Consider the following 461,373-nt stretch of genomic DNA (forward strand, 5'->3'; position numbering starts at 1 on the left):
CTTTGGTTTGTTTTTGGATGAAATTTCACCTATTGTCTCCAAAAAAAAACGTGAAAGTACAGTGTGTAATTTAAGCAGAAAGTGGTTAAGTTATTATAGTTAATATCAAAGTTGCTACTATCCGCAGTGCCTCTCTTCTTTCATCCAAATAATCATACCTATCATAGATGCCTTCAACTCCTTTTAACTTATGATTAAGACAACGTTCAGCAACATGACCAGCAACACCAGCTTCAGCGAGTAAACTGCGGCACGTACGGCGAAGATCATGCACCGTAAAATGTTCAACAGGCATTTTTTCTTCCCGAAATAACTTTTGAATAGCTGCATTAATTGTATCTGGGCTAATATGTCCAAAACGTTTGCTGGCTCGTCTATTTGGGAAGACAAACTCAGAGCCATAGGCGCGAATTTGTAGCTCTTTAAGCCATTCAATTATTGTTGGCGCAAGTGGTACTGAAATCCCCCGGCCTGTTTTACTGCGCTCTTGAGGTATATGCCAAAGAGCAGTATCAAAGTCGAACTCATGCCACTTTGCGGCAACCAGTTCGCCTTTTCGTACTCCTAAGCAAAGCAGTAGCGCAACCGCTAAGTAATTTTCCCGCGTAAACTGATTATGGTTTTCGCGCAAGCATTTGAACACCAGTGATAGTTCATCTATCGATAATGCTCTGCTACGGCTTTTTTCAACGCCTCCGGCATCACTAATGGTAAATGCTTCAGCGGGGTTAGAAGTACGTAAATCGAGCTTTATAGCGTGCCTAAATAGCTGTTTACAGTACATCAAGCAATCATTCGCTATAGTTGGTCTATTACTTTCTGCTATTTTATTGATAATTGCTCGGATATCACTAGGCGTAACTTGGTCAATTCCTAGTTCACCAATTGTTGGAGCAATATCTTTGGTATAAACCCGCCTTGGTATATTTGGATGCTTAAGTCGTTTCTCACATTCTTTTAACCAATCTTCGGCAAGATCATCAACAGTATTAAACTGAGGAGCTTCATTGCGTTTTTTCTCAGCTATTGGGTCGATACCATTGCTAACATCAACTTTTATTCGCGCTGCTTCAAATTTTGCGTCAGCCAAAGATAGGTCTGGATATTTCCCAACGGTTACTTCTCGACGTTTTTTATTAATGGTGTAGCGAATAACCCAGTAACCAATGGAGTTGTTCGCAATACGTAGATATAAACCGTTACCTACTCCGTGTCTGCCGTGCTCACCTTTTTTAATCAGAGATTTGACTTGTTTATCATTCATTTTTCTATATTACTCAGTTAGTTAAGTTTAAGTGGTGACATAATTTAGAAAAATGGCTAAAAAAGTGGTGTTTTTAAGTTTATGTCACAATTCATGTCACCACCATTCTGAAACAAAGCTTGTAACTAGTAAACAACCTGAAAAAACAAAACCGCCTAAATGGCGGTTTTTATTGTAATTTTTAACTAAGTGAAACAGCCTGAAACATCATTCAATATTCTGGATCTGCTCACGCATTTGTTCAATCAACACTTTTAATTCAACCGCTGAATTCGTGATGTCAGCATTGATCGATTTAGAGCCTAGGGTATTCGCTTCGCGGTTAAACTCTTGCATCATAAAGTCTAAGCGTCGGCCTTGCGGGCCGCCTTTTTTCAAAATGCTACGGGTTTCTTTAACGTGGCTGAATAGCCGGTCGATTTCTTCATCCACATCCATTTTTTGCGCCAGCAGCACCAGTTCTTGTTCAACACGGCCAGATTCTGGTTCAATGCCCGCATCATTAAATTTCTCGACAATACGGTCCTTTTGCCATTGAATGATTTCCGGCATGTGCGCTTTAACTTTTTCCGCTTGCTCGGTAATGCCTTCTAAGCGCTGTTCAATAAGCGCTTTCATGTTTACACCCTCGCTAGCGCGAGCAGCGATAAAGTCTTTCAATGCTTGGTCAAAGCCGGCAAGGATATCAGCTTGAATCGCATCCATATCGGTTTCTTCAGCTTCCATCACACCTGGCCAGCGCATAATCTCGAATGGATTCACTTGGCTATTTAAGGTTTGCTCGTTTAACCAGTTTGCGTGCTCTAGTAGTTGTGCAGCTAGTTCCTTATTTAAGGCGAGCTTGCCTTTGGCGGCAGGGTTAGCGCTAAAACGCAGGCCACATTCTACCTTGCCGCGGTTTAGTGCTTTGCGAAAACGTTCACGTAGCACGGGCTCCATTGAACGAAATTGTTCTGGCAAACGGAAGTAAGTCTCTAAAAAACGTTGGTTAACTGAGCGGATTTCCCACACAGCGTTACCCCAGTCACCCTTCACTTCAACACGGGCGAAAGCGGTCATCGAATGAATTGTCATAATCTTTCCTATTAACAAATTTTATAAGAATGAAGCGTGGTGAATTATGCCTGAGCCCAATGACACTCACCAGCAAAATAACAAATCATAAATCTGGGCATAAAACTTAAGTATTCGCAGCCGCTTTTAGCTTTCGCTCATACTGCCCCAAAAAATAAACGTCAGTAACTCTATTTATCAAAAGCTTATACAAGCCAAATAAATTCAAATAGAAATTAGACATTGCAATTGATAATCATTATCATGCGCATCTTAAAATTATATCCCTAATAAAAGTACTCTCAATATGAAACACCATAAACTTAGTTTAGCCATTGCAAGTGCGATATTAACATCTGCAATGCCTATCGCTCAGGCGGCAACGCAAGATGTTGAAGTGATCGAGGTCACTGGTCGCGCACAACAATTTTACTTAGATACCAATACCAGTGTTGGTACCAAAGCACCGGCAGACATTATTGATTTGCCAATGTCTGTTGATGTGATTACCAATCAGTTAATTGTTGACCAAGCTGCACGTAACATTACAGATTTATACCGCTCCATTGCAGGTGTTAGTGAATTTAGTTATTCCGGCGTAACTTTCCGTGGCTTTAGGGATGATGCCAACGTGTTTTACGACGGGGTGCGCGGCGACCCTTACTCAGGCTTTAGTGTGCCCCAGGTATTTAACGTTGAACGTATTGAGGTATTGAAAGGCCCTGCAACTGCACTTTATGGCGGTGGTGAGCCAGGTGGTATGATCAACTATGTCACTAAAAAGCCAACCTTCACTGAAAAACGCGAGTTAAATTTCACTGTCGGTAATCGTTCATTAGCAGGTGCATCTGTCGATATGACGGGCGGTATCACCGACAATCTAGCGTTTCGCTTTGGCGCATTTTACGAAGAGGAAGACAGTTTCCGCGATAATGCTGACAGCGAAAATACCGAAATTGCTGGTGGTTTACTCTATGAATTTGACGCCGACACTAGCCTAACCACCACCTTCGATTATGTTGAACAAAACCTTGGCGGTAACCGCTTACGCGGCGTACCTGCCGACGACAATGGCAACTTTATTGTCGATCGTGAATATAACGCCAATGAAAAATTCGACTACCAAGATTTAGAAGCGCTAACACTGCAAGCAACATTGAAGCACAGCTTTACTGACAATTTAGATGTCAATGCAACTGTTCGCTACATGGATAACGAGCGTGAACAGGCTTACCACGAATCACGCAGCTGGGTTGATGTGAATGGTGATGGCGAAGCCAATATTGACGATCAAACCATTCGACGCGAGTACCGCGATCAGTATCGCGCGAATGAAGAGCTAAGCCTAACCGTTGATTTTGTTTATGAACACGAATTGGCAGGCATGGCCAACCAGTTATTGTTCGGCGGTGATTACCACGACGTTGACACCGAATATGACTACTTGCGCGCTCGTTACGAAGCTGATGGTGTCGGTAACCTAAATATTTTTAATCCAAACTATGGCGAAACTGACCCATCAACATACAACCTTCGCGATTTAAACCGCGATGGTATTAAGCGTGAACGTAATAGTTTCTACGTTCAAGACAGGTTATCGTTGACCGAACAATGGTCAATTATGGTTGGCGCTCGATTCGATCAATTTGACGAGACCAATAAGGAAAGCGGTAACAGCTACGACGACAATGATGTTACGTACCGCGCCGGTGTTACTTACAAACCAATGGATGACTTATCGCTATACGCCAGTTATTCAGAAAGCTTTAACCCTGTAAGCCCTGACGACTTTGAAGAAGGTGCTGGCGAATTAGAGCCAACCACAGGTGATCAAATTGAACTCGGTGCGAAAAAATACTGGCTAGACGGCCGTATTTTCACCACCATCGCGTTTTATCAAATTGACAAAGAAAACTTAGTCATTGGCAACCCTGATTTCATCGACAGTGATGAAACCCCAAATATTCCACAAGTGATCAATTTTGGTTTAGTGGAAAGTGATGGTGTTGAACTGACGTTAGTCGGCGACTTAACCGACAACCTAAGTATTACAGCAAACTACGCCTATAACGACACGCGAGTAACGCGCGGTGATACCCGCAATATTTCAGGCTCAGGCAAATTTGTTAATGCGCCAATGCATCAAGCTGGTTTATGGACACGCTACGAGCTTGCGAATATTGACTCTTCAATCGCCTTTGGTATTGATTATGTTGATGAGCAAATTAGCTTTGATAACCAGAAAGTGAAGTCATTTACCGTATTTGACGCAAGCTGGACAACTCGTTGGGATGATATCTTGCTAAGCATTAATGTGAATAACATTTTTGACAAAGAATATGCTGTCAGTGGCTTTAGTGAGCGCAATGGCCACTTCCCTGGTGAATCAAGAAAAGTAGTTGGTCAGCTAACCTACAACTTCTAGTTGCGCAACAGCGTTAAGCGCTATTTAGTTAATAAAACACAAAAGGCTCAAGCATTTATAAAAATGGTTGAGCCTTATTTCATCATACGCTTAATAGCTAAGCTTTACTAACTTGCCATTGCTGTTTAATTTGTTCAGCAACACGGAATGCATTGGCGTAAATCGTGTAAGTGTATGGCACGCTGCCACCGGTTGGCATAAAGGAGCCATCGGTAACATATAAGTTATCCACTTCATGGGCACGACAGTTTTTATCAAGCACTGAGGTTTTGGGATCATTACCAAAGCGACAACCGCCCGCCATCAAGTTCGTTGGTGGGTAGCTGCTAACCGATGAATAGACATTGGTGGCACCTAGCTCTTTCAATACCGTTTCCGCTTTTTTCGCGATATATTCACCTACTTGCAAATCTTGCTGGTGATAACCAATTCGTACTTTCGCGACTGGGTCGCCCCATTTGTCGGTGACTTCATCATCCAGTGAGACAAAGCAGTCATCGTTTGGCATCCAATCGTTAAACACTTCAAAGCGCAAGGTGCGATAGGTGGTGAATTCCTGCTTAAGGTTGGCTTTTAACTGCTCACCCCACACCAGTTGATCGTCTTCATCGTATTGCGACCCCATGGCACGCGCGATTGGGTTTTGGTGGAAAAGAAAATCTATGGTGCCACCTTTTGCTTTACCGCCATTATTAGCGCCAGCAAAAGCGTCATCGTCAATCTCGTACCAGTCTTGCAGTGCGCGATTTACAAAAGGCCCCACTGTCGTTAGTTGCGCTATTTGCTCGTCGGTGAGTTGGTCAAAATCAAAGTCACCTCGGCCAGTTCCCCCCGCACTAAAAACTAAGTTTTTACCCACTTGGCCATTGTTGTTGGCAAGACCGTTCGGGAACTTAGCGCCTTTTGACGCTAACAATAAGCGTGATGTTTCCACTGCTTGGCAAGCGACCACATAAATACCCGCCTGTACTTTCTGTTTATTGCCTTTGGCATCGTAATACTCAACGCCAGTGATCTTGCCCTGCTCATCGCTAGCAATATTAAACACTTTTGAGTTAGGTTTGATAGTAAGATTACCTGTCGCCACAGCATGGTTAAGCAATGCCGCTCGGCCACTACCTTTCGCGCCCGATGAACAGCCATAGCTACTACAGTAACCAGAATATTCACAGCTGCGACGTCCCATCGCAGGTTGCGATAGTACCGCCCGTGGCACAGGGATCGGATGATAACCTAAGTCGCTAGCCGCTTTGTCAATCCAGCCAGAAACCGGATGTTCAGCAATTGGCGGATAAGGAAAATCTTTCGAGCGTGGCTCTTGGTGTGGGTGCTTAACGACCTTACCGGAAACACCGACTTGTTCGTCGACCATGGTATAAAACGGCTCAAGCTCTTCGTAGCTAATCGGCCAGTCGGCAACGTTGGAACCTTTTACGGCACCATAGGTAGACTTCAATTTAAAATCGACCGGTTTTAAGCGATGAAAGTAACCACTCATAAAATTCGAAGAGCCACCAACAACATTACCGTTCCAAAAGCTCCAACCGGAATTTTCAGTCGACTCACCTTGCCAGTAGGTAGAGCCGTCATTGCGCTCGTACTCTTCTTCAATCACATGGCGCTCGTCAGCCAACGACGGGTTATACGCATCGCGCAAGCTGATCGCTAATTCGTCTTTGTAGAATTCTTTTTCCGTCAGCCAAGCACCCTTTTCCAGCACTAACACTTTCGCGCCAGCTTTGGCTAGCGTGTAAGCCACTGGCGATGCGCCGGCACCACTACCAACAATACAAATATCGTACATCATGCTTTGCGTTTTTCCTCTGTTGATAGGTTTTTCACGGAAATGCGGTAGCGCCCTGGAATTTCATAAAAGCGCTTACCTTTTTCAGGTAGCGGGAAGCCCGCTTGGTGATTAAGCCATTGCCAGCCAATACCATTAGGGTTACCACCGTATGCTGGTGGTGATAACATCGCCTCATAAAGGTAGTTAATCAGCGTATTGATCCAGTTGTGGCCAGCTTGCGAGCCACTGATTTTACGCAAGATTGTTTCTTTTTCAGACATTTCCAATTCAACAAACGGCTTTTTCAGCTGACTTTGGCTAAAGCCGTTAAGCCAGCCAACACCTTTTTCAATAAAGGCTTTTTCTTCACTGTCTATCGGCTGCTCGTCAACCACATTGTATAAATAAGCTAACGCTTGAATTTCTTTAGCACCGGGACCAGACGCTGAGCTTGGTAATAAATGATTTAATACCGCATCAAGCGTGCGCCACGGATCTTGCTTGGTAAGTGTATCCAACGCTGAAGTTTGCGCCGCTAACACGGGCAGTGGCAGCGCAGCAATCGCGGTGGCACCAGCTGCCGACTTTAACATCTGGCGACGCGACATATGCTTGGATAATTTGCGTTCTAGCCAGCGTGGTGTTTTGTATAAGGGATCAAAAAATGACATAGATTTAAGCTTCTTATTTTACTCGCAGCAGACTAGGCTTTTGGCTTGGTTTGTTCGGCATTGGGTTTCCATTCATTGATAAAGGATAACCAGTTTTCACGCGAATATTTACCATCTTCTTGCAGCTCGGCCGTATCTTTTGATAGCACCATTTTACCTGCCGCAGTCGACACATACATATGAGGATAACCCAGTACTGGCGGTAACCCTTTCATAAAGGCTTCGTTTTCATTGCTGTCACTAACATTCACTTTCAAAATCACAAACTCTTGATGTAGTTTGTTGTAAATGTCAGGGTTCTTCTCTAAAAAGGCATCCATTTTGTGACACCAAGTACACCAGTTACCACCAATCTCAATTAATACATTACGGTTCGATGCTTTAGCAAGTTTGATAGCCGCCACCGCATCTTTAAACGGATCGCGCTTATCGTCATAAACCTTGCTATAAAGCGGTAATTCACTTTTCTCTTGTGCTGCGACTGCGCCACTAAAACCTAAAATTGAAACCATTAACAAGGTGGCAATTACGTACTTCATTTATCTCTCTCACAACCAATATTCTGGTTAATAGACCAAAGCCTAAACCATGATCTTTCACACTACCTTAATAATAGTCGCTCATTACTGCGCAGAGAAGCCGTTTTAAGCAGAAAATCTCGCCTTTATCTGACTAAAAATAGGTAACTACTAGCGCTAACTATTCGTAGCAGTGTATCAACTTCTGGGCACGATATGATTTGTAAAACATAATGAAATAGCCGTGTAAAATCGCGGCGATACGCTTATAATTGCCAGCAATTTTATTTGACAGGAACCTAACTATGCGACCAAGTGGCAGAACGCTGGGCCAGATTCGTCCAGTAACCATTACCCGCCAATTCACCGCCCATGCCGAAGGCTCAATTTTAATTGAATTTGGCGAGACTAAAGTGATTTGTACCGCAACCGTAGAAGAAGGTGTACCGCGCTTCTTAAAAGGCCAAGGTAAAGGTTGGGTAACTGCTGAATACGGTATGCTGCCGCGTTCAACACACACCCGTATGCGCCGTGAAGCTGCTGGTGGTAAGCAAGGTGGCCGCACCATGGAAATTCAACGTTTAATTGCGCGAGCATTGCGTGCAGCTGTTGATTTAAAAGCACTTGGCGAAAATACCATCACCATCGATTGTGATGTTATTCAAGCTGATGGTGGCACCCGTACTGCTTCTATCACAGGTGCCTGTGTTGCTTTAGTAGACGCACTTAACTATATGCGCGCCAAAGAAATCATCAAAACCAACCCGCTTAAGCACATGATCGCGGCGGTTTCTGTGGGTATTTACAAAGGCCAACCAATTGCTGATTTAGAGTACTTAGAAGATTCTGAAGCAGAAACCGATATGAACGTGGTAATGACGGAAACCGGTAAGCTAATTGAAGTACAAGGTACAGCCGAAGAAGAGCCATTTAGCTTTGACGAAATGAATGAAATGATGCAGTTAGCAAAACACGGCATTAACGAGTTATTCGATATTCAAAAAGCGGCGCTAAGCTAAACAGTAAGCACTGGTAATAGTAGGTAGAAAAACCATGAAAGATTATCAACGTGAATTTATTGAATTTGCACTAAGCAAGCAAGTGCTTCGTTTTGGCGAGTTTACTTTAAAGTCTGGCCGTACGAGCCCTTATTTCTTTAACGCAGGCTTATTTAATACCGGTGGCGATTTGGCCCGTTTAGGTCGTTTTTATGCTGCTGCATTAGCGGATAGCGGTATTGCATTCGATTTGTTATTTGGCCCTGCCTACAAAGGTATTCCAATTGCGACAACAACAGCGGTTGCACTGGCAGATCATCACAATCAAGACGTACCATACTGCTTTAACCGTAAAGAGGCGAAAACTCATGGTGAAGGTGGCAATTTAGTTGGCTCAGCATTGGAAGGTAAAGTGATGCTGGTTGATGACGTGATCACTGCTGGCACAGCCATTCGCGAATCAATGGAAATTATCCAAGCCAATGGCGCTGAGTTATCTGGGGTACTTATTGCCCTTGATCGTCAAGAAAAAGGTAAAGGCGAGCTATCGGCCATTCAAGAAGTTGAGCGCGATTTTGGCACTAAAGTGATTTCAATTGTGACCTTAGGTGACTTAATTAGTTACTTGGAAGAGCAAGATGATATGAGCGATGCATTAGCGGCAATTAAACAATATCGTGAAGACTACGGTATTTAATTCTATCGGCTAATTGTCGACCGATACTTGTCGTTCAGTCGACAATTTGAGAAGTACTTGGCCAACCAGCCAAGTACTTTTTTCTTTTTTGGGCAGAGCTAATTCCGATAGAGATAAATGATTTAACTCTTCCAACTACTTAAGCAATCGCGCTGTTAACCATTGAGCAATATCATTAATTTGCTGTGGTACAAGATTGTGTCCCATCTGATAACTTTGCCATTGCGTATGATAGTTAGCTTCAACTAATAATTGATGCGCTATTTGTCCCGCACTGTATGGCACAACTTCATCCTGTTCACCGTGCTGTTGTAAAATATCTGTCGCTTTATTAGCCTCATGGCACTGCTCTGGCAGACTATCACTGGTAGGTAAATAACATGATAAGGCTAAAATACCAGCCAGCTTTTCGGGGTAACGTAAACCTGTGAATAAGCTCAACACGCCGCCTTGGCTAAATCCGGCCAACACAATGCGATTTGCTGGGATGCCAGCATCAGTTTGCTCCTGAACTAACTGCTTAACAAGCGCTTCTGACTTAAGAACACCATCCATATCTGCACGATTGTGTAAATCCATACTTTTAATGTCGTACCATGAACGCATGACAAAGCCTTGGTTTATCGTCACAGGCTGCATCGGTGCATGCGGAAAAACAAAGCGTATACCGTGGTTAGCAGGTAAGTTAAATGCCGGAACAATAGGGGCAAAACCGTCACCTGAGTCGCCTAAACCATGCAACCAAATAACACAGGCCGTTACTGGTGCGTTGGGCTCGACGACAATCCGCTCTAACGCAGAATCAGACATAATAATTACCTTGAAATATATTTAGAGAAAACCCGTCGATATTAACAAGCTAATTTTTGAATGAACAGGTTCGCTATTTACTTAGAAAAAATTAAGCCGACAAAAAAGGCGCTACCGTGAGGTTAGCGCCTTTGTTAGTTGAGCTTTTGTGCCCTATCTATTTAGCGTGATACGGCTTACTTAAGCGATGTACCGCTTCAATAAAGTGACCTGCATGCTCAGGGTTTACGTCTGGGTGAATACCATGGCCTAGGTTGAAAACGTGGCCCGTTCCAGTGTCACCAAAACCTTTTAAGATAGTCGCGACTTCTTGCTCAATACGTTCTTTCGGTGCGTAAAGCATTGATGGATCCATATTACCTTGCAACGCTACTTTATCACCTACACGTGCTTTCGCGTCTTCAATATTAATAGTCCAGTCAAGGCCAAGTGCATCGCAACCGGTTGCCGCAATACTTTCTAACCACATACCACCATTCTTAGTGAATAGCGTCACTGGTACTTTGCGACCTTCGTTATGACGGGTTAAGCCATCAACGATTTTGTGCATGTATTGCAGTGAGAAGTCTTTATAGTCACGAGGTGATAACACGCCGCCCCAAGTATCAAATACCATCACAGATTGTGCGCCCGCAGCAATTTGTGCATTCAAGTAGCTGATCACTGAATCTGCTAACTTGTCTAATAACAAGTGTAACGTTTGTGGCTCAGCATACATCATTTTCTTAATTTTGGTGAACGCCTTTGAGCTGCCACCTTCGACCATGTAGGTTGCTAGCGTCCAAGGGCTGCCAGAGAAGCCAATTAGTGGCACTTGGCCATCTAGTGCTTTACGAATTGAACGCACTGCATTCATCACGTATTGCAGTTCACCTTCTGGATCTGGTTGGCCGATTTTTTCGACATCAGCTTTACAGGTAATTGGACGTTCAAATTTAGGACCTTCACCCGTTTCAAAGTAAAGCCCTAGGCCCATGGCATCAGGAATCGTTAAAATATCGCTAAATAAAATGGCAGCATCTAGCGGGAAACGACGAAGTGGCTGAATAGTAACTTCAGTTGCCAATTCCGTGTTACGACAAAGTGACATGAAGTCACCAGCGTCTTTGCGAGTTTCTTTGTACTCTGGCAAATAACGACCCGCTTGGCGCATCATCCAAACTGGGGTGTAATCTACAGGCTCGCGTAACAAGGCACGCAGGTAAGTATCGTTCTTTAATTCAGTCATGCTTCAGTCGTTCTAATCAAAATCTGCGCGCATTCTACCACTGCCTAGAATTGAGATCTATTAAGCCTCAGCATTCATCAGCGAAGCATTGATTTATATTAAGAATCTTAGTGACAACTTGGTTGATGGCATATTCTCTCTTGAGTAATATTGTTAACATTTTAGTTACATATGTCATCAACATGTCAACCAGTTCTAAGAAGATAGCAACATAAATTACCGTAATTTTCGTAGTAAAAATAATCAATTATTGTGTAAAAACAGTGTTGCAATCGAAAAATGACTTTGTTATAAAATGTAACGCGCTAGTTAAGAAAATAACTAATAAGAAGCTTGTTTTAACAAGACCACACAGCGAGCATTTCAGGCCTTACTTCGGTAAGGCTTTTTTATTGCTGAAATATAGTGTGGGGGGCAGTAAGGTTTTAGTTGAGGTTTTAGTTGAGATTTAAACGGTGAGTTGAAACGTCACCGGCCCATCGTTTAACAATGACACTTTCATATCAGCCCCAAATATTCCTGTTGGTGCCTTAAATCCTTTTGCTCTTAGCTCACGTGTGAAAAACTGGTACAAACCTTTGCTCATTTCAGGGGAAGCTGCACTGGTAAAGCTGGGACGCATACCGCGCGTGGTATCTGCCGCTAAGGTAAACTGCGAAACCACCAAGATATCTCCGCCAGCTTGCTCAACATTAAGGTTCATTTTGCCTTGCTCATCTTCAAATACCCGATAACCAGCAACACGTTCTGCAAGTCGCTTAGCTTTCTTTTCATCATCATTAGGTTCAATGGCCAGCAGTACCAATAAGCCTTTACCAATTTCTCCGGTAGTTTCATCTTCAACCACAACATTGGCATGGCTGACGCGCTGAATTAATGCAATCATCTATCGTTGTTTTTGTTCGTCTAGGAATGCCGCCATTGTATCGGTTGCTTTGCAAAAAGCATCTATTGTTTGCGACTCAAAGCCACTATGCCCAGCACAAGGGAGAATTTGTAGCTGCGCATTTTGCCATTGCTCAGCGAGCTGGTAGGCGACGTCAAGCTGACACACCATGTCGTATCGGCCATGCAATAAAATTGCAGGAAGGTGCTTAATTCGATCAATGCTGTCGAGTAAATATTGACCCGGTGTTTGGCTAAATTGAGCAAAAAAATGTGCTGAAATAATGGCCATACACAGCGCTTGGTGCTGATCAGAAATATGGCTTTTGTCGATCGGGTGATGTTCAATCGACGACAACCTAAGCTCCCAAAAATACCAAGCTTTGCTGGCAGCTGCTACCGCCAATTCGTTATCAGAAGCTAGCAGCTGTTGATAACCTGCGAGTGGATTTGCTCTATATTCTTCAGGCAGCAAATCAACAAACTCTTGGTAATATTCCGGAAAGAACTTTGCTGCACCGTTTGCTTGATATAACCAATCTAGCTCTGGCTGTGTCCCCAAGAATATTCCACGTAAAATAAATGCCAGTATTTTTGAAGGATGTGCGATGCCATAAGCAATCGCTAAAGTTGTTCCCCATGAGCCACCGCACAGCAGCATTTTATCAATACTTAAGTGTTGTCGAATATGTTCAATATCGTTGACGAGATGTGCTAAGGAATTCTGTTCGATTGACGGCGACGGTTTGGAGCGCCCACAGCCACGTTGATCAAACAAAATAATGCGATACTTTTCAGGATCGAAGTAACGGCGATAGTTTTCACTACAGCCAGCCCCTGGCCCACCGTGAAGATAGACAACGGGCGTACCATTAATATTACCCGATTGCTCGACATAGAGCTGATGGTGGTCATCAACCGCTAACCACTCTTGGCTAAACGGCGATATTTTAGGAAACAGAATACGTGACATCGCGAACTAAACTCCGATATTCACCAATTACGGTGATACTAGCTAATTGTAGTGGCTTTATACGACTTTGCGATCTTGCGCCTGACTATCAGGCTTTTTTATCACGCTGCTGACAGGTTTTGTGGTCTCTTCACTGCACTCATCACAATGCTCACTACTTTGCTCAGCTCTATCACTTTTTGTCGGGGTGTTGTTAGTAATAGATTCAGCGCTAAGCGCCGCTGCCGAACGCGGAAATGTTTCAATCGTCGCCGTAAATAGTGCGCCAAATAGCACCACTAGCCATGATAAATACACCCACAAAAATAGAATAGGAATACCGGCTAGCGCGCCATAAATGGCTTGATAAGAAGGTACTTGCGTAACGTATAAAGCGAAGCCTTTTTTGGCCACTTCAAATAACACAGCCGCGATAACTGCGCCGCTTAACGCATGTTTAGCAGCAACGGTTTTATTCGGGACGACCAAGTAAAGGATTAAGAATGCCAGCATAGAAATTAGCATGGGCAGCGCTTTTATCAGAATACTGCTAATGCCAAGAAAGTCATAGTCACCAAATGACGCTAGCGAGACAATATAAGAAGTCGCCGCAATACTGCCGCCAGTAAGCACTGGCCCAAGCGTTAACACCATCCAATACATCGAAAACGAGGTAATCACTCGACGCTTTGCTTTAACTCGCCAAATTTTGTTTAGGCTCTTATCGATGGCAGAAATCAGTAATAGCGCAAATAGAAACAAGAAAATAATTGCAATCGCAGACATCTTCGACGCGTTTTCAACAAAGCCTGACAGGTAAACCTGCACCGTATCACCAGCAGCAGGTAGAAAATTGCTATAAACAAAGTTTTCTATTGTGGAGCGAATATCAGCAAAAATCGGAAACGCTGTCATGACAGACAGCATCACTAAGACCATAGGTACTAATGACATCAAAGTAACGTATGACAAGTAACCTGCAACCACGTGAATTTGATCATCCGTAAAGCGTTTGGTGAGATGTTGAACAAAGGCCAGTACTTGGCGAGGCGCAGGTAAATGTGTCTGAAGCTTGTTGATGAACATATAAATTTACCGATTTATAGTTTAAACACTAGCGGCTTTATACTATGCTTAAACTGCAATGATATTTAAAGAAAATATAACATAATTAATAGGATATAACTATGTCAGGACAGGGTTCAGGTGGTAACGTTATCGCCGCGATTTGTAGCTTTTTTATTGCCGGCTTAGGCCAGTTAGTGCAAGGCCGAATTCTTGCTGCCATCGTGTTTTTTCTGCTTACTTGGGTGAATTACACACTCGCTGCAACAGGCATTTTATTCTTTATGGCACTACCCGGTTTTATTTTCCACGTTTGGGCCATTATTGATGCAGCCCGCTATAAGGGCAGCAGCTAATCATGCGTATAACAAACCTGTTAAAAATTGCGGCCTTGGTGCTGTTGTTACAAGGCTGCCAATCAGCCTACTACTCCGCAATGGAAAGCTTTGGCAAGCACAAGCGAGATCTGCTGGCTGACGAAGTAGAAAACGCACAAGAGGCTCAGCAAGAGGCACAACAGCAGTTTGCCAGTGCACTAGAGCAGCTGTCGACGCTTATCGCATTCGATGGCGGTGACCTACAAGATCAATTTGAAGCCACTGAAGCACAATACGAAGCGAGTGTTGATGCTGCTGATGCAGTTTCAGAGCGCATTGATAATATTGAAAACGTTGCTTATGCACTTTTTAATGAATGGGCTGATGAAATAGAGCAGTACTCCAGTGCGAAACTAAAAAGGCAAAGTGAATCTCAGTTAAGAGATACTCAACGTCGTTACCAGCGTTTACTCAGAGCGATGCAGCGTGCTGAAGGTAAAATGGCACCCGTATTAGCAGCTTTGAAAGACAACACTTTGTACCTCAAGCATAATTTAAATGCCAAGGCGATTGGTGCACTTGAAGGTGAATATCAAGATATTAAAACAGACATTAATGCCTTGATTAGTGAAATGAACAAAGCCATTAAAGAGTCTCAGCAATTTCTTTCATCGCTATCGACTGAAAACTAGACATTAGTTGACTCGATCTTAATAAGCGTTTAACTGAGCAGATCATCTACGCTACAAATAACGCGACAGATAATTCACGCCGCAGATATTCATTTACTTAACAATAAGTAAGTAAATGAGTCAGAAAAAAATAAGCCGCAATAACACTAATGTTGTGCGGCTTTCTTACATCGCTAAATGTAAACTCTTAATCCGGTCACACCAAATAGGCATAACAGCTAATCAATATCTAACTGACTATTGATCTCGCGATTGTTGGTTCTGCTACTGGTAAAGGTAGACTCTTGAGGGCTATTAAGTGCTGAGAGAATATCAATCAACTCCCTGATATCTTTATGCTTGGCTGTACCTTTGCCAAACACTTGGCTGAGTTCGCCTAGTTTCTTGATATGCTCTGGTGTCATCACTTAACCCCTTCTCTTCCTATCACGTCTCACATCGATATATTAGCTGGTTTAAGCAACCTAAATAGCAACAAACAAGCTATGTCTTCAATGAGTCATTGCCCTCGTCCCAACAGTACAGATTCAATCCAGCCCTTACGCAAGCTGAAGTCGACGTTGGGTATTAGACTTTATCGGCCTGACTTCTGCTCGGCCTTCTTCGATAAATTCGTCATACAGTATTTGTAATTCGAATTGTTCATTTAGATTCGCTTGTTCAGAGACCATTTTTTCAAATAACAGGCTAAGCCTAGATACTTTTTTTCCGTCCATGGATAGTTACTCGTGAATAGTTTCTTGTTGTTACGATGTTGTTAACTTGAGGTAAAGTGTAGCTGCGATTTGCTCGAAAGCTAGTGAAGTGGACGGTCTGTAATTTTACATAAATGTAACAAAATCAAACGATATAATTTAACTATTAAAATTCAGTGAATTAGCACTGTGCTCTGCAGATTGTTCAGACAACTCGTACTCAATATCGCACAGAGAGTTAAGAGATCTCTCACATCAAGTTACGAAGGCGTGCATATCAATTAAGGGAAACAAAAAAGCCACCTCAAGTTGAGATGGCTTTCGATTAACAAATTTTGTTAAACGTTACTTTTTAGAGCGGCTTTCGCGCTTGCGATCAGACTCTTTCAACCACTTTTTACGAATACGGATATTCTCTGGCGTTACTTCCACTAATTCATCGTCATCGATAAATTCAAGTGCTTGCTCTAACGTCATTTCAATTGGTGGTGTTAATACCTGCGCATCATCTGTACCTGATGCACGAACATTGGTTAACTGCTTGCCTTTAAGCGCGTTAACCGTTAAGTCGTTATCACGGCTGTGAATACCAATCACCATGCCTTCATAAACTTCAACACCGTGACCGATCATCAAGCGACCACGCTCTTGTAAGTTAAACAATGCATTGGTAAGTGCCTTACCTGTCGCATTTGCAATAAGCACACCGTTGATACGCTGACCGATTTCGCCACCTTTGTGCGGACCATATTCAAAGAAAGTGTGGTAAATCAAACCAGAGCCAGACGTTAACGTCATAAACTCAGTTTGGAAACCAATTAAGCCACGGCTAGGCATGATGAAGTCCATACGGATACGACCTTTACCGTCAGGCGCCATATCGGTTAGCTCTGCCTTGCGTAAGCCCATTTTCTCCATGATTGAACCTTGATGCTCTTCTTCAACATCAATCGTTACTGTTTCATATGGTTCTTGTAGCTCACCATCTACTTCGCGCATGATAACTTCAGGGCGTGATACTGCCAGCTCGTAACCTTCACGACGCATGTTCTCAATCAAGATACCTAAGTGCAATTCACCACGACCAGACACTTTGAATTTGTCTGGATCGTCAAGCTGCTCTACGCGCAATGCTACGTTGTGTACCAATTCTTTCTCAAGGCGATCAAGAATATTACGTGAAGTAACGTATTTACCTTCTTGGCCGGAAAACGGTGAGGTATTTACTTGGAAAGTCATCGTTACTGTTGGCTCATCAACAGATAACGCAGGCAATGCTTCCACTTCTGTTGGGCAACAGATAGTGTCAGAAATTTTCAGTTCACCAAGACCGGTGATCGCGATAATGTCACCCGCTTGCGCTTCATCAACTTCGTTGCGTTCTAGGCCTAAGTAACCAAATACTTTACCCACTTTACCGTTGTGAATAGTACCGTTTGCACCATTTACAGTAACTTGTTGGTTTGGCTTAACAGAACCACGCGTTACACGGCCAACACCGATTACGCCTAAGTAAGAGCTGTAATCAAGTTGCGAGATTTGCATTTGGAATGGACCATCTAAATCTGCATTTGGTGGTGGTACTTGGTCAACAATGGTTTGGAACAATGGTGTCATATCTTCACCTTGCTCACCTTCTTCGTGAGAAGCCCAACCATTAATTGCTGACGCGTATACCACTTGGAAATCTAATTGTTCGTCAGTTGCACCTAAGTTATCGAATAGGTCGAATACTTGATCCATTACCCAATCAGGGCGAGCGCCTGGCTTGTCAATTTTGTTAATAACAACAATTGGCTTCAAACCTTGAGCGAATGCCTTTTGCGTTACGAAACGAGTTTGCGGCATTGGGCCTTCTTGTGCATCAACGATAAGTAATACAGAGTCAACCATTGACATAACACGCTCAACTTCACCACCGAAATCGGCGTGACCTGGAGTGTCTACGATGTTAACGCGGTAGTCGTTCCAAGTGATTGCAGTATTTTTCGCTAAAATCGTAATACCACGCTCTTTCTCGATATCGTTTGAATCCATCACGCGATCTTCTAACTCAGTGCGCGCATCTAATGTTCCCGACTGTTCGAGAAGCTTGTCAACAAGCGTCGTTTTACCGTGGTCTACGTGGGCAATAATCGCCACATTTCTTAATTTATCTAACACAGGCTTTTGCTCATAGGGCTATAATTGGGCGCGAATTATACAGGAAAGCCGCCGTAAAACCAAAACTAAAAACAGCCTCTAAGCCCTTTATATACAAGGGGTTAGCAAAACATCATAAAACTTTAAAAAACGCTATAACGCCTAGCGATTAAAAATTGAACGATTATAATTTTTCTATCTAACAACAGGCATAAAAAAACCGCCTCAAATTAAGGCGGTTTGCACTAGTGAGTTGATGCGGCCAGATTTCCGTACTCGTCACGCAAGATGCTCTGAACTATAGGGTTTTTGCTTCTTTCTGCATACGCAGCAAGTACAACCAGTTTTCTAGGAAGGTTAGCTTCATCGGCAATTTTAACCAAAACGTCATCTTCTGGGATAATACCCCTTGTAAACCAAGACGTGACCGAAGGTCGCGAAACGTCAAGTCTTTTAGAATAGTGTCGCTTTGAATCGCCCGCCATAGCAAGGTTTAGCACATCTAAGAACGTCATCATTTTCACCTGTTTTGTAGTTAGCTATTTCAGTATAGACACCCATGTCAACGCTATCAACCCGTGGTAACACCATTGACATAGTGGTAACAGGTTTGACAGTCTATAAAAGCTTTCGGGGCGAAAGTCGTTTTACTGTTTTGTAGTTAGCGTTACATCCAGCCTAAATCAGTTCATAGCTCCAAGCACTTACTAGCTCGTTGTGAAACGCCTGTTAGTTGAAAATTTCAAATCTCTGTCGCTGGGGCGTTGACGGACAAACCAGCACAATTCTTGGCAGAGGATTTGATAATGACAGAGAGTGAGTTAATGAAAACTGAACAAATTCAATCAGATGAATATAACTCGGTGGATTACCCGGGCTATGTTGAGCCAATCAAAACCGATAGCTTTGAATCGGCAGTTAACGAGACTGCAAAACGTAACGAAGCACACCAGAAAACGCTTGATAAAGCGTTATCAGCAGAGCAAGCAAAGCCTTACTTAGATGGCATTCGCAACATGCTATCAACTCAAAAGATTTCTACGACAAGTCAAAACCGCGAGCGCATTGTCAATCGCGCTAACCAGCTTGACCAGACTCGCCAAAGCCTACAGCGCTTAATTGATGCGGCAGCACATGCCAAGCAAGTGACAGGAGTGGCGTAATGTTAGAGCAGTTAAAAAGTAAAAAATTCTACGTTCTTGACACTGAAACTACTGGCTTAGGTGAAAGGGATGAAGTTGTTGAGTTTTCATTAATTGATAGTGACGGTAACGTCGTTATTGACACTCTTGTGAAGCCATCAATGCCAATCCCGCAAGATGCCATTAATATTCACGGTATCACTAACAAGCAAGCAGCAAATGGCGCCAATTGGGCGCATGTCATGCTTGAGTTTGGTGCTTTGCTTTACCGTGATTTTGAAATGATTGATTTAGTGATATTTAACGCTGGTTATGACGAGCGTTTAATTGAGCAAACTTGTCGAATTCATGGCGTTAGAAACCCATTAAAACAATTAACTAGTAGCGGCAAAAACTACGCTGCCAACATCCATTGCGCAATGCTTGATTACGCTGAATATTATGGCGAGTGGAGCGAATACCGCGAGCAGTACAAATGGCAGTCACTGATTAATGCAACCAAACAGCAAGGGCTTGAAGTTTCAAACGCGCACCGCGCATTGGGCGATAGTCAAATGACCTTGGCGCTAATTAAGCGTGTTTGGGAAAAACAAGCGGAGGCTGTGTAATGGTTTATGCAGGTGCATTCAAGCTACAAGTCGATAAGTTAAAGCATGACGCTTTAACAAAGTCCTTATTAACATCACAAAATGCCTTTGGTCAATTACTTGGAATGAGAGCAGCAATATTGTTCATAACTGGCGAAGAGCGAGAAAACGACTGTTTTAAGTATGCTGACGATGCGATTGACGAGGTGGTAAATCATGGCTAAGTCATCAAACAAAATTGGCCGCTGGTCAAGAGATGCAATAGCCATCCAAAATCGTTACGATGCGCACATATTGAGAGAATATGGGGCATTTAATGAATCGAATATCAGGACAACAGCTTTTAGAAAGATTTTCAAAATCTTTGGGGATGAGGCCAGTACTAAGGAAGCATCACGCAGGGCACACTTTGATTTATCAGGCGCAGATTTTTGCGTCGTCGCACTTTCGAAAAAACTATTCAACACTCATCGCGGAAAAAGGCGGTTCGGTTTACGTACTCGCTACGGATTCAGCGGGGGTTCGTTGCGTCAGTATGAACACATTCGTCATCACGATGGCAGAGTCTGGGCGTTCCGTAGATTACCATTGCGTGGTGAACAATGATGGAATCTTTGAGCACGCCAAACAAGTCGAGCCATCGCAAGTGCTCGGTATCGAATGGAGACCCAAATCACCACCGGAAGAAGTCAAACCTAAAGGCTACTTCCAGAAAAGATTTGGAGGTAGAACATACTAAGCGGCTAATGCAGCCGCTTTTTTTGGTTCCAACGAAAGCTGAACTTGATTTAGTTGCTAAGCTAGACGCTCAATTGGAATGCGAAGAGAAAAAGCACCGCGCAGCGGCACCAAAAAGCGAAGCTTTGCAGGTGGAAATAGATAGGCTAGTCAAGAGGGGCGAAAGTCCGACACGCGATTTTCACAATTTTCAGCGCAATTCAGAAATTAACGGCATTGTTAATGCCTATGAAGCGCATAAGCGAAAAGTGTTTAATGAAAATCTCCATACGTGTCCTGAGCCACTTAGTTTATCTTCGCGAAAAACCACCACGCTTAGCGAGTTTTTAGCAAATACACCGATTGAAAATTCAATTGGTGTTAAACAGCCGAGCTTTTTGCATCGCGAAGTGAGCAAAGCTGGTGAATCTCAAAAAATCCCAGCTATCGACTATCGCACTGGCGAACTCAAGCAAGAGCTAGAGCCAAAGCCCGACAACGTGGTTCGCATGTATCGCCGTGACTGGTCAGGGCAATACCGAATCGGCCTTGAAACCAAAGGCTTAGGCGCAAGAGTACAGCCACCGGAAACCAGTGGCGAGCGCATCACCAGTGATTTAACCAAAAATGCGACACGCGCAATCATGGAATCAGGTGCGTACCTCAGTGCCTGCAGGAATGGTTACACTACGTTTTTAACGTTGACGTTCGATGAAAAATCACGCCAAGATTTAGAGACTAAAATTGCTATCTCAGGCAATAAAACCAAGCGTTACACGCACAAATACCGCGCATACAACCATGCAACTAAGCGCTTTAAAAACTTTACTGAAAAGTACGATATTACTTGCTATGAGGGCGTACCTGCCGCGCTTGACCCTGAGAATGACGAAGAAATCATGAGTCACGCCAACGCGGTTCCTGCTAGCGGCGCATTTTCTCCGGTGTCGTTTGACTGGAAAACTACCATCGGCAAAGAGGTTAGCCGATTTTTCGATACTGCACAGAAAATGTATCAACGTGGCTGGTGGCCTCAGTTTGAAGCGGGTGAAAGTCGCGATTATCAGTGGCCAGTTAAAAACAAAGACAACGGACAGCTAGAGCAAGAAACCGTATCAATTGTGTGTTACGAGGATAGCGAGGCATTTGTAGAGCCAAAAGTTATGTTTTGCCCGCAACTCGTTAGAGCTACCGAAAACAGCGGTGAGATTATCACGCAAAGCGGCCTAGATATGAACGGTCAGCCAATGTATCAGCTTGAAGATAAGCAAAAATACAATGCTCGCAAGCACCATGAACCGGAATATTTACCGGATGAATTCCGTGAATATCCGTGGGGTAAGGTGTGTTCGGTATACCCGACCATCGAAAAAGGTGCGCCACTCGATTACATGTGGGTTGCTGAGCAGCCGACAAACAGCAAAGGTGAGAAAAACCCACACGTTCATGTACTGATGCGCTGGAGCGTTGAGAAAAAATACTTTAGAGCTTGGGCGCGCAGATTAGAGGATGCGTGGGGTCATGGCTTTGCCAAGCTTGAACGCATTAAAAACCCACATGCTGCGGGTAACTACATTCTAAAAGCGGTTGGCTACCTAACAAAAGGCGGTGATAGCAAAGCCGAACAAGGCGAGATACTTGGCAACCGATACGGCTTGAGTGCCAGCGCTCGCGCCCCTAAATGGGAGTGTATCGGTGAATTCTTCGCGGATAATTTCTTAGCGATATTAGGCGAATTACGCGAAAAGCTAAGCCGCCGAAAACTGCGCTTGCACAGTGAAAAGCAGCGGCTGTTAGCAGAGCAAGCCAAGCAATCAGCCAACTTTAAAAAGTTCGACAATATAGAGAAAAAAGCCGCAAAGAACGGCATGCCAAGCACTAAACGCCAAGCGCTAATTGAGCGACTAAAAGGCCAGTTACTTATTAATGATGCTGCATTAACTGAATGCACCGAAGCACTGCACGAAATGCCATGGGTTAACGAGTTTTGCTTAGGTGCCATGAGCGAAAACCAAGCCAGTGAATTTCTACACTGGGCGATGGCTGAGCGCTTCTGGAATGCTGACGTGAAAGAGGGCTTATATTCGGACTGGCAAGAGTTACGCGAAACCACAGCCGCAGCACTAAAAGAAGTGCGCAGCTATTGGCGCCACTACGAACACACGCTGGTCGGCAAGCACATGCAAAATAGCTGGGCAGCGAACGACCTACGCTATGAAATGGATGGCGAAACACAGTACTCAATATTGGATGAATTTGGCAACGAATGGGAATTGGTCGCCTAAGCACGCAAGTTTAAATAATTAATCAACTAATGTCGCGAGGACATCGAACATGAAACTACGTAACTTATGGCACAAAATCGCCTTATCTATCGGCATGGCTCATGCCGAGCCTCTTGTTGTAAAGCAAAGGGCAAAAACTAAAGCTAACGCAAGTAACCGACGCTGGCCGAAACCACCTACCAAAGCGAAATTTAAGCAAAATCAGCGAAAGCAACGCGCAACTGCTGCTCGTAAAAAGGCTCGCTAGTGCTAGAGACTTACGCAAAGCTGAGACAATCCAAAGTTACTGAGTTGGCTGACCGTGGCGAACACGTAAAAGCGGCGATTATTCAGCGAATTTCCTATACACGGCACGTTGTGAAACGCCCGTAATTTTAACTTACCGTGAGGTACTTAATGTTTAGAAATAACTATCAATCCCTAATAGCTGCTGGCCTATTGGGTTTTCTCTTGTGCGACATGTTCACCCGAAACGACGAGCGAATAGCCCGCTTAGAGGGCTATATCGACGGCTTTGGTGATGGCATCAAAGCCAAGCCCGTTTCACAGCAGCCTGTCGCCGTTGAATTACGTGATTTACGTGATGAAACTCAGGGCGAATGTGATTGTGAGGTGTGCCGTGTCACCCATTAATCAAATCATTAGCGACTATCACACAGCCCAAGATTTTCGAGAAAAAGCCTCTAATACATCCGGTTTTAATCCCGGTAAAAAACTGGAACTGGCCGAACAAGCCATTGATGCCACTGATAAGGTGATTGGCGGCTTAATTCGACTGGTTAATGCTCAGCAAGTACAACTAACCAATATTGCCGAAGTCACAGTGAAGTTACAGCGAGTATTGCCGGAGGTTGCCAATGAGTAAAAGCAGCAATAACCCCATTCTTGCAACACTGACATGTGACTGTTGTGGTGGTACAGCTTATGTTAAAAAGCGCGTGAACAGTAAGAACTACTATATCCATTGTAAAAAACATGGGCTTGAGCAGCGCAGTGGACCATTGTTGCAAGCAAAATTAGCCGAGCTAGTGAGCGGAAAAAGCGAAACGGTTAGCGAAATCACCGAAAGCCTAAGCGAAGCTACTAGCGACATTGAAGCGAATCTAAGCGAACCCGCTAAGCACGAATGGACACCTGAAGTCACCCAAACCATTGAAGTAGAGGAGCCAAGCCGTGACGAACCGATACAACCAGATAGCAACGAGCCGCAATCAAGTGGATTCGGTATTAAAAAAACACTTGGCGTTCTCGGATTTGTCGGATTCACCCTTGCCACCCTTAAAGCCGCAGCCAAAGCCGCCACAGGAAATTAGCCTAATGTCAGAGATTACTAAACAACAAATCGAAGCCATGACCGAGCAAACAAGCGAAACGGTTAGCGAAGTGACGAGCGAAGTCGCTACCGAAACAAGCGAATTTTCGCTTGATAGTGGCGCCATAGAAGAAAGCTTAGCGCATGATTACAGCCATTTGGATAAATACATGCAAGACCTCGAATTTACTAGCTCTACAGCGCAATCAGGTGAAAGCGAATCACAAGCGAATTTGCCAGAGCCACCACAAGAGCTTGATGATGAATCGGCTATGTTCATGGCGGGTAGTGCGCTAGGTGTTGTTAACCAAACGCTACCAATGCTATTTGGCGCACCTGTATCGATGAATGACCAACAACTAGATGTTATTGGCTCAAAAGCGGTTCCGGTGATTAAAAAGCACATGAAAGCCGACCAAGCCCCAGAATGGCTGATGAAGTACAAAGAAGAATTCGAGCTAGGGGCAGCACTCGCGGGTGTGTTGTTTGGCTGTTATCGAGAGGCTCAGGCACATAAACGTGCACTTGCCAAGGAAAAGGCCGCTAACGAGCCACCGATTAATCAAGGTGCTCAGGAGGCGGCATAGTGGCGGTTAATATAGATGAATCACTAGAGGCCAGACACGTTTGTATAGCTGCCGATACTGGCGGGGGTAAAACTGCCGCCGTTAAGTTGGTTAATGGCTTAGACGATTTGGCAAATAGCTTTATTGGTGATCATGTCGCGATATTCGATATTTACGGTAACTATCGCTTTGATGGCCGCAAAGCCAAAAACAATAAATTTAATGGTTTAGGTGGTCGCAAGGTATTTACCTATAACGACCGCGCAAGCTTTGCTAAAGCGCTCTTGAGTGCTTGGCGAAGTGGCAAGTGCTTTGTGGTGGCCTATACGCCAGTGCCTAAATCGAAAAGGCCATTAAGCCAAGACCAGATGGCCGAGTTTAGACGCAAAGAACTGGAATGGTTCGGTCAACTGATGTGGGATGCAGCAGACGGTAAACGTGAGTTGTATGTGGTGATTGAAGAATTAGCCAAGCTGGTTAAATCAGTCGGTAAAGACAATTCAATCATTGGCGAGTTGGCAACGGGTGGCCGTGCTTATGGTGTTATCTTGGTTACGGTGTTTCAGCGCTCGCAAGAAGTGCCTAAAAGTATCTGGAACATGTCAAAGCGCAAAATCATTGGCGCACTCGATACCATGCCCGATATTGAAGCCATGAGTAAATCAACTGGTGCGCCCGTTGATTGCTTGGTGCAAGTGTCCAAACTCAATGCAAAATACACTAAGCGTTACCTGCACTACGTCATTAGAAAGCCCGGCTTTGGCAATCTATCAGCCAAGCGAGTTAGCCTAAAACCACCTTTTAAAGTCGATAATTGGACGCTTGACGAGCTTTTAGCAGCCGAATAACCCAACTAAAAAACTGATAGCGAAACCTAGCGAAAAGACCCCGTTTTTACGGGGTTTTTTATGTCCGGTTGAAAATTTTCCCGAAGCGAAAAGTCGCTTAGGCGAAGCGAAAGCCGCTGGCTTTAAAAAGCGAACCGCTGGTGTTCTGTAAAGGCAAATTAATCGTGTAACAACACAGGACACACACAAATGAGTGCAAAACAAAAAGGTTATTTAATTACAGCAGGTATCGCGCTAGTCGTATCGGCTGCTGTTGTATGGGCATCAAACAATGCCGACCCAGTTAAAGATGTAATCGGCTAGGAGTGATTGAGATGAATCAAAACTTAGTTGCAATGGCCATTAACAACATGATGGTTAGCCACATTAAATTGAACTCCGCCCAAGGTAAAGACTACAGCGACGAATGGACAGTTGACGTACCAGCTGGTGTTATTCTTCATGGCTTCACAATTGATACAAACTTGGTTGAACGCAGTGCTATTGAGCGCGTATCACTGGATATCAACGGCGATGAATTCTGCTATCAAACAGGTGACTTCTTAAACACTTACACCAAGTTGTTAGACAAAGAAGAAACCGCTGGTATCTTTGAATTCGACTTGTCGAAATTCCACTACCGCTTACCTGCGGGTATCTACCAAACAATGGTGGTCACTGAAACGGTTGATACGGTCACACTCAAAATTAAGGTAGGTGCAAAGCACGCAAACGATCCCGCTAATTTGAAAATGCGTGTCACGGCGCTAGCATCTGATAACACTTACAACCTTAAGCGCATTGCCAAGCCAATTAAAACCGAGGTGACGCCTTATTGCGGTGCTGCTGACGAAAAATTCGAGTGGATGTTTCCCAACGGTAAAGCGTCGAAAAAAGTGCAAATGGTCGCATTCGATGAAAGCAATGTAAATATTGGTTACATCGAAGTGAAACGCGGTGAGAAAACAATCACTGAGTTTTCACGCAAAGAGCTAGACCACCACTTGAAATCGCGCAGCAAAATCAAGCCTCAAGTGGGTACATGCGTTATTGACTTTACTGCATTAGGCTTTGGCTCAAAAGGTATTGCTACTGATGGCTTGAAGTTTTTACTTCGCACTGATGACGCTGGCACGATTAAAACTCGTATCGAAGGCTATGAGCAGTTGATTTTTCCACGTCAGCAAGCTCCAGCGCAGACAGTACAGTAATAAGGGGCTAGACCATGGGCGATTTTTTCGATAATGCGTGGGATTCGGTCAGCGAATTCGGCTCTAATGTATGGTCTGGTGCAAGTGAATATGTAGGTGAAACCTTTGACGTAGCCGTTGATGCTGCTAACCAAGCAGCACGACAGGCAATTAGAACGGCTCAGGAAGCGGGTGTTGATAGACAAACACTCGCGGCCAATGAGCCAGTTAAAGGCCAGAATACCGATGGCAGTACACGTTTACCAACAAATCAAGCGAATGCACAAGCGCCAATGCGCCAATGGATTCAAGGCGTTGATAACACGGTTGTGCTCGCGGGTGGTGTTTCACTGCTAATTCTCACGGCACTGGTTGTCAGTCGAGCGCGATAGGGGGATTTATGCCAGCTATTTTTTTATACCCACTGCTTGCTGGTGGTGGTTTTGGTTTGGGGTTCTGGTCAGCTGATGGCTTTAACTCGTTAATCAAAATTGCGCTCCTACTTGCAGTCGCGTATTTCCTATATCGTTGGGGGCTGCTTGATGGATTCCTTAACTAATACGGGTCAAATGCCCATTAATGGCGGTCACGCAAGTGCCGCCAATGGGGACACGACATTTAACAACCGCACGGGCTTCGGTGGTATTACCTACAACAACGGCATTAATCCCACATACGTGATTATTGGTGTTGTGGCATTAGCGGGGCTTTACTTTGCAACGCGTTAATCAACCAACCAGAGCGCAGCTACGCGCCTTGCGCCCAGCAACGGGCGCAGCGCACTTAGCTATCACCCGCGAAATCCAACGAGGCGAAAGCCAGCTTTTTACCACCTTTAACCGGGCAATGTCTGTCGTTGTTCGGCCAGAGGGTGAAACGCTGGTCATCGTTGCTGTTGCTGGTCGCGATTTGTTTAACAACCGCATTGATATTATTAACTTGGCTAGAGCGAATGGCTTTCGACGTTTGCGCTTTCATACCCGACACCCTGAGCGTTTGCGCAAGGGCCTGCATGGGTTGAACTACCAGTTAATTGAAATGCGACCACGTTTATTCAGCAATGAATACGTTTACGGATTGGAGTTGTAATCATGGGTGGACGCTCTCGCAGTAGTCAAAGTACCACGAATCATCAAACTACCAATAACTACGTTAATGACGGTGATTTTGCAGGGGCGAGTAATGTCTCGGTAGATGAATCAGATCGCAGCGTTAGCGACTCGTTTAATCAAGACTTTGAACTAAACAACGAAGAAAACTACGACTACTCGACAGAGCAAGACATAGATGATTCGTTTAATACCGATAATTCACAGCATTTAGAGCTACGAGAAGCTTTTAATACAAGCACCAGCAATCGCACTGAGCAGAACTTTGATAACTCGGTTGAAACCGATATTAGCGATGCATACAACACTGACAATTCAATTGAAGTGAGTGATGGTAACTTTGCTCACGGTGACATTGTATTAAGCGATTCAGGCGCGATTGATGCAGCGCAGGCCATCGCCATTGCTGCGCTTGATAATGCAGGTGCTAGCCAACGTGCTAATGCTGAGTTACAGAGGCAACTGGCAAACACAACTGCCGATGTCTCTGTTACTGCAATTGAAGAGTTGCGCCAAAACGCCCGTGATGCTTTTGCACTCAGTGCGACAAGTATAGGCGAGGTCACAGACTTTAGCGGTGATGCAATCTCGCAATTTGGTGACACAACTGAAAACCTTGTCGATAGCTTGCAATCGAGCGTGACAACAGTAGCTGAACAGCTAAACGAAACAACACGGCTGAATTTTGAAAGCCAACGAGGTTTTGTCACTGATATTACTGACCAGCTAAGCGATACCACGCGCTTAACGCTCGCGGGGCAGCAAAATTTAATTGCTAATGTGACTGAACAGTTAACCGATACAACACGGTTAAATCTCGAAGGGCAACAGGAGCTATTGGCAGGTGTTACAACGCAGTTATCAAACAACTCGCAGTTAACGCTGTTAGGTCAGCAAGAGCTATTTGATAGTGTCACAAAGCAGCTAACGCAGACAGCACAGCGAAATCAAGCAAGCAATAACGGTTTAGTCGCGGGACTTGGTGAGCAATCAGCCGAGAATACCCGTGTGATTGCTGAGCTTGCACGTAGCACAAACTTGGCAGGTCAAGATATTGTTGCAGAGTCTTCACAGCGCATGACGCTTTATATGGCCGCAGCCTTTGGTGTTGGCATTGTTGCTATTGCCTTTGTTATGGGGAGAAATTAAATGCCGAGTTTTACACTGGCAGCGGGTGAGCAACGCGATGTCAAATCAGCAGGTTTATACCTGTCGATTGTTGAGGCGTCAGGCAAGTTCATCATTAAAGGGGATGGTTTAGGCACAGAGCTAACAGGTGAAGTTGGCCGCGTGCTTAAGCTGCCTAACATTAACAATCTCACGTTTGAAAACCGTGGTGCCGTTGACATTGATATTGATTATGAATCAGCAAATATCGAAGTCAGCGCATCTGGTAAAGGTGTGGTATCGGTCGGCAACGAGCCATGGATTGCAGGTATGCGCAATGCCATTAAAGTAGATGCCAATGCGACTGTAGAGAACGGTAAAATGGCGATGTTGCCAGCTTCTGGTTATCTGCCTTTACCGGATTTAACCATTCCCGCAGGACAGGCAAGAAAGTTTGCTAATGCTCGCGTGGGTAGTACTAATCGCGCTGTCATCATTCAAACGATTACCGAAAGCAATGCCGATATTTCTCGTTTACGCATTGGTGTGAGTAACACGACTGCCGTAGCGGGCAAAGGCATCATTCTGCTGGGTGATATTGATAGCTTGGCAGGTTATGAGTTCGAAACTGAAACCGAAGTTTGGCTTTATAACGAGTCAACCGAAGATGCAACAGTGACAGGGGGTGAGCAATGGCGCTAATGGCACCGATGGTTAACATGAAAAAGCTGTTGGCTGACCAGCAGGCAGCGCTTGAAACGAAAGTCGATAGCAAAGCAGCTGAAACGCAAAGCTTAGTGACTGCAAAAACTACCGAAACTAAATCGCATATCACAACCGGTAATAACGAGACAAAATCACTCGTACAAACGGAAAATGATGCAACTCAGACAATATTGGCTAATGCCTCCACTGGTGATGATTTAAACGCAAATACGCTAAGTGTGAACAGTCACACAACAGCGAAAGTTGACCAGGCTAAATCTGCGCTATCAACGCAGATAGAAAATAGCCGCTCCAATCAAAATAGTGTTGTTGTAGCTGCGCGAGATGCAATCAAAGCTGAGCTAGTTAGGCAGACAACAGGGAGCTTATACAACCTGCTCTACCAACACGTCGACACTCGTGTAAGGTCAGCAGAGATTGCTATCAAAGGTGGCAACACGATTTCAGAAGTTCTTAGTGAAGTTAATACTGAGCGAGCAACGATTGTTAATGCGGTCAATGCAGCGCGTGACAACATTAAGAACGGCCTGACAAACAAAGCGGTACGTGATGCAGTTATTGCAGAGCTAACGCGAACGACAGCAGGGAGTTTATACAATCTGCTTGAAGCACGTTTAATTGCGCACAGAGACGAAGCGATAACGCGTATCAATGATGGCTCTAACAACAATGATATCTATAACTTAGTTATTTCAAAGAAAGACGAGTTATCAACGCAACTAGAGAACAGCCGTGTAAATCAAAATAGTGTTGTAACGGGTGCAAGAGATGGCGTTAAAAGTCATGTAACAAATGTGCTTGGATTGTACAGCCCGATTCGCATTATTCGACGGTACACTGTAGAAATCGTACAAGACGCTAGCGGTATTGTTGATGTGCCTATTACGGCGGTTGTCGATAGAAACAAAACGCACCTCAATATGATTAGTCACACGATTAGTTCAAGCGGCAAGCAGCACTTGTTATCAAGCAAGTTGCAAGACTACAAAACAGTGCGATTAACAGCGAGAACAACCTCACTTTACACGCACTATGCAACATTCGAAGTTATTGAGTACAAGTAATATGTTTAACTACGTTTTATTAAAAGATGATGTGGTTATTGCGCATCAAGAAAGCTCAGAAGAACTAGCGGGTGACTCAGTTTATTTGAAAGTTGACGAGCTACCAGTGCTAGGCAGTGTGTACGATGGCAGTGAATTTACACCGCCGCAGCCACCGAAAACCACCAAAATTCACAAGCCATTTTTTATTAAGCGCTTGGAGAGGTGGCAGGCTGATGTTGAAAAGGCGCAACAACAAAACTCAGAAATCAGAAATGATTTTGTGGCGTTTCCGCACTTTTCACACGTTGATTTCTCGCTTGAGATGACTCAAGCGATGATTAATCGCTTAGTTGCTGAAGTAAAAAAAATCAATCCAGATTCTGACATTTCACTTGAAGCAATAACGGCTGATATTCAATCCTACGAGGCGTATTAATGCGCCTCTCTTACCTTTTTACTATCGCTGTGATAGCGACAGGAGTTATTTATATGAAAATCAGACCGAACCGAAATGTTCGCAATAATAATCCACTCAATATTCGTGAATCAGCCGACTGGGTAGGGGAGCGCTCTGTTAATCTCGATAAAGAGTTTGAAGAATTTCAAAGCCCTGAATTTGGCTTTAGAGCCGCTTACATCATCTTATTGCGCTATCTAGAGCGTGGCGATAATTCAATCGCTGCAATCATTGCGAAGTGGGCGCCAAGCTCTGAAAACCATACCGATGATTACATCGCCTATATCGCGGATAAAATGGGGTTATCCCCAGTTGATCAGCTACTGCCAAGTGACTTACCGTTATTAATGGTACACATGGCAAATTATGAGGGGGCAAAAGGTGCATACACCTATGACCAAGCCCTTGCTGGTCGAAACTTGGCACATAATGAAACTTTTGTGCTAGCTCGTATCGACCGTATTACCGGTGGTTACGCATGATTAAGCTGAACTACTCAACGATAGCCACGGCAGCAGTCAGCGCTGTCGTGGTTGGCATCATTATGTATCGCTTGAAAAAGCACACGACGGGCATTGTTGACGATGACTAAACCGCACTTCTCAGCAGACCCAGAAACACGCTGGCTTAAAGATGGCCGGACGGTTGAGTTATTACAAGACTTTAGTTTTACCGACCAAAACGGCAAAACATGGCTGGCTAAAAAAGGTCGTAAAGTAAACGGCTCTAGCATTCCTAGACCACTCTGGCCGTTAATCGGCTCGCCGTTCGTCGGCAAACACCGCAATGCGAGCATTATCCACGATGTATTTTGCATTGATAAAAACGCGCCGAGTGATGAAGTTCACCAGATGTACTATGACGCTTGTATCTGTGCTGGAGTTAATAAAACCAAAGCCCAAATCATGTTAACGGGCATCAAAATAGGAGGTCCTACGTGGGACTAAAATCAATTTTTCAAACGCTCGTTAACTTGTTCTTGGTCGTTGTGGCCGTGTCAGTAATGGGCTGTGCCAGCTATCAGCTCGGCGATATTTCTCGCGTGTATTGTGGTTCAACAGACGAAGCATTTCGTGCGCAAATCAAAGCAAAGCTTACTGAGCGCGGGGTGAGTATTGGTATTGATTACTGTCGTGCTCACGGCTTGGTAGATGCAATTAGGGGGCAACATGGGGCTACTTGATAGCGAACAAAGCATTGATTTACAGCTTAATGAAATTGCACCTGTAGAAGTGCGAATTACCATCGGTCAGCGTGTGTTAATGCTGGGTATTTTAACGTTGGCAACCGTGGCAGCGGTAAAGGTGCTCAGATGACAGATTTTGCTAAAACCGTTGTTGCTATACTGGTATCGGTAGCACTGAGCAGTGCAGGAACTATCAGCGCGTTAACGACGAAAATCGATAACGTTGATAACTCTGTAACCGAAATAAAATCGCAAATTACAGCGTATGATGGCAGACTTAAAGCCGTTGAAATCAAACAAGCTGTGAATGAAGCGTTAAGACAAGTAAAGGGCGAAAAGTAGTGCAAATCACTTATCAGAATATCGGTGGCGTAAAGCTGCCAGCGATTGCAGGCCATGACAAGCTAACCCATTTTATCTATGGCGCAGTGGCCGCCACTGCAACTGGTGGTATAGCTGCCACGTTTTCAGGGATGCCGTTCGCCAGTGGCGCACTAATTGGCGGTGCATTAACAGCCATTGCAAAGGAAATCATTGATTACACTGTGCGTAACAAACAAGTCACGCAAGCAAACATCATTGATACCATTCTCGATTTCTTTGCGACCGCAGCTGGTGGTGTGCTACCTGCGTTAATTGCAACTTACTTGGTTAGATAAGCAATGTATCAAGAGGGTTACTTTGGGTAGATGAAGCCGCACATGATGCGGCTTTTTTATTGCTAGAATGGCAACAACTCTACAGCATCCCTTTTCGAGCGTTCGCCGCGCATATCGTATATGCGTGTAGTCTCAATACAAGCATGGCGCATTAGCTTTTGCACTGTAAAAATATCGACATTCTTATCTAACAAGTTGGTCGCAAATGAACGCCTTAAATCATGCGGCGAAAACTTATCAAGCCCTAGTTGCTCGCCTCTGAGCTTTAATACTTCTTCCAGCCGCCTGTCAGACATACGCGAGCCAATCACAGGCTTACTACCACGGTCAAACGATGGAAAAAGCGCACCGGACTGATTGCCGCGAATAGCCAGCCAGTTATCTAAATGCTTTTGGGCGATTGTAGGCAAATACAAGAAATCATGATTACCGCCCTTACCTTTTACAGCAATACCGCCATTGTAATAGTCGCTAAGGTCGAGCTTGACCAATTCAGAGCGCCTAAGGCCACCACCATAAATAGTGGCTATTATCGCAGTATCACGCACCTCTAGCGCGTCACCGCCACGGATTTTTGAATTGATTAGCTTTCTGATTTCTCTAGGTTCAAGCGCTCTACCTCTGCGCAATGCTCTGCCCCGCAGCGGTTTGACTTCTTTAATGTGCATGTATGTTTCGACACAAATAATACCAAGCCGCCACGCTTCACGGGCGACACCTTTAAGTGTTGAAACATAAGTATTGATTGAATGCGGAATTAGGCCGACTTCAAGCAATTCGCGCCGTAAAACTAAAACGCGCGTGTAATCCAATGTTGACCAGTCAAACGTCTGCAATGTCGAATTTTCTGTCATTCGGCGGCAAAGGTGATTTAGCATAGTTGTATACGAAATAACCGTTTTATTTGATTGCAGCGTGTCCAGCCAAACAACAGCAGGATTTTTTTTCATTTATTTTCACCTCATTTGAAGCAAGGCGCGCGATTATACTTTTTCAGGCTTTCGATTGATTTAAGATGCCAACCATTTAAAAGCATGGTTATGGCTATTTTTTATGCGAGATTTGGGCGCGTTTTATACAGGACTAACCATGACAAATAAAATAAAACCCGCCTAACTCAATCACCTTTAGAGACAAATCAATCAAGTGACATCCTGCACTGGTATAAGGCAAATTTATTCTCTACACTTTTTTTGCACCATAAAGATCTTTTGGCTGGATCATTTTGGTGCAATATAGTTGATGTAAATTACTGAGCTTAGCGTTTTTATTGGGCTATCGCATTGGCACGTAATTCGCTTGGCATCTTCCACACTGAATGCTGCGCATTTATATATATTAATAATTAGATAACTTCACTGGAGACGCTAATGTCACAAGCAGTTTTAGATTTAATCAAAGAAAACGACGTTAAGTTCGTTGACCTACGTTTCACTGATTCTAAAGGTAAAGAGCAACACGTTTCACTTCCTCACCACCAAGTTGATGAAGACTTCTTCGAAGAAGGTAAAATGTTCGATGGTTCTTCAATCGCTGGCTGGAAAGGCATTAACGAATCAGACATGATCTTGATGCCAGACGCATCAACTGCTGTATTAGACCCGTTTACAGAAGAAGTTACGTTAAACATTCGTTGTGACATCGTAGAACCTGCAACTATGCAAGGCTACAGCCGCGACCCACGCTCAGTTGCAAAACGCGCTGAAGAATACATGCGCTCTACAGGTATCGCTGACACTATTTTATTTGGTCCTGAGCCAGAGTTCTTCGTATTTGAAGATGTGAAATTCAAAGCTGATATGTCAGGCGCTTCATACTCTATCGATGATCCAGAAGCGGTTTGGAACTCAGATACAGACTACGAAGGCGGCAACAAAGGTCATCGCCCTGGCGTTAAAGGCGGTTACTTCCCAGTAGCACCAGTTGATTCTTCTCAAGATCTACGTTCTGCAATGTGTTTAGTGATGGAAGAAATGGGCTTAGTTGTTGAAGCACATCACCACGAAGTTGCTACAGCAGGTCAAAACGAGATTGCTTGTCGCTTTAATACCATGGTTAACAAAGCTGACGAAGTTCAAATCTACAAGTACGTTGTTCACAATGTTGCGCACGCATACGGTAAAACAGCGACTTTCATGCCTAAGCCATTAGTTGGCGATAACGGTACAGGTATGCACTGTCACCAATCACTAGCGAAAGATGGTGTTAACCTTTTCGCGGGTGACAAGTACGGCGGGTTATCTGAAACAGCACTTTACTACATTGGTGGTATCATCAAGCACGCTAAAGCGATTAACGCTTTCACTAACGCTTCAACTAACTCATACAAGCGTCTTGTACCAGGTTTCGAAGCGCCAGTAATGCTTGCTTACTCTGCACGTAACCGCTCTGCATCAATTCGTATTCCAGTAGTGCCTTCACCGAAAGCACGTCGTATCGAAGTACGTTTCCCTGATCCAACAGCTAACCCATACTTAGCATTCACAGCAATGTTAATGGCGGGTCTTGACGGTATCAAGAACAAGATCCACCCTGGTGATGCAATGGACAAAGATTTATACGACTTACCAGCTGAAGAAGCAGCAGCAATTCCACAAGTTGCACCTTCATTCGAAGCAGCGCTTGATGCACTAGAAGCAGACAAAGGGTTCTTAACTGCTGGCGGCGTTATGGACGAAGATATGATTGACGCATACATAGGCCTTAAACGTGAAGAAGTTGAGAAGCTAAACATGACAACTCACCCAGTTGAGTTCCAAATGTACTACAGCGTTTAATCGTTAATTCTCTGTAATTAATCGCATTTTTGATAAAAAGCTCGCTTCGGCGAGCTTTTTTTGTGGCTTAGTGCCTATAATTTGTTTAGATTAAAGGTTAACCACTTTGCAGGAGCAACTTGATACGCACATGAAGCAATTTATCATTTTCATATTTATCGCTGTTATCGCGATACCTGCACAGGCTTATCAAGCTAAGGTATACGTTTGGCGTGATGAAAATGGCGTATTGGTTTTTTCTGATAGCCCAAGACCAGGCGCTGAAGAGGTTGAAGTTAAAGAAGAAAACACCGTACTCCCCTCAATAGACACCTCTATTCTTGATATCAAGCCACAAATCATTGAGGACAAATATCAAGTCGTTATTACCCAGCCCGAGCACAATGCAACTATCCGTGACAATAGCGGCTCTGTCTATGTTGCAGGTGGCATTAAACCAATATTTAAGCGCGGCTTTCGCGTTCAGTTATACCTCGATGGAAATCCCTACCAAGAACCTCAAAACCACTCCATGTTTGCGCTACGTAATATCGACCGTGGCGAACACCAAATTAAAATTGATTTAATCAATGAGAAAGGCAAGGTTATTGCATCTTCAAAGCCAGTAACCTTTTATATGCACCGCGCCTCTGTCAACTAGCGCTTTTGGGTGCAATTAAAACGGTTTAAACATATAGTTTCAGATATCATGCACATTTTTGGTGCACATGGAGTCATCTGTTGTTAAATCGTGCAGATCTAATCAAACATAAATCAACTTATCAGCAACAACTTGCTAGCCAGCTTGTAACTGCTGTAATGGTACTGGACGAAAAACTTACCATCCAATATCTAAACCCTGCGGCAGAAGCGCTATTGATCAAAAGCTTCAATAAACTGTTCAACGTTGCCTTCGAAGATGTATTTCCCAACAGCACGATAGACGCAGCCAGGTTGCAGCAAGTGATTGAAAGTGGACAGGAGTTTACCGATAGTGATGTGGTGATATACCTTGGTGATAGCTACAAGTTTACTGCGGAGATAACCGCGTCCAGTACTGAATTTAATCAGTCTCCGCATATCTTGATTGAGCTAAAGCAAATTGATCAGCAAAAACAAATTAGCGCCGAGGCCTTTCAACAGCAACAATGGGAGTCGGCTCGAGACTTGATTCGAGGCCTAGCACATGAAATCAAAAACCCGCTGGGTGGCCTGCGCGGCGCGGCGCAGCTGTTAACGAAAGAACTAAATCAAGAGCAGCAAGAGTATACGGCGATGATCATCGAGCAGGCTGATCGCTTGCGCAACCTTGTTGATCGCTTGTTAGGGCCGAATCAACTCCCCAAAATGACTCAACAAAATATCCATTCCGTTTTAGAGAAAGTTAGCCAACTAATTAGCTTTGATAACGAAAAAGATATTATCTTGATAAGGGATTACGATCCTTCAATTCCAGAAATTGCTTTTGATGAAGACAAGCTGTTACAAGCCATATTAAACATCGTAAACAATGCGATTCAAGCGATCGAGCCGGCAAACAGCATTACACTAAAAACGCGTATTGCCAGTAATCAAACAATCAACGGCAAGCGCGTTAAGTTATCAATATTGATTAGTATCATTGATTTTGGCCCAGGCATTCCAGAAGATATTCAAGACACCCTTTTTTACCCTATGGTTTCAGGACGCTCAAACGGTACTGGCCTTGGGCTTTCAATTTCCCAAACACTAATCAACCAACACAAAGGGAAACTCTCCTGTATCAGTCGCCCTGGCCGCACTGAGTTTATGATTTTATTACCCTTATCTGAAGGGAAGAGTGAAGAGATTTAAGTATGATTGCCGAACAAGTATGGATAGTAGACGACGACAGCTCAATTCGTTGGGTACTGGAAAAGGCATTTAAAAGTGCAGAAATAAGCTGCGCCTCTTTTGAGAACGCACAAAATTTATTAACAGCTTTAGACCATGGTCAACCAGAGGTAATAATCTCTGATATTCGCATGCCTAATATGGACGGTATGGCATTACTTAACCAGATCAGCCAACACCATCCAGATATTCCGGTTATTATCATGACCGCCCACTCTGACCTTGATAGTGCGGTTAATGCCTATCAAGGCGGTGCTTTTGAGTATTTACCAAAACCTTTTGATATTGACGATGCAGTTGCACTTGCGCGAAGAGCGCTAGCACATGTTAAAGAGCAAAGTGCTAAAGCGAAAAAAGGTCAAACAGCGCCAACAAGTGTAGGCATTATTGGTGAAGCACCTGCGATGCAAGAAGTCTTTCGTGCCATCGGCCGATTATCTCGCTCTAGCATCAGTGTGTTAATCAATGGTGAGTCGGGTACGGGTAAAGAGCTCGTTGCTCATGCATTGCATATGCACAGCCCTCGCTCTAGCGAAACCTTTATTCCACTTAACATGGCAGCAATTCCTAGAGATTTGATCGAATCAGAATTATTCGGCCATGAAAAAGGTGCCTTTACTGGTGCTAACTCTGTGCGCCAAGGCCGATTCGAACAAGCCCATAACGGCACACTATTTTTGGATGAAATTGGCGATATGCCGCTGGATGTGCAAACGCGCCTACTTCGCGTGCTTGCAGATGGCCAGTTTTATCGCGTTGGCGGTCATTCCCCTATTCGTGTAGACGTGCGCATTATCGCAGCCACCCACCAAAACCTAGAAGAAAAAGTCAGAAGTGGCGATTTTCGAGAAGACTTATTTCACCGCCTTAATGTAATCCGCATTCAATTACCCGCACTAAGAGAGCGCAAAGAAGATATTGAGCAACTAGCAAATCACTTCTTAAAGCTGGCAGCAGATGAACTTAGTGTCGAACCCAAGGTTTTGCATAAAGATGCTGTTACTCAGCTGAAGTTAAGCAACTGGCCGGGTAACGTTCGTCAACTAGAGAACATATGCCGCTTTTTAACCGTGATGGCTAGTGGTAAAGAAATATTACCTGAAGATTTACCAGAAGAGTTGCATGACACTCCATTGCCACAGGTTGGCGAAGGTGAATCTTGGCAATCACTATTAAGCCAATGGATGGATGAACAACTCGCTAAAGGGCGCAGTGCAATTCTTGATGAGGCGACACCAGAATTTGAAAAGATTATGCTGCAACGAGCGCTGTCATTTACTGGCGGTCACAAACAAGAAGCAGCTAAGAAGCTTGGCTGGGGACGGAATACGTTAACGAGAAAATTAAAAGATTTTGATATGTAGAAGAGTAATTGACGACTGCGCTTAAGAGGTGCAGTCGTGCTCTGTGCATTGCTTACAGCTATTGCATAGCTTCATATTAATAAAATGGGCAGCGACAATTAATACGGCACCGAAGATAACAAAAAACGGCTCGTACGCTTCACCAAAGTCGTGTCGAAGCCAATAGACAGCAACACCTAAGTACAACAGATAAAATGGATAAAGCTTACGATGATAACGTCTAAAGCCTGAAAACAAAGCAAACGTGCCTAACATAGCTGTAGCAATTAAGAACACAAATTCCCACGTATGATCGGCTAAAAAGCTTAGTCCTAACAGTGGTAATGCCGGTAATAAAATAGGCAGCAGAATGCAATGTAATGCACACAAAGATGTCGCTGCTATACCAATTCTATCTAACACTTGATTACCTCTATTATTGACCTTTTGATACTATATCACATTAGGTATAGTATCACACAGGATAATTGCTAAATTATGTAACTTTACACGCTCTTTTACTATGCGTTGTGGGTAGTGAACGTCATCACTTCTTTAATTGATTCCTTATCTAGAGCTAACATCATTAATCGATCAATGCCCAAGGCTACTCCTGAGCAAGCAGGTAATCCATGAAATAAAGCCGAGAGAAACTTTTGATCGATTGTTCTAGCGTCTAATCCCATTAGCCCTCTCTGTTGGTTATCTTCCTCAAAACGCTGTAATTGTTGCGCTTGATCAGTTAACTCATGAAAGCCATTAACAAGCTCTATTCCCTTGAAGTAACATTCAAATCGATTCGCTACCCTAGTATCGGCTTCATTTATCGTAGCTAATGATGCTTGACTACTTGGAAAGCTATGAACAAAACAAGGAACTTTCTGACCAATCTTAGGCTCAATCCACTCACAAAATATAAACTGTAATAAGGTATCAACTGAAGTTGTTTGTTCAAGCCAAGGCTCTAGCTTACCTTGACGACTAATAAAGCCAAAACAATCTGCTAGTGACGTGTCTAAAGGATTAATGGGTGTATAGGTTAAAAAGGCTTGTTCATAACTACACACCTCTGTCTCTTTAACAGACAACACTTCCGTTAACAGTTCACTCACTTCGTTCATAAGCTCCTCCATTGAAAAGCCAACGCGATACCACTCCAACATCGTAAATTCTGGATTATGCAATCTTCCCTCAGCTTCATTTCTAAAGGCTTTAGCGATTTGATAGATAGATTGATATCCTGATGCCAGTAAACGTTTCATCGGATATTCAGGAGAAGTTTGCAAATAAAGTTGGCAAGCACCATCTTGATGCCAATCATAAGAAGTAGGGATGGGATCTAAATGCACATCAGTGATCGTGCCACTACACATTTGTGGTGTCTCAACTTCTACAACATTACGCTTATTGAAGAATGTTCTGATTGCAGAGAGTAACTTTGCACGCTGCTGTGCAGTTTCCCAATCCATACTTGGTTGCCACGACATAGGCTGCTCTTAAAGATGAATGCTGTTTTAGAAAGAAAAAAGCCTAGCATTAGAGCTAGGCTTTATAAAGGGTGCTGGTAATGTCCTACTCTCACATGGGAACTCCCACACTACCATCGGCGCATTTGCATTTCACTTCTGAGTTCGGCAAGGGATCAGGTGGTTCTACAAAGCTATGGTCACCAGCAAAAAACTGTTATTGATTAGTATTTGAATCGTTTAACTAATTACTAAGCAATAATAGCTTTAAGTAAAAAGCCCTTGTCTTAAGACAAGGGCTTTTCTAATTAAGTGCCTAGCGATGACCTACTCTCACATGGGACCTCCCACACTACCATCGGCGCAGTTGCATTTCACTTCTGAGTTCGGCATGGGGTCAGGTGGTTCTACAACGCTATTGTCGCTAGGCGAAAAAAGTTACAATTTGGAAAGACGTGCATGGAAGCACTAATGTCGATGAGGTTCATGGATGAATGTTGTTCATCGACGCAATATATATCGCTATTCAGCATACTGAGTACGTGACTCATATTTATGACTTGTCAGTCTTACAAACTCCATGGATGGAGTAAATCAGGTAACTGTCTGGAACAGTTACGTGAAAAACCATTTGGGTGTTGTATGGTTAAGCCTCACGGGCAATTAGTATCAGTTAGCTCAAGGCCTCACAACCCTTACACACCTGACCTATCAACGTCGTAGTCTCCAACGACCCTTCAGGGGACTTAAAGTCCCAGTGAGAACTCATCTCAAAGCCTGCTTCCCGCTTAGATGCTTTCAGCGGTTATCAGTTCCGAACGTAGCTACCCGGCAATGCTTCTGGCGAAACAACCGGAACACCAGAGGTTCGTCCACTCCGGTCCTCTCGTACTAGGAGCAGCCCTCTTCAATTCTCAAACGCCCACGGCAGATAGGGACCGAACTGTCTCACGACGTTCTAAACCCAGCTCGCGTACCACTTTAAATGGCGAACAGCCATACCCTTGGGACCGACTTCAGCCCCAGGATGTGATGAGCCGACATCGAGGTGCCAAACACCGCCGTCGATATGAACTCTTGGGCGGTATCAGCCTGTTATCCCCGGAGTACCTTTTATCCGTTGAGCGATGGCCCTTCCATACAGAACCACCGGATCACTATGACCTGCTTTCGCACCTGCTCGACGTGTCTGTCTCGCAGTTAAGCTGGCTTATGCCATTGCACTAACCGTACGATGTCCGACCGTACTTAGCCAACCTTCGTGCTCCTCCGTTACGCTTTGGGAGGAGACCGCCCCAGTCAAACTACCCACCAGACAGTGTCCCCAACCGAGATAATCGGCCTAGGTTAGAACATCACGCATACAAGGGTGGTATTTCAAGGTTGGCTCCACTCACACTGGCGTGCAAGTTTCAAAGCCTCCCACCTATCCTACACATGTAGGAGCAATGTTCACTGTCAAGCTATAGTAAAGGTTCACGGGGTCTTTCCGTCTAGCCGCGGGTATACGGCATCTTAACCGCAATTTCAATTTCACTGAGTCTCGGGTGGAGACAGTGTGGCCATGATTACGCCATTCGTGCAGGTCGGAACTTACCCGACAAGGAATTTCGCTACCTTAGGACCGTTATAGTTACGGCCGCCGTTTACCGGGGCTTCGATCATGAGCTTCGCAGAGCTAACCCAATCAATTAACCTTCCGGCACCGGGCAGGCGTCACACCGTATACGTCATCTTTCGATTTTGCACAGTGCTGTGTTTTTAATAAACAGTTCCAGCCACCTGGTTACTTCGACCGACCTCAGCTTAGGGAGCAAGTCCCATCACCAGAGCCGGCGTACCTTCTCCCGAAGTTACGGTACTATTTTGCCTAGTTCCTTCACCCGAGTTCTCTCAAGCGCCTTAGTATTCTCTACCTAACCACCTGTGTCGGTTTGGGGTACGGTTCCTTTATATCTATGCTTAGAAGCTTTTCCTGGAAGCAGGGCATCAACAACTTCAACTCCGTAGAGCCTCGTCTCGTATCTCAGCCTTAAGAACCCGGATTTGCCTAAGTTCTCAGCCTACATACTTTCACATGGACAACCAACGCCATGCTTGCTTAGCCTTCTCCGTCCCTCCATCGCAATATAAAGAAGTACAGAAATATTAATCTGTTTCCCATCGACTACACCTCTCGGTCTCGCCTTAGGGGCCGACTTACCCTGCCCTGATTAACATGGGACAGGAAACCTTGGTCTTTCGGCGAGGGGGTTTTTCACCCCCTTTATCGTTACTCATGTCAGCATTCGCACTTCTGATACCTCCAGCATGCTTCTCAACACACCTTCAACGGCTTACAGAACGCTCCCCTACCACTCAAACAAAGTTTGAATCCGCAGCTTCGGTGCATAGTTTAGCCCCGTTACATCTTCCGCGCAGACCGACTCGACTAGTGAGCTATTACGCTTTCTTTAAAGGATGGCTGCTTCTAAGCCAACCTCCTAGCTGTCTATGCCTTTCCACATCGTTTCCCACTTAACTATGACTTTGGGACCTTAGCTGGCGGTCTGGGTTGTTTCCCTCTTCACTACGGACGTTAGCACCCATAGTGTGTCTCCCGGATAGTACTCATTGGTATTCGGAGTTTGCAAAGGGTTGGTAAGTCGGGATGACCCCCTAGCCTTAACAGTGCTCTACCCCCAATGGTATTCGTCCGAGGCTCTACCTAAATAGATTTCGGGGAGAACCAGCTATCTCCCGGCTTGATTAGCCTTTCACTCCGACCCACAGGTCATCACCGCATTTTTCAACATACGTGTGTTCGGTCCTCCAGTTGGTGTTACCCAACCTTCAACCTGCCCATGGGTAGATCGCCGGGTTTCGGGTCTATACCCTGCAACTAAACGCGCAGTTAACACTCGCTTTCGCTACGGCTCCCCTAATCGGTTAACCTTGCTACAAAATATAAGTCGCTGACCCATTATACAAAAGGTACGCAGTCACACAGAACAAGTCCATGCTTCCACTGCTTGTACGTATACGGTTTCAGGTTCTATTTCACTCCCCTCACAGGGGTTCTTTTCGCCTTTCCCTCACGGTACTGGTTCACTATCGGTCAGTTAGGAGTATTTAGCCTTGGAGGATGGTCCCCCCATGTTCAGTCAACATTTCACGTGTGCCGACCTACTCGATTTCACTTATGTTTGTCTTCGTGTACGGGGCTATCACCCTGTATCGCCAAGCTTTCCAGCTTGTTCCACTAACGCCCATAAGCTTAAGGGCTAATTCCCGTTCGCTCGCCGCTACTAAGGAAATCTCGGTTGATTTCTTTTCCTCGGGGTACTTAGATGTTTCAGTTCTCCCGGTTCGCCTCATTAAGCTATGTATTCACTTAATGATAGTGGCTTATGCCACTGGGTTTCCCCATTCAGAAATCCTAGGTTATAACGGTTTTTATCACCTTACCTAGGCTTATCGCAGATTAACACGTCTTTCATCGCCTCTAACTGCCAAGGCATCCACCATATACGCTTAGTCACTTAACCATACAACCCCAAATAGTTTTACTTATTTAAGTCACCAAGAGACAAACCTCGATGCTAATGTATGACTGACATTTTCACGTACTCATTAACAATTCTCATAAAAGAACAGTAATGGAGTATGCTTGAATTAGATTGATAAATGATAAGGAAAAATCATTTATCAGGTTTGATTACTTTATTCATTAAAGAAAAGAGCGCGACACTCTTGTCTTACCTAAAGCAATCATTCGAATATTTTTCTTATGTAAAACAAGAAATATATTCGGGATATATATCAGCTTTCCAAATTGTTAAAGAACTCAATTTAAGGCACATTCGCTTAAATCGTGGTTTAAAAAACCAAACGTAAATTGTTCAATTGAACACCTTAAGTTTGGTTTCTCATTCTTATGCGAAGAAGTGGTGGAGCTAAGCAGGATCGAACTGCTGACCTCCTGCGTGCAAGGCAGGCGCTCTCCCAGCTGAGCTATAGCCCCTTTATTTCTCAATAAAGAGTGGGCACATGTTGGTCAAGCTTCAATTCAAGCTAATCAAGGCGATTGGTGCCGACGTTTAGTTCGCTAAACGAGGTAACAATCAACGCTGAATAGCGAAGAATTTGGTAGGTCTGGGCAGACTTGAACTGCCGACCTCACCCTTATCAGGGGTGCGCTCTAACCAGCTGAGCTACAGACCTATTATCTCAATTAAGAGTCGTCCGAAGCTTACATGTTAGGACTTCTTCTACGTTCGTTATCAATGCAATGTGTGTGAACACTCAACATGTTGCGTTTTACTTCAAGATAAGGAGGTGATCCAACCCCAGGTTCCCCTAGGGTTACCTTGTTACGACTTCACCCCAGTCATGAATCACAAAGTGGTGACCGTCCTCCCGAAGGTTAAACTAGCCACTTCTTTTGCAACCCACTCCCATGGTGTGACGGGCGGTGTGTACAAGGCCCGGGAACGTATTCACCGCGACATTCTGATTCGCGATTACTAGCGATTCCGACTTCATGGAGTCGAGTTGCAGACTCCAATCCGGACTACGACGTACTTTCTGGGATTCGCTCCACCTCGCGGTCTCGCTGCCCTCTGTATACGCCATTGTAGCACGTGTGTAGCCCATCCCGTAAGGGCCATGATGACTTGACGTCGTCCCCACCTTCCTCCGGTTTATCACCGGCAGTCTCCTTAGAGTTCCCGCCATTACGCGCTGGCAAATAAGGATAGGGGTTGCGCTCGTTGCGGGACTTAACCCAACATTTCACAACACGAGCTGACGACAGCCATGCAGCACCTGTCTCAGAGTTCCCGAAGGCACTAATCTATCTCTAGAAAATTCTCTGGATGTCAAGGGATGGTAAGGTTCTTCGCGTTGCATCGAATTAAACCACATGCTCCACCGCTTGTGCGGGCCCCCGTCAATTCATTTGAGTTTTAACCTTGCGGCCGTACTCCCCAGGCGGTCAACTTAGCGCGTTAGCTACGCTACTCACGTTTCAAGAACACAAACAGCTAGTTGACATCGTTTACGGCGTGGACTACCAGGGTATCTAATCCTGTTCGCTCCCCACGCTTTCGTGCCTCAGCGTCAGTATCTGTCCAGGTGGCCGCCTTCGCCACTGATGTTCCTTCCAATCTCTACGCATTTCACCGCTACACTGGAAATTCCACCACCCTCTACAGTACTCTAGTCAAACAGTTCCAAATGCAGTTCCGAGGTTAAGCCCCGGGATTTCACATCTGGCTTATCAAACCGCCTACGCACGCTTTACGCCCAGTAATTCCGATTAACGCTCGCACCCTCCGTATTACCGCGGCTGCTGGCACGGAGTTAGCCGGTGCTTCTTCTGTCGCTAACGTCACAGCTAGCAGATATTACCTACTAACCTTTCCTCACGACTGAAAGTGCTTTACAACCCGAAGGCCTTCTTCACACACGCGGCATGGCTGCATCAGGGTTTCCCCCATTGTGCAATATTCCCCACTGCTGCCTCCCGTAGGAGTCTGGGCCGTGTCTCAGTCCCAGTGTGGCTGATCATCCTCTCAAACCAGCTAGAGATCGTCGCCTTGGTAGGCCTTTACCCCACCAACTAGCTAATCTCACTTGGGCTAATCTTTTGGCACGAGGCCCGAAGGTCCCCCGCTTTGGTCCGTAAACATTATGCGGTATTAGCAGTCGTTTCCAACTGTTGTCCCCCACCAAAAGGCATATTCCCAAGCATTACTCACCCGTCCGCCGCTCGACGCCAAAGGAGCAAGCTCCTCTTCGTTTCCGCTCGACTTGCATGTGTTAAGCCTGCCGCCAGCGTTCAATCTGAGCCATGATCAAACTCTTCAATTAAAATCGTTTGTGAGACATCAGTCTCGGCTCAATGAATTCTGTACAACTCTTCATTTCACTTTTAAAAAAAGTGAGACAAAAAGTAAACTTATAAAAAGTATTCTGCATGAGTTCACTGAGTTAATTTTTGCTAAGAAAAACTTAGCTATATTTGTAAAATCAACATCATGTGAATGCTCACACAAATTGCATGATAACTAATTGTTAAAGAACTGAATCTTTCGATTCAAACAAAACATCGCACTCGTGTTTTGTGGTTACTCTCTCGTTGAGAGCGGATGCGCATTTTACGCTTCCTAGTTTTGATGTCAACAACTTTTTAAAAAAATCTTTAATTCATTTTTCTAAGTTATCTGACCCGTTTACTTAGCAAACTTGCTAACTAAACTTATCAAAACACTTCGTTGGGCTGCCCCGTGGAAGTGGATGCGCATTTTAGAGATTTTTAGCTGGGCGTCAACAGCTAATTTCAACTTTTTAACCGTTCGCTGTTTTATTGAACGATATCGCCAAATAATAGTCCTATATGCTAATGAAGCCTGTGAATTCGCTGGATAAATACACAGAGGCGAAAACATTTCGATTCAATTATAGTCAATGAGTTGTATATGAGCAGCAGTATCCTTAGTCGTAGCAATATAGCAAACGCAAATACAAAAAAGAGAATAATGATGCGTACCCTAGTTTTTATTTGGTTATTTATAGTTATTAGTTTTAGCAGTTATGCAAGTGACCCAAGTAAGGATGCTAAAAGCAAACGTATAATTGCAGGGTTCATAAAACAACAAGCAAAAGCCAACGTTAATATAGGAAGAAGTGTTAGTACTATTTTAGGTCGTTATCCTGAACAGGTAGATTTAGTTATTCCAGTGGCTTTAGAACTATACCCTGATAAATACGAACAGATTGTTCGTGGCGCCATTAATGCAGAACCAGCACTGGCCTGCGATGTAGTTGTTGCGGCAATTGACAGTAAATTAGTGGATAGTCAGGAAATCGTGCGTATTGCAGTAGAGTCAGATCCAGCTTATGCCAGTGAAATCGTAGAAACGGCTGCATCGCATGATATTGCAGAAATTCAAAACATTGTCAGAGTTGCCATTAGTACCAGCGACTTCCATCAAGATGCAATTGTTGAGTCCACCATATCTAGTTTCCCTGAGCAATTCGCTGAAATACTATCAGGCGCAATTCAAGCCTTACCTGACCAAATCACGACTTTCGTTTCTACTGCATTGGGAATTGTGCCAGAACAGAGTGAAGAAGTCGTAGCGACTGCCGTAAGTCAGAATAAGCACATTGATAACCGCAAGATTGTTGATACCGCAATTGCCAATGGTATGAACCAAGCCACTGCAATTGATGCCGCGTTAGCCGGTGGCGCAAAGCCTGACGAATTTGCCAATATTACAGAAGAAGCTAAGTAGTCGCTTTAACTATCAGCCATAATACTAGACATATGCGCAGTTACGGTTAAAATCTGCGCTCCCTGAAATTGAGGCGTTTCTATGTTTAGTCATATTCATCCTGATAATTACCCACAACAACTTGAACAAAAACAACAGCAAATCCGTGAAATGTTTGCTGAATTCACACTTCCAACGTTTGAGTGTTTTGAATCTGAACCGCTAAATTATCGCTTACGTGCAGAGTTTCGTGTTTGGCATGATGGTGATGACCTTGACTACATCATGTTCAACAGTGAAACAAAAGAAAAATTTAAGCTGACGACATTTCCAGTAGCAAGCGTTTTGATCAATGATGCAATGCAAGCTTTGATTCAGTTTGTTAAAGCGAATGAATTGCTGCGCCGTAAACTATTTCAAGTTGATTTTCTTTCAACATTAAGTGGTGAATTGTTAGTAAGCCTGCTTTACCACAAACAGTTAGATGATGCTTGGCAAGCAGAAGCGCAAGCATTGAAAGCTGAGCTTGCCAAAATCGCACCAACAGACATTATCGGCCGTGCCCGTAAGCAAAAGGTTATTCTTGATAAAGATTATGTAGTTGAAACACTCACCGTCGATGGTAAGCAATATCATTATCAGCAAGTTGAAAATAGCTTTACGCAGCCAAATGGCGGTGTAAACCAGCATATGTTGAGTTGGGCAAAACACGCAACCCAAGGTCGTGGCGGCGATTTGATTGAGCTATATTGCGGAAATGGGAATTTTAGCCTTGCCTTAGCCGAGAATTTTGATCGTGTTTTAGGCACGGAAATATCGAAAACATCGGTCAATTCTGCGCAATACAATATCAAAGCGAACAATATAGATAATGTTGACATTGTCCGTATGTCGAGTGAAGAGTTCACTCAAGCAATGAATGGCGAGCGCACCTTTAGACGATTGGATGGCTTCGACTTAACCAGCTACAAATTTGATACGGTATTAGTCGATCCACCGCGTGCAGGTTTAGACCCAGACAGCGTTGAATTAGTTAGACGATTTGATTTAATTGTTTATATTTCCTGTAACCCGGAAACACTGAAAGACAACCTACAGGCGCTAACGACAACTCATCATATCGAGCAGTTTGCCTTATTTGATCAATTCCCTTACACCCACCACGTTGAAACAGGTGTTATCCTTAAACACCGTTAATCTTAGCAACGCGCTAACATACATAGCGCTTATTGCAAACCACATTTTCTAGATCACATTTTCTAAGCCAAAGTGAGCTAACGAGTTTTTAGCTCACTTTGTATATTGCTAATTATATTGCGAACTAAATCTTGGCTTAAGTCTCTTGCTTGAGCCACTTTTTCTGGTGAAAGTTGCTTGCTCATGCGCTGTTCTTGCCATTGGTATCGACTATATAGTTGACTATCGTCTGTTAATTCCAACAACAGATACAGATACGCTAAAGCCTGGCTACCGTCATTATTTCCAAACTTTTGCTGCCATAAATTATCAGATAGACGCGCGATGGCTTTCACATTCCCTTGCAATGCGGCAGTTGTTAAATACTCCTGCTGAGCCGCCAGCACCTCAGTTCTTGCAGTCAATGCAGAGCGAGTTTCACTTTCTACCTTTACTAATAGCTCGGTATTAGCGAAACCATAGTCAAGCATGGCGTCAAGATGACCTTGGTTTGCTGCAAACGCTAAATAATGAGCAAATTGCTTTTTGGTCGCATGCATTACCCCTTGGCAATATTCATAGTTTTCTGCAATTTTGGCCAGGTAATGATCATCTTCATTGTTGTCGAGTGCTTTATTTACTCTATCTTGGTAGCTTTCTTCATCGCTGGGAGTGTAAAAACAGTATCTCAGATTTTTGGCAAGTATAAATGCAGCCTGCAAATTTCCATTTGCGCTCAAATATTCAAGTTGAGCTAATTGAGTATGCAGTGGCGTTGATAACTTCCAGCTACTGGTTGGTTGCCTATCAATACCCGTTAGCTCTTCTATAGGTTGACCGTTAATCTCAGCATTTAAGACGTTTGAACTTTCTGGGCAGCTTTGTTCGTTACTATCATGGAAACAGACATCAGTACTATCGCTAAACTTGTGCTCTAGTGCTATTAAAGTTGTGTCCCCTTTATCGCCTGTGCTAACAATATGTTGCTTATCCTCAGAACATTCCAATAGAGAGTTAACAACGATAGCTACCGCTACAAAGATAAAAAAAGCAGTCGCCGCCCAGCGCATTTACAAGTGCTCTTTAACTCTTAATCGAGCAGAAAAATCACTGGCTCCACGCGCGATAAATCGCAACTGTTGCACCACATTCTCGGCTAACTCCTCTCGCTCTTTCAAATCAATATCTAGAGCGTCAGCGCCAGCGCTGAACACTATCGTTACTGCAGCTTTTGCTTGGAGTAGTGCAACTTGTGCATCTAGTTTATTGGCTTCTTGCAAGTAGTCACTCAGTTCAAGGGTGAAATAACGAATTTCACGATTAACCGCCGCACGAAAAGCCGCTGATGTGCCAGAACGTTCACGCAATAATAATCGAAAAATATTGCCGTTGTTCTCAATAAATTCCATAAAGGTATGAACAGATATCTTGATAACCGAGCCACCTTTGGCAATACGTTGCCGTGCCTGACGCATCAATTGACGTAACGTTAAGCCAGCTTCGTCAACTAGCGTTAACCCAAGTTCATCCATATCAGAAAAGTGACGGTAAAACGAAGTTGGTGCTAAGCCCGCCTCTTTGGCCACTTCGCGTAAGCTCAAACTCGAAAAGCTGCGATCTGCACTTAATTGCCCTAAAGCTGCATCAATTAATTGTCGACGAGTTTTCTCTTTTTGCTGGGCACGAACTCCTGCCATTAGATTACCTTTGTTTTTATAGACTTAGTCATAATACTTAATTGAAATTCCGTTGTCAGGTGATGACAATTGGGTGAAGTTTATCACAGATCAACATTTCTCGGCTTGACTCAATATCTGCGCCAGCTAAAATAGTGAACACTTGTACGCTCAAATATCTAAATCGGAAAATTAATGAATAAGCCTCGTATTATTTGGCTAAACGTTTTAGTGTTTTTAATCACTTTCTTGTTTGCTGCCATCGCCGTGCCATACCGTGCTATAACCCATGGATTCGACGGTGCTGAAATAACTATGGCAATTGTCTGCTTTATCTACTGTGGTATGTCAATCACAGCAGGGTATCACAGACTGTGGTCACACAAGACTTATCAGGCACACTGGAGCTTACGCCTGATTTATGCACTAGGTGGTGCATTTGCCCTACAAAACAGTATTTTGCATTGGTCTTCTGATCATCGTATTCATCATAAGCACGTCGACAACAATGATGTTGACCCATACTCAGCGAAACGCGGCTTCTGGTATTCACACATTGGCTGGATGCTCCGTGAATATCAAGCACATCGTTATAATAACTATGACAATGTGCGTGACTTACAAAAAGATAAAATTGTTATGTGGCAACACAAACACTACCTTGCCCTAACCTTAGCGATGAACTTTGGTGTGCCATTGGCATTTGGTTTATGGCATGGCGACGTGATCAGCAGCCTGTTGCTAGTTGGTTTCTTCCGCTTGGTAATGAGCCACCACACAACCTTCTTTATTAATTCATTAGCTCATATCTGGGGTAAGCAAACTTACACAGATAAAAACACTGCTCGTGATAACGGCGTGTTAGCTTTCTTTACTTTTGGTGAGGGTTACCACAACTATCACCATATCTTTGAAAATGACTATCGCAATGGCATTCGCTGGTATCAGTTCGATCCAACCAAGTGGTTAATCAAAGGTTGTAATTATATTGGCTTAACCTCGAAGTTGCGTACCTCACCGGAAGATAAGGTCGAAAAAGCAAAATTGGCAATGACCTTAAAGCGCAGTCAACAGCGTTTAAGTGCGCACCCTCAAGCCGAAGAAATGCGTCAAAAGCTACAAGCTGAGTATGATTTATTAATTGCTAAATTAAATGAATTCTACGAGCTTAAAAAGCAGGTATTAGTGAACAAGAAAGATAAGTTGCTTTCAGAAGTTGAAAACTCAGAGCTGATCAAGCAATTTACAGAGCTTAAGCAAACACTTGCTGAGCAGCGTAAGAGCTGGCAACTGCTAACCGCAAAACTTGCATAGTATTCTTATAATAGCTGTTACAGTTTGCCGAAACGGGTGACCATTTCGGCAAACTGCCTCTCGATATTATCCTATCTCTTTTGCAGCCAATTTCAGCATCTTCAATCAGAACGCGTATAATTAGTTACCTATCCTACTAATTCTTGGTAAAATTTCACCAAACTGTTTTCTGGGGAAGGTAACTTGGCTAAAGCAAAATCTACATCAAAAATCACATTCGACTTTGACGCAATCGTCATTGGTACAGGTCCAGGTGGCGAAGGCGCAGCAATGAACCTCACCAAAGCAGGCCAGAAAGTTGCAGTTATAGAAAAACATAATGAGGTTGGCGGCGGCTGTACGCATTGGGGCACCATACCGTCGAAAGCGCTGCGTCACTCCGTCAGTCGCTTGGTTGAGTACAACAGTAATCCGCTATTCAATCAATCTGAAAAAGCGGCGACCTTAACCTTCGATAATATTTTACAACACACCACAAAAGTGATTCGTGATCAGGTGCGTTTGCGCGGCGGTTTCTACAGCCGAAATGAAGTCAAGGTTTACCACGGTGAAGCTACCTTTATTGATAAGCACAATTTGCATATTCAGTACCCAGATGGTTCAAGTGAGCAAGTAAGTGCCAAAACAATTGTCATTGCTACCGGTTCTCGTCCTTATCGACCAGCAGATGTTGATTTTACTCATTCTCGTATCTATGACTCTGACACCATTTTGTCGCTAAAGCATGAACCAAAGTCGATCATTATTTATGGTGCCGGTGTTATTGGCTGTGAATACGCATCAATCTTCAGAGGTTTAGGTTGTAAGGTAGATTTAATCAATACCCGCGATCGCCTATTGTCATTTATGGATGCAGAGATGACAGATTCGCTAAGCTACCATTTCTGGAACAGCGGTATCGTGATTCGCCACGGTGAAGAATACTCAGCAATTGAAGGTCGAGATGACGGTGTTGTATTAACCCTGCAATCAGGTAAGCGCATGAAAGCTGACTGCATACTATTTGCCAACGGCCGAACGGGCAATACCGATAAGCTCGGCATTGAGAATATCGGTTTAACGGCGAATTCACGTGGCTCATTAACCGTTGATAGCACCTACAAAACCGAGGTTGATAATATCTATGCCATTGGTGATGTTATTGGCTACCCTAGCCTTGCTAGTGCAGCTTATGACCAAGGTCGTATTGCCGCTGACTACATTCTCAGTATCTCTACTGAAGGCCAGTTAATTGAAGATATCCCGACAGGTATTTACACCATTCCAGAGATGTCGTCAGTGGGTAAAAATGAACAAGAGCTCACTGCCGCAAAAATCCCTTATGAAGTTGGCAGAGCCTCATTTAAACACTTAGCTCGCGCACAAATTGGTGCTAGCCCTGTTGGTAGTTTAAAAATTCTTTTCCACTGCGATACCAAAGAAATTTTAGGTATTCATTGCTTTGGTGAGCGCTCTGCTGAGATTGTGCATATCGGTCAAGCCATCATGCAGCAAAAAGGTGAGGCGAATACCATTGAATATTTTATTCACACAACCTTTAACTATCCAACAATGGCAGAAGCTTATCGCGTTGCGGCGCTCAATGGCTTAAATCGCCTGTTTTAATGCGATGAAGTTGTTGCCTAAGTTATTGCTAAGTGTGGTTTTTGCTGGGCAGATATTTTTATCTGCTCTAGCGCCACCTGCTCTCGCAGATAGTTTCAGTTTATATTTGACACGACACGCAGAGAAACAGTCAAACAGTGCCGACCCTTTACTAACAAACTGCGGCCACCAAAGAGCAATGTTACTTGCTGACACACTCAGCAACGTTGAGATTCAGGCGGTTTATAGCACCAGCTACCAAAGAACGTTGGCTACTGCCCAGCCAACAGCTACGGCTAAACAACTCAGCGTAACTCAATATGCACCCAATGGGCTTGAACAATTAGCAAGAGTACTTAAACAAAAACAATTGAATACGCTTGTGGTCGGGCACAGTAATACCACTCCCATGCTGCTGTCACTGCTCACCGGCAAGGCTTTTGACAAAATTCCAGAAGATAATTTTCGCCATCTATATCAGGTCGTCATAACCACTGATCAGAACAACGAGATTACGGATATGGTAGTGACTGATCTGACTCAATCGCTGCGATGTCGCTAGTTGCTAGTTGCTAGTTGCTAGTTGCTAGTTGCTAGTTGCTAGTGAGTATTGGATTCTGCGCCAAGTTCCAGCACTTTATAATCATTAATTTTGAAGAGTTTGCCCCATTGCTGGGTCGTTAGCATATCGGTCATAAATTCCCCCTTCAAAGCTAGCACGGTACCTTCTATTCGGTATGCTTTAGGCAAGTTCATTGGCAGAAGCTTTTCATTTTGATCGGTAACAATGCCATAAAAGCCGCCTTCAAAATTTAGGTAATGCACTTTACCTGTTTTCCAACCCTGCTGCTGATACTCTTTTGCTGTCATTGTTTGACTTACATCCATTGTTTTATCTGACATTGGTTTATCTTGCTGAGCGAAACTTATCATGGGTAACAGACACAGAGATAACAAGTACCTGCTTATTGCATTAATCGACGGTAGGAGTGTATGGAAAAGAGAGTGGATCATACGTGACTTGCTCCGTAGCATACAATCACCAAATGTAAGCCACTATGCTTGCAAGACAAACTGGCTTCTAGGTGGCAAGTCATAGGCTTGGTTGATGGCCAAATAACGCGACTCAATCACCCCTGCTCTTTGGTCAATTTCTTCAGGCCGCTGTGGCAAACTTGGAGAAATTGATTCTTGCGCCTGAATTGTTGACTGGACAAAGCTATCAAAGTCACCACGGGCAAAATCACTTTGCTGTGAACTTGCACCTGTATCTGCATCTAGATTTGAAAAGCTTGAGCTGGGCACACTAACTGCTGACGTTGCCGATACTGCAGAATCAAGGTTAGCACTCACGTCATCAGATCCAAGTTCAGCAGTGCGCTCTGAGCCAAAGCTATTGATTGTTGGCCGACCGTCACCTGATGGTTGTGGTGATTGCTCATCACCCTCTTCCACTCTTTGCTGTCTGAGCACTTCTGCCTGCGCTTGAGCAATAATACGAGAGGCTTCTGCCGCAACACGTAAATCTTGCGTCGAAGGATTCGCAGGAGCAAGCGCAGCGTCATAAACCCTACGCATCTTGGTAATTGTTTCTTGTGGTGAGCCAGCCTCAGATAAATCCACCGAGACCTCACCTTCAACCGCATAACGGCGGCCATCAGGGCCTATTTCAAAGCTATAACTTGGCGCGCCAGTGTATGGACCACCTACCGCTGCATGCGCTTGCTCATGAGTACGAACTTCCAAATCACGGGCACTAAGTTCACGCACCGCTTGTTGTTCGTCCGGCGTTAACTCACGGCTGTTGGTATTGGAGTCCTCACCGCTATTCTCATCTTCCGCTTGGGCATCAGCACTTTGCCCTTGTTCTTGTTGACCTGGCTGCTCACCAGATTGATCTTGACCTCGTTGGCGCTCATTGATGCTGGCACTTTCTCGCTCTGCTTGCTCTTGAATAGCAGCAAAATCAATACCTTCTTCAACGTTTTGTGCCGGTGTTCTGGCACGTTCACGCTCACTGGCAACGCCTTTCTCAGCAGCACTCTGACTAAGCGCTGGCGCTTGTGTAATAACTTCTCGCTGAACATTGTCACGACGCAAGCTGTCAGTGGGCGGGTTGACCACTGTCGCTAAAGGTAACTGATTAACTTGCGTCGTAATATTCATCGCGGGTATATGCTAGGTACTAGGCGGTAACATCAAGTAACGTACCGAGTGTTTCATCGGCCGTTTGAATAACTTCTGCAGAGGCGCGAGCTTGGAATTCAGCAACGCGAAGGTTAACAACCTCTTCGGTAAGATTAGGCTCAGACTCACCAGCTAAACCAGCTTGTGCTGCTTGGCTTTCAAATTCACTGCGCTCTTGCTCGGTGATTGTTGTCGCATCAACAATATTTGCTGCAGTTTCATTTAAACGTTGATTTGCGTTCGTAAACCCTTGTAAGCCCGCATTAAAGGCTGATTGAACATCCATCACCTACTCCTAAAATCTGTCTTATGAACTAAAACTCACAGTGCTTGCAACACTTGTCGGAATACTTATCGCAACATAAGTCGCAATATAAACAACACTGTGTATTACTACTTAGTCAGACGACTGACATGTTTGTTCAATTATCGAGCAGAGCTGCCTAAAAGTCAATCAGGGTAAGGGGTGTGAATAATTTAATAGTGACCCGTATTATCGCTTAACCAAGCGTTCAAATGTTCAACAAACTCCTGAAAATTCGAAATAAATGGTGCATGTGACGCCTTATCAAAAACAACCAAGTCACTATTTTTGGCTAAATTATCAACCAAATTAATCACTTTTTTCGGAACTAAGCTATCCATTTTTCCATAAATGCGCAGGAAAGGCATTTTGATTTGAGCCAAGTCTGCTCTTGTATCTGCACTTGCCAGAATATGCAGACCTTGCTCCAAAGCTTTTCTATCAGGAAGTGGCTTCGCCATCACCAACTGCTGGATCTGCCGGATGTCCTCTTTAATATGATTACTGCCCATTGCTTGAATCTTCAAAAAGCCTGACAGGGTTTTACCAATATCTTTTGCAAGTTGCTGATGAAAAGTTGCTAACAATTCAGGCTTGATACCGGGCCAATCGTGATTTTCAACAAAATAAGGAGAAGTCGCGACATGCACTAAACCCAGGACATCGTTTTGCGGCGCTGTTCGAGCTATTTGGGTTGCCACTAAACCACCTAGTGACCAGCCCAAATAAACAGCAGGCTCGGCAACGGATTGATAAACAAGTTCGGCAAGATCAGCCAATTCATAATGTGCAGGTAGGCAATCAACATTATCACCATAGCCCGGCAAATCAATTGATATCACTTTAAAGCGCTCGGCGAGCTTAACTGCGAGAGGCTCAAAAACACCACTATTTAGCCCCCACCCATGCAACAAAACAATAGGTGTCCCCTGTCCAATACTCGAAAATTTTAAACTTTGTGCCATGCTTGCTTATAAATAATAAGTTAATGACTTAGTTTAACGAAATCAGTAGCGCCAGCCTAGCTTTGATAACAGCATTCCTGTTTAGGCAAGTATCTAGTTGGCTTTAATGTTTCTGAATTCTAGGATTAACTAACTGTGGCAAGGATTGCCTGTGATAACTGACACTATTGAGAAGCTTGTCGCCAAAGCGACACAATTAGTCCATCTCTTTAATTATTGTGAATTGTGTGAGCAACCAATTTACCAACAAGTGGCTTTATGCGACCACTGTGTTTCATTAATCCCACGTTTTCAGTTAGACAGCCTTAGCGGAGACTTGCTAAATCGACCTGAAATTTACGGACTTTACAGCAAATGTGTATTTGACCACCTAATCGCGATTTCCCCCTATCAATACCCCATGAGCGACTGGTTAAAACAGTTCAAATACTTAGGCCGTTGGCAGTATCAACGGCTTTGCTGCCGAGTGCTGAACTTTCATTTAAATGAGCTGCTTAAGCTAAGCGACTTTTGCCCGCCAGATATTGTGATGCCTGTCCCCATTCACATTAACCGCTGGCAGCATCGAGGTTTCAATCAAACCTTACCGTTAGCACGAACTGTTGCCAAGGTATTCAAAGTTCACTGCAACGCAGATTGCTTGGTACGGCAAAACCAAACAGGTTCGCAAGCGCAAGCATCTGGTCAACTGCGGCGTAAGCAGCTGAAAAACAACTTTGCGTTACTCCCCAACGAAACAAGCTATGAAACAAGCAACGAAGTAACGGGCAAGCGTGTAAAGCTCGAGGGCATGCACGTTGCACTGGTTGATGATGTTGTCACCACAGGGGCAACGGTGAGTGAAATTAGCCGCCTATTGAAAGCGGCTAATGTCGCTAAGGTGAGTGTCTACTGTTTAGCGCTTAGCTTATAGACTCAGTACGACTATTTAGACTTAGCCGCGACATCAAATGCCGTTGCGAAAAACAACGTATTCGCCAAAATTTTTGCCGTACCTTGCCAATAGCCTCTGAATGTATAGTTCTCGGTGGTCGCAACCACTCTGCCACGACCGACATTATGAGCAACCAGCGAAGCATTATGTGCTAATCGATTCACCAAATTCTCGTCAGCATAACCACTGAGTAAAGGTGACTGGCCAAATTTAGCCACAGTTGAGAACGGCACTTTAGGCTTATTCATTATTAAACTGCTGTTCTTGAACACAGGTAAATTATTGCTCTTAAAGCCAAACGCTAACGGGTGGCTGGTATCAATTTCTGCGTTAAAAATTGTACCTGCAATGCGTTTGCGAGCCGTTAACCCTTGCTTGTCTTGATAACTTAAATTATCAGTATCGAATAGTTGATCAAGTTGTTCTTTGGTGGCAAAGCTTGCCTGCAATAGCTCTTTGTCTGCTAACCACTTGGCAGCACGTTTCTGGGCAAAAACAACGCCCCCTCGATGTAGCCAGTTTGACAGCCTCTTGGTCACGCTTTTTGATAAATCATCATAGTGGCCATCAACCATAACAATATGACTGTAATCATCAAAGTTAAGCTTGCTCAAACGCTGTTTATCAACAATAGAAACAGGAATCTCAAGTTCTTGATCTAAATAGTAGCGAATTTCACCTGCCTCATACTGAGACACACCGTAACCACCAATCAATAATACTTTTGCAGGCTCAATCAGTTTGAATGATTGGCTACCTAAGTCGATACCATTAATTGTTAATCCTGTATTTATTGGAAATACAGGTAATGCTAATGCATCGCTCTCTGCCTTTAAGATATTAAACCAGTCACCTTGCTGTTGAATACCCGCAGCAATCAGCAAAGTACCTGATGCAAATGTTTGCTCTGTTTCAGCATCAAGGTTACTAAAAGACTTGGTAGCGACTTTTACTTGCAGTCCTTTGGCAAGTAGCTTGTTTAATAGCTTAGGTGCTAGATAGTCTTGCCATTCTATCGCGTATGCATACGCAGCACCTTCAAGTTCACTTGTCTGTTTCGCTTTTTGCTGCCATGCCTTATTCAGCAGCTTTAAGCCCCAAGTGCGGGCTACTTGGCTAACATCAATATTCATGGCTAACGGTAACGTCCAACCAGAAACATCATAGAAAGTGTTATCAGCAAATTCCGTTTGCTTAGTGAATAAGGCTTGAATTAATCGGTATTGGCGCTGAGCCAAAGGAACGAAATAGCTATGCTCGGCACTAAATACGCGATTATTCAAACGAAAATCTTCACTTAGCGGGAATACTTCAATTTGATGCTGTGCTAGCTTTGACAAGAACAAATTTAAACGCGTGTTATCGTCACTCTCGGTAAACAAATAGCCCGCATATTTTTCTTTTTTCGCGGCTTTAAGGCCCGACTCGTAGAAAGTTTCTCGATACTCAGCCAATGCACCTCGTTGCTGCCATGCGCCGCGCAAGGTAGAAAAGGAAGTTAACAATTGGTTTTTAATACCATACTCAAAGGTCAACAAGCCGTTTACTGTATCTTGCTGCATACCGCGACTTGACGCTTGCTCAAACAAAATACCCACCGCACCATTAACATCAGGGTAGGTACTGCCTTTGCCGTAGTAAAAATCATCAAAGCTTTCTTGGGTGTAATACAAGCGCTGCTCTTCATCGAGCGCCTTTGCATGAAACTCCGCTAACTTTTGTGTCAACTCAACATTCTTAGCTGGCGTTAATGGGTTGGTTCGCGTTGGAATACCTGGCTGGAAGAAATAGCTACTATTCGCGCCCATTTCATGAAAGTCACCTAAGACATTAGGCTGATATTGGTGATACATCTTCAAGCGATTAACACTTTCCACTTGGCTAAGTAGCAACCAGTCACGGTTTAAATCAAACCAATAATGATTGGTGCGTCCCGTTGGCCAACTTTGATTGTGTTCAATATGGTTAGGATCACTATTTGCCGAGTGGCTACGGAATGTTGTTACCCAGTTAGCAAATCTGTCCATACCATCGGGGTTCACACTCGGCTCAATAACGATCACCATATCATCAAGCCATTGCTTTACTTCGTCGCTTTGTGATGCAGCCAAGTGGTAAGCAACCAACATCGAAGCATGGGCACCACTGATTTCGTCGCCATGAACACTGTAACCTAACCAAACCACTAGCGGATCGTCATCACTGACTTTATTGTTTTGTCGATTAGTTAGAGTGCTATCTAACTTGGCTAGATTTTCTGGCGAAGAAATTGTCAGTAATACCTGTTTACGTTGCTGATAGGTACGGCCAAATTCGGTGAGCTTGATACGCTCTGATTGCCCAGCAAGTTGTGACATATAATCTAGCAGTTGATCGTGCCTTAAATGGCGCTCGCCAACGCCAAACCCCAATACTTGCGATGGTTTACTGATTTGTGCAGCGTAATTATCCGTGCTTGACAAGTAATAACTCAGCTCAGCAGCGTTCGCTGTCAGCGTAAAAAGGCTAAGTAAAAAGCCCGTACTAACAGTCAAACACCTGTTTAAAATTTGTTGAAAAAACATTTATCTATCCCCACATTTATGTGCCTAACGCTATCAAAATCTGGCAAAGGGCACTAGTCGATTTGTCGCATTGTGATGATTAATTTTGTCGACCCCTAGCCTATTGGTAGCTTGCAGAGTAAAATACCCATACCTGACTAATTTACTCAGGTATGACATTTTTAGATTTTAAGTGAGTAACTCATGATCAGCATTTCAGAATCAGCCCAAGCACACTTCGCTAAACTATTATCGCAACAAGCGGAAGGTACCAACATTCGTGTTTTCGTGGTTAACCCAGGCACAGCAAAAGCTGAATGTGGTGTTTCTTACTGCCCAACCGATGCTGTTGAAACAGACGATTTAGAACTCAAGTTCAATGGTTTCTCAGCTTATGTTGACGCTGAAAGCCAACCATTTCTAGAAGAAGCTGAAATTGATTTTGTAACGGATCAAATGGGCTCACAACTAACGTTAAAAGCGCCAAACGCTAAATTGAGAAAAGTTGCTGACGACGCACCACTATTTGACCGTGTTGACTACTTTATTAAAGCAGAAGTCAATCCTCAGTTAGCAGGCCATGGTGGTGAATGTAACCTGATGGAAATCACTGAAGATGGCTATGCTGTACTTCAATTTGGTGGCGGTTGTAATGGTTGTAGTCAAATTGACGTCACCGTAAAAGACGGTATTGAAAGTCAGCTGCTTGAAATCATGGGTGGTGAAATTAAAGGTGTTCGTGACGCCACTGAGCACCAACGCGGTGAGCATTCTTACTACTAAAACAACTCACTCTCGCATAGGTTTAGCGACCTAACATAACTATTTTCCAGAAAGTCGGCTTCACGCCGACTTTTTTGTTTTGGCTTGCTATTGTGGCGTTGCAATCGGTTGCGGTAATAACCGGCTATAAAGATGCCAACCCAATGTTGCACCCCGCGCCAACATAAAGCCAGAAAATGCCAACCAAAGCGCATGGTTTAATGATATTTGTAAGAATAAAGGCTGGGAAAATAGACTTTGGAACAACCACCACAAGGGGAAAAATACCGCAAAAGTCGCGACAATCATGCTGTTACGCATAATATCTGCCCGAGTCATCCCAACATAAACCCCATCGTATAAATAGCACCAACAGCCAATCAGCGGTAACAGCATAATCCAACCCAAGTATTTTTTAGCTTCTGTCCTAACATCAGTAATACTAGTTATCTGATTTATTAGCCAATCCCCTGCTAAGGCAAAAGCTAAACTGTATGCAAGCGCAAACACTATAGTCCACAAAGTGCAACGTTTTAGAATCAATGCCAGCTCATTGTTTGCACCCGCCCCTTTAGCCTTACCAATCATAGCTTCGGCGGCATTAGCTATGCCGTCTAAACCAAATGAAATCAGCAGCAAAAAGTTCATTAAAATTGCATTGGCAGCAACAACATTGTCGCCTAATCGGGCGCCTTGAAAGGTCATAAAAACAAAGCAGACTTCTAAACACAAAGTGCGAATAAGAATATCGCGATTAAGCTTAAAATAAGCAGCTAACTGACTCACGTTCATGACGTCAGCAAGCACTTGTCGACTAAATAGCTGACTGATGCTCGCTTGATAATAGCGATGAAGTATAAAGCCTAACCCTGCAATTAGCCCTGAATACTCGGCAACTAAAGTGGCCGCAGCAACACCCTGCACTTGCCAGTTAAACGCTAGGACAAACAGTAGGTCTAGCGATAAGTTGATACTATTGATCAGGATCAGCAACCACATCACCGCTTTTGCTTGATGTTGCCCCAACAGCCAACCCAGCATAACAATGTTGGCAAGTGCAGCGGGTAGTCCCCAAACCCGAATATCCATATATTGTTTGGCATAAAACTGCACTTGTTCGCTGCCGCCGGCTAGCCACAGGCTTAACTGGAAGTAAGGGTTTTGCAGTACAATACACACTAGACCAATTGCGGCTGCAACCAGCAAACCACGCAGCAATACTAAGGTTGCATCATCATTATTCTGTCGGCCTAGTGCCTGTGCAGCCAAACCTGTTGTCGACATTCTTAAAAAGCCACAAAGCCAAGTAATAAAGGTGATGATCATGGCGCCAACTGTGCTGCCACCAAGATAATAGGCATGAGGTAAGTGCCCAATAACGGCAGTATCGACCATCCCCAACAAGGGCACTGTGATATTTGACAAAATCATTGGCACAGCAAGTGCGATTATTTTTCGGTCTAAGCTTTTCAAAATAAAATTTTCAAAAATAGGTATGTCTAAGCGAGCAGTGGCCAAAGTTTACTTGGTGTTTAGCCCAAAAACACGCTACTTTAATAGCTATCTGCCGATACTTGGCGCGTGATCATGATGAACCCAATGAAAAACCTATTCCTCTCGCTTATTTTTCCATTTGCAGCCGCTATTGCAGTAGGCACTGCCGTATCGAGCGCGCAAGCTGCGGTGATCTTGCAATATCACCACGTTAGTACAGACACGCCAGCTAGCACGAGTATTTCACCTCAGCAGTTTGAAAATCACATGCGCTATCTTAAAGACAGAGGCTTCACGGTAGTGCCACTATCAACGATTGTAAATGGCGTTAAAAACCAAGAAGCAGCGTCAAGCAGCCTTGATAAATCGGAAAAGCTAGTCGCGATTACTTTTGATGACGCCTATCTTGATATTCTTACCAACGGTAAACCGATACTGGACGCTTTTAACTATCCCTACACGATTTTTGTCAACCCGAGCCTAGTTGAAGCCAAGCAACCTGATTATTTAAATTGGCAACAGTTAAAAATGATAGCCGAACAAGGCGCCATTATTGCCAATCACGGCTGGCAACATCAGTCATTAACAAGAGTACCTGATGGCATTGCCCCTGATATGTGGCTTGCGCAATACGAGCAAGACCTGCGTAGAGCCGAGCAATTGATTAACGACAAGGTTGGGCAAAGCTATCGCTATTTCGCTTACCCTTACGGTGAATACACTCCTGAAATTCAATTGTGGTTAAAAGAGAACAAGTTTGTTGGCTTTAGTCAGCAATCTGGTGCTGTTGGCCCAAATACCGACTTAACCGCTATCCCGCGTTTCCCAGCATCTCAGCCCTACGATAAACTCACCGGCCTAAGGGATAAGCTCAATGCTTTGCCGTTCTCTATCTCATTAAGTGAACAAGACAATCAAACCATTTATCGTCACCAAACATTAAGCTCTGTGACTTTTCATGTTGACGTGGAAGATTTTAAGCCAAGCCAGCTCAACTGTTATGTGTCTGGCCTTGGTAAACAAAAGGTGAATTGGTTAACAGACAGCAGCTTTCAAATCACATTTAGCGATAACTTACCCGTTGGTCGCGTTCGCTGTAACTGCACAGCCCCTAGCTTGAGCCAGTCAGGTCGCTATTATTGGTATTCTAAGCCGTGGTTTATTCTTAATACCGACGGCTCATGGTACCCATTATAGTCGCTCTGTTCTTTGCCAAGCGGTTTATTTAAGAAGCTGCCAAAGCGACAATGCGTTGAAAATCGTCGACTAAATCATCTTCATTAACGGTTGGTATTTGCCCCAAGGCTTCTTGGGGTTTAAATATCGCAGCTATCTCACCTTGCGGGTTGATCAAGACAATTGATGCACTGTGGTCGACTAAATAATTTTTCTGTGAAGTATCATCAGCAATGGCATACATTAGCCCTAAATTGCGCGCAAATGGGAATAACGCGCCATGATCGCCGCGCAGCGCACGAAACTCGTTATTGAAATAGCCAATATATTGAGAAAGCTTATCAACTGTATCGCGATTAGGGTCTACCGAGACAAGCAATACTTGGGTGTTGGGCGTTACGGCTTTTAGCTCATCATAAACAAAATTCAGCTTTTGCAGTGTCGTTGGGCAAACATCGGGGCAAGATGTGTAACCAAAGAACACCCAAGACCACTGACCTGACAATTCCTGTTTGGTAAACGCATCACCAGTGTGGCTAGTTAGCGAAAAGGGCTCTACCGTTCTTGGCTGCTGATAATACAGCGCAGTTTTAGGTAGTTCAGGTTGATTTATCGCTTGGTAGATAAATACGCCACAAACCAGAGAAACAAGGGCAACAATAATATAAAGCAGCTTATTCATAATAATATCTTCAACCAGTAGCTAGCTAAACGAAACAGGCAATAAATAATGATCTAGTAGCAATATAATAAACAATAACATCAGGTGAATGATAGAAAACTTGAATGTTGCCATCGCAGTATTTTCTTTGGGGTTAAATTTTAATTGCCAAGCGTAAGCAAAGAAGATTAAATTAAGTACCACACTGCCGACTAAATACAGCCAATTACTCATACCAACTAAATAGGGTAGTAAGCCCACAACAAACAATAAGATGGTATAAAGTAAGATCTGCGTTTTGGTAAATTCTATGCCATGCGTAACGGGCAACATTGGAATGTTGACCTTGGCATAGTCATCGCGGCGATGAATGGCGAGTGCCCAAAAATGGGGTGGCGTCCATGTAAAAATAATCAACACAAGCAGCAAGGCATGACCGTGAATTTCATTGGTCATTGCTGTCCATCCCAATAACGGAGGTATTGCGCCAGCCAAGCCACCTATGGTGATATTTTGAGGTGTCGCACGTTTTAAATACAAGGTATAAATAAAGCCATAACCGACTAATCCCGATAGGGTTAACCAAGCGGTTAGTGGGTTAACCAAGCCATAAAGCATAACAAAACCTGCGAGTGCCAGCATGGCAGCAAAGCCAATAGCATTGCGTTGACTCAATCGGCCATTGACCAGCGGGCGGTTATGCGTCCTTGCCATTTCTTTATCAATGCGTTGATCGACAATATGATTAATCGCAGCTGCCGCTGACGATAAAAAACCAATCCCTAACATTGCAGGGATCAACAATTGCCAAGGTACGACACCCGGCACCGACAAGCACATACCAACCAATGCGGTTAGCACCAACAAAGCAACTACTCTGGGCTTAGTGATTTCGTAATAGTCACGCCAAGAGGTACGCTGTGTTACATCAACAACACTGGCTGGAGAATTGATTAAAGCAGCTTTTGCCATGTTCGCCTCCTAGGTTTTTCGTTGTAAGCTGTAAGTTAAAGTGATCAATGCCATCATCAAACATGCAGCGACAACATTGTGGCTCACTGCGATGCCAAGCGGCAGTGACATCACTACATTACTTACCCCTAATGCCACTTGAATAAACAAGATAAACAAGAGCACAAGTGGCACGGTTTGAAAGAAAGAACTTTGTGCTTTGCGCCTAACCACTAAGGCTAACCAGCCAAGATATAAAAAGGTTACAATCGCGCCAATGCGATGCATGACATGGATTGTAATGCGCTCATCATGATCTAAATGACCAAATTCATAGGTGTCTTTTTCAGGAGGGATCAAGTCAAACGAATTTTCAAAAGTAAGTTGCTCAAGCCAGCCTGTTTGGCAAATCGGTAACTCAGTGCAGTGCAGTGCGGCATAGTTTGATGATGTCCAACCGCCAAGCGCTATTTGCGCAGTCAGCAGTACTACCCCTAAGAGCCCAAATCGAGCATATTTTTTTATCGACCAATCCCCCCCTGGAATTCGATAATTACTGAGTCGCAAATACAGTAAAAACAGCAAGCATAGTGTTGTAAAACCACCTAATAGATGCGCCATCACCACGACAGGCATCAATTTCATGGTAACCGTCCACATCCCAAGCAAGGCCTGAAAAGTCACTATGGCTAATATCAATAACGGCAGAAATACGGGGGTTCCCTGCTTGCGTCTTTTGACTGAAACAATAGCGATCCACAATATTAAAAGCCCCAACGCGCCCGCGAAGTAACGATGAATCATTTCATTCCATGCTTTTTGTATTTCAACTGGTCGTTCTGGAAACGCCGCTTCTGCTTTTGCTATTTGTTCCTGAGTTTGTGGCACGTCAATTAACCCATAGCAGCCGGGCCAATCAGGACACCCCAACCCAGCATGAGTTAAGCGGGTGTATGCACCTAAACTAACAACCACAAGTGCCAAAAGAATGCTGACAAAAACTAAACGCCTTACTTCGAACATAGTTAACCTATCCTTGAATACTTCAATAGTTTTTTCATATCCGCCACAATCGCTTTACCAAACGCTGGCAAGGCATCTGCAGTTTGCGGCGGTTGATGTGTCATCACAACATTTCCCAAGGGATCAACAATAAACACTTTGCCGCGTTGTAATTCTGGATGAGAAAGCTCAGGCACGTTGAATTTTTGCCAGCGTGATACATCAATATCAGATTGAGCTTTGCCGACACTTTCCGTGTCAGTAGCAGTTGTGATATGGAACGTGGTATCAGTCTCGGTCTGGTTGGCATGCTTGGTATAGTTAAGCAACACTGGCTGCACACGCGGCATTTCTTTACCCAGTGCTAAATACGTATTCGATAAAGCATTCATTGATTGCTGGCAGGCTTTTTCACAAGGCGCTGGTGAGTTAAAAACAAGTAGCCAATGCTTATCAGTTTGAATGTCTGTTAGGGAAAGTTGCGAAAGCGAAACCGGCTCAGCGAGCAGTTGTCCTTGATTTGTCACCCCATAATTAAACCATTGTTGTTCCAGTGCCATCTTCGCCAAAATGACAGGCAATATAAATGCAATACATACCATCACAAAGTGCTTACGCCCATTACCCTTTTTGCCGGCTCGAGCCACTTCGCTGGCGCTCACTTTAGCGTTTGTATTGGCTTTAGAATGAATATCGGCTTGAGAATTTTTTTCGGGTCTGTTTTGTACATCAGTCTGCATCTGATACCACCTTCTTATTATTTTTAATCGCAGCCCAAATCATCAAAATCAACCAAGCTGCGGCTAAGCTAAACCACTGAAATGCGTACCCGCGATGTTTCGACGGCGGCATAACAATTGGCCGCCAAGTTTTTTGATAACCAATTACTTCATTGCTATCCAAATAAATGGCGAATGGTTGCAATTGCACACCTAACACGTCTGACAGTTTATCTACTTCTATTTGTTGCACTCGCATCGGCATAGCTAACTGATCATATTCTTGCTCAGCCAGCACAATATTGGGCTCGATAACGCGAATATTGCCCGTTATTTGATGGTGGCCTGTTATCGGCTCGACAATAGGCAATTCACTGCGATTACGACTACCGCTAACCCAACCTAAATTAACTAACACTGGTAACTGCTGCTGGTGATAAAAAACCTGATAAACGCGATAGCCCAATTGACCATTTAGCGTTTGGTTATCCAAGAGCAATAAAACTTCGTCATTAAACACGCCATTTAGCACTACTGGCTGATCGTTAAGCATTTCATTGCGAGTTTCTTCTAACGCTGGATCACTCAAGCTCTCAGCATTTAGTGTGTTAATACTGTTGAGTACCTGATGCAGTGGCTTAGGCTCTACCCCCATCAATTGCTCCATACGCAGTATTCGCTGCTCTTTTTGCTCTGCTCGTTCGCTTTGCCACAGACCCAACTTGATTAATGCCGAAAAAACCAGCAAGGTAACCAGTACCCAAAGTGGTGAAATTTTGGCGCTAACTGCGTTGTTAATGCTCAATGAACCTCACCCTCTTTGACCGTATTTTTCGAAGCCTTTATTTCGGAGCCACTCTCATTCGGAGCTACTATATTTGGAGCCATGATGCTGTTCAAAATACTCATTATTAGTTTACTCACTTGGATGGTTTACAACTTATTCCGAGCGCTAATGATCATGAACAAACAAGATCCCAATGGCCCACCGATGTCTAAATTTATTGGTCGGCGCGTACTAACATCTGTTGTCATCGTACTGCTGTTATTACTAGGTATTTTAACTGGGGTAATCACGCCCAACCCCCGCCCGATGTGAACCAGGGCAAAGCAAGGGTGAGACAAGGCTCACCGCTCGACCTATGCTTACAAAATATAAACAAAGAAAAACAGCAATACCCACACCACATCAACAAAGTGCCAATACCAACTCGCTGCTTGGAAAGCAAAGTGATTTTTCGGGCTAAAGTGACCTTTCAATATACGCAAGAACACGACAATCAACATGATAGTGCCAAGCGTTACGTGCAGGCCGTGAAAGCCAGTTAACATAAAGAAGGTGTTGCCATAAATACCGCTGTCTAAGTACAACTTCATTTCATCTGAATAGGCGTGCGCATACTCCTCTACTTGCAGGAATAAGAAAATCAAACCTAATAGAATTGTCAGACCCAGCCACACTTTCAGTTGTTTGCGTTTGTCTTGTTCTAATGCGACATGGGCAAAGTGTGCAGTGACCGACGACGTTAGCAGAATCATGGTGTTAATCAGTGGCAAGCCATACCAGCCCATGGCCGTCGTTTCTGTCCCATCTGGCGTTTTAAGTAATGGCCAAGAAGCGGTAAACTCAGGCCATAGCACTTCCCCTGTCATGGCATTATTGCCTGCTCCGTCTAACCAAGGCACAGCAAACATGCGCGCATAAAACAATGCACCGAAAAATGCCGCAAAGAACATCACTTCGGAAAAAATAAACCAGCTCATACCTTGTTTAAACGAGTTGTCGAGTTGGTTGCTGTATAAACCCGACATCGACTCGTCAATCACATTACTAAACCAGCCATAGACCATGTAAATACAGGTAGCTATACCTGCAAGCAAGACCCAGCCTCCCCAACTAGACTCACCACTTGCCAGTGTCGATACATATTGCCCAGCACCTATGGCAATCAAAAATAAGGCGATTGCACCAACGATTGGCCAATGGCTTTGCGCGGGTACGTAATAAGTTTGATATTCTTTTGTTGTCATCGCTATTCCCCGTAATCTTTCCTGTCGTACTCGCCTGCACTTCGCAATTAATCGGGTGCAGGTACGGCTAACGCTTATGAATCAGCATTTGCTGTCACATCATATAAAGTGTAAGACAAGGTCAATGTTGAAATATCGTCTGGTAATTCGGGATCAACATAAAACTGCAACGCCATTTCGACATCTTCACTTGCTTGTAACGGTTGATGATTAAAGCAAAAGCACTCTATTTTCTGAAAATAAAGTGCCGCTTGACCAGGCGATACCGAAGGTACTGCCTGACCAATAATAGGACTGTGTGATTCGTTTTTAGCGTAGAATTTCACTAATTTCAACTCACCGGGATGCACTTGAATCTCGCGCACCATTGGCTCAAATTGCCAAGGTATTCCTTTGGCAAGATGGCTAATAAACTGAACGGTTACCAGTCGGCTCTCGTCAACACCTTTGTCGTTAACCTGTGCCGCAGTATCAGCAGTTTTGCCGTTCAGTCCGGTGATTTCACAAAACACGTCATACAAAGGCACCATGGCAAATCCAAAACCAAACATGGCGAATACAACTAAGACGAGTTTTTTCGCAGTTTTTTGAATATTTTGCTGTGATGCGTTTGTCATGACCGACTCCTGCTAATCTATTTTCGGCGGCTTTTCAAAAGTGTGGTATGGCGCAGGCGAAGGCACTGTCCACTCAAGCCCTTCAGCACCGTCCCAAGGTTTTGCTTCGGCTTTTTCACCGCCGCGAATACACTTGATAACCACAGCCAAGAAAATTAGCTGCGACAAACCAAACGCAAAGCCACCAATACTGACCCACTTATTAAAGTCAGCAAATTGCAGCGCGTAATCTGGAATGCGGCGCGGCATACCGGCTAATCCCAAGAAGTGCATAGGGAAAAACAGTAGGTTTACGGAAATCAGTGAACACCAGAAATGCCATTTACTTAGTGCGTCGTTGTACATATTCCCCGTCCATTTCGGCAACCAATAGTAAGCGGCAGCAAAAATTGAGAATAACGAGCCAGTCACTAGCACGTAATGGAAGTGAGCAACCACGAAATAGGTGTCATGATATTGGAAATCAACTGGTGTCATTGCCAACATCAGCCCAGAGAATCCACCAATAGTAAATAAAATGACAAACGCGATAGAGAACAACATGGGGGTTTCGAAAGTCATTGCGCCGCGCCACATGGTTGCTACCCAGTTAAAGACTTTAACCCCAGTTGGCACCGCAATTAGCATCGTACAGTACATAAAGAAAAGCTCACCAAAGAGTGGCATGCCCGTTGTGAACATATGGTGCGCCCAAACAATAAACGATAAGAACGCGATAGAAGCGGTAGCGTATACCATGGAGCTATAACCAAAGAGCGGCTTGCGAGAAAAGGCTGGAATGGTGGTTGAGACAATACCAAAAGCTGGCAAGATCATAATGTAAACTTCAGGGTGACCAAAGAACCAGAAAATATGCTGGAACATTACAGGGTCACCACCACCGGCAGCATCGAAAAAGCTTGTGCCAAAATAGGTGTCAGTTAACACCATAGTGACAACGCCCGCTAATACTGGCATTACCGCAACAAGCAAGTAAGCAGTAATAAAAAAGGTCCAAACAAACAGCGGCATCTTCATGTAAGTCATGCCTGGCGCACGCATATTCATGATGGTAACGACAATATTAATCGCCCCCATGATGGAGGATATCCCCATAATGTGGACAGCAAACACGAAGAACGCCGTGCTGCCATTGCTATAAGTGGTGGATAGCGGTGCGTAGAAGGTCCAACCGAAGTTAGGTGCTCCGCCGCCAATAAAGAAGGATGCCAGTAAAATACTGAATGCAAATGGCAATATCCAAAAGCTCCAGTTGTTCAAACGTGGAAGTGCCATATCAGGGGCACCTATCATCATCGGAATCATCCAGTTTGCCAAGCCCGTAAAGGCCGGCATGATGGCGCCAAACACCATGATCAAACCATGCACAGTGGTCATTTGGTTAAAAAAGTCTGGCTCTACAATTTGTAAGCCTGGCTGGAATAACTCGGCGCGAATCACCATAGCCATAGCGCCGCCAGTTAAAAACATAATAAATGAGAACCACAAATAGAGCGTGCCTATGTCTTTGTGGTTAGTGGTATATAGCCAGCGCTTAATACCTGTCATCTTGTGATCGTGATGGTCGCCGTGGTGGTGATCATCATGAATTACATCAGTTGTCATAATCTTTCCTCCCTAGCTATAAGACTATTTAGCACTTACAGCATCAACGTCTGCAGGTTGCACGACATCGCCCGTGTTGTTGCCCCAAGCATTGCGCTCGTAGGTCACCACAGCGGCGATTTCTGTTTTCGTGAGCTGACCGCTAAATGCCTGCATAGCGGGGTTTTTCTTACTACCGTTGTACACAATATCGATATGCGCAGTAACATCTCCCAAGATCATTGGGCTGCCAATCAATGACGGGAAAGCTGGTGGTAAGCCAGCACCTGTTGGCTGATGACAAGCAACACAGGCTTTCATGTAAACCGCCTCACCCTGCACCATTAATTCATCACGTGTGTAGGTTTTGCTTAAATCTTCAGTTGTGGGTTGTGGGTTTTCTAATTCGCTGGTGGCAGAATCTACCATTGGGGGCATAGCCTCTGCTGTTTGCTCGACAGCTGCCGCAGCGCTTGCGCCGCCAGCTAATGCATTAACGTCGCTCGCTTGAACACTCTCACCTGTATTGTTACCCCAAGCATTGCGCTCGTAGGTCACGACCGATGCAACTTCTTTTAACGACAGTTGTTTGCCAAAGGCTGGCATGGCGTTTTTACCATTGAGGATAATCGCAATATGCTGTTCGATTTGATTCGGGTCGGTTGCGACAACACTGCCTTTAAGTGCGGGGAATGCTGGCGGTAAGCCTAAGCCTGTTGGCTGGTGACAAGCGGCGCAGTAGGCGGTATATGTGGTTTCACCGAGCTGCATTAACTCATCCATCGAGACATTGGCATTGAGCGAGGCAGCTTCCGCGGCCTTGGCATCAGCAATCAATTGTTTTTGCTCACTCACCCAAGTGGCATAATCTGCCTCAGATTTAACTTCGACAACGATTGGCATATACCCATGATCTTTGCCGCAAAGCTCGGCACATTGGCCTCGATAGACACCAGGCTCGTCTACTCTAGTCCACGCTTCATTGATAAAACCAGGGTTGGCATCTTGCTTAACTGCGAAAGCAGGTACCCACCAAGAATGAATAACATCGTCAGAAGTAATTAAGAATCGGACTTTTTTATTAGTGGGAATAACTAATGGTTTGTCTACTTCCAATAGGTAGTTTTCACCTTTTGTTTGACCACTGCCATCGCGATTATCAAATTGTTCTCTCGGTGTCGAAAGCACCGAATAGAACTCAATACCTTGGTCAAAATATTTGTAATGCCACTTCCACTGAGAGCCTGTAACTAAAATGGTAATATCTGAATTATCATTATCTTCCATCTCAATCAATGTGCTAGTGGCAGGCACTGCCATCGCGATGAGAATAACAATGGGAATAGCAGTCCAAAGTATTTCTACCTTGGTACTTTCATGGAAAGTTGCAGGCTTAACGCCTTTTGATTTGCGATGGAATACCATCGACCAAAACATTGCGCCGAACACTAAAATACCAATAACGGTGCATATCCACAGTACCAACATATGAAGGTCATAAACCTCATTGCTGATTGCGGTAACCCCTTTGGTTAAGTTCAGCTCCATCTCCGCCCAAGCTGTGCTGGAAAACAACGTACTACTAAAAATGCTCCCAAAAAACAGCCAACCTAGGTTACGTCTTTTCACTCGACATCTCCTCTACCCTGTTGAATAACAAAGACATCAAAGCCGTCGATAGTAAAACTTTCGACGTGGGCTTACTTTGCAGATCGTGTTGTGATGTATGTTGTAATGTAGTTGTTGTGCGCACATCACTTATTCTTATGTTTTATTCGTCATTATTGCTTGCGCACTTTACAACCTAGAATTACTCAATTTTTAATCAAGATCTAGTGATTTATGATCAATTATTATTATTTTTTCCTTATTTATCAGTAGAGTATGAACTCTAATAAAAGAACATCGCGTCGATTAAATTATGTGCTATCAAGCGCTTGGGAGGGGATACAGTCAACTAGAAAGTTTAGTAGTGATAGGTTTTTTGGACATAAAAAAGCCAACGAAATTCGCTGGCTTAATTAGAAAAATATAGGTCAGGTAACTAAGCTACAATATCATCGATATTAGTCTATTCGTCTAGCTAATGATAAAAAATAGACCTTGAAAAGAAATGCTTTATCTTACATCCAGTCTGCATTTCGAATAACACCAACAGCAATACCTTCAACGTTAAAGTGCTGGCTGGTTAGATCAACTTCTATTGGCGCGAATTCTTCATTCTCTGCATGCAGATAAACCACATTACCCTCGCGTTTAAAGCGCTTCACAGTAACATCATCTTCTACCCGCGCGACAATAACTTGGCCATTGTGAACATCAGTTGTTTGATGCACAGCCAATAAATCACCGTCCATAATACCGATGTCTTTCATACTCTCGCCGTTAACACGCAGTAAGTAATCTGCAGCAGGTTGGAATAAATTGCCATCAATTTGATAACGGTCTTCCACGTGCTCTTGCGCCAATATTGGCTCACCAGCTGCAACTTGACCAATTAACGGTAAACCAGATTCTTCAACAAATGCATCAGCTAGACGGATACCACGTGAAGTACCTGGCAGCATTTCAATGTAGCCTTTTTTTGCCAGTGCTTTTAAGTGCTCTTCAGCAGCATTAGCTGATTTAAAACCGAAGAAGTCGGCAATTTCAGCTCGTGTTGGTGGCATGCCAGTATCAGCAATTTTATCTTTGATAAGCTCAAATATTTGAGATTGTCGTGCGGTTAATGGCTTCATAGCGATACAGGTCCTCTCCTGATATCCATACAGCATTACTGTAAGTATATACACACTGTATGGATATGCAAGTATAAATACAATCTACCCGTTATCGAATGTCTCGACTATTTCAGCAATCAATATAGCCACTAAAATAAAGAACATAGGTATCGCAGGCAGGTGATATTTTGCATTACTTTCGAATACTGAGTGTACTGTAAAAAAATATAAAAAAGACAAACTTAAAGTAGCAATCAAGTGATCAGATGTTATCAGGCTATACAGTTTTTCTCGACAGAAAAATATTATCAGCCACAATAATAACCAGAATGTGTTAGCCCCTAATTTCAAGCCGTAATAAGGTATCTCACCTATTGGTTGTTGAGCACTTCGCTTAAGAATCGAATAAATACCGGTACTATCGTCTCCTAAAAACTTGGTCATTTTGATAAATGACAAGTAAAAAAAGTCTACTGGATTATTTTTTATCCATTCTATTGCCAACTCTTTCCCTCGCTTGTCTTGCTCTAATTCTGACAAATGTGAAATATCAATTGCTCCTTTAGCAATGTAGCCCCCCGTCGCAATTTCATTATTCGCACGATACATATTTGAGCCACCATTGGTCGATATCATCACAAACTGATCAAATACTTGTGTATTTCTATAACTCCAGGGTGCAATTGCCGATAGCATTCCAGCAAGCAAGCAGACAAACAAGCTTAACTGGTTCGTAAAGTGTAATTTTTTAAACCAGTTTAAAACGACAAAAACAGAGACAAAGAGAATCGTGCCCGGTTGAATCAAAGCGCAAAACCCCAGAACAAGCCCATTAATAAAGTGATACTTGAAACCACTTTTCTGAGTGTATAAATAAACAGATAGCAATAATAGCGTCATTAAGGGTAGTTCTTTGTAGGCATCTAGTGCGCCCAAAAGTCCTGTTGGCCAAAACGTAAAAATTGATATTGCTACAATTGCAGCGCGTCGCGAATGATATTTATGCGTCAATTGAAAGATTACGTAGCTAGCAATTAAGGTAATGAGACAATTTTGTATAAATATAGTGCTAGTAGATACGGGAATAATGCCAAGGTGAGAAACATATAAAAACAGTGGGTAGCCCGGTGGCCAATAGGCATATGTATTGCCATGTTGATAGCTATTTTCTGATATCAGTTGGTTGGCAAGCGAAACATACGTAGCGGAGTCTGAAACAAAGTTGACAGGGAAGAGAACAAAAGCGGCTATTTTTATTGCCAATCCCAACACAACTATTAATAGCGGTGACACTGTGTAATTGAAACTCCAGCGAACTCTTTTTCCAAAATATAAAAATAAGGCTAATGTTGACGTCGTTAGCCCTATAGAAACGGCATAGGCAATAGCTGGTTGTGTTAAAAATTCCTCTAATATAAGTAAAAAAACACTAAACACAGCCAGAGGCACAATAGCCGTCCAAACCAACCTATGCAGTTGGCAAAATGCTGTGTCTAACATGTTAAACTTCCTTCTCTATCGTGTATAACGGTCTAGATTTAGTCTCCATATATATTTTGGCAATATACTCACCGACCACTCCTAAACTGAGTAGCTGTACACCGCCAATAAAAAACACTGGAATTACGATAGATGCCCAGCCTGGAACCGCGTTGTCGCTAAACAGCTTCACTGCAAGCACCCAAAAAATCATAAAAAACGCGAACAACGAAACAAGAAATCCCAAGCCTGTTATAAACCGCAGTGGCGCATGGGAGAAAGAGGTCACTCCCTCGACTGCAAACGCTAGCATTTTCTTTAACGGATATTTTGACTCTCCAGCAAAGCGTTCGTGTCGTTCATATTCAACACTGGTTGAACTAAACCCAAGTTGCGGCACGATTCCGCGTAAAAATAAGTTAACTTCTGAGTAACGCTTTAATTCTTCGAGTGCTTTGCGACTTAACAGGCGGTAATCTGCATGATTAAACACTAATTCAACACCCAATTTCGCCAGTAGTTTGTAATAAGCTTCCGCCGTATAGCGTTTAAAAAAAGTATCTGTCTCTCGTTTAGAGCGCACCCCATAGACCACTTCATGGCCTTTCGCATATTCATCAACCATAGCTTCAATCGCACTGGTATCGTCTTGTAAATCAGCGTCAATGCTAATCAGTATATCTCCTTTAGCATTGTGTAAACCAGCCAGTAGCGCATTTTGGTGCCCTCGGTTCCTCGACAATTTATAACCTTTCACAAAGGAGTTTGACTGTGCATGAGATTCGATAATTTCCCATGTATGGTCTCGACTACCATCGTCCACAAAAAAAACACAACTCGATGAATTTAATTTGTTTTTTTCAATAAGCAGTTCAATTGTAGCTGAAATACGCTGAATTGTTTCGGGTAGCACTTCTTCTTCGTTGTAACATGGAACAACGATTGAAAGACTAGGTATTTCATTTATTGGAGTCATCGACTAATAAATCCTTTTTTAATTTTTGTTAATACACTATCTCTAAATACGACTTATCTGATTAGCTTAATTTAACTTTCTCAACTCTCTTGAATGTCCAAAGCTTATTAGCCCCATAGTTCCAAATAAGAGCAAACAAAGTGGCTGCAACCTGTGCAACTAAATAATAAAAATTAAGTACTAGACTAAACAACGCAAAAACTGAGGTATTAATTAATAAACCGACTAATGCAACCAATACAAAACGAGGCAATACTCTGGCGTGTGCTTGATTACTGGTAAACGTAAAGTAGTAATTTAACCAGTAGTTCAACAATGTACTTAAACAGTAAGATAACATCGTGGACGTCAATAATGCCAAAGAAGCGAATTCTACAAACATAATCAGTAGGCAATATTGACAAATTGTTGCCACCCCGCCTACGCCAATGAATTTTAGAAGTCTCATTACTACTTCCGCATTATCGTTCGTCAACCTGAGTGTGCCAAATACCAAGGCATAGCTTCAAGAATACCTTGTTGAATACGATGGCTTGGATCGTATCCAAGTGCTGACTTTGCTTTAGAAACATCAGCTTGCGAGTGTCGAACATCTCCCGCTCGAAAATCTCGATATTCAGGCTCTGTTGCAATCTGAACACTATTATCTAATAAGGCATGCTTGATAGATGCATAAAGCTCGTTGAGCGTCGTTCTATCGCCAAGCGCAACATTGTATACCGCGTTTTTCGCTTCAGCTGGTGCAGTGGCGGCTAGAATATTCATTTGTACGGTATTGTCGATATAACAAAAGTCACGGCTGGTTTCGCCATCACCATTGATAAACACAGTGTCACCTTTAATCATGGCAGCAGTCCATTTAGGGATTACCGCCGCATATGCGCCATCAGGATCTTGTCGGCGACCAAACACATTAAAATAGCGTAGGCCAATACAATTAAAGTCATATGCTCTAGCGTAGACATTCGAGTAAAGCTCATTAACGTATTTTGTTACCGCATAGGGGGAAAGTGGGCTACCAATGTTCTCTTCAACTTTGGGCAATGCCGGGTGATCACCATAAGTAGAACTGCTGGCGGCATAAGTAAAGCTCGCAACATTTGCTTGCTTTGCTGCCTCAAGCATATTCAAAAATCCTGTAACATTGGCAGCATTAGAGGTAATTGGATCAGCCAGCGAGCGCGGCACAGAGCCTAAAGCTGCTTGGTGTAAAACATAATCAACACCATCGCATACTTGTGAGCAGGTGTTAACATCGCGAATGTCACCTTCTACAAACGTAAACGCCTGCCATTGCTTCGATGAAACGAGTAGTTTCACTTCTTCCAGGTTTTTTTGATAACCGGTGGCGAAGTTATCAAGACCAACAACTCGTTGATCTAGTTTTAGTAAGGCTTCTAAAAGGTTAGAGCCGATAAAGCCCGCAACACCTGTAATTAACCAAGTTTTAGGCTGCGCTTTCAATTCTTGGCATATTTGTTCGTACTTATTCATCCACTCTGCTCTATAGACGCATATCAACTTGGTCTTTGGGAAGCACACACTTTAAGTCATACAAGACATGTGTCGCTTTACCTAACGCATGAATTTGCTCAGCCCCCATCGCTTTAAATTCATCGTGTGCTACCGCCAAAATCACGGCGTCATAATCACCTTTTTTAGGCTCGGCAGTAAGCTTAATACCGTATTCTTCTTGAGCTTCTTCACAAGCACAGAGCGGGTCAACAACGTCAACGTTCACGTTGTACTCTTTAAGTTCTTCAACAATATCTATCACTTTGGTATTGCGAAGGTCTGGGCAATTCTCTTTGAAGGTTAAGCCCATCACCAACACATGGGCCTGTTCTACTTGAATACGCTTTTTCAGCATACCTTTGACAAGCTGTGAAACCACATAGTGCGCCATGCCATCATTTAAGCGACGTCCTGCAAGGATCATTTCAGGATGGTAACCCACTGATTGTGCTTTGTGTGTTAGGTAGTAAGGATCAACGCCAATGCAGTGCCCACCGACTAAGCCTGGGCGAAACGGTAAAAAGTTCCACTTGGTGCCTGCGGCCTCCAACACCTCTAACGTATCAATATCAAGTTTATTGAAAATCACCGAGAGCTCGTTAATTAACGCAATATTAACGTCACGTTGCGTGTTCTCAATGACTTTAGCAGCTTCAGCCACTTTAATAGACGAGGCTTTATAGGTGCCTGCCGTGATAATTGATGCATAAAGCGCATCAACTTTGTCAGCAATTTCAGGGGTTGAGCCGGAAGTGACTTTTAAAATTGTCGGTAAGCGATGTGTTTTATCGCCTGGGTTAATGCGCTCAGGGGAATAACCAGCAAAGAAATCTTGGTTCAGCGTTAACCCTGAAATTTCTTCGATAATTGGAATGCAATCTTCTTCAGTTGCACCAGGGTAAACTGTTGATTCATAAACAACAGTTGCACCTTTACCAATTACACTGCCAAGCATTTCTGATGCTTTTCGCAGGGGAGTTAAGTCCGGTTGGCGATGTTTATCAATAGGGGTTGGTACAGTAACAATATAGAAGTCACAACCTTTGAGCAGCGTTTTATCTGTCGTACATACCAGGTTGCTCGCTTGCTTTAATTCTTCAGCCTCAACTTCATTAGTGCGGTCTAAACCATCATTTAACTCGTCTACCCGTTGCTGATGAATATCAAAGCCAATAGTTTGGTACTGTTTGCCAAACTCTACCGCCAATGGCAGACCAACATAGCCTAAGCCAATAATTGCAATTCTAATATCACCATTAGGCATGCTCTCTTCCTTGTGTTGTTTACAATTTGTTTATTATTTAACTTATTCTTACATAGAAACATAACAAACAAAACGCGATATTTTGTATTTTATAAATTCGGAATAAACGGTGCAGGTTTGATTCCCAAGTCAGCTCGACCTTCAAAGAATGTATTGAAGGCCTTAGGGGCTCCTTCTATACCTCCAACAATAATGTTGTCTGAGATATCTAATTTTTGAGGTTCCTCCTTCATTGCTATTAAGCGAGCATAACTCTTGTCAGCAATAAATATGTTGTTCCTAATGACAATACTGCCTTCGTCATGAGATACCCCCTCAACCCCCCAACTTAGTAGGTCATGGTTTTCACTATAGGCGCCCTCGACTAAAACACTATTCTCGATCCTAACTTGTCCCCCATTCGGGATGTCTATGAGCCGGCTATCTCTTGTTAAACTGCTTCCAATAACAGACTCTATTATCTCGGTGTAGTAAGAGCGAGACTTTATTTCATGGCCGCCAGTTTGGTTATTTAAAAAAGACGAGTTCTTAATCAATAGTCGTGTTTTAGCCATCGTATATACGCCATGAAAAAAGCTACCATGTCCCATGTATTCAAAACGACTATTCTGGATAACGATATCCCCTCCCTTTGGCGAGCCTAACAAACCACCTTGTGCATGGTGAAAATAAACATTATTTAAAGTAAGACCTCGCCCTTCAAGACGAACGCAAACTCCATTATTTGAAGGAACTGATATTGAGTGACATTCAAGTCCATCAATTATCAAATTGTTGCCCTTTGCAACAATTGCTCCCTTACCTTGACTGGCAGAACCAAAAATAACTGCGCCAGGCTCGGCAGTAATCTTGACATTATTAGCTGTCACCACACCCGAAGCTTTGTATAGACCTCTGCCAATATTAATCTCGCTAAAAGCTCTAGCTGTTTTTAACGCTGTCTGGAAATCTTTAGCCGGTTTACCATCTAGTGTAATAACCCCCGGAGCATGTTTTAGATTAGTCAGTTTCTGCAGCTGGACTTTTACAACCTCTTGAGCAGGAGGATCTAGCATTGAACTAATTGTTTGAATATGAAAAGGCTCACCAAATATTCGATACAATAAATACAGACAAAAAACACCAGCAGCACTGTATAAGAGGTACGATTCTTTGGGTAGTAAAGCTGTATTAAAATGTCCTTTCAAGTTCAATGCTGCTCTACTTACCCTACATGCAAAGCATGTCACAAAGATAAGCCCTAGAACCAACACTGACCAACGTATCACCAGCTCTGACTGGCTAAGCTGATTCTCCCTATCTGGACCAAGAAGAAAATCAGCAGCCGAGAAGGTTTGGCCATATTTCACAATAACTGGCTCAAGTCCATAGTTAAGTGTGTACCATGAGCTAGCTATTGAGATCAGAATAATCAAAGGAAACCAAATTAGCCGAGCCTTACTCTTTACTGACACGATCAAGTAAGCCAATCCAGCTAATATAGACAGCGAAATAAATGCAGTACTTACTGCTATAGGACTTGCGATAAGTTCGGTAAGGTTATCAGTCGAAGCATTAATAAAAACCGTGATATAGCAGAATGCTATTGCGCCTGAGGAAACAATTGTCACTTTAAATTTATTTGTTATAGTCTGCTTTTTTCTCACCCAAAAGAGAATCAAAAGCAATGGAAAATAAATAAAACCAATTAACGCAGAAAAGCGTACAAAGTACTCGACATATCTCACAAAGTTAGCAGTCATCGACAGACTAAGTATTTTTAATAGGGAAGCAAGCCAGCTAGATTCTTCACGCATTGCAAAGATATCCCTTGCGTAAACTGAGGCCCCGATTATGTCTTGTAGGCTTTCTTCAGAAATCGCTAGCGTAATTGCAATAAAGGCAATAAGGAGAATTTTCACCTGAGTCCCAATGAATTCTGAAACTCTTAGCTCACAGTCTTCTTTAATTGTATTAGCAGAGCAATACCCACCACCAAATATACATAAGAGAAACACGTAGAAGAGTAGAACATCTAGTACTGAACCGTTATTTTCAAACAATTCTCTAACGTTATATGGAATGCTTGGCAACGACAGGACAAGGCTAATAGCCATGTAAAGCAACATATAGCCACCTACCAACAAGCTTATTAAAAACACAGGAGTGTTTTTTTCTTTGCTACAAGAAATTGCTGTTTTTGAGACCCTATCTTGTGTTTGCGAATTATAATATTCGGTTACATTACCTAGCATACTGGCAAGCAAGTCACCAATATGTCTAACCAATAAAAAAGCAACACCGACCAATACCACATCGCCAATATCAAACGTCCGACCTGAAATAAATATTTGCGAACACTCAGTTATTAAAACTAAACCTGCCAGCACATAAGCTTGCCGATGCAGGCTGTATTTAAGTTCAAGCGATAGCCACATTGCTGCAGAAAATAGCGAGACTTTTAGAAGAATTGTTGAGACACCTGCATATACTTGGCCACTAAGGTAACTATGAAACGGCAACATACTGAAGGCATTGTGTATTGGTTTTCCTGCGCTAATAAGACTTGAGAAAAAGATAGATGCAAGAAACAACACATAAAGCTGTTTTTGATTTCGATCGTCGTGCCAATCTCTCAAACGAAAGATCAAATACCCTATTAAGGGAGCAATAATAACCGCCCATGTTACGCTATTCTGATAGATAACAACTTTTGCAACTAGCAACCCGATATAGCCGACTACAAAAAAAGTTAGTGTAACGGGCCGCCAAAAGCTTAATAACCTAAACATCACAAGCCATGTGACTGTATTGAATAAAACTAACCAAACATTAGATGCACTGGGTGCGACCAAGAGGGGTTTGATACTGTGCTTAAGGGCTTGAAAGTCTATACTTGGTAGAAATGGGGCAAGCTGTGAGAGTAAATAAACGATAACAATAGCTATGGGCAACATAGCTATTGGGTTTTCTAACGAGACTTTAACTCTATCGAAAAAATTTATTGCAATAAAGCCAAGAGTGAATCCAATGCTGTTAGATAATACATCAATTAAGTTGGGATCCCTCTCTGCAATTCCGATTTGAAGTACTTGCAGAATGAAAGCAAAAAACAGCACAACTCCAAATGGCCTCAACCATGTGTATAATTGCGATAAATGCAATCCCTGTTGCAATGCACTGAGTCTATACGCTACCCCTAGAGGTAAAAAAAGTAATAAATTACCAAGTACGTCTCCAATACTTGGTATGTTGATATTCAGCCATATTAAAGAACTCGCAGACAGTTCCTCTAGAGAAAATAAAAAAGGGTAAAGCGAGCCATAAGCTATAATCACATATAAGATCGCTATTAATTTTTTCATTTTCAGTCAACCAAGCTCAATCGCACAAAGTACATTTCAGAAATCAGATAGATCTTAGGAATTCGAGAGTAAACTGCTCTACTTTTCGTTTCCACTTTTTTGTCGAAAAGGTATGATCGGAGTCAGTCAAACGCTCGGTAAAGCAATGGGCTGACTCAATTTTTTGCCAAGCCTTGTCGGTAAATGCTTGTTGCTCAAATTCTTTTGCCGTCAAATCATTACCACTCAAGATCAGTAATAACTTACCGTTAAATTGCTGTAAGCCTTTTTTCATCCGCTCTTGATAGCTTGCTTGATGGCTCTTATTTCCGGTGTTAATACTATCTGCGGCAAAGCTTTTTACCTCTTTAACACTGGCGGTCACATCGACTTTACCGGCGATTAGCTTTCGCCAAAAATTTTTTGAGAATAATCGCTGCAAATAATAAAACCTGAGCATAGTCTTACCCATAGCTTGTTCGCTTCTTAGCCACGGATTTAAAATAACCAGCCCTTTTACTCTGGGATCTTGATGGGCGTATATAAGCGCCGCCGAAGCCGCATCACAAAGCCCCCAAATCACCACGCGCTTGAGCTCAGGTTGCTGCTGCATAAAAGCATCGATTGCCGCACCGATATCATCATCGATATTGTCAAATTCAGCTTTATCACCAGATGAATCCCCCATCCCCGTGTAATCAAAACGCATGGTGGTATAGCCAGCGTCGGCTAAACATCGCGCTAACTGCACAAACTGGCGATGACTGCCTACACGATATTGAGGCCCCCCAACAACAACTAGTACCCCTGTTTCGCTATTTTCAGCACTAGGGTGAACAATTGATAGCAATTGCTCATTATTGGATGAGAAAGTGAAAGTGTATTCCATTATTCGCCTATCCACTTGTATTCAACCAGCAACTTATGGGTTATGGTGACACCCAGTGCAGAAAGCTCTGGTAAGTCGAAAACCTCTGGTACTTGCCAAAAAGCGGGGGTATGCACGGTATGTACGGTAATAACGTCGCTTGCCTCAACAAACTTTCTCGTTGCAGGCGTTATCTTTTGTGTTGCCAGCTCTAGCCAATTGACTGGGCTTTGCCACTCTATAGCCGCCGAGATAACGGCAGCTTCAATTTCTTCAATAAAATTTTTTGTGATTACGTACCCAGCAATTTCAGTATCATTACCTGCGAGTATTTCATTACGCCAGTTCACTTTTTCTGAGTGGTTACTCATCATCTGGTTGGCTTGTTTTATCCGTATTAATTGGCTGGCGAAAACCTTACCACTGGTAATAGGTTTCCAAAAAATTTGACCTAGAATTGGTAGCTGGGCGTGTAACTTTTGTTGATTCACACCAAGTAATAAGGCACCGACCCTAACACCGAGCACAATAAGCTTTTGGTAGCCTAAGCTCTGTAGCCACTCGCCCACCGAGACAACATCTCCAAACCAACTATTAAAGGAGCTTTCTTCGAATTCACCTTCACTATCGCCAGTGCCAAAGTAATCGAGAATAAAACTATCGAGCCCATGCTGAGCAAACGCTTGGCATTGTTTTGCCAGTACCGCACGAGAAAGGTTCAGCTCCTCCACGATCGACGGTAAGCACAACACAGCGACATCGCGCTTTGAATTGCCAAACTGACTAACAAAAATGCGCCCTTTGGTGGACGCGATAAAATGCCCTTGAATCGACATAATTAACCGATTTTTTCTGATAAGAACGCCGTTAAACTCCCCAATGTTTCAAACACTTCAGCACTAACTTCATCATCTTCGATAACGATGCCGTAGTTTTCTTCGACGAGAGTTAGCACTGTCACTATCGCCATCGAATCAAATTCAGGGATAGCACCCAATATTTCAGTATCTGCGCCCCACTCAGTAACTTCGTCCAGTTGGAGGCTTTCTTGGATGAGTTCTTTTAATTCTACTTCTAAAGACATTTACATTAATTCCTTAATCTGAAGTTGATTTACTGATTTTATTTTTCAGCCAATTCAATGAACGATAAAGTGCTTGGTTTTTTGCCCACGTTACATGAAACAATGCTCTTTCATCACAAATCAACCTTCGATGCCAGTCCATTACTTTACCGTAATATTCTATACGTTTGATTTTACCTTGTTCGGACATTGCTTTATAGGCATCCACTTTCATAAGCAATGCGGGTGAATAACGTGCAAAGCCTTCATCAAACGTTGTTTTCAAAATAGTGACGGTATCGCCATGCACGATACACAGATCAACTGCAACAATGTCGTCGTTAAATTTGTAACACCAAATCTGAGCTAAACCTTGCTCTGCAAAAGATGTCATCATATCAACATAAAACGTACCTTGTTCGTTGTCGACATTGACGGCTGTACCAAGAGAACTTTTCCAACCTTTGCTTTCCAGCTCTCCATAATGCGCAATATAGGTTTTTATCTGCTCAGGCTTGGTCACTATTGACAACTCAATAGTCACGCCTTCTCTGTTGAGGCGATTTTTCGCTTTATTGATATTCTGGCGTGTATTTTTACTTAAACTGGCAAAATAAGCGTCAAAATCCTCAGGTACTTTTAACGATCCTGTCGTTATATATGGCAAGCATTCTACGCCGTCACTTTGTTCAAACCATGCACTGTCTAGCTGAGTCAGATCAAACAACAGTTGTGTTCCCGGCAATTGTTGATTAATTTCAGCGAAAAAGCGGCGGTTTAGCATATTGCTTTTAGATAATATTGCGCCCAAAGGCCCTTGTGACGTTTGAAAGATAGCCCAACGAAAGTTTGAGGTTTGCTCAAAAATACCAGCAAACGTCAAACAACCACTCTCATACTTACACAAAATATATAGCGGCTGTTTTGCAAACGTATTTATTAAACTTTGCACGAAAAGCGCAGATAAAACCGCTTGATTAAGAGTACTTTGATTTAGGTCATCCCACTGAGCATGAATCGTATGAAATTCTGAAACAGGCAATAAGTGCCACTTAATTGCATCCATGAATTAATTCTTGTTTAGCGTATTGATAATAAACATTAACTGTTCTTGTGATAAATCTTGATGGCAAGGTATTTGGATTAACCGCTCCCGATAGTCTTCGATTACAACGTTTTCAGTAATGCAGTACTCTTCCCAACGTAAAACTTGAATACCGCTCTGCCTAATGTACTCAAAGTCACCTTTGTCATTGAGGAGAAATGGAAATACATAAGGTACCGTTTGCTCATCAAGCGCAAATAAGGGGCGTCCAATATTTGAGGCAGTAAAAGCTTCAAATAGAGTTGCATAATTGTTACGGCGACAAAAAACGATATGCCCAAAATTTTCAACACGTAGTTGTGCTCTCGTTGTCGAAAAACACCGCTGATTCATGTCTGCGTAATTAAAATAACGAAATTCACTCATTTTGGGCTTAGTATTAAACACTGAACCATTCACCTCAGTACCCGAAGGCTTGAGGAGTTTAAAAATTTTTGAAAGCCCTGAAACAACACCACTTTTGCCTAAAAAATGTTTAACTTCACTTTTAACGCTAGGGCCGGACAATGCAAGTAGCTTAGATCTGGTCAATTCACTCTTCGTTCGCAGCATACCACCATCAAAGCAGCTAAAAAATTTATTTAGGCTACAAAAACTAGCATCTGAAGCATAATTATCAGACTCAAGTTGCTCACTGAAAAAGGCATGAGCGCAGTCCTCAATCACACGAATATTACGCTGCTTAACGATATCTAGTGCCTGTTTGATATTCGTAGGAAAGCCAAAAAATCGAACAAGAAGAATCGCATCAGCACTATTCGTCGATTGGGCTAATGCGTCAACATCGACAGATAAATCGTCATTAAGCCGATAAAACGACACCTTAACATTGCTTGCGAGAAAAGGTTCAATCATGGCTGGACAATGAAACTCTGGTAGCAAGACTCGACTGTCTGAAGTTAAACCAAATTCGCGAATAATATAACCTAAGGCTGAGCGTCCATTTTTAGTGAAATAGCTGTCCTTAGTGAATTGAGAATGCTGCTCTATCGACTCACCCCACGGCGCCCAATGGCAGTAATCAGGTGTAGCACTGATATGTGGTTCTGGGTAATTTGTCGCGTATGCCAGTGGCGGACGAAATGCTACCATACTCATTGTTCGCCTCTTAGCTGATTCAACATCATACGAAGGTGAAATTTAATAGGAGATGTATCCCACGGGGTAAAACGTTTCATCTGAAAAAAATCACTACTTTTAGTAGAAATACCCCAATGAGTAGAAACCGCAGTTTCAAATCCCAAATCTTCAATAATACCTACTGTATCATCAGAATAATCATCGTTAAGTTTGCCATTAGGATAGGCAAAGTGCCTGATAGGTCTACCAAGCATTGCTTCAAGCGTCTGTTTCGAAACTTTGATTTGTTGTACTTGCTCCGCTACGTCGAGCGACTTTAGTATCGGGTGGTCTTGAGTGTGTGCACCTATTTCAACGCCTTTGTGCGCCAACTCTTGAATTTGGGCCGGTGTCATCATCCGATGAGGCTTTTCGTCAGCTTTGTTATCAGCGTAGACCTGATCTACAACTTCATTACGTTGATGAAAGTGAAGGTACTTTACCTTGCCAATCACTTTGTGCGCGAGACGGATGCGAGAAGTGTTACTATCAACAACTTGCTCGCCTAAACCCACCGCAGATAAATTAAATTGGGAGCGCTTTGTATCGCCGATTAGATCTAAAATGCGATCATTAAACATATTACTGCCACTGGAATATCCAGTCGCCACATAAACAGTTGCAGGAACGCCATGTTTACGCAATATCGGCTCGGCAACTGTTAAATTATTAAGGTAACCATCATCAAAAGTGACACAAATAGCATTTGCCGGCAAAGCATCTGATTTCAGCGCTTGAATTGCATCAGATAACGACATCGGCGTGCAGTATTTCGCGACCAATTGCATCTGCCAATCGAACACTTTAGCAGCAGGCTCTGAAGGTCTCATTACATCGTGTTGCGCGACAACTTGATGATAGATAAGAATATTGAGCTTTTTCTTGCCAAAGACTTTACCTAGCCACGCAAGTAATTGATGAGTTAGTGCCACTAGTTTAATTACTCTCGTTACCTTGGAGCCAAAGTTCTAGAACCACCATAATCCAAATAAGCTCACCATAGTAGCCAGCATGAACACTATCATGGGCATCAAGCGCCTTATTGATTAAGCTTTCCGAGACAATATTTCGCGCTTTAAATTGCTGCAATGCATCCAGTGCAATATTTTTTAACGTTGCATTTTCTTTTAGCCAGACACCGAATGGCAAACCGAAACCATGCTTGGGTTTGTCGAGTGTTTCGTCGGCCAAAAAGCCACGACATGCTTTTTTATAAAAGTCTCTTAGCTGGTACCCCGGAAGCTTTACCTCTGCCGGCACCTTGCAGCTAAAATCAATCAATGCCTTATCCAAGAGCGGAAATTTAACGTCAACGCCAGCGAGCTCGCACATTTTGTTCACTTTAACTAAATCATTATCAGCAAGTGTAAATTTCCAATCTAGATACAGCATATTGTCTACAGGGTGCTCACCGCTAGACTCTTTATATCGCTGCCCTAACTGCTCAATCGGTTGGTTAACATCAACTTTTGATAGAAACGCTGGTGTAAACATTTCCTCTAAACCAACAATATTGATGAAGTTATAACTTTGCAAACGTGTAGGTAACCTAACTTCAGCTTGACGAACATAACTAGATGCTTTGCTAACACCAGGTATACCTGACATAACACTGTTGTTTAGCGTTGCATTCATTAATGCACGAATAGGCGATGGCAATCTATAATAAAGTTCGAACTGCTTTTGCTTAGCATAACGTTCGTTACCAGCAAATAGCTCATCACCACCATCTCCAGCGAGCAAGGTATCTACGCCATGCTCTTTTGCAAACTTGGCACAAAAATAGGTTGCCATTGAGGATGAGTTGCCGAATGGCTCATCAAAATATTGTGCCACAGTAACAAATGCTTCGGCCGCCTGTTCAGGCTCTAGATAAAGTACCTCGTGTTGCGTATTGAAGTGATTTGCTGTTATTTTCGCATATGGTGTTTCATCATAACCTTCCGCCTCAAACCCGATAGAGAAAGTTCTCGCTGGTGTATGATGCTTTGCCAACATCCCTGATACCGTCGAACTGTCTAGTCCCCCACTTAAGAATGCACCACAGTTTTTACTTAAATTGTCAGCTACTGCCCCTTCGATGACATTTAAACACTCCCTTTCCAAAGCACTTGAATCATCAGCCACCTCAGTGAAGTAAGGTGCATACAAAACCTTTTCAGACTTGTTTTGATTACTATCAATGGTGATCGATTTTCCTGGCTCAAGTTTAAAAACATCTTGATAGATGGTTGTAGGCGACGGAATACAATGGAAGTACATGTAGTTAAAAATGGCCTGTTGATTGATAGCGAAATCACTTTGAGCTGAGGACTTAACAGCCTTGAGGGAAGAGCTTACTATTACCCGTTGATCTTCAACGTAGTAATAACCTTGGAAAAGGCCAAGACGATCATTTACAACAGTTAACGTCTGTTCAATATGATCGATGATGAACAACAAAAACTTACCAGCTATCTCCAAGTAGCTATGTTGAAATTTTTTTTGATTGGTTAAGAAATGTTCACCAATCTCTTTCAGGCGGGCACTTGCAGTATCGCTCCCAATGATAACAGCAGTGTATTCAGGGCAATGATATTCCCTTGTAATTTCATCAAAGATAAGCCACAACTTTTTGTGCTTATTAATTGGAAACCTTTTAACACTGGACACTATTTTTTTTTCTGGCGAATACATAACGCATTTTTATCATCCTTGGTAAATGTATTGTTAATGATTTATTGTTATTATGCAATTATCGTAAAGCAGAACATATGCTTTATACACCATAAATAATAATAAATTATGATATCGGGTAAATGGACTTATGAGACGGGATATTCAATTTCTAAGAGGTATCGCTGTATTACTTGTAGTCATATACCATGCAAACTTGGGTGTTGTTAATTACGGCTATCTAGGTGTTGATGTTTTCTTTGTAGTATCTGGTTTTCTAATAACTACAATCATCCTTAAAGGGCTTGAACAGCAAACATTCTCTTTTACCAACTTTTATCTACGTAGAGCAAAGCGTTTATTACCTGCACTATATACTACCCTTGTTGTAACAACTGTACTTTCACATTTTATATTAACGCCGACCCAACTTACGGACTATTACAGCCAACTAGCTGGCGCGTTAACATTTTCAGCGAATATAGTTCTCCCTACACAGATCGATTATTTTGCTACAGAAGCAGAAAGTAAGCCCCTATTACATATTTGGTCTTTATCTCTGGAGGAACAATATTATTTTTTATTGCCATTTATTTTATTTTTAATCCCCAAAGGATACAGAGCTATAGGGTTATTCGGATTAGCAGCCGCTAGTTTTACTTTGTGCTTAATTTGGCTTGCTAACAGTAAGCCACCTATATTTTTATGGAAAATATCGGAAGCCAGTGCAAATGAATGGGCATTCTTTTTATTACCAACTAGAGCTTGGGAGCTTTTATTTGGATCAATATGCGCATGGCTTATGCTAAAAAAGCCAAACATTGCTATACCGATAAAACTAAAAATAATAGCGCTATTAACAATATTAGTTACTGTTATCTTCCAAATAGACACAATACACCCTCGCACCGATGCACTAATTGTTGTTATCGCTACGACATTGATTTTACTGGGTAAAGACAATTGGCTTCCGAACAACCTAATAGTCAATAGTGTAATGCGAGTAGGCGACTGGTCTTATTCGGTTTATCTAGTTCATTGGCCATTATTTGCATTTGCTTTTATCAGCTCACTTGGAGAGGTCCCTACAGAATTAAAGCTACTCATTATTGCCTTATCTATTTTATTTGGGTTCTTACAGTATCATTTTATTGAAGAGCGTTTCCGCAGCCTACCAGCAAAAAAAATGAAGACAATGTACATAGGGTTGACTGCAACAACTATTGCATTGCTTTTTACCCCAGCCGCCTTGTATGAGCAGAAAAATAAAGATCTACTTTACCAGCAATATGATGAAATTATGGCGCCTAATTATGGACTCTCTATTCAATGCGACGGTACAAAAGGATTATTGTCGAAAGATTGTCAGACAATTGAAAAACCACAGATTGCTGTTTGGGGTGACAGCTATGCGATGCATTTAGTCCCTGGTTTAGCTTCTAAAGTAGAGCTGCTCCAACTAACGAAAAGCTCATGCGCTCCTTTCCTAGAAATATCTTATTATCAATGGGAAAATAAACGAGCAATGACAAAAGAATGGGCGAAGAATTGCATAAAATTTAATACACAAGCATTTGAAATTATTCAAAACTCTCCCTCCATTAAATTTGTAGTTTTAAGCTCAGCTTATTCTGTTTATTTTGATGATAGTCAAGCAAAGTTTTTAGTTAACAATCAGGTTCTAAACAAACAACAAGTAAAACCAGAAGAGTACTTTAGTAAAACGATAAAAGCCCTAAAGCAAGCAGGGAAAATACCAGTAGTGATATCTTCTCCACCACGTGTTGGTATTAACATCGGAGAATGTGTAGGTAGGGAATCATTGAAACTTCCTGTATTGAATTTCGATTGCTATTTAAAGAAAGGTGACTATTTATCATATGACGCCTCAGTTATTGACTCCTTGAGGAATGTTATTGAAGAAAATCAAGTTGAGGCATTGTGGCTTGCAGACTTACTTTGCGATCAAGAGTATTGCCAAACCAAAATTAAAGACAAATTCCTTTACAGAGACAGTGGGCACCTAACAAAACAAGGGTCAATTGAGCTATTTAAAAATTTAAACTTTGATTTAGCTGGAAACAAATTGATTACTCAGTAAATAGCAAAAACTACCCGCTATTATTAAAAAATAAACATATAACTTGGATCCAATAATTGAATAAGGTTAATCACAATTAAAATGAATTCGGCCATTGAGCACTTTTTATTAACGTCAAAGCTTACACAACGCTTCTATCAGGTCCCTGCAAGCGATCTAAATAGTAATGACACTTCTCCTTTTTTTATTATTGGATCTGGCCGTTCAGGTAATACACTATTGCGGCGTCTGTTAAATAATCACTCGCAACTATACATTCCACCGGAAACGTATGTGCTTGGCCGTATAATTGGTCACTATATTCGACACCCTTCTCTAACTTGGCAAGAACTCGTATTTTTAACGTTGAGTAATTTTCAATTTGATGAGGAGTTTAGTACTTTTCACCTACCTTCTTTGAACAAATTAGCAATCGAATTAAAAACTCTTCCGCAAGACAAACAAAGCCTTGCAATGATTTTAAATTCGTTTTACAAATTCTATCAATCACATCACAAGCTACAGGGAAAAAGGTGGGGAGATAAAACACCATATAACACATTCCATTTAGATAGGATTATGGGTGTATTTCCTACCGCACAATTTATCCATATAGTGCGCAATCCCTATGATGCTACCAGCTCTTATTTAAAATCAGGGATATATAATAAATTTGAAGACGCTGCAGAACGCTGGTTTCAATCGGTAGAATTAAGTTGCCAATTTGGTCGAAAGTATCCCCTTCAATATATCGAGATCAATTACAACGTACTAGTAACTAGCCCAGAGCTAACCCTACGAAAAATATGCGAATTTCTACAAGTTTCTTTTGAGGATAATATGTTAAAAGCTCCACCAACATTATTGGGAGATGTGGAAGAGCACTCTCACCACGCTAATGTAATGCAAGATATTAATACACAACATATCGGGAAAGGGCTGAAATCTTTATCCAGTGATCAAATAAAGTATATACAATCAAAAGTAAACAGCTCGAAATACTCTAGCATTACCAACTTTAGTTAAATACTAGCTTGTTGAGGTACAAATGAAATTAGTCGGAAAGATGGCAACTTACCCTGATAGGATTGACATTATCGAACATTCTATCAAAAGTATTATCTCTCAATTGGATATACTTGTTGTTTGTTTTAATCAATTTGAAAAGATTCCAAATTGGGTTAATAAACACTCTAACTTGAAGGCAATAATTCCCGAAAGAGATCTAAAAGACACAGGTAAATTCATAGATACAGATATTCAGTGCGACTATATTTTCTATCTAGATGATGACATCATTTACCCTGAAAATTATGTGGAGCATACCATGAAAGAGTTCGAAAAAATTGACAATGAAAATGTCGCTCTCGGCTATCATGGAAGCTGGTACGAATCACCACGATTAGAAATGTCTCTGTTAGGTATAAAAAAATGGTTAGGTTTCAAATTAAAAATTAGCAATCCAATGTGGTATCGAAATTGCGCACATTTTCTGCAAGTCTGGCCAAAATCAAATAAAGTTGACCAATTAGGTACAGGAGTCATGGCTATACCAGCGAAGAGTGCTCCCCCTTTTGAGTTTATAGATGGTAGCCAAAAGTTTGTAGATGTCCGATTTGCCAGATGGTGCTTTTTGAACAAAATTAATATGCTCTGTCTTAAACATAAAGAATGCTGGTTGCAAGCACTTACAGATGATGGTGACAATACTATATTCAGCACTTTTACTGCTCAAACGCCCCCATATGTACAAAAAGAAATATATTCGTACGCAGCAAAATCAAAATAACTTACATAAAAGCAAAAATATAAAATTAAGGAATTAAATGTGTTAGTTGAGCCAAAAGTTTCAGTAATTATACCGTTTTACCAAAAGACCAAAGGCTTATTATCTAATACTATTCAGTCGATAATAAAACAGACGTATCTAGGTCACATCTACATTATTGTGGTAGATGACGGCTCGCCTGTTACAATTGAAGAAGAGCTTTCCACCTTATCAACTCCCGATAACAGAGAGTTAATTATTATAAAGCAAGAAAATGGTGGGGCTGGCTCAGCTCGCAATAATGCCTTAAACAATGTCCCTGCCGACTGCCAGTATGCCGCCTTTTTAGATTCGGATGACGAGTGGCTCGAAGATCACTTAGCCACGGGCATAAAAGCGCTAGAGCTTGGAAATGATGCTTACTTTTCAGATCATTTCCCCGCTCTTCATCCTGATAAAAACAACTTTGATATGATAGGCACCCTCATTGTTGATGAGCATCTATCTATCGATTTAGAAGATGATATTCATCAAATGAGCATATCTTCTCTAGAGCATATAGTTGGCGATGGTGGCGGTGTTATAGGTACATCTAATGTAGTTTATAACTTCAGAAAATTCCCAACACTTCGCTTTAGAGAAGAGTTTTATAACGGTCAAGACTTTTTCTTTTGGATGGATTTGAGCGAACTTAAAGCTCAATGGGCGTTTTCTACCAAGATTACTTGTCGCTGTGGTCGTGGTATAAATATCTACTCGGGTTCTGGCTGGGGATCGGAAAAGTCTTTGCAAAGATTGCGGAACGAACTTTTTATTTGGACTTCAGTGAAGAAGTTTTATCCATTAACCGAGAAACTAGAGCAAAGGAATAAACAAACGATAAATGCAATTCAAGACAATATAGCAAGAGATATACTACACAGAATTATCAAACGAAAAGCTATTTCTACGAAGATACTTTCAGATATAGTAAAAATGGCACCGAGTACTCTAATATCAATAACATTGATTCCATTTAAAGTAGTCTTGGAAAGACTTAAATAAACTTTGCTTTACTGACAAAGCATAACAGGTTTATTGCTAAGATTAGCTATTGCTTATCAGTTGCCCCTGTGTGTTTTATAAACTTTGCAGGGGTGCCTCCTACGACTGTATGAGGATCGACATTGTTAGTTACCACTGAGCCTGCTGCTACTACAGCCCCTTCACCGATTGTCACGCCTTGAGTAATTATCGAGCCTCCACCAATCCATACCTCGTCTTCAATAACAATCGGCTTTGTCCAAGTTCCACGCCCTTTGCCTTCAACATAAACTAAGCCGTGATTAACCGTTTCAAACATTACTCTCGGTCCAACCTGAACTCTCGAACCGATAACAACTTTATCATTGGGTACACCAAACCTTACATCACTATTGATAAATGTTCCTTGCCCGATTTCAATATTTCTAGCACCGCCAATAGGCCTTATTGTAAAAGGCCCCCATAACGTGCACGGCCCCATAACTTTAATCCCAGCTAAAGCCAATATGCGATATCGAATTCGATCGAAATATTCTAGACGAGGTAAATGATTTGCGATTGTTAAAAAAAATAATTCCTTCATAATTTCTGCTTAGTAGTATTAAAATTATTATCTCTAATGATTTTTACCTGCCAGTGTAATTTAAACGTTTGATATAATTTAAAGCGACTTCTTCTGGTGTATCTAGTGGAAGTCCACGTAAATAATATAATATACAAATGACCAAAACATAGGTTATCGCCCCCACCAACACTTTCGTTAATAGTGCAAAAATAACTGGGGAATTCATGTCAGATATCAACGTAATCACAAAAGACATTGCAGCTGTCGCAAGCAAAGCTGGCCACCAATTGCGTATAAGATTCCATACAGCAAAATTCATAGCTTTGGCTGAAAAATACAACGTGACTGGAAATGCAATAATTGATGAAAGCGCCATAGCCATTGGAAAATCTAAATAGCTACCTAAATAAAAAGCCAGTATAAGTGCAACTACGATTAATGCATTGCGAAACCACATCAACCAGTTGGAAGTTTTTTCTGCGTCAAATATTACTAAAAATTGTTCACTGACAAACATAGTAATACCTGACATCATTGCATAAATACTTAACCAGCTCATAACATCCGTTATGCCTAACCACTTCTCTCCAAGTAATACATAAATCACTTCATAGGAAGTTAATGCCAGCCCGAATCCTAGTGGCAAAAATACGTAAATAGCTAAACCTATTATCGCTATGAGTTTTAAATCAACATCTTTACTTGCTTTAAGTTTAGTTAAATTAGGTAAAATCCCTTTTATTACAGGCATTAGTAGCTCTTTGGTAAAGAGCGAGGCTAAATTTGATGCAATATTGTATTGCCCTAAGAACTCTGTTGAGCCCAACTTACTTACCGCAACTATATCAGCTTGGTTGTTCACAAAGCGGCCAATACTAAATGGAATCATAGATTTTGAGAAAGACAGTACTTTTCTCCATTGATAAACCTCAAATCTAGGTCTAAATACATGTAACTTATAGCTTAATACTAGGCCAACAAAAGCTGACGCTGCCTGACCTACAACAATAGCCCAATAGTTTTTCAACCACAAAGCTGTGGCAATGGTTGCTATTGAGTACGCCACTCTACATGTCGTTGTTATTTTAAAATCTAGGGAAAAATCAAGTTGTTTTTGGGCAATATACACGCCGTAATTATGTAGCCCCTTCAATATTTTAACGGCAGCTAAACAGTAAATTATATCTCTCAGTACTTCTTCTTGATAAAAATCAGCGACATAAGACGCAGAAAGGCATAGAATTAAAGCAATAAGTAGGGCTTGCAATAAGTTAATTGTCCAACCAGTATTGAATACCCGAACATCTTCTGTTGGGTATCTTATGACATACAATTGCGCCCCTACTTGAGTCATCGAATGCAATATCGTAATAAATATTGTTGCCATGGCAACAATACCAAAATCTTCAGGAGACAGAAGCCTTGCCAACACGATCATATTGACAAACCCGATCAGTTTATTTCCCCACCTTGTCGCTATTGACCAGCCTATGCTAGCGCCAAAGCGAGTAGCTGCAGCATCACTCATAATTAAAGGGTAGAACCCCGTATATAGCGTCAATGACTCCATCTTGTGTTTCATATACTTCCAACAATTTTTGACTTTTCAGGTCATATGAAACCACTAATGCGTTGTTGCCACTGCTATACTTCAAGTTTCCTTTACTTAAGAATTTTAGCTTATCAATCATCCTAGTTTTTCTTAATTTAGAAAAACCTACATAACAAATATCATCTTTTATAAAAAGCCCACGGCACCAACCAATCGGCCTTGAGTTTGAATTTCCAAATAAATCTAAAATTGTCTTTTTATTGGTGTCAGCTCGATCAATGATCACAAGGTGTCCGCTTACTTGTGTAAAAATAATTTTTTCCTGCCACTCTAACCCATCATGAACACTGACAGATTCTCCATCTGAAAGTTTTATACTCTGACTCACATCCGACAGATTTACAGCATCCTCTTGCTTACAGCGCGTCACCCATAGTTGATCATTTAGTCGAAAAACGTAATTTGGGTGGGCGTCATGAGGTCTAGTCGAGTGCAGGACCCTATAGTCAGTATCAGGACAGAACCGATGCCAAGGGTCTTTACCTTCGGCATTTAGTATTTCAAGGACTTTGCCAGTCTCTTTGCTGAGAATAACGACATTGTCCAAGCCAGTTGATGTTACATATAACTTTCTTTCATACACGTTTACTGAGTGTATATTGTGAAAACAAGGATGGGAGTACGAAGATAAGAGCAATAAATTGGGTAGTTGATATTTTCTGATTTCGGTATCTGTCGGCAACCACAGAATATCATTGTCATCAGGATCAATACATCCTGCTGTAAATTGAATATTAGGATGTTCGCTAGGATAATTTTCTTTGACATTTTTTAACGAGATCAGTGTAGAAAATTCGCCCGATTCAAGATCAAGAGATATCAGTTTTGCTTCATCATAGTATTTACCAGGACCTAACTCGAATCCATTGCTTCTTAAATTAGCACCTGAAATAATTATTTTTTGCGGCATATTTATCACTTATGGTCATTTATTGTTTTTCGAATTTTGCAAGTTCATTCTTAAGTCCTGGCAGTGGATACCCTCTAGCATAAGCTTTCTCTGCATGTAATTTGGCAGAATCTATATTACCGATTTTCAAAAAAGCTAAACCAAGAATATAGTGTGTTTCTGCGTTTTCATTATCTATTGAGAGACTTTGCTGCAACGCAGCTATAGCTTTGTTGAACTGGGTATTCCTGTAATAATGCATACCTAGAACCAAATGAGTACTCGCGTATTTTGGGTATAAAGCGATAGCTCTCTTGATAAAACATTCCGGAGAAAATTTCGGCTTTGAATTTAATTTTTTAATTCGAAATGATTCACGGGTATTGTAGAAATGGGTATATTTTGAATACGCATCTAGCGCTTCTGGATGATTAGGAATACTAGATAGTACAAACATCAAATCTCCAGGTTGTGCGCCTGTATGCCCCTTTTTTAAAGTTCTTACGTTTCTTGTAAAGTGAGCGCTTTCCACCATGTAAAGTAAGCCCAAGCTGAATGTTCCTGAGGGCTCTCTTGTCTCGACATCATAATAATCATATGGCTTACCGCGGCGCCAAGGTAATTCTTCGCAATCAGCTGCTAATAGTGTTAATGGCGCTAAAACTAAACTGACAATGAGTAAAGCACAGATTTTAACTATTTTTGAATTCGACATTGTTCTTTCCAAAACTTGTTATTCGGCTCTTTAAAATAATCTGAATTGCTATTAAAGCGTAAAGTAATTCGAAATAAGCTAAACTAACGTTAAGACCAGTTATTCCATACCCGATAATAGCCAATGATATTGCTCTAGATAGCTCGGATACCCATGTTAGTTCTCTTATTTTCGCATTCGAACAATGTAATGATTGTAAATAAGTTCCGGCTAGAATGAATAAAAAAATTATTAAGCCCACAAAGCCACTACTTGCCAATACTTGGAAATATATATTATGAGCGGCTTTAGGACGAACATGGTCTGGTATTGGGGGCGTGTAAACAGGACCAAAATCCGGGGTTATTGGTGCATATGTCCGCCATAATAATGAATCGGTTGTAGCCTTGAAGCCACCACCCGTAACTGGGTTATCCAGTGCTATCAAAGTAGCAATCTTCCAGGCCCAAATCCTGCCTATAAACGATCCATCTTCAGTTGCTGCAGTTTCTATTGTTGATTGTCTCTCTTTCCATTCTGCTGGCGCATTGGCATACAACACAGGTAAGGATATGAGAGCAAGCATCAAAAACAGAACCTTACGTTCTGACTTTATCCAAATTGCAATAGCAAGAATACTCAAGCCTATAAACCCTCCCCTTGAATAAGTCCCCATAACAGCGACTACATTGAGTACTGCTATTAAAATCAAGCCTAATCTGAGATTCTTATTTTTAGTCGTTCCCAAAAGATAAAGGACGAGCGGTAGACACATGTTAATCGCTACAGCTAAGTCATTGCGATCAGCCAATATTCCAGAGCGACCGACGATTCTGTGGCCTCCTCCAGACAATATAAACTTTACTCCTTCCATGGCGGCATATGCTGATATTGCTAAGACTATGCTCCAAATAAGGGTATCAACCTCTTTTTTAGTTCTAATAGTCATAATGATAAACAGGAATAATGCAATGACTTTGGCAAACTCAATAAACTTATCCCACGCTAATTCACTATTTATACGCAAATTAAATATCGTTGAAATTAACATCCAAAAACAAAAAAGTAACACCAAAAATTGCATACCGCTAAACGAATATTTGTATTTGTTTTTGTTAATTATCCATGCCAGTAGGGATACAATGACGATCGTAAGATTTAACCTGAATGATTGAGAAAAGCCAAATGCCCACTCAGCGGGTGCCATTAAAGCGATCCAAATCCAAGCAGCAGCACCAACATAAGGACGTTTAAAACTGTAATAAATAGCAATTAAAAGAAAAGCAACCAATAGCAGGTCTCTCATTACTCCTGCTCCCCATTACCATCTCCCTGCGATGCCCAGCGCATCAATAGAACCATTGCTACAATATCAGCTAATAAAAACAAACTATCTATCACATTTAGTACTCTACTTTACTGACCACATACCGGAATTTACCTGACTTTTCAGCCGCTATGCTATCAACGACTTGCAACTCAACTTCTACCGCTTCACCTAATCGCTGTTTAAAGCCGTTAACAATCACACTTCGCATTGTTTCTGTAAGAGCGTCTGTCGATACGATTTCAACACGCGTATGTATTAAACTTTCTTGCACTATTTTGAATGCATCAATACCTTTCATTTCACGAATTATGTAGATTAACGCCAAACCGTGCATCATAGTGCCGTCGTACGCTACAACAAAGTCAGTTGTTCTTCCTTCAATATTTTTCAATATATGCAATCCTCGTCCGCATGCACAAGGCGCGGTATCTATCGCGCCGACATCGCCCGTGCGATAGCGAATAAAAGGAAAATCAGAAGTTGCCATATGAGTAACAACGATCTCGCCACTTTCGCCATCCGGTAAAACGTTACCTTGGCTATCAACTATTTCGACAATAATATCTTCAGCGCTAATGTGCATTTTCCCATGTGGACAAGCATGAGCGATAAAGCCAGCATCACGGCCACCATAGCCATTGGCAACAGGGGCATTAAAGACTTGTTCAATTTGCTCTTGTTGATAAGGGTAAAGGCGCTCGCTGGTAACAAAGACCACCTTAATGCCTAAGTTATCGAGCGAAATACCATGCTTTTGTGCCGTTTTGGCAATCAGAGCATAAACCGACGGATAACCAAACAGCATTTTCGGCTTAATACGCTTGATCTGATCAATAAAACCTAGCAACTTGCTTTCATCCATATCAAATGCTGGGATCAAGGTCGAACGAAATAGCTTGTCACGGGTAACTCGCACTTTATCTTGGGCACCCAATTCAATTGGAGAGCCCCAAGCAACGATCTCTTTATCGCCAATATCAACACCCCACCAACGAGTCGCTCGCCACTTTTCGGCAACGTCATGGCTAACCCTTTCTTTACTTAACAAAAAGGTCAGCGGTGTACCACTCGAGCCACCTGTCGTAAACGGCTGTGTTGGGCCAGCACTTTTTGATTTAAGCTGGTCAAAGTGCTCTCGAATAACCGCTTTATCAAGGAAAGGCAAGACGGATAAATCTGCTTTTGAGCGAATCGCACTGGCTTCAATGCTTAGCTTATTGAACACATCCTGATAATAAGGGACTTCTTTGGCAGCTTTCTCCAAAAACTTCGTCAGTCGTTTATTGGCGTTCTCATTGATGATTTGTGGACTTTGCCACTGGCTTTGCTCTAACTGTTTTTTGACGCGCACCGTGTCATGCTTTTTAAGCAATTCATGAAGCGGAAACAGCACATTGGCAACAAACTTGGTATAGAGCATACTAATCATTTTTTGCTCCAACATATGCCGCTTGGTAACAACTCGCCAATGCTTGCCAAACGCTCAACCAGCTAAATTTTTCTATGGTGATCAAGCCGTTATTGGTCAAACGTTCTCGTTCGCTATTATCTTCTAATAACGATAAAGATAGCTTTATCAGTGACTCTACATCTCTTGGGTTTGCGAGCAGCGCATCATGTCCATCGGTAACCAACTTAGGAATACCACCGACATTTGTGCTAACCACTGGCGTGCCACAGGCAAGCGACTCAATAAGTGAGTTTGGCGAGTTATCGACGACGCTTGTGTTTAGCATCAAGTCAGCTGATTTGTATAATGCTGATACCTCATCAGGTGCGAGCCTACCCACAAATGCCACATTTTCAGCGAGGCCGAGCGATGCCACTAAGGTTTTTAAATTGCTGAGCTCTGGGCCCGTACCTGCCACTTTTAACTCCGCATCAGGAAACTGCGGCTTGATGCCAGCAAACACTTTTATTGCGGTCGCCACATCATAGATAGCTTCTAAATTTCGCGTTACAATCACTGTCGGCTTCATGGCTGACTGACGTTCAAAACGATTAAATCGTTGCTCATTTAGTACGTTAGGGATGATTTTTGATGTTTTTCCGTACTCACTAAAAACACTTTGTAAGTAACTCGAGGGCACGACAATATCGTCCACTAAATCGAGCGTTTTCTTAACTTGGTGCCAAGACTTGTCAAAAAAGTCTGCGGCATAGCCACCACGGTAATTCAACACAACGGCTTTATTTAATTGCTTGGCGACTTTAATCGCCGGTGCTGCAAACAAGTGCCAAGACCAGCCAGAATTGGCCATGATATGTACCACATCCGCATCAACCAGTTGTTGTTTCAGGCGCCGCTGATATTGCACTAACCTGACCAAAGCACGAAACATTGGGATCTTGCCAACCCAAGCAGGTTGATATGCTGCATTGACCTGAATAACGGTCACCGTCACACCTTCAGCTTCCAAAAAACTTGCCAACTGCTCGGTTTGATTAGCCATACCACCTGCTGGCGGCGGCAGTGGCCCAACAATAGCAACACGACTAACGTTAGCCATGCGACACCGCTTTTTGGGTTAGCGCAGCATAAACAGGTAAGTAATTGCTAATACTGTTTCGCCAATTGCGCTGATGTTCAACATAGCGCCGGCCATTATCAAGAATCGCAGACCATGCTTGAGGCTGTTGAAAAATATCAATCACTTTGGTCACTAATGCCGAACTATTATTAGCGGAAAATAAATAGCCGGTTTGGTTATCAACAATAAGCTCATGATGACCACCAACATCTGACGCCAAAAACAAACGTCCTTGCGCCATCGCTTCAAGTGGCTTTAACGGGGTAACTAGATCCGTTAATCGCATCGACTTACGCGGATAAACCAATAAATCAATAAGCGAGTAGTATTGATTCACTTGGTCGTGCGGTACTCGGCCTGTAAACATAACGTATTCAGAAAGGCCAAGCGCTGCTACCTGTGATTTAAGATTTTGCTCTTGCGGGCCTCCGCCAACTAGTAATAAACAAACATCTGGCATTTTCTCAAGAATCGCTGGCAGTGAAGATACTAACAAGTCCAAGCCTTCATAAGCGTAAAACGAGCCAATAAAACCAAGCACTTTTTTATTGCTCAGCTGCAATTGCTCAACTAACTCATTATCTTTTTCTGTGATGCGATCGAATTGCTCAACATTAACTGCATTAGGGATAACCGTCAGCTTATCTTCAGCAACGCCTCTGGCTATCAAGTCATTTTTAAGGCCCTGACAAATCGTGGTCACTGCATCCGCTTGCTTAACAACGTAAGACTCTAACGAACGTGTCATTTGATAACGTAGATCACCTTCTTTACAGGTACCGTGATCAACTGCGGCATCTTCCCAAAAGGCACGAATTTCATAAACTACAGGTAGCTCTGCTTTTTTACCTGCTCTTAAAGCTGCCATGCCATTAAGTGCGGGTGAATGAGCGTGAATAATATCGGGTTGTTCGCGCTCAATAACCTCAAGAATGCGCTTTTCCAAGGGCGCAATAATTGACCATTGATTCAACACTGGTAACTTGCTCAATATACCGTTGGCAGATCCACTTCGATAAAACAATAAATCATCGATTTGCTCAACCAAAGCCTCTGTATTGCCGTGTTTAGGGCTAGTTACATGACAGGTTTCTATGCCCAGTTGATGCTGCATTTTCAATATCGCACGAGTTCTAAAAGTATAGCCACTATGCAGTGGTATTGAATGGTCGAGCACATGTAACACTTTCATCACTAGGCAGCCTTGCTTTGACGTAAAAACGACTCAAACATCATGAGCGTCCACAGCGAAGCACTATTGTCACGAACACCTTTAACATGCTGATCAATTAATGTTTTAAGCTGTGTTGAAGAAAAATAACCCGACTGCCCCATCGCTTCACTTAACAAATTATCATAGAGGCGATCTTTGAGTGGCCCGCGGAACCAATTAGCAAGTGGCACAGAAAATCCCATTTTCTTGCGATACAGTACATCATGAGGCAAATGTGGTTCCATCTGCTTTTTCAGCGTATGTTTACCAACCCCTGCTACCAAGTTTAAATGCGTTGGCGCGTTAAAACCCCATTCAACAAATTTGTGATCGAGAAATGGGACACGAACTTCCAATGAGTGCGCCATGCTGGCACGGTCTACCTTGGTGAGAATATCGCCAACAAGGTAAGTTTTCATATCCAGATATTGCGCTTGTTTAATGGGATCTAAGCCAGTGATTTTGTCGCGGTACTGATCAAAGACAGCCACAGAAGAATAGCTGCCTAGCTTGTGTTTATATTCTTGTGAAAAGAGCTTCATGCGCTCATCTCTACGCAGAATTGACATTGAGTTGTGATAGCCTTGCACCGTATCAAGTGCCATGGACTGAAATGTCGTTTTCCCTCTTAATACGCGTGGCGCCCAATCCATTTTCGGATATAAAGCCCCTAACGGGCCAAAGATCGGCTTGCGCATCGATAGCGGTAACATCGCCCGCACTTTTTCTTCATGCCCATGAAGTCGATAACGTCCATAACCTGCAAATAACTCATCCGCACCGTCACCCGAAAGGGCTACGGTGACATGCTTGCGTGCTAATTCACAGACCCGATAAGTTGGCATTGCTGAACTGTCTGCATAAGGTTCGTCGTATAAAAACGCCAATTTATCAATCAAATCAAAATCATTTTGATCAACCATTTCTATATGATGTTTCGCGTCATAGCGCTGTGCGACCTGCTTTGCAAAGTCAGTTTCATTAAATTCCGCGATATCAAAACCAATAGAGCAAGCATTAACAGGGTCTTCTTGCAGCTGAGACATCAAAGCCACAACAGCACTGGAGTCAACACCACCAGATAAAAATGACCCTAAAGGCACATCGGCAACCATCCGAATGTCGACAGCTTCTTTCAATCGCTCTACTAACTGTTCGGCAATTTCTTGCTCTGAGAGCTCAGCATTGGGGTTTACCGGAATATCCCAGTATTCTTGTTGTTCGGGTAATTGGGTTTGACCACGAACAATTGTAAAACAATGACCTGGCCTAAGTTTATAGGCGTTTTGATAAATGGTATGCGGCTCTGGTACATAACCAAAGGTAAAGTAATCTTCGACTGTGGTATCACGTAAGGTACGATCAAAACGCGGGTGCTGAGTGAGTACTTTAAGCTCAGAACCAAAAACAAAATGGCCATTATCTAACAGCGAAAAGTACAACGGTTTGATGCCCAACCTGTCACGAGCAATAAATAACGATTGCTTTTGCCTGTCCCATACTGCAAATGCGAACATACCGCGTAGATGATGAACACAATCTTCGCCCCACTCCAAATAAGCATTTAGAATGGTCTCGGTATCACCATCAGTATTAAATTGGTAGCCTTTCGCCTTGAGTTCAGTGTGAAGGGCTTTGAAGTTATAAATTTCACCATTAAACACAATAACAGCCTTCCCACATGCACTTGCCATTGGTTGTGGGCTGCCTTCCAAGTCGATAATCGACAAGCGGCGGTGTGCTAATGCTAGCCCTGGTTCAAAATAATAATCGCCAGCATCTGGACCACGGTGGATCTGTTTATCATTCATCGAGGCGATAAGATCTGCATCTATTGCTTGTTGCTCGGTTACATGAAAAATTCCAGCTATGCCGCACATGTCTTACCCCTTCCTGAGACTTTTTGTTGGTATAACGAAGTGTAAAGGTCATGATACTTAGTGACCATAGACTCAATACTAAAGTGTTTAACGCAATGCTCTCTGACCTTGATGCTATCTATTTCCAAGCGTTCTTGATGTATCAGATATTGCGCCATCGAATTAGATAATGCGGTTACATCGTTGACTTCAACAAGATGAGAATTGTGATGTTCTGCCATGATTAAATCTGGGTTGCCACCAACATTTGTGGCAATCACCGGTAGGCCTGATGCCATCGCTTCTAATATCGTATTGGAAATTCCTTCAGCGAGTGAAGGCAGCACAAACACATCCATTGCCGCCATAGTTTGAGGAATGTCATCGCGGTGGCCAGTAAAGCAAATATCCTCATAATATTCTGACTGTTGAGCCGCTGCTATTAAGGAATCTTTCAACACTCCATCACCTACAATCAATAGCTTTGCTAGTTGGGCATTTGGAATATCACTTTGCTTAAGTTTTATAAACGCATCTAACAGTTGTTGATGATTTTTAACTCTTACTTGCCGACCAACTGTTCCAAAAACAAAATTACGAGTTGAGGTAGTGGAAAAACCAAAGTCATCCCCTTTTGTATCGTGAGAAAACTTCTCAACATCAACTCCATTGCAAATATGCGTAAGCTTATTTGCCGGAACATTTATCTGATGCTCTAAATACGATAGGCTTTCTTTTGACAAAGCGACATAACGGTGTACGAATAGCTTAAAAAGTTTCTTAATAAGCTGATTCTTCTTATTACCCCCATTTAGGTCGTTAACATCCCAGCCATGCTCACCATGGATGCGAACACTGACACCGGCAAACCAAGCTGCTATCTGCGCTTCCAACGGGTTTAGGTTTCTTGAGTGGCAAATATCAGGTTTTATCTTTTTTAATAATCGCCAACACGCGACCAGCCATGCGATGCCCTTACCTGGCTTTTTGTGTAGGTCATAAACTCTGACATTATTCGTTTTTATACGGCTGAAAAATTTCGGTTCGTGCTTTGAAATACAAATAATCGAGTGACGATAATCATTTTCCGGTAAATGATTTATTAAATTGACGACACCATTCTCTAAGCCGCCGGTAGCAAACGAATAAACAATATGCGCGATATGAATTTGAGGCTGGCTCATCTATTAATTACCCACTTGATTGAGCCCAATTTGATTCAACATGGAATCAGCACTTTTAAGCAAGCTTGCCATAGTGTCTTGTGCCTCAGTAGCCTGAGTAGATGCCGCTACAAAGCTAGCAAAATTTGCTTGACCGGTAAGCAGTGCCAATGCTTGATATAGCTTGGCAAATGCAGGACTTACTACTTGCTTATCACCAATTTGATACCAATATAACAGTGCCCTTTCTCGACCTTGAACATCTCTTAACAGTAGATATCGGTATACTTTTCCATTTTCATTTTTCGTGATTCGGTCGATCACAGTCCAGCGTTCAGCGTCATAGAGCTTATTTGAAAAACTCACTAACTCGCCTTCACTTTGCTTATTTCCATATCGAGCAAAAAACAACTCTGTGCCATTGCTTTCACGCTGATAACTAGACTGCATAGGTTGCGTAAAACTAACGCCCCAATTCGAGTCAGGCATTTTAATAACAGTATCCGCACTTTTGGGCAACTCAACTACACTAATGTTATGTTCAATAAACCAAGTTGCCATCATTATCAAATACACAGAGACGCTAACCCATAGCTTATTATGCTGCCCCTTCGTAGCCCCCTTATCACTGTATAGCTCCGTCTTGGGCTCAGGATCTGCAAACTTTCCACCCACCCAAAACATCAGCATGATGACAAAACCAAAGAATATCCAACCATAAACTAAATGATCAGCCCCAGTCGCATACTTCATGTCTGAGTAATGGGCGATAATGACAATTAAATATGCACGCACGCCATTGGCTAAAATTGGTAGTAAGAAAGCGAAAACAATAAACAGTAGCTGTTTTTTGAAAGAACGATAAGTTAGGTAAGCGTATAATGTGCCAACCGCCATAGAAGCAATGAGGTAACGAATACCAGAACAAGCCACAGCCACTTCGAACATACCCGTTGGAATTTGGATATACCAGCCATCTCGAAATACGGGTATGCCATGTACCTTAAGCAAGAAAACGGTTATCCAAGCCGTAATGTCTTGTAGGCTAGGAATCAAGTTTTCTCCCATAGGTACAGCAAAAAGTAAATAAGCCAATGGAAACTTGTATCGCCATGCCAGCTGATTGCCAATTAACATCCATACTAGAAACATGAGCGCGGTCACGGCAGCCAGCTGGCTCAACACATTGATGTCAGCTGCGTATGCAAAGAGCCAAACAAAACTACTGGCAGCTAAAAGTGGCAAAGGTAACCAAGTTGACCGGACTTTAGCGGATTGTAAATAAGCACGATCGCGATGCAACAACCAGATCACTATCGGTAAAATAAAATAACCATGCGCAAATGTGTCAGAACGACGCCAAATTGCTTCCATGCCCGTAATACCATCCCAAAATACCAGCATCCAAGCTGCTATCAGGACAGCAAACATCAAGATAAACTGTCGACTGTTGATCGCCATCATTGGCTTGTAACCTCTGAAGATTCTATTTGATAAAGCTTAGCAAGCGGCGCTAGGGTTGCCTGCCAAGTAAAATGTTCTTTTATCCATGCTCGATTTTCAGTGACAAGCTCGGTAGTTGCTGAAACTTGTGCTGAGTTCACCAGTTCGATTACCGCCTTTGCAAAGGCTTCAGGTTCATCATGCACCTGACAATATTGATGATGCGGAGCATTGATCCCTTCCATTGCCATAGAAGTACAAACTAACGGTTTATCCAATGACATGGCTTCAAGCACCTTGTTTTGAATACCACGAGCAATGCGCAGCGGTGCGACAATGCACGCAGCCTGAGTTATATAAGGGCGTATATCCTCTACTCGACCAGTGACAATAACATCTGGCTGTGTTGCTAATGATTTAATCTGATTGGTTGGATTACCGCCAGCAATCACAAAACTCAGCGACGGGATATTTTTTTTAACAATCGGCCACACGTTTTCTGCAAACCAAAGCACGGCATCAACATTTGCCCAGTAATCCATCGCGCCCGTAAAACTGATAAAAGGGCCATCAGGCACTTTATTTTCCGGCGCAAGTGAAGCACTTGGATTAAAAAACCCAATATCAACACCATTTAATATGCCTTGAACCTTTGCCTGTGCATTAACCTGCTGACGTGATCTAAATAACTTTGCTTCATCAGGCGAAACAAATAGCGAGGCGTCAAATTGCTGGCAAACTTTGTCTTCGTATCGCGCCAGTGTTTTAAACTCACGCTGGAATATGAATTTTGCTAGCCCTGACTTATTTTCTGCATACTGACGCCATTTGTCTGAGTCGACATCAACAAAGTCTATCACCCGTTGGCATTGATTAAATTGCGCTGTTTCGCAGTATTGTGCCATTGACGACGAATAAACAAATACTTTTTGAATAGCATGCCTTTCAGCGACCTCTTGACACCACTTCGCCATTTCTTGGTCGTAGTAGTATGGCAAGGTTATTGGTTTGCCAGTAAGAAAAGCCGTCATGCCTTTAAGTTTAGCGAGGAGTTTGTTCTGATTACGGTAAAATAGCTGGTGACAATGCTTTTTAAGCTCGTCAACATACTGCTCATCGTAAGGATCATCAATAAAGCAGCCGAGATAGACGTCATAATGCTTGTTCAACATTTGCAAAATATTAAACGAGCGAATTTTATCCCCTTTATTTGGTGGGAATGGAATGCGGTGACACAAAAATAGTAGCGGCGGCTTGTTCATAAACGCTATCCCAAATATTTAGATAACAATGGGCCAAGCCACTGGCTAACAACTAGTGGCAGTTTTTGCCACAAACGAATAAATAACTGGTATTTAGGATTATTGGGGCTCAAGTTCGGCAGCTCTTTAGCTTTTACTAGGTAGTAGTAATAGTGCAAAGGCTCTGGTGTCATTCCCCAGTTTTTCTTGTACTTATAAGGCCCACTGTCATTCTTACTGCGACCAAAATCAAAATAATTGCAGCCCTTGGCTCGCGCATGACATAACACTTGATAGTACATAAAGTCTGCACTTTTAAGGGCTCTAGCAGCGTCATTCCCACCACCGTAATATGGCAAAACTTGCTGCTGATAGTAAAAGTTCATCACCGCACTGGACGCTTGACCGCTGCTATCTCGAACTAACGAAACATCAATATCTTCGCCGAAGTGCTCTAGCAAGGCAGCAAAATATTTTTTCGTAAATATGGGTGTGCCCAAGTTGCGGTAACTCGTCGATAATAAGTGATAGAAGTTATCGACATCTTCGCCGTGTTCAATTGCTAGTTCGTTGTTAAGTGAGTGACGAATAACCGCTCTTTGCTTCTTTTTTACCGCCGCCAAAATAGCTTCATCTGAAGCTGCTATTTCACAGCCAAAAGTGCTATGTACTTGTTTAAGAAGAAAGTTGTTTTGTTGAGCGTGGCGATATCGCAGTTCTAAATAATCTACTGCCAGTTGTTCAGCTAACTTGCACGCTTTTTGCTCCAGTGCGTGCTGCACTTCATGGCTGTCTGCTAGCACGCCACCATAGACACAAAAAGGTGTAGACACCAACGCATGACCAAAAAGCTGACTTTTCACCTGGACTAAGGGGAGCACACCAGCAATTTTCTCACCATGCCAAGCTATCAAGTAATAGCAGCGATGACCAAACACTGATGAAATGACTTTCTGCCAATTGCTTAAATGAAAAAATGACCCTTGGGTATGGCTATGTACATAGTTGTCCCACAATTCATGCTCGGACGTTAGCTCAGTCACAATGAAGTGTTCTGCCGCTAATGATTCTATTTGTACCGCGTTACTGTTCACATCCATGATCCCCATGTGATTAGCCCTCTAAATAAACGGCCCGCATTGTTGACCATTGATAATCATTAAGCAGTTTAACTATCTTGCCTTCCATTCTTGACAAGTTGATGTAGTGACGAACTTTCGAGCGTAATGAAGCTCCCCCTATACGAGGTTGCTCAGGATCGATCTCCCATGGATGGAAATAAAAGCTATAAGGCGCTGATTCTTGTGACAAATACTTATCAATTCTACGTTTGGAAAAGGAGTATGGGTAGAGCCTAAAATAGCCGCCACCACCAATACCGATATTACTGCCGTTTTTACGTATTGTTGGTACCGGAATCTCGACTATGCCCTCGTCACGTCGGAACTTAAATCTCGGCCAATGAGGAACGCCATAAAGGTCATGCTCAATAGGATAAGTGCTCGAGCTGTATTCAAAACCAAGTTCAGCTAACACATCATATGCCCAGACATTTTGCTCACCAATTGAAAAGCTGGGAGCGCGATATCCCAAGATTTGTTCACCGCTCGCTTGTTCTAATAAGTCTTTGCTTTTGGCGACATCTTGCTTAAATTGTTCACGCGTCATCATAATAGCACGCTGATGATCATAACCATGACTGGCCAGTTCATGACCTTGCGCAACAATATCTTTAATCAATTGTGGACACTGCTCAGCAACCCATCCTAAGGTAAAAAAAGTCGCTCTTGCGTTGTATTGTTCAAACAGTTCTAGCAAACGGTAGGTGTTGTGCTCGACTCTAAGCGGTAACTTTTGCCAGTCTTGCCGAGAGATATTTTGCTCAAACGCAGACACGTGAAAGTAATCTTCCACATCAACTGTCATGGCTTGGTGAGTGCGTTTAGTCATCTGACCTTACCTACCCTTGCCAAAGACAACAATTTCTACCGTGCGGATCAGAATCAACAAATCTAAAAAGAAACTGCGATGCTTGATGTAATACAGGTCGTATTTAAGTTTTTCCAATGCATCAGCTTCAGTTGCACCGTAAGGATATTTTAATTGCGCCCAACCAGCCAAGCCTGGCTTAACATTGTGTCGCTCATTGTAATACGGAATTGATTTGACCAAGTTTTGTACAAACTCTGGACGCTCTGGTCGTGGCCCAACAAAGCCCATATCACCGCGCATGACATTATAAATTTGCGGTAGCTCATCAATGCGATATTTGCGAATAAAATTACCGATACGCGTTGTTCTATCGTCATTTTTTGACGCCCACTGCGCGCCATGTTTTTCCGCGTCGACGCGCATGCTTCTAAACTTGATGATATAGAATGGATGACCATCTACACCTACACGTTCTTGACGATAAAATATCGGGGCAGAAAATCCATCATCTAGTTTAATAATGATGGCAGTGATCAACATCACTGGCCATGTAATCAATAACAGTACAAAAGCGATTGCAGCGTTAAAGAGCCAATCTAAGGTATTGCGCAAATAGTTAGTTGAGGTAAAGCCATTGGAATAAATCACCCAGCTCGGGTAGATTAAATTAACCGCGATTTGCCCTGTTTCTCGCTCGATAAAATCAAGTATTTCAGTAACTTCAATACCACGAATTTTACATGCAAAAAGTTCATCAACTGGCAGGTTGTTACGCCTTTCATCACTGGCGACAACAATCTCATCAATTTCATTATCAAGCGCATAGCTAACAAGCGAGCCATCGAGGCGAATTTTAGTTTCTCGCTCAATTCCATCTGCGCTGTCACCTTCCATTTGAACGTAGGCATGCACTTTAAACGACTGCCTATCAACATCTCGTCGCATGCGTTTTTCAATAATAGATGCCCGTTGACCAGCACCAATAATCAACACTTTCCTTTTATGGAAGCCAAAGAAATCAACACGGTGAGCGCCATAGCGCAACACCAACATAAGCACCAATGCGATTAGTGAAGATAGTGCCAATAATTCAATGGGTAAGGCAAAGTCACCGTAAAGAGGGTTGACCAATGTGACAATTGAAAATGCGATAGCAATGGCAAGCAGTATACGGCGAAACAAGCCGCGAAAATTTTCTCTTAACTTAGAGTTATATAAACCAAGTGCTAAGCAAGTTAACTGAGAAGTTAACGCAAAAACTAACGCATATATGAACAATACATTATTGGGTGGTAGAGTAAAATCGACTATGCCTATCAACTGGTTCGCTGATATCGCAACCAATAAACTAGACATAAAAACAAGTAGCTCCAGCAAAACAAACGACTTGCTACTTATGGATAAGTCTCGAAATGCAATGACTGGCATATTAGTTATACTATTCCTTTGAGTACGCTTAAAAAACAGAAAAACACATATTTTGGCGCGTTGATAACTCTAGCAGAGTTAACTATGCATTTACACACTTTAAATAGCGTAACCCATTTGTTAAAAAGTGTGCACACAATAAAAAAATGCAATACAATCATTTTGCAATATCACTAGAATGTCGGGTATTAAGGTACTAACCATGGAAAAACGTATTATCCACACTATAAAAAACATTGCGGCACTGTTTTTCGTAAACTTGCTTGTTGCTTGTAACTCTATAGATCAATTACCTCAAGCAACACTGCACCCTTCAAAAACAACCGATATTGACTCTTATCGATATCTTATTGGTGCTGGCGACTCAGTCAATATTTTTGTTTATGGCAACCCTGAAGTCTCAGGCAGCTTCATTGTTCGCCCAGACGGTATGATTACAACATCGCTAGTCGAGGATATTCCTGTATCAGGTAGGACACCTACTGAATTGGCTAGAGATATTGAAGAAGTGCTAGGCACGTACTTAAGAGATCCAATCGTTACCGTCACAGTTGGTGGCTTTGTCGGTCCATTTAGCGAGCAAATTCGTGTTATCGGCGAAGCCGCACAGCCACTTGCGATAAATTACAAAAAGAACATGACGCTACTCGATGTTATGATCACTGTTGGAGGTTTAACAGAGTTTGCCGATGGTAATGATGCTGTGCTGGTTAGGATAGAAAACGGTGTGCAGAAGCAGTATCCACTAGCAATTGATGACCTTATCAAAAGCGGTGATATTTCTGCCAATGTTGATATGCTGCCCGGAGATATCATTATCGTGCCGGAAACATGGTTTTAATTAATAAGACAAGAGCCTGTTAGTAAGAGGTCGGGAATGCAAGAATTACTTGAACAGATAGTCGACTATCTGAAAGGTATATGGATTAAACGCCGTTATATTATTATCGCAACTTGGGCAATTTGCCCAATCGGCTGGTATTTAGTTGCTCAGATGCCTAATGTTTATGAATCTTCAGCACGTGTTTATGTCGACACACAATCATTGCTGAGGCCCCTGCTACGTGGATTAACTGTAGAAACAAACCCCGATACCCAAATTCGCCTAATGGTCAGGACTTTACTAAGCCGACCAAACCTAGAGCGTATCTCCCGTATGACGGATTTAGATGTACAGGCTAGCACAACCGAAGAATACGATAAAATCATTGAAAATTTAAAAAAGGACCTAAAAATATCTAATGCTGGCAGAGAAAATATATTTACGCTGTCTATTGAAGATAAAAATGCCGACGCTGCTAAAAATATAGTCCAGGCGGCACTTACTGTATTTATTGAAAATACTTTAGGTGAGACCCGCAATGATTCAGATGAAGCACAAAAATTTCTAAATGCGCAAATTAGAGATTATGAAAATCGCTTAGTTGCGGCAGAAACGCGTTTAACTAATTTTAAACAAAAGTACGGTGATGTACTAATGAGCAATAGTGGCGGTTTTTATGCCACGCTAAATAGTGAGGAAGAGCAATTAGAACGAGCACAACTTCAACTGGAAGAAGCCAAAACTCGATTAGCTTCAGCAAAAGCGCAACTTGCTGGTGAAGAACCCGTATTCGGCTTATTTGCTAGTAGAGTCAAAAGTAATAATAGTGTCGCTACTACTTACGATTCTCGCATAGAACAGCTGGAACGCAGCATGGATGAAAAATTACTGCGCTTTACTGAGAAACACCCAGAAGTTCTAGAGATACAGCGCAGATTAGATGAGCTTATTCAACTTAGGACTAAAGAAATTGAAGCCTATTATTCATCCATTAAAACTTCCGAAGAAGATACCAATAAAGCAGTTACAAGTGTTGATAAGAATCCTGTTTATCAAGAGTTGAAAATACAAGCAAATCAATATGAAAATGAGGTTGCATCGTTAACCGTTCGAGTCGAGAATTTCAAACAGCGTGTTACTGTAATTGCTAACAAAATACATTCTTTGCCAGAAGTAGAAGCAGAGCTCACAGCGCTAAACCGTGGTTACAATATTACGAAAGCTAAATACGAAGAATTATTGGCTCGCAAAGAAACCGCTCAATTGGCTCAGCAGGCTGATGAGACAACGGATAAAATTCAGTTCCGTGTAATCGATCCGCCTAGGGCGGCTCTGCAGCCTTCTGGGCCGCCAAGATTGCTGTTTTTTGTCGGTGTGACAATATTTGGTATAGTCGCTGGACTGGGTATCTCCTTGTTAATGAGTCAAATCAGCCCTGTGATCACATCAACACAACAATTATCACGTATCACAGGAATACCTGTTTTCGGCACAGTATCAGCAAACGAAAGTCTGGGGTTACATAATTGGCATCGCAGAAAGACCATACTTTTTATGATGTCTAACTTGGCGTTAATTATTCTTCTAGTTGGGTTTATAAGCTATTTTGCGTTTCCTGATCTCGTGCAAACGCCATTGAAAGGGATACTAGGTTAATGAGCACTATTGAAAAAGCACTGGCTAAGCAAAAAGCTGCAGCGCACTCAGCCAAAAGTGACGATAACTTAACTGTTGATAGCGGTTTAATTAGCAAAACTGAAATTCCTGATGTTCAACAAGAAAAGCGCAGCATTTTTATCGACAATGACAAACTTACAGAACGCGGCTTTTTACACAGTGGTGGAGACTCACATCATCAGCAAGAGGAGTTTCGGCATATCAAGCGCAAATTACTCAACAATGCATTTGGTCCAGCTGCAAAAACACTTCTTCAAAGTAACTTGATTATGGTTAGCAGTGCCAATCCTAATGAGGGAAAGACCTTTGTTTCTATTAATTTAGCGTTAAGTGTCGCACTCGAACAAGATAAAACTGTATTGCTTATCGATGCCGATGTTTTAAGGCCAAGTTTACACCGCGAATTAGAGTTCGAAAATGATACAGGACTGCTCGATTATCTTTGTGGCGATACCGAAGATGTCGCTCGCATAATCTATCCAACCAACTTACCAAATTTGAAAATAATGCCTGCTGGCAGTGCGCATCATTTGACTAATGAACTGCTTGCTAGTGAACGTATGGCTAAACTTGCCAATGAGTTATCTCAACGCTACCCTGATAGAGTTGTTATTTTTGATAGTCCTCCACTACTGGGGGTTACGGAAACTCCTGTACTTGCTAGTCTAGTAGGACAAGCGGTAGTAGTTGCAGAAGAGTCGAAAACCAAAATTGAAGATATAAAGCGGGCGACCATACAACTTGATGAAGATCTTGCAATTGGGTTTGTACTTAATAAAACAATCAAAACGAGCAAGGATGTATATGGCTATTACGGATATGGCTATGGACGCAAAAGGTAAAATATCGATAGTATTACTAAGCCAGCTATTTCACTTCTCTGTGCACGGTGCTGACTCAAATTTTACGCCTACCATTAATATTGAAGAAATATTTTCAGATAATGTCGAGCTTGACTCTTTTGAAGAACAAGATAGCTATGTTACACGAGCAAACTTTGGCCTAAGTCAAACAATATCTTCCAAGACTATTGATGCAAGTATAAACGGCAACTATACCCACCTATTTTTTAGTCATGATAGTAGTGCAAATGAGGGCTATGAGTCGTTAGAGTCGCAAATAAACATTGCACCTTGGCACGATGGTCCTGCTCTCAATTTGCAAGCCAATATTACTAACGTACCACGCAGCACAGGTGGAAACTTTGCTTCGGATCTAATCTCCGGTGATACCGTACGAACAACAAATTACGGAGCTGGCCTTAATTATCAAGTTCAAAATAACGACTTTTTATTATCCATAGGGGGTCGATATAATGATAGCCGTTCAAGTGATAATGTCGGTGAGAGCTATGGTTACAGCAACAGCTTAAGCTTTCAAAATGGTATTGGCCAAAAGCATCTATTTTGGAATATTTCAAGTAGTTACTCAGATCTGAAAAATCGAGGAGAGTCTGCCAGAAGCTATCAAATTCAAGCAAGGTTTGGTGTCATTACATCATGGCAGCTTAATCCATTTATACGATATTTTGACGAAGACTTTACCGGTAGTGTATCAACTGGCAACTTTAATCAAGGAGAGTCGTTTGGCGCGGGTTTGCGCTGGCAGCCGATTAATCTGATGACTGTCGATTTATCTTATAATTCTGCAGAAGACGAAGAGTTAAGCGAAGATTACATCGCATTTGAGTTTAATTGGCAGCCAACTACTCGTACCCAAATAGCTGCTAGTTATAACCAACGTTTTTTTGGTGACTCATATGGTTTGAACGTTAACCACAGAAATAAAAGGCTAACAAATACAATCAGCTATAACGAGCAAATACAAGCTTTTCAAAGGGATAACTTTGAGATTTTTACTGAATCTGTCTTGTTTTGCCCGGTTAATCAACCGATAGATATCAATAATTGCTTATCAGACATAAATAACGAAACACAGCCAGAGCTATTTTTCGAGTTACCTATTTTCGATATTAGACCTGTTGAAGATAGTCAGTTTTCGCTAAACAAGAGACTTGCATGGGATTCAACTTTATCACTACAACGGACAACATTTTCTTTAACAGTTTCCGGCAATGAAAGAGAAGACCTTAATACTGGAGATGCACAAGACAATATACTTGTTAATCTAACCGCGAGTAGACAGCTGAATTCAAGAAGTCAATTAACCGCAGCTTACCAGTTTTCTCGAATCGACTTTTTTACTCGAAATGTGGATGTAGATTCTGAAAGGCGAGACTACTATCGCACTTACAATATTAGTTACTCACGAACACTTGGCAAATCTATATCTGTAAACTTTAACCTCAGACATCTCGTGAGAACATCTAATACAAGCATTCGAGACTTTGACGAAAACCGCGCAACGCTCTCGATAACAAAAGATTTTTAATTATGTACGAAAGTTACTACGGCTTTACTGAGCGTCCATTTCAGCTCAGTCCAGATCCTCGTTTTTTCTTTGCCTCAAAACATCATCAGCGAGCATTGTCTTATTTACAATATGGTCTAGATCAAAAAGAAGGCTTTATTGTAATCACTGGGCCGATTGGCACCGGGAAAACTACCATTGCGCGAAACTTAATGAGCAATTTGCCGGAAGCCAATATTGTTGCAGCCCAGTTAGTGACGACCAAGCTTAACCCTGAAGAGTTGTTAGAGCTTGTTATCGCCGAGTTCCGTATTGACTATCAAGGGAATAGCAAAGCTGAGATGCTCAAAGCAATTGAGCAGTTTTTGGTTGCCTTACATGAGCAAGGTAAACGCGCTTTGCTATTAGTTGATGAAGCACAAAATCTACCCTCAGAAACGGTTGAAGAATTACGGATGCTTTCAAATTTTCAACTGGATAACCAGCCTCTTATTCAAAGCTTCTTACTCGGCCAAGAAGAGCTTAAAGGTATTATCCAAGCGCCCAATATGGAACAGTTTCGCCAGCGAATTATTGCCTCGGCTCACCTACGTCCGCTCACCGTGGAGGAAGTTGAAAACTATATTAAGCATCGCCTTCAATTGGCGGGCTGCGACAAAGAGGAGTTATTCTCTGAGCAAACGTACGCCTTAATTCACGAGAAAACGCAGGGCGTGCCACGGAAAATCAATATTTTTGCTGACCGTATACTACTATTTGGTTTCTTAGAGGAATTACCAAGCATAGACATCGACGCGATTAACGCCGTAGCAGAAGAAATGGGCGCTGAATTAACCGGCTCGTTAAGTCTTGAACAAAGTGAAGCGGCGCCGCAAACGAGCAAAGAGCAACTTATTGTCAATTCCTCAGAAAATGTCGAAAACATTAAAGATGTACTGCGCGAAATAGAAGATATTTTAGAAACATCGATAAAGCAAAAAGTAAAAATGGCCCGTTACGTTGATAAGTTACTCAAGCAGAAGAATCGTCAACTTGCTGAAGCCTCTGTTGCCACCAATATTGACGAAACTAAACCAGACTAAACGACACTAGTTGCAACATTTACAGGTGCGACAACGCCTAGCATTAATGCTAAAATCAGCGACCTGATAAATCTGAGCGATATCACATGTTAGCATTACGTTCACTTTTTTACTTTTTACTGTCACTACCTGTCAGATTATTAGTTCGCTGTAAAATAGTTCCAGACAGCCTACCTGAACTGGCCAAAAAGAATGACAAACAGCCGATTTTCTATATTATTCGCCACCAATCAGCCAGTGATTTACTCACGCTGCAAAAAGCATGTAAGCACATGGGTTTACCTGACCCATTAAGCCAAGTCACCATCAAAGGGCAAACTTTCGATCGCACTTTATGCTTGGAAAAGCCAACCGCCCTGCTATTTGGTAAAAAACATCGCAAAACAAAAGCGCTTATCCAAGGTATCAGGCTACTCAAACTTCATGCCGAAGACAGCGACCTTAACGCGCAGTTAATACCAGCAAACCTTGTTTGGGGGCGTCGTCCAACATTAGAGAAAAACAATGCCAATGTCGGCACTTTGCTCGCAGATCAGGAATCTCCAACTCCACTGCGCAAGTTTTTTATCGTCCTCTTTCTAGGGCGTCATACGCTAGTACGTTTTAGCGAAGCGTTATCACTACGCACGATGGCTGACGATCACGGTACAGACAAATCAACTGCCCACAAGTTATTGCGCGTAGCTCGTTTCCATTTTCATCGCCAAACTATCGCTGCAACTGGCCCACGCCTAATGCATCGCGATCAAATGTTTACCGCTTTGCTTGCAAATCCTGCGGTAAAACGTGTAATTGCTGACGAGGCCGCCAGTAAAAAAATATCAGAACAAAAAGCCAAACAAAACGCGCTTAAAATGATGGATGAGATCGCTGGGGATTACCGCGACTCAATGATTCGCTTTGGCGATCGCATATTAACTTGGCTTTGGAATCGTCTATATCAAGGCATCGAAGTAAATAATGCCAGCAAACTGAGAGAAGTCGCTCAAGACGGACACGAAATTATCTACGTGCCATGTCATCGCAGCCACATGGATTACTTATTACTGACCTACGTAATTTTCCATGAGGGTCTTGTAACGCCTCGTATCGCTGCAGGTATTAACTTAAATTTCTGGCCAGCTGGTCCGATTTTCAGAAAAGCAGGTGCGTTTTTCATCCGCCGCAGTTTTCGCGGTAATCGCATGTACTCAACGATTTTCCGTGAGTATCTGGGTTTGTTATTCGAGCGAGGTTACGCAGTAAAGTACTATACCGAGGGTGGCCGCAGCCGCACCGGTCGTTTACTTCAGCCGAAAACTGGCATGCTAGCGATGACCATTCAAAGCTTATTACGCGGCATTGACCGACCACTGACTTTAGTGCCTGTTTACATAGGTTATGAACATGTCATGGAAGTTGGCTCATACCACAAAGAACTCAGCGGCAGCAAAAAGCAAAAAGAATCCATTGGTGGTGTCATTAAAGCCATCAAGAGTCTACGTAACTACGGTAAAGGCTATGTGAATTTTGGCGAACCAATTAATATTAATCAGTTCCTAAATAAGCATGTCGATGACTGGCGAGATGCGATTGACCCAATCGACCCGCAAAAACCCAGTTGGTTAACACCGACCGTGAATACTCTTGCCAACGACGTAATGGTTTCTGTTAACAAGAGTGTCGCGCTCAATTCAGTATCACTAACAGCACTTATTCTGCTAGCAACTGAAAACAAAGCTATGGCTGAGAGCGAGCTTGCACAACAACTTAAGTTCTTTATTGATATGCAGAAGCTAGCGCCCTATAGCGAGTCGATGACATTGCCTGAAGACGACGCAGAAGCGCTGATTAGCCACATTAAATCGCTAGCTAAAGTCACAATTGAGCGAGATAACTTAGGGACTATTTTGTCGTTTAATAGCACTGCTGCATTAGAGATGCGTTACTACCGCAACAACATCTTGCATGCTTATGTTATTCCGTCACTCGTCTGTCGAGTCTTAGAACGCAACGCGAAAACAAGTCATCAAGAAATGCTAGAACAAGTCAGTCAGCTATTTGCTTTGATCAAAGCTGAACTATTTTTATGGCAAAGCCAAGATGAGGTTAACACTCAAACTGAGCAAGTCTTGAAGGCACTTGAAGAGCAAAACATGATCAAACAAACCAAAGCAGGTTTTTGGTCAGTGATTGACGACACGACCGTAAAAACTAAGCTGAGAGTGATGGGCGAATGCATTGATGAAACCTTACAGCGCTTCGCGATTATCGCCAACCTACTGACACAATTGGCGCCAGTCAGTAAAAGTGCGCTGGAAGAGCAAGTCATTACAATTGCCAAACGACTGTCTAAGTTAAACAATATTAACGCGCCGGAATTTATCGACAAAAAAGCACAATCCGCACTTATCAGCGTACTTAAAGAGCAAGGATATGCAACCAATAGTGATAGCAACTATTTGAGCGATACCGCCGAGTTAAGGCAGCTTAAAGAGTTGATCAATAACTTGGTCGATATTGAAGTACTGCAGAGTATTGCAAGATAATGCTTAAGAGAATAAGTAACAAAAAGGCGCCTAAGCGCCTTTTTTGATCTCGTTTGGTAGCTAACTAACCTTTGATCAAAAACCCCAGTATTCAATCACCAAGCCAACAAAAACCGCTAAACCAACATAGTGGTTATTTAGAAACGCTTTAAAACAAGGCTCTCGCAGTCGGTCTTTAATCAAAATTTGTTGAAAACAAAATAGCCCAGCAACCACCACTAGTGACAACTGATATGGCCAACCAAACGCCATAATCTCACCAACGGTTAGCAAAATGGCCAAGACCATTAACTGCAAAAAGCCAATAATTCGAATATCGTTGCGGCCAAATAAAATAGCCGTTGATTTCACCCCTATTTTCAAGTCATCGTCCCTATCCACCATGGCGTACATGGTATCGTAGGCCACTGTCCACAATAGGTTTGCCGCAAACAAAAGCCAGGCTACGGTCGGTACATGCCCCTGAATTTCAGCAAACGCCATTATCATGCCCCAACTAAATGCTGCACCAAGCACCACTTGCGGTAAATGAGTATAGCGTTTCATAAACGGGTAACTGGTTGCCAAAACCAGCGCCACCACAGCATATTGAATGGTGAGCCAACTAAGGTTTATGGCAAGGGCCATTGCCGCACCAATCAAAAAGCCAAACAGCATAATCGCCTGCTCAGGTGTCATTAAACCCGATACCAAGGGACGCTGCTCGGTACGCTTTACTTTGCCATCGACTTTACGATCAGCAAAATCATTAATGACACAGCCAGCGCTGCGCATAATCACCACACCCATAGTGAAAATCAACAGCAAGATACCATCTGGTAAGCCGTCTGACGCCACCCACAACGCCCAATAGGTCGGCCACAACAATAAATAAGTACCGATGGGTTTGTCGATGCGAGTGATCTGCTTAATCGCCTGCCAACTTAACGTCGTCATCGCTATGCACTTGCCTCCATTGCTTGATACGCCAACGCTTGAGGAAGGAATACTTCCGCGACGGCTAGCGGTTTATCGTGTAAAAAGAAGATAGAACGACGGCCCCAAAGCTCGTGCTGTGGCGTCAACTCAAGTTGTTCAGCTAGCTGAGCGACATTACTCTGTGATGAAAATTTAGCGACAGAAAACTCACCACGCTGTAAATGCGGACTATTAAAGATAGCCTGCCCTAACGGCATATTGCCTAGCCCAGCTAAGCAAGCTTCGTCTCCTGTTAATGTGGAAAGTGGCATCAAGCTGCGAGCAAACACTTGTGGTTTGCCATCGCATAACAATAACACTTCGCGCACGATAACCGATTCACCTTCTTTAATATGGCTGCAAGCTTCTTGGGCGCTGCAAAGTTGCTCTGATTGACCCAATACAATCACTTCAAATTGATGACAATGTTCCTTTAACCTTGCCGTCAAAGAACCACCGTCATACAACCAAGATTTAAGCTCTGGCGATAATGGCAAATGTGGCTCGGTCAGCCAGTTGGCATTTAAGGTCACGGGGAATAGACGTGTATAGTCGAACATAACAAAAGAAATCATTGGCAATGGCGCAATAATAACAGGGCAATAACGATTTACACCAGTTTTGGCGGGAATTTGCAAAACAAAGTGAATAAATTTACTTCAAGAACTACCCTTTTTTTGCCATCAAGTTACAATGATTTACATATATTAAGAATGCCTTGCGATTAAGTTTTAATTACATGAAAAAACTCTTCCTGCTGTTGTTACTCGCTTCTTCCTCGTTAGCAGTTAAAGCATCCGATTACGTTTATTATGGCTTCCAGCCAGATATCGTAACTAACTATGTTGCGGTCAAGAAAAAGCTCGGCTATGTCCGATTAACAGTAGAGTTAATGATTGAAGGAAGTGGAAACCTAGAAGCCGTTGAGCACCATGCCCCACTGCTGCGCGATGCCATAATCAACATTATTGGCCAGCAACCGGAAGAAAAAATAAAGTCAATTAATGGCAGACAACAAATCCAACGGGAATGTGAAGCTAAGGTAAAAGAGCTACTTACACAGGAAACTGGCCAGCCTTTGGTTAAAAGATTAATGTTTACCCAGTGGCTCGATAACTAGCAGCTTGCAAACCAAAGGCTCTGCGCATAATAAATTCAAAAAAAGGTAGCTAAACCCTAGCTACCTTTTATATCTACCGAATTGGGCTGTTCAAATCGAACTGACTATCCCAGCATCTAAAACTAGCTAGCTTGATTTTTGCTGTTTAGCAATCACCCAAGCCATCGCGCAACCAACAACTAAACCGACTAAGTGTGCTGTGTTTGCCATATTAATCGGTAACACATCGACAAAACCTAACAGCAGCCAGATCAGTAAAAAGCCAACTATAGACTTTGATAAGCCAATACCACGCTCTGGCATTAACCAGCCAGCAAACCAAGCGAAACCAACCACCGCATAAACAACACCTGATAGGCCACCAAAATTTGGGCCAGAGACTATAAATTGGCCGACATTAGAGGCAATCGCCGATAACAGAAATAAGTTCACGATTTGCCAACGACCAAAAATACGCTCAATCGCGCCGCCTAATTGCCACCACCACAGCGTATTAAAAGCAATATGCAGTAACGAGAAGTGCAGAAATGCTGGGCCAATAAGCCGCCATGGCTCAGTCACTAATCTTTGAGCATCAAGCTGACTGTAAAACGATAAACTGGAAAAAAGGTCTCGCCCTAAGCCTAAATTCGCCAGTATATACACTAGCCAGCAGGCACCAAATACAATCAAAGTGAACGGGCCAGCTTGCGCAAAGAATTGCTGCTTTACACCTGAAAACGCATGGCTAGGCATCGATGTCTGAGCCCCATTATGCTGCTGAGCAGCTTGCTGATATTTAGGGTGATACGGCTGCAGGGCAAACTCATTGAATAGTTGCTTCGCTTGCTCAACTTGATTAGCGGCAACGCATATCCAATGCGCATGATCTTGTTCAACAAGCTTAGCGGGTATTTCTAGGCTTCTGAGATAATCGACAAACAATTGGCCAATAGCTTGTTGATCTACTTTAACAAGCGGTTGCAACGGCAAACTATCCATTATATTTCAATGTGTTCTGGGTAAAGTTGCTGCCACTGAACAAAACCGCCATCAAGCGAATAGACATCGGTAAAGTCTTGGTTATGTAAAAAATCCGCTGCTGGTTGGCTAGAAATCCCGTGGTAACAACAAACGACTGTGGGTTTATCAAAGTCAGCCTCGCGCATAAAGTCGGCTAGGTTTTCATTGGTTAAATGAATTGCACCAGGAATACGCCCTTGGTTAAACGTGTTCGCATCTCGAATATCAAGTACCACATAATGATCTTCGCCAAGCTGCTCCGCCAATTGGTTGGCCGATAAATGCGTAAAGTTACTTGCTTGCTGCATATTTAAAACCTCTTAACTCATAAAATAGAGTATCTTCTGGTCGCTATTATACGAATATTCTCAATAAATAACCTTATACCATTTCGCACATGTCTCTGAGCATGAAAATCTGAGCATAAATATCCGAGCTAAAATAACAGTGCATAAATAAAAAAGGCACGTAGTATCACGTGCCGATTCATCCGTTAGCTTTGCTACAGCAGTGCTATGATTGCCAGTCCAAAATAACTTTTCCTGAATGACCAGAGCGCATCACATCAAAACCTTGCTGGAAGTCATCTACTGAATATTGATGTGTAATGATAGGCGTTAGATCTAAGCCAGACTGTATCAGGCTAGCCATTTTGTACCAGGTTTCGAACATCTCACGGCCATAAATACCTTTGATTGTTAACCCTTTAAAAATCACCTTGCTCCAGTCAATTGCCATATCTTGGCCAGGAATACCGAGCATGGCAATTTTGCCACCATTATTCATATTTTCGAGCATGTCATGGAATGCAACAGGTACACCAGACATCTCCAAGCCAACGTCAAAGCCTTCTGTCATGCCTAACTCAGCCATGACATCGCTCAGCTTTTGCTTTGACACATCAACTGCACGAGTAGCGCCCATTTGTCTTGCTAAATCAAGACGGTACTCATTAATATCCGTGATCACCACATGACGCGCGCCAACATGTTTTACCACTGCAGCGGCCATAATGCCAATTGGCCCTGCTCCTGTGATCAGCACATCTTCACCAACAAGATCGAAAGACAGCGCAGTGTGTACCGCATTACCAAACGGATCAAAAATGGCAGCTAGTTCATCAGATATTTCATCCGGCAATTTAAATGCATTGTAAGCGGGGATCACTAGGTACTCTGCAAAGCAGCCAGTGCGGTCAACACCAACGCCGACGGTATTGCGACACAAGTGCGTACGACCACCACGACAATTGCGGCAGTGACCACAAGTAATATGCCCTTCGCCAGACACTCTATCGCCAATAGCAAAGCCTTTAACTTCTTGACCTATGCCGACAACTTCTCCGGCGTATTCATGCCCTACAACCATAGGAACCGGAATAGTTTTCTGAGACCACTCATCCCAGTTGTAAATATGAATGTCGGTGCCGCAAATGGCCGTTTTCTTAATCTTGATTAATAAATCATTGTGACCTAACTCAGGCATTGGCGAGTCGGTCATCCAAATGCCTTCTTTGGCATGTAACTTAGCTAAAGATTTCATCTGTTTTCCTCACTAGCTCGCTGAGATCACACCTAGCTCTTGGCCAATGCGTGTAAAGGCCGCAATCGCCTTGTCTAATTGTGCACGAGTGTGTGCTGCTGAAATTTGTGTGCGAATTCGTGCTTGCCCTTTCGGAACGACAGGGAACGAAAAGCCAATCACGTAAATACCTTCGGCCAATAACTTATCTGCCATTTTACTGGCTAATGCCGCATCCCCAATCATCACAGGCACAATCGCATGATCTGCGCCAGCACAGGTAAAGCCAGCAGCTTCCATTTGCGTGCGGAAGTAGCTTTGGTTTTCACGTAAGGTTTTACGTAAGTCATCGCCGTCTGCCAACAAATCCAGCACGCGAATTGACGCAGAAACAATGGCTGGTGCTAATGAGTTTGAGAATAAATAAGGGCGCGAACGCTGACGTAGCCATTCAACAATTTCTTTTCGACCCGAAGTGTAACCGCCGGAAGCGCCGCCCATCGCTTTGCCTAAGGTGCCAGTAATAATATCGACACGGCCCATTACATCGCAAAACTCATGACTGCCTCGACCTTTGTCACCAACAAAACCAACGGCATGTGAATCATCCACCATCACTAAAGCGTTGTATTTATCAGCTAAATCACAAACGGCCTTCAAGTTAGCAATAACACCATCCATTGAGAACACACCATCGGTCGCAATCAGTTTGAAACGAGCACCAGCTTCATCGGCTTCTTGCAATCTTGCTTCTAGCTCTGCCATATCGTTATTGGCATAACGAAAACGCTTTGCTTTACACAAACGAACGCCGTCGATAATTGAGGCATGATTTAACGCATCAGAAATAATCGCGTCTTCTGGCCCCAATAAGGTTTCAAATAGACCGGCATTAGCATCGAAACAAGAAGAATACAAAATGGTATCTTCCATGCCTAAGAAGTCACTTAACTTTTGCTCAAGCGTTTTGTGAATATCTTGCGTACCACAGATAAAACGTACAGACGCCATACCAAAACCATGATCATCTAAGCCCGATTTTGCCGCGTCAATTAACGCAGGGTGATTTGCCAAGCCTAAATAATTATTAGCACAGAAATTAATAACTTCTTCGCCACTCGTAACCGCAATTTCAGCTTGTTGTGCTGTTGTAATAATGCGTTCAGCTTTATACAAGCCGTCGGCTTTAACTTGATCTATTTGCTCTTGTAGATGCGCATAAAAGGTCGATGACATAAGTGCCTCTAATTATTTTTGTCTTAAAATACCGTGCGTTTCCAACCAAATCTAATGGGTGTATCAATTTGGCCAGTAATAGCTAAGCATTAGCCTAGCAGCTTGATTTTTCAAGCCGCGTTTTAATGTCGGCGTATTCTACGGATTTACTGGCGCAGGTATAGTCCGATCAGTGAAATAAACTGAGGCTAAACCAAGCCAAGGTGACAACTTTTATTGGCAGGGAAAAAATCAAAAGGCAGGCAATGGCGTGCTGCGCCATGCCTCAGATTTAAATACGTAGCTTGTGCTACTTCGCTCTTTCACTTAGCCAGTGGGCAATATCAATTGCCAATGACTTATTGCGGCGCAGCAAGTGGTTGCCCGCATAATTACCCTTGTAGAGCAACATTGTTGAGCGATCGTGACCATTCCATTCAAACAGCTCTTTGGCCGTTTGGTAGCTTTGTACATGATGCACTGAGCTAATAAAGAAACTCGCGATATCTCTTAAGTTTTTGTAACGCTCTTTGGTGGCATAGTCCATATCTGGGCTGAGTAGCGCCATGTTCGCAACGTATAACTGCTCAGCTGTTGAAACAGCATAGCGAGCCGCGCAGCCAACAGACAAAATTGAGATATTGTTTTCTTTAGCTAGCTTAGTCGCGAGATGCTCATAGCCAGCGAGTACGTCTTCTTCCCAGTACGCCATCAGTTGCGCCATACGTTGCTGGTAATTAATGATGTCTTTGGTATTACGCTTAATGTTGGCATGTGAATATTGCTCTGAAGTGCTTTTACCATAGCCGCGCAAATCCATTGATAATACGTGATGACCTTGCTCAGCCAATAGCTTAGCAATAGGGGTTAGCGATTGGCGATCAGACTGGCACCCGTGCAATAACAAAAAGCCATCGCTGCGCGGCGAGCCCTCATAATAATCAGCGCTTAAGGTAAATTTATCTTTAGTGGTGATACTCACTTCAGCCATCAAGTTCAGCGCGTCACTCGCATTATCACCTTCTATGTTAATACCTGCTGCCCTAGTGCTTGAGTTAGTTTGCAACGCACTTACATTAGAAGCGAACGAAAATAAAATAGAGCACAAAGCGGGAAAAATAATAGGTAGTTTCATGGTGAGTGGAACACTAATCGCGCAGTAGTTGATGTAATTCAATAAGATAGCAAAGCCAATGTCAGAGGAAAACCATCAACAATTACTTTTCTAAATACGGGGGCTATAATAGCGAAAATTTTCGACATAATGACATTACCTTGGCACTGCTAACCTACCGACTGCTTCTTATTTTCCTACTACCTGTTGTGTTGCTCGCGGCAATATTGCGCTCATTAAGCCAGCCAGCTTATAGACAAAGGCTACACGAGCGACTAGGTATAGTGCCCAATAAGTTTCGTTCAGGCGGTATTGTTATTCATGGCGCAAGTGTCGGTGAAGTTTTGGCACTTAAACCTTTTATTAATCAGTGCTTAGCTGAATTTCCCAATTTACCCATAACGGTTACCACATTTACGCCGACAGGCTCAGAACAAGTGCAAAAAATTTTCGGTGATCGGGTTCAGCATTGCTACCTCCCGCTCGATGTGTGGCCGTGCACTACAATGTTTCTAACCAAGCTCAAACCCAAAGCTTTAGTGGTCATGGAAACCGAGCTTTGGCCCAATTTAGTGGCACAAGCGCATAAACTAAATACCAAATTACTGCTGATCAACGGTCGGATTTCAGATAAATCGGTAACTAGCTACCAAAAGTTTTCAGCGCTTATCAAACCATGCTTAGCAAAATTCGATCAGGTATTAGCACAAAGTGAAGCCAATAAAGAGCGATTAATCGCCTTGGGGGCAAGGCAAGCGCACTGTCATAACATTGGCAATCTTAAATATGACATCAGTGAAGGCAGTGACACTAAGGTTAAGTACCAAACACTAAGCCCAATGTTTCCGCAGGCTCGCCCTGTATGGCTGCTTGCCAGCAGTCATGAAGGTGATGAACAGCTAGTTTTAGATGCTTATCGAAAAGCTCGTGAAGCACATAGCGAACTGTTACTGGTGATTGTTCCGCGTCACCCAGAGCGCTTTGATAAAGTTGCTCAGTTACTTGCCCAAGAAGGCTTTAGCTATCAGCGACGCAGTAATGCTCAGCCCATAATGTCAGAAACGCAAGTTTGGTTGATGGACTCGTTAGGTGAGCTATTAGCAGCTTATCAACTTGCAAATATCGTGACCATCGGCGGGACGTTTTCAACGATTGGCGGCCACAACCCGCTTGAGCCTGCGCTTTATCAAAAGCCAACAATTGTGGGTTCAGACATGGCTAATTTTGCAGAAGTACATCAACAGTTAGTGCAGCAAAACGGCATTATCACGCTAGCGCATCAGGACAACAAACAACAACTCGCTCTGCAATTAAGTCAGCAAGTTAGGCAACTTCTGGTAAACAACACACAAGCGCAAACGTTGGGGAGTAACGCTTATCAAGTGGTGAAAGCCAACCAAGGATGTAGCGAGCGAACCCTAGCGGCACTAAAAACGGAACTGAGCTAAATTGACTTGAAATGGTCTAAGTGCTGACACGTCAGCCGTGCAACTCGCTCAAGTGATCTTAAGGTATGTTTGATAGCTCTGGGTAGAGATCGGCGATTAGCTGTCGAATTTTATCTTTCACCTGTTCAACAGAAATGTTTTCCATTAAATCATCACCTTTCGCTCTTACCCCCCAAGGAAGTTTACTAACCGGCTGATGATATTGCGCTTGAATGGCTTGCTGGTAGTAGCTGACAACATATTGTGGGTACAAGTATGGACCAGTGCGTTTAGGGTTGCTGTGTGCATACAAGCCAATGACAGGTGTACCAACGGTAACCGCCATATGAGCAGGCCCTGTGTCAGGCGCAATTACCAAGTGTGCCAATTTCAAACAAGCAGCTAATTGCACAAGCGAAGTTTTACCAACCAAATTCAATAAAGGCTCAGGGCAATTGGCTTGAATAATGGTCGCTAACTTCTGTTCAAGCTCTGTTGGGCCGCCACAAAGTACAACAGCAAAGCCCTGCTGGTGCAGGTGGTAGGCAATTTCACCATAACGCTGTGCCAACCAATTGCGCTCAGCCTTGCTAGCCGCAGGACAAATAATTGCAATCGGCTTATCACTCACAAGCTGCTCACTCGCCCATAGTTGCTGCTCATCACTGATTGGCATATGCCAGTATGGTGTTGTATCACTCACCCCAAGTTGCTGGGCAAAACCCATAAAGCCGTCTAACACATGAGGCTCAGCTTGCGGCTGAATTTGGCTGTTAGTAAACAACCATTGCCCTTCCTTGGCACGAGCGCGGTCAAAGCCAATGCGCGTTTTTGCCTTAATCATTGAGCTGGCAATACTAGCGCGCAGTGCAACTTGCATATGCAACAACACATCAAACACTTGGCCTGCCAAGGCTTTGCGCAATGCCATATAGCCTTGCCAGCCGGCTTTTTTATCGAAAACGACAAATTTCACACCGGGTAATTCGCTTAACAGCATGGCTTCGACTTTGCCGATCACCCAAGTGATTTCGCAATCAGGATGCTGTCGCTGGATCGCTTGCACCATAGCAACTGCATGACAAACATCGCCAATAGCGGATAAACGTAAAATACAGAGTTTTTTTGGAGCGATCATTTGACCCGCCATAGAGGAATCACCACAATAGGCAGCTTATGCTGGTATTTGAATTTGGCCTATTATCTTGAACCTCGATGCAATTGTAAATTCTGGACTTGCCTCACTTGTAAAAGAACCGCACCAATGGCTGCTTTACAACAAACAATTTGCCCATTTGTTAAACAATGAAATGTTCGACAGTGACTATTGGCAGAATCAGAACGCCGTGACCGGCAGTGCACAGGGGCGCGGCACAACCTACTTTGTCAAATGCGAAGCGCATGATTGGGTGCTCAGACATTACTATCGCGGCGGCTTGATTGGCAAACTTATCCATGACAGTTATTTGTACACTGGCATCAATAACACCCGCGCAGTTAAAGAGCACATTCTGTTGAGCCAACTGGCTCAATGGCAATTACCAGCGCCACGACCTGTTGCTTGTCGAATTCGTCGCAATGGGCTGAGTTACCGCGCAGACATTATCTCTGAGCGGATTAACAACGCGGAAGATCTCTACACGCGATTGTTACGCGAACCATTAACAGACGAACTTTGGCAACGTATTGGCAAGACCATTGCGGCTTTTCACCAAAAAGGTGTATATCATCACGATCTGAACATTCACAACATCTTATTAGATAACAAACAGCAGGTTTGGCTGATTGATTTTGACCAAGGTGAAATACGTTCGGGTGGCGATTGGCAACAAGCTAATGTGGCAAGGCTGTTAAGATCTTTTCACAAAGAAAAAACCAAGCACCCTGCTATTCATTGGCAAGATGCACATTGGCAGTTACTCGAGCAAAGCTATCAGCAAACGCTCAAGTAACCTATCTTAAAAAGGTTTATTAAATTTGGCTCTGTCCGCTGTAAGCAGAGTCACTAGCCAGCTAAACGGGCTTCTTCATGGCGCGCTAAATACAATTCGCGGGCTTTTAGAAATTCAGGTAGCGCTTTTTCTGTGGTGTAAGGTTTTAAGATAACGAGAATCTTCAACACCCCTTCGTAGAATACTGAGGCATCAATCTCATTTTCCATATTCTGTGTTTGGTAGAAACTTAACCAGAAAGTATTTACCAAACGCAAAATGCTAACAAGATCAGGGAGCTCTTCATCGTTAAAGTTAATCATGCCAGCGTCGCGTAATGAAATCATCATATCGCTCACTCGCTTACTGATCAGCTCCTGAACCTCAACATACTTCTCTCGCAATGATGGATTCTTTGCCAGCAATACAGGAAGATTTGCATAAAAGAAACGGAACTTAGACATCGCCTGAAAAACCGCATCCATATACAAAATAATCGCATCAAGCGGTTCGATATCGTCAGACATTAACGGGAACGTATCGAGAATTAAGTTACGCGCATATTGTTCGTATATCGACAGAATAATGTCTTCTTTGTTTCTGAAGTGATAATAGAGATTGCCTGGGCTAATACCTAAATGTGCGGCAATGTGATTTGTAGTGACATTGCGCTCTCCATGTTCATTAAACAATTCGATACTAGCTTGAATAATTTTATCCCATGTTTTCATTATTATTGTGTACCCCTCTTCCCAGCTGTCGTTTTATCATACTATCAAAGTCAATCTGACTTAAAGTATTTGCTCAAAAAAACTTGTGATTCGTTGTTGCTATTTTCATCAAGCCACCTTATCTTGACACTGACAAGATCAAACAAAAGAACAAAGGAAAGAGTATGTTAGCCAACTGGCACGAAATGATTAAAACACGTGATATCAATATGTTACCAAAAATACTGGCAGATAACGTGGTACTGCACTCACCGATTATTCATCGTCCAGTAGAAGGTAAAAAAATGGTTGGTATGTATTTAACAGCCGCTCTCCATACTTTTGCCAATAAAGCCTTTACCTATGATCGAGAATTCCTTTGTGAAAATGGCGCAGTACTCGAATTTAGCACGGAAATTGATGGCATTTTTGTCAATGGTATCGATATGATCACGTGGAACGATTCGGGCGAAATTATTGATTTTAAAGTCATGGTAAGGCCGCTCAAGGCAATCAATTTAATTAACGAACGTATGACAGCCTTGCTTGAACAATATAAAGCGCAGCAACAAGTATAATGTTCACTCAACTCTCTTAACCGCACAATCACTTTGAATTTATCCGTGCTGATCACTAGAATGATCGGCACTTTAATTTAAATTATTGCATAGAAGATGTCTGTAAAAGCAATTTACCCAGGTACTTTTGACCCTGTAACCAATGGTCATACTGACCTGATTGAGCGTGCCAGCAAATTATTTTCTGAAGTTGTTGTTGGCGTCGCCTTTAGCCCGAGTAAAAAGCCGCGCTTTGATTTAGACCACCGCGTAAAAATGCTTGAGCAAGTCACCGCTCATTTAGACAATGTCAGCGTGATTGGCTTTACTGGCCTACTCGTCGATCTGGCGAAAGAACACCAAGCTAACGTGCTGATCCGTGGCCTGCGTGCGGTGTCGGATTTCGAGTATGAATTTCAACTCGCCAATATGAACCGCCGTTTATCACCGGATTTAGAAAGTGTTTTTCTAACGCCAGCCGAAGAAAACTCGTTTATTTCCTCAACCCTAGTTAAAGAAGTTGCGTTGCACAAAGGTGACGTTAGCCAGTTTGTTCACCCTGTCGTTCAGCAAGCACTAGAAGACTCTATGAAATAGGTGCTTTTAGCGCCTTTTCTATTATCGGCAATTGAGCTCTACTCACCGCAAAAATCTCATAGCCCAAATTTCGGAGCCAAAAATTCATAGCCTAATTCTCACAGTCTAGGTTGTTAGGTTATTTTTGGCATTGTGGGCAATACACTGAGCTACGATTTGACTGGCGTACCTCTTTCAACGTCGTTTGGCAAGTTAAGCAAGGCTCACCTGCGCGCCCATAGACATACAAAGACTGTTTAAAATACCCAGGGCGACCATCGGCTTGAGTAAAGTCTTTCAGTGTTGTACCGCCTTGTTTAATTGCCGCAGCAAGTACCTCTTTAATGTTATTAGTGAGAACTTGGCATTGCTTTTTAGTCAGCTTACCCGCTTTTTTGGTCGGCCTAATACCACTTAAAAAAAGTGATTCATTTGCATAGATATTACCAACACCAACCACGACCGGATTATTCATAATAAAGGTTTTAACAGGCACTGCTTTATTACGCGATTTCTTATAAAGATAATCGGCATGGAAATCATCTGTCAGTGGCTCTGGCCCTAGTTTAGCAAGCACTCCTTGCTCGTCTTGATCACCAGCAAGCCATAGCACCGCGCCAAAACGGCGCGGATCATTAAGCCTCAATGCCTTGCCATTGCCCAAAACAATATCAACATGATCGTGTTTTACTGGCACTAACGCCTTATCAATAACGCGAATGGTACCTGACATACCTAAATGAATGAGTATGCTGCCACTTGCCACTTTAATAATTAGGTACTTTGAGCGGCGTTCAACGGCGACAATCACTTCATCAATCGCATCGCTAATTTGCTCTGGTATCGGCCATCGCAGTTGACGTTGACGCACCACAATATCGGTAATTCTTTCACCATCAATATGTGGTTTGATGCCTAAACGGCATACTTCGACTTCAGGTAATTCGGGCATCTTAATTCACTATCAGGTTATGACTGATTTATCAGTAAACCAGTTGGTATGAGTTGATTAAACATTGGCAATGGCAGCGAAAAATAGCGATCCAATTGGTGGTTATGAACAACGACTTGTTCTGCCAGTAAATACAAAGTAAATAACTGAATATTGGGTTGATCAGCTAATACCATGCTAATAAACAAGCCGGATTGCTGGGAGCGATCTATTTCAATATCAAGCACTTGCCCCTGTACCTGTTGCCAAGTACGCATCATTTGCTCGATAAGTTGATTCGATAAACGCTGCGCTGGCAATAACCGCCACCCCTGACCAGCTCGCTCAATAGTGACTTGCTGATCAATATTCATCGTTAAAATCACTTTATTTTCACCAATGACGAACTGTTCAACAGCAGCTGATTGTGGATCGTCGCTATCACCTTGCTGGGTAAAATTGATTAACAGAATAAAACCCATCACAGAAAAAATAATCACATTATTCCAAGCGGCGCGGGAAAGTCTCATAACATCTTCATTTATCGTCAATTAGCGCTATATCATACGAAAACTATGACGCTATTACATTAGCTTATAACAATTTGATTAATTATCGCTGAGTGAGCAAATAATCACTCAATTTGGTATTAGATAAATTTCAGGCAATAAAAAACCCAGCAATTGCTGGGTTTTTAGAAAATTCGAGAAGTAAAATTACTTGATTTTAGCTTCTTTGTAGACAACGTGCTTACGTACTACAGGGTCGAATTTTTTGATTTCCATTTTCTCTGGCATAGTCTTTTTATTCTTGTCAGTAGTATAAAAATGACCTGTACCAGCAGAAGATACTAAACGAATTTTATCACGCATGACTTATTCCTTAGACTTTTTCGCCGCGAGCACGGATGTCAGCTAATACTGCATCGATGCCTTTCTTATCGATAATACGCATACCTTTAGGAGTAAGGCGTAATTTTACGAAACGGTTTTCGCTCTCAACCCAAAAACGGTGAGATTGAAGGTTTGGTAAGAAACGACGACGTGTCGCGTTTCTAGCGTGAGAACGATTGTTCCCTACAACTGGTTTTTTGCCAGTTACTTGGCAAACTTTAGACATTTGAGTCACTCCAAAATTAATTTCAGCTCGAGCTAATTCCCCTTGGCCGTCGCCTCGGGATCCTGAAAAAGGTGGCATATTATAGTGAAACTAATCCTCGAATGCTAGTACTAATCATATTTTAACCAAATACAATAATAACTAGCTTATTTATCATAGAGATAGAGGTGATGTACAACAAGATTTAGCCCTTAAAAAACCAACAAAGTGCTGATTAATTATACCGAATTAGAGGGTTTTCGATCCTAACAGAGCCGCTAGCTGTTGTTTTTGATCTTGTGTCGCCAGCTGATCAATCAAAATACGAATAATATGTGACTTCGCCAACTTAGACTCTTTAGCTAAAACATTCAGCTGCGCAATCGCATCTTCACTCAAAGTAAACGTTGCATGGCGAAATGGTCGGTTGCTTTCTTTACTTTTACTTTTGGCCACCACTTGTTGCTCAGCAGCCGCAATAGCCTGTTCGAGATTTAAACCAGTATTAGGCGCTTTCTTACCTTCTTTAACCAGTTTAGGTTGGCCTTTCGCGTAGTCTTCAGCGTCAGAGATAAACTCATCAACAGTAAAGTTCTTCCTTTTTACCGCTTTCCCTTTTCCCTTTTTAAGATCAGTTAAACTCATGAGAGTTATCCGGCTTCATCGCAAGCAGCTCCTCAGCAATCGCTATCATTTCCTGTGCAGCTTTGCCATCAGGCTCATTTTCTAACACCGAAGAGCCAGACTCTTCGCTATCATCGTAAACATTGCGGTTATAAGTGACTGCGTTAAGTACATTGATGCCATATGAGGCACATACTTCTTTGGCTTCTAAAATTCGATTGGCTTGGGTTGGCAGTGCTGGGCACTGAGTAATCACAAATGAGGCGAGCATTTTAGGATTAACCATTTTACACGTGCTGAGCATGTCTTCCATATGAGGCACGGTTTTTAAGTCTCGACGTTTCGGGCGAAGTGGAATCACCACATGGTCAGCAACCGACATTGCAGCGCGCAGCGCAAGGTTGTCTTGGCCACCACAATCAACCACAACGTAATCGTAATGTTGATTTAAACTGAGTAAATCATTGCGGATCTTGCCGTATAATTGAATACAATTGATAGCCGGCAGCGAAGGGTCAGTATTACGCGCCTGAATCCAATCAGACGTTGTGCGTTGCGGATCACAATCAACCATCAAGACAATGGCATTTTTGTGTTTAGCAAAGTACACCGCCATGTTCTGCGCTAAGCAACTTTTACCGCTACCACCTTTTTCACCACCAACCAATATCATCATGCTGCTAACTTCCTATCAAAACAGGTAGAATTCTTGTTTACTTGTACACCAGTATAGTTCAAATATCATCTCACATCGCTGTGTGCACTTAACGCTTACTTCTTATCATCTAACGTGAAGGCAACTTCATACCAGCCCGTTGGCTGCTCAATGCAACGCAACACAGTACAATCAAACTCTTGCTGCACTGAACTGTTAGATTTAAAGGTGATCACCACTTGCGTATTTTCTGCAATTGCCATATCGCTATCGACTCGCACACCACCGCGCGAAAAATCTAAACAAGCCAAGGTTTTTGTCCACTGCCTGCCATCACTGTCAGACCAGCTGACGGTGACCAGTTCTTTTTCCATATCTAATCGAATTGATTGACGCCTTTCCATCTCATGGTTACTACTGTCGGTCATAAGACAATCCTTGCTTGTTGCTTTTGATTGAAAATACTTTGCTTAAAACTTTGTTCAGTACATTGCTCAGTACTTTGTTCATCGGGACAATTGTTCCCTTATTAAGCTAAAATTAGCTGCCATTATGCTGATTTGCAACCGCTTTATAATTGCCCATGCTCTGCAAATGAATAACACTGATGCTTAGCGATAATTAAATGATCGAGTACTTTTACCTCAATCAAGGCCAATGCCTGAATTAACCGCTGCGTAATACGCTGATCTGCCTCGCTCGGTGTCGCCAATCCAGACGGATGATTGTGAACCAAAATTACGGCCGCAGCACTTTGCAACAAGACATTTTCGACAACAACACGCGGGTATATCGCAGCGGCATCTATCGTCCCCTGAAATAACCGTTCAAAGCCAATCACTTGATGCTGACTATTAAGCAAAACAACGCCAAATACCTCATGGCGTTCACCACGAAGCTCTGAAATTAAATAATTCTTGGTATCGCTAGAACTGGTTAAATACTGCTGCACGCCAGCTTGCTCTTTGAGATAGCGTTTTGACATTTCTAAACATGCTTGAAGCTGAACATATTTAGCTTGACCTAAGCCATGATGCTGACAAAACTCTTGCATGCTGGCTTGGTAAATAGCAGCAATACTGCCAAAATTGTTGAGCAGCTGGCGCGCCAAATCAACCACCGAGCAACCTTTTACTCCAGTGCGTAAAAATATTGCCAAAAGCTCGGCGTCACTAAGTGACTGCGCTCCTTGATTCAACAACTTTTCACGCGGCCTTTCCTGCGCTGGCCATGTCTTTAACATCCATGTGCTCCTTATCTCTCGCTGACTCTTATGCTGACATCTCATCCCTGATATACTGCTGCCCATTCGTATTTATATTGAGCAGAAGTGCTTTAAGATTAGCAGCGTATGCAAATTTTACACAATAAAAACATTGTCTTAGGAATTACTGGTGGGATTGCCGCGTACAAGGGACCTGAGCTCGTTAGGCGCTTAAAAGAACAAGGCGCGAATGTTCGCGTGGTCATCACAGAATCAGCGAAAGCATTTGTTAGCTCACTATCGCTGCAAGCTGTTTCTGCTAATCCAGTTGCTGACGATTTACTCGACCCGCAAGCCGAATTAGCCATGGGACATATCGAGTTAGCGAAATGGGCCGACTTAATTCTTGTCGCACCAGCCACTGCAAACACAATTGCCAAACTCGCTCACGGTATGGCAGATGATTTATTGACGACTATTGCGTTAGCAACGGCGGCACCTGTCGCCATCGCACCGGCAATGAATCAACAAATGTGGCACAACCCGATCACCCAACGAAACCTTAATGAATTGGCTAAGTTTGGCATCAAACAATTTGGCCCAGCAGCTGGTGAACAGGCTTGTGGTGATGTTGGTTTAGGACGCATGTTAGATGTGCCTGAATTAGTCAGTGCAGTAACTGAGCTGTTTGCTCGTGACCAGCAAGTGCTCGCCGGCCAGCACTGGGTCATTACTGCCGGCCCAACACAAGAGCCAATAGATCCTGTGCGTTATATTTCCAACCATAGCTCAGGCAAAATGGGTTATGCGATAGCACAAGCGGCGATTGAGGCTGGCGCTAATGTCACGCTGATCTCTGGGCCAACAAAATTAACACCACCAAGTCACAGCCAGCACGTGCCTGTCGTTAGCGCACAAGAAATGCACCAGCAAGCGCTTGCCAACGCACCGAAAGCAGATGTCTTTGTGGCATGTGCGGCAGTAGCCGACTATCGCGTTGCACAAGTTGCCGAGCAAAAAATCAAAAAGCACGAAGATGCTATGCAAATCAACATGGTTAAAAACCCTGATATTGTTGCCGATGTTGCCGCACTAACCGAAAACCGCCCATTTACCGTGGGATTTGCCGCAGAAACGCAAGACGTCGAACAATATGCACGTGGTAAATTACAGCGCAAGAATTTAGATTTGATTGCCGCAAATAATGTGTCGGTTGCAGGCCAAGGCTTTAACAGCGATGACAACGCCTTAACCGTGTTTTCAGCAACCGATAAAACCGAGCTTTCACTGGCCAGCAAAACACAGTTAGCGAAAGAGCTTGTGGCGATTATTTCAGCAAAAGTAGAGCTCAAATCGTAAGTATTTGCTTACTAACGTAATTATTGTGCTACATCATATTTGTGCCCGTTGGCTTGATGTTAGTATCATCAAGCCGCTAAAATTACGGCGATAAAATCAATAACAATTCGACTGAGAAGTTTTAGATGTCAACCACCGAAAAACCGAATCGTAAACAGCAAATTCTTGAATGCTTGGCTATGATGCTGCAATCAAGCCCTGGACAGCGTATTACCACTGCTAAGCTTGCCGCCGAAGTGGGTGTCTCTGAAGCCGCGCTTTACCGCCACTTTCCGTCGAAAGCCCGTATGTTCGAAGGCTTAATTGAGTTTATTGAAGAATCGATTTTTTCTCGTATTAACCTAATTTTATCGGACCACAAAGAAGCAGTGATCCGCTGCCATCATATTTTGCATGTGTTGCTAATTTTTGCAGAGCGCAACCCTGGTATGTGCCGTATCTTATCTGGCGATGCGCTGATGGGAGAAAACGAGCGCTTACGTTTGCGCGTTAACCAGTTTTTTGAAAAACTCGAGTCTCAATTTAAGCAGGTCTTACGCGAGCGCAAGCTACGTGAAGGTAAAGGTTTTGAAATCTCAGAGCAGGCGCTTGCGAATTTATTAGTCTCGTTTGCTGAAGGTAAAATTAGCCAATACGTGCGCTCTGGTTTTAGCAAAAAGCCAAGCGATGAATTTAATGAACAGTGGCAATTTTTAATGGCAAGCAAATAATAAGCCTACCCAAATAAAATATTCTATCAGCGCCAGTTTCTCGCGTGATAGAGAGCTGGCGTTTTTTAATTGAAAGGTAAAACCATGTCGCAACTAGCACAACTTACCCCCAACTCACTGTGGCAATTATTTGATCGTATTTGCAGCATCCCTCACCCGTCTAAACACGAACAAGCGATTTCCGCTTGGATCCAGTCATGGGCGAAAGAACAAGGCATCGCAGTGAAAGAAGACGCTGTTGGTAATCTAATTTTAAAGAAACCAGCAAGCGCAGGCATGGAAGCTAGAAAAGGCGTTATTCTTCAAGCGCATATGGACATGGTACCACAAAAAAATAGCGGTACTGAACACGACTTTTTAACCGACCCCATTCAGCCATGCACAGTTGAAGAAGCCGATGGCCTGTGGGTAACCGCCAAAGACACAACTTTAGGTGCCGATAACGGTATTGGACTAGCGTCGGCATTAGCCGTATTGGCAAGTGATGATATCGCACATGGCCCACTTGAAGTGCTAGTAACCATTGATGAAGAAGCGGGTATGACGGGCGCATTTGGCTTACAGCCAGGTGAGTTTGACGGCGAGATTCTAATCAACACCGACTCTGAACAAGAAGGTGAAGTCTACATGGGCTGCGCAGGCGGTATTGATGGCAACGCAACCTTTGCCATTGAGACAGAGGCTGTTCCTGCTGACTATCAGGCATTTAACCTGTCGCTGTCAGGTTTAAAAGGTGGCCACTCAGGTGTTGATATTCATACGGGTCGCGCCAATGCCAATAAGTTGCTCGTGCGCTTCTTATTAAGTGCCGTTAGGCAATTTGATATTCAGTTAACCGAGCTAAACGGTGGTAGCCTGCGTAACGCCATTCCACGTGAAGCAAATGCCAGTTTTGTCGTTGCCAAGCAACATGTACCGGCATTGACGAAAGCAGTAGCTGACTATCTAGCACAAGCTAAAGACAATCTGAAAGCGATTGAAACGGATCTGGATATGCTGTTGATCTCGCCAGAGGATTTTGATCTATGTTGGTCAAAAGCGTGCCAATTAACGATTCTAAATGCGTTAAATGCCTGCCCTAACGGCGTTATTCGCATGAGTGATGACATTGAAGGTATTGTCGAAACTTCGCTTAACCTAGGTGTGATGCGCACTAAAGGCAGTAAGTTTGTTGCACAAACCTTGATCCGTAGCTTGCACGACGATGGTCGCTTAGCCACTGAAGAAACCGCGCGCTCGGTATTTGAATTAGCGAGTGCCGAGATCGAATTTACGGGTGCCTACCCTGGCTGGCAACCAGATACCAGCTCACCTATTATGCAGGTAGTTCGTGAAACCTATCAGGCAGAATTTGGTAAATTGCCTGAAATCATGGTGATTCACGCAGGTCTAGAATGTGGTTTATTTAAAACCGCCTATCCACATTGGGATATGGTTTCGTTTGGCCCAACCATTAAATTCCCGCACTCACCCGATGAAAAAGTGAATGTTGAAACCGTTGGTCAATACTGGCAATTATTGTTAGCGGTACTGAAAAACATCCCTGCAAAATAACGTTCAAATAAAGCAAACGTTATCCATTAAAAAGGTGGCAACAAGCCGCCTTTTTTGATCGCAAGAGTGGCGCTATATTTTACGTTTTCAATTGCAATTAACATACGCTATAGTCCCATACAGCTAACCCTTTTGGGCTATTACAATAGGATAAATGTATGATTCAGCCAGATAAAATAATAATAGCTGACGATCATCCGTTATTTCGACAGGCACTGTTGACAACGCTTTCGCAAAAGATCACTCAATGCCAGTGGCTGGACGCAGAAACCATCAATGAATTGGAGCTGCAGCTTGCTACACACCAAGATGCTGACCTGCTGATTTTAGACTTAAACATCCCCGGCGGCCACGGCTTTAACAACCTGATCAATATCCGGAAAAACCACCCGCAAATTCCGGTGGTGATCATGTCTGCTCACGAAGATAACGATACGATGAATAAGGCTATCGACCTTGGTGCTGTTGGCTTTATTCCAAAATCAACGCCAATAGACATTATCTACCAAGCAATTATCGAAGTACTTGCAGGTAAACAATGGCTACCCGCCCAGTTCAGTGCGCACTCAGCAGCAGATGAGTGTCATGATATTGCCGAGCGCGTCGCCAGCCTAACCCAACAACAACATAAAATATTACTGATGTTCGCCGAAGGTATGCTTAACAAGCAGATCGCCTATGACCTGAATGTCTCAGAAGCCACGATTAAGGCACATGCCACTGCGATATTTAAGAAATTAAATGTCCGCAATCGCACGCAAGCGGTGATTGCCATTAGTCAATTAGACCTGGGCGATCATGACTTTTCACACTAGTGCGCCGTAACAACTAACGTTGATCTAACGAGGCGAGTTGCGCAAGCGATTAGCCTCGTTCACCAACAAACTGTCGGTGCAGTTGCTCACTTAACTTAGCGCTCATCATTGCCCTTAATGCGGCAGGCTTGACCATTTTACGCATAAAGCCAATATCGGCAGCAGCAGCGTTGTCACTAAGCCCTTGTTCACTGCTTGCACTAACTAAAATAGCGGGCAGATAAACATTAGTCATCTCACGTAATGTCTTTATTAATGCAATACCATTTTCTGTTGCTGACAATTGGTAATCGACCAAGAGAATATCGATATTAAACTTATGTTGCTCAAACATCTCAACAGCACTAGTAACGTTATTTGCTGCTAATACCTCACAATGCCAACTGGAAAGCATTTCCACCATACCAGCTAAGACGTCTTCGTCATCATCAATACACAACACGCAAATACCATCGAGTGCGACTGGCTTGATCGCCTGAGCAACAGGTTTGCTCGCAGCTTCTATTCGCGGAACGTCAATGGCAAAGCAACAGCCGTGACCGAGCTCAGAGTGCAGCGATAACTCGTGACCAAGTACCTGACTGATCCCTTGGGTAATGCTTAAGCCGAGCCCTAAGCCCTTGCCTTTGTGTTGTGATTCACTCGTCAGTTGAGTGAACTGTTCAAACACCAGTGCTTGTTTCGTTTGCGCGATACCCGGCCCAGTATCAATCACTTGAATCTGTACTTTATTGGCACGGCGTCTTACCCCTAATAACAAGCATCCAGGGCTGGCATAGCGAAATGCGTTAGTGATCAAATTTTGCAACATGCGCCTAAGTAGATAGCGATCAGAGTACACCCACATCTTGGTTGGCTTGACTGTAAAACGTATACCATGTTGCTGAGCTGAGAGTGAAAACTCGCTGGCTATTTCATCAAATAAGCTTTGCAGCGCAAATGGCTCAACATCCGGGCTAATTTTACCACTCTCAATTCGGGTGATTTCTGCCAAGTCTGACAATAAGTCATTAGCGACTTTGAGCGAGTGACCAATGTTCTCAACTTGCTTTTGCTGCTGTGCTGATAACGGTTGATTTGCCAAGGCTTCACTAAACAAACGCGCCGCCTCAATTGGCTGCATCAAATCGTGGCTACAAGCTTTTAAATACAAGCTTTTTTGTTGATGTGCTTGCTCGGCTTTGTGTCGTGCCAGCGCCAACTCACGATTCACTTTAGCCAGCTTTTCGGTGCGCTCATCCACTAAGGCTTCTAAATCTACATTGGCATCTTTTAGTACTTTTTCCGCCTGACGGTAGGCACTAATATCGGAAAACAGCATCACAAAGCCACCATCTGGTAAAGGATTTCCTTGAATACGGATCACTTTATCGCCAAGTTCCCTTTCTGAACTATGCGGGCTACCTTGTCTAAGGAAATCAATACGACGCTGAACTTGCTGCTCAACTTGATCCGCCTCATAAAGCCCGCGTTCAAGGTTAAAGCGGATAAGTGAAGCAACTGGACTACCGACATAAACCACAGACTCTGAATAGCCGAATAAGTCGATATATTTTTTATTCCACGCCACTAAATTAAGGTCTTTATCAATAATGGAAATGCCTTCGCTGGCGTTTTCAATTGCGCTTTGCAGCAGTGATTGGCTAAAGCGTTGCTGTTGGCTCGAAGCTTCTTCCACCAATATCGCCAGTTCGTCTAGTGCGAAGTCTCGCCCCTCTAGCGCCGATGATAAGACCAAACGCGCTGACGATGCGCCCATTGTGCTCGCCAACTTGTTTTCGGTAAATTCCAATAATTGCTGGTTATATTGCGCAGCACCAATCACGATTTTGTTTACTGACGCATTAAACGCAGCAAAATGCTCGCGTGCTTTTTGCTGGCCAATAAAGCGCGACACCAGTAGCTCAAGCTCTTTGGGGCTGACAGTTTTTTTGTGTTGTTTGGTCTTAGCTTCCGGCGCTTGCCATTCAAGAAATACTGAAGCTTGCACGCGTTCTTGCACACTTTGGCGACTCACTTGCGAAATGATGTACATGACAAAAATATTAGCGAGCAAACTCAACAAGCTAACCATAGTGCTACTTTCAGCCAAGGCGTCGCCATAGCCGTCAAACCCCAGCCCCATTTGCGGTAAAAAGCTCAATACGAGCCACATCGAAAAACCTACTAAAATACCCGCAAAAACGCCGGTTAAACTAGCGCCTCGCCAGTAAAAGGCGGCTAATAATGCAGGGGTTAATTGCGCAAAAGCGCCAAATGCCACCACGCCAAGTGCCGCTAACGTATCTGGTGATGCTAGTAAAAACACCATATAGCCCAGCATGATCACGCACAGCACTAGTAACTTTCTTATTTTCAGTAAGTTAACGCGAAACTCATTGAATGAAAGGTCTTGTTTTCGACCGCGATAACGGTACAGCAATGGAAAAATAATTTCATTGCTGAGCATAGTGCTAAGTGCTATTGCGGCAATAATCACCATAGAACTGGCTGCCGAAATGGCCCCTAAAAAGGCCAGCAATGACATCCAATTCTGACCGCCAACAGCAGGTAAAAAGAGTACGTAGGTATCTGCGGGTACTTGATTACCTAACAATTCTTTACCCGCTAAGCCCATTGGAATCGCCAACAACGCAAAAATTAATAAGTAAATGGGGAACAATGAACGCGCTAGTCGAGTATCTCGCTCATCTTGCAGCTCAACCACCATCACCTGAAACTGTCGTGGCAATGATAAAAACGCCGCCATCACAACAATTAACATGGCCAATAACCCAGTTAAGTTAGAAAACTCTAACTGGCTTGCTATTTGTGCTTGAGCATTTGATTGCTGCCATAAGGCTTGGGGCGAGTCGAACAAAAAGAAGCAAACAAACACGCCAATAATGATAAAGGCAATCAGTTTAACCATAGACTCAAAAGCTATAGCCAACATCACACCAGGGTGGCGCTCAGTCACATCTAGCTGGCGCACGCCAAAGACAATAGTGAAGCCTGCTAAGACCAAGCTAATGATCAGACCAAGCTGGGTGGTGTTGATTGGCGAGCTGCCTTGCAATTGCTCAAATGAATAAACAATGCCTTTTAGCTGCAATGCCAAATACGGCATGGTGCCAACTAGAGCAACGATCGTTACTAAAATCGCCAAGTTATGAGATTTACCAAAACGCGCCGCCAACAAGTCAGCAATCGATGTGAGGTTAAGCTTGATACTGACGCGGATCATGCGCAACAAAAACGGCCACGCGAAAACAAAGAGTAAAATGGGGCCCAAGAAAATTGGGAGATGAGAGAGAAAATCTGTTGCCGCTTGCCCTGTTGTGCCTAAAAAGCTCCACGAAGTGCAATACACGCCCATGGTCATGGCATAAATTAGCGGCTGCCACTGTTTAGTTAACTGATGGCGATACTTGTCGCCAAGATAAGCAATACCAAACAGCAAGCCAATATAACTAAAACTAACAACGATTAATTGCCAATTGGCGAACATAAATTTAAAGCATCCTTGTTAGATAAATGAAACGATAAGCAAACACCCTTCGCTTATTGCACAGTTTGACTATAAAACTCACTAATATATTTACCACCTTTTATCGTCACTATCACCCGCATCCGTTGTTTTTCACCTTTTTCGCTAATTCGCTCACGCAAATCCGTTGGTTGTTGCCAATAGTAAGGGCTGTTAGCCATGGCTAAGTTATAGGTTTGATATTGCTTGGCACTATCGACAATAAACAGTACCGCACTGTCGATGGGATAGGTTGAGTTAACGCCAGTAACACCATTTTTATCATAAACATTAACGAGCAAATCACCGGCTGCAAAAACACACGTTTCATTGATGACATCACAATGACCATCAGGCACCAATTCAACTACCTTGTCTTGACTCGCTTGATATTCCAAATAGTAATCTGAGGCGATATAGCCACCGAGTAGTAAAAACGGCGCGATAAAAATTGCCAGCTTAGTATGTTTGTTCATATAACCTCTAATAAATATGAGGGCGTGTTAACCTTTCAGGATTGTTTTTGCAGCAGTCTGATTGGGTTTTATACAAGGCGGCACTTGTGCAGTGTAGTTACTCTCCATAAATAAGTGCCAACACCGTAGAAAATTCAAACAGACGCTGCCCCTTTATTTTGTGTTGATGGGGTTCATCTAAACGCTTCCTGCTCATTGTTGCTCGCTTTTTACATAGAACGACTATGCGACAAAGCAAGCGCCGCGATCAGAAAGCGTTTAGATTGAACAAAACTCAATCTCGAAAGTTCAACACGCCCTATTTGAAAAAAGGGCAATCTAGGGTGACACAAAAGTACATGTCGACACCTAGATTACCCAAAGCCTCGAGTACTACAAACTCTCAAAGCATTTCAGCTAACGCCTCTATACGATCGAATTAATGGTCATGCGCACTGGCAATTTGGCCATGTGGTGTGCGGAAGTTTTCCACTAACTCTTGAATTTCGCTTGGCGCTGGACCAGTCGCTTTCAGTACAATAAAGGCAACGGCAAAGTTAACCAAGGCGCCGACCGAACCAAATGCGTTTGGTGAAATTCCGAAGAACCAGTTTTGCTCCATACCGCCCATAAATGACGTACCTGGAATAAACATGATGCCTTTGTGCTGGAACACGTACAGCATGGTTACGCCAAGGCCTGCACACATACCTGCAATTGCGGCTTTGCTACTCATTTTCTTCGAGAAAATACCCATCATCAGTGCCGGGAAGATACTGGATGCCGCTAAACCAAAGGCGAGTGCAACAGTACCAGCGGCAAAGCCGGGGGGATTCAAGCCAAGGTAGCCAGCAAAGAGTATCGACAAGGTCATCACAATCCGGCTGGCACGCAGCTCAGTTTTCTCACTCATGTCTGGTACCAAAACCCCTTTCATCAAGTCGTGCGATACTGCTGATGATATCGCTAACAACAGGCCTGCCGCTGTGGAGAGTGCAGCAGCTAGACCACCTGCCGCAACAAGTGCAATTACCCAGTTTGGTAAATTCGCAATTGATGGGTTCGCCAATACCATAATGTCGCGGTCAACTTTGACCATTTCATTGGTCGCCGCATCTGAGGTGTATTGAATTTTGCCATCGCCATTTTTGTCTTCAAATTGCAGTAAGCCGGTACGCTCCCAGTCTTTAAACCACTGTGGGCGCTCATCGTATACCAGATTCTCACCCGCAGCGGGCTCAATGGTATTCATCAAGTTGAAGCGTGCCATTGCGCCAACAGCCGGTGCAACGGTGTAAAGCAATGCTATGAAAACCAAAGCGTAGCCCGCAGATTGACGAGCCGCTTTTACTGAAGGAACAGTAAAGAAGCGCATAATAACGTGCGGTAAGCCCGCCGTACCTATCATCAACGACATGGTATAGGCGAACATTTCAACCGAGCCAAGCGTTGAGGTGGTATATTCTTTAAAACCGAGATCGGTGACCACCATATCGAGCTTATCAAGCAAATAGACACCACTGCCATCGGCGAGTGTTGAACCTAAGCCTAATTGCGGGATTGGGTTACCGGTTAGTTGTAATGAAATGAAAATTGCGGGAATGGTATAAGCCGTGATTAACACCACATACTGGGCAATTTGCGTGTAAGTAATACCTTTCATACCGCCAAGGGTTGCGTAAACGAAAACCACACCCATGCCAATATAAAGCCCCATATCGTATTCCACTTCCAAGAAGCGGGAGAAAGCTACCCCGACCCCTTTCATCTGGCCGATAATGTATGTTACTGATGCAATAATTAAACAAACAACAGCGACAATACGAGCGGTGCGTGAATAGAATCGGTCACCAATAAATTCAGGTACAGTAAATTTGCCGTGTTTGCGCATATAAGGCGCTAAACACATTGCCAGCAGCACATAGCCACCTGTCCAGCCCATCAAGAATACTGAGCCGCCATACCCTAAAAAGGCAATTAAACCCGCCATCGAAATGAACGATGCGGCACTCATCCAGTCAGCACCAATCGCCATGCCGTTTTGCAATGGGCTTATGCCACCGCCAGCAGCATAGAATTCGCTGGTTGAGCCAGCACGTGCCCACCAAGCTAAGAAGAAATATAAACCGAAGGTACCGCCAACGGCGATCCACGTATAAAGTTTTAACTCGTCCATTACTGGTCCTCCACATTATATTTTTTATCTAGTTGATTCATTTTGTGGGCATACCAGAATATCAATCCGACAAAGGTATAAATTGAACCTTGTTGGGCAAACCAGAAACCTAGTTTGTAACCCCCTAAACGAATTGCGTTTAGCGGTTCAACAAGCAATAAGCCAAAGCCGAACGATACGATAAACCATATTGCGAGACAGATTAAAATAAGTCGCAGGTTCTCCTGCCAGTAACTTGTTTCCACAATGATCTCCTCGTGTCGCCTGTTGTGTTATTAGTATCAATCTGTAAGTAGGCGGTTTTAGATTGTTGTTGGGCCTACCTTGAGCTAAACACTAGCAAGGAAGTTTTCGCTGAGATATTCAACTTTAGTCTAGGTTGGCGTGAAAACCGTTGACCACACCGCTGTGCTCGCCTAAAAAAGAAAAGGTAATAGCGAGTGGCAGATACTAATAAGGTAGGCAAAGTATGGATAACGAACTCAGTGAAATTTATGCCTTTATTGGAGGGATCGCACCGTTTGAGCAAGTACCACTTGAGCGTATCATTAAGCTCGTCAGCCATATCAATATTTGCTACATCACCCAACATCAGCAATTGCCAACTGATAAATTAAATGCAAACAGTGCCCCGAGTTTTTATATTGTGCGTAAAGGGGCGCTTAGCTATGTAAAAACAGAAGTCGCTAGCGATTGCCAGCAAGACCAAAGCCAAGACAAGGAATTGATAGGCAAATATGGCGAAGGCGATATCTGTACGGTATTTTGCTATCCAGATAAATATCCAGATATTGAGGTGATTGCCGAAGAAGACTGTCTACTCTACTGTATTGAAAAACAAGCCTTGCTAGATTGTTTCAGTGATACCCCCGCCATTATTCACTTTTTTGAGCAATCAGCAGCAGAGCGGCTAAAAAACCAAGTCACCGCCTTGCATGAGCAGGCCATGGTGGACGCGACATTAGCCAATACCGGGATCGACCAGCTGTATCAATCGCCAGCCGCTACGATTAAGCTCAATAGCAGCATCAGCGAAACGGCACAAAAAATGACGGAATTAGGTTTTTCCTGCCTTGTGGTAGTTGATGCGGCGAACAAAGTATGTGGCATAGTCACCGACAAAGACTTTCGTCGCCGTTGTATTGCCCAAGGGATTGATCCCAATGAGCCAATTAGCGCGATTATGACCGCTGACATCACCACCATGGACGTTAGAAATACTGCCTTTAACGCCCTGATCACTATGACTAGCCGCCATATTCACCATTTGCCAATTACCGATCAAGGCCAACTGTGCGGTATGCTCACCATTACCGACCTAATGTATTTTGCTGAGCAAAATGCCATTAGTTTGACCAGTCAAATTCATAAATCAAGCTCGGTCGATGAACTGGTTGAACTCAGTCAGTTGTTGCCTAAGCTTCAGATCAGAATGGCAAAACTTGGCATACCCGCTGAGCAAGTGGGGAAAAGTGTTAGTGCAATCACCATGGCAATTACCATTCGCTTAATTGAAATTGCCGAGCAGCTATACGGCCGAGCACCTGTACCTTTTGCTTGGGTAGCGGCAGGCTCGCAGGCTAGACAAGAGCAAATGGCACAATCAGATCAAGACAACGCGCTGATTATCGACAATAGCATGCAACCAGAGCACGCCCCTTGGTTTGAAAAGCTTGCCATCTTTGTGTGTGATGGATTAGCCAAATGCGGTTTTATTTATTGTCCGGGTGATATTATGGCAACCAACCCGAAATGGCGACAAACTGAAGCAAAATGGCAGCAATACTTTCATACTTGGATAAATTCGCCTGATCCAAAAGCACTGCTCCAATGCAGTGTTTTCTTCGATTTAACCACCATATACGGTGACACCACCTTGCTCGCTCGCCTGCAGCGACAAACCTTGGCGCGAACCCAAAAAGCGAGTTTGTTTATTGCCCATTTATCGAGAAATGCACTGCAATTCAAACCACCGTTAGGCTTTTTCCGCGATTTTGTATTGATTTCCAATGGTGACAATAAGAAAACCATGGATCTAAAGCACAATGGCATAGCACCGATTGTTGATTTAGCCCGTATTTATGCGCTGCAACAAGGCATTAGCGCAGTAAACACCATAGAGCGTTTGCGCCAAGCGGCAGGCACCCCGGCACTCACCAAGGCATCCGCCGACAACCTAATTGATGCTTTCGAATTTTTAACCACACTTAGGCTTAGTCATCAGGCAAGCCAATTAACTCATGGTCACAAAGCTGATAACTATTTATCTCCCAAGGAGATTTCTAAGCTTGAGCGGGAGCATTTAAAAGATGCGTTTAAAGTAATTAAAACACTGCAAGATAACCGTCAGGCGGTTTACTGATAGGACTTAACAGGCCAATGGAACAAGGTAAATTCTGGAGCGCTGATTTTTTTAGCCTAAACCCTTTTAGCTTAAACAAGCGACGTGAACGCCTAGCGCGCAAAGTGCCCAATGGCACGTTAAAAGACTTTCTCTCGATCCCCTTTCCCGAGCCAAGCCTAGCTATTAGGGAAGTTCCTTTGCTCGCGTTAGACTTTGAAACCACCGCGATGTCAGCACAATCCGGTCAACTGCTGAGTGTCGGATTTGTCGGTATTGAACAGCTCAGCATAAGACTTAGCTCAAGTGAACATTATCTTGTGAAGCCTGAGACTAGCGGGCTAGAGAGCAAATATTCAAGCTCAAGATCAAGCATTGAGACAAACTCAGAGACGGTTGTTATTCACCAAATCACTGAGCAAGAATCACAACAGGGCGAGCCGCTGGTATCAGTCATTGAACGACTACTAACCGCCATGGCAGGCAAAGTAATGATCGCCCATTACGCCAAAATCGAACAAAGCTTTTTAGCTAAAGCCTGTAAGCTACTGTATGGCTATGAACCAATTTTTCCGGTGATTGACACCTTAGCCCTTGCCAAAAGGCGTTTAGATAGCAAACAAATTGCCTATGACCCGTCAGAACTGAGACTCACCAATTTACGTGATAGTTACCAACTGCCTAGCCATTATGCCCACAACGCGTTAAATGACGCAGTCGCAACTGCCGAGCTGCTGTTGGCTGAAATTGCCCATCATCACCTACCCAGCACACCACTAGCGAAATTACTGCGCTAAGCTTTTGTTTAAAAAGCTTATATAAGTAACTGCCAGTCATAAACAATCAACTTTATACGACTAAAGTCTAAGCCGATTTTGCCCAGAGTTAGACTTAGGTCTAATTCCTAAGTCGGTCAACTCTCTCTACCTTAAAACCATAGCGATAAAACAGCATTCAACAGGCAGAGAATTACTATGACGACAACTAAGCCAAATGACTTATTTCACCCGAGCGCAGAGGTGGTTGCCCAAGCGAACGTTCAAGATTACGAAGAAACTTATCTGCGCTCAATTGAAGATCGCGAAGGCTTTTGGGCAGAGCAAGCCGACACCCTAAGCTGGTATAAAAAGTGGGATAGTGTGTTAGATGAGTCTAACGCGCCATTTTACAAGTGGTTTGATGGTGGTGAGATTAATATCGTCGACAACGCCATCGACCGTCACCTTAATAACGCCAATCGCAATAAGATGGCAATTATTTGGGAAGGTGAGAACGGCCAAGTGCGCAATTTTTCCTACAACGGCTTAAACCGTGAAGTTTGCCAATTCGCCAATGTGCTAAAAAGCATGGGCGTGAGCAAAGGCGATATCGTGACCATTTACATGCCTCAAATACCTGAGTTGGTTTTTGCCATGCTCGCCTGCGCCAAAATTGGTGCCGTGCATTCAGTGGTTTACGGTGGTTTTAGTACCGAAGCCTTGGCATCGCGCATTGATGATGCGCAATCACGCGTATTGATCACTGCCGACGGTGGCTGGCGTCGCGGTAAAGCGATTGACCTAAAATCTATCGCTAACGATGCCATGATGCGTTCACCCAGCATTGAAGTCTGTATTTGCGTCAAAAATAACGAGCTTGATGTGGAAATGGAACCAACCCGCGATTTTTGGTTGCACGACTTAAAAGCACTACCTATCGCCAGCAGCAAGTGTGAAACTGAGCAAACTTCGGCGGAAGATCCGCTCTTTATTCTTTATACCTCAGGCACTACAGGTAAACCTAAAGGCATGCTACATACCCATGGTGGCTACGCCGTTTACACTTCGACCACCCATCGCATGGCGTTTGATATTAAGCCGCAAGACCGCTGGTGGTGTGCTGCTGATCCCGGCTGGATAACGGGTCACAGCTATATTGTTTATGGACCACTGATTAATGGCGCCACTATTATGTTGTACGAAGGTGCGCCCAACTACCCTTACCCAAATCGTTGGTGGCAAATTATTGAAAACTACGGCATCAATATTTTGTACACCTCACCGACAGCAATTCGCGGTCTAATGCGCTTCGGTGATCGCTGGCCGCAAAAACATGATTTATCTAGCTTGCGTTTACTCGGCAGCGTTGGTGAGCCGATTAACCCAGAAGCGTGGCGCTGGTATCACCATGTCATTGGTCAAGATAAATGCCCAATCATCGATACTTGGTGGCAAACCGAAACTGGCGGTTTTATGATTTGCCCACTGCCAATTACGCCATTAAAACCTGGCTCGGCCACTAAACCTTTCTTTGGCAATGAAATGACCATTGTTGATGACGATGGTAATGAAGTCGCTGCCAATGAAGAAGGCAAGTTAGTCATTAGCAACCCTTGGCCGGGTATGGCACGCACCATCTTTAAAGACCCTGAACGCTACCAAGATCTGTACTGGAAGCAAACTGACGACGGCAGTTGGCGGTACCTTGCGGGCGATAGCGCGAAAAAAGATGAAGACGGCTATATCTGGGTCATTGGCCGTATGGATGAAGTACTTAAAGTCAGTGGTTATCGCTTAGGTACTGCAGAAATTGAAAGTGCCTTAGTCAGTCACCCAGAAGTGAGTGAAGCCGCAGCCGTTGGCCTACCACACGAGCTAAAAGGCAACGCCATTCACACTTATGTCATTTTGAAGCAAGGGATTGCACCATCAAAAGACCTAGCACTAGCGCTCAAAGAACATGTCGCTCATGAAATGGGCAAAATCGCGACGCCAGAAGCGGTTGAGTTCGTGGAAAGTTTACCTAAAACGCGCTCTGGCAAAATTATGCGCCGCGTCCTTAAAGCCCGTGCGTTAGGGCAAGATGAAGGTGACCTTAGTACCTTAGAAGAATAGTACTTTGGAAGAGTAGCACCTTAGAAGAATATAACCTTTAAGGAATAGCACACCTACAAGAAAACACTGGCGCAATAACGATAACCAAACCCAACCATGTGCTTCGATATTGCGCCCGTTATCTCAACCGGTATGTCTTAATTCTTTAACACGGCAAAACTGAACAAAAGAGCCAGAGCAAATAACGATAAAAGCAATTAAAACAGAAGCTAAAACAGTTAATTACAACAAGCAACTTAGCCCCTAGATTGATTCAACAAGCCAAGTCTCGGTGCTAATAGTAACGGGAGATCAAGATGAAAACGTCTAACAAGTCACTACTCGTGGCAGGCATTCTTGCGGCCTCATCACAGGCAAACGCAGGGTTTGAAATAAAAATTACTGACAAAGATAGCCTGACATTCGGCGGCTATATCAAACTCGACGCAAGGTATGTCGATGGCAACGTTAACAGTATTACCAATGACTATTGGGTCGGCGCAGGTAATGTTGGTGATATTTCAAGATTTAGTTTTAGAGCAACGGAAACGCGTTTCAATACGAAGTATGTTCACGGCGATATTACCGGCTTTATTGAAATGGACTTTCACGGTGGTGGTGGCAACGAAATTGTCTCTAACTCATCGAACCCTCGTATTCGTCACGCTTTCATTAAGTACAAAGATTTCTTAGTAGGGCAAACTTGGTCAACCTTTGTTAACACCAGTGCCCTGGCGGAAGCTGCTGATTTTGCCGGCCCACTCAACTCTGTTGCCTTTATCCGCCAAGGGCAAATTCGATACACCTATGGTGGCTTGCAAGTGGCCATTGAAAACCCAGAATCCGATCGCGGTGACTCTAGCCAAGATTCTGTACCTGATGTTATCGCCAAATACACCTTCTCGGGCGACTGGGGTAATGTGACAGTAGCTGGGCTAGCACGTCAGCTTAATACGGTTGGCGGTAACTCAGAATCTGCCTTTGGTTATGGTATTGCGGGTAAAGTAAAAACCTTTGGTCGCGACGACATTAGATTCCAGTTCCATGGCGGCGAAACAGGTCGTTACGTTGGTGTTGTTGCCGCCCGTGACCTCGTTGGCGAAGAAGTAGAAGAGTCCACTTCCTTTATGGTTGCCTACCGTCACTTTTGGGTTGATGACTACCGTACCAACGTATTCTATGGCAAAACAACCACAGATGTTGCCGACGCTAAGCGTATTCACTGGGGTATCAATATTTTTAACAACTTTACTAAGCAACTTTCGTGGGGGTTTGAAGTAGGTAACTTTGAACAAAAAGATTCAAATGCAGACTCTGACTACGCGCAGTTTTCGGTGAAATACGTGCTTTAAAGCAGGCCATGCCTAACAAGATTATTTTAGGTGACGAGATAACCGAGCACTGTTAGTCTGCGCTTATCTCCTCACCTCTTTTCAAACACCAAAAACCTTCTACTCAAATCAGCATATTAACTGATTCAACATTAGAATCTTCAACCAAATAATTCCTTAAGTGCGCTTACCCGCTAACATTTAATCAATTTGACCAAATATTGAATCACCGCCTAAGCCAAGCGTTTTATCACGCTATCCATAGAAAATATATTTACTTACATTTCAATTACTTAAAAAATAATTTGTGATTGGCACAACCTTTGTAACACTTTGTGCAACTTAATAAGTATTACATTTACTGACAGGGAATCACCATGAACAAATTAGCCAGCATCTTTTTAGGTTTAGCTATCAGCAGCACATCTGTATTTGCCAGTGCTAACAATGCCAATTTGATTGAAGTCGATACTTACAAAGCCGAATACCAATCAGCATTAGATTTATACAAAGCGAAAGACTACGAAAAAGCGTTATCAGCATTAGAAATAGTAGCTAAGCGCGGTGAAAAACAAGCTCAATATATTTTGGGTACTATGTATTTAAACAGCCAAGGCACAGAGCAAGATTTACTGAAAAGCTACGCGTGGTTATCCGTTGCTAATGAGCAAAAGTCTAAACATTGGAAGAAACCTCTAGCCATGCTAGATAAAAAATTACCAGCAGATTATTTAGCCTTAGCAAAAGAGCAGGCAAAAGATTATCAAGCTCAGTACGGTGCGAAAGCACAGAAAATGAAATGCCGTAATACCAAAACCTTAGGTTCGAAAAAGCCAACGCACTTATGTACAAAAACAGAAGTAAAAGACGGCTTTTACTACGCTAGTAACCAAGCGCTAGCTGCTAACTAAAGGGCACCGTATAACCCAATCACTAGTTGTATTGATATCTCTGGATCAATAGTGACGTTTGCCCTAGCCTCCCAACCGGCTAGGGCTTTTTTATGCCTATATCAATAAGGATTGGCATAAAAAAAGCTACCCGAAGGTAGCCTAGCACAATGCTAAATTTCAAAGTTGCTTACTTACAAGGTTGGGAAAGCATAGAGGATAAAATATGGCTGAATGTTAGGCCGTAGCTACATCAGACTCATGCTTTTTCAGCATGGTAAATAAGGCATCTTTCAAGTGTAAGCGTTGCTTTTTCTGCTGCTCTAAATATTCATCCGAGGTATTTTCAACTCCCTGCTCAATGCGAATCACCTCGTGATCAAGCTCGTGGTATTCCTTAAATAAGCGCGCAAAATGAGCATCATTCATCTTCAAATGGCGGATAGCGTCTTTAAACTCAGGAAATTCATGATGCAAATCGTGCTTTTCATTAAACATAATTCAACTACTCCTAGTTAGGCTCAAAATTAGTAACGATTGGGAGGAGCATAAGTCCTTAATCGATAATTTCAGTTTACGCCGAGTAGCACGTAGGACTTTGATCTAGCACAAATTATCATGGTTATCAATTGGCTAAATAAACGTCAGGATCACGAATTTGCATCAAAGATTTTGACTCGTTTTCATCAACAGAATTAAAGCCAAACTTTTCGTATAAGCTATGTGCGTCTTGCGTTGCTAGCATAAAACGACGCAGTCCCTGTAAATCCTCATGGCTAACGATATGTTCAACAAGGTACTTGCTTAAGCCTTTACCACGTTCACTTTCCCGCACAAAGACATCTGCTAGATAAGCAAACGTGGCTTTATCAGTGATCACTCGCGCAAAAGCGAGCGTTTGGTCTTGTTGGTTAAGCACTGCAAAGCACAGCGAATTAGCTAGCGCTTTGTGTAATGTTGTTGCTGGCATTCCTTTTGCCCAATAACTGCTTGAGATAAAACCGTGTATGACCTCAAAATCCATCTCATTTAATTGGCAACTAATACGATAGCCATTCATCAGGGTACTCCTCTCGATAGGTTATTATCAGTCTTTGTTCGGCTGATGAATTAAGTTAGATACCCTACGAAAACCAAGGTGTTATGTAAAGTTGCTATGTAAATAGTTAATGCTTTGAAAAGTAAGGAATAGTGAAGTGATCATTCCTTGTTTGAAAGACCACTTCACTGAGTTCGCGCTAATTGGCGTGGCTTATTTTTTTAATTTGGCAAATGCATCAGCAAAGGCATTACCCATCGCAGCATTTGCGGGAGCCTTTTCTTTGCGTGGCTTATGCTTTGCACTACCTGCTTTATGCTGTGGTTTGCCATTTGGGTTACCCTGATGTTTACGGCTAGGTTGCGCGTGATGAACCGCGTTACCTGCCTGCCCCTTACCTGCACTTTTAACTTCATCATCTAAGCGCATGGTAAGGTTAATACGCTTGCGCTCAACATCACACTCCAACACTTTCACTTTAACCACATCGCCCGCTTTCACTACCTCACGCGGATCGCTAACAAACTTGTTAGTCAGTGCTGAAATATGCACTAAACCATCTTGGTGGACGCCAATATCAACAAAAGCACCAAAGTTAGCAACGTTTGAAATCACGCCTTCGAGTATCATACCCGGCTTAAGATCGGCAAGGCTTTCAACCCCTTCTTTAAACTGCGCCACTTTAAATTCTGGGCGCGGGTCACGACCGGGCTTGTTTAACTCGTCGATAATATCGTTAAACGTTAACTCACCCACGGTATTAGCTGGCAGATTTTGATAATTGGCCTGTGATAACAAGGTCTGGTTGGCAACCAGCTCATCAACTTGGGTTTGTAATTGGCGAATAATGGCTTCAACCACAGGGTAACTCTCTGGGTGAACCCCGGTATTATCTAGCTTGTTGTCACCTTCACGAATACGCAAAAAGCCTGCCGCTTGCTCAAACGCTTTCGGCCCTAAACGCGCTACTTTTAATAGTTGACGGCGATCGCTAAAGCGACCGTGCTGATCACGATAATCAACAATATTCTGCGCGATAGTTTTGGTTAAGCCCGCTACCCGTGCAAGCAATGATGGCGAGGCACTGTTGACATCAACCCCGACCGCATTTACGCAATCTTCAATCACATCATCAAGCGATGCCGTTAATGCGCTTTGGCTGACATCATGCTGATATTGCCCCACACCTATGGCTTTCGGATCAATTTTAACCAACTCTGCTAAGGGATCTTGCAAGCGACGAGCAATAGAAACCGCGCCACGAATAGAAACATCTAATTCAGGGAATTCAGCCGCCGCCAGCTCTGATGCTGAGTACACAGAAGCGCCTGCTTCGCTCACCATCACTTTAGTTGGTTTGTGCTGTTCAAACGCCGCGATCACTTCACCGACAAGTTTGTCAGTTTCTCGCGAGCCGGTGCCATTACCAATGGCGATCAGCTCAACTTTTTGCTGACGCGCTAAGTTCACCAGTGTACGCATTGATTTATCCCAATTATTTTGCGGTGCATGTGGGTAAATCGTCGCGGTTTGTACGAGCTTGCCGGTTTCATCAATGACCGCCACTTTACAGCCTGTGCGCAGCCCAGGGTCAATGCCCATAGTCACTTTTGCACCAGCTGGTGCTGCCATCAATAAATCAGTTAAGTTGCTGGCAAATACTTTGATTGAAGCAAGCTCGGCTTGCTCGCGCAAGGCACCAAAAAACTCGGTTTCAAACTGCCCTGATAACTTGGTTTTCCAAACTTGTTGGATTAATGTGCCAATAAACTTTGCCGCCGCTTGATTTGATAAACGCAAACCAAAATGCTGAGCAATCACATCGTGTGCTGAGCAGTAACTTTTACTATCACTGTTTGGGTCAACATCAATGCTTAAGCGCAAGAAACCTTCGTTCTTACCACGTAGCATAGCTAACATACGATGCGCAGGTACTTTAGTGAGTACTTCATGATGAGCAAAGTAATCACGATATTTCGCCGCTTCATGCTGTTTGGCTTTGACCACTTTGCTGACTAAGTATGCTTGTTTTTTCAGATGACTACGCAGTTTCGCCAGTAGCTCAGCATCTTCACCGCTGCGCTCTGCCCAAATACTCACCACGCCAGCTAACACTTCTTCGCTAGTGGTAAAACCTTTATCGACATTCTCTTCGTTAGCAGTGAGAAAAGCTTGCGCCGCTTGCTCTGGCACTAAATTGAGATCAGCAAAAAGTTGATCCGCTAACGGCGCGAGCCCTGCTTCAATAGCAATCTGCCCTTTAGTGCGGCGTTTTGGCTTGTACGGTAGGTACAAATCTTCCAGTCGGGTTTTGTTGTCAGCTTGCTCGATGGCTTGGCGCAAGGTATCGGTTAATTTACCTTGCTGCTCAATATTGGTTAACACTACTTGGCGACGCTCTGCCAACTCGCGCAAGTAGACTAGTCGAGTAGACAGGTTGCGCAAATGACCATCGTCTAAACCTTGCGTTGCTTCCTTACGGTAACGGGCAATAAAAGGCACAGTTGCGCCATCATCTAACAATTGAATAGCCGCGTTGACTTGCGCTGGTTTGACTTGCAGTTCGCGGGCGATTTGGTGAGCAATCTGGCTCATAGAAAACCTTTGAAAATTTTGAACATATGTTCGTGTAAACGAAATATTGCTGAAAATTATATACTCAATTAACGGCAATATGCTTGCTTGATAACATTAATGCGCAGAGCGAATGTCATGCGCAATTTAGCCTAAAATCTTTGCGAAAGTAAAATATGGCTAAAGTAAAATATGACTAGCGCAAAATGCGGGCACGAAAATTACGGCCTTTCATTTTGCCGTCGCTAATTTTTTTCAGCGCCGCCTTAGCGACTTTGTTGCCAACCGCCACGTAGGCCTTAACATCCAATACCTGAATTTTGCCAATTTGATCGCCAGCAATACCTGTTTTCCCCGTTAGGCCCCCGACAATATCGCCAGGGCGCAACTTATGCTTTTTACCGCCATCAATTTGTAATGTGGTCATGTTTGCTTTCGCGGGCGATTGGTCTAGTACACTACTATCGGGCAGCGGCAAAGTATTAATGGTGATTTGCTGATAGGTTTCAATATCGGCGATGCGGCGTGTGTCTTTGTCACAATAAATTGAACAGGCAATACCCTTTTCGCCAGCGCGCCCTGTGCGGCCAATGCGATGCACATGCACTTCTGGATCTGGCGTAATATCGTAATTAATCACCGCTTCAAGTTCATCAATATCCAAGCCTCGGGCAGCAACATCGGTAGCAATCAGCACTAAGGCGCTTTTATTAGCGAAACGGATCAAGGTTTCATTGCGCTCGCGCTGCTCTAAATCGCCATGCAGCGCGAGTACGCTAAAGCCAAAATCACGCAGCCCCTGCTCTACGGTTTGTACCGCGGCTTTGGTATTGCAAAAAATCACGGTTGAGGCTGGATTATGGGCAAGCAGCAAGCGCCTTACCGCCTCTAATCGGTCATCATTACTGTCCACCTGATAAAACACTTGTTCAATGGTGCTAGTTTGGTGCACCGACTCCACCTTAATATGCTCAGGTTTGCGTAAATATCGACTCGCAATTGCCTTGATCTTGTCAGGGAAAGTGGCACTGAACAGCAGCGACTGTTTGACCACAGGGCAATAATCAATAATCGCATCGAGTGATTGTTGAAAGCCCATTTCTAACATGCGATCTGCTTCATCGAGCACCAGCATATTCAAATGTGTTAAATCCAATCGCCCTTTGCTAAGGTGATCTTCGATGCGACCCGGCGTGCCAACAATAATATGCGCGCCATGCTCTAACGAGCCAATTTGTGGGCCTATCGGCATGCCACCACATAAAGTCAGCACTTTAATATTGTGGATCGCACGTGCCAGTTGGCGAATTTCTTTTGCCACCTGATCGGCAAGTTCACGAGTTGGACACAACACCAAACTTTGTACGCGAAACTTTTTCACATCCAGCTTATTCAGCAACCCTAGTGCAAATGAGGCGGTTTTACCTGAGCCCGTTTTGGCTTGGCCAATCACATCTTGGCCCGCCAAAATCAGCGGTAAGCTTTGCGCTTGAATGTCGGTCATTTCGACATAGCCTAAGGTGTCTAAATTAGTTAACAATGGTTTTTTCAACGGCAAGGTTGAGAACTTGGCTGACTGCAAATCGATGCCCTTTTAAAAGTGGTTTGGGTATATAACTGTTAGAGCCTAATTGTATCAGCTAGTGGCCACATGCGCTGTGTTTATTCTGCTAGCAATTTCGCTATCAGCCCCATATTCAATTCGACTATCGACTGCACTCAATATAGGCTCAATAACCGTTAAAAAACTTCATTAACCTGATGACCGCTCCTCATGATAAAAACCGCGATTTTCGTTGACGTACAAAATATCTACTACACTACTCGCCAAATTTATGGCCGTCAGTTTAACTATCGCGCATTTTGGCAGCAGCTTAGCCAAGGCCACGATATTCAGCTCGCCAATGCCTATGCAATACAGCGCAGTGATGATCAGCAACACAAATTCCAAACAGCACTAAAACACATAGGTTTTAACGTCAAACTCAAGCCCTTTATTCAGCGGGCAGATGGCAGTGCCAAAGGCGATTGGGATGTCGGCATTACCATAGATATCATGGAAGCCGCGGCTGAACTTGGGGTTGATAAAGTGATCTTATTATCCGGCGATGGCGACTTTGATTTACTGATGCACCATATTCGCGATAAACATCAAGTGACAACCCAAGTGTTTGGCGTTGAGCAACTAACCGCCAATACCCTAGTTAATGCGGTTGATAGCTTTACCGCAATTGATGATAATTTACTGTTATAACTGCTTTTAAGATAAACTCGGCACCCATGCGAAAATCAAATTACATTACCCGTGAAGGCTATGAACGCCTTGATCGCGAACTGAAATACCTGTGGAAAGACGAGCGCCCAAAAGTGACCAAAGCGGTTTCTGAGGCCGCAGCACTGGGTGATCGCAGTGAAAATGCCGAATATATCTATGGCAAAAAACGCCTCAGAGAAATTGACCGCCGCGTGCGCTTTCTAAGTAAACGCCTTGAAGACCTGCAAATCGTTTACCCTGAAAAACAGCAAGAAGGCAAAGTGTTCTTTGGCGCTTGGGTCAAGCTGATTGATGAAGACGATAACGAGTTTACCTATCGCCTTGTCGGAGTTGATGAATGGGACGTTAAAAAAGGCGAAATTAGCATTGATTCACCCGTCGCCCGCGCATTGATCGGCAAACAAGTTGATGATGAAGTGGTAGTTAAAACCCCCGAAGGCGAACGTTATCTCGAAGTGATCGAAATCTGGTATAAGTAAGCAGTCAACAAGGGAGCGTTGAACTTTCCAAGCACTCTGCGCGTAAAACAGTATTAGTAAAAAGCTCAAGGCTTCATTTGGAGCTATCGTAATGAAATTTTTCAAGGTACTTGTTTTGCTTGCAGCATTTCCGTCACTAGTTTTAGCGAATGACATCCTTTTTGACAATATCGAAACCAAGCATTGGCAGACCATTAACGACTCTGTGATGGGCGGTATTTCTACCAGTCGTTTTTACCATGAATTTGGTTATGGCGTGTTTGAAGGTGATGTGTCACTGGCAAATAACGGCGGTTTTGCCTCGATCAGGCGTGTTATTTCACCAGATTTCAGCAACGGGGGCGTGGTTCGCTTGGTTGTAAAAGGTGACGGCCGCAAATATCAATTCCGGCTCAAGACGCACGACGTTTATCAAGGTGCTGCCTACGTTGCCGAGTTCACCACCAAACCCAACCAATGGCAACAACTCAGCTTTACCGAAGATGATTTTAGGCCACGCTTTCGTGGACGCGATATTCAAGATGCACCACCACTTAAATTTGGCGATGCCATACAAGTTGGCTTGTTAATTGGCGATAAAACCGCGGGCAAGTTCAAACTGCAAGTGCAAGCCATTGAAGTGCTTGAAGCTATCTAATCAGTTGTTAAAGCGCATTCTCGAGCATGAATCAAGTTGCACCACGTAAGTTGCTCCATTCGAAATGGACGCACACCCAACCTGTGAATAAAGAAAAGCACTTTGCCGTGACTAAGGTTGAATTTGATGAAGACGGCAAAGTAATCCTTTGTGAACTGCAAGCGGTGATGAGTAAACGCATTCAAGCGATTAATTGGCGCGATCTAAAAGACTCAACAACATGGCGTCAGGGTTGGCAGTAAATATTGGCCATGCTCGACATCAGTAAACCACAACAGTAAGCAAGGTATTGAGACAGCAATAGGTATAGGCAGTAATGAAAACATTTGAACATGATGATTTAAACAATTTAGAGCACAGGTACCGCGCTCGACTGATCAACAGCTTGTCTGGCTTTAAGAGTGCTAATCTTATTGGCTCACAAGACGCTGACGGTCAGCTAAATCTCGCTATTGTTAGTTCAGTTGTTCATTTAGGAGCAAACCCGCCACTCATTGGGTTAATCATGCGCCCAAACTCAGTGCCACGCCATACCTTTTCAAATATCACTGAAACTGGCCTGTTTACCGTTAACCAAGTGTCAGCAGAATTTTGGCAAGCAGCACATCAAACTTCAGCGCGTTATGCACAAGAGCAAAGTGAATTTGATTTAGTCGGCCTGAGCGCTGAGTTTCTTGCCGATTTCGACGCCCCTTTTGTTGGTGAAAGTCAGCTAAAATATGGTGTTAAGTTAATTGATATTAAGCCAATTGAAGCCAACAACACGGAATTTATTATTGGTGAAATACAACAAATTCACGTAGCTGAAAATGCCCTACGAGCTGATGGTTATCTCGATATTGAAACCATTGAAACAGTGGCTATTTCAGGGTTAGATAGTTACCACGTTACTCAAAGGCTATCGCGTTTAAGCTATGCCAAACCTGATAAACCAGTGAGTAACCTAACGCTAGATGGCCAACAATCGGCACCATTTGATGGGCAATTTGCGATTGTCGAAAACTAACCAGAAAAATTAAAACCTATTGGCGATTTAAACGCGGCTCACAGCTTATCAAGCTGCAATAGTAAGCGATCCGCTTTCGCTAAAATTGCTGCCTGTTGACTCTCTGACTGCTTGTCCCAATTGCGATAGACCATCGCCTGCCTCGGGTTCGTACCAAACTTATCGCGATGACGGGTCATAAAATGCCAATACAGGCTGTTGAGTGGGCAAGCGTCGTCGGTTGTTTTTTCTTTCACTTTGTACGCGCACGACTTGCAGTAATCACTCATTTTATCAACATAGTTACCTGACGCCGCATAGGCTTTCGAGGCAACAATACCGCCATCAGCAAACTGGCTCATACCGCGCGTATTCGGCATTTCAACCCATTCAATAGCATCGATATAAATGCCAAGGTACCAAGCATCGACTTGATCGGGGTGAATTCCCGCCAGCAAGCAAAAATTGCCGGTGATCATTAAACGCTGAATATGGTGAGCATAAGCATATTGCAATGACTGCTGTATCGCATGGTGCAGACAGTTCATTTTCGTTTTACCCGTCCAAAACCAAGTCGGTAATTGTTCATCAGCTGACAAATTATTCTGCTCAGCGTAATTAGGCATATTCGCCCAATAAATACCGCGAACAAACTCACGCCACCCCAGTATTTGACGAATAAAACCCTCAATTTGCGCGAGCGATATAAGCGTGGGTTGCCCACGATAGTAATCAACTGCCGTGTCTACCACTTGCTGTGGTGACAGTATTTTCGCGTTTAGCGCAAACGATAAGCGGGCGTGATACAAGCTCCACTGACGATCGGACATCATATCTTGCCCTTGGCAGGTCATCGCATCTTGAAATTGGCCAAACTTCGGCAAACACCTGACACAGAAGTGTTCCAGTAACTCCTTTGCTTGACGGCGATTAACTGGCCAAAGCAATTGATCCGATTGCTCACCAAAATGAGCGATATTATACTTTTGCAAGCGTTGATTGATCGCCGCAACGTCATTGGCAAAAACAAGTGGTTCAGGTAGCTGCTCAATATCTTTGGGCTTAAGCTTGTGGCGATTGTCCTGATCATAATTCCACTGTCCTCCTTCCGGCTCATCACCCGCCATCAGGTAATTAAAACGCTTGCGCATTTTGCGGTAAAAAACTTCCAAACGGTGGCGTTTGTCGGCTTGAAAATAATCACTAAGCTCATTGAAGTTTAAGAAAAAGTGTTCTGTTTCAACACATCGACTTTGACCACTAAAACGGCTAGCAAAGTTAAACAATTGCTCCGCTAAGCGATACTCATCAGGGCGCAGATAGCTAAAGTATTGGCATTGATAATGTTTTAGTAAATGAGTAAGTAAACTAGGTAAATCTTGAAAATCTTGCGTATCATCTAATGTCAGGTACAAAACTTGATGACCTGCTTGGCTAAGTGCGTCAGCAAATTGCGCCATCGCCAAGAAAAATGCCTGAATCTTTTGCACATGATGCTTAACATAGCTCTGTTCTTGTTTGAGTTCAGCAATCACATACAAGACATCACTTTGTTTAGTTTGATACCACGAGTGCCCAGCATTTAACTGATCACCTAAGATTAATCTAAGTTCTTTGTATTTTTGGTTTAGGAACGTTTGGTCGTTGTTCGCATCACAGCGTTTGTTAGGCATCAAACGTTGAAGTGGCATCTAAACATCCTCATCACTCTGTTAAGGTTTGTTGGGGCTTGTTGCTACGGCAACGCTTAGAGCAGTAGATCACCTTAGCCCAACAGTTGCGCCATTTTTTGCGCCATTTTTTGCGCCACGAAAACGGGCGATCACACACAGGGCAAGTTTTATAAGGTAAATGCGGTTTACGATGCATAACATTCAACATCATGCTTTGTTTGCTAAGCCATAGTGAGCCAAGCCTTAACAGCTATTTGGCTATCGGCCAATCAACTATATCGACAGAGTCAATCGGCTCCGCTAGCTGCTCACCGTGCCACTTAGCAATATATTCATTGTTGGAGTCAAACAACTGCTGTTGTTTTTGAAGATTAAAGTGGCGACCACCGCGTGGGTCAGCACCAACACCGGCGATATACTGCCAATTACCCCAATTGACCACGGCATCATAATCAATTAATTGCTGTTGAAAATAAGCTGCGCCATAACGCCAATCTAACGACAACTCATTAACTAAACAGCTAGCGGTAATTTGCCGCGCTCGATTTGAAATATAACCGGTGTCGTTAAGCTGATGCATAATGGCATTAACCAGTGGATACGGTGTTAGGCCGAGCTGCCATTTAACAAAGCGCTCACCGTGGAAGCTAGTCAGCGGTTTGTGATCATGCATACCCGTAAATGCGTACAAATGGGCACCAATCTTTTGTGCCAACCAGTGAAAGTAGTCACGCCACAGTAACTCAAAGAATATCCAGTAGGTTGACTCGTTCTCACCTTGCTGAAGTTCATGTTTTTTTAACGCCCAATACACTTGTCGTGGCGACAAACAGCCAGCAGCTAACCATGGGCTAAACTTGGTTGACGAAGACCAATCATCAAGGGCATTACGGGTTTCTTTGTAGTGCTGTGCCAGTTCACTTTGAAAATAAATCGCCAACTGCAATTCGCCAGCATGGCTACCACCGTCAAAAAAGCTGGTGGTGTCTGGGTTTAACAGCGCGGCCAAGGCTGCATCACTACCTAAATCAAAGGCCAGTAATTCAGGACTTGGCGGCAAGCTAGTAAGCTGCTGTGGTTTAGCAATGGCGGGCACCTGTTTTTCAAGCTGGCGACGAAATTTACTGAACGTTGTGGGAATATCATCAAGCGCGAAAGGTAACTGAGCTTGCTCAAACAAGGTGTGCTGCCAAATGCCTTGCCAGTTAACATCAGCTTTTCCAGCACCGATTCTAATCGGCGTGATTTGTTGTTGATAATGGGCAAACAATTGCTGTTGACGGTGATCGCCTGTTGCCGAGTAATAAATTGCATCAACATCGTATACGGTGACCAGATGCTTCAGCACCTCTGATGTGGCACCTTTTTGAATGACTAAGTGCTGGTCGAGCAAAAGTACTTGTTGCGCCAAGTCAGTCAGTGCTTGTGCAATAAATGCTTGTCGATGCTGGCCAACCGCCTTGCATTGATACTGCTCGTGGTTATTTTGCCTTTCATCAATCACATACAAAAGTATCAGCCGCTGGCATTGGCGCGCCGCTTCAAATAACGCACGATTGTCTTGAATGCGTAAATCATTGCTAAAAAGAAATATGCCAGTGTTCATCACGTGACGCCTACCCAGACGATAACTTACTAAAACAGCGTGTGTTTAACATTACGTTGTCAAGCCAAGATAAGATGACATTAATCTTCACTGTTAGGTAATCCACTCCTGTTGCAGATCTCAATGACAAAGCTTATGGTGAATTCAATGGACGAAAAATAACTGACTAATAAGAAAAAGAGACAATGAGATGCTTCACTTACTTTTACGCTTGATGTTGCTTGTTTCAACGCTATCACTAGCAACTGGTGCACTTGCCAATACCTTTAATCCTGTGGTTGAAGATCTCGACAAAGTCGACTTTAGCTCGCCACCCAGCATTTTTGAGGGCAAAATCGAATCAGATGGCTCAGCGATGCCAATGATCATGTACAAAGCAAATGGCAAAGGGCCACACCCTACCATCATTTTACTGCATGGCTTTCCCGGCAATGAGAAAAACTTAGATTTAGCACAAGTCTATCGCCGCGCTGGTTTTAACGTGATCTTTTTCCATTATCGCGGCGCTTGGGGCGCCGAAGGTCAGTACGGCATTGCCAATCAAGTCGCTGATACGGCGAATATCATTAAGCTCATTCGCACAGGTAAATTTCCACACAGTGAGTTTATTGATCAACAGAAAATTAGCCTAGTGAGTCACAGCTTAGGTGGCTTTAATGCGCTCTATTCTGGTATCAACCAAAGCACACAATGCACCTTAGCGATAGCGCCAACCGATATTGGCGGTATCGCGAAACAGCTTGCTGATTTTAGTGTTGCTGCCAGCGATCCCTACATGAGCTACCCATTGCTACCGCTCAAAGGCTACTCATTTGTTGATGCGTTAAAAGAAGCGAAAGCAAAGGCCTTTCACTTAGCGCCGCAAATGGGCAAGTTTAAAGCGCAACCTGTGTTGATAGTGCAAGGCAAACAAGACATCTACCAAGTCGGCGATTTAGTGATTATTTCGCCACAAGACAGCGCAAACTTAATTGCCAGCGCTAAACGGCAAGGGGCAACTAATGCCAGCTATTTGGAAATGGCCGGCGATCATAGTTTTTCATGGAACCGTATTGCGCTAGCAAAACGCACCACTGATTGGCTAACGGCACATTGCCGTTAACTTTTATTAGCCTTTATCGATATTCGCGGGAACGATTCTGCTTGCCACAGGTACTTGGCAAACATCTAATACGGGCGGTGGCTTTTTGTAGAAAAACGCATGACTGCGATCGCGACGATCTACAAGTTTTTTGGCAAACGCTGCTGATTCTGTATCTTCGACTTGAATCACCAGTTGCTCACTGGCAGGCAAGCTCGGCATCAAGGCCATGTTAACAATGGGCGTAAAGTCCGCTTTATCGACTGGCGCCTCGCCTTCAATTACCGCCGTACGGGTGATGGCTTGTACATGCGGCATGCCGTAAACCACGCGGCCAAATATCGTCATAATGCGATCTAAATAACGCGGTGCCTGACCATTAGTAATATAAAAGTGACTGCTGCCGGAATTCGGCTCATTGCCGCGTGCTAGCGCCAGCACGCCCGGACAATGGGTAAGCCAAGCTTTGTTTGCTTCGCTATCACTAGCGAGTGCGAAACCGCCACTAAAACCGGTTTGCTCAGCAAATAAATCCGGCGATTGCACTGGCGTAATCTTAGGTGATTTCACCAAAGACCACTCGCTTTCCATGGCGATGGTCTGAGACTTCTTGTCCTTGTTTTCTGGCGCACTTTCATCTGGGCCTGCTTGGGCGACAAAGCCATCAATTACCCGATAAAACTTATTGCCATCATAATGGCCACTTGCCGCTAACGCTTTAAAGTGAGCAACATGCTTGGGTGAAAACTGTGATGCAAGTTCGAACACGACTTTGCCATGCGGCAGCGTCATAACCATTAAATTATCTGGACTAACGGTACGCCATTGGGTTTCAGCAAGCGTCTGACTGCTCGCTAATATAATGCCAGCCGTTACCAAGCTGGTGAGGAGTTTTTTCAACATAGCCTATTTTCTTAAGTTTTTATTGCCTTGTTTTTACTTATCTTGCGCAACTATTGTCAGCAATTCAATAGACTTGCTACCATTGCCATCATCGAAAACTTTCTTCCAATAAGGGATCGCAAGTGAACAAAAGCAGTGTCACTAACCTTATCGCACTGGTACTGGTGATCACCGGCCATATAAGTGCACAGCCTATTCTTTTTGCCATTGGCTTGTTTGCCCTATCTGGCGCCGTCACCAACTGGCTAGCCGTGCATATGTTGTTCGAAAAAGTGCCCGGTTTATATGGCTCTGGCGTGATTCCTGCGCGCTTTGAAGATTTCAAAATCGGTATTCGTGAGCTGATGATGAAGCAGTTTTTCACCAAGGAAAATATCGACCGATTCTTATCGGACGACAAAGGCGGTGCAGCTAGCATTAACTTAGAGCCAGTGATTGAAAAAGTGGATTTAAACCCAGCATTTGATGGCTTAGTTGATGTGATTGAAAATTCTCAATTCGGCGGCATGCTTGCCATGGTCGGTGGTAGTGAAGCGCTGCAGCCAATGCGTGAGCCCTTTATCGAAAAAATGAAAAGTGCGGTTAAAGACATTACCCAAACCGACGACTTTCATACGAATTTGCGTGAGTCCTTAGAAGGCGATAGCAATATTGCCCATATGCAGGAAAAAGTCAGCGACATTATTCAGCAACGACTGGATGAACTCACCCCGCAGCTAGTGAAAGAGATTATTCAAGATATGATCCGCAAACACTTGGGCTGGCTCGTTGTTTGGGGCGGTGTATTTGGCGGTATTATTGGCTTGATTGCCGCCTTAACGAATACCTTCTAAACCACTTTAATCAATTCTCTAACTGTGTGTCATAGCGGATGAAAATTTTCATTCGCTATTTTTATTTTGACGATAAGCGAAAGTTGCTTTTTTCGCTTTTATTTAGCCATCTAAATAGCTATGCTTAGGCAGTAATCGTACTGTCCTTTCGCAGTATTTCTCTCCCGCAAACAAGAAGGTAAATGGAGTCATGTTTGGTAGCTTAAAGCCACGTCCTGCAGATCCAATTCTGGGTCTATTGGCAAAATATCGTGAAGATGAAAACTCGCAAAAAATTGATTTAGGTGTCGGCGTTTATAAAAACGAAGCTGGTCACACCGCAATTTTAGATTGTGTTAAAAAAGCAGAGAAACATCGTTTCGATACCGAAGATACCAAGGTCTACATTGGCCCGACCGGCTCGCCGTTATTCAACGAAAAAATGGCTGAGTTAATTTTTGGTGAGCACCAAGTGCTGGCCAATAACCGTGCGCGCACTGTTTCTACGCCAGGTGGCACGGGTGCTTTGCGCGTTGCTGCAGAATTTATTAAATCTTGTAAAGCGGGTGCAACCATTTGGGTGAGCGATCCAACATGGGCTAACCACACAGGTTTATTCCAAGCAGCCGGCCTGACCGTAAAAACTTACCCTTACTACGATTTTGAGAACAAAAAACTCGACTTCGATGGCATGTTAGCTGCCCTAAAAGAAGTTAGCGCTGACGACGCTGTGTTGTTGCACGCTTGTTGCCATAACCCAAGTGGTATGGACTTAAGCCAAGAACAATGGCAACAAGTTGCTGAAGTGGCTAAATCAATTGGTTTCTTACCAGTGATTGATATGGCTTACCAAGGCTTTGGTGACGGCTTAGACGAAGACGCTTACGGCCTGCGCTTAATGGCAGATAGCGTAGAAGAAATGGTCGTTTGTAGCTCGTGTTCTAAGAACTTCGGCTTATACCGTGAGCGCATTGGGGCGACAACCGTGATTGCTAAATCAGCAGCGGCAGCAGATATCGCTAGCTCAGTGTTATTGCACGTCGTTCGCGTAATTTACTCAATGCCGCCTGCACATGGCGCGGCGTTAGTAGAAACCATTTTAAGCTCAGACGAGCTACGCAACCAATGGTACGACGAATTGAAAGAAATGCGCGATCGCATTAACGGCAACCGTCAAATGATCGTTGATAAGCTAGTAGAAAATGGCGTAACACGCGATTTTAGCCATATTGTTCGTCAAAAAGGTATGTTCTCATTCCTTGGCATTACCCCAGAGCAAGTACAACGCTTGCAAGACGAATTTAGTGTTTACATGGTCGGTTCAAGCCGCATGAGCATTGCTGGTATTTCAAAAGCAAATGTTGATTACCTAGCGCAATCCATTGCCAAAGTGCTGTAAGCTAAAACGCTCGATGAACAAAGCCGGATTTCTCCGGTTTTTTTTACGTCTAAAAAAATAAAGCTAGCCCCAATTATGTATTGTTATAGATATACATCTGTTACAGACTTTCAACTAAGATTTCTGTATAGTGCGCGCCAGTTAATTTTTGCTTATATGGGTGTTAATGATCATGGTCAACGGCAATTTATTTATCCTTTCATCGCCAAGTGGCGCGGGCAAATCCAGTTTAATTTCAGCGCTACTGAAACAAGGCTCAGCTCGCCCATTGCAAATGTCAGTGTCTACCACTACACGAGCCCCACGCCCTGGTGAAGAAGACGGTGTTCATTATCATTTTGTTGATAAAGCCAGCTTTGAACAACAAATCAAAGACGGCGTATTTTACGAACACGCTGAAGTATTTGGTAACTACTATGGCACATCGGCGAATGCAATTGATGAGCGCCTAGCACAAGGCGTTGACGTATTTTTAGATATTGACTGGCAAGGTGCCCAGCAAGTACGTATGAAGCGTCCTGATGTAACGTCTATTTTTATTGCCCCACCATCACGCCAAGAGCTAGAAAATCGTTTACGTGGTCGCGGCCAAGACAGTGATGAAGTGATCGCCGATCGCATGGCCAAAGCGCAAGCAGAATGCTCACACTATCAAGAGTTTGACTACATCATCGTTAACGATGATTTTGACACGGCATTAGCCGACTTAACCACGATCGTTGACAACCAAAGATTGAAGCGCAGCCAGCAAGAACAAGCCCATCAAGATTTATTCACGGATCTATTGGCTAATGATTGATCGTTTACTATAATAAGCGGCTATTTTTGAAAATAATCATTGTGGAGTAGCTACATGGCTCGCGTAACTGTTGAAGATGCAGTAGAAAAAATCGGCAATCGCTTTGACTTGGTGTTAGTTGCATCACGTCGCGCTCGTCAAATCGCCACTGGCGGTAAAGACCCTCTAGTTGAGTTAGAGAACGACAAACCAACGGTATTAGCGTTACGTGAAATCGAGTCAGATTTAATTTCTTCGGAAATTATGGATGACGCTGAGCGTCACGAGCAAGTTCAGCAAGAATCTGCTGAGTTAGCTGCTGTTGCTGCCATTGTTGGTGGTCAGCAAGACTAATTTGTCTTTGCTGTGCTAGCAAAAAGTCTAGCCAGAAATTCAATCAGAAACGCGTTGATGGTTAAAACCTTCAGCGCGTTTTTTTATGTCAGCTATTGCCAATAGATCAGCAACAAAAATTCCATCTTTTCCTCTTTAACTGGCCTCACTAACCCTTGGCAAGGCCGCGAATATTGCTTATCCTTGCCTTAACGTGAGTTAAATTTATTCAACCGTTGATTTAGCTGCGTTTTCCCTCTTTCTCTAATTTTCTCGTCAACCTATTTTGGGAGTTTTGAGTGTATCTATTTGAACCATTAAAAGAGTTTGCCTCCAGTTACTTATCGAAAGTGCAGCTCGATTTACTTAAGCAAGCCTATGTCGTGGCACACGATGCCCACGATGGTCAAATGCGTTCAAGTGGCGATCCCTATATCACTCACCCCGTTGCCGTTGCTTTAAACTTGGCGAAAATGCACTTAGATCACGAAACCTTAATGGCCGCGCTATTGCACGATGTGATTGAAGACACTGAAGTCACCAAAGACGAACTGGCAGAGCAATTTGGTGCCACGGTTGCTGAATTGGTCGAAGGGGTTAGTAAACTCGACAAGTTAAAGTTCGACAACAAAGAAGAGATGCAGGCGGAAAACTTCCGCAAAATGGTGTTGGCGATGACCCGCGATATTCGCGTGATCTTAATTAAACTGGCCGACCGCACCCACAATATGCGCACCCTAGAATCGCTGCGTCCCGACAAACGTCGCCGCATTGCCCGTGAAACTTTAGAGATTTATGCACCAATTGCCAACCGCTTAGGTATTCACGACATTAAAAATGAGTTAGAAGTGCTCGGCTTTGAAGCACTCTACCCAATGCGCTCGCGAGCATTGCGCTCTGCCGTTAAACAAGCACGTGGCAACCGTAAAGAAATTATTAACAATATTCAGGGCGAAATTGAACAGCGCTTAGCGGAAGCGGGTATTCAAGCGCAAGTTATTGGCCGCGAAAAGCACTTGTATTCGATTTACCGCAAAATGTTAAACAAAGAGCTGATGTTTAACGAAGTAATGGATATTTACGCCTTCCGCGTCATCGTGCCGGAAAAAATTGACGACTGTTACCGCTCACTTGGCGCAGTACACAACTTGTTTAAGCCAATCGAAACCCGTTTTAAAGACTATATAGCTATTCCAAAAACCAATGGTTATCAATCGCTACATACATCACTGATTGGCCCACACGGTATTCCTGTAGAAATCCAAATTCGTACTAACGACATGGATCAAATGGCGGATAAAGGGGTTGCCGCCCACTGGCTTTACAAGCAAGACGGTGACGACACAGGCACAACGGCGCAAATGAAAGCACGCCGCTGGATGCAAAGCTTGCTGGAACTGCAGCAAAGTGCTGGTAGCTCGTTTGAATTTATCGAAAACGTAAAATCAGATCTCTTCCCAGAAGAAATTTACGTATTCACCCCAGATGGCCGCATCATCGAATTACCAATGGGCGCTACTGCGGTAGATTTTGCTTATGCAGTGCATACTGACGTGGGTAATTCTTGTGTTGGCTGTAAAGTTGATCGCAAACCTTACCCATTAAGCCAGCCGATTGATTCGGGCCAAACCATCGAAATTGTCACCTCTTCTGCGGCAAGGCCTAATGCGACTTGGTTAAACTTTGTGGTAACAGCAAAGGCAAGACTGCAAGTGCGCACTTACTTACGTTCACAAGAAGAAAATGAATCACAAGCGCTTGGCCTGCGTTTACTCAGCCATGCATTAGGTACCACCAAACTGGAAGATATTTCAGAAGAGAAAATTGCTGAAGTAGTTGCCGAAACAGGCAATGAAAGTTTAGATCAGTTACTGGTTAATATTGGTTTAGGTAATGCCCTGAGCATTGGTATAGCTCGCCGCTTAACCGATGAATTTACTGACGACAGCGAAGAAACCGTACCAACGAAAAATAAGATGCCAATCAAAGGTACAGAGGGTATGCTGGTCACTTACAGTAAATGTTGTCGACCAATCCCTGGCGATACCATTTTGGCCTACCTTAGCCCAGGTAAAGGCTTAATTGTTCACCAAGCAACCTGTAAAAACGTTAAAACGCACGAGAGTAAACTATTCCCAGTGAAGTGGGACAGCGATATCGATAAAGAGTTTATCGCTAAACTTCGCGTTGAGATTGTTAATCATCAAGGGGCATTAGCGGCGCTGACCAATGTTGTCGCAAAGAATGAGTCCAACGTGCATTCGATGAATTCCGGCGAAAAAGACACTGGCTTATACGCCATCGACATGGAAATTACCTGTCGTGATCGCGTTCATTTAGCCGAAATTATTCGCAAAATTAAAAAGATGATCGACGTACAAAAAGTCGTTCGCAACAAGTAATAAACAGAGCTCCTCAAAAGCTTTTAACAACAAAGCTTGTAAGCCTGTAGTAAAAAGGAAGATTATGAAAACTATTGTTTCAACCGAAAATGCACCAAGCGCAATCGGTACGTACAGCCAAGCTGTTAAAGTCAGAAATACCGTATATTTATCAGGCCAAATTCCACTAGTACCGGAAACTATGGAAGTAGTTTCTGATGATTTTGCCGAACAGGCAGAGCAAGTATTTAAAAACCTCGTTGCGGTATGTGAAGCGGCTGGCGGCGAAATTAACGACATGGTTAAAGTAAATATTTTTATGACGGACTTAGCCAACTTCGCCACCGTTAACGAAATTATGAGCAAGTACTTTGCGGAACCATACCCTGCACGCGCGGCTATTCAAGTATCGGCACTACCAAAAGGCGTAGATATTGAAATTGACGGTATTATGGAAATTCCTAACGTAGCTTAATTGGTATCAATCAACCGATTTTTATCGGTTGATTTCCTACTCGCACCTAAACGTGGCTACACTTGGCTAGTCAGCCACCGCTAAATTTAGGTACACATCACCAAACCCAACACCATTTTTGCTCATCAGCATACATTCTCGGCAATTACTGTTAAAATACACAGCAGTATCGAATTAATCTTAAATGTGAAGAAAATGACTCCAGAACGACATAACCGTATTTTAAGCATGCTCAACCACCGCCAACCGGATTTAACCGTGTGTATGGAAGGTGTGCACAAAGCACATAACTTGGCTGCTGTAGTGCGTACTTGTGACGCCATTGGCGTAAGTGCGGTGCATGCGGTTTGGAAAAATGAGCAAATGCGTGCATCTGGTGGCATTGCTGCTGGTAGTCAAAACTGGGTGGATGTTCACAATTACTCATCAACCAAAGATGCGATTAACGAACTGAAACGCCAGAATATGCAGGTATTGGTGACTAATCTATCTGACAAAGCAGTCGACTTTCGTGAAATTGATTACACCAAACCCACCGCGATCATTCTAGGCCAAGAAAAGTTTGGCGCTTCAGATATAGCCAAAGAAATGGCCGATCAAGATATCATCATCCCTATGGTCGGTATGGTGCAGTCGCTAAATGTATCAGTAGCCAATGCGGTAGTGTTATACGAAGCACAACGCCAACGTGAAGCAGCTGGCATGTATGGTCGCGCAACTATTGACGAAGATACTCGCCAGCGTATGTTGTTTGAGGGTGGTCACCCTATTTTTGCTAAAGTGTGCCAATCAAAAGGCTTACCTTACCCACACATTAACGATGACGGCGAAATTATTGCCTCTGACGATTGGTGGCAAAAAATGCAAATGAGCCAAGAGGCCTGGGCCGATATTGACGACGAATAATCGTCAACGAAATAGCACTAACGGAATAAAGCTAAGCTCAATCAAAATAAGAATAAAATGTCGGGAACCACTAATTTAGCGCAAGTCACTATCGCCTCGTTAAAAGGTGTTGGTCCAGCCATGGCAGACAAGTTTGCCAAGCTGGGCTTAAACTCTGTGCAAGATTTATTGTTCCACTTACCGCTGCGTTACGAAGATCGCACTCGGGTCACGGCAGTGCGCGATTTACTGCCCGGCATTTACACTAACATTATTGGTGAAATTACCAATAACCAAGTGGTGCTTGGCCGCAAGCGCATGCTTGTCGTCACCATCAACGATGGCACGGGCAGTGTCGACCTGCGCTTTTTCCATTTCTCTGCGGCGCAAAAAAATGCCCTTGCCATTGGCACCGAGTTGCGTTGTTACGGTGAAGTGCAGCGCGGCCCGCGCAGCTTTCAAATAGTGCACCCTGAATACAAGCCGCTTGATAACGACCAAGCATTAACCGCCGTTGAAGAAACACTTACACCTGTTTATCCAACCACAGACGGCCTCAGGCAAATTACCTTTCGCAATATCAGTGAGCAAGCATTAAAGCGCCTAGAACATGGTAGTGTTGAAGAGTTATTACCAGCGCAATTCCTAAACGAGCCATACACGCTCGCCGAAGCGCTTAAACTGATTCATCGCCCGCCGCCGGATGTTTCCACCGAGCAACTGGAAAACGGTATACACCCTGCGCAGCTGCGGCTAATTAAAGAAGAATTACTGGCTCACAACCTGAGTATGGTCAAGTTGCGTCAATCGGCAGATAAGCACGATGCTATGCCAATGCATGTTGATACTAACCTGAACCAGAAATTTCTTGATAGCTTGCCGTTTGCGCCAACCGGCGCACAAGCACGAGTAGTAAAAGAAATTCGCGACGATCTCGCCAAAGAAGTGCCGATGATGCGCTTAGTGCAAGGGGACGTTGGCTCAGGGAAAACCTTGGTGGCAGCGCTAGCAGCAATTACCGCCATTAGCCAAGGCTACCAAGTGGCGCTAATGGCGCCGACCGAAATTCTCGCCGAGCAGCACGCCATTAACTTTCAGCGTTGGTTTGAGCCGCTTAATATCACAGTGGGTTGGTTAGCAGGGAAAACCAAAGCCAAAGCGCGCCGCGAAGCACTAGCTCAAATCGCCGATGGCACCATTCAAATGGCGGTTGGTACCCATGCACTATTCCAAGAACAAGTAGAATTTCACAAACTGACCTTGATCATTATTGATGAGCAGCACAGATTTGGTGTTCATCAACGCTTATCGCTGCGAGAAAAAGGCGCATTTGATAACAAGTACCCCCATCAGCTGATCATGACGGCAACGCCGATCCCACGGACACTAGCGATGACAGCTTATGCCGATCTCGACACCTCAGTCATTGATGAATTACCGCCGGGGCGAACGCCGATTAATACCATTGCCCTGCCCGACAGCCGCCGTGACGATGTAATTGAACGTATTCGCCAAGGTTGTATGAATGACGATCGCCAAGCTTACTGGGTATGTACCCTGATTGAAGAGTCAGAAGTGTTGCAATGCCAAGCAGCTGAAGATACCGCTAATCACCTACAAGAAGCCCTGCCCGAACTGCAAATTGGCTTAGTGCATGGCCGGATGAAACCCGCTGAGAAACAGCAAGTAATGGAGGCGTTTAAAGCCGGTGACTTACACTTATTGGTGGCGACCACAGTCATTGAAGTAGGCGTTGATGTGCCAAATTCCAGTTTAATGGTGATTGAAAACCCTGAGCGCTTAGGTTTAGCGCAACTCCACCAATTACGCGGGCGTGTTGGTCGAGGCTCAGTTGCCTCACACTGCGTGCTGATGTACAAATCACCGCTGTCTAAAACCGCTACTAAGCGTTTAGGGGTGCTCAGAGAAAGTAATGACGGTTTTGTTATTGCGCAGAAAGACTTGGAAATTCGCGGCCCCGGCGAGCTGCTAGGTACTAAACAAACGGGTTTAGCTGATCTTAAAATTGCCGATTTGATTCGCGATAAAGACCTGATCCCTGAAGTACAACAGCACGCTTATTTGCTCTGGCAACAGCACCCACAGCAAGCGGAAGCGATTATTCAGCGCTGGCTTGGTAATCGCGAACAATACTCAAACGCCTAGTTTTAGCATGCAGAAATCAAATGACAAGTTTGTTTATTTGATATCGCGCAATAACTGAAATCATTTCACCTAAGCGGCTTTGAAAACCCTCTATCATTAAGCCAAACTATTCACAGCACGCATTCAAACCAGCTAAAACCTAAGTAAGTTAGCAGGAGCAATCTATGTTTCGAGTCGCTGTCTTTAGTAGTAAAAAGTATGATCGCACCTTTTTTGACAAGTTTAATACCACCAGTGATTTAACCTTTGAGTACTTTGATTGTCGGCTTAGCGAAGAAACGGTAGAGCTTGCCCAAGGCTTTAATGCCATCTGCGTGTTTGTGAACGACCAAGTGAATGCCAATGTGTTAGCAAAATTGGCGAACTTTGGTATTGAAATCATCGCACTGCGCTGCGCCGGCTTTAACAATGTCGATATTACCGAAGCCAAGCGCTTAAGTATCAAGGTTTGTCGCGTACCTGAGTATTCACCGCAAGCGGTGGCAGAGCACACGGTAGGTTTAATGCTGACCTTAAGTCGCAAGTTTCACAAAGCCTATAATCGTATTCGCGAAGACAACTTTGCTTTAGATGGCCTGATGGGGTTTAACCTCTATGGCAAAACTGTCGGCATTATTGGCACAGGCAACATAGGAATGGCGACCTTGCGCATTTTAAAAGGCTTTGGCTGTCAGTTGCTGTGTTATGACCCAAGCCCAAGCTTAGAAGCGAAAACCGAAGCCAAAGCGCTTACCGCGAGCTATGTTCCGCTTGCCACACTCTTTCAGCAATCAGACATTATCTCGTTGCATTGCCCACTCGTGCCTGAGACCAAGCATCTAGTGAATCAGCAAACGTTGAGTCAAATGAAGCCAAATGCCATGTTAATTAATACGAGCCGTGGTGCACTGGTTGACACTAAAGCGGCAATCAAAGTGCTGAAAAGCAAGCAACTAGGTTACTTAGGTATTGATGTTTATGAGCAGGAAACCAACCTATTTTTTGAAGATCTTAGTGGTGAAATTTTACAGGACGACACCTTCGCTCGATTAAGCAGTTTTCCCAATGTGCTGATCACCGGTCATCAAGGCTTTTTTACCGAAGAAGCGATAGCCACTATCGCTCAAACGACGATTGAGAGCCTGCAAAAGCTGCTTAACCAACAGGCGATTGAGCCAATACTATTGGTAGCCTAGCCAGAAAAGTTCAATAAATTGAAACGGTTGGGGTTTTAATATTGGCTTTGTTATGGTTTAGTCAAATTGCAGTGTTCCTGCGTATTGAGCTTTAATTGCTAAGTATGTTCACAAATGCACCTTCCCATGAGGAAAGTCCCGCAGCAATAAATACATACAAGCTCAACGCTAAAGGCAAAAGATAATTAGTAAGTGCAGATGTTAAAAAACAAAACCTGAATACTACTTTTAATTGTGGTAACAATACTTGCAACCGAGATACTGCTAACTCTTCATCGGTTGACATCCTATGTCCAAGAGGGTTTCGCTCATCTAGTTCTTTTTGATAACGCAGAACCCAATCGTTCTTTTTGAGCATGTAGTACCCCGAGATAGTATTCTCATTAAGACTCTGACCACTATGTTGCTCAGCTAAGGTTTTAAGCTCACTATCTACTTTCGAGCTCATTAAGCTAGTCCACTTTAAACTAAAATTTGACAGTTCGTCCTCAATAAAAAACAAAGTAAATCGATACAAGAAATAGACAAAAACTATCCACAGAAAATAATAAATGGCCTCTGGTTTACCAAACCCACTAAAGCTGATGCCAGCTAATGTAAGCTTGGCGATATTAACTTTCGCATAATAAGAAAAGAGTAATATTCCATTTACTATAAATAAATTTCTTCTTTGACGAAGAAAGCTATCTGTCATAACACTATACCCACTGATAAATTGTTAATCATTAATATCAAGAAGAAATTATCAAGCCCAGACTCACTTGCTTAACTACCTTTTTTCTTCAATAACTCGCGTAAGTTCGCCACCCCGGCCTTTGCGGTCTCTTGCTTTTGCTCTTGGCTTTTCGGCGCCTTTTCGTTTTCCCAGTTTAAGTCGTCTTGTGGCATTTCATATAAGAAGCGGCTTGGCTCGGTACGCGCTACTTCACCAAACTGACGACGCTCACGGGCGTAAGTACAGATCAGCTCGCGCTTGGCACGGGTCACCCCTACATAGGCTAGGCGGCGCTCTTCTTCGACATTATCTTCATCAATACTGGATTGATGGGGTAGTAAACCTTCTTCCATACCAATTAGGAAGACATAAGGAAATTCCAGACCTTTTGACGCGTGCAGTGTCATTAACTGTACTTGATCGGAAAACTCTTCTTCCTCGTTACGCTCCATCATATCGCGCAAGGTTAAGCGCGACACCACTTGCGGTAACGTCATTGGCTCGTCCAGTTCATCGCCTTCAAGCATTTGGGTGACCCAGCTAAACAGCTGAGTGACGTTCTTCATTCGCATTTCCGCCGCTTTACCACTGGGCGAGCTGTCGTAGAGGTAATCTTCATAGTTCATTTCACGGATCATCGAGCGTAATACCGCGGGCGTATCACCGCGTTCAGCATTATCGGCCGTTTCCACTATCCAACGAGTAAACTTTTGTAAGTTAACCAGTGCACGCCCCGTTAACGTTTGTTCTAAGCCAAATTCAAAGCTGGCAGCAAACATACTAATTTGGCGTTTATTGGCGTAATTCCCTAACTTTTCCAAAGTGGCTGGGCCAAGCTCGCGCTTAGGGACATTACAGATACGCAAAAACGCATTATCGTCGTCATGATTTACCAGTAAACGCAGGTAGGCCATGATGTCTTTAATTTCAGCGCGAGAGAAAAACGACGTGCCACCGCTAATTTTGTAGGGGATGCGGTTGGTCATCAGCGCTTTTTCCAGCAAACGAGATTGATGGTTACCTCGATAAAGAATCGCGTAATCTTTGTAGTGGCTTTTATTCATAAAGCGATGACCAATCAGCTCACCGACAACACGCTCCACTTCATGTTCTTCGTTGCGCGTTTGTACAATACGGATCGGCACACCGTAATCGTGCTCACTAAATAACGCTTTGTCATAAACGTGTGGGTTGTTGGCGATCAAAATGTTGGCACAATGCAGAATACGGCCACTAGAGCGGTAGTTCTGCTCTAGCTTTATCAGCTTCAAATTGGGGTAATCTTGGCCGAGAAGCACTAGGTTTTGCGGCTTGGCACCGCGCCACGAATAAATCGACTGGTCGTCGTCACCAACCACAGTTAAACGACCACGCTCACCAGTGATCAGCTTCACCAATTCATATTGGCTGGCATTGGTATCTTGGTATTCATCCACTAACATATACTGAATTTTTTTCTGCCAACGAGCGCGCACTTCCGGATAATGCTTAAGCAACAAAGTAGGAATTAAAATCAAATCATCAAAATCCAGCGCGTTGTAGGCCTTCATATGGTTGTGATAACGCTGATAAAACTCGGCGTATAAGGCAGTATCGGCATCGCCTGCTTGCTTAAGCACTTGATCCGGCAGCAACAAATCGTTTTTCCAGTTAGAAATCATCATTTGTAGCTTGCTCAGCAAGTCTTTATCACCCTCAAGCTCTTGCTCGGTTAGCTCTTTGAGCAAGGCAATGGTGTCTTGATCATCAAACAGGGTAAAACCCGGCTTATAGCCTAAGGTTTTAATTTCGCGGCGAACAATATCTAATCCAAGCGAGTGAAACGTCGACACGATTAGGCCACGAGTAAGATCGCGCCCTAACATTTTCGCGACACGCTCTTTCATTTCTCGTGCGGCTTTGTTGGTAAAGGTCACCGCAGCAATATTGCGCGCCTTATAGCCACATTTTTGGATCAAGTAAGCAATTTTCTGACAAATAACACCCGTTTTGCCACTGCCCGCGCCAGCCAGCACCAAACAAGGGCCGCTGACATATTTTTTAGCTTCATCTTGGCGAGGGTTTAATTGCATTACTTGGCTCTACCTATGGGTTTATTTCGCGTACTCTATTAAGGCGGCAAATTTTACCTTGTTTTCTGATCTAGACCAGTAGCTCATGCAAAAATTTATGCGATTAGCCGAGCTTTTACGGTAGACTTTCAAGCAAGTGTTCGAATCAACGATAAGGCAACCAAAATGATCAACGCAAAAAAAATTGAAGAAATCGCGAAGCAAGTTAGCGATGCCATTCCACCGGGCGTGAAGTCTGTTGCAAATGAGATTGAAGAGCGCACGAAAACCGTGATTCAACGTAAATTATCTGAGCTCGATGTCGTCACGCGCGAAGAGTTTGATGTACAAACCCAAGTGCTGATCAAAACCCGAGAAAAGCTTTCGGCATTGGAAGCTAGCGTTGCAACCTTAGAGCAAAAGTTAGCAGAGCTTGAGCAAGGCTCGGCAGAGTAATTAACGCAAGTAATGCGCTAGCAGTGTTTTGTCACTGCTAGCAAATAATCTTTTGTCGCTATATTGTTATCTCAACAGTTTGCGTTCAATTACAAACCCCATCACCCCAGCAGCAAATAAGAACACACCGCACACTTGTAGCCATGCATTGATCGGCTGTGCCTGATCAACCATTTGTGAATGCCAATAATACCGAGTGCCACCATCAACTGGTTTTTCAATGGGGTCGCCTAGCCAACTATCAACGCGAAGATATTCAACACTCTTACGGCTGGCCATCTCAATTGCTTTTTTTTCGTGAAGTTCACGACTTTCTTTTTGTCCACGCTGTATTAATTTAGGCCAGTCGTCAAAGATAGTTTTGATCTCACCATCTCGTACTACCCCATCCGAGACATATTCATAATGCTGTTCAGAGAAAATCAACTTGCTATAGCCAGTAAAAAACAGTGTGATAGCAAATACGATTAACGCGCTAGACACTAACAGGTAATTTCTTCGTTGGCTAAATTGTTGTTGGTTTTGTTTATTTAGCCACTGCTCAACATCCGGTAATGACGCCAACTTTTGTACGCTTGTGGTTGGCAGCTTTCGCAATAACTCTTCCAGCCCAATTTCCAATGCTGCGATCAGTTTGCGTAACATATCATTCGATGGCTGCGCTTTATCGTTTTCTAGTTTCGATAAATACGACTGCTCGATACCAGCTAACTCTGCTAGCTCCGGCTGGCTAAATTGTTTCGCTTGTCGAAGCGATTTTAACTGTTCACCTAAACTCATTATCTTTTCCCTATGTTTACTTGTGCCAAAGTTAATTACCTAAAGTTAAAACCTGAAGAAACCCAACAAAGATAAGGCTGCCGGCCGCCCTATTTCGATTGGATTGGCTATTATTCTTGGCTATTCCTCGGTTAATAGAAAGCAGAATATCAGGGAATTTCCTTGAATAAACAGGAAACTTAGTATTTTTTATGAGTCGCAATGACCAAATACGGCGCAATAAAAAAGCCAGACGTTTAGTCTGGCTTTCCGTTAGTTCTTCGAGCTTATTGCTCTTTCATATTCCACAAAATACCCTGGCCGTCACCCATTACCGTTGTTGGCATTTGACCGTTCCATTGCTGCGCTTTTACGTATTCAACCAACACTTTACTGGTTTTAATTGCCTCGGCCTTTTTCTTGATCGCTTCAGCCTCAGCTAAACCTTTCAATCGAATAGCCTCAGCTTCGGCTTTAGCTTCCGTCATAATCGCATAAGCGGAACCGTCAGCACGGGCTTTTTCGGCGTCACGCTTGGCTTCTGCTGTATTTACTTCACGTTGTGCTTCTAGTTTTTGACGCTCTAAGCGATGTTTTTCAGCCGCTGCTAAGTTCTTCTCGGTCTGCTTAGTTTCAATACTTTGCAGATATTTTGCTGGAAGTACTAAGTTTTCGATTTGGGCACTGTCTAACTTGACTGGAAACTCTGACATAGTCGCCAATAGTGTTTCTTCTATTTTTTGAATCACTTTACCGCGATTTTGCACTATTTCCTCAGCTTTGAAGCGTGCTAACGCATCCTTTGCTGCAGAGCGTAAACGCGGGTCAAGAATACGGTTTTCGAATTGATCTAAACCACCGTAATTCTTATACAATTCAAAAGCTTCAGAGCGAATTACCGTCCAGTTAACCGACACTTCCGCTTGCACGGGCATCTGCTCATAAGTTGACGCCTTTAACGCCTCGGTATTTTTACGGGTACGAATTTCAAGCTCTTCAACGGAGTCGGCAAAAGGAACTTTTAAATGTAAGCCTGGGTTTACTTGGGTAGTTGCTTCGCCAAAGCGTTTAACAATACCAACGTGACCTTCATCGATAGTAAAAAACACCATCCATACTAGGATAAAAGCGATGATGGCCACGCCGCCGAGCTTGGCATGACGAAAAATTGGAGGATTTTCAGTGTTGCTTGATTGAGTTAATCCTTTACTAAACATAAACATTCTCCTCTATGTTGTTTGCACGTTGCCAGATAAATTGACAACAAGGGCTTTTAAACTGAGCCCAGAAAGCTCTGTAATATCGGCACATACTATTGGCCAAGTTTGCAATTACAGAGTGAAACGTATTGGTAATATCAATTCTCAATACGGATTGACATAATATGTCATGCTTTTTAGTTTTTTGCAAAAATTTATCAGAACGATTGATTATAAAAAGGTAAATAAGCGTGAAAACAAACTAGGCGAGAATTAAAGCTGGGTAGCTGTGAAAATAGCCGTTAGAAGCCTAATGGCTATTTAACGCAAAGCTGAAATTAGTAGTGTTCGCCGAATGAAAAAGCCCTCAAAATGAGGGCTTTAATCAAAGAAGTTAGTAAATAGCTAGGCTGCTAGCCCTGCTTTAGAAATGCATGATAAGCAAGGTTTTGTGTTTCTTCCTGCCATTCATAACCTAGGTCTTTAAGATGGCGGAAAAAGTCTAATTGGTCTTTTTCATTAACATCGAAGCCCGCCAGCACTTGACCAAACGCCGCGCCGTGGTTGCGATAGTGGAACAGGGTAATGTTCCAATACTCGCCGAGTGTATCTAAAAACTTTTCCAATGCCCCTGGATACTCAGGAAACTGGAAGCGGAAAATACGTTCATCAACCGCTACCGAGCTTTGTCCACCGACCATATAACGAACATGTAATTTCGCCAGTTCGTTGTCAGTAAAGTCTTTCACCTGATAACCAGCTTTAGTGAGCTCTTGTTGTAGTTGCAAGCGCTCTTCGACACCGCCAGCAATACGGATACCGACAAAGATATTGGCACTGCTCTCATCAGCAAAGCGATAGTTAAATTCAGTAATGCCACGGCCTGATAAGGTTTGGCAGAAGCGTCTAAAACTGCCCTTTTGCTCAGGAATGGTGACCGCAAACACCGCTTCTTTTTGCTCGCCTAGCTCGCAGCGCTCCGAAATATAGCGCAAGCTATGAAAATTCATATTAGCACCAGAAAGCACGGCCGCTAAGTTCTCACCACCTTTGCTGGTTTGACAATACTTACTGATCGCAGCCAATGACAGCGCACCTGCAGGTTCAGCAATGACTCTTGTTTGCTCGAAAACATCTTTAATTGCCGCGCAAATTTCATCGCTATTAACCGTGATCACATCATCACAATAATGTTTGATAACGTCGAAAGTATGTTGGCCAATTCGCTTAACCGCAACACCATCGGCGAATAAGCCTACTTGGCTTAAATCAGTTGGCTGACCTTTGTCCATCGCGGCTTTTAAGCAAGCGGAGTCTTCTGCTTCAACACCAATCACTTTAATATCAGGTCGTAGCTGCTTTAAATACACCGCCATACCCGCCAACAAGCCACCGCCACCAACAGGCACAAACACCGCATCAAGCTTGGTATGTTGCTGTAGTAACTCCTTCGCTACAGTACCTTGTCCAGCAATGACATCAACATCATCAAACGGGTGGATCAGCGTTTTTTGCTCTTGCTCAGCACACTCAATCGAGGCTTGTTGCGCATCGTTATAGCTTTTACCCACTAAGCGTACTTCCGCGCCTAAGCGACGGACATTGTCCACTTTAATATCGGGCGTAGTGATCGGCATAAAGATGGTGGCATTAATACCTAACTTACTTGCCGCAAGCGCCAACCCTTGTGCGTGATTACCGGCAGAGGCGGCAACTACCCCATGAATACATTGCGCTTCAGGTAGGTTGGCTAACTTGTTATAGGCACCACGTAACTTGAACGAATGTACTGGCTGTTGATCTTCACGTTTCAAGAAAATCTGATTGCCCAAACGCGCAGAGAGTTTCGTTAGCGGCGTTAAATCGGTTTCTTTGGCGACATCATATACTGGCGCCAGCAAAATTCGGCGTAAGTAATCAACACCGAGTTCTTGTGCGCTTTGTGCTTGATGTTCACCCGCATGATTTGCCATTGGTTGCCTCTTACTTGCTCTAGGTTTTATCTGAGCCGTCTGATACGGCACTATCAAGTAACTCGCGATTACGTACCGCGCCTTTATCAGCACTTGTGGCTAACATCGCATAGTTTTTCAAGGCGTAACTAATTGGGCGAACGCGGCTTGCTGGGTGCCAACTGTTAGGCTTAGCATCCATCGCAGCACGGCGTTTCGCTAGTTCGTCATCGCTAATATTCAACTTGATTGAACGACTTGGAATGTCGATAACAATTTCATCGCCATTTTCAACGAGCGCAATTGCACCGCCACTGGCAGCTTCTGGCGACACATGGCCAATTGATAAACCAGAAGTACCGCCCGAGAAGCGACCATCGGTGATCAAGGCACAAGCTTTACCTAAGCCCATAGATTTAAGGTACGTGGTTGGGTACAACATTTCTTGCATACCAGGGCCACCTTTAGGGCCTTCGTAGCGAATAACCACCACTTCGCCAGCGACAACGCTGCCATTTAAAATGCCTTCAACGGCATCGTCTTGGCTTTCAAAAACGTGAGCAGGTCCGGTAAACGTCAAGTTGTCTTCACTGACGCCAGCGGTTTTTACGACACAGCCATCAATAGCAAGATTACCAGATAATACCGCTAGACCACCTTCGGTTGAAAAGGCGTTATCGAGCGAGCGAATACAGCCATTTTCACGATCATCGTCTAAGGTATCCCAGCGGCAATCTTGGCTAAACGCTTTGGTCGTGCGAATGCCGGCAGGACCTGCGCGATAGAATTTCTTAACGTCTTCGTCGTCAGTCACTTTAATATCGTACTGGGCCAAATGCTCAGTTAACGAAGTGCCCAATACGTTGGTCACGTTAGGCTTTAATAGTTTGGCACGAGCTAATTCACCTAAAATGCCAATAACACCGCCAGCACGGTGAACATCTTCCATATGGTATTTTTGCGTCGACGGCGCCACTTTACAAAGCTGTGGTACTTCACGAGATAACTTATCCATGTCAGCCATGGTGTAATCGATACCCGCTTCTTGCGCTACTGCTAATAAATGCAAAATCGTATTGGTTGAGCCGCCCATGGCTATGTCTAAACACATGGCATTGTGCATCGCATCACGGTTAGCGATGTTGCGCGGCAGTGCTGATTCGTCTTCGTCGAAGTAGTAACGCTTAGTTAGCTCAACAATTTGCTTGCCGGCTTTTTTGAATAGCTGCTCGCGATCAGCGTGTGTCGCTAACATTGAGCCGTTACCCGGTAAGGCTAAACCTAATGCTTCGGCTAAACAGTTCATTGAGTTGGCGGTAAACATACCAGAGCAAGAACCACAAGTTGGACACGCCGAACGTTCGATTTGATCACTTTGCTCATCACTGACCGTAGGGTCAGCCCCTTGGATCATGGCATCAACTAAATCAAGTTTGATGATTTGATCGGAAAGTTTGGTTTTACCCGCTTCCATTGGGCCACCTGAAACAAAAATAACTGGGATATTCAGGCGCATAGCTGCCATCAACATGCCCGGCGTGATCTTGTCACAGTTAGAAATACACACCATAGCATCAACACAGTGGGCATTGACCATGTACTCCACTGAATCAGCGATCAGATCGCGCGATGGTAAGCTGTACAGCATGCCGCTGTGCCCCATGGCAATACCGTCATCAACGGCAATGGTGTTAAATTCTTTGGCGTTTGCACCAGCCTCTTCAATGGCACGAGCGACAAGCTGACCCATATCTTTTAAATGAACATGGCCCGGCACAAACTGAGTAAATGAGTTAACTACGGCAATAATAGGCTTGCCAAAGTCTCCATCCGTCATCCCTGTTGCTCGCCACAATGCGCGAGCGCCTGCCATATTTCGGCCTTGTGTTGACGTTGCTGATCGTAATTTTGGCATTTTCTTGTCCTACTATTGCTGTATTCGTTAACTGCTTTAATTTTATAAGGGTGGTTTAATCGCACTAGAGCAAGGCGGGAACGCACAGCTTATTACCATAAGTGAGCATTCCCAACCATCAACTAGGTAACGGTCATAGTGCGATTAAGTTTCCTTATTCGACTGGCTCTAACCAGTTCCACTTATCTTCGGTAGTACCATCAAAGATACCAAAGAAGGCATCTTGCAAGGCTTTAGTTACTGGGCCGCGAGAGCCTTTGCCTACAGGTAAACCATCAACTGATTTCACCGGCACAATTTCAGTTGCGGTCCCTGTCATAAAGAATTCATCCGCTAAGTAAAGTGACTCACGAGAAATTGGCTCTTCACGCACTTCATAGCCTAGATCACGTGCTAGGGTGATCACCGCATCACGCGTTAAGCCCGGTAAAATAGAAGCTGTACTAAATGGCGTGTAAATCACACCATTGCGCACTAGGAATAAATTCTGGCCAGCGCCCTCGCTGACCATATTATTTACGTCTAATGCGATACCTTCGGTGTAGCCGTGACGACCCGCTTCCATCGAGATCAGCTGCGACGATAAGTAGTTACCACCAGCTTTTGCCGCTGTTGGCATAGTGTTCGGTGCTAAGCGGTTCCAGCTTGAAACGCCCACTTCTACACCGCCTTCAATGGCATCGGCACCCAAATAAGCTTCCCAGCTAAATGCAGCAACCATTAAGTCCGCTTGCGCATCTAGTGGTGGACGAAGACCCATACCAATATCACCCAAAAACGCTAATGGGCGTAAGTAAGCGGCTTTTAAGCCATTTTTAACCACGGCGTCTTTACACGCTTGTACTACTTCTTCATTGGTGTATGGAATATCCATACGGTAAACTTTTGCTGAATCGAATAGACGATCAACGTGTTCTTGCAACCTGAAAATACAGGTGCCTTTGTGCGTGTTGTAGGCGCGAATACCTTCAAACACTGATGAACCATAGTGCAGAGCATGACTCATGACATGCACGGTCGCATCCGCCCAAGGGATGAGTTTACCGTTAAACCAAATGAGTTCTGCGCTTACTTTAGCCATAATAATTCCTATCTATTGGGTCTTGCTGACCTTATCTGTTATTCCGCCTACATTATGCGCGACATTGCGCGCTAGCGGTATCTTGAATTTCAATTGTTTTAATATCGAACAATTTACTTAATTGTAACTGCAACTGGCTAACTGGGTGCTCTGATGAGACTGTCATTTCAATATCAAGCGCATCACTGCTTTGCTCAGAAAACATATTAATGCCATTGACCTGAAAACCACGGTAACGGGTCACTTGTAAAATACGCTCTAGTACCGTGGCTTGCTGGGCGGCAGAGATTCTTAACGTATGTTCTGGTGTAGCAGTGTTCATGGCGATTCCTATCAATAGTCTCGTTATGGTTTAGCCTACTGGCATTGTGTTAATGACATTGCATTAGCGGCGTTGCGTTAGTTCACTTTATCTTGGGTTTCTATCATTTTGTCGTTCGCAGTTTCCGGCGGCACCAGTGGCCACACGTTATCTGCTTCATCAATTTTGACCTGCAATAAGTACGGGCCGTTATGCGCGAGCATTTCATCGATAGCCGAAGACACCTCAGCTTTAGTGGTAATTTGTTTCGCTTTGATATCAAAAGCGTTGGCCAACATGACGAAATCAGGATTGTCTGACAGGTCTGTTTCACTTAATCGACCATTAAAGAACAAGTCTTGCCATTGGCGCACCATGCCTAATTTGCTGTTGTCGATTAACACGATTTTGATCGGTAGTTGAAATCGTTTGATGGTTGCTAGTTCTTGGACATTCATCATAAATGAACCATCGCCAGTCACTGCGATGATGGTATCGGTTGGACGGCTAACTTGCGCGCCGATGGCAGCAGGTAAGCCAAAGCCCATGGTGCCTAAGCCACCACTGGTTAAGAAATTTTCTGGACCATTAATCGCCATATGTTGCGCCGCCCACATTTGGTGCTGACCAACATCTGTCGTAACCACTGAATTAGCTGGCATTTTTAGCGAAATTTCGTTCAATACTTTCGGGGCATAAATGCCCTCGCCCGGGTGGTTATAATCCCAAGCAAAGCTGTCTTTTAAGTGCTGGCATTTTTGCTGCCATGGTTCAATTGATAGCGGCATGGCAAGCGCTGGCAAGTTCACTTTAAGTTCGCCTAATACCGCCGCGTTGGCAGTTCTGCGTTTGCCCACTTCCGCTTGGTCAATATCAAAATGAACCACTTTGGCATGTGGTGCGAACTCAGCTAATTTACCTGTCACTCTGTCATCAAAGCGAGCACCGACAGCCACTAATAAATCACACTCTTGCACCGCCAAGTTAGCCGCTTTGGTACCGTGCATACCTAACATACCTAAGTAGTATTCATCGTCCACTGGTACTGTGCCTAAACCCTTTAAGGTAGAAACAGTCGGCATCTTGGTTTGTGCTAAGAATTCACGAAGCTCAGGTACAGCATTGGCCATTCCAACGCCACCACCAACATATAAAATTGGCTTTTGTGCTTGGCTAAGCAAGGCCAGGGCGGTGCCCATATTGGCTGGTTCATTTGATGCAGGCATTACACTAGTCGGTACCGCTTCTAGCGTTTTTGTTACCGCAGCTAGTTGGATATCTTTTGGAATATCAACCAGTACCGGCCCTTGTCGGCCAGATAGTGCAATATCAAACGCTTGGTGAAGCGTAGAGGCAAGTTCATTGACATCACGTACTTGAAAACAGTGTTTAGTGCACGCCAGCGACAAACCAATAATATCGACTTCTTGAAACGCATCTGAGCCCATCGCACCCGTCGCCACTTGGCCAGTAATGGCGACTACTGGGATAGAGTCGGCATAAGCGTCAGCCAAACCTGTGATCAAATTCGTTGCACCGGGGCCTGAAGTTGCAAAGCAGACACCCACTTGTTTAGCCGCACGTGCATAACCGACCGCAGAAAACGCTGCACCTTGCTCATGGCGACACAAGAAGTGCTGAACCTCACTGTCATACAAGGCATCATAGATCGGCATAATCGCGCCGCCAGGATAGCCAAAAACATGCTTTACACCATGCTGCTGTAAAACATTTAAAAGCATGGTTGCGCCTGTATGTGAGTGTTCAGTTGTCATTGCGGTTTTCGCTATAATATTTGGTTAATCAATGTGTTAATTAAATTTCAATTTAGCTACTTAAGAGCAAACTCTGGTTTACGACAAAAAGTTCAAGCCTTAAGTAAAACAAAACCCCCGGTCCTTTCGGAGCGGGGGTTGGTGTTTTGATTTCAGAAATTTTTCTTAGCGCAACCAACTTCCCCGCGATGATTTAATAATCACCACGACGAGAATGTTAATAATCACTGCGCTTACGTTATTCATGTTTTGCTAAAATTCTACTGACAAAAATGTGAATAGTTATTTATTTTTTCTGAAAAAATATTTAACTGGTTAATCTTTTTAAATTAGTATCACAGCCCGTCACCAGTGTGCAAGCACTTTTCAGATCAAATTTTAATGACTACGAAATACTTACTATTTATAGCATTTATCTAAGTCTAACCTAGTTGATTCAACAGCTAATTCGCGAACTTAGCACATAGCCACTACACTCTATAAAAATGGATTGATTTAAAAAGGATTTTTATGTCTCTCGCCTGTGTTTATAGCCGTGCTCGCCTTGGTTTATCATCGCCTTTAGTCACGGTGGAAGTGCATATTTCCAATGGACTCCCGGCATTTTCGATTGTTGGCTTGCCAGAAACCTCAGTTAAAGAATCAAAAGACAGAGTGCGCAGTGCGCTTATTAATTGCGGTTATGAATTTCCCGCTAAACGTATTACGGTAAACCTCGCGCCTGCCGATCTACCCAAAGAGGGTGGTCGTTTTGATTTGCCGATCGCCATGGGCATTCTCGCCGCTTCAAACCAACTACCCGATCACGATTTAAGCGAATACGAGTTTGCGGGCGAGCTGGCTTTATCAGGTGAACTCAGAGCCATTATTGGCGAAATTCCATTGACGCTTGCGTGCCAGCATGCAGGCAGAACCTTAGTTCTCCCCAGAAAAAATGCAGAAAAAGCACAATGGCTTGAAGCCCCTAAAGTGATCGCGATAGATCACTTACAACAGCTTTTTCCGCACTTTGCCCGACAATCGCCTCTACCGTTTTTTACCAGCCAAGATAAGCAACCACCGAGCCGACAAGTGCCATTAGATATGAAGGATGTGATTGGCCAGCCACTGGCAAAACGAGCGTTGGAGATCGCTGCCAGCGGTGGTCATAATTTATTATTTGTTGGCCCACCGGGCACAGGTAAAACCATGCTGGCAAGCCGTTTACCGGGTATTTTGCCGCAAATGAGTCGCGACGAAGCAATTGAGAGTGCCGCCATACAATCAATCAGCCAACATGATATTGATAGCACCACGTGGGGGATCCGACCTTTCCGCTCGCCCCACCACACCGCCACCGCAGCGGCACTTATTGGCGGTGGCTCATATCCGCAACCGGGCGAAGTATCACTGGCGCACAATGGCGTGCTATTTTTGGATGAGCTACCAGAATTTGATCGCAAAGTGCTAGATGTAATGCGTGAACCAATGGAGTCAGGTGAAGTCACCATTTCGCGTGCCAACCACAAGCAAACCTTTCCTGCACAGTTTCAATTGGTAGCGGCAATGAACCCAAGTCCAACGGGGTTTTACAATGACAAACGCAGTACACCGGAACAAACGCTGCGCTACCTTAACCGCCTATCGGGCCCTTTTCTCGATCGTATTGACATTCAAATTGAAGTGGCACGCCTGCCTAGAGGCATTTGGAGCGACAACCAACAGCATGAGGAAAACAGCGAGGCGGTACGTGAACGGGTGATGTACTGTCGCGCCATTCAGTTAACACGACAAGGAAAAGCCAACGCCTTGCTCAGCAGCAGTGAACTGCGCGAGCATTGTACGTTATCGCCAGAAGACAACGAGTTTTTAGAGTTAGCGGTGGAAAAACTTGGGCTGTCGACCCGCGCCCATCATAAAATTCTCAAAATAGCCCGCACTTTGGCGGATATGGATAACAGTGAGGCGATTGCCCATAGTCATTTAATTGAAGCACTCTCGTATCGGGCGATGGATCGTATTTTACGCCATCTAACCGATGCGCTCGCGATTTAGTCTTACAGCTTAGGCTGTACTTTAAGCCGCACTGTGGCTGATTGATTGTAAAAAGGCCTTCACTAGTGGCTGCTCTTTGCGAATGTTTAAACAGCACACGCCAAGATCAAAGGGTTTGATACCGTGCTCTATATCTAGCGCATAGACCCTGTCTTTCACTGGGCTTAGATCTACAACTACCTGAGGCGCTATGCCAATGCCACAACCTAGCGCCACCATACTGACAATTGCCTCGTGGCCTGAAACCGTTGCGTAAATATTGGGTTTGCCAAATTGCATGCTGCGCAGCCATTTTTCGAATCGCGTACGCGCTGAGCCATGCTCTGGCAATATCACCGGAATTTCAGACCAGTTGATCATCTTCGCCTGCAATTGCTGCTGTACATGGCATGCCATGGTCGGGGCAATAATGTTAAGCGGAACTTGTTCAATATGGTGAAAATGGTAACTACTGGATAAGTTCTCTGGCATCGCTGCGATGGCGATATCTACGTGCTGTTGCTGCACTTGCGGCAGTGCACCTGCCGCATCACCAGTGGTTAGCATTAATTCAACGAGCGGGTGTTGCTGTCGAAAACTGTCAATTAATTTTGGCAAATGACTATAGGCAGCGGTCACTGAGCAATAAATATGAAGCTGACCTGTTAATTGGGCTTGTTGTTGGTTGAGCGAGAGTTTCAACAAAGATAATTGCTCCAACTGCTGCTCGGCATAGTGTTTGAGTTGCTCGCCAGCTGGGGTGAGTTTAGCGGTGCGGTTATCGCGGATCAGCAACTGGCAACCCAGCTCTTCTTCTAAGCGCGTAATGGTGCGACTTAGCGTTGATGGGCTTACATAAAACTGCTCAGCCGTTTTGCCAAAATGCAGTTGCTTGGCAAGATGATGAAACATCGCCAGCGCTTTGGTATCCATAAGGTTAACTCCCTGCGAGACAATTTCGATTGTAGCTCTTAAAAACCACGTTGCACATTTCGCAACACAACAATGCAAATAATTCACTTTAGGCAATAATAACCCTGCGTTATGGTGTGCTCAACCAATTAATTTAGAAAAATGGAATCCGCTATGGCTAACTACTTCAACACTTTAAGCTTGCGTGAGCAGCTTGCCCAACTTGGCAAATGTCGTTTTATGAAACGCGAAGAATTTGCCGACGGCTGTAACTTTATCAAGGACTGGAATATCGTTATCGTCGGTTGTGGTGCCCAAGGTTTGAACCAAGGGTTAAACATGCGTGATTCTGGCCTAAATATCAGCTACGCCTTGCGTGAAGCAGCCATTGCTGAAAAGCGTCAATCTTGGCGCTGGGCAACAGAAAATGGTTTTACTGTAGGTACTTACGAAGAGTTAATTCCACAAGCGGATTTAGTACTTAACCTTACGCCAGATAAACAACACACCTCAGCGGTTAGCGCGGTAATGCCGTTAATGAAGCACGGCTCTACGCTTGCTTATTCACACGGTTTTAATATCGTTGAAGAAGGTATGCAAATTCGCCCAGACATCACAGTTGTGATGGTTGCACCTAAGTGCCCGGGTACGGAAGTACGCGAAGAATACAAGCGTGGTTTCGGTGTACCAACGCTAATTGCAGTTCATCCTGAAAATGATCCAAACGGTAACGGCTTAGCGATTGCGAAAGCTTACGCATCAGCTACTGGTGGTGACCGCGCTGGTGTTCTTGAGTCATCGTTTATCGCAGAAGTGAAATCTGACTTGATGGGTGAGCAAACCATTCTATGTGGTATGTTGCAAACAGGTGCGATTTTAGGTCACCAACAGTTAGTCGCCAATGGTGTTGACGCTGGCTACGCTCGCAAGCTTATTCAATTCGGTTGGGAAACCGTTACCGAAGGCTTAAAGCACGGTGGTATCACCAACATGATGGATCGCCTTTCAAACCCTGCGAAAATCAAAGCATACGATATGGCGGAAGAGCTAAAAGTGATCCTTCGCCCATTATTTGAAAAGCATATGGATGACATTATCGAAGGTCACTTCTCTGCCACTATGATGGAAGACTGGGCTAACGATGATAAAAACCTATTAACTTGGCGCGCACAAACAGCAGAAACCTCGTTTGAATTGGCACCAGACAGCGATGCTGAAATTACTGAGCAAGAATTCTACGACCGCGGTATTTTCTTAGTGGCGATGGTGAAAGCAGGTGTTGAATTAGCGTTCGAATCTATGGTGGCTGCTGGTATTATCGAAGAGTCAGCTTACTACGAATCACTACATGAAACGCCACTGATTGCGAACTGTATTGCCCGTAACAAGTTATACGAAATGAACGTAGTAATCTCGGACACAGCGGAATACGGTAACTACTTATTTAGCCACGCAGCAGTGCCGTTATTATCTGACTTTGTTAGTAAATTAAGCCTAGCAGATTTAGGCGAAGGCTTAGCTACTACCAACAATGGTGTTGATAACGTACGCTTAATTGAAGTGAATGAAGCGATTCGTACTCACCCAGTAGAAACTGTTGGTAAAGAGTTACGCGGCTACATGACTGATATGAAGCGTATTGTTGAAGCAGATCTTTAATTCCTGCTGCAATACGTAAATACTCAGATAAATTATGCAGATAAGGTGAGCAGCACCTTATCTGTTATTAAGCCTAAGTACACAAATAGATTTACCTACTTCATTAAATTTGCTCGCTGCAAATCGGGTGACTGAACTTGCTATCAGCCATTGCGATTGTCACCCAACCTATTCTGCTCATATATCAATTCAAACCTCATTAGCTTTAAGTTTTAACTGAGCTCACCACCGAGTGATCTCCCCTAAAGTTTTACTGAGCTACATCTTGTGATTGCTTATGACTTGGCTTACTGCCCTCATGACTCAAACCCGTTTTAAGACGAAAAGTTATGATTTATAACCAATCGCTATGCAAATAAAACTCTGCCAATTTCAGCCACTTGTCATATAAATGAAAAGATTGCATCTATCTACTAATGGGTTTCTTATTTTTAAATGTTAATATACGTAACTTTGTTGTAGATCAAGGAATAAGTTGTTGTTTTCCATTAACAAAAAAATAACATCTGCATTGTTGTTTAGTGTTTTACTCACTGCCATATCAGTGGGAACTTACAGCCAATTGGCCGCTCGAACAGTTGTTGAAACACGTTTACTAGAGAAAGAACTACCTAATACCATGACCCATATTAGCGGTGAAATCGAGAAAGAGATTGCCGTTATGTACAGTGTCGCCAAACAAATAGCGACTGATCCACTGTTGTTAAACTGGACGCAAACAGGAGCAAATAAAAAGACCGAAGTACTAGTTATCGAAAAACTAGCAAATGTTGCTTCTGAAAACGGCTACAGTAGTACCTCTTTTGCCGATCGCACAACAGGAAACTACTGGAACCAAAGTGGTTTTTTAAGACAGTTACAAAGAAATAGCGAAGACGGCTGGTTTTTCGCCTACCGCGACAGTGGCTTAGAATCTGCGATTAATATTTACCGTTACCCAGGCGGTGAAAAAGTTGATGTATTTGTTAACCATCAGCAAATCAACGGTATCGGGCTTGCGGGTATCGGAAAGTCTTTTGGCGATATTATCAACTTGTTGAATAGTTTCCGCATCGAGCAAACAGGCTTCGTCTACTTGGTTGATGGCAAGGGGGTTATTCAGGTTCATCAGGACGACAGCTTAATTGGTAAAAATATTAGCGACGTCTATGGTTTATCATCTAGCCAGCTGTTAAACAAAGCAGAATACAGTCAAATAGAAGCACAACCAGCAGGCGAAAAACTACTGGTAACTTCTAGTTATGTACCAACGGGGAATTGGTATGTCATTGGCCAAGTTCCTGAGGCTGAAGTATACCAACAGCTCAATGATGCAACATTGAGTATGGTAATTTGGACCTTAGTCATCGTACTTATTACAGCTGGTGCATCGGTTGTTATTGCTCGTTCAATTACACTGCCTATCAAGCAATTAGCGCAACTGTTTACACAAATGGGTCAAGGCGAGGCCGATTTAAATTACCGAATTCCGGAAACTGGTCAGCAGGAATTAGTTGCCGTTGCCAAAGGTTACAATGCCTTTATCGGTAAACTAGCCGAGCTATTTGAGACGATTGCACAGAGTAGCCGAGAGTTACATAAAACCGCTGACGAGCTAGCCTCGAAAAGTGAGCAGACTAAGACAAGTGCCGCTAATAACGACACCAACACACAACATATTTCTAATGCCCTGTCGCAAATCAACACCACAGTTTCAGAAATTGCCCAAAGTGCTGTTCAGGCGTCTGATTTGGCAGAGAATGTACGTAACAACGGCAGTGAAATCGCAACAGTGATCACCCATGCCAAATCAGATATTGATCAGCTTGGTAGCAAAATTCACGACGTATCTAAGGTTATTGCTAACCTAACGGAAAACACTGAAACCATCGCGCAAGCTTTAGGTGTCATTGAATCAATTTCAGATCAAACTAACTTGTTAGCACTTAACGCTGCAATTGAAGCAGCGCGAGCTGGCGAGCATGGTCGAGGCTTCGCGGTAGTAGCTGAAGAAGTCCGTAGTTTAGCAGGCAAAACGGCTGACTCGACCACGGAAATTCAGACCATAATGGAGCAGCTGCAACAAACATCTACCGCTGCTACCGCAGAGATCAAAGCTATTATCGCGCAATCAGAAAGTACGAATGCCTCTATTAATGAGGCGCAGGATAAACTGCAACTGAGCGGTGAGCTAACGCTACAAATCTCTGACACTAACCATTTGGTGGCAACTGCAACTGAACAACAGGCGATTTCTCTCAACGATATCAACAACAATATGTCAGAAATTCGCGAGATCTCAGAAGAGAACATGAACAACGTTCAAGCAATTGCTAATAGCACAGAGCAGCTGAATGAGCTGGCAGAAACACTTGATACCTTAGTTACTCAGTTTGAGCATCATAAATAGAATTTAAGTCGTAACCAGCTAATGAGAAAGCGATGTATTCCCGGTGAATGCATCGCTTTTTTTATAAGTTCTTTTTATTGACGGTAATATTCACGCCGAAATCTAACAGTCTTTGATGGAAGCTGGCTAAGTCACAGGCTTTGGTTTGCTGACATATAATCGCAAACTTTTTGATAGCTCGTTTATTGCTTTGCAGTGACGCTTGCTCAAGCCAATATAGTGCAGTATTAAAATCCGATTTCACCACATCACCGGCTAAGTAGATTTCTGCTAGCTTTATCTGACCTGAAGCGAAACCCAGTGTTGCAGATTGTTCAAACTTAACAAATGCCTTAACCAAGTGATCTTCAATATAGCCCGCTCTTTCAAATGCTAAACCTGAGGCGTATTCCCGTTCTCCTGGGATGTAGCTCGTGCTTACCTGATAACCAGTATCACTAATAATGAAGTTACCAAACAACATATTGCCTTCCGGCCTAGCTGCTTTAACTATGCCTTCTCGTTGATACAAGTCTGTGAACTGGGCTTGCGTAAAATTATGACTATTCTTGCCAAAATAACTGAATGCCCTTGTCTGCCCGGACGAAATTGCTTCTTCAAAGGATGACTGATGTTGATAAAAGAAGTTTCCATAAATAACAGAAACAGTATCGCCAGTTAAATCAACAAGCTTAGCAATGCGAAACTTTTCATGCGGGCGATAGTGATTATTGAGTTTTCGATAATCAATTAACAAAAAGTCATTAATCTGCGGATAGCTAACGAGTTGCTCAAGCTGATGCTGCTCTGCTTGTCGATCCTGCCACCAGCTAGCGGCCAAATAAATTAAGAGAATTAGGCCTGTAAATTTGATCAGGAACTGATAGACAGTAAATGCCGAGCCTAGCAATTGTTTGTATAGTTGAGCATCAATTCCTTGCTGGCCAACACGAGTTAAGCACTCTGTGCATTCTAGTTCAATTCTTCGCCCTACAGGGTATAGGGGCAGGCTTTGCAAAAAAACATAAGCGTAACGTATACAGCCTTTAACATGATGCTTATTACCACCACAATGCGAACACTGATGTTGATATGTCACACCGCCATTTGTTGTTGACTCGCCGTACTCCATTACATCCTCCTGATTTGCTTATAAAAAGTTATAACAAACGATTAATATTCAAGCAATATTTTTATACTAAGCCTTTCGTAATTCCGTTTAACTTAAGCTATAGCAAACTTAGCTAACTTTGCAGAGCAACTTGGCCTAATCTATTAGACATTGCTGCCAACTTTAGCTAAAAACACTAATACTAAAATAATCAATCAGGATAAAAATGGCTGTTAATAAATATCGCGACAAGCGATTCTTAATTATCGACAGCGTTAAGCCTTCCCGAGACTTGCTAAAACAGTTTGCATTTAACTTAGATCCAGAGGTCGTTGAGGCAAGTGGATACACCAAAGATATAATGCTGCGTTGTGCCGAGAATCACTACGATGTGCTATTGCTTGGTTATGACTTGGGTGAAAGTCAAAAGAATGGCCAGCAACTGTTGGAAGAGCTGCGAGAAAACGGACTCGTAAACCGCCAGTCCGTAGTAATCCTGATCACTGCAGAAAACTCTCAAGCCATGGTGTTGGCAGCTTTAGAACACAAGCCTGACGATTACCTAACAAAACCTTATCGTCCCAAAGATTTACTGCAACGTTTAGATAGGTGCTATAACAAAAAGCGCCATATGAAGGACATTTACCAAGCACTAGATGCCCAAGATTCAGAAGCTGCCATTGCGCTATGTGACCGCGCGATAGAAAGAAACACACCATACGTGACTGAATGTTTTGGAATAAAGTCGCGCCAATTATTCGAGCAAAATCAGTTTAAGCAAGCCGCAAAAATTTATCACCAGTTTAAGTCGGTAAGGAACTGCCAATGGGCCAGTATTGGTCTGGGAAAAATCGCCCTTCAGGAGCAGGATTACTCAACGGCAATTAACTATTTTTCAGAATTAGTCGATAAACATCCACTGTATCTTGCTTCATATGACTGGCTTGCCACAAGTTATGAAACGATTGAGCAATATACTAAAGCGCAAGACATATTAGAGAGCGCATTAAATATTTCGCCATTGTCGGTAAAGCGATTGGAGCGCTTTGCTAAGCTCTGCTTTGACACAGGTAATTATGAAAAAGCTACTCGGGCTTTTGAACAAAATTATCAGCTTTCCTTTAATTCAATTCATCACAAAGCGGAAAATGCCTTTAACTTTTCAGAGGCACTTAACCAACTTGCCCCTGACCTTAGCGAACACGACTTAAAGGTCAAAAAGAATTGTGTAATTAACGCCTTGCACGAAACAAGTAAAACCTTTAACCAAGCTGATGTGAGAGTGCAATCGAACCTACATACAGCTCGTTTAATGCTAAAGAGCCATGGCGAATATGATGCTAAACAGCTACTCTCTAGAACGGAAAAGTATATTCACTCAGTAACAGAACAGCTTGAGTCTTCATCGATGATCAGTATTTCAAAGCTGTTAATTGATTTGAACAGGAACGAAACAGCGAATGAGTTGATTACCCAAGTGGTTGAGCGCGAGCCAGACAATATCGAACTGATGGCTCAAGTTGATATGATAGTTGACGGTTCAGTGCAAAAAGACGAACAAGCAATTGCTCAACAAGCGCTTAATCAAGCATCAGTATACTTTCGGCAAAATCACTATCAGCAAGCGCTGGCCGGTTTATCTGCTGCGCAAAGCTTGTATCCTCAGCATATCGGTATAAAGCTCAACCTTATTCAAGCACTACTTGCTTGTCATAAACAACAAAATGACGAAGCGAAGCTAGTTAAAGCGGGCGAGCTATTAGCTTCGCTGGTAGGTTTGCCAGACTCTCACCCTGGCCATTATCGCTATCAAATACTCAACGAACACTATCACTCATTTAAATAGTTAACTATATCTACTATTTATAAAATCAATTCAGTGTTGACTTATCAGCCAACAGACCTGACTATTATTTGTGCAAAAAACAACAATAATAGACGGATAGGAAACTGATAATGGCGCAAAGTAGCACACCACAAAGTAATCCGGTCATCACGTCAACCTCAACAGCATACGCTACGCAATCTCAAAAATATTACGCGCTCGTACTGCTAACCATTGTCTATAGCTTCAATTTTATCGACCGGCAACTCTTGTCAATATTACAGGAAGGGATCAAAGCCGACTTAGGTCTATCTGACGGACAACTTGGCTTGTTAACAGGTTTTTCTTTTGCACTATTTTATGTACTCGCTGGCATACCGATAGCAAAATGGGCTGACAGTGGTAATCGTCGAAACATAATTTCAATCGCTTTGTTTGTCTGGAGCTTCATGACGGCAATCAGCGGCTTTGTGCAAAATTACTTTCAGTTGCTACTTGCCCGTATTGGCGTTGGTGTAGGGGAGGCAGGCTGTAGTCCACCATCTCATTCCATTATCTCAGATATTTTTCCCCGCGAAGCAAGAGCTGGAGCTATAGGTTTCTATTCAACCGGCGTTAATATCGGTATTCTTTTCGGCTTCTTACTAGGAGGCTGGCTGAATGAAGTATTTGGTTGGCGAACCGCATTTCTCGTTGTCGGTGCACCAGGCATTATATTAGCGATTGTCGTTCGATTGACTTTAAAAGAGCCGATCAGGGGCCTTTCCGAAAATAAAGTTACCGCTCAAGAAGCTGCACCGAGTTTCAAGCAAACTCTCAAGTTATTACTTAGCCGCTCTTCGTTTGTTCATTTAGCAATTGGCTCAGCACTTACTGCTTTTGTGAGCTATGGATTTGTTAACTGGGCAGCGTCTTTTATGATTCGCAGCTATGGTATCTCAACGACAGAGCTTGGCGCATGGTTAGCATTGATCATTGGTGTAGGCGGCGCTGTAGGTGTATTTGGTGGTGGCGTGCTTGCTGACAATTTAGCGAAGAAAGATCCGCGATGGTATGCCTGGTTACCTGCCGTAGCCGCATTCATCGGTTTACCTTTCTTAGTGTTGTTTTGTCTTGCTGATGATAAACATATGGCGCTATCTAGCTTAGTTATTCCTGCAATGATGGGTAACTTATTCCTCGGATGCGTTGTAGCAACTACGCATAGCTTAGTTGGCTTGAAGATGCGTGCTATGTCATCAGCTATATTCTTCTTAATCATTAATATCATCGGCTTAGGCTTGGGGCCATCTTCAATTGGCTTACTTAGCGACTTTTTAGCGCCAACCTACAGCTCTGATTCATTACGCTATGCAATGCTTTATATTTTGCCTATCGTAAGCTTCTGGTCAGTTTTCCACTTTATTTATGGTGCTAGAAGTCTTAAAGAGGATTTAGAAAACGCCCCTGAATAACAACAATCAATAAATTTTAGACAAAAAAAGCTGCCTATTGGGCAGCTTTATTTATATGGTGGAGGGAGGTGGATTCGAACCACCGAAGGCGGAGCCGTCAGATTTACAGTCTGATCCCTTTGGCCACTCGAGAACCCCTCCAAAAACGGGATAAAGCCCAGTTTATACTGGGCTTTAAAATATGTGCCTAGCGATGACCTACTCTCACATGGGACCTCCCATAGACCATAAACACACGTTGCATTTCACTTCTGCCTTTCTATTGCATAGCGCATGGGGTCAGGTGGTTCTGCAACGCTATTGTCGCTAGGTGAAACTCTTATTTGCTCACCCCATTAAGACAGTAAATTTGATTCAGACTTTTTATAGTTCTTCTTGTAATTCAGGATATTAGATTCATTCAGACATAAAAAAAGCCCGACATAAGTCGAGCTTTATTTATATGGTGGAGGGAGGTGGATTCGAACCACCGAAGGCGGAGCCGTCAGATTTACAGTCTGATCCCTTTGGCCACTCGGGAACCCCTCCAAAAACGGGATAAAGCCCAGTTTATACTGGGCTTTAAAATATGTGCCTAGCGATGACCTACTCTCACATGGGACCTCCCACACTACCATCGGCGCAGTTGCATTTCACTTCTGAGTTCGGCATGGGGTCAGGTGGTTCTACAACGCTATTGTCGCTAGGCGAAAAAAGTTACAATTTGGAAAGACGTGCATGGAAGCACTAATGTCGATGAGGTTCATGGATGAATGTTGTTCATCGACGCAATATATATCGCTATTCAGCATACTGAGTACGTGACTCATATTTATGACTTGTCAGTCTTACAAACTCCATGGATGGAGTAAATCAGGTAACTGTCTGGAACAGTTACGTGAAAAACCATTTGGGTGTTGTATGGTTAAGCCTCACGGGCAATTAGTATCAGTTAGCTCAAGGCCTCACAACCCTTACACACCTGACCTATCAACGTCGTAGTCTCCAACGACCCTTCAGGGGACTTAAAGTCCCAGTGAGAACTCATCTCAAAGCCTGCTTCCCGCTTAGATGCTTTCAGCGGTTATCAGTTCCGAACGTAGCTACCCGGCAATGCTTCTGGCGAAACAACCGGAACACCAGAGGTTCGTCCACTCCGGTCCTCTCGTACTAGGAGCAGCCCTCTTCAATTCTCAAACGCCCACGGCAGATAGGGACCGAACTGTCTCACGACGTTCTAAACCCAGCTCGCGTACCACTTTAAATGGCGAACAGCCATACCCTTGGGACCGACTTCAGCCCCAGGATGTGATGAGCCGACATCGAGGTGCCAAACACCGCCGTCGATATGAACTCTTGGGCGGTATCAGCCTGTTATCCCCGGAGTACCTTTTATCCGTTGAGCGATGGCCCTTCCATACAGAACCACCGGATCACTATGACCTGCTTTCGCACCTGCTCGACGTGTCTGTCTCGCAGTTAAGCTGGCTTATGCCATTGCACTAACCGTACGATGTCCGACCGTACTTAGCCAACCTTCGTGCTCCTCCGTTACGCTTTGGGAGGAGACCGCCCCAGTCAAACTACCCACCAGACAGTGTCCCCAACCGAGATAATCGGCCTAGGTTAGAACATCACGCATACAAGGGTGGTATTTCAAGGTTGGCTCCACTCACACTGGCGTGCAAGTTTCAAAGCCTCCCACCTATCCTACACATGTAGGAGCAATGTTCACTGTCAAGCTATAGTAAAGGTTCACGGGGTCTTTCCGTCTAGCCGCGGGTATACGGCATCTTAACCGCAATTTCAATTTCACTGAGTCTCGGGTGGAGACAGTGTGGCCATGATTACGCCATTCGTGCAGGTCGGAACTTACCCGACAAGGAATTTCGCTACCTTAGGACCGTTATAGTTACGGCCGCCGTTTACCGGGGCTTCGATCATGAGCTTCGCAGAGCTAACCCAATCAATTAACCTTCCGGCACCGGGCAGGCGTCACACCGTATACGTCATCTTTCGATTTTGCACAGTGCTGTGTTTTTAATAAACAGTTCCAGCCACCTGGTTACTTCGACCGACCTCAGCTTAGGGAGCAAGTCCCATCACCAGAGCCGGCGTACCTTCTCCCGAAGTTACGGTACTATTTTGCCTAGTTCCTTCACCCGAGTTCTCTCAAGCGCCTTAGTATTCTCTACCTAACCACCTGTGTCGGTTTGGGGTACGGTTCCTTTATATCTATGCTTAGAAGCTTTTCCTGGAAGCAGGGCATCAACAACTTCAACTCCGTAGAGCCTCGTCTCGTATCTCAGCCTTAAGAACCCGGATTTGCCTAAGTTCTCAGCCTACATACTTTCACATGGACAACCAACGCCATGCTTGCTTAGCCTTCTCCGTCCCTCCATCGCAATATAAAGAAGTACAGAAATATTAATCTGTTTCCCATCGACTACACCTCTCGGTCTCGCCTTAGGGGCCGACTTACCCTGCCCTGATTAACATGGGACAGGAAACCTTGGTCTTTCGGCGAGGGGGTTTTTCACCCCCTTTATCGTTACTCATGTCAGCATTCGCACTTCTGATACCTCCAGCATGCTTCTCAACACACCTTCAACGGCTTACAGAACGCTCCCCTACCACTCAAACAAAGTTTGAATCCGCAGCTTCGGTGCATAGTTTAGCCCCGTTACATCTTCCGCGCAGACCGACTCGACTAGTGAGCTATTACGCTTTCTTTAAAGGATGGCTGCTTCTAAGCCAACCTCCTAGCTGTCTATGCCTTTCCACATCGTTTCCCACTTAACTATGACTTTGGGACCTTAGCTGGCGGTCTGGGTTGTTTCCCTCTTCACTACGGACGTTAGCACCCATAGTGTGTCTCCCGGATAGTACTCATTGGTATTCGGAGTTTGCAAAGGGTTGGTAAGTCGGGATGACCCCCTAGCCTTAACAGTGCTCTACCCCCAATGGTATTCGTCCGAGGCTCTACCTAAATAGATTTCGGGGAGAACCAGCTATCTCCCGGCTTGATTAGCCTTTCACTCCGACCCACAGGTCATCACCGCATTTTTCAACATACGTGTGTTCGGTCCTCCAGTTGGTGTTACCCAACCTTCAACCTGCCCATGGGTAGATCGCCGGGTTTCGGGTCTATACCCTGCAACTAAACGCGCAGTTAACACTCGCTTTCGCTACGGCTCCCCTAATCGGTTAACCTTGCTACAAAATATAAGTCGCTGACCCATTATACAAAAGGTACGCAGTCACACAGAACAAGTCCATGCTTCCACTGCTTGTACGTATACGGTTTCAGGTTCTATTTCACTCCCCTCACAGGGGTTCTTTTCGCCTTTCCCTCACGGTACTGGTTCACTATCGGTCAGTTAGGAGTATTTAGCCTTGGAGGATGGTCCCCCCATGTTCAGTCAACATTTCACGTGTGCCGACCTACTCGATTTCACTTATGTTTGTCTTCGTGTACGGGGCTATCACCCTGTATCGCCAAGCTTTCCAGCTTGTTCCACTAACGCCCATAAGCTTAAGGGCTAATTCCCGTTCGCTCGCCGCTACTAAGGAAATCTCGGTTGATTTCTTTTCCTCGGGGTACTTAGATGTTTCAGTTCTCCCGGTTCGCCTCATTAAGCTATGTATTCACTTAATGATAGTGGCTTATGCCACTGGGTTTCCCCATTCAGAAATCCTAGGTTATAACGGTTTTTATCACCTTACCTAGGCTTATCGCAGATTAACACGTCTTTCATCGCCTCTAACTGCCAAGGCATCCACCATATACGCTTAGTCACTTAACCATACAACCCCAAATAGTTTTCGTATTTAAGTCATCAAGAGACAAATCTTGATGCTAATGTATGACTGACATTTTCACGTACTCATTAACAATCCTTAAAAAGAACAGTAATGGAGTATGCTTGAATTAGATTGATAAATGATAAGGAAAAATCATTTATCAGGTTTGATTACTTTATTCATTAAAGAAAAGAGCGCGACACTCTTGTCTTACCTAAAGCAATCATTCGAATATTTTTCTTATGTAAAACAAGAAATATATTCGGGATATATATCAGCTTTCCAAATTGTTAAAGAACATTGTTTCAATAAGAAACTAAAGTTAACCACTCAATGAGTATTTAACTTTAACTTCTCAGTTAATGTCATTTCTTCAATATCGTTATCAATGCAATGTGTGTGAACACTCAACATGTTGCGTTTTACTTCAAGATAAGGAGGTGATCCAACCCCAGGTTCCCCTAGGGTTACCTTGTTACGACTTCACCCCAGTCATGAATCACAAAGTGGTGACCGTCCTCCCGAAGGTTAAACTAGCCACTTCTTTTGCAACCCACTCCCATGGTGTGACGGGCGGTGTGTACAAGGCCCGGGAACGTATTCACCGCGACATTCTGATTCGCGATTACTAGCGATTCCGACTTCATGGAGTCGAGTTGCAGACTCCAATCCGGACTACGACGTACTTTCTGGGATTCGCTCCACCTCGCGGTCTCGCTGCCCTCTGTATACGCCATTGTAGCACGTGTGTAGCCCATCCCGTAAGGGCCATGATGACTTGACGTCGTCCCCACCTTCCTCCGGTTTATCACCGGCAGTCTCCTTAGAGTTCCCGCCATTACGCGCTGGCAAATAAGGATAGGGGTTGCGCTCGTTGCGGGACTTAACCCAACATTTCACAACACGAGCTGACGACAGCCATGCAGCACCTGTCTCAGAGTTCCCGAAGGCACTAATCTATCTCTAGAAAATTCTCTGGATGTCAAGGGATGGTAAGGTTCTTCGCGTTGCATCGAATTAAACCACATGCTCCACCGCTTGTGCGGGCCCCCGTCAATTCATTTGAGTTTTAACCTTGCGGCCGTACTCCCCAGGCGGTCAACTTAGCGCGTTAGCTACGCTACTCACGTTTCAAGAACACAAACAGCTAGTTGACATCGTTTACGGCGTGGACTACCAGGGTATCTAATCCTGTTCGCTCCCCACGCTTTCGTGCCTCAGCGTCAGTATCTGTCCAGGTGGCCGCCTTCGCCACTGATGTTCCTTCCAATCTCTACGCATTTCACCGCTACACTGGAAATTCCACCACCCTCTACAGTACTCTAGTCAAACAGTTCCAAATGCAGTTCCGAGGTTAAGCCCCGGGATTTCACATCTGGCTTATCAAACCGCCTACGCACGCTTTACGCCCAGTAATTCCGATTAACGCTCGCACCCTCCGTATTACCGCGGCTGCTGGCACGGAGTTAGCCGGTGCTTCTTCTGTCGCTAACGTCACAGCTAGCAGATATTACCTACTAACCTTTCCTCACGACTGAAAGTGCTTTACAACCCGAAGGCCTTCTTCACACACGCGGCATGGCTGCATCAGGGTTTCCCCCATTGTGCAATATTCCCCACTGCTGCCTCCCGTAGGAGTCTGGGCCGTGTCTCAGTCCCAGTGTGGCTGATCATCCTCTCAAACCAGCTAGAGATCGTCGCCTTGGTAGGCCTTTACCCCACCAACTAGCTAATCTCACTTGGGCTAATCTTTTGGCACGAGGCCCGAAGGTCCCCCGCTTTGGTCCGTAAACATTATGCGGTATTAGCAGTCGTTTCCAACTGTTGTCCCCCACCAAAAGGCATATTCCCAAGCATTACTCACCCGTCCGCCGCTCGACGCCAAAGGAGCAAGCTCCTCTTCGTTTCCGCTCGACTTGCATGTGTTAAGCCTGCCGCCAGCGTTCAATCTGAGCCATGATCAAACTCTTCAATTAAAATCGTTTGTGAGACATCAGTCTCGGCTCAATGAATTCTGTACAACTCTTTATTTCACTTTTTAAAAAAGTGAGACAAAAAGTAAACTTATAAAAAGTATTCTGCATGAGTTCACTGAGTTAATTTTTGCTAAGACAAGCTTAGCTATATTTGTAAAATCAACATCATGTGAATGCTCACACAAATTGCATGATAACTAATTGTTAAAGAACTGAATCTTTCGATTCAAACAAAACATCGCACTCGTGTTTTGTGGTTGCTCTCTCGTTGAGAGCGGATGCGCATTTTACGCCCCCTAGTTTTGATGTCAACAACTTTTTGAAAAAATCTTTAATTCATTTTTCTAAGTTATCTGACCCGTTTACTAAGCAAACTTGCTCACTAAACTTATCAAAACACTTCGTTGGGCTGCCCCGTGGAAGTGGATGCGCATTTTAGAGATTTTTAGCTGGGCGTCAACACCTTTTTGAAAGTTTTTTGATATTTTTATTTATTCGATTCATTTATGTACAAACCGCGTATTTATTGTGTAAATACACCTAGATTACCCCAAATACATCTATTTCAACTCGCATTAACGCCCGGTTAGGAGACAATCGTAAAAACATAAATTTATTCGGACTAATTCCTTATCAATAGAGCAATTACTTATTTAGTTTCGCTTTTTTGCTACTATTGTTGGTAAATATGTTTTTTAATACGAGTTTGTCATGCCGTTATCAATCAGATCATATAAAGGTGTTACTCCTAACATTGATAGTACTTGTTATATAGATGAGAGTTCTGTGTTAGTTGGTGATGTAACCATTGGAGCAGATGCCAGTATTTGGCCTATGGTTGCTGCACGCGGTGATGTAAATGCTATTAGTATTGGTGAAAGAACCAATGTGCAAGACGGAACGATTTTGCATGTCACGCGCAAAAGTGCTCAAAACCCGAATGGTTTTCCATTAATTATCGGTGATGATGTGACAATTGGACATCAATGCATGTTGCATGGTTGTGAGCTAGGCAATCGTATCTTAGTTGGTATGGGTGCCATTATTATGGATGGTACTGTAGTACAAGATGATGTCTTTATTGGTGCCGGCACATTAGTACCTCCCAATAAAACACTAGAAAGTGGTTATTTATATGTTGGTAACCCAATGAAGAAAGCACGACCGTTAAAAGAAGCAGAAGTTGCCTTTCTAAAACAGTCAGCAATTAACTATGTTGAATTAAAAGATGACTACTTAAAAGAGAGCACATAGTTTAGCTCTCTTATTTTCAGCATTTGCTACACATGAAATACCGCTAGCTCAGCTTGATATGTATTTCATTCGATTCTAGCTCGTTATCTTCAAACCACATTTCTGCAATTTCTTCTAAGTCGTAACGAGTACAACTGTTGATCTCGTCAAGTTTTGACAGTGAATATGAGTGAAAATAGATGGTCACTAGTTGCCCAGCCACCATACCTGACATTTGCCAGCAGTCTTTATCAGCGTTAAACGCTAAGTCATCATTAAATAATATCGATTGATTCATATACGGTATTCGCCTTTTGCACAATGGATAATACTGAGCTATTTTAGCTAGCAAGCTCAGCTCTAAGCATACTCAAAACACTCTCTTGAGCAGGCTCGACCCCACGCCAAACTTTAAAACTTTCCGCCGCTTGACCCACTAACATCCCCAACCCATCAACAATTGTGGTAGCGCCATGCTCTGCAGCCCAAGTGAGAAAACAGGTTGGTTTGTCTTGGTACACCATGTCGTAAGCAAAACATCCTGCGGAGAAAATACTGGGTGGCACTGGCGGTAGTTCTCCCGTTAAGCTGGTAGAACTCGAATTTATAATCACATCAAAGCTATGCTTAGCTGCCAACTCAGTTATGGGTAAAGCGTTAATGTTGCCAAATGCCTTAAACTTGTCCGCGAGCAATTCCGCTTTTTCATGGGTGCGATTAACAATAACCAAAAGCTCTGGCTGGCAATCAAGCAATGGTTTAATCACGCCACGCGCAGCTCCGCCTGCACCGATTAACAACACTTTTTTGTTTAGAAGAGCACCATTATTGATGAGATCGTTGACTAGACCCGCGCCGTCTGTGTTGTCGCCAGCAATAGTTCCATCCGCATGAAACGTTAAGGTATTTACTGCACCTGCAAGCCGAGCACGTTCAGACAGTTGATTGGCTAAATTAAAAGCTTGCTGTTTAAAAGGCATGGTGATGTTACAGCCTTGCCCACCAGCATCAATAAATTGCTTTATGCCTTGCTCAAAACCATCAAGACCTGGGTCAATAGCTGTATATTCAATATTTTGCTTCGTATTTTCTGCAAATTGTTGATGGATTTTCGGAGATTTAGATTGGGTGATCGGGTGGCCAAAAACGGCATATTTATCCATTGGCGAGTAAATTCCTGATAGCAAGCATTAGTTTTTCAGGCATTAAAGAACGTTTTCGAGTCGCTGACAAGTAGCATTTGAGCGCACGCTTATGCGCAATGGATTTAATATATGCTTTCCAAAACAAAAAAGCCGCACTTAGTTACCCAAGTGCGGCTAGCCAAGCTCAACAGAGATTAGAACTTGTAACCAATCATTAGCGAGTAAACCATAGGGTCAATATCTACACTAACTTTACCCGGTACTGCACCGCCAACGGCTGTGAATGAACCATCAGTGTCAATGTCAATGTAACGCGCTGAAGCGTTGATTGACCAGTGCTCATCAATTAAGTAATCAACACCAATTTGCGCACTTAAACCCCAAGAGCTATCTAGATCTAGATCATTAGCATCTAGTGGTGCGCCAACAGGTGTAACCGTTGTACCATCGTTAATACTTACGATAGTTGGGCTGTTAGCACCTTGTAATGCTGGGTTGAAGTCTTCTTCAAAGAAAATTGTGTAGTTAACACCAACACCAACGTAAGGTTTGAAGTTTGAGTTAGTGTCAAAGTAATAAAGTGCACTTAATGTTGGTGGTAAGTGCTTAGTTTCACCTAGGTTGGTAGAGCCTGCACCTGTATGAACAGTGATGTCATGCTTAAATGGTGTTGCTGCTAGTAATTCTACCGCCCAGTTTGAATCTAAGAAGTAAACAAAGTTCAAACCTAACTGTGTATCATCTTCAACAGATAATGAGATAGGACCTGCGCCTAAATCTACAGTTTGGTCAGCAGCAAAGATTGTTGCTTTATCGCTGCTTGGATCAACCATAGTTGCACCACCACGTACAACGATGTCGCCAGCTTGATAACCAGCTGCCAATGCACCAAATGTCATTGAAGATAAAACCGCTAGAGTAATAATGCTTTTTTTCATGAGAGTCTTCCCCTTAAATAATTGACGCCAGTCTACTGATATCCGGAGGAGCAAAAGTTGATTTACCTCAAGGTTCTTCGCGCAGATAAGCTCACCGAAGCCATTTGCTGAAGAAATAATGATCTAAATCAATAAATAACAGGGAACTAAATTTGAAAGGAAAGAAAAAGGATAAGAAAAAAGAAAAATGCAGCTCAGTTTAACAAGCCAAGCTGCACATTAGGCCGGTGATTAGGCAAGCCAATCACGCGGTACAAGAAACTCATTAAGTTTAGCCTCAGCACTACCCGCTTCAGCTTGATAGTTGTACTCCCAGCGCGCCAGTGGTGGCATCGACATCAAAATGGATTCGGTGCGACCACCTGACTGCAGGCCAAATAGCGTACCGCGATCAAACACTAAATTAAACTCAACATAGCGGCCACGGCGATATAACTGGAATTGGCGTTCTTGCTCACCGAAAGGCGTATCTTTGCGTTTGGCGATAATTGGCGTGTAAGCATCGATATAACCTTGACCAACAGATTTAACATAATCAAAGCAACGGTCGAAGCCCCAGCTATTAAGGTCGTCAAAGAACAAACCACCAACACCACGGGTTTCATTACGGTGTTTTAAAAAGAAGTATTCATCACACCATTTTTTGTGATCGTGATAAACCGAATCACCAAAGGGTTGACATAAATCATGTGCCACTTGGTGCCAATGCACTATATCTTCCTCAAATGGATAGAAAGGCGTTAAGTCAAAACCACCACCAAACCACCAAACAGGTGCTTCGCCTTCTTTCTCAGCGATAAAGAAGCGAACATTAGCATGTGATGTCGGAATATATGGGTTTTTCGGATGGATGACCAAAGATACCCCACATGCTTGCCAACTGCGACCTGCTAATTCGGGGCGATGGGCAGTAGCTGAAGGGGGTAGCTTGTCGCCCGCCACCAATGAGAAATTTACACCACCTTGCTCAATTACCGCACCGTCGGTTAGCACCCGTGTACGGCCACCACCGCCTTCGGCACGCTTCCAATTGTCTTCGGCAAACTTGCCTGTACCGTCAGCTTGCTCAAGCGCTGCACAAATTTGGTCTTGTAGAGATTTAAAATAGTCGACAACTTGGTCGATACTAATATCACTCATGATCGGAAAATTTCTCCAGTTAAGCCATCAATAATGGTTGATGGTTGTTCAAAGCCTAGGGTTTCCCCTTTGATGACATGATCTAAACGACCCGCCAATGCTTCCTCAACTTGTTGCCAAGTTTGACAAGGTGGTTGGCCGGATAAATTAGCACTGGTTGAAACAATTGGCTTATTCGTTTGATTACATAAGGCAACCACATCAGGCTGAGTAGTGACGCGTACCGCAATGGTGGTGAAGCTACCGGTTAGCCATTTAGGCGTATTGGGATGACAAGGCAATACTTGGGTAATGCCATCTGGCCAGCGAAACAAAATTTTATCGCGCTGCTCTGACGATAGCACCAAATCATCAACATATGGCTTCAATTGCTCATAGCTAGCCGCTAATAGGATAAGCCCTTTTTCAACAGGACGCTGCTTAACATCAAGCAATTTGTGAACTGCTTGCTCATTGTCTGGATCACAGCCCAAGCCAAACACAGCTTCCGTTGGATAAGCGATCAAGCCGCCTTGTTCAAAAACATCAACAGGGTTTGTCATATTTATTTATCGAGTTGGTTGCCATAAAAGTCAAAATTATACGGGTAAAAAACAAAAGTGCCACTGCGATAATACGCAATGGCACCTCTAGAGCTAGTTAATCTGGCTGTTACTCAGCCCTGCATTGAAAACTTCGCCTCTTCAAACAGTGCCTTAACTTTTTGTCGCAGCACAAACTTTTGAATTTTACCCGTTGAAGTTTTCGGTAGTTCGCTAAATACCACTGTTCTAGGACATTTAAAGTGCGCCAAGTGTGAACGGCAATATTCAATTACTTCATGTTCAGAAATTGTAGCGCCATCCTTTAAGGTAACAAACGCACACGGTGTTTCACCCCACTTTTCGTCTGCTTTTGCGACCACAGCGGCTTCTAATATATCAGGATGCTGATAAAGCACCCCTTCCACCTCGACCGATGAAATGTTCTCGCCACCTGAGATAATAATATCTTTAGCGCGATCACGAATCTCAATGTAACCATCGGGGTGCTTAACCGCCAAGTCACCGGAATGAAACCAACCGTTAGCAAAGGCATCGGCTGTAGCCGTTTCATTTTTTAGGTAGCCTTTCATCGTGGTATTACCGCGAAAAACAATCTCACCAATGGTTTCAGCATCAGCAGGAACTGGCACCTTGGTTTCCGGATCAAGTACATCTACCTGCTCTTGAGTTTGATAACGAACCCCTTGACGCGCTTTGAGTGCCGCCCGTTGATCACAATCTAGTGCATCCCACTCACTTTTCCATTCGCTCACCACACAAGGGCCATAAACTTCCGTTAAGCCGTAGCTTTGAGTAACCTCAAAACCTAGCTCTTCTACCCCTTTAATAACCGCTGCGGGTGGCGGAGCACCAGCTGTCATCACCTTAATATTACGAGGTAACTGCGCCAGCTTGTCAGGTTCGGCGTTCATGATCATATTCAGCACAATCGGGGCGCCACAAAAATGGGTCACTTGATTATTGATGATGCTATCAGCCACTTGGTCAACAGCGACACTACGCAAACACACTTGCACGCCACCAACAGCAACAATCGTCCATGGGAAACACCAGCCATTGCAGTGAAACATCGGCAGTGTCCATAGGTACACCGGCTGTTCTCCTAATGGCCAGACTAAGGTATGTCCTAAAGCATTGAGGTAAGCACCGCGATGTGAATAAACCACACCTTTGGGGTTCCCTGTCGTACCTGAGGTATAGTTAAGCGTCAATGCTTGCCACTCGTCAGTAATTAAACTGTCGTTAAAATCAGGATCACCTTCCGCCAGCAGCTCTTGATATTCTAACTGCCCTAAGCGCTCCCCTCCTGGCCCTTGTCGATCGTCTATATCGATAATCAGTGGCTGACGAGAACAGATTGCTAGGGCTTTTTTCACCACAGGGGCAAATGCGGTATCCGTCAGCAATACATCACATTCACCGTGATCAAGAATAAATGCTATCGCTTCGGGGTCGAGCCTGATATTTATCGCGTTAAGCACGGCACCCGTCATTGGTACACCGTAGTGTGCATCTAAAAATGCTGGAATATTAGCGGCAATCACACTTACCGTATCGCCTGTTTTAACGCCACGTTTAACCAAGGCAGAGGCAAGTCGATTTACATTCGACAAATATTCAGCATAGGTAAATTGTTCACTGCCGTGAATAATGGCAGTTCGAGTTGGGTGAACATCAGCGGTTCGTTGCAAAAAGGTAATTGGCGTTAGTGGCAAACTGTTCGCCTGTACTTGTTCTAAGCCATGATTATAGATATTCATCGTTGCCCCACTTTGTTTACACGCTGCGACGTTAAAAACACATAAATCAGGCCTGCAGCTAAGTTATCATTCTCACTATATGTGTCGAGAATGTTGTTAAATTGTCGACAATATTACCGAGGCAAGGTTTGTTCAGGTATTATCCTTTGGTCTAATACTGACGCTATTCGATATAATTTTTTCGCTTTAAATCACGATTTTACACAAGCGCTACAATCTGCTTTTATCTCGCCTTTGTAAGCCTTTGCGTATATAATCGCCAGCCATATTCATTCCGGCTTATCACAAGCGTAACTAGATTATTAAAGGGTAGAGAAGATGAAAGTGGGCATTATTATGGGGTCAAAATCGGATTGGCCAACAATGCAACATGCAGCGGAAATGTTGGATTTATTTGGTGTCCCATATGAGACTAAAGTGGTATCTGCACACCGCACTCCTCACTTACTAGCCGAATATGCTGAGTCAGCGAAAGCCCGTGGCATCAAAGTTATTATCGCCGGTGCTGGTGGTGCAGCCCACCTACCCGGTATGACAGCAGCTTACACTAGCCTACCGGTACTTGGTGTACCTGTTCAATCAAAAGCATTGAGCGGACAAGACTCTCTTCTTTCTATTGTGCAAATGCCAAAAGGTATTGCGGTTGGCACACTAGCCATTGGTAATGCGGGTGCAGCCAATTCAGGTTTACTTGCCGCTCAAATTATTGGTACGCACGACGAAACAGTAATGGCCGCAGTGGAAAAATTCCGCGCAGAGCAAACAGAAACCATTCTAAGTAATCCTAATCCTGCAGAGTAGCAATGGCGATGAATGTACTAATTTTAGGTGCAGGCCAACTGGCACGTATGATGTCACTTGCCAGCAAACCACTCAATATCACTGTGCGTGCTTATGATGTTGGCAGCAAAACCGTTGTTGACCCACTAAATTCAGCGATCAGTTATGGCGATCTTAATGCCGGTATTGAATTCGCTGATACGATTACCGCTGAATTTGAACATATCAGCCATGATGTATTAGCCCAGTGTGAAGCCAGTGGTAAATTAAAGCCGAGTAGCCAAGCGATAAAAACAGGTGGCGACCGCCGTTTGGAAAAGGCATTGCTGACCAAAGCAAATGCCGCCAATGCCAAGCATCAAATCATCGAAAGCAAAGCAGACTTTGACCAAGCACTGCAAACACTAGCACTACCGTTGATCTTAAAAAGCGCACTAGAAGGCTACGACGGCAAGGGCCAATGGCGCTTGAAAGACTTAAGCCAAGCTGATGATATTTGGGCTGATATTGAAGCGTTTTTCCAAGGTAGTAAAAGCTCAGTTAAACAAGCCGTTATTGCTGAGCAAATGGTGCCGTTTGATCGCGAAGTATCATTAGTTGGTATGCGCGATGTTAATGGTAATACCAAAGTGTACCCATTGACGGAAAATCATCACACTGACGGTGTACTGACCGTGTCTGTCGCGTTAAATGACAACGAAGCACTGCAAACTCAAGCACAGCAAATTTTTGACAGTATCGCCAATGCGCTCGGTTATGTGGGTGTGCTTGCCATAGAGTTTTTCCAAGTTGGCGATCAGCTATTGGTTAACGAAATCGCTCCGCGAGTCCATAACTCAGGTCATTGGACACAACAAGGTGCCGATACTTGTCAATTTGAAAACCATATTCGCGCGGTTTGTGGACTGCCACTTGGCAGTGGTGAATTAGTTAGACCTACGGCAATGATTAACATTTTGGGTGAAGATAGCATACCCAATGCGATTTTAGATATTCCGAGTGTAAGCTTGCATTGGTATGGTAAAACGAAACGCGCAGGTCGCAAAATGGGTCATATCAACTTATCGGCTACCACCAATCAGGCCTTATTCGAACGGTTAGAAAAAGTCGCAATGCTCTTACCAGAGCAAGCATTTAGCGATATCCAGCAATATGCGCGCTCGCTAGCAGCAAATACCTAATGCCTGACTTGCATTAAGATTGCGCTGATTGAAAATGTCCGCATTTTTTGTCGGCGCACTGAAGCTTTTCGCCAGCAGCCATCTGGCGTTTCAACAGTAATTCAAAACCACATTGCTCACATTCGCCAGCCACTGGCTCGTGATTCACCGCAAATTTGCACTTAGGGTAATTATCGCAAGGATAAAAAGTTTTGCCGTAACGTGTGGTTTTTGCAGTTAACTGCCCTTTTTTACAACTTGGGCAAGTGACATGACTTTCCACTTCAGCTTCATTTTGCTCATGCTCTATATGATGGCAGGCAGGAAAGTTCGTACAGCCAATAAACATACCATAACGCCCCTGCTTTACCGCCAGTTCATGACCACATTCAGGACATTCAGAGCCTGCTAAGACTTTATCTTCAACGCGCTCATGCTCAACCACTGGCCGAGTATATTGACACTTAGGATAGCTATTACAGCCGATAAAAGCGCCTGCTTTGCCTCGCTTAATACTCAGTTCACTACCACAGTCAGGGCAAACGCCATAGGCTTGCTCTAGTGCGTGTTCATGTTGGCTGAAAAGTGGATCGTCAGATTGAGACATAGCAATATCTGCGCGCTGGCGCTCGGTAAGAAAGGTTAAGTCGTATCACCATTATGCCACACGTAAAAAAAAGTGATCATCCTATATCTTGAAGATAATAGAGATAATCACTTTTTTGATATAATTCTACGCTGAAAAAACGAGCGTTAATCGGTCACGCGCTAGTGAAGCGGCCCATCAGGTCGCTCATCAAAAATTAGGTCTTCCATCTGAGAATAGGCTTTTTCACGGCCAGGTACGTTGAACAAGACCATTAGCACTACCCACTTTAAGTCATCTAAGTAAAAGTCTTTGGTGTCTAACTCCATAATGCGATCTATAACCATCTCTCGCGTCGTCACATCGAGTAAGTTGACTTGTTCAAGGAATAATAGAAAGCCACGGCATTCAGCGTCTAAACGCTGCATTTCTTGCGCGGTATAAATACGTGTAGAAGGGCCACAGACTCGAGTTAAATAAGGGTGTGAATCATTGTTTTGCAAATCAGCGAGTTTCTCTAACCAACTAAGCGCTTTGTATATTTCATCCTGATGAAAACCAGCACGAGTTAACTCATCGGTAAGCTCATCGTGATCTACCATAATCTCGGCTTCGGAGTGAATATAATTCTCAAAAAGGTACATAAGAATGTCAAACATAATTACCCCCTATGTAATCGAAGATAGCCACCAGGCACCGCAGATACCAGACCACTAAGCTCAAGCATTGTTAGCCGGGTTAACACTTCGTCTGTTGGAAGCTTACTCCGGGAAACCACTATATCTACGGGAGTGATTTCATAATCCACACTAGCTAACAATGCATCGTTTAACAAGCCCTGTTGATGACTTTTTACAATTTTTTCATCGGCCTGAATAACATGACCGGATGAATCAGAAATAACTAACTCTTCTATAATGTCGGCTGAACAATCGATTAATTTAGCGCCTTGTTTAATCAATTGATGACAGCCTTTTGCCATTGGATTTAGCGGCGATCCAGGTACCGCAAAAACCTCTCTATTTTGTTCTAATGCACTTTTTGCCGTCACCAATGAGCCGCTTTTAATTTCAGCCTCGACTACTACGGTTCCCAAACTTAATCCACTAATAATACGGTTACGGCGCGGAAAATGACCAGGTTTGGCGACAGTACCCGGTAAGAATTCACTGACAATCGCTCCACCCTTGTCCAATAAATTACGCGCTAAAAGTTTATGTCGAGCGGGGTAAATTTTATCAATACCCGTGGCAATTACCGCGATGGTGTTACCACTTGCTTGTAACGCCCCTTGATGAGCTGCCGCATCTATGCCCAACGCCAAGCCACTAGTAATGGTTAACCGGTTTGAAAGTTCTTGTGCTAGTTGGCTTGCGTATTCTCGTCCAGCATGAGTAGCAGAGCGGCTACCAACAATCGCTATTTGATCGGTATTGAGCAATGCTTTGTCACCCTTTAACCACAGTACCAATGGAGGGTCATATATTTGCGAGAGTAATTTAGGGTAAGCAGGATCGGAAAATACTATAATTTGACTATTGGCGTTATCGCTAGCGCTGATAATATCGGAAATACGCTGCCAATCCGGCGAGCTAATTGCGCTAGCTTGTGGCTTGTTTAGCCCTGAAGCCAGCAACTGTGTTTGGGAAAGTTGAAAAAGTTGGGCTAGGCCATGCTGCTCTACTAGCGACACCTTACGATGAATAGCAAGTCGCGGCACTAACTTTAGCGCCAGCCATAATGCAGTATCGTTATGACCCAAAGCTCTCTCCTTAAGCGTGAATACTCAAAACCTCATTGGAATAAATGAGACTGCAGATCAAAAAAGGCATACCACTATAGTTATAGCTGGTATGCCTTTGTTTTCAACTGCTTGTAATGACTAATTATTAACCTTGGCTAAGGTGCCGTCACAACATCTAAAAGTCGCGCCGGTTTACTGGTACGTAATATTAATGCCATTGACGCTTTGTCATAAACTTTAAAGACCATCACTTCGCCTAGCGCTTCTTCCGGCATGTCATATTCAGCTTCACCACCGCTAGTTAATCGATCCCAACGAGAAGCTGTCGCTTTGTATTGCGGACCACTTTTCGTTTCTACAACCGCTGGGCTCTTGCGCTGTATAGACATCACATCACCCACTTTCAGAGCGTGCTCGGCACCACGATTAATCATCACGACTTCAAGTTTGCCAAACTCTCTGCCGTCAGTCGCAGATTTAACAATCATGCCGCGTATCGCAGGATCTGCACTTTGCATGGTAAAGAAAGAGGGCAACAGCTGACCTTCATTGATCGGCATCACTAAATTACCTGAGCGAATTTCACGATTCGCCGAGTTCACTAGCATAGTGCTCGGGCGACGCACTGACATATTACCAGCTCGAATTACCTGCGCAGTGCCCGTTAATTTAACATTGTAGCCAAGCGATTTATCGGTTTCTGGATCGATGATTTCCTCATCGACATAATACATGGCATAAGATTTACCAGGGACAAGATCATCGTTGACATAAACTTTAAAGCCATCCGTGCTTGATTTATGCCCTTCATCACTACCGATCACATAAGGCAACGTGTCAATTTGCTCTTGCGTTAACAAGTGGTCGTATTGAATGTAAGGCGCAATGACATTGAGCGGTAACGTTGTTACTGGCTCTTTTTTAATTTGCTTGCGCAGTTTCGGTGATAACTTAATGGTCGGTTTTTCACGCGGCGCTACTTCCACTGGCGGCGCGATAACTTCTGGCACAACCTCAGGTTCTGGCTCCGGCTCTGCTTCAACTATAAGTTGAGGCTCACCTTGATCATCATAAACAAGACGTAAAACATCGCCAGGGTAAATAAGGTGAGGATTGTCAATTTCGGGATTGAGACGCCACAGTTTAGGCCAAAGCCACGGTTGCTCTAAAAATATCGAAGAAATGTCCCATAGCGTGTCTCCCTTTTCCACTATGTAGGTCTTCGGCGCATCTTCATTCAATTGAAGTACATCGGCGACCGCAAGCCATGGCAAGGTGAAGAATGTTGCTGAGAGTATAATTTTTTTTATCATGCTACTCTGTCCATTTTATACAAAAACTTCAAACCACTATTATTGTTGTTATTTAATGGCTAAAATTGAAACATAACATCCTAGCTTAATTATCGCTAATTATTTGTAAAAATTATGACCGTTTTATCCGTTTTACGCTTTCCTGATGAGAGATTGCGCACCAAGGCAGAACCTGTAACCCAAGTTAATGATGAAATTAGAAAAATTGTCGATGACATGTTTGAAACCATGTATGACGAAAATGGTGTTGGCTTAGCCGCAACACAGGTCAATATTCATCAACGTATTGTCGTTATGGACTGTAGTGACGACAAAAGTGACCCTCTTACCTTAATTAACCCCGAAATTATTAACAAAAGTGACGAAACTTTTATTAACGAAGAAGGCTGTTTATCAGTACCTGGCTGTTATGCGAAGGTCACTCGCCACGAACAAGTTACGGTCAAAGCACTCGATCGCGATGGCAACGAATTTACCCGTGATGCTGACGAACTGTTAAGTATTTGTATTCAACATGAGTTAGATCACTTAGCGGGTGTACTGTTTGTCGACTACTTATCTCCATTAAAGCGCAAACGCATTCAAACTAAGCTCGAAAAAGAAGCTCGTCTCAACGCTAAAGCTTAATCTAACCTCGCTAACTTAAGGTACGCCATTGACTTCTCCACTTAATATCGTTTTCGCCGGAACGCCGGACTTTGCTGCCCAGCATTTGCAAGCGTTAATTGACTCAGAGCATAATGTTATTGCTGCTTATTGCCCACCAGACAAACCAGCTGGTCGCGGTAAAAAGCTAACGGCTTGTGCCACTAAAGTCTTAGCGCAAGCGCATGATATTCCGGTATACCAACCAAAAAACTTTAAAGAAACACAAGATCAGCTCGATTTAAAAGCATTAAATGCCGATGTCATGGTGGTAGTGGCCTATGGCTTATTACTGCCAAAAGTTATTTTGGATGCGCCGCGACTTGGCTGTATTAATGTCCACGGTTCACTTTTGCCTAAGTGGCGCGGGGCGGCGCCTATTCAGCGCTCACTCGAAGCGAGCGACGAAGAAACTGGCGTGACGATTATGCAAATGGATGAAGGTTTAGATACTGGCGATATGATCTTAAAAGCTAGCTGCCCTATCCTTGAATCTGATACCAGTGCGAGCTTGTACGAAAAATTAGCAGTTCTAGGTCCGAAAGCGCTAGTTGAAACACTCAGCTTAATGGCACAAGGTGATTACCCGCGGGAAGTACAAGATAACGAATTAGCCACTTATGCCGCAAAACTTGATAAAGCTCATGCAGAAATTAATTGGCAACAAAGTGCACGCGACATTGACTTAAAGCGTCGCGCCTATTTCCCTTGGCCTGGTTGTCATATCAACTTAACTGACCAGCAAGGTAAATCGCAAACGGTTAAAGTTCACCAAGCCAGCGTTGTTGATCAAGATGTTAGCACCCTAACCCCAGGTGAGATTATCAGTGCAGACAAATCGGGCATTGTAGTCGCAACCAAAGCGCAAGCCTATCGCCTAGAGGTGTTACAACTACCGGGTAAAAAGCCCTTACCAGTGCAAGATGTACTCAACGGTCGAGCAGATTGGTTTGCAGTGGGTCAAGCGATCACAGGGTTTGTTGCGCAAGAAGCAAAAGGCAACTAAGTATCATGAGCGCAAATATTAGAGCGCTATGCGCACAAGTGTGTTTTGCCGTAGTAGAACAAGGCCGCAGTTTGGCAGAGGAAGTGCCCTTAAAAGCCACTAAAGCAGAAGGCAAAGACAAAGGCTTATTGCAAGAGCTTTGCTATGGTGTACTGCGCCACTTACCTGAACTAGAAAATGATGTTCGACAGTTTTTAGCAAAACCATTAAAGGGCAAACAGCGCGTTTGCCACTTTTTGATCTTAGTGGGTATTTATCAACTTAAGTACACGCGAATTCCAGATCATGCTGCGCTCAATGAAACGGTGTCAGCAACAGGAAAACTTAAAAGTGGCCACTTAAAAAATTTGGTTAATGGCGTGCTAAGAAATTTCCAGCGCCAGCATCAAAAACAAAACTCGAATCCAGAAAGCGAACAAGAAGTGAGCGCCAACTTACTTCCTGAACCTATATTTTATAATCACCCTAGCTGGTTTATTAAACTTGTTAAAGCCGCTTACCCAGAGCAATGGTCAACGATATTAACAGCTAACATGCAGCGCCCGCCCATGTGGCTACGCACGAATGTTAGCCAACAATCAAGTGACGCCTATCAACAGCAACTTGCCGAATTAGCAATTGAACTGGCTGCAATCGAGCCAAAGTCAAAAGCACTTAAGCTAGATCAAGCAATAGATGTAAATAAACTGCCAAACTTCAGCTCAGGAGCAGCGTCAGTGCAAGATGCTGCGGCACAACAATCGGCACGCTTGTTAGATTGTCAGCCAGGTGATCATGTGTTGGATTGTTGCGCAGCGCCCGGCGGTAAAACCTGTCATTTAATTGAGCAAACACCAGAGCTTGCCAGCGTCACCGCCTTAGATGTAGATGAACGTAGACTCGCTCGTGTGCAAGAAAACCTCGAACGCATTGGCCTAAACGCAAAATTGCAGTGTGGTGATGCCACCAAGCCAGAGTCATGGTGGGACGGTACACAATACGATCGTATTTTACTCGACGCGCCTTGCTCAGCAACAGGCGTGATCAGACGACACCCAGATATTAAATGGCTACGTAAAGCAGACGATATTGAGGCGCTTGCCCAGCTGCAGGCGCAGATACTGAGAAAAATGTGGTCATTACTTAAACCCGGTGGTACTTTGCTATACGCAACATGTAGCGTATTACCGCAAGAAAATAGTGAACAAATAGCACAGTTTCTTGCTCAGCAAAGTGATGCTCAGCTAATCGAACTACCGGAATATCAAGGCAAAATTGGCTGGCAAATATTACCCGGTGAACAGGATATGGATGGCTTTTACTACGCCAAGTTAGTCAAAAGCGCTGGTTAAGCAAGGCCAGTGGCAGTTATTGATAGCCATCGGTAGCATCAACAATAGTAGATTATGAAAATAATAATAATTGGCGCAGGCCAAGTAGGCGGTACCTTAGCGGAAAATCTGGTGGGTGAGCGTAATGATATTTCGCTGATCGATACCGATAGTCAAACCTTGTTAGAACTACAAGACAAGCTAGATTTGCAAGTGATCACCGGACAAGGTTGTCACCCAGACGTGCTGGCCCGTGCAGGCGCTGATGATGCCGATATGATCATTGCCGTGACCAACGACGATGCGACCAATATGATCGCTTGTCAAATCGCCTACACCCTGTTTAGCACACCGAAAAAAGTCGCGCGTATTCGCTCGTCAGAAATTGTTGAGCGCAAGCGTGAGCTATTTAACAAAGACCATATTCCGGTAGACCACGTGATTGCGCCAGAGCAACTAGTGACTCGCGATATTATCCACTTGATTGAATACCCTGGCGCCCTGCAAGTGCTGGAATTTGCCAATGGTAAAGTCAGCTTAGTGGCGGTAAAAGCCTACTATGGTGGTTTACTGGTAGGTCACGCGTTATCAACACTTAAGGAGCATATTCCCAATGTTGATACTCGTGTAGCCGCTATATACCGTAATGGCCGCCCTATTCGTCCACTGGGCACAACCGTAATTGAAGCGGATGATGAAGTCTTCTTTATTGCCGCCAGTATTCATATTCGCGCGGTAATGAACGAGCTGCAAAAGCTTGAACCTGCCTACAAACGTATAATGATCGCAGGCGGCGGTAACATTGGTGCTGGTATTGCGAAAAAGCTCGAACAAAACCATCAAGTAAAGCTGATTGAGCGTTCGCCAGAGCGTGCTAAACAGTTAACCCAAGAACTCGATAAAACACTGATTTTTACTGGCGATTCATCCGATCAAGAATTGCTACAAGAAGAGCAGATTGACCAGTTTGATGTGTTTATTGCCGTTACCAATGACGATGAAGCCAATATCATGTCGTCGCTGTTGGCGAAAAAGCTCGGTGTTCGCAAGACCATGGTGCTGATCCAACGAGAAGCCTACGTGAACTTAGTGCACGGTAGCAGTATCGATATTGCCATTTCACCTCAGCATTCAACTATTTCCGCGCTACTCACCCATGTCCGCAAGGGCACGATCAACAATGTATATAGCTTGCGTGGCGGCGCCGCTGAAGCAATAGAAATTGTAGCTAAAGGCGATGAAACCTCATCAAAAGTCGTCGGTCGTGAAATTCGTGACATCAAGCTTCCGCCAGGCACCACTATTGGCGCGATTGTCCGTGGTGATGAAGTAATAATTGCCCACTCTGACAGCGTGATCATGGAAGACGATCACGTCATACTCTTCCTAGTGAATAAGAAGTATATTTCAGACGTTGAGAAGTTATTCCAAGTGGGCGTAATTTACTTTTAGTGATCGTTCTTTGCAAAGCGCTATTCAATACAAAAAAAGCTGGCAATCGCCAGCTTTTTTAATGAGTAGATTTCTTAGTTATACATATTGCGCGTGGTATTAATTACGCCAAAACGCAGGGGTAAACAGAACAAGTAAGGTAAATATTTCCAAACGACCAAACAGCATAGCGACAATCAATACCCACTTACTAAAGTCGTTGATCGACGCAAAGTTCGCGGCAACTTCGCCTAACCCAGGGCCTAAGTTATTCATACAGGCTGCTACCGCAGTAAAGGCGCTAATATCGTCCATGCCAGAGGCTAGTAACAACAACATACAAATAACAAAGACTGCCGCATAAGCAGAGAAGAAACCCCAGACCGCCTCGATAACACGATCTGGTAACGCTTTACGACCTAATTTAATGGTAAACACCGCCTTAGGATGAACAAGCTTGTTAAGCTCACGCACACCTTGCAGGTACAACAAGACAACGCGCACCACTTTCATGCCACCACCAGTACTGCCCGCACAGCCACCAATGAAACTGGCAAAGATAAGTAGCAATGGCAGCAAGGTGGGCCAATCAGCAAAAGACGTGGTAGCAAAGCCGGCTGTCGTACTAATAGAAACTGACTGAAACAATGCCTGATCCAAGGCAACATCTGCACTTTGATAAGTGTTATGGCTCATCAACACAGTAAAACATATCGCCGTTAAAATCACCTGTAGGGTGATAAAGAACTTAAACTCAGGGTCGGCAAAATAGTTACGAATAGACTTGTTCTGCACCGCAGCATAATGCAGCGCAAAGTTAATGCCGGCGATAATAAGGAAGACAACACAAATCAAGTTGATCACTGGGCTGTTAAAGTAGCCCATACTGGCATCATGAGTGGAGAAGCCGCCAATCGCAATCGTCGAAAACGAGTGACAAATGGCGTCAAAAACTGACATACCCGCTAACCAATAAGCAACCGCACAAGCAATAGTTAACGATAGGTAGATATACCATAAATGCTTGGCGGTATCGGCGATACGGGGGGTCATTTTCGAGTCTTTTACCGGCCCAGGAGTTTCCGCACGATAGAGCTGCATCCCACCGATCCCTAGCATGGGCAGTACCGCTACCGCGAGTACGATGATCCCCATGCCACCTAACCATTGCAATTGCTGACGATAAAACAGCACCGCATGAGGTAAGCCATCAATTTGCGTTAAAATAGTGGCCCCTGTGGTGGTTAACCCTGAGAAAGATTCAAAAAAAGCATCGGTTGTTGTTAGATTTGGGGTTTCCAACAACATCAGCGGAATCGCTGAAAAACTTGCTAATACCGTCCAAAACAGCACAACGATAAGAAAGCCTTCCCTCGCCCTGAGATCATATTTTTTCCGTCTATTTGGGTACCACAGGGCAAGACCAATAAACAAACACCACATAAAGGCCATTAAGAAAGGAACACCGCCACCATCGCGATAAATGAGTGACACAACAGCAGGCGGTAACATAGTAACGCTGAGTAGCGCGACTAGTAGCCCTAAAATACGAATAATGTTTCTATATTGCACTGATATACGCTACTTAGCTTTGTTCTGTGGTTTCGTTAAGTGCACCTTAGCTATTTAATAACTGAGCTGTGCTTGATCTCTTGTTGGTCTAAGCTGGGTGACACTTGCTACGGCTAATCGCTTTTTTGCTTATCGTTTAAACCCGCATTTCACTTAAGCGCCACCCGATTTTTCTAGGTGCTTTTCTAAGTGTAATGTCCCGCTAGATAAGGTAAGCAATTGTTGTTCAAATAGTTTAAGCTGATCAATGGGGATAGCCAATACAAACTTGATATTTTCTAGGTATTGCTCTTCGAGGACCTGAGTATTGGTTGATTTGATTAAATGCTGAATATCGCTGACTTGTTGGTAACTGACACTTAACAAGCGTGTTTCTGTTAACACCTTATGGTGTGTTGGCAGCGCAGGCAGTGCTTCTTTAACAGCACCACCGTAAGCGCGCTGTAAGCCACCTGTACCCAACTTTACGCCACCAAAATAGCGGACGACAATCGCGGCAACTTCACCTACGCCACTGCCTTGCAGCATCGCCAGCATAGGTCGACCAGCGGTGCCACTAGGTTCACCATCATCTGAAAAACCATAGGTTTGACTGTCTTGCGGTGCACCGCTGACAAAGGCATAGCAATGATGATTAGCGCTGGGGTGCGCTTGTTGCAGCTCGGTCAGTCTGGCTTTCATTACCTGGTAACTGGTACAAGGAAACAAGTAGCATAGAAAGCGGCTGCGATTGACGACGGTTTCAATGAGTACCTCGTCAGTCGCAATTAAATAACCCGGCGCACTGGTGCACTCTTTACCCTTTACTTCCTTGGCATATACTCCCTTGGCATATACTCCCTTGGCGTTTACTTCCTGCGCTTTTATTTCCTTAGACGAACGACCTGGCTCAGCCAAGGTTTAAGTCTCGAGTCATATTCTCGTTATGTGATTGATGAACGATAATGTTGTCTTCAATGCGAATACCGCCAAATGGTTTGAATTTTTCCACTTGCGCCCAGTTAATCGCGTTGCTGTGCTCACTTGCTTTGAGATCAGCCAACAAAGAGTCAATAAAGTATAAACCCGGCTCAATGGTATAGACTTGCTCAGCCTCAACAGCACGTGAGGTACGCAAGAATGGGTGCTGTGCAGGTGTATCAATATGAGTACCGCGCTCATCCGCCATAAAGCCGCCAACATCGTGTACTTGCAAGCCTAGGTGATGACCTAAGCCATGTGGGAAGAAGGTTGAGACTATGCCCTGTTCAGCCGCAACTTCTGCACTGCAATGAATCAAGTTAAATTCCGCCAGCACGCGGCCAATATCAAGGTAAGTTTCGCAGTGTAATTCAACATAACTCTTACCGGGTTTCAGGCCGTCAACCGCGTTAAGCATTAACTTGTCCATACGCGCAATAAGCGCTGCAAAGTCGTTTTGCTCATAGGCATAGGTACGCGTAATATCTGACGCATAGCCGTGATAGTTGGCGCCAGCATCAATCAAGAATGAACGGTGCTGCTCAGGTTTATTGCGCTCTAACGCTGTGTAATGAAGTATCGCCGCATTTTCATTAAGCGCAACAATATTGCCATATGGCGTTTCGCTATCGGTATGTGACGTAGCTTGCAGGTAAGCACGTTGAATTTCAAATTCAGATTCGCCCGCCATAAAGGCCGCTTTTGCTGCTAAGTGGCCTGCCACTGCGCGTTCATTTGATAAACGCATCAATGCCTGTTCATATGGGGTCTTGTACGCACGGTGAAAGTGCAGGTAACTTAATGCGCCATCTGGATTAATTTGTTCAAAGCCCAAGGCTTTAGCGACCTCAATATGCTCGCCGATATAAGCATAGTTTGCTTTATCGTAAGGCAGCAGCGCATCGACTTCAGCGGCATTGGTGATCACTTTAATGTCAAAAAACGGTGTCCAAAAATCATCTGTTAATGTTTCAACCTTGTGCCAAAAATCCACTGGTTGATAATAAATTAAAACTGGCTTGTCATGACCGTTAATCAATAACCAGCTATTAGTTACATTGGTCAATGGCAACCAATGTTTAAAGTGTGGGTTTACTTTAAAAGGATACGAATTATCGTCTAAGAATACTTTTAATTCTTTACCTGAATGGATCACTAATCCTTCAAGGTTTTCACGATTAAGCACATTACGTGCTCGTGCTTGAAGTTCATTAATATGGGCAGGGTAAACATTGGCAAAGTTAGTCATAGAGGCTCTCTTGTGACGATTAATTACTCATAGCACCAGCTTTGCGTGACAATCATTAAGCAGAGCTGGGCACTAGTTGAAAATTTGGCTTATTTTAACCACGAATAGGCTGTAAACGCAGTAAAATAGTGCGAATTAGGTAAAAAACATCGCTTTACTATCAAAGCTATTACGCCGAATTTGGCAACGTTTGATGACGTTTTTACGATATTTTTCAGCCAAAGGCTTGGGTTATTGGCTCAATGACGTAGTGCCTATCTTCATACCAAGCACAGTCGTAAATGGCGATTCCCCTTCACTATTGAGCTTATGCTGATAAATTTGTTTATAAGCGAGCACACTTTTTACGTATTCACGTGTTTCTTTAAAAGGAATAGTCTCTATCCAAATATCAGCAGGTAGTGTTTCGCCCTTTTCTAACCATTGCTTTACGCGATAAGGGCCAGCATTGTATGACGCAGTCGCCAATACTAAATTACCCTCATACCTGTCGAGTAAGCGTTTTAGATACTTAGTCCCTAGTTTGATATTATTTTTGGCATTGGCGAGATAACGGTTAGAAACCGCTTTTTTCTCTAGCTGTTTTGCCGTTGCTGGCATAATTTGCATCAGCCCACGCGCACCCGCAGAAGAATGGGCGTCACGCATAAACGAGCTTTCACGGCGTGCAATGGCAAATGCCCAACTTGGGTCAATACTATGCTTGTCAGCATAGCTGGCTATATCGTCTTTGTAGGCCATTGGGAAACGCAGCTCGACATCGTCTAAATAACCTTGTGAGGCCAAGGTAAAAATCGGTCGATCGAACCACCCTTGCTCAAAAGCAAACGAAGCCGCCGCAAGTTTTTCACTTTTTGATAAGGTGGCTAGCCAGTAATTCCACTCTTTTCTGGCTTGGCTATAGCGTTCAAGGTGAAACAATTCAAAAGCGCGTTTAGCCGCCGGGTTTTGAATAATGTTATCGATCACTTTGGCATCAACCAGCAGTGGATTATGTTGTAAGTTAATGTTTTGACTTAACCATTTAGCAGCCATAAAACCGTAGTAGTGACGCTTTTTCGCCAAATCTAACATCAACTCCCGTGCCGCTTGGTCACGCCCGACTTCGGCCATACTGCGCGCATACCAATATTGCCACTGTGGTTTTTCTTGTAGGCGATCTGGTAATGCCAATAAGGTTTTTTGAATATCCGGCCAGTTTTGCTGTTTTAGTGCGGTTGCTAACTTCCATTGCACTAAGTTGCTATCGAGCTTGTCTGGTTTGACTTTGCTAAGCCAAGTATCCGCCTGCGCATGGTGTTTAGTTGCCAAAGCAAGTGCAAAGCGCTTAGTGAGATAGTCTTGTTGCTGTTCGGTAAAAGTAAACTTTTGCTGTGCTAACTGGTATGTTTGCAAGGCGCGCTCCGGATCACGCCAAATTAACCGTTTAAGGCCATAGGCCATAATTTGCGTTTCTTTTTCATTGAGCGTTTTAAAACGCGATAGCTTGCTGATATAGCTAGGATCACGCCTTACCCGATGAAATAACTTACCTAAGTACTGCTCTTCCTTTGGCAACAGCCCTGTTAAATAAGGAATTAAAGTATGCTTGCCACCATCTGCTGCAAGGCTCAATCGTTGCCAAACTAGATCTGGCGTAAGGTAGCCAGCTTTCTTCCACTGTTTAAAAATTGGATCACAGGCCTTATCTTGCGACTTACCTACTAGCCACCATTGTTTTACTTGAGGCAGCACCACCTTTTCCGGCATGCCCCCTGCCAACTGATAGCTTAACTGTGTACAGCTTAACTTAGCGTCGTTATTCGGTTTAAAAAACTTAAGAAAAAGCGCCTTGCGCTCTCGCTTAGCCAAATAGTTCAGCCATTTTTTACGCAATGGCCAATCTAGCGGTGTGCCCCGATACTCTGTTAAAAACTCTTCAATTTCAGCCGCGTCGCTCAGGCGAATTTTGTCCATCAAGCGCTTTTGATCGAGATATGGCTGAAGCGGATAATAATGTAATTGCTGATATAAGTTTTGATATTCAGGGGAATCTGCTTTCCACACATGTTTTTCAGCTTTTAAAAAGGTCGACCGCTGGTCAACAGAAGCCACTGTAGCTGGCGAACCAAGCAAGCCTGAGATTGCTGTTCCTGCAACAAAACAGAATGAAATAAGACGCTTATTGGGTAACATAAAACATGCGATGAAAAAGGGGCATAATTGAATTATTCACGCATCGCTAAGCAATGCAAGCGCTGAATCTCTGTTTTATCGGCATAACTTAGAAGTCTTACCAGATAATCAATAAATAGCCTGTTTATCGTTACATTAAATGGTTTGCAGTAACAGAGTGTAAATTTTACACGGCTAAACTTTTAACTAACAGATGAATCAGGTAGGATCGCCGCCCTATTTATTTTCGCACAATTTAGATAACGTTAAGGTTTACGAATGAGCGCTCAACAAACAGAAACTGACCATTTCCTTGATGCCATTGGCTTACGTTGCCCAGAGCCGGTGATGATGGTGCGTAAACATATTCGTAATATGGCCAGCGGTGAAACGCTATTTATCAAAGCGGACGATGCTTCAACGACACGCGATATTCCAAGCTTTTGTCGCTTTATGGAGCATGAGTTAGTTACTCAAGCGAGTAACGATGGAATTTATACCTACATTATTAAAAAAGCTTAGCTAAAAATCACTTGGTTTTTATAGTTAAGTTTTTGAATATAAAGAAAAAGGAGGCATCAGCCTCCTTTTTTAATTGCTAGTATTGAGAGTAATAGTTACTGCAATACCGAAATATCAGCAACCGCTAAGAAGCTGTTACGAATATTATTCAATAGTGTCAAACGGTTAGTTTTCACCGCTTCATCATCCGCCATCACCATCACATGCTCGAAGAAGTTATCAATCTCTTCTTTAATGGTCGCTAATGAAGTTAGCACACTTTGGTAATCTTTATTTGCCATTGCTGGAGCAACTTGCTCAGCAACTTTAGCAAAGGCGCTCGCTAATTGTTGCTCTGCCGCTTCTGATAATAACGAAGTATTAACGTCAGCCAGTAGCTCACCATCAAACTTAGCCAAGATATTACCAACACGTTTATTGGCTGCCGCTAAGGTTTCAGATTCCGCTAACGTTTTAAAATGCGCTACGGCACTGACACGTTGTTGGAAATCTAAAGGCGATGTTGGCTTGTTTACTAGCACTGATTGAATAACATCAACGCTAATGCCTTGCTCTTCGAAATAAGCTTTAAAGCGCCCCATGACAAATTCAATGACATCAACGGCAACATTGTCATTAGTCAGCTTGTCACCAAACAATGTTTGGCTATGGGCAATCAATGAAGCGATATCTAGGTTTAATTCTTTTTCAATAATAATACGAATTAAACCAATGGCAGCGCGGCGAAGTGCAAATGGATCTTTATCACCTTTTGGCGCTTGGCCAATACCGAAGATACCAACCAATGAATCTACCTTATCGGCAATCGCCACAGCACAACCAATGTTAGCTTCTGGTAAGCTGTCGCCCGCAAAGCGTGGACGGTATTGATCTTCTAATGCTTGCGCAATCGCGTCTGACTCACCATCGTGCTGAGCATAGTATTTACCCATAGTCCCTTGAACTTGTGGGAACTCTAACACCATCTCACTCATCAAGTCGGTTTTACTCAGTAAACCAGCTCGGTGTGCATCCGCTTTGTTTTCACCAACTTGTTCGGCAATAAAGCCACTTAATGCTGCAATGCGCTCAGACTTATCTTTTAACGTGCCTAACTGTTTTTGGAACAATACAGATTCAAGGCTCGTTAAGCGTGACTCTAAACTTTGCTTTTTATCAGTTTTAAAGAAGAACTCCGCATCCGCTAAACGTGGACGAATCACTTTTTCGTTACCGAAGATGACTTGCTGTGGGTCTTTACTGTCGATATTAGCGACAAAGATAAACTGGTTTTTTAATTGACCATCTTTATCTTTCACTGGGAAGTATTTCTGGTGATCTTGCATCGAGTAAATTAATGGCTCTGCCGGCACTGACAAGAATTCCTCGTCAAAGCTACCCACTAACGTTACTGGCCATTCATTAATGCTTGTTACTTCTTCAAGTAAACCTGCATCAACAATTGCATCACCATTAATATCTGTAGCCGCTTTTGCTACTTGCTCAATGATAAGTGCCTTACGCTTGTCGTAATCAGCAATAACAAACGCAGATTCAAGCACAGTTTCATAGTTGTTAGCGTGATCTAAGGTAATAAGACCGTCGTTTTCTTGGTAGTGGAAACGGTGACCTTGCAATTGGTTTGCCGATGCCACACCGAGTGCTTCGCCTGCAATTAGCTCACCACCAAACATCATAGTTAACGTGTGCACTGGACGAATAAACTGGATGCGCTCGCTACCCCAACGCATTGGTTTAGGGATAGGTAATTTACCTAATGCAGTGACCACCATCGCAGGAATTAACTCAGCAACGGATTTACCCGATTGGCTTGCCTTGTGCAGTAACCACTCACCTTTGTCTGTGGTTAAACGCTCGGCTTGTTCTACAGTGATACCGTTTGAGCGTGCCCAGCCTTCAGCAGCTTTCGTTGGCTTACCGTCAGCATCAAATGCAACGTTAGTTGCAGGACCACGCTTTTCAACTACTTTGTCAGCTTGTTTTGCAGCAAGCGCTTTCACTTGAACCGCTAAACGACGAGGCGATGCAAACCACTTACTGCTTTCAAACGCTAAGTCTGCTTGCTCTAGTTGCGTAATGATTTGCTGATGGAAAGTGCTCGCCAGTGTGCTTAGTGCTTTTGGTGGTAATTCTTCCGTACCTAATTCGATAAGCAATGTTTCTGTCGTCATTATGCTTTCCCCTCAACTGCTTTCTTGTCTGAATTGGCACTTTCTTCTGCACGTGTGCACAGCGGGAAGCCTAATGCTTCACGAGCATTGTAATAAGCTTCCGCACACGCTTTCGCTAAGGTTCTAACACGTAAGATATAACGTTGACGTTCAGTAACAGAAATCGCATGACGGGCATCGAGTAAGTTAAATGCGTGCGATGCTTTCATGACTTGCTCGTAAGCTGGTAAAGGTAAGCCCTTTTCAATTAAGTCTTGTGACACTTTTTCACACTGATCAAATTGATGGAATAAATCATTCACATCAGCGTGCTCGAAGTTATAAGCCGATTGCTCAACTTCGTTTTGATGGAATACGTCGCCGTACATTACTTTACCCATAGGACCGTCAGTCCACACTAGGTCGTAAATACTATCCACGTTTTGAATGTACATGGCTAGGCGCTCTAAGCCGTAAGTAATTTCACCCGTCACTGGCGCACACTCTAAGCCACCCACTTGCTGGAAGTAAGTAAACTGGGTGATCTCCATACCGTTTAACCAAACTTCCCAACCAAGGCCCCATGCACCTAATGTTGGCGACTCCCAGTTATCTTCAACAAAACGAATATCGTGCACGAGTGGGTCTATACCTAACTCTTTTAATGAGTTTAAGTATAACTCTTGGATATTCTTTGGATTTGGCTTCAACATCACTTGGAATTGATAGTAATGTTGCAGACGGTTCGGGTTTTCACCATAACGACCATCAGTTGGACGACGACACGGCTGTACGTAAGCACTGCTCATTGGCTCAGGGCCAATAGCGCGTAAGAATGTCATTGGGTGGAAAGTTCCCGCGCCTACTTCTAAATCTAACGGCTGAATGATTACACAGCCTTGGCGAGACCAGTAATCTTGCAATTGCAAGATTAGCCCCTGAAAGGTTTTTATATCAAAGCTACTCATGTCGTTCCAAATGCGAGCCAAATGCTCTTTTTGCTAGTCGCTGTAAAGGATTTTAACGGTGATAAACCTAAAAGTGCCCTGACAGCTTAAATGAATAAAAAAATAGTCGCCTAGTATACCCAATGGCGTTTATTTCGCCTAGGGCTAGCGCCTAAGAAACACAAGGTTTTCACATATTCCTAAAGCGGTTGGGAAATATAAAATTTGGCAGGATGAAACTGTACAGTTGAATGAAATATTTGAATGGTTAGTTTGAGTTTGACTTACGTTTGCCATTTGATAAGAAATAAAACTTCTTACTCTTTAAACAAAAAGCCCCACTACAATGTGGGGCTCTATTTTAAATGCTAAATAAGATTATCTAATAGCTTAGTGTTTTTGATTAGCTCGAACCGTCTCGATATCCAAGTAAGTCACCTTCTCTTTAACCAAACCATTTTCGAAAATAATGATATCAGCGGCAGGGATAGAATAAGGCTTGTCTGATGGTTTAAATACGTGAGGGCCAACTCGAGGCACTAGATTAGCCTCAATATGCATGTCATATTCAAATACGCCATAGTTATCGCCTATGATGACTTTTTTAGGGGTAGAAGCGTAATTAGGCATTGAAGTAAATATTGCCGTTAACAATTCGCGCAGTTCCGCTTTACCTTTTGCAGGCTTAACACCTGCAACCATAATACGAAAGACTGTATCTTCAGTATGAAGTGCTACCGCAGCTTCAACATCTTGCTCCGCCCAAGTTTTACCATAAGCTTTCAGTAATGCTGGAATATCTTGCTTTACTGTTTCTTTTTGAGGCTCTTCCGCTAACGCCCATTTAGGTAAGACAAGTGCGGCTAGCATTAAGGTGATGGCATATAAGCGACGGTTAGTTTTTTGTTTTGGCACTGTGATTTCCCTTAGTTACAGATTGTAATGTCTGTAACTAGGCTAGCATGGGTGCTTATAACGAACAATGCTAATAACCGCATACTACTATTAGCTAGCATTATATTGACCATATGGACAACTAATTTAGCTATATTGCCTATACTTGTCTTTTATATATCTCTATCAACCATATGAATTGAAAAAGAAAAAGGCCACCTAACTTAAGTGGCCTTTACTAATCTAGTTGTGTGTAATTATGTATTAGGAGTTGTGGGTTCTCATAATTGATGTAAGTAGACCCTCCCATTATATATATGTAATTCACTAATTATGAGAATTTGGTTTTTGGGGGGTTTCTCATTAACAAAGAAAGTATCCACCATTATTCTCACAATTTTAGAATCACTTCCCACTATATATGTAGCAAATTTGAAATATGCACTTTGAATCGACCAGATTTTCCTAGACACAAATAAGTTGTAAACTTTGTGTCCTAGGAGGATGAATGAGCGCTAAAAGATTTCCCGAAGAATTTAAGGTTCAGGCCGTTAAGCAAGTGACTGAAAAAGGTCACTCCGTTGCAAGCGTTGCAGAACGGTTAGATATCTCGACAAATAGTCTTTATATCTGGTTAAAACGCTATGGCAGTAACAGCGAACACTACCAAGAATTATCCGAGCAAGAAAAGCGTATTAAAGCGCTTGAGAAAGAACTAAAGCGTACTCAACAAGAACGTGATCTATTAAAGGAAGCCGCCGTGTACTTTGCGGGCGAGTCAAAGAAAAGTACACGTTCATAAAGTCTCGGCTCAACCAATACCCCATAAAGCTGATGTGCCAAGCGTTGCAAGTTCACCGCAGTGGCTTTCATGCTTGGTTGCAAAAGCCAGAATCCAAGCGAGCTAAGGATGACAAGCGCTTAACGGGTTTAATCAAACAGTCTTGGCTTGAAAGCGGCTGCGTTTACGGTTATCGCAAAATTCAAAGTGATATGTTGGATTTAGGTGAAGTTTGCTCAAAGAATAGAGTTCATCGATTAATGCAGTTATCAGGCATTCAAGCTCAAGTCGGCTATAAGAAGCGCAAAGGCAACTATGGCACTAAGCCTTCTGTGGTCGCAGATAACCAGTTAAAACGACAGTTTGATGTAGTACAGCCAAATCAAGCTTGGGTAACTGATATCACTTATATTGATACGCACGAAGGCTTTCTCTATTTAGCCGTAGTTATCGACTTGTTTTCTCGGCAAGTCGTTGGCTGGTCGATGCAATCGATGATGCATACTGATTTAGTCTTAAGTGCATTACTCGCTGCTGTATGGCGAAGAAAACCTAAGCAAACGGTTATTATACATTCCGATCAAGGCAGCCAATTTACAGGTTATGACTGGCAACGATTTGCTGCTGAGCATAATTTATCACTCAGTATGAGTCGTAGAGGTAACTGCCATGATAATGCTGTTGCTGAGAGCTTCTTTCAGTTGCTAAAACGTGAACGGATCAAGCGAAGAAAATACAAAAATAGAGAAAAAGCTAAGGAAGATATTTTCGATTACATCGAAATGTTTTATAACAGCAAACGTAAACATGGTTATCTAAATAATCAGTCTCCAACTGACTATGATAAAACCTATTTTATGTGTACTAGTTCAGACTTGATCTGACAGTTACCCGTTTTTCAATCGGTGACTGTCAGTTTAGATTTGAGCTAAATTCTTCTCAGCCCAAATCGATTTTCCATCAAGTAATGTTTCAAGTGGCGTTCTGCCACAGCACATTTTGCCCTGATGAGTTCGATCATTATTGTAATAAACCATCCATTCGTCCAGATCCTTTTGTAATTCCTCTAACGAGCCATAGAGCCTCTTACGGAACGTAACCTGATAAAACTCCTGCAATATTGTTTTGTGGAAACGTTCACAGATACCATTTGTCTGCGGTGACATCGCTTTCGTTTTTGTATGATCGATATCATTTATTGCTAGATAAAGCTGGTAATCATGATGTTCAACCTTGCCACAATACTCAGTGCCTCGGTCTGTGAGAATGCGTAACATTGGTAGCTCGTGCTGCTCGAAGTAAGGCAAAACCTTGTCGTTGAGTATGTCAGCAGCAGTGATTGGCGTTTTCGTTGTGTAGAGCTTGGCAAATGCAACCTTGCTGTAAGTATCAACGAACGTCTGCTGGTAGATACGGCCAACACCTTTTAGATTACCCACATAAAACGTGTCCTGTGAGCCTAGGTAGCCCGGATGAGCCGTTTCTATCTCGCCACAAGCTTCATCATCGTTCTTTTTCTTCTCAAGTGCAGCAACTTGAGCATCGGTGAGAATGATGCCGTCGTTAGCGACTTTCTCTTCAAGCGCTTTCAGCCGTTTTTTGAAGTTTTCTAAGTCATGGCGCAACCAGATTGAACGCACGCCACTGGCAGATACAAATACGCCTTGCTTACGAAGTTCATTGCTGGTTCTGACTTGGCCGTGCGCGGGGTATTCAATGGCATAATCCATTACTGCTTTTTCGGTTTTTTCATCAACACGATTTTTTATATTTGGTTTTCGGCGGGACTTATCAATAAGCGCATCAATGCCGCCATCTTCAGCCAGCTCTTGATAACGATAAAATGTATCTCGTGATACGCCCATCACTTTGCAAGCTCTGGATACATTACCAAGTTCTTCAGCTAGGTTGAGCAAACCTGCTTTGTGTTTAATGATTGGATTGTTAGTATGAAGCATGAGAGTTACCTCTTTGTTTGTTTTGATTAAAGATTCAGCACCTTTATCAAAACGGGTAACTCTCTACTTTTCAAGAAGATGTGTCAGATCTTGTCTGAACTAATTCATTTTATGAATCAAGAAAACGTCTAGGGTAGTCTGGTCGATTCACTCTACAGTTAATTCATGACAAACTCTTCGTAAGTTCTTGGAGTGAAACTCTAGACCATTGTCACAAATTAGAGTTGTTGGTATACCATGACTTGGCCATGTCTCTTTGATAGAGCTGTATTTTTTAGCTAGGTAGCCTTTAGTCAGTATTGCATTTTTAAGGGCTCTCATAACCGACAGCTCAGATGGTGGCTCAAATCCAACTTCAAATCCCAAAATCATCTTCGAGTTATAGTCTATTAGCGTAGTTAGATTTGGCCGACCAATAGCTAAGCCTGTTGTATCACTAACGACAAGGATGTTTAAAGGTGTATGGTCAACTTCAACTCGTTCTAATATGCGCGTGACGCGCACTCCCGAGCCTGTAAGTCTAAAGTGTCTTTCCGCTGCATACTTACCCTCTCTAGCTAACATTACCTGATATGGGTCAAATCTCTTGAATAATCTATAGAATTGGGCACGACTTGGAATATGAATGTCTGGGTTTGTTGTACTTTTGATATAGTGAAGTTTATGTTCAAAAATCTCGTAGACTTTTGACTTCATCACTCTTTGTTCATTTAGATAAACTTCTTCAACTAAATTATCAAACAAAGTCAAAACGAAGTTGCTCAGTCGTTTTGGCTTGCTTGAGCCAGTTCGTTTGTTTACTAAGGAACTAATATCGTGGTAATTCGAGTGCCATCGTCGCCACCACTCATAAACAGTACTAATAGCGGGAGGTTTTTCATTTCGCTTTTCAGCAGTAAAGAGGATTACTGCTTTTAACTGTTTATTAGTAGGCTTTTCACCGAGAGCTTGCCTTGCATCACTAATGTAATCAAGCTTTCTCTCAACACATTGCTGCTCTTTTTCACTTAATACCGACATATCGGCTGCCACATGCTCACACTTTTTGGCTCCTTCTTCACTAGAATCAATGAAGATTTGTTCTTCTGTAATCCCTTCGGCAATTTCACTCTTAGATAAAAGTTTTATCCCTCCATCTTTGCTATTTATTAAGTAGCATTTGTCATCAACGATACGCTCAATACAAAGGCGCTCGCCATTAATCAATAAGTGTAAACCAACGCGTAGTGATGCAGTTTTCATGGCCGCTCTCCTTATGATTAAAAGAAAGTTGAGTAGATAGTGTGATTGGTTTCTGTAGATCAACTGTTAGCTGATGATTTCGAATAGCGCAGTAAATTAGTGGCAATGTACACTTGCTTGATAGTAAGTCCTCTATCGCAGAGATATTGTGAACCGACTTCATTAGTCGGCTAAATATAGCCCTATCCGCTGAGGCGTGATATTCATTGTTATAAGGCAATATTAATTGAAGATTGCCCTGAAAATTCACGTTACCAACTTCATTTTCAGTAACAAAATAGAGTCTTATATTTCGCTCCGCCAACTGTTCAGATATTGCTATATATTTGTTTCTAATTTCCGGGTTCTGCAGCTTTTGATGTGGCTTTACTTCAATATAAGCCCTCTCTCCATTTCTAAGCTCAACTTCGAAATCAGGGATATATCTCTTTACTTTGTTTTCGAACAAATACTCTATTACACATGGTTGTTCTCTAAAAAAAGAAATGCCACATGAAAACTCCATAAAACGACACGCTTTTAACTCTAATTGAGATTCCCAAGCTATCGAACGTTTGGATTTACACGATGGAAAATATCCTACGACTTTTCCTGTTGTTGGTCGCACTGGCTGCCGTACTCGCTCACTGAGAAGAGTAGCTGACTCGCCTCGCTTAAATTCAGGCAATAGTCCCCCTGAATCACTATTAATCGTGACCTTTTTTCTGCACATAAAAAATCCTTACCAATTAGGCAATTAAGTTAGATTATTGATATTAATAAGGAGTTTGGTTGACGAGCTAAGGTGATTAGGTAGATACTATCACTGTCTAGGGGATAGTACGGAAGGATTTCCTTTCTATTGTCACCATTAACTGGGCACTCCAAACTCTTTGGTTTGCCCCGTTAATTCCTCATAAAGACCCCCATATATTCACCTTCTTAAATTTATAACGACTTATCCATACTACTTTAAATCACTTCAATTTTGAAGAAAAAGGGCCTAACAAACATCAAAAAAACATAATAAAGTCATGATGTTAAAGTGTATATAAATAGTTATACATTAATTTTTAAAAGCTCTTTTTAGGTGTTTGAAATACCGAGCTTTCTTTGAAAACTAAAAAAGCCATTTACGTGGATAACGTAAATGGCTTTTTATTTTAAATATTGTGAAGTTCTATTCTATATGATGAATCGTGAGACGATTTCTATTGAATTATGAGAACCCACAGGAGTTAAACAACTACACATCCAAGTTAGATACTTTTAATGCATTGTCTTCGATAAAGTTACGACGCGGTTCAACATGATCACCCATTAAGGTATTAAATAGTTGGTCTGCGGCGATAGCATCTTCGATGGTCACTTTTAACATTCGACGTGTTTCTGGGTCCATGGTTGTTTCCCAAAGTTGATCTGGGTTCATCTCACCTAGACCTTTGTAACGTTGAATGTATTGACCGCGTTTAGACTCAGCCATTAACCAGTTAAGCGCTTCTTCAAACGATGTGACTGGTTTAACTTTCTCACCACGCTTAACAAATGCTCCCTCTTCCATTAAGCCATTAATCGCACTGTTAAGCTTCATAATCGCTTCAAACTCTTTCGAGTGAATGAAGTCATAGCTACAGCTATATTGCTTGTCTATGCCGTGCTGGCGAACATTAAATACAGGGTGGTAAATATTGCGTTCAGCATCGTGCTTCACATCAACAGAGTAAATTGAACCATTACCCTCTTGATTTTCAAGCTGCTCAATTAAGTTTGCTACCCAAGCTTCAACTTTATTTTGATCGGCAAAGTCATCAACAACAACTTCATTGCTGTATACCATCTTCTCAAGAATATCTTGTGGAATTTGGCGTGAAATGCGCGAAATAGTATCCATGGTCGCGCGGTATTGATTAACTAACTGCTCTAACGCAATTTCAGAAATTGCAGGAGCAGAGTCATTAACATGAATTTCAGCATTCTCAAGCGCGAGTGTAGTTAGGTATTCAGTTAGCGCTTCATCATCTTTGATATAACGCTCTTGCTTACCTTTCTTTACTTTATAAAGTGGAGGTTGAGCAATGTATACATGACCACGGTCCATAATTTCTGGCATTTGACGGTAGAAGAAAGTCAGCAATAAAGTGCGAATGTGTGAACCATCCACATCCGCATCGGTCATGATAATGATGCTGTGGTAACGTAGTTTTTCAGGGTCGTATTCATCACGACCAATACCAGTACCCAATGCCGTGATTAATGTGCCAACCTCAGCAGATGAAATCATCTTATCAAAACGTGCTTTTTCAACGTTTAGAATCTTACCTTTTAGAGGCAAGATAGCTTGGTTCTTACGGTTACGACCTTGCTTAGCTGACCCACCCGCAGAGTCACCCTCCACTATGTATAGTTCAGAAAGTGCTGGGTCTTTTTCCTGACAGTCAGCTAATTTACCCGGTAAGCCCGCAATATCTAATGCACCTTTACGACGTGTCATTTCACGTGCTTTACGCGCTGCTTCACGGGCACGAGCGGCATCAATAATTTTCATAATGATGGTTTTAGCCGTACCTGGGTTTTCTAATAGGTAGTCGCCTAGCTTTTCACCCATGGCTTGTTCAACTGCCGTTTTTACTTCAGATGACACTAGCTTATCTTTAGTTTGTGAAGAGAATTTAGGATCAGGTACTTTCACTGAAATAACAGCAGTTAAACCTTCACGCGCATCATCACCTGAGGTATTCGTTTCACCTTTCTTAGTTTTGTTTAAGCCTTCTTTAACCATGTAGCTGTTAAGCGTACGAGTCAGTGCAGCTCTAAAACCACTTAAGTGGGTACCACCATCACGTTGCGGAATGTTATTGGTAAAACAGAAAATATTTTCTTGGAAACCATCGTTCCACTGCATTGCTACTTCAACAGTAATGCCATCTTCACGGTCTAAATCAAAGTAGAAAATCTCTTCATTGACTGGCGTTTTGTTGGTATTTAGGTAATCAACAAAGGCTTGAATACCACCTTCGTAATGGAAGTGTTCGCTCTTATCTTCTTCGCGTTCATCAATTAATTTGATTGAAACGCCAGAGTTCAGGAATGATAGCTCACGAATACGCTTAAGTAAGATATCGTAATGGAATTCAATATCAGAGAAGATGTCAGCACTTGGCCAGAAGCGAACTTCTGTACCTGTTGACTCTGTTTCACCTACTTCGGCAAGTGGCGCTTGTGGTTCGCCTAAGTGATACTCCTGCTCATGCACTTTACCTGCACGGCGAATGGTTAACATTAGCTTATCACTTAAGGCGTTTACAACAGAAACACCTACACCATGAAGACCACCAGAAACTTTGTAGCCAGAATCTTCACCACCAAATTTACCACCAGCGTGAAGTACCGTCATGATAACTTCTGCTGCTGAAACGCCTTCTTCAGGGTGAATATCGGTTGGAATACCACGACCATCATCCCTAACAGACACTGAGCCATCTAAATGAATGGTAACGATAATGTCGTTACAGTGCCCTGCTAACGCTTCATCAATAGAGTTATCTAAAACCTCAAATACCATGTGGTGTAAACCTGTACCATCATCAGTGTCACCGATGTACATCCCAGGTCTTTTACGAACAGCATCAAGTCCTTTTAAGACTTTAATACTGTCCGAACCATAATCGTTTTCTACTGTCATAGCGTTTAGCCTATTTCTTCTATTCTTGAAATTTTGCCATGTTCCACGTGAAACATAGTGTAGTTTTCTTGTTGCTTAAGTTTGTCTTGTTCAAGCTTGTCTAGCAAGGGTTGAATTGCTGCAATATCAATCGCTGATATCGCAACCTGACAGTTCAATAATTTAAGCGCTTGATAAAATCGACTTCGCGATTCAGTATCTAATTCAGCACCTATATCATCTATAAGCAAAATTGCTTTTACTTGTTTTACTTGCTCTATTAGTTTCATTTGAGCAAAAGTTAACGCAACTAAAAACAACTTTTGTTGCCCTCGTGACAACTTAAGTTCTATCGGCTTTCCTGATACTAAAAATTTAATATCAAATTTATGAGCGCCTGCTGCGGTGAAGCCTTGTTTAAACTCCTTCTCTTTAAAACTTACTAATGTATCAACTAATTCCTTATTCGCCGACCACCCTCGAAAATAACTTAGAGTAATTTCAGACGATAGTTCAGGCATCAATATATCAAGCCAAATTGTTAGCTCGTTAGCGAGTTGCTCACAGTACGCTTGCCTCAGTTCTGCTAAAACAGTAGAAGCTTTTATAAATTCGTTAGTCCAGTACGCAAAATGCTGATTGTCCAAACGACTTTTAATACAAGCGTTGCGATGTTTTAGTATCTTTGCGAACAGCTTCCACGAAGAACTGAACTTATGTTCCACGTGAAACAATCCTAAATCTAAGAATTTTCTCCGTTCTTTTGCTCCGCCAAAAAACAATTTAAAACTTTCTGGTGTCACTATTTGCACAGCAAAATGATCAGCCAACTCAGAAAGCTTATTAATGCGATTGCCTTGCTTTTTTATTAGAAAGCTCACATTGTCTTTATGCTTACTTAAACCGAAACTAAGCTGCTCTTCATCTTTTACATTGATGAAAAATTCTTCTTCATCAAAATGACAAACAGTATCAGATTTAGTCGTTCTGAAAGACTTGCCGTGCCCTACAAAAAAAATAGCTTCTAAAAAGCTACTTTTTCCGGAGCCATTATCACCAAGAATAAAATTTAATTGGCGATTTAGTTGTATACGCTGTTCTACTAAGTTACGAAAATTGTTTACGTAGACTGAATCTATACTCATTACAAACGCATTGGCATAACAACGTAGAGTGCTTCGCCTGATTCTCGCCCTTCAATAACAACACTACTATTTGCATCAGCTAAGGTAAATTTTACCTCTTGTTCTTTAATGGCATTCAGTACATCAAGTACATAACTAACATTAAAGCCAATTTCTAAATCTTCATATGGGAAGCTAATTTCGATGACTTCTTCTGCCTGCTCTTGCTCAGGATTATTTGCTGTAATCTTTAATTCATTAGCAGCAAAATTCAAACGCACCCCTTTAAACTTTTCATTCGATAAAATGGATGCACGAGACAACACTTGGCGCAAAAGATCTTTATTAGTTTCAAGTACTTTATCGCCATTTCTTGGTAGAACACGACGATAGTCAGGGAAACGACCATCCACTAACTTACTGGTAAAAGAGTATTCATTATCTATGATACGCACATGGTTTGAGCCAAGGAAAACCTGAATCTCCTCATCCACGGGATCTAACAAGCGGATGATTTCAAGAATACCTTTACGTGGTACTATCACCTGACGAGCTGGTAAGGCTAAGGATTCATTGGCAATTTTACAGATCGCTAAACGGTGGCCATCAGTGGCTACAGAGCGAATTTCACTGCCTTCTGTTTCGATAGACATACCATTCAGATAATACCTAACATCTTGATTTGCCATGGAAAAATGCGTACTTTCGATCAAGCGCAACAGTTCAGATTTCATAATTCTGAACTCTACATCACCTTTCCATTCTTCAATATTAGGAAAGTCAGTTGCAGGTAAGGTTGATAATGAGTAACGACTTCGACCCGTACTGATAATAACCGTCTCACCTTGTGCCTCGAACGTTAAACGAGAATCTTCTGGTAAGCTTTTACAAATATCGAGTAATTTTTTTGCAGGTACCGTGAGTTTACCGCTATCCCCTTCATTTTCAATCTGGGTACCAGCGACCATTTCTAATTCTAAATCAGTGGCGGTTAGCGTTAATGACTGATCACTAATCTCAAAAAGGATATTACTTAAGATAGGTAAGGTACTTTTGCGCTCAACCGCACCCGATACCAATAACAAAGGTTTAAGTAATGATTCCCTATTAAGTGAAAACTTCATGCTATATACCTGTTTTTTTTTTTATTCCGTTAGGAAGACAGTGTTCTTATTAAGTTTGAATAATCTTCTTTAATGTCGTGCGTTTCTTCGCGCAAGTCTTTCACCTTGCGGCAAGCATGTAATACTGTTGTATGGTCGCGGCCACCAAAAGCATCACCAATCTCAGGTAAACTGTGATTCGTTAATTCTTTAGATAATGCCATTGCTATTTGTCGAGGTCTAGCCACTGACCGACTACGTCGTTTTGACAGCAAATCAGCCACTTTAATTTTGTAATATTCAGCAACTGTTTTTTGAATATTGTCAATTGTGACCAGCTTGTCTTGCAAGGCCAATAAATCCCGCAGTGCTTCTCGAACAAAATCAATCGTAATCGGTCGTCCAGTGAAGTTAGCATTAGCAATTACACGGTTCAACGCACCCTCTAATTCTCTCACATTTGAGCGCAAACGTTTAGCAATAAAAAACGCAACTTCATCCGCTAAATTGATTTGGCTTTCTTGCGCCTTGCGCTTCAAAATTGCGACGCGAGTTTCTAACTCTGGCGGTTCGATCGCCAGTGTTAAGCCCCAACCAAAACGAGACTTCAAACGATCCTCTACCCCTTCGATCTCTTTTGGATAACGATCACTGGTTAAAATGATCTGTTGATTACCTTCTAACAAGGCGTTAAAGGTGTGGAAAAACTCTTCCTGTGTTCGCTCTTTATTGGCGAAAAACTGAATATCATCGATCAATAGCGCATCGACTGACCGATAGTATTGTTTAAACTTTTCTATCGCATTATTTTGCAGCGCTTTGACCATATCTTGGACAAAGCGCTCTGAGTGCATGTAGGCAATTTTAGCTTTAGGATCATTGAGTAAAATGCCATTTCCCACGGCGTGCAATAAGTGAGTTTTACCTAGGCCTGTGCCACCATAAATAAACAATGGGTTATAAGCTGAGCCAGGGTTATCAGCAACTTGTGATGCGGCTGCACGTGCGAGTTGGTTTGATTTACCCTCAACAAAATTATCAAACGTGTACTTATTTCGAACGTTCGTCGTTTTAGGTAAGTTAGTTTCCGGCTCTTTTGCTGGCATTTCGGCTAGGCTACTACCCGCAGTATGATCGACTGAGCTAACCTGTGTATTAACAGGTGTTTGTTGAACTGGCTTAGCGCCAACATCAAAACGCAACAGCGGTGGATTACTGGTTTCGGCCAAAGACACGATCGTAGTGATCCGCTCAACGTACTTATCGCGCACCCAATCAAGTACAAAGCGATTTGGCGCATACAAGGTCATAATATTATCTTCGACGACACACTGCAGTGGGCGGATCCACATGCTGAATTGTTGAGCGGGTAATTCTTCCTGCAATACTGAAAGGCAACGCTGCCAAAGCGAATGATCCAACGGAGGCTCCTGGAAATACTTCCTTCTACGATCTTGCGTGGGTAAGACGATCTTATCTGCGCTTGAGAGGGATAGGAAAAGTAAAATTATTATACGAATTGATCAATTATCCCTACAGTTATCCACAGATGCAACTGGAAAACCGTTAAAAATAACTACGAAAAAACAACGGTAAAATAAACCATTGTTAAATATATAATATTTTTTTCATTAGAATAATTTAATTGATCTTTAATTGAGCTAATAATATTTTTTCATTAGCCGAAAACCAACGAATTTGACACTAAATTCTGATTGGCATGTGATTAAATTGTGGATAGTTGCAAGATCTAAATGATCCTCTGATTGATCGCTATTTATTAAATCTGACTAATATATTGACAATTGTTCGTACACTATTTAAAATTCGGCCTCTTTTTTAGACCTGTGTGCTCACAACGGCTGTTTTGCCAGGGCAACAACAACCGAACGGAAAAGCGTAATGAAAAGAACATTTCAACCTTCTGTATTAAAGCGTAAGCGCAACCACGGCTTCCGTGCACGTATGGCTACTAAAAACGGTCGTGCCGTTTTAGCACGTCGTCGTGCAAAAGGTCGTGCTAAGTTAAGCGCTTAATTTCGTAAGAGACTACATCTTGCGAAATATAGGTAACCGCAGTACTTCAGTGACATAATTTCAATGAACGATATGGTTACTTATGAATTTAGCCGGGAGTCAAGAATATTGACTCCCGGACAATTCCAACAAGTCTTCTCAAAATCTTCTCGTTTTGGCTCTAGCCATTTCACTATCCTAATTACTAAGAACAAGTTAGATAAACCTCGTCTAGGTTTTGCTGTCGCGAAAAAACGCGTCAAATTAGCTGTTCAACGTAATCGTATAAAACGCCTTACACGCGAAAGCTTTCGATTAGCTCAACACGATTTACCCAATATCGATATTGTCGTTATGGTGAAATCTGGTATTGATAATCTCGACAACGCCACCATTAATAAACAATTGGTAAAGACATGGCGAAAAATCATTCAGCGCCACAAGCCTTAGCCATAGGCCTAATAAAACTCTACCAAAAGTTTATCAGCCCTTTATTGGGCAATAATTGTCGCTTTCAGCCAACCTGCTCTAGTTATGCCATTGAAGCAATTAATCGCTTTGGGGCAGTAAAAGGGAGTTGGTTAGCGCTTAAACGTATACTAAAATGCCACCCACTCAATGCGGGTGGAGAAGATCCCGTACCACCAACCAACAAAGAGAAATAACATATTATGGAATCCCTACGCAGTATGCTTTTTATTGGCTTATTGGTAGTCACCTATATGCTCTATCAGCAGTGGCAGCTTGACTATGCCCCTGCACCAGTGCAACAACCGACTGCTAGCCAAACAAGCGAAGATACGCCTGCTTCCGATGACTTTGTTCCGGCTTCATCTGAAAACATTAAAGAGATTGCCGCACCAACAGCTGCCAATAGCCGTTTAATTGAAATCACCACTGATGTATTAAAGGTGAAAATCAATACGCAAGGTGGTGACATTGTTGAAGCAACGTTACTTGCTTATGAAACTGAGCAAGGTAGTGGTGTTCCATTTACCATCATGCAAAATGGTCAAATGAAGTACATTGCGCAAAGTGGCTTAACGGGTGCAAACGGTATCGACCGCACAGTACCGGGCCGCCCTATTTACCAAGTTGCGCAATCAAACTTCACTATGGTTGACGGTAAGCCGCTAACTGTTGCGTTAAACTACGTTAGCGACACAGGGTTAGCTGTTACGAAAACTTATACGTTTACGCGTAATAGCTACAAAGTAAATGTTGATTACCAAATTCAAAACAACATGGCTGCCCCAGCAAGCGTACAAATGTATGGTCAGCTTAAACAGTCTAGCTATGTCGATAGTTCATCAGGCTTAATCCCAACTTACCGTGGTGCAGCCTACTCAACTACCGAAGAGCGTTACGAGAAGTACGACTTTGAAGACATTGCCGATGCCAACCTAAACAAAACTACGCAAGGTGGCTGGGTTGCGATGCTACAGCATTACTTCGTGTCTGCTTGGGTACCAGCACAAAATGCCGCTAATCAGCTTTACACAAGCTACAGCAGCGCAGGTGATGCGGTAATTGGCTTTAAAGCGCCTACGCTAAACATTGATGCCAATACCACAGCAACCACAGGTGCAGTTTTCTACGTTGGTCCAAAAGACCAAGACGCACTAGAGCAAATCGCCGATGGTTTAGACTTAACCGTTGATTACGGTTTCTTATTTATGATCAGCCAACCGCTATTCTGGTTACTACTGCAAATTCAAGCATTGGTGAGCAACTGGGGTATCGCTATCATCATTATCACGATTATCGTAAAAGGTGCTATGTACCCGCTTACAAAAGCCCAGTACACCTCAATGGCGAAAATGCGTGAGTTGCAACCGAAAATGGCGCAATTAAAAGAGCGCTTCGGTGATGACCGTCAGAAGATGTCACAAGCGATGATGGAGCTATACCGAAAAGAAAAAGTAAACCCAGCCGGTGGTTGTTTACCAATTCTAATTCAAATGCCGATTTTCCTAGCACTTTACTGGGTATTCTTAGAAAGTGTTGAGCTTCGTCACGCAGAATTTGGCTTATGGTTGACTGACTTATCATCTAAAGACCCATACTTTGTATTACCAGTACTAATGGGTATCAGTATGTTCATCATGCAGAAAATGACACCAATGACCGTACAAGATCCAATGCAGCAAAAAATGATGCAATACATGCCGCTGATCTTTACGATTTTCTTCTTCTGGTTCCCGTCAGGCCTAGTACTTTACTGGTTCATCAGTAACGTGATTTCAATCATTCAGATGAAGATTATTTTCGCGGGGCTAGACAAGCAAAAGGCGCAAGCGAAAGCATAAGCCTAATCGCGATAACAAAAATATACTCAGTTCACGTAACTAGAACTGAGTAATGTGAAAAGGTGGCTAGTGCCACCTTTTTTGTTTATCCCTCACCAAGTTATAATAGCTTGGTATTTATCCAACATTTATCACTACAGAGCACTATTATGTCGGCAACTTTATCTAGCAACACAGAAACCATCGCAGCCCAAGCGACCGCCCCAGGTCGAGGTGGTGTCGGTATCATTCGTGTGTCAGGCCCTAAAGCAAGTGAGGTTGCCGAGCAACTATTAGGTAAGTGCCCTAAAGTGCGATACGCCGATTACTTAAATTTTAATGATTTGAAGGGCAACACCTTAGACCAAGGTATTGCGCTGTTTTTCAAAGGTCCTAATTCATTTACCGGTGAAGATGTCCTTGAGCTACAAGGACACGGTGGCCCCGTAATTCTCGACATGCTGCTCAAAGAGATACTGCAAATCAATGGCCTGCGCATGGCCAAGCCAGGTGAATTTAGCGAACAAGCATTCTTAAACGACAAGCTCGATTTAACCCAAGCCGAAGCCATTGCCGACTTAATTAACTCTAATTCAGAGCAAGCTGCCCGCAGTGCCCTGCACTCACTGCAAGGTGACTTTTCTAAACTCGTTCATCAACTGGTTGAAGATGTTATCCAGCTGCGCATGTATGTTGAAGCGGCGATAGACTTTCCCGAAGAAGAAATTGATTTTCTTGCCGATGAAAAAGTGCTTAATAGCCTCAAAGGCATTATCACGCGTGTTGAGGACGTTCAGCAGCAAGCCAAACAAGGCAGCATTATTCGTGAAGGGATGCGAGTGGTCATAGCCGGTCGCCCTAATGCGGGTAAATCAAGCTTACTTAATGCCCTAAGCGGCAAAGAAACCGCGATCGTTACTGATATTGAAGGAACGACTCGTGACGTTTTATCTGAGCAAATTCATATCGATGGCATGCCACTGCATATCATTGATACCGCAGGGTTGCGTGAAAGCCCAGATAAAGTTGAACAAATAGGTATTGAACGTGCGTGGGCAGAAATAGCCAAAGCCGATCGCGTTATCCTAATGGTGGACTCAGCCACCAGCGAACAAGAGAACCCACGTGACTTTTGGCCAGAGTTTTTTGAACAGCTACCCGAAAAAATGGGCGTGACCATTGTTCGTAACAAGGCAGATTTAAGCGGCGCGAAAACTGGCCTAAGTGGTGATAGTGAACACCCTAGTATTACCATTTCAGCGAAAAGCGGTGACGGCATTGATGACCTCAAAGATCACCTAAAAACCATCATGGGTTATCAAGGCAGCACCGAAGGCGGTTTTATGGCAAGACGTCGTCACTTAGTGGCGTTGGAAGCGGCGCACAATCACCTACAAACCGGTTTAGATCAATTAGAATCTTATGTCGCCGGTGAGATCTTGGCAGAAGAATTACGAATTTGTCAGCAGTCCCTCAATGAGATTACCGGTGAATTTACCAGTGATGATCTACTCGGTAAGATCTTCTCTTCTTTCTGTATTGGTAAATAGAAAAAGAAAACAACATCAAAACAAAGGAAGGAAAGATAAAAATACCTAATAATATCAATAAATTAGTTTGTTTCTTTTCTTCCCTTTCCTTACTTAAACTGTTAATAATTCTCCACGAAGTGCCCACCTAAGGGCACAATGCGGCCCACTAGTGGGCGCTTAGGAGATAGCATGACAATTACTGTAGAAAAAAAATCGCCTGACTCACAAGGTCGCCAGGCACTAATGCTGACAAGAAACTTTGGCTCCATAATTGATGAATCAGGTAAGAGAAAAAAGAAGCGCAAGCGACAAAGTTTAGACCTCTTTATCTATCAAAACCCAAAAGACAAAATTCAAAGAGATCACAATAAAAGTGTTAACACTCTAGCAGAGAATATCAGAGCTAAAGCACTTGTTGATTATGCAAATAATAAACATTGTTTTGAAGATTTAGAAAAGCAGAAATCTAGCTTTTTCGATTTTATGGAAAACATTATTGCCGAAAAGAAAAAAACTGATAGTGTGTACTAGTTCAGACTTGATCTGACAGTTACCCGTTTTTCAATCGGTGACTGTCAGTTTAGATTTGAGCTAAATTCTTCTCAGCCCAAATCGATTTTCCATCAAGTAATGTTTCAAGTGGCGTTCTGCCACAGCACATTTTGCCCTGATGAGTTCGATCATTATTGTAATAAACCATCCATTCGTCCAGATCCTTTTGTAATTCCTCTAACGAGCCATAGAGCCTCTTACGGAACGTAACCTGATAAAACTCCTGCAATATTGTTTTGTGGAAACGTTCACAGATACCATTTGTCTGCGGTGACATCGCTTTCGTTTTTGTATGATCGATATCATTTATTGCTAGATAAAGCTGGTAATCATGATGTTCAACCTTGCCACAATACTCAGTGCCTCGGTCTGTGAGAATGCGTAACATTGGTAGCTCGTGCTGCTCGAAGTAAGGCAAAACCTTGTCGTTGAGTATGTCAGCAGCAGTGATTGGCGTTTTCGTTGTGTAGAGCTTGGCAAATGCAACCTTGCTGTAAGTATCAACGAACGTCTGCTGGTAGATACGGCCAACACCTTTTAGATTACCCACATAAAACGTGTCCTGTGAGCCTAGGTAGCCCGGATGAGCCGTTTCTATCTCGCCACAAGCTTCATCATCGTTCTTTTTCTTCTCAAGTGCAGCAACTTGAGCATCGGTGAGAATGATGCCGTCGTTAGCGACTTTCTCTTCAAGCGCTTTCAGCCGTTTTTTGAAGTTTTCTAAGTCATGGCGCAACCAGATTGAACGCACGCCACTGGCAGATACAAATACGCCTTGCTTACGAAGTTCATTGCTGGTTCTGACTTGGCCGTGCGCGGGGTATTCAATGGCATAATCCATTACTGCTTTTTCGGTTTTTTCATCAACACGATTTTTTATATTTGGTTTTCGGCGGGACTTATCAATAAGCGCATCAATGCCGCCATCTTCAGCCAGCTCTTGATAACGATAAAATGTATCTCGTGATACGCCCATCACTTTGCAAGCTCTGGATACATTACCAAGTTCTTCAGCTAGGTTGAGCAAACCTGCTTTGTGTTTAATGATTGGATTGTTAGTATGAAGCATGAGAGTTACCTCTTTGTTTGTTTTGATTAAAGATTCAGCACCTTTATCAAAACGGGTAACTCTCTACTTTTCAAGAAGATGTGTCAGATCTTGTCTGAACTAATTCAGATAGTGTTTCCAACTACTCTATTTGGATCTCATCCCTAATACACTTAAAGCGCTTTTATAGCCTTCCAGAGCTAAGCTTTGAAGATATTAATGCAGAATTATTAAATGACTTTAAACAATATCTACAAACATCTGCAAAAACTAAATCTGAATCGACCAGACTACCCTAGACGTTTTCTTGATTCATAAAATAGGTTTTATCATAGTCAGTTGGAGACTGATTATTTAGATAACCATGTTTACGTTTGCTGTTATAAAACATTTCGATGTAATCGAAAATATCTTCCTTAGCTTTTTCTCTATTTTTGTATTTTCTTCGCTTGATCCGTTCACGTTTTAGCAACTGAAAGAAGCTCTCAGCAACAGCATTATCATGGCAGTTACCTCTACGACTCATACTGAGTGATAAATTATGCTCAGCAGCAAATCGTTGCCAGTCATAACCTGTAAATTGGCTGCCTTGATCGGAATGTATAATAACCGTTTGCTTAGGTTTTCTTCGCCATACAGCAGCGAGTAATGCACTTAAGACTAAATCAGTATGCATCATCGATTGCATCGACCAGCCAACGACTTGCCGAGAAAACAAGTCGATAACTACGGCTAAATAGAGAAAGCCTTCGTGCGTATCAATATAAGTGATATCAGTTACCCAAGCTTGATTTGGCTGTACTACATCAAACTGTCGTTTTAACTGGTTATCTGCGACCACAGAAGGCTTAGTGCCATAGTTGCCTTTGCGCTTCTTATAGCCGACTTGAGCTTGAATGCCTGATAACTGCATTAATCGATGAACTCTATTCTTTGAGCAAACTTCACCTAAATCCAACATATCACTTTGAATTTTGCGATAACCGTAAACGCAGCCGCTTTCAAGCCAAGACTGTTTGATTAAACCCGTTAAGCGCTTGTCATCCTTAGCTCGCTTGGATTCTGGCTTTTGCAACCAAGCATGAAAGCCACTGCGGTGAACTTGCAACGCTTGGCACATCAGCTTTATGGGGTATTGGTTGAGCCGAGACTTTATGAACGTGTACTTTTCTTTGACTCGCCCGCAAAGTACACGGCGGCTTCCTTTAATAGATCACGTTCTTGTTGAGTACGCTTTAGTTCTTTCTCAAGCGCTTTAATACGCTTTTCTTGCTCGGATAATTCTTGGTAGTGTTCGCTGTTACTGCCATAGCGTTTTAACCAGATATAAAGACTATTTGTCGAGATATCTAACCGTTCTGCAACGCTTGCAACGGAGTGACCTTTTTCAGTCACTTGCTTAACGGCCTGAACCTTAAATTCTTCGGGAAATCTTTTAGCGCTCATTCATCCTCCTAGGACGCAAAGTTTACAACTTATTTGTGTCTAGGAAAATCTGGTCGATTCACTCAATCATTAAAAATGAGTTTAAGAAAATTTCGTTAGGTTTGAAAAATGTATTAACTTTTGATGAATGCGTTGAGTACACAGGACTTAGTAAAGGTTACTTATACAAGCTCACGCATGCTAGACAAATTCCACATTGCAAACCTAGTGGTAAGAAGATCTACTTCTCTCGAAAAGAAATCGATAGTTGGCTTCTAAGTAATAGAGTAATGACAACAAAGGAAGTAGAATCCTATGCTAAAGAAAAGGTTGATCATCTAAATCGCGATCTAAGATCAAAAGGATGATCGATAAAACAAAGTAAAGAAAGATAAAGTTGAAAATTAGAGGAAATTTCTTTTAATTAGATTTTCTTATCTGGTAGAGGGTCGCTAATGGCCCACCACAATCACATTAAATCACTGTATTTTATATAAATTTTACTTTCTGTATTGGTAAATAATCCACGACTCAAACAGTGCGATAGTTAACATTAAAATATTGCTTGCTCTTCATGATTGTCGAGCAAGCACAATTATGCCCGCGCATACGTTAAGCTCGCTTGGTTAACTAAACTTTTATTCAGTATTGTTTAGCCATTATTATGATGCTTTAAACAGGTCTCAAGCATCAGTTGGTTATACTCGACCATATATTGCTTTACCTGTTTTCGCATTTCTGAACTTTCACCTTGCTGCTTTACATCCCCCATATTTGGCAAGAAGTTAGCGCCACATTTTGCTTTGTATTCTTGATAACGCGACTGGTCCGTGCCCGGAAATTGTGGTATTCGCGTCGATGTCGACAGCAAGCGAAAATCTTGATTAGCAATCGCATTAGCGACTGCATCGTTGGCCGTTATACCTTGATAGCAGGCTTCCAGCATCTTTGATTCTTGCATTGACGCAGGTGCTAATGTTGAGTTTGTAGCTTCACTCGCCTGATCACTTTTTTGGCAAGCCGTAAGAGAAAATGCAAATAGTGCTATTATCATCGAATAGATTTTCACTTGCGCTCTCCTCGTTGATAAAAGCCAACGACACGGAAACTACCTGCAACAAACAACAATATCGTTAACCAATAAAGGCTACCACCACCAGAGCCACCAGACTCATTAGATTCGGGCTCGACTGGTGCTGGTGTTGGCGGTTGAGGTGCAGCATTCACCGTGATATTCAATAACCCAGTGGCAGATAACCCAGAGCTATCGCTTATAGTATAAGCAATGTTTTCTTGGCCACTAAAGGTTGCCGCAGGTGTATAGCTGATCTGATTGTTCGATATGCTAGCTTGGCCATTACCTGAATAGTCAATGCTAGTAAGAGTTAAGGTATCTCCTGCATCAGGATCTGAATCATTCGCCAATACATCAATTAACTGATTTCCAGATCCTTGCGTTAACGTAATTGAGTCATTGTTTGTTGACGGAGGGTTGTTCACGTCAACTTCATTAACGGTAATAATCAAATTGGCGGTATCGGTTGCCCCACTGCTATCACTAACCGTATAGCTAATCGTCTCCTCACCGGTAAAAGTAGTTGCAGGCGTATAACTGATCTGGTTATTTACAATACTCGCTTGACCATCACCTGTATAAAGCAGTTGTGATAACGTTAAGTTATCTTGAGCATCAACATCAGAATCATTGCTAAGTACATTAATTTGTTGCGTATTGGCGCCCTGTACTAGCATTAACTCATCATCAGTTGCTACAGGTGCATCATTAACGGCTGCAACGGCCACTTGCGCGCTAAACACAGGAGTTTGCTCGCTACCTGCAACAGCACGTACTTCAATAGACAAGCTGCCGTTAAAGTTGGTATCTGGAATGACGGTCGAATCATCGACAGAGTAATTATCACCTTCAGAAATTATCAAGCTATCAGCAACTTGCCCTTGAATCGTAAAATTAGCCACAGAGAGTGTTAATTGTTGGTCTTCATCAACTGCTAACGGATTGCTCAACCCCATAATTTCAAATGATAGCGCTTGCGAATTATTAACGCTAAATCGCCCCTCATTTACGGCAAAAAATACATTGTCGGCACAACTGACCCTAAGCCGTGCATTATTGCTACTTAACGCCGGTAAATTAACGGTAAAGCTGCCAGTATTCGGCGCACTTGTTGCCAGGTTTACATCGAAAGTATTACCACCATCAAGTGACAAGTCTATTGCCACTGCTGCGCAGTTGATTGGGGTAAGGTCAGTACCAGCAACATTCCATTGCACAAGCTGCTCAGCACTAGTCCAACTATCATTCAGTGATGGCTCAGTAACCGCAAACGTTTCCCCAGTATTTACCACGTTAACGACAGTATTATCAGAGGCAACCCCGCCATTGTTATCACGAACAATTAAACGAAAATTCAAATCGCGATTAGTGGTGGCAAATGTTTCACCAAGCGTGAGGGTGCCAGAAAGCACATCGGTCAGCCTTGGAAACGTGCGGCTTGGCACTGATTGGGGAGCAAACACACGAAATAAAGGACGTTGGCCATCATCAACTTGTTCGCTAGTACCATTGCTGCCAGGACCTAAGTCAAACTGTTGCCAGTCATAAGTAAGTTCGTCACCATCTTCATCAGTACCCGTGCCGGTCAGCGTAAATGGGGTATTGGCTGGAATACTAAAGTCACTCCCAGCATCAACGACAGGGTTTCTATTCACTTGTTCGGTACTGATTCCACAACTTGGAAAACGGGCAAGATGACTCGCCATTTGATCCATTGAATGCCCATGAAAGAATGGATCGGCCCGAAATTGAATATTTTGACTACCGCAAATGCCCGCATACGCCATAATAGTTGAGCCGCTGCCAACTTCATAACTGCTGCCAGCCGCGCGATTACCACCACCACAAGAATCGGTTAAGCCGTTAAACGTATGGCTAGCACCAAACTGATGACCAAGTTCGTGAGCAACAAGATCTACATAAAATGAACTCCCCGTTGGTCTAAATGATCCCGTTGCACCGCCTCCTTTGATGCTATCAATACAGACTGCGCCGAGGAATGCCAATCCGCCGCCATCAGTACCAAGTACGTGACCAACATCATAGTTGTTACTGCCAATGATGTTTGAGATCACCCGTGTTGACTCATCGCTGTCATTGTTAAGTTCATTCTGGAAAGGATCGCTTTCTGCATCAGTGAAAATCAGTTGATCATTGTTAGCCACTAAGATCATCCGTACCGCAAGCTCTTGCTCGAAAATCATGTTAATGCGGTTAACCAGCGTCGCAAGCTCAGCCATGACGTTACTAACACTGCCTTGGAAAAACGCCGTGTACTCTCCTGTCGTGGTAATAGCTAGTCGATACTCTTTGAGCTGCACTGGCGTACGTGCGGCTTTTACTGTTTGGTTAGCTTGTTTTGATTGTGCAAGTTCTCCGCTTAACTGACGGGTTATCTTAGGTTGATAGCGCGTTGCTGAAGCTTGCCCATGCTCAAGTGCATCTTGCTGGTAATAACTGGTATAAATGCGGTTGTTATCAAGATATTTAGGATCGAGATAAACCAGTTTACCTTGATGGTAGAACATGCCGCGAAAGCCCGCTGGCGTAAGTTCAAATTTACCAACGTTATCAGGCTGATTAACTTGAACCCCATTAAATGTCGTAATATTGGGATACTTTTCAGCTAACGCACCATCAATAGCCCGGCTTGGCGATAAAGTAAAATTCACCAGCTCACCAGTTGGCAATGGCACACTAATAATAAAAGCTTCGGCTTGCTGAGCGCCTGTAACGGCATCAACATTGGCTGAAAGCTGAGTAAAATCAATTTGTGATAAGTACTCTTGTCTGGCGAAACTGCGCACGTTACTTTGTACATCACTGCTTGCCGACATTAAGCTGCTGCTATCGCTGGGTATATTGGCTATCGTCGTCCAAGCAGTAAATACACTGTGCACTTGTTGTTGTGTATCACTGTAGCTATGCCCTGAAACAAATAGCATCAACCACGGAATTAAGGATATTTTCTTTATCATGCGAACCGCCTGCATAATGAGTTTGCTGCGTTAAAAGTTAATGGTCGTCGCAAATTTAATGCGATTAGAACAATAGACCTGTTAGACAGTAAAAAAGTGCTAAGATGCCGCATATATTTTTATCAGAAGTTAACCACTCTTTTTATGGCATCTTTTCAAATCATTATTGGCAGCATGCTTGGCGGTACAGAATATGTCGCGGAAGCATGTCAAGAAACGTTAGAGACCCTTGGCCACCAAGCAACCCTACATTACACACCTGAATTTTCTGAGATCGAGCAAAAAGATCAAACTTGGTTGATCTGCACATCCACACATGGCGCAGGTGACTACCCAGACAATATTCAAGCATTTGTTACCGATCTCGAAAACAGTCAACAGGATCTTATACACACTAAATATGCCGTGATCGGTATTGGTGATACTAACTACGATACCTTTTGTTATGCAGCAAAAAACTTAGATAAACTTTTAAATTCAAAGTCTTGCGCTAAAATAATTGACATCAAAACCATTGATATCACACAAATAGACGATCCTGAAACAGCAGCGCAAGAGTGGCTTGAAACACATAAAGATCGCTTATCCTGATCTTATTAAGTCTTTATCCACATTTAGATCTATAAAAAACATCAAATGTGGATAAATAGCGTATAACCCGGTTAATTAGTTATTATTATTCAGTTGGTAAATAAATTAACAATGTGAACTGTGGATAAATAGCCTTGTTGATCATAGCTTTTACCGCACTAGATCAAACTTTGATCACAAGATCATGATCAATTAAAGATCATGATTTATATGTGCTTTTTATGCTTATCCACAAAAAAGCGCAAAGCTAATAAGAAATAATAATAAGATCTTTATATAGATCTAAATATTTATCTCGTGATCCACAGCTGATCTTTTTACAAAAATGATCATTCCCCTGACTTTAAAAACAATGCTAAAATACGCCTCTTTTTTCCGGTGTTATTTGTTGGGTGAGTGAATTCATGTGGTATCAAGATACATTTGATGTAATTGTTGTTGGTGGTGGTCATGCTGGCACTGAAGCTTGTTTGGCTGCAGCTCGAATGGGCTGTAAAACCCTATTGCTAACACACAATATTGATACCCTTGGACAAATGTCATGTAATCCTGCGATCGGCGGGATCGGCAAAGGGCATTTAGTGAAAGAGATCGATGCACTAGGCGGGCTAATGGCAACAGCGATTGATCACGCTGCGATCCAATTTAGAACCTTGAATGCTAGTAAAGGGCCTGCTGTTAGAGCAACGAGAGCACAAGCTGATCGCGCTTTATATCGCTCAGTTGTGCGCCACACACTGGAAGACCAACCAAATCTGACCATCTTTCAACAACCTTGTGATGACTTGATCTTAGAAAACGATCAAGTGGTCGGTGTTTCTACGCAAATGGGCTTAAAGTTCAAAGGTAATGCAGTCGTACTTACTGTGGGAACTTTCCTTGCTGGTCAGATCCATATTGGTCTTAACAATTATCAAGGTGGACGTGCTGGTGATCCTGCTTCAGTAAATTTAGCTTCTCGTCTGCGCGATATGCCATTTCGAATTGATCGCTTAAAAACAGGTACACCGCCGCGTTTAGATGCACGAACGTTAGACTTTTCGGTGATGCAAGAGCAACCTGGTGATACACCAAGACCAATTTTCTCGTTTATGGGATCTCATGACGATCACCCAGAGCAGATCTCTTGCTACATCACCCATACTAACGAGAAAACGCACGACATTATCCGCTCTGGCTTGGATCGCTCGCCGATGTATACCGGTGTTATTGAAGGAATTGGTCCACGCTATTGCCCATCAATTGAAGATAAGATCATGCGTTTTGCCGACAAAGATACCCACCAGATCTTTGTTGAGCCAGAAGGCTTAACAACGCATGAAGTCTACCCTAATGGTATTTCAACGAGCTTGCCATTTGATGTGCAAATGAATTTAGTTCGATCGATCAAAGGCTTTGAAAATGCGCACATTACTCGCCCTGGCTATGCCATCGAGTACGACTTCTTCGATCCTCGCGATTTAAAACAAACGTTGGAAAGCAAGTTTGTGAATAACCTTTACTTTGCTGGCCAAATTAACGGTACGACAGGTTATGAAGAAGCAGGTGCTCAAGGTTTAGTGGCGGCAACGAATGCGGCATTGCGTGTTCAAGGTAAAGATGAGTGGATCATTGGTCGTGATCAAGCCTATATGGGCGTGTTAATCGATGATCTTGCGACCTTAGGCACTAAAGAGCCCTACCGTATGTTTACTTCGCGTGCTGAATATCGCTTATTGCTACGTGAAGACAATGCCGATATTCGTTTAACAGAGAAAGGTCGTGAGTTAGGCTTAGTTGACGATGCGCGATGGGCACGCTTTAACGAGAAAATGGACAATATCGAGCAAGAGCGCCAACGCTTAAAATCGGTATGGGTGCAAAAAGATCATCCCGCGACGGCTGAATTAAATCCGCAATTAAAGAACCCAATCAGCAAAGAAGCGACGTTAGAAGATATTTTACGTCGCCCAGAAACCAAATATGCACAAGTGATGTCGATTGACGCTTTTGGCCCAGCGATTGAAGATCTGCAAGCGGCTGAACAAGTAGAGATCCAAATTAAGTATCAAGGCTATATCGATCGCCAAATGGATGAAATTGAAAAGAAAAAGCGTCACGAAAATACCGTCATCCCTGTAGATTTCGATTACAGCCAAATCTCTGGCTTATCCAATGAAGTCGTTGCCAAGCTTACCGATGCTCGCCCAGAAACCTTAGGCAAGGCGTCACGTATTTCGGGAATTACTCCTGCGGCGATTTCATTATTGCTGGTATACTTGAAAAAACACGGCTTATTGCGCAAAACCGCCTAACGTATTAATGCGTTTAGGCAAGCGCACAGACTAACGCTTGCTTAGCAAAACAATAGACAAAATTAGATGTTGGCAGATAAATTACGCGCCCTTGTGGCGCAAACTGATATTTCCTTAACCGATCTTCAATTTAATCAGTTAATTCAATACGTCGAACTACTCGACAAATGGAATAAAACCTACAACTTGACTTCCGTCCGCAATCCAGAAGAAATGTTGGTTAAACATATTCTTGATAGCCTAGTTGTTGGTCAATTACTCAATGGTAATCGCTTTATCGATGTTGGCACTGGTCCAGGCTTGCCTGGCATTCCTCTTGCCATATTGTATCCTGAGCGGAATTTTGTATTATTAGATAGCTTAGGAAAACGTATTACGTTTTTACGCCAAGTTGTCTATCAATTGAAGTTAACCAATGTCGAGCCTGTGCAATCGCGGGTTGAAGCACATATTCCAGCACAAGCATTTGATGGAGTGTTAAGCCGCGCATTTTCTTCATTGCAAGACATGGTGTCTTGGTGTCATCACTTGATTGACAGTGAAACTGGCCGTTTTTATGCGCTAAAGGGACAATACCCAGAAGATGAGCTGGATGCTTTACCTGAAAATGTTACGTTAGTGGCAAGTCATGAATTGCATGTTCCTGAATTAACCGGCGAACGACACTTAATCGAATTGAAAAAGAATAACTAGACTTCGAGGCACTTGTGGGCAGAATTATTGCGGTTGCAAACCAAAAAGGTGGCGTGGGCAAAACCACGACATCAGTCAATTTAGCTGCTTCGTTAGCGGCAACCAAACGAAAAGTATTATTGATTGATCTTGATCCTCAAGGTAATGCCACTATGGGTAGTGGTATCGACAAATATGAAGATTTGGTCACTAGTTACGAACTACTGGTCGAGCAAAAGCCGTTTGACGAAGTCGTTTATCGTGAAACTTCAGGTTTATACGATCTGATTGCTGGCAATGCGGATGTCACCGCGGCAGAAATCAAATTAATGGAAGTATTTGCGAGGGAACTGAGACTACGCAATGCCTTGGAACCCGTAAAAGATGACTATGATTTTATTATCATTGACTGTCCACCGTCGCTAAACATGTTAACGGTGAATGCCATGGCAGCGGCAGATTCGGTGTTAGTACCAATGCAGTGTGAATATTATGCACTGGAAGGGCTGACCGCGTTGATGGAAACTATTTCTCAACTGACCTCAGTAGTGAACAGCGAATTAAAGATTGAGGGAATCCTACGAACCATGTACGATCCGCGCAATCGCTTAGCCAATGATGTTTCTGAGCAGTTAAAGCGTCATTTTGGTGATAAAGTCTATCGCACCGTTATTCCAAGAAATGTTCGTCTCGCCGAAGCGCCAAGCTTTGGTGCGCCTGTGATGTATTACGATAAATCATCAACAGGTGCGAAAGCGTATTTAGCGCTTGCTGGTGAAATATTAAGACGCGAAGAACTGGCTAAGCAGCCAAAAACTGAAGAAGTCACTGACTAATAAATATAAACGTCACTTAAAATAACAATATTTGAAGGATTGATATGAGCCCTGCAAAACGTCGCGGTTTAGGCCGAGGTTTAGATGCTTTGTTAACACAAGCCCCTAAGGCTGATGAAAATGTTGATAACGACATGCAAGACGTTAGTGCAGCACCAGAAAAAGGTGAATTGCGTAAATTACCGATTGAGCAATTGCAACCGGGTAAATATCAACCGCGCAAAGATATGTCGCCGGATGCCTTAGAAGAATTATCCAGTTCTATTAAGGCACAAGGTATTATCCAGCCAATCGTTGTGCGCAGTGTTGGTGATCACCAATACGAAATTATTGCTGGTGAACGCCGTTGGCGGGCAGCTCAACTAGCTGAACTTGCTGAAGTCCCATGTTTAGTTAAAGATGTAGCCGATGAAGCCGCTGTCGCGATCGCACTCATTGAAAACATTCAACGTGAAGATCTCAATGCGATGGAAGAAGCGATAGCATTAGAGCGTTTATTGACTGAGTTTGAACTAACTCACCAAGAAGTCGCCGAGGCGGTAGGAAAATCTCGCACAACTGTGACTAACTTACTGCGTTTAAATAACCTGAATGACGAAGTAAAAACCTTGCTAGAGCACGGTGATATTGAAATGGGTCACGCCCGTGCTTTGTTATCACTTGAAGGCGATGTGCAAAACACTACTGCACGTACTGTTGTGGCAAAAGAGCTGACAGTGCGTGAAACAGAAGCCTTAATTAAAAAAGTGCAAGAGCCGCCAGCAGAAAAAGCGCCACAACAACCAGATCCCAACACAGTGTCATTGGAACAACGCCTAGCTGAGCGTCTAGGATCGCAAGTGTCGATCAGCCACAACAAAAAAGGCAAAGGCAAGCTGGTGATTTCTTATACCAACCTTGAAGAACTTGACGGCATTTTGGCGAAAATTCACTAATTCCTGAGTTTCTACCTTAAACCCATTTATACCCAAAAAAGATAGTGTTGTTGTTAGCCGTCAACACTATTTTTCTTTTTATTTTCTGCTATTCGTTGTTGATTCGTAATTGATGCTATCACTTTTAATTACCCTATTAAATATAGGGAGTTAATTCGGCTTTTCATACTACAGACAATAATTTAAATATTTGATATTGTTGGTTATATATAAAAATATGTTAACCAGTAAGTTAAATTATTCAATTCGAACATTTAGGTATCAATTTCCTCAATGTTACACATTTTTCACATATTCTCTTTTTTCGTACAAAATACCAGCGTTCGTAGCCCTATTTGGTTGCAATAAAACCGTAATTAAGTATACTTGCGAGGATTTTTTGAGTTGAAATTTTCTCACTCAAAAAATGTAGGTTTTACGAAGGTTTTCGTTAGAGGTTATCAGTGTGAATCAGTTGGTTAAGCCCGGTCGCAATTTAGCGCGGCAACAATTGATTTTTGCCTCTACACTAACTCTAATTTCTACAGTACTGATTTATTTTAGTTGGGGGTTAAGCCATGCCCAGTCAGCCTTGGTTGGCGGTTGTATCGGCATAATCCCTAATTTTGTGTTTGCCCTGTATGCGTTCAAATTTGCAGGAGCTAGCGCCGCCAAACAAGTAATGGATTCATTCTTTAAAGGCGCAAAAATAAAAATGGTTCTAACGGCGCTATTATTTGCTTTGAGTTTCAAGTTTCTCGATTTATCGTTAGCCCCATTTTTTTGCACATATATAATCGCGGTCGTGTCTCCCATTGTCTACGCCGCATTGAGCAGATTTACTTTTAATCAACAATAATTGGGATACAAGATGGCAGCAGATACTGGCTCTTATATCAAGCACCATTTGACTAACGCGAAAATGTGTATGTCTGACGGCGGCGTCGCTTTTAACAAAGCGTGTGCTGATGCCGGCTTCTGGACATTACACGTTGATACGCTTGCTTGGTCAATTGTTCTAGGCTTGGTTTTCTTACTTACCTTCCGTTCAGTCGCTAAAAAAGCAACGACAGGCGTTCCGAGCAAACTTCAGTGTGCTGTGGAAATGGTTGTCGAGTTTGTTGACAAGAGCGTAAAAGAAACATTTCATGGTAAAAACGCGCTGATTGCGCCATTGTCATTAACTATCTTCGTATGGGTATTGTTAATGAACGCAATGGACTGGGTACCAGTTGACTGGATCCCAACTATTGCAGGTCTAATTGGTCAATACGGTTTTGGTATGGACCCTCACGATGTTTACATCAAATCAGTACCAACCACTGATATGAACATGACATTTGCCCTTTCAATTGGTGTATTTGCATTAATTATCTACTACTCAATTAAAGTAAAAGGTATTGGTGGTTTCACTAAAGAGCTAACCATGCAGCCATTTGGCCATTGGGCATTTATTCCAGTGAACTTCATCTTGGAAACCGTTACTTTGATTGCGCGTCCAGTGTCATTAGCACTACGTCTGTTTGGTAACTTGTACGCAGGTGAATTGATCTTTATTTTGATCGCAACCATTGGTTTATTCCAATTACCGGTTCACTTCCTATGGGCTGCGTTCCACTTGTTAGTAATTCCGCTTCAAGCCTTTATTTTCATGATGTTAACCATCGTGTACTTAAGCTTGGCGCATGAAGATCATTAATTCTTTGGGACTGAATTAATAATTAAAAACCCAAAGGGTTATCAGGACAGGAAGTCCGCAACAATTTTTTATTTTTTAACTTTATAACTTACTTTAAATAATCGGAGATTAATATGTTATATATCGCTGTTGCATTGCTAATCGGCTTAGGTGCTTTAGGTACTGCGATTGGTTTTGGTCTATTAGGTGGTAAATTCCTAGAGTCAGCGGCTCGTCAACCTGAGCTTGCACCTCAACTTCAAGTTAAAATGTTCATCGTAGCGGGTCTTATCGATGCGATCGCAATGATCGGTGTTGGTATCGGTCTATATCTACTATTCGCTGTTGGTGCATAAGAGTAACTCAACGAACCCTGCGAATTTAATAGATATTAGGAGCTAACGAATATGAATATTAATGCCACCCTTATCGGTGAATCTATTGCATTTATCGTATTTGTAATCTTCTGCATGAAGTTTGTGTGGCCGCCAATTATGGCTGCTATTGAAGACCGTCAGAAAACCATTGCTGATGGCCTTGCTGCTTCAGACCGTGCTGCGAAAGACCTTGAGCTTGCTCAAGAGAAAGCTGCTGCACAGTTAAAAGAAGCAAAAGCACAAGCTGCTGAGATCATTGAAGCTGCGAAAAAACGCGAAGCACAAATGATCGATGAAGCTGCTGAAAAAGCACAAGCCGAGCGCGAAAAAATTATCGCGTCTGGTCATGCAGAAATTGAGTCTGAGCGCAACCGTGCCAAAGAAGAGCTACGTCAGCAAGTGTCTGCGTTAGCTGTTGCTGGTGCCGAGAAAATTCTTGAGCGTTCAATTGATGCCGCTGCACACAGCGACATCTTAGATAAATTAGTCGCTGAACTTTAAGGGGTATAGAGCATGTCTGAATTGACAACTATCGCTCGCCCTTACGCTAAAGCAGCGTTCGAATTTGCTGTTGAAGCTAAAGCGGTTGAAAACTGGTTAGAAATGCTAGTTTTTGCTGCTGAAGTTTCGAAAAATGACACCATTACTGGCTACCTTTCAGGTAATGCGTCAGTAGAACAAGCGAAGGAAGTTTTCCTTGGCGTGTGTGGTGAACAGCTAAATGAACAAGGCCAAAACCTCGTGAAGGTAATGGCTGAGAACGAACGTCTGTTGGTGCTACCACAAGTTGCTGAACAATTCGCTGCCCTAAAAGCAGAGTTTGATAAAGAAGTAACTGTCGATGTGTCGTCTGCTGTTGAATTATCAGCTGACCAACAATCAAACATTAGCGCCGCGCTTGAAAAGCGTTTGGCTCGTAAAGTGAAGCTTAATTGTGTTGTTGACGCAAGTATCGTGTCTGGCTTGATCATCAAAGCTGACGACATGGTAATTGACGGGTCTATTCGAGGTAAATTAGACCGTTTAGCAACAACAATGCAATCTTAACGGGGAACAGAGCATGCAACTGAATTCCACTGAAATCGCCGAACTGATCAAAAAACGAATTGAACAGTTTGACGTAGTTAGTGAAGCTCGTAACGAAGGTACTATCGTTTCTGTAACTGACGGTATCATTCGCATCCACGGTCTTGCTGATGTAATGCAAGGTGAGATGATCGAACTTCCTGGCAACCGCTACGCAATCGCGCTTAACCTTGAGCGTGATTCAGTAGGTGCGGTTGTGATGGGTCCTTACGCAGACCTAGCAGAAGGCGTAAAAGTTAAAGGTACTGGCCGTATTTTGGAAGTACCAGTAGGTCGTGGTCTTTTAGGCCGCGTAGTTAACACTCTAGGTGAGCCGATTGACGGTAAAGGTCCAATCGACAACGATGGTTTCGCACCAATCGAAGTTGTAGCACCAGGTGTTATCGATCGTAAGTCTGTTGATGAGCCAGTACAAACTGGTATCAAGTCAATTGACTCAATGATTCCAATCGGTCGTGGTCAGCGTGAGCTTATCATCGGTGACCGTCAGGTAGGTAAATCAGCGATCGCATTAGATGCAATCATTAACCAGAAGAACACTGGTATTAAGTCAATCTACGTAGCTGTTGGTCAAAAAGCATCAACTGTAGCTAACGTAGTACGTGCATTAGAAGAGCACGGCGCATTAGAAAACACAATCGTTGTTGTTGCGTCTGCATCAGAAGCTGCTGCACTTCAGTACTTAGCACCATACTCTGGTTGTACAATGGGTGAATACTTCCGTGACCGCGGTGAAGATGCGTTAATCGTATATGATGATTTGTCTAAGCAAGCTGTTGCTTACCGTCAAATTTCATTGCTACTTCGTCGTCCGCCAGGTCGTGAAGCATACCCAGGTGACGTTTTCTACTTGCACTCACGTCTTCTAGAGCGTGCAGCGCGTGTAAACGAAGCTTATGTTGAGCGTTTCACTAACGGTGAAGTTAAAGGCCAAACAGGTTCATTAACAGCTTTACCTATCATTGAAACACAAGCGGGTGACGTTTCTGCATTCGTACCAACCAACGTAATTTCAATTACCGATGGTCAGATCTTCCTAGAGTCGAACTTATTCAACTCAGGTATTCGCCCAGCGGTTAACGCAGGTATCTCGGTATCTCGTGTTGGTGGTGCTGCACAAACTAAGATCATCAAGAAGCTTGGTGGTGGTATCCGTTTAGCATTAGCTCAATACGCAGAATTAGCAGCCTTTGCTCAATTCGCTTCTGATCTTGACGATGCAACTCGTGCACAATTAGAGCACGGTCAGCGCGTTACTGAATTGATGAAGCAAAAGCAATTCAGCCCGCTATCTGTTGCTGAGACAGCTGTATCACTATTTGCTGCTGAAAAAGGCTACTTAAACGATGTTGCAATCAACAAAGTTGTAGACTTCGAAGCTGCATTGTTGTCTTACGTAAACAACGAGCAAGCTGAGTTGATGGCTACTATCAACGAGAAAGGCGACTATAACAAAGATATTGAAGCAGGTTTGGTTAAAGCACTTGATACATTCAAGTCTACGCAAACTTGGTAATAGTTAACTTTTTCGGAGAGAAATAGTCATGTCCGGCGCTAAAGAGATAAAATCGAAGATTGGAAGCGTACAAAATACGCAGAAGATCACCAGCGCAATGGAAATGGTTGCAGCCAGTAAAATGCGTAAAGCGCAAGATGCTATGGCTGCCTCTCGTCCATACGCTGAAAATATGCGAAATGTGATCGGTCACATCGCGCGAGGTAACTTAGAATACCGCCATCCATATATGGAAGAGCGTGAAGTTAAGCGCGTAGGCTATATCGTTGTCTCCACAGACCGTGGTCTTTGTGGCGGCTTGAACATTAATTTATTCAAGCAAGTACTTGCTGATGCCGGTAAATGGCAATCAGAAGGCGCTGAAGTTGAATTTGCGTTAGTTGGCTCAAAAGCTACTGCGTTTTTCAACAACATGGGCGCTAAAGTATCGGCACAAATTTCTGGTCTAGGTGATCGTCCTTCAGTGACTGACCTAGTGGGTTCAGTACGCGTAATGTTGGACGCATACGACAATGGCGAAATTGACAAGCTGTTCGTGGTTTACAACAAGTTTGTAAACACCATGACGCAGCAGCCGACAATCGATCAACTTTTACCTTTGCCTAAGTCAGATGATGACGAAATTAAACACCGTTGGGATTACGTTTACGAACCTGATGCTCAAGTATTACTTGATCAGTTATTAGTTCGTTACACGGAATCGCAAGTGTACCAAGGTGTGGTTGAGAACCTAGCATGTGAGCAAGCTGCTCGTATGGTTGCGATGAAAGCCGCAACTGATAATGCTGGTGACTTAATCGGTGAACTTCAATTGGTATACAACAAGGCACGTCAAGCAAGTATCACACAAGAATTGAGTGAGATTTGTGCCGGTGCTGCCGCGGTTTAATTAAGCAAAGGTTCTTTTATTTAAAAAGTAAATAAGAGCAAAGATTAGAGGATTAAACATGAGTACAGGTAAAGTCGTCCAAATCATTGGCGCAGTTGTGGATGTAGAATTCCCACAAGATGCTGTACCTCAGGTATATGACGCGTTAACAGTAACTGAAGGTGACCTTTCAGGCTTAGTACTAGAAGTACAACAGCAATTAGGCGGTGGCGTAGTACGTGCAATCGCTATGGGTTCATCTGACGGTTTGCGTCGTGGTCTGAACGTAGAAAACACAGGTAATAACATCCAAGTTCCAGTAGGTACTGCAACTTTGGGTCGTATTATGAACGTATTGGGTGAGCCAATTGATGAAGCTGGTCCAATCGGTGAAGAAGAAAGATGGTCTATCCACCGTGAAGCGCCTTCATACGAAGAGCAAGCAGCGGCTAACGAATTGTTAGAGACTGGTATCAAAGTAATCGACTTAGTATGTCCATTTGCTAAGGGTGGTAAAGTTGGTTTATTCGGTGGTGCTGGTGTTGGTAAAACCGTAAACATGATGGAACTTATCCGTAACATCGCGATCGAGCACAGTGGTTACTCAGTATTCGCTGGTGTTGGTGAGCGTACTCGTGAGGGTAACGATTTCTACCATGAAATGAACGATTCAAACGTACTTGATAAAGTATCGCTTGTATACGGTCAAATGAATGAGCCACCGGGTAACCGTCTTCGTGTTGCGATGACCGGTCTTACCATGGCTGAGAAATTCCGTGACGAAGGTCGTGACGTATTATTCTTCGTTGATAACATTTACCGTTACACACTAGCGGGTACAGAGGTATCAGCACTTCTAGGTCGTATGCCATCAGCGGTAGGTTACCAACCGACACTTGCTGAAGAAATGGGTGTACTACAAGAGCGTATTACGTCAACTAAGCAAGGTTCAATCACTTCAATCCAAGCGGTATACGTACCTGCGGATGACTTGACTGACCCGAGCCCTGCAACAACGTTCGCTCACTTAGATGCAACAGTTGTACTTTCTCGTGATATCGCTGCACAAGGTATCTACCCAGCTATCGATCCACTTGACTCTTCATCGCGTCAATTAGATCCATTAGTAGTAGGTAACGAGCACTACGAAATTGCACGTGGCGTTCAAACGACACTACAACGTTACAAAGAACTTAAAGATATCATCGCAATCTTAGGTATGGACGAGCTTTCTGAAGAAGATAAGCAAACTGTTGACCGTGCTCGTAAGATCCAGCGTTTCTTATCTCAACCGTTCTTCGTTGCTGAGGTATTCACGGGTTCTCCTGGTAAGTATGTATCACTTAAAGACACAATTGCTGGCTTTAAAGGCATTCTTGCTGGTGAATACGATGACTTACCAGAGCAAGCGTTCTACATGGTTGGTTCAATCGAAGAAGCTGTAGAGAAAGCTAAATCAATGTAAGGTGTTTAGCCGCTAGCTCTTGAGGCAAAGCGGCTAATCGTTAGGAGGTCAAACAATGGCAGCAATGACTGTAAATTTGAATGTAGTAAGTGCCGAAGAAGCGTTGTTTTCTGGTCGCATTGAATCATTACAAATCACTGGTAGTGAAGGTGAATTGGGTATTATGCCTGGTCACGCACCTTTACTGACCTCACTAAAACCTGGCATGGCTCGCATCGTGAAACAACACGGTGAAGAAGAAGTGATTTACCTTTCAGGCGGTATGCTAGAGGTTCAACCGAATAGCGTTACTGTTTTGGCTGACGTGGCAACACGTGCCGACGACTTAGATGAGCAAGCGGCAGAGCAAGCTAAACAACGTGCTGAAGCGAGTTTAAATACTCAAAGTGGCGACGTTAACTATGCGGAAGCTGCTTCTGAGCTAGCACGCGCTGTTGCTCAACTTCGCGTTATTCAAGCGGCCAAGAAAAAGCTATAAATAGCACTAAGTTTTAGTGAACAAAAACGACTTATTACTCTGTAATAGGTCGTTTTTTTTCTGTAAAAATTGATCTACTACAAGGCGAATTCTCGCGCTTTGTTCTAAAATTTTTAAAAATGCCATTCTTTACATTCACCAATAATAAACTTTTGGAGCTGGTGTTGGGTGTGCTCAAATCTATTAATATTCTGCGTTCATGTCCTCTAAACTGATTAATTACTTTGTCACTACTGCGCTGATAGCTGCAAAGCTCGACAATGCGAATAAGATAGCAAAACAACTATTGCTCACCGCCAGTAATGCGCGAGCTGTTGCATTGCGGGCTGGTGATAGTGCCGCTGGTTTTAAGCCTCTGACTGATTTTATCGATCAACTGGCACGCGTCACGATAGCCTCTTCTAAGCAAATAAATGTGCTCGCTACTCAGCTCAGCCGAGTGTCAGCTAACAAGATGCGCACGGATAACGCTATTTGCCACTTTGAGCGCGCAGATCGCATTGCTACGGATTATGCCTATGTTGAGAGTTTATCTCCTGCTTATGGACGTATTAAGCGCTCAGAACTGGCGTTAAATAACAAATATGTGGGTGAAATATTTCGACTTAATGACGCACTAGATGAGCTTGCGAGAGAACTTCGCACTGCGGTTATCTTAGCAACCTTATCACGTGTTGAAGCGTCGCAAGCAGCATTGTTATATCAAGAATCCTTAAATGGCGTTGCCGACAATGTGGAGTTGTCTGCTCAACAGATAAAAACCTTAATTGAAGAAGCTAAAAAGTTAGCTCAAGAGTTACACCAAGATGCAAACGTATAAAATTTTCGAAAGTAAACACCATCAGTGGCTGGTTTTTGGTCGCGATCCAGAAAAGCCCAATAAAATTATTGATACTAATCAGTATATGGTGGTTACAAAGAATAATGCATTACTGATGGACCCTGGGGGGATCGAGTTGTTCTCGGTGATGTTAGCTGCAATCGTTAAACATGTACCGATTGAAAAAATTACTCATTTATTTGCTTCGCATCAGGATCCTGACATCATTTCATCGCTGGGTTTGTGGGATCAAGCGTTGCCTGATGCAACGCTGCATTCTCCTTGGTTGTGGGAAGGTTTTATCCGCCACTTTGGCATGGACCATATTGAATATAGCCCGATTCCTGATGAAGGCTACCCATTGCGTATTGATGACGCCAACTTAACGTTTATTCCTGCACATTATCTTCATTCCTCAGGTAACTTTAATGTTTACGATGAGGAAGCAAAAATTTTAATGTCTGGTGATATTGGTGCAGCCATTGAATGCGCTGACGCACCGCTGTATGTTGAAAACTTTGACGAGCATTGCCAGAAAATGACTATGTTCCATCAACGTTGGATGCCATCTAATCGCGCCAAAAACGACTGGGTTGAACGAGTTAGTAAACTTGAAATTGATATGATGTGCCCACAACATGGGCGAATTTTTAAGGGAGACGACGTTAAACGTTTTCTTGATTGGTTCTATAAACTGGAAGTAGGAACAGCACTCGCCAACAAGACTTAACACTGTGTAATATAGCCTTCTTTATTTGAAGCGATTCAATTTAAGCATCGCTTTTTTGTGTTTAAAATTAAACAAAACAAAGCAAATTGATAGCTGTTTTCTATAATTAACTGCATCTCATCACTTAGCGAGCGAGCAAGGGAATGATGTCGATTAAAACACTAGCAGTTGGCACTGTGCTGATTATCGCTACTTTAACAAGTGATAAAGTCGGTGCTGACGAAATCAAAGAAGCTATCGATAGCGCATTAAATCATTACCAGAAAGGTGAATATAAAGACGCTATATCTCAACTGCAATATGCCACTTCTCTATTACAGCAGCAAAAAGCAGACAATATCGTTAATATTTTCCCTGAGCCATTGTCAGGCTGGCAAGCAGATCAAGCTGAATCACAAATAGCGGGCGCTATGATGATGGGTGGTGGCATTTCCGCGAACCGTAGGTATACCAAAGATAATCAGTCAATCGAGATAGAACTTATGGTGGATTCGCCAATGCTGCAGACTATGTTGGCGATGTTTAACAATCCTGCCATGATCACCATGAGTGGTAAGCGTTTAACTAAGATTAATGGCAACAATGCTATGTATGATCAAAATGGCAATAACATCGAACTTATCTTTGTGGTTAACAATAATGCATTGTTTACGCTGCGTGGCCGCAATACCAGCAAGCAAGATGTTGAGGCTTATGCAAAAGCAATAAAAATCGATCAGTTATGATTATTCGCTAGCCGTTCGACGCAAAACACCACTATCACATTTACTTAACAGTTTATCGCTACCACTTGGAGTAAAACTCAGTACAATAGCGGCAGTCTTATTTAGTTCGCTTTAACATTAATGGATTAATCATGTCTCTTTCTGTTGTAATTTTAGCTGCGGGTAAAGGTACCCGTATGCGCTCTTCTCTACCCAAAGTGTTACACCCCGTTGCTCATAAACCTATGGTGGGTCACGTCATCGATGCGGCGCGCCGTGTGAATGCCGAAAATATCTATCTGGTTTATGGTTTTGGTGGCGATGTTTTAAAGGCACAAATTTCAGGTGATGATCTTACCTTTGTTGAACAGAAAGAGCAGTTAGGTACTGGTCATGCGGTTGATATGGCCTCACCTCACCTCAAAGACGATGAAGATGTTTTAGTACTTTACGGTGATGTCCCGCTAACGAAAGTGTCAACCTTGCAGCAATTGGTCGCAGCAAAACCGGTTGAAGGTATGGCATTACTGACCGTAAAACTTTCAGATCCGACGGGTTATGGTCGAATTATTCGTGACGGCGAATCTGGCGTTGGTGAAGTAATAGGTATCGTCGAGCAAAAAGATGCCAGCCCAGAGCAATTAACCATTAACGAGTGTAACACTGGGATTTTATTAGCCAATGGTGGTGACTTAAAACGCTGGTTAAGCAACCTTTCCAATGACAATGCTCAAGGCGAATACTATCTAACGGATATTATCGCGATGGCTCACGGTGAAGGTAAACAAATTGCTACTGCTCACCCGGAAACTGAAATTGAAGTGGAAGGTGCAAATAATCGTGTGCAATTAGCGGCGCTTGAGCGTGCTTATCAACAACGAAAAGCCGAGCAACTGATGATTGCTGGTGCAAGCTTACGTGACCCTGCCCGTATTGATGTGCGCGGCGAGCTATTGGTGGGGCAAGAAGTTAAAATCGATATTAACTGCATCTTTGAAGGTCAGGTAGAGCTTGCTGACGATGTCACCATTGGCGCTAACTGTATTTTAAAGAACTGCAAAATTGGTAAAGGAGCGGAAATAAAGCCAAATACCATCATCGAAGATGCCATCATTGGTGAGCTTGCTTCTGCGGGGCCTTTTGCCCGTATTCGCCCTGGCTCTGAGCTTAAACGTGACGCTCATGTTGGCAATTTTGTAGAAATGAAAAAGTCTGTGTTGGGTGAAGGTGCTAAAGCAGGTCACTTAACGTATCTTGGCGATGCTGAAGTGGGCAGTAAAGCCAATATTGGTGCCGGCACGATTACCTGTAACTACGATGGCGTTAATAAATCGAAAACACTTATCGGTGATGGCGCTTTTATTGGCTCAAACGCCTCCTTAGTGGCGCCAGTTACTGTGGGTGAGATGGCAACAACAGCAGCAGGCTCAGTTATTGTTAAAGATGTAGATGCAAATGAGCTTGGTGTTGCTCGCGGTAAACAGCGCAATATCAAAGGCTGGCAACGTCCGACTAAAAAAGACTAATGTTACGCCTAGTTTAAAAGGCTCAGTCTTATGTAAACAAAGGGAGCATTTAGCTCCTTTTGTCGTTTAAGTACTGTTTTTTTTACTCAAATTTTTGCTCGGTTACTTTGCTGATTGAGCGCGATAAAATTCAATACCGGTTGCCCAACGATGCGGTATACCAGGCCAAGCCTCACTGTAGGTCTCTCGATCTAATTTCTTTTGTGTTGATGACTTTGTAGTGGGTAAGTACTCACATTTAACTTTCTTTAGATGACAATCTAGAAACGCTAAGACAAAGTGACGATTAAAACGGGTGAGTTGTTCACTACTCCAACTGGGTTCAAAGTAATGACCTAAATCTATATCGTCTTGATACGCGATTTTAGGCGCAGGGTGCGGCGCAATATTGTGTCGCGCGTTATTGTAGACCAGCAGATAATTATCCTGCGCACTAGTTTGCTGAAAGAGCTTTTTCACGCCATATTCATAGCCTGAAATATCATCTTGATCGCCAGCAACGTATAGGCTTGGCACTGCCAGCTTGCTAAGCGCTGCTGCGCTATGTAGGTTTAGCTCTTGGCCCCAAGGCGCAAACGCGACCATAGCTTGCCAGCTGGTATCTGGTTTTTCCTCACCAGCATTACAAAAATTAAAGGCAGGTGCTAGCGCTTTGGCTTGTTGTTCATTAAACCCTAATGCCTTTAAGCTAGCAGGTGTTACGTCATAACAGCCCCCCACCGTATTGATAGCACCATAGCCGCCCATGGAATAGCCAATAACACCGGCGCGTTTAAAATTGGCAATCTTGCTAATTTCACTTTGCTGCTGGCGGTAATGAGCCAATACAAATTGTTGATCGCGGCTGCGATGTAGCAAGGTAGAAACAAAGCCTGCTGTTGCAGCATTAACTATATCTATTTCTTTCGTGGTCGAGTCGGTATGGTCGATACTAGCAACGACATAACCATGGCTGGCCAAGTGCTCGGCCAAATAAAACATAATAGTGCGATCGCCCGTGTAGCCATGTGAAAGTACAACGAAAGGAAAGTTACCTTGTGATAAAGGCGCAATATCGCGGTACGCGCTTCCTAGTAGTTCAAAAGGCTTGTGTAAACGTGTTACTGCCTTATAGGTCGCCCGATTACCATTGATATTTTCTTCGGCGGGATACCATAACTCTATAGTTAAAGGTCGTTCGTAAGTGCCGTCAAAATCCGTGTGATCAAATGCTGTTGTATTAACAATTTGATCAGTGATAACCCCCACAGTGTATTTTCCTGATTTTGCCAGCTCAGGCATAACACTGGGCTGGCTAGTAAATAGCTGTTCAGCATCGTCCGTTATTAATGGCTCAGCTAATGCCTTACCAAGCGTAGGATTAACGTTTGCCAGTGTTGAAAATGATAGCAATAAGCTAGAAAGTAATAACAGTAGCGCTGTGTTTGTGGATCGAATCATCATCTTTGTCGTTATTATCTTAAATTTGTAATATTAATATTACTTAATTACGAAAAATAAACCTACAAAGATTGGTTAAAAACTAGCTAGCCACAATCTTTATTGGCGTTACTGATATTTTGGCTCGCGACTGGTCACTTTTTTCAAATAGTTGCGCGATTCCGCCCTTGGGTGCTTATTAGTAAGCGCCCAGTAAACGGACTTACTTCCTAACTGATTAATGCGGCTAAACGCGGTATTACGATTACTATGAAAGGTTTTCAACACATTGCCTGTACCGCCATTATAGGCAGAGATGATGGCATAATGTTTACTTTGGTTATTGGTGACCTTTTGTAAATATCTATCGTCAAGAATCGACAAATATGCAGTGCCAATATCAATATTTTGTGCCGGATTAAACAGTACTTGCTTGCTTGGTTGGCCGGGTTTACGTTTAATTTTTTGATAAACGTCACGGCCTGCAGTCGCAGGAACCACTTGCATTAGCCCGTAGGCATTAGCGTGACTCACAGCGAACGGGTTAAAGCTACTTTCCGTTTCAATAATGGCGTAAATCAGAGAAGGGGCAATCTGGTATTTTTTCGACGCTGCGATCACATAGTCGCTAAATTGGTGCTTGCGCAATTTCTGATGATCGGTAACCAAAGTGAAGTTCACTTGGTGCAGAGGCTTTTTACCTAAGCGCTTTTTGATCAGCTTTTGTTTGACTAAGTAATCAGCAAAGCGCCCTGCTCGCCATTGATAGCGAATGGGTTTGTTATCGGTATCAATAACTTGGCGATACAAAAACGGTGTAGTACCTAGTTTCGGCGCATCGCTTGAAAAAATATCGGTATTTGCGGGATCAGCAGGCGTCAGCAAGGTCGTGACAACCGCTTGTTTTAGCATTGCAAGCGGCTGCTTCGTAGCGATGGTTTCAACAGTGACTGAGCCGTTGGTGAAATCGATAATGGCTCTGGCCTGATAATCGTTACTGTACTTTACGTACTTGCGCGTGCTTGGTAGTTTGCTATTGCCCTTTCCCCATTGCTTTTCTACAAACTGCTCCAGCTCTGCTAGCGCTTGTTTGATCTTCGCTACGTCATATTTAATCGCCTGATGGCTTTGCTCTGCTTGCTTAGCAATAGCAGGAATATTCTCAGGATTGGTTTTAATTTGCTTGACCAGTTTTTCGACATGGGCAGGTGAAGACAGGTTCGGTGTAACCTTGCAGCTGGTAAGTAATGTTAATAAAAAAAACGTTATAAATAGTCGAAACATATTGATTGGAAAAAAGTGGCTACGACAAAGCCCCGTTTTACCTTGGCGTTGCGTGAAAAGCCAGTAAAAGCCATATGATCTAACAAAAACATAACTTAGCGTGGGCTTTTTGAACACTTATCAATTTGACAATGTTTTGTTTGTTACTATAATTCTTTCGAAACGAAACTTATTGCTTTGTATTACTCTAATTTTATCCTTTAAAACTTTATGTCCAAAAGAAATACTCAACAGCGCCGTCATATTATTATCAGTGAACTGAATAACCACGGTGAAGTTAGTGTTGATATGCTAGCAAAGCGATTTGCAACTTCAGAGGTTACGATTCGAAAGGATTTAGCCGCTTTGGAAAAAAGTGGCTTACTATTGCGCCGTTACGGTGGCGCAATCGCCCTACCGAAAGAAATTGTTGAATCGAGCTCGGCACAGCTTTCTGTGCAGAAAGCACAAATTGGCAAAGCGGCGGCAAAGCTTATTAAAGATCACTACCGCATTGTTATCGACAGCGGCCGCACGACATCAACTGTGGTGAATCACTTAAGTGACAAAAAAGGCTTAGTAGTGATGACCAATTCACTTAAAGTTGCTGGGCAACTAAACGAATTGGAAAATGAGCCAACATTATTGATGACCGGTGGCACTTGGGATCCCACCTCGGAGTCATTCCAAGGGCAAGTGGCAGAGCAAGTGCTAAAGTCTTATGATTTTGATCAATTGTTTATCGGTGCCGATGGTATTGATATTGATCGCGGTACAACAACCTTTAATGAGTTAGTTGGCTTAAGCAAAACCATGGCGAGTGTCGCACGCGAAGTCATTGTCATGGTGGAGTCGGAAAAAATCGGGCGGCGGATCCCCAATCTAGAACTTGATTGGCAACAGATAAATACGCTGATCACTGACGAGGGCTTGTCGGTGGCAGTAGAGCAAGCATTAACAGCAAAAGGCGTAAAGGTAATTTGCGCCAGCAACAATTAAGGATATTAAATATGTGTGGCATTGTAGGTGCAGTAGCACAGCGAGATGTAGCAGAAATCTTAGTTGAAGGCTTAAAACGCCTCGAATATCGCGGTTATGATTCCGCTGGCGTAGCTGTGGTTGACAGTAACAACCATCTACAACGTGTGCGTCGCTTAGGTAAAGTACAAGCCTTGGCTGACGCAATTAATGAAACACCGCTAACTGGCGGCACTGGCATTGCGCACACGCGCTGGGCGACTCATGGCGCGCCGAGCGAGAACAATGCTCACCCTCATGTCTCATCAGACACGGTTGCCGTCGTGCACAATGGCATTATTGAAAATCATCAAGAACTGCGCGCTGAACTGCAAGCAAAAGGTTATGAGTTCGTTACCGAAACTGATACCGAAGTGATTGCGCACTTAGTGCATCATGAATTGAAATCAGCGAATAGCTTGTTAGCGGCGGTACAAACCGCCGTTAAGCAACTTGACGGTGCCTACGGCACGGTAATTATAGACACACGTGATATTGAGCGTGTAGTTGTTGCTCGCTCAGGCAGCCCGTTGGTGATTGGTTATGGCTTAGGTGAAAACTTTATTGCTTCTGACATGATGGCCTTACTGCCTGTAACACGCAAATTCGCTTTCCTCGAAGAAGGTGATGTGGCAGAAGTTACTCGCTTTGAAGTGAATGTTTTTGATGTTGATGGCAAGCCCGTTATTCGTGAGGCAAAAGAGTCGGAAGTTAGTCACGATGCCGGTGATAAGGGCGAATATCGCCATTACATGCTGAAAGAGATTTACGAACAGCCAACGGCAATTCGCAACTCGCTAGAAGGTCGTTTGTTAGGTGGTGAGCTGAATATTGATACCTTTGGCACTGGCGCAGATGAAATCTTCCGCGATATCGAGCATGTTCAAATTATTGCCTGTGGTACTAGCTATCACTCAGGCATGGTGGCGCGTTACTGGCTAGAAGCTCATGCCGGCGTGTCATGTAACGTCGAGATTGCTAGCGAGTTCCGCTATCGCAAGTCTCATGTGCCAAGAAATGCGCTATTAGTGACGATTTCACAATCAGGCGAGACCGCTGATACGCTAGCGGCGCTTCGTCTAGCAAAAGAACTTGGGTATCGCGCCAGCTTAACCATATGTAACGTGCCGGGATCGAGTCTAGTGCGCGAGTCTGACTTAGCGTTTATGACCAAAGCAGGCGCAGAAATTGGCGTAGCATCAACCAAAGCGTTTACCACCCAACTGGTTGGTTTGATGATGATGACGCTTGCACTAGGTAAGCATCACGGTATGAGTGAAGCAGATCAGCACGCAATGGCACAAGCGCTGACTACTTTACCGAACAAGATCGAAGAAACCTTTGCGCTAGCCGATGAAATTGAAGATTTAGCCGAAGATTTCGCTGATAAAAACCACTCATTGTTCCTTGGCCGTGGCGATCAGTACCCTATCGCGATGGAAGGCGCACTCAAGCTCAAAGAAATTTCTTATATCCACGCTGAAGCATACGCAGCGGGTGAATTAAAGCATGGCCCATTAGCGTTAATCGATGCGGAAATGCCGGTAATTGTGGTGGCGCCAAAGAATGACTTAATCGAAAAATTAAAATCGAACGTTGAAGAAGTGCGCGCGCGTGGCGGTTTAATGTATGTGTTTGCCGACAGCGCCGCCAAATTTGACAGCGACGATACGATGAAAGTGATTAACGTGCCGCACTGCGACGATCTGATTGCACCAATCGTGTATACCTTGCCATTACAGCTGCTCTCTTACTATGTAGCGATAATTAAAGGGACGGATGTTGATCAGCCACGTAATTTGGCGAAATCGGTAACGGTAGAGTAATTTTATCTGCTGAATTTATGCCATTGTTGGATGATAATAAAGTTTCATCACAATAATAAAGTATCATCATAACTGAATAATAAAGTATCATCATAAAGTCAGATATGAACTATGCTTTAAGCAATAGTTCATATCTGGCTTTCTTATGTCTAATAGCTTCAAAGGGCTGACACACAAGCAAATAGATAGACGGCTTAAAGAAGGTCGGGGACAGAATTCAGGCCAAGACTACAAACCTTTCATATATACCCACGAAGTTTCTTCAGATGGCAGAGTTCATCGAATATTCGGACAAAAATCACAACGTATAAATCATTTATTGTCGGATTTAGAATTAGCTGTATTTCTAATGCTTGATTGGCATCAAGATGTCGTCGATGTGCGGGAACAATTTCCCATGTTGCTGCATGATACTATCCGCATAGCCGAAGAGTCAGGCTTACCACATCAAAAATACAAAGGTGTGTATCAAGTTTTGACGTCTGACTTTGTCGTGGATAGTCAGAATTTAGACATGCCTAGACTTGCTTTACAGGTTAAGTATGCAGAAGACTTAGGTGACAAAAAAACGATTCAACGACTAGAACTAGAGCGTCGGTATTGGCATTACAAAAGGGTTCCATGGTACCTAATCACTCAAAAAGAGATCCCTAAAACGGTTTTAAATAATATTCAATGGCTTTACCCCGCTAAAAAACGAGAAATTTTCAATCAAGACCTCCAGCATTACTACGCTATTTTCATTGACGAGTTCAATCGTGCCCCACTTCAGAATCTGATTACAACTACTCAGAAGCTTGATATCGCATATCAATTAGAAAAGGGAGAAGCTCTTTATTGGCTTCGAAGTCTACTTGCATTACGTTTTTTTGTCTTTGATTTACAAATTCCATATAGAAATTTAGTCGCATCAGACTTGGGTAAAAATGGTCACCAAGAAGATGAGGTGGTCTATGCTTTTGCTTAATCAGACATTTGAGGTGTCAGGTAAACTAATGAGGTTGCTTTGGTATGAGAAAGACCAGGCTTATTGGATTGATATTGAGCATGCCAGTGCTTGGCCTGAATATGTGGAATATTCTTTTATTGAGTCAAAGCTTCTTGATGGTCAAATTCGTGTAATTGAAGATCCTCATTCTGAATTGAAATCACAGTTATATGATGAATCCAGTGTTAATTGGAAAAAGTGCAAACACGCTTGGGATATTATTAAACCCCATATTTCAAGTAACGAACTATTTTATCGTAATGAAAGAGGCCGATTAGTAAGGCAGCTATCTGAACAATATCAAATAACTCATCAATCAATAATTCGCTACCTACGTCGATATTGGCAAAGAGGCATGTGTATGCAAGCACTGTTACCTGACTACATGAACTCTGGAGGAAAAGGAAAAAGGCGCGACATCACCAAGAGTAAGCTAGGACGTAAGCGCTCTGTTTCAAGTGGCATAGGGGTAAATACTACACCAGAGATTGAACATGTATTTCGTCTCTCGATTGAGCGCAATCTGTTGAAGAAAAAACACTGCAGCATTCCATTAGCATATGCTAAAGCCCTTAATTTATTGGAGGCATCAATAACACAGAAAAATAATTTTGAACTTTATCCTACAATTACTCAGTTCAGGTATTTCCTTAAAAGAGAATACTCCAAAACTCAGTTGGTTGAGCTACAAACATCTGACATCGAATATGAAAAAGATATTCGCCCGTTGCATAGTACTTCTACTGCTGAGACTTTAGGGCCAGGCTTTCGCTATCAAATTGATGCAACAATTGCAGATGTGTACCTGTTATCCCAACACGACCGCAGCAATATAGTTGGTAGACCCGTTGTCTACTTTGTTGTTGATGTATTCAGTCGAATGGTTGTCGGCATGTATGTTGGTTTTGAAAATCCGTCTTGGATTAGTGCAATGATGGCCTTAATTAATGCGGCAACTTCTAAAGTAACCTATTGCCAGGAATTTGGTATTGAAATCGACGAGCAAGACTGGCCTTGTGTAGGTCTACCCGATAAGTTATTGGCAGATCAAGGTGAATTAAAAGGAACTTTAGTAGAGTCTTTCATCACGTCAAGTGGCACTGTTATAGAAAATGCAAAAGCAAGAAGAGGTGATGCCAAAGGGATTGTAGAACGCTTATTTCGAACGATTCAATGTGATTTTAAACCTTTCACCGCGGGCATTGTTGAGCCGGTCATAAGTAAGAAGCGAGGAGGAAAGGATTATCGCCTTGATGCCACATTGACGATTCATGAATTTACAAAAAAAATAATAGAGTTGGTCCTTTATCATAATAACGATCACATTATTAGTAAGTATGACAGGGTTGAAGGAATGCCGGGCACAGTGCCTTCAAACCCATTGTCGCTTTGGAGTTGGGGCATCAGCAACCTGACGGGTAGATTGAAAACCATAGAAGAAACTTACCTTAGAATAAACCTGCTTCCACATCAAATGGCCACGACTTCTGATTTTGGGGTTTGCTTGTTTGGTGGATATTACACTTGCTCTGAAATTATTAAGCTGGGCTGGTTGCACCGAAAAGCATCCACGAGACCTGCCAGAGTTAGAGTTGCCTTTGATCCTCGCGACGCCAACCATATCTATATTCGTCCAGACAGCAATATGAAGCATTTTTGGGTATGTGAATTGACAGATCGAAGTCGCCGTTTGAGAAACATGACATTTTGGGATGTGTGGAAGCTTCGTAAAGCAGAGAATAAAAGTAATCATAACGAGGCTATTTCTTCAGCTCTTTCAAGAGGCAAAGTAGTCCATAAAATGGAACAAATTGAGCAAGAGGCGTTGAAGCACAAACCCAATTCAAAAGGCCTAAGTAAAGCATACCAACTTGGAAACATTAGGAAAAATAAGCTTGATGAAAGGGCTTTAGAGCGCCACAAATTAAAAACTAGTCTGACGAAAGAGCTGTCTGGTTCTGCTAAAATTATTCCGTTGCCTGATTCAAATAATGAAGACTACAGTTACCCAGAGTTTATTGACGAATTGTTCGGTGATGAGGATACTGAATGACATTACCAGAGAATGTTGTGCCTGCTATTTACGTCGATCCCGGTGTGGAACGCTATCGTCATAACCCGTTTATCGAATCGTTGCCTCAGATAAAGTCAATTAAAGAGGTTCGCGATACACTGCAAGGTGAAGTGCGATTTAATCCCAAAGATATATTTTCAAAAAACGAAGTTAGAGTTCATGAAATTGCAGGTCTGTTGGATGATTTCTTTCAGCCAATAGGTAGCCACCTGCAACTTGAAGAAAAAATTTCTATCATGATCCGTAGTGGATACGTGGGAAGAAATATTTCCGATGGTTCATTGAATACTCAGTTACAAAATGGCTATGAACGCATTATGTCCGGCGATCTGAATGCTTTCAGATTCAAAACCAAGAGGTCTACAGCACAGAGTTTAACGTTAATCGGTGTTTCTGGTTGTGGCAAGAGTACTACATTAAATCGTATTTTGGCGATGTATCCAGATGCGATCTACCATGAAAAATATAACTTTATTCAGATTCCCTACTTAATCATCCAGTGTCCTTTTAATGGTTCATTAAAAAATTTATGCCTTAACTTTTTCAGAGCGTTGGATAGAGTTATTAATTCAAACTTTGAGAAAAAGTACACAAGGAACCGGCTAAGTCCTGATGTCCTTCTGACGCTAATGGCACAGGCTGCCAATAGCAATGCTATAGGTCTTTTGGTAATTGACGAGATTCAGCGGCTTAGCCAAAAGCGATCCGATGACAGAGAAGATATGTTGGAGTTTTTTGTACAGCTGGTGAATGTTATTGGCATCCCTGTTGTGCTTGTGGGAACCCCAAAAGCTAGACCTATTTTTGAAGTTGAACTGCAATCAGCAAGAAGGAGCGCTGGGTTTGGTTCATTGTTTTGGTCTCCAATGAAAAACTTGCCCGCAACCGTAGACCTTAAAACAGGTAAAACGCGTCCAAGTGAGTGGATTGCGTTTACCGATAAACTGTGGCGTTACCAATGGCTGAGAAAGCGCGACGAAGTGATATCAGATGAAATCAGAGATTGTTGGTTTGAATTATCCCAAGGGGTTTTAGACATCGCAGTAAAGCTCTTTGTGTTAGCGCAAATGAGAGCCATTGCAACGAGAAAGGAATGTATTTCTGTAAATTTATTGAGGCAGGTTTATCAAGATGAATTAAAGCCTGTTCATTTAGTTTTGGATGCATTGCGCTCCAACGATCCTACTCGTATAGCCAAGTATTCAGATCTTAGGTTACACGATATAGATAAGCGAATATTAGAGCTAAGCCAAGAGATAACAAAAGCTAAAACGAGTCAAGATGAGGACATTGATAGGTTTAATGGTAATGAACAGGCGTTACGGTTGCTAAACTTACTCAAGGCGATGGATTGCGATTCAGATCTACTTATACCATTCGTTCAACGAGCTTTTGATGAATATCCTAATCTCTCTGTTAGAGCACTTATGCCCATAGTTCTAAAGTGGTATGAAGATATTCCCAATAAACCTTTACCGTTGCAGAGAGGCAAAAACAGCACTATCAATTCAAAGCACTGGTGTGAGCTAGAAAAACAAGACTTACGATTTCAGTACGCACAGTGTGATGGGAAAGATATGCATCAAACTATGCGTTGTAATGACCTAATATTTAATATGGAAAGTTGGCTTTTAGACATGAATTAAACGATGAACCTCCTTCCCACTCCTTATCCTGATGAGCTTATCTACAGTGTCATAGCAAGAGCTGGCGTGCATTGGGGAATCTCTTCACCAAAGCAGTTATTGGATGAAATTTATGAGGATAGAAATGTTTCATCCCGACTTTATTTTCCAAACCACATTACGCTAATTTCAAACAAGTACCCCAAAGTGCTGGGCCTTGATCAAGAGACATTAATCTATAAACACACACTGTTTCCGTTATATGCTCCTTTTTTATTGGAGCACACAAGACAGCAATGTTTGATGTGGCTTTGCGGAAGTTCAAAAGGTGCCGTTCATTTGGCGACAGGTCATGCAGCCTCTAGGTTGAGTCCATTAATATATTTAAGATATTGCCCAACTTGCTTATTTAAACAACTTAAACGCTACGGTGAATATTACTGGCAGCGAATTTGGCAAATCACTGGTGTTGATAGTTGCCTTGAGCATGGCTTACTCACTAATTCAATAATTAAGACTCAAAACCCACGCAAACATCAGTTCGTTGAGGCATGCCCTCGGTATTGTATCCATTGCTCGCAAACAAAACCCACTCAACAATCTCTTTTAATCGCGAAACAAGCCCAAATACTACTGAATATGCGATCTATGGTATCGCCATCGTTTTCGCAATGGACTTCTTTCTATTATTTACTTGCTCAATCAGCAGGAGCTGTCAGAAAAAATCGCATACAACACGAAGAAGTAAAAGATCGGGTAATTGCGTTTTGGTCATTGCCTTGGCTAAATTCTTTAGGTCTAGATATCAACTCAAGCGATACTAATTGGCTAAGATGTATATTCAGAAAGCATCGAAGAGCATTTAGTTACTTACAGCACATCATTGTAATGGCAACCTTGCTCCCTCTTGACTGGCGAATAGACAAAACGATAGATGCAGTAAAAAAACAAAAAACAACGCTTGATACTCATTCGAATACTACACTTTTCGTGAGATCAGCTAAATTAGTTAGTAGTTATCGAGTGAGGTGGCTCAGAGCTGTGAAAGCATTGGGTATTGAAAATGCGCGTCATAGTGGCTTTGGTGATTGCTATGCCTGGCTTTATCGTAATGATAACGCATGGCTGCGGGCAACCAACATTGAGTTTAGAAGCACTGTAACTTCAGTGAACCAAAGAGTTAACTGGAAATCGAGAGACAAAAAAACTGTTCGTACACTTATTCGCTTAAAAAATTGCCATGAGGCGACGCTTGATGCACCAAGATGGTCAGCTAACTGGTATATCAGTAGTTTAAAACGCTCAGTAACAATTGAAAAAAATCTAGAAAAACTGCCATTAACTCAGATGTTTTTGGCACGTTTTAGCGAAAGCATTGACGAATATCAGATCAGGCGCTTGTCTCGAGAGATAATAGCAATAGGAAGTGAAAATAAGAATTTAATCTATCGTTCAGTATTATTGAGACGTGCGGGGTTGAGTGAGGAACGACTTAAGCCACTAACTCGTAAATTTTTATGCCAAATAATGGAAATTAGGTGCAGGGACTAAGAATTGGGCAGTTTGAAGACGATACAACACTTAATGTAATTGGACATTTATTTCGTCCAATAAGTGGAGGTGCGTGGGAGCTATCATTGTGCCTATCCCCCAGTCAAAATACGAGATCATTGCGGTTTTCAATGGCTCCTGTATTGGTCAGAGAGAGGTTGTACAATCCTGTACAGAAAGCAGAGAAAAAGAATGCAAAGGAGCAACTTTTAATCCTTGATGCCTCTCGATGGCAAACGTGTCGATTCTCTGATTGTCCGGCCTATCAATCAACCAATAAAAAAGAGCTTCAACAATATTGTTTCTCTATTCCCACACCAAGTGGGAAAATGATTTATCTCCCCCAATTTGAACTTGCACGCGCTTTGTTCTTTCATGACGGGTATATGGCAAGAGCAGCATTGGTGCCTAACCAGCTAGTGATGGATTTTGACGTACAGGTTTCGTGGGAATTTGATAAGGCAAATATTAACGTCATGCCGCACTACCCAGTTACCTCGCTGAATGAGCCAAGCGCTCGAAGTATACTCTCTTGGATATTGCTAGATGAGAGTGCTTGTCAGTCGTTTAACTCTATCGCTCAGTATCAAATGCTCAAAGGACAAAACCTAGGAGTGCATCGAGAGTGGAATTTTCAGTTCAATCCCCCCCCTCTAGGGAATGTGGAGTTGGAATTACGTGGTAAATACGATGATAAAACCAAGTCTTTTTTCGCATTTGAAATAGAAAGCATCAAGAATGTTCGTGTTGATATACCAAGCCTTATTGAATTCTATCACCCCAAATTTAAGGAGTACGTTAAAGGCAAAGGTCAAAGAGAGCAAGGCTACAGTGGGGAACCACCAGAAGAGTACATAGTTACCGATGAAGATAGAGTTGTTTATGAGGAAAATGTCACTCTACGCCCACCGTTAGTTTCATTCGAATTTACTCAGCCTTTTAAAACCGTCAAAAGGCCGAAAGAGCGTAAACCCTCAGTTGCTGGGAAGAACGAAGATGATCACGAAGCAGAGCTGCTTGGCGAAGATGTGAGTGTTGGGGATAAAAACGCTAGCGGTGATTTGCCAGGTGGGGAATTTGAAGGAGCTGTTGATGACACGGATCACTCATACATTTACCTCAATAAGTTTGAATGCTTCCAAAAAATGTTAAAACTTTTAACTACCAAGTATGGATGTGATGTTTCAGTAAATTTGAGAAAATTGAAAAGGCGGGGACGATCTAGTAATCATTTGTTGTCTTCAACAGGCGAAGCAAGGTACTTTCTAGATGCCTGCATTAAATCTGGATCTAGTGTTTTTCACGCCTTAGAACTTGATATGTCGGATGGACGCCATTATCTGTCGACAATGTTGTTGGAACTTCCTTCGGAAAATAGCTGGCTAGAACACATTGAAATACTTGAATCTGAACTCCAACGCCTCTCATTGCGATGGCCATCAAAATACCTAACAATGCTCTGCGGTAAAGACCATTATCGTGGAGTAGCTCATCCTGAAACTAGTTACCATAACGGAAAGCTCGAAGCCGCTATTATTGAACATTGGGCAGAGCGTTTCTTCGGATGGATAGATCAGCTTGGTAAATAGCCAGTTGAATAACGACGCCCTTTTTTGTAGCCGATACAGCCTCGTTTTTTATAAGTAAAATATTCTTATTATGTGAGTCCCTCTCAAATGCTCTTGAGTAAGCAAAGGTTTCTTTAAAACTAGTTTTTAGTATATAAATTCACCTTTAAATGAAAATATTCATGTAAAAGTGAAAATATTCATGGTTATTTTATTATTTTTCATTACTATTTGTTTATTGTTCATCTTTTTACTTTTTGGGAGAAGTAAAATGATAAGTGGCTTAGAGTCAAAGTCAGGTAATGACCTACTAATTGGTCTAATTGAGGACGGATTAAAAGGCGATATCGAAGGGTTAGAAATGCAAGCTCGCCGATTAGCCAGCAAATTAAAAAAGTCCGACCCTAAACTATCGGAATCCATCAGTAAACTCGTATCAAGCAGTGGGTGTTTGAGACAGTCTTCGAGCAGCCATAACACTCCAACACCTGTTGAGCCTGATTCAAGGCAAAAACTTCTAATTGAGACATATCCTGTAATTTTGAGAAGTCAGCCTGTTTGGACTCCTGCTATTGAGAAAAATATAGAACGATTTCTCCGAGAGAGAGTGATGTCAGAAGAGCTCTTAAATGAGGGCTTATTACCTTCACGATCGCTTCTAATGTCAGGCCCTCCAGGCGTGGGTAAAACGTTAACGGCCCAATCAATCGCGAGCAAGCTAGATTTACCGCTGTTGACACTAGATTTAGCATCAGTAATGAGTAGTTATTTAGGAAAAACAGGTAACAATATTAAGGCCGTTTTGAATTATGCTAGCGCGTTTCCATGCGTGTTATTGCTGGATGAATTTGATGCAATTGCAAAAAAACGAGATGACGATAGTGATGTTGGTGAATTAAAACGATTAGTCACAGTGTTGCTGCAAGCGATCGATGATTGGCCTGTTACATCTGTCTTAGTCGCCGCGACTAACCATGGTGATCTGCTTGACCCTGCTATTTGGAGAAGGTTTGACAGTCTATTGGAATTCGATTATCCAACTCCCGAGCAGGTATATGACTTTTCTATTCAATGGGGCTTTGATAAGCCAACTAGTACGTGGCTTTCAGAAAACATTGTTAAAGCTTCTTTAGCAATCATTGATAAAAAGTTTCAGCAAGCCAAAAAAAATAACATTCTAGATGATAAATCCTTATTACTTAGCCTAATCGAAGTCTTTGAGTTTAAGGGGGCACCTGATGATTTGGATATTAAACGTGAACTATCTTTGGAACTGCATAACTTAGGCTGGACTAATAAGCAAGTCGGCGAATTTCTTGGAATGACAGGTCAACGAGCAGGGGTATTAATTAGAGAAATGAGAGAAACAGTAGAAAATCCGCAGCAATCTCTAGTACTGGCAGAGGGTTAAAATGGCAAAAAACTTTTTACTTGGTTACGGTGAAGAATTCAGTTCTAAAATTGATCGTCCAGAGGGGGGTCGTGGCAAAGAACCAGTCTATACATATGAAGAAAACAAAGAGCACCTAATCAAGCAACTCAGTGTACTCAAAGGTAAAATAGAGTTAGTGCCAGATGGCGCTAAGTCTTTAGGAAAAGTAGTTAGTAAACTTATTTTACACCCAGCGTACTTAGCGAAATCATATTACCCAGAATCCTTGCTAAAGCGGTTTTCACTGACGGATATTGGTAGCAAACCTGTCGACGTATCTCCAAGGCGGATGCTATCAAAAGACAAAGGTGAAGTGACCTCTTCATGTATTTTTGTCGCTGGAACAGAGGCTTCACTAATTCAACTGCAGCATGCGTTGGAAACTGATGATCTAAATGCAACGCAAAAAAAAGATGTTGTAAAAATAGAAAACATTCAATTGCTAGAGGGGATTGAGAAAGTTAAGTCGACTGCAGAAGGAGCAATTAAGTATGAAGCAGTCCTTCACACCCCTATTGATGATAGAGCTTTGGTCATAAACCAGTTTAAAAGCTATGCGCAAAGCTGTGGATCTGTGATCAGTTCATCAAACATCATAAATGCTGGGGGACTCTCCTTTTTATCGATCACTTGTGATGAAGACACAATAGAGAAAGTTAGCGAGTTTACGTTGCTTAGGGCGATTAGAGTGATGCCCCAGCTTGGGATTCATAAGCCGGTTGTGACTAGAGAATTAGTCTCTGATCAAGTTGTTAATCTGCCAACAGAAGCTGCGATTGATACAAATATCAAAGTTGCTATTTTCGATGGCGGGATTGGTACAGACAGTATTGATAAGTGGTGCAAAGAACACACCTTTTCAAGCTCATCAACAGCTTCAGAGTACCTCCATCATGGTTCAGAAGTCACTTCTTTGGTCTTGTTTGGCAATGTACAAGAAGGGCAGAAAGAGCTTCCTCGCCCTTATGCGAATGTTCAACACTACAGAGTTATTGACCCCTCATTAGATCCCTCTGATATTGATAGCCTTGACGTATTAGCAAGAATTATTGACGTATTAGAAAGAGAGAAATTTGATTTCATCAATTTAAGCCTTGGTCCTCGATTACCGATTGAAGACGATGAAGTTCATTCTTGGACTTCAGCAATAGAGCCATTTCTTTCGGACGGAAACACACTTTTGACTGTGGCTGTAGGAAATGATGGCAACCAAAGTTCACCTCAAAAATCTAGGGTTCAAGTTCCTTCGGATCTAGTCAATGCCCTAGCGGTTGGTGCGAGTAACAATGACGAGGATGACTTCTGGGGACCTGCAGATTACAGTTGCATAGGGCCCGGTCGAAGTCCTGGTGTTGTCAAACCTGATGTTGTTGCGTTTGGGGGAAGTTCCCACGATATGGTTAGAATATATTCGCCGCTGACCAAGCTACTAACACATAATGCAGGCACAAGCTTTGCGTCTCCATTAGTTCTGAGAGCTGCGATTGGTACAAAAGTCATGTTGCCAGACGATCAACCGACATTATTGGCCAAAGCGCTGCTCATCCATAACACTAACCGAAATGGATATCACTGGCATCATGTTGGTTGGGGAAAAACGCCTTCAGATATCGATAAAATTCTCTATACAGAAGACAATGAGGCAACCATTATTTACAAAGATGTCGTGCCGCAGAGCGGCTGTAAAAGGTTGCTAATTCCAATGCCTGATATTGCCCTTAAAGGGCAAATAACACTAAAAGCTACGTTTTGCTATGCAACACAAACGCTACCAGAACATCCGATCCATTACACTAATAGTGGCCTAGTAGTAAAATTTAAACCCAAGGGCGCAGACAGCGCAGCAGAAGGCTTTTTTACTAATAAAAAAATGTATGGTGACGAGATAGAACTTAGAGCTAACGCTCACAAGTGGGAAAATACTATACATAATGAGACTATTCGTAAGCCTTCAGATTTGAGTGACCCTTGCTTTGAAATTGATCATCAAGAGCGAGAGGGAGGAAATAGAACAACCGGTGCACCACCACTCCCCTTTATTCTTGTTGTCTCGATTAAGGCGTCCGGCTCTAGTGACTTATACAATGCTATTGTTCAAAAGCACCAAGTGCTTCAACCGCTGCGAACTAAAGTCGAGATACCTATTCTTACATAATGTGCACAGCTTTCGAGATAAACGGCTAAGTTTACTTGGCCGTATAACATAATAAACAAATTTATCAGTTATTGTTCTACGATACTTTTGATAGTCGTATTAGGATCGCGCCCTGCGAAGGCGGGAGAATTTTTGATTGAATCCCATACGCTATTGTCCGAAACGGTGCTTAGCGTTTTAAAGTCGACTACACCTGTTTGTCTTATCCCTTTTTTAAGTTGCCAGTCTTTTAGTTCATCACTCAATGCAACACTCATGACTCGAAATCCGCTGTTTTTATCGAGTGTTAACGAATGATATGGACTCCCCGCTCGGCATCTTTCTCTAGCGAGTGTGCCATAGTGAAGTTGATAAGTAGCTTCAATTGAGGAGAGTCCATATGTCACTAATTAAAGCAATTGGCATCGATTTAGCCAAATCTGTTTTCAGTATCCACGGTGTCGATAGTCATGACAAGTGTCAATTAAGAAAAACCGTTAAGCGAAACAAACTGTTAGCTGAAGTTGCTAAGTTGCCAGCGTGTATCATTGGTATGGAAGCTTGCTCAGGCGCACACTACTGGGCAAGAGAGTTTACTAAGCTTGGCCATGAAGTACGCATCATGGCCTCAAAGTTCGTGATTCCGTATCGCCAAAACGAAAAGAATGATGCCAACGACGCTGAAGCCATTTGTGAAGCGGTGAGCCGTCCCAAAACGCGCTTTGTCACCATCAAAAGTGACGAGCAGCAAGCGGTGCTTTGCCTACATCGTATTCGCCAAGGGGCTATCAAGGACAGAACCGCACTCATTAATCGGCTTCGGGGCTTACTCGCAGAATTTGGTATTGTCATGCCCAAAGGACGGTATCCGGCACAACATGCCATTAGTGGCATCTTAGAAGATGGTGAGAACAACTTACCCATGCTCGCTAGAGAGCTACTAAGTGACTTATGGCAAGACATTAAAGCATTAAACCAGCAAATTCTTAAACATGACCGAAAGCTCTATCAACTCGCGAACCAAATGAATGCAGCAAGGCGCCTAATGACAATACCAGGCGTAGGCGAAATCACGGCAACGGCTGTGGTTGCGACGGTGAGTGATGCAAAAGATTTTGATACCAGTCGCGCCTTTAGCGCTTGGATTGGTCTAGTCCCTAGGCAATACACCACGGGCGGGCAAGTGAAGCTTGGCCGAATCAGCAAACGTGGCGAAAAGCATATCCGCACCTCACTTATTCACGGTGCACGAGCCGTTATGGCCAACTGCAAGAATAAGACAGACAGGACGAGCTTATGGGTGAAAGACCTGATTGAGCGACGAGGCTTTAAACGGGCAACGGTTGCCCTTGCGGCCAAGAATGCACGGTTGATATGGGCATTGCTGCGAAGTAAAAACGAATACCAAATAGATTATGTAAAATAGAAAAGATTGAAGTAGTAAAGGTAACCCTAACGGTTAACCCCACCGCGTCTTAGCATGAGCGATTGACGATAACACGGTCAGACCGAGAGCATAAAAGCCTGTTTAATCGGGAAGCGCATTTCTTGAAAGAGAAGACGCTGTTTAACGAATGAGGCCATGCTCAAGCGCAAATCATCAGGGCGATAGCACAAGCTGTTAAGGCAGTATGCTAATAAACGCCGAATGTAGAGCTGCTGTCAGACTTTCTTGTTGTCAGAGGCTGCTTGTGCTTGACAAAGGGGAGTCCATGTAGCCTTATTAATCGGCATAATCTGAGAAGCATTTACAAAATAAGCTAATGACTTTTCTCTTGCGGCTAATACAACATCATCATTTTCATAAGTAGGTATACTTTCTAATCGAGTGGCAATTTCCGCATAGTACTTCGCAGCTGTACCGTAATCTTGATTAGCTTCGAATTGCTTGGCATGTTCAATCAAACTAGTCAAGTAAACCTTTTTAGTGACGCGAATAACAAGACTCTCAGCAGCAGGAGTGCAATATTTCTCTGCTTCAAAATAGTCTGGAGAGTCAGGTAGAGTGAATTAGTTCAGACAAGATCTGACACATCTTCTTGAAAAGTAGAGAGTTACCCGTTTTGATAAAGGTGCTGAATCTTTAATCAAAACAAACAAAGAGGTAACTCTCATGCTTCATACTAACAATCCAATCATTAAACACAAAGCAGGTTTGCTCAACCTAGCTGAAGAACTTGGTAATGTATCCAGAGCTTGCAAAGTGATGGGCGTATCACGAGATACATTTTATCGTTATCAAGAGCTGGCTGAAGATGGCGGCATTGATGCGCTTATTGATAAGTCCCGCCGAAAACCAAATATAAAAAATCGTGTTGATGAAAAAACCGAAAAAGCAGTAATGGATTATGCCATTGAATACCCCGCGCACGGCCAAGTCAGAACCAGCAATGAACTTCGTAAGCAAGGCGTATTTGTATCTGCCAGTGGCGTGCGTTCAATCTGGTTGCGCCATGACTTAGAAAACTTCAAAAAACGGCTGAAAGCGCTTGAAGAGAAAGTCGCTAACGACGGCATCATTCTCACCGATGCTCAAGTTGCTGCACTTGAGAAGAAAAAGAACGATGATGAAGCTTGTGGCGAGATAGAAACGGCTCATCCGGGCTACCTAGGCTCACAGGACACGTTTTATGTGGGTAATCTAAAAGGTGTTGGCCGTATCTACCAGCAGACGTTCGTTGATACTTACAGCAAGGTTGCATTTGCCAAGCTCTACACAACGAAAACGCCAATCACTGCTGCTGACATACTCAACGACAAGGTTTTGCCTTACTTCGAGCAGCACGAGCTACCAATGTTACGCATTCTCACAGACCGAGGCACTGAGTATTGTGGCAAGGTTGAACATCATGATTACCAGCTTTATCTAGCAATAAATGATATCGATCATACAAAAACGAAAGCGATGTCACCGCAGACAAATGGTATCTGTGAACGTTTCCACAAAACAATATTGCAGGAGTTTTATCAGGTTACGTTCCGTAAGAGGCTCTATGGCTCGTTAGAGGAATTACAAAAGGATCTGGACGAATGGATGGTTTATTACAATAATGATCGAACTCATCAGGGCAAAATGTGCTGTGGCAGAACGCCACTTGAAACATTACTTGATGGAAAATCGATTTGGGCTGAGAAGAATTTAGCTCAAATCTAAACTGACAGTCACCGATTGAAAAACGGGTAACTGTCAGATCAAGTCTGAACTAGTACAGGTAGAGCGTGATATTTTTGCCCCCTTTGACACTGAGCTAACCCTTCCATTTGACCGTTTTCATCCGTAGGGCCATGATCTGATGTCTTATTGTTATGCTTTAGAGAAATGACGCTTTTAACTCCCCTGTCATTGTCATCTTTGACAATTAATTCTATTGCTACTGAACTAATCGCATATAAATAAAAAACTACTAGCGTTATTAATCTTAGTTTCATAATTTCACCTAGTCGTTAAAGTTCTACCAAAAGCTATAATGAGAAGTAAAACCAAAGCTATGATTATTCGCCCTTCATTAGTGATCAACCATGTTTGGAAATTACTTCGCTGCAAGTTAATCGCCTGTGAAGAATTATCTACTATGATAAATGGATCAGCTAACTCGTTGCTAAACCCAACCAATAGATCAATAGTGGCATTAGGCTGAATCGAGAGTCCTGGGTATGTTGCTGATTCTGTGTTGCAAGAAGAAGCTTTTTTACCTGCTGTGGCAGGTGGATGGGGTATGATTCTAGCGCTGACGACCTCATTCACGTTGACAGATGCTTGAGTTTTTACGTGGAAAGTGACTGCATTGAACTTAGTTTTCGCCGAGAGGTTTCTTATAGAAAATTTGTAAAGAGATTTTGGACTACTACTGCTAAGGCTGCATTTAATTTGATTGCTCCAATAAAAAGAGTCTTCAACAGAAAGTTGCTCTATTGAGTATTCAACCAATGGGGTCGACTGCAGCTTTTCAACGTAGTTAACCAACAACCAGCCAACGATTGCCACGATAAGTGTTAACAAATAAGGAGGCTCTTTATCTAATGGCATAGCAAACTCCGTTTACTATCTCGCCGCTAAATTGCTTTAAATGTAGATCATTAAAATAAAAGTAAAGGTTCCCACTAACACATTTGATGAATGGTTTTGAACTAACAGAAGAATGAAGTAATTTAGAGTTTTTCATACATGTCCTTATGATAGAAATAGCTTCATGGCAGAGCATCAAAGCCAATGACTCACCACCTTACTCCTTTAGGTGTTACGATAGTCTTCAGAGAGCGATATACACTACTAATTACATTAGTCTAAATTTATCAGAAGTAAAGCAGTCAACTATCGTTTAGAACCCTTGCCAATTTGACCATAAGAGATAACTTCCTTTTCATCAGGAGTATTCTCGTTTTGCATCGCAGATTACGACTTTAGTTGCTATTTAAATCATTCGACATCAGGCTATTCTATGAAAGGTATATAGGAAATTTAGTTTGGTAGGTAATAGATTGACGCTGTTTTCTGCCAGCTTGAAAATTAAAAAGTATTTGCCGTTTTGCTTGATATCTTACCTTAGAGAGAGCTAGCTAGAGGTGTCAATGTGTAAATATTCCCGACAGGATGGCACAATAACGTACAAAGTAGTAAGAATAACTAATAATTTTATTTTTTAGCTATTTGAAAATAAAAGAAGGAATAATAATTTTCTAGCTAGGAGCGTATATTAAATAACTAATAGGTGAGAAGATTATAAGGGATGGCCAACAAGTGTACTAAAAAGCCACCCCAAATAGCATCTTGTTTATTACCAAGAGTTTTCGTCAGAAACCCATGAGTTTTCGCCATAAATCCATGAATTTTCATCTGAACTCAAAGAGTTATCAATATCCATTGTAATCATTCCGTTAAAGCTAAGCTTATTTTTGTTACCCATAACTAATACCTCACAATAGAATGACTCCACTTAACTGTGTAGGTAATAGAATATAATCCATTAGCAATCATAGTATATGAGTCATTTTAACAAAAATGCAAGTGCCTCATAGCGAAGAGTTAACTTACAAAACTAGGGGGCACAAACCTTACATAAATTACTATATAACTACAAGACATTTAGATGGCTAAATAACGTGTTTCAAGGTAGTCATTGTATATAAAGCAAAACGCGTACCGTTTATGATGATGACTGCCCACTAGCTTGTGACTTTTGCCAATCCCTGTACGCCTTTAAGTCCTTATCAGCAGTTGTAGATGAGTCATCAGAGCCATATATCTGATCTCTTACAGCTGGAGAAATACTAATCGCCTCCTCTAGTATTTTTTCAACCTCTTGAAACCCTTCTGAAGCATTTTCAGCCTTAGAATTTTTTATCAGCTCCGTCTTGTAACACGCTACATTGAAGAGCACCGCAACAAAGTGTTCATCGAGTTTATTGAGCTTTCTAGAGCCATCTATAAACTTATTTAACGCGAGTAGCCCCTTGTTAAGATCATCAAACTTATGCCTATATAATCTTCCCAACATTATTGCGGCTTTTCTCCAGAAATGCCGAGGTAGCGTTACCCCTTTATCCATTAAATCTTCGAGGTCATCAACAATGTGTTGAATATCTGACCGCGATTTATCTAGTTTCATTTCAAGCACGTTGTATGCTTGGCTTATAATATCTGATGCGATAACTTCTAAACTCGCTTTTTCTCTAGCTGTATCTATGCGAGAAAAAAGGTTTTCTTCCATTTGTCTCGCGGATTTTTGAAATTGATTTTCAATGCTGTATTTCACTTTGTCTAAGAATCGGCTTCCACCATACCCACCAATTACGTATAAGCTGATTAGAAATAGCTGATTTTCATCTGTCAATTCAAGCTTGAATTGATTCAGAGAGAATAAAGAAAGCGTGACTGCGAATGCTCCTCCAACACCATGAAGAGTGTGTGTGAAACCTATCCATACTAGTTCTCTAAATGAAAGTTCTACTTTATCGTAAAGAGGATGAGCTCTATATCCCACATGGTGGCTATTATGGTTACTTTCAGTACTTTTCGAATCCCTTATAAGATCAAATCGATTGAGAAATTCGAGTATTCCACCAAAGGCTCCCGCAAGAAATATCATTATTAGATGAATACCCAATACAAAACTTTCAATTGGCATTTATAAACTCCTCTGAAAACTCAATATTCCCCAGAAGCTCGGTCTTTATCTGGAGATCTTTGCCGTCGGTAATGAAACGAATGTTACCTGCTGTTTGTGTTTGTAAAATCGCTTTATTGGTACTAGCGGAGTGCCAAACGTATTGACTATTTGTGTCTTTGAGTCCTGCAATATAATTAAAAGCATGTTGAGTTGTCGGTAATAAAACCTCAAGCTTTGATGTGATTGTGTTGTGAGGATGCCAATATCGATTATTATGTCCAGAACTAATAACCGCAATTGAAGCTGTTAATGAAGATAGCCATCTATTAGAGCTAGAAGTTACGCCACTACCATGATGACCTATCGTAATTAAATCATGAGATAGTTCTTTAGAGCTAATGTGGTTTTTCTCTAAAATATAGCTTTCAGTTTCTGTTGTCGCATCACCCACAAAAAGTGCTTCAAATTCACCGTATGTAACACTCATGACAATACTCATAGTGTTTTTACGTGATTTTTTAGCCTTTGACACAAGCCCAGCAGACAAAAAATTAACTTTTGCATCACCACAGTCTAAGTGTTCTAAGTTACGATCGGTTTCATTCTTAATAGAATAGGATTTCACAGTAGATAGCCAGCCCCAGAAATATCTAGAGTAGTCATCTTGTTCGCCAACGTAGAACACCTTATCGATAAGAAATGTCTCGGATAAGAATGGCAATAGTCCATAGTGGTCAATATCTGGATGGCTCACGATGGCATAATGCAACCTTCTTGAGTAGTGATCGGTGGCTAGCAACAAGGACTCTCTATAGATCTCGTCGGTACGCTTTGAACCCGAACCCGCATCAAACAAAACATTTTTGCCGTTTGGGCAGAGGATTAAATAGGAGTCTCCTTGCCCGACATTGAACGCGTGTATCTCTAAACGCTCGTGACTTCTTACTTTCTCAACCCACTTTTTGTGAACAAACCCCTCACGACCCTCTATTTCAACTTTGTACCAATGCGCTAGCTCTTCAACGATATTGAGCTCTATGTCATGCGATACAGACATAATCACCTTTTCGTTCTTAGAAGGCTTTTCAAGAATGCCTAGCCTAAAATTATCGCTTATCGTTGGCTTAACTTTGTTTTTCTCTTCAAAGTCTTTTGCCGAAGCTATTGAATATAATATTAAACCGCACATCAGTATGTATGCCTTGAAGCAGTCCATAGCAAAAGTTCCTTTATGAGCGGTATGTGAAAATTGTCAAATGTCTCTAGAGAGTGTCAAGTTTCACATATGCATCTGTTTTCATTATATGATAAAAATAAAATTTATCATTTATCTAATAACTACTTAGGCCATAAGTAAGCTTTTGTGTTTTGAAGTTCGATAACTCAAAACTTAAGCATTACGTTAGTTTTGAATCCTAAAACTATATTCGCTAACCTATTACATGTTGATATTCTTCATTGTTTTTTTTGTAGGACACTACAACTGCTCCCTTGATTCCTTGCGCAAATGCCTGGTTGTCTCGTTTAGCAATCGCAAGTAGGGCTCCAACAAATCTAATATAGAACATATTACTGCCAAGGTACTTCATTCCATCGTATGCTTTCTCAATATGATTATGATGCTTCTTATAGGTTATAGCGTTGTTAAGAGCATTTAGACCTTTGAAGAACTGATTTAAGCGCAATTGCCACTTAGGGTGCTTAGCGAGGGTATACAAAAAGGTGCCAGGCGAATCTTTAGCACTCTTTTTATATTCAAATTTAGCAAGTGATTCGTTAATCTCAGCTAGACTGTCTTCCCATGAATAGTTGTAGGGGTACTTTTTCCCATTGCTCAGTAAGTGGGAGAACATATCACCAAATATCCTCTCTCTAGCGTCTGGGAAGTCTCTAAACGGAATATCTTGAAAAGACAAAGCTCTCGCCAAAGCCTTACCAATTTGCTTATCATCAAAGCTACAAAGTTCTGCCACAATTGCTTCAAAATAATCATGATCAATACTGCACGTGGTGACACAAACTACATTATCGGCGTCTTCTATAGCATTTTCTAAGGCCTCGAAAGCCGATTGTCGCTGTTGAGCACTGATAATGCCCCATGCCTGAGCCAAATCAATAGCCTTAGTTGAACTGAAGTCTTCACCCTTGGTTTCTAACGCAACTAAAAAACCAACTTGAAATTCATCTACTGTAGGGTTCTTATTACTGGAGAAGTCTTCCATATGTGCATCAAAATCATAGTAGTACCTTGAGTGCTTCCCACCATACAGTTTGCTGTAGCCACGTCTTGCATCAAATGTGAGCATCTTGTTTTTATCGATATTGTAGGTGGTCTTCGTTTCTATTTGCTCAAAACTCTTACCAAACATTTTTCGATCACCTAGTGAGAAAGAGAAACCATACGAGGTGTCTTTTGATATGGTCTTTTGATTAAAAAACGACTTTAAGTTGCTTGGGTCATCCTCGACAATTTTCTCTAGCACGTCGGTAAAATTACCTTTAATGGCACTTTCGTGGATGCTTTTTAAAGTGGTATTTTGCCCTGTATTTGGTAGTAAAGCTTCAAGGAGTGAATCGTACTGCGTGACGCGTTTGTATTGATAGTCAAACGCGGCCGCAGCTTTTGAGGTCGCTATTTCTTTGATGTTTTGTTGGAGTTCGGCTTTGACTTCTGATAATTGCTCGCCGAGCGCTGCAATATCTTTACTAGCTGCATCTAATCCAAGCTTACTAAAAAGTTGATCGACATATGGTTTAATCTCATCTGAGAGATCATTATATCTCACCTTAGATTGCAGCTCAGATTCAACAGTAGCGATAATACTTTGACCCTGGCTTAAGGCACGTTCTGGAAATTTAAATAGCTGATCTAGGTGTTCATTCATGAACTTTTCAGCATTCTCTGGGGAGGTAAATTCTGCAGAGGCTGAAATATTAGCATTTGCACCAAAAGTATATGCGGAGCCTTTTTTCAAGCCAACGTAATAGTCTTCATTCGTTGGGCGAGCAAAGACTACTTTAAAGCCGCCAAATACCCTTAATTTCATGCCAACAGTAGCACTGGCATTGACAGTTAAATTTAGTGCTTCGTCATCAATAACCTCGCTCAATAAGTTTAATGAATCAGTCAGCAATTCTGACCAAGAGAAGCTAGCGCCAACTGCTAACTCGCCTGATACATCGATATCGAGAGCATCTCCTACGTTGAGCGATTCCACATCATCAAATGAAAAAATTACTGGAAATGCTTTAAGGTCATCGCTTAAGGACTTTAATAATTGCTGACTACGATCATGGCGCAAATAAGCGCCAAGTGAAAACCCAGCAGAAATATCAAAATTAAACCCTAGCTCACCAAGAGGGAGAGCACCCTTTGCTTGGCCTTCAGCCTCAAACCTGTATTGGCAGTGTGGTTTGTTGGCGTCAAAGGTTAGTGGTTTGGATAATTGTTCTGCAACGACAGAACTACTAGTGACATTAACAACGGGATCTTTTGCCAAATCATCCACAGAGTTCAAAACATGAAAAGCAAATTTTCCGGTAAGGTTGATACTGACATTAGTTCCATATCGAACGACGTTACTGGTATCGTCAAGCTCAAATGACAAAGGTGATGTGTGAGGGTAGTCATTCAAAGAGTCAGTGAAAACCTTATACTTTTCTAAACTCGTGATTAAATGTTCAGACTCCAGTAATCTAGGCATGCGAAAGTTCCTTTTAGTGGAAGACCGACATCCATCTGGTCAGCAATATAATAGGGTTAACTAATCCTGTTTAGTTTTCTTCTCTAAAAAGCCAAAGTTTGATTATACCGTGGCTGGAAATATTTTTATTCAAGACGAAAAGTTTGAGCTTAGCAAGTTATCTGAAAAATTAAGCTGCAGAATTGGGTTTATTGTTCCATTCAACTCCGTCTTTGCTATCACAAAAACTTTTTATATCTTCATCAACAAACTTGAATTTATCATTTTTTATAGCTTCTTCAGAGTTAGCGTAAATAGAATATATGCAGTTACTTCCATTTTTAGTTACGTAGATAAATGCACTGTTTCTGCGCATGAAATATGCGTCACTTGTTTCAAGAAATATCTTCGCTGTGATTGTTTTACCTCGAATACTGACTTGCGTGCACTGCCTGAGTTTTTGTCTACCTTTCATCTCTTGTGTAATGGGGACGCAAAATTTTTGTTCCATCTCTTTAGCCACAAAATTTTCTCCCAAGACATAACCTACTAACGTCGGAAAAACAAACACTGACACTAGAAAAGGAATCATGTAACACGCTAACAATACGGAAAGAATGGCAGCATATGCGCCACTGATAATGGCAATTGGAGACAAAATCAGAGAGCTAAATGTTTTTTCTATGATGGCATGTCGTGAAAAGGAGATACTTGATAAATAATTCTTTACTTTCAAGCTGTTGCGATACATCAGCGGTGGAATAACGCCGATACAAAGTAGCACAACAAGAAGACCATAACTCTCACTGAGTTTGTGTAATACTGTCGGCCAATACTCCAAGTTTTCAAATAAAGAGAAAGCGTGTAAATAACCTAATACAGCAGAGTTAAATATTTCTCTAACTTCGTAGTTTCCCGACAAGTTGCCTAAATTCATCGTTAGAATGATGCCTTTTTGATAACCAACACCAAAAAGTCCTGAAACGATTGCCGTTAACCCCGTTATTTTTAGGTAAAGCGTTGTAAGGCTCCCTTTGCTGTGGCTTGCTGCTTGGCTTGAACGGGGGCTGTTGTCATCCATGTTAAATTACTCCTGTATATAGATACTGATAGCTGAACTTTTCAAATATTACATTTTACTGCTTCTTACTAGACTAACTCTGTGCTTAGTTGGTTGGCTATGTCTATGATGGTGCGTCATCTTTTTCAAACTAGAAAGAAAATAATATGTGGTTTTGTATAAGAGTTAGATTGTGAAGAACTGATTCTAGGATAGGGTATTACTTTTGCTTCTCTGCTCGGAATCTACTAATTCAGAAGCACGTTTTGCATTACGCTTAAGGGCATCTGACCGCATTGTTTCCTTAGGATCAGATACTAGTGTTCCTCAACTGGTCACTCTTTGGGACTTAACTTTGCTATCTTTTAGTCTATCGAAAAGCTCGAAATATTCTTTTGTGAATGTAAAACAATTGAAAAACATTAAGCGCTAATAAAAATTACAATATTTTTGATAATAGCCACGATGCTAACTTCTGTCTATCAGAAAAGTGTAAGTGTAAAAAGCGATGATTTATATGAGCTTAAATTGGTCTATTGAGCTCAGTTAAATGCAGCCCAATAATGCCTAAAAGACATAAGTACCGTTTTCTCAAGCACGTAGCGACTATCGTTAGCGAGGAGCAATTTTGAGGCTACAACCTCCATAATGAGCGATACCTTACGCATGAACTTGAAATAGCTATAGCCACCTCCAACGAGAATCATTTGTTTAAAAATAAGAAGTTAGTCTCATTACGATGTTTACACAAAACATAAAGTCGGCTAGCATAAAAAGATGACATATTATGTCTTGTTTGGTGTTGAAATTTATAAAGGGTGTTGTGTTATGTCAAATGATCCCATTAACGAAGAAAGTACTAAAGGGGAAGGATTCACTGCCAAACTGTTTGGGCACGAAATTACAATTTGGGGAAATAATTATTTTCGCAATATTATGGTTTTTATTGGTGCCAGCATGCTGCTTTATATTATGTTTCAAACTGAGGTGAACGAACTTTTTAGTAAAACATTCAACCGAGCTGAGTATGAGCAAAAGGAAAAATTTTCATTACATCACCAGTTTATTTCTCCAATAATTACCGCATGGGACACTATTCATGATATAGATGATGTGTCCAAGAAAAACGTCAGGCTTGTAAGAGACAATATAGATGACGCAGTGCTAAGGTATGAAAACCTTAAAGTAGATAAGCTATCGATGGCTACTCAGATAACTTGGAAATATCACCTCGCTAGATTGAAAGTCATAGAGGCTGATAAAACATCTAAAATAGCGCCACTGGACATGTCTGTGAAGTTGTTAGAGGAAGCGAAGACTAATAGTAACGATACTGATAATTTAACCGTAAAGGATATGGACTTCATAAATGGTATTCAGATGAATACAAGGATAAAACGCACTCTACTAAACTCTTATGCACTGATGTATCATATCTCAAATGATGCCTCACACCGTATTTTGTCTGAACGCATACTTAAGGATGTCGGTGGGTGTAAAGAGTTGATATCGATGTATTTTTATCACGAAAAGATCGCCAATTCTTTAGGGTGTAAGATATAAACAAAAAAGGCTTTGAATTATTCAAAGCCTTTTTCTAAATACCTTAAGCTTGTCTCAGATAATTTCTTATTTTATCGAGAAAACTATCAACTGTTTTTGGCGGATCAAAAGTTCCTAAATCGTTACCTGTAATAATCTCTTCCTGCTTTAAGTTTTCGCTCTTATAGTCAACAGCGACAGCAACACTAGATAATACGATACACGTAACAAGAATTTTTAATTTCTTACCCATGGATTCCCTTCCTATTTTTTAATTTATATTTTTCTCATCTGTCGCTTGTGATTGTTTATTTTTAATTAAATCTTTCAACAAAGCACAGATGATGCTCCTGAATTATGACACGCCTCACGTATTTGGCAAGTTTAACAACTAAATATTGGATTCCATAGACTGTTGTTGCAGCCCTACCTGACCTCTTTATTAACGAGCTAATGCTCACCATTTTCATACTTAAACCAATAACCTCAGTGGTAAAAACTTTATTATTTAAAATTTCATCATTCGAGCCTATTGCTGCTCTTCACTAGTAAAATAATTACATTGTTTAGCAACAAAAGTATTTTCTAGACCCTGCTCGTCCTTTATTCTCTTGTTCCTCATACACTCCCAATCATCTACTGGATCCAATTTATCCCATTGATGAAACATATCAATTTCCTCTATAGACAACTTGGCACCATGCTCTTTTACCATATGAAAGTAAACCCTAGCGATATCTCCTTTAACTTCATTTGAGGGCTCTGCTGTATCTATTTCAAAGTCTATTTCAAAATCACACTGGCCGTATTGCCTTTTCTCTCCTTGAATAACTCCAAAGGAAAAATTTGATCTATCACCATTAAGTTCACCCACTGCAGGGGCTAGGTTATTCAAGTCATCATGAGCTCTCTTAAAACGCTTGTTTAATTTATAAGCACATTTTCGACCCGACAAATATTTTCCATTTTTCTTTTTACACTGAGGAAAATCCTTCCTATTTTTCCATTCTTTTAGGTGACCACCAATAACTTGTGCAGGCACAATATGTTCCCACTCGATTCGGCTGACACGAGGGTTGATTTTGCCGCTTTTTGTTATAGGGTTCCTTGGCATATAACCACATGCTATTGGATAAACCATCGTCTCGTGAAGATTGCCATCTGAGTCTTTATCGTTTTTGTCATCAAATACAAAGTCACAGCTACAATATAAAGTTTTGTTTCTATCGAAATAGACAGCTTTTTCTGCTTTAGATTTCGCACTCGAAAAACTAGTCGGATATTTTGCTTGCGCAACAAAACAAAAAGAGAACATAAAAAAGAAAAGCCAAATTTTCATCATATTTTAAAACTCTAGGTTTACATCAAGAGAATGAGCTTATGTTTTGGGGTGAAAGATCTGATCACCGCAAAGGCATTTAGTTTAATTTCTTATGCGCAGCTTAGGTTAGTTGTCATACTGAGAATTTTTACACGTCCACTCTATATGATTATCAGGATCAAGTGCATTACTTCCATCTTCATTCGTGAATGCCAAAAACATCTCATGCCCCCTTAAGACAAGAGGACTGGTTTAAAGGGAATGCAGAGAATGGTTTTATTTCTTTTAATACAAAAATACTCTGCATTTCTTTAATTCCAGGTAATCGGCGAATAACAGACATGGCAAAATCTGCATAAGAGTCTAGGTGTTGTGAAACAACCTGCAATAAAAAGTCTGCATCACCTCCAATACTGTAACAAGCAACTACTGCATCAAGATCATGAACTTCTTTCTCAAACTTTTTCGCTTCATCTTCGCTATGGCTATCTATTGTGACTTTAATAAACACCATTACACCTAGGCCTATTTTGCGTCGATCTAGAACAGTTCTATAGCTTTGAATAATCCCATTTTCTTCTAGTTGACGTACTTTCCTCCAACATGGCGACGCAGACAAACCCACTCGATCTGCAAGTGTTTGGTTTGTCATTCGCGCATCTGTTTGTAAATTTGTCAAAATCTTAATATCTGTCTTGTTTAATGTCATATTTAGGTGGTTTCTTTCTTTTTGGTGTTAAATAATGAAAAAAATATTCTTTTTTCATGTTTAATTCAACAAATAAGAAAGCATTTTTCTCAAATTTTTTCGTATCATATTTTTCGCAATCACTTAGGAAGGTTGCTTATATGTAATTCGAAAAGGAACAAAGAATGCTTCTACATATAGTGTTATTTAACTTTAAAAAAGGGTTTAGCTGGGCTTCGCAAGAGTCAGCTGATGCTGAGCTATCAACGAAAAACCACCCCAAACAAATAGACCAAATTCAAGGCTGGCTATGCAGCAGGAATGTTTCTGATCGTAAGTTAGCAGCTGACTTCATGGTTTTAGGACTTTTCAACAATATCAGTGACGTACAAGACTATTTAATTCACCCTAATCATCAAGAAGGGGTAGAAAAGTGGAGAAAAATAGCTAATTGGCAAGTCATTGATATTGATATGAATGATGAAACAACTCATACCGCAGAACTGATGGACTCATTTAAGTCTTTAGTTATAAAAAAATCATAATTAGGAAGATAAATTATTATGAAATTTGATGCTAAAAAGCACAAATGTACCATTGTGGTGGATCAAGACCTTAATATTGGATTGTCGATGAATGCCGCTAGTGTTATCGGCATAAGCTTTGGTAAAACAATAGAAAACTTAGTAGGGCCAGATATGCAGAGCCAAGATAGTGTTAATTATCCTGGCGTTATTTATTCTCCATTACCCGTTTTAAAAGCCACAGGTGGGTATCTAATGGAACTATTATCTGCCGCAGAGCAAGATGATGACATTCACTGTATGCCATTTAGTGCGCTTGCTCAATCTTGTAAAACGTACGATGAATATGGAGAACGTATCAATTCTACCAACAGTGAACATATAGAATTAGTCGCTATAGGTCTAATCGGACCCAAGAAAAAAATCACAAAACTGACAGGGAACCTGCCTCTTTATAGGTGATTTTTCTCTAGCTAAGGAAAGCGCTCCTTAGCCGATATCTTTCAAAAATGTAGTCTTCGAAATTTCACCTAGTTTGAGTAGGAGGGATTTCTTTATCTCAAAAAAACCAAGGACCAGTTTTATGTACTCTATTTTCAAAAAAGATTTGTTCGAAAAAGCTGAATATGTTTATCAAGAGCATTCAAAGTTCGATCAAGGAAAAATAGCTTTAGGTGAGCTTTATTCACACCAAGAGTCTCGACTTCAAGCGGTATTGAAATATGTTATTAGCGGCTCTTCATTCTACCAAAACCACCTTTCAGTTCTCACACCGAAAGACATTGATAGTTTCTCTTTAAAAGATATCCAAAGATTACCTTTTACAACTAAAGAAGATCTAAGAGCTCAAGGTTCTGCAATGTTATCAACTCCTCTAGCTGACAGCTGGATTTATTATGAAACTACCGGTACAACCGGCAAACCAACTCCATGTCCTCGCAACGAACTAGACTCAATTTATAACAACACCCCTCTGATTATTAATTATAGAAAAATCTTTGAAAAGCATGGGAGTAAGCATATTGTCGGGGTAATGGGGCCAACTGAATTACATTCCACAGGTGATACCTTTGAGGATGTATTAAGAAGCTTAGGCCATAGTGTTGTAAAAATGTGGCCACGCTCACCTGTCGTTGGGATGAAGCGTGTTATGAACTTAATACAAGAGCTTAAAATTACAGCGTTGGTTTGTACTCCTGCTGTAGCTATAGGGTTAGCGCGGTTTATGAGAGAGCATGATCTTTCTCCAGCGAAAAGCAGTGTAAAGCTGATCCTTACACTAGGTGAGTTAACTACACCTGAGCTTCTTAGAAATATTGGTGAAATATGGGACGCTAAGCTATACAACTGCATGTATGCTTCGCAAGAGTCTTCCATATTGGCGGTTGGAACAGATGACAATTACTTGTATACGGTTCCATATAACAACTTTTACGAAGTGGTAGATCCTGAAACAGGCAATACCATAGAGAGCAACAAAAGAGCTGTGACTGGAGAGCTGGTCATAACGCATCTATACAAAGGTCAAAAGCCACTTATCCGTTACCGAACTGGAGATATGGTTAATGCGACCCCTATGCCCAATGGTCAATTGAAAATTGTTCCCATAGGCCGAGTAAAAGATAGGTTACTTCTTAACGGTATTACTTACAGTGCATGGCAATTAGAATCCACTATTCTCAAAAAACTTCATAACTGCTTAGATTATGCTGTGCAAATAGACTCTCATTTAGGTTTTGATTGTTTACATATTACTGTTGAGCTAGCGAAGGCATTAATCGATCAACATGAACAATTGGAAGATGCTAAAAACTATATCGAGAGCCAATTGAAAAATGTTTCAGTTCATTTAGAGGTAGGGACAACAACAAATGTTACGGGCACTTCTGCTATGGTTAGTTGGAAAGCTGCTCGACTACATGATTTACGCCACGAAAGCGACAATAGTGATAGAAACGCTGCATTAACGCTTGTTAGTGGGGGTTTTAAATAATGCCCTCTACTACAAAGTCCATCCCTGAAACTAAGCCTATATCTTCACCACATCACGAGTGGGTATTTTTAAATGGTGAGTATGTACCCTCTGGTAATGCATCAGTACCAATAACAACTCAAGCATTTAATTATGGCACTGCAGTTTTCGAAGGGATTCGTGGGTACGTTGGTAAACACAATAATGAGCTAAATATTTTCCGGTTGAACGATCATATTGAACGACTTCTATCTTCGGCAAAGATCTTATCGTTAAACAACCTGCCAACGGCTGAAGAGCTAGAAAAAAGTATTCTCAGTTTACTCAAGCGCAATGGAGCTATGACGGATTGCTACATTCGTCCAATAGCTTACAAGCAACATTTACTACCTGGTACTAATTTTGGGGTAAAGCTCTCTGGTCAAAGCTCTGGTTTATCAATCAATAGCTTGGCTATGGGGGCTTACACCAAAACTCAAGGTATAAACTGTACTATATCTAGTTGGCAAAGGGTCTCGGACAATTCGATTCCTGCCCGAGCAAAAATTACGGGTAGCTATGTGAATTCAGCTTTAGCTATGGAAGCCGCTCAAAAAAATGGCTTTGATGATGCAATCATGCTTAATGCAAAAGGTCATGTTGCAGAAGCTACAACGTCAAATGTCTTTATTGTTAAAGATGGAAAACTGATAACCCCTTCAATAAACGATCATATTCTCGAGGGTATTACTAGGAAAAGTATTATCGCTCTTGCTCGCAGCCATTTTGGTTTGCCTGTCGAAGAGAGGAGTATTTTGCCTTCGGAATTATTATCCGCACAAGAGTGTTTCTTAACTGGCACAGGGGTTGAGGTTACTCCTGTTATTCAGATTGATCACCAAAAATTGAAAACCAACCAAAAAAATAGCTTAACTATTCGCCTTAAAGAACTCTACTCAAAAGTTGTTCGTGGAGAGTTAAGCGAATTTAAGAAATGGCTAACACCTCTTTATTAACAAAAAACATATGTTTATGGAGTAAATATATATGAATGCAAATTTTTTGGACATCGGCCTTAGTTACGCCATTGATACGCCAATTTTTACCTTGGGACCTAAAGGTACTAGTAGTGAGTTTGCATCAGTTCATTTTTGTAACTGGATGAAAAAGTACTACTCAAATAGTGATCATGAAATTAATCTCAAACAAACATACGAAGAAGCTAGAGACAATTTAACAGGACAAAACGGTTTGCTCATTGTCGCTAATGCTTATTCTCGAATTAATGATTTCTACATGGATCCGAGACTTAGTTTGTTAGCCACATTTGTTTTAGATACCCCTCCTTATGGTTTGGCTGTAGCGAATAATCATTTACTCAAAGAAAAATTTAATATTGCGTCACACCCTGCACCAATACCATTGATTGAAGAGTTGTTGCCACAGCACTTAGAAGTTGAACAAGTAATACAGATGCCATCGACGAGTGCTGCGGCTAAAGCAGTAGCGTCAGGTGACGTAGATATGGCATTGACAACAGAGATTGCTGCAAGAATTAACAAACTAACTTTTATATCAAAATGCCGGCCTATACATATGCTGTGGTCAGTATTTGGCACAGTTAAAAATTATAATTAGGAGGTGCGCTTATGACCATTTTAACTCTCCACAATATCGATACAGCTCCAGTTGCAAGCAGAAGTTTATTACAAAGCTCGGTAGATAAATTCGGCTGGATACCTAATCAAAGTGCATACATGGCTGAATCCCCAGCACTGCTGTCTTCATACCAACATGCTCATAGTTTATTTTCGACATGCTCTCTTTCTGAAGAAGAAAAAACCATCGTCTGGATAACCATTGGCATGATTAATAATTGCAGTTATACAGTCCAAGCACACTCTTGGATTGCAAAAAGCAATAGTGTTAATGATCAGCTACTTGCTCTGCTAATCGAAAGTCCAAATAAACTGCCTGAGCGTTCTCATGCGCTATATGCTTTTACGAAATCTGTCGCTCGTGCAAACGGCGTTATCTCCAAAGCAGCACAGGCTGACTTTTTAGCGGCGGGTTACACTCATGAAAATATGTTGGATGTAATCCTAGGAGTATCGCAAAAAACAATGTCGACTCTTTTAAATAGTATTGCAGGTACCTCTATCGAGCCTCAATTTTTACCTAGCGAGAAAGAATGATGCAGTACTTTAACAGGGAAAAAGTCGAATCAGCTTTGAACATACCGTTAGGTTTAAAGCTTAGTAAAACAGCATTCGAGCTACATAGTAGTGGACATGTAGAACAGCCACTCCGAAATATTATCCCCTCTGAAGATGGAAAAATATTAGGAACAATGCCCGCTTATATTCGGAAAGGACGCTATGCGGGTTTTGGAGTTAAATCAGTACTTGTCGACTTTGAAAGAGTTGGAAAAGAGCAATCACATGAAGGCTCGATACTACTTTATAGTGCGCTTCCTGATGGTCAATCAGCTATTGTAGATGCAGCATCTATCACTGAACTGAGGACCGCTGCAGCATCTGCGTTGGCGACAGATATTTTAGCGAAGCAAGATGCTAAAAGGCTAGCGGTTCTAGGCACAGGAGTTCAAGCCAAAGCGCACCTGTTATCAATATTAAGCATTAGGCCTGTAGAAGAAGTTTTTCTTTGGGGTAGGAATCAAGAAAATACTTTAGCATTAGAAGCTTGGCTAAAAACGATTAAACCAGAAATTGACATTCGAGTGTTTTCCAAAGTTCAAGAAGCTGTCATCGGTGCTGATATCATATGCACAGTAACGGCCTCAAAAGAGCCATTTCTGGGAGCACAAGTTCTCCCTCAAAACTGCCACATCAATGCTGTAGGGGCTTCTGCTCCTGCGTTTCAAGAACTCATGCCAGATGTTTATTCTAGTGTTGAACTCTTTGTGGACTCTTTGGAATCTGTTTGGAGTGCTTCACGCTGCCTCACATTGGCTGAGCAACAAGGATTAATAAAGCATAATAGTGGTATCGAAATCGGTCAGCTAACCAATGGGTGTTATACAAATACCTCTAAGGGAAGAACTTTATTCAAATCGGTTGGATTAGCTGTTCAAGATTTAGTCTTTGCTCGTGAAGTGGTTAACCAATATTACTCTGTAAAAAATAACTAGATCGCCTAACTTGCAACAATAAGGGAGAATAATATGTTAGAAACAACACAGGTCTTGGCATATGTTACAGCGCTAGGAGTTGCAGCAGCCATTCCTGGCCCAGGAATGACTGCACTAGTTGCCAGAAGCATAAGTGGAGGTGCAACCGTCGGTTTTACGATGCTAACAGGCCTAATTTTAGGGGATCTTATATACCTATCACTTGCTGTTTTTGGCTTAGCATTATTGGTGCAAAGCTCCAGTAGCTTGTTTGGTTTTATTAGCATAGCTTCGGCGACTTACCTAGGGTGGTTAGCGTGGCAATTTTGGTTCTATAAACCAAAAGTAGAAAGCCTAAGTGAACAAAAAACAAGTAGAGAGCTCTTTTCAGCTGGACTTTCTGGTTTGGCTATAACGCTTGGAAACCCCAAAACAATAGCCTTTTATTTGGCGATTCTACCGCTAGTTGTAACATTAGAAACAGTCTCTTTAGAAGTTTGGGGCACAACGCTTATTCCCTTGACAGTAGCTGTGCTTGTAGCAGTTGGCGCGATCTTTATATTAGGGGCATTGAAAGTGAGACATATATTAGATAGTGAGAAGTCACAATCTATAATGTTTAAGGGGACTGGAGTTATTATGCTGTTAACTTCACTAAGCATGCTTGCAAAGCAGTTTCAATAAAACAACGAGTTAACATGTGAGCCTTAGCTAACAAATTGTATATATGTAAAGGTGTGTTGGCTAAGGTAATTTGATCTTTCAGCTTCAATAAATTGGAGTTATTAGCCATTGTGTTTTCTAACTTATATAGACTCGCCTTGCGTAGCTATAAAAGTATAGCCACGCTGATTTAAAAACTCTGCTGAGCCTTTTCGTCAAGATTAGGCTCTACTTTGTAATATGTTTGTGAATTTATTCCGTTCATTTGATACGAGCTCTAAAAGTACAATATAGAGCTCCCAGAAATAAGCGTGGGATTAATGGATATTTAACCCCCAAACTGTAAATTCAAACATTATCAGTTACAGCTAATCGATACATCTCTATCGTTAATCGCTTGTTTCCTTAGAGGGTAGTAAGAACTATATATTCCCTCAATAGATACCTTTAAAACTAAAAATCTAGATACTTTGAATCGACCAGAGTATTAACTTATCAGAATAATTAATACCTATTGGCCTTGGCTGATATGAAGCTAACTTATGATGAAACTTTATTATTATCCCAAAGTAACTTTTGTCGATTTAACGGAATATAGAGGGCAATCACAGCGTGTTAAGTCATATTAACAATGAGATTCTCTAGAAGGTATGAAATAGCCTCAGAAATGCATACCTTGCGTTTTGCTATTCCGTTTAATGCTTGTTTAGCTTGTTCTTGGGCGTTTTATGAAATGCAAATCGTTAATTTCATTGATTGAGATACCCTATATGGAACTCAAAAAATCATCGATGGGCTCGGCGTTACTCTCTTGAATGTTTTTTCGGGAAGTTAATAATAACTCCATGAACGCGATCTTTTCTTGCTGTTTCGTGTAAGCTTCGACAGTTTGCACCACTAAAGCACTTTTACCGTTTTGTGTGACAATTAACGGTGTAAACCCCAACTCATCATGCAAATTTTCGGCTCTCGCCTTCAACTCATTGATGCTACATGTCGCTGTCATTTTTATACCTTTACGATCGCTTATTTAACGTGTGGTTTCCAAATAAAACTATAGCAATTGGCTGTATATATAGTTAATACCAAGAAAGGTTACAACTTTGTTCGCCTAAGCTTGGGTGAGCACAAGTGCCAATTTCGTATTCTCTTATTAAAACTGCAAAAAAGTGTTTTGTAACCATGGAGTAAAGACAGAAATTTACGCCGAATATAACGACTAAGGATTAGTCTCTACTTTTGATTCTAGAATACCAATAAGAATTGCTCTCTCGACTTTTTACAGAAAAGTGAACAAGTGACACACTTTGACCCGCACGCGTGCTGCACTTTTGTGGTTTCTATGACGTATTTAGGATGCAATCTAAATTTTGTTTACAAATACAGTAAATTAATTAAATAGCTTTAGTAGGTAAAACTACATTTACCTACTAAAGCTTACGATTGGTTTAGTTAACGAATTAGAGATTAATAACCAAATTGGGCTGCAAGCCATTTACCATATTGCTCTGCATCCGCTTCTTTCGCGATCTTATCCTTCATTTCACGATTATCAGGTGACATATGACGTATTTCGTGGCCTAGAGTCAGATAAGTATTCTTGACCGTAGTAATACCTGACACGTAAAGAGTAATTTTAGCCTCGCTAATATCACCATACGCGTTGGTCACAATTCTATTTGCACCTGCAACATACCCGCCTTTTTCCCATTTGTCATATAACACTACTTCTATGACAATGTCACTGTACCCTTTCTCAAAATTCCCTTTACTTAGCCCAGGAAAGTTAAGTTGCCCAGCTTTGAGCTTAAGCATGAGTTCATCAACAATTTTGGTTGCATTGTCATAAAGAAAATCTTTAACAGCGTCTTCATATTCTTCACGAATATCTAGATCGTTAATGTCCTGATCCCAAGTGTGGTTTGAACCACCATCCCAGTTTCGTTGAATATCACCAATGTTCAGTGGTGGTATGAATCGACCAGACTACCCTAGACGTTTTCTTGATTCATAAAATAGGTTTTATCATAGTCAGTTGGAGACTGATTATTTAGATAACCATGTTTACGTTTGCTGTTATAAAACATTTCGATGTAATCGAAAATATCTTCCTTAGCTTTTTCTCTATTTTTGTATTTTCTTCGCTTGATCCGTTCACGTTTTAGCAACTGAAAGAAGCTCTCAGCAACAGCATTATCATGGCAGTTACCTCTACGACTCATACTGAGTGATAAATTATGCTCAGCAGCAAATCGTTGCCAGTCATAACCTGTAAATTGGCTGCCTTGATCGGAATGTATAATAACCGTTTGCTTAGGTTTTCTTCGCCATACAGCAGCGAGTAATGCACTTAAGACTAAATCAGTATGCATCATCGATTGCATCGACCAGCCAACGACTTGCCGAGAAAACAAGTCGATAACTACGGCTAAATAGAGAAAGCCTTCGTGCGTATCAATATAAGTGATATCAGTTACCCAAGCTTGATTTGGCTGTACTACATCAAACTGTCGTTTTAACTGGTTATCTGCGACCACAGAAGGCTTAGTGCCATAGTTGCCTTTGCGCTTCTTATAGCCGACTTGAGCTTGAATGCCTGATAACTGCATTAATCGATGAACTCTATTCTTTGAGCAAACTTCACCTAAATCCAACATATCACTTTGAATTTTGCGATAACCGTAAACGCAGCCGCTTTCAAGCCAAGACTGTTTGATTAAACCCGTTAAGCGCTTGTCATCCTTAGCTCGCTTGGATTCTGGCTTTTGCAACCAAGCATGAAAGCCACTGCGGTGAACTTGCAACGCTTGGCACATCAGCTTTATGGGGTATTGGTTGAGCCGAGACTTTATGAACGTGTACTTTTCTTTGACTCGCCCGCAAAGTACACGGCGGCTTCCTTTAATAGATCACGTTCTTGTTGAGTACGCTTTAGTTCTTTCTCAAGCGCTTTAATACGCTTTTCTTGCTCGGATAATTCTTGGTAGTGTTCGCTGTTACTGCCATAGCGTTTTAACCAGATATAAAGACTATTTGTCGAGATATCTAACCGTTCTGCAACGCTTGCAACGGAGTGACCTTTTTCAGTCACTTGCTTAACGGCCTGAACCTTAAATTCTTCGGGAAATCTTTTAGCGCTCATTCATCCTCCTAGGACACAAAGTTTACAACTTATTTGTGTCTAGGAAAATCTGGTCGATTCATATTAACGTCTACAGCCGATATTATGATGAAACTTTATTATTATCCAACAGCCATTGTCATATACAAACTAAGTTGGAAAGTTACAAACAAGGATGGAAAGTAACAAACAAAGTTGGAAAGTAGAAGCTCAATATTGAGCTTCTACTAATGCTCATAATTAATCTTCAGGCTACATTGTTTGAAGAATCCTTCGAGAGTCCTCTCGTATAGTCTGGATAGTTTTTTCTCTGAAATTCTAACCCATCTACACCATCAACATTGATATCTAATTGTTGACGAATAAATTCGAGCCGATGTTTGCACTCATTTATTAGCTCTGCCCACGTTTTTACCCAGATAGTTATACCGTCAGCGTTATATAGAATGCCTTGTCCTTGCTTATCTGCGGCCATTTCTTTTTTCGCAAAAGAATCTAGTTCATTAGATAGTATCCAGAAGTGCCATTTAGTATCCAAAGTATTGAAGTGTTCATCATCGGCCACTGCAAACGCATATGACTTAATCTGGCCTAGTGCATCTTGCCCAATTTTTACTCTTGGAGCTTTTAACTCAACCTTGCGACCATGGCGCCCAACTTGATTTATATGGATAATGCCAGCGGCAAAATTATCGGCCGTTAGCAACCTCCGCACTTTCAATCTAGTCTTCGCCATTTAGCGGTCTCGAAAACGGGACAAGTGATTGTTGGTATTCAGCAGCAAAATAAAGCCAGCTTAAAGGTACCTTTAATTGTCTCGCATCGCGGCGAAGATCAATTGATGCCAATGCAAGGCGATGAAAGCCTTTGGCGATTAATTTAATCATTACACCGCCAGCGTTTGTATTAACGATGATGCCACGATAGCGGCGGTTAGCTCGCCAAGGGGAAATATTACTTCTTATTGGCAGCTGTCGGATTTGTCGTTACTGGCTAAACACAAGTATCACGATGGCGCTGGCGTCAGCTTCTATCAAGACGCTTTTGTATTAACCAATGGTCATGGCCGTATTATTGGCAGCGAACCGGCATTGACTCAAGCACAAGCGCGAGTCAAACGCGATACCTGGAGTCAGCACCTAAATATTCAATGGGATAATCACGTTGCCAAAGTCAGCTAGATAAGATATTGAAAAGGCTCGGCTTAGTTAAATGACGATAATCTAAGCCGACTAGCTGAACGCAGGTTAATAATTTCAGTATCTGGTCTAGATATTATCTTTCATTGGTTCAGCGCTTCGTTTACATTATCAACCATAAATGATATTTCTTTGATAGCTCAGCACGACACCAATTGCACAATAACGCCTATGACTGCAGTAAAATTACCACAATTTGCTAATTTCATTATTATGCCGGAACCGACTCAACAACGCAGTCGCCAAGCATTAAAGCGTTTACTTGCCGCCGGTGAGCAGTTACTTGCTCAAAATCAGTTTGAGCAAGCTGGGGTTGCGTTGATCGCTCAACAAGCTGAATCTTCAGTAGGCACCTTTTATCGTCTATTGGGCGATAAAGACACCTTGTTGCAGCTTTTGTTGCAGAACTTTTTTCAAAATTCAATCACTACTATCCAAACACTAACCGACTTAAAACCTTGGTCTAGGTTGCCGCTAGAGCATTTTGTTCAGTCCTTAGTGCAGACCTTGGCCGACTTGTACCAAGGTCGTCGAGGAGTGTTAAGAGCGCTTATTTTAAAAGCTTCTCAAGATATTGAGTTTCGCAACAATGTTCATCAACTCAATGAATTTATCGCTAAAGCTGTGGTCAATATTTTGGCCGAGCACTTAAAAGAGATGCACCACCCCAAGCCCACTAAAGCTATGCAGGTTATTGTCCACGTTTTACTTGGTGCGTTAAACCAACACACAGTAACCGGCAATCTGGGTTATTTGACCGATGATGAGGTCAAAGAGGAGTTGGCACGAGTGGTCATTGCCTATCTCGATATTTACAGTTAGTTTCTCGTTTATTCCTTACTATCGGCCCAAGTGCTATCGGCGCTTGCTCAATCTAACACTTCTATCAAAACAACTTTAACGAATAAAAAAACATCAAAATGATTAAAAAATATTGAAATCGGAATGCCGATTCCTTATTATTGTTTTAGATAGTTCGCTACTGAAACGAATAATATGGCTTATATTACTCACCAAGATCGACAGCTTCACTACGTTGAGCAAGGGCAAGGACCTGTTGTTATTTTGTTGCACGGACTTGGCTCACACAGTAAGGATTGGTCACTACAACTATCTGCGTTGGCGGCAAATTATCGGGTTATTGCACCTGATTTTCGCGGCCATGGTCAAAGCTCACCTAGTTCAACATCGTTTTCTATTCAAGACTTAGCCAGAGACATCAAAGCACTGGTGACAACACTAGCACTGAAAGAATTTCACTTAGTGGGTTTTTCACTTGGTGGCATGGTCGCTTTCTCTCTAGCAGGAATGTTGCCGAGCAAAGTTTGCTCGTTGGTGATCATCAATTCCGCGCCTCAAGTTGCCAACAGTCGTTGGCAGTTAAAATTTCAGTTGGCGTTGCGCTTAATCATTATTCGTTGCTTGGGGATGCAACGTTTAGGCGTCATTATCGGGAAAAAACTATTTGACTCGCAAGCTCAAGCACATCTAGCAGATGCTTTTGCCAAGCAAATGGCGCGTACCGATGCAGCGACTTATCGACAAACACTCACCGCAATTAGCCAATTTTCATTGGGTTTTTCACTAAGCTGTATCACCATGCCTGTGTTAGTGGTTTCTGCCGATAATGACTACACATCGATAGCAGTAAAACAAGCTTATGCCGACCAATTGCCCAATGCTCAGCTAGTGATAATTGAAAACTCTAAACACGCAACACCACTCGACCAACCACATTTGTTAAATCAACAGTTACTGAACTTTTTGCAAAATAACAGTGGCAGTAACTCATCGATGCAAACCGCAGTAAATAACGATAACAACGGAGATGCAGATGAACATACCAACCCCTTTAACCAAGCTCAGCCTTAGCATTGCACTAAGTTGTTCTGTCGCGGCCGTTGCACAAGAGTCTGCAACAGACGCTGACCCACAAGCTAAAGCGATTGAACGCATTACCGTTACTGCTCGTAAACGGGCTGAAGGTTTACAGGATATTCCTCTGGCAGTGTCAGCCCTCGACGAAGCCGCAATTGCACGCAATGCCATTAACACCTTAGCTGATATTCAAGCACAAGTACCGGCTTTAACCATTTATGCCGCGCGAGGTACTAGCTCAACAGCAACCGCTTATATTCGCGGCGTTGGTCAGTCTGATCCGCTTTTTGGTGTTGAGCCCGGCGTTGGTATTTATCTCGATGATGTTTATCTCGCCAGACCACAAGCTGCACTACTGGACATGTTAGACGTTGCCCGAGTTGAAGTATTGCGCGGACCACAAGGAACGCTGTACGGTCGCAACACTATCGGTGGCGCAATCAAATATATTACCCGCAAGCCAACTGACGAGTTTAGCTTTAAGGGCGACATTGCCGTGGGCAGCTATGATCAGCTTGATGGCCGTTTGGCCGCCTCTGGTGCCATTGTTGACAACAAATTACTCGCCAGTGTCGCGCTCGGAAATTTCGATCGTGATGGTTTTGGCGAAAATCGTCTAACTGGTGAAGATGTTAGCGATAAAACCCTGTTTACCGGTCGAGTTAATTTACTGTGGCTAGTCAACGACAATTTAACCGCGAGTTTGATGTTAGATCAAACGCGTGATCGCTCTAATGTCCGCGGTGCCCAGCGCATGGTGCCCAATATTTTAGAGCCATTTTTTTCCGGCATGCCACCACTAGCAATAAGTACCGACAGATACGATGTCGATAACGGTTTTGACATTCAAGTAAACGATACTGACAGTCAGGGAGCTGCCTTAACCTTAACTTGGGACAATGGCGGTGATTGGCAAATAAAATCAGTGACCGCGTGGCGTGATGGCGACACCAAAGGCGCCATTGATTTTGATGTTGGGCCACAACCAATAGCCGATGTCGACGCTGATTATTTTGATGAGCAATTGTCACAAGAGCTACAAGTAAACTATTCAGGCGATAATTTACAAGCGGTATTTGGCGTTTATTGGCTTGATGCCGAAGCGGGTGGCGAGGTTCGCAATCGGTTTGGCATTCCGTTAGCACTGCTCGGCCTTGCCCCGCCAACGTTAATTCCCGGCCCTATTTTATTTCAGTACGGTGCCAGTGGTGGCCAAGTCGATACTGACGCTATCGCTTTGTACGGTGACGCCAGTTGGCAATTGGACCAGCGCTGGCGCTTGAATTTAGGGCTTAGAGCCAACAGAGAAAAGAAAACCGCGACAGTTCTAAATCAAGGTTTTACTGACGATAGCTTTAGTGTGCCCAATGGTATGTTGACAGCAAATTTTAACAACGAAGAAACTTGGCACAATGTTTCACCTCGAATATCACTAGATTATCAACCGAATCAAGATTTACTCGTATACGGTTCGATTGCTAAGGGCTTTAAAAGTGGCGGCTTTAATATTCGCGCCAATACCGTTGAAGTTCCCAGCTCTGCGAATCCATATCAGCCAGAATCAGTGTTGACTTATGAGCTAGGTGTCAAGCCTTCGTTAAGCGATCAATTTCAGTTTAGCGCCGCTTATTTCTACAGTGACTACGAAGATATTCAGCTCAGTATTTTTACTGGCATCGACACCGATAACGACGGCACCAATGATCAGTTCTTTGGCGATTTTACCAATGCTGGGGAAGGTAGAATTCAAGGGCTTGAATTTGAATACCAATGGCTGATTAACCGCCAACTGAGAATATCGGGCAACGCTGCATATATGGATGCTGAGTACAGTGAGTTTTTATCCGGCGGTCAAAATATTGCCGATAGTCAAGAGTTCACTAATATTCCGCGTTGGTCATTTGCCGTTAATGGTCAATGGCAGACTGTCTTGAGCGATTGGGGCGAGTTAACTGCCACAGTTAACTATTCGTGGCGTGACCAAGTACAACCTGTGACTAATTTAAGCGATATATTACTGCAACCCGCTTATGGCGTTTGGAATGCATCACTAATTATCACACCCAATAATAGCGCTTGGACAATTGCGATTGAAGGTAAGAATTTAGCGGACAAAGAATATCGTACCACGGGTTACGATTTACGCGATGCCGGTTTCCCAATAGTGACCGGCTATTATGGCGATCCACGTACCGTAACGTTTAGACTCACCTATCAATATTAAAAGATGTTTTGCCGACCACATAACTATGGTCGGCATGAGTTTCTTCGAATAGTACAGCTGAAAATAAACGCTTTATAGGTTTAAAGCGTCACGGTAATTTTTTTACCCAACGACATCGCTAGATTGTTGTCGTAATAAGCGGCTTCGTTAATAAAATGAGGATAGGCCTCGTAATCGCCCTGCCAGCATACTTCTTCGCCACTAAATAGCGTAAAAATAGGATCGCCCGGGTTCAGCGGTTTAAAATCTTGGTCTTGGACATTTTTGTGCACCATGCCAATGCGTTCACCCTGTTCATCCATTGGTAAAGTCAAGGTTTCAACATAAGTGTACGCTTGATATTCAGCAGGCAGCTCAGGCAAGTTATCAGCATTAAAGGCATCGACAAAGTCTAAAATATGGCCTGTCATTTCTTCCATCCAATCAAGGATGTCTTGTCGAATCACCGAAGCGCCTTGCAGGTGGAGTAGACTGTCTTCATCATCAACAGGTAAATTTAGATAGCCGTTTTCCATATCACGTTGGATTAATCCTCGCCTTTCCAAATAGTTAGCTATGCGTTGACTAATTGTATGAACCAGTTTTTCAAGTTCTTTGTGACCAGCGGCTTTTGTCTGGATGAATACGGCTTTATCAAACCGATTATTGGTAATTACCCCTTCAAGGAACAACATATGAAAGTGGATATTAAGGTTCAGTGCACTACCAAAGCGCTGAATATAAGTTACCGCGCCTGTTTTGGCTTTTTGATTTGAAAAGCCAGCTTTTGCATAATACCTGTTGAAATTGCGCGATGTATGATTTGCATAACCTTGCTTAGCTCTTTGGGATAGCGAGCCAGAAGTAGTCTAAGCGGTATCGGTAAGCTGAGTACCCACTGCCTAATAGGATACCCGCCCAATACGTCATCAACCAATAATTTGGCACTTTCAGCCATTCTTCTTGCGCCATAGCTAGGACAAAAACCTCGTTTTTTACAACTAAACGCTACGAGCTTTTCATGTTTGCAATCATCGCAAACTACTCGTAAAAAGCCATTTTCAAGACGACCGCAACGGAGGAATCCTTCAAATTCGTTTTCTACATAATGAGGAAGAAACCTATCTTGTGCTGCTAACGTTGCAACGAAAGTGGGGTAGTATCGTTTAACCAGTTGATACAGCAGGGTTGATTCGGGGCGGTGCCGTTTGTATACCCCTTTAGGTGCAATGTGCAAGACTTCTTCCATGAAATATTTCTTATTATCATGGAAGTTAGCTGGCTCTTAATCTACGGATCAATGAGCCAGTAATATCGAGACTAATGACTAACTATCAACGTCCGCTTTCATTGGTTATGGACTGTTATTGCCTTTTCTGGCCGACCGGCAAAAATACGTACATAGATGTCAGTCTGATCTAAGTTCTTTGTGTCAGAAAAGTATTCTGATCACAGTGTATCTATTTCTGCTAAACATATTGATTACGTATAGAGAGGTATCTTTTGTACAATAACCCAGAAGCTGAACTGCAAGCTAGAGCAACTTCATCCAGCCATTTCAGATAGCTCATTATTTTTTCATTACTCCAATTAGTGGGCAATAAAGTTACGTTGGAAGTGATATCTGCAAGTTTCAATAAACGAATACTTTCTGGAGCATCTACCAACTTTTTCAGTACGCTAGCCCTTCTCTCAGACAATGACTTGGTTTTATCGTCAGTCAGTGAGATAACTAGCTCTAAAACCTCTTCCCCGCAATTATCTGCAATGTCCGACCGAGAGCAATCAGTGTCTTTGTAGTGGTCAACTTAAATTGGCCACGGTTTTGTATTCAAGCCAGTATCTTTTCTCTGACTCATTTGGGGTTAAACCAGCATTGTAGTGATGCGGCCTAACTGAGCTGTAATAACCAACAATATAGTGTGTTATTTCAGCTCTAGCTTCAGTAAAGGAACGGTAACCCGTTGTGGGTATCCATTCTGTTTTTAAACTTCTAAAGAATCGCTCCATCGGGCTATTATCCCAACAATTACCACGGCGACTCATGCTTTGCTTTATCTGACAACGCCATAGCAATTGACGGTAGCTTCGGCTGGTGTAATGCGTCCCTTGGTCGCTATGGAACATCACACCTTTAGGCTTACCACGCATCTCATAAGCCATCATCAGTGCTTTGCTCGTCAATGCTGTATCAGGCGATAGAGACATTGCCCAACCAATCGGTTTTCTCGCAAATAAATCAATAACAACTGCTAAATAAGCCCAGCGATTGCCAACCCAGATATACGTAACATCACCGCACCAAACCTGATTCGGCTTAACCACATCAAACTGCTGATTGAGATGGTTAGGTATCGCCACATGCTCTTGATTTACTTTTCTATAACGGTGCTTCGGTAACTGGCAACTCACCAAGCCTAAACGTTTCATATAGCCTGTCGCCCTGAAACGTGAAATATCATAGCCACGGTCTATCGCTATCGTGGATATTGTACGAGAACCCGCTGCGCCATTACTTTCACGGTGGATTTGCTTAACGACAGCGATTTCTTTTAATTGCTTGCTATTCGGCTTCTTAGAGCGCTTATTCCAATACTTAAAGCTACTGCGATGAACATTAAATGTTTGGCAAATGGTGAATTCCGCATAGCTCTCTTTGAGTCGTTTAATTAGTTTAAATTGTTCATCGAGTCCGACATCAAGAGAGCGGTAGCCTTTTTTAGAATTTCCTTTTCTAATTCAATGCGTTTTATCTTTTTCTCAAGCTCTTTAATCTTACACTGCTCTGGTGTCATTGGGCTGGCTTTGCTGGTGATGCCTTTGCGTTCATTACGAAGCTGACGCACCCACTTATCCATTGTCGACTTACCAACGCTCATCGCTTCTGCTGCTTCTCGAACGGAATAACCTTGATCAACAACTAATTGAGCAGCTTCTAACCGAAATTCTGGTGTGAAATTACGTTTGCCTGTTCTTGTCATTTTGTCACCTAATCAATTTTATGAGGTGATGATACCACCTCTAACTAGGTGGCCAAATTTGTTATACCACTACACTTCAAGAACATCATGAAGCCAACCAGCTGCAATAACTTTTTCATCATCGACATTAGCAACATGTTTTAACAGTTCGACTACTTCAGTTAGGTGTTCTGAGTATGGGGCGCCATTTGCCTTTCTGGTTTGTCCTTAGTGAAATTTGATTGCCAGTGCCTTTGCACGAAGCTCAAGCTGCACCATTCTGACGTATCCTTCTGCGTAAAAAGATCGATAAAGACTCAAAATTCTATTTTTGATTAGGTGTTTCTACTACAATATTTTAGCTGAAAATACTATGGTATTGTGACGCAATTTGGTTTGATGAATAACTGGCTAACTACCATTTCCATTGAGACTTTCCAACTATGTTTGTATGACTTAGTCTACGTCAGAATAGTAACCAGAGAGCCCCTTCCATCTTTGTTTACAAAGGGTGTTGTGAAAAGTCCTTATTTTTAATAGAAAATGGTAGTCCCTGACTTTCCAACTTAGTTTGCAGATGACAGCCATTTTGAGAACGGAGAACGCGTTAAAAGGCCATTTAACGGGAAAAAAGCGACTGCGCTTAGCGTTAGTCGCTTTTTTGTTGCTATTTTCGCGCAATCATTTTTACTTAAAATGAAAGACTAAACCTTTTGCGCAAGAATTTAGCGACACCATCTTCATCATGATGACCAATGATTGCGGTTGATGCCGCTTTTATATGCGCTTTAGCATTTTCAGGCGCATAACATTCATCAGCAATTTCAAACATGCTGGTGTCATTGTCGCTATCGCCAAAGCAGATAATGCTGTCTGCACCTAGTTGATTCTTTAGCGCTAGTACCGCAGAGCCTTTATTGGCTGCCGCGTGGTGTACATCTATCCAACGGTAATCTGCTACTAAGGCTTGACCTGAGTAGGCAACGAGATTTGCTTGAGCTGATATTTTTCCATTCGCCTCTTTAACTACATCACTTGGCCCAACCATACTGATGTTAGTGAAATGCAAGTCACCTTTGCATTGCTCAATTGGCAGCAAGCTGACACCATCTTTCTGGCTTAAACGCTGCAACAGACTTTGCTCTGCTTTATTCTTGAGGATGCCATGAAAAATACACCTTCGAGCGTCTTTGTCTAACGCACTGACAAAAGGAGTCGATTGCGGTGAAGCCATGATTTCGACCGCTGCTAAGCTCTCATCCACGCTAAGACAATGATTAAAGCTAAAGCGTTTTTCATTCGGACACCAAGTTAACACGCCATTGGTGTAAATATGGGGAAGCGAGAAAGTATGCTCTTTGATCACTGGTGCTGCCGACAAATCACTGCGCCCTGTCGCAATCGTGTATTGAATGCCTTGGCTATCGAGTGCACGCAGCGTTGCCAGTGTGTATGCGGAGAGTTGAGATTGTTTGTTCAATAACGTCTGATCGAGGTCAAAAACGACCAGTGGATTAGTTGCGCGCAAATTTATTATCACTGTTAGTGGAGGTGTTTTAACACGGCATAGGGATTTTGTCTTAACGGCACTTCAAGGCGGTTGCTACCGTTTTTAGTTGGTTGTCCCACCATTTCATCGTATGCACTTTCGTGCCTGAGCACAATTTCTTTAATGTCGAGTTTTTCGAAATGCTCACGCATCTTGGTGAGATTTCTAGTGGTTAACGTTTTCTGCTCAGATTGCCAAACCACATGTTCACAGCCGTCAATCACAACAATCGCTTGATACAAGGCTTGTTCAAGTGAGTTGATAATTAACTTATCGATTGGCGTGGTTAGCAGGTCTTTATATAGCAGTTTCACGTGGTTACTCGGTTATACGGTGTTGTTTTATGCTTACTCTGTTTGATTAGTGTACGACGCTTTGCCGCTGTTTGATCAATACCAAGGTACTTCACCTCTGAACCAAACATTAATATTCATTTGTTACTTGATCTCAACTTACGTTGAGGTTTTAGGCTTGTGTCTTTCTTATACCAATTGAATTAATGAGTTGATCAATTACGGCGTAGGAAAAAAGTTTCATAAACAAGGCGTTATTTTTTGGTAACTAGTTATTCTAATTTCAAAAATAACAACACAGTTGATGAGCGTTTTAAGCAGCTAGAATGATCAAGTATTTATTGAAATTGGTATTGTTTAATAGAAGGAACAAAACATGAGGATAGCCATTGTCTTAGGCACGAGTAGGTGTGAAGGAAACACTGCTAAATTGGTTAATGACTTCATTAGCAATTGTGAGCACCATGTGTCGCTTTATCTGCTAAGTGATTTCCACATACTGCCTTATGACTATAAGTTTGCTAATCAAACGGATGATTTTTCAACATTGATCGATGAAGTGGTAACAAAGCATGATGTTATTTTGCTCGCCTCACCAATTTACTGGTATTCACCGAGCGCACAGATGAAAGTGTTTATGGATCGATTAACGGATTTGTTGGAAATCAATAAACCGCTTGGCAGGCAATTGAAAGGCAAGGCTGCGGGCGTTATCGCGACAGGCGTCGACGAGCAACCTACTCACTGTTTTGAACAAATTTTTAGTCTAACGTTTAAGTACCTAAATATGCGTTATTTGGGCATGATTTATGAGCCATGCCCTGAAGATGACTGCAATGTTAAAATCAAGCAATATGAATCGCTAATTCAACGCTTTCAAGAATAAACTTGCGAGTGTCGCTTGATCAGGCATACCTGTTTCTTTTAGGCCCAGTTTTTTTTGATAGGCCAGAAATGCTTTACTATCGATTGTAGTAAACTGTTTGCCATCTACCTCATCTTTATAAAAGCCCATAGCTTTTAGTCGTTGTTTTGCTCTTAACAATATTTCTTCGTAATGAAAGCCTACCGCATCACCAACTTGAATCTTTACGATCGTATCCTCTTCGTTGAGCCTAATAGGAAAAATAGACTTTATTAGTGAGTTAGCGGCATCAAAATACTTAATTTCAGGATTAGATTGGCAGTGCTTTTGTAATAGCATTAATAGCAACTCAGTCGTTTGCCAAGGCGAAATATCGTAGTTTTTGGCTTGGACTTGATTAAATGAGGTGATATATCCCTCTAGCCAGCCAGCATACAACAAAAAATCAGAATTTCTTTGTTCTGTAGCCGTTAAAAAGTCAGCACAAGACTTTCTTGCGGCCCCTTTTGCTGCAAATTTTCCATCTTTGTCAGCAGCTAGCACATTAGTGGTCAACGCCAGTAAGGTTAAGTTGATAGTAAATAAAAGTATTTTAATGTTCTTCATAATTTCCCTATTAAAAAGCCTAAGTAGAAATACTTAGGCTATTTTTATACAACAACTGCTTATAAATACTAAATCTTTCTTCTACGTAAGGCTAATCCACCCAAGCCTAAGCTAATTATCAGGATAGACGCTGGTTCAGGGATATCGTTGGCATCTGACACAAATACCGTAATTGGATCTTGGGTAAATGACAAAGCGCCAGATTCGGCAAAAGAAACGCCGGTAACGAATGCTTGTGGGTTGTCTGGGTCCAAGGCTAGGTCAAGGTTAATACCTTGAATTGAGAATGTAGTTACTCCATTAAATCCATTAAGAACAAAGTCAAAGGTCTCACCTGAGTTAAGTGCAAACTGCCGCAACATATTGTTAAACATAAACTCCAAAATATAGCCGTCTGGGTCAGGAACCGCGTCAAATGGTGGTGCTGTAACCGTTGCAATAGCGAGGCTTGATGTATATGTATAACCGGATGCTACATCAGGATCAAACCAGATTGTTTCGCCTTGTTGAACATCAGGGAGACTAAAAACAAATGCCCCATCTTCATTCGTAGGGTTACTAGGGTCGGGTAAAATAGGCGTAAATGGCGATTCACCTAGCTCACCGAAACTTGCCAGAAAAATAGTTGAATCGTAGCCGCCATCAGAAGCATCTGCTAGCAGTAATCTAAAGGTATTTACTCCCTCTTGAACAGGTACATCAAATCTAAGTAAAGGGTTACCGTTAGGAGCTAGTACACCATCTAATTCAGTGCCAGGTAAAGGTAGAAAATCGGGGTGATTGATATTGATAGGTGCTAGTCCGTCTTCTGGCGATGCGCCTGTTGGTAATGCTCCAGCAACATTTTGACCATTTACAAACAGACCAAAGCCATCCACAAACCCTGAATTGACGAACTCAGGGAATTCTTCTGAACCAAAAGCACCGAAGAAGGTGATTGTTGAGGCGCTATCCTCATCAACAGTGAAGCTAATGTCGAGCTGAACGGGGTCGAAATGTTGAAGCTGGCCTGTTAAAGGAGACAGTTGATCGTTTTGTTCTTGACTTGCACTACTTCCATTGTCTAACCCAAATGAATTACTCGTATTTGGGCCGTCTTGATAACTTGTAACGTTACCGGTGCTAAAGACTATACCGCCAGCAGAAGGCAAGTTGTAAACACCGGAGGCATTAGTAAACAAGCCTGCTTGGTTTAATGGTGCGATTGGGTTGTCAAGGTTAACATTCCCATTTTCGCCTGGCCCACACCCTATTTCATCTTCACAATTACCCTCATCACCAGATTCTGAGCTAAATCCACCAGAGAGTATTGCAGAATTTATTGTGATCCCAGAACCCGGAACGAGAAGAGTGTTGGCGAGTTCAGTTGCATCTTGGCTGGCAGTAATGACTATTGCGTACGAAAACTGTGAACTGATCAAGCTAGCTAAGGCGCTAACTCCCAGCAGCGAGCGGATCAAACTACGTCTATTTCTCATGTTTTCTTCCTTTAAAATTATGATCATTGATAGTTTTTCTATTGGTCAGACGAGTTACAAGCAAAACATATGCCCAAACCGTTGGCTTTAGCTACGTTATTGAATTTATTGGGTTGTTTTTAAATGTTGTTGAAAAGCAACTGCTAAAGTGTAAATAAAATAGACGATTAGGGGGAGCTAGGTAAGTTTATAATCGTGATCAGTAGTAAAACTAGTGAAATGAAACCTTTCATCTATCGTTTCCTCTTAACAAATGAAGTAGGCTTTCATAGAGTTGCAAAGTTGATGCGTTATATTATTCATCGCTTTGTATATGTATTCATAGGCGATTTAAGGCCATGAATAAGTGTTGTTGAACGCTATAATGGTTAACCTTTGTCGCGAGTTTACGTAAACTAAAGCAAAAACAGGCGTACTTTTAGAATAATTATTGGGAAATCAACTATGCTCACTTCCTCTGCCGAGTGGAAAAACCTTCAAAAACATTATCAAGATATCGAAGATATTCATATGAAATCACTGTTTGAGCAAGACAGTGAGCGCTTCAACAAATATTCGATGACGGCGGCAGGGCTGACTTTAGATTATTCAAAGAATCATATTACCGAGCAATCCATTGAGCATTTAGTGGCGCTGGCTCAAGCTGCCAATGTTGAACAACAGCGTGAACGCATGTTTGCCGGTAGTGAAATTAATGTGACCGAACATCGCGCGGTACTGCATACGGCATTACGTAACTTCTCTGGCCAGCCAGTGTATGTTGATGGCAAAGATGTGATGCCTGAAATTGAACAAACACGTGCGCAAATGAAACGTTTTGTTGAAGCGGTATCAACTGGTGAAAAGAAAGGTTACAGCGGTAAGGCATTTACTGATGTTATCAGTATTGGTATTGGTGGCTCATTTCTTGGCCCTAAAATTATGTCAGAGGCGTTAAAACCTTATCGCCAAAAACACATTAATGTGCACTTTGTGGCTAACGTTGATGGCTGCCACTTGCAAGACGTCTTAGCGGGCTTAAACCCAGAAACCACGCTGATTATTACATCGTCAAAAACACTGACGACACAAGAAACTTTGCGTAATACCCAGTCAGCGAAAGAGTGGTTTTTACAAACAGCTACACAAGCCGATGTTGAATATAACTTTGCTTGTGTTTCAACCAATATCACCGCCGCACAAGAATTTGGTATTAATCCTGACAATATTTTCCCAATGTGGGATTGGGTCGGTGGTCGTTACTCGGTTTGGTCGGCAATTGGCTTACCGTTAGCACTTGCCATAGGTTACGAAAACTACCATGACTTTTTAACTGGCGCGTTTGAGCTTGATCAGCACTTTCAACAGGCACCGCTGGCGCAAAATATGCCAGTGATTATGGCACTGCTGGGCATATGGTACCGTAACTTCCACGGTGCTCAATCACAGGTATTACTGCCCTATTATCATTACTTACGTGGTCTTCCTGCCTATATTCAACAATTGGATATGGAAAGTAACGGTAAGTCGGTTAACTTAAATAATGAGGAAGCAGACTACGATACTGGCCCGATTATCTGGGGCAGTGAAGGTACGAATGGCCAACATTCATTCCATCAGTTGATTCATCAAAGTAAAACCCATATTCCTGTGGACTTTATGATGCCGCTTCACCCTGCGAGTGAATGTGCTAATCACCACGATATGCTAGCGGCAAACTGTTTTGGCCAAAGTCAGGCGCTGATGGAAGGGCAAAGTGAAGCACAAGTGATTGCTGCAATGAAAAAGGCCAAATGTAGTACGGAAGAGATCAAAAACCTCTCTAGCCACAAGGTGATGAAAGGTAATAAACCAAGCAATACCTTATTATTCGACCGCCTTGACCCAAAAACCTTGGGTAGCCTAATCGCTTTGTATGAGCAAAAAGTGTTCGTGCAAGGGGTGATTTGGCAGATTAACTCGTTTGATCAGTGGGGTGTAGAGTTAGGTAAAGCACTTGGTAATCAAGTGTTAAGTAAACTCGCAGATACCAATGCTAAGTTGACGATGGACGGCTCTACCAACGGCTTAATTTCGCTTTATCGAGCGCGAAAATAACACCTTTTCTCTATAACCGGCTTACTAAAGAATGCACGCTTTAACGTTTATATCTTTGGTAAGCAGGGTGAAACTCTAGGTAATCACACCAAACACTAAAGCTCTTTGCCGTGAAACGTTTATCCGTTGCGCGGTACCATCTCGACGCCCCTCTTGGCGGTAATACAAATTTAATACTGCGACCGTCAATGGCAACATAGCACGCCAATTCGCGTGTTGTTTCATTGGTTACTTTAACGCGGACAAAACCATCGGCGTTGTATCCATATTCAGTGTCGATGCGTGGAATTGCTGATGCATTGAACGTCGTGATCAAAGCGACAAGAGCGATAGCTGATTTTTGTTTGATGGCATAAAACAAGTTTTTCATACGAGTCGTTTTTATTCGCTTGCCTTTTGCACTTGTTGCTTGCTTAGCAGCCATGCAGAGGCCGCTATTAAACTAGTTCCTAACGCCAGCCTTGCGATATCAGCGTGTTCATTAAACAAGGTTAATGCAAATATAACCGCAAATGGAATATAGGCATTATTCATCACTGCAAGTGATGCTGCGTTAACTTGTTTTGCACCATAATTCCACAGCGCAAAACCTACGCCGGATGCGATGATACCTAAATATAGGATCACCAACCATTGACGGTTAGTAATGTCTGATACGCCCACATAAGACTGCTCAACTAACACAATTATCAGCATAAAAATCGCCGCACCTATGTACATTATCGACATATTATTGGTGTGGTCAGTGCTGTACGCTTTACTGATACGTTGATAACCAACTTGGCCTGCGGCAAATGCGAGATTAGCACCTTGCAATATGATAAAACCAACTAACCAAGCATCACTATTTGGTGCTTTAAAAACGATCACGGCAGCACCAGCAATTGAGAGTAAAATGGGTAGCATTTGTTGTAAGTTAACACGACGTGACATTAAGCCGTCGATAAGAAAAACGTACATAGGCGTAAATATTGTGAATACTGCGACCAAGTAGCCGGGTAAATATTGATAAGAACTAATATAGGCCCAGTACATCACACCAAACTGCAGGGCTCCTAACAATAAAAGCTGAACGCTTAGTTTGTTATTAGTGGTAAAACTAATGAAAGGCAAAAAGACCAAGGCGCACAATAACAGTCGTAATGCTGAGACAAGGCTTGGAGCAATACCGGTTAATTCTCCTTTAATGATCCCAAAGGAAAATGCCCATAAAATTGAAACAAAAACGAGAGCTTTCACAGTACTTTGTTATGCGTAGTTTGATTGAATTGCTGAGATAGTAGCACAAAGCCAAATTCAGATATTGAGAGATTTTCTAAGCTTATTTGCACAAGTTAACAGAAAGGAAAAATTTTTTGCGCTGCTGGGTTGAAACCGAGTTAACTAGCTACCATGTCTGTTGTAACAAAATGTAGTCGGTTCGACTGCATGATGAACAAAACAATAATTAAACTGATGCCATTGCGGTATTGAGTTGTATTTTGAAGAGAGAAGTATTGCCATGGCGAATTTAGTACCAATTAAAAAAGAACATCACCAAAATTTAAAAATCGCTGCACAGCGCAGTTTAAAGCATATTGCAGGCTTACATATTGTGCCAATTACTGCGCCAGAGTACTCAAAAGGTGCAATGAGCTACCCTGTATTTATTGTTAAAGACCCTGACTCAAATCGTTTCCGCTCAGTGGCTATGCTAGGTTTAGAAACGGGGGAAAACTTATTCTTGAAAGGTGATGACTGGACTGGTTTATACGCACCGCAAAGTGTTGGTATGGTGCCATTCTCATTAGGTTTAGACCCAGACAAAGAAAAAACACTAACGGCTTGTGTTGACCTAGATAGCGAATATGTAGGTGAAGATAAAGAGCTACCTTTGTATAACGAAAAAGGCGAAGAAACTGACTTGATGAAGAACATTCAAGACACGCTTGGCCGTTTATATGAAAGTGAAGTCATGACTGAGCGCTTCATCAAAGAAATGCAAGACGCAGAATTACTTGAAGAAGTTGAACTAGTGATTACCTTTGCCAACGGTGAGAAGAAAAAAATTGTTGGTATTCATACCATTAAAGAGCCGAAGCTACGTGAGTTGTCAGACGAGCAAGTACTAGATTTTCACAAGCGTGGCATGTTTATCCCAATCCACTCAATGCTATCGTCAATTGGTCAATTAAATCGTCTGGCTCAGTTACGTAACGAACAGAGTGACGTGAAGGTGGCTGGCGTACAAGTAGTACCACTTGAAAAATAAAATGAATTTATAAAATTATTAATATAATCATTATATTAATCACAAATTAGGGGCTTAGGCCCCTTTTTTATTGGTATAACTCTTCGGTACTCATACAGCGTGCAATAACGGTTAACAACTAGCCACTGCTGTGTTAGTTTAAGTTACATTGCTAATAATAGGTTATGTGGTAAATAACGAGGATTTTATGGCAGACAACAATAAACTTTCCAAGGAACTGGAAGAACAAATACAAAGCCTAGCCAGTGAAGTCTACATTCAAGTAGAAGAGCGTATGGCGAGTATTATATCGTCTGCGCAACAACAACCTATCTCAGAGCAAGTGATCACAGAACATCAGCTCTACCAAGCTGCCCTCGAGAAGCAACAACAGTTAGCAGCAGATCTCGCCGCGGCTAACCAACAAACCGAATCAGAACAAGCCAAACACCAACTAGCACTCGATGAGCTGCAAGCGAAGCTTGATGCTAGCGAATCTGAAGTAAAAAATATTGGTGAATTGAACAACGCTAAACTTACTGATACTGAGCAAGTACTCAAAGAAAAAATTGCAAACATTGCAGCGCAAGAACAACAGATTGCTGAGTTAAATGATGAGCAAAATAAAACTCAGGAAAAGCTGGTAGATATCACCGAGCAACTAGCACAGACTAAACAAGAAAACCAAACGCTAGCAACAAAAGAGCAAAACCTACTCAAATCAGACAAAGCAAAAACCGCAACGCTGGAAGTTCAAAATCAGCAAATATCTGATCTCAATACTAAGTTAAATGAAGTTAGTAGTGCACTAGAGCATGCTCAATCACAATTTGGCCAGAAAAGTGAAAGCATGCAAGCATCATTGGCCAACGAACAAGCGCAAACTAAACAACTAACGGAGCAAGTCACTACACTGACTGCCCAGCTTGGCCAAAGCCAAGCGCAACAGGATAAAGACCAAGGAGAGTTGCAGGCCAAGCTAGCGGAAGCAGAGCAGCAACGTAGTGAATTTAAAACTGAGTTAGATGCATTAACTGCCGAGCTAAACGACAAAGTTGAGCAAGTGAACCTACTTCAGCAAAGTTTGCAGAAAGTAGAGCAAAATAAGCAAGCGTTGGAACAACAAGTTGGTGACGCTGCAAAACAAAGCGAGACACTTGAAGCACAGGTTAAGCAGTTATCAGCTCAGTTAACACAGTCTAACAGCCATGGCGAGCAGCAAACCAAAGCGCTGGATGACGCTAAACAAGCACTTGCTGAGAAATCTGACCAATTAACGCAGCTTGAAATTCATCATCAGCAAGCGTCAGCAAAGCAAGCTGAACAGCATCAAGTTGAAACGGAAAAATATCAAGCTGCTGAACGCAGTTATCAGCAGCAAATTGAGCAAGCCAAAATGAAAGCTAATGATGCTGAACGCGAGCATCAGTCTCAGCTTCAGCAAGTTAAGGCATTGCAAGAGCAAGTGGCGACGTTGACAGAAAAAGTCACCATCGCGCAAAAGCAACATGAAAGTGATGATGCCATTATTAGTGAATTAACTGGCAAGTTAGCGGCTGGTGAATCTTTGTTTACGGAGAAAATTGAATATTTAACCAGCCAAGTGGCATCGCTTGAAAAGCAATTAACGCAAGAACAGCAAAGCTCAGAACAACAGCAGATCAAACTCGATAAGCTAAACGAACAAATCAAGCAAGCACTAGCAAATGAGCAAAAAGCGGAAGAAAAGCTGGCTAATGCGAAAGAGAAATTCGAGCAAGATAACAATAATACCCGCGAAACAATTAAGTATCTGCGTGATGAAAACTTAGAGCTTAATACTAAGCACGAGCAAGAGTTGACTGAGTTAGAAGACAAATTACGCGAATATCGTTTGCGCTTTGAATACGCGCAGCAGCAGCTTCAGCAAAACTAGCTACATTGCTGATCCTAAAGCTCTAGTCTTAATTTCTACTCAGGTGTTCGCTCGGTAGGTAAGTCAGTTACATAACCCCTCAAGCACGCAGCACTTGTTTTGTGTGTTTATTCACCACATAATACCCGCACCTTGTTTTATCTAAACTTTATGTATGAAAAAAGTGTGCTTTGCACTGCTTCTATGGTTGTTCGTTAATCCCGCAGTACTCTCCGCCCAGCATGTAAAAATTGCAACTTATGATACATTGCCACCGTTTGCCTTCACCAATAAAGACGGTGAACTGACAGGTATTTATATTGAAATTGTCAAAGCGGCACTGGCAAGAATGCCAGATTATACGGCATCTTTTAATGTCTTACCTTGGGCCAGAGCAAAGCAGGAAGCGGCAGCCGGAGCAACTTTTGCAATTCTTCCTCCATATTTTCATGCTCATGACTGGCTAACCGAGACTGAGCCGAAACGCCCTTATATCTGGCCCTATTCATTACCGCTTTTTACTCAACATGATGTTGTAGTGTGCAACGAAAACGCAGCACCACCTGTAGATACCAATTTTCCAATGGATTATCAAGGTCTTAGGTTTGTTATGGCACGTGGTGATGGCCGAGCTGGTGAGCAGTTTTTTCAACTGGCAAAAGAGAAAAAAGTCGAACTTAAACTACTCGACAAGGCTGAAAGTATTATTTCCTTTTTACTGTTAGCACGGGCGGATTGCACTATCATGCCACGCAGTGTGTTCTCTTGGTATGTTAAGCAGATGAAACAGTCGGGGGAGTATCAAAAATACGATCGCAACGGGGTTAACTTAGTCGAAGCCACAACGATATTTCGCAATGACGGCTATTTAGGTTATAGCGATATTAATGCTGAGCAAAATTTTCCATTTAAAAAAGACTTTGCGATTAAATTTGATATCGAAATTTACAAAATGAAAAAAACAGGCGTCATTCAACAGATCGTTGAGCGCTTTATTGCTAAAGATAATCCACAGTAGCTTTTACTGAACCATTAAACAGCGTGTAAACTCGCCGCGACAATGATTTTTCTCTGATATACTCTCGGCAACGCTAGTTAACGAGGCTTTCTCTATGGCAATGCATTTGCCTTTCGCAAAATTATCTCAATGGCAACAAACGGCTTTTTGTTGTGCCCTGCTCGAGCGTATGTTGCCCAATTATACAATGTTTTCGCAAGCGGCAGAATTTGGTGATCCATCTGTGCTGCGCAATCAGTTAGATTTATTGTGGCAACGCCTCGATAGCTCGCAAAAAATAAAAATGAATATCGATGCTCAGCTGGAAAAGCTAGAGCAGCAAACGCCTGAGCCACAAGCGTTTGATTTTTTTGGTGTCTTCCCGGCACTTGATGTTTGCATGGCATTGATGTCCTTGTTACAAGCGTTGCAAAGCAAAGACCCACAAGAATTTGCCAGCGTTTCACGTTTATCAACCAACAGCGTCAGTTATTACATTGAATTAATGCTGGCTGAAGAGTTTGCGGATGAGGTGGGTGATGATCTTGATGATGGCCAAGAAGACCCAACAGAGCTGATCAGACAACAAGTTAAGCAGCACCCTTTGATGGTATGGGAGCGAGCAACCCAAAATGAGTTGTTCGATTTTCTTAAACAAGCGCCTGAAAACAAGAACACCTGTAAGCAAGCAAAGGCGATGGTGTTAGAAGAAGGACTATCGAACTTAGGTATCGAAATTTAATCGTCTTTTTTTGCCATAATCTTTTTGCAATAGCAGAATAAAAACTTGGAAACCTTCGGATGGAACCACAAGAATCAAAGGATAAGCAAGCAGTTAGCACTTTAAATAGCCAACAAAAGTTAGCAACCACGCCGTCGATTATAGTCACCTTATTTTGGGCGCTGTTTCTGTACATAGTGCCAAGTTTTATCGTCAGCTTTGGCTTTGGCATGTATGCACAAGCATACGGAGTAGCAAGCGGCGATGCTTGGTTTGCTCAGGTTGAAACCCTACTTGCCATGACGTTTGCGGTTTATTTGATAGTACTGCCCTGCTTATGGTTATTGGCAAAATATAGTCATGAACCCCAGTCCTGCCATGAAACTAGATCAGCCCGACATTTCCTCAACTTGGCTCTGCCATTACCGAAACTAGTATGGTTAGTGATTGTCTTTAGCGCAGCATTTTGGCTAATGATGACGATCGCAACTTATGTCTTGGCGCTTGAAGAAGAGCCATTTATGGAGCAGCTCAAGAACTCTGCCACGCCAATATGGTTTATTTTGTTGAATACTTGTGTGTTGGCGCCCATCGTTGAAGAACTTGTTTTTCGGGGCTGGCTATTTAAGCGCTTCGCCTTAACGCAATTGGGGCAGGTCGGTGCGATTGCTATCACAAGTTTGTTGTTCGCAGCCATTCATATTCAATACAGTATGGCAGGCATCATTTTTGTATTTGTGCTGGGACTTTACTTCACTTGGATACGGGTAAAATACCACAGTACCAGCTTAGCGATCGTTGCTCACGCAACTTGCAATAGCCTAACCATGTTTGCTTTGTATTACTTATACTAGCTGGTACAAGCGATAGGTAACCTGGCCTGCAGTTTTCTCTTTTGCTAACTGCCAGTTTGCTGGCACACTTGGTGTTGGGCTATCGGATTCTGTTTCTACATAAACTAACGCGTTTTCACTAAGCCAACCTGAAGTGAGCAAATCAATGGTTTGCTGAGCCAGTTGCTGTCTAAATGGCGGATCAATAAATACAATATCGAACTGGTTTTTAGGCTTGGTAAGAAAATCTAAAGTGTTGGTATTCACCACCTCTAGGTTGGTGGCGTTTAGCAATGATTGGTTGGCTTTTAACTGTTTGGCTGCGGCGTCATTGAGTTCGATCATAGTGACTATTTCTGCGCCACGCGACTGCGCTTCAAAACCCAAGCTACCTGCTCCGGCAAAGCAGTCTAAGCAGCTACTGCCCTGAATCTCTGTCATTAACCAGTTGAACAAGGTTTCTTTAACGCGATCGGTTGTTGGGCGCAGGCCATCAGCTGATAAAACAGGCAGTTTTCTTCCTCTGTGCTGACCTGCAATGATACGAATTGAGCTAGTTGATTTTTGTGACTTAGCTGTCGAAGAAGTCGTTGAGCGTTTGCGAGCGCGCGCTTTATTCATTTAGCATTACTCATTTATTTGATCTGATTGACATCGAGCCAACAAATACCAATTGAAATCAATACTTAATCATTCAGCGAGAATTAAAAGGCTTAGAGGCAAGGCATTGATTTCAGAGAATGGTAATCCCTTGTCAAAATCAATAACGCCACATATGAGCCTTTTAAACTCGCCCGTTGGGAGCGTTTCAGCGTCGCGATAACTTCGCCAAATTGATGAGATGTAGAACAACTATATCAACAAAAATTTGGCTTGTTCTCCCAACGCTGACAGCGCTCTGAATTGATCAATTAATTAATTCAATTGGTATAAGATAAGGCGTCTGGTTTTTCAAGACAGAATTAGGTGGTAATATAGCGACCAATTTTATCTGGTATCCGCTTGCTTGGCTATAAGGATGCCAAACCTATCGAATTGACAACACACTGGAGACATTCTTTAAGATGGCATGTCGTCGAGGTGATGTCTGGCTTAGATTGTCTGCATCAAGTTAACTTAATGCTGTGACCATGGCTAAAGTACGAACCAAACTTGCTTTATCGAGCAAGCGCAACCAAGTAATTAATAGTAGATATTATGGCAAAGAAAAAAGGCTTATTTTCTCGTTTTGGTCGAGGCAAACAGAATTCCCCTGAGCAAGAAGTTGCTAGTGAATCAAGTGTAAGTTCAGCTGAAACCGAACAGAAAAAACAAGGTTTCTGGTCGAAATTAGGCTTTGGTAAAGACGATACATCAAGTGATGTAAACGATGCACAGGCTAGCGACCCCCAAACTAACGAATTAGCAATCACTGAATCAACCACTGCGGAATCAAAAAGCAGCGAAGCAGTGCCTGCTGACATAGAAACGGCCGAGCAAGATACGCCAGTTGCAAAAATAGATGCACCACAAGAGCAGCCACAAGTTGAGCAAACAGCGCCAGTTGATGAAAAGCCAATCGAACCAGAAGCAGCAGTTGAATCTACTGGTGATTTAAGCCCAGAACCTGTTGAAGAAAAAGCTCTTGTTTCAGCCGATAGTGACATCAAAAATGTCTTGCCAGAGCCAGAGCCAGAGCCAGAGCCAGAGCCAGAGCCAGAGCCAGAGCCAGAGCCAGAGCCAGAGCCAGAGCCAGAGCCAGAGCCAGAGCCAGAGCCAGAGCCAGAGCCAGAGCAGAAACAAGGTTTCTTTGCACGTTTAAAACAGAGCTTAAGCAAAACTCGCCAAAACCTAGGTGGCAGTATTTTCGATCTGTTTCATGGTAAAAAAATTGATGATGATCTCTTTGAAGAATTAGAAACTCACCTGTTGCTGGCTGATGTCGGTGTTGATACCACAATGAAAATTATCGACTCACTGACCGATGCCGCGTCGAGAAAGCAACTCAAAGATGCAGAAGCGCTTTATGACTTGCTTAAAGTGGAATTGAAAAACTTAGTAGACCCCGTTACTCAGCCGCTTGATATTCCAAAAAGCGATTCGCCTTACGTGATTTTAATGGTTGGCGTTAATGGTGTGGGTAAAACCACAACCATTGGTAAACTCACCAAGCAACTTCAGGCGCAGGGTAAGTCGGTTATGTTAGCTGCGGGCGATACCTTCCGTGCAGCGGCGGTAGAGCAACTGCAAGTTTGGGGTGAGCGCAACGATATTCCGGTTATTGCTCAGCACACTGGCGCAGACAGTGCATCGGTTATCTTTGATGCATTAAATGCTGCTAAGGCGCGTGGAGCAGATGTATTAATTGCCGATACTGCAGGTCGACTACAAAACAAAGGCCACTTGATGGAAGAGTTGAAGAAAGTGGTACGTGTGATGAAGAAAATCGACGAAAACGCACCACACGAAGTGATGCTCACCATAGATGCTGGCACTGGTCAAAACGCGCTTAGCCAAGCGCAGTTATTTGATGAAGCGGTTAACTTATCTGGTATTACATTAACCAAACTTGATGGCACTGCAAAAGGTGGTGTGGTATTCGCGATTGCCGATAAATACCAAATCCCAATTCGCTACATTGGCGTCGGTGAAGGTATTGACGACTTGCGTCCATTTAATAGTGATGACTTTATTGAAGCCTTGTTTAGTAAGGAAAATAGCTAAAGAGAACAGCTAAACATTGAGCCCATAAGAACAAATAGCGCTAATGGTAATTGTCGCGACAGGCTTTAGTCGTTGCTTTTAAACTCAGGGATGATAACAATAAAGCATTAGTTGTAGCGTTGGTTAACTTAAATTACTCCAACGCTATGCACTAACAAAAGAAAATAAAGACAAAAGACGGCCAATAAATCAGTCGCACATTAACCTAAACGCAAACAATAACAACAATAAATGATCCGCTTTGACCAAGTAAACAAAACCTACCTCGGCGGCTTCCTTGCCTTAAAGCAAGTGAGCTTTCAAATAGCCCCTGGCGAGATGGCCTTTTTAACAGGCCACTCTGGTGCCGGTAAGAGTACCTTACTTAAGCTGATCAGCCTGATGGAAAAACCAAGTTCAGGTACTATTCATATCAATAATCAAGATCTCGCTCAGGTCGGTTACCGACAAGTACCTTACATGCGCCGCCATATTGGTATGATTTTCCAAAATCATAACTTACTGATGGATCGCACTGTTTTTGACAATGTTGCGTTGCCATTGATTATTGAAGGTTACAGTCAGAAAGAAATTCGCAAGCGTGTAGATGCGGCGCTAGACAAGGTGCACTTGGGCAACAAACAAAAAAGCTTCCCCAATATGCTTTCAGGTGGTGAACAGCAGCGTGTCGGGATTGCGCGAGCAATCGTCAACAAGCCCCCTATTCTGCTTGCTGATGAGCCAACAGGTAACCTAGATCCTAAGCTTTCACTAGAAATTATTAAGCTATTTGAAGAGTTTAACTCTGTTGGCGTTTCTGTACTAATTGCCACCCATGACCTTGGCTTAATCGCTCGTATGCGCTATCGCACGTTAACGCTTCGAGCGGGTAATATGATCAATGATGGCCTTGTTGACGGCTTACAGCCGGATGATGCAATGGCTAATGGTGAAACACGCTATGACTAGTGAATTCCAGCCCCAACAGCAACCTAAAGTAAGTTTAGTGCAGCGCATGCTAGCGTTTCCATTACGCCATTTACAGCAAGCTATCGGCAGCTTAGGTGACTTATGGCGCACGCCATTTACTACCTTGATGACGTTACTGGTCTTAGGTATTAGCCTTACGTTACCGGCTACTTTGCATTTATTTGTTAAGAATGCCGATACGGTTGTTGCACAGTGGGATTCGGCCTCGGAAATTACCCTGTTTTTAAAGCTAAATATTAATGATAAAGCCGCGCAAAACTTTGCCAGCCGAGTAGAGCTTTACCCTGAAGTTGCGGCGGTTGAATATATTTCTGCTGAGCAGGCGTTGAAAGACTTTAAAGCACACTCTGGCTATGGTGATGCGCTGGCCTATCTTGACAGCAACCCCTTGCCTGCAACACTGCTGGTATCGCCAACACAGCGTGCTAGCCAAGCACATGCGGTACGTGATTTACTTGCCAAGCTTGAGCAAGAACGCGAAGTTGACCAAGGTAAGCTTGATTTAGAGTGGTTAACTCGTCTAGAAGCGATGGCAAAGCTGGTTGAAGATGTGGTGATAGGCGTTGCATTGTTGCTTTGCTTGTCAGTGGTATTAATTATCGGTAATACGATTCGCCTGGCGATACTCAATCAAAAAGACGCTATCGCAGTAATGAAGTTGGTTGGCGCGACCGACAGCTTTATTCAACGGCCATTTATGTATGCTGGCATGTGGTATGGTATTGCGGGTGGTTTTTTCGCAAACTTAGCCATCTTTATTCTTGCTCATTACCTTTCTGGAGCCATTACCGATCTAACTGGCTTATACGGTAGCAAGTTTGAGTTAGAAACCTTGTCTGCGAGTGAAAATTTAATTTTACTCTTTGCTGCAATTTTACTGGGTTTGCTAGGTAGTTACTTGTCGGTTCGACAGCACATTCGAGCCATCGAGCCAACCGCAGATTAGCAGCTGAGCATACTGTCTGCCCAACTCATTGCTTCAATATGCGCTGCCGAGCATTTTTCCATATCGAGACCAAATTGTTGTGCGATGCTTTCACTGTGCAGCCATTGCCCTTGTTCAAAGTGCTTGGCCAGATCTAGGTAATTTGTCAGGTAGATAGCCTCTCCCAGCAAGGCTGATTTGATGTCTTGATCTATGGGTAAAATTTCCACCACGCTCTGAATATCGTGATCTAATATTCCGTCTATCATCGAAAGCAAGCCAGTTAAAAAGGCTTTCGGTGGGTTATCACTATCTTTAAGTAGCTGGCCAATTTGTTCACAAAATCTTGCTCTGAACAATGATATGCGCATTAACTCGCTGGCTTTATCTTCGGCCAGATCAGATAGTGCCAATAGCGCGATAAACTTTTTCAGCTCAACCTCGCCGATGTAAACAAGCGCATGCTTGAGTGAGGTAATTTGTTGGCTACGACCATAGGTTGGACTATTGATAAAACGCAGTAGCTTGTAGGTTAAGCCTGGGTCGCTACTAAAGATATCGCTGATATGATCAAAGTCGAGCGACATTTTACTGGCTTGATTGATAAGTTCTAAAATATTGTGTTTGGTGGTTGTTATCTTCTTCTGTTTCAGCATTTCCGGCTTGGCAAAGAAGTACCCTTGGAACAGTGAAAAGCCTAACATTTTCAATTGTTCGAATTGCTGCGCTGTTTCAACTTTCTCTGCCAATAGAGTTTTGTTGTAAGGCTTGATCCGGTTGACATAGCGGCTTACTTCAAGAATCGATATCGATAAGACATCCACCTTAATAATATCGATATACGGTAAGAATACATCCCATTTAGGATCAAAATCATGATCGTCGAGTGCCAATACATAGCCCTGCTCTTTAAGTGATTTACATGCGGCTAACAATTCGTCGCTGATCGGTACATCTTCAAGAATTTCGATCACGATCTTTTTAGGATCTAAAAAGCTAGGAAAGTGGCGAATTAGTGTATCCGCATGAAAATTGATGTAGGCTGGAAGATCCCCAGTAACCTGCTCAACCCCCATAGTTAAATGGTTGTTTGTTAATATATTTGAGGTTGCTTGGTCGGGGTTTATGTTGGGAAAGTAATTGCTGTCGCCATCGCGAAAGAGTAATTCATATGCAACCAAATTTTGGTTGATGTCGAGGATAGGTTGGCGCGCAACATAGGAATACACAATATTTTACCTTTAATTACAGTCAATGCTTAGCTATTGGTCGGAGATCTTTGCTAAGGTGATGATGTTTTAAGCATAAGTTTTTTAAATATAATCTTAGCCTAGCAGAACGCCGTAATTATTTTCATCGGCGCTGAAATAAAATAGTGATATTCATGATCTGGTAATAAAAAGTTGGTATTCATAGTCGCAACGGTAAATAAAGCGTGCTAACATCGCGACCCGGCTATGTGAATATTTTCTATAGTTTCCAGTGTAAATCGAGGTTTTTCAAATGAGTGAATCAATGCAATCAATGGCCTTAACTGTTCCGCAAAGCGGCAGCATTGAAGCATATGTCCAATCTGCATACAGCATCCCTGTGCTTACCGCAGAGCGAGAGCACGAATTAGCCACTCGTTTGCATGACCAGCACGATCTTAACTCGGCGCAAGAGCTGATCATGTCGCACCTGCGTTTTGTTATCCATATTGCCAAAAACTATTCAGGATACGGTTTACCGCAAGCTGACCTTATTCAAGAAGGTAACGTTGGCTTGATGAAGGCGGTTAAGCGCTTCAACCCAGAAGTGGGTGTGCGTTTGGTTTCTTTCGCCGTGCATTGGATCAAAGCAGAAATTCATGAGTACGTGCTCAAGAACTGGCGTATTGTGAAAGTGGCGACAACCAAAGCACAGCGAAAATTGTTTTTCAACCTGCGTAAGAACAAGAAACGTTTAGGTTGGTTTAGCAATGATGAAGTGAATACCGTTGCGGAAACGTTAGGAGTTAGCACGAAAGACGTGATGGAAATGGAATCACGTATGAGCAGCCAAGATCAAGCATTCGAGTTATCATCAGATGATGACGATAGCGCTAGTGCTGGTGGCAACTTCTCTCCTGCTCAATACCTTGAAGACAAGCAGTCTGATTTAGCGCAGTCAGTTGAAGAAGCCAACTGGGAGCAACATGCTAATCAACGATTATCATCAGCCTTGATTACCTTAGATGAACGTAGTCAAGACATTGTTCGTACGCGCTGGTTAGACGATGATAAATCGACGTTGCAAGAGCTTGCCGATAAATATCAAGTATCAGCTGAGCGTATTCGTCAACTAGAGAAAAATGCACTGAATAAATTAAAAAGTGCGATGACTCTCTAGTACCCTCGCATAAAAAATTGATTCATATAGAAAGCCGACGCAAGTCGGCTTTTTTGTGCCGAAATCAGGCGCTCAGATTCATAATTTCCTCTAATTTCCTCTAATTTGCTTGATATAACACCAGTCATGATTGCTAATAGTGTGGGCTAGAGTGTAGTTGTTAGATTAGTGTTACTTAACACTGGTGATCTAGTTGATTTTTGATAGACTATTCGGCGGAAATAATTCAAATAATTATAAATAATAAGAACAAGTTACTTGAGCGACACCAGTACTGTGGAAAATTCGCTAGCGCAGCGTCAACTTCCTAAATTAAAGTCACTATTGAACAAGTACCGGCAGGTGAAAGCCATGCAGGAGAGCTTGTTACGCCTATCCGAACTTGCCAGCACAGTTACTGAGCTTAAAAATTTTTACCCAGCAATGGTTGAGATCATTGATTCATTGCTGACCACCAACAGTGTTCATATTGCTCTTGTTAATGACCATAAAGAGCTTGAAATCGTCTACTGTCATAACCCTGTTGAGCATCGACTAGCAGAACGCGTCGAATTTAATGATTGGCGCAAAGGCTTAACTGGTCAAGTCTATCTCACGCAACAAGCACTGCACTGCAATGCCGCTGAGCGCATGGCACTGGCTAAAGCAGGTAAAATCGTGCTCTATGGCTCAGCTTGTGTCGATTGGTTAGGTGTGCCACTAAGGCGAGGTCATCAGGTTATCGGTGTAATTGCTTTGCAAAGTTACGATCAATCTCTATATTTTGATGACCGAGACTGCCAATTACTTGAATTTATTGGTGAACATCTTGTTACTGCGATAGACCGTGTCAAAAGCCGTGCCTTGCTAGAACAAAGTATTGAGCAAAGAACAAAGAAACTAACCGAATCGAATCGTCGGCTACAGCGAGAAATTTGCGAGCGCCAGCAAGTAGAAATGACCCACCAGGTGTTATTGGGGGTTTCTGAAGTTGTGGCAACCAGTAAAAACTTACCTAGCTTGTTTGAGCAAGTTCATCAGCAGTTGCTGCCTTTGCTTGCGTGCCAGAACTTTTATGTGGTGACTAAGCAATGCAATCAAGATAAGCAAGAATCCACAGAAGTCGTTTATCAAAAAGATGCCGACACCATCGGCATTGATAGTTACAAACGCTTAGCCATATTTACTGAGCTTGCGTTAAAAATTGCGAAACCTCTGGTAATAGCACAAGGTCAATTAGTAACACTTAACGCTGATGGCACGAAAGAGCGTGCGAAATATCTATTAGATTTTGACAGTAAGAGTAAGCCTCAAACTTGGTTAGCAGCGCCATTAATTGAGCATGGTCAGCCAATTGGTATCATTGCGACACAGCACTATTCGAACCAACAAGCGTACCATGAAAAGCATTTAGAAATGTTCCGCTTTGTTGCTCAGCAAGTGACCAGTGCGGTTGTGCGTGAACGAGACTTAAGTTTAGTCGAGCAAAGTAAAGAGTCGCTTGAACAAATTGTTAATGAGCGAACGCAAGCGTTGCAAACGTCAAATTACAAATTACGAATGGAAATTGAAGAGCGTCGTAAAGCGGAGTCGCGTTTGTATTTTGAGGCACATCATGACGCATTAACGCGATTGCCAAATAGAGCGTTGTTTACTGACCGATTAACCCATGCCTTACGTCATATTAAGCGCCATGTAGAGCATAGCTTTGCGGTACTCTTTATTGATCTTGACCGCTTTAAGCTGATTAACGATACACTCGGTCATCATATTGGCGATAAGTTTCTCATTGAAATTGCAGAGCGCCTATCAAGTTGCGTGCGTGATAATGACGTACTTGCTCGTTTAGGCGGTGATGAATTTGTGATCTTACTGGATTCGCTGACCAATCAAGATGATGTTGAAGACGTTGCCGAACGAATCATTGAGGCAGTGAGTCAACCCTTTGATCTTGATGGGCACTGTTTATACTCGAATGCGAGTATCGGTATTGCACAGTGTACGCCAGCCTACAAAGATGCATCAGAAATTCTGCGCGATGCAGACGCAGCCATGTATCAAGCGAAGAATTTAGGTCGTGGGCGCTATGTGTTTTTTGACGATAGCATGCGCGAGCAGCTGCTTAAAAGCATGACGCTTGAACAAGAGTTAAGAGCTGCGATTAAACAGCAACAGTTTGAATTGCACTATCAACAAATCTCCAATTTAGAGCGCACCAATACCATTGGTTTTGAAGCCTTACTGCGTTGGCAACACCCTGAGAAAGGTTTGTTAACGCCGAGCGAATTCTTGTTTATGGCGGAAGAAACGGGTTTGATTGTTGAGATTGAACGCTGGTTAATTGGTGAAGTTGTCGAGCAGTTGTCATTATGGCAATCATCACCCGATACCTCTGCTGAATACCAAAATGCGTTAATCGCCATTAACTTATCAAGCCGATATCTGACACAGCATAATCAGCTAAACGAACTTATCGCAGTGATCAAAGATCAGAGCATTGAGCCACATCGTTTGATTTTAGAATTTGATGAATCAGCGATCTTGCCACGGCCTGATTTAGCACTCGCTAGCTTACGCAAACTCAAGAAGTTAGGCGTTAAATTGGCGCTTGATGATTACGGTGCCTCGCAATCGTCATTTAACTTTATACATCAGTATCCATTTGAATTTATTAAGCTTGATCGCAGCTTTATTCGCAGCTTGAACAACAATGACAAGCACTTATCTTTAGTTACCGCATTGCATCAACTTGGCAATAAATTTGGTTACCGACTCGTTGCCGAAGGCATAGAAAATCAAGAGACGCTAGCTAAGTTGCAAGCGGCTGGATGTGATTTTGGTCAGGGGTATTTTATCGCTAAGCCAAGTAAACTCGCGCAAGCAATTCTTCCGTTGAAAGATAAAACATACGCCTAGTCCAGATATAAACTTAATCGAGTTTCCAGCCAAGTCTTGTTTAAATCACCGCTGTGATATGCACAGTGCGATATCGTTATTATTGGTTGCTTACCATTGCTATTGGTTTTTGTAGAAGTAACCTTCTACTCGCAGTGCAATGCCCGGTGTAGTTTTGTAATTTTCGTCTTCAGGCCACTCTAAAAAAGGCTCAACTTCAAAAAATAACCAACGTTTATAGGCGTTAAAGCGATAGCGATAGCTCAGCGTGTAGTTGTCGATGATAAAACCATTCTCACCATTTCGTTCCCCTTCAATCACTAGTCCCAGTGCTCCTGCGCGTTTCAAAGAGTATTGATGCAGGTGATAAAAACCGTGTTTCCAGCGAATACCACTGAACGATTCAGAACCTCGAATGGAATAATCAAAACGGAACTGATTGCGCAGGCTTAATTGATAGTCATACTCTAGAAGTAGTCTTGCCCCTAGTCCATCATCCACAAAATAAAATAAGGCGGGCTCAACGCGCAGGCCGTGGGTTTTATTCCATGAATAGCGGCTTTTATGGCGTGCACGCACAAAAATATCGCCAGATGAAACGCCCAAGCGAGTATCGGTAATATGATCGCTATCGCTATGATGGACAAAGCGTACAGCAGCTGCGAAAGAATCGTCTTCCACTTGTTCACGAGTGTTGACCACTTCAAGCGGTAGCTGGCTCAAACTATCTTCTTCATCATCGGAAAAGATCAAATCTAAGCGATCTTTAAAATGCGGTAATTTAAGGCGAACGCGAAATTTGTTGTCGAAACCTGATAAGTCTCTGGCTTTAGGTTCCCAGCCAAGCCTAATTCTGGCTTTTACATTTGGCCGCTCTCGGTCATCGTCATCATTGTCGGTAAAAAAGCCATCGAACCAGAAGGCGGAACGAAAGACAGTGTCGCTTACTTTGCTGTGCAGGCTTTCCATCCAATCGATTTCAGCTTGGCTTTGGCTACCAACAATGGTGAATTGTTCGTCGGGCTTTATTGGTTTTTCAATTGTTTGAGGTGGCGTGTTATCTGGCTCAGCTGCTTTTTGCTGAGCATGAACAATAGGCGCAATAAAAACACCGCTCATTAGCAGCAAAGCAAGTTTTCTGAGGTAACAAACCGTTCTTGTCATTTACTTCATCCGATGAACAATCAACTACAGCCACTATCATAGTCGCTATCATTAAATTAGCGTTTATTTTGCTACTTTAAAATACCTTTTATATCAATTTAGTATAGGTTTAATACCATTTCGCATAAATAAATGATCGCTCAGCTTGTGATAAAACGCTTTAGTGCAAGGCGCTTGTTTGCACGTAATGGTTACTCCCTTTCAAAGACAAGCAACGAAGCAATAAAGCGTTTTAGCCAAGCCTTTCAGGAACTTTTCAGCGTCCCAGTTACTGCGCAAATCTTTATTGATGTACGACTGCATGGATGTAGGAGGTAGAGTGACTCAGGAGACAAAACCGAGAGTGACTATATCTGCAAAAGTTTTGCTTGTACTTGAACCGCTGAAACCGTTCTGAGCTGACCATATTATTATGCGAATTGGTATAGACGAGTTGTCAGCACAGTTGTGATCTGTATCAGTTAAATAACTATGTGAAACTCGCACTTTGGGTTAGCTTGGGTATAATAGAGCCACAGCGTACAAAGTAAGCCTGTTTCAGGTGCCCGTGCGCATCACCAAGATGCATCAATAGGAGCGATTTATGGGTGGTATTAGTATTTGGCAGTTGCTGATTGTCGCAGTGATTGTCATTTTATTGTTCGGTACTAAAAAGTTACGTACATTAGGTACAGATTTAGGCTCGGCAGTAAAAGGTTTCAAGAAAGCAGTGTCTGAAGAAAATAACGAAACAACTGCAAAGACTGATTCGTTGGAAGACAATTCCGCACCAGCTAATGTTGAAAAAACGGCTGCAGACAAAGAAAAAGATCGCGCCTAGTTTATGTTCGACATTGGTTTTTGGGAGTTAATGCTGATCGCCGTGATTGGCTTGCTTGTGCTGGGTCCAGAACGTTTGCCTGTGGCGATTCGTACAGTGCGCGATTGGATCAATGGTGTTCGACAATTCTCGCAATCAGTGAAAACTGAATTGAAAGAAGAGTTGCGCATCAATGAGTTGCATGAAAATCTTAAAAAAGCCGAGCAAAGTGATTTTAAAAATATGTCTCCGCAAGTTGCAGAGTCATTAAAATCGCTGCAAGAAGCTGCTGAAATGGTGAATAGACCATTTCAGCAAACAGAAGCTACGCAGCCTCCCCCCGATGCACAACAAAATACCAACCAAGAAGCACTAACCAGCGCTTCTTCGACCACTCAAGAGACGTCCACGCCGAATGACAAACAGTCAGGCTAATTACACTTTATTTGACCACTTGATTGAATTACGCACACGTTTGTTACGTGCCGTTGTTAGTGTCTTGTTGGTTTTCTGTTGTCTAGCGTATTTTGCGCAGGACATATATCAGTATTTAGCTGAGCCCTTACTAGCGACTATGCCTGAGGGCACGCAAATGATCGCTACCGATGTAGCATCCCCTTTTTTTGCGCCATTTAAGCTCACCATAGTGCTTTCAATTTTTATCGCTATGCCGTTGATTTTATATCAAGTATGGGCATTTATAGCGCCGGGTTTATATCAAAATGAAAAGCGACTTGTCGCGCCGTTAATGGTCGGTAGTACCTTGTTATTTTACGGTGGAATTAGCTTTGCTTATTTTGTGGTTTTTCCACTCGCTTTTGCTTTTTTTACCTCGGTCGCCCCTGAAGGCGTAACCATAGCAACTGATATCAGTAGCTATTTAGACTTTGTGTTGAAGTTGTTTTTTGCCTTCGGCGCAGCATTTGAGATCCCAATTGCAATCATGTTGCTGTGCTGGACTGGTTTTACTAGCCCAGAAAGCCTTCGTAAAAAACGCCCTTACATTGTCGTCGCCGCGTTTGTTGTCGGTATGTTGCTGACACCACCAGACATTATTTCCCAAACCTTGCTTGCGATTCCAATGCTCTTACTATTTGAGCTTGGCTTATTGTTAGCGGGCTTTTATCAGAAAAAGGAAGCCGTTGAGGCATCAGAGGAGCAGTAGTGAAAAAAATCACGCTAATGTTATCACTTGTATTTATCAGCTTAACGGCCAGCGCTAACCCATCGCATAGCCTGAAGGCACAGTTGCTAACTTGTCAAAGCCAAGCAGATAGCTTGAAACGTCTTGTTTGTTACGATGCTGTAGTTAAGTCTTTATCATTAGAGTCGCCGACTAAGCAGCCAAAAGTTAATGCTAATAAAGTGCCGGCAGCTACCAGCGAAAGCGTATTAACAGCGGCACCAGCTAAGAAGTCGCCTAAAATTGTGCAGGTTGATGCAGAAGATATCTTTGGTCAAGAAGCAAAGTTTAAATCAAGCCAAGTTGACGAGGTGCGCTTTGTGATCAAGTCTGTCACCTTGTCTAAGCGAAAGAAATGGCGCTTTGTGTTTGAGAATGGACAAAAGTGGGAGCAAAAAGATACTGATCGTTTTGCCAAGTTTGTCGCTGGTCAAGAAGTTATTATCAAGCGTGGCGTGATGAACGCGTTTTATTTGAAAAAACCAGATGCTAATCGCACAATTCGAGTTAAACGCATTAACTAGCGCGTAACTAGCATGATTGATATTGGGGTTAACCTCACGAGTACTCGTTTTGATAAGGATCGTGAAGAGGTTGTTACCGCGGCACTAAGCAGCGGGCTTAACCATTTGATGATCACAGGTACTACAGTTGCTGAAAGTGAACAGGCATTGGCGCTTGCCAATGCGAATACAAAATTTCTTTCTGCTACTGCTGGCGTTCATCCTCATTATGCAGATCATGTTGCCCCAGATTATCTCGATGTTTTAGCTGAACTGGCGCGTTCACCACAAGTTAAAGCGATTGGTGAATGTGGGCTCGATTTTAATCGAAACTTCTCTGCACCTGCTCAGCAAGCCAACGTTTTTCGCGAACAAGTGCAATTGGCTAGTCGCCTAGCATTGCCGCTGTTCTTGCATCAACGAGATGCATTTGAAGACTGGCTCGCTATTTTAAAACCTTATATTGATCAAGTACCCGCCATGGTTGCTCATTGCTTTACTGGTAATGAACAAGAATTAATTCAGTGTGTGGAAAACGGTATTTACATTGGCATTACCGGTTGGGTTTGCGATGAACGCCGTGGCGCTGAGCTACAGGCTGCGGTTCGAGCACTGCCCCTAGAGTACTTGATGATTGAGACCGATGCGCCCTACCTCACCCCGCGTACGATCAGGCCGCGTCCTAAATCTAGCCGCAATGAACCTAAATACCTGCGCTATGTCGCGGAGCAAATTGCCGAATTAAAGCAAGTTGATGTTGATGAAGTCATCGCGATAAGTACCGCTAACGCTAAAAAGGTTTTTTCGTTGTGATTAAGGCTATGATTATTCGGTGCTTAGCCTTGCTATGTTTGTGCTATTCGCTTGTCGTTGCCGCAAGTCATGACGTAGTGCATTTGACCAAAGCACCTCAAGGAAGTGCACTTGGTGCCTTGGGAAATAGCACCGTTGAAATTAGCGCCTTATACAAGGTTTCTCAGGATGACATCCAAACTCCCCCAAAAACTATAGAGCAAATTGCTAGTGCTGATACTGCTTGGCAGAAGTTCGATTCACAGCATTTACCAATTGCCGAAGGAGGTAATTGGTACAAGGTAGTTATTTATAACCCTAATCAGGCATTCGCGACAAGTTTTGTTACCTTAGGTAACGATATTGTTTTTAGCTCGTTTAATGTGTTTAGTGAAGCTCACGGTCAGCAAATACACCAAGAATCAACGACGCTGTTAGCGACTAATCATTGGTTAACGGAATTAACGTTAGCGCCTAACGAATATCGCACGCTATATATTCAATTACTCTCTAGCAGTGAATTATATCGCCCGATTAGTGTTGAAAGTGGTCAGCAATTTACGACTAAACAAGGGAGTTTACAGTATCGCAATGCTTTTGCGGTTGGTGCGGTTGTGGCGATTGCTATTATGTCGTTATTGCTGGGGATCACGGTTAGAGACAAAGCACTCGCTTGGCTGTCAGTTTATTTTTTCATACGTGCAGGCTTGCTCTCTGTATTGGTGGGCGGTCACCTCTATTACCTCTTCCCGAATCATGACGAACTCAGAGGTATAGAGTTATTAGCCTTGGTTGGTCTAAGCACCTTGGCATTTATCTGGTTTACTATTTACCTCTTCCAATTGACTAAACACATGCCAAGTGTGGTCAAGTTTGCAAAGTTTGTGTCGCTGCTATTGATTGCTATCTCACTAGTCAGTTTCTACTTGCCACTTTCAGCTATCGTGCTGTCAACCAACATAATTTTCATTGCGATGTTGGTTGCTCTGTTTACACTTGGGTTGTATTTGCACCAACGCAAGCAAAGATTGGCCTTGCTATTCAGCGTCATAATGGCAGTGCAATTTTTGTTTGGATTAATTATATCGCTCGGCCTGTTTTTTGATATTTCACCATTTAGTGCACGCGAGTCACTCTTGGTTGTTTCATTCTTGTTTAACGTAATACTTGTCGTGGTTTTAATCTGTCGTATGTACTACTACCAGATGCAAGACAAGCAGTTAGCGCAAAAGCAAGCGTTAGCGAACGCAATGACTTCTAAGCAAGCTCATGAAAAACTGATAGCGCTGCAAGAAGAAAACCAAGAAGAGTTGGAACAAAGAGTGCAAGAGCGCACGCTAGAATTAAACATTGCGCTGACTGAACTGGAAGAAGCGAATCGCGAGTTAGAGCAAAAGAATACCATCGACGAATTGACGGGGTTATATAATCGCCGCTTTTACGATCAGCGTATGCTCGCCGAGTATCGCCGCAGTAAACGAAATCTAACGCCGCTAAGCCTTGTAGTTATTGACCTTGATTACTTTAAACGGGTCAATGATAAATACGGTCACCTTGCGGGTGATCAGTGTTTAAGCTGGCTAGCTCAACATATCAAGCAAAGCTTGAAGCGCAGTACCGATATTGGTTGCCGATACGGCGGTGAAGAGTTTTGCTTAATTTTACCCGATACCGATCAAGCGGGCGCGATTAACCTTGCTGAAGAGTTAAGAAAAGCAGTGCAGTCGTTTGATTTTGTTTATCACGAACAACACATTGCATTGACCGTAAGTTGCGGCATTGCCACTTATACGCAGCAAGAACACATCGAGCCTGCACACATCTTCTGTGCGGCCGACAAGGCCTTGTATCAAGCGAAACACAATGGTCGCAACCAAATTAAAACCCAAGATATTTCCCCAGACTTATTGATTCAGGAGCACTCTCATGACTAATGCCTTTGGCCAGTACCCTGCTCGACGTATGCGCCGTATGCGTAAAGATGATTTCTCTCGCCGCTTGATGGCAGAGCATCAATTAACGGTAAATGACTTAATTTATCCAGTCTTTGTTTTAGAAGGCGAGAATCAGCGTGAAGTTGTAGAGTCAATGCCAGGCGTAGAACGCAAGAGCATTGATTTGCTGCTTGAAGAAGCGAAAGAGCTCGTTGAGCTGGGCGTACCAGCTGTCGCTTTATTTCCAGTGACACCGCAAGCACAGAAGTCGTTAATGGCTGAAGAAGCCTACAACCCTGATGGATTGGCACAACGCGCTGTACGTGCATTAAAATCGGCTTTTCCAGAGCTAGGTGTTATTACCGATGTTGCATTAGATCCATTCACTACCCATGGCCAAGATGGCATTATTGATGAAGACGGTTACGTGATTAACGAAGTCACGAAAGACATTTTGGTGAAACAAGCGTTGTCTCATGCACAAGCCGGCGCTGATGTTGTCGCGCCGTCTGATATGATGGATGGTCGAGTAGGCGCAATTCGCGAAGCGCTTGAAGCGGCAGGACACTTCAATACTCGCATACTTGCATACTCTGCTAAATATGCCTCTAATTACTATGGCCCGTTCCGTGATGCGGTTGGCTCTAGCGGTAACCTCAAAGGTGGTAACAAGTATACCTATCAAATGGATCCGGCTAATAGTGATGAAGCAATGCATGAAATTGCGCAAGACATTGCTGAAGGCGCAGATATGGTAATGGTAAAGCCGGGTATGCCTTATCTTGATATTGTTCGCCGTGTTAAAGACGAATTTGCCGTGCCTACATATGCTTATCAAGTGAGTGGAGAGTACGCCATGCATATGGCCGCAATTCAAAACGGCTGGTTAGCGGAAAAACCTTGTGTAATGGAAGGTTTACTTGCCTTTAAACGTGCTGGCGCTGATGGCATTTTAACCTATTTTGCCAAGCAAGTTGCTCGTTGGTTAAAAGAAGAAAGCTAGCTTTTATGCTCACCTTTTAGTTCCAACCCAACAATCAGATACCCGATCACCTGATATGGCATTGGGTATCTATTGTTAATCTATTTAGTCAGGCACACTGCGACTTGTGCTGTGTTAACAAGCGATGGTCAGATCTAGACCTAGTGCAAGAAGTTGCTGACGTTCATGAAGCAATTCGTCACTAATTAACGGATGCTCTTCTAACCACTGGCTTGGCAAACATAAATTTATCATTTGCTCGTTAACACTGGTGTTGTATTGTGGCAAAACGTCGTCTTTTCGGCGGCGACACAAAATAATCGCTAATCGCAATATCGCTAAAAGCCGAGTGGCGGTTAACGTATCTGTAATTGCCAATTCTGCCATCGCTTTGGCTGGAATATCACCTTTGGAGAGCCTCACTAAATTTACCAAAAGCTGACGTTCTGTTTGATCAAAACCCGGTAAATCGGCGTGTTGCAAAATATAAGCACCGTGGCGCTGATGATTTTTGTATGACAGTAATAAGCCGACTTCATGTAATTGGCAGGCACAGCTTACTAGCTGTTTTAGGTTGTCGTCGTGCAATTGCCAATTATCAGCATAACCGTTGAACAAGTGCATTGCTTGGTGACTGACCCGTTCAGCGTGAGCGACATCGATATGAAAACGCTCAACTAAAGAGTCGACCGTACGCGTTCTGATATGCAATGAACGCATATCTGGCAGCATCTCGTAGAGTAAACCCTCGCGCAAAGCGCCGCTAGAAAGCTGCAAGGCGTTAATTTCGAAGGTTTCAAATAATGCAATCAGAATCGCTAAACCACTGGCCAGTACAGGTGAACGTTCACTGGTTAATCCGCCGATATTGATTTGCTCAACTTGCCCAGCGTTTATCAGTTGTGCTTTGACTTCCTGCATAAAAGCTAGGGTGACAATGGCAGAACGGTTTTGGTGCATTAATATTTCTGCTAACGCTTGCATCGTGCCAGAGCCACCGAGCACATGTTGCCAATTAAAGTCGCTGTATTGCGCAATGTATGGCAACAGGTGTGATTTCGCTTCGGCAATGGCCTTACTAAATGCTGCTTCATCAATGTGACCGGCACAGAAAAACTGCTGATTAAAGGTAACACAGCCCATATTTAAACTGATGGCATGGTGAATATCGAAATCTTCGCCAGCGATAATCTCGGTACTGGCTCCACCAATATCTAAGACTAACTTTCGCGAGCTGCATTCACTCGTATGTGCCACACCTAAGTAGATACGCTCTGCCTCTTCAATACCCGAAAGTAATCGCACTGGCTGTTTTAATACGGCTTGTGCACGAGAGAGAAAGTGATCAGCGTTGTTGGCAATGCGCAAGGTTGCAGTCGCCACAATACGGATATTTTCTGGCGCGATATCTTGTAAACGCTCTGCAAAAAAGCTCAAACATTCAAGGCCGCGACCAATGGCTTCTTCTGATAAGTTCAGTTGCTCGTCTAAGCCTGAGGCAAGGCGCACCTTGCGCTTTACCTTGTCAACCGTTTGTACGCCATCTGCGACTAAACGAGTGATCAACATATGAAAGCTATTTGAGCCCAAGTCGATCACCGCATAAAGTGGGCTAGGTGCGGCGTACTGCTGACTTTTCATTGCTTATCTGCGTCCGTTTCGCGCTCTGTTTTGACCACCGTTGTGTGGCTTATGGCGACGGTGACGAGGCTTAGGCTTAGGTAGGTCTGTTAGCAGCGCATCAGGGTCGTACTTACTGACCGGCAGTGTATGACCAATATAGTTTTCAATGGCTGGCAGGTTGAAAACGTAATCTTCACAAGCAAAGCTTATAGCATGACCAGTCTCGCCCGCGCGCCCAGTACGACCAATGCGATGGACATAATCTTCAAAGTCGTCTGGTAAGTCGTAATTAAATACGTGCGTAACTGCCGGAATGTGCAAACCACGTGCGGCGACATCGGTTGCCACCAAAATATCTAGGTGCCCTTTTGTGAACTGCTCTAGAATTTTCAGGCGTTTTTTCTGCATCACGTCGCCAGTTAACAGGCCAACGCGCACTTTGTCAGCATCAAGGTGGGCATAAATGCTGTCACACATGTGTTTGGTATTGGCGAAAATAATAGCTTTTTCTGGCCACTCTTCTTCAACAAGGGTTTGCAATAACGCCATTTTGTCATCGTTTGATGGATAGAAGAGCTCTTCGGTAATACGCGTATTGGTTTTTTGCTCTGGGGCAACTTCGACACTGACCGGATCGTTCATATGCTCAAACGCAAGCTCTTTCACGCGAAACGATAAAGTCGCAGAAAATAGCATATTCAAGCGCTTGGCGGCCGCTGGCATTTTGCGGAACATATAGCGAATGTCTTTAATAAACCCTAAATCGAACATGCGATCGGCTTCATCAAGGACAACAACTTCGATATTGCTTAGCTGATAAACGCCCTGTTTGAAGTAGTCAATTAATCGGCCACAAGTACCAATTAAAATATCTACCCCTTGCTCCAACTCTTGGCGTTGAGATTCATAACCTTCGCCCCCATATACCACACCAAGGCGTAATCCCGTGCTTTTGGCCATAGCTTTTGCATCGTTGTGAATTTGAATCGCTAATTCACGCGTTGGTGCCATGATTAAGGCGCGCGGCTGATTATGATCAACTTTGCCTTGTTGCAATAAGTGGTGAAAGGTTGCAGATAAAAATGCGATGGTTTTACCTTCGCCGGTTTGTGCTTGACCAGCGATATCTTTGCCTGCTAGCAAAACAGGTAACGATTTTGCTTGAATATTGGTGCAGTGCTCGAAGCCCATAGCTTCAAGGCCTGTAACAACTTGCGGAGCAAGCCCAAGGTCGGCAAACTTGGTTTCAGTTAAGTGTGTTTTTTTCATGCAGCAAGCTTAACAGGTTATCAGGCGTTAAAAAATGATTGATAACAGGAAAACGCGAAAAACAGGCCAACTTGGCGGCGCAAGCGAAACAAACGACCTAAATTGCACTTGGTATAATAAAAAACTCTATTGAATTATTCGCATAACTATATCAGCAAGGTATACTCTTGCTCGTATAACTTGCAAGGTATCTAGTAACGGAGAAAGAAATGAGCGATAAAATACTTCAGCTAACAGACGACAGCTTTGACGCTGATGTAATCAACGCATCAGGTTTAGTATTGGTTGATTTTTGGGCTGAATGGTGTGGTCCTTGTAAAATGATTGCCCCACTACTTGACGATATTGCGCAAGAGTATGACGGCCAGCTTACTGTTGGTAAATTAAACATTGACCAAAATGCAGGTACTCCACCAAAGTACGGTATTCGCGGTATCCCAACGTTATTGTTATTCAAAGACGGTAACGTTGCGGACACTAAAGTAGGCGCATTATCAAAAACTCAATTAAAAGAGTTTATTGACGCAAACCTATAAGTGATCAACGAAAAGCTCAGCCATTGCTGAGCTTTTTCTTTGGCGCTTGAAAAGCATTTGAATAATTAGAATAAACAAGGCGCTTACTTTACCTAGCAAGTTTTTAATGCTAACTTTAACCCTGTAGTAACACATACCTAAACCCTATTCTTACGTCCAAGCACTGCCAGCAGGCAACACATAACAACATTTTATTGTTTAAGAACATCTACTATGAATCTTACTGAACTCAAACAGAAGTCCATCAGCGAATTGGTTGCTTTAGCCGAGTCGATGAAGCTTGATAATCTAGCTCGTAACCGTAAACAAGACATTATTTTCGCAATTCTAAAAGCGCATGCTAAAAGCGGTGAAGACATTTTCGGTAGCGGTGTGTTGGAAATTTTACAAGACGGTTTTGGCTTCTTGCGTTCAGCTGACTCTTCGTACCTTGCTGGCCCAGATGATATTTACGTATCACCAAGCCAAATTCGCCGTTTCAGCTTGCGCACCGGTGATACGATTCAAGGTAAGATTCGTCCGCCAAAAGATGGCGAACGCTACTTTGCGCTATTGAAAGTTAATGAAGTTAACTTTGATAAGCCAGAGAACTCACGTAACAAGATTTTATTTGAAAACTTAACGCCTGTTCACTGTGACTCACGTATGGTGATGGAGCGCGGTAATGGTTCTACAGAAGATATTACTGCCCGTGTATTAGACCTAGCTTCACCAATTGGTAAAGGCCAACGTGGTTTGATTGTGGCACCACCAAAAGCGGGTAAAACGCTATTACTCCAGAACATTGCACAAAGCATTGCTCATAACCACCCTGAGTGTGAGTTAATGGTATTGCTTATCGACGAGCGCCCAGAAGAAGTTACCGAAATGCAGCGCCTAGTAAAAGGTGAAGTGGTTGCCTCTACGTTCGACGAACCAGCTAGTCGTCACGTACAAGTGGCTGAAATGGTGATTGAAAAAGCTAAGCGCTTAACTGAGCACAAAAAAGATGTGGTTATCTTACTCGACTCAATTACTCGTTTGGCACGTGCGTACAACACCGTAATTCCATCGTCAGGTAAAATCCTAACCGGTGGTGTTGATGCCAATGCCCTGCACCGTCCTAAGCGTTTCTTTGGTGCTGCGCGTAACATCGAAGAAGGTGGTAGCTTAACCATTATTGCCACTGCACTAGTGGATACTGGCTCGAAAATGGATGAAGTTATTTACGAAGAATTCAAAGGTACAGGTAATATGGAACTGCACCTATCTCGTAAAGTAGCTGAAAAACGTGTATTCCCAGCAATTCACTTTAATCGCAGTGGTACGCGCCGCGAAGAATTGCTAACTAAGCAAGATGAACTGCAAAAAATGTGGATTTTGCGCAAGATTGTCCACGAAATGGGCGAAATCGATGCGATGGAATTCCTTATCGATAAGTTGGCAATGACCAAAACCAACGATGAATTCTTCGACTCAATGAAACGTAAGTAGTACGATTCTTTGATTGAAAAACACCGGCTAAGCTGGTGTTTTTTGTTTTCAGGCTTGATAAAGCGCATAACGAAAGCACCAGTTACTTACAACACAATCAATACTATTTAATGAAACACCGATCACAGCTGACACTGCAACTATTTACTCTACTGGCGAGCATGCTGCTAGCCTGTAAGGCGATAAGTGCTGAGCCAAAACTCGCTAAAATAGATGTGTTGGTTGAAGATGCCTACCCATTGCAGTACATGCATAGGGGTAATTACCAAGGGCTAATGGCTGAGCAAGTTAAAAGTGTGTTACAAAAAGCCAACCTCGGTGAGTATCAGTTCAAGCTAATTCCCTGGCCAAGAGCGGTAGAGCAAGCTAAAACGGCTCCCAACACTCTGATTGTTGGCTTAGCGCGCACACCGTCACGCGAGCAAGATTATCAGTGGGTAACGCCGGTAGTTAGCCTCGATTATAATTTTTACAGCACAGCGCAAGTGATGCAGAGTAAAGAGATAACCGAGCACAGCATTAAATCGATGCGAGTCGGTACTGTAATCAACTCTATGCTTGACCAACACATAAGAGCGTCAGGCTTTACCCAAATACATGCTGTTCCATTTGCAGAGCAAAACTTTGATAAGTTAATGAATAACCGTATTGACGTTATTCCAGCGAGCTCAAGTCATTTTATGGAGTCTTGTGTGTTAACTCGGCATGACTGTCATCGTTTTGTTAAAGTGCTACCTGTTGATATTGAAACTAAGACACTGTGGCTTGCCGCCAGTCAAACAACACACAAAGAGTTGATTAAACGTCTGCGTGAAGCTGCGCAAGTTAAGCCGCCTTTACTTCCATAATTACTTGTTTCGATTAATTGTTAAAAGTAGCTAGCTTGCTTCAAGACCATTGGTTCACCTAGTTACTCGTTATTCATCAAAGGCCAGGCTAATTGTCAGGCTTAACTCTTTCGTAATATCCATCAAATACTAGTTCCCATGTTTCCCCGTTATCTTTGCTGGTATACCAACGCTGAACTACAACCTCTTCACTGAACCGCTGCCATGTAATTTTGTTCATCACTGGCGGGTTGTGTGGAACTATCAGTTCACCTGTTAAGGTCATTACATTACCTTTAAACTCACCATCGAGTTGCAGCAATAGGCCAGTATTATCAATCCAGGTTTGGTGCCAGCGTTTAGATAGTTGATCATAAATATTGAGACTCTTTCCTTCAAAACCAGACGGTGTTTGGTATTCTTCTAAGATGCCGCAACCATTGTTAATCAAGGAAACTTTACTGTTACTGACCTCATCATTGGCACTGTTCGTTACTTGCCAGTGACCAATCCAAAAATCGAACTGTCTATGGCTTTTGTCGTCACAAGCGCTTGAAGCAAAAGCAGTTAATGCGATAAGCAAAATAATAAGTTTACTGGTCATAATTGGCCTCAAGTTCGTAATAGTCCAGTCTAACCTTAGCAGTATTATGTAAATTCACGTCAGGACATAGCGAGCGCTAGCGTCGCAAGTTATAATAGCAGCACTATTTTTGAGCAAAATATAATATGAAATACAGCGATTTACGCGACTTTATTAAGCAACTGGAAAAAATCGGTCAGCTAAAACGAATTAAGCAGCCTATTTCTACCGAGTTGGTAATGACAGAAATTAGTGACCGCACGCTTCGTGCCAAAGGTCCTGCTTTGTTGTTTGAAAACCCTATTGGCTTTGATATGCCAGTATTAACTAACCTTTTTGGTACTCCTGAGCGTGTTGCCTTGGCAATGGGGCAAGAAAATGTTGCCGCGTTACGCGAAGTTGGTCAGCTACTGGCAACATTAAAAGAGCCTGAGCCACCAAAGGGCTTTAAAGACGCATTAGACAAGTTACCGCTGTACAAACAAGTACTGAATATGCCAACCAAAGTGGTGAAAAAAGCAGAGTGTCAGCAAATTGTGATGTCAGGAGATGAGGTCGATTTAACCAAGTTACCGATTCAACATTGTTGGCCTGGCGATGTTGCTCCGCTCATTACTTGGGGACTAACAATCACTCGAGGTCCACATAAAGATCGCCAAAACTTAGGTATTTATCGCCAGCAGCTACTAGGTAAAAACAAATTAATTATGCGCTGGTTGTCACACCGCGGTGGGGCGATCGATTTTCAAGAATTTAAAAAGGTAAATCCAAGTGAAAACTACCCAGTATCGGTTGCCTTAGGTGCCGATCCTGCCACGATTCTTGGGGCAGTTACTCCTGTGCCTGATACCTTGTCTGAATATGCTTTTGCTGGTTTATTGCGCGGCAGTAAAACGCAGGTAGTTAAAAGCATTAGTAATGACCTGCAAGTGCCAGCAACAGCAGAAATTGTGCTGGAAGGCTATATTGCGCCGAATGAAACAGCTCCAGAGGGTCCTTACGGTGATCATACTGGCTATTATAATGAAGTAGATGAATTCCCTGTATTTACCGTCACGCATGTAACGATGCGGGAAAATCCGATATATCACAGCACTTACACGGGCCGTCCGCCAGATGAACCAGCCATTTTAGGTGTTGCATTAAACGAAGTGTTTGTGCCGATATTACGCAAGCAATTTCCTGAAATTGTTGATTTTTATTTACCACCTGAAGGTTGTTCTTATCGCTTGGCCGTGGTCACCATGAAGAAGCAATACCCAGGTCATGCCAAACGCGTCATGATGGGGGTGTGGTCTTTCTTGCGCCAATTTATGTACACCAAATTTGTCATCGTCTGCGATGATGATGTGAATGCACGTGACTGGGAAGATGTGATTTGGGCAATTACTACGCGAATGGATCCCAGTCGTGATACCCTGTTAGTTGATAACACGCCAATCGACTATTTAGACTTTGCTTCGCCAGTGTCTGGCTTAGGTTCAAAAATGGGGATGGACGCCACCAACAAATGGCCAGGAGAGACTGACCGAGAATGGGGCGAGCCAATCGTCATGGATGAGGCAGTGAAGCAGCAGGTAGATGAAATATGGCAAGAATTGGCGATAGTCCCGAAAGCCTCCAAATAAAAGACATAAGAGAATTATTGTAGATGAATACCATTGAATGCCGGGTTGAACAGATCACCAACTTAACCCCGTATGTATACAAAGTGATGCTCGCACCCAATGAAGCGGTGACGTTCAAGCCTGGCCAATATCTTAATTTAGTGATGGCAGAAGATGACAAGCGTGCATTTTCGATTGCCAGTGCACCTCACCAATCGCTAATTGAGTTACAAATCGGTGCTTTTGGTGAAGACAGCTATGCAATGCAAGCAATTGAAAAACTAAAGAACAGTGATTCAGTGACGATCGAAGCGCCAATGGGTAATGCGCATTTACGTGAAGAAAGCCAGCGTCCATTATTATTAATGGCTGGTGGTACAGGTTTTTCTTACATTAAATCGATGTTCGAGCACTTGGCTAAGCAAGGCACGGAGCGTCCACTATTGGTTTATTGGGGCTTACGCACGCAGGATGCATGTTATGAGCTAGAGCAAACGAAAGCCATGGTTGAATCATTACCCAACGCGCGTTTTATTCCTGTTGTTGAGCAAGCGGATGAGGCATGGCAAGGCCAAACAGGCTTAGTGCATCAAGCGGTTATGAAAGATATTGTTAGCCTTGAACCTTACGACATCTATTTGGCTGGCCGCTTTGACATGGTTGGTATAGTGCGCAATGATTTTGTTGAGCATGGCGCGAATATCGACCATATGTACGCTGATGCCTTTGCGTTTATTTAAGGCTTACTTACTTCGAGGGAGCACTTTCTGGGCTCTCTCTTTAGCAATGCGGAGCTAACTTAACAGTTAAAGCTCCGCTTCTGCTACCATTTGCTCACTTGCCGTTTGGTCGTCTAAAACGACTCGGTTTCTGCCATTACCTTTTGCTTGATATAAACAAGCGTCCGCTACTTTTATCCAACATACGATATTGTCGGCAAAACTCGCTTTAGCGATCACTGCGCCAAAGCTAGCGCTGGTCGTAATAGCTCGGCCTGAAGAATCACTTAGTTGCAGTGCTGCTATCGCTGATCGCAAAGACTCAAGTTTTCGTGTGAGTGCCTCTGGCGAAATATAAGGAGCAACTATCACGAACTCTTCACCGCCAAAGCGAGCGACCAGATCGGTTTCGCGGCTAAATGCCCGGCTAATCACTTCAGCGACAGCAACCAGCACATTATCACCTGTAATATGACCATAGGTGTCGTTTAAGCGTTTGAAATGATCTAAATCCAGCATGACAACAGACAGGTTATCGCCACTGCGCTGAGCAGCTTTTTGAATTTGCTCAAAGCGGCTGTCTAGAAAATGGCGGTTATACACTTTTGTTAAGCTGTCTATATTGGCCCTAGCTTTGAGTTTTTGGTTCGCTTCGTTAAGTTCTTTTGTTCGCTCTTGAACCTTAAACTCTAACTGCTGCTGATATTCTTTTACCGAACGTTTGTCCGATTTAAGCTCATTGTAAAGCTGATCAATTTCAGTCGCTGCCACTTGGTAAAGTGGCGCAAATTCAGTAATGGTTTTATTGTCGTATTTATTGACTTGCTTAATGATAAAGCGCAATGGGCGTGTGATGCGATTACCAATGCGATGCGCAAGAACCGTTGTTAACAGCAAGGTGAATATTAAAGCGAAGAATATCACTAGGTATTCGCGCTCAATTTCTTTAACAGTAACGTCGTAGTCAATCAGCGTATAAATCTTCCAGTTCATGGTTGCCGTGGTCATGGCGTAAGCAAACTGCTTATCCGGCAAACTTTCAATAATCAGTCGATCTTGGATGGAGGTGTCAACCACGCGCTCCGTATCAAACAGATAGAGCGGTTCCAAGTTGAATGAGGGGTGGGCATAAATAATATTGTCGTGCTGATCGGTGACCACTACTTTTATTGCTTCTGACCCTAACTTTGCATCCGTAACTTTGCCAATAAAACTAAGGTCAACAGAGCCTTCAACAATACCTTTTGGCTGATTGGGGGCTGCACTATCAAAAATAGGGGTACTGATTGCCACGATAGTGTCATTACCGAAGCCTCGACCTTTAAACACGGGCGAAATATAGAGCGATTGGGTCAACATCGCTTGCTGAAAGTAGTCGCGATCTGCAACATTGAGCTTGGCATCTACCAATAGTAATTTGCTTGGGCTCGCGTGGATTATATTGGCGTTGTGATCAGTCACGAGCATAGTAAGAAAACCAGTATAACTCTGATGCACTTGCTCTAGCGATTGCTGCCATTGGTTGGCTGGAATTGCACTCAGCCAGTTAGCGGCTAAAGCAATTGCACTTTGTTGATTCTTCATTGAAATATCAATGATTTCAGCAAATTTTCTCGATCTGTCTTCTAAAGTTGTTTCAACAACTTCTTGTGCTCCAAGGATTAAATCACGACTGATAAAAAGCGTTGTTGCCGACAAACCTAAGGTGGTTACCAGAACAATGGCATAGTTTAGTTGGTGTCTTAGCTTTTTCTTTAGTGGCGGTTGTTGTGACCAGTTGGCGTTTAGCTGGTCGCTCAGCAAAAAGCCCAGTAAGCAGCCCATCGTTGTGTACAGTGCCGCGTTAAACCCTTGCTTCAAAGCGATAAATAGCCAATAAACTGTACCTTGTTCTAAATTCAGCCAGACCAGAAAGCCTGTTAACGGCATACCAATGAGGCACCAATAGCCAATATTGGCGAATAAAACGTAGAAGCCCTTAGTGCGTAAATACGAGATTGTTAGGGCTTCAAGGCCAAAGGTTAAAAAGGCAAATGGGTGACCCCAAGTAAAATAAAGCGGTGTTGCCGTTAATAAGGCTGTCAGCAGTGCCCATTGAGGCTTAAGGCACATGGCCGCCACTATAATCATAGTGTTGCCAAAAATTAACTCTACTTCCGGTAGAAACGGAAATGGGAAACAGTTAATTAATGCCCCAATAAGACCCAGTACCATTGCCACCGCAATCGGGTGAAACTGGTTTGGCTGGGCGTTGCCTGGTGGAGTCGACGTTGGTACTGCTGTCATATGATTACAAGCTTATCAATAGCTCCGCGGCCTGCTGATATTTACCCTGCTCACTTAAAGCGCGTGCATATCCTTTGGCATCAAGGGAAGTCAGTGGCTCGGCGCTTGAAGCGATACTGTGAAATGCCCGTTCTGCCAATGGCCATTGTTTGTCGCTCAGTGCAAAGTGGCCTAAACAACTTAACCAAAAATGATTGTGTTGGTCTTTTTGCAAGTGTTGCTGCGTTACCTTAATCAGCTCGCTTGGTGCGGCAAGCGGGGTTGTTTTTAATTGATTGATAAGGTCAGTGTTTTTACCTTTCTTAATCACAGGCAATAGCAACTGGTTTAATTGTTCGGTTAACTGATGTTTGGCTAATACTTGGCAGTAAGCGGTAATAATATCGTTATCTTGTTTAAGCTTTCGCGCTAGGCCTTGCCAGTATTGTTCGAGTGTTTGGGCACTTTTATCATGCACTAGCTGCTCAAACTGCCCCAAATAAGCCGCTTGTTGCCAGCCACTGATTTGGTCGCCACTGATCGCTTTTTGTTTTTTCGCCTTAGCAATAAAGTCAATCGCATGCTCGAAACGTTGTTCGGCAATGCTCAGGGTGATTTCATGAGCGAGTAGCCGGTGATCATGGCCAATATGCGTGTGATAGTTATCAAGCATTTCACGCGCTTTTTGCCATTGTTTGTTCGCCATCAAAATGTCTATCTGCACTAAAATGCTTTCAATGCCATGCTCTTTTACATTCTGCCCTTGATGATCTGCTAATTGCAGGTAGCGCTCGGCATTTACACTATCGTTTTGCTGATGGGCAGCTTTGGCGGCAACTAAGTAGGCTGTCAGTGGTGAGTGGCTTTTATCAGCGCTGCTTGCTAGTAGTTTTTCTGCTTGTTGGTGGTTGCCCAGCAAATACTCGGCAATACCTTTGCGATAGTCACGCTCGCTGCGACGCTTGTTGGCAAAAGCGAATTTGTGCCAAGTGCCTGTACTTAGCTTAACGCCACCTTTTAATACCTTCAGTGTAAACAGCAAGATAATAAATAATACGACTAGGAAAAAGGTGGCAGTAACGACAGTAGACTCAATCGTGAGATCACCCATGGCAATTAGAATGTAGCCTTTTTCACCAATCAGTAATGGGCTTACTGCAATTGCTGCAAGCACAAATAAGGTCGTCAGGATTAACTTGATCATAAAATAGCTCCAGCTGAGTCTTGCTCATTATCTGCTTTGCGCTTTTCATTTTCATCGTTGTCTGCGGGTGAAGTATCATTTTGCACGTCATCCTGTGCGTCACTTGGTACATTGCCTTGTGCACTGCTTTGAACCAAGCGGCTAATGGCAGTATAAGATTCAAGCTTGCTTGGTAAGCTCAGGCTAATGACTTGATTATTCATTGATGTCACGGTGTCGATAAACCCTGTTACCTCAGGTGAATCAGTATCAAAGTACTCACTTAACCAAGCATTCACCTTAACTAGCGATTCTTGGTATAGCGCCTTTTTATGCTGGCTAACGGCCCATTGGGCAAGTTGTAGCTTAAGTATTAAGTTTTGGCGCAAAATGTTTTGTTGCTCAGGACTAAGCAATGCTTCAACGTTGCTTGCACGACGTTTTACCGTAAAGAAGTAATTCGCTATTTTCTGCCATGTCTTAGCAAGATTTTCTTTATAGTCGGCAATGTCATCAGACAATTCAAGATCGGGCTCTGCTTCCGTTGGCGTTGGTAAATGTGCCATCGCAATCGGTAAGCGATTAACTTGCTCGGCTAAACCCATCAAGGTGAGAATAACGTCATCAGTTGCTAATTCTGGTAGTAAGTTCAATGCCGCAATATCTTGGCTGATCAGCTTGCGCACAGGCAAGAACTCTGGGTTCTTAGTTGCTTTTAACTTGTCATCCGCTTCGTTAAGTAAGCGAGTTGCCAATTGGGCATCTTGCTCTAACCACAGTGAACGACTAGCTACGCGGATCAGGTATTCTGCCTCTTTTAGCTGCCACGGCGTATTTTTCGTTTGTTGTAAACTTAAAGTCAGCGCTTTTAGCTGCGCGAGCTCTTGCTGCACTGGTGATATTGCTGGTGCAACCGCTTGCTCTGCCAATTGTGGAATTTGTGCAAGTGTGCTTTGTTGTTGGCTTGCTAAGGCTTGTTTTAAGCTTTGTTCAACACTGTTATTTTGTTGTTGCTGATGTTGGCTCAGTTCGCTAAGTAGCAACTTTTGTTGTTCTTGTAGCCACAAGTATCCACCACCAATAGTAGCGAATGCGCCAACTGACAGCACTAAAGCCAACAAGCCGACTTTTGAAATAGCGTTATGTGCTTGCGGTGCACTAGACTGTGATTGAGTGGGCGTAGGCGCTTTTTTCGTAGCAACTTTTGTTGCACTGGCTGATGTCTCAACCTTAGATGACTTTGCGTTGTTATCAGCCGACTCCGGCGTTGTGTTAGTTGTCATTTATAGATTCCAATTGGTTCAGCGTGGTGATGATGGCTTGAGCACTTGCGCCGTGAGTACAAATCACGTGCTTAAGTCCATATTCCCTTGCGAGTTGTGCAATACGCGTGCTAGCAACAAACCATAAACAGGTGTTTTGCCAAAAATTATTATTATGCTCAGAATGAGTTCCATTTTGGGTTAATTGCCAAGTGCTTTCAAGTAATGCCTGACTGGTCACAATAATGCCTGTTACCCCTTGGCTACGCCACTGCTGGGCTTGATGCGGATCAAACTCGTGCCACTGGCGATAGTAACTTTCGAAATAGCGAACATTTGCACCGCGTATAACCAGTTCATTTGCCAGTAGCTCTCGGCCGCCATTGCCGCGCACAATAAGAATGTTTTTGTTGGTTACTTGGCTTAATTCAGACAGTGCCAGCATGCCTTCACTATCATGCTGAGGCGGACAAATAGCTTGCTTGATACCCAGTTGACGCAAAGCGGTAAGGGTTGCGCTACCAACGGCGACAGTAATGGCGGTGGTGGCAGTTGGCCACGTACTAAGGGGCAGTATTTGGTTCGCCCACTCGACCGCAGCTTTACTAATAAAAATAGTAATGTCGGGCAGGTGCGTCTCTAGTGTCTGGCTTAGTTGACTCTGATTGCCAGCGGCTGAATATGCAAACATCGGTTGGCAAAGGGTTTGATAGCCAGCTAAGTTAAGTTGGCTAGCTAATTGTTGAGCTTGTGGCTCAGGGCGAGTAATCAGCAATTTGGGTTTGCTTGACTTGCGTGAGTTGCTCGCCTGAAGGTGTGATTTATTGACTATGTTAGTCGCCATAAACTTGCTGAAGAATACGCTTAGCACCTAAGCCTAATAGCGTATCGGCAAGTTTTTGACCGATTTGCTCAGCATGCTCAACGCTACCAGTAATTTCGCTTTCGATAATTTCGCTACCGTCAACTGAACCCACTAAACCACGTAAGTACAATTCATCGTCTTCAATAATAGCGTAGCTGCCGATTGGCACTTGGCAACCGCCTTCAAGCGCACGGTTCATAGCACGTTCGGCCAGCACTCGAACACGAGTTTCTTGGCATTCTAGCGGTGCTAACAATTGCTTGATGGTTTCATCATCGGTACGGCACTCAATACCGACAGCACCTTGACCATTTGCTGGTAACATTTGCTCTGGTTCAATGTAGGCTTTAATGCGCTCGGACATTTCCAAACGAATAAGGCCTGCCGAGGCAAGGATAATCGCGTCGTACTCGCCGTCATCAAGCTTTTTCAAGCGCGTATTCACGTTGCCGCGTAAATCGCGAATCTCTAAGTCAGGACGCTGCGATTTTAGCTGACACTGACGACGTAAGCTTGAGGTGCCAACAATAGCTCCCTCTGGTAACTCGTCAATGCTGGTGTAAGTGTTTGAAACAAAGGCATCACGCGGGTCTTCACGAGGGCAAATAACTTGCAGCCCTAAACCCTCTGGAAAGTCGACAGGTACATCTTTCATCGAATGCACGGCAATATCTGCGCGCCCTTCTAGCATGGCAACTTCTAGCTCTTTAACGAACAAGCCTTTACCGCCTACCTTAGCCAGTGGCGTATCAAGAATGATATCGCCTTTGGTTGTCATTGGGACAAGTTCAACGGTGATATCTTGGTGAAAGTGCTCTAATTGAGCTTTTACGTATTCCGCTTGCCATAGGGCTAAAGCGCTTTTGCGAGTCGCGATTCTTACTGTGGTCATGATGGTCTCTTACGGCTGAGTGCTAGGAATTAGCGCTTACGGCTGTGCTAACGTAATGTCAGCTTCTGCTTGTTTGGCAACGGCGGCAGACAAAAACTGCCAAAATTCATCGCCAGCACGTTTGTCACGCCATTGGTCGTTTTCTAACACAAAGTGGTGACCATTAAACTTAGTGGCAACCCAAATTTCGTGCAGTGGCGCTTGCTTATTGATGATAATTTTACTGCCGTTCTTAAATGCCAAGGTTAGCATGCCACCAACACCTTCGTAGTCGATGTCTGTACCACAGTCTTCAATGGCTTCTTCTACCGCGAGTAATAACTCGTCAGCAATGAAATTGTATTGGCTATCGTTCATTTATCAGATCCAAGAGTGATAACACTTGTATTTGTAGATGTGCATGTGCGTATAATACCAGTCACATGCCGTAATACCAGCGTATTACCTTAATTTTTGCCTGCTAACTTATTAAAAAATGAAAACAAAACTTAACCGAATTTGTGCCTGCTTTTTTGTACTTTGTCTGCTTGCTGGTTGTGGCTTAAAAGCGCCACTTTATCAAACGCCAGAGCAGCCTGAGCAAGAACAGCCAGTATCGGATGCAGGAGAAAACTAATGGATTATTTTAACTATCAAGGTGACTCCTTGTATGCCGAAGCGTGCGCTGTTACTGAGCTGGCAAAACAATATCAAACGCCGCTTTATGTCTACTCGCGCGCGACAATTGAACGTCACTGGCATGCCTTTGATCAAGCGGCAGGTGAGCTCCCTCACCTGGTATGTTATGCGGTTAAGGCGAATAGCAACTTAGCGGTGCTGAACGTGATGGCGCGTTTAGGCTCAGGTTTTGACATCGTTTCCAAGGGCGAATTAGCCCGCGTGATAGCTGCTGGTGGTGACCCTGCTAAAGTAGTTTTCTCTGGAGTAGGTAAAACCTCTGACGAAATCGCTTATGCCCTATCCCACGGTATTTACTGTTTTAATATTGAATCTGCTGCTGAACTAGAGCGCATCAATCACGTTGCGGGTAAGGCGGGCAAAAAGGCACCTGTGTCATTTCGCGTTAATCCAGATGTTGATGCTGGCACACACCCTTATATTTCAACTGGCTTAAAAGAAAATAAGTTTGGTATTAGCATTGAAGAAGCTCCAGCGCTTTATCAACACGCAGCGACACTTGCCAATGTCGACATTAAAGGGGTTGATTGTCATATTGGCTCGCAGCTAACCGAAGTACAGCCGTTTTTAGACGCACTCGACCGTGTATTAGTGTTGGTTGATACCCTTGCCGAACAAGGTATTAAGCTTTCTCATATCGATGTTGGGGGCGGCTTAGGCGTTTGTTATAACGATGAACAACCACCGCATCCTAATGAATACGCGAAAGCGATTGCAGAGAAAATTGCCGGTCGCAATATTACCCTAATTTACGAGCCGGGCCGCGCCATAATGGCCAACGCTGGTATTTTGGTGACCGAAGTTGAATTCTTAAAAACCAATCAAGACAAACACTTTGCCATTGTTGACGCCGCGATGAACGACTTGCTGCGACCATCACTTTATCAGGCATGGCAGAATATTATTCCTGTTGAGCAGCGCCAAGATGAGCCGAACATCAATTACGATATTGTTGGGCCAATTTGTGAAACGGGTGATTTTCTCGGTAAAGACCGCGAATTAGCGATTAAAGCTGGTGATTTATTGGCGGTACGCTCGGCCGGTGCTTATGGCTTTACCATGAGTTCTAATTACAACAGTCGTCCACGTGTCGCTGAAGTTATGGTTGATGGCGACACCAGTACCCTAGTAAGAGAGCGCGAAACGATTGAGCAACTGTGGCAGGGTGAGCACCTTTTACCTTAGTCGTCAGCATCATCAACGACTAACAACAGCTAATAAGAAGTAAAGAAAGACACTAAATATGCTGGTTAATTTTTCAAAAATGCACGGCTTGGGCAATGACTTTATGGTCATTGATAATGTTACCCAGAACGTATACTTGCCGAATGATCAAATAAAAAAACTGGCAAACCGCAATTTCGGCGTTGGCTTTGATCAACTCTTGGTTGTTGAGCCCCCTTATGACCCTGATTTAGATTTTCACTACCGTATTTTCAACGCTGATGGCAGTGAAGTTGGCCAATGTGGCAATGGTGCTCGCTGTTTTGCTCGCTTTGTTCGCAGCAAAGGGCTGACTAACCGCAATAAGATTCGCGTTTCAACTTCGTCTGGCAAAATGACGCTTTACGTTGAGCGTGATGGCAATGTCTCAGTGAATATGCCAACACCTCAATTTGAACCTGCACAAATTCCCTTTAAAGCGCAAAAGGTTGAAGGCACCTACATTATGCGCACCGAGCACGAAACTGTGCTGTGTGGCGCCGTTTCTATGGGCAATTCACACTGCGTGCTGACCGTTGATGATATTAACACTGCGCCTGTAGACACCTTAGGGCGAGAGCTATCCACCCACGAGCGATTTCCAAAAGAAGTCAATGTTGGCTTTATGCAGGTGGTTTCACCTGACTTTATTAAATTGCGCGTTTTTGAGCGTGGTGCTGGTGAAACCTTAGCATGCGGCAGCGGCGCATGTGCGGCCGTGGTGATTGGTCAAACGCAGAAAAAATTGAATAAACAAGTTACTGTTGAATTGCCTGGCGGTAAACTACGGATATTTTGGAAGGGTCCAGGCCACCCGGTGAAAATGTCTGGCCCGGCTGCTCATGTTTTTGATGGTCAAATACATATATGAATGAACAAAACCCGTTACACGCCGACGATTTGCCGTTAACAGACGATCTCGTTGTGCGTTACCTTGAAGATAACCCTGAGTTTTTTAGCCGCAACCCATCATTGATTACGTCTTTGCGTTTGCAAGACCCGCATCGTGGCACGGTTTCACTGGTAGAACGTCAACAAACCCAGCTAAGACAGAAAATTCAAGGGCTTGAGGAAGAAATAACTCAGTTGATGTCAGTAGCCAACAATAACGAGCAACTGTTTCGCTTGTACAGCGATTTGTATTTGCAGCTAATTGACAGCAAAAATGTCACACAGTTATTAGATATTCTTGCACGTGCAACCTTAGAGCTGCTTTCTCTGTCAGGATTAAAATTATGGTTAACGCCTAGTTTTATCGCTAACCATGCAACGCCAGCACACGACAGCGTGATCGTAAACGACTGTCAGTCGGTCATCGAAACGCGCTTAGCAAACGAAGGTTATTATTTTGGTCGATTGCAGCAAAGTGAACTACAACAAATATTTGGTCACGGATTTGCGGGCTCAGTGGTGCTAATTAAGCTCGAGCATGCTGGTCAAGATATCGGGTTTTTAGCGATTAGCTCGCAAGATGCCGATCACTTTGATCCGCGTATGGATACCTTGTTGCTTAGCCAATTCCAAAAGCTAGTGGCTAAACTGTTATTTCAACATCTTGAACAATAACATCTGCCATTTCTAAGCCTTGCGCTATAACTTAGCGTAAGGTTTGACTGAATATTAAATGATTGGCAAAGGTGTCAGCACTTGAAATTTTACCGTACGTTAAAGCCCATCAAGGCTATCAGCTTTGATTTAGACGACACGCTCTACAGCAACCGCCCTGTAATGGTTGCCACCGAGCGTGCTATGCTCGGCTACTTTCAACAATTATTGTCACCACTATTAGCTGGCAAAACCGTTACTTTTGATCGTCATTTTTGGCAATCACATCGCACCGCAGCGGTTGAGCAAAACCCTGAAATAAGACACGATGTTACAGCATTGCGTTTAGCCACCTACCAACTTGGTATTGCAAGTTTGGGAGTGAAAAAGGAACAAGCCAAATCACTCGCAGAACAAGCGATGGCACACTTTTTAGCAATCCGTAGCAATTTTTCGGTGCCAACTAGCAGCATTGAGCTGTTACAACAGCTTAGAGAACATGTGCCTGTTGTGGCCATCAGCAACGGTAATGTTGATACTCAAGCAATTGGTCTAAAAGACCAGTTTGACCATATTTACCACGCGGGCAATGGCCTAAAAATGAAGCCTGCTGGCGACTTATTTGAACAAGCGGCACAAGATTTAGCGATTGCTTGCGAGCATATACTACATGTCGGCGATTGTGGTCGTGCAGATATTCTTGGTGCGCTACGCGCAGGTTGCCAAGCCGCTTGGTTGTCTTGCTATGATGTTGGCAAACCCTTGAAAGTTTTACCCCATATTGAGCTAAGTGATGTGACTGAATTAGCAGGCTTAGCCCCCCACTTGAGTTCCTAATCTGAGTTTCAAAATAATGGATGTTTCTGATCTATTAGACGGCTTAAATGACAAGCAGCGCGAAGCCGTCGCTGCACCTTTACAAAATATGCTCGTGCTGGCAGGCGCAGGCAGTGGCAAAACACGTGTCTTAGTACAACGTATCGCTTGGTTAATGCGTATTGAGCAAGCGTCGCCGCATAGTATTTTGGCGGTAACCTTTACCAACAAAGCCGCCTCAGAAATGCGTGCCCGTGTTGAGCAAACCACAGGCGGTAATGTGTTTGGTATGTGGCTAGGTACTTTCCATGGCCTAGCTCACCGTTTGTTGCGCATGCACTTTCAAGAGGCCAGCTTGCCACAGAGCTTCCAAGTGCTAGATTCTGATGATCAATTGCGCTTAGTCAAGCGCACTATTCGCGCGCTCAACCTAGACGAGAAAAAATGGCCGGCTAAGCAAGCGGTTTGGTATATCAACGGCAAAAAAGATGAAGGGTTAAGACCTAAACACCTTGATGCTCAGTTTGATCCGACCGAGCAAACCTTTATTAATATTTACCAAAGTTACCAAGATGCATGTGACCGCGCTGGCTTAGTTGATTTTGCTGAGCTCTTGTTGCGTGCGCATGAGCTGTGGCTTGAACACCCTGCGTTACTTAATCATTACCAGCAGCGCTTTCAGCACATTTTGGTTGACGAATTCCAAGACACTAACGCGATTCAATATGCTTGGCTGACCATGCTTGGTAAAGATCAAATCAAGGTCATGATTGTTGGTGACGATGATCAGTCAATTTACGGTTGGCGTGGTGCTAAAATCGAAAATATTCAGCGCTTCCTTGATGATTACCCGAAAGCAGAAACGATTCGTTTAGAACAAAACTATCGCTCTACCGCTAACATTCTAAATGCATCAAACAAGTTAATAGCCAACAACAATAATCGCCTTGGTAAAGAACTGTGGACGCAAGACACGGCCGGCGAAAAAATCTCGATTTATACAGCCTTTAATGAAATCGACGAAGCTCGCTTTATAGCTGGTCGCATCAATACTTGGCGTGAAGAAAATGGCTCGCTTGATGATGTCGCCATTTTATATCGCAGTAACGCGCAATCACGCCTACTAGAAGAGGCCTTACTGCAAGCACAACTGCCCTACCGCATTTATGGCGGTTTACGCTTCTTCGAGCGCCAAGAAATTAAAGATGCGCTCGCTTATATGCGCCTAATTAATAATCGTGACGATGACGCCTCGTTCGAGCGCATTATCAACACGCCAACTCGTGGCATTGGCAACCAAAGCCTAGCGTTGATTCGCGACGCCGCAAAATCGATGGAAGTTACTTTGTGGCGAGCGTGTCAGAATATGCTGGCCGAACAAAGCATTAAAGGCCGTGCAGCAAACGCCATTACGAACTTTATTAACCTGATTGATCAGCTTGAAGATGACTCGGCGGCATTAGATTTAGATCAACAAGTGAACTTTGTTATCGGTCATAGCGGTCTTAAAGCTATGTACCAAGCAGAAAAAGGCGAACGAGCGCAGGCACGCATTGAAAACTTAAACGAATTAGTAACGGCTTGCCAAACCTTTGTGCAAGAACCAGAACTGGAAGAAGAACAAACTAAGTTAACGGCTTTTCTAACTCATGCTTCACTTGAGGCAGGTGAGTCGCAAGCAGATGAATACGAACCGGCGGTGCAGTTAATGACGATGCACTCTGCGAAAGGTTTGGAGTTTCCGCTGGTCTTTATTGCTGGTTTAGAGGAGGGTATGTTCCCTTCTCAACAGTCGCAAGAAGATATTAGTCGTCTAGAAGAAGAGCGACGCCTATGTTACGTTGGCATGACAAGGGCAATGCACAAGCTATACTTATGTCATGCTGAAAGTCGGCGCCTATATGGTCAAGAAAAGTACCATAAGCCGAGTCGTTTTTTACGCGAGTTACCACAAGAGTGTGTAGAAGAGATACGCTTGCAAAGTCAGGTTTCACGACCAGCTTCAAGCGGCAGGTTTTCTGCGACCTTAACCACGGAGTCTTTTGACAATACAGGGTTTAGCCTTGGGCAACGAGTGATGCATCAAAAGTTTGGTGAAGGTGTGGTACTTAATTATGAAGGAGCAGGTGCTCAAAGCCGTATTCAGGTTAATTTTGAGCAAGTGGGTATCAAATGGTTAGTTGTTTCGTACGCTAACTTAACATCAATTAACTAGCTCAGTTCATATGAGTAGGAGTATCGAGAGATAATGGCTGATCGTTTATTAGTTGTAGAAGATAGTAAGCCAATTGCTAGGGTTATATGTCAGCTGGCTGAATCATTGGGATTTGAAACCGTTGTTGCGAGCACTTTGGCGGAAGTTGAAACTTTGTTGCATGGTGATACTAAGTTTTTTGCTGCCACAGTTGATTACGCTTTACCGGATGCACCTGATGGTGAAGCTATTCCATGTGTATTATCTCATGGCGTACAAGCGGTTGTGATGACCGGAAAAATGGATGATATCACCCGCCAGAAAATCTTAGCGCAAGCCGTTGTTGATTATATTCCGAAAGAAAATAGCCAAGCATTTTTGTATTTAAAACGCATATTACACGGCCAGCAAGTGAATCATGAAAATGGCATTTTGGTGGTTGATGATAGCCTAGCAACTCGTAATCATGTTGTTGAATTGTTAATGCGCAGAAACTTTACCGTTTATGTCGCTAGCGATGGTGTTAAAGCATTGGAAGTACTTGAGCAACACCCTGATATTAAGATGGTGATCACAGACTTAGAAATGCCGAATATGGATGGTATTGAACTTACCAATGAATTGCGCAAACGCTACTCACGCGATCGTATGTCGGTTATTGGTATTTCAGGTGCCAGCAATGGTATTCATTCTGCTCGATTTATCAAAAATGGTGCTGATGATTTCTTGCGTAAGCCGTTTTGCCCAGAAGAATTTTACTGTCGAATTACGCAAAATATTGAAAGCTTGAACAATATCAAGCAGATTCAACGTGCAGCGAATACTGACTATTTAACTGAGCTACCTAACCGTCGCGCCTTTATTCAGATTGCGCAAAATAAGTTGCCTAAATATGCGGAACAAGGAGTGATCTACGGGTTAGCAATGTTAGACATTGATTACTTCAAAAAAATTAATGATAACTATGGTCACGATGCCGGTGACAATGTACTGAAAATGGTTGCCTTGTATATGCGTAAACATTTGCCAAGAGCGATGTTGGCACGTTTAGGTGGTGAAGAGTTTGCGGTGTTGATGGAAGGGGTTGATGAAGACCAATTATTCACGCGCCTAGATGATTTGCGCCGTGAGCTTTCAGTAGCGCAACTGCCCTACGAAAACCAACAAATATCACTCACTATAAGTATTGGTGTAGTGTTCAATGGCACAGGTTCCTTGGCAAGCCAAATGAATGAAGCTGATCAAGCGTTATACAATGCCAAAGAAAATGGCCGTAACCAAGTGGTGATTAGCGGCCAAGAAGACTAACTCTATACAAGGCTAGTTTACGTAAGAGAACTCGCTTTATGCTGGCAAGGCATCACTTGCCAGCTGATAGTAGTTTTTTGGTAAGGCGAGGAAGCGCTCTATTTCAGCTTTTTCGCTGACATCAAATATTTGAAAGTCATTTTGTGAAGGTGTTGATGCCTGGCAAAACCTATTCAAGACTTCATAAAATAATCCAAATTTTTCAAACACAACAATGGCTGTTTTAGCTGGGCTGCTAACCACTTGTGGGTCGTTCATAACCTCTGCCGTATCAATCAAAATTTGGTGATCGCCAGTAATGCGTTTTAATTGGCTAAAGTCATATAAACCATTTAAGCCGGCATAATAACCCTCATCTTCCATCAAATTACCGTAATGCACGACAATGTCTTTGTAGTCGATATTACGTGCAACTTTCACTGTGAATATATTGTTTGGTGGGTCAATCTGATAGCGGATTTTTTCAAAGACAAGTAACTGTTCCATAGTGCAAATTCCCTGCTAAATACCTTATTTAGTATAGCTCAGCCTGAGAATTTGCAATGTTACTTGTCTATCAGTTTTTACTTTGCTTTTTTAAATGCTCTGCTAATTAGCTTGATACAGCTTTATTGGCCTTTCGCGCACGCAGTGAGTCTGCGCTGTAAACTAGCAGTGCAAGCCAGATACAGGCAAAGGTTGCGAGCTTGGCTGGTTCTAGCGTTTCTTGATAATAAAATGTCGCGAGCATAAACATAATGCTAGGGCCGATATACTGGAAAAATCCTAGGCTTGCTAACGTTAAACGTTTAGCTGCTGCGGTAAAGCAAAGTAGTGGTGCTGTGGTGACAACACCGGCTAAAACTAACATAGTGTTTAGCGTCCAAGCATTGTTAGCCATATTGCTAGTGTCGCTGCTTACAAAAAATAGCCAACCTAAGAGCGCAACAGGCAGTAGTAAAAGCGATTCAATCAATAAGCCAACAAACGAATCAACATGTAGTTTTTTACGCACTAAGCCATAAATGCCAAAAGTAGCGGCTAACACCAGTGAAATCACAGGAATAGTGCCGAGTACGGCGACTTGGATCAATACGCCAACTATCGCTAGCGCCACTGCCACACCTTGCCATTTGCGCAACCGTTCGCCTAGGAAAATCATACCTAACGCGACATTAAAAATAGGATTGATGTAGTAACCTAAACTGGCATCTAAAAGGTGATCGTTATTTACAGCCCAAATGAAGATATACCAATTGCTGCCCAGCAATGTGGCTGTAACAGCAAGGCTGGCGACGACTTTTTTGTTGGTGATAGTACTGATAAAAGGCTGCCATTTGCGAATAGCAACAACGATGACCAACAATAACAGCGTTGACCAGACGACGCGGTGGATCAATATCTCAGTCGCTCCAACGGCTGTTAGCGCCTTAAAATATATTGGCGCTAAGCCCCACATAAAGTAAGCCGCTAGCGCATTAATTATCCCGCTATTGGTTTGAGCTGAAGCTGATGAGTTGGGCATGAAGAAGACCTAGTCACTATTTTAAGGGCGCGAATTCTATCACAGGTTGGCGCATAGATAGCAAGGTTATAATTAACCTCAGCTCGGGATAACTAATGCACTTCTAGGGGCTATTTTCACTGCTATTTTTGTTGAATTCACTTGCAATAGACGAGCTATTGACGCGTAAATTCGCCTTAATATCAGAAAAAATATCTCACTAGAAGATACCTTTAGGTGTAAGTACATGAATATAAGTCATTTCACTATTTCTTATCCCGAGCTAAGGTTAATTAGGTTTTAACTAACCATATAGGTGCCAGTACCAAAGGCAATATGGTCGTTCTTTTCGTTGTGCAGCTCCATTCGGGCAACAGCGACTTTACTACCACTGCGAATAATGTGTGCGGAAGCAACAAAGTGCTCACCTCGGCCGGGGCGTAAAAAGTCGGTGCGCAAATCTATGGTGCCGAGCTTGCTGAGGTTTTCTTGAATCACCTGTGCTGAAGCCTCTTCCATATTGGCAATGATACTGGCGGCAGCAACAACACCGCCGGCCAAATCTAGCGCAGCGGCCGTTACCCCACCGTGAAGTATTTTCTGCATAGGATTACCAATGAGTTTGTCGTGCCAATGAAAGCTAATTTCAGAGCGGGTGTCGTCAAAGCGAGAAATTTCAAAACCCAGTAACTGGTTAAATGGCATATTGGCATTCCAAAGCTCAGCAACTTTTTGAAAGCGTTGTTCTTTATTCATATTGTGCGCCTTAGCCCCTTTGAGGATCTGGTCTGATGTGCTGACAAGGTAACCTCAGCCTAGCAGCTTTTTTTGTATTTTTTAAACTCCACACTAGGGATTCACATGCGCTTGGGCTAAAATGCTTGCGATTTTTAACCAGCTGGAAAACCGTTGACTCCCTCTGCAATTGCCCCGCAAGCTTCACTTCTCGATTCGCTTAAGCATCATTTTGGATACACCTCATTTCGCGATGGGCAGGCAGATGTTATTGAGCAAGTGATGAGTGGCCGAGATTGCTTAGTCTTAATGCCAACAGGCGGCGGTAAGTCCATGTGTTATCAGTTGCCTGCCACCTTGTTTGACGGCATCACTATCGTGGTTTCGCCACTGATCTCTTTGATGAAAGATCAGGTTGACGGCCTTACCCGACAAGGCATTAGCGCCGCATTTGTTAACTCTTCGCAAAGCCAAGCTGAGGTTAACGATATTTTTCAGCGCTTGGCGGCTGGGCAAATTCGCCTACTTTATGTTGCTCCTGAGCGGTTAACTCAGCACTACTTCTTGCAAGGTATTGCTAGTTTACCCATTCGATTGTTTGCCATTGACGAAGCACATTGTATTTCTCAGTGGGGGCATGATTTTCGTCGCGCTTATACCCAGCTAGGCTGTTTAAAACGTCATTTTCCGCATATTCCCGTGATGGCCTTAACCGCCACTGCTGATGTGACCACGCGCAAAGATATTCTTGAACAACTAGGGTTGCACAACCCCTATGTTCACCTAGACAGCTTTGACCGCCCAAACATTCGTTTTACACTTGCGGAAAAGTACAATGGTCAAAAACAAATACTGTCGTACATAAAACAGCGTAAAGATGATGCCGGTATTATCTATTGCAGTAGTCGCTGGCAAGTGGAAAAGCTCAGTAAATTTTTGGGTGCATCAGGGATTAATTGTGCGGCCTACCACGCAGGGTTAGAAACGGAAATTCGGGCCTACGTGCAAGATGGTTTTACCAAAGACAATATTCAGATTGTGGTGGCGACAGTTGCGTTTGGCTTGGGTATAAATAAGCCGAATGTGCGCTACGTGGCGCACTTTGAGCCGCCTCGCACGATAGAGTCGTACTACCAAGAAATTGGCCGTGCTGGTCGTGACGGATTGCCCGCAGAGGCACTGTTCTTGTGCGATGAGCAAGATATTAGTCGCATGAAAAAGCGCATTGCCGAGCACGAAGATGAACAACGTGCAAAAGTGGAGATGCAACGTTTTCAGGCGATGACTGATTTTGTTGATGCGCAAACTTGTCGCCGACAAGTGGTACTCAATTACTTTGCCGAATTTACCAAAACACGCTGTGGTAACTGTGATATTTGTTTAGATCCACCAAGCGAATTTGATGCCACAGAAGTGGCGCAAAAAGTGCTATCTTGTGTCTATCGCATTGAGCAAAAAGGGGATGTGCAATACGTGGTGACGGTACTGCGTGGTCAAGTAACACCGCTTATTCAAAAACATGGTCACGAAAAAGTATCAACGTTTGGCCTTGGTAAAGACAAAACTCCCAGCTACTGGTTTTCTGTGATTCGCCAGCTGATTCATTTAGGCTATTTACAGCAAGATATTGCTCAGCATTCAGCACTTAAGTTAACTGAAGCTGCGCGCTCGGTGTTAACCGCGCAAGAAACCTTAATGCTCGCTTCACCACGCTTACAACGTGCTAGCTACTGGCAGCAAAATACGGCCACCAAGCAATACGATCGCAAGCTATTTGGCAAATTGCGCTCGTTGCGCAAAGAAATTGCCGATGCCGAAGATGTTGCACCGTTTATCGTGTTTAACGATGCAACTTTAGCTGAATTAGCGCGAATCCAACCGCGCTCACAAGCGCAAATGTTGTCAGTCAGTGGTATTGGTGATACCAAGCTGGCGAGATACGGTGAGCCATTCTTATCATTGATAAACGCCCACCTTGGTGACTAATACCTTCTATTTGATTCTGTATAGCGTGTAGCGCGAGTGATTGGCTTACAAGTCTCGTCCTAAACGTTTCTCAATTTCACGCTTTTCCCAATCGGCATCAAAAAAGCTGAATAACTCGAACGTAGCGACAGCATGGCTGGCAAGGCCAATGCCCCACCCCATCATTACCCACAGTACCCAGAAATAGCCAGGCGTAATAAACCAATTTACGGCCAACAATACGATGTTAACAATAATGTAAGTGGCCAAGTGCCCATAGAAAGCTTTGAGCCCTTGCACGTATTCCATTGCCCGTTGTTCTTCAATCGTCACCTGAAGTTGAGAAGAACGATCTAGCCCTGATGAATGTTCCAATGGTGTGTGATTGCTGGTCATATCTGCCTCCGGTTGCAGTGATGTAATATCAATTTCAAAAACAGCTGCCAGCGATTTAAGTGATTCGAGCCCCGCTTTTTGGCCACGCTCAATACGCTGAATCGTGCGAACACTAATACCAGACACTTGTGATAAATGTTCTTGTGACCAACCACGTTGTAGGCGTAACTTCTTTATTAGCATGTAAATCTTCCTTTGCAGCTTGTTTGGCAATACTTGTTAAATATTGCAGTCGTTAGCAATCATCTTTGTTGTGGCTCATAAACACCACGTCATAGAGGCGACATTTAGGTGACAACCTATGAAAATCATAGGCTTGTCTGTGTGTTGTTGGCAAGCTAGAAAACACCTTTACTTATGCGGTATGAGCTAATATGTTAAATCTTGAGGCTATTGGCTCACCTGAGCAGCAATGATGCTGGGAATAATTAAGGCGCACTAAAATGAAGCTCGAAGTTATTTGGCAACAATACAGAAGTAGTTTGAAAACGTTTTTGTTATCACGAGTGGCTAACGTTGATGATGTTGAAGACTTGTTGCAGGAAATTTTGATTAAAGTACACGCCAAGTTACCTGAGCTTAAAGATAAAAGTCGTATTAAGCCTTGGCTGTTCCAAATTACTAACCGCACTATCATCGATTTTTATCGAAAACAACGAAACCGAGATCTTAGTGCGCAAGACTTGTGGTATGAAAATAGTCCACCGGACGTTAAGCAAGAATTGTCGAAATGTATCGCTCCTTTTATTAACGCACTGCCAAGAGAAACTGCGGATTTGCTGACCGTTATTGAGCTTTCGGAGCATTCCCAAAAGCAATGCGCAGAGCAGCTTGGTATTAGCTATTCAACGTTAAAATCTCGCGTGCAAAAAGGACGAACGTTACTAAAAGGCTTGTTTGATGACTGCTGCCATTTTGAGTTGGATAAAAAGGGCAATTTAATCGAATTTATCGAAAAGCCGACCAATTGATTACGTTGCGACTAAGCAAGCGTTAGCAAAATATTTTGATTTTTTCTCGTTGTTGTTTCGTCTTTTCAGACTGACGCACGTCTTATAGCTTGTCTTAACAAACATAGGATAGCTAATGAATTACCTAGAAAATAATACCTTTAACCTCAGTTCAAGTGTAACTAAGCCGAGCACCCATAAACCAAGAGTATTGGTGCTGTACGGATCGCTAAGAGAGGAATCCTTGAGTCGTTTTGCGGCACAAGAAGCGGGTAGAATACTCGAACATTTAGGCGCTGAGGTAAAACTCTTTAACCCTGCGGAGCTGCCAATGTTTGATAATGGCGCGTCAGTCCCGCCCCCAAAAGTGAAGGAATTAAGGCAACTCGTTATGTGGTCAGAAGCTCAAGTGTGGAGTTCGCCAGAAATTCACGGCAATATGTCAGGGGTGTTTAAAAATCAAATTGACTGGATTCCGCTCTCTGATGGTGCCGTGCGCCCGACACAAGGGAAAACACTGGCGATTATGCAAGTAACAGGTGGCTCTCAAAGCTTTAACGCGCTCAACAATATGCGAGTCTTGGGTCGGTGGATGCGTATGCTAACCATACCGAATCAGTCATCGGTAGTGAAAGCTTGGCAAGAGTTTAACCCTGATGGAACAATGAAAGCGTCACCCTTTAGGGATCGCATTGTTGACGTGATGGAAGAGTTAATGAAATTCACCTTGTTAACTCGCGATGCCAACCCTATGCTCACTGACAGGTTCAGTGAACGCAATACGCAAGCATTACAAGCGGTTAAGGCGCAAGTTGCGCAAGCTAATGTACTAGAAGAAAGAGTAGAGGGGAAAGCAGCTTGTTGCTAGTGACTAGTCTGAACTAATTTATCTGAGCTAGTTTATCTGAGCTAGTACATCTGAGTATATCAGGGCTTTAAGCTAAATTAGTCGCGTAGTCTTAGTTTTGGATAAAAAAGGTCAGCTGTTATCACGCTGACCTTTTTCGCATTTTTTTGGAAATAAGCTTATTGCAAGCAGTGCCAGCGATTATTCAAACTGTTCAATAGTTTTCATCAACAATTCTTGGTAGCCAACTAAGCCCAGAATTTGCTCTGATTCAATCACTGGCGCGCAGCTTAAGCCAAACTTATCAAATAAGCGTGCACAGTAGCGTACATCCATTTCTGGTGGCACGGACATTACCGGCTTAGACATAATTTCATAAATATTCACGCGGTCAAGCGAGCGATCTTTAGCCAGCACTTTTTTCGCGATATCTGAAAGTAATAAAATACCGTAAGCGTCATGTTGGTCGCGTTTGTTTACGATCACAACTTGGGTATTCTTTTCTTTCATCGCGGTAAGTGCTTCGCGCACTGTTTGCATGCCGTCAAGTTGGGCATAGGCTGAGGTCATAACATCTTTTGCTTTGATGGTTTGTTTCATACTCACAGTTCGTTCTCCACACTTGAGCTTAATTGACTGATTTGATGAGATACGCCAACTGCGTCTTCAACATCAATTTGGAAGGCAATACCTGAGCCTGGTTTTTCGTCAAACTCACCTACTCGGGCGATTTCTTCCAGAATATGGCGTGACATGTGCTCTTCTACCAACAGTAGTACCACGTCACGTTGGGTGACTAAATCTAAGCCAAAAAAGGTTTTTGACTTGTTTAACCCTTCTCCGCGAGCATTATTGATAACAGTCGCGCCCGTCGCGCCTGTTTCACGAGCAGATTCAACGACTTGATCTGTGAGTGCATCTTCCACGAAGACCACAATAAGTTTAAAGCGCATAATAATTCCTTAAGATTGAGCCGCTTCAGGGCGTTTGCGCTGAGCGTACCATTGACTTAATTGTGCATAGGCCATTACCGACATCATCGGGAACAGGCTAGCAAAAGCGATTAATCCAAAGCCATCAATAAGTGGGCTTCTGCCCGGCACAGTTTCCGCTAGGCCTAAACCAAGCGCTGCGACTAATGGCACGGTTACGGTTGATGTTGTTACCCCACCGGAATCATACGCCAGTGGAATAATCAGTTTCGGCGCAAATAAGGTTTGGATAACCACAACGACATAGCCAGCAATGATGTACCAGTGAATAGGGTCGCCAACAACAATGCGGTAACAACCCAAAGAAATACCAATAGCAACGCCAAGTGCAACTGAAATACGCAATCCCCAAATACCAATGGCACCACCTGAAACTTGGTTCGCTTTAATCGCCACGGCAATTAATGAGGGTTCGGCAATTGTTGTACTAAAACCGATTAAGAAAGCAAATAAATAAACCCAGCCATAGTCTTGCCAGCTAAGTGTGATAGCCTGTTTAACCGCATTAAGTGCTTCGCCACCAGCAATAAACACAGGGTCAGTAAGTTGCTGCGCCATCAGTTTACCAAGTGGGAACAAGGCTCGTTCTAGGCCGACTAAGAAAAACGTTAGGCCGACGACAACCCAAACAAATCCTGTCAGAACCTTGCCGATATTGGGCACTGGCTGGCGTATGACGGCAAATTGAAAGCCAAAAATAATAACGGCAATTGGAATAACATCCGTTACCGTACTGAGCATGGTTTGTGCGAGATTGGTCAAAATCGTTAGTAGGTTCATAGCATCACCATCCCGTAAACCATAACAAACATCATTGGCGTTAATGACGCGAGCGCAATCAAACCAAAGCCATCAATCATTGGGTTACGACCTTTAATGGAAGATGCAAGTCCGACCCCGAGAGCCGTCACTAAAGGCACTGTGATCGTTGACGTAGTAACACCGCCAGAGTCATACGCGATACCAATAATTTCAACCGGTGCAAATAAGGTAAGAATTACCACCAAGACATAGCCACCAATAATTAGGTACTGAATTGGCCACCCCTTAAGAATTCGAAATACACCAAGCACAATGGCAAGTCCCACTGATAAAGCAACGGTAAATCGTAGGCCACTAGCATAGCTAGCTTTTGCTGCTTCATCGGCGGCAATCATGTTGCCACTGGCAGCGACTTCCGCAGCCTCTGCCGCAACGGCGATAAGCGCAGGCTCGGCTACTGTTGTACCAAAACCCAGTGCAAAGGCAAAAACGAGCAGCCAAAAGACACTGCCTTTTTTGGCAAATGCGTGAGCCATGGTTTCGCCAATAGGAAACAGGCCTTGCTCTAAACCGTGGATAAAAAAGGTCAAGCCGAGCAGTACAAAAAGTACACCGACTAAGAGCTCTAGCACGTTAGGTAGGGGTTGTTGAATAATGACTAGCTGAAAAAACACGATCACGGCAATAATTGGCGCTAAATCGCGAATACTGCCGAGCATAAATCCAGCGAGCTTTTTGATGGTTTCTTGCAAGCTGAGCGAGTTCCTTGTCTATATTTTCTTCATATTAGCAGTTGGCTACTGCTTAGGTTTTGATTTAAAACAAGTCTAATACCAATTTCAATAAATGCTTGATCATTCTGACTGGTTAAAACGCTCATCAACTGTGTTGTTATTTTTGAAATTAGAACAACTAGTTACCAAAAAATAACGCCTTGCCTACATGGATGTAGGTACTTAGGTTTTGCTGGGAGCATAAAACCTGTGTTTATGAGCCTTTTTCCTTCGCCATAATTGCTCAATCCATTAATTCAATTGGTATAAAAATTGATTTTGAGAATGCTGGAAAATTTCTGAGTGAGGGGTTACGCCGAATAGCAATAGAGAGCAGAGCTGCGGACAGAAGAAAGCAGAAGAAGAGGAGCTGCTAAACTCCTCAATAAGAATTAGCGCTAGCGAGTACTGAGTGCCTTGATTGCAAATAGTACGGCAATAGCACCAGTGACAGAGGTTACAAGCCAGTTCTGAGCAGGCAAACTTAACGCGCTAGTAATCATTGCACCGGCTGCAAGAATTGAATATGTCAGCTGGCGTGATTTTACTTGCTGGTGTTGTTTGATTTGGGTTAATAATTCAATTTGCTGTAAATGTGCCTGTTTTCCTGAGTGCAAAAAGTCATAAACAAGATCAGGCACTTCCGGTAGTTTTTCATTCCAAAACGGCAAGTTATCTTTAATTTTGCCGAAAACTGCTGAAACACCCATTTGCTCTTTTACCCAGTTTTCTAAGAAAGGCTTAGCGGTTTGCCATAAGTCTAACTGTGGGTAGAGTTGGCGCCCTAAACCTTCGATATAGAGTAAGGTTTTTTGCAGTAAAACCAACTGTGGTTGTACTTCCATGTTAAATCTGCGCGCTGTGTTAAACAGGTTCACCAACACTTGGCCAAACGAGATTTCGGCCAGCGGCTTATTAAAAATAGGCTCGCAAACCGTGCGAATAGCAAATTCGAATTCATCGACGCTAGTGTCGCGTGGCACCCAACCTGAATCGACATGTAATTGCGCGACTTTGCGGTAATCGCGATTGAAAAACGCGACAAAGTTTTCAGCCAAATAGCGTTTATCTTCTTTGTTTAGTGTACCAACAATACCGCAATCAATGGCGATCCAAGTTGGATCGCTTGGGTTGCTGGCGTTAACAAATACATTGCCGGGGTGCATATCGGCATGGAAGAAGCTGTCGCGAAATACTTGCGTGAAAAACACTTCAACGCCGCGTTCAGCCAAGAGCTTCATATTGCAGTCAAGTTCCTGCAAGGTTGCCACTTCACCAACACCTATGCCATAGATGCGCTCCATCACTAACACGTTCTTGTGGCAATAGCTGCTGTAAATTTCAGGTACGTATAAGTGATGATCTGTATCGCGACCTTGCGTGAAATTGCGCTTTAGTTGAATGGCATTAGCCGCTTCACGGTTTAAGTCTAATTCATCTAAAATGGTTTTCTTGTATTCATTTACCACTTCTTTTGGACGCAACCGTTTACCGTCGGGCAGCCACTTGGCGACAATGCCTGCAAACATCAACATCACGTTAATGTCAGCGATAATAGTTTTTTCAATACCCGGGCGAAGTACTTTTAGCACGACTTCTATGTCGTTACCGTCGTCATCCAATAACGTGGCGGTATGCACTTGCGCAATCGAAGCAGACGCAAGCGGCTCTCGTTCAAAATTTTTAAAATGCGTGGTAAAGGCTTCGCGTCCAATCGATTTTTCTATTTGTTTTAATGCTTGCTCGCCAGAAAATGGTGGCACTTGGTCTTGCAGTAACGCTAGCTCTTCGGCAAAAGCCTGTGGCAGCAAGTCTCTGCGTGTTGAGAGCATTTGACCAAACTTGATAAACACTGGTCCTAACGCCTCAATGGCTAAACGAAAACGCTGGGCATCGCTTTTATCTGAATGCTTGTTGTATAACCAAAACAGTGAAAGCCTTGCCAGTTTTACATACCAAGGAATAGCTTTGCTTGGCAGCAGGTCGTCTAATCCATGCTGAAGAAAGGTTTTAATAATTCGATAAATTCGTAAGCTGCGCACGTTGGCATTCCGTTAGTGTTATTGGCTTAAGCCGCTTAATTTGATTTGCTATGTTCAACCTATGTTCAACAAGGCTCTGATTAATAAAGCCAAGATATTAGCCAGCTACAATCGCTAATGATGGCTAAGTTTTGTGATTTTTGCTGACAGTTCATCAATGCGTTGAGCAAGCTGCTCTGCGTGTTGCTGGTTGTCTTTTACGCCTTCGTTAAAGTGACGCAATTCGCTAGCAGAAACAACTAACTGTTGCTCAAAGACCAAGTATTCGCTCATATCTGCGCTGATTTGCGCTTTAGCAAAATTCAGTTTGTCTTTCGCTTTAGCCACAAGGGTTAGCAACTTGTGTGTTGCAACATCACCAATATGTGCCTCAATGGCACTGCCCCAGTCAATCTCAATACTTTCTGCTAAGGCAGCAAACTGCTGTGCGAGTTTCATATCGCCAGAAATATCGAGCTGGTCTGCCTTTATTAATTCAGTAAGTTGGTACTCACTTTTTATTTTATTCAGTGTTGATAGGCTAGTAGTAATGGTGCAGTCGGCAGCTGGCTGCTCAGGGCTCGTGACGAATAACTTCGCCGAGATGTATTGAAATTGCAGTGAAAAGCCCAGCTCTTTGAGGTCAATAGCAAGTGCTTTGCCTTGATACTTTTCGGCAAAAGTTACTGGCTTTTCACTTAGTGCAAACGCTTGATTAGCGATAGTTTCTATCGCTGAACACAGCAATTGAGCAAGTAAAGCAGGTCGCATAAATTAGAACTTGTAGCCCTTGTGTAACGCCACAATGCCACCGGTTAAGTTGTGATAAGTGGTTTGTTCAAAGCCTGCATCATTCATCATAGTTTTTAACGTTTCTTGATCTGGGTGCATGCGAATTGATTCGGCTAAGTACTGGTAGCTTTCGCCGTCTTTGGCGACCAGTTCACCCATTTTAGGCAATATGTTGAAAGAGTAGAAATCGTAAGCTTTGTTAAGTATTTCGTGTTCAGGCTTTGAAAACTCTAATACCAGTAGTCGTCCACCAGGTTTTAATACACGGAAAATTGAACGCAATGCGTTGTCTTTGTTGGTGACATTACGCAGACCAAAAGCGATGGTCACAATATCAAAGGTATTTTCTTCAAATGGCAAATGTTCGGCGTTTGCTTGCACATACTCAATGTTTTGCACTAGGCCGCGGTCGCGCAATTTGTCACGACCCACATTAAGCATTGAGCTATTGATGTCTGCCAAAATCACTTTACCGTCTTTGCCCACAAGCTGAGAGAACTTCGCCGTTAAATCGCCCGTGCCACCCGCTAAATCTAAAACTTTATTGCCTGGACGTACGCCTGAAGCGTCAATGGTAAAGCGTTTCCATAAGCGATGAATACCGAAAGACATCAAGTCATTCATAATGTCGTATTGTTTCGCTACAGAGTGGAATACACCTGCCACCATAGATTCTTTAGAACCTTTTTCTACCGTTTGGTAGCCAAAATGAGTGGTTTCTTGATCTGTTGCGTTTTGGTTTTCAGTTTGTTCGTGCTGCATGGGCTGAGACATCAATTATTCGTTTACCTTTTCAAGTTGACGCTAGTGTACTGCAAGCCTTAGTTAAAATCAGCTTTTGCCGATATATTTTAGCGAGAGATTGATCTAGGGCACCTTGGGTTACTTTGGTAGTTTTTCTACGACATATCGCCTGAATACTGGCGGAGCGTGATAAACTTAACTTCAACAGTTTATTGATAGGTATAACGAATGACATCAACCTCGCAAGATTGGGCCTTTTTCGGTCGCCGTTTAGTGCAAACCGGCAACCTTAACCATAATGACACCTTGTTTGGTGGCACTATGTTGGCGTGGATAGACGAAGAAATTTATATTTATGCCAAATGCCAACTAGGCAATCAAGATGATATGACCATGGTAACGGCTCGATTTGGCGAAATTAATTTTCGTGCACCAGCTTTTAAAGGCAATATCATCGAATTTGGTATGAAAACCAAGAACCTTGGCCGTACATCAATCACGGTTGATGTATTGGTGCGCAATAAATCAACCCATTGCGTTATCTGTGAAGTGCACGATGTGACCTTTGTTTGTGTTGACCCTGAAACCATGAAGCCGATCCCTCACGGCTGTTTGCCAGAAGACTAATCACATTGACGAGAATCTCATAGAGTCATGCCAATGCCCGTAAACTTTGTATATAATTAGCAAAATTTCAGCGCAGAACGTTTTCTATCAGCGTTAAGTTATTATTTCAGCTAGATTGCATACGCAAGACACGAGAATTTAATCCATGGGAAATGGCTCCAAAGAAGTATCGCCAGCCGAACAACACGTAACCGAGTTAAACACTTGGCTTAATTTTAAGCGCTTGATTCGTCATGCGTTTCCTTACCGAGCAGCATCTTTTTTTGCGATATTTTGCATGCTTGGCTATGCCTCAATTGATGTTTACTTCTTATCTAAATTGCCAGCGCTGATAGATGAAGGCTTAACGGGCAAAAACCCTGAGTTTATGAAGTGGGCCCCGCTGTTTGTGATTGTCTGCTTTATTTTGCGCGGCACTTTCCACTTCTTAAGCAATTACTGTTTAGCATGGGTTGGTAACAATGTGGTTGCAGACCTTAGGCAAAAGATATTTAAGCATGTTATGGCAATGCCCGTCGCATTTCACGATAGCACGTCTACTGGTACCTTAATTTCGAAGTTAACGTTTGACACGGAGCAAGTGCTGCAGGCGGTGAGCAAGTCATTATTGACGCTGGTTCAGCAAGGCGGCTTTGTGATTGGCTTACTATTCTTAATGTTTTGGGAAAGCTGGCAGTTATCAGCCATTTTCTTAGTGATCACGCCAATTATCGCGGTGATTGTGACCATAGTGTCTAAGCGTTTTCGCAAGATCAGTAAAAATATTCAAAACGCCATGGGTGAAGTGACCAGCGCTGCAGAGCAAACGTTTAATGGGCACAAAGTTGTTATCACGTTTGACGGCCAAGAGCGTGAAAACGATCGCTTCTACCAAATTAATAAGCACAATCGCCAGCAACGGATGAAAATGGTCACCGCTAAGTCTGCCAGTGTGCCAATTATTCAAATTATTGCGTCATTCGCTTTAGCCTTTGTACTGTATGTGGCGACATTAGATGGCTTTGTTGACAGCCTAACGCCGGGTGTATTTATGGGCGTAGTAACTTACATGACCATGTTGCTAAGGCCACTGAAATTGCTCACTAACGTGAACAACGAATTCCAGCGTGGTATGGCGGCTAGTAGCAGTATTTTTGAATTGCTGGACAAGCAACCAGAGCAGGAATCCGGTGATAAGGTGCTTGAGCAATCGCAAGGTGCTTTGACCGTTCGCAATGTGAGCTTTGCTTACCCGAACGAAGAAAAGCTAACGCTCGACAATATCAGCTTTCACGCCAATACCGGCGATACAATTGCTTTGGTGGGCCGCTCTGGTAGCGGTAAATCGACCTTAACGTCGTTGTTATTAAGGTTCTATCAAGCGCAAAAAGGCGAAATTTTAATTGATGATACTGATATCTCGACACTGACGATCAAATCGCTACGTCGCCAATTTGCTTATGTATCTCAACAAGTTGTGCTTTTTAACGACTCGCTTGCTAACAACATTGCTTATGCCAAGCCTGAAGCAAGCCGCGAAGAAATCATTGCCGTCGCAAAGAAAGCTCACGTATTGGAATTTGCTGACAAATTGCCGCAAGGCTTAGACACTAACATTGGCGACAATGGCGCCCTACTCTCAGGTGGTCAGCGCCAACGGGTAGCAATTGCTAGAGCATTGTTATGTGATGCACCTTTCTTAATTTTAGATGAAGCCACCAGTGCATTGGATACTGAATCTGAGCGCCATATTCAAGATGCTTTGACCGAACTGCAACAGCAACGCACATCAATCATTATCGCTCATCGTTTATCGACGATTGAAAGTGCCACCAACATTTTGGTGATCGATCAGGGTAAAGTGATTGAGCAGGGTAACCACGAAGTGTTACTAGCCAAAGATGGCGCTTACGCGCAGCTGCATAAGTTTCAGTTTGCTCAATAACTAACAAACCCAGCATATAGAACGTAAAAGGCTAGCGAAATTGCTAGCCTTTTGTTTTCAAATAGCTGGGTATTCTTTTCTTGGTTTACCAATCGGTGAGGCGTATATCATTGGAATGTATCTTCTGGCCTCATTGAAACTTTTAATGTTTAAAGCGCCCGAATAACCAAACTTTGATGCATGGGCAGCCTCAATTACGTTTATTGCAGTGCTACATTGGCTTCGTAAGTTTCACCATTTGGTTTCATCATATTTAACAGAACCATTTCTCCTACTTGCTTTTGCAGTGATTTTTTGGCTTTTTTTGCATCGCAGCCTGGAATTTGACAGCCATCTATGGCGATAATTTGGTCACCAATTTTGAGGCCCTCTTGTTCAGCAGAAGAACCTTTAACCACCGACTTTATCGTTGCTTTGGTAACTTCAGGGCTAAAAAAACCAGATACGTTTACATCCAAGACAAACCCTTTTTCACCTTTCTCTGCCGCAAAAGCTTGGCTAGATAAAAGCGAGAATAAAATGGTAACGAGTAGCTTCATGGTTAGTTTTTCCTTAAAAATGAATTCCTTAACTCTGGTGTGTGGTTAAATTAACAACAATTGCTGAAAATTACCACAGGAGACAAATTTAGATACAATTTCGTAAGTTGGTGATTACGTAATACACTTTTATGTGGTGATATTGAAGAGTGCATAAACGCTGAGCTAGTACTTCGGTATTAAGCGAATAAAACAGGCGTTACTGACAAAGAAAAAAATTAGGTTTCATTAACGCCACTAGAAACGGAGAAATGAAATCTATTTCAAACACTATATCTCTGAAAGCCAATGCAAGTGTCCATTTGCCATGCTAAACAGCACCCCAATTACTGTCGATTGTATGTCTTCTTGCCTCCCCTACTTAGGCTGGCTAAATTCAACTAGCTCTCGTCTGCCGCCAATGAATTTGCTCGCTAGTATTTCATCATTTCGAATATCAGTTACATAAAGAATATCTTTATCAAGGTTAGCAATGGTTGTTAACTGATTTAATTTTAAATCGTAACGCCAAAGCTCTGCTTGCGAACTAATGCCATAAAGCGAGTCACCTTTTAACAATAAATAATCGTCAAACAGCTTGTTGGTCAAAATGTTAAGCGGTTGAATATCTGAGCCAGAGCCAGAGCCAGAGCCAGAGCCCGAGTCTGAATCAGAATGCAGCATGGCTTGGCTTAGGCTATTCAGATAAAGCAATTGATCTGCTTGATAGTAGGCAGCCCATAACACTTGCTCTTGGGCTAAATCGGTAGCTTCACCGCTATTGATATCAATCGCAAACAATCGCTGCTTTTCAGTTCGGTTATCGGTTACCAGCAGTGTGTCTGGGGTCGTCCAAGGCATCAACACGCTCACCGCTATCGGTGATTCGATAAGCCGATAGCTAGCATCTAAGCTAATTAACGCAATTTGGTTGTTTACATTAACGGCTAGAGTTTGCCCGTCAGGTGACCATTCGTATCGGCTACTTCTTAGTCCTTGTTTAAATTGTGTAAGTTGGTAGGTGCTCGTGCCATCAATTACCCATAGCTGGCGTTTGCCAGAGCGGTGCGAGATAAAGGTGATGAGCTCGCCGCTAGGTTGAAATTTGGCATTGAAATCAACAGAAGTAGAGCGAGCAAACGTCTCTATATCTGCCTCTTCTTCGCTTTCTAGGGACAGGTAGCCAATATCATAGTCTTTAATACCAAAGGTAGCGGCAAACTTTACTTGGCTCGGGTGATAACTAGGATTCCAGAGTCCAGAGTGGCTTGCAGGGTGCACCAAGGTCAAGTCGCCGTCGACATCAAGGCGATATATTTGTCCTTCAAGATGAGTCAAAAAATGCTCACCGTCAGGCGAAAAGTCAATTGGAAAGCGAGCATCTGCAGAATAATTTTCTGGTGATGATATTTGTGCTTCGCTCTTTGTTATTCCGTTAACAGACAAAATTCTCAATATATGTTCATTGTCATCACTGATAGATACGGTTGCCAATCGATCTAAGCGATGGGAATAATCCAGCGAATATATTCGATCGCTTTCACTTGTCGGTATGTTAGTGAGTTCATCAGCAACAGCATCATAGACAACCAGTGTCGGTTGATTTCTGTCAGGTGTGGGATATTGCAGCATTGCTATTCGGCCATCATTTAGCCAACTAGGGTGCGTTGTTTTTATATTGGCACAGTTGTAACGCAATAGATTTTTAGCATTGCCATTCCAAGCTTCAGCAAAATCTAGCGTCTGTAATTGCCAACATTGTTGCGTATTTTCAAGGTCATCAGTGCAATCAGATTGCAAGATAAACGCTAACTGAGAACCATCCGACGACCAACTTAGCTGGCTATAATGCCCAGGCTCTGTGCTTAAACGCTCTTCTTGGTTGTTGGTTAAATCTTTAGCCCATAAGTGACTAATGCATTGGCCAACATAACGGTTGAAAACTAAGTACCTACCGTCAGGGGAATAGGCGGCATTGAATTCTTGTTCGTCACTGGCTGTGAGTGGCGTAACGCGATCAAAAATGGCTTGCTCAGACGGAATTAACATGAAAACAAGTAAAGCGACACTCGCCAATGCCGCCAAAGCATACCGATAGGTTAGTGATTTATTTGGCTCTAGTTCGCGAACTGGCGTTTTCTGACTGTTATTTGTTTCCCAACGCACATTCGCTTCTAAGCTGTAGCCCTTTTTCGCGTGAGTTTTAATAAATGCTTGTTGTTTGCTGTCGTCACCGAATGCTTTGCGTAACTGGGCAATGGCACGTTGCAACGTATTGGGGCCAACGACGCTGCTTTCCCAAACTACATCCATTAACTCATCATGGCTGACAACTTCACCGGCTCGGCTCGCTAACACCTCTAGTACTTTTAATGCTTTAGGAGGAATCTGGGTCGCTTGTTGTTGATGCTTTATTTGGTTTCGATTGACATCGATAAAGTAGTTGTTAACCCAAAACTGCGTGGCCATAAAAAAGTTCATTCCTTGGTAATTCTGCTCAAATCTTACCGCACAGACTCACAAAATAAAGCTGAAAACAGAGAAATCAGCTAAACGTCAGGTTTTTTTCATGTGCTTCAGGCGTTGCGCTGGCAGCTTGATACTCAACTTTTGTATGCAAACAAAATAAGGAAGTGCATGAGTATTCAACCAAGGTTAAAAAATCTAGTGGTAACCCTTTCTTTGATTGCTGGCTTGGTGACTGGTTTAGTTGTTGTGTTTTATGTCCATGCTTTGGCTGGCCTATGGGCTGAGCCGATTGCTTTTTCCGAGCCTCCAGCTTTTGTCGAAAAGTATGTGGCTAAACGATATAAACAAGAAAGCTCAGCACCCGATGAAGCAGTAACCAAAGCCAAGCTTACTACTGACTATTTCATTGAGGCGGCTTTAGTACGCAACGTTATGGTTAACGGCGAATCACCTACAGAACTCATAAGACTATTTACCCATTCAGACAAAGTGAAACGGATCAAAACTGCCGCTGCGTTCGCTGATGTAAACATGAAGTTGTCTCATGATGAAGGTACTGATTTTGACAACAAACGAAAGGCGTTTTGGCAGCAAGTTGAAGTGCACAGCGCAGATATTCAAAGCGCGCTGTTCGAAGCGTTAATCGTCACGGCGCAAGAACGCACTAGAACTTATATACCGTATACGCTCGCATGGTGGATGCAAGAGGATAAAGCCAAAGCTGTTGAAATGCTGACTTGGGCAGCAAAGCACCATCCCGACCCTTGGGTGCGCAATTTTTCTGTGTATTACGTGATTCAATTTGGCGGTAACGAGGAATACGCTCAAGAACTCATCCAAAGCCAGACACATGACCCCGTGTTTAAGGTTCGACACCGTATTCTTGAACAACGATTTAGACGTTTTGAAGAAATGCTATTTGGCAAAGAGGAAGAACAATCATGAAGGTAACTATTAAAAATTTATTGGCATTAGCACTAGTGACAAGTTTTAGCGGTAATGCACTGTCAAAAGCTGAGGATTTACAGTCTTCATTAACTGGCCCATATCTTGGCCAAAAAGCACCTGGGTTAACGCCAGAAGTTTTTGCGCCGGACATTGTCTCTACCAAAGGATGGGAATACGGCGTTGTTTTCTCGCCACGCTTGGATGAAATGTATTTTGTTCGAGAAGTGATTAAAGATACTAAACCATATCAAGAATTTGTCGTTTTTGTACAGCATGATGATAAATGGCAGGAACGTGTTATTTCCAAAAGGGTAGGAACGCCGACACTATCGCCTGATAACAAAACGATGTTTTTTGGTCGCAGCTTTAAAACTCGAACAGCGTCAGGTTGGTCTGAAATGCAGCGGCTAGGCACTGAATTTGAAGATTTCAGGATTATGCGCGTTACCGCTTCATTAAACGGAACCATAGCATTTGATGTTGCTGAAAAAGAGGGGGTGCTGCGCTATTCCAAACTAGAGAATGGCAAACGCGTAGCCCCCAAACCATTCCCTAAGCACATCAATACAGGTTTATGGAATGCACACCCGTTTATTGCCCCTGATGAAAGCTATGTTATTTGGGATGGTCAACGAGGTAGTGATGACAGAAATTCAGACTTGTTTATCAGTTTTAAAGAGCCTGATGGCAGTTGGGGTGAGGCGATTAAATTTAGCGAGAACATTAATACTGAAGTTTCTGAATTCGCCGCACAAGTCTCGCCTGATGGTAAATATTTATTCTTTAACCGCAGTTTAGGTGACCGCAACGTGGACACCTTTTGGGTTGATGCCAAGGTCATCGAGCAACTAAAACCTACTCATATCAAACAATATCACGCTAAAAGCGCACCGCGGGGGACAGCCGCACAAGCTGTCGGCTCATTTAGGGATATTCCTGCGCTTAAAAATGCGTTTTTCGATACGGCGCCATCATCTTCAGATAGCAGTTTAGCGGCAAGGCAACTGGCCGTGGCGGAAGACAAGACCAAAGCGATTATTCAGCTGGCGAAAGAAATAGGTGCCGTTAAACATGGCAATTACGACAGCCTGTTAATCGCCCATAACAATGCTTTGGTTTTTGAAAGTTATCAGCAAAGAGGACGTTACAATCTGGCTCACCCGCAAGCCTCTGCCACCAAAGGCTACACAAGTTTATTGGTTGGCCGTGCGGTTCAGCTAGGTTACTTGTCTATGGCTGATCTTGATAAGCCAATCATCAGCTTTTTAAATGAAATAGATAAAAGCGAACTAGTTAAAGGCGCTGAGAAAATTACATTACACAAAGCGCTCACTATGCAAGGTGGTTTAACCATTGATGAGGAAAGATGGCAGGAATTAGAAAAGTCGCCCGATCAGCTTCAGGGTCAAAAACTGGTTCAAGCGTTACTAGAAAACAGTGCACCGATAACTGATGAAACCCAAGTATACAAATACGGTAACTACAACCCCATGCTCGTTATGACTGTGATTGATTCGGTAACGCCAAAGGGTGCTAAACACTTCATAAAAACCGAAGTGTTAGATAAGTTGAATATTGCTAATTACCATTGGAGTACACACACTAGCGGCCTACCCCAAGCAGGTTGGAAGATTAGCTTAACGTCACGTGATATGGTCAAATTGGGCTTAATCGTCGCCAATCAAGGTAAGTGGCAAGGAGCACCGTTTGTTTCTGCTGACTATTTAGCGAAAGCCACAAGCGCTTTTGCCAATCCACCTGAAGACTTTATTCCAGAGGAATATCGGTACGGCTATTTCTGGTACACCACGCCAGTACAAGTGAAAGGCAAAACTTATGTGGCCAATTTGGCATGGGGTGGCGGTGGACAGCGCGTTATTGTGGTCGCAGAGCTTGGGCTAGTTATCGCCATTACTGGCCATGACAGAGACGATAAAATCATGGCACAAATTACCGATACAGTTATCCCTGCATTTGCGGATTAGTCAATAAAGCTAGTGTTATTGATGACAATACCAAGTGCAAACTTAAGTGCTTGGTATTGTCTTTTTGTTGATAGGCCGTTTATACCGCCTGCCCACAAGCTACGCCAGAGCTCCACGCAAATTGGAAGTTGTACCCCCCTAGCCAACCCGTTACATCAATCACTTCGCCGATAAAAAACAAGCCTTTGGCGTTTTTTGCTTCAAAAGTTTTTGAACTGAGTTCGTCGGTATCTACCCCGCCTAGGGTAACTTCGGCGGTGCGGTAGCCTTCGGTGCCGTTGGGCTTTATTTGCCAGTGGTGTAGGTACTGCTGTAAGTAAGTGACTTCTTCATTACTTAACTGGCTGATTACTTTGTCGGTCAGCTCTTTGTTATTCACCATAGCTTCTACTAGGCGCTTTGGAAGCACAGTGGTTAGCAAGTTTTTTAGTGATTTTTGAGGGCTGTTTTGACGCCATTCTTTTACAAGCTCTGCTATTGGGCTGTCAGGTAATAAGTCGATGGTGACTGCCTGCCCTGCTCGCCAAAATGATGAAATTTGCAGTATTGCTGGCCCTGATAAACCGCGATGCGTAAATAAAATATTCTCACGAAATTGAGTGCCATCATCTGCTGTCACCACTGTTGGCAAACTAATGCCTGACAAGCCATCAAAACGTTGTTTGTCGTGATCGTGCAGGGTAAATGGCACCAGTGCCGCCATGGTTGGTAAAACGTTTAAACCAAATTGTTCAGCAATTTTATAACCGATAGGTGTTGCCCCTAGTTTTGGCATGGTTAAGCCACCAGAAGCGATAACCAAAGACTGGCACTGGTAAGTGTCGCCTGAGGTGACGACTTGGTAGCCCTGCCCGCTTTCGTCCTCAGATAAAGGCGTCACCGATAATACTTCGCTGCGTAGCGCTATATTTACCCCTGCCCAGTCGCATTCGATCATCAAAATATCAACGATATCTTGTGCGCTATCATCGCAAAATAGTTGGCCTAAAGTCTTGTGGTGATACGCCAAGCCGTGGCGGTCAACTAATTCGATAAAATCTTGTGCGCTGTAGCGACTAAGTGCTGATTTAACGAAATGTGGATTTTGGCACAGGTAGTTTTCTGGGCGGGCGTTTTCGTTGGTAAAGTTGCAGCGGCCACCGCCACTGATCAGAATTTTACGGCCAGGTTTTTTACCCATGTCCACAATAGTCACAGATTTTCCGCGATAGCCGGCGGTAGCTGCGCACATAAGGCCGGCGGCACCTGCGCCGATAACTAAAACATCTGTTTGGACTACTGACATGGAATGTGGCTCATAAAGAATAAAGCGCACATTATAGTGAGGTTATAAAAAAGGGGCTATGAAGCCCCTGTTATTTTTTGTGATGTATTTGCTTAAAGCAAGTGTGCTTAGGCGCTGGCATCTGTCATTACGCTGCCGTTGCCGCCAGATTTTGCCATTTCAGCCAAATCTTTATCAACGAAGAACAACGCGTGGCCATCGTGACCCACAAGATTGATTTTATCTAGCACGCTCTTGAATAAGGTTTCTTCTTCGTGCTGCTCAGCCACATACCATTGCAAGAAGTTAAACGTTGAGTAGTCTTGCGTTGTGAAAGCCTTGTGAGCAAGCGCGTTAATTTGCTCCGTGATATGGCATTCGTGCTTATAGGTTTGCTCGAACACATCCGCAAGTGAGCTGAACTCATGTGGTGGCGCTTCAATAGCACCTAGAATTGGCAACGCACCTGTCTCACTCACGTAAGTGAACAAGCGATTCATGTGGTCCATTTCTTCAAGCGCGTGCTTGCGCATGAACTCTGCCGCTCCCTCAAAGCCTTGGTCTTCACACCAAGCACTCATTTGTAGGTACATATTTGATGAGTAAAACTCTAAATTAATTTGTTGGTTAAGCTCTTTAACCATTTCCGGCTTCAACATAGGAACAACCTCACAGCGTTAATAATGGCGGCATTGTGCCAAAAACTTTTGATGAAGACAAATAAAAACCAATAAAAACAAATGGATACAAAGTGATAATGGTTATTGTTTATCTTCTGTTATGCACTCAACGTGTAATATTTACAGCGCAGCAAGCACAGCTTCTGCTTTTGACACTTCAAATTCTTTAGGTTTTTCAACATTTAACAGTGTTACTGTGCCATTTTCGATCACCATGGCGTAACGTTGAGAACGCAGGCCGCCAAAGGCGCCAGTTTCCATTTCAAGACCAAGGGCTTTGGTGTAATTGCCGTCACCATCAGCCAACATAGCAATATGCTCTGCGTTTTGTGCTGCGCCCCATGCATTCATCACAAAGGCGTCATTAACTGACACACAAGCGATTAGGTCAACACCTTTGGCTTTAAATTCGTCAGCCTTAACAACATAACCAGGTAAGTGAGCGGCCGAGCAGGTTGGTGTGAACGCGCCAGGTACGGCAAACAGTACAACTTTCTTGTTAGCAAAAAGTTCATCTGTAGCGTGGTTGATCATTTCACCATCTTTAAGTTCTTGTAATTGGCCGCTTGGCATCTTGTCGTTAAGGGCAATAGTCATTTGTTGCTTTCTCGTATGAATGAATTGTTATTTTAGCTTGATTGGCTTACACAAAAAGCCTTTGTCGTGCGCACTACGGGCGCAGTCTTTACAGATAAAACGGGGTTTATCAACAATGTGGATCAACTCATGGATATTTTTCTCAATATCCTTCTTTTTCCACTTACAAAGTGATTTAGCCATAAAAAAACCTCTAACACTTATTCTAAAGTATTAGAGGCTTATTTGCTTGTTCAGATTGGCGAAAAAGCGTTAAGAAACCAGCTTTAAGGTATCGCTGATATCAACCACTTGGGTCGCCACGTCGCTTGAAATGGTCTCAGCGAGTTCGCGAGAGTGAGTTACTTCACCACGGACACTTTCCATTGCTTGCTCAAATTCAGCGAAGTGTTGGCGCTGTTGATTAATCTGCTCTAGCGAGTCGGCGGCAACCCCTGCCGATGCGCTTGCTTGGTCGAGCACGTTGGCAGTGTTTTCATTTAAGGCGTCTGAAATTTCACGCTGTCGGCTAGACGCTGCTTCAATATCAAAAATATTGGTTTCCAGTGCTTTGCTATCGTGGTTTAACTGATCTAAACGATCGCTTACTTGTTTAAGCGATTCTTGCGTTTTACCGGCAAGTTGACGTACTTCGTCGGCAACAACCGAGAATCCGCGGCCATGCTCACCAGCGCGCGCGGCTTCTATGGCAGCGTTTAATGCTAATAAGTTGGTTTGATCGGCAATGGAACTGATCACATCGACAATGGTACCGACACTTTCAACCGACTGACCAAGTGATTCAATCGCTTCTTTTCCTGCTTGCGCGGCTAGGCTGGTTTGCTCGCTGGCAGCGAGTGCTTCATCAACCTTTTGTTGGCTGTCTGTTAGCGCCTGTTGGCTCGCTTGTGCGTTATCAACCACTTGTTGCGACAATGAATTTACATGTTCCGTCACTTGCGATAGCGCCGCCATAATTTCATCAACCGCTGCTAAATGAGCACTGGTACTTGAAGATGAATTTAATATGGTTTGTGCCTGTGTTTCCATGGTTTGCATGGCGGTTGATACTAAGCCAAGCTGTTTCGCTTTTTGCTTATCTTCTTCCGCAAGTTGCGTCACCATTTTATTGAAGCTGCTAGAAATTTGCCCTAGCTCGGTTTTTTCAGGAATACCTTCAATCAAATCAACACGGCCTTCATTCACTAAGGTGACAAAACTGTCACGTAAGCGGCGCAGCGGGTTTAATACAACGGTGCGGGTTAACCAGTAATTTGCCGCTAAAAAGACGACCAGTATCGACATCAGTAAAATTACAACCCAGGTAATGCGATCGTTAATGCTCTTTTGCTCAGCTAGGATAATCGCTTCACCTTCAAGGATAATTTTCTCGATGGCTGATACGTCAGCATTGAGCAAGGCTAAACCTTGTTGGCGCTGTTGTTGCTGTGAAATTGTGTTGTTTAGCTCGCTACGATAGCGGCCCACTAACGAGCGCAATTCATCAAGCGCTTCTTCACTTAAATCTGTTGCCTCTTCTTCATCGTCAAGCAATAAGTCGTCATCATCGCCTAATTCGTCTTCATCACCTGCTTCGACAATACCAAGCAATGGAAAATTAGCGAGCTTGCCAGCCAGGCTATTCAGCTCAGATAACGGCTGGTTAAGCAGCGAGGAATTTACATTGTCGCTAGCAAATACTTTACTACGAACATTGATAACGCTGGTCAACGCAGAGGCAATATTGTTGGTGGTGGCAAGGTAGTCTAATCGCTGGTCGCTGCTTAGCTCATTCGATTGGCGCGCATAATTAGCAAGGCTGCTATTTAGCGACGAGATCCCTTGCTCGTTGTTGCGTAAAAGCGCCATCGGGTCACCACTTAGTTTGCCGAGAGGGCGGTAAGTGTCGGCAATGTTTTGTTTAAGTTCTGTGGTTTTCTCAGAAATAGTAGCACCTAAATCAGCAATCGATAACTGCTCTGCACTGGTATTGATCTGTTCAAGCAAGTTTTCCGCAGTAGTCAGTAAACTCGCATCGCCAAACTGCAAATAGTTGGCGATAGTTCGATAAAAATCGACGGTCGTTAACGACTTCAAATTTTGGTATTCAGCGAGCAGTAGTCGATTGGTTTTTAGCGTGTTGCCGACCTGATACATTGCCAACAAAAATATGATGGCAAAGCTGCTAATGGCAACTACCGATGAACGTGAAAACGTTGAAACTCGCACTGTTTAAATCTCTCAACTGGCCGAATATATTTAGTCGCGGCGGATGGTAACGATCTAATATGACATTTTTGTTACAGCTCGTTTTTTAAACAGTAATGATTTTGTTAGTGCTTTGTTAATAAGGTGTGTTCGGGCAAAAATATTGACAGCTAGGCTATATAACTGGCTCGCTAGAACTTTTGGTTAAAAGAATAGACGGCTAAACGAGTAGGTAGCTAAAAGAATAGAGATAGGGCTTTATGAGTGTTGCTGCCTATAAAAACCAGCAACACGTTGAGCAATTATGCCGGTTTGGGAATCCCTTTATTGACGTATATGTCGAAGCGGTTTTTCTTCATTTTTACTTCGGTTGAAGGTTTTTGATTGGCTAAGTAATCCGCATAGCTAGGGCGTTTCACCACCACACGGTATTCCGCAAGCGCTAATGCTGGTGCGAGTAGTTGGTCGGCATCGAGATCGGCACCAACTAAATGTTGGAATACGCGCATCTCTTTTTTGACCTGGGCCGACTTTTCTTTGTGAGGATACATAGGGTCAAGGTAGACCACATCAATATCATCAAGTTGCGGCATGTCTTGCGTAGACGATTGGTGAATCAATGTCATGCGCTGGGCTATTTCACTGATGTCAGCATTGAGTTGTGCGCGTGCCAGCCCGTCTGCCAGCAAAGCGGCGACCACAGGGTTGCGCTCTACTAGCGTGACTTTGCAACCGAGCGCAGCAAGTACAAAGGCGTCGCGACCAAGGCCCGCAGTGGCGTCTAACACATGTGGATTAAAACCATGTTTTAGGCCAACAGCCTTGGCGATGTCTTGGCCTCGACCACCACCAAATTTGCGGCGGTGACCAACAGCGCCGTCAATAAAATCAACTTTAATCGGGGCGAGCTTAGGTTCATCTAACTTCACTAATTCAAGCACTTGGTCGTTTACTTGCAGCACAAAGGCAAGTTCAGCAAAGTTAGCTGCTGCGGCGATATCGCCGATATAATCAAAGTGCCAACGCTGAGCAACTTGTTTGGCTAGATCAACATCGGTTTTGTGAACGTAGGCAACGGCAACTTGCAGGTGAGTGTCTGCCATTAGCTGTCGTCCTCATGCACTTGGATGTAGTTATCGCCCGTGGCGTAAGCCACAAGTCGACTTAACTGAGTTAAGCTGAGATCGGACTCTTGCTGCCAGCGATTAAACGCAGTTTGAATGGTGGTTAAACTGGCTTTGGTTTGCAAGCCGCCCGAGATTAAGTCGTGCGCCCGAAAGTAGGCTTCAACATCACGTGACAGCAAAAAGGTGTCTTTACCGAGCGCACGCAAGGCGTATGGGCCAGTATTGCCGCCCAAACGGGCACCGTGTTTTTTTAGGTGTGCCCATAGGCCGATAATATTGTCGCTTGGCCATTGGCGAATAAATTCTGCAAATGAATGACCGTTTTGCTGTTCTTCAAAAATCATTTGGGCATTGGCTTTAATGGTTTTTACCTTATTAAAGTTGCGAATAATTTTCGGATCGGCGGCTTTTCGCTCCAGCATATCTTCTGGCATCATCAAGATTTTCTCGATGTTAAAGCCGAAGAACACTTCTTCAAAGTCTGGCCATTTTTGTTCGACCACACGCCAAACAAAGCCCGACTGAAATACTTTTTTCGTGAATGCTGCTAAGTAGCGATCATCGGGTAGCAGGGCTAATGCGCCCTGCTCTTCAACTGGTGGTAGCAGTAAATTTAATTGTGCAACGCCGCCTTTTCGCTCGGCGGCGCGCTGATAGAGTTTATCGAAAGCTTCTAGTTTCATCGTTTAACGCCTGAATGCATCGACTATGCGGCTTGGATGCCGCTGTGTCTTAGTAGCGCATCAATTTCAGGCTCGCGACCACGGAAGGCTTTAAATAGCTCGCTTGGCTCTTGTGAACCACCTTTTTCTAAGATGTTCACCAAGAAGCTTCGGCCAGTGTCTTGGTTAAACACGCCTTCTTCTTCAAAACGAGAGAAAGCATCACTTGATAACACTTCCGCCCATTTGTAGCTGTAGTAGCCAGCAGCATAACCACCACCAAAGATATGACCAAAACTGTGCTGGAAGCGATTAAATTCAGGTGCTTTAACCACAGCGTATTGCGCTCGTACATCGTTTAGCACGGTTTGAATATGCTCGGTTTTTTCTGGTGAAAATTGTGCGTGCATGGTGAAGTCGAACAAACCAAACTCGAGTTGACGCAACATTTGCATTGCTGACTGGAAGTTTTTCGCGGCCAACATTTTGTCTAGCATGCTTTGCGGTAATGGCTCGCCTGTTTCAAAGTGGCCTGAAATGAAGCTTAAGGCTTCTGGCTGCCAGCACCAATTTTCTAAGAACTGGCTTGGTAGTTCAACGGCATCCCATGCAACACCGTTAATACCGGCAACGCTTGAGGCGTTGATTTGCGTTAGCATATGGTGAATACCGTGACCAAATTCGTGGAATAAGGTGACCACTTCATCATGGGTAAATAACGCGGGTTTGTCCCCTACTGGGCCGTTAAAGTTGCAAGTTAGGTAAGCTACTGGCAGTTGCACTATGCCGTTGGCTAACTCACGGCGTCCAACACAATCGTCCATCCAAGCACCGCCGCGCTTTTTCTCGCGCGCGTATAAATCTAAGTAGAAACTGCCGCGTAGCTGTTCGTTTTCGTCGTAAACGTCAAAGAACTTAACGTCTTGGTGCCATACATCAACACCGTCACGTTGTTTAATGGTTAAACCAAATAGACGATTAACAACTTCAAACAAGCCGGCAACCACGGTTTGTTCAGGGAAATACGGGCGCAATTCTTCATCAGAAATTGCGTAACGCTCTTGTTTAAGCTTTTCACTGAAGTAGGGTAAATCCCAAGCAGCTAATGCTTCAACTTGGTGTTTTTCTTTGGCAAATTCGTGCAATTCTGCCAGTTCTTGCTCACCTTGCGGTTTTGATTTTGCCGCCAAGTCTTGTAAAAAGCCAATGACTTGGTCGCTCGAATCAGCCATTTTGGTCGCCAGTGACTTATCGGCGTAGTGTTCAAAATCAAGTAGTTGTGCAAGTTCGTGGCGCAGTGCAAGAATCTCGTTCATCACTTGTGAGTTGTCGAATTCACCTGCATTTGGGCCAAGTTCTGAAGCGCGAGTAACAAATGCACGGTACACTTTCTCACGCAGATCGCGATTGTCGCAGTACATCATGATCGGCAAGTAGCTCGGAAAATCTAAGGTAAATAACCAACCGTCAAGCTCTTTAGCTTGTGCAAGTTGGGCTGCTGCCGCTTTCGCGCTATCGGGTAGGCCACTTAATTCTGTTTCGTCGGTGATATTAACGGTAAATGCTTGTGTAGCATCGAGTAAATTATTGTTAAAGCCCGAACCTAGCTCAGATAATTTCGCCACAATTTCACCGTAGCGTTGTTGTTTCTCAGGTGCTAAGGCAATACCTGAGAGTTTGAAATCGCGAAGTGCATTATCAATGACTTTCTGTTGTGCAGTATCTAGCGTTTGGTAGTGTTCGCTTTCGGCAAGCTGTTTATAGGCTTGGTATAAGCCTTGGTGTTGGCCAACAAAGGTGCCGTACTCTGACAGCAGCGGTAAACAACTTTCATAGGCTTCACGCAATTCATCACTGCTTAACACAGAGTTTAGGTGTGATACTGGTGACCATAACTTTCCTAAAACATCATCAACCTCGTCAATCGGCATCACTAAATTTTGCCATGTAAATGTATCATTTTCGGTTAATACCCGTTCGATACACTGCTTGCAATCAGCAATGGCTTGTTCAACGGCAGGCTTTACGTGCGCTGGTTTAATCGCTGAAAATTGTGGTAGTGCATGTGATTGCAATAATGGGTTTGTCATAGAGTAAGCCTTCGGCATCAGTTGTTATCAGCTATACATTTATAGTCAGTAGTCGCGTAATTCAAGAGGCGCACTATATTTATTGTATGTAATACCAATTTCAATAAATACTTGATCATTCTGGTTGGTTAAAATGCTCATTAACTGTGTTGTTATTTTTTAAACTAGAACAACTAGTTAGCAAAAATAACGCTTTGCCTACATGGATGTAGGTACTTAGGTTTTGCTGGGAGCATAGAACCTGTGTTTATGAACCTTTTTCCTACGCCATAATTGCTCAACTAATTAATTCAATTGGTATTAGTTCTAACTTTTGCAGCTAAGTGCTTGCTCTTATTTGTACCTTTTTGCGTGTAAACCAATTGTATTGTTTTGTTTTACCTTGTTTTACCTTGTGTTACCGCAATACGAGCAGCACAAATTTCGGCATAATATTGGGTTAGCTTTGTATTTCTTTTTTTAGTGTAGGATAAGTTAGTTTGCGTCGAATAATGTGGTGTCTGCTATTGCTGAGTGTGTTCATCACTCGCTCTGTTTTTGCGATCAGCAACACCAGTTTGTCATTATCAAACATTAGTGTGGCTGATGGTCTTAATAGTGCCAGTGTTTTTGCAGTGATGCAGGACACTAATGGCTACTTGTGGCTAGGCACAGAGCATGGTGTCAATATTTACGATGGTTATACCATGCGTTCGCTAAGTGGCCCAGAGGGTGACTTTGAGCGCTATGCAGTGACGCAAATAGTGCAAGATGAACAAGGAATTGTTTGGCTGACCATGCTGGGTAAAGGCATCTACCGATACGACTATCAAGCCGATAGTTATCAATTATTCACCGATAGCGACTCCGTTACCACAACTGCTGATGCAGCTCATCAACCCAATTCCGGTAACTCGCCATGGCTTGCAATAGGGCAAAAGGTTCTGCGATACAGCCAAGCAGGCAAGCAGGTTGAATTGGTGCTTGATTTAACTGAGCAATTAGAAGCTGGCGAGTTTATTAAACGGGTTTATCAAGTTGAGCAATTTTTGTTGGTCGCTACTCCCAGAGGCGCTTTTGTCCTGGAGTTATCCTCTGGGCAAGTTAATCACTTAGATTTAGTGGTTAATCAGGCTGTTTCCAACATGAGTTTAGATGGTTTTGAGGCCAACCGTTTGTATGACTTTGTTAGTTGGCGAGGTCACGTATTTGTTGCTACGGAAGCTGGCTTGATCATTTTTAAGATTGCCGATCTGGTGCGTTACTTTGACAATTTGGCTGAATTGCCTGTTGTTCATCCGAACGTTATGCATGGTGTGCGTGCGTTATATGCTGAGCAGGATAAAGTGCTAGTGGGCTCGCACGAAGGTGTGATGCAGGTGCACCTAGGTGAAAGCAGCGCGGGTAGCGAAAACGGAACAGATATCGAAAGCAATACTGACATTAAAAATACAACCGCCCCCACATCGGCAGATTTCGTTTATCAGTTATTGTTTCGCTTTTCTGATATTAACCCACATGTTGCACACAATGATGTGTTGGATATTACCAAAGACAACAGTGGCATATTTTGGTTTGGTTCGCAGTCAAATGGGGCTTATCGTTGGAACCCAAACAGTGAACTCATTTGGAATGTTGAGCATGTTAGCACCACTAATAATAGCCCGCTAAATGAAGAAGTAAGCGGACTTGGTCTAGGCGGTGTATATGCCATGACTGCAGATAGCCAAGACCCGAAGATTATTTGGGCAAGTACGGGGCGTGTACTAAACCGCATCAATACTGAGACTAAAACAGTTAAACACTATGCTATCGACCTACACGAACACACTAGACATTTACACGCCGACATTACCAAACTAGTTGATAACGGCGATACACTTTGGGTCGGAACTCAGCAAGGAATTAGGCCTTTTAATAAGCGCTTAGAGCGGGTCGTGTCAGAGCCTTTTTCTGCGGCAACTCAAGCGTGGCTGTGTCAACATCATGGTAAGCAATATACGTTTGCCATATTGCAGCAAAGTTTATGGTTTTTTGGCTCGGAAGGGGCTGGGCGCATTTCGTTAAAAACCGGTGCAATGGAAAAACTTGATGCGATAAACAAGGTGTTGCCACCTGACCAAATTCAGCGAGTTTTTGCCGATGTTGCGTTATGGCCTGAGCATTTGGTATTAACCACTCAAGACAGTATCTGGGTCTATAACCCAATGCTTGATTCGTTGAAACTGGTTTATCAGTTTCATCACAACCAAGAGTTTCGTCACGCTGAGATCAATAGCCTAGCGTTAGATGATAACAATATTTTATGGGTCGCCTATGACGGTGTTGGTTTGTTTGGGCTTGATGGTTTAAGCCTTGAAGCAAGAGTATTTATTGACGCTGCTAGCACTTCCTTAGATGAGCATATTTATGGTGTAAAGACTGACGCTGAGGGTCATTTATGGTTCGCGAGTCAAGTGGGTTTTTATCGATTGGATAAAAACACTCGACACCTGCGTCAGTTCGATATTGGCGATGGCTTAGCCACTAATGAATTTAATGCCGATGCTTATGCTGTAATGACTGATGGCAAGCTTGCCTATGGCACCATGCTGGGGCTAAGTATTTTTGACCCTATTCAGTTGCACAACCAAAATGAAGCCATTAACCAAGACTTTAGCGTTAACTTTTCTGGCGTCAGTACGTTATCACGTGACTTAACTGTCTCCACGTTTATTAATAATGGCCAGACGTTTGCTTTTAAGCACAGTGATATTGGTATTCGCATTGACTTTGCAACGTCTTCATTCCTACATCGCGACACTATTGAATATCGTTACCAGCTCGTTGGTCCTACTGAAATAAATGCGCCGTTTTCCAGCCAGCATTATGTTACTTTTCCGAGTTTAAGTTCTGGCGACTATGAGCTTATTGTGCGTGCTAAATCGCCTTACACAGGCGAGTTATCTGCGCCTAGCTCTTTGTTGTTTAATGTTTCTTACCCATTGTGGCGAGCACCAGTAGTTCTGGTTTTTTATGGGTTTAGTGTCTTAGTGTGCTTGTTTATTTGGCTACGTTGGCGGGCCAATAAACAGCAAGAATTAATTGCTGCACACGAAGCGGTGAAGTTAAGAGAACATCGCTTACAGCTCGCACTTACTGGCAGTGATAGTGAGGTGTGGGACTGGGAAAGCCAATCGAATCGAATTTATGCCAAGCGTTTTACCAAAGATTTGGGCTATGCAGCTCCGGATACTTCGCTTGGTTTTGAAACTCACATTGATTTGATTCACCCGGAGGACAAAGAGCTGTTTTTGTCCAAGTGGCACGCGTTTTTGATAAGTGATTCGCCTGTTGACAGCTTTGACTGCAGCTATCGCTTGCAGCACAGCAACGGCCATTGGTTATGGTACAAAGATATCGGCAAAATAGTGACCCGCAATATCGATGGTGAGCCAGATCGCGTAACCGGATCTTATTCGAACATTACCCAAACGCGTGCTGATGAAGAGCGTGCATTGAACTTTGGTGATGCCTTTAAGCATACCCAAGACTGGGTGGTGATCATTGATGAGAATTTTGAGCGTGTCACGGTTAATCAATCGATGGGGCAAGTGTTTGGCTGGAAAAATGAAGAATTTGATTACCATCGAGGGCTATTCGGGCTAACAGAAAAGCGCAGTGATTATTATCTTGAGCTGTTACCTACTTTGAAAAACAAAGGCCACTATAGCGGCGAAGAGCTGATTCAAACACCGCTTGGTCAAGAATACCACGTGTTAATGAATATCAGTGTGAGCAAAAATAAAGTGAATAATACGCATCACTATATTTTTGTGATGACCGACATTAGTGCGCAGAAAAAAGCTGAGTTCGAGCTTAGACAATTAGCCAACTATGACCACCTAACCGGCTTACCTAATCGTTCATTATTACTTGAGCGCATTAAGCACGGTATTGAACAGGCACGTCGCGCGCAACACACCATAGCCTTGTTTTTCATTGATTTAGACCGTTTTAAGCAGGTTAATGACTCGCTCGGCCATGACTATGGTGATTTGCTACTGCAAGAAATCACCGCTCGTCTCAGCAGTGCACTTAGGGAAGACGACACAATTGCCCGCATTGGCGGTGATGAATTTGTGGTGCTGGTGGAGCATTTTAAATCGCATAATGATTTAAGCCGCATTGCGCAAAAGATTATTGATGTGGTTGAAGTACCAGTCAAATTGAAAAGTACCACCGTGAGTGTTGGCGCCAGCATTGGTGTTGCGATGTACCCTGAAGATTCAGGATCGCAAGACGAGCTGCTGCGCAATGCTGACGTTGCGATGTATCACGCCAAGCAACAAGGCCGTAATAACTTCCAGTTCTTTACCGAGCGCATGAACCTGGAAGCTAAACAGCGTTTAACCATGGAGTCTAGTCTTAAGCAGGCGGTGAGAAACGACGAGTTTTTCAATGTTTATCAGCCAGTGATTGATGCCCACACAGGCAAGATTATTGGTGCTGAATTACTTATGCGTTGGCAGAGTGAAGAGGGCTTAGTATCACCTGACAAGTTTATTCCGCTTGCTGAAGAAATGGGCTTGATCGCCACCATGACTGGGATTGCACTCGACAAGGCATTGGTGCTACTTAAAGTATGGCGCGCGCTGAGCCCTAATTTTTACTTATCGATTAACGTATCAGCCAAACATTTTGCTGATGCCAGTTTGGTCACCTTCTTGGAAAACAAGTTTAATGATTATCAAATTCCTGCGGGTGCGTTAAAAATAGAAGTGACCGAAAGCGCATTTATGAGCGAGCCAGAAAAAGCGATAGAAACCATCAATACGCTTTCTGCTATGGGATGTCGCTTAGCGTTAGATGATTTTGGTACTGGCTATTCGTCATTGTCTTATATTAAACAGCTACCGCTTGATATTATTAAGATTGATCGCAGTTTTGTCAGTGGTATTGGCGAATCACCAGAAGATGAAGCAATAGTCGACTCAACATTGGTATTGGCACGAAGTTTAAATATTGCCTGTGTTGCTGAAGGCGTAGAAACCGAAGCACAGCTTCAGTACTTGGTTGATCATCAATGCCACTTGATTCAAGGCTATTTTTATTACTCGCCACTGGCCATGGATGAGCTAACAGAAAAACTCGCAGAGAATAAAAATGAGTTTAGTACGGTCGCTAAAGGTTAGGCAAAGGTTTGGCAAAAGCTAGGCATAGTAATGCAAGCTTGTAATTTGCCCTTTCCTCCCCCATTAATTAACGATAACAAAACGATTAGGTTTATAGGTACACAATTATGACTCAACATTTTGATTTTCTCGCTATTGGCGCAGGTAGTGGCGGTATTGCTTCAGCTAACCGTGCTGCGAGGCATGGTAAAAAAGCAGCCGTAATTGAAGCTAAGGCAATTGGTGGAACCTGTGTGAATGTTGGTTGTGTGCCGAAAAAAGCGATGTGGTATGCAGGGCAAATTGCCGACGCATTGTACTATGCGCCAGATTACGGTTTCAATGCACCACTGCAAAGCTTTGACTGGGCAACCTTAATTAAAAACCGTGAAGCGTACATTGAGCGTATTCACGCCGCATATCAGCGTGGTTTTACCGCCAATGATGTCACCGTTATTCAAGGTTTCGCTAAGTTTGTAAATAAAAATACCGTTGAAGTGAACGGTGAGCTTTACTCTGCTGATCATATTGTGATTGCAACAGGTGGTCGCCCTAGCGTTCCTAATATTGAAGGCGCTGAATATGGCATCGATTCAGATGGTTTCTTCGCGTTAACTGAACAACCTAAATCAGCAGCAGTTGTTGGCGCAGGTTATATCGCTGTAGAGCTAGCGGGTGTGTTACATGCACTAGGCACGGAATCACACTTGCTTGTTCGCAAAGAAAAGCCATTACGCGGCTTTGATGAAATGTTAAGTGACACGCTAGTTGAGCAAATGGCGAAACATGGCCCAACACTTCACAACCACAGCGTGCCAACTAAAGTTGAAAAACACGACAACGGCCAGTTAACCGTTCACCTTGAAAACGGTAAGACAGTTGGCCCGGTTGATACGCTAATTTGGGCGATTGGTCGTGAACCAGCAACTGATCAAATTAACCTTGAAGCAACGGGTGTTGAAACTGATGAACGTGGTTTTATTCCGACCGACAAATACCAAAACACCAATGTAGACGGCATTTATGCTGTGGGTGATAACACAGGCCGAGTGCAGTTAACGCCTGTTGCTGTGGCTGCTGGTCGCCGTTTATGTGAGCGTTTATTTAACAATAAACCATACGAGCACTTAGACTATGAAAACGTGGCAACCGTGGTCTTTAGTCACCCTGTTATCGGTACAGTTGGCTTAAGCGAGCAAGAAGCGATTGAGCAGTATGGTGAAGATCAGGTTAAGGTGTATAACTCGCAGTTTACGGCACTTTATCAAGCAATTACCGAAGATTACCGCGACCCAACACGCATGAAGCTAGTTTGTGTGGGCAAAGAAGAGAAAATTGTTGGTATTCACTCAATTGGTTTTGGCAGCGATGAGTTACTGCAAGGTTTTGCTGTGGCGATGAAGATGGGCGCAACTAAGGCTGATTTTGATAATACGGTGGCGATTCACCCGACATCGGCTGAAGAATTTGTGACTATGTAGATTTTTCCAGAGAAAATTAGCCACAAACTAGTTTTCTCTCTATTCACACGAATAACACACTGCCCTCGCTAAGTTAGCTCAATTTAGTGAGGGCTTTTTTGTTCTTAAAAACACTTTTATGGATACCTCTCTCGCTCTCTTCCTTTTAATTTTGAGCTTGGTTTATTCTCATAGTTCCAAACCTGCTAGCAGTTAACATTTGGATGATTTGCTAGAAAGTTTGTACGAACTGCCGCCATAGCATTCCGCAAATTTCTTATATTTCTATTCTTAAATCCGAGTGCTTCAAGTCACTAATCTTTTTAGTGAACGAAGCCATGAACTTTGAAGAATATGAACATACTTAATTCAAAACTTCTCATCACTGTCTTATTTTTCACACTGATATTGTCTTCGTTCACCAGTTACTCGTCCGAACGAAAATTATCTCAGGCCATTGCGGTTGATGTGTTAATTGGGTCAGATGATATTGACGGGCTTCGCTTAGCGTATCGACCACATGTTTATCACCTTGAAGATATCTTATTTGTTGATCAGCTCGATATATATTGGGAAGTGAGTGTGAATTTTTGGGAGTATGGTGAATCAAACCAGCATGAGACGAACTATGTACTGGCTTTTTCTCCCGTAATTGGTCAAACGTTTTATCACATCAAAGGAAAATATCCGCTTAGATGGGAGTTTGGCATTGGCATATCACTTGTGGAAGATACTAGATTTGCTGGCAAAGACATTGGCTCTCACTATCAATTTGAAGACAGGCTCGGTTTGGCAATAGATTTTGGTCAAAACAATAGTCAATCTGCGGCAATTCGTTATATGCATTACAGCAACGGAGGCCTCAATAGCAAAAATCCAGGGGTTGATTTCTTAAACTTATCTTATGCCTACTCGTTTTAGCCTATCGTGTTATTTTTGACCAGCTTTTATGTAGTGTGATGGCACGTTAAAATCATAAAAGCCAGTGCGAATATAAGTAACTTAGGAATAAAGAATGGCCACCGCTCCTGACACCAAAAAACAGCCCCATAAACTGGTAATGCATGGCCATGAGCGTGTCGATAATTACTATTGGTTGAGAGATGACAGCAAGCAATCGCCAGAGGTAATTGCTCACCTAAATGCTGAAAATGCACATTGTCAACAAGTGCTCGCCCACACTGAAGCATTGCAAGAGTGCTTGTTTCAAGAGATGGTTGCTCGGCAGGTCAAAGAACGTCAGTCAGTCCCTTTCAAATACGGCGCCTATTTCTATTGGCATGAGTACATTGGGGATGCTGAATATCCTATTTACTGGCGTGATGCGTCGGCGCAAAAGCAAAGAGATCTGCAGATACTCAATGCAAATGTGCGTGCCAAAGGCCATGCATACTATGATCTCGCGCCAATTGAAGTGAGTGAGGATGGCACCTATGCCGCGATTGCCGAAGATACCAATGGCGATAGACTCTATCAGGTTTCGGTTAAACACATTAAAGATGATAACTTTTTAAACGACAAACTTGTTGATACTTCAGGGGAACTGGTTTGGTGCAATACTGGTCGCAGCTTTTACTACGTAAAAATGCATCAGCAAACTTTATTACCCTATCAAGTGTATCGTCACAGGCTGGGCACAACGCAAGATGAAGATGAACTCTTGTACGAAGAAACGGATCAACGCTTTTGGACTCAAATTGCTAAAAGCAAAGATAAGGCGAGCATTGTAATTTATCACGGCACCAAAGAGTCGAGTGGTGTTTCTTTGTTAAGTGCCGATGACGAATCTGCCAGCGTAGTTACGCTCTTGCCAAAAGAAGAAAATCACCTTTGCTGGCTGGAGCTGGTTGGTGACCGCGCTTTTATTTTAACTAACTGGCAGGCGAAAAATTTCAAAGTTGTCACCACTAGCATAAGTACTATTGCCGACAAATCGACTTGGCATGAAGTTGTGGGGCATAGAGAAGATGCGTTGCTAGAAAACTTTGAAGTATTTAATCGTCACCTAGTGTTTAGCCAACGCGTTAAAGGGCTGCCACAGTTTATTGTTAAGAGCTTAGAGTCTGGGCAAGAACTACAGCTTGAGTTTAATGACTCGGCTTTTTCCGCTTACCTTCAGGACAACCTTGATTTAGCGGCTAAACGGGTGCGTATTAACTATACCAGCATGACTACACCAGAATCGGTACTTGAATTTGAATTAAGCTCTGGCGAACCAACCCTGTTGCAACAGCACCAAGTTGCCGGTGAGTTTAATGCACAAGATTATTGTTGTGAGCATATTGAAGTTGGCGCGCGTGACGGCCAGCAAGTGCCCGTTACACTTGTTTATCGCAAAGATAAGTTTAGTCTTAGTGAAAATCCGATATTGATTGATGGTTATGGCGCCTATGGGTTCAATGTTGACGCTGATTTTTCTTACAGCCGATTGAGTTTACTCGATCGTGGCGTTGTTTATGCATTTTGCCATGTGCGCGGCTCTGCTATGTTGGGTCGCCATTGGTATGAACAAGGAAAAATGTTAAATAAGCAAAATACCTTCAATGACTTTGTTGATGCCACGCAAGCCATAGTCGCTTTGGGTTATGGCGCTGCTGACAAAGTATTGGCAACTGGTGGCAGTGCTGGCGGTTTGCTAATTGGTGCTACGCTTAATCAGGCACCAGAGCTTTATTTGGCGTGCGCGGTTCATGTTCCTTTTGTTGATGTGCTGTCAACTATGTTAGATGAAAGTCTGCCATTGACCTGTGGTGAGTATGATGAATGGGGTAACCCTAATGACAAAACTTACTATGACTACATATTAAGTTACTCGCCATACGATCAAATTAAGCGACAGGCCTACCCTCATCTACTCGTTACTTCAGGTTTATACGACTCACAGGTGCAATATTTTGAACCTGCTAAATGGGTTGCCAAACTCCGCGAATACAAAACGGATAGTAACTCCTTGTTGTTTAAGTGTGATATGGAAGTGGGCCATGGCGGTCAATCTGGGCGCTTTAACCGGTATCGCGAAGTTGCCTTGGAGTATGCTTTTTATCTCGATGTATTAGCTAGGGCGTGTTGACCTTTCAGGATTGTTTTTGCAGCAGTCTGTTTGGGTTTTATACAAGACGGCACTTGTGCAGTGTAGTCATATTCCATAAATAAGTGCCAACACAGTAGAAAATTCAAATAGACGCTGCCCCTTTATTTTGTGTTGAGGGGGTCATCTAAACACTTCCTGCTCATTGTTGCTCGCTTTTTACATAGAACGACTATGCGACAAAGCGAGCGCCGCGATCAGAAAGCGTTTAGATTGAACAAAATTCAATCTCGAAAGATCGACACGCCCTGGAGCTTAAGATAAAAAATTCATTTGTTTTTTGTTCGGTTATTCGCCAGCCCTTATGAATTGTGTCTTAGAAAATTTAGTTATTTTAGCCTGTCAAATAACGTTCAAAAAATTTTAATAATCTTCTGGTAATGGGGTAATTATCTGGTAATCTTTTACCCCTTGTTTGAACTTTGGTTGCTTTTTATACAAAAGCCGAAGCAAACAAGTTAAATGTTTTATCCACAAAAATAAAAATAATAAATGTTGTGTGTAAAAAGGATTCCTGCCTCATCTTTTTTATGTATTCCAACAGCTTACGAGCCAATATCTGATTTAAGTGAAAACTTATCTCGGAGATTTCTAATGCTTGTTAACAAACTTATCCACATTAATTACTGAAACTTTCAGCTGAATTAGTCTCTTGTCTATCCACCAACTCGGCACCTGTGCTGGAGACAATTTTCAGGATATGGCATGCTTAGCCAAATTTACTCTAAGTTGACAACACACTATGGCAAGTTCAGCCCTTTCACCACTCATTTTGGTTGATGGTTCTTCTTACTTATTTCGCGCATATCACGTTCCTTATTTGCAAGCTTTATCCACAGCTGATGGTCATCCAACAGGGGCAATCACAGGTGTGCTAAATATGATCAAAAGCCTGCAAAAAGACTATCCAAACGGCAATATCGTGGTGGTGTTCGATGCTAAGGGAAAAACATTCCGCAATGACATGTATGCTGAATACAAAGCGAATCGCCCACCTATGCCAGAAGATTTGCGCTGTCAGATTGCACCGCTGCACGAAATGATTGCTGCCATGGGCTTTCCATTGCTGGTTATTGAAGGGGTGGAAGCGGATGATGTTATCGGCACACTAGCAAAACAAGCGTGTGAAAAAGGTATCGAAACGGTTATTTCAACTGGTGATAAAGACATGGCGCAGTTGGTAACAGAGCACGTAACTTTGCTTGATACCATGAAAGAGAAAATTACCGATATTGATGCTGTTAAAGAAAAGTACGGTTTTGCACCTGAGCATATGATTGATTACTTAGCGCTGATGGGCGATGCGGTGGACAACATTCCAGGCATGCCAGGTGTTGGGGATAAATCTGCCAAAGCGCTAATTGCTGGCATTGGTGGTATTCGCGATATTTACGAGCGTTTAGACGACATAGCAGGTCTTGGCTTTCGCGGCAGTAAAAGCTTAAAGCCGAAAATGATCGAGCACGAAGAAATTGTTCGCCTGTCATATGAGCTCGCGACAATAAAATGTGATGTTGAACTTGAGCAACAAGTAGATGAGTTACAACCAGTAGAACGCGATCTGGATAAATTGACTGAGCTTTTCACTCAGTATGAATTGCGTCGCCATTTAGCGGATCTGAAAAAGCCAACAGGTTCGGCTTCAAGTAGTGACGTTGCCGCATCGCAAGCGCCAGATATCCAAGAAGAAAGCGAAGATGAAAGTAAAGCAGTAACAGCTGAATACGACATTATTCTCACCGAAGCAGACTTCAATACATGGTTAGCAAAGCTCAAAGCTGCGCCTTTATTCGCGTTTGATACCGAAACCACCAGTATTGATTACATGCAAGCGGAACTTGTCGGCTTATCTTTCTCTCATGAAGTTGGCAAGGCTGCCTATGTACCTGTTGCCCATGACTATTTAGACGCTCCATCGCAGCTAAGTCGCGATTGGGTGTTGGCACAGTTAAAGCCTTTGCTAGAAAGTGATGAGCATAAAAAGGTCGGACAAAACTTAAAATATGATGCGCATGTGCTAAGTCACTACGACATTGATTTAGCCGGTATTGAATTCGATACCATGCTTGAATCTTATTGCTATAACAGCGTTGCTAGTCGCCACAATATGGATGCATTAGCGAAAAAATATTTGAACCATGAAACCGTGCATTTTGAAGATATTGCTGGCAAAGGCGCTAAGCAGTTAACGTTTAACCAAATTGAGATCGAAAAAGCTGGTCAATATGCCGCGGAAGACGCTGACATTACGCTGCGTTTACATCAGGCATTGCACGCAAAACTAATAAAAGATAAGGGCCCATTATCCGTTTTTACTGATATCGAGCTTCCGCTTAGCCAAGTATTGCAACGTATGGAAAGCCACGGTGTATTGATTGACAGTGATGTGCTGGCGGAGCAAAGCCAAGCGATCGGCGCTCGCTTAGCTGAGTTGGAAATTGAAGCGCATAATATTGCGGGTAAAGCATTTAACTTAGCGTCACCTAAGCAGCTGCGTGAAATTTTGTTTGAAGAGTTAAAAATTCCTGCGATCAAGAAAACGCCAAGTGGTGTGCCATCAACGGCAGAAGAAGTGTTGCAAGAGTTAGCACTTGATTACCCACTGCCAAAGCTGATTTTAGAGCATCGCGGCCTAGCCAAGTTAAAATCAACGTATACCGATAAGTTACCGTTGCTAGTGCAGTCGAAAACAGGTCGAGTACATACTTCTTATCATCAAGCAGTTGCAGCAACAGGCCGCTTGTCATCAACCGATCCAAATTTACAAAACATTCCTATTCGCAGTGAAGAAGGCCGTAAAATTCGCCAAGCCTTTATTGCACCGCAAGGCTACAAAATTGTTGCGATCGACTACTCGCAAATTGAATTGCGAATTATGGCGCACTTGTCTGACGATCCGGGCTTAGTGAAAGCGTTTAGCGAAGGTAAAGATGTTCACAGTGCAACCGCAGCTGAAATTTTTGCGGTTGATGTTGAAAGTGTCACTAGCGATATGCGCCGCAGTGCCAAGGCGATCAACTTTGGTTTAATTTACGGTATGTCGGCATTTGGTTTAGCCAAGCAAATTGGTGTTGGTCGAAATCAAGCGCAAGACTATATGAACAAATACTTCGAGCGTTACCCTAATGTAATGCAATACATGGAAGACACACGTCAGCAAGCGAGCGAAAAAGGCTATGTAGAAACCTTGTTTGGCCGTCGTTTGTACTTGCCTGATATTAAAGCGCGCAACCAAGCACGTAAAAAAGCGGCTGAGCGCGCTGCCATCAACGCCCCGATGCAAGGTACTGCCGCTGATATTATTAAAAAGGCAATGCTAGCAGTAGACCAATGGATTGCTACGCAGCCAGCTGATGTGGTGAAAATGACCATGCAAGTGCATGATGAATTGATTTTTGAAATCAAGGAAAGTGAGTTAGCACAAGTGACAGCTAAATTGGTTGAAATCATGAATGCGGCAGCTGAATTAAATGTGCCATTAATTGCAGAAGCGGGTAGTGGCGATAATTGGCAACAAGCTCACTAATACAAATGTTGTAAATTAACAGCGATCGATCAATAAAGCCGCAAATGCGGCTTTTTTTATTGTAATAATCATTATTTTACGTTTTTTTACAACTGAAATGAAAAAAAATTACAAAATATACTTTACAGGAATAGAGTCCTTACTCTATAATTCATCCTGTTCCTCGACGTGAACGCTTGTTGTAATAATTGTATATTCTAGCTTTCCCCATAAGCTAATACGCCGGTGATTTTGTTATCACCGGTTTTTTTATGCCTGTAATTTAATTTCACTTACTTGAATATAAACAACAATCACCTAATCAAAAGCTTTCTTTTTGACCTTTATTCGATTCAGCACTTCATATTGTACTTAGCCTTAGCCTTAGCCTTAGCCTTAGCCTTAGCCGTTTGTGTTCTAACTACGCTTTTCTATGCATATAAAAATAATCTGCCAAGCTCGCCAGTAACTTTCGTAGACATTCAACTGCGATCGTTAACTAGTATTGTTAGCCGCTATCCCTAACCAGAGTCTTTGGTCAATTTATCGCCCTACACTTTGTAACAAACAAATATTAGCCATCTAACCAATTGCCACTATAATTGATTTCATACCTATCGGTACAGATTCGACGGAAATATAATTATGTCGCCCAATTGGTTCGACAATAAGAGAGGAATAAACAGATGACTAAATTAAAAACTCACACAGTAGATAGTGCACCTGAAGCAAGTAAGCCACTACTAGACAACTCGCTAAAAGCATTTGGCATGGTGCCTAACTTACACGCAGTATTGGCAAGCTCACCAGAGACGTTAAAAGCTTACCAAGTTTTACACGAACTATTTTCTAACTCATCGTTTGATGCTGATGAACTTACGGTTGTGTGGCAAACCATTAATGTTGAACACGAATGCGGCTACTGTGTGCCGGCGCATACAGGTATTGCCCACTCAATGAAAGTTAGCGAAGAGATCATTAATGCGCTGCGCAACAAAACTCCGCTACCAACAGAGAAGTTAGAAGTACTTCGCGATACGACATTAGCGATTGTTCGCAATCGCGGTCACATTGATGGTGCTGAATTAGAGCGTTTCTTCGCTGCTGGGTATGGTGATCAGCAAGTACTTGAAATCATCTTAGGTCTATCGCAAAAAGTGATCAGTAACTACACTAATCACATTGCTGAGACAGAATTAGATGCCCCGTTTAAGCAATTCGCGTAATCATTACTTTATCTGGTGTTTGGTCTCAATATGATACTAAACACCAGATTGCGGATACGAGCATGGCGGCGTAAAATATTCATTAGCGAGATGTGAATGATAATACCAGTTCAATTGGTATAAGTAGCCTTAGGAAAAGTACGTGGTAAGTGGTCGAAAACGAGAATTTGATGAACAAGTTGCGCTGCAAGCTGCGATGGAAGTGTTTTGGCAAAAAGGCTACAGCGGCACCTCGCTTAGCGATTTAACCAGCCGAATGGGTATTAACAAGCCCAGTTTATACAGTGCATTTGGCAATAAAGAATCATTGTTTATCAAGGCCACACAGCTATACATCAATAGCAAAATGAAGCCACACTTGGAAATCCTCAATAACCCTTCGCTATCTTTGTTTGATCGTCTTAAACAATATTTAATGTCGATCATCAATCAACAATGCTGTGTTAACTCTCCTAAAGGTTGCTATTTAGTGCAGTGCCAGTCGGAAATTGTCGGGGGAGACCTACCTGCACAAGCTAGTGCTGTGTTGGCGACAGCAGAATCTATACCCAAGCAAGTGTTTACTGAACTATTTCAACACGATCGCGAAGCTATTTCATTAAACCTCGCGAATCAGGCCGAGCAAATTGCGCTTACCTTATACACTATGCTCAAAGGCACAGCAGCAATGGCTCGCTCAGGCGTGGCAGCCGATGAACTGGAAGTTGTGGTTGATACTTGCTTAAGTGGCTTAGGTTTAACTAGACCGCAATAGTTCTAAGCGCTCGTCAGTTATGTTAACTCACTTTACGGGCTTAACTTTAACGGTTACTTGCGTATTAAAGCCATTGCCAAACAACTCACCTTTTAGTGATACAGAAAAGCTGAGCTCGTTGATTTCGTAGGCATCAGGAATAATCGAAGATACTTTTGATAGCACTATTTTACCGAAGTTTGCTGACAGCACCTCTTTAACGTTATCCACCACACCTAAATTTTCTTGCTCGGCATTAGCAATTTCTAATTTGCTTTTTACGTCAATGGGTAAATCTTGCTCGTTGATTTCCAATTCAAATGAATCCATTAGTTACTCCATATTTAAATAGCGGGTGTAAATACGCTCTGCGATTGTTGTGTCGCATTTCATAACATGCTCCCATACAGCAGCAATCGACATTTCTTGTTCTTGCTGGTGAAGCTGGGCGAAATGATGATGTAATTGTTGGGCGTATTGGTAAGGAATAATGATCAGGGGCGACCAAACTTCGCAGCCGTTTCGCTCACACAGTTTGATCGCGATATTGTTGTGATAAGGTGATAGTGATACGCCACAAGACGATAGCACTAGCAGGCTATCTTTACCCTCAAAGCTATATGCGTCTGCTTCTGCGTAATTAATCGTAAGCGTGTGATCGTCAATACTACCGATACTACTTTCGCCCAACACTATGTTGGCATTGCTCTCGTCATGATGCCCAACCAAGTGAATAATGCTACTGTGCTCTAAATGCTGGTAAAGCTCAGGTAGTGAACTTGGCGTATTTACCGTTTGCTCAATTTCTTCAGCAGGCTGAATGCCGAATGCTAAATATTTATCAGTCGATAGCTGATAATCAAATGCGGTGAAGTCAATTTTGACAAAATTACTGTCATCCAACACGTTGCGATAAAGGTGCCATGCCTGACCTATTGCTAAGGTTTGAGCACCTGGTTTCGGGCGCGGTCTGATCCACTCCCAAGGGATGCCTAGAAGCTCACGATTGATGCACAACACGGCTTTATTCACCATATGCAAATGGGTGGCAAGCAGTGATTCGCCTTCAGGGGTAAGAATATTCGACGCCAGTGTAGAACCCGCAACATCAAGTGCGGCGTGGGTTAACTTTCCTTGGCTTGCTAAGGCACTAATGCTCGACACTTGTTCGTCCACTAAGCTTTGAAGCGCCGGAAAATCAGCATGTGAGCCGATGATGTGTTCGCTGCAGTCGTCGCCGCCAACAATCGATAAGACAATTTTTAGGGTATTTTGATTCAGGTAAGTGTTGATGATCGCCAGATTCGAACGCACGATATCCTCGCGACTTGGGGTGACTTGCGTTAGTTTGACGTTATAGCGCTGTTTTTCACAGGCTTGTTCAAATGGCAAATTCAAGCTTGGAAAGGTTTGATAATTCCTAATGTACTGAGATTTCTGGTGCGCAGAATTAAAGTAACCCGTTGCTTTCGTTGCGTAATAAACCTCACCTTCACCATCGTTAGCCGCTAATGCGATAAGGTAAGTTGAATCTCTTGTATAGGATCCATTGGCGTCTACTGCTACTTTGATATTGGTGCCCCCCATACCATTGTCGAGCAGCAGTTGAACATTGGTTTCTTGAATATTGAAGTCTAACTCACAGTGTTCAAAATTGTGTTCGTTAGTGCACTTGTTAAGGAGTTCTTGAAATCGGTGTTCGCGAAATGAGTGCACCTCTTCAATCACTTCTTGTGCCATCAATTCAATCTCAGCTAACCGCTTAAATCTACTGCCATCTATGCGCTTGAGTAGCGATGTTAACCCTTCCCAAATACGATCGGTGAGAAAACCAAAGTTATGAATCGACTTCGTTAGTTGATATAAAGGTTCACTTTTCGGTTTTGACGTCAACTTAGTTAGTGCTGACTTTTCTAATTCAAATGCCTTTTTTAAGTACTCTTCAATTGAATCAAGTAGGTCAACAAGCCTAGGTGTAAACTCTGTATCGCTTTTGCGGCTATTGCAGTATGTATAGAAGGACTTGTGCTCGGCTTTCACGTCAAGAATTACATTGGTAAGGTAATCTGGTGTGCTGATAAACGATTCCACGTAATAATGCCCTGACTGCGTCAGATAAAAGGCTTCTGGTTCACCCACGCGATCAATCGAAACTGAGGTCGTGCCACGAATTAACAGAGTCAACATCAGTTTATTTAAGGTCTGTTGCACTAACCGTTCGGAATAGCCCATCAAACTTAAACAAGCGACTATGTTTTTATAGATGATCACACCATCGGCAATCAGCGATAAAGTACGATATGGCAATAAATAAGATTCTTCATTACCACACTCGACATATAGCAGGTTTGGAATAGTGATCAACGCCGTGTCACTGCGATAGATATCGTGTTCAGCACGCATCAAATAGTGCAAAGGATGATGCAAATGCCCTTCTATTGTTTTTTGCAAGAACAACGGGTAAACCGGAAATCCATGATGACAAAATAAGCGCATAATAATTAAGGCTAAATGGCGAGTGTCATCAGAGCTAATGGTTTCCATCAGCTTAAATACATCATCATCGGGTTGGCGACCACGCAGTAGGTGATTCACGCTTGAAAAAAAGTTCAGTAAATTAGTTTTGGTGACCGTACGATTGTAGAGCTTATAGGTGGTTTTATTGCTGCTGCGATGCTTCATAAAGGTGTTGACCACACGCTCGCCCAGCATGTTAAACCAAACGGTAAAATCAGGTGGTGACAAGTTAAGCCGGTAACCAAACATAGCTCGGGAATTTCCCCGTAATGCAAGGCGCTGCATACTGTTGGGACGAATACATACAATAGTTGGCAAGTCGGTTTGAATGCTAATTTGCCGTGATAACGCGGTTGCTTTGGCAATAAAGTCGCAATGCAGATGATCTAAATTATCAAAAACCACCACCAACTTGTCTTTTTGTGGTTTTTGTAATTTCCGGCTCAAATGTGTGAGTGCGCCAGTGATACTCTCGGTTTTGTCTTCTTTAAGAATTGCTTTAACTTTTTTCAATAACTCTCGCCCAAAAACTTCGCTAGGTAGAGCTTCAACTGCGTCGTAGAAAAGCTGACACAAGCTGATTTTTCCTTCGCTTTCGATAATGGCGCGACAATCAATATTGAGGAATTGTGAGCCTTCGTTGACCCCAGATTGTTGGATAACCCAGCTAACATAATTGATAAATGACGATTTGCCGACCCCACGATGACCCACTATCGCAATTTGTCTTCTACCACTGTAATTGGTCAACATGCCAATTAAATCAATTTCCTGCTCACCCAATTGATAGTGTTTAAATTTGATGCTGATTTTACTTTTCAGCTTTTCTAACGTTTCTGCTGAAAAATAAGAGCGCCGTTGAATATAGTAGGGAAAGACTTCGCCATTTTTTTGCTGGGCACTTTTCAGCGGTTCTAGTGAAATAGCTTCGTTGATAATCGTGTCGAATAACACCCAAAATTCATTCACTTTGCTTTGATTGCGGGTATCAAGTGATGGTCGCCAATGTCTCATGTGCACGTCCTTTGTGATTGATTCAGTTAACATTGCCTTTCGGCTGCATTGAGTATGGAGGACAGACGGAATGAATCTAAAGCGCGCAACACATCGTAACTCTGTCTATTAACGTTAGTACAAAGTTTGAGCATCTTCATGCTAAATTGTATGCTACTGACAAGACTCAATAAAAAAGCTATTGCTTGTTAGCTGGCTGATAATTAATGGAATGGAATCATGAAATTTGAATTAAACGGTAGCGCCGTAGAGGTTGATGTCGAGGATGATATGCCACTACTTTGGGTACTGCGTGATGAATTGGGGTTAACGGGCACTAAGTTTGGTTGTGGCCTAGCTCAATGTGGTGCCTGCACTGTCCACTTTAATGGCACCGCGATGCGCTCATGCCAGTTACAAGCACAAATGGTAGACGGCCAAAAAATTACCACCATTGAAGGACTTGGAACACCTCAAGCGATGCATGCGGTGCAGCAAGCATGGGCCGAGCATCAAGTGGCGCAATGTGGGTATTGTCAGTCGGGCCAGATGATGCAAGCCGCCGCCCTATTGGCGTTTAACCCTACCCCGAGTGACAGTGATATTGATGCCGCCATGTCGGGCAACTTATGTCGTTGTGGCAGTTACCCTCGTATCAAACAAGCGATATATAGCGCTAGTAAGCTTTTGCGCCAAGGGGCTGCTGATGAGTAAGCTTGGCACATTCACCCGTCGCACTTTCTTAATTGGCTCTGCGGCAATTGCCGGTGGTATTGCCTTTGGTACCTATAAATATCTAACGCCTGCAGACAACCCGTTGCTCGATGGATTAAAAGAAGGTGAGGCCGCATTAACGCCATTCGTGAAAATTGATGCCAATGGCGTCACCTTAATAACCCCACGGGCTGACAAAGGCCAAGGTGTGTATTCACTTCAGGCCATGTTGCTTGCAGAAGAGCTTGATGTTGACCCCTATCAAGTGACTCTTAGCCCAGGTAAGCCAAGTTTGGCTTACTATAATGGCGCCGTCATGGATGAAGCTATGCCTGGTTTTGGGGATGTTATCGGTAAGTTGTTGGGTTTTCAAATTACTGGCGGCAGTTCAACGGTACCAGATTTATATCAGCGTTTGCGTATGGCAGGAGCGGTTGCTCGTGAAACGTTAAAAATGGCTGCGTCTGTTGTCTACAATGTGCCACTTGAAGCGTTAACAACAGAAAATGGCTTTGTGATTTTGCCTGATGAACGAGCAATTAGTTATCAGGAACTCGCACCAAGCGCTGCCAATATAGCTCCTCAAAATGAGGTGACACTGCGCCCTGCTAGCCAATGGCGATATTTAGGCAAGCCACATCAACGACTTGATACTCTAGCCAAATCAACGGGAACACAAAATTACGGCATTGATATGCAAGCCGATAACATGGTTTACGCCAGTGTTCGCGCCAATCCTGGTTTGGGGGCACCAGTAAAGTCGTTCAATGCCAGTAGTGCTAAAAAAATGCGCGGTGTTAAACGGGTTATGCCGATTACTAATGGTGTCGCGGTGGTTGCAGACAACACGTGGCGAGCTTTTAAAGCGGTAAATGCGATTGAAATTGAATGGCAACCAGCCCCCTATCCCGCCAATTCAGCGCAAATGTGGCAAGTACTTGAAAACCATATTCAACCTGAATTTGAGAATATTCAGCGCCTTGATAACGGGCGTGTTGAACAAGTGTTAGCTGGTGGCACACCAACAGAGTTAGTCAGTGCTGAATACCGCACCCCCTATTTAGCCCATGCGCCATTGGAGCCAATGAATGCGACAGTGTTGATAACCGATACCCGCATCGACATTTGGACAGGCACTCAAATTCCCCGTTTTATTGAAAATCATGTTGCCCAACTTACGGGCTATGCCAAAGCGAATATTCACTTGCACGTGCTGCCGATGGGCGGCAGTTTTGGTCGCCGTTTAGAAGATACTTACGTATTACAAGCGGTGGAAATTGCTATGGCAATGAAAGGTACGCCGGTAAAAATGACATGGTCGCGCGAAGAAGACATGAGCCATGATTACCCAAGGCCAATGACGCTTGCAAGAGCAAAAGGCCGAGTCAGTAACGGACAAGTTGTCGCCATGGATATGCAATTGGTCAGCGCTTCATTAATGGCGTCTTGGTTTGGACGAATAGATAACGCACTACCAGGGCCAGATGCCACCATCACCACAGGTGCAGACGATCAGCCTTATGGTATCGAACACTATCGAGTAACTGGCTACAAAGCACCAGAAATGGTGCCGATCAGCTCTTGGCGCTCGGTTGGCGCTTCACAAAATGGCTTCTACCATGAATCATTCTTAGATGAACTTATTGTGCAAGCTGGTGCAGACCCAATGGCTGAACGCATTCGCCTATGTAACGACCCTGTTGCTGATCAAGTCTTGGCAACCTTAGCTGAACTTGCTAACTGGCAAGGGAGTATGCCAAGTAAAAACCGTGGGCGCGGAGTGGCTATGACGCGCTCGTTTGGCGTTGCCTGTGCTTATGTGGTTGATGTGACGAACACACCGGCAGGGATTCGTATCGACAAGGTTTATATTGTGGCTGATGTTGGCCTGGTGCTAGATCCAGTCAATGTTGAGGCGCAACTGTTTGGCGCTGCAATTTGGGGTTTAGGCCACGCCATCAATTGTGAACTGACGTACGATAACTATGCACCTCAGCAGACGAACTATCATCAATATCAAGGGATGCGTCTAAACCAAGTACCAGAGTTTCACATTAAAGTACTGGAGAACAACCAGTCCATCAAAGGGATTGGCGAACCGGGCGTACCACCTGCTGCCCCTGCTCTTGCCAATGCGATTTTTGCTGCAACAGGTAAACGCATTCGCGAGCTACCGATGAATAAAACAGTGAGTTTTATTTAGTGGTGTCTGGCAGTTGATCAGCGCCGATTTTGGTTAGTCAGCGGAAAAAGCAATATATAAAAAGCGGCACCTAAAGCTTTAGGTGCCGCTTTGTCGTTATCATATTGCTGCAAGCAAGGTTGCTGAGGTTAGTCTAGCAGTGCTCTTAACATCCATGCTGTTTTCTCATGTACACGCATGCGGTCTGAAGCTAGTGCCGCAGAAGATTCATCATCAGCATCTTGAGCCACTTTTAGTGCTGCGCGGCAGGTACGAACAACGGTTTCGTGAGCTCGGGTTAAAATTTCAATCATTTCATTGGCACTTGGCACGCCTTCCACTTCTTCAATTGAGCTTAGTGCAGCAAATGCTTTGTATGTGCCCGGTGCTGCAACGCCTAGTGTGCGAATGCGTTCGGCAATTTCATCAACCGCATCGGCCAATTCAGTGTAGTGCTCTTCAAACATTAAGTGTAATTCACGGAATTGGCGACCAGTGACATTCCAGTGAAAATTATGTGTTTGTAGGTAAAGCGTGTATGAGTCTGCGAGTAAGTGCTTTAATTGCTCCGCTACGTTAATACGGTCTGCTTCATTAATTCCGATATTGATTGTATTTGCGCTCATCATTATTCCTTGGGTCTTTGCTGGTGTGAATTCAGCGATTAATTTCTTCTAGTGATTAAATTAGCTATACGCTGTGGATCTGCTGAGGGGGTGACTGGCACTTGATGCTTTTGCTTTATCCCAAATCTTTTCATGGAAAAAGTACGCAACGGTATTAATTGCTGGCTCAACAATGGCGACTATGCCACCTAGTACAAAATCACCGGTAATGGCATAAGTGACGCCAAAGGCCACAGAAAAATGTGTAATTGCGAAGGTCGTTGTTTTAGCCATTGTTGGTTTCCTATTTCGGTTACTCTGCCCAGTTAAAACTGAGTTAATTACCTAGTGCTTAATAAGTGTTTAATAATTGCTAACGTTTTATTGGAGCGGGGTTTAACCCAACTTCACTTTGCACAATTGATCGCCGTAGTAATTGTTTTTGTAGTTACATTCGTTTGCTTTGTTTTTAACCGCTGTCGATTTAACTGCATGGTTGCGGTTGAACTGGCGAATAACTGATTGAATAACATTTTTCATAATGGTTAGCCTTATCTTACTTGTGCTTGCTATCAATGCCCGTAGAGCTAAATAACAAGTGCCTGTGTTTATTTGATGAGGCTAGTATGCGACCAAGGTGTTAATTATAAAAATTAATTAAAATTGTTATTACAATCAGTTTTTTCGAACATAATGCTTTTACGCCTGCATTTAATTCGTCAACACATATTACTAACCAACACATAGCAGCTAAGTGAAACAACAAACCTGAGAGTCAGAGCGAGCAAAAGCACAATAAAAGCGCAGGAAAAGTACAACAGTGAAATAGAAAGTGAGATGAAAATTGGATCGTTCAGTAGTCGGCTTTGACAAGCAAGCCGTTTTAACAAGCAAACCGTTGAGCCTTTCTCAGCAGCGTAGGCTCAACGATTACACGATTTATTTTGATGATTGCGTTTAACGTTATTTAATTGGCAGTAGTTTTCGTTAACTATTTGGGCTTAGTGCACAGTAACTTAAGTTGCTGACGAAATAGCTTCATCAACACTTCAATGTCATTGGTTTTAACGTAGTTAGGACGAATAATAAAGGCAATGCTACGGTGCGGGCCTGGCTCATTTAAATGCAATGCGCGCAGTTCACTTTCGTTATGTAGCAATTGTTGTAGTGCCATCTCTGGTACTAACGTGGTGCCTAATTTACCTGCTACCATCTGGACAATTGTATGTAAGCTAGTGGCATCAAAGGTTGAGTCCTTCTCTACGCTTTTATGTTGGCAAGCTGCAAGGGCATGATCTTTTAGGCAATGTCCTTCTTTAAGCAACATGAGCTTGTCCATTGCCATTTCTTGCGTACTAATTTCTTTAGTGTTGGCAGGGCATTCTTCGTGGTGGCAAACCATGTAAAAGTCTTCTTGCCAAAATTCGAAGCTCATCAAGCCATCAATTGCATACGGTAGCGCTAAAATTGCCGCATCTAAATCACCGGTGCGCACTCGATCAACTAACTCGTGCGACTGTGCTTCAACAATTTTTAAGCGAAAATCTGGGTAGTTTTTGCGTACTTCCGGTAGCACTTTCGGTAATAAGTAAGGTCCAATGGTTGGAATAATGCCAAGCGTCATTGGGGTACTCAGCGGTGATTTATCCATTTGTGACAGCTGCATAAGTTCTTCAAGTTCCAACTTAACTTGTTGAGCCTTTGCTAACACTTGCTGACCGATATCAGTAATAAAAACGTGCTTGTTATTACGTTCGAATACTTTGAGGCCAAGCTGAGTTTCCATTTCATTAATGGCAGAGCTTAATGCTGACTGCGACACGTTGCACATTTCTGCGGCTTTTTTAAAGTGCAAGGTTTTACCAACCGCCAGCGCGTAATTGATTTGCTTAAGAGAAATCATCTTGTTGTTCAAATAAATCGAATATAACGTTCATTTTAATCAAATTTCGATTGCTTGGGAATCTCCTATACTTTCGCTGAACAGAGTAGTTATACCTTAACTATCCTTCTAGGGGGAACAAATGAAATTAAATAAGATCTTATCTGCTGCAGTCGCTGCTGGTTTGATGTTCGGCACGGCATCAATGTCAGTATCTGCGTCAGTAGGTGAAGCAAAATCGAATCAATTTTGGTGGCCTGAGCAACTTAACTTAGCCCCACTTCGTCAGCATAGCCCAGAATCTAACCCATACGGCGCTGATTTCAATTACGCAAAAGCATTTGCCAAGCTAGATCTAGCAACAGTCAAAAAAGATATTGAAACGACCTTAACTGATTCTCAAGACTGGTGGCCAGCTGACTGGGGTCACTATGGTCCATTAATGATCCGTATGGCATGGCATAGCGCGGGTGTATACCGCGTTGCTGATGGTCGTGGTGGTGCAGCAGGTGGTCAACATCGTTTAGCGCCATTGAATAGCTGGCCAGATAACGCCAACTTAGACAAAGCACGTCGCCTGTTATGGCCTGTTAAACAAAAGTACGGTGCAAGCCTTTCATGGGCCGACTTAATGGTACTTGCGGGTAACGTTGCTCTTGAATCAATGGGCTTTGAAACCTTTGGTTTTGCTGGTGGTCGTTCGGATGATTGGGAACCTGATTTAGTTTACTGGGGTCCAGAAAAGGCTTTCCTAAAAGATAAGCGTCGCGACAAATTTGGCAAATTAAAAGGCCCAATGGCGGCGGTTGAAATGGGTTTAATTTACGTTAACCCAGAAGGCCCACACGGTAAGCCAGATCCATTATTAGCTGCAAACGACATTCGTATGTCATTTGGCCGCATGGCAATGAACGACGAAGAAATTGTTGCCCTAATTGCGGGTGGTCACACCTTAGGTAAAGCACACGGTGCGAAAAAGCCAAGCGACTGTATTGGTAAAGAGCCAGCAGCAGCGCCAATCGAACAACAAGGTTTAGGTTGGAAAAACAGCTGTGGTACCGGTAAAGGTGCTGATGCAACCACTAGTGGTTTAGAAGGTGCGTGGACAGTAACACCAACCCGTTGGTCAACTAACTACTTAGATAACCTAATGAACTTCAACTGGGTATTAACGAAAAGCCCAGCAGGTGCTAAGCAGTGGATCCCAGATAACCCAGCAGCAGCGAACCTAGTGCCAGATGCACACATTCCGGGTAAGCGTAATGCACCTATCATGTTCACTACGGATATTGCGTTAAAAGAAGATCCTGCATTCCGCAAAATTGTTGAACGTTTCAGAGCGGATCCAAAAGAATTCGATTTAGCTTTCGCTAAAGCATGGTTCAAACTAACTCACCGTGACATGGGCCCTCGTGCGCGTTACGTTGGTGCCGATGTACCATCAGAAGTGTTGTTATGGCAAGACCCATTACCAGAAGCAACCGGTAAGCAAATCAGTGAAAAAGATGCTGCGAAACTTAAAAAGCAAATCTTGAAAACTGGTTTAACAACGTCTGAGCTAGTGCGCACTGCATGGGCATCAGCGGCAAGCCATCGTGTAACTGATATGCGTGGTGGTGCTAACGGCGCACGTGTTCGTTTGGAGCCACAAGCAAGTTGGGCAGTTAACAACCCGAAAGCACTAAGCAACGCGTTAGCTAAATTAGAAGACGTACAAAAGGCTTGGAATAAGAAATCTCGCCGCGACGTATCACTTGCTGACGTTATCGTTTTAGCTGGTGCTGCAGGTATCGAGCAAGCGGCAAAAGATGCTGGCATGAAAGTAGCTGTACCATTTGCTGCAGGTCGTGTTGACGCTTCACAAGCACAAACTGAAGTACCTTCATTTGCTCACTTAGAGCCAAAAGCAGATGCGTTCCGCAACTACTTCACTGACGCTTCATACTTCGGCCCAACTGAAATGATGGTGGATAAAGCCAACATGCTTGGTCTAACGGTACCAGAAATGACGGTACTACTAGGTGGTTTACGTAGCATTAACATCAACTACGATGGCAGCGAGCACGGTGTATTCACTGACAAGCCAGGTACATTGAACAACGACTTCTTTACTAACTTATTGGATATGCGCTACACCTGGAGCAAAACCAACCAAGAAGGTATTTACCAAGGTAAAGAGCGCGCGTCTGGCAAAGCAATGTGGACAGCAACACCGGTTGACCTAATCTTTGGTTCGAACTCAGAGCTACGTGCCATTGCCGAAGTTTACGCTTCAGCTGATGCGAAGCAGAAGTTCTACGATGACTTCATTGCTGCTTGGGTTAAAGTTATGCAACTTGACCGCTTTGACTTAAAAAACTAATCCTTTAAAGACAAGCCTTTAAAGACAAGCCTTTAAAGATAAGCCTTTAAAGATAAGTATTTAAAGTCACACGAAAATCTAAAATAAAGGGCGTGATCACTGATAGGTGTTCACACCACTCCCTCGAAAGAGTCGCAGTTGCGGCTCTTTTTATTTTTAGCTTCAAGCTCTCTAGCGTTCGCCTCCCTATCTTGAATTGGCGCTATTTCACTTAATCAACACGCCGAAATTGATTGTTCGAAATCGAACATAATTGTTTGAAAACATACATTCAAATCCGAACACTTCAATACTTATTAGCTTAACTTATTGATATTTAATAACAATAAACTTGGCGCAGATTTTTCATTACACCTAGCATAATGAATGAATAAATCGAGAAGGGAGCCATTGTGGAAATTCAGATACCGCGTAAAAAGTCCATGAAACTCAAATATGCAGCCGCCACGTTTGTGGGCTTAATTGCCTGTATTTTATATTTTTATCAGGCGGATAGTGTGCCGACAGTGGCTAGCGATAAATTGACGTTACTGAAAGTTGAACAAGGGCAAGTGGACTTATTTAGCCAAGCCTTTGGTGAATTGTATTCTGCACAAGAGCGCATGTTAACGTCGCAAGCGTCAGGTAAAGTGGCAACTATTCACGTTAAACCCGGTGCCATCGTTGTACCAGAAACGGTGATCTTGTCGTTAGCAAACCCTGAGTTGAATTTGGCTTATCAGTCGGCAGTGGGCAATTTAGATGCTAGCAAAGCTCAGTTAGAGTCGTTTGAGTTAGAGCAAGAAAATGAACGCCTAGATTACCAAGGCCGCATTGTCGATATCGAGTCAGCACTGGAAAGAGCCCAGTTGGAACTGAGAGTGAACAATGAACTTTCCGAGCGCGGTGTCTCTGCCAAATTGGATATCATCAGAGCGGAATTGTCGGTTAATCAGCAGGGGAAAAAGCTCGTATTTGAAAAACAAAAATACCAACACTTTCTCAAAGTACAGGCGTTTCAGTTAAAACAACGTCAAATCGCTCTTGAGCAGCAAAGCCAAGAAGTCGCGTTATTGCAGCAGCAACTGGATGATTTACAAGTGAAAGCGGGTATTCATGGCACGCTGCAAAGTTTAGCGGTTGAGACTGGTGAGTCTTTACCACAAGGTGCCATTTTAGGACGTGTTGGCTCAGTGGATTCTTTATTAGCAAGGCTGCGAGTACCGCAACATCAAGCGGATCAAATTATCATTGGTGCGCCTGTCGAACTAGCCACTCGCAAGGGAAGTATCAGTGGCACAATCGCCCGTATCGAATCTTTAGTGACCAACGGTAATGTACTGGCAGAAGTGGCGCTAGCAAGCGAGCTACCTGCCGATGCTAGACCATTAGCACCGGTTACTGGGCAAATATTTATGCACACCAAAGAAAATGCTCTGTATATCAAGCAAGTGGCAGGCTTGCGTCCAATGTCTCAGCTAGAGCGCTTTGTACTAACCTCAGATAGCACCACCACAGCGACGAAAAGAAACATTCAATTGGGCGATTTAACTAAGGGCAAACTCATTATCGAGTCTGGCATTAACGCAGACGAGCAATTTATTTCACAAATGCCTGACACATGGTCGGCATATCAAACAATCAATATCGATCAACAGGGGTAAATAATGACTAATAACACTGTCGTCAGCATGGAAAACATTCATAAAAAATACGTCGGTACTGAAATTGAAACACACGCACTGCAAGGGGTGTCACTGACCATTTACCAAGGTGAATTCGTCGCTATTACCGGCCCCTCGGGCTGCGGTAAATCAACACTTTTAACCATAATGGGCTTGCTGGATAGCGCCAGTGACGGCAGCTACCAACTGAGTGGTATTGATACCACAGGGTTGAAAGTCGATCAGCGCACCCATGTTAGAAACCAGCATATTGGCTATGTCTTCCAATCGTTTAACCTGATCGATTCAATGTCGGTATACGACAATGTCGCGCTACCGCTCGAGCACCGAGGTGAAAAACCTGAGGTGATCAAGCAAGAAGTGCTAGCCGCGCTAACGAAAGTGGGAATGCAGCACCGCGTAAACTATAAGCCGAATCAAATTTCCGGTGGTCAGCAGCAACGGGTGGCAATCGCTAGAGCTTTGGTTGGCAACCCAGATCTTATTTTAGTGGACGAGCCAACCGGTAACTTAGATACCAAAAATGGTGATGCTGTAATGAAGCTACTGATTGAGTTGAACAAGCAAGGCTCAACCATAGTCATGGTTACCCATGACAGCCGTTACAGTGGTTTGGCAGATCGCCAAATTCAACTGTTAGACGGCAAAATTGTTGGTGAGAAACAGTTGCAAAGCGATAAATTGCAAACGAATAATTTGCAAAGCGATAAACTACAAACTAAGAGCGAAAAGGAAGTGGCATGAGACTTTACAGCAAGGCTTTTCAACAGGGCATCGCCCGTATTTTCACTCTGCCACGATTAAGTTTGCCCCTGATCACTACCTTAGGGTTAACATTAGCGGCTGTACTAACCGTGATCGCGGTGGCCAATACGCTGCTATACAAACCGTTAGCGGATGTCGATGAAAGTGATCTGTATCGCATTGAAGTGAATTTGGCATTTAATGAAGATTTAACCGTACCGTTTTTCAGTGAGCCAAGACGCATCGCAGCAATTAAAAAGCTCTATGGCGATGACCTAGCTTGGGGCAATATTGCCTCAGACACTGTACCTATCGAGCTTGATGGTAATGAAGTTCAAGTAACGCGTTTTAATGCTACAGCAGGCTCGCCAGAAGTGCTTGGTTTATCGCTACTAAATGGTCAAGGCAGTGATATTGATAATGTGGAGGCAGGTGTTTGGATTTCTGAGGCTTTATGGCAATCAATGTTTGGCAGCGCTGAAGATTTATCGCAGCAAATGCTACGCCTAGATGGCACTGAGTATCCTATTTTTGGTGTTTTTGACAACTTAACCAGCCTTAATTCGGTGAATCTGAGTGAACAGCCAAGCGAACAAATCTGGCAGTTTCAAAACTTGCAATCAGCCTTAGAATCACCTGATGCAGTTGTACTTAACCTAGGACCTATTACCTTTGTTCGAGGGGCTAAAAGTGCACTTCCAACACCTGCAGATCTGGAAAAATGGTTTGTTGATTACGTGAATGTGGAGATCAGCAATGATCGCGCTCGTGATTTTCTGCTCAGCAAAGCCGTCACCGGTGAAGTCGTAAGCTACCGAGATTCATTCATTGGTGATAGTCGTCAGCTGGTATTTGTCTTGATGTTCGCCATGTTTAGTTTGTTGGTAATGGCGAGCTTAAACTTGCTCAATATGTTTATTGCCCACTACCAAAGCAGAAACAAAGAGTTTGCTATCCAAATGTGTATGGGTTCAAGTGTCGGCCGACTACGTGGCTTAATTTTCACTGAAAATCTGCCGATGTTTTTGCTGGCAACCATACTTGGACTAATTGCCGCAGGTTGGTTAATCGAAAGTTTACCTACCTTAGCAGGTGATAGCTTACCCTTAATGGAGCAAATATCATTAAGTGCTAGCAGCGTCATTATCGCCTTAGCGTTGATTGGCATGATCAACTTTGTGTTTGCCATGATCGCGCTGATTTATGTGGATAAAACCGCATTGACCGACAGTTTAAATTCCAGTGGTAAAGGCACCCCAGCCCAGCAAAATCAACTGGTCAGTAAAGCGCTGATGATAGTGCAATTAACCTTGGCTTGTGTGTTACTCACTGGTGCGAGTATTTCCGTCAAAGACAGTTACCGTAGCGCTTACGCCAACCTTGGTTACAGTATGCCCAATGCCTTTGAAGTGAGCATGGCGATTGGCGATGAAACTTGGCAAACATCACTAGCTGAATACGAACAGTATCGCGGCAGTGAATGGCAACAACTGAGAGCTAACTTAGTTGAGCGCCTGTCTAATTTAGGTGGTGATGTTATTGATATTAATGCCCTGCCACTGACAAACAATGTCTCGATGAGTGCATTTCCTGACCCCGATACTGGTGATTCCGTGATGATACGACCACAAATGTGGGCCAAGGGGCTATTGGCTAAGTTTGATATTGAGCTGCTAGCCGGCAGAGACTTGAACGAGGCAGATATCGACTTACCACATGTATTAATTTCTCGTTCGTTTGCCATCGATCGTGCTGGCAATGAACCATGGCAGGCAATGATTGGTAAAGAGCTTAAAATGGGAACCGATGCAGAAGATATTTTCAAGGTCGTGGGTATTGTTGAAGATACCATTCCACTTCCGGGCGGCACCTTGAACATTGATGCTCCTGAAGTCTACTATAGTAACCCATCGCGCATTGCGCTAAATCGCTTGTCTGCCGTGGTGATTATGCCTGACGCGCAAGAGTTGCAGCGAGAAGAGGTTGAGAAGCTGTTTGTCGGCATGGATTCGCGCTTAAGTGACGTACAAGTTGATGCTATGCAACAGCGCTGGAATACGGTGACGGCAGCCACTCGCTTAAATATGTATGTGGTGATGGGGCTGGCGGCACTCACATTAGCGTTAGCTGCGATTGGTGTTTCCGGTTTGAGTCAAATGACTGCGAGCCAAAAGCGTTATGAATTAGCGGTTCGCATGGCAACGGGAGCAAAACAAAGTCGCTTGCTACGCTTGTTGCTGCAAGATTCTATTTGGATGTTAGCGTTTGGTTTAGGGCTAGGTGTATTGGCAGCGGTGACTAGCTACCAGTATTTACTGACCTTCTTTAACAGTGCACCAGCGTTTGACTGGATGGTAACATCGCTGATTAACTTAGCGCTTGCGATAGTGATGATAATATCGGTGGCACTACCGGGCTGGTTGGTTATCCGTAAAGATCCCATGCGAGTGCTAAGAGAGCTTTAACTAGGTAAATAGCTAAGTAAACAATTAGCAAAATATTTATCAATTTTGGATGCAGTAACGGCCTCGAACCTAGTTGTTCGAGGCCGTTAATTTAAGGAGCGCTATTTTAAAGAGCGTTATGTTAAGGAGCACTATGCAAATGAACAAAGAGCTGATCGTTGTTGTTGATGACGATGAAGATATTCGATTGGCCTTGTCTATGCTGCTGACCAATGAAGGTTATCAGGTTATGGAAGCGGGCTCACCTGCCGAATTAGCAAGCATCACTGCTCGTGTTAAGCCGAAGTTAGTGCTACTAGACATGAATTTCAGTCGTGATACCACCAGTGGCACTGAAGGGCTAGAAGTACTTTCGCAGCTAGCGCAGCAAAGTATCACAACGGTACTGATGACAGCTTGGGGTAATATTGAGCTGGCGGTTAAAGGCATGCAATTGGGCGCTGCTGATTTTATTGAAAAGCCATGGGATAACCAAAAGCTGTTGGGTATCATCGATAAACAAATAGTCGACAAGCAAATAGCTAAAATATCTATTGATGGTGAGTCATCCCCCAAGAAAGTCGCCAATCGTAAAACGAATACGTATTCTATTACTGCAAACTGGATTGCCGAATCTAAGGCTATGCAGCAGCTTGAAGCTGTGATCAACCAAGTGGCTGACACGCAAGCCAGCGTTTTGATTTTAGGTGAAAATGGCACAGGAAAATCACTGCTTGCTCAGCGCATTCACCAACTATCTGGCCGAAACTCAGCCCCTTTTGTCTCGGTGAATATGGGCGCAATCCCAGAAAGTTTATTCGAAAGTGAACTATTTGGTCACAAAAAAGGTGCCTTTACGGATGCGCGCGAAAATCGCCAAGGGCGCTTTGAATTGGCGCAGCATGGCACGCTGTTTTTGGATGAAATCGGTACCCTGCCTGCTAGTGTTCAGCCCAAAATGTTACGGGTACTAGAAAGTGGTGAATTTGAACCGGTTGGTGCCAGCCAAACCTTGCGTGCAGATGTACGCGTGATCAGCGCCACCAATGCTGATTTGGGTCAGTTAGTGGAGACTGGTGCGTTTCGACGAGATCTTAAATTTCGCTTAAATACCTTTGTGCTCACATTACCGCCGCTTAGAGAGCGTAAAGAAGATATTGTGCCGCTTTGCAATAGCTTGATCGAAAAGTTTTCGGCCAAATACAACAAGCCAACGCTAACATTAAGCAAAGATGTTATAGCAATGCTAAACGCTCATTCATGGCCGGGAAATATTCGCGAACTGAGCCATGTGATAGAGCGAGCGGTGATTTTGTGTCGCGAGACAGAAATTTTAAGTGCACATATTATGCTTTCTGAATCTATGTCATCAGGGGATGCTAGCAATGAAGTTGATGATCGAGAACTTCGCCCGCTTGATGACATTGAATTTGAGATGATCCGAAAAGCGCTGAAAAAATATCAAGGCCATATCAGTAAAGCGGCTGCAGCACTGGGTATTTCGCGTAATGCGTTGTATCGTCGAATGGAAAAGTATCAGCTCGATAAAGAGGAATTTGATCTTGAGTAGCAGGTTTCGTTCAGTGGAATTTAAGATCAAATTCACCTTGACCTGCTTTGTACTCGCCTTTCTTACCTTAGTCGTGCTGTTAACGTCTGCGTGGGGCTGGTCCATGCTTGCCACGGTGACCTCAGTGTTTCTGTTGAGTTACCCCCTTTGTTGGTTGGCGTGGCGCACTTGGCAGTTTTGGTCATCTTCGATAATGCGTTTAACCACTTACACGCAAAGCTTAGCCATGGGAGAGTCAGGTGTATCGCTTGCTCAGCGCGGTAAATCGGTACTGCTTGATGATTTGAGTGATGAGATCACGCAGCTTTATCAACAATCTGCAGTGAATAGCGGCGCAAATGCTTCACTGACCATGTTATTTGGTCAGCTTTTTGAAGACTTGCCGATAGCAGTGGTGATATTCGAGCAAGACTACACGCTAAGCTATGCCAACCGAGCGGCATACGACATTGCTGAAATCAGCCTATTGCAAGGCATGAGTGCTAAAGCGTTAGGCTTTGTTGAGCAAAATAAGCAGCTTAATCACTCAGCGCTGGCGTCAAATTGGCGTTGTCAGTCCAGCCTGATTAACTTTCAGCAACAACCTATTCATTTGTTTACCGCGATTGATATTGCCAGCGAACTCAAACAAAGCGAGCAGGCGGTGCAGGCAAATTTAGTGCGCGTGCTGAGTCATGAGCTGAGAAATACGCTAACGCCTATGTCGTCCATGGCAGAAACGCTTTTGTCGATGCAAACCTTAGATACAGTGCAAACGCGTAAAGTGCTTGAGCGTGTTAAAACCCGCTCGGACGGCTTGCTGAACTTTGTCGAACGCTTTGCGGAAGTGGCAAAAATTCCAGAGCCCAATAAAGAGCGTTTTGAATTACCGGCCTTGGTTGAGCAAACCAAAGTGCTGTTAACCGAAAAAGATTCACTGATGTTTACCGGTCAACATATCTGTTACGCCGACTCGCAACTGATGGCGCAAGTACTGATGAATTTGGTTAAAAATGCGGTTGAGTCCAAAGAGACTCAGGGTGTGGCTATCAAGGTGAATTATTATCAGCAAGATAATCAGCAATACCTGAGCGTGATAGATAATGGCACCGGCTTTTCCAATATCGACAACGCTATTACGCCGTTGTTTACTACTAAGGCTAATGGCGCTGGTATCGGCTTAGCCTTTGTTGAAACTGTGTTGAATAAACACGGCGGAATTGTCAGGCTTTCCAATGTGGCTGATTCCGATGCGACAGTTGGTGATCAAGAGGGGACGAAAATCGGCGCGAAAGTTGAGCTGATTTGGCCTTTACAAAGCTAACGCTCTTTGCTTCTGTGGAAAGGCGATAGCATTGCATCATGGCTCTCTTTAAAGCTTGAGAAAAGCGTGAGAATAGAGGCATGTTATTCTAGCGCCTTTAATAGTGGTTTAAACTTAGCCTTATTATTAGGCAAGAATTGTTAGGCAAGAATTATTTGCCGAAACATTATCAGGCGAAACGGCCATAATCATTTAGGTAAGCGATGAGTAAGCTCCTTTTTTCTCTGTTCCTTCATTTCGTGTTCGTAACGAGCGTGGCAATTGCTGCAACTGAAAACACAAAGCTGTTAAACACTGCCCGCACCTATTTTTCGCCATTACCAAAGCCACTTTTAGCACAAAATCAAAATACTCAAGCACGTATCGCCTTAGGTAAAAAACTCTATTTCGAAACTGCCCTGTCTATTAACAATAGCCAGTCATGTAATACCTGCCATCGACTCGACAATCTACTAGAAAATGGCGGTGCTGGCGTTGATAATTTGAAAACATCAATCGGCGCACTGGGTAAGCTGGGTGCCCGCAATGCGCCGAGCACTTGGAATTCAAGCCTGCATTTTGCCCAATTTTGGGATGCGAGAGTTAAAACGCTTGTTGAGCAAGCGACCTTGCCGATATTCAACCCATTAGAAATGGCGATTACTTCACCAGAGCAGGTTATCCGTAGATTGGAGGGTAAAGGTTATACCAAGCTATTTGAACAGGCTTTTCCGGCACGCGCTGACACGACTAACCCGATCACGATGGAAAATTTAGCGATTGCTCTGGCCGACTTTCAGCGGACATTAATTTCTCAAGATCGCTTCGATACGTATTTAAAAGGTGATGAAGCTGCGTTAAACAGGCAGGAAAAAGCAGGTTTAAGGCTATTTATTGAGAAAGGCTGTGTTGCTTGCCATAACGGCCCTGCGATGGGCGGGCAACTGTTGATGAAAATGGGCATTGTCGAACCTTACCCCAACAAAGTTGACCTTGGTCGTGCGCAAGTCACAAGTAATGCGGGAGATAAGTTCTTTTTTAAAGTGCCATCTATGCGTAACGTGCTGAATACTGCCCCCTATTTCCATGACGGTGCTGCCACTACCATTGAACAAGCCATTATCGACACCGCTAAACATCAGCTAGGTATTCGTCTAACAGAGCAAGAAATTCAAGATATTAAAGCGTTTTTTTCCAGCCTAAATAATCAGGCTGCGTTCAGTTTCAATACTCGCCAGTAGTGTGCGTGGAGAGTGCAATCCTAGTGGTTGGTTTCCGCCAACATCAATTGTGTATTGTTAGGCTTATAGGCTTGCCCTAAACAATGGCCGAATTGATAATCCGTAATAAACTGACAAGTTGACCCGTTCAATTGAATGAACTGGTTATTGGTCAAGTCAACCAGTGTTGGCATATCGTCTTGATCTTTGAATAACAGCTGTTGACCGTCGACAAACCAATAACTGACGTCCTGACTCATCGAGGAGATTAAGTCATCATCTTTTTGTTTGTAGTATTGCCATAAGCCTGGCTGATAGTACTTGGTGTAGTATAAACGACCTTTGCTTACCTTGACGGCGTGCGCACCAATCAAAAAACTTTTCTTCAGCGTTTTATTTTCAAGGTTTAAGGCATCAATACGATAGTTATCTGAATCGTCACGAGTACTAAATAGCAGGTTATCTTCAAAAAATAATGGTTTGGTACCTGCGAATTGCTGATAAGCATCACCACTTACTTTACTTCCAGCTAGCGTGTATAGGTTGATTGCTTTATCTGCCTCAATGGCAACTAGCCCCTTTTGAACACTGTAAGCAATGTGATCAATTTTCTGAGCTTTTGCAAACATTGATACCTGTTTCTTCGTTTGCGTATTGATATCCACTAACCAAAGCTGTTCAATCCCTGTAACGTCTGAAACGTACAGCACGGTATTTTCGTCAATAAATTGGGCAAGTTTGTTGGATGCACGTGAATCAACAAGCAAGGTTGCTGTGCTTTTGGATTCATTGATAGGTGACATCAATACATCAGTGCGATACATATCGCCTTGTATAAAAGCGACAGAGCCATTATTACCGACAAAATTGTAAAGCTTGCTAAAACCAGACATCTCGATGCTTTTCACATAACGACTCGCATTGAATAAATGGGCGGTTACGCCACCACTTTCGTTGGCGTGGAACAAAGACTGACCGTCCCAACTTACTGAATGTTTGGCTTTAGGTGTGTTGGTTTGCCAAACTGAGCGCCAGTTGTCTTGAGTATCTACTAAGTGAATATTGCTAGTGCTCCAATCCGTGCTAGTTAGTACCGCAACTAAATTTGAGCCCGTTTTTGATTGAATATTGTAAGCACCCACACCGCTGTTATCAAAACCAGGGATTTTGGTGACTTTTCCTGTTTGTATATTCCCTTTGTAAAGAGATGCTGGTGCAATATCACGAGCCGCGTCAGTAAATAATATAGTGTCAGCACTTAATACTGAAAGTCCTTTGCCTGTGGTTAATTCATTGCAGGGAAACATAGCGATTGGCTGCGCATCACTGTGCGACAAATCAAGCTTTTTAATAGCACAGCTACTATCCCCGTATGCTCGATAAATCAATGTGTCATTGTTGAGCCAGTCTGGGGATCTTAAATTAACATTAGCCTCTGATATCACCCTACTTTCTAGCGAATAGGTGTCCAATACTTTTAACTGCCAATTAGCCTGCTCGTTATCACGTGTTGCATAAACCACTTGCGTATGTGTGTCGTTTACCGACAAATCAACTTTCTCATATTGATCGTCGACAAGCTGTATCGCTTTATCAAGCACAGGTGACACTGAATCTTCCGTTTTTTCAAAAATAGACGTGACGGCGTAGTTGATGAGCAGCACAACAGCAATGAATAGTATCCCTATCAATGGAGTCTTAGTTGCCAATCTAGTTGGTTTATTGTGCCTGTTTTCTAATTGTACCTTAGATGTTTGGGCCGATAAGTGATCAACCTCAGCAATTAATGCATAGCCTTTTTTGGGGTAATTCTTAATTTCAACATGGAAAGCATCTAGTGTTCGTAGCTTCTTTCTTAACGTTGAAATAACTCTTGTCAGCGAATTTGGGCTAGTTGCGCTAGTCGGCCAAAGATCAAGCAAAGTATCTGTGGCAATAATTTCTTTGGGGTGTTTGGTTAATTCTTCCAGTACGAGTGACTCTAGTGGGTCTAATTTGACCTCTTGTTGGTCAAGCACTAAACAACCGCTTTTATAGAAAAACTGCAGTCTATTATTGATTGTGTAATAAACGCCCGAACTAACCATAAAGCCAGCAAACTGCCTAATTTATATGAAAAATATCATAACATTATAAGCTTTTTATAAAGTCTCGTAACAGTAGTTTCAATAACTTGAATCGGTGTTTCAACCAAGAGGAATGCCGAAAATGAAAACTTTAAAAACACTTACTGTAATCACTATCGCTGCCGTTACTTTCACCTTAGCAAGTAACACTGAATTCACCTCCAATAAAGCATCAACATTGGCAAAAGTCGATAACAAGCCAAGCGAACTCGAAAAATTTGGTCGTTGTCTAGATTTCCCGTTGTGCCGTGAACGCGTTCAATAAATTATTTAGGAGTTTTTTTATGACGTGCCAGTGTTGTGGCTTCGAATTAAGTAGTGGAACCGTAATACGCGTTGATGCCGAGTCAGGTCATACCTACAAATCATGCCCACATTGCTCTGCTACCCATGGTAGCGAGCATGTGTTTCACCAATATCCCTATGATTTTGGCATGCCCTCTGCAAATGTAACTTCTGCCAATCCCGATGGTTTTCAAGGTTGCTGCCGAAAATGCCGAACATTAGCGGCCGGCGAATCTTCAAGAAACGTAAAAAAAGGTCGAGTGTGTAGCTCGCTAAGATAATTAATAAGAAGAAACATAACCGTGAAGCAATAGATTTATTGCAATGTATAAAATAGAACAGTCGCAACATACCTACATCAAGCATTTATCTATTTCAAAATAATAAGCTTGGACAGTTTAAACAATATCAACGTTTATAAATCACCAAATAATCGCTTGCATAAGTAATGTGGGCAAATAACCTCATAGGATAGTATTTAACATGGCTAAGATTACTAACTTCATCATTCATGAACTAATTAAGCACCAGAATTCCGATATCGCAAAAAGTGTTTTAGATTTGAGTGATCCATTAGTTATGTCACTGGCTGAAGATATCTTGAATATATACCGAAATAAGGTGAATGTGATCTGGGGAAAATTTCAGAGTAGTGGCCAGTTTCCTCGGCTACTAGCAGATTATAATGACGCTTATCATCAAGAGGGTTTTTATGAAGTTTCCACAAAAGCTATGGACTTACTGTCTGATGCAATAAGTACGACAAGTGGGACAGGGGGATATATATGCTTCATTGAGTATCAATCTAAAGGTGACAACAGGTTACTAGTAGCCATGATAAAAAATACAGATGGTATAAAACTAACTAACCTAAAACCAGAACAAGAAATTCACGTAGATTTAAGCAAGCTATATCAAGCTTTAGATATTAATGTTTCATACTATTTGAACAATTTAGGGAAAACAGAATTAAAGAAAAGTTACATAGGTTTCATTAGTAAGCGTGGAGAACCTTCAGGTTATTTTCAATTAGCTTTTAGTTGCACAGATAATATTACTCCATCTAAGGCTGTTAAAGCCTCTCCTGCAGCGGTTTGAATCGACCAGATTTTCCTAGACACAAATAAGTTGTAAACTTTGCGTCCTAGGAGGATGAATGAGCGCTAAAAGATTTCCCGAAGAATTTAAGGTTCAGGCCGTTAAGCAAGTGACTGAAAAAGGTCACTCCGTTGCAAGCGTTGCAGAACGGTTAGATATCTCGACAAATAGTCTTTATATCTGGTTAAAACGCTATGGCAGTAACAGCGAACACTACCAAGAATTATCCGAGCAAGAAAAGCGTATTAAAGCGCTTGAGAAAGAACTAAAGCGTACTCAACAAGAACGTGATCTATTAAAGGAAGCCGCCGTGTACTTTGCGGGCGAGTCAAAGAAAAGTACACGTTCATAAAGTCTCGGCTCAACCAATACCCCATAAAGCTGATGTGCCAAGCGTTGCAAGTTCACCGCAGTGGCTTTCATGCTTGGTTGCAAAAGCCAGAATCCAAGCGAGCTAAGGATGACAAGCGCTTAACGGGTTTAATCAAACAGTCTTGGCTTGAAAGCGGCTGCGTTTACGGTTATCGCAAAATTCAAAGTGATATGTTGGATTTAGGTGAAGTTTGCTCAAAGAATAGAGTTCATCGATTAATGCAGTTATCAGGCATTCAAGCTCAAGTCGGCTATAAGAAGCGCAAAGGCAACTATGGCACTAAGCCTTCTGTGGTCGCAGATAACCAGTTAAAACGACAGTTTGATGTAGTACAGCCAAATCAAGCTTGGGTAACTGATATCACTTATATTGATACGCACGAAGGCTTTCTCTATTTAGCCGTAGTTATCGACTTGTTTTCTCGGCAAGTCGTTGGCTGGTCGATGCAATCGATGATGCATACTGATTTAGTCTTAAGTGCATTACTCGCTGCTGTATGGCGAAGAAAACCTAAGCAAACGGTTATTATACATTCCGATCAAGGCAGCCAATTTACAGGTTATGACTGGCAACGATTTGCTGCTGAGCATAATTTATCACTCAGTATGAGTCGTAGAGGTAACTGCCATGATAATGCTGTTGCTGAGAGCTTCTTTCAGTTGCTAAAACGTGAACGGATCAAGCGAAGAAAATACAAAAATAGAGAAAAAGCTAAGGAAGATATTTTCGATTACATCGAAATGTTTTATAACAGCAAACGTAAACATGGTTATCTAAATAATCAGTCTCCAACTGACTATGATAAAACCTATTTTATGAATCAAGAAAACGTCTAGGGTAGTCTGGTCGATTCAGTTAGAGTGTTTTTAGAGGGTTACTCACAAAAAGAGCACTTAATAAAAGAAGCTCAACAAAGTGTATTGAGATACTTTAATGCGAATAAAGATAAAACTGTATACTTAAACAGAATAAATGAGATTGCTAATGCTTACTTACCTGATGATAAAATCAACGAGGCTAAAGATGCTTTCCTCAAGTTCGCTAAACAAGACAGATATCAACTTCCTGATAGTTTCCAAGCTTCAAAAGGGACTGTCGAAAGCATGGTTAGATTAGCTTTTAAAACAGATAAAGTAACAGTTAACTTTGAAAAAGATGTTCTTGGCTTAAGCGGGGATAGCGCCTCAAGCGCGAAGCCCGTAATGTTTGATCCTGAAAAAGATCAAATAATTATTCGAGATCTATCAAAAGAATTTGTTGATCAAGTGAAGCAACATTTAAATTTATAAAATGAATGATATTGACCAAAAGGAACTGGTATTTAATTTACTGATAGAGCTCTATTCTGTTGGCGAGGGAAATATAGAGGTTTCTTCATTCGACACCTTTAGCTTAACTAAAGAGTTTTCGCTAAACTCGCGTGTTATCAGCATTCTGCAAGAGTTAAACAAGCAAAGAGAGTTGCTTGGAAAATTGGAACTAAATGTAGATTATGAAGATGTCTCATTTGAAACTTTGGAGCCGGAAGATGTCTGTACTCACCTTTCAATTTCAATAAATAAGCCGCAAGACAAGAAGCCTATTTTTTTTGCCACTTCTGCAATTGAACTTATTGATAAACAGGCTCCTTTTTTGGCTAAAGGTGCAGCCTTACCTGATTATTACTACTTAGTAAATGAAGGCTATAAAAGTACTTCTAAAGATAAACCTGTATGGTTCAATAATCTGTCTGTTGTACAAGATTGGTTTGCTTTATTTCGTAGCTTATCTGATATCGACAAGCCCACAGAAAACGGAGAGCTTATTTATTTTATTGCTAAAAGAGACAAAGATAAATTTCTGAAGCATACCGAACTTGAATTAATAATCGATTATAGCTATACGAGAATACAGAACATACCAAAATTAGGAGAGTTCACAACATTTTTACAAAGTAAAAGTGATCTCCATACTGAAGAACGAAAAGTGTTTTTTAAGCAAGCCATTGTTCAAGTACTGTCAGATGTTGCAGAAGACAAAACCTCTAAAGTACCCGTTGTTAAATCTTTGCTGGAAAACATAGATAAATTAACTGCTTCTTACCATGAACAAGTTCAGGTATTCATTCAAAATTTCGCATTGGATGAATTTCATAACGAAGTCGAGAATAAGTATTTCGAGTACATTGAAAGTATCAATAAAACAGTTGGTGACGTGCAAGCTAAAATGTTCGCAGTTCCAGCAAGTTTAATAGGTATAGGTGCATTACTAAAAGCTAGTAGTTGGTTGAGTTATAGCTTCATTGTGCTAGGTATTTTTATCGTTTGCTTGTTTTCTCAATTCATTATTAGTGAGCAGTTTTCTCGGTTCAAACAGATTCAAGACAGCATAAATTTTGTATTCAGGAAACTAACGGAAGACGGAATTCAAAAGTTAGATAGAACAAAAGTTATAAAAGAAATTAGAGAAATGAAAGAGAGGCTTGGAGCAGCAATTGAAAGTAAGAAAGAGCGCTTAGTATGGTATGGCGTTTTTGTTTGGATAAACCTCCTATTAGCGCCACTTCTCCTTTGGTTAAAATTATATGTTGCGATTACTTAAATAACTACAATCAAAAGATTTTTCTACTCTCCTAAAACTAGGGTGTTTCTTAGTCTTAACGGTTGGGTTTTAATCTTAGACTGCGGGATATTCAAACCGAATGAATATTTTTTAATTAATTTAGAGTAAGTACTTTACTTTTGTAGAGTACATGCTCTATACTTCAAATCGTTCCTTGTGAACGCCTGTTGTAATAATTTTGTATATTCTAGCTTTCCCCATAGCTAAATACCCGGCAATGCTTGCATTGCCGGTTTTTTTTGTCCAAATTTCAGTGAACTACCAATTAAATTAAAAAATTGGCTAACCTAGAGTACTGTCCGCGATTGGGGAGTCAGTCAAATTGATGCGGATATCTTGTTTCACATTGAATCTATCGATTCTTTATAGCGAATTGATTAGGCGAGTGAGCGTGACTGGCTTCTATTCAAGGTATAACGGGTATTGAAGCCGTTGATTTACTCGTGAGCGTGGAAGAAGTCTTTGGAATTAGTATTGAGGGGGTGGGTGCTAAGCTCTAACTTTTTTTAGCTAGAGCTTACAATGGATTTATGCAGCTAAATGTTCTCGCCGTTGTTTAGCCTAAATTGCCTAGCCTAAAGAGTCTTACTCTGCAGCGTCTTCGTCTAAACTTTCTTGAGCAAACCAGTCACTAATTACTTGCGTTGCTTGTGGCATACCTGACTTTTTCAACGATGAGAACGCTTGCACTTTGATATTGCCGTTCAGTTCGGCCAGTGTTCTCTTCACTTTTAACACTTCTGCCGATGCTTTACCTTGCGATAGTTTGTCTGACTTAGTGAGTAGACATAGCACAGGTAAGTCACTGTCTACGGCCCATTCAATCAAGTTATGATCTAGGTCTTTTAGCGGGTGGCGAATATCCATTAACACTACCAAACCTTTTAAGCAGTCGCGTTTTTCTAAGTATTCACCAAGGGCTTTTTGCCATTTTTTCTTCATCTCCATTGGCACTTTGGCAAAGCCATAGCCAGGAAGGTCAATCAAACGCTTGTTTTCCGCAATTTCAAAAACGTTGATCAATTGAGTACGCCCGGGTGTTTTACTCGTGCGAGCTAAGCTTTTCTGGCGAGTCAGTGTGTTAAGCGCACTAGATTTACCTGCGTTAGAGCGGCCAGCAAAGGCAACTTCGATACCTGTATCTTCAGGTAAACGGCGGATATCGGGGGCACTAATGGTAAATTTTGCGTTGTTTAAATTGATAACTTGCTCAGACACAGCAGACATTCCTCTTTTGAAGTGGCGCTATTATAGCGTTTTTTTTCATTGTTGCTGACAACAAATAGCTTTGCGGTAGGTTTTTAACGGAAATTCATTGCAGCGCTATTTGCTATAAATCGTATTTATATCTATTAAAAACATTGTGTTAAGCCTATTTAGAGTGATTTACCTAACGCTTAATTCATCTATGACTTTGTGCAATTATGAGGATTAATGGAAGGAAACGGTTAAATAACCGGAATTTTTATAGGTTTTTATGCACTAGCCTGTTACACAAAAAGAATATTCGTGTAAAATGTCGCGACTAATCATATTGGGATTCAGTGTGCGTGTGGGCTAAGTTAAATATCACAAGCGCTGAGTATGAAGATCAACAAGCAGAGAGCATTCGATGAAAAAAGTTATCGTATCACTTCTATTGGGCTTGGGTGTGCTAGCGAATGCAAATGCGCAAGGCGACGCTGAAGCGGGGAAAGCGAAAGCCGCAACTTGTGCAGCATGTCATGGTGCTACTGGGCATAGCGCTGTAGATACCTACCCTAACCTAGCGGGTCAGCACGCTGATTACATTGTTAAGCAATTAAAAGCATTTAAAGACGGTTCAACTCGTAACGATCCTGTAATGGCGCCAATGGCAGCAGGTTTGTCTGAACAAGATATGCAAGACCTAGGTGCTTACTTTGCGAGCCAGCCACTTACCGCAGCATCAGCTTCGGCATCAGCAGGCGATGCAGCAGCTCCAGCAGCCGTTGCGACAGCAGCTATTGTTGGTGATGCAGCAGCAGGTAAATACTTATACGAAAACGGCGACGAGTCTCGTGCTATCGGTGCTTGTGTTGGCTGTCACGGTAAAGACGGCGAGAGCAAAGTATTAATTTACCCTAATCTAGCGAAGCAACACCCTGAGTACATTGAAAAGCAATTAAATAGCTTCAAATCAGGCGACCGCGCTAACAACTACGCAATGGGTCAGTTTGCAGGTCCTTTAACAGAGCAAGAAATTGCTGACTTAGGCGCTTACTTCAAAGACCCAGCGGCTGTTGCTAATGTGGCACCGAAGAAAACTAAAGCCGCTGTTGCTGTTATGGGTGACATAGAGCTTGGTAAAGCAAAATCAGCAACTTGTGTTGCCTGTCACGGTGCTGATGGCAACGCTCAAGTAGCTATCTACCCGAAAATTGCCGGTCAGCACGAAGGTTACTTGTTGAAGCAGTTACAAGAATTCAAATCTGGCGCACGTAACAACGGCATTATGGCTGGTATGGTTGCAGCACTTTCTGACGAAGATATGAAGAACTTAGCAGCTTACTTTGCAAGCCAAACAACGTCTAAGGTTGTGAAGCCAGAAACTGCAAACGAAGCAGGCCGCAAGTTATACTTCGGTGGTGACTCTGCACGTGGTATCACAGCTTGTGCGGCATGTCACAGCCCAAGCGGTGAAGGTATGCAGCACGCGAAGTTCCCTGCATTACTTAACCAGCACGGTGATTACGTGAAAGCACAGTTAGAGCAATTCCGCTCTGGTGCACGTGGTAACGATGCTAACGCTATGATGCGTAACATCGCGATCAAGCTATCAGACGACGATATTGCTAACCTTACAGCGTTTATCCAATCGCTTTAAGCTATTGCTAAATTAGAGAAAGCAGCCAGTAGGCTGCTTTTTTTATGTCTACAATATGCGGGTGATTTTTGTTGTAGACAGGTTGGCTAGCGTTAGATATTGACTTAAACTTGCAGTTAAACGCTCCTCTTTCAGTAGGTTACCTTGGCAAAACCAGCTGCATCGCTTAACAATATTGTGGTTTGTCGTCGCTGTGATGCGGTGTTATCTAAACCTAAAATTGAACCGGGTCAAAAAGCCACCTGCCCTGGTTGCAGCGCACTGCTGTACGAGCTAAAGAAAAACCCCATGGAGCGCACTATGGCGGTGTCGCTGGCGGGGCTATTACTCTTCTTTCCTGCAATTTTGTTACCCATGATAGGGGTAAGTGCCGCAGGTACGCACAATGAAGCATCATTAATTGATTGCATCATCATTTTGCTCAACACTGACTACCATATCGTCGCGTTTATCGTGTTTTTGTTTACCATTGCCATTCCCATAGTTCACTTGTTGGCGGCGTTTTACATTGCTGTTGCGGTCCATTTCAATAAAATTAGCCAGTCGTTGCTGGTGTTTTTTCGCAGTTATCACGTGCTAGACAGCTGGACAATGCTGCATGTGTTCTTCCTTGGTGTTGTTGTTTCCATCTACAAGATTGTTGATCTTGCTGAGCTAACTGTAGGCGGTGGCTTAATGAGCTTTGTGTTATTGCTTATTTGCTCAACGCTTGTGTCGGTGACATTAGATCATCATTACGTTTGGGAGAAAATGGAGCAAGCGCTTGAAGACTAGTGCGAAAGCGATGGGCTTGGGCTGCTGCCCTTGCTGCCATAAAGTGGTGAAAATGCAGGCTGAAACTCAGCAATGTCCGCGTTGCCATCGCAGTTTCAGCGTACGCAAAATCAATAGTTTATCGCATACCTTTGCGTGGACAATTGCCGCATTAGTGATGCTGGTGCCAGCCAACTTATATCCCATGATGATCTACTACACCCTTGGGCAACCAGAGGCATCTACCATTTTAGAGGGTATAGCAACCTTTATTCAGTTTGGTATGTATCCAGTGGCGATTGTGATTTTTATCGCCAGTTTTGTTGTGCCGCTGGCGAAAATTATTGGCTTGTTTATCCTGATGTATCACGCCAAACGCGCGAGTAAGTTAACGGTTAAGCAGCAAGGGCAGTTGTATCACATAGTCGAATTTTTAGGCCCTTGGTCAATGTTAGATGTTTTTGTCGTCGCTATTATGGCGGCGGTGGTCAATTTGGGTTTTCTAAGTTCTATTGAAGCGGCAAAGGGGATCACCTATTTTGGTCTAATGGTGGTGTTTACCATGCTAGCCGCCGAGAGTTTTGATGCCCGATTGCTATGGGATGCACAAGACCAGAAGCCACAAACTGATGATAGCCAAAGCCAGCTCAACCAAGCAGGCTCGCGTTAAGCTATTTAGCACCAACACAAATTACTTAGAAGAAAGCAGACATAAGAGAAGCACGATGAGCACAGAATCACATCCAGAGCCAATTGTTGAAGCAAAATCAGGTATTTCTGCTATTTGGTTGGTGCCTATTGTTGCCTTGATTTTTGGCGCTTGGTTAGTGGTTAAAGCGGTTGGTGATCGCGGCGTATTTATCACCATTGAGTTTGACAACGCAACAGGGATTGTCGCGGGCAAAACTGAAATTCGCTACAAAGGCTTAACGGTTGGTGTCGTGCGCGATATTGAAACCTCCAGTGATCTACAAAGCGTGATTGTTGAGGCGGAAGTGATCAGCGATGCGAAAGATACACTGACTGATGAAACGCTATTTTGGTATGTGACTGCCGATGTCTCTTTGAGCGGGGTAAAGGGGTTAGATACCCTACTTTCTGGTAGCTATATTAACGTTCGCCCTGATATTGACGCCAGTGGCAAGTCGCAGCGCCATTTTATCGGTTTAAAAGAAGAGCCAGAGGTCGACGAATCGGCACCAGGCCTACATATTGTGCTTTCTTCCGATACGCTTGGTTCGATTGTTAAAGACTCGCCGATTACCTTCAAACAAATTATGGTTGGCCATGTGGCGAGCTATCGCTACGATGACAGACGCAATCAGGTTGATATCAACGTGTATATCAAACCTGAATTTGCTCACCTTGTTAAACAACATTCACGCTTTTGGAATGCCAGTGGCTTAACAGTTTCTGGCTCATTAACCACAGGTGTACATGTTGATACCGATTCACTGGCGTCGATAATCTCTGGCGGTATTGCTTTTGATACCCCCGATGTTGAAGGAGAAGCGCTTAATAGCAAAAACGGTACGCGCTTTAAGCTACATCAACATTTTCAAGATGCCGAAATGGGCTACGCCATTAATTTGCAGCTTGATTGGAATAGCCAGCTAGATGTTGGTGCCGCCATTGTCTATCAAGGTATTACGCTAGGGCGATTGGAAAGCTTTACCTATATCAATCCACAAACGCGTGAAATCACCGCGCTTGCCAAGGTTAACCCGCGCATTGCTGCTTACCTAAATTCCAGTACGCAGTTTTACCTAATGGCACCTGAACTGGATTTAGGCGGGGTTACTAATCTACACAACGTTATTGCCGGTGCTCAAATTGGCATGCGCCCATCATTAGACGGTGATGTTACCGATACTTTCAGAGTTTACAGTCAAAAACCTGCTTATCGATACACAGAGCCCGGCTTGCACTTAGTGTTAACCACCAGTGATGTTAATTCACTAAAAGTGGGCACCAGTGTTTTTTACAAACAGCAAGTGGTTGGTAATATTCAGGCAATTGAAAACACCGGACCAAGCGCTTTCAATGTGCATATTCATATCCAGCCGGAATACCAAAGCTATGTGAGCTCAGATAGCCGCTTCTGGAACGCAAGCGGATTAAGAATAGCCGGCAATATTCAGCAATTAGACATTCAAAGTCAGTCAATGCAAGCCATCCTTGCTGGCGGTATTGCCTTCGACAAGGGCATCGATGATGCTCAGCAACCACCGAATAACGGTGATAGCTTTGTTTTGCATGAAAACATTGATATTGCCAAGCAACGTGTTGCCATTGAACTGGCACTAGCCAGCGCGAAAGATGTGCGCAAAGGCACACGAATTATGTATCGCGGTGAGCAAATTGGCGCGGTGCATACCATTCGTTATGTTGATGACAGCGCCCGTTTAAACGTGGGTATTCTGCCTGAATTTCGTTGGTTATTAAAAGACGGTACTCAGTTTTGGCTAGTTAAAACTAAGCTGTCGCTCTCTGGCCTAACCGACACTGAAGCCCTGTTTGGTGGCAACTATTTCAATGTGGATGCGGGCAATACGAGTGATACAAACACTGAGCGCCGACAGTTTATTGCACTAGATAAAGCACCTGCTAAACACGCTTCTGCAGAAGGCTTACAGCTTACCGTTATTAGCGAAAACGGCAGTGAAGTTAGCCCAGGGAGCCCCATTAGTTATCGCGGTATTGTGGTTGGTCAGGTCGACAATATTGAGCTTGCCAGTGACGGTGAAAAAGTTGCAATTAATATCTCTATCGATGAGCAGTATCGCCATTTAGTGCACGACTATACGCGTTTTTATCATGCCAGTGGCTTTACCATTACGGGTAACTTAACCGATTTTTTGGTTAAAACGGAGTCGGCAGATACAGTGCTAACTGGCGGTCTTAGCTTTTACAATCCAGACGGTGTGGTTAATCCGCAGCCTGCGCAAGAAACGGCGCAATATACCTTGTTTAATGATTTACGCCATGCGGAAAATGCGGGTGTCGCTATTCGTATTGCGTTTAATCAAGTTGCGGGACTTAAGGCTAACTTACCTATCCAATATCAGGGGCAAGAAATTGGCATGGTTGAGCGCGTTGTTTTTAATGAAAACGCACATGGCGCAACTGCGTTTGCGTATTTAAATCATTCAGGTCGCAAGTTTGCAGCGGCTGGTACTAAGTTCTGGTTTGCTGAGCCGGAAGTGGGCTTAGTGGGCTCTAAAAATGTGGGAGCTTTGATCACTGGTGGCTTTATTAATACCTTACCTGCTGCCCACGTTAACGGTAAAGCAGCGCAGCAAACCGAATTTATCGCGGAAGATTATGCACCAGCGGTTACACAATTGCCGTTTGGCTTAAATTTGCAGTTAACCACTGGGCAACTTGGCTCAGTTCGGGTTGGTAATCCTGTTCTTTATCGTCAAGTGAAAGTAGGTGAAGTAATTGGTGTTGATTTAGCACCAACCGCTGATCAAGTGCATATTTTTATTAATATTGAGCAGCGTTTTGCCAAATTAGTATCGCCTGCCAGTCAGTTCTGGAATACCAGCGGCTTTAGCATGGATGCTGGATTATTCTCAGGCGTTTCTGTTGATGCTGAATCAATCGAAACCATTATTGCCGGTGGTATCGCATTTGCGACACCAGACTCCGCCACAGGGGAATCATTCGTTAGCCAAGGATACAGTTTCACCTTAAAGCAAAACCCTGAGGCCAAATGGCGCAGTTGGGCACCGAAAATTCAGCTAGCCAACTAATTCTATAAAGCGACTACTGACAAATGGCTTTTAGCGCTCGAACAGCTTTGCGGTAATCATCTGCGCGGGTAATCGCGGTGACCACGGCGACGCTATCAACCCCAGTGTTGGCAACGACTTTCGCCCGCTCAAGGTTAATGCCGCCAATCGCAACAATGGGAATGTCTTGTTGGAGAGTCAATAAATGGCGCAAATTTTCGATGCCCTGTATTTGACCAGTCATATCTTTGGTCACTGTTGGAAAAATCGCCCCAATGGCTAAATAGCTAGGTTTTAGTTGCCGAGCTAATAAAAGCTCATAACAACCATGGGTGCTGATCCCAAGCCGTAATCCTGCATTAGCAATAGCCTTTAAGTCGGCATCGGCGAGATCTTCTTGTCCTAAGTGCACTCCATAGGCACCGTGTTTTATCGCCAGTTGCCAGTAATCATTGATAAATAACCGAGTAATTGTGTTACTCGTTAGTTTTACTGCTTGGGCAATTTGCCTGTCGATTTCATCAAACGGTAAGTCTTTCAGCCTGAGTTGGATAATATTGAGCTCAAGCGGTAGCAGTTTCTTTAGCCAATCGAGTGAGTCAATTACGGGATAAAGACCTAGCTTTTCTTCCTTTTCTTTGCAGGACTTATTGCTGGAATCTGTGCATAAACCATTGTCTATGCCATTACCTAAACCGAGCGAAGGAAAGCCAGACTTGGGTAAATTTATATAACTGTTAACTACGTCAGGAAAATATCTATCATCCGTGGGAAATCCGCCAATAGCAAAAGCGCCGTAGTAGCGATTTTTTCCTACATTCTGACTTAGCCCCTGATTAATAAATGCTTTTGTTAAGGTGAGTGCGTCACGTAATAAATAACCTTGCGCTAATAATAAGGTGAGTGCCGATGCAAAAGCACAACCTGAGCCATGGCTGTAACTCGTATTGATTCTTTCGCTGGAAACTTTTAATGTGTTTAGCTGAGTTTTGCTAGCTGGGTCACAATTCTCAACTAGTGAATAAGCACTGTCTAAACAAGTGCCAATATCGTTGCTGTGCCCACCTTTTACCACAACCGTTGTAACCCCTTGGTAGAGCAATTGTAAAGCAGCTTGCTCGGTTGTTTTCTCAAGCTTATTACCCGAACTTTTCTCTGTATCTTTCTGTGTTTCTGTCTTTAGGCAAGTAAGCGCTTCAAGTTCAGGTAAATTAGGCGTGATGACATCAAGGTATGGCAATAATGTTTGGATCGCTACGGGATCGATTTGGCTAAACTTACCGCCAACACTGGCATTAGCGACGGGATCATAGACAGTGATCAGTGCAGGATCTTGTTGTTTGAGCCGCGCCAATAGCTCGATCAGCCAATTGACTTGATGATCGTTTGCCAACAAACCAATCTTAATAGCAGTGGGTGGCTTATCCTTGATAAGTAGTTTGGCCTGCTCATCAAGTATTTCTGTAGCGACAGGGTTTACCGCAATTAAGCACTCTGAATTTTGACTGGTATTGGCGGTGATCAGTGTACAAATTTCGACATTGTCTTGGCTGAGGTTAAGAGAAAGACTAAGTGAAAGGCTATGCATGGTTTTGATATCGGCTGCAATTCCCGCTCCGCCAGAGCAATCACTGCCGGAAATTGTCCAAATAATTGGTTTGGGCTTTTGTGTATCAATTGCTTTATCTGATGCTGGGTGGTGTGAACGCGGTGTGCTCATAAAAAACTCTTACTACTCTCTCGACTTGCTGATTAAGTTTGATGCCAAAATGGGGTATCGAGTGTTGGGGTGCTTGGCTGTGCAGTCTGGCGCTCAGGCATAATGCCAGCCTGTTGCGCCAGTTCTCCTGCCTGCATGGCATAGGAAAATGCTTTAGCCATAGCAACAGGATCACTCGCTAGCGCAACCGCACTGTTAAGCAGCACGCCGTCATAACCTAACTCTAGCGCTTGCACCGCATCTGAAGGCTTTCCAATGCCGGCATCAACAATTAAAGTTGCTTGGGGTAAACGGCTGCGAATCGTGGCGAGATTATAGGGGTTCATCAAACCTTTCCCTGTGCCTATTGGCGATGCCCACGGCATGATCACTTCACAACCTAAATCATAAAGGCGCTGGCATAAGACTAAGTCATCTGTGCAATACGGCAATATTTGAAAGCCATCGTCAATTAAGGCTTTGGTTGCTTTGAGTAACTCAATGGGATCGGGTTGCAAGTTGTAGTCGTCACCAATCACTTCTAGTTTAAGCCAGTTGGTTTGGAATAACTCACGTGACATGTGCGCTAAGGTGACGGCTTCATTGGCCGTTTTGCAGCCTGCGGTATTGGGCAATAGCTTAATTTGATGCTCATCGGCGAGTTGTTGTAAATACTGCCAGATCATTTGCCCGCCCTGCTCTGCTGGTGCTTGGCGTTTAAGTGACAAGGTCATCACTTGTGCGCCGCTGGCAATGACCGCTTGCTGCATAATGGCTGGGCTTGGATAAAGTGCCGTACCAATCAGTAGTCGGCTATCAATCTCAGTGCCGTAGACGGAAAGTGACATGCTTAACCTCCTTGGATCGGCGAAAATAGCTCAACACTTGCGCCGTTGCTGAGCGATGTTGCTTTGTAATCACTCTTGGCAACAAAGGTTTGATCGACGGCTACCGCAAATAACTTAGGCTCTGGGTGCACTGAAAAATATTGGTCAAGCAGCTGGCTCACTGTAATGTCTGTTTCTTTGTGTTCAGTCTCTTGGAGTTCAGCTTGATCAAGGGTGAAAGTTTCACCATTAACTATATAGGTATTGGTCATTGTTTTGCTCTGGGATTGTTTTTACCGTCAACGTATAGCCATTCAAAAAACGCTGGCGGCGCTGAGTTAGAGGGCTTGCTGGTGCTCGATGCATTAAGTTGCTGAGCAACCAAGTGTAACCCCGCTGCTAGCATCACTGGCGCGAGTAAATAACCGTGGCGATATAGACCGTTGAGCTGTATTAGCCCTGCTTGGCTTATTGCTTGTGGCCGGTTGTCGGCAAACGCTGGGCGGCTGTTGCTGAGCTGCTCAATAATCTGCGCCTCGGCAAAGCCTGGGTGTAGGCTATACAAGGCAGAAAGCAGTTCAAGTGCCGATTGCACTGTAACTTTACCCGTTGCCCCACTTTCTATTTCTGTCGCACCAATTACGTATTCATGGTTGGCTTTCGGCGCGATATAAAGTTTGTATCTTGGGTGCATTAAACGCACTGGCAGTGAAAATTCGACGTCCGGCGCATGCACCCTGATGACCTCTCCGCGCACTGGCCTTAACATCGGCAGTGCTCCCTGATCTTCAATATTGGCATCGGTATTCGCACCGATATTGGTACCAGCTTGGGTATAAATGGCACTTGCGCCGATGCCACGACAATCAATGACCAAGTCAAATTGCTCAATACCTGAGTTGGTGTGAACTTGGAACGGAGATACGGCTAGCACTTGCGTTTGTGCATGCCAATTGATTACTGCATTTTCTTGCAGTGCACTCGCCAATGCGTTGAGTAGTTGATGATTATCAATACAGCCTTCCCCTTGCAGGTATGCACCGTTTTCAAAGCGCTCTGCTAATGCGGGTGCTTGCTGGGCAAGTTCGCTTTTGCTCAGTAATTGAAGTTGAGCTTGCGGATAGTGATGGCTGATATGGCGTGTAAAGCGTTCATAGTCACCTTGGTCCACGCTGTGGCTAACGCAAATAGAACCGTTTGCTTGAAAGTCAACTGGACTGGCAAGTTCGCCGAGTAGTTTGGGCCACATGGTTAGTGCTGCCTCGCCCATGGCGACAATCTCAGGTTCACAGCTTAACGACTCGCCATAAGGCGTCAGCAAACCCGCTGCCGTGTAGGCAGCACTTTGCCGACCATCAATAGCGTCTTTGTCGTATAGGCTGATCTGATGTCTGTTATTGTGCGTGTTACTCGCTAGGCTCAGCTGCCAGGCCATTAAACGACCTAGCAGCCCCGCACCAACAATTGCGATATTGGCCACGGTATTTACCTTGCTTGATGATAAATTTCAGAGCCAGTTGCTTTAAATTCAGCCGACTTCTCCGCCATACCTTGGGCAAGCGTTTTATCAATGGCATCACGGCTAACGCTGACGGTTTCGTCTGCGAGCTTGATTTCAATGCGTTGCTCGGCCTCTAGTTTTGCCGCATAGTCGCGAACATCTTGGGTGATTTTCATCGAGCAGAATTTTGGCCCACACATTGAGCAAAAATGGGCGATTTTGCCTGACTCTTGCGGCAAGGTTTCGTCGTGGTATTCACGGGCGCGCTCAGGATCTAAACCAAGATTAAATTGGTCGTGCCAGCGAAATTCGAAGCGCGCTTTTGACAATGCATTATCGCGAATTTGTGCACACGGGTGCCCTTTTGCTAAATCGCCTGCATGCGCGGCAATTTTGTAGGTGATTAAGCCTTCTTTCACATCTTCCTTGTTAGGCAAGCCCAAGTGCTCTTTTGGCGTCACGTAGCACAGCATGGCACAGCCGTACCAGCCAATATTTGCGGCACCAATCCCCGAGGTGATGTGGTCATAACCGGGCGCGATATCTGTCGTCAGTGGCCCTAAGGTATAAAATGGCGCTTCGTGACAATGTTCCAGTTGCTCGTCCATATTCGCCTTAATCATATGCAGTGGCACATGACCAGGACCTTCAATCATCACTTGGACATCGTGTTGCCAAGCGATTTTGGTCAGCTCACCTAAGGTATGAAGCTCAGAGAATTGTGCTTCGTCGTTGGCATCGGCAATAGACCCCGGACGCAGGCCGTCACCTAATGAAAAGGCAACATCGTACTGCTTACAAATTTCGCAAATATCTTCAAAGTGGGTGTAAAGGAAGTTTTCTTGATGATGCGCTAAACACCACTTTGCCATAATAGAACCACCGCGCGAGACGATACCTGTCACGCGTTTTGCTGTCATCGGCACATAGCGCAACAGCACACCGGCGTGAATAGTAAAGTAGTCCACGCCCTGCTCTGCTTGTTCAATTAAGGTGTCGCGAAACACTTCCCATGTTAAGTCTTCGGCAATGCCGTTTACTTTTTCGAGTGCTTGATAAATCGGTACTGTACCAATTGGCACTGGCGAGTTACGCACAATCCACTCGCGCGTTTCGTGAATATAGCGGCCAGTGGATAAATCCATCACAGTATCTGCGCCCCACTTGGTTGACCACACCAGCTTTTCCACTTCTTCTTCAATGGACGAGGTAACCGCCGAGTTGCCAAT

General features: G+C 43.1%; 414 protein-coding genes, 4 tRNA genes, 8 rRNA genes and 2 pseudogenes (1 of these 428 only partly in view). 214 read left to right on the forward strand and 214 right to left on the reverse strand.

The window, feature by feature from the left end; translation table 11 throughout:
* Nucleotides 1-85 precede the first annotated feature (85 nt).
* Both DXX94_RS10170 and DXX94_RS10175 read right to left on the reverse strand, forming a co-directional pair.
* Nucleotides 86-1,264: a tyrosine-type recombinase/integrase gene (locus DXX94_RS10170; RefSeq protein WP_116015597.1), complete on the reverse strand. Its 1,179-nt coding sequence runs from the start codon at nucleotides 1,262-1,264 to the stop codon at nucleotides 86-88.
* A 207-nt stretch (nucleotides 1,265-1,471) separates the two neighbouring features.
* Nucleotides 1,472-2,338: a YicC/YloC family endoribonuclease gene (locus tag DXX94_RS10175; protein ID WP_220348075.1), complete on the reverse strand. Its 867-nt coding sequence runs from the start codon at nucleotides 2,336-2,338 to the stop codon at nucleotides 1,472-1,474.
* A gap of 286 nt (nucleotides 2,339-2,624) precedes the next feature.
* Between DXX94_RS10175 and DXX94_RS10180 the strand changes: the two genes are divergently transcribed.
* Nucleotides 2,625-4,742: a TonB-dependent siderophore receptor gene (locus tag DXX94_RS10180; RefSeq protein WP_116015599.1), complete on the forward strand. Its 2,118-nt coding sequence runs from the start codon at nucleotides 2,625-2,627 to the stop codon at nucleotides 4,740-4,742.
* A gap of 97 nt (nucleotides 4,743-4,839) precedes the next feature.
* Here DXX94_RS10180 and DXX94_RS10185 read toward each other — a convergent pair whose 3' ends face one another.
* Genes DXX94_RS10185 through DXX94_RS10195 form a run of 3 tightly spaced genes read right to left on the reverse strand, consistent with a single transcriptional unit; the run spans nucleotide 4,840 to nucleotide 7,738 of the window.
* The gene (locus DXX94_RS10185; RefSeq protein WP_116015601.1) at nucleotides 4,840-6,549 is read right to left on the reverse strand and encodes a GMC family oxidoreductase; all 1,710 of its coding nucleotides are present in this window, start codon (nucleotides 6,547-6,549) and stop codon (nucleotides 4,840-4,842) included.
* Nucleotides 6,546-7,199 carry a gluconate 2-dehydrogenase subunit 3 family protein gene (locus tag DXX94_RS10190; RefSeq protein ID WP_116015603.1) on the reverse strand — a complete coding sequence of 218 codons (654 nt, stop codon included), beginning with the start codon at nucleotides 7,197-7,199 and terminating at the stop codon, nucleotides 6,546-6,548. Before DXX94_RS10190 ends, DXX94_RS10185 begins: the two co-directional genes overlap by 4 nt.
* A gap of 32 nt (nucleotides 7,200-7,231) precedes the next feature.
* A complete protein-coding gene (locus DXX94_RS10195) occupies nucleotides 7,232-7,738 on the reverse strand; it encodes a thioredoxin family protein (RefSeq protein WP_116015605.1) in 507 nt (168 codons plus the stop codon).
* Nucleotides 7,739-8,022: 284 nt separating this feature from the next.
* On the opposite strand from DXX94_RS10195, the gene rph reads away from it, so the two are divergent.
* Both rph and pyrE read left to right on the forward strand, forming a co-directional pair.
* Nucleotides 8,023-8,736: a ribonuclease PH gene (rph, locus tag DXX94_RS10200; protein WP_116015607.1), complete on the forward strand. Its 714-nt coding sequence runs from the start codon at nucleotides 8,023-8,025 to the stop codon at nucleotides 8,734-8,736.
* Nucleotides 8,737-8,770: 34 nt separating this feature from the next.
* The gene (pyrE, locus tag DXX94_RS10205) at nucleotides 8,771-9,412 is read left to right on the forward strand and encodes an orotate phosphoribosyltransferase (protein WP_116015609.1); all 642 of its coding nucleotides are present in this window, start codon (nucleotides 8,771-8,773) and stop codon (nucleotides 9,410-9,412) included.
* Between the two features lie 135 nt (nucleotides 9,413-9,547).
* Here the strand turns inward: pyrE and DXX94_RS10210 are convergent, their stop codons facing one another.
* From DXX94_RS10210 to DXX94_RS10230, 5 genes are all read right to left on the reverse strand, one after another.
* Nucleotides 9,548-10,222 (reverse strand): alpha/beta hydrolase, encoded by a 675-nt coding sequence (locus DXX94_RS10210; protein ID WP_116015611.1) that lies wholly within the window; start codon nucleotides 10,220-10,222, stop codon nucleotides 9,548-9,550.
* Nucleotides 10,223-10,379: 157 nt separating this feature from the next.
* Nucleotides 10,380-11,450 carry a uroporphyrinogen decarboxylase gene (gene hemE / locus DXX94_RS10215; protein ID WP_116015613.1) on the reverse strand — a complete coding sequence of 357 codons (1,071 nt, stop codon included), beginning with the start codon at nucleotides 11,448-11,450 and terminating at the stop codon, nucleotides 10,380-10,382.
* A gap of 448 nt (nucleotides 11,451-11,898) precedes the next feature.
* Entirely contained in the window at nucleotides 11,899-12,336 is a 438-nt protein-coding gene (dtd, locus tag DXX94_RS10220; RefSeq protein WP_115998716.1) for a D-aminoacyl-tRNA deacylase, read from the reverse strand.
* Entirely contained in the window at nucleotides 12,337-13,308 is a 972-nt protein-coding gene (gene pip / locus DXX94_RS10225; protein WP_116015615.1) for a prolyl aminopeptidase, read from the reverse strand.
* Nucleotides 13,309-13,365: 57 nt separating this feature from the next.
* Nucleotides 13,366-14,373, reverse strand: coding sequence for a virulence factor BrkB family protein (locus DXX94_RS10230; protein ID WP_116015617.1), 1,008 nt, complete (start codon nucleotides 14,371-14,373; stop codon nucleotides 13,366-13,368).
* A 101-nt stretch (nucleotides 14,374-14,474) separates the two neighbouring features.
* Here DXX94_RS10230 and DXX94_RS10235 point away from each other — a divergent pair, with 101 nt between their 5' ends.
* Both DXX94_RS10235 and DXX94_RS10240 read left to right on the forward strand, forming a co-directional pair.
* Nucleotides 14,475-14,708 (forward strand): hypothetical protein, encoded by a 234-nt coding sequence (locus DXX94_RS10235; protein WP_115998713.1) that lies wholly within the window; start codon nucleotides 14,475-14,477, stop codon nucleotides 14,706-14,708.
* A gap of 2 nt (nucleotides 14,709-14,710) precedes the next feature.
* Nucleotides 14,711-15,361: a DUF2959 domain-containing protein gene (locus DXX94_RS10240; protein WP_116015619.1), complete on the forward strand. Its 651-nt coding sequence runs from the start codon at nucleotides 14,711-14,713 to the stop codon at nucleotides 15,359-15,361.
* A gap of 218 nt (nucleotides 15,362-15,579) precedes the next feature.
* On the opposite strand, the gene DXX94_RS10245 is transcribed toward DXX94_RS10240, so the two are convergent.
* The 3 genes from DXX94_RS10245 to typA form a co-directional block, all read right to left on the reverse strand.
* Complete coding sequence (locus tag DXX94_RS10245) at nucleotides 15,580-15,765, reverse strand: hypothetical protein (RefSeq protein ID WP_115998711.1); 186 nt, start codon at nucleotides 15,763-15,765, stop codon at nucleotides 15,580-15,582.
* Nucleotides 15,766-15,900: 135 nt separating this feature from the next.
* Entirely contained in the window at nucleotides 15,901-16,077 is a 177-nt protein-coding gene (locus DXX94_RS19300) for a hypothetical protein (RefSeq protein WP_181901531.1), read from the reverse strand.
* A gap of 324 nt (nucleotides 16,078-16,401) precedes the next feature.
* Nucleotides 16,402-18,219, reverse strand: a complete 1,818-nt coding sequence (typA, locus tag DXX94_RS10250) for a translational GTPase TypA (protein ID WP_116015621.1) — start codon at nucleotides 18,217-18,219, stop codon at nucleotides 16,402-16,404.
* 785 nt (nucleotides 18,220-19,004) lie between these two features.
* Between typA and DXX94_RS10260 the strand changes: the two genes are divergently transcribed.
* The 26 genes from DXX94_RS10260 (at nucleotide 19,005) to DXX94_RS10370 (ending at nucleotide 33,114) form a co-directional block, all read left to right on the forward strand.
* Nucleotides 19,005-19,361, forward strand: coding sequence for a hypothetical protein (locus DXX94_RS10260; protein ID WP_116015625.1), 357 nt, complete (start codon nucleotides 19,005-19,007; stop codon nucleotides 19,359-19,361).
* Nucleotides 19,361-19,948: a 3'-5' exonuclease gene (locus DXX94_RS10265; protein WP_116015627.1), complete on the forward strand. Its 588-nt coding sequence runs from the start codon at nucleotides 19,361-19,363 to the stop codon at nucleotides 19,946-19,948. The genes DXX94_RS10260 and DXX94_RS10265 overlap by 1 nt, the downstream gene beginning before the upstream one ends.
* Nucleotides 19,948-20,151, forward strand: coding sequence for a hypothetical protein (locus DXX94_RS10270; RefSeq protein WP_116015629.1), 204 nt, complete (start codon nucleotides 19,948-19,950; stop codon nucleotides 20,149-20,151). Before DXX94_RS10265 ends, DXX94_RS10270 begins: the two co-directional genes overlap by 1 nt.
* Nucleotides 20,144-20,533, forward strand: coding sequence for a hypothetical protein (locus tag DXX94_RS10275; RefSeq protein ID WP_116015631.1), 390 nt, complete (start codon nucleotides 20,144-20,146; stop codon nucleotides 20,531-20,533). Before DXX94_RS10270 ends, DXX94_RS10275 begins: the two co-directional genes overlap by 8 nt.
* Before the next feature lie 140 nt (nucleotides 20,534-20,673).
* Nucleotides 20,674-22,929, forward strand: coding sequence for a rolling circle replication-associated protein (locus DXX94_RS10280; protein ID WP_116015633.1), 2,256 nt, complete (start codon nucleotides 20,674-20,676; stop codon nucleotides 22,927-22,929).
* A 49-nt stretch (nucleotides 22,930-22,978) separates the two neighbouring features.
* Nucleotides 22,979-23,176 (forward strand): hypothetical protein, encoded by a 198-nt coding sequence (locus tag DXX94_RS10285; RefSeq protein WP_116015635.1) that lies wholly within the window; start codon nucleotides 22,979-22,981, stop codon nucleotides 23,174-23,176.
* A 149-nt stretch (nucleotides 23,177-23,325) separates the two neighbouring features.
* On the forward strand, nucleotides 23,326-23,562 hold the full coding sequence (locus DXX94_RS19200; protein ID WP_147302267.1) for a hypothetical protein: 237 nt from the start codon (nucleotides 23,326-23,328) through the stop codon (nucleotides 23,560-23,562).
* Nucleotides 23,549-23,794, forward strand: a complete 246-nt coding sequence (locus DXX94_RS10290) for a hypothetical protein (protein WP_116015637.1) — start codon at nucleotides 23,549-23,551, stop codon at nucleotides 23,792-23,794. Before DXX94_RS19200 ends, DXX94_RS10290 begins: the two co-directional genes overlap by 14 nt.
* Nucleotides 23,787-24,242, forward strand: a complete 456-nt coding sequence (locus tag DXX94_RS10295; RefSeq protein ID WP_116015639.1) for a hypothetical protein — start codon at nucleotides 23,787-23,789, stop codon at nucleotides 24,240-24,242. Before DXX94_RS10290 ends, DXX94_RS10295 begins: the two co-directional genes overlap by 8 nt.
* A gap of 4 nt (nucleotides 24,243-24,246) precedes the next feature.
* The gene (locus tag DXX94_RS10300; protein WP_116015641.1) at nucleotides 24,247-24,828 is read left to right on the forward strand and encodes a hypothetical protein; all 582 of its coding nucleotides are present in this window, start codon (nucleotides 24,247-24,249) and stop codon (nucleotides 24,826-24,828) included.
* A complete protein-coding gene (locus DXX94_RS10305) occupies nucleotides 24,828-25,655 on the forward strand; it encodes a hypothetical protein (RefSeq protein ID WP_116015643.1) in 828 nt (275 codons plus the stop codon). The genes DXX94_RS10300 and DXX94_RS10305 overlap by 1 nt, the downstream gene beginning before the upstream one ends.
* Nucleotides 25,656-25,969: 314 nt before the next feature.
* A complete protein-coding gene (locus tag DXX94_RS10310) occupies nucleotides 25,970-26,845 on the forward strand; it encodes a major capsid protein P2 (protein WP_116015645.1) in 876 nt (291 codons plus the stop codon).
* A 14-nt stretch (nucleotides 26,846-26,859) separates the two neighbouring features.
* On the forward strand, nucleotides 26,860-27,216 hold the full coding sequence (locus DXX94_RS10315) for a hypothetical protein (RefSeq protein ID WP_116015647.1): 357 nt from the start codon (nucleotides 26,860-26,862) through the stop codon (nucleotides 27,214-27,216).
* An 8-nt stretch (nucleotides 27,217-27,224) separates the two neighbouring features.
* On the forward strand, nucleotides 27,225-27,383 hold the full coding sequence (locus tag DXX94_RS19305) for a hypothetical protein (protein ID WP_181901532.1): 159 nt from the start codon (nucleotides 27,225-27,227) through the stop codon (nucleotides 27,381-27,383).
* Nucleotides 27,367-27,552, forward strand: a complete 186-nt coding sequence (locus DXX94_RS10320; protein WP_116015649.1) for a hypothetical protein — start codon at nucleotides 27,367-27,369, stop codon at nucleotides 27,550-27,552. Before DXX94_RS19305 ends, DXX94_RS10320 begins: the two co-directional genes overlap by 17 nt.
* Nucleotides 27,539-27,913: a hypothetical protein gene (locus tag DXX94_RS10325; protein WP_116015651.1), complete on the forward strand. Its 375-nt coding sequence runs from the start codon at nucleotides 27,539-27,541 to the stop codon at nucleotides 27,911-27,913. Before DXX94_RS10320 ends, DXX94_RS10325 begins: the two co-directional genes overlap by 14 nt.
* Before the next feature lie 2 nt (nucleotides 27,914-27,915).
* Nucleotides 27,916-29,082 (forward strand): hypothetical protein, encoded by a 1,167-nt coding sequence (locus tag DXX94_RS10330; protein WP_116015653.1) that lies wholly within the window; start codon nucleotides 27,916-27,918, stop codon nucleotides 29,080-29,082.
* Nucleotides 29,083-29,742: a hypothetical protein gene (locus DXX94_RS10335; protein WP_116015655.1), complete on the forward strand. Its 660-nt coding sequence runs from the start codon at nucleotides 29,083-29,085 to the stop codon at nucleotides 29,740-29,742.
* Entirely contained in the window at nucleotides 29,733-30,830 is a 1,098-nt protein-coding gene (locus tag DXX94_RS10340) for a hypothetical protein (protein WP_116015657.1), read from the forward strand. The genes DXX94_RS10335 and DXX94_RS10340 overlap by 10 nt, the downstream gene beginning before the upstream one ends.
* A 1-nt stretch (nucleotide 30,831) precedes the next feature.
* Nucleotides 30,832-31,248: a hypothetical protein gene (locus DXX94_RS10345; RefSeq protein ID WP_116015659.1), complete on the forward strand. Its 417-nt coding sequence runs from the start codon at nucleotides 30,832-30,834 to the stop codon at nucleotides 31,246-31,248.
* Nucleotides 31,249-31,301: 53 nt separating this feature from the next.
* Complete coding sequence (locus DXX94_RS10350; protein WP_181901533.1) at nucleotides 31,302-31,751, forward strand: hypothetical protein; 450 nt, start codon at nucleotides 31,302-31,304, stop codon at nucleotides 31,749-31,751.
* A gap of 102 nt (nucleotides 31,752-31,853) precedes the next feature.
* Nucleotides 31,854-32,216, forward strand: coding sequence for a DUF1353 domain-containing protein (locus DXX94_RS10355; RefSeq protein WP_116015661.1), 363 nt, complete (start codon nucleotides 31,854-31,856; stop codon nucleotides 32,214-32,216).
* A complete protein-coding gene (locus DXX94_RS10360) occupies nucleotides 32,207-32,452 on the forward strand; it encodes a hypothetical protein (RefSeq protein ID WP_116015663.1) in 246 nt (81 codons plus the stop codon). The genes DXX94_RS10355 and DXX94_RS10360 overlap by 10 nt, the downstream gene beginning before the upstream one ends.
* Complete coding sequence (locus tag DXX94_RS19310) at nucleotides 32,439-32,585, forward strand: hypothetical protein (protein ID WP_181901534.1); 147 nt, start codon at nucleotides 32,439-32,441, stop codon at nucleotides 32,583-32,585. The genes DXX94_RS10360 and DXX94_RS19310 overlap by 14 nt, the downstream gene beginning before the upstream one ends.
* Nucleotides 32,582-32,797 carry a hypothetical protein gene (locus tag DXX94_RS10365; protein ID WP_116015665.1) on the forward strand — a complete coding sequence of 72 codons (216 nt, stop codon included), beginning with the start codon at nucleotides 32,582-32,584 and terminating at the stop codon, nucleotides 32,795-32,797. Before DXX94_RS19310 ends, DXX94_RS10365 begins: the two co-directional genes overlap by 4 nt.
* A complete protein-coding gene (locus DXX94_RS10370) occupies nucleotides 32,797-33,114 on the forward strand; it encodes a hypothetical protein (RefSeq protein WP_116015667.1) in 318 nt (105 codons plus the stop codon). Before DXX94_RS10365 ends, DXX94_RS10370 begins: the two co-directional genes overlap by 1 nt.
* 62 nt (nucleotides 33,115-33,176) lie before the next feature.
* Here DXX94_RS10370 and DXX94_RS10375 read toward each other — a convergent pair whose 3' ends face one another.
* A complete protein-coding gene (locus DXX94_RS10375; RefSeq protein WP_116015669.1) occupies nucleotides 33,177-34,064 on the reverse strand; it encodes a tyrosine-type recombinase/integrase in 888 nt (295 codons plus the stop codon).
* Between the two features lie 420 nt (nucleotides 34,065-34,484).
* Here DXX94_RS10375 and glnA point away from each other — a divergent pair, with 420 nt between their 5' ends.
* From glnA to glnG, 4 genes are all read left to right on the forward strand, one after another.
* Nucleotides 34,485-35,891: a glutamate--ammonia ligase gene (gene glnA, locus DXX94_RS10380; protein WP_116015671.1), complete on the forward strand. Its 1,407-nt coding sequence runs from the start codon at nucleotides 34,485-34,487 to the stop codon at nucleotides 35,889-35,891.
* A 130-nt stretch (nucleotides 35,892-36,021) separates the two neighbouring features.
* Entirely contained in the window at nucleotides 36,022-36,531 is a 510-nt protein-coding gene (locus DXX94_RS10385) for a DUF4124 domain-containing protein (RefSeq protein WP_116018447.1), read from the forward strand.
* Nucleotides 36,532-36,611: 80 nt separating this feature from the next.
* Entirely contained in the window at nucleotides 36,612-37,703 is a 1,092-nt protein-coding gene (gene glnL / locus DXX94_RS10390) for a nitrogen regulation protein NR(II) (protein WP_116015673.1), read from the forward strand.
* Nucleotides 37,704-37,705: 2 nt separating this feature from the next.
* Entirely contained in the window at nucleotides 37,706-39,106 is a 1,401-nt protein-coding gene (gene glnG / locus DXX94_RS10395; protein ID WP_116015675.1) for a nitrogen regulation protein NR(I), read from the forward strand.
* Nucleotides 39,107-39,127: 21 nt separating this feature from the next.
* On the opposite strand, the gene DXX94_RS10400 is transcribed toward glnG, so the two are convergent.
* The 8 genes from DXX94_RS10400 to DXX94_RS10435 form a co-directional block, all read right to left on the reverse strand.
* The gene (locus DXX94_RS10400) at nucleotides 39,128-39,508 is read right to left on the reverse strand and encodes a MerC domain-containing protein (RefSeq protein ID WP_116015677.1); all 381 of its coding nucleotides are present in this window, start codon (nucleotides 39,506-39,508) and stop codon (nucleotides 39,128-39,130) included.
* A gap of 98 nt (nucleotides 39,509-39,606) precedes the next feature.
* Nucleotides 39,607-40,572, reverse strand: coding sequence for an elongation factor P--(R)-beta-lysine ligase (epmA, locus tag DXX94_RS10405; RefSeq protein ID WP_116015679.1), 966 nt, complete (start codon nucleotides 40,570-40,572; stop codon nucleotides 39,607-39,609).
* 72 nt (nucleotides 40,573-40,644) lie between these two features.
* Nucleotides 40,645-40,759: ribosomal RNA gene (gene rrf, locus DXX94_RS10410) — 5S ribosomal RNA — on the reverse strand.
* 106 nt (nucleotides 40,760-40,865) lie between these two features.
* A 5S ribosomal RNA gene (gene rrf, locus DXX94_RS10415) occupies nucleotides 40,866-40,980 on the reverse strand.
* A 213-nt stretch (nucleotides 40,981-41,193) separates the two neighbouring features.
* A 23S ribosomal RNA gene (locus tag DXX94_RS10420) occupies nucleotides 41,194-44,078 on the reverse strand.
* Between the two features lie 400 nt (nucleotides 44,079-44,478).
* Nucleotides 44,479-44,554: transfer RNA gene (locus tag DXX94_RS10425), tRNA-Ala, on the reverse strand.
* Nucleotides 44,555-44,677: 123 nt separating this feature from the next.
* Nucleotides 44,678-44,754, reverse strand: a tRNA-Ile gene (locus tag DXX94_RS10430).
* Between the two features lie 107 nt (nucleotides 44,755-44,861).
* Nucleotides 44,862-46,404 (reverse strand): 16S ribosomal RNA (locus DXX94_RS10435).
* Together the 16S, 23S and 5S rRNA genes with 2 tRNA genes alongside form the textbook arrangement of a ribosomal RNA operon.
* Nucleotides 46,405-47,072: 668 nt before the next feature.
* Between DXX94_RS10435 and DXX94_RS10440 the strand changes: the two genes are divergently transcribed.
* Complete coding sequence (locus tag DXX94_RS10440) at nucleotides 47,073-47,831, forward strand: hypothetical protein (protein WP_116015681.1); 759 nt, start codon at nucleotides 47,073-47,075, stop codon at nucleotides 47,829-47,831.
* An 81-nt stretch (nucleotides 47,832-47,912) separates the two neighbouring features.
* Nucleotides 47,913-49,007, forward strand: coding sequence for a tRNA (uridine(54)-C5)-methyltransferase TrmA (gene trmA / locus DXX94_RS10445; protein WP_116015683.1), 1,095 nt, complete (start codon nucleotides 47,913-47,915; stop codon nucleotides 49,005-49,007).
* Between the two features lie 77 nt (nucleotides 49,008-49,084).
* Here trmA and DXX94_RS10450 read toward each other — a convergent pair whose 3' ends face one another.
* Nucleotides 49,085-50,056: a hypothetical protein gene (locus DXX94_RS10450; RefSeq protein ID WP_116015685.1), complete on the reverse strand. Its 972-nt coding sequence runs from the start codon at nucleotides 50,054-50,056 to the stop codon at nucleotides 49,085-49,087.
* On the reverse strand, nucleotides 50,057-50,683 hold the full coding sequence (gene fabR / locus DXX94_RS10455; RefSeq protein WP_116015687.1) for an HTH-type transcriptional repressor FabR: 627 nt from the start codon (nucleotides 50,681-50,683) through the stop codon (nucleotides 50,057-50,059).
* Between the two features lie 174 nt (nucleotides 50,684-50,857).
* Here fabR and DXX94_RS10460 point away from each other — a divergent pair, with 174 nt between their 5' ends.
* From DXX94_RS10460 to DXX94_RS10470, 3 genes are all read left to right on the forward strand, one after another.
* Nucleotides 50,858-51,976 (forward strand): fatty acid desaturase, encoded by a 1,119-nt coding sequence (locus DXX94_RS10460; RefSeq protein ID WP_115998699.1) that lies wholly within the window; start codon nucleotides 50,858-50,860, stop codon nucleotides 51,974-51,976.
* A gap of 183 nt (nucleotides 51,977-52,159) precedes the next feature.
* Nucleotides 52,160-53,581 carry a Si-specific NAD(P)(+) transhydrogenase gene (sthA, locus tag DXX94_RS10465; RefSeq protein WP_258872144.1) on the forward strand — a complete coding sequence of 474 codons (1,422 nt, stop codon included), beginning with the start codon at nucleotides 52,160-52,162 and terminating at the stop codon, nucleotides 53,579-53,581.
* A gap of 4 nt (nucleotides 53,582-53,585) precedes the next feature.
* Nucleotides 53,586-54,122, forward strand: a complete 537-nt coding sequence (locus DXX94_RS10470) for a phosphoglycerate mutase family protein (RefSeq protein WP_116015689.1) — start codon at nucleotides 53,586-53,588, stop codon at nucleotides 54,120-54,122.
* Between the two features lie 38 nt (nucleotides 54,123-54,160).
* Here DXX94_RS10470 and DXX94_RS10475 read toward each other — a convergent pair whose 3' ends face one another.
* The 4 genes from DXX94_RS10475 to bioH all read right to left on the reverse strand — a co-directional run bounded on the left by DXX94_RS10475 (nucleotide 54,161) and on the right by bioH (nucleotide 57,016).
* On the reverse strand, nucleotides 54,161-54,463 hold the full coding sequence (locus tag DXX94_RS10475; RefSeq protein ID WP_147302268.1) for a hypothetical protein: 303 nt from the start codon (nucleotides 54,461-54,463) through the stop codon (nucleotides 54,161-54,163).
* 153 nt (nucleotides 54,464-54,616) lie between these two features.
* Nucleotides 54,617-55,726: a putative metalloprotease CJM1_0395 family protein gene (locus tag DXX94_RS10480; RefSeq protein WP_116015693.1), complete on the reverse strand. Its 1,110-nt coding sequence runs from the start codon at nucleotides 55,724-55,726 to the stop codon at nucleotides 54,617-54,619.
* A gap of 19 nt (nucleotides 55,727-55,745) precedes the next feature.
* Nucleotides 55,746-56,033, reverse strand: coding sequence for a hypothetical protein (locus DXX94_RS10485; RefSeq protein WP_115998695.1), 288 nt, complete (start codon nucleotides 56,031-56,033; stop codon nucleotides 55,746-55,748).
* A gap of 191 nt (nucleotides 56,034-56,224) precedes the next feature.
* Nucleotides 56,225-57,016, reverse strand: a complete 792-nt coding sequence (gene bioH, locus DXX94_RS10490; RefSeq protein WP_116015695.1) for a pimeloyl-ACP methyl ester esterase BioH — start codon at nucleotides 57,014-57,016, stop codon at nucleotides 56,225-56,227.
* 151 nt (nucleotides 57,017-57,167) lie between these two features.
* Between bioH and DXX94_RS10495 the strand changes: the two genes are divergently transcribed.
* Nucleotides 57,168-57,929 carry a ComF family protein gene (locus tag DXX94_RS10495; protein ID WP_116015697.1) on the forward strand — a complete coding sequence of 254 codons (762 nt, stop codon included), beginning with the start codon at nucleotides 57,168-57,170 and terminating at the stop codon, nucleotides 57,927-57,929.
* A gap of 11 nt (nucleotides 57,930-57,940) precedes the next feature.
* On the opposite strand, the gene DXX94_RS10500 is transcribed toward DXX94_RS10495, so the two are convergent.
* Entirely contained in the window at nucleotides 57,941-60,484 is a 2,544-nt protein-coding gene (locus DXX94_RS10500; RefSeq protein ID WP_258872145.1) for a M14 family zinc carboxypeptidase, read from the reverse strand.
* A gap of 213 nt (nucleotides 60,485-60,697) precedes the next feature.
* Here DXX94_RS10500 and nfuA point away from each other — a divergent pair, with 213 nt between their 5' ends.
* Nucleotides 60,698-61,276 carry a Fe-S biogenesis protein NfuA gene (gene nfuA / locus DXX94_RS10505; protein WP_115998691.1) on the forward strand — a complete coding sequence of 193 codons (579 nt, stop codon included), beginning with the start codon at nucleotides 60,698-60,700 and terminating at the stop codon, nucleotides 61,274-61,276.
* 87 nt (nucleotides 61,277-61,363) lie between these two features.
* Here nfuA and DXX94_RS10510 read toward each other — a convergent pair whose 3' ends face one another.
* Nucleotides 61,364-62,728: an MATE family efflux transporter gene (locus DXX94_RS10510; RefSeq protein WP_258872146.1), complete on the reverse strand. Its 1,365-nt coding sequence runs from the start codon at nucleotides 62,726-62,728 to the stop codon at nucleotides 61,364-61,366.
* A 114-nt stretch (nucleotides 62,729-62,842) separates the two neighbouring features.
* On the opposite strand from DXX94_RS10510, the gene DXX94_RS10515 reads away from it, so the two are divergent.
* Nucleotides 62,843-63,946, forward strand: a complete 1,104-nt coding sequence (locus DXX94_RS10515; RefSeq protein WP_258872147.1) for a polysaccharide deacetylase family protein — start codon at nucleotides 62,843-62,845, stop codon at nucleotides 63,944-63,946.
* 28 nt (nucleotides 63,947-63,974) lie between these two features.
* Here DXX94_RS10515 and DXX94_RS10520 read toward each other — a convergent pair whose 3' ends face one another.
* The 5 genes from DXX94_RS10520 to DXX94_RS10540 are packed head-to-tail and all read right to left on the reverse strand — an operon-like array spanning nucleotide 63,975 to nucleotide 68,063.
* Entirely contained in the window at nucleotides 63,975-64,607 is a 633-nt protein-coding gene (locus tag DXX94_RS10520) for an SCO family protein (RefSeq protein WP_116015701.1), read from the reverse strand.
* Nucleotides 64,608-64,628: 21 nt separating this feature from the next.
* A complete protein-coding gene (gene cyoE, locus DXX94_RS10525; protein WP_116015703.1) occupies nucleotides 64,629-65,558 on the reverse strand; it encodes a heme o synthase in 930 nt (309 codons plus the stop codon).
* Between the two features lie 9 nt (nucleotides 65,559-65,567).
* Nucleotides 65,568-66,560 (reverse strand): COX15/CtaA family protein, encoded by a 993-nt coding sequence (locus tag DXX94_RS10530; protein WP_115998688.1) that lies wholly within the window; start codon nucleotides 66,558-66,560, stop codon nucleotides 65,568-65,570.
* A 2-nt stretch (nucleotides 66,561-66,562) separates the two neighbouring features.
* On the reverse strand, nucleotides 66,563-67,279 hold the full coding sequence (locus DXX94_RS10535; RefSeq protein WP_116015705.1) for a hypothetical protein: 717 nt from the start codon (nucleotides 67,277-67,279) through the stop codon (nucleotides 66,563-66,565).
* Entirely contained in the window at nucleotides 67,269-68,063 is a 795-nt protein-coding gene (locus DXX94_RS10540; RefSeq protein ID WP_116015707.1) for an SURF1 family protein, read from the reverse strand. Before DXX94_RS10540 ends, DXX94_RS10535 begins: the two co-directional genes overlap by 11 nt.
* 84 nt (nucleotides 68,064-68,147) lie before the next feature.
* Here DXX94_RS10540 and DXX94_RS10545 point away from each other — a divergent pair, with 84 nt between their 5' ends.
* Nucleotides 68,148-68,357, forward strand: coding sequence for a DUF2909 domain-containing protein (locus tag DXX94_RS10545; protein ID WP_116018455.1), 210 nt, complete (start codon nucleotides 68,148-68,150; stop codon nucleotides 68,355-68,357).
* Between the two features lie 47 nt (nucleotides 68,358-68,404).
* Here DXX94_RS10545 and DXX94_RS10550 read toward each other — a convergent pair whose 3' ends face one another.
* The 18 genes from DXX94_RS10550 to DXX94_RS10635 form a co-directional block, all read right to left on the reverse strand.
* On the reverse strand, nucleotides 68,405-69,289 hold the full coding sequence (locus tag DXX94_RS10550; RefSeq protein ID WP_115998685.1) for a cytochrome c oxidase subunit 3: 885 nt from the start codon (nucleotides 69,287-69,289) through the stop codon (nucleotides 68,405-68,407).
* Nucleotides 69,290-69,363: 74 nt separating this feature from the next.
* Nucleotides 69,364-69,906, reverse strand: a complete 543-nt coding sequence (locus DXX94_RS10555) for a cytochrome c oxidase assembly protein (RefSeq protein WP_116015709.1) — start codon at nucleotides 69,904-69,906, stop codon at nucleotides 69,364-69,366.
* 12 nt (nucleotides 69,907-69,918) lie between these two features.
* Nucleotides 69,919-71,511 carry a cytochrome c oxidase subunit I gene (ctaD, locus tag DXX94_RS10560; protein ID WP_115998683.1) on the reverse strand — a complete coding sequence of 531 codons (1,593 nt, stop codon included), beginning with the start codon at nucleotides 71,509-71,511 and terminating at the stop codon, nucleotides 69,919-69,921.
* Between the two features lie 24 nt (nucleotides 71,512-71,535).
* Nucleotides 71,536-73,038, reverse strand: coding sequence for a cytochrome c oxidase subunit II (gene coxB / locus DXX94_RS10565; RefSeq protein ID WP_116015711.1), 1,503 nt, complete (start codon nucleotides 73,036-73,038; stop codon nucleotides 71,536-71,538).
* A 575-nt stretch (nucleotides 73,039-73,613) separates the two neighbouring features.
* The gene (gene lexA / locus DXX94_RS10570; RefSeq protein ID WP_115998681.1) at nucleotides 73,614-74,228 is read right to left on the reverse strand and encodes a transcriptional repressor LexA; all 615 of its coding nucleotides are present in this window, start codon (nucleotides 74,226-74,228) and stop codon (nucleotides 73,614-73,616) included.
* An 84-nt stretch (nucleotides 74,229-74,312) separates the two neighbouring features.
* Nucleotides 74,313-75,710: a hypothetical protein gene (locus tag DXX94_RS10575; RefSeq protein ID WP_116015713.1), complete on the reverse strand. Its 1,398-nt coding sequence runs from the start codon at nucleotides 75,708-75,710 to the stop codon at nucleotides 74,313-74,315.
* 1 nt (nucleotide 75,711) lies between these two features.
* The gene (locus DXX94_RS10580; protein WP_116015715.1) at nucleotides 75,712-76,665 is read right to left on the reverse strand and encodes a glycosyltransferase family 2 protein; all 954 of its coding nucleotides are present in this window, start codon (nucleotides 76,663-76,665) and stop codon (nucleotides 75,712-75,714) included.
* 61 nt (nucleotides 76,666-76,726) lie between these two features.
* On the reverse strand, nucleotides 76,727-77,113 hold the full coding sequence (locus DXX94_RS19730; RefSeq protein ID WP_116015717.1) for a GtrA family protein: 387 nt from the start codon (nucleotides 77,111-77,113) through the stop codon (nucleotides 76,727-76,729).
* A gap of 23 nt (nucleotides 77,114-77,136) precedes the next feature.
* Nucleotides 77,137-78,159: an NAD-dependent epimerase/dehydratase family protein gene (locus tag DXX94_RS10590; protein WP_116015719.1), complete on the reverse strand. Its 1,023-nt coding sequence runs from the start codon at nucleotides 78,157-78,159 to the stop codon at nucleotides 77,137-77,139.
* A 10-nt stretch (nucleotides 78,160-78,169) separates the two neighbouring features.
* The gene (gene tviB / locus DXX94_RS10595) at nucleotides 78,170-79,444 is read right to left on the reverse strand and encodes a Vi polysaccharide biosynthesis UDP-N-acetylglucosamine C-6 dehydrogenase TviB (protein ID WP_116015721.1); all 1,275 of its coding nucleotides are present in this window, start codon (nucleotides 79,442-79,444) and stop codon (nucleotides 78,170-78,172) included.
* Nucleotides 79,445-79,533: 89 nt separating this feature from the next.
* On the reverse strand, nucleotides 79,534-82,788 hold the full coding sequence (locus DXX94_RS10600; RefSeq protein ID WP_116015723.1) for a right-handed parallel beta-helix repeat-containing protein: 3,255 nt from the start codon (nucleotides 82,786-82,788) through the stop codon (nucleotides 79,534-79,536).
* A 43-nt stretch (nucleotides 82,789-82,831) separates the two neighbouring features.
* Nucleotides 82,832-83,656 (reverse strand): hydrolase 1, exosortase A system-associated, encoded by an 825-nt coding sequence (locus tag DXX94_RS10605; protein ID WP_116015725.1) that lies wholly within the window; start codon nucleotides 83,654-83,656, stop codon nucleotides 82,832-82,834.
* Nucleotides 83,656-84,471: a hypothetical protein gene (locus DXX94_RS10610; RefSeq protein ID WP_116015727.1), complete on the reverse strand. Its 816-nt coding sequence runs from the start codon at nucleotides 84,469-84,471 to the stop codon at nucleotides 83,656-83,658. The genes DXX94_RS10605 and DXX94_RS10610 overlap by 1 nt, the downstream gene beginning before the upstream one ends.
* A gap of 2 nt (nucleotides 84,472-84,473) precedes the next feature.
* The gene (locus DXX94_RS10615; protein ID WP_116015729.1) at nucleotides 84,474-84,719 is read right to left on the reverse strand and encodes an acyl carrier protein; all 246 of its coding nucleotides are present in this window, start codon (nucleotides 84,717-84,719) and stop codon (nucleotides 84,474-84,476) included.
* Between the two features lie 13 nt (nucleotides 84,720-84,732).
* Entirely contained in the window at nucleotides 84,733-85,764 is a 1,032-nt protein-coding gene (locus DXX94_RS10620) for a GNAT family N-acetyltransferase (protein WP_116015731.1), read from the reverse strand.
* A 3-nt stretch (nucleotides 85,765-85,767) separates the two neighbouring features.
* Nucleotides 85,768-86,901 (reverse strand): DegT/DnrJ/EryC1/StrS family aminotransferase, encoded by a 1,134-nt coding sequence (locus tag DXX94_RS10625; protein WP_116015733.1) that lies wholly within the window; start codon nucleotides 86,899-86,901, stop codon nucleotides 85,768-85,770.
* A complete protein-coding gene (locus DXX94_RS10630) occupies nucleotides 86,898-87,854 on the reverse strand; it encodes a polysaccharide deacetylase family protein (protein WP_116015735.1) in 957 nt (318 codons plus the stop codon). Before DXX94_RS10630 ends, DXX94_RS10625 begins: the two co-directional genes overlap by 4 nt.
* 4 nt (nucleotides 87,855-87,858) lie before the next feature.
* Complete coding sequence (locus DXX94_RS10635) at nucleotides 87,859-89,532, reverse strand: asparagine synthetase B family protein (RefSeq protein ID WP_258872148.1); 1,674 nt, start codon at nucleotides 89,530-89,532, stop codon at nucleotides 87,859-87,861.
* Nucleotides 89,533-89,728: 196 nt separating this feature from the next.
* On the opposite strand from DXX94_RS10635, the gene DXX94_RS10640 reads away from it, so the two are divergent.
* The 4 genes from DXX94_RS10640 (at nucleotide 89,729) to DXX94_RS10655 (ending at nucleotide 94,469) form a co-directional block, all read left to right on the forward strand.
* Nucleotides 89,729-91,678, forward strand: coding sequence for an acyltransferase family protein (locus tag DXX94_RS10640; RefSeq protein WP_116015739.1), 1,950 nt, complete (start codon nucleotides 89,729-89,731; stop codon nucleotides 91,676-91,678).
* Nucleotides 91,679-91,759: 81 nt separating this feature from the next.
* Nucleotides 91,760-92,683, forward strand: a complete 924-nt coding sequence (locus tag DXX94_RS10645) for a sulfotransferase family protein (RefSeq protein WP_116015741.1) — start codon at nucleotides 91,760-91,762, stop codon at nucleotides 92,681-92,683.
* A 22-nt stretch (nucleotides 92,684-92,705) separates the two neighbouring features.
* Nucleotides 92,706-93,446: a glycosyltransferase family A protein gene (locus DXX94_RS10650; RefSeq protein ID WP_116015743.1), complete on the forward strand. Its 741-nt coding sequence runs from the start codon at nucleotides 92,706-92,708 to the stop codon at nucleotides 93,444-93,446.
* A 39-nt stretch (nucleotides 93,447-93,485) separates the two neighbouring features.
* Entirely contained in the window at nucleotides 93,486-94,469 is a 984-nt protein-coding gene (locus DXX94_RS10655; protein ID WP_181901536.1) for a glycosyltransferase family 2 protein, read from the forward strand.
* A gap of 46 nt (nucleotides 94,470-94,515) precedes the next feature.
* Here the strand turns inward: DXX94_RS10655 and DXX94_RS10660 are convergent, their stop codons facing one another.
* The 15 genes from DXX94_RS10660 to DXX94_RS10730 all read right to left on the reverse strand — a co-directional run bounded on the left by DXX94_RS10660 (nucleotide 94,516) and on the right by DXX94_RS10730 (nucleotide 112,348).
* Nucleotides 94,516-95,031: an acyltransferase gene (locus tag DXX94_RS10660; protein ID WP_116015747.1), complete on the reverse strand. Its 516-nt coding sequence runs from the start codon at nucleotides 95,029-95,031 to the stop codon at nucleotides 94,516-94,518.
* A gap of 43 nt (nucleotides 95,032-95,074) precedes the next feature.
* Nucleotides 95,075-96,541 carry an oligosaccharide flippase family protein gene (locus DXX94_RS10665; protein ID WP_181901537.1) on the reverse strand — a complete coding sequence of 489 codons (1,467 nt, stop codon included), beginning with the start codon at nucleotides 96,539-96,541 and terminating at the stop codon, nucleotides 95,075-95,077.
* Nucleotides 96,534-97,535 carry a hypothetical protein gene (locus tag DXX94_RS10670; RefSeq protein ID WP_116015751.1) on the reverse strand — a complete coding sequence of 334 codons (1,002 nt, stop codon included), beginning with the start codon at nucleotides 97,533-97,535 and terminating at the stop codon, nucleotides 96,534-96,536. Before DXX94_RS10670 ends, DXX94_RS10665 begins: the two co-directional genes overlap by 8 nt.
* A gap of 19 nt (nucleotides 97,536-97,554) precedes the next feature.
* Nucleotides 97,555-98,229 (reverse strand): tetratricopeptide repeat protein, encoded by a 675-nt coding sequence (locus tag DXX94_RS10675; protein ID WP_116015753.1) that lies wholly within the window; start codon nucleotides 98,227-98,229, stop codon nucleotides 97,555-97,557.
* Nucleotides 98,207-99,514 carry a putative O-glycosylation ligase, exosortase A system-associated gene (locus DXX94_RS10680; RefSeq protein ID WP_116015755.1) on the reverse strand — a complete coding sequence of 436 codons (1,308 nt, stop codon included), beginning with the start codon at nucleotides 99,512-99,514 and terminating at the stop codon, nucleotides 98,207-98,209. Before DXX94_RS10680 ends, DXX94_RS10675 begins: the two co-directional genes overlap by 23 nt.
* A 97-nt stretch (nucleotides 99,515-99,611) precedes the next feature.
* The gene (locus DXX94_RS10685) at nucleotides 99,612-100,967 is read right to left on the reverse strand and encodes a phenylacetate--CoA ligase family protein (RefSeq protein WP_258872149.1); all 1,356 of its coding nucleotides are present in this window, start codon (nucleotides 100,965-100,967) and stop codon (nucleotides 99,612-99,614) included.
* Entirely contained in the window at nucleotides 100,960-102,048 is a 1,089-nt protein-coding gene (locus DXX94_RS10690; protein ID WP_116015759.1) for a glycosyltransferase family 4 protein, read from the reverse strand. Before DXX94_RS10690 ends, DXX94_RS10685 begins: the two co-directional genes overlap by 8 nt.
* Nucleotides 102,041-103,261, reverse strand: a complete 1,221-nt coding sequence (locus DXX94_RS10695) for a TIGR04063 family PEP-CTERM/XrtA system glycosyltransferase (protein ID WP_116015761.1) — start codon at nucleotides 103,259-103,261, stop codon at nucleotides 102,041-102,043. Before DXX94_RS10695 ends, DXX94_RS10690 begins: the two co-directional genes overlap by 8 nt.
* A 2-nt stretch (nucleotides 103,262-103,263) precedes the next feature.
* A complete protein-coding gene (locus tag DXX94_RS10700) occupies nucleotides 103,264-105,162 on the reverse strand; it encodes an XrtA/PEP-CTERM system amidotransferase (RefSeq protein ID WP_116015763.1) in 1,899 nt (632 codons plus the stop codon).
* Nucleotides 105,150-106,325: a TIGR03088 family PEP-CTERM/XrtA system glycosyltransferase gene (locus tag DXX94_RS10705; RefSeq protein WP_116015765.1), complete on the reverse strand. Its 1,176-nt coding sequence runs from the start codon at nucleotides 106,323-106,325 to the stop codon at nucleotides 105,150-105,152. The genes DXX94_RS10700 and DXX94_RS10705 overlap by 13 nt, the downstream gene beginning before the upstream one ends.
* Nucleotides 106,326-106,328: 3 nt before the next feature.
* On the reverse strand, nucleotides 106,329-107,768 hold the full coding sequence (gene xrtA, locus DXX94_RS10710; protein ID WP_116015767.1) for an exosortase A: 1,440 nt from the start codon (nucleotides 107,766-107,768) through the stop codon (nucleotides 106,329-106,331).
* Complete coding sequence (locus DXX94_RS10715) at nucleotides 107,765-109,009, reverse strand: TIGR03087 family PEP-CTERM/XrtA system glycosyltransferase (RefSeq protein WP_116015769.1); 1,245 nt, start codon at nucleotides 109,007-109,009, stop codon at nucleotides 107,765-107,767. Before DXX94_RS10715 ends, xrtA begins: the two co-directional genes overlap by 4 nt.
* Nucleotides 109,010-109,014: 5 nt before the next feature.
* Nucleotides 109,015-110,097: a FemAB family XrtA/PEP-CTERM system-associated protein gene (locus DXX94_RS10720; RefSeq protein ID WP_258872150.1), complete on the reverse strand. Its 1,083-nt coding sequence runs from the start codon at nucleotides 110,095-110,097 to the stop codon at nucleotides 109,015-109,017.
* Nucleotides 110,098-110,101: 4 nt separating this feature from the next.
* Complete coding sequence (locus DXX94_RS10725) at nucleotides 110,102-110,938, reverse strand: XrtA system polysaccharide deacetylase (protein WP_116015773.1); 837 nt, start codon at nucleotides 110,936-110,938, stop codon at nucleotides 110,102-110,104.
* Between the two features lie 6 nt (nucleotides 110,939-110,944).
* Nucleotides 110,945-112,348, reverse strand: a complete 1,404-nt coding sequence (locus tag DXX94_RS10730; RefSeq protein WP_116015775.1) for a TIGR03013 family XrtA/PEP-CTERM system glycosyltransferase — start codon at nucleotides 112,346-112,348, stop codon at nucleotides 110,945-110,947.
* Between the two features lie 202 nt (nucleotides 112,349-112,550).
* On the opposite strand from DXX94_RS10730, the gene DXX94_RS10735 reads away from it, so the two are divergent.
* The 6 genes from DXX94_RS10735 (at nucleotide 112,551) to plsB (ending at nucleotide 120,828) form a co-directional block, all read left to right on the forward strand.
* A complete protein-coding gene (locus DXX94_RS10735) occupies nucleotides 112,551-113,189 on the forward strand; it encodes an XrtA/PEP-CTERM system exopolysaccharide export protein (protein ID WP_116015777.1) in 639 nt (212 codons plus the stop codon).
* A 36-nt stretch (nucleotides 113,190-113,225) separates the two neighbouring features.
* Entirely contained in the window at nucleotides 113,226-114,827 is a 1,602-nt protein-coding gene (locus DXX94_RS10740; RefSeq protein WP_116015779.1) for an XrtA system polysaccharide chain length determinant, read from the forward strand.
* Entirely contained in the window at nucleotides 114,827-115,690 is an 864-nt protein-coding gene (locus DXX94_RS10745; RefSeq protein WP_116015781.1) for an XrtA-associated tyrosine autokinase, read from the forward strand. The genes DXX94_RS10740 and DXX94_RS10745 overlap by 1 nt, the downstream gene beginning before the upstream one ends.
* On the forward strand, nucleotides 115,653-117,239 hold the full coding sequence (locus tag DXX94_RS10750; RefSeq protein WP_181901538.1) for a TIGR03016 family PEP-CTERM system-associated outer membrane protein: 1,587 nt from the start codon (nucleotides 115,653-115,655) through the stop codon (nucleotides 117,237-117,239). The genes DXX94_RS10745 and DXX94_RS10750 overlap by 38 nt, the downstream gene beginning before the upstream one ends.
* 2 nt (nucleotides 117,240-117,241) lie before the next feature.
* Complete coding sequence (locus tag DXX94_RS10755) at nucleotides 117,242-118,300, forward strand: XrtA/PEP-CTERM system-associated ATPase (RefSeq protein ID WP_116015785.1); 1,059 nt, start codon at nucleotides 117,242-117,244, stop codon at nucleotides 118,298-118,300.
* 86 nt (nucleotides 118,301-118,386) lie between these two features.
* Nucleotides 118,387-120,828, forward strand: a complete 2,442-nt coding sequence (gene plsB / locus DXX94_RS10760; RefSeq protein ID WP_116015787.1) for a glycerol-3-phosphate 1-O-acyltransferase PlsB — start codon at nucleotides 118,387-118,389, stop codon at nucleotides 120,826-120,828.
* Between the two features lie 75 nt (nucleotides 120,829-120,903).
* On the opposite strand, the gene ubiA is transcribed toward plsB, so the two are convergent.
* Both ubiA and DXX94_RS10770 read right to left on the reverse strand, forming a co-directional pair.
* The gene (gene ubiA, locus DXX94_RS10765; RefSeq protein ID WP_116015789.1) at nucleotides 120,904-121,764 is read right to left on the reverse strand and encodes a 4-hydroxybenzoate octaprenyltransferase; all 861 of its coding nucleotides are present in this window, start codon (nucleotides 121,762-121,764) and stop codon (nucleotides 120,904-120,906) included.
* 2 nt (nucleotides 121,765-121,766) lie between these two features.
* On the reverse strand, nucleotides 121,767-122,360 hold the full coding sequence (locus DXX94_RS10770; protein ID WP_116018457.1) for a chorismate--pyruvate lyase family protein: 594 nt from the start codon (nucleotides 122,358-122,360) through the stop codon (nucleotides 121,767-121,769).
* A 164-nt stretch (nucleotides 122,361-122,524) separates the two neighbouring features.
* Between DXX94_RS10770 and DXX94_RS10775 the strand changes: the two genes are divergently transcribed.
* Nucleotides 122,525-122,905, forward strand: a complete 381-nt coding sequence (locus tag DXX94_RS10775) for a flagellar basal body-associated protein FliL (RefSeq protein WP_115998641.1) — start codon at nucleotides 122,525-122,527, stop codon at nucleotides 122,903-122,905.
* Nucleotides 122,906-123,031: 126 nt separating this feature from the next.
* Here DXX94_RS10775 and glpG read toward each other — a convergent pair whose 3' ends face one another.
* The 5 genes from glpG to DXX94_RS10800 form a co-directional block, all read right to left on the reverse strand.
* On the reverse strand, nucleotides 123,032-123,886 hold the full coding sequence (glpG, locus tag DXX94_RS10780; protein WP_116015791.1) for a rhomboid family intramembrane serine protease GlpG: 855 nt from the start codon (nucleotides 123,884-123,886) through the stop codon (nucleotides 123,032-123,034).
* A complete protein-coding gene (glpE, locus tag DXX94_RS10785) occupies nucleotides 123,886-124,215 on the reverse strand; it encodes a thiosulfate sulfurtransferase GlpE (RefSeq protein WP_116015793.1) in 330 nt (109 codons plus the stop codon). The genes glpG and glpE overlap by 1 nt, the downstream gene beginning before the upstream one ends.
* Nucleotides 124,216-124,420: 205 nt before the next feature.
* The gene (gene tdh, locus DXX94_RS10790) at nucleotides 124,421-125,449 is read right to left on the reverse strand and encodes an L-threonine 3-dehydrogenase (protein WP_116015795.1); all 1,029 of its coding nucleotides are present in this window, start codon (nucleotides 125,447-125,449) and stop codon (nucleotides 124,421-124,423) included.
* A 12-nt stretch (nucleotides 125,450-125,461) separates the two neighbouring features.
* Nucleotides 125,462-126,664 carry a glycine C-acetyltransferase gene (locus tag DXX94_RS10795; protein ID WP_116015797.1) on the reverse strand — a complete coding sequence of 401 codons (1,203 nt, stop codon included), beginning with the start codon at nucleotides 126,662-126,664 and terminating at the stop codon, nucleotides 125,462-125,464.
* Nucleotides 126,665-126,953: 289 nt separating this feature from the next.
* Nucleotides 126,954-127,778 (reverse strand): alpha/beta hydrolase, encoded by an 825-nt coding sequence (locus DXX94_RS10800; RefSeq protein ID WP_116015799.1) that lies wholly within the window; start codon nucleotides 127,776-127,778, stop codon nucleotides 126,954-126,956.
* Between the two features lie 140 nt (nucleotides 127,779-127,918).
* Between DXX94_RS10800 and waaA the strand changes: the two genes are divergently transcribed.
* Nucleotides 127,919-129,205, forward strand: coding sequence for a lipid IV(A) 3-deoxy-D-manno-octulosonic acid transferase (gene waaA, locus DXX94_RS10805; protein ID WP_116015801.1), 1,287 nt, complete (start codon nucleotides 127,919-127,921; stop codon nucleotides 129,203-129,205).
* 58 nt (nucleotides 129,206-129,263) lie between these two features.
* Here waaA and DXX94_RS10810 read toward each other — a convergent pair whose 3' ends face one another.
* A complete protein-coding gene (locus DXX94_RS10810; RefSeq protein ID WP_258872151.1) occupies nucleotides 129,264-130,322 on the reverse strand; it encodes a glycosyltransferase family 9 protein in 1,059 nt (352 codons plus the stop codon).
* 67 nt (nucleotides 130,323-130,389) lie between these two features.
* Between DXX94_RS10810 and DXX94_RS10815 the strand changes: the two genes are divergently transcribed.
* The gene (locus DXX94_RS10815; protein ID WP_181901539.1) at nucleotides 130,390-131,136 is read left to right on the forward strand and encodes a 3-deoxy-D-manno-octulosonic acid kinase; all 747 of its coding nucleotides are present in this window, start codon (nucleotides 130,390-130,392) and stop codon (nucleotides 131,134-131,136) included.
* A gap of 53 nt (nucleotides 131,137-131,189) precedes the next feature.
* Here the strand turns inward: DXX94_RS10815 and DXX94_RS10820 are convergent, their stop codons facing one another.
* Nucleotides 131,190-131,846 (reverse strand): TetR/AcrR family transcriptional regulator, encoded by a 657-nt coding sequence (locus tag DXX94_RS10820; RefSeq protein WP_115998633.1) that lies wholly within the window; start codon nucleotides 131,844-131,846, stop codon nucleotides 131,190-131,192.
* Between the two features lie 164 nt (nucleotides 131,847-132,010).
* On the opposite strand from DXX94_RS10820, the gene DXX94_RS10825 reads away from it, so the two are divergent.
* Nucleotides 132,011-132,403, forward strand: coding sequence for a nuclear transport factor 2 family protein (locus tag DXX94_RS10825; RefSeq protein ID WP_116015807.1), 393 nt, complete (start codon nucleotides 132,011-132,013; stop codon nucleotides 132,401-132,403).
* A gap of 96 nt (nucleotides 132,404-132,499) precedes the next feature.
* A complete protein-coding gene (gene coaD / locus DXX94_RS10830; RefSeq protein ID WP_116015809.1) occupies nucleotides 132,500-132,979 on the forward strand; it encodes a pantetheine-phosphate adenylyltransferase in 480 nt (159 codons plus the stop codon).
* Nucleotides 132,980-133,097: 118 nt separating this feature from the next.
* Here the strand turns inward: coaD and mutM are convergent, their stop codons facing one another.
* The 8 genes from mutM to radC form a co-directional block, all read right to left on the reverse strand.
* Nucleotides 133,098-133,910, reverse strand: a complete 813-nt coding sequence (mutM, locus tag DXX94_RS10835) for a bifunctional DNA-formamidopyrimidine glycosylase/DNA-(apurinic or apyrimidinic site) lyase (RefSeq protein ID WP_116015811.1) — start codon at nucleotides 133,908-133,910, stop codon at nucleotides 133,098-133,100.
* Between the two features lie 17 nt (nucleotides 133,911-133,927).
* The gene (locus tag DXX94_RS10840) at nucleotides 133,928-134,419 is read right to left on the reverse strand and encodes a hypothetical protein (RefSeq protein WP_147302270.1); all 492 of its coding nucleotides are present in this window, start codon (nucleotides 134,417-134,419) and stop codon (nucleotides 133,928-133,930) included.
* A gap of 186 nt (nucleotides 134,420-134,605) precedes the next feature.
* On the reverse strand, nucleotides 134,606-134,761 hold the full coding sequence (rpmG, locus tag DXX94_RS10845; RefSeq protein WP_115998628.1) for a 50S ribosomal protein L33: 156 nt from the start codon (nucleotides 134,759-134,761) through the stop codon (nucleotides 134,606-134,608).
* Between the two features lie 10 nt (nucleotides 134,762-134,771).
* Nucleotides 134,772-135,008: a 50S ribosomal protein L28 gene (rpmB, locus tag DXX94_RS10850; RefSeq protein WP_084692866.1), complete on the reverse strand. Its 237-nt coding sequence runs from the start codon at nucleotides 135,006-135,008 to the stop codon at nucleotides 134,772-134,774.
* Nucleotides 135,009-135,236: 228 nt separating this feature from the next.
* Nucleotides 135,237-135,632, reverse strand: coding sequence for a hypothetical protein (locus DXX94_RS10855; RefSeq protein ID WP_116015815.1), 396 nt, complete (start codon nucleotides 135,630-135,632; stop codon nucleotides 135,237-135,239).
* Nucleotides 135,619-136,287, reverse strand: a complete 669-nt coding sequence (locus DXX94_RS10860) for an AAA family ATPase (RefSeq protein WP_115998626.1) — start codon at nucleotides 136,285-136,287, stop codon at nucleotides 135,619-135,621. The genes DXX94_RS10855 and DXX94_RS10860 overlap by 14 nt, the downstream gene beginning before the upstream one ends.
* 95 nt (nucleotides 136,288-136,382) lie before the next feature.
* Entirely contained in the window at nucleotides 136,383-136,694 is a 312-nt protein-coding gene (locus tag DXX94_RS10865; RefSeq protein ID WP_116015817.1) for a PilZ domain-containing protein, read from the reverse strand.
* Nucleotides 136,695-136,837: 143 nt separating this feature from the next.
* Nucleotides 136,838-137,509, reverse strand: a complete 672-nt coding sequence (gene radC, locus DXX94_RS10870) for a RadC family protein (RefSeq protein WP_116015819.1) — start codon at nucleotides 137,507-137,509, stop codon at nucleotides 136,838-136,840.
* A 108-nt stretch (nucleotides 137,510-137,617) separates the two neighbouring features.
* Here radC and coaBC point away from each other — a divergent pair, with 108 nt between their 5' ends.
* The 4 genes from coaBC to DXX94_RS10890 all read left to right on the forward strand — a co-directional run bounded on the left by coaBC (nucleotide 137,618) and on the right by DXX94_RS10890 (nucleotide 141,908).
* Entirely contained in the window at nucleotides 137,618-138,829 is a 1,212-nt protein-coding gene (gene coaBC / locus DXX94_RS10875; protein WP_116015821.1) for a bifunctional phosphopantothenoylcysteine decarboxylase/phosphopantothenate--cysteine ligase CoaBC, read from the forward strand.
* 125 nt (nucleotides 138,830-138,954) lie between these two features.
* Nucleotides 138,955-139,539 (forward strand): nucleoid occlusion factor SlmA, encoded by a 585-nt coding sequence (gene slmA / locus DXX94_RS10880; RefSeq protein WP_115998622.1) that lies wholly within the window; start codon nucleotides 138,955-138,957, stop codon nucleotides 139,537-139,539.
* Nucleotides 139,540-139,623: 84 nt separating this feature from the next.
* Nucleotides 139,624-141,093 carry an aminoacyl-histidine dipeptidase gene (locus DXX94_RS10885; protein WP_116015823.1) on the forward strand — a complete coding sequence of 490 codons (1,470 nt, stop codon included), beginning with the start codon at nucleotides 139,624-139,626 and terminating at the stop codon, nucleotides 141,091-141,093.
* 158 nt (nucleotides 141,094-141,251) lie between these two features.
* The gene (locus DXX94_RS10890) at nucleotides 141,252-141,908 is read left to right on the forward strand and encodes a response regulator (RefSeq protein WP_116015825.1); all 657 of its coding nucleotides are present in this window, start codon (nucleotides 141,252-141,254) and stop codon (nucleotides 141,906-141,908) included.
* A gap of 49 nt (nucleotides 141,909-141,957) precedes the next feature.
* Here DXX94_RS10890 and DXX94_RS10895 read toward each other — a convergent pair whose 3' ends face one another.
* From DXX94_RS10895 to DXX94_RS10910, 4 genes are all read right to left on the reverse strand, one after another.
* Nucleotides 141,958-145,398 carry a hybrid sensor histidine kinase/response regulator gene (locus DXX94_RS10895; RefSeq protein ID WP_116015827.1) on the reverse strand — a complete coding sequence of 1,147 codons (3,441 nt, stop codon included), beginning with the start codon at nucleotides 145,396-145,398 and terminating at the stop codon, nucleotides 141,958-141,960.
* A 53-nt stretch (nucleotides 145,399-145,451) separates the two neighbouring features.
* Nucleotides 145,452-145,892: a hypothetical protein gene (locus DXX94_RS10900; RefSeq protein WP_116015829.1), complete on the reverse strand. Its 441-nt coding sequence runs from the start codon at nucleotides 145,890-145,892 to the stop codon at nucleotides 145,452-145,454.
* Between the two features lie 418 nt (nucleotides 145,893-146,310).
* Entirely contained in the window at nucleotides 146,311-148,047 is a 1,737-nt protein-coding gene (locus DXX94_RS10905) for a sodium:solute symporter family protein (protein ID WP_115998617.1), read from the reverse strand.
* Nucleotides 148,047-148,292, reverse strand: coding sequence for a DUF4212 domain-containing protein (locus DXX94_RS10910; protein WP_374188832.1), 246 nt, complete (start codon nucleotides 148,290-148,292; stop codon nucleotides 148,047-148,049). The genes DXX94_RS10905 and DXX94_RS10910 overlap by 1 nt, the downstream gene beginning before the upstream one ends.
* 224 nt (nucleotides 148,293-148,516) lie before the next feature.
* On the opposite strand from DXX94_RS10910, the gene DXX94_RS10915 reads away from it, so the two are divergent.
* The 5 genes from DXX94_RS10915 to DXX94_RS10935 all read left to right on the forward strand — a co-directional run bounded on the left by DXX94_RS10915 (nucleotide 148,517) and on the right by DXX94_RS10935 (nucleotide 155,482).
* Nucleotides 148,517-150,409, forward strand: a complete 1,893-nt coding sequence (locus tag DXX94_RS10915; protein WP_116015833.1) for a putative nucleotidyltransferase substrate binding domain-containing protein — start codon at nucleotides 148,517-148,519, stop codon at nucleotides 150,407-150,409.
* Between the two features lie 17 nt (nucleotides 150,410-150,426).
* A complete protein-coding gene (locus DXX94_RS10920; protein WP_116015835.1) occupies nucleotides 150,427-151,185 on the forward strand; it encodes an exonuclease domain-containing protein in 759 nt (252 codons plus the stop codon).
* A 177-nt stretch (nucleotides 151,186-151,362) separates the two neighbouring features.
* Nucleotides 151,363-153,261 carry an acetate--CoA ligase gene (gene acs / locus DXX94_RS10925; protein ID WP_116015837.1) on the forward strand — a complete coding sequence of 633 codons (1,899 nt, stop codon included), beginning with the start codon at nucleotides 151,363-151,365 and terminating at the stop codon, nucleotides 153,259-153,261.
* Between the two features lie 296 nt (nucleotides 153,262-153,557).
* Nucleotides 153,558-154,592, forward strand: coding sequence for a DcaP family trimeric outer membrane transporter (locus DXX94_RS10930; protein WP_116015839.1), 1,035 nt, complete (start codon nucleotides 153,558-153,560; stop codon nucleotides 154,590-154,592).
* A 356-nt stretch (nucleotides 154,593-154,948) separates the two neighbouring features.
* Nucleotides 154,949-155,482, forward strand: coding sequence for a sel1 repeat family protein (locus DXX94_RS10935; protein ID WP_116015841.1), 534 nt, complete (start codon nucleotides 154,949-154,951; stop codon nucleotides 155,480-155,482).
* Between the two features lie 216 nt (nucleotides 155,483-155,698).
* Here DXX94_RS10935 and DXX94_RS10940 read toward each other — a convergent pair whose 3' ends face one another.
* From DXX94_RS10940 to dbpA, 4 genes are all read right to left on the reverse strand, one after another.
* Nucleotides 155,699-155,959 (reverse strand): YdcH family protein, encoded by a 261-nt coding sequence (locus tag DXX94_RS10940; RefSeq protein WP_115998610.1) that lies wholly within the window; start codon nucleotides 155,957-155,959, stop codon nucleotides 155,699-155,701.
* 127 nt (nucleotides 155,960-156,086) lie between these two features.
* Complete coding sequence (locus tag DXX94_RS10945) at nucleotides 156,087-156,521, reverse strand: GNAT family N-acetyltransferase (protein ID WP_116015843.1); 435 nt, start codon at nucleotides 156,519-156,521, stop codon at nucleotides 156,087-156,089.
* A gap of 192 nt (nucleotides 156,522-156,713) precedes the next feature.
* Complete coding sequence (locus tag DXX94_RS10950; RefSeq protein WP_116015845.1) at nucleotides 156,714-159,095, reverse strand: Tex family protein; 2,382 nt, start codon at nucleotides 159,093-159,095, stop codon at nucleotides 156,714-156,716.
* A 175-nt stretch (nucleotides 159,096-159,270) separates the two neighbouring features.
* Nucleotides 159,271-160,656, reverse strand: coding sequence for an ATP-dependent RNA helicase DbpA (gene dbpA, locus DXX94_RS10955; RefSeq protein WP_116015847.1), 1,386 nt, complete (start codon nucleotides 160,654-160,656; stop codon nucleotides 159,271-159,273).
* 192 nt (nucleotides 160,657-160,848) lie between these two features.
* Here dbpA and DXX94_RS10960 point away from each other — a divergent pair, with 192 nt between their 5' ends.
* From DXX94_RS10960 to DXX94_RS10980, 5 genes are all read left to right on the forward strand, one after another.
* A complete protein-coding gene (locus DXX94_RS10960) occupies nucleotides 160,849-161,328 on the forward strand; it encodes an NYN domain-containing protein (RefSeq protein WP_116015849.1) in 480 nt (159 codons plus the stop codon).
* Between the two features lie 26 nt (nucleotides 161,329-161,354).
* Nucleotides 161,355-161,828: a transcription elongation factor GreB gene (gene greB / locus DXX94_RS10965; protein WP_116015851.1), complete on the forward strand. Its 474-nt coding sequence runs from the start codon at nucleotides 161,355-161,357 to the stop codon at nucleotides 161,826-161,828.
* A gap of 91 nt (nucleotides 161,829-161,919) precedes the next feature.
* Nucleotides 161,920-162,465, forward strand: coding sequence for a CIA30 family protein (locus DXX94_RS10970; protein ID WP_116015853.1), 546 nt, complete (start codon nucleotides 161,920-161,922; stop codon nucleotides 162,463-162,465).
* A 26-nt stretch (nucleotides 162,466-162,491) separates the two neighbouring features.
* Nucleotides 162,492-162,707 (forward strand): TIGR02450 family Trp-rich protein, encoded by a 216-nt coding sequence (locus DXX94_RS10975; RefSeq protein ID WP_116015855.1) that lies wholly within the window; start codon nucleotides 162,492-162,494, stop codon nucleotides 162,705-162,707.
* A 74-nt stretch (nucleotides 162,708-162,781) separates the two neighbouring features.
* The gene (locus DXX94_RS10980; protein WP_116015857.1) at nucleotides 162,782-163,471 is read left to right on the forward strand and encodes a flavin reductase family protein; all 690 of its coding nucleotides are present in this window, start codon (nucleotides 162,782-162,784) and stop codon (nucleotides 163,469-163,471) included.
* 38 nt (nucleotides 163,472-163,509) lie between these two features.
* Here the strand turns inward: DXX94_RS10980 and DXX94_RS10985 are convergent, their stop codons facing one another.
* Genes DXX94_RS10985 through DXX94_RS10995 form a run of 3 tightly spaced genes read right to left on the reverse strand, consistent with a single transcriptional unit; the run spans nucleotide 163,510 to nucleotide 166,729 of the window.
* A complete protein-coding gene (locus DXX94_RS10985; protein ID WP_116018459.1) occupies nucleotides 163,510-165,123 on the reverse strand; it encodes a cryptochrome/photolyase family protein in 1,614 nt (537 codons plus the stop codon).
* A gap of 31 nt (nucleotides 165,124-165,154) precedes the next feature.
* Nucleotides 165,155-165,334, reverse strand: a complete 180-nt coding sequence (locus DXX94_RS10990) for a DUF2256 domain-containing protein (protein ID WP_309545218.1) — start codon at nucleotides 165,332-165,334, stop codon at nucleotides 165,155-165,157.
* Between the two features lie 39 nt (nucleotides 165,335-165,373).
* Nucleotides 165,374-166,729 carry a DASH family cryptochrome gene (locus DXX94_RS10995; RefSeq protein WP_116015859.1) on the reverse strand — a complete coding sequence of 452 codons (1,356 nt, stop codon included), beginning with the start codon at nucleotides 166,727-166,729 and terminating at the stop codon, nucleotides 165,374-165,376.
* 190 nt (nucleotides 166,730-166,919) lie between these two features.
* Between DXX94_RS10995 and DXX94_RS11000 the strand changes: the two genes are divergently transcribed.
* Nucleotides 166,920-167,831: an alpha/beta hydrolase family protein gene (locus DXX94_RS11000; protein ID WP_116015861.1), complete on the forward strand. Its 912-nt coding sequence runs from the start codon at nucleotides 166,920-166,922 to the stop codon at nucleotides 167,829-167,831.
* 6 nt (nucleotides 167,832-167,837) lie between these two features.
* On the opposite strand, the gene DXX94_RS11005 is transcribed toward DXX94_RS11000, so the two are convergent.
* The gene (locus DXX94_RS11005; RefSeq protein WP_116015863.1) at nucleotides 167,838-168,713 is read right to left on the reverse strand and encodes a peptidylprolyl isomerase; all 876 of its coding nucleotides are present in this window, start codon (nucleotides 168,711-168,713) and stop codon (nucleotides 167,838-167,840) included.
* A gap of 122 nt (nucleotides 168,714-168,835) precedes the next feature.
* On the opposite strand from DXX94_RS11005, the gene DXX94_RS11010 reads away from it, so the two are divergent.
* The 9 genes from DXX94_RS11010 (at nucleotide 168,836) to DXX94_RS11050 (ending at nucleotide 179,117) form a co-directional block, all read left to right on the forward strand.
* On the forward strand, nucleotides 168,836-169,546 hold the full coding sequence (locus tag DXX94_RS11010) for a DUF445 family protein (protein ID WP_116015865.1): 711 nt from the start codon (nucleotides 168,836-168,838) through the stop codon (nucleotides 169,544-169,546).
* A 190-nt stretch (nucleotides 169,547-169,736) separates the two neighbouring features.
* The gene (locus tag DXX94_RS11015) at nucleotides 169,737-170,924 is read left to right on the forward strand and encodes an amino acid aminotransferase (RefSeq protein WP_116015867.1); all 1,188 of its coding nucleotides are present in this window, start codon (nucleotides 169,737-169,739) and stop codon (nucleotides 170,922-170,924) included.
* A gap of 169 nt (nucleotides 170,925-171,093) precedes the next feature.
* Nucleotides 171,094-171,723: a guanylate kinase gene (gene gmk / locus DXX94_RS11020; RefSeq protein WP_220348194.1), complete on the forward strand. Its 630-nt coding sequence runs from the start codon at nucleotides 171,094-171,096 to the stop codon at nucleotides 171,721-171,723.
* 54 nt (nucleotides 171,724-171,777) lie between these two features.
* Nucleotides 171,778-172,056 (forward strand): DNA-directed RNA polymerase subunit omega, encoded by a 279-nt coding sequence (rpoZ, locus tag DXX94_RS11025; protein WP_115998597.1) that lies wholly within the window; start codon nucleotides 171,778-171,780, stop codon nucleotides 172,054-172,056.
* A gap of 278 nt (nucleotides 172,057-172,334) precedes the next feature.
* Nucleotides 172,335-174,437 (forward strand): bifunctional GTP diphosphokinase/guanosine-3',5'-bis pyrophosphate 3'-pyrophosphohydrolase, encoded by a 2,103-nt coding sequence (spoT, locus tag DXX94_RS11030; RefSeq protein ID WP_115998596.1) that lies wholly within the window; start codon nucleotides 172,335-172,337, stop codon nucleotides 174,435-174,437.
* Nucleotides 174,438-174,501: 64 nt separating this feature from the next.
* Nucleotides 174,502-174,891 (forward strand): RidA family protein, encoded by a 390-nt coding sequence (locus DXX94_RS11035; RefSeq protein WP_115998595.1) that lies wholly within the window; start codon nucleotides 174,502-174,504, stop codon nucleotides 174,889-174,891.
* A gap of 195 nt (nucleotides 174,892-175,086) precedes the next feature.
* Nucleotides 175,087-175,797, forward strand: coding sequence for a tRNA (guanosine(18)-2'-O)-methyltransferase TrmH (gene trmH, locus DXX94_RS11040; protein WP_115998594.1), 711 nt, complete (start codon nucleotides 175,087-175,089; stop codon nucleotides 175,795-175,797).
* Nucleotides 175,798-175,854: 57 nt separating this feature from the next.
* Nucleotides 175,855-177,942, forward strand: a complete 2,088-nt coding sequence (gene recG, locus DXX94_RS11045) for an ATP-dependent DNA helicase RecG (protein ID WP_116015869.1) — start codon at nucleotides 175,855-175,857, stop codon at nucleotides 177,940-177,942.
* A 164-nt stretch (nucleotides 177,943-178,106) separates the two neighbouring features.
* Entirely contained in the window at nucleotides 178,107-179,117 is a 1,011-nt protein-coding gene (locus DXX94_RS11050) for a 2-hydroxyacid dehydrogenase (protein WP_116015871.1), read from the forward strand.
* A gap of 91 nt (nucleotides 179,118-179,208) precedes the next feature.
* Here DXX94_RS11050 and DXX94_RS11055 read toward each other — a convergent pair whose 3' ends face one another.
* Together DXX94_RS11055 and rep are read right to left on the reverse strand one after the other, a co-directional pair.
* Nucleotides 179,209-179,811: a hypothetical protein gene (locus DXX94_RS11055; protein WP_116015873.1), complete on the reverse strand. Its 603-nt coding sequence runs from the start codon at nucleotides 179,809-179,811 to the stop codon at nucleotides 179,209-179,211.
* Between the two features lie 71 nt (nucleotides 179,812-179,882).
* Nucleotides 179,883-181,904, reverse strand: a complete 2,022-nt coding sequence (gene rep, locus DXX94_RS11060) for a DNA helicase Rep (RefSeq protein WP_116015875.1) — start codon at nucleotides 181,902-181,904, stop codon at nucleotides 179,883-179,885.
* A 165-nt stretch (nucleotides 181,905-182,069) separates the two neighbouring features.
* On the opposite strand from rep, the gene ubiK reads away from it, so the two are divergent.
* The gene (ubiK, locus tag DXX94_RS11065; protein ID WP_116015878.1) at nucleotides 182,070-182,339 is read left to right on the forward strand and encodes a ubiquinone biosynthesis accessory factor UbiK; all 270 of its coding nucleotides are present in this window, start codon (nucleotides 182,070-182,072) and stop codon (nucleotides 182,337-182,339) included.
* A 66-nt stretch (nucleotides 182,340-182,405) separates the two neighbouring features.
* Here ubiK and DXX94_RS11070 read toward each other — a convergent pair whose 3' ends face one another.
* The 7 genes from DXX94_RS11070 to ilvG form a co-directional block, all read right to left on the reverse strand.
* Nucleotides 182,406-183,119: a helix-turn-helix domain-containing protein gene (locus DXX94_RS11070; RefSeq protein WP_116015880.1), complete on the reverse strand. Its 714-nt coding sequence runs from the start codon at nucleotides 183,117-183,119 to the stop codon at nucleotides 182,406-182,408.
* 266 nt (nucleotides 183,120-183,385) lie between these two features.
* On the reverse strand, nucleotides 183,386-184,315 hold the full coding sequence (locus DXX94_RS11075) for an SPFH domain-containing protein (protein ID WP_116015882.1): 930 nt from the start codon (nucleotides 184,313-184,315) through the stop codon (nucleotides 183,386-183,388).
* 395 nt (nucleotides 184,316-184,710) lie between these two features.
* Entirely contained in the window at nucleotides 184,711-186,270 is a 1,560-nt protein-coding gene (gene ilvA / locus DXX94_RS11080; RefSeq protein WP_116015884.1) for a threonine ammonia-lyase, biosynthetic, read from the reverse strand.
* A 19-nt stretch (nucleotides 186,271-186,289) separates the two neighbouring features.
* Nucleotides 186,290-188,164, reverse strand: coding sequence for a dihydroxy-acid dehydratase (ilvD, locus tag DXX94_RS11085; RefSeq protein WP_116015886.1), 1,875 nt, complete (start codon nucleotides 188,162-188,164; stop codon nucleotides 186,290-186,292).
* A 154-nt stretch (nucleotides 188,165-188,318) separates the two neighbouring features.
* Entirely contained in the window at nucleotides 188,319-189,245 is a 927-nt protein-coding gene (locus DXX94_RS11090; RefSeq protein WP_115998585.1) for a branched-chain amino acid transaminase, read from the reverse strand.
* 52 nt (nucleotides 189,246-189,297) lie between these two features.
* Nucleotides 189,298-189,567 (reverse strand): acetolactate synthase 2 small subunit, encoded by a 270-nt coding sequence (ilvM, locus tag DXX94_RS11095; protein WP_116015888.1) that lies wholly within the window; start codon nucleotides 189,565-189,567, stop codon nucleotides 189,298-189,300.
* Between the two features lie 77 nt (nucleotides 189,568-189,644).
* Nucleotides 189,645-191,321 carry an acetolactate synthase 2 catalytic subunit gene (ilvG, locus tag DXX94_RS11100; RefSeq protein WP_116015890.1) on the reverse strand — a complete coding sequence of 559 codons (1,677 nt, stop codon included), beginning with the start codon at nucleotides 191,319-191,321 and terminating at the stop codon, nucleotides 189,645-189,647.
* A gap of 510 nt (nucleotides 191,322-191,831) precedes the next feature.
* Between ilvG and DXX94_RS11105 the strand changes: the two genes are divergently transcribed.
* Nucleotides 191,832-193,355 carry a YifB family Mg chelatase-like AAA ATPase gene (locus tag DXX94_RS11105; RefSeq protein WP_116015892.1) on the forward strand — a complete coding sequence of 508 codons (1,524 nt, stop codon included), beginning with the start codon at nucleotides 191,832-191,834 and terminating at the stop codon, nucleotides 193,353-193,355.
* 21 nt (nucleotides 193,356-193,376) lie between these two features.
* Here DXX94_RS11105 and ilvY read toward each other — a convergent pair whose 3' ends face one another.
* Complete coding sequence (gene ilvY, locus DXX94_RS11110) at nucleotides 193,377-194,267, reverse strand: HTH-type transcriptional activator IlvY (protein ID WP_116015894.1); 891 nt, start codon at nucleotides 194,265-194,267, stop codon at nucleotides 193,377-193,379.
* A gap of 153 nt (nucleotides 194,268-194,420) precedes the next feature.
* On the opposite strand from ilvY, the gene ilvC reads away from it, so the two are divergent.
* On the forward strand, nucleotides 194,421-195,905 hold the full coding sequence (ilvC, locus tag DXX94_RS11115; protein WP_116015896.1) for a ketol-acid reductoisomerase: 1,485 nt from the start codon (nucleotides 194,421-194,423) through the stop codon (nucleotides 195,903-195,905).
* Nucleotides 195,906-196,383: 478 nt separating this feature from the next.
* On the forward strand, nucleotides 196,384-198,294 hold the full coding sequence (locus tag DXX94_RS11120; RefSeq protein WP_116015898.1) for a methyl-accepting chemotaxis protein: 1,911 nt from the start codon (nucleotides 196,384-196,386) through the stop codon (nucleotides 198,292-198,294).
* A 61-nt stretch (nucleotides 198,295-198,355) separates the two neighbouring features.
* On the opposite strand, the gene DXX94_RS11125 is transcribed toward DXX94_RS11120, so the two are convergent.
* Entirely contained in the window at nucleotides 198,356-199,405 is a 1,050-nt protein-coding gene (locus DXX94_RS11125) for a sel1 repeat family protein (RefSeq protein ID WP_116015900.1), read from the reverse strand.
* Nucleotides 199,406-199,610: 205 nt separating this feature from the next.
* On the opposite strand from DXX94_RS11125, the gene DXX94_RS11130 reads away from it, so the two are divergent.
* Both DXX94_RS11130 and DXX94_RS11135 read left to right on the forward strand, forming a co-directional pair.
* The gene (locus tag DXX94_RS11130) at nucleotides 199,611-201,230 is read left to right on the forward strand and encodes a response regulator (protein ID WP_116015902.1); all 1,620 of its coding nucleotides are present in this window, start codon (nucleotides 199,611-199,613) and stop codon (nucleotides 201,228-201,230) included.
* Between the two features lie 110 nt (nucleotides 201,231-201,340).
* Nucleotides 201,341-202,663: a spinster family MFS transporter gene (locus tag DXX94_RS11135; RefSeq protein WP_116015904.1), complete on the forward strand. Its 1,323-nt coding sequence runs from the start codon at nucleotides 201,341-201,343 to the stop codon at nucleotides 202,661-202,663.
* Nucleotides 202,664-202,719: 56 nt separating this feature from the next.
* Here the strand turns inward: DXX94_RS11135 and DXX94_RS11140 are convergent.
* From DXX94_RS11140 to DXX94_RS11160, 6 genes are all read right to left on the reverse strand, one after another.
* Nucleotides 202,720-202,804: transfer RNA gene (locus DXX94_RS11140), tRNA-Tyr, on the reverse strand.
* 44 nt (nucleotides 202,805-202,848) lie between these two features.
* Nucleotides 202,849-202,974: ribosomal RNA gene (gene rrf, locus DXX94_RS19775) — 5S ribosomal RNA — on the reverse strand.
* 132 nt (nucleotides 202,975-203,106) lie between these two features.
* A tRNA-Tyr gene (locus DXX94_RS11145) sits at nucleotides 203,107-203,191 on the reverse strand.
* 44 nt (nucleotides 203,192-203,235) lie between these two features.
* A 5S ribosomal RNA gene (rrf, locus tag DXX94_RS11150) occupies nucleotides 203,236-203,350 on the reverse strand.
* A gap of 213 nt (nucleotides 203,351-203,563) precedes the next feature.
* Nucleotides 203,564-206,448: ribosomal RNA gene (locus DXX94_RS11155) — 23S ribosomal RNA — on the reverse strand.
* A 431-nt stretch (nucleotides 206,449-206,879) separates the two neighbouring features.
* Nucleotides 206,880-208,422, reverse strand: a 16S ribosomal RNA gene (locus tag DXX94_RS11160).
* A gap of 711 nt (nucleotides 208,423-209,133) precedes the next feature.
* Between DXX94_RS11160 and DXX94_RS11165 the strand changes: the two genes are divergently transcribed.
* Nucleotides 209,134-209,676 (forward strand): gamma carbonic anhydrase family protein, encoded by a 543-nt coding sequence (locus DXX94_RS11165; protein WP_116015906.1) that lies wholly within the window; start codon nucleotides 209,134-209,136, stop codon nucleotides 209,674-209,676.
* Between the two features lie 43 nt (nucleotides 209,677-209,719).
* On the opposite strand, the gene DXX94_RS11170 is transcribed toward DXX94_RS11165, so the two are convergent.
* The 6 genes from DXX94_RS11170 to DXX94_RS11195 all read right to left on the reverse strand — a co-directional run bounded on the left by DXX94_RS11170 (nucleotide 209,720) and on the right by DXX94_RS11195 (nucleotide 215,183).
* The gene (locus DXX94_RS11170; protein ID WP_116015908.1) at nucleotides 209,720-209,953 is read right to left on the reverse strand and encodes a hypothetical protein; all 234 of its coding nucleotides are present in this window, start codon (nucleotides 209,951-209,953) and stop codon (nucleotides 209,720-209,722) included.
* Nucleotides 209,954-209,996: 43 nt separating this feature from the next.
* Nucleotides 209,997-210,818, reverse strand: a complete 822-nt coding sequence (aroE, locus tag DXX94_RS11175) for a shikimate dehydrogenase (RefSeq protein WP_116015910.1) — start codon at nucleotides 210,816-210,818, stop codon at nucleotides 209,997-209,999.
* Between the two features lie 176 nt (nucleotides 210,819-210,994).
* Nucleotides 210,995-211,738: an OmpW/AlkL family protein gene (locus DXX94_RS11180; RefSeq protein WP_116015912.1), complete on the reverse strand. Its 744-nt coding sequence runs from the start codon at nucleotides 211,736-211,738 to the stop codon at nucleotides 210,995-210,997.
* A 231-nt stretch (nucleotides 211,739-211,969) separates the two neighbouring features.
* Entirely contained in the window at nucleotides 211,970-212,878 is a 909-nt protein-coding gene (gene hemF, locus DXX94_RS11185) for an oxygen-dependent coproporphyrinogen oxidase (protein ID WP_116015914.1), read from the reverse strand.
* The gene (locus DXX94_RS11190) at nucleotides 212,875-213,420 is read right to left on the reverse strand and encodes an L-threonylcarbamoyladenylate synthase (RefSeq protein WP_115998570.1); all 546 of its coding nucleotides are present in this window, start codon (nucleotides 213,418-213,420) and stop codon (nucleotides 212,875-212,877) included. Before DXX94_RS11190 ends, hemF begins: the two co-directional genes overlap by 4 nt.
* A 113-nt stretch (nucleotides 213,421-213,533) precedes the next feature.
* A complete protein-coding gene (locus tag DXX94_RS11195; RefSeq protein WP_116015916.1) occupies nucleotides 213,534-215,183 on the reverse strand; it encodes an acyl-CoA synthetase in 1,650 nt (549 codons plus the stop codon).
* A 318-nt stretch (nucleotides 215,184-215,501) separates the two neighbouring features.
* Between DXX94_RS11195 and purE the strand changes: the two genes are divergently transcribed.
* Both purE and DXX94_RS11205 read left to right on the forward strand, forming a co-directional pair.
* Nucleotides 215,502-215,984 carry a 5-(carboxyamino)imidazole ribonucleotide mutase gene (gene purE, locus DXX94_RS11200; RefSeq protein WP_115998567.1) on the forward strand — a complete coding sequence of 161 codons (483 nt, stop codon included), beginning with the start codon at nucleotides 215,502-215,504 and terminating at the stop codon, nucleotides 215,982-215,984.
* A gap of 8 nt (nucleotides 215,985-215,992) precedes the next feature.
* A complete protein-coding gene (locus tag DXX94_RS11205) occupies nucleotides 215,993-217,144 on the forward strand; it encodes a 5-(carboxyamino)imidazole ribonucleotide synthase (protein WP_116018465.1) in 1,152 nt (383 codons plus the stop codon).
* A gap of 13 nt (nucleotides 217,145-217,157) precedes the next feature.
* Here DXX94_RS11205 and DXX94_RS11210 read toward each other — a convergent pair whose 3' ends face one another.
* The 4 genes from DXX94_RS11210 to DXX94_RS11225 form a co-directional block, all read right to left on the reverse strand.
* Entirely contained in the window at nucleotides 217,158-217,730 is a 573-nt protein-coding gene (locus DXX94_RS11210) for a DNA topoisomerase family protein (RefSeq protein WP_116015918.1), read from the reverse strand.
* Nucleotides 217,731-217,891: 161 nt separating this feature from the next.
* A complete protein-coding gene (locus DXX94_RS11215) occupies nucleotides 217,892-218,368 on the reverse strand; it encodes a DUF494 family protein (RefSeq protein WP_116015920.1) in 477 nt (158 codons plus the stop codon).
* Between the two features lie 2 nt (nucleotides 218,369-218,370).
* Nucleotides 218,371-219,471, reverse strand: a complete 1,101-nt coding sequence (dprA, locus tag DXX94_RS11220) for a DNA-processing protein DprA (RefSeq protein WP_116015922.1) — start codon at nucleotides 219,469-219,471, stop codon at nucleotides 218,371-218,373.
* A 137-nt stretch (nucleotides 219,472-219,608) separates the two neighbouring features.
* The gene (locus DXX94_RS11225; protein ID WP_116015924.1) at nucleotides 219,609-220,766 is read right to left on the reverse strand and encodes a LysM peptidoglycan-binding domain-containing protein; all 1,158 of its coding nucleotides are present in this window, start codon (nucleotides 220,764-220,766) and stop codon (nucleotides 219,609-219,611) included.
* Nucleotides 220,767-220,880: 114 nt separating this feature from the next.
* Between DXX94_RS11225 and def the strand changes: the two genes are divergently transcribed.
* From def to trkA, 4 genes are read left to right on the forward strand one after another with little or no spacing between them, the layout of a single operon-like run.
* Nucleotides 220,881-221,393 carry a peptide deformylase gene (gene def, locus DXX94_RS11230; RefSeq protein WP_115998561.1) on the forward strand — a complete coding sequence of 171 codons (513 nt, stop codon included), beginning with the start codon at nucleotides 220,881-220,883 and terminating at the stop codon, nucleotides 221,391-221,393.
* Nucleotides 221,394-221,421: 28 nt separating this feature from the next.
* Nucleotides 221,422-222,417, forward strand: a complete 996-nt coding sequence (gene fmt, locus DXX94_RS11235; protein ID WP_116015926.1) for a methionyl-tRNA formyltransferase — start codon at nucleotides 221,422-221,424, stop codon at nucleotides 222,415-222,417.
* A gap of 5 nt (nucleotides 222,418-222,422) precedes the next feature.
* Nucleotides 222,423-223,748, forward strand: a complete 1,326-nt coding sequence (gene rsmB, locus DXX94_RS11240) for a 16S rRNA (cytosine(967)-C(5))-methyltransferase RsmB (RefSeq protein ID WP_116015928.1) — start codon at nucleotides 222,423-222,425, stop codon at nucleotides 223,746-223,748.
* A gap of 54 nt (nucleotides 223,749-223,802) precedes the next feature.
* A complete protein-coding gene (gene trkA, locus DXX94_RS11245; RefSeq protein WP_115998558.1) occupies nucleotides 223,803-225,179 on the forward strand; it encodes a Trk system potassium transporter TrkA in 1,377 nt (458 codons plus the stop codon).
* Nucleotides 225,180-225,278: 99 nt separating this feature from the next.
* Here the strand turns inward: trkA and DXX94_RS11250 are convergent, their stop codons facing one another.
* The 4 genes from DXX94_RS11250 to DXX94_RS11265 form a co-directional block, all read right to left on the reverse strand.
* On the reverse strand, nucleotides 225,279-226,730 hold the full coding sequence (locus DXX94_RS11250; RefSeq protein ID WP_116015930.1) for a TrkH family potassium uptake protein: 1,452 nt from the start codon (nucleotides 226,728-226,730) through the stop codon (nucleotides 225,279-225,281).
* 153 nt (nucleotides 226,731-226,883) lie between these two features.
* Complete coding sequence (locus tag DXX94_RS11255; RefSeq protein ID WP_258872152.1) at nucleotides 226,884-227,627, reverse strand: YigZ family protein; 744 nt, start codon at nucleotides 227,625-227,627, stop codon at nucleotides 226,884-226,886.
* Nucleotides 227,620-228,939: a Xaa-Pro dipeptidase gene (gene pepQ / locus DXX94_RS11260; RefSeq protein WP_116015932.1), complete on the reverse strand. Its 1,320-nt coding sequence runs from the start codon at nucleotides 228,937-228,939 to the stop codon at nucleotides 227,620-227,622. The genes DXX94_RS11255 and pepQ overlap by 8 nt, the downstream gene beginning before the upstream one ends.
* Nucleotides 228,940-229,170: 231 nt before the next feature.
* Nucleotides 229,171-231,114, reverse strand: a complete 1,944-nt coding sequence (locus tag DXX94_RS11265; protein ID WP_116015934.1) for a transglycosylase SLT domain-containing protein — start codon at nucleotides 231,112-231,114, stop codon at nucleotides 229,171-229,173.
* A 258-nt stretch (nucleotides 231,115-231,372) separates the two neighbouring features.
* Here DXX94_RS11265 and tusA point away from each other — a divergent pair, with 258 nt between their 5' ends.
* Nucleotides 231,373-231,615, forward strand: coding sequence for a sulfurtransferase TusA (gene tusA, locus DXX94_RS11270; RefSeq protein ID WP_116015936.1), 243 nt, complete (start codon nucleotides 231,373-231,375; stop codon nucleotides 231,613-231,615).
* Between the two features lie 95 nt (nucleotides 231,616-231,710).
* Here tusA and glyS read toward each other — a convergent pair whose 3' ends face one another.
* The 3 genes from glyS to DXX94_RS11285 all read right to left on the reverse strand — a co-directional run bounded on the left by glyS (nucleotide 231,711) and on the right by DXX94_RS11285 (nucleotide 235,627).
* The gene (gene glyS / locus DXX94_RS11275; RefSeq protein ID WP_116015938.1) at nucleotides 231,711-233,786 is read right to left on the reverse strand and encodes a glycine--tRNA ligase subunit beta; all 2,076 of its coding nucleotides are present in this window, start codon (nucleotides 233,784-233,786) and stop codon (nucleotides 231,711-231,713) included.
* Nucleotides 233,786-234,733, reverse strand: a complete 948-nt coding sequence (gene glyQ, locus DXX94_RS11280) for a glycine--tRNA ligase subunit alpha (protein ID WP_116015940.1) — start codon at nucleotides 234,731-234,733, stop codon at nucleotides 233,786-233,788. Before glyQ ends, glyS begins: the two co-directional genes overlap by 1 nt.
* Before the next feature lie 369 nt (nucleotides 234,734-235,102).
* The gene (locus DXX94_RS11285; RefSeq protein ID WP_116015942.1) at nucleotides 235,103-235,627 is read right to left on the reverse strand and encodes a nuclear transport factor 2 family protein; all 525 of its coding nucleotides are present in this window, start codon (nucleotides 235,625-235,627) and stop codon (nucleotides 235,103-235,105) included.
* A 487-nt stretch (nucleotides 235,628-236,114) separates the two neighbouring features.
* Between DXX94_RS11285 and DXX94_RS11290 the strand changes: the two genes are divergently transcribed.
* A protein-coding gene (locus tag DXX94_RS11290) for an IS3 family transposase (protein WP_374188833.1) occupies nucleotides 236,115-237,271 on the forward strand; the annotation gives its coding sequence in 2 pieces (ribosomal slippage) (nucleotides 236,115-236,358 and nucleotides 236,358-237,271; 1,158 coding nt in all).
* 33 nt (nucleotides 237,272-237,304) lie between these two features.
* On the opposite strand, the gene DXX94_RS11295 is transcribed toward DXX94_RS11290, so the two are convergent.
* From DXX94_RS11295 to dnaA, 7 genes are all read right to left on the reverse strand, one after another.
* A complete protein-coding gene (locus tag DXX94_RS11295) occupies nucleotides 237,305-238,345 on the reverse strand; it encodes an IS481 family transposase (protein WP_116013192.1) in 1,041 nt (346 codons plus the stop codon).
* A gap of 147 nt (nucleotides 238,346-238,492) precedes the next feature.
* Nucleotides 238,493-239,587: a DDE-type integrase/transposase/recombinase gene (locus DXX94_RS11300; RefSeq protein ID WP_116015946.1), complete on the reverse strand. Its 1,095-nt coding sequence runs from the start codon at nucleotides 239,585-239,587 to the stop codon at nucleotides 238,493-238,495.
* Complete coding sequence (locus tag DXX94_RS11305; protein WP_116015948.1) at nucleotides 239,544-240,299, reverse strand: TnsA endonuclease N-terminal domain-containing protein; 756 nt, start codon at nucleotides 240,297-240,299, stop codon at nucleotides 239,544-239,546. The genes DXX94_RS11300 and DXX94_RS11305 overlap by 44 nt, the downstream gene beginning before the upstream one ends.
* A 513-nt stretch (nucleotides 240,300-240,812) precedes the next feature.
* Entirely contained in the window at nucleotides 240,813-243,248 is a 2,436-nt protein-coding gene (gene gyrB / locus DXX94_RS11310) for a DNA topoisomerase (ATP-hydrolyzing) subunit B (protein ID WP_116015950.1), read from the reverse strand.
* A 5-nt stretch (nucleotides 243,249-243,253) separates the two neighbouring features.
* Nucleotides 243,254-244,372: a DNA replication/repair protein RecF gene (gene recF / locus DXX94_RS11315; RefSeq protein WP_116015952.1), complete on the reverse strand. Its 1,119-nt coding sequence runs from the start codon at nucleotides 244,370-244,372 to the stop codon at nucleotides 243,254-243,256.
* Nucleotides 244,372-245,475, reverse strand: coding sequence for a DNA polymerase III subunit beta (gene dnaN / locus DXX94_RS11320; protein ID WP_115998548.1), 1,104 nt, complete (start codon nucleotides 245,473-245,475; stop codon nucleotides 244,372-244,374). Before dnaN ends, recF begins: the two co-directional genes overlap by 1 nt.
* A 29-nt stretch (nucleotides 245,476-245,504) precedes the next feature.
* Nucleotides 245,505-246,875: a chromosomal replication initiator protein DnaA gene (gene dnaA, locus DXX94_RS11325; protein WP_116015954.1), complete on the reverse strand. Its 1,371-nt coding sequence runs from the start codon at nucleotides 246,873-246,875 to the stop codon at nucleotides 245,505-245,507.
* A gap of 481 nt (nucleotides 246,876-247,356) precedes the next feature.
* Between dnaA and rpmH the strand changes: the two genes are divergently transcribed.
* The 6 genes from rpmH to DXX94_RS11355 all read left to right on the forward strand — a co-directional run bounded on the left by rpmH (nucleotide 247,357) and on the right by DXX94_RS11355 (nucleotide 251,821).
* A complete protein-coding gene (gene rpmH / locus DXX94_RS11330; RefSeq protein WP_116002236.1) occupies nucleotides 247,357-247,491 on the forward strand; it encodes a 50S ribosomal protein L34 in 135 nt (44 codons plus the stop codon).
* Nucleotides 247,492-247,563: 72 nt separating this feature from the next.
* On the forward strand, nucleotides 247,564-247,920 hold the full coding sequence (gene rnpA, locus DXX94_RS11335) for a ribonuclease P protein component (RefSeq protein ID WP_116002528.1): 357 nt from the start codon (nucleotides 247,564-247,566) through the stop codon (nucleotides 247,918-247,920).
* Nucleotides 247,887-248,135, forward strand: a complete 249-nt coding sequence (gene yidD, locus DXX94_RS11340; RefSeq protein WP_116002235.1) for a membrane protein insertion efficiency factor YidD — start codon at nucleotides 247,887-247,889, stop codon at nucleotides 248,133-248,135. The genes rnpA and yidD overlap by 34 nt, the downstream gene beginning before the upstream one ends.
* A 6-nt stretch (nucleotides 248,136-248,141) precedes the next feature.
* Nucleotides 248,142-249,779 carry a membrane protein insertase YidC gene (gene yidC / locus DXX94_RS11345; protein WP_116015956.1) on the forward strand — a complete coding sequence of 546 codons (1,638 nt, stop codon included), beginning with the start codon at nucleotides 248,142-248,144 and terminating at the stop codon, nucleotides 249,777-249,779.
* A gap of 149 nt (nucleotides 249,780-249,928) precedes the next feature.
* Nucleotides 249,929-251,308: a tRNA uridine-5-carboxymethylaminomethyl(34) synthesis GTPase MnmE gene (gene mnmE / locus DXX94_RS11350; protein WP_116015958.1), complete on the forward strand. Its 1,380-nt coding sequence runs from the start codon at nucleotides 249,929-249,931 to the stop codon at nucleotides 251,306-251,308.
* Nucleotides 251,309-251,479: 171 nt separating this feature from the next.
* A complete protein-coding gene (locus tag DXX94_RS11355) occupies nucleotides 251,480-251,821 on the forward strand; it encodes a hypothetical protein (protein ID WP_116015960.1) in 342 nt (113 codons plus the stop codon).
* Between the two features lie 49 nt (nucleotides 251,822-251,870).
* On the opposite strand, the gene DXX94_RS11360 is transcribed toward DXX94_RS11355, so the two are convergent.
* Nucleotides 251,871-252,911: an IS481 family transposase gene (locus tag DXX94_RS11360; protein WP_116013192.1), complete on the reverse strand. Its 1,041-nt coding sequence runs from the start codon at nucleotides 252,909-252,911 to the stop codon at nucleotides 251,871-251,873.
* Between the two features lie 116 nt (nucleotides 252,912-253,027).
* Between DXX94_RS11360 and DXX94_RS19735 the strand changes: the two are divergent.
* Nucleotides 253,028-253,189 (forward strand): annotated as a pseudogene (locus tag DXX94_RS19735) (phage integrase SAM-like domain-containing protein); the annotation flags it as partial.
* Here DXX94_RS19735 and DXX94_RS11370 read toward each other — a convergent pair.
* A protein-coding gene (locus tag DXX94_RS11370; protein WP_116013626.1) for an IS3 family transposase occupies nucleotides 253,186-254,336 on the reverse strand; the annotation gives its coding sequence in 2 pieces (ribosomal slippage) (nucleotides 253,186-254,090 and nucleotides 254,090-254,336; 1,152 coding nt in all). The pseudogene DXX94_RS19735 and the gene DXX94_RS11370 sit on opposite strands and share 4 nt — an antisense overlap.
* Nucleotides 254,337-254,371: 35 nt before the next feature.
* Between DXX94_RS11370 and DXX94_RS11375 the strand changes: the two genes are divergently transcribed.
* Complete coding sequence (locus tag DXX94_RS11375; RefSeq protein ID WP_258872153.1) at nucleotides 254,372-254,683, forward strand: helix-turn-helix domain-containing protein; 312 nt, start codon at nucleotides 254,372-254,374, stop codon at nucleotides 254,681-254,683.
* A 284-nt stretch (nucleotides 254,684-254,967) separates the two neighbouring features.
* Here DXX94_RS11375 and DXX94_RS11380 read toward each other — a convergent pair whose 3' ends face one another.
* A complete protein-coding gene (locus DXX94_RS11380) occupies nucleotides 254,968-255,384 on the reverse strand; it encodes a hypothetical protein (protein ID WP_116015962.1) in 417 nt (138 codons plus the stop codon).
* Nucleotides 255,381-258,368 carry a reprolysin-like metallopeptidase gene (locus DXX94_RS11385; RefSeq protein WP_181901540.1) on the reverse strand — a complete coding sequence of 996 codons (2,988 nt, stop codon included), beginning with the start codon at nucleotides 258,366-258,368 and terminating at the stop codon, nucleotides 255,381-255,383. Before DXX94_RS11385 ends, DXX94_RS11380 begins: the two co-directional genes overlap by 4 nt.
* 144 nt (nucleotides 258,369-258,512) lie before the next feature.
* On the opposite strand from DXX94_RS11385, the gene mioC reads away from it, so the two are divergent.
* The 18 genes from mioC to glmU all read left to right on the forward strand — a co-directional run bounded on the left by mioC (nucleotide 258,513) and on the right by glmU (nucleotide 274,923).
* On the forward strand, nucleotides 258,513-258,959 hold the full coding sequence (gene mioC, locus DXX94_RS11390; protein ID WP_116015966.1) for an FMN-binding protein MioC: 447 nt from the start codon (nucleotides 258,513-258,515) through the stop codon (nucleotides 258,957-258,959).
* Nucleotides 258,960-259,363: 404 nt separating this feature from the next.
* Nucleotides 259,364-261,253 carry a tRNA uridine-5-carboxymethylaminomethyl(34) synthesis enzyme MnmG gene (gene mnmG, locus DXX94_RS11395; protein ID WP_116015968.1) on the forward strand — a complete coding sequence of 630 codons (1,890 nt, stop codon included), beginning with the start codon at nucleotides 259,364-259,366 and terminating at the stop codon, nucleotides 261,251-261,253.
* 66 nt (nucleotides 261,254-261,319) lie between these two features.
* Nucleotides 261,320-261,946, forward strand: coding sequence for a 16S rRNA (guanine(527)-N(7))-methyltransferase RsmG (gene rsmG, locus DXX94_RS11400; RefSeq protein WP_220347677.1), 627 nt, complete (start codon nucleotides 261,320-261,322; stop codon nucleotides 261,944-261,946).
* Between the two features lie 14 nt (nucleotides 261,947-261,960).
* A complete protein-coding gene (locus tag DXX94_RS11405; RefSeq protein WP_116015970.1) occupies nucleotides 261,961-262,761 on the forward strand; it encodes a ParA family protein in 801 nt (266 codons plus the stop codon).
* 44 nt (nucleotides 262,762-262,805) lie between these two features.
* Nucleotides 262,806-263,696, forward strand: a complete 891-nt coding sequence (locus DXX94_RS11410; protein ID WP_116015972.1) for a ParB/RepB/Spo0J family partition protein — start codon at nucleotides 262,806-262,808, stop codon at nucleotides 263,694-263,696.
* 445 nt (nucleotides 263,697-264,141) lie between these two features.
* Nucleotides 264,142-264,534: an ATP synthase subunit I gene (locus DXX94_RS11415; protein ID WP_116015974.1), complete on the forward strand. Its 393-nt coding sequence runs from the start codon at nucleotides 264,142-264,144 to the stop codon at nucleotides 264,532-264,534.
* 12 nt (nucleotides 264,535-264,546) lie between these two features.
* Entirely contained in the window at nucleotides 264,547-265,374 is an 828-nt protein-coding gene (atpB, locus tag DXX94_RS11420; protein ID WP_116015976.1) for a F0F1 ATP synthase subunit A, read from the forward strand.
* Nucleotides 265,375-265,487: 113 nt separating this feature from the next.
* Entirely contained in the window at nucleotides 265,488-265,709 is a 222-nt protein-coding gene (gene atpE / locus DXX94_RS11425; RefSeq protein WP_089153031.1) for a F0F1 ATP synthase subunit C, read from the forward strand.
* A 51-nt stretch (nucleotides 265,710-265,760) separates the two neighbouring features.
* A complete protein-coding gene (atpF, locus tag DXX94_RS11430) occupies nucleotides 265,761-266,231 on the forward strand; it encodes a F0F1 ATP synthase subunit B (RefSeq protein WP_116002223.1) in 471 nt (156 codons plus the stop codon).
* A gap of 12 nt (nucleotides 266,232-266,243) precedes the next feature.
* Nucleotides 266,244-266,777: a F0F1 ATP synthase subunit delta gene (gene atpH, locus DXX94_RS11435; RefSeq protein WP_116015978.1), complete on the forward strand. Its 534-nt coding sequence runs from the start codon at nucleotides 266,244-266,246 to the stop codon at nucleotides 266,775-266,777.
* Between the two features lie 13 nt (nucleotides 266,778-266,790).
* A complete protein-coding gene (atpA, locus tag DXX94_RS11440) occupies nucleotides 266,791-268,332 on the forward strand; it encodes a F0F1 ATP synthase subunit alpha (RefSeq protein ID WP_116002221.1) in 1,542 nt (513 codons plus the stop codon).
* A gap of 28 nt (nucleotides 268,333-268,360) precedes the next feature.
* A complete protein-coding gene (gene atpG, locus DXX94_RS11445; protein ID WP_116002220.1) occupies nucleotides 268,361-269,221 on the forward strand; it encodes a F0F1 ATP synthase subunit gamma in 861 nt (286 codons plus the stop codon).
* A 58-nt stretch (nucleotides 269,222-269,279) separates the two neighbouring features.
* Nucleotides 269,280-270,665, forward strand: coding sequence for a F0F1 ATP synthase subunit beta (gene atpD, locus DXX94_RS11450; protein ID WP_116015980.1), 1,386 nt, complete (start codon nucleotides 269,280-269,282; stop codon nucleotides 270,663-270,665).
* Between the two features lie 55 nt (nucleotides 270,666-270,720).
* Nucleotides 270,721-271,143 carry a F0F1 ATP synthase subunit epsilon gene (locus DXX94_RS11455; protein ID WP_116002218.1) on the forward strand — a complete coding sequence of 141 codons (423 nt, stop codon included), beginning with the start codon at nucleotides 270,721-270,723 and terminating at the stop codon, nucleotides 271,141-271,143.
* A gap of 199 nt (nucleotides 271,144-271,342) precedes the next feature.
* A complete protein-coding gene (locus DXX94_RS11460) occupies nucleotides 271,343-271,963 on the forward strand; it encodes a chemotaxis protein (RefSeq protein WP_116015982.1) in 621 nt (206 codons plus the stop codon).
* Nucleotides 271,950-272,693, forward strand: a complete 744-nt coding sequence (locus tag DXX94_RS11465; RefSeq protein WP_116015984.1) for an MBL fold metallo-hydrolase — start codon at nucleotides 271,950-271,952, stop codon at nucleotides 272,691-272,693. Before DXX94_RS11460 ends, DXX94_RS11465 begins: the two co-directional genes overlap by 14 nt.
* 143 nt (nucleotides 272,694-272,836) lie before the next feature.
* Nucleotides 272,837-273,418: a hypothetical protein gene (locus DXX94_RS11470; RefSeq protein WP_147302271.1), complete on the forward strand. Its 582-nt coding sequence runs from the start codon at nucleotides 272,837-272,839 to the stop codon at nucleotides 273,416-273,418.
* A 131-nt stretch (nucleotides 273,419-273,549) separates the two neighbouring features.
* Nucleotides 273,550-274,923, forward strand: a complete 1,374-nt coding sequence (glmU, locus tag DXX94_RS11475; RefSeq protein WP_116015988.1) for a bifunctional UDP-N-acetylglucosamine diphosphorylase/glucosamine-1-phosphate N-acetyltransferase GlmU — start codon at nucleotides 273,550-273,552, stop codon at nucleotides 274,921-274,923.
* Nucleotides 274,924-275,025: 102 nt separating this feature from the next.
* Here the strand turns inward: glmU and DXX94_RS11480 are convergent, their stop codons facing one another.
* A complete protein-coding gene (locus DXX94_RS11480; protein WP_258872154.1) occupies nucleotides 275,026-276,366 on the reverse strand; it encodes an alpha/beta hydrolase family protein in 1,341 nt (446 codons plus the stop codon).
* A gap of 105 nt (nucleotides 276,367-276,471) precedes the next feature.
* A complete protein-coding gene (locus DXX94_RS11485) occupies nucleotides 276,472-277,626 on the reverse strand; it encodes a murein transglycosylase domain-containing protein (protein WP_116018475.1) in 1,155 nt (384 codons plus the stop codon).
* A gap of 210 nt (nucleotides 277,627-277,836) precedes the next feature.
* Between DXX94_RS11485 and DXX94_RS11490 the strand changes: the two genes are divergently transcribed.
* The 9 genes from DXX94_RS11490 (at nucleotide 277,837) to DXX94_RS11530 (ending at nucleotide 291,841) form a co-directional block, all read left to right on the forward strand.
* The gene (locus tag DXX94_RS11490) at nucleotides 277,837-278,604 is read left to right on the forward strand and encodes a DeoR/GlpR family DNA-binding transcription regulator (RefSeq protein ID WP_116015990.1); all 768 of its coding nucleotides are present in this window, start codon (nucleotides 277,837-277,839) and stop codon (nucleotides 278,602-278,604) included.
* Nucleotides 278,605-278,615: 11 nt separating this feature from the next.
* Nucleotides 278,616-280,448, forward strand: a complete 1,833-nt coding sequence (gene glmS, locus DXX94_RS11495; protein ID WP_116015992.1) for a glutamine--fructose-6-phosphate transaminase (isomerizing) — start codon at nucleotides 278,616-278,618, stop codon at nucleotides 280,446-280,448.
* A 145-nt stretch (nucleotides 280,449-280,593) separates the two neighbouring features.
* Complete coding sequence (locus DXX94_RS11500; RefSeq protein WP_116015994.1) at nucleotides 280,594-281,415, forward strand: TnsA endonuclease C-terminal domain-containing protein; 822 nt, start codon at nucleotides 280,594-280,596, stop codon at nucleotides 281,413-281,415.
* Nucleotides 281,402-283,489 (forward strand): Mu transposase C-terminal domain-containing protein, encoded by a 2,088-nt coding sequence (locus DXX94_RS11505; RefSeq protein ID WP_116015996.1) that lies wholly within the window; start codon nucleotides 281,402-281,404, stop codon nucleotides 283,487-283,489. The genes DXX94_RS11500 and DXX94_RS11505 overlap by 14 nt, the downstream gene beginning before the upstream one ends.
* Entirely contained in the window at nucleotides 283,486-285,156 is a 1,671-nt protein-coding gene (locus DXX94_RS11510) for an AAA family ATPase (protein ID WP_116015998.1), read from the forward strand. The genes DXX94_RS11505 and DXX94_RS11510 overlap by 4 nt, the downstream gene beginning before the upstream one ends.
* 3 nt (nucleotides 285,157-285,159) lie before the next feature.
* Nucleotides 285,160-286,686 carry a TnsD family Tn7-like transposition protein gene (locus DXX94_RS11515; protein WP_116016000.1) on the forward strand — a complete coding sequence of 509 codons (1,527 nt, stop codon included), beginning with the start codon at nucleotides 285,160-285,162 and terminating at the stop codon, nucleotides 286,684-286,686.
* Complete coding sequence (locus tag DXX94_RS11520; RefSeq protein WP_116016002.1) at nucleotides 286,674-288,275, forward strand: Tn7-like element transposition protein TnsE; 1,602 nt, start codon at nucleotides 286,674-286,676, stop codon at nucleotides 288,273-288,275. Before DXX94_RS11515 ends, DXX94_RS11520 begins: the two co-directional genes overlap by 13 nt.
* A 181-nt stretch (nucleotides 288,276-288,456) precedes the next feature.
* Nucleotides 288,457-289,665 carry an AAA family ATPase gene (locus tag DXX94_RS11525; protein ID WP_116016004.1) on the forward strand — a complete coding sequence of 403 codons (1,209 nt, stop codon included), beginning with the start codon at nucleotides 288,457-288,459 and terminating at the stop codon, nucleotides 289,663-289,665.
* Between the two features lies 1 nt (nucleotide 289,666).
* Entirely contained in the window at nucleotides 289,667-291,841 is a 2,175-nt protein-coding gene (locus tag DXX94_RS11530) for a S8 family peptidase (RefSeq protein ID WP_116016006.1), read from the forward strand.
* Nucleotides 291,842-291,909: 68 nt separating this feature from the next.
* On the opposite strand, the gene DXX94_RS19315 is transcribed toward DXX94_RS11530, so the two are convergent.
* Nucleotides 291,910-292,098 (reverse strand): hypothetical protein, encoded by a 189-nt coding sequence (locus tag DXX94_RS19315; RefSeq protein ID WP_116016008.1) that lies wholly within the window; start codon nucleotides 292,096-292,098, stop codon nucleotides 291,910-291,912.
* A gap of 122 nt (nucleotides 292,099-292,220) precedes the next feature.
* Here DXX94_RS19315 and DXX94_RS11540 point away from each other — a divergent pair, with 122 nt between their 5' ends.
* Complete coding sequence (locus DXX94_RS11540; protein WP_116016010.1) at nucleotides 292,221-293,246, forward strand: IS110 family transposase; 1,026 nt, start codon at nucleotides 292,221-292,223, stop codon at nucleotides 293,244-293,246.
* A 236-nt stretch (nucleotides 293,247-293,482) separates the two neighbouring features.
* Here the strand turns inward: DXX94_RS11540 and DXX94_RS11545 are convergent, their stop codons facing one another.
* Nucleotides 293,483-293,734 carry a hypothetical protein gene (locus tag DXX94_RS11545; RefSeq protein WP_147302272.1) on the reverse strand — a complete coding sequence of 84 codons (252 nt, stop codon included), beginning with the start codon at nucleotides 293,732-293,734 and terminating at the stop codon, nucleotides 293,483-293,485.
* A gap of 199 nt (nucleotides 293,735-293,933) precedes the next feature.
* Here DXX94_RS11545 and DXX94_RS11550 point away from each other — a divergent pair, with 199 nt between their 5' ends.
* The gene (locus tag DXX94_RS11550; RefSeq protein WP_116013192.1) at nucleotides 293,934-294,974 is read left to right on the forward strand and encodes an IS481 family transposase; all 1,041 of its coding nucleotides are present in this window, start codon (nucleotides 293,934-293,936) and stop codon (nucleotides 294,972-294,974) included.
* A 38-nt stretch (nucleotides 294,975-295,012) separates the two neighbouring features.
* On the opposite strand, the gene DXX94_RS19320 is transcribed toward DXX94_RS11550, so the two are convergent.
* From DXX94_RS19320 to DXX94_RS11580, 6 genes are all read right to left on the reverse strand, one after another.
* Nucleotides 295,013-295,249, reverse strand: a complete 237-nt coding sequence (locus tag DXX94_RS19320; RefSeq protein WP_116016014.1) for a hypothetical protein — start codon at nucleotides 295,247-295,249, stop codon at nucleotides 295,013-295,015.
* A gap of 4 nt (nucleotides 295,250-295,253) precedes the next feature.
* Nucleotides 295,254-295,847 (reverse strand): hypothetical protein, encoded by a 594-nt coding sequence (locus DXX94_RS11560; protein WP_116016016.1) that lies wholly within the window; start codon nucleotides 295,845-295,847, stop codon nucleotides 295,254-295,256.
* Nucleotides 295,848-296,964: 1,117 nt separating this feature from the next.
* Complete coding sequence (locus DXX94_RS11565) at nucleotides 296,965-297,945, reverse strand: hypothetical protein (protein WP_116016018.1); 981 nt, start codon at nucleotides 297,943-297,945, stop codon at nucleotides 296,965-296,967.
* Nucleotides 297,935-299,116, reverse strand: a complete 1,182-nt coding sequence (locus DXX94_RS11570; RefSeq protein ID WP_181901541.1) for an MBL fold metallo-hydrolase — start codon at nucleotides 299,114-299,116, stop codon at nucleotides 297,935-297,937. Before DXX94_RS11570 ends, DXX94_RS11565 begins: the two co-directional genes overlap by 11 nt.
* A 241-nt stretch (nucleotides 299,117-299,357) precedes the next feature.
* Nucleotides 299,358-301,631: a hypothetical protein gene (locus DXX94_RS11575; RefSeq protein WP_116016022.1), complete on the reverse strand. Its 2,274-nt coding sequence runs from the start codon at nucleotides 301,629-301,631 to the stop codon at nucleotides 299,358-299,360.
* A gap of 169 nt (nucleotides 301,632-301,800) precedes the next feature.
* Nucleotides 301,801-302,691 (reverse strand): hypothetical protein, encoded by an 891-nt coding sequence (locus DXX94_RS11580; RefSeq protein ID WP_116016024.1) that lies wholly within the window; start codon nucleotides 302,689-302,691, stop codon nucleotides 301,801-301,803.
* 807 nt (nucleotides 302,692-303,498) lie between these two features.
* Here DXX94_RS11580 and DXX94_RS11585 point away from each other — a divergent pair.
* A complete protein-coding gene (locus tag DXX94_RS11585) occupies nucleotides 303,499-304,233 on the forward strand; it encodes a hypothetical protein (protein WP_147302273.1) in 735 nt (244 codons plus the stop codon).
* A gap of 43 nt (nucleotides 304,234-304,276) precedes the next feature.
* Here the strand turns inward: DXX94_RS11585 and DXX94_RS11590 are convergent, their stop codons facing one another.
* From DXX94_RS11590 to DXX94_RS11600, 3 genes are all read right to left on the reverse strand, one after another.
* Entirely contained in the window at nucleotides 304,277-304,465 is a 189-nt protein-coding gene (locus DXX94_RS11590; RefSeq protein ID WP_116016028.1) for a hypothetical protein, read from the reverse strand.
* 276 nt (nucleotides 304,466-304,741) lie between these two features.
* Complete coding sequence (locus DXX94_RS11595) at nucleotides 304,742-305,554, reverse strand: endonuclease (RefSeq protein WP_258872155.1); 813 nt, start codon at nucleotides 305,552-305,554, stop codon at nucleotides 304,742-304,744.
* Nucleotides 305,555-305,756: 202 nt separating this feature from the next.
* On the reverse strand, nucleotides 305,757-306,242 hold the full coding sequence (locus tag DXX94_RS11600) for an Lrp/AsnC family transcriptional regulator (RefSeq protein ID WP_116016030.1): 486 nt from the start codon (nucleotides 306,240-306,242) through the stop codon (nucleotides 305,757-305,759).
* Nucleotides 306,243-306,406: 164 nt separating this feature from the next.
* On the opposite strand from DXX94_RS11600, the gene DXX94_RS11605 reads away from it, so the two are divergent.
* From DXX94_RS11605 to DXX94_RS11640, 8 genes are all read left to right on the forward strand, one after another.
* Nucleotides 306,407-306,766 (forward strand): Dabb family protein, encoded by a 360-nt coding sequence (locus tag DXX94_RS11605; protein ID WP_116016032.1) that lies wholly within the window; start codon nucleotides 306,407-306,409, stop codon nucleotides 306,764-306,766.
* A gap of 18 nt (nucleotides 306,767-306,784) precedes the next feature.
* A complete protein-coding gene (locus tag DXX94_RS11610) occupies nucleotides 306,785-307,207 on the forward strand; it encodes a DUF2000 domain-containing protein (protein ID WP_116016034.1) in 423 nt (140 codons plus the stop codon).
* Nucleotides 307,208-307,328: 121 nt separating this feature from the next.
* The gene (locus DXX94_RS11615; RefSeq protein WP_116016036.1) at nucleotides 307,329-308,738 is read left to right on the forward strand and encodes a phenylacetate--CoA ligase family protein; all 1,410 of its coding nucleotides are present in this window, start codon (nucleotides 307,329-307,331) and stop codon (nucleotides 308,736-308,738) included.
* The gene (locus DXX94_RS11620) at nucleotides 308,738-309,712 is read left to right on the forward strand and encodes a branched-chain amino acid transaminase (protein ID WP_116016038.1); all 975 of its coding nucleotides are present in this window, start codon (nucleotides 308,738-308,740) and stop codon (nucleotides 309,710-309,712) included. The genes DXX94_RS11615 and DXX94_RS11620 overlap by 1 nt, the downstream gene beginning before the upstream one ends.
* A 31-nt stretch (nucleotides 309,713-309,743) precedes the next feature.
* A complete protein-coding gene (locus tag DXX94_RS11625) occupies nucleotides 309,744-310,334 on the forward strand; it encodes a bacilysin biosynthesis protein BacA (protein WP_116016040.1) in 591 nt (196 codons plus the stop codon).
* Between the two features lie 11 nt (nucleotides 310,335-310,345).
* Nucleotides 310,346-310,891 carry a carboxymuconolactone decarboxylase family protein gene (locus DXX94_RS11630; protein ID WP_116016042.1) on the forward strand — a complete coding sequence of 182 codons (546 nt, stop codon included), beginning with the start codon at nucleotides 310,346-310,348 and terminating at the stop codon, nucleotides 310,889-310,891.
* Complete coding sequence (locus DXX94_RS11635; RefSeq protein WP_220348079.1) at nucleotides 310,888-311,847, forward strand: ornithine cyclodeaminase family protein; 960 nt, start codon at nucleotides 310,888-310,890, stop codon at nucleotides 311,845-311,847. Before DXX94_RS11630 ends, DXX94_RS11635 begins: the two co-directional genes overlap by 4 nt.
* A gap of 33 nt (nucleotides 311,848-311,880) precedes the next feature.
* The gene (locus tag DXX94_RS11640) at nucleotides 311,881-312,510 is read left to right on the forward strand and encodes a LysE family translocator (protein ID WP_116016044.1); all 630 of its coding nucleotides are present in this window, start codon (nucleotides 311,881-311,883) and stop codon (nucleotides 312,508-312,510) included.
* 745 nt (nucleotides 312,511-313,255) lie between these two features.
* Here DXX94_RS11640 and DXX94_RS11645 read toward each other — a convergent pair.
* The 4 genes from DXX94_RS11645 to DXX94_RS11660 all read right to left on the reverse strand — a co-directional run bounded on the left by DXX94_RS11645 (nucleotide 313,256) and on the right by DXX94_RS11660 (nucleotide 316,346).
* Complete coding sequence (locus DXX94_RS11645) at nucleotides 313,256-313,495, reverse strand: type II toxin-antitoxin system prevent-host-death family antitoxin (protein WP_116016046.1); 240 nt, start codon at nucleotides 313,493-313,495, stop codon at nucleotides 313,256-313,258.
* Between the two features lie 461 nt (nucleotides 313,496-313,956).
* Nucleotides 313,957-314,304 carry a hypothetical protein gene (locus DXX94_RS11650; protein ID WP_116016048.1) on the reverse strand — a complete coding sequence of 116 codons (348 nt, stop codon included), beginning with the start codon at nucleotides 314,302-314,304 and terminating at the stop codon, nucleotides 313,957-313,959.
* A gap of 176 nt (nucleotides 314,305-314,480) precedes the next feature.
* A protein-coding gene (locus tag DXX94_RS11655) for an IS3 family transposase (RefSeq protein ID WP_116013626.1) occupies nucleotides 314,481-315,631 on the reverse strand; the annotation gives its coding sequence in 2 pieces (ribosomal slippage) (nucleotides 314,481-315,385 and nucleotides 315,385-315,631; 1,152 coding nt in all).
* 226 nt (nucleotides 315,632-315,857) lie between these two features.
* The gene (locus tag DXX94_RS11660; RefSeq protein WP_116016050.1) at nucleotides 315,858-316,346 is read right to left on the reverse strand and encodes a hypothetical protein; all 489 of its coding nucleotides are present in this window, start codon (nucleotides 316,344-316,346) and stop codon (nucleotides 315,858-315,860) included.
* 24 nt (nucleotides 316,347-316,370) lie between these two features.
* Here DXX94_RS11660 and DXX94_RS19740 point away from each other — a divergent pair, with 24 nt between their 5' ends.
* The 5 genes from DXX94_RS19740 (at nucleotide 316,371) to DXX94_RS11685 (ending at nucleotide 320,911) form a co-directional block, all read left to right on the forward strand.
* Nucleotides 316,371-316,493 carry a hypothetical protein gene (locus DXX94_RS19740; RefSeq protein WP_116016052.1) on the forward strand — a complete coding sequence of 41 codons (123 nt, stop codon included), beginning with the start codon at nucleotides 316,371-316,373 and terminating at the stop codon, nucleotides 316,491-316,493.
* A gap of 40 nt (nucleotides 316,494-316,533) precedes the next feature.
* Nucleotides 316,534-316,791, forward strand: a complete 258-nt coding sequence (locus tag DXX94_RS11670) for a DUF1513 domain-containing protein (RefSeq protein WP_258872237.1) — start codon at nucleotides 316,534-316,536, stop codon at nucleotides 316,789-316,791.
* A gap of 189 nt (nucleotides 316,792-316,980) precedes the next feature.
* A complete protein-coding gene (locus DXX94_RS11675) occupies nucleotides 316,981-317,631 on the forward strand; it encodes a TetR/AcrR family transcriptional regulator (protein ID WP_116016056.1) in 651 nt (216 codons plus the stop codon).
* A 174-nt stretch (nucleotides 317,632-317,805) separates the two neighbouring features.
* Nucleotides 317,806-318,681, forward strand: coding sequence for an alpha/beta fold hydrolase (locus DXX94_RS11680; protein WP_116016057.1), 876 nt, complete (start codon nucleotides 317,806-317,808; stop codon nucleotides 318,679-318,681).
* Nucleotides 318,644-320,911, forward strand: a complete 2,268-nt coding sequence (locus DXX94_RS11685; protein WP_116016059.1) for a TonB-dependent receptor — start codon at nucleotides 318,644-318,646, stop codon at nucleotides 320,909-320,911. The genes DXX94_RS11680 and DXX94_RS11685 overlap by 38 nt, the downstream gene beginning before the upstream one ends.
* Nucleotides 320,912-320,991: 80 nt before the next feature.
* Here the strand turns inward: DXX94_RS11685 and DXX94_RS19325 are convergent, their stop codons facing one another.
* The 5 genes from DXX94_RS19325 to DXX94_RS11710 form a co-directional block, all read right to left on the reverse strand.
* Entirely contained in the window at nucleotides 320,992-321,585 is a 594-nt protein-coding gene (locus DXX94_RS19325) for a succinylglutamate desuccinylase/aspartoacylase domain-containing protein (protein WP_181901542.1), read from the reverse strand.
* A gap of 50 nt (nucleotides 321,586-321,635) precedes the next feature.
* A complete protein-coding gene (locus tag DXX94_RS19330; protein WP_181901543.1) occupies nucleotides 321,636-322,139 on the reverse strand; it encodes a transposase zinc-binding domain-containing protein in 504 nt (167 codons plus the stop codon).
* A gap of 554 nt (nucleotides 322,140-322,693) precedes the next feature.
* Nucleotides 322,694-323,871, reverse strand: a protein-coding gene (locus tag DXX94_RS11695; protein WP_116016061.1) for an IS3 family transposase whose coding sequence is annotated in 2 segments (ribosomal slippage) — nucleotides 322,694-323,604 and nucleotides 323,604-323,871 — 1,179 coding nt in all. Because the reading frame shifts where the segments join, the coding sequence is not laid out codon by codon here.
* A 670-nt stretch (nucleotides 323,872-324,541) separates the two neighbouring features.
* On the reverse strand, nucleotides 324,542-325,390 hold the full coding sequence (locus DXX94_RS11705) for an HAD family hydrolase (protein ID WP_116016063.1): 849 nt from the start codon (nucleotides 325,388-325,390) through the stop codon (nucleotides 324,542-324,544).
* Nucleotides 325,391-325,392: 2 nt separating this feature from the next.
* Nucleotides 325,393-325,713 (reverse strand): DUF6482 family protein, encoded by a 321-nt coding sequence (locus DXX94_RS11710; protein ID WP_116016065.1) that lies wholly within the window; start codon nucleotides 325,711-325,713, stop codon nucleotides 325,393-325,395.
* Nucleotides 325,714-326,068: 355 nt separating this feature from the next.
* Here DXX94_RS11710 and DXX94_RS11715 point away from each other — a divergent pair, with 355 nt between their 5' ends.
* On the forward strand, nucleotides 326,069-326,578 hold the full coding sequence (locus tag DXX94_RS11715) for a flavodoxin family protein (RefSeq protein WP_116016067.1): 510 nt from the start codon (nucleotides 326,069-326,071) through the stop codon (nucleotides 326,576-326,578).
* Here the strand turns inward: DXX94_RS11715 and DXX94_RS11720 are convergent.
* Nucleotides 326,555-327,163, reverse strand: coding sequence for a peptidoglycan-binding domain-containing protein (locus tag DXX94_RS11720; protein WP_116016069.1), 609 nt, complete (start codon nucleotides 327,161-327,163; stop codon nucleotides 326,555-326,557). The two genes, DXX94_RS11715 and DXX94_RS11720, sit on opposite strands and share 24 nt — an antisense overlap.
* A 68-nt stretch (nucleotides 327,164-327,231) precedes the next feature.
* Nucleotides 327,232-328,641, reverse strand: a complete 1,410-nt coding sequence (locus tag DXX94_RS11725; protein WP_116016071.1) for a choice-of-anchor L family PEP-CTERM protein — start codon at nucleotides 328,639-328,641, stop codon at nucleotides 327,232-327,234.
* A gap of 444 nt (nucleotides 328,642-329,085) precedes the next feature.
* Here DXX94_RS11725 and pgi point away from each other — a divergent pair, with 444 nt between their 5' ends.
* A complete protein-coding gene (gene pgi / locus DXX94_RS11730) occupies nucleotides 329,086-330,717 on the forward strand; it encodes a glucose-6-phosphate isomerase (protein ID WP_116016073.1) in 1,632 nt (543 codons plus the stop codon).
* A gap of 40 nt (nucleotides 330,718-330,757) precedes the next feature.
* Here the strand turns inward: pgi and DXX94_RS11735 are convergent, their stop codons facing one another.
* Nucleotides 330,758-331,141 (reverse strand): hypothetical protein, encoded by a 384-nt coding sequence (locus DXX94_RS11735; RefSeq protein WP_116016075.1) that lies wholly within the window; start codon nucleotides 331,139-331,141, stop codon nucleotides 330,758-330,760.
* On the reverse strand, nucleotides 331,099-331,956 hold the full coding sequence (locus tag DXX94_RS11740; protein ID WP_116016077.1) for an EamA family transporter: 858 nt from the start codon (nucleotides 331,954-331,956) through the stop codon (nucleotides 331,099-331,101). The genes DXX94_RS11735 and DXX94_RS11740 overlap by 43 nt, the downstream gene beginning before the upstream one ends.
* Nucleotides 331,957-332,218: 262 nt before the next feature.
* On the opposite strand from DXX94_RS11740, the gene DXX94_RS11745 reads away from it, so the two are divergent.
* The 5 genes from DXX94_RS11745 to DXX94_RS11765 all read left to right on the forward strand — a co-directional run bounded on the left by DXX94_RS11745 (nucleotide 332,219) and on the right by DXX94_RS11765 (nucleotide 337,413).
* Nucleotides 332,219-332,968 carry a SapC family protein gene (locus tag DXX94_RS11745; RefSeq protein WP_116002203.1) on the forward strand — a complete coding sequence of 250 codons (750 nt, stop codon included), beginning with the start codon at nucleotides 332,219-332,221 and terminating at the stop codon, nucleotides 332,966-332,968.
* Nucleotides 332,969-333,155: 187 nt separating this feature from the next.
* On the forward strand, nucleotides 333,156-334,862 hold the full coding sequence (locus tag DXX94_RS11750; protein WP_116016079.1) for a hypothetical protein: 1,707 nt from the start codon (nucleotides 333,156-333,158) through the stop codon (nucleotides 334,860-334,862).
* A 154-nt stretch (nucleotides 334,863-335,016) separates the two neighbouring features.
* The gene (locus tag DXX94_RS11755) at nucleotides 335,017-335,859 is read left to right on the forward strand and encodes a substrate-binding periplasmic protein (protein ID WP_116016081.1); all 843 of its coding nucleotides are present in this window, start codon (nucleotides 335,017-335,019) and stop codon (nucleotides 335,857-335,859) included.
* Nucleotides 335,860-335,953: 94 nt separating this feature from the next.
* Complete coding sequence (locus tag DXX94_RS11760) at nucleotides 335,954-336,580, forward strand: YjaG family protein (RefSeq protein ID WP_116016083.1); 627 nt, start codon at nucleotides 335,954-335,956, stop codon at nucleotides 336,578-336,580.
* A gap of 59 nt (nucleotides 336,581-336,639) precedes the next feature.
* Nucleotides 336,640-337,413 carry a CPBP family intramembrane glutamic endopeptidase gene (locus DXX94_RS11765; RefSeq protein WP_116016085.1) on the forward strand — a complete coding sequence of 258 codons (774 nt, stop codon included), beginning with the start codon at nucleotides 336,640-336,642 and terminating at the stop codon, nucleotides 337,411-337,413.
* On the opposite strand, the gene rsmD is transcribed toward DXX94_RS11765, so the two are convergent.
* Nucleotides 337,405-338,013: a 16S rRNA (guanine(966)-N(2))-methyltransferase RsmD gene (rsmD, locus tag DXX94_RS11770; protein ID WP_116016087.1), complete on the reverse strand. Its 609-nt coding sequence runs from the start codon at nucleotides 338,011-338,013 to the stop codon at nucleotides 337,405-337,407. The two genes, DXX94_RS11765 and rsmD, sit on opposite strands and share 9 nt — an antisense overlap.
* 576 nt (nucleotides 338,014-338,589) lie before the next feature.
* Here rsmD and ftsY point away from each other — a divergent pair.
* The 3 genes from ftsY (at nucleotide 338,590) to ftsX (ending at nucleotide 342,010) form a co-directional block, all read left to right on the forward strand.
* Nucleotides 338,590-340,095, forward strand: a complete 1,506-nt coding sequence (ftsY, locus tag DXX94_RS11775; protein ID WP_116016089.1) for a signal recognition particle-docking protein FtsY — start codon at nucleotides 338,590-338,592, stop codon at nucleotides 340,093-340,095.
* A 231-nt stretch (nucleotides 340,096-340,326) separates the two neighbouring features.
* Complete coding sequence (ftsE, locus tag DXX94_RS11780; protein WP_116016091.1) at nucleotides 340,327-341,043, forward strand: cell division ATP-binding protein FtsE; 717 nt, start codon at nucleotides 340,327-340,329, stop codon at nucleotides 341,041-341,043.
* The gene (ftsX, locus tag DXX94_RS11785; RefSeq protein WP_116016093.1) at nucleotides 341,036-342,010 is read left to right on the forward strand and encodes a permease-like cell division protein FtsX; all 975 of its coding nucleotides are present in this window, start codon (nucleotides 341,036-341,038) and stop codon (nucleotides 342,008-342,010) included. Before ftsE ends, ftsX begins: the two co-directional genes overlap by 8 nt.
* Here the strand turns inward: ftsX and DXX94_RS11790 are convergent.
* Nucleotides 342,007-343,218: an EAL and HDOD domain-containing protein gene (locus tag DXX94_RS11790; RefSeq protein WP_116016095.1), complete on the reverse strand. Its 1,212-nt coding sequence runs from the start codon at nucleotides 343,216-343,218 to the stop codon at nucleotides 342,007-342,009. The two genes, ftsX and DXX94_RS11790, sit on opposite strands and share 4 nt — an antisense overlap.
* Nucleotides 343,219-343,492: 274 nt before the next feature.
* Between DXX94_RS11790 and rpoH the strand changes: the two genes are divergently transcribed.
* Complete coding sequence (gene rpoH, locus DXX94_RS11795; RefSeq protein WP_116016097.1) at nucleotides 343,493-344,359, forward strand: RNA polymerase sigma factor RpoH; 867 nt, start codon at nucleotides 343,493-343,495, stop codon at nucleotides 344,357-344,359.
* A gap of 351 nt (nucleotides 344,360-344,710) precedes the next feature.
* Nucleotides 344,711-347,254 carry a bifunctional diguanylate cyclase/phosphodiesterase gene (locus DXX94_RS11800; RefSeq protein WP_147302274.1) on the forward strand — a complete coding sequence of 848 codons (2,544 nt, stop codon included), beginning with the start codon at nucleotides 344,711-344,713 and terminating at the stop codon, nucleotides 347,252-347,254.
* A gap of 99 nt (nucleotides 347,255-347,353) precedes the next feature.
* On the opposite strand, the gene DXX94_RS11805 is transcribed toward DXX94_RS11800, so the two are convergent.
* Complete coding sequence (locus DXX94_RS11805) at nucleotides 347,354-348,397, reverse strand: hypothetical protein (RefSeq protein ID WP_147302275.1); 1,044 nt, start codon at nucleotides 348,395-348,397, stop codon at nucleotides 347,354-347,356.
* A 583-nt stretch (nucleotides 348,398-348,980) separates the two neighbouring features.
* Between DXX94_RS11805 and tatA the strand changes: the two genes are divergently transcribed.
* The 7 genes from tatA to hemB all read left to right on the forward strand — a co-directional run bounded on the left by tatA (nucleotide 348,981) and on the right by hemB (nucleotide 354,611).
* Nucleotides 348,981-349,217, forward strand: coding sequence for a Sec-independent protein translocase subunit TatA (tatA, locus tag DXX94_RS11810; protein WP_116002190.1), 237 nt, complete (start codon nucleotides 348,981-348,983; stop codon nucleotides 349,215-349,217).
* A gap of 3 nt (nucleotides 349,218-349,220) precedes the next feature.
* Nucleotides 349,221-349,631: a Sec-independent protein translocase protein TatB gene (tatB, locus tag DXX94_RS11815; RefSeq protein WP_116016103.1), complete on the forward strand. Its 411-nt coding sequence runs from the start codon at nucleotides 349,221-349,223 to the stop codon at nucleotides 349,629-349,631.
* The gene (tatC, locus tag DXX94_RS11820; protein ID WP_116016105.1) at nucleotides 349,612-350,361 is read left to right on the forward strand and encodes a twin-arginine translocase subunit TatC; all 750 of its coding nucleotides are present in this window, start codon (nucleotides 349,612-349,614) and stop codon (nucleotides 350,359-350,361) included. The genes tatB and tatC overlap by 20 nt, the downstream gene beginning before the upstream one ends.
* Nucleotides 350,361-350,903, forward strand: coding sequence for a hypothetical protein (locus DXX94_RS11825; protein ID WP_116016107.1), 543 nt, complete (start codon nucleotides 350,361-350,363; stop codon nucleotides 350,901-350,903). The genes tatC and DXX94_RS11825 overlap by 1 nt, the downstream gene beginning before the upstream one ends.
* 12 nt (nucleotides 350,904-350,915) lie before the next feature.
* Nucleotides 350,916-351,695, forward strand: a complete 780-nt coding sequence (locus DXX94_RS11830) for a TatD family hydrolase (RefSeq protein ID WP_116016109.1) — start codon at nucleotides 350,916-350,918, stop codon at nucleotides 351,693-351,695.
* An 83-nt stretch (nucleotides 351,696-351,778) separates the two neighbouring features.
* Nucleotides 351,779-353,608, forward strand: a complete 1,830-nt coding sequence (locus tag DXX94_RS11835) for a GGDEF domain-containing protein (protein ID WP_181901545.1) — start codon at nucleotides 351,779-351,781, stop codon at nucleotides 353,606-353,608.
* Nucleotides 353,601-354,611 (forward strand): porphobilinogen synthase, encoded by a 1,011-nt coding sequence (gene hemB / locus DXX94_RS11840; protein ID WP_116016113.1) that lies wholly within the window; start codon nucleotides 353,601-353,603, stop codon nucleotides 354,609-354,611. Before DXX94_RS11835 ends, hemB begins: the two co-directional genes overlap by 8 nt.
* Nucleotides 354,612-354,725: 114 nt before the next feature.
* Here hemB and DXX94_RS11845 read toward each other — a convergent pair whose 3' ends face one another.
* Together DXX94_RS11845 and rhlB are read right to left on the reverse strand one after the other, a co-directional pair.
* Complete coding sequence (locus tag DXX94_RS11845) at nucleotides 354,726-356,231, reverse strand: Ppx/GppA phosphatase family protein (RefSeq protein WP_116016115.1); 1,506 nt, start codon at nucleotides 356,229-356,231, stop codon at nucleotides 354,726-354,728.
* 3 nt (nucleotides 356,232-356,234) lie between these two features.
* Entirely contained in the window at nucleotides 356,235-357,482 is a 1,248-nt protein-coding gene (gene rhlB, locus DXX94_RS11850) for an ATP-dependent RNA helicase RhlB (protein ID WP_116016117.1), read from the reverse strand.
* 209 nt (nucleotides 357,483-357,691) lie between these two features.
* On the opposite strand from rhlB, the gene trxA reads away from it, so the two are divergent.
* From trxA to DXX94_RS11865, 3 genes are all read left to right on the forward strand, one after another.
* Entirely contained in the window at nucleotides 357,692-358,018 is a 327-nt protein-coding gene (gene trxA, locus DXX94_RS11855; RefSeq protein WP_116002181.1) for a thioredoxin TrxA, read from the forward strand.
* A 213-nt stretch (nucleotides 358,019-358,231) separates the two neighbouring features.
* Nucleotides 358,232-359,491, forward strand: coding sequence for a transcription termination factor Rho (gene rho, locus DXX94_RS11860; RefSeq protein ID WP_116002180.1), 1,260 nt, complete (start codon nucleotides 358,232-358,234; stop codon nucleotides 359,489-359,491).
* 110 nt (nucleotides 359,492-359,601) lie between these two features.
* On the forward strand, nucleotides 359,602-360,339 hold the full coding sequence (locus DXX94_RS11865) for a substrate-binding periplasmic protein (RefSeq protein ID WP_147302276.1): 738 nt from the start codon (nucleotides 359,602-359,604) through the stop codon (nucleotides 360,337-360,339).
* Nucleotides 360,340-360,427: 88 nt separating this feature from the next.
* Here DXX94_RS11865 and DXX94_RS11870 read toward each other — a convergent pair whose 3' ends face one another.
* A complete protein-coding gene (locus DXX94_RS11870; protein ID WP_116016121.1) occupies nucleotides 360,428-360,922 on the reverse strand; it encodes a DUF1579 family protein in 495 nt (164 codons plus the stop codon).
* 125 nt (nucleotides 360,923-361,047) lie between these two features.
* Between DXX94_RS11870 and ubiD the strand changes: the two genes are divergently transcribed.
* Both ubiD and fre read left to right on the forward strand, forming a co-directional pair.
* Entirely contained in the window at nucleotides 361,048-362,529 is a 1,482-nt protein-coding gene (ubiD, locus tag DXX94_RS11875; RefSeq protein ID WP_116016123.1) for a 4-hydroxy-3-polyprenylbenzoate decarboxylase, read from the forward strand.
* 23 nt (nucleotides 362,530-362,552) lie between these two features.
* On the forward strand, nucleotides 362,553-363,248 hold the full coding sequence (gene fre, locus DXX94_RS11880) for an NAD(P)H-flavin reductase (RefSeq protein WP_116016125.1): 696 nt from the start codon (nucleotides 362,553-362,555) through the stop codon (nucleotides 363,246-363,248).
* Between the two features lie 66 nt (nucleotides 363,249-363,314).
* Here fre and DXX94_RS11885 read toward each other — a convergent pair whose 3' ends face one another.
* The 6 genes from DXX94_RS11885 to cyaY are packed head-to-tail and all read right to left on the reverse strand — an operon-like array spanning nucleotide 363,315 to nucleotide 370,051.
* The gene (locus DXX94_RS11885) at nucleotides 363,315-365,513 is read right to left on the reverse strand and encodes a sensor domain-containing diguanylate cyclase (protein WP_116016127.1); all 2,199 of its coding nucleotides are present in this window, start codon (nucleotides 365,511-365,513) and stop codon (nucleotides 363,315-363,317) included.
* A 4-nt stretch (nucleotides 365,514-365,517) separates the two neighbouring features.
* Nucleotides 365,518-366,696, reverse strand: a complete 1,179-nt coding sequence (locus tag DXX94_RS11890) for a heme biosynthesis HemY N-terminal domain-containing protein (RefSeq protein WP_116016129.1) — start codon at nucleotides 366,694-366,696, stop codon at nucleotides 365,518-365,520.
* Nucleotides 366,693-367,958 (reverse strand): uroporphyrinogen-III C-methyltransferase, encoded by a 1,266-nt coding sequence (locus DXX94_RS11895; protein WP_116016131.1) that lies wholly within the window; start codon nucleotides 367,956-367,958, stop codon nucleotides 366,693-366,695. Before DXX94_RS11895 ends, DXX94_RS11890 begins: the two co-directional genes overlap by 4 nt.
* Entirely contained in the window at nucleotides 367,948-368,781 is an 834-nt protein-coding gene (locus DXX94_RS11900) for a uroporphyrinogen-III synthase (protein ID WP_116016133.1), read from the reverse strand. Before DXX94_RS11900 ends, DXX94_RS11895 begins: the two co-directional genes overlap by 11 nt.
* Nucleotides 368,771-369,694: a hydroxymethylbilane synthase gene (hemC, locus tag DXX94_RS11905; RefSeq protein WP_116016135.1), complete on the reverse strand. Its 924-nt coding sequence runs from the start codon at nucleotides 369,692-369,694 to the stop codon at nucleotides 368,771-368,773. The genes DXX94_RS11900 and hemC overlap by 11 nt, the downstream gene beginning before the upstream one ends.
* 36 nt (nucleotides 369,695-369,730) lie before the next feature.
* Nucleotides 369,731-370,051 carry an iron donor protein CyaY gene (gene cyaY, locus DXX94_RS11910; protein ID WP_116016137.1) on the reverse strand — a complete coding sequence of 107 codons (321 nt, stop codon included), beginning with the start codon at nucleotides 370,049-370,051 and terminating at the stop codon, nucleotides 369,731-369,733.
* A gap of 118 nt (nucleotides 370,052-370,169) precedes the next feature.
* On the opposite strand from cyaY, the gene lptM reads away from it, so the two are divergent.
* From lptM to DXX94_RS11940, 7 genes are all read left to right on the forward strand, one after another.
* Nucleotides 370,170-370,310: an LPS translocon maturation chaperone LptM gene (gene lptM / locus DXX94_RS19205; protein WP_147301995.1), complete on the forward strand. Its 141-nt coding sequence runs from the start codon at nucleotides 370,170-370,172 to the stop codon at nucleotides 370,308-370,310.
* Entirely contained in the window at nucleotides 370,310-371,557 is a 1,248-nt protein-coding gene (lysA, locus tag DXX94_RS11915; RefSeq protein WP_116016139.1) for a diaminopimelate decarboxylase, read from the forward strand. Before lptM ends, lysA begins: the two co-directional genes overlap by 1 nt.
* A gap of 58 nt (nucleotides 371,558-371,615) precedes the next feature.
* Nucleotides 371,616-372,446, forward strand: coding sequence for a diaminopimelate epimerase (dapF, locus tag DXX94_RS11920; RefSeq protein WP_116016141.1), 831 nt, complete (start codon nucleotides 371,616-371,618; stop codon nucleotides 372,444-372,446).
* The gene (locus DXX94_RS11925) at nucleotides 372,443-373,141 is read left to right on the forward strand and encodes a DUF484 family protein (RefSeq protein WP_116016143.1); all 699 of its coding nucleotides are present in this window, start codon (nucleotides 372,443-372,445) and stop codon (nucleotides 373,139-373,141) included. The genes dapF and DXX94_RS11925 overlap by 4 nt, the downstream gene beginning before the upstream one ends.
* An 81-nt stretch (nucleotides 373,142-373,222) precedes the next feature.
* On the forward strand, nucleotides 373,223-373,957 hold the full coding sequence (locus DXX94_RS11930; RefSeq protein WP_116016145.1) for an HAD-IA family hydrolase: 735 nt from the start codon (nucleotides 373,223-373,225) through the stop codon (nucleotides 373,955-373,957).
* 16 nt (nucleotides 373,958-373,973) lie between these two features.
* Nucleotides 373,974-376,151, forward strand: coding sequence for a DNA helicase II (gene uvrD / locus DXX94_RS11935; RefSeq protein WP_116016147.1), 2,178 nt, complete (start codon nucleotides 373,974-373,976; stop codon nucleotides 376,149-376,151).
* A gap of 33 nt (nucleotides 376,152-376,184) precedes the next feature.
* The gene (locus DXX94_RS11940; protein WP_116016149.1) at nucleotides 376,185-377,438 is read left to right on the forward strand and encodes a diguanylate cyclase; all 1,254 of its coding nucleotides are present in this window, start codon (nucleotides 376,185-376,187) and stop codon (nucleotides 377,436-377,438) included.
* Nucleotides 377,439-377,474: 36 nt separating this feature from the next.
* Here the strand turns inward: DXX94_RS11940 and DXX94_RS11945 are convergent, their stop codons facing one another.
* From DXX94_RS11945 to DXX94_RS11955, 3 genes are all read right to left on the reverse strand, one after another.
* Nucleotides 377,475-377,924, reverse strand: coding sequence for a hypothetical protein (locus DXX94_RS11945; RefSeq protein ID WP_116016151.1), 450 nt, complete (start codon nucleotides 377,922-377,924; stop codon nucleotides 377,475-377,477).
* Nucleotides 377,925-378,030: 106 nt separating this feature from the next.
* The gene (gene rarD, locus DXX94_RS11950) at nucleotides 378,031-378,942 is read right to left on the reverse strand and encodes an EamA family transporter RarD (RefSeq protein WP_116016153.1); all 912 of its coding nucleotides are present in this window, start codon (nucleotides 378,940-378,942) and stop codon (nucleotides 378,031-378,033) included.
* 279 nt (nucleotides 378,943-379,221) lie between these two features.
* Entirely contained in the window at nucleotides 379,222-379,677 is a 456-nt protein-coding gene (locus DXX94_RS11955) for a thioesterase family protein (protein WP_116016155.1), read from the reverse strand.
* A 153-nt stretch (nucleotides 379,678-379,830) separates the two neighbouring features.
* Between DXX94_RS11955 and recQ the strand changes: the two genes are divergently transcribed.
* Nucleotides 379,831-381,642 (forward strand): DNA helicase RecQ, encoded by a 1,812-nt coding sequence (recQ, locus tag DXX94_RS11960; protein WP_220348081.1) that lies wholly within the window; start codon nucleotides 379,831-379,833, stop codon nucleotides 381,640-381,642.
* 45 nt (nucleotides 381,643-381,687) lie between these two features.
* Here the strand turns inward: recQ and DXX94_RS11965 are convergent, their stop codons facing one another.
* Nucleotides 381,688-382,200: a 2TM domain-containing protein gene (locus tag DXX94_RS11965; RefSeq protein ID WP_116016157.1), complete on the reverse strand. Its 513-nt coding sequence runs from the start codon at nucleotides 382,198-382,200 to the stop codon at nucleotides 381,688-381,690.
* A gap of 260 nt (nucleotides 382,201-382,460) precedes the next feature.
* Between DXX94_RS11965 and sigZ the strand changes: the two genes are divergently transcribed.
* Together sigZ and arsH are read left to right on the forward strand one after the other, a co-directional pair.
* On the forward strand, nucleotides 382,461-382,988 hold the full coding sequence (gene sigZ, locus DXX94_RS11970; protein WP_116016159.1) for an RNA polymerase sigma factor SigZ: 528 nt from the start codon (nucleotides 382,461-382,463) through the stop codon (nucleotides 382,986-382,988).
* A 115-nt stretch (nucleotides 382,989-383,103) separates the two neighbouring features.
* Nucleotides 383,104-383,835 carry an arsenical resistance protein ArsH gene (gene arsH / locus DXX94_RS11975; protein WP_116016161.1) on the forward strand — a complete coding sequence of 244 codons (732 nt, stop codon included), beginning with the start codon at nucleotides 383,104-383,106 and terminating at the stop codon, nucleotides 383,833-383,835.
* Nucleotides 383,836-384,015: 180 nt separating this feature from the next.
* Here arsH and DXX94_RS11980 read toward each other — a convergent pair whose 3' ends face one another.
* The 7 genes from DXX94_RS11980 to ubiE form a co-directional block, all read right to left on the reverse strand.
* Nucleotides 384,016-384,414 (reverse strand): CBS domain-containing protein, encoded by a 399-nt coding sequence (locus DXX94_RS11980; protein WP_116002152.1) that lies wholly within the window; start codon nucleotides 384,412-384,414, stop codon nucleotides 384,016-384,018.
* Between the two features lie 2 nt (nucleotides 384,415-384,416).
* Complete coding sequence (locus DXX94_RS11985) at nucleotides 384,417-384,767, reverse strand: P-II family nitrogen regulator (RefSeq protein WP_116002151.1); 351 nt, start codon at nucleotides 384,765-384,767, stop codon at nucleotides 384,417-384,419.
* Nucleotides 384,768-384,776: 9 nt separating this feature from the next.
* Nucleotides 384,777-385,586: a DUF1538 domain-containing protein gene (locus tag DXX94_RS11990; protein WP_116016163.1), complete on the reverse strand. Its 810-nt coding sequence runs from the start codon at nucleotides 385,584-385,586 to the stop codon at nucleotides 384,777-384,779.
* The gene (locus tag DXX94_RS11995) at nucleotides 385,583-386,287 is read right to left on the reverse strand and encodes a DUF1538 domain-containing protein (protein ID WP_116018483.1); all 705 of its coding nucleotides are present in this window, start codon (nucleotides 386,285-386,287) and stop codon (nucleotides 385,583-385,585) included. Before DXX94_RS11995 ends, DXX94_RS11990 begins: the two co-directional genes overlap by 4 nt.
* A gap of 452 nt (nucleotides 386,288-386,739) precedes the next feature.
* Nucleotides 386,740-388,383: a ubiquinone biosynthesis regulatory protein kinase UbiB gene (ubiB, locus tag DXX94_RS12000; protein ID WP_116016165.1), complete on the reverse strand. Its 1,644-nt coding sequence runs from the start codon at nucleotides 388,381-388,383 to the stop codon at nucleotides 386,740-386,742.
* Nucleotides 388,384-388,497: 114 nt separating this feature from the next.
* Nucleotides 388,498-389,133, reverse strand: coding sequence for a ubiquinone biosynthesis accessory factor UbiJ (locus DXX94_RS12005; RefSeq protein ID WP_116016167.1), 636 nt, complete (start codon nucleotides 389,131-389,133; stop codon nucleotides 388,498-388,500).
* 3 nt (nucleotides 389,134-389,136) lie between these two features.
* Nucleotides 389,137-389,928, reverse strand: a complete 792-nt coding sequence (ubiE, locus tag DXX94_RS12010; RefSeq protein WP_309545219.1) for a bifunctional demethylmenaquinone methyltransferase/2-methoxy-6-polyprenyl-1,4-benzoquinol methylase UbiE — start codon at nucleotides 389,926-389,928, stop codon at nucleotides 389,137-389,139.
* A gap of 198 nt (nucleotides 389,929-390,126) precedes the next feature.
* On the opposite strand from ubiE, the gene DXX94_RS12015 reads away from it, so the two are divergent.
* Both DXX94_RS12015 and msbA read left to right on the forward strand, forming a co-directional pair.
* Nucleotides 390,127-390,525 (forward strand): acyl-CoA thioesterase, encoded by a 399-nt coding sequence (locus tag DXX94_RS12015; RefSeq protein WP_116016169.1) that lies wholly within the window; start codon nucleotides 390,127-390,129, stop codon nucleotides 390,523-390,525.
* 145 nt (nucleotides 390,526-390,670) lie between these two features.
* A complete protein-coding gene (gene msbA / locus DXX94_RS12020; RefSeq protein ID WP_116016171.1) occupies nucleotides 390,671-392,449 on the forward strand; it encodes a lipid A export permease/ATP-binding protein MsbA in 1,779 nt (592 codons plus the stop codon).
* Nucleotides 392,450-392,649: 200 nt separating this feature from the next.
* On the opposite strand, the gene DXX94_RS12025 is transcribed toward msbA, so the two are convergent.
* Both DXX94_RS12025 and DXX94_RS12030 read right to left on the reverse strand, forming a co-directional pair.
* The gene (locus DXX94_RS12025) at nucleotides 392,650-392,988 is read right to left on the reverse strand and encodes a PDZ domain-containing protein (protein ID WP_116016173.1); all 339 of its coding nucleotides are present in this window, start codon (nucleotides 392,986-392,988) and stop codon (nucleotides 392,650-392,652) included.
* Nucleotides 392,989-393,345: 357 nt separating this feature from the next.
* Nucleotides 393,346-395,436, reverse strand: coding sequence for a winged helix-turn-helix domain-containing protein (locus tag DXX94_RS12030; protein WP_181901546.1), 2,091 nt, complete (start codon nucleotides 395,434-395,436; stop codon nucleotides 393,346-393,348).
* Between the two features lie 168 nt (nucleotides 395,437-395,604).
* On the opposite strand from DXX94_RS12030, the gene DXX94_RS12035 reads away from it, so the two are divergent.
* Both DXX94_RS12035 and DXX94_RS19405 read left to right on the forward strand, forming a co-directional pair.
* Nucleotides 395,605-396,381 carry a hypothetical protein gene (locus DXX94_RS12035; protein ID WP_116016177.1) on the forward strand — a complete coding sequence of 259 codons (777 nt, stop codon included), beginning with the start codon at nucleotides 395,605-395,607 and terminating at the stop codon, nucleotides 396,379-396,381.
* Nucleotides 396,378-398,369, forward strand: coding sequence for a serine hydrolase (locus tag DXX94_RS19405; protein ID WP_220348083.1), 1,992 nt, complete (start codon nucleotides 396,378-396,380; stop codon nucleotides 398,367-398,369). Before DXX94_RS12035 ends, DXX94_RS19405 begins: the two co-directional genes overlap by 4 nt.
* Before the next feature lie 79 nt (nucleotides 398,370-398,448).
* Here the strand turns inward: DXX94_RS19405 and DXX94_RS12045 are convergent, their stop codons facing one another.
* The 8 genes from DXX94_RS12045 to prlC form a co-directional block, all read right to left on the reverse strand.
* Entirely contained in the window at nucleotides 398,449-399,654 is a 1,206-nt protein-coding gene (locus DXX94_RS12045; protein WP_116016179.1) for an NAD(P)/FAD-dependent oxidoreductase, read from the reverse strand.
* 107 nt (nucleotides 399,655-399,761) lie between these two features.
* Complete coding sequence (ftnA, locus tag DXX94_RS12050) at nucleotides 399,762-400,292, reverse strand: non-heme ferritin (RefSeq protein ID WP_116016181.1); 531 nt, start codon at nucleotides 400,290-400,292, stop codon at nucleotides 399,762-399,764.
* 141 nt (nucleotides 400,293-400,433) lie between these two features.
* On the reverse strand, nucleotides 400,434-400,886 hold the full coding sequence (locus DXX94_RS12055) for a peroxiredoxin (RefSeq protein WP_116018487.1): 453 nt from the start codon (nucleotides 400,884-400,886) through the stop codon (nucleotides 400,434-400,436).
* A gap of 51 nt (nucleotides 400,887-400,937) precedes the next feature.
* Nucleotides 400,938-401,093 carry a hypothetical protein gene (locus DXX94_RS19335; protein ID WP_181901547.1) on the reverse strand — a complete coding sequence of 52 codons (156 nt, stop codon included), beginning with the start codon at nucleotides 401,091-401,093 and terminating at the stop codon, nucleotides 400,938-400,940.
* 69 nt (nucleotides 401,094-401,162) lie between these two features.
* The gene (locus DXX94_RS12060) at nucleotides 401,163-403,118 is read right to left on the reverse strand and encodes a methyl-accepting chemotaxis protein (RefSeq protein ID WP_147302277.1); all 1,956 of its coding nucleotides are present in this window, start codon (nucleotides 403,116-403,118) and stop codon (nucleotides 401,163-401,165) included.
* Nucleotides 403,119-403,399: 281 nt separating this feature from the next.
* Nucleotides 403,400-404,200, reverse strand: coding sequence for a class I SAM-dependent methyltransferase (locus tag DXX94_RS12065; RefSeq protein WP_116016185.1), 801 nt, complete (start codon nucleotides 404,198-404,200; stop codon nucleotides 403,400-403,402).
* The gene (locus DXX94_RS12070) at nucleotides 404,200-404,907 is read right to left on the reverse strand and encodes a DNA-3-methyladenine glycosylase I (RefSeq protein ID WP_116016187.1); all 708 of its coding nucleotides are present in this window, start codon (nucleotides 404,905-404,907) and stop codon (nucleotides 404,200-404,202) included. Before DXX94_RS12070 ends, DXX94_RS12065 begins: the two co-directional genes overlap by 1 nt.
* A gap of 23 nt (nucleotides 404,908-404,930) precedes the next feature.
* On the reverse strand, nucleotides 404,931-406,976 hold the full coding sequence (prlC, locus tag DXX94_RS12075) for an oligopeptidase A (RefSeq protein WP_116016189.1): 2,046 nt from the start codon (nucleotides 406,974-406,976) through the stop codon (nucleotides 404,931-404,933).
* A 557-nt stretch (nucleotides 406,977-407,533) separates the two neighbouring features.
* On the opposite strand from prlC, the gene DXX94_RS12080 reads away from it, so the two are divergent.
* The 7 genes from DXX94_RS12080 (at nucleotide 407,534) to DXX94_RS12110 (ending at nucleotide 422,141) form a co-directional block, all read left to right on the forward strand.
* A complete protein-coding gene (locus DXX94_RS12080; protein WP_181901548.1) occupies nucleotides 407,534-412,129 on the forward strand; it encodes an EAL domain-containing protein in 4,596 nt (1,531 codons plus the stop codon).
* 107 nt (nucleotides 412,130-412,236) lie between these two features.
* A complete protein-coding gene (gene gorA / locus DXX94_RS12085; protein ID WP_116016193.1) occupies nucleotides 412,237-413,589 on the forward strand; it encodes a glutathione-disulfide reductase in 1,353 nt (450 codons plus the stop codon).
* 333 nt (nucleotides 413,590-413,922) lie between these two features.
* Nucleotides 413,923-414,489: an acyloxyacyl hydrolase gene (locus DXX94_RS12090; protein ID WP_116016195.1), complete on the forward strand. Its 567-nt coding sequence runs from the start codon at nucleotides 413,923-413,925 to the stop codon at nucleotides 414,487-414,489.
* Between the two features lie 94 nt (nucleotides 414,490-414,583).
* The gene (locus tag DXX94_RS12095; protein ID WP_116016197.1) at nucleotides 414,584-416,638 is read left to right on the forward strand and encodes a S9 family peptidase; all 2,055 of its coding nucleotides are present in this window, start codon (nucleotides 414,584-414,586) and stop codon (nucleotides 416,636-416,638) included.
* 760 nt (nucleotides 416,639-417,398) lie between these two features.
* A complete protein-coding gene (polA, locus tag DXX94_RS12100; RefSeq protein WP_116016199.1) occupies nucleotides 417,399-420,182 on the forward strand; it encodes a DNA polymerase I in 2,784 nt (927 codons plus the stop codon).
* Nucleotides 420,183-420,847: 665 nt separating this feature from the next.
* Nucleotides 420,848-421,387 (forward strand): carboxymuconolactone decarboxylase family protein, encoded by a 540-nt coding sequence (locus DXX94_RS12105; protein ID WP_116002135.1) that lies wholly within the window; start codon nucleotides 420,848-420,850, stop codon nucleotides 421,385-421,387.
* 142 nt (nucleotides 421,388-421,529) lie between these two features.
* Nucleotides 421,530-422,141, forward strand: coding sequence for a TetR/AcrR family transcriptional regulator (locus DXX94_RS12110; protein ID WP_116016201.1), 612 nt, complete (start codon nucleotides 421,530-421,532; stop codon nucleotides 422,139-422,141).
* Between the two features lie 27 nt (nucleotides 422,142-422,168).
* Here the strand turns inward: DXX94_RS12110 and DXX94_RS12115 are convergent, their stop codons facing one another.
* Complete coding sequence (locus DXX94_RS12115; protein WP_116016203.1) at nucleotides 422,169-422,450, reverse strand: hypothetical protein; 282 nt, start codon at nucleotides 422,448-422,450, stop codon at nucleotides 422,169-422,171.
* Nucleotides 422,451-422,453: 3 nt separating this feature from the next.
* Entirely contained in the window at nucleotides 422,454-425,651 is a 3,198-nt protein-coding gene (locus tag DXX94_RS12120; protein ID WP_147302279.1) for an ATP-binding protein, read from the reverse strand.
* Nucleotides 425,652-425,870: 219 nt separating this feature from the next.
* On the opposite strand from DXX94_RS12120, the gene DXX94_RS12125 reads away from it, so the two are divergent.
* Both DXX94_RS12125 and DXX94_RS12130 read left to right on the forward strand, forming a co-directional pair.
* On the forward strand, nucleotides 425,871-426,344 hold the full coding sequence (locus tag DXX94_RS12125) for a (2Fe-2S)-binding protein (RefSeq protein ID WP_116002131.1): 474 nt from the start codon (nucleotides 425,871-425,873) through the stop codon (nucleotides 426,342-426,344).
* Complete coding sequence (locus DXX94_RS12130) at nucleotides 426,337-428,547, forward strand: xanthine dehydrogenase family protein molybdopterin-binding subunit (RefSeq protein ID WP_116016207.1); 2,211 nt, start codon at nucleotides 426,337-426,339, stop codon at nucleotides 428,545-428,547. The genes DXX94_RS12125 and DXX94_RS12130 overlap by 8 nt, the downstream gene beginning before the upstream one ends.
* A gap of 128 nt (nucleotides 428,548-428,675) precedes the next feature.
* Here DXX94_RS12130 and DXX94_RS12135 read toward each other — a convergent pair whose 3' ends face one another.
* The 4 genes from DXX94_RS12135 to DXX94_RS12145 form a co-directional block, all read right to left on the reverse strand.
* Nucleotides 428,676-429,152 carry a Dps family protein gene (locus tag DXX94_RS12135; RefSeq protein WP_116016209.1) on the reverse strand — a complete coding sequence of 159 codons (477 nt, stop codon included), beginning with the start codon at nucleotides 429,150-429,152 and terminating at the stop codon, nucleotides 428,676-428,678.
* A 60-nt stretch (nucleotides 429,153-429,212) separates the two neighbouring features.
* On the reverse strand, nucleotides 429,213-429,425 hold the full coding sequence (locus DXX94_RS12140; RefSeq protein WP_116016211.1) for a DUF2061 domain-containing protein: 213 nt from the start codon (nucleotides 429,423-429,425) through the stop codon (nucleotides 429,213-429,215).
* 102 nt (nucleotides 429,426-429,527) lie between these two features.
* Nucleotides 429,528-429,671, reverse strand: coding sequence for a hypothetical protein (locus DXX94_RS19340; protein WP_181901550.1), 144 nt, complete (start codon nucleotides 429,669-429,671; stop codon nucleotides 429,528-429,530).
* A 451-nt stretch (nucleotides 429,672-430,122) separates the two neighbouring features.
* Nucleotides 430,123-431,034: a hydrogen peroxide-inducible genes activator gene (locus DXX94_RS12145; protein ID WP_116002127.1), complete on the reverse strand. Its 912-nt coding sequence runs from the start codon at nucleotides 431,032-431,034 to the stop codon at nucleotides 430,123-430,125.
* Nucleotides 431,035-431,155: 121 nt separating this feature from the next.
* Here DXX94_RS12145 and katG point away from each other — a divergent pair, with 121 nt between their 5' ends.
* From katG to DXX94_RS12180, 7 genes are all read left to right on the forward strand, one after another.
* A complete protein-coding gene (gene katG, locus DXX94_RS12150; protein WP_116016213.1) occupies nucleotides 431,156-433,375 on the forward strand; it encodes a catalase/peroxidase HPI in 2,220 nt (739 codons plus the stop codon).
* 392 nt (nucleotides 433,376-433,767) lie between these two features.
* Complete coding sequence (locus DXX94_RS12155; protein ID WP_147302280.1) at nucleotides 433,768-435,018, forward strand: efflux RND transporter periplasmic adaptor subunit; 1,251 nt, start codon at nucleotides 433,768-433,770, stop codon at nucleotides 435,016-435,018.
* Between the two features lie 3 nt (nucleotides 435,019-435,021).
* Entirely contained in the window at nucleotides 435,022-435,783 is a 762-nt protein-coding gene (locus DXX94_RS12160) for an ABC transporter ATP-binding protein (protein ID WP_116016217.1), read from the forward strand.
* Nucleotides 435,780-438,248: an FtsX-like permease family protein gene (locus DXX94_RS12165; RefSeq protein WP_116016219.1), complete on the forward strand. Its 2,469-nt coding sequence runs from the start codon at nucleotides 435,780-435,782 to the stop codon at nucleotides 438,246-438,248. Before DXX94_RS12160 ends, DXX94_RS12165 begins: the two co-directional genes overlap by 4 nt.
* Nucleotides 438,249-438,387: 139 nt before the next feature.
* On the forward strand, nucleotides 438,388-439,797 hold the full coding sequence (locus DXX94_RS12170) for a sigma-54-dependent transcriptional regulator (RefSeq protein WP_258872157.1): 1,410 nt from the start codon (nucleotides 438,388-438,390) through the stop codon (nucleotides 439,795-439,797).
* Between the two features lie 13 nt (nucleotides 439,798-439,810).
* On the forward strand, nucleotides 439,811-441,100 hold the full coding sequence (locus tag DXX94_RS12175) for a sensor histidine kinase (protein ID WP_181901552.1): 1,290 nt from the start codon (nucleotides 439,811-439,813) through the stop codon (nucleotides 441,098-441,100).
* A gap of 203 nt (nucleotides 441,101-441,303) precedes the next feature.
* Nucleotides 441,304-442,320, forward strand: coding sequence for a cytochrome-c peroxidase (locus DXX94_RS12180; protein WP_116016223.1), 1,017 nt, complete (start codon nucleotides 441,304-441,306; stop codon nucleotides 442,318-442,320).
* A 20-nt stretch (nucleotides 442,321-442,340) separates the two neighbouring features.
* Here DXX94_RS12180 and DXX94_RS12185 read toward each other — a convergent pair whose 3' ends face one another.
* Nucleotides 442,341-444,386, reverse strand: a complete 2,046-nt coding sequence (locus tag DXX94_RS12185; RefSeq protein WP_116016225.1) for a winged helix-turn-helix domain-containing protein — start codon at nucleotides 444,384-444,386, stop codon at nucleotides 442,341-442,343.
* A 121-nt stretch (nucleotides 444,387-444,507) separates the two neighbouring features.
* Here DXX94_RS12185 and DXX94_RS12190 point away from each other — a divergent pair, with 121 nt between their 5' ends.
* From DXX94_RS12190 to DXX94_RS12215, 6 genes are all read left to right on the forward strand, one after another.
* Complete coding sequence (locus tag DXX94_RS12190) at nucleotides 444,508-444,690, forward strand: hypothetical protein (RefSeq protein WP_116002119.1); 183 nt, start codon at nucleotides 444,508-444,510, stop codon at nucleotides 444,688-444,690.
* A gap of 19 nt (nucleotides 444,691-444,709) precedes the next feature.
* Entirely contained in the window at nucleotides 444,710-444,991 is a 282-nt protein-coding gene (locus DXX94_RS12195) for a hypothetical protein (protein ID WP_116016227.1), read from the forward strand.
* A gap of 202 nt (nucleotides 444,992-445,193) precedes the next feature.
* A complete protein-coding gene (locus DXX94_RS12200) occupies nucleotides 445,194-445,808 on the forward strand; it encodes a nucleoid-associated protein (protein ID WP_116016229.1) in 615 nt (204 codons plus the stop codon).
* Between the two features lie 58 nt (nucleotides 445,809-445,866).
* Nucleotides 445,867-447,017, forward strand: a protein-coding gene (locus DXX94_RS12205; RefSeq protein WP_116013626.1) for an IS3 family transposase whose coding sequence is annotated in 2 segments (ribosomal slippage) — nucleotides 445,867-446,113 and nucleotides 446,113-447,017 — 1,152 coding nt in all. Because the reading frame shifts where the segments join, the coding sequence is not laid out codon by codon here.
* Nucleotides 447,018-447,041: 24 nt separating this feature from the next.
* A complete protein-coding gene (locus DXX94_RS12210; RefSeq protein WP_116016231.1) occupies nucleotides 447,042-447,470 on the forward strand; it encodes a nucleoid-associated protein in 429 nt (142 codons plus the stop codon).
* 1 nt (nucleotide 447,471) lies between these two features.
* Nucleotides 447,472-448,761, forward strand: a complete 1,290-nt coding sequence (locus DXX94_RS12215) for a hypothetical protein (protein WP_116016233.1) — start codon at nucleotides 447,472-447,474, stop codon at nucleotides 448,759-448,761.
* A 606-nt stretch (nucleotides 448,762-449,367) separates the two neighbouring features.
* On the opposite strand, the gene yihA is transcribed toward DXX94_RS12215, so the two are convergent.
* A complete protein-coding gene (gene yihA, locus DXX94_RS12220) occupies nucleotides 449,368-450,009 on the reverse strand; it encodes a ribosome biogenesis GTP-binding protein YihA/YsxC (protein WP_116016235.1) in 642 nt (213 codons plus the stop codon).
* Nucleotides 450,010-450,394: 385 nt separating this feature from the next.
* Between yihA and DXX94_RS19665 the strand changes: the two are divergent.
* The 5 genes and pseudogenes from DXX94_RS19665 to DXX94_RS12245 form a co-directional block, all read left to right on the forward strand.
* Nucleotides 450,395-451,015 (forward strand): annotated as a pseudogene (locus tag DXX94_RS19665) (c-type cytochrome); the annotation flags it as partial.
* A gap of 72 nt (nucleotides 451,016-451,087) precedes the next feature.
* Nucleotides 451,088-451,627: a c-type cytochrome gene (locus tag DXX94_RS19670; RefSeq protein ID WP_116002516.1), complete on the forward strand. Its 540-nt coding sequence runs from the start codon at nucleotides 451,088-451,090 to the stop codon at nucleotides 451,625-451,627.
* A 144-nt stretch (nucleotides 451,628-451,771) separates the two neighbouring features.
* Nucleotides 451,772-452,401: a paraquat-inducible protein A gene (locus DXX94_RS12235; protein WP_116002114.1), complete on the forward strand. Its 630-nt coding sequence runs from the start codon at nucleotides 451,772-451,774 to the stop codon at nucleotides 452,399-452,401.
* Nucleotides 452,391-453,050, forward strand: a complete 660-nt coding sequence (locus DXX94_RS12240; RefSeq protein WP_147302281.1) for a paraquat-inducible protein A — start codon at nucleotides 452,391-452,393, stop codon at nucleotides 453,048-453,050. Before DXX94_RS12235 ends, DXX94_RS12240 begins: the two co-directional genes overlap by 11 nt.
* A gap of 55 nt (nucleotides 453,051-453,105) precedes the next feature.
* On the forward strand, nucleotides 453,106-456,138 hold the full coding sequence (locus DXX94_RS12245) for a PqiB family protein (RefSeq protein WP_181901553.1): 3,033 nt from the start codon (nucleotides 453,106-453,108) through the stop codon (nucleotides 456,136-456,138).
* Nucleotides 456,139-456,151: 13 nt separating this feature from the next.
* Here DXX94_RS12245 and thiE read toward each other — a convergent pair whose 3' ends face one another.
* The 5 genes in view from thiE to thiC are tightly spaced (at most 32 nt apart) and all read right to left on the reverse strand, a layout consistent with a single transcriptional unit that may run on beyond the window.
* On the reverse strand, nucleotides 456,152-457,837 hold the full coding sequence (thiE, locus tag DXX94_RS12250; RefSeq protein WP_116016241.1) for a thiamine phosphate synthase: 1,686 nt from the start codon (nucleotides 457,835-457,837) through the stop codon (nucleotides 456,152-456,154).
* 32 nt (nucleotides 457,838-457,869) lie between these two features.
* Nucleotides 457,870-458,664, reverse strand: coding sequence for a thiazole synthase (locus DXX94_RS12255; protein WP_116016243.1), 795 nt, complete (start codon nucleotides 458,662-458,664; stop codon nucleotides 457,870-457,872).
* A gap of 2 nt (nucleotides 458,665-458,666) precedes the next feature.
* Complete coding sequence (gene thiS, locus DXX94_RS12260) at nucleotides 458,667-458,915, reverse strand: sulfur carrier protein ThiS (RefSeq protein ID WP_116016245.1); 249 nt, start codon at nucleotides 458,913-458,915, stop codon at nucleotides 458,667-458,669.
* Complete coding sequence (locus tag DXX94_RS12265; protein WP_116016247.1) at nucleotides 458,912-460,123, reverse strand: FAD-dependent oxidoreductase; 1,212 nt, start codon at nucleotides 460,121-460,123, stop codon at nucleotides 458,912-458,914. Before DXX94_RS12265 ends, thiS begins: the two co-directional genes overlap by 4 nt.
* A gap of 5 nt (nucleotides 460,124-460,128) precedes the next feature.
* On the reverse strand, nucleotides 460,129-461,373 hold the 3' portion of the coding sequence (gene thiC, locus DXX94_RS12270; RefSeq protein ID WP_116016249.1) for a phosphomethylpyrimidine synthase ThiC. It continues 735 nt past the right edge of the window; only the last 1,245 of its 1,980 coding nucleotides appear in the window; the start codon falls outside the window, past its right edge; it ends in the stop codon at nucleotides 460,129-460,131.

This window comes from Thalassotalea euphylliae (assembly GCF_003390375.1).
Taxonomy (GTDB): domain Bacteria; phylum Pseudomonadota; class Gammaproteobacteria; order Enterobacterales; family Alteromonadaceae; genus Thalassotalea_F; species Thalassotalea_F euphylliae_A.

Coding starts and splice junctions, on each gene's coding strand:
- DXX94_RS11525 (WP_116016004.1), top strand. CDS start 288,457: ATGGTTATTTTATTATTTTTCATTACTATTTGTTTATTGTTCATCTTT.
- DXX94_RS11180 (WP_116015912.1), bottom strand. CDS start 211,738: ATGAAAAAAAGCATTATTACTCTAGCGGTTTTATCTTCAATGACATTT.
- glmU (WP_116015988.1), top strand. CDS start 273,550: ATGTCTCTTTCTGTTGTAATTTTAGCTGCGGGTAAAGGTACCCGTATG.
- DXX94_RS10240 (WP_116015619.1), top strand. CDS start 14,711: ATGCGTATAACAAACCTGTTAAAAATTGCGGCCTTGGTGCTGTTGTTA.
- DXX94_RS10355 (WP_116015661.1), top strand. CDS start 31,854: ATGACTAAACCGCACTTCTCAGCAGACCCAGAAACACGCTGGCTTAAA.
- DXX94_RS19335 (WP_181901547.1), bottom strand. CDS start 401,093: ATGGCTAAATCACTTTGTAAGTGGAAAAAGAAGGATATTGAGAAAAAT.
- DXX94_RS10895 (WP_116015827.1), bottom strand. CDS start 145,398: ATGTTCGCCAATTGGCAATTAATCGTTGTTAGTTTTAGTTATATTGGC.
- DXX94_RS11075 (WP_116015882.1), bottom strand. CDS start 184,315: ATGTTTAGTAAAGGATTAACTCAATCAAGCAACACTGAAAATCCTCCA.
- DXX94_RS11490 (WP_116015990.1), top strand. CDS start 277,837: ATGTCCAAAAGAAATACTCAACAGCGCCGTCATATTATTATCAGTGAA.
- rho (WP_116002180.1), top strand. CDS start 358,232: ATGAATCTTACTGAACTCAAACAGAAGTCCATCAGCGAATTGGTTGCT.
- epmA (WP_116015679.1), bottom strand. CDS start 40,572: ATGTCGTGGCAACCAAGTATGGATTGGGAAACTGCACAGCAGCGTGCA.
- DXX94_RS10690 (WP_116015759.1), bottom strand. CDS start 102,048: ATGGCTAACGTTAGTCGTGTTGCTATTGTTGGGCCACTGCCGCCGCCA.
- recF (WP_116015952.1), bottom strand. CDS start 244,372: ATGAGTATAGATTCAGTCTACGTAAACAATTTTCGTAACTTAGTAGAA.
- DXX94_RS11735 (WP_116016075.1), bottom strand. CDS start 331,141: ATGGCTGCTAAGCAAGCAACAAGTGCAAAAGGCAAGCGAATAAAAACG.
- DXX94_RS11550 (WP_116013192.1), top strand. CDS start 293,934: ATGCTTCATACTAACAATCCAATCATTAAACACAAAGCAGGTTTGCTC.
- coxB (WP_116015711.1), bottom strand. CDS start 73,038: ATGGAGCTGAACTTAACCAAAGGGGTTACCGCAATCAGCAATGAGGTT.
- DXX94_RS11725 (WP_116016071.1), bottom strand. CDS start 328,641: ATGAGAAATAGACGTAGTTTGATCCGCTCGCTGCTGGGAGTTAGCGCC.
- rsmG (WP_220347677.1), top strand. CDS start 261,320: ATGTTGGCAGATAAATTACGCGCCCTTGTGGCGCAAACTGATATTTCC.
- DXX94_RS12135 (WP_116016209.1), bottom strand. CDS start 429,152: ATGAGCGCAAATACAATCAATATCGGAATTAATGAAGCAGACCGTATT.
- DXX94_RS10180 (WP_116015599.1), top strand. CDS start 2,625: ATGAAACACCATAAACTTAGTTTAGCCATTGCAAGTGCGATATTAACA.
- DXX94_RS10855 (WP_116015815.1), bottom strand. CDS start 135,632: ATGAGTTTAACTGATCTTAAAAAGGGAAAAGGGAAAGCGGTAAAAAGG.
- glpE (WP_116015793.1), bottom strand. CDS start 124,215: ATGCAGCAAGCAAGTAACTTTACGCATTTATCGGCCAACCAATTGGCG.
- DXX94_RS19200 (WP_147302267.1), top strand. CDS start 23,326: ATGTTTAGAAATAACTATCAATCCCTAATAGCTGCTGGCCTATTGGGT.
- DXX94_RS10700 (WP_116015763.1), bottom strand. CDS start 105,162: ATGTGCGGCATAGCTGGAATTTTTCATGTAACCGAGCAACAAGCAATA.
- tviB (WP_116015721.1), bottom strand. CDS start 79,444: ATGCCTAATGGTGATATTAGAATTGCAATTATTGGCTTAGGCTATGTT.
- DXX94_RS12070 (WP_116016187.1), bottom strand. CDS start 404,907: ATGAAACTAGAAGCTTTCGATAAACTCTATCAGCGCGCCGCCGAGCGA.
- DXX94_RS12160 (WP_116016217.1), top strand. CDS start 435,022: ATGACTAATAACACTGTCGTCAGCATGGAAAACATTCATAAAAAATAC.
- DXX94_RS10545 (WP_116018455.1), top strand. CDS start 68,148: ATGCTGTTCAAAATACTCATTATTAGTTTACTCACTTGGATGGTTTAC.
- gorA (WP_116016193.1), top strand. CDS start 412,237: ATGACTCAACATTTTGATTTTCTCGCTATTGGCGCAGGTAGTGGCGGT.
- DXX94_RS11455 (WP_116002218.1), top strand. CDS start 270,721: ATGGCAGCAATGACTGTAAATTTGAATGTAGTAAGTGCCGAAGAAGCG.
- DXX94_RS10730 (WP_116015775.1), bottom strand. CDS start 112,348: ATGCCAGTCATTGCATTTCGAGACTTATCCATAAGTAGCAAGTCGTTT.
- DXX94_RS19315 (WP_116016008.1), bottom strand. CDS start 292,098: ATGAGTGTTGCATTGAGTGATGAACTAAAAGACTGGCAACTTAAAAAA.
- DXX94_RS10320 (WP_116015649.1), top strand. CDS start 27,367: ATGGATTCCTTAACTAATACGGGTCAAATGCCCATTAATGGCGGTCAC.
- DXX94_RS11830 (WP_116016109.1), top strand. CDS start 350,916: ATGATTGATATTGGGGTTAACCTCACGAGTACTCGTTTTGATAAGGAT.
- DXX94_RS10170 (WP_116015597.1), bottom strand. CDS start 1,264: ATGAATGATAAACAAGTCAAATCTCTGATTAAAAAAGGTGAGCACGGC.
- DXX94_RS10345 (WP_116015659.1), top strand. CDS start 30,832: ATGTTTAACTACGTTTTATTAAAAGATGATGTGGTTATTGCGCATCAA.
- acs (WP_116015837.1), top strand. CDS start 151,363: ATGACGACAACTAAGCCAAATGACTTATTTCACCCGAGCGCAGAGGTG.
- coaD (WP_116015809.1), top strand. CDS start 132,500: ATGTCTGTAAAAGCAATTTACCCAGGTACTTTTGACCCTGTAACCAAT.
- greB (WP_116015851.1), top strand. CDS start 161,355: ATGCGAAAATCAAATTACATTACCCGTGAAGGCTATGAACGCCTTGAT.
- DXX94_RS10245 (WP_115998711.1), bottom strand. CDS start 15,765: ATGACACCAGAGCATATCAAGAAACTAGGCGAACTCAGCCAAGTGTTT.
- hemC (WP_116016135.1), bottom strand. CDS start 369,694: ATGACCACAGTAAGAATCGCGACTCGCAAAAGCGCTTTAGCCCTATGG.
- DXX94_RS19305 (WP_181901532.1), top strand. CDS start 27,225: ATGCCAGCTATTTTTTTATACCCACTGCTTGCTGGTGGTGGTTTTGGT.
- DXX94_RS19325 (WP_181901542.1), bottom strand. CDS start 321,585: ATGTTGTTCCTTGAAGGGGTAATTACCAATAATCGGTTTGATAAAGCC.
- DXX94_RS10775 (WP_115998641.1), top strand. CDS start 122,525: ATGAAAAAACTCTTCCTGCTGTTGTTACTCGCTTCTTCCTCGTTAGCA.
- DXX94_RS11050 (WP_116015871.1), top strand. CDS start 178,107: ATGTTTCGAGTCGCTGTCTTTAGTAGTAAAAAGTATGATCGCACCTTT.
- tdh (WP_116015795.1), bottom strand. CDS start 125,449: ATGAAATCTTTAGCTAAGTTACATGCCAAAGAAGGCATTTGGATGACC.
- DXX94_RS11385 (WP_181901540.1), bottom strand. CDS start 258,368: ATGATAAAGAAAATATCCTTAATTCCGTGGTTGATGCTATTTGTTTCA.
- DXX94_RS11715 (WP_116016067.1), top strand. CDS start 326,069: ATGAGGATAGCCATTGTCTTAGGCACGAGTAGGTGTGAAGGAAACACT.
- bioH (WP_116015695.1), bottom strand. CDS start 57,016: ATGGCACAAAGTTTAAAATTTTCGAGTATTGGACAGGGGACACCTATT.
- dnaN (WP_115998548.1), bottom strand. CDS start 245,475: ATGAAGTTTTCACTTAATAGGGAATCATTACTTAAACCTTTGTTATTG.
- DXX94_RS10260 (WP_116015625.1), top strand. CDS start 19,005: ATGACAGAGAGTGAGTTAATGAAAACTGAACAAATTCAATCAGATGAA.
- DXX94_RS10470 (WP_116015689.1), top strand. CDS start 53,586: ATGAAGTTGTTGCCTAAGTTATTGCTAAGTGTGGTTTTTGCTGGGCAG.
- DXX94_RS11955 (WP_116016155.1), bottom strand. CDS start 379,677: ATGAATAAAGAACAACGCTTTCAAAAAGTTGCTGAGCTTTGGAATGCC.
- DXX94_RS12035 (WP_116016177.1), top strand. CDS start 395,605: ATGAGTATTCAACCAAGGTTAAAAAATCTAGTGGTAACCCTTTCTTTG.
- DXX94_RS12120 (WP_147302279.1), bottom strand. CDS start 425,651: ATGAGACATTGGCGACCATCACTTGATACCCGCAATCAAAGCAAAGTG.
- DXX94_RS12165 (WP_116016219.1), top strand. CDS start 435,780: ATGAGACTTTACAGCAAGGCTTTTCAACAGGGCATCGCCCGTATTTTC.
- DXX94_RS10600 (WP_116015723.1), bottom strand. CDS start 82,788: ATGAAAAAATTAATAGCGATCTTATATGTGATTATAGCTTATGGCTCG.
- atpE (WP_089153031.1), top strand. CDS start 265,488: ATGTTATATATCGCTGTTGCATTGCTAATCGGCTTAGGTGCTTTAGGT.
- arsH (WP_116016161.1), top strand. CDS start 383,104: ATGAATTACCTAGAAAATAATACCTTTAACCTCAGTTCAAGTGTAACT.
- gyrB (WP_116015950.1), bottom strand. CDS start 243,248: ATGACAGTAGAAAACGATTATGGTTCGGACAGTATTAAAGTCTTAAAA.
- DXX94_RS12065 (WP_116016185.1), bottom strand. CDS start 404,200: ATGGCAGACACTCACCTGCAAGTTGCCGTTGCCTACGTTCACAAAACC.
- DXX94_RS11635 (WP_220348079.1), top strand. CDS start 310,888: ATGATGCAGTACTTTAACAGGGAAAAAGTCGAATCAGCTTTGAACATA.
- DXX94_RS10265 (WP_116015627.1), top strand. CDS start 19,361: ATGTTAGAGCAGTTAAAAAGTAAAAAATTCTACGTTCTTGACACTGAA.
- hemF (WP_116015914.1), bottom strand. CDS start 212,878: ATGAGTGATATTAGTATCGACCAAGTTGTCGACTATTTTAAATCTCTA.
- DXX94_RS11750 (WP_116016079.1), top strand. CDS start 333,156: ATGGCAGACAACAATAAACTTTCCAAGGAACTGGAAGAACAAATACAA.
- DXX94_RS10475 (WP_147302268.1), bottom strand. CDS start 54,463: ATGTCAGATAAAACAATGGATGTAAGTCAAACAATGACAGCAAAAGAG.
- DXX94_RS11570 (WP_181901541.1), bottom strand. CDS start 299,116: ATGTGCGGTTTAATATTATATTCAATAGCTTCGGCAAAAGACTTTGAA.
- DXX94_RS10825 (WP_116015807.1), top strand. CDS start 132,011: ATGTTAGCCAACTGGCACGAAATGATTAAAACACGTGATATCAATATG.
- DXX94_RS11070 (WP_116015880.1), bottom strand. CDS start 183,119: ATGAGTTTAGGTGAACAGTTAAAATCGCTTCGACAAGCGAAACAATTT.
- DXX94_RS10975 (WP_116015855.1), top strand. CDS start 162,492: ATGAATCAAGTTGCACCACGTAAGTTGCTCCATTCGAAATGGACGCAC.
- DXX94_RS10335 (WP_116015655.1), top strand. CDS start 29,083: ATGCCGAGTTTTACACTGGCAGCGGGTGAGCAACGCGATGTCAAATCA.
- DXX94_RS11760 (WP_116016083.1), top strand. CDS start 335,954: ATGGCAATGCATTTGCCTTTCGCAAAATTATCTCAATGGCAACAAACG.
- DXX94_RS10970 (WP_116015853.1), top strand. CDS start 161,920: ATGAAATTTTTCAAGGTACTTGTTTTGCTTGCAGCATTTCCGTCACTA.
- DXX94_RS11000 (WP_116015861.1), top strand. CDS start 166,920: ATGCTTCACTTACTTTTACGCTTGATGTTGCTTGTTTCAACGCTATCA.
- DXX94_RS12255 (WP_116016243.1), bottom strand. CDS start 458,664: ATGTCACTTTCCGTCTACGGCACTGAGATTGATAGCCGACTACTGATT.
- DXX94_RS11090 (WP_115998585.1), bottom strand. CDS start 189,245: ATGGCTAAAGTAAGCGCAGAACTCATTTGGTTTAACGGTAAACTCATC.
- ftsY (WP_116016089.1), top strand. CDS start 338,590: ATGGCAAAGAAAAAAGGCTTATTTTCTCGTTTTGGTCGAGGCAAACAG.
- plsB (WP_116015787.1), top strand. CDS start 118,387: ATGTTAGCATTACGTTCACTTTTTTACTTTTTACTGTCACTACCTGTC.
- DXX94_RS10385 (WP_116018447.1), top strand. CDS start 36,022: ATGAAGCAATTTATCATTTTCATATTTATCGCTGTTATCGCGATACCT.
- DXX94_RS10695 (WP_116015761.1), bottom strand. CDS start 103,261: ATGAAAGTGTTACATGTGCTCGACCATTCAATACCACTGCATAGTGGC.
- def (WP_115998561.1), top strand. CDS start 220,881: ATGACCGTTTTATCCGTTTTACGCTTTCCTGATGAGAGATTGCGCACC.
- radC (WP_116015819.1), bottom strand. CDS start 137,509: ATGTTAAAGACATGGCCAGCGCAGGAAAGGCCGCGTGAAAAGTTGTTG.
- DXX94_RS10770 (WP_116018457.1), bottom strand. CDS start 122,360: ATGATTTCTTTTGTTATGTTCGACTATACACGTCTATTCCCCGTGACC.
- rsmD (WP_116016087.1), bottom strand. CDS start 338,013: ATGAATAAAGCGCGCGCTCGCAAACGCTCAACGACTTCTTCGACAGCT.
- tusA (WP_116015936.1), top strand. CDS start 231,373: ATGAGCGCTCAACAAACAGAAACTGACCATTTCCTTGATGCCATTGGC.
- DXX94_RS11135 (WP_116015904.1), top strand. CDS start 201,341: ATGGCGCAAAGTAGCACACCACAAAGTAATCCGGTCATCACGTCAACC.
- mnmE (WP_116015958.1), top strand. CDS start 249,929: ATGTCGGCAACTTTATCTAGCAACACAGAAACCATCGCAGCCCAAGCG.
- DXX94_RS11965 (WP_116016157.1), bottom strand. CDS start 382,200: ATGCTAATAAAGAAGTTACGCCTACAACGTGGTTGGTCACAAGAACAT.
- yidD (WP_116002235.1), top strand. CDS start 247,887: ATGGCGAAAAATCATTCAGCGCCACAAGCCTTAGCCATAGGCCTAATA.
- DXX94_RS10210 (WP_116015611.1), bottom strand. CDS start 10,222: ATGTCTGATTCTGCGTTAGAGCGGATTGTCGTCGAGCCCAACGCACCA.
- DXX94_RS11295 (WP_116013192.1), bottom strand. CDS start 238,345: ATGCTTCATACTAACAATCCAATCATTAAACACAAAGCAGGTTTGCTC.
- DXX94_RS11620 (WP_116016038.1), top strand. CDS start 308,738: ATGCCCTCTACTACAAAGTCCATCCCTGAAACTAAGCCTATATCTTCA.
- DXX94_RS12030 (WP_181901546.1), bottom strand. CDS start 395,436: ATGGCCACGCAGTTTTGGGTTAACAACTACTTTATCGATGTCAATCGA.
- fre (WP_116016125.1), top strand. CDS start 362,553: ATGAATACCATTGAATGCCGGGTTGAACAGATCACCAACTTAACCCCG.
- DXX94_RS12200 (WP_116016229.1), top strand. CDS start 445,194: ATGGCTAAGATTACTAACTTCATCATTCATGAACTAATTAAGCACCAG.
- DXX94_RS10960 (WP_116015849.1), top strand. CDS start 160,849: ATGATAAAAACCGCGATTTTCGTTGACGTACAAAATATCTACTACACT.
- DXX94_RS11805 (WP_147302275.1), bottom strand. CDS start 348,397: ATGACAAGAACGGTTTGTTACCTCAGAAAACTTGCTTTGCTGCTAATG.
- DXX94_RS11870 (WP_116016121.1), bottom strand. CDS start 360,922: ATGACCAGTAAACTTATTATTTTGCTTATCGCATTAACTGCTTTTGCT.
- DXX94_RS10840 (WP_147302270.1), bottom strand. CDS start 134,419: ATGAGACTTTCCCGCGCCGCTTGGAATAATGTGATTATTTTTTCTGTG.
- rep (WP_116015875.1), bottom strand. CDS start 181,904: ATGCAATTAAACCCTCGCCAAGATGAAGCTAAAAAATATGTCAGCGGC.
- DXX94_RS19730 (WP_116015717.1), bottom strand. CDS start 77,113: ATGAGACTTCTAAAATTCATTGGCGTAGGCGGGGTGGCAACAATTTGT.
- DXX94_RS11595 (WP_258872155.1), bottom strand. CDS start 305,554: ATGATGAAAATTTGGCTTTTCTTTTTTATGTTCTCTTTTTGTTTTGTT.
- thiS (WP_116016245.1), bottom strand. CDS start 458,915: ATGACCAATACCTATATAGTTAATGGTGAAACTTTCACCCTTGATCAA.
- DXX94_RS10195 (WP_116015605.1), bottom strand. CDS start 7,738: ATGAAGTACGTAATTGCCACCTTGTTAATGGTTTCAATTTTAGGTTTT.
- ilvC (WP_116015896.1), top strand. CDS start 194,421: ATGGCTAACTACTTCAACACTTTAAGCTTGCGTGAGCAGCTTGCCCAA.
- DXX94_RS10610 (WP_116015727.1), bottom strand. CDS start 84,471: ATGTCGATTCAAGGGCATTTTATCGCGTCCACCAAAGGGCGCATTTTT.
- DXX94_RS11165 (WP_116015906.1), top strand. CDS start 209,134: ATGCCGTTATCAATCAGATCATATAAAGGTGTTACTCCTAACATTGAT.
- DXX94_RS11205 (WP_116018465.1), top strand. CDS start 215,993: ATGAATGTACTAATTTTAGGTGCAGGCCAACTGGCACGTATGATGTCA.
- DXX94_RS10745 (WP_116015781.1), top strand. CDS start 114,827: ATGAGCACTATTGAAAAAGCACTGGCTAAGCAAAAAGCTGCAGCGCAC.
- DXX94_RS11990 (WP_116016163.1), bottom strand. CDS start 385,586: ATGAACCTACTAACGATTTTGACCAATCTCGCACAAACCATGCTCAGT.
- DXX94_RS10300 (WP_116015641.1), top strand. CDS start 24,247: ATGTCAGAGATTACTAAACAACAAATCGAAGCCATGACCGAGCAAACA.
- DXX94_RS10795 (WP_116015797.1), bottom strand. CDS start 126,664: ATGTCATCGACCTTTTATGCGCATCTACAAGAGCAAATAGATCAAGTT.
- atpD (WP_116015980.1), top strand. CDS start 269,280: ATGAGTACAGGTAAAGTCGTCCAAATCATTGGCGCAGTTGTGGATGTA.
- DXX94_RS10185 (WP_116015601.1), bottom strand. CDS start 6,549: ATGATGTACGATATTTGTATTGTTGGTAGTGGTGCCGGCGCATCGCCA.
- rph (WP_116015607.1), top strand. CDS start 8,023: ATGCGACCAAGTGGCAGAACGCTGGGCCAGATTCGTCCAGTAACCATT.
- ubiE (WP_309545219.1), bottom strand. CDS start 389,928: ATGTCTCAGCCCATGCAGCACGAACAAACTGAAAACCAAAACGCAACA.
- DXX94_RS11055 (WP_116015873.1), bottom strand. CDS start 179,811: ATGACAGATAGCTTTCTTCGTCAAAGAAGAAATTTATTTATAGTAAAT.
- DXX94_RS10275 (WP_116015631.1), top strand. CDS start 20,144: ATGGCTAAGTCATCAAACAAAATTGGCCGCTGGTCAAGAGATGCAATA.
- rnpA (WP_116002528.1), top strand. CDS start 247,564: ATGGTTACTTATGAATTTAGCCGGGAGTCAAGAATATTGACTCCCGGA.
- nfuA (WP_115998691.1), top strand. CDS start 60,698: ATGATCAGCATTTCAGAATCAGCCCAAGCACACTTCGCTAAACTATTA.
- DXX94_RS11580 (WP_116016024.1), bottom strand. CDS start 302,691: ATGGATGACAACAGCCCCCGTTCAAGCCAAGCAGCAAGCCACAGCAAA.
- DXX94_RS11015 (WP_116015867.1), top strand. CDS start 169,737: ATGTTTGGTAGCTTAAAGCCACGTCCTGCAGATCCAATTCTGGGTCTA.
- yidC (WP_116015956.1), top strand. CDS start 248,142: ATGGAATCCCTACGCAGTATGCTTTTTATTGGCTTATTGGTAGTCACC.
- atpB (WP_116015976.1), top strand. CDS start 264,547: ATGGCAGCAGATACTGGCTCTTATATCAAGCACCATTTGACTAACGCG.
- DXX94_RS10820 (WP_115998633.1), bottom strand. CDS start 131,846: ATGAAAACATGGGATAAAATTATTCAAGCTAGTATCGAATTGTTTAAT.
- DXX94_RS11585 (WP_147302273.1), top strand. CDS start 303,499: ATGTCAAATGATCCCATTAACGAAGAAAGTACTAAAGGGGAAGGATTC.
- ilvD (WP_116015886.1), bottom strand. CDS start 188,164: ATGCCAAAATTACGATCAGCAACGTCAACACAAGGCCGAAATATGGCA.
- DXX94_RS11660 (WP_116016050.1), bottom strand. CDS start 316,346: ATGGCGAAGACTAGATTGAAAGTGCGGAGGTTGCTAACGGCCGATAAT.
- rpoZ (WP_115998597.1), top strand. CDS start 171,778: ATGGCTCGCGTAACTGTTGAAGATGCAGTAGAAAAAATCGGCAATCGC.
- atpA (WP_116002221.1), top strand. CDS start 266,791: ATGCAACTGAATTCCACTGAAATCGCCGAACTGATCAAAAAACGAATT.
- DXX94_RS19670 (WP_116002516.1), top strand. CDS start 451,088: ATGGGTGACATAGAGCTTGGTAAAGCAAAATCAGCAACTTGTGTTGCC.
- DXX94_RS12140 (WP_116016211.1), bottom strand. CDS start 429,425: ATGGCTAAAACAACGACCTTCGCAATTACACATTTTTCTGTGGCCTTT.
- pyrE (WP_116015609.1), top strand. CDS start 8,771: ATGAAAGATTATCAACGTGAATTTATTGAATTTGCACTAAGCAAGCAA.
- lysA (WP_116016139.1), top strand. CDS start 370,310: ATGGATTATTTTAACTATCAAGGTGACTCCTTGTATGCCGAAGCGTGC.
- ftsX (WP_116016093.1), top strand. CDS start 341,036: ATGACTAGTGAATTCCAGCCCCAACAGCAACCTAAAGTAAGTTTAGTG.
- atpF (WP_116002223.1), top strand. CDS start 265,761: ATGAATATTAATGCCACCCTTATCGGTGAATCTATTGCATTTATCGTA.
- pepQ (WP_116015932.1), bottom strand. CDS start 228,939: ATGACTAACTTTGCCAATGTTTACCCTGCCCATATTAATGAACTTCAA.
- DXX94_RS11125 (WP_116015900.1), bottom strand. CDS start 199,405: ATGGAGTACGGCGAGTCAACAACAAATGGCGGTGTGACATATCAACAT.
- DXX94_RS11720 (WP_116016069.1), bottom strand. CDS start 327,163: ATGAAGAACATTAAAATACTTTTATTTACTATCAACTTAACCTTACTG.
- DXX94_RS10995 (WP_116015859.1), bottom strand. CDS start 166,729: ATGAACACTGGCATATTTCTTTTTAGCAATGATTTACGCATTCAAGAC.
- DXX94_RS10625 (WP_116015733.1), bottom strand. CDS start 86,901: ATGAGTATGGTAGCATTTCGTCCGCCACTGGCATACGCGACAAATTAC.
- DXX94_RS11745 (WP_116002203.1), top strand. CDS start 332,219: ATGGCGAATTTAGTACCAATTAAAAAAGAACATCACCAAAATTTAAAA.
- DXX94_RS10675 (WP_116015753.1), bottom strand. CDS start 98,229: ATGTCGAATTCAAAAATAGTTAAAATCTGTGCTTTACTCATTGTCAGT.
- DXX94_RS10590 (WP_116015719.1), bottom strand. CDS start 78,159: ATGAATAAGTACGAACAAATATGCCAAGAATTGAAAGCGCAGCCTAAA.
- DXX94_RS10980 (WP_116015857.1), top strand. CDS start 162,782: ATGAAAACATTTGAACATGATGATTTAAACAATTTAGAGCACAGGTAC.
- DXX94_RS10340 (WP_116015657.1), top strand. CDS start 29,733: ATGGCGCTAATGGCACCGATGGTTAACATGAAAAAGCTGTTGGCTGAC.
- DXX94_RS11265 (WP_116015934.1), bottom strand. CDS start 231,114: ATGTTACCCAATAAGCGTCTTATTTCATTCTGTTTTGTTGCAGGAACA.
- ubiA (WP_116015789.1), bottom strand. CDS start 121,764: ATGACGACGTTAAGTTGGCAGGCGATTAAGCAGATCACTCGCATCGAC.
- DXX94_RS11460 (WP_116015982.1), top strand. CDS start 271,343: ATGTCCTCTAAACTGATTAATTACTTTGTCACTACTGCGCTGATAGCT.
- DXX94_RS12025 (WP_116016173.1), bottom strand. CDS start 392,988: ATGAAGCTACTCGTTACCATTTTATTCTCGCTTTTATCTAGCCAAGCT.
- DXX94_RS11640 (WP_116016044.1), top strand. CDS start 311,881: ATGTTAGAAACAACACAGGTCTTGGCATATGTTACAGCGCTAGGAGTT.
- rpoH (WP_116016097.1), top strand. CDS start 343,493: ATGAGTGAATCAATGCAATCAATGGCCTTAACTGTTCCGCAAAGCGGC.
- DXX94_RS10615 (WP_116015729.1), bottom strand. CDS start 84,719: ATGTCTTTAGAAGTAGAATTAAAAGAACTCATCCAAGAAAGCCTCCAA.
- DXX94_RS12125 (WP_116002131.1), top strand. CDS start 425,871: ATGAAATTTGAATTAAACGGTAGCGCCGTAGAGGTTGATGTCGAGGAT.
- DXX94_RS11980 (WP_116002152.1), bottom strand. CDS start 384,414: ATGAAACAAACCATCAAAGCAAAAGATGTTATGACCTCAGCCTATGCC.
- purE (WP_115998567.1), top strand. CDS start 215,502: ATGAAAGTGGGCATTATTATGGGGTCAAAATCGGATTGGCCAACAATG.
- DXX94_RS10905 (WP_115998617.1), bottom strand. CDS start 148,047: ATGGACGAGTTAAAACTTTATACGTGGATCGCCGTTGGCGGTACCTTC.
- DXX94_RS11195 (WP_116015916.1), bottom strand. CDS start 215,183: ATGAATATCTATAATCATGGCTTAGAACAAGTACAGGCGAACAGTTTG.
- DXX94_RS10640 (WP_116015739.1), top strand. CDS start 89,729: ATGAGACGGGATATTCAATTTCTAAGAGGTATCGCTGTATTACTTGTA.
- recG (WP_116015869.1), top strand. CDS start 175,855: ATGTCGGGAACCACTAATTTAGCGCAAGTCACTATCGCCTCGTTAAAA.
- DXX94_RS10685 (WP_258872149.1), bottom strand. CDS start 100,967: ATGATTAGTATGCTCTATACCAAGTTTGTTGCCAATGTGCTGTTTCCG.
- DXX94_RS10365 (WP_116015665.1), top strand. CDS start 32,582: ATGACAGATTTTGCTAAAACCGTTGTTGCTATACTGGTATCGGTAGCA.
- DXX94_RS12055 (WP_116018487.1), bottom strand. CDS start 400,886: ATGCCAAGCGGCCAATTACAAGAACTTAAAGATGGTGAAATGATCAAC.
- trxA (WP_116002181.1), top strand. CDS start 357,692: ATGAGCGATAAAATACTTCAGCTAACAGACGACAGCTTTGACGCTGAT.
- fabR (WP_116015687.1), bottom strand. CDS start 50,683: ATGGCAGGAGTTCGTGCCCAGCAAAAAGAGAAAACTCGTCGACAATTA.
- DXX94_RS10645 (WP_116015741.1), top strand. CDS start 91,760: ATGAATTCGGCCATTGAGCACTTTTTATTAACGTCAAAGCTTACACAA.
- tatB (WP_116016103.1), top strand. CDS start 349,221: ATGTTCGACATTGGTTTTTGGGAGTTAATGCTGATCGCCGTGATTGGC.
- DXX94_RS11900 (WP_116016133.1), bottom strand. CDS start 368,781: ATGGCGACTAACATAGTCAATAAATCACACCTTCAGGCGAGCAACTCA.
- mutM (WP_116015811.1), bottom strand. CDS start 133,910: ATGCCCGAATTACCTGAAGTCGAAGTATGCCGTTTAGGCATCAAACCA.
- DXX94_RS11190 (WP_115998570.1), bottom strand. CDS start 213,420: ATGACAAACCCTGTTGATGTTTTTGAACAAGGCGGCTTGATCGCTTAT.
- DXX94_RS10725 (WP_116015773.1), bottom strand. CDS start 110,938: ATGACTAAACGCACTCACCAAGCCATGACAGTTGATGTGGAAGATTAC.
- DXX94_RS10190 (WP_116015603.1), bottom strand. CDS start 7,199: ATGTCATTTTTTGATCCCTTATACAAAACACCACGCTGGCTAGAACGC.
- atpG (WP_116002220.1), top strand. CDS start 268,361: ATGTCCGGCGCTAAAGAGATAAAATCGAAGATTGGAAGCGTACAAAAT.
- DXX94_RS19340 (WP_181901550.1), bottom strand. CDS start 429,671: ATGAAAAATGTTATTCAATCAGTTATTCGCCAGTTCAACCGCAACCAT.
- DXX94_RS10520 (WP_116015701.1), bottom strand. CDS start 64,607: ATGAATAAGCTGCTTTATATTATTGTTGCCCTTGTTTCTCTGGTTTGT.
- DXX94_RS10755 (WP_116015785.1), top strand. CDS start 117,242: ATGTACGAAAGTTACTACGGCTTTACTGAGCGTCCATTTCAGCTCAGT.
- DXX94_RS12005 (WP_116016167.1), bottom strand. CDS start 389,133: ATGCGACCTGCTTTACTTGCTCAATTGCTGTGTTCAGCGATAGAAACT.
- ilvM (WP_116015888.1), bottom strand. CDS start 189,567: ATGAACACTGCTACACCAGAACATACGTTAAGAATCTCTGCCGCCCAG.
- DXX94_RS12090 (WP_116016195.1), top strand. CDS start 413,923: ATGAACATACTTAATTCAAAACTTCTCATCACTGTCTTATTTTTCACA.
- DXX94_RS10935 (WP_116015841.1), top strand. CDS start 154,949: ATGAACAAATTAGCCAGCATCTTTTTAGGTTTAGCTATCAGCAGCACA.
- DXX94_RS10740 (WP_116015779.1), top strand. CDS start 113,226: ATGCAAGAATTACTTGAACAGATAGTCGACTATCTGAAAGGTATATGG.
- DXX94_RS10315 (WP_116015647.1), top strand. CDS start 26,860: ATGGGCGATTTTTTCGATAATGCGTGGGATTCGGTCAGCGAATTCGGC.
- DXX94_RS12105 (WP_116002135.1), top strand. CDS start 420,848: ATGACTAAATTAAAAACTCACACAGTAGATAGTGCACCTGAAGCAAGT.
- thiE (WP_116016241.1), bottom strand. CDS start 457,837: ATGAGCACACCGCGTTCACACCACCCAGCATCAGATAAAGCAATTGAT.
- DXX94_RS11465 (WP_116015984.1), top strand. CDS start 271,950: ATGCAAACGTATAAAATTTTCGAAAGTAAACACCATCAGTGGCTGGTT.
- DXX94_RS12130 (WP_116016207.1), top strand. CDS start 426,337: ATGAGTAAGCTTGGCACATTCACCCGTCGCACTTTCTTAATTGGCTCT.
- rpmG (WP_115998628.1), bottom strand. CDS start 134,761: ATGCGTGATAAAATTCGTTTAGTATCTTCTGCTGGTACAGGTCATTTT.
- DXX94_RS11560 (WP_116016016.1), bottom strand. CDS start 295,847: ATGCCATTAGATAAAGAGCCTCCTTATTTGTTAACACTTATCGTGGCA.
- glnA (WP_116015671.1), top strand. CDS start 34,485: ATGTCACAAGCAGTTTTAGATTTAATCAAAGAAAACGACGTTAAGTTC.
- DXX94_RS11035 (WP_115998595.1), top strand. CDS start 174,502: ATGAAAACTATTGTTTCAACCGAAAATGCACCAAGCGCAATCGGTACG.
- DXX94_RS12195 (WP_116016227.1), top strand. CDS start 444,710: ATGACGTGCCAGTGTTGTGGCTTCGAATTAAGTAGTGGAACCGTAATA.
- DXX94_RS10990 (WP_309545218.1), bottom strand. CDS start 165,334: ATGATGTTGAATGTTATGCATCGTAAACCGCATTTACCTTATAAAACT.
- DXX94_RS11470 (WP_147302271.1), top strand. CDS start 272,837: ATGATGTCGATTAAAACACTAGCAGTTGGCACTGTGCTGATTATCGCT.
- DXX94_RS10375 (WP_116015669.1), bottom strand. CDS start 34,064: ATGAAAAAAAATCCTGCTGTTGTTTGGCTGGACACGCTGCAATCAAAT.
- glmS (WP_116015992.1), top strand. CDS start 278,616: ATGTGTGGCATTGTAGGTGCAGTAGCACAGCGAGATGTAGCAGAAATC.
- tatA (WP_116002190.1), top strand. CDS start 348,981: ATGGGTGGTATTAGTATTTGGCAGTTGCTGATTGTCGCAGTGATTGTC.
- DXX94_RS11105 (WP_116015892.1), top strand. CDS start 191,832: ATGTCTCTCGCCTGTGTTTATAGCCGTGCTCGCCTTGGTTTATCATCG.
- cyaY (WP_116016137.1), bottom strand. CDS start 370,051: ATGAACGATAGCCAATACAATTTCATTGCTGACGAGTTATTACTCGCG.
- DXX94_RS11500 (WP_116015994.1), top strand. CDS start 280,594: ATGTCTAATAGCTTCAAAGGGCTGACACACAAGCAAATAGATAGACGG.
- DXX94_RS11515 (WP_116016000.1), top strand. CDS start 285,160: ATGAACCTCCTTCCCACTCCTTATCCTGATGAGCTTATCTACAGTGTC.
- DXX94_RS10460 (WP_115998699.1), top strand. CDS start 50,858: ATGAATAAGCCTCGTATTATTTGGCTAAACGTTTTAGTGTTTTTAATC.
- msbA (WP_116016171.1), top strand. CDS start 390,671: ATGGGAAATGGCTCCAAAGAAGTATCGCCAGCCGAACAACACGTAACC.
- ftnA (WP_116016181.1), bottom strand. CDS start 400,292: ATGTTGAAGCCGGAAATGGTTAAAGAGCTTAACCAACAAATTAATTTA.
- DXX94_RS10930 (WP_116015839.1), top strand. CDS start 153,558: ATGAAAACGTCTAACAAGTCACTACTCGTGGCAGGCATTCTTGCGGCC.
- DXX94_RS11210 (WP_116015918.1), bottom strand. CDS start 217,730: ATGTCTCAATCTGACGATCCACTTTTCAGCCAACATGAACACGCACTA.
- DXX94_RS12180 (WP_116016223.1), top strand. CDS start 441,304: ATGAGTAAGCTCCTTTTTTCTCTGTTCCTTCATTTCGTGTTCGTAACG.
- DXX94_RS10280 (WP_116015633.1), top strand. CDS start 20,674: ATGCAGCCGCTTTTTTTGGTTCCAACGAAAGCTGAACTTGATTTAGTT.
- prlC (WP_116016189.1), bottom strand. CDS start 406,976: ATGACAAACCCATTATTGCAATCACATGCACTACCACAATTTTCAGCG.
- xrtA (WP_116015767.1), bottom strand. CDS start 107,768: ATGATGGCGATCAACAGTCGACAGTTTATCTTGATGTTTGCTGTCCTG.
- DXX94_RS10175 (WP_220348075.1), bottom strand. CDS start 2,338: ATGACAATTCATTCGATGACCGCTTTCGCCCGTGTTGAAGTGAAGGGT.
- DXX94_RS10705 (WP_116015765.1), bottom strand. CDS start 106,325: ATGAGCCAGCCTCAAATTCATATCGCGCATATTGTTTATTCGTTTGCT.
- DXX94_RS11130 (WP_116015902.1), top strand. CDS start 199,611: ATGGCTGTTAATAAATATCGCGACAAGCGATTCTTAATTATCGACAGC.
- DXX94_RS10550 (WP_115998685.1), bottom strand. CDS start 69,289: ATGACAACAAAAGAATATCAAACTTATTACGTACCCGCGCAAAGCCAT.
- DXX94_RS11300 (WP_116015946.1), bottom strand. CDS start 239,587: ATGAAAACTGCATCACTACGCGTTGGTTTACACTTATTGATTAATGGC.
- coaBC (WP_116015821.1), top strand. CDS start 137,618: ATGCAAATTTTACACAATAAAAACATTGTCTTAGGAATTACTGGTGGG.
- DXX94_RS10810 (WP_258872151.1), bottom strand. CDS start 130,322: ATGATCGCTCCAAAAAAACTCTGTATTTTACGTTTATCCGCTATTGGC.
- DXX94_RS11510 (WP_116015998.1), top strand. CDS start 283,486: ATGACATTACCAGAGAATGTTGTGCCTGCTATTTACGTCGATCCCGGT.
- lptM (WP_147301995.1), top strand. CDS start 370,170: ATGAAAACAAAACTTAACCGAATTTGTGCCTGCTTTTTTGTACTTTGT.
- DXX94_RS11530 (WP_116016006.1), top strand. CDS start 289,667: ATGGCAAAAAACTTTTTACTTGGTTACGGTGAAGAATTCAGTTCTAAA.
- DXX94_RS11485 (WP_116018475.1), bottom strand. CDS start 277,626: ATGTTTCGACTATTTATAACGTTTTTTTTATTAACATTACTTACCAGC.
- trmA (WP_116015683.1), top strand. CDS start 47,913: ATGTTTAGTCATATTCATCCTGATAATTACCCACAACAACTTGAACAA.
- ftsE (WP_116016091.1), top strand. CDS start 340,327: ATGATCCGCTTTGACCAAGTAAACAAAACCTACCTCGGCGGCTTCCTT.
- DXX94_RS10900 (WP_116015829.1), bottom strand. CDS start 145,892: ATGAACAAACATACTAAGCTGGCAATTTTTATCGCGCCGTTTTTACTA.
- DXX94_RS11985 (WP_116002151.1), bottom strand. CDS start 384,767: ATGCGCTTTAAACTTATTGTGGTCTTCGTGGAAGATGCACTCACAGAT.
- DXX94_RS11650 (WP_116016048.1), bottom strand. CDS start 314,304: ATGCTTAAGCTCAAAGCTGGGCAACTTAACTTTCCTGGGCTAAGTAAA.
- ilvG (WP_116015890.1), bottom strand. CDS start 191,321: ATGACAACTGAACACTCACATACAGGCGCAACCATGCTTTTAAATGTT.
- pip (WP_116015615.1), bottom strand. CDS start 13,308: ATGTCACGTATTCTGTTTCCTAAAATATCGCCGTTTAGCCAAGAGTGG.
- DXX94_RS10330 (WP_116015653.1), top strand. CDS start 27,916: ATGGGTGGACGCTCTCGCAGTAGTCAAAGTACCACGAATCATCAAACT.
- DXX94_RS11215 (WP_116015920.1), bottom strand. CDS start 218,368: ATGTTTGACATTCTTATGTACCTTTTTGAGAATTATATTCACTCCGAA.
- atpH (WP_116015978.1), top strand. CDS start 266,244: ATGTCTGAATTGACAACTATCGCTCGCCCTTACGCTAAAGCAGCGTTC.
- rpmB (WP_084692866.1), bottom strand. CDS start 135,008: ATGTCTAAAGTTTGCCAAGTAACTGGCAAAAAACCAGTTGTAGGGAAC.
- katG (WP_116016213.1), top strand. CDS start 431,156: ATGAAATTAAATAAGATCTTATCTGCTGCAGTCGCTGCTGGTTTGATG.
- sigZ (WP_116016159.1), top strand. CDS start 382,461: ATGAAGCTCGAAGTTATTTGGCAACAATACAGAAGTAGTTTGAAAACG.
- DXX94_RS12190 (WP_116002119.1), top strand. CDS start 444,508: ATGAAAACTTTAAAAACACTTACTGTAATCACTATCGCTGCCGTTACT.
- rarD (WP_116016153.1), bottom strand. CDS start 378,942: ATGCCCAACTCATCAGCTTCAGCTCAAACCAATAGCGGGATAATTAAT.
- DXX94_RS10485 (WP_115998695.1), bottom strand. CDS start 56,033: ATGGATGTTCAATCAGCCTTTAATGCGGGCTTACAAGGGTTTACGAAC.
- rsmB (WP_116015928.1), top strand. CDS start 222,423: ATGAGCGCAAATATTAGAGCGCTATGCGCACAAGTGTGTTTTGCCGTA.
- DXX94_RS11565 (WP_116016018.1), bottom strand. CDS start 297,945: ATGCCAATTGAAAGTTTTGTATTGGGTATTCATCTAATAATGATATTT.
- hemB (WP_116016113.1), top strand. CDS start 353,601: ATGACTAATGCCTTTGGCCAGTACCCTGCTCGACGTATGCGCCGTATG.
- DXX94_RS10680 (WP_116015755.1), bottom strand. CDS start 99,514: ATGAGAGACCTGCTATTGGTTGCTTTTCTTTTAATTGCTATTTATTAC.
- DXX94_RS10750 (WP_181901538.1), top strand. CDS start 115,653: ATGGCTATTACGGATATGGCTATGGACGCAAAAGGTAAAATATCGATA.
- DXX94_RS10270 (WP_116015629.1), top strand. CDS start 19,948: ATGGTTTATGCAGGTGCATTCAAGCTACAAGTCGATAAGTTAAAGCAT.
- DXX94_RS10860 (WP_115998626.1), bottom strand. CDS start 136,287: ATGATGATATTGGTTGGTGGTGAAAAAGGTGGTAGCGGTAAAAGTTGC.
- uvrD (WP_116016147.1), top strand. CDS start 373,974: ATGGATGTTTCTGATCTATTAGACGGCTTAAATGACAAGCAGCGCGAA.
- DXX94_RS11605 (WP_116016032.1), top strand. CDS start 306,407: ATGCTTCTACATATAGTGTTATTTAACTTTAAAAAAGGGTTTAGCTGG.
- DXX94_RS11305 (WP_116015948.1), bottom strand. CDS start 240,299: ATGTGCAGAAAAAAGGTCACGATTAATAGTGATTCAGGGGGACTATTG.
- DXX94_RS10940 (WP_115998610.1), bottom strand. CDS start 155,959: ATGTTTAATGAAAAGCACGATTTGCATCATGAATTTCCTGAGTTTAAA.
- DXX94_RS11800 (WP_147302274.1), top strand. CDS start 344,711: ATGCAGGAGAGCTTGTTACGCCTATCCGAACTTGCCAGCACAGTTACT.
- slmA (WP_115998622.1), top strand. CDS start 138,955: ATGTCAACCACCGAAAAACCGAATCGTAAACAGCAAATTCTTGAATGC.
- DXX94_RS11925 (WP_116016143.1), top strand. CDS start 372,443: ATGAATGAACAAAACCCGTTACACGCCGACGATTTGCCGTTAACAGAC.
- DXX94_RS10800 (WP_116015799.1), bottom strand. CDS start 127,778: ATGAAACTACCTATTATTTTTCCCGCTTTGTGCTCTATTTTATTTTCG.
- DXX94_RS10555 (WP_116015709.1), bottom strand. CDS start 69,906: ATGACAAACGCATCACAGCAAAATATTCAAAAAACTGCGAAAAAACTC.
- cyoE (WP_116015703.1), bottom strand. CDS start 65,558: ATGGCAAAAGCTGCTTTAATCAATTCTCCAGCCAGTGTTGTTGATGTA.
- mnmG (WP_116015968.1), top strand. CDS start 259,364: ATGTGGTATCAAGATACATTTGATGTAATTGTTGTTGGTGGTGGTCAT.
- DXX94_RS19330 (WP_181901543.1), bottom strand. CDS start 322,139: ATGGAAGAAGTCTTGCACATTGCACCTAAAGGGGTATACAAACGGCAC.
- DXX94_RS11615 (WP_116016036.1), top strand. CDS start 307,329: ATGTACTCTATTTTCAAAAAAGATTTGTTCGAAAAAGCTGAATATGTT.
- DXX94_RS11845 (WP_116016115.1), bottom strand. CDS start 356,231: ATGAAAAGTCAGCAGTACGCCGCACCTAGCCCACTTTATGCGGTGATC.
- DXX94_RS10230 (WP_116015617.1), bottom strand. CDS start 14,373: ATGTTCATCAACAAGCTTCAGACACATTTACCTGCGCCTCGCCAAGTA.
- DXX94_RS10440 (WP_116015681.1), top strand. CDS start 47,073: ATGATGCGTACCCTAGTTTTTATTTGGTTATTTATAGTTATTAGTTTT.
- rhlB (WP_116016117.1), bottom strand. CDS start 357,482: ATGAAAAAAACACACTTAACTGAAACCAAGTTTGCCGACCTTGGGCTT.
- DXX94_RS11885 (WP_116016127.1), bottom strand. CDS start 365,513: ATGACAGCAGTACCAACGTCGACTCCACCAGGCAACGCCCAGCCAAAC.
- ubiK (WP_116015878.1), top strand. CDS start 182,070: ATGATCAACGCAAAAAAAATTGAAGAAATCGCGAAGCAAGTTAGCGAT.
- DXX94_RS12045 (WP_116016179.1), bottom strand. CDS start 399,654: ATGTCAGTAGTCCAAACAGATGTTTTAGTTATCGGCGCAGGTGCCGCC.
- DXX94_RS11610 (WP_116016034.1), top strand. CDS start 306,785: ATGAAATTTGATGCTAAAAAGCACAAATGTACCATTGTGGTGGATCAA.
- DXX94_RS10515 (WP_258872147.1), top strand. CDS start 62,843: ATGATGAACCCAATGAAAAACCTATTCCTCTCGCTTATTTTTCCATTT.
- hemE (WP_116015613.1), bottom strand. CDS start 11,450: ATGACTGAATTAAAGAACGATACTTACCTGCGTGCCTTGTTACGCGAG.
- DXX94_RS11890 (WP_116016129.1), bottom strand. CDS start 366,696: ATGATCAAGTTAATCCTGACGACCTTATTTGTGCTTGCAGCAATTGCA.
- DXX94_RS19320 (WP_116016014.1), bottom strand. CDS start 295,249: ATGAAACTAAGATTAATAACGCTAGTAGTTTTTTATTTATATGCGATT.
- lexA (WP_115998681.1), bottom strand. CDS start 74,228: ATGAAGCCATTAACCGCACGACAATCTCAAATATTTGAGCTTATCAAA.
- DXX94_RS10350 (WP_181901533.1), top strand. CDS start 31,302: ATGAAAATCAGACCGAACCGAAATGTTCGCAATAATAATCCACTCAAT.
- DXX94_RS12115 (WP_116016203.1), bottom strand. CDS start 422,450: ATGGATTCATTTGAATTGGAAATCAACGAGCAAGATTTACCCATTGAC.
- DXX94_RS10950 (WP_116015845.1), bottom strand. CDS start 159,095: ATGAGCCAGATTGCTCACCAAATCGCCCGCGAACTGCAAGTCAAACCA.
- DXX94_RS11505 (WP_116015996.1), top strand. CDS start 281,402: ATGCTTTTGCTTAATCAGACATTTGAGGTGTCAGGTAAACTAATGAGG.
- DXX94_RS10920 (WP_116015835.1), top strand. CDS start 150,427: ATGGAACAAGGTAAATTCTGGAGCGCTGATTTTTTTAGCCTAAACCCT.
- DXX94_RS10945 (WP_116015843.1), bottom strand. CDS start 156,521: ATGAATGGCTATCGTATTAGTTGCCAATTAAATGAGATGGATTTTGAG.
- DXX94_RS11645 (WP_116016046.1), bottom strand. CDS start 313,495: ATGACAGCGACATGTAGCATCAATGAGTTGAAGGCGAGAGCCGAAAAT.
- dtd (WP_115998716.1), bottom strand. CDS start 12,336: ATGATTGCATTAATTCAGCGCGTCAGCCATGCCAATGTTGTGGTTGAA.
- DXX94_RS11680 (WP_116016057.1), top strand. CDS start 317,806: ATGGCTTATATTACTCACCAAGATCGACAGCTTCACTACGTTGAGCAA.
- DXX94_RS11590 (WP_116016028.1), bottom strand. CDS start 304,465: ATGGGTAAGAAATTAAAAATTCTTGTTACGTGTATCGTATTATCTAGT.
- ilvY (WP_116015894.1), bottom strand. CDS start 194,267: ATGGATACCAAAGCGCTGGCGATGTTTCATCATCTTGCCAAGCAACTG.
- DXX94_RS11865 (WP_147302276.1), top strand. CDS start 359,602: ATGAAACACCGATCACAGCTGACACTGCAACTATTTACTCTACTGGCG.
- DXX94_RS11540 (WP_116016010.1), top strand. CDS start 292,221: ATGTCACTAATTAAAGCAATTGGCATCGATTTAGCCAAATCTGTTTTC.
- DXX94_RS12185 (WP_116016225.1), bottom strand. CDS start 444,386: ATGGTTAGTTCGGGCGTTTATTACACAATCAATAATAGACTGCAGTTT.
- DXX94_RS11945 (WP_116016151.1), bottom strand. CDS start 377,924: ATGGAACAGTTACTTGTCTTTGAAAAAATCCGCTATCAGATTGACCCA.
- polA (WP_116016199.1), top strand. CDS start 417,399: ATGGCAAGTTCAGCCCTTTCACCACTCATTTTGGTTGATGGTTCTTCT.
- DXX94_RS11630 (WP_116016042.1), top strand. CDS start 310,346: ATGACCATTTTAACTCTCCACAATATCGATACAGCTCCAGTTGCAAGC.
- DXX94_RS10605 (WP_116015725.1), bottom strand. CDS start 83,656: ATGGAATACACTTTCACTTTCTCATCCAATAATGAGCAATTGCTATCA.
- mioC (WP_116015966.1), top strand. CDS start 258,513: ATGGCATCTTTTCAAATCATTATTGGCAGCATGCTTGGCGGTACAGAA.
- DXX94_RS10580 (WP_116015715.1), bottom strand. CDS start 76,665: ATGACTCCAATAAATGAAATACCTAGTCTTTCAATCGTTGTTCCATGT.
- DXX94_RS12145 (WP_116002127.1), bottom strand. CDS start 431,034: ATGATTTCTCTTAAGCAAATCAATTACGCGCTGGCGGTTGGTAAAACC.
- glnG (WP_116015675.1), top strand. CDS start 37,706: ATGATTGCCGAACAAGTATGGATAGTAGACGACGACAGCTCAATTCGT.
- DXX94_RS11755 (WP_116016081.1), top strand. CDS start 335,017: ATGAAAAAAGTGTGCTTTGCACTGCTTCTATGGTTGTTCGTTAATCCC.
- DXX94_RS10865 (WP_116015817.1), bottom strand. CDS start 136,694: ATGACCGACAGTAGTAACCATGAGATGGAAAGGCGTCAATCAATTCGA.
- DXX94_RS10310 (WP_116015645.1), top strand. CDS start 25,970: ATGAATCAAAACTTAGTTGCAATGGCCATTAACAACATGATGGTTAGC.
- DXX94_RS10295 (WP_116015639.1), top strand. CDS start 23,787: ATGAGTAAAAGCAGCAATAACCCCATTCTTGCAACACTGACATGTGAC.
- ubiD (WP_116016123.1), top strand. CDS start 361,048: ATGAAATACAGCGATTTACGCGACTTTATTAAGCAACTGGAAAAAATC.
- DXX94_RS10915 (WP_116015833.1), top strand. CDS start 148,517: ATGGATAACGAACTCAGTGAAATTTATGCCTTTATTGGAGGGATCGCA.
- DXX94_RS10885 (WP_116015823.1), top strand. CDS start 139,624: ATGTCGCAACTAGCACAACTTACCCCCAACTCACTGTGGCAATTATTT.
- trmH (WP_115998594.1), top strand. CDS start 175,087: ATGACTCCAGAACGACATAACCGTATTTTAAGCATGCTCAACCACCGC.
- yihA (WP_116016235.1), bottom strand. CDS start 450,009: ATGTCTGCTGTGTCTGAGCAAGTTATCAATTTAAACAACGCAAAATTT.
- DXX94_RS11480 (WP_258872154.1), bottom strand. CDS start 276,366: ATGATGATTCGATCCACAAACACAGCGCTACTGTTATTACTTTCTAGC.
- ctaD (WP_115998683.1), bottom strand. CDS start 71,511: ATGACAACTGATGTAATTCATGATGATCACCACCACGGCGACCATCAC.
- DXX94_RS12095 (WP_116016197.1), top strand. CDS start 414,584: ATGGCCACCGCTCCTGACACCAAAAAACAGCCCCATAAACTGGTAATG.
- DXX94_RS19300 (WP_181901531.1), bottom strand. CDS start 16,077: ATGGACGGAAAAAAAGTATCTAGGCTTAGCCTGTTATTTGAAAAAATG.
- tatC (WP_116016105.1), top strand. CDS start 349,612: ATGACAAACAGTCAGGCTAATTACACTTTATTTGACCACTTGATTGAA.
- pgi (WP_116016073.1), top strand. CDS start 329,086: ATGCTCACTTCCTCTGCCGAGTGGAAAAACCTTCAAAAACATTATCAA.
- DXX94_RS10665 (WP_181901537.1), bottom strand. CDS start 96,541: ATGAGTGATGCTGCAGCTACTCGCTTTGGCGCTAGCATAGGCTGGTCA.
- DXX94_RS10535 (WP_116015705.1), bottom strand. CDS start 67,279: ATGCAGACTGATGTACAAAACAGACCCGAAAAAAATTCTCAAGCCGAT.
- DXX94_RS10530 (WP_115998688.1), bottom strand. CDS start 66,560: ATGTTCGAAGTAAGGCGTTTAGTTTTTGTCAGCATTCTTTTGGCACTT.
- dapF (WP_116016141.1), top strand. CDS start 371,616: ATGCTGGTTAATTTTTCAAAAATGCACGGCTTGGGCAATGACTTTATG.
- ilvA (WP_116015884.1), bottom strand. CDS start 186,270: ATGGCAAATCATGCGGGTGAACATCAAGCACAAAGCGCACAAGAACTC.
- DXX94_RS19405 (WP_220348083.1), top strand. CDS start 396,378: ATGAAGGTAACTATTAAAAATTTATTGGCATTAGCACTAGTGACAAGT.
- DXX94_RS19310 (WP_181901534.1), top strand. CDS start 32,439: ATGGGGCTACTTGATAGCGAACAAAGCATTGATTTACAGCTTAATGAA.
- glpG (WP_116015791.1), bottom strand. CDS start 123,886: ATGGATAGTTTGCCGTTGCAACCGCTTGTTAAAGTAGATCAACAAGCT.
- DXX94_RS11895 (WP_116016131.1), bottom strand. CDS start 367,958: ATGACAACTAACACAACGCCGGAGTCGGCTGATAACAACGCAAAGTCA.
- DXX94_RS11355 (WP_116015960.1), top strand. CDS start 251,480: ATGACAATTACTGTAGAAAAAAAATCGCCTGACTCACAAGGTCGCCAG.
- rpmH (WP_116002236.1), top strand. CDS start 247,357: ATGAAAAGAACATTTCAACCTTCTGTATTAAAGCGTAAGCGCAACCAC.
- DXX94_RS10650 (WP_116015743.1), top strand. CDS start 92,706: ATGAAATTAGTCGGAAAGATGGCAACTTACCCTGATAGGATTGACATT.
- glyS (WP_116015938.1), bottom strand. CDS start 233,786: ATGACGACAGAAACATTGCTTATCGAATTAGGTACGGAAGAATTACCA.
- DXX94_RS11225 (WP_116015924.1), bottom strand. CDS start 220,766: ATGATAAAAAAAATTATACTCTCAGCAACATTCTTCACCTTGCCATGG.
- DXX94_RS11995 (WP_116018483.1), bottom strand. CDS start 386,287: ATGCTCGGCAGTATTCGCGATTTAGCGCCAATTATTGCCGTGATCGTG.
- DXX94_RS10670 (WP_116015751.1), bottom strand. CDS start 97,535: ATGCCGCAAAAAATAATTATTTCAGGTGCTAATTTAAGAAGCAATGGA.
- trkA (WP_115998558.1), top strand. CDS start 223,803: ATGAAAATAATAATAATTGGCGCAGGCCAAGTAGGCGGTACCTTAGCG.
- DXX94_RS11675 (WP_116016056.1), top strand. CDS start 316,981: ATGACTGCAGTAAAATTACCACAATTTGCTAATTTCATTATTATGCCG.
- DXX94_RS11625 (WP_116016040.1), top strand. CDS start 309,744: ATGAATGCAAATTTTTTGGACATCGGCCTTAGTTACGCCATTGATACG.
- aroE (WP_116015910.1), bottom strand. CDS start 210,818: ATGGATAAATATGCCGTTTTTGGCCACCCGATCACCCAATCTAAATCT.
- DXX94_RS10715 (WP_116015769.1), bottom strand. CDS start 109,009: ATGAACAAGCCGCCGCTACTATTTTTGTGTCACCGCATTCCATTCCCA.
- DXX94_RS11005 (WP_116015863.1), bottom strand. CDS start 168,713: ATGTTGAAAAAACTCCTCACCAGCTTGGTAACGGCTGGCATTATATTA.
- DXX94_RS11360 (WP_116013192.1), bottom strand. CDS start 252,911: ATGCTTCATACTAACAATCCAATCATTAAACACAAAGCAGGTTTGCTC.
- DXX94_RS12170 (WP_258872157.1), top strand. CDS start 438,388: ATGAACAAAGAGCTGATCGTTGTTGTTGATGACGATGAAGATATTCGA.
- DXX94_RS10575 (WP_116015713.1), bottom strand. CDS start 75,710: ATGTTAGACACAGCATTTTGCCAACTGCATAGGTTGGTTTGGACGGCT.
- DXX94_RS11940 (WP_116016149.1), top strand. CDS start 376,185: ATGGCTGATCGTTTATTAGTTGTAGAAGATAGTAAGCCAATTGCTAGG.
- DXX94_RS10720 (WP_258872150.1), bottom strand. CDS start 110,097: ATGGGGATCATGGATGTGAACAGTAACGCGGTACAAATAGAATCATTA.
- DXX94_RS10235 (WP_115998713.1), top strand. CDS start 14,475: ATGTCAGGACAGGGTTCAGGTGGTAACGTTATCGCCGCGATTTGTAGC.
- DXX94_RS11410 (WP_116015972.1), top strand. CDS start 262,806: ATGAGCCCTGCAAAACGTCGCGGTTTAGGCCGAGGTTTAGATGCTTTG.
- DXX94_RS12215 (WP_116016233.1), top strand. CDS start 447,472: ATGAATGATATTGACCAAAAGGAACTGGTATTTAATTTACTGATAGAG.
- DXX94_RS12015 (WP_116016169.1), top strand. CDS start 390,127: ATGACATCAACCTCGCAAGATTGGGCCTTTTTCGGTCGCCGTTTAGTG.
- DXX94_RS12245 (WP_181901553.1), top strand. CDS start 453,106: ATGAGCACAGAATCACATCCAGAGCCAATTGTTGAAGCAAAATCAGGT.
- DXX94_RS11685 (WP_116016059.1), top strand. CDS start 318,644: ATGAACATACCAACCCCTTTAACCAAGCTCAGCCTTAGCATTGCACTA.
- DXX94_RS10285 (WP_116015635.1), top strand. CDS start 22,979: ATGAAACTACGTAACTTATGGCACAAAATCGCCTTATCTATCGGCATG.
- DXX94_RS10450 (WP_116015685.1), bottom strand. CDS start 50,056: ATGCGCTGGGCGGCGACTGCTTTTTTTATCTTTGTAGCGGTAGCTATC.
- DXX94_RS10660 (WP_116015747.1), bottom strand. CDS start 95,031: ATGAAGGAATTATTTTTTTTAACAATCGCAAATCATTTACCTCGTCTA.
- DXX94_RS11765 (WP_116016085.1), top strand. CDS start 336,640: ATGGAACCACAAGAATCAAAGGATAAGCAAGCAGTTAGCACTTTAAAT.
- DXX94_RS10480 (WP_116015693.1), bottom strand. CDS start 55,726: ATGAATATTACGACGCAAGTTAATCAGTTACCTTTAGCGACAGTGGTC.
- DXX94_RS10620 (WP_116015731.1), bottom strand. CDS start 85,764: ATGGATGCAATTAAGTGGCACTTATTGCCTGTTTCAGAATTTCATACG.
- DXX94_RS10890 (WP_116015825.1), top strand. CDS start 141,252: ATGATTCAGCCAGATAAAATAATAATAGCTGACGATCATCCGTTATTT.
- glyQ (WP_116015940.1), bottom strand. CDS start 234,733: ATGAGTAGCTTTGATATAAAAACCTTTCAGGGGCTAATCTTGCAATTG.
- DXX94_RS10985 (WP_116018459.1), bottom strand. CDS start 165,123: ATGCCTAACAAACGCTGTGATGCGAACAACGACCAAACGTTCCTAAAC.
- DXX94_RS11575 (WP_116016022.1), bottom strand. CDS start 301,631: ATGCCTAGATTACTGGAGTCTGAACATTTAATCACGAGTTTAGAAAAG.
- DXX94_RS10735 (WP_116015777.1), top strand. CDS start 112,551: ATGGAAAAACGTATTATCCACACTATAAAAAACATTGCGGCACTGTTT.
- DXX94_RS11170 (WP_116015908.1), bottom strand. CDS start 209,953: ATGAATCAATCGATATTATTTAATGATGACTTAGCGTTTAACGCTGAT.
- DXX94_RS11600 (WP_116016030.1), bottom strand. CDS start 306,242: ATGACATTAAACAAGACAGATATTAAGATTTTGACAAATTTACAAACA.